Source organism: Simplicispira sp. 125 (assembly GCF_003096555.1).
Classification (GTDB): Bacteria; Pseudomonadota; Gammaproteobacteria; order Burkholderiales; family Burkholderiaceae_C; genus Simplicispira.
The window spans coordinates 1,656,490-2,102,679 of record NZ_QEKM01000001.1 but is presented as its reverse complement, the minus strand read 5'-3'; the positions used below and the strand labels follow the sequence as shown (position 1 = coordinate 2,102,679).

The 446,190-nt window shown below is 63.6% G+C and carries 432 protein-coding genes, 4 tRNA genes and 10 pseudogenes (2 of these 446 cut by a window edge); 228 read left to right on the top strand and 218 right to left on the bottom strand.

What is annotated here, in order from left to right:
* The 3 genes from C8D04_RS09820 to C8D04_RS09810 form a co-directional block, all read left to right on the top strand.
* Positions 1–550 carry the 3' portion of a ParA family protein gene (locus C8D04_RS09820; RefSeq protein WP_116004676.1) on the top strand. The gene continues 68 nt to the left of window position 1, outside the view, so the window shows 550 of its 618 coding nt (coding positions 69–618); its start codon lies off the left edge, out of view; the stop codon is at positions 548–550.
* A gap of 60 nt (positions 551–610) precedes the next feature.
* Entirely contained in the window at positions 611–1,075 is a 465-nt protein-coding gene (locus tag C8D04_RS09815; protein ID WP_116004675.1) for a MaoC family dehydratase, read from the top strand.
* A 227-nt stretch (positions 1,076–1,302) separates the two neighbouring features.
* Positions 1,303–2,232 carry a LysR family transcriptional regulator gene (locus tag C8D04_RS09810; RefSeq protein ID WP_116004674.1) on the top strand — a complete coding sequence of 310 codons (930 nt, stop codon included), beginning with the start codon at positions 1,303–1,305 and terminating at the stop codon, positions 2,230–2,232.
* 3 nt (positions 2,233–2,235) lie between these two features.
* Here C8D04_RS09810 and C8D04_RS09805 read toward each other — a convergent pair whose 3' ends face one another.
* Positions 2,236–2,724: a tRNA (cytidine(34)-2'-O)-methyltransferase gene (locus C8D04_RS09805; RefSeq protein WP_116004673.1), complete on the bottom strand. Its 489-nt coding sequence runs from the start codon at positions 2,722–2,724 to the stop codon at positions 2,236–2,238.
* A gap of 49 nt (positions 2,725–2,773) precedes the next feature.
* Positions 2,774–3,499, bottom strand: a complete 726-nt coding sequence (locus tag C8D04_RS09800; RefSeq protein ID WP_116004672.1) for a phosphoribosyltransferase family protein — start codon at positions 3,497–3,499, stop codon at positions 2,774–2,776.
* Positions 3,500–3,546: 47 nt separating this feature from the next.
* Here C8D04_RS09800 and C8D04_RS09795 point away from each other — a divergent pair, with 47 nt between their 5' ends.
* The 7 genes from C8D04_RS09795 to C8D04_RS09770 all read left to right on the top strand — a co-directional run bounded on the left by C8D04_RS09795 (position 3,547) and on the right by C8D04_RS09770 (position 9,558).
* Positions 3,547–4,437: a biotin synthase gene (locus tag C8D04_RS09795; RefSeq protein WP_116004671.1), complete on the top strand. Its 891-nt coding sequence runs from the start codon at positions 3,547–3,549 to the stop codon at positions 4,435–4,437.
* Between the two features lie 356 nt (positions 4,438–4,793).
* Positions 4,794–5,963 (top strand): cytochrome c oxidase subunit II, encoded by a 1,170-nt coding sequence (coxB, locus tag C8D04_RS09790; protein WP_116004670.1) that lies wholly within the window; start codon positions 4,794–4,796, stop codon positions 5,961–5,963.
* Positions 5,964–5,995: 32 nt separating this feature from the next.
* The gene (gene ctaD / locus C8D04_RS09785) at positions 5,996–7,627 is read left to right on the top strand and encodes a cytochrome c oxidase subunit I (RefSeq protein ID WP_116006126.1); all 1,632 of its coding nucleotides are present in this window, start codon (positions 5,996–5,998) and stop codon (positions 7,625–7,627) included.
* Positions 7,628–7,638: 11 nt separating this feature from the next.
* Positions 7,639–7,752: a cytochrome oxidase small assembly protein gene (locus C8D04_RS18970; RefSeq protein ID WP_233521152.1), complete on the top strand. Its 114-nt coding sequence runs from the start codon at positions 7,639–7,641 to the stop codon at positions 7,750–7,752.
* A 9-nt stretch (positions 7,753–7,761) separates the two neighbouring features.
* On the top strand, positions 7,762–8,391 hold the full coding sequence (locus C8D04_RS09780) for a cytochrome c oxidase assembly protein (RefSeq protein WP_116004669.1): 630 nt from the start codon (positions 7,762–7,764) through the stop codon (positions 8,389–8,391).
* Entirely contained in the window at positions 8,388–8,618 is a 231-nt protein-coding gene (locus tag C8D04_RS09775; protein ID WP_116004668.1) for a DUF2970 domain-containing protein, read from the top strand. The genes C8D04_RS09780 and C8D04_RS09775 overlap by 4 nt, the downstream gene beginning before the upstream one ends.
* A gap of 58 nt (positions 8,619–8,676) precedes the next feature.
* Positions 8,677–9,558, top strand: coding sequence for a cytochrome c oxidase subunit 3 (locus C8D04_RS09770; RefSeq protein ID WP_116004667.1), 882 nt, complete (start codon positions 8,677–8,679; stop codon positions 9,556–9,558).
* Between the two features lie 69 nt (positions 9,559–9,627).
* Here the strand turns inward: C8D04_RS09770 and C8D04_RS09765 are convergent, their stop codons facing one another.
* Positions 9,628–9,849 carry a twin transmembrane helix small protein gene (locus tag C8D04_RS09765; protein ID WP_199562992.1) on the bottom strand — a complete coding sequence of 74 codons (222 nt, stop codon included), beginning with the start codon at positions 9,847–9,849 and terminating at the stop codon, positions 9,628–9,630.
* A gap of 84 nt (positions 9,850–9,933) precedes the next feature.
* Here C8D04_RS09765 and C8D04_RS09760 point away from each other — a divergent pair, with 84 nt between their 5' ends.
* From C8D04_RS09760 to C8D04_RS09740, 5 genes are read left to right on the top strand one after another with little or no spacing between them, the layout of a single operon-like run.
* Positions 9,934–10,629 (top strand): SURF1 family protein, encoded by a 696-nt coding sequence (locus C8D04_RS09760; RefSeq protein WP_116006125.1) that lies wholly within the window; start codon positions 9,934–9,936, stop codon positions 10,627–10,629.
* Positions 10,574–11,281, top strand: coding sequence for a hypothetical protein (locus C8D04_RS09755; RefSeq protein WP_116004665.1), 708 nt, complete (start codon positions 10,574–10,576; stop codon positions 11,279–11,281). The genes C8D04_RS09760 and C8D04_RS09755 overlap by 56 nt, the downstream gene beginning before the upstream one ends.
* On the top strand, positions 11,278–12,495 hold the full coding sequence (locus C8D04_RS09750; RefSeq protein WP_116004664.1) for a COX15/CtaA family protein: 1,218 nt from the start codon (positions 11,278–11,280) through the stop codon (positions 12,493–12,495). The genes C8D04_RS09755 and C8D04_RS09750 overlap by 4 nt, the downstream gene beginning before the upstream one ends.
* Complete coding sequence (gene cyoE / locus C8D04_RS09745; RefSeq protein ID WP_116004663.1) at positions 12,492–13,388, top strand: heme o synthase; 897 nt, start codon at positions 12,492–12,494, stop codon at positions 13,386–13,388. Before C8D04_RS09750 ends, cyoE begins: the two co-directional genes overlap by 4 nt.
* A gap of 6 nt (positions 13,389–13,394) precedes the next feature.
* Positions 13,395–14,006 carry an SCO family protein gene (locus C8D04_RS09740; RefSeq protein ID WP_116004662.1) on the top strand — a complete coding sequence of 204 codons (612 nt, stop codon included), beginning with the start codon at positions 13,395–13,397 and terminating at the stop codon, positions 14,004–14,006.
* Between the two features lies 1 nt (position 14,007).
* Here the strand turns inward: C8D04_RS09740 and C8D04_RS09735 are convergent, their stop codons facing one another.
* The gene (locus tag C8D04_RS09735) at positions 14,008–15,309 is read right to left on the bottom strand and encodes a D-amino acid dehydrogenase (protein WP_116004661.1); all 1,302 of its coding nucleotides are present in this window, start codon (positions 15,307–15,309) and stop codon (positions 14,008–14,010) included.
* Positions 15,310–15,439: 130 nt separating this feature from the next.
* On the opposite strand from C8D04_RS09735, the gene C8D04_RS09730 reads away from it, so the two are divergent.
* Positions 15,440–15,907, top strand: coding sequence for an AsnC family transcriptional regulator (locus C8D04_RS09730; protein WP_116004660.1), 468 nt, complete (start codon positions 15,440–15,442; stop codon positions 15,905–15,907).
* Positions 15,908–16,013: 106 nt separating this feature from the next.
* On the opposite strand, the gene rpoH is transcribed toward C8D04_RS09730, so the two are convergent.
* Complete coding sequence (rpoH, locus tag C8D04_RS09725; RefSeq protein WP_116004659.1) at positions 16,014–16,949, bottom strand: RNA polymerase sigma factor RpoH; 936 nt, start codon at positions 16,947–16,949, stop codon at positions 16,014–16,016.
* Positions 16,950–17,171: 222 nt separating this feature from the next.
* Between rpoH and cutA the strand changes: the two genes are divergently transcribed.
* The gene (gene cutA, locus C8D04_RS09720) at positions 17,172–17,510 is read left to right on the top strand and encodes a divalent-cation tolerance protein CutA (protein ID WP_116004658.1); all 339 of its coding nucleotides are present in this window, start codon (positions 17,172–17,174) and stop codon (positions 17,508–17,510) included.
* 6 nt (positions 17,511–17,516) lie between these two features.
* Here the strand turns inward: cutA and C8D04_RS09715 are convergent, their stop codons facing one another.
* From C8D04_RS09715 to ftsY, 3 genes are all read right to left on the bottom strand, one after another.
* Positions 17,517–18,053, bottom strand: a complete 537-nt coding sequence (locus C8D04_RS09715; protein WP_116004657.1) for a hypothetical protein — start codon at positions 18,051–18,053, stop codon at positions 17,517–17,519.
* 32 nt (positions 18,054–18,085) lie between these two features.
* Entirely contained in the window at positions 18,086–20,770 is a 2,685-nt protein-coding gene (locus C8D04_RS09710; protein WP_116004656.1) for an EAL domain-containing protein, read from the bottom strand.
* An 87-nt stretch (positions 20,771–20,857) separates the two neighbouring features.
* The gene (ftsY, locus tag C8D04_RS09705) at positions 20,858–21,955 is read right to left on the bottom strand and encodes a signal recognition particle-docking protein FtsY (protein WP_347708429.1); all 1,098 of its coding nucleotides are present in this window, start codon (positions 21,953–21,955) and stop codon (positions 20,858–20,860) included.
* A gap of 424 nt (positions 21,956–22,379) precedes the next feature.
* Here ftsY and C8D04_RS09700 point away from each other — a divergent pair, with 424 nt between their 5' ends.
* The 4 genes from C8D04_RS09700 to coaD all read left to right on the top strand — a co-directional run bounded on the left by C8D04_RS09700 (position 22,380) and on the right by coaD (position 26,536).
* Positions 22,380–23,852 (top strand): pitrilysin family protein, encoded by a 1,473-nt coding sequence (locus C8D04_RS09700; protein ID WP_116004655.1) that lies wholly within the window; start codon positions 22,380–22,382, stop codon positions 23,850–23,852.
* Between the two features lie 20 nt (positions 23,853–23,872).
* Positions 23,873–25,225, top strand: coding sequence for a pitrilysin family protein (locus tag C8D04_RS09695; protein ID WP_116004654.1), 1,353 nt, complete (start codon positions 23,873–23,875; stop codon positions 25,223–25,225).
* Between the two features lie 35 nt (positions 25,226–25,260).
* Positions 25,261–25,884 (top strand): 16S rRNA (guanine(966)-N(2))-methyltransferase RsmD, encoded by a 624-nt coding sequence (rsmD, locus tag C8D04_RS09690; protein ID WP_116006123.1) that lies wholly within the window; start codon positions 25,261–25,263, stop codon positions 25,882–25,884.
* Positions 25,885–26,035: 151 nt separating this feature from the next.
* Positions 26,036–26,536 carry a pantetheine-phosphate adenylyltransferase gene (coaD, locus tag C8D04_RS09685; RefSeq protein WP_116004653.1) on the top strand — a complete coding sequence of 167 codons (501 nt, stop codon included), beginning with the start codon at positions 26,036–26,038 and terminating at the stop codon, positions 26,534–26,536.
* A gap of 13 nt (positions 26,537–26,549) precedes the next feature.
* Here the strand turns inward: coaD and C8D04_RS09680 are convergent, their stop codons facing one another.
* The 4 genes from C8D04_RS09680 to C8D04_RS09665 all read right to left on the bottom strand — a co-directional run bounded on the left by C8D04_RS09680 (position 26,550) and on the right by C8D04_RS09665 (position 29,837).
* Positions 26,550–27,644, bottom strand: coding sequence for a putative zinc-binding metallopeptidase (locus C8D04_RS09680; protein WP_116004652.1), 1,095 nt, complete (start codon positions 27,642–27,644; stop codon positions 26,550–26,552).
* Between the two features lie 77 nt (positions 27,645–27,721).
* Positions 27,722–28,036 (bottom strand): BON domain-containing protein, encoded by a 315-nt coding sequence (locus C8D04_RS09675; protein WP_116004651.1) that lies wholly within the window; start codon positions 28,034–28,036, stop codon positions 27,722–27,724.
* Positions 28,037–28,090: 54 nt separating this feature from the next.
* Positions 28,091–28,255: a DUF1328 domain-containing protein gene (locus tag C8D04_RS09670; RefSeq protein WP_116004650.1), complete on the bottom strand. Its 165-nt coding sequence runs from the start codon at positions 28,253–28,255 to the stop codon at positions 28,091–28,093.
* Between the two features lie 220 nt (positions 28,256–28,475).
* On the bottom strand, positions 28,476–29,837 hold the full coding sequence (locus tag C8D04_RS09665) for a CHASE3 domain-containing protein (protein ID WP_116006122.1): 1,362 nt from the start codon (positions 29,835–29,837) through the stop codon (positions 28,476–28,478).
* 138 nt (positions 29,838–29,975) lie between these two features.
* On the opposite strand from C8D04_RS09665, the gene C8D04_RS09660 reads away from it, so the two are divergent.
* On the top strand, positions 29,976–30,608 hold the full coding sequence (locus C8D04_RS09660; protein WP_116004649.1) for a response regulator transcription factor: 633 nt from the start codon (positions 29,976–29,978) through the stop codon (positions 30,606–30,608).
* Between the two features lie 44 nt (positions 30,609–30,652).
* Here C8D04_RS09660 and C8D04_RS09655 read toward each other — a convergent pair whose 3' ends face one another.
* The 4 genes from C8D04_RS09655 to gpmA all read right to left on the bottom strand — a co-directional run bounded on the left by C8D04_RS09655 (position 30,653) and on the right by gpmA (position 34,320).
* Positions 30,653–31,048: a response regulator gene (locus C8D04_RS09655; RefSeq protein ID WP_116006121.1), complete on the bottom strand. Its 396-nt coding sequence runs from the start codon at positions 31,046–31,048 to the stop codon at positions 30,653–30,655.
* A 142-nt stretch (positions 31,049–31,190) separates the two neighbouring features.
* Positions 31,191–31,940 (bottom strand): HesA/MoeB/ThiF family protein, encoded by a 750-nt coding sequence (locus tag C8D04_RS09650; protein ID WP_116004648.1) that lies wholly within the window; start codon positions 31,938–31,940, stop codon positions 31,191–31,193.
* Positions 31,941–32,011: 71 nt separating this feature from the next.
* Positions 32,012–33,448: a S41 family peptidase gene (locus tag C8D04_RS09645; protein ID WP_116004647.1), complete on the bottom strand. Its 1,437-nt coding sequence runs from the start codon at positions 33,446–33,448 to the stop codon at positions 32,012–32,014.
* A gap of 128 nt (positions 33,449–33,576) precedes the next feature.
* Positions 33,577–34,320 (bottom strand): 2,3-diphosphoglycerate-dependent phosphoglycerate mutase, encoded by a 744-nt coding sequence (gene gpmA, locus C8D04_RS09640; protein WP_116004646.1) that lies wholly within the window; start codon positions 34,318–34,320, stop codon positions 33,577–33,579.
* A 70-nt stretch (positions 34,321–34,390) separates the two neighbouring features.
* Here gpmA and C8D04_RS09635 point away from each other — a divergent pair, with 70 nt between their 5' ends.
* The 4 genes from C8D04_RS09635 (at position 34,391) to C8D04_RS09620 (ending at position 36,726) form a co-directional block, all read left to right on the top strand.
* A complete protein-coding gene (locus C8D04_RS09635; RefSeq protein ID WP_116004645.1) occupies positions 34,391–34,795 on the top strand; it encodes a rhodanese-like domain-containing protein in 405 nt (134 codons plus the stop codon).
* Positions 34,796–34,830: 35 nt separating this feature from the next.
* Positions 34,831–35,091, top strand: a complete 261-nt coding sequence (grxC, locus tag C8D04_RS09630; protein WP_116004644.1) for a glutaredoxin 3 — start codon at positions 34,831–34,833, stop codon at positions 35,089–35,091.
* Between the two features lie 102 nt (positions 35,092–35,193).
* Positions 35,194–35,652, top strand: coding sequence for a protein-export chaperone SecB (gene secB / locus C8D04_RS09625; protein WP_116006120.1), 459 nt, complete (start codon positions 35,194–35,196; stop codon positions 35,650–35,652).
* Positions 35,653–35,703: 51 nt separating this feature from the next.
* Complete coding sequence (locus tag C8D04_RS09620; RefSeq protein ID WP_116004643.1) at positions 35,704–36,726, top strand: NAD(P)H-dependent glycerol-3-phosphate dehydrogenase; 1,023 nt, start codon at positions 35,704–35,706, stop codon at positions 36,724–36,726.
* A gap of 101 nt (positions 36,727–36,827) precedes the next feature.
* Here the strand turns inward: C8D04_RS09620 and C8D04_RS09615 are convergent, their stop codons facing one another.
* From C8D04_RS09615 to panB, 4 genes are read right to left on the bottom strand one after another with little or no spacing between them, the layout of a single operon-like run.
* Positions 36,828–37,457: a pseudouridine synthase gene (locus C8D04_RS09615; RefSeq protein ID WP_116004642.1), complete on the bottom strand. Its 630-nt coding sequence runs from the start codon at positions 37,455–37,457 to the stop codon at positions 36,828–36,830.
* Between the two features lie 18 nt (positions 37,458–37,475).
* Positions 37,476–38,081: a hypothetical protein gene (locus C8D04_RS09610; protein ID WP_116004641.1), complete on the bottom strand. Its 606-nt coding sequence runs from the start codon at positions 38,079–38,081 to the stop codon at positions 37,476–37,478.
* Positions 38,082–38,099: 18 nt separating this feature from the next.
* The gene (gene panC / locus C8D04_RS09605; RefSeq protein ID WP_116004640.1) at positions 38,100–38,948 is read right to left on the bottom strand and encodes a pantoate--beta-alanine ligase; all 849 of its coding nucleotides are present in this window, start codon (positions 38,946–38,948) and stop codon (positions 38,100–38,102) included.
* 26 nt (positions 38,949–38,974) lie between these two features.
* Entirely contained in the window at positions 38,975–39,868 is an 894-nt protein-coding gene (gene panB / locus C8D04_RS09600) for a 3-methyl-2-oxobutanoate hydroxymethyltransferase (RefSeq protein WP_116004639.1), read from the bottom strand.
* Positions 39,869–39,932: 64 nt separating this feature from the next.
* Between panB and nadC the strand changes: the two genes are divergently transcribed.
* The 4 genes from nadC to pabB all read left to right on the top strand — a co-directional run bounded on the left by nadC (position 39,933) and on the right by pabB (position 45,591).
* The gene (gene nadC, locus C8D04_RS09595) at positions 39,933–40,799 is read left to right on the top strand and encodes a carboxylating nicotinate-nucleotide diphosphorylase (protein WP_116004638.1); all 867 of its coding nucleotides are present in this window, start codon (positions 39,933–39,935) and stop codon (positions 40,797–40,799) included.
* On the top strand, positions 40,796–41,914 hold the full coding sequence (nadA, locus tag C8D04_RS09590; RefSeq protein WP_116004637.1) for a quinolinate synthase NadA: 1,119 nt from the start codon (positions 40,796–40,798) through the stop codon (positions 41,912–41,914). The genes nadC and nadA overlap by 4 nt, the downstream gene beginning before the upstream one ends.
* Positions 41,915–41,992: 78 nt before the next feature.
* Positions 41,993–43,816, top strand: coding sequence for an SWIM zinc finger family protein (locus C8D04_RS09585; protein WP_116004636.1), 1,824 nt, complete (start codon positions 41,993–41,995; stop codon positions 43,814–43,816).
* The gene (gene pabB, locus C8D04_RS09580; RefSeq protein WP_116004635.1) at positions 43,813–45,591 is read left to right on the top strand and encodes an aminodeoxychorismate synthase component I; all 1,779 of its coding nucleotides are present in this window, start codon (positions 43,813–43,815) and stop codon (positions 45,589–45,591) included. The genes C8D04_RS09585 and pabB overlap by 4 nt, the downstream gene beginning before the upstream one ends.
* Positions 45,592–45,657: 66 nt before the next feature.
* Here pabB and panD read toward each other — a convergent pair whose 3' ends face one another.
* The 4 genes from panD to C8D04_RS09560 form a co-directional block, all read right to left on the bottom strand.
* Complete coding sequence (gene panD / locus C8D04_RS09575) at positions 45,658–46,038, bottom strand: aspartate 1-decarboxylase (RefSeq protein WP_116006119.1); 381 nt, start codon at positions 46,036–46,038, stop codon at positions 45,658–45,660.
* 117 nt (positions 46,039–46,155) lie between these two features.
* The gene (gene nadB, locus C8D04_RS09570; protein ID WP_116004634.1) at positions 46,156–47,736 is read right to left on the bottom strand and encodes an L-aspartate oxidase; all 1,581 of its coding nucleotides are present in this window, start codon (positions 47,734–47,736) and stop codon (positions 46,156–46,158) included.
* Positions 47,737–47,812: 76 nt separating this feature from the next.
* A complete protein-coding gene (locus C8D04_RS09565; protein WP_116004633.1) occupies positions 47,813–48,640 on the bottom strand; it encodes a ScpA family protein in 828 nt (275 codons plus the stop codon).
* A gap of 122 nt (positions 48,641–48,762) precedes the next feature.
* The gene (locus tag C8D04_RS09560) at positions 48,763–48,975 is read right to left on the bottom strand and encodes a DUF3460 family protein (RefSeq protein WP_116004632.1); all 213 of its coding nucleotides are present in this window, start codon (positions 48,973–48,975) and stop codon (positions 48,763–48,765) included.
* A 46-nt stretch (positions 48,976–49,021) separates the two neighbouring features.
* Between C8D04_RS09560 and C8D04_RS09555 the strand changes: the two genes are divergently transcribed.
* Entirely contained in the window at positions 49,022–49,534 is a 513-nt protein-coding gene (locus C8D04_RS09555) for an outer membrane protein assembly factor BamE (RefSeq protein ID WP_116004631.1), read from the top strand.
* A gap of 160 nt (positions 49,535–49,694) precedes the next feature.
* Here the strand turns inward: C8D04_RS09555 and C8D04_RS09550 are convergent, their stop codons facing one another.
* The 6 genes and pseudogenes from C8D04_RS09550 to C8D04_RS09525 all read right to left on the bottom strand — a co-directional run bounded on the left by C8D04_RS09550 (position 49,695) and on the right by C8D04_RS09525 (position 57,998).
* Positions 49,695–51,350, bottom strand: coding sequence for an acetolactate synthase large subunit (locus C8D04_RS09550; RefSeq protein ID WP_116004630.1), 1,656 nt, complete (start codon positions 51,348–51,350; stop codon positions 49,695–49,697).
* Positions 51,351–51,442: 92 nt separating this feature from the next.
* Positions 51,443–52,321: pseudogene (locus tag C8D04_RS09545) on the bottom strand (bile acid:sodium symporter family protein); the annotation flags it as partial.
* Between the two features lie 37 nt (positions 52,322–52,358).
* Positions 52,359–53,846: a coniferyl aldehyde dehydrogenase gene (locus C8D04_RS09540; RefSeq protein ID WP_116004628.1), complete on the bottom strand. Its 1,488-nt coding sequence runs from the start codon at positions 53,844–53,846 to the stop codon at positions 52,359–52,361.
* On the bottom strand, positions 53,843–54,691 hold the full coding sequence (locus C8D04_RS09535; RefSeq protein ID WP_116004627.1) for an SDR family NAD(P)-dependent oxidoreductase: 849 nt from the start codon (positions 54,689–54,691) through the stop codon (positions 53,843–53,845). Before C8D04_RS09535 ends, C8D04_RS09540 begins: the two co-directional genes overlap by 4 nt.
* Positions 54,688–56,322: a GMC family oxidoreductase N-terminal domain-containing protein gene (locus C8D04_RS09530; RefSeq protein ID WP_116004626.1), complete on the bottom strand. Its 1,635-nt coding sequence runs from the start codon at positions 56,320–56,322 to the stop codon at positions 54,688–54,690. The genes C8D04_RS09535 and C8D04_RS09530 overlap by 4 nt, the downstream gene beginning before the upstream one ends.
* Before the next feature lie 59 nt (positions 56,323–56,381).
* Positions 56,382–57,998, bottom strand: coding sequence for an FAD-dependent oxidoreductase (locus C8D04_RS09525; RefSeq protein ID WP_116004625.1), 1,617 nt, complete (start codon positions 57,996–57,998; stop codon positions 56,382–56,384).
* Between the two features lie 72 nt (positions 57,999–58,070).
* Between C8D04_RS09525 and C8D04_RS09520 the strand changes: the two genes are divergently transcribed.
* Entirely contained in the window at positions 58,071–59,111 is a 1,041-nt protein-coding gene (locus C8D04_RS09520; RefSeq protein WP_233521151.1) for an AraC family transcriptional regulator, read from the top strand.
* Here C8D04_RS09520 and C8D04_RS09515 read toward each other — a convergent pair.
* The 4 genes from C8D04_RS09515 to C8D04_RS09500 form a co-directional block, all read right to left on the bottom strand.
* Positions 59,014–60,720 (bottom strand): SulP family inorganic anion transporter, encoded by a 1,707-nt coding sequence (locus tag C8D04_RS09515; RefSeq protein ID WP_116004624.1) that lies wholly within the window; start codon positions 60,718–60,720, stop codon positions 59,014–59,016. The genes C8D04_RS09520 and C8D04_RS09515 overlap by 98 nt on opposite strands.
* Positions 60,721–60,930: 210 nt before the next feature.
* Positions 60,931–63,012: a methionine--tRNA ligase gene (gene metG / locus C8D04_RS09510; protein WP_116004623.1), complete on the bottom strand. Its 2,082-nt coding sequence runs from the start codon at positions 63,010–63,012 to the stop codon at positions 60,931–60,933.
* Positions 63,013–63,043: 31 nt separating this feature from the next.
* On the bottom strand, positions 63,044–64,300 hold the full coding sequence (locus tag C8D04_RS09505; protein WP_116004622.1) for a patatin-like phospholipase family protein: 1,257 nt from the start codon (positions 64,298–64,300) through the stop codon (positions 63,044–63,046).
* Between the two features lie 62 nt (positions 64,301–64,362).
* Entirely contained in the window at positions 64,363–64,923 is a 561-nt protein-coding gene (locus C8D04_RS09500; RefSeq protein WP_116004621.1) for a restriction endonuclease, read from the bottom strand.
* Positions 64,924–65,025: 102 nt separating this feature from the next.
* Between C8D04_RS09500 and apbC the strand changes: the two genes are divergently transcribed.
* Positions 65,026–66,117 carry an iron-sulfur cluster carrier protein ApbC gene (gene apbC, locus C8D04_RS09495; RefSeq protein ID WP_116004620.1) on the top strand — a complete coding sequence of 364 codons (1,092 nt, stop codon included), beginning with the start codon at positions 65,026–65,028 and terminating at the stop codon, positions 66,115–66,117.
* 14 nt (positions 66,118–66,131) lie between these two features.
* On the opposite strand, the gene C8D04_RS09490 is transcribed toward apbC, so the two are convergent.
* Positions 66,132–68,177, bottom strand: a complete 2,046-nt coding sequence (locus tag C8D04_RS09490) for a diguanylate cyclase (protein WP_116004619.1) — start codon at positions 68,175–68,177, stop codon at positions 66,132–66,134.
* A gap of 214 nt (positions 68,178–68,391) precedes the next feature.
* On the opposite strand from C8D04_RS09490, the gene C8D04_RS09485 reads away from it, so the two are divergent.
* From C8D04_RS09485 to C8D04_RS09465, 5 genes are all read left to right on the top strand, one after another.
* Positions 68,392–69,852: an ABC transporter substrate-binding protein gene (locus tag C8D04_RS09485; protein WP_116004618.1), complete on the top strand. Its 1,461-nt coding sequence runs from the start codon at positions 68,392–68,394 to the stop codon at positions 69,850–69,852.
* Between the two features lie 90 nt (positions 69,853–69,942).
* Positions 69,943–72,462, top strand: coding sequence for an FtsX-like permease family protein (locus tag C8D04_RS09480; protein WP_116004617.1), 2,520 nt, complete (start codon positions 69,943–69,945; stop codon positions 72,460–72,462).
* A gap of 59 nt (positions 72,463–72,521) precedes the next feature.
* On the top strand, positions 72,522–72,926 hold the full coding sequence (locus C8D04_RS09475) for a group II truncated hemoglobin (RefSeq protein WP_116004616.1): 405 nt from the start codon (positions 72,522–72,524) through the stop codon (positions 72,924–72,926).
* A 140-nt stretch (positions 72,927–73,066) separates the two neighbouring features.
* Positions 73,067–73,660, top strand: a complete 594-nt coding sequence (locus C8D04_RS09470; protein ID WP_116004615.1) for a LemA family protein — start codon at positions 73,067–73,069, stop codon at positions 73,658–73,660.
* A 133-nt stretch (positions 73,661–73,793) separates the two neighbouring features.
* Positions 73,794–74,912 (top strand): M48 family metalloprotease, encoded by a 1,119-nt coding sequence (locus C8D04_RS09465; protein WP_116004614.1) that lies wholly within the window; start codon positions 73,794–73,796, stop codon positions 74,910–74,912.
* A gap of 189 nt (positions 74,913–75,101) precedes the next feature.
* On the opposite strand, the gene C8D04_RS09460 is transcribed toward C8D04_RS09465, so the two are convergent.
* From C8D04_RS09460 to C8D04_RS09445, 4 genes are read right to left on the bottom strand one after another with little or no spacing between them, the layout of a single operon-like run.
* A complete protein-coding gene (locus C8D04_RS09460; protein ID WP_116004613.1) occupies positions 75,102–75,839 on the bottom strand; it encodes a succinate dehydrogenase iron-sulfur subunit in 738 nt (245 codons plus the stop codon).
* 33 nt (positions 75,840–75,872) lie between these two features.
* Complete coding sequence (sdhD, locus tag C8D04_RS09455) at positions 75,873–76,220, bottom strand: succinate dehydrogenase, hydrophobic membrane anchor protein (RefSeq protein WP_116004612.1); 348 nt, start codon at positions 76,218–76,220, stop codon at positions 75,873–75,875.
* Positions 76,217–76,609, bottom strand: a complete 393-nt coding sequence (gene sdhC, locus C8D04_RS09450) for a succinate dehydrogenase, cytochrome b556 subunit (RefSeq protein ID WP_116006117.1) — start codon at positions 76,607–76,609, stop codon at positions 76,217–76,219. Before sdhC (C8D04_RS09450) ends, sdhD (C8D04_RS09455) begins: the two co-directional genes overlap by 4 nt.
* 39 nt (positions 76,610–76,648) lie before the next feature.
* Positions 76,649–77,101, bottom strand: a complete 453-nt coding sequence (locus tag C8D04_RS09445) for a CBS domain-containing protein (RefSeq protein WP_116004611.1) — start codon at positions 77,099–77,101, stop codon at positions 76,649–76,651.
* 218 nt (positions 77,102–77,319) lie between these two features.
* On the opposite strand from C8D04_RS09445, the gene C8D04_RS09440 reads away from it, so the two are divergent.
* Positions 77,320–77,658 (top strand): hypothetical protein, encoded by a 339-nt coding sequence (locus C8D04_RS09440; RefSeq protein ID WP_116004610.1) that lies wholly within the window; start codon positions 77,320–77,322, stop codon positions 77,656–77,658.
* A 158-nt stretch (positions 77,659–77,816) separates the two neighbouring features.
* Here the strand turns inward: C8D04_RS09440 and C8D04_RS09435 are convergent, their stop codons facing one another.
* Positions 77,817–78,434, bottom strand: a complete 618-nt coding sequence (locus C8D04_RS09435; RefSeq protein ID WP_233521248.1) for a Smr/MutS family protein — start codon at positions 78,432–78,434, stop codon at positions 77,817–77,819.
* Positions 78,435–78,748: 314 nt separating this feature from the next.
* Positions 78,749–79,462, bottom strand: a complete 714-nt coding sequence (gene radC, locus C8D04_RS09430) for a DNA repair protein RadC (protein WP_116004609.1) — start codon at positions 79,460–79,462, stop codon at positions 78,749–78,751.
* A gap of 57 nt (positions 79,463–79,519) precedes the next feature.
* Here radC and C8D04_RS09425 point away from each other — a divergent pair, with 57 nt between their 5' ends.
* Both C8D04_RS09425 and ispH read left to right on the top strand, forming a co-directional pair.
* Positions 79,520–79,972, top strand: a complete 453-nt coding sequence (locus C8D04_RS09425; protein WP_116004608.1) for an FKBP-type peptidyl-prolyl cis-trans isomerase — start codon at positions 79,520–79,522, stop codon at positions 79,970–79,972.
* Between the two features lie 166 nt (positions 79,973–80,138).
* A complete protein-coding gene (gene ispH, locus C8D04_RS09420) occupies positions 80,139–81,110 on the top strand; it encodes a 4-hydroxy-3-methylbut-2-enyl diphosphate reductase (protein WP_116004607.1) in 972 nt (323 codons plus the stop codon).
* 94 nt (positions 81,111–81,204) lie between these two features.
* Here the strand turns inward: ispH and C8D04_RS09415 are convergent, their stop codons facing one another.
* A complete protein-coding gene (locus C8D04_RS09415) occupies positions 81,205–81,882 on the bottom strand; it encodes a CBS domain-containing protein (RefSeq protein ID WP_116004606.1) in 678 nt (225 codons plus the stop codon).
* 170 nt (positions 81,883–82,052) lie between these two features.
* Here C8D04_RS09415 and C8D04_RS09410 point away from each other — a divergent pair, with 170 nt between their 5' ends.
* Positions 82,053–82,994, top strand: coding sequence for a threonine/serine dehydratase (locus C8D04_RS09410; RefSeq protein ID WP_116004605.1), 942 nt, complete (start codon positions 82,053–82,055; stop codon positions 82,992–82,994).
* A gap of 32 nt (positions 82,995–83,026) precedes the next feature.
* Complete coding sequence (gene serS / locus C8D04_RS09405) at positions 83,027–84,346, top strand: serine--tRNA ligase (protein WP_116004604.1); 1,320 nt, start codon at positions 83,027–83,029, stop codon at positions 84,344–84,346.
* A 214-nt stretch (positions 84,347–84,560) separates the two neighbouring features.
* Here the strand turns inward: serS and C8D04_RS09400 are convergent, their stop codons facing one another.
* The 3 genes from C8D04_RS09400 to C8D04_RS09390 all read right to left on the bottom strand — a co-directional run bounded on the left by C8D04_RS09400 (position 84,561) and on the right by C8D04_RS09390 (position 87,863).
* Positions 84,561–86,003, bottom strand: coding sequence for a tetratricopeptide repeat protein (locus C8D04_RS09400; RefSeq protein WP_116004603.1), 1,443 nt, complete (start codon positions 86,001–86,003; stop codon positions 84,561–84,563).
* Positions 86,000–86,428 (bottom strand): tripartite tricarboxylate transporter substrate-binding protein, encoded by a 429-nt coding sequence (locus tag C8D04_RS09395; RefSeq protein WP_116004602.1) that lies wholly within the window; start codon positions 86,426–86,428, stop codon positions 86,000–86,002. The genes C8D04_RS09400 and C8D04_RS09395 overlap by 4 nt, the downstream gene beginning before the upstream one ends.
* A 67-nt stretch (positions 86,429–86,495) precedes the next feature.
* Complete coding sequence (locus C8D04_RS09390; protein ID WP_116004601.1) at positions 86,496–87,863, bottom strand: hypothetical protein; 1,368 nt, start codon at positions 87,861–87,863, stop codon at positions 86,496–86,498.
* A gap of 201 nt (positions 87,864–88,064) precedes the next feature.
* On the opposite strand from C8D04_RS09390, the gene C8D04_RS09385 reads away from it, so the two are divergent.
* Positions 88,065–88,149, top strand: a tRNA-Ser gene (locus C8D04_RS09385).
* Positions 88,150–88,729: 580 nt separating this feature from the next.
* Here C8D04_RS09385 and C8D04_RS09380 read toward each other — a convergent pair.
* The 3 genes from C8D04_RS09380 to C8D04_RS09370 all read right to left on the bottom strand — a co-directional run bounded on the left by C8D04_RS09380 (position 88,730) and on the right by C8D04_RS09370 (position 91,190).
* Positions 88,730–89,026, bottom strand: coding sequence for a hypothetical protein (locus C8D04_RS09380; protein ID WP_116004600.1), 297 nt, complete (start codon positions 89,024–89,026; stop codon positions 88,730–88,732).
* Entirely contained in the window at positions 89,023–90,732 is a 1,710-nt protein-coding gene (locus C8D04_RS09375; protein ID WP_116004599.1) for an AAA family ATPase, read from the bottom strand. Before C8D04_RS09375 ends, C8D04_RS09380 begins: the two co-directional genes overlap by 4 nt.
* 146 nt (positions 90,733–90,878) lie before the next feature.
* The gene (locus tag C8D04_RS09370; RefSeq protein WP_116004598.1) at positions 90,879–91,190 is read right to left on the bottom strand and encodes a hypothetical protein; all 312 of its coding nucleotides are present in this window, start codon (positions 91,188–91,190) and stop codon (positions 90,879–90,881) included.
* Between the two features lie 527 nt (positions 91,191–91,717).
* Here C8D04_RS09370 and C8D04_RS18965 point away from each other — a divergent pair.
* From C8D04_RS18965 to C8D04_RS09355, 3 genes and pseudogenes are all read left to right on the top strand, one after another.
* A complete protein-coding gene (locus tag C8D04_RS18965; protein ID WP_233521150.1) occupies positions 91,718–92,611 on the top strand; it encodes an IPTL-CTERM sorting domain-containing protein in 894 nt (297 codons plus the stop codon).
* 69 nt (positions 92,612–92,680) lie between these two features.
* Positions 92,681–92,839: pseudogene (locus C8D04_RS09360) on the top strand (serine--tRNA ligase); the annotation flags it as partial.
* A gap of 33 nt (positions 92,840–92,872) precedes the next feature.
* A tRNA-Ser gene (locus C8D04_RS09355) sits at positions 92,873–92,962 on the top strand.
* A gap of 418 nt (positions 92,963–93,380) precedes the next feature.
* Here the strand turns inward: C8D04_RS09355 and C8D04_RS18665 are convergent.
* The gene (locus C8D04_RS18665) at positions 93,381–93,527 is read right to left on the bottom strand and encodes a hypothetical protein (RefSeq protein WP_158550297.1); all 147 of its coding nucleotides are present in this window, start codon (positions 93,525–93,527) and stop codon (positions 93,381–93,383) included.
* A gap of 573 nt (positions 93,528–94,100) precedes the next feature.
* Between C8D04_RS18665 and C8D04_RS19195 the strand changes: the two are divergent.
* Positions 94,101–94,226: pseudogene (locus C8D04_RS19195) on the top strand (hypothetical protein); the annotation flags it as partial.
* 152 nt (positions 94,227–94,378) lie between these two features.
* Here the strand turns inward: C8D04_RS19195 and C8D04_RS18795 are convergent.
* A pseudogene (locus C8D04_RS18795) lies at positions 94,379–94,476 on the bottom strand (IS5/IS1182 family transposase); the annotation flags it as partial.
* A gap of 235 nt (positions 94,477–94,711) precedes the next feature.
* On the opposite strand from C8D04_RS18795, the gene C8D04_RS09340 reads away from it, so the two are divergent.
* Both C8D04_RS09340 and fghA read left to right on the top strand, forming a co-directional pair.
* Complete coding sequence (locus C8D04_RS09340; protein ID WP_116004597.1) at positions 94,712–95,818, top strand: S-(hydroxymethyl)glutathione dehydrogenase/class III alcohol dehydrogenase; 1,107 nt, start codon at positions 94,712–94,714, stop codon at positions 95,816–95,818.
* A gap of 65 nt (positions 95,819–95,883) precedes the next feature.
* Positions 95,884–96,747, top strand: coding sequence for an S-formylglutathione hydrolase (fghA, locus tag C8D04_RS09335; protein ID WP_116004596.1), 864 nt, complete (start codon positions 95,884–95,886; stop codon positions 96,745–96,747).
* On the opposite strand, the gene C8D04_RS09330 is transcribed toward fghA, so the two are convergent.
* The 5 genes from C8D04_RS09330 to C8D04_RS09310 all read right to left on the bottom strand — a co-directional run bounded on the left by C8D04_RS09330 (position 96,744) and on the right by C8D04_RS09310 (position 100,818).
* Complete coding sequence (locus C8D04_RS09330; RefSeq protein ID WP_116004595.1) at positions 96,744–97,175, bottom strand: thioesterase family protein; 432 nt, start codon at positions 97,173–97,175, stop codon at positions 96,744–96,746. The two genes, fghA and C8D04_RS09330, sit on opposite strands and share 4 nt — an antisense overlap.
* Positions 97,176–97,253: 78 nt before the next feature.
* On the bottom strand, positions 97,254–98,552 hold the full coding sequence (locus C8D04_RS09325) for a tryptophan--tRNA ligase (RefSeq protein WP_116004594.1): 1,299 nt from the start codon (positions 98,550–98,552) through the stop codon (positions 97,254–97,256).
* Positions 98,553–98,590: 38 nt separating this feature from the next.
* A complete protein-coding gene (locus tag C8D04_RS09320; RefSeq protein ID WP_116004593.1) occupies positions 98,591–99,259 on the bottom strand; it encodes a site-2 protease family protein in 669 nt (222 codons plus the stop codon).
* A gap of 47 nt (positions 99,260–99,306) precedes the next feature.
* Positions 99,307–99,942, bottom strand: a complete 636-nt coding sequence (locus tag C8D04_RS09315) for an L-threonylcarbamoyladenylate synthase (RefSeq protein ID WP_116004592.1) — start codon at positions 99,940–99,942, stop codon at positions 99,307–99,309.
* Positions 99,943–99,954: 12 nt separating this feature from the next.
* A complete protein-coding gene (locus tag C8D04_RS09310) occupies positions 99,955–100,818 on the bottom strand; it encodes a 3',5'-nucleoside bisphosphate phosphatase (protein ID WP_116004591.1) in 864 nt (287 codons plus the stop codon).
* 155 nt (positions 100,819–100,973) lie between these two features.
* Between C8D04_RS09310 and C8D04_RS09305 the strand changes: the two genes are divergently transcribed.
* Entirely contained in the window at positions 100,974–102,749 is a 1,776-nt protein-coding gene (locus C8D04_RS09305; protein WP_116004590.1) for a methyl-accepting chemotaxis protein, read from the top strand.
* A gap of 198 nt (positions 102,750–102,947) precedes the next feature.
* Here the strand turns inward: C8D04_RS09305 and recJ are convergent, their stop codons facing one another.
* Entirely contained in the window at positions 102,948–104,657 is a 1,710-nt protein-coding gene (recJ, locus tag C8D04_RS09300; protein WP_116004589.1) for a single-stranded-DNA-specific exonuclease RecJ, read from the bottom strand.
* Positions 104,654–105,610, bottom strand: a complete 957-nt coding sequence (locus C8D04_RS09295) for a phosphoglycerate mutase (RefSeq protein WP_116004588.1) — start codon at positions 105,608–105,610, stop codon at positions 104,654–104,656. The genes recJ and C8D04_RS09295 overlap by 4 nt, the downstream gene beginning before the upstream one ends.
* Positions 105,611–105,646: 36 nt before the next feature.
* Here C8D04_RS09295 and C8D04_RS09290 point away from each other — a divergent pair, with 36 nt between their 5' ends.
* The 12 genes from C8D04_RS09290 to C8D04_RS09225 all read left to right on the top strand — a co-directional run bounded on the left by C8D04_RS09290 (position 105,647) and on the right by C8D04_RS09225 (position 117,707).
* A complete protein-coding gene (locus C8D04_RS09290; protein ID WP_116004587.1) occupies positions 105,647–106,903 on the top strand; it encodes a lipoprotein-releasing ABC transporter permease subunit in 1,257 nt (418 codons plus the stop codon).
* Complete coding sequence (gene lolD / locus C8D04_RS09285) at positions 106,896–107,645, top strand: lipoprotein-releasing ABC transporter ATP-binding protein LolD (RefSeq protein WP_116004586.1); 750 nt, start codon at positions 106,896–106,898, stop codon at positions 107,643–107,645. The genes C8D04_RS09290 and lolD overlap by 8 nt, the downstream gene beginning before the upstream one ends.
* A 14-nt stretch (positions 107,646–107,659) precedes the next feature.
* The gene (locus C8D04_RS09280) at positions 107,660–107,992 is read left to right on the top strand and encodes a multidrug efflux SMR transporter (RefSeq protein ID WP_116004585.1); all 333 of its coding nucleotides are present in this window, start codon (positions 107,660–107,662) and stop codon (positions 107,990–107,992) included.
* A 26-nt stretch (positions 107,993–108,018) separates the two neighbouring features.
* Positions 108,019–108,351 (top strand): thioredoxin family protein, encoded by a 333-nt coding sequence (locus C8D04_RS09275; protein WP_199562990.1) that lies wholly within the window; start codon positions 108,019–108,021, stop codon positions 108,349–108,351.
* A gap of 693 nt (positions 108,352–109,044) precedes the next feature.
* Positions 109,045–109,872 carry a TatD family hydrolase gene (locus C8D04_RS09265; RefSeq protein ID WP_116004584.1) on the top strand — a complete coding sequence of 276 codons (828 nt, stop codon included), beginning with the start codon at positions 109,045–109,047 and terminating at the stop codon, positions 109,870–109,872.
* A gap of 96 nt (positions 109,873–109,968) precedes the next feature.
* The gene (locus C8D04_RS09260; RefSeq protein WP_116004583.1) at positions 109,969–110,502 is read left to right on the top strand and encodes a DNA-deoxyinosine glycosylase; all 534 of its coding nucleotides are present in this window, start codon (positions 109,969–109,971) and stop codon (positions 110,500–110,502) included.
* Positions 110,503–110,512: 10 nt separating this feature from the next.
* A complete protein-coding gene (locus tag C8D04_RS09255; RefSeq protein ID WP_116004582.1) occupies positions 110,513–111,277 on the top strand; it encodes a spermidine synthase in 765 nt (254 codons plus the stop codon).
* A 35-nt stretch (positions 111,278–111,312) separates the two neighbouring features.
* On the top strand, positions 111,313–113,112 hold the full coding sequence (locus C8D04_RS09250) for a GspE/PulE family protein (RefSeq protein ID WP_116004581.1): 1,800 nt from the start codon (positions 111,313–111,315) through the stop codon (positions 113,110–113,112).
* Positions 113,113–113,202: 90 nt separating this feature from the next.
* Positions 113,203–114,495, top strand: coding sequence for a DUF3422 domain-containing protein (locus tag C8D04_RS09245; RefSeq protein WP_116004580.1), 1,293 nt, complete (start codon positions 113,203–113,205; stop codon positions 114,493–114,495).
* 196 nt (positions 114,496–114,691) lie between these two features.
* A complete protein-coding gene (locus C8D04_RS09235) occupies positions 114,692–115,120 on the top strand; it encodes a thioesterase family protein (protein WP_116004579.1) in 429 nt (142 codons plus the stop codon).
* Positions 115,121–115,132: 12 nt separating this feature from the next.
* Positions 115,133–116,755 carry a gamma-glutamyltransferase family protein gene (locus tag C8D04_RS09230; RefSeq protein ID WP_116004578.1) on the top strand — a complete coding sequence of 541 codons (1,623 nt, stop codon included), beginning with the start codon at positions 115,133–115,135 and terminating at the stop codon, positions 116,753–116,755.
* Positions 116,756–116,783: 28 nt separating this feature from the next.
* Positions 116,784–117,707, top strand: coding sequence for a DMT family transporter (locus tag C8D04_RS09225; protein WP_116004577.1), 924 nt, complete (start codon positions 116,784–116,786; stop codon positions 117,705–117,707).
* A 7-nt stretch (positions 117,708–117,714) separates the two neighbouring features.
* On the opposite strand, the gene C8D04_RS09220 is transcribed toward C8D04_RS09225, so the two are convergent.
* Both C8D04_RS09220 and C8D04_RS09215 read right to left on the bottom strand, forming a co-directional pair.
* Positions 117,715–118,671: a M48 family metalloprotease gene (locus C8D04_RS09220; RefSeq protein ID WP_233521149.1), complete on the bottom strand. Its 957-nt coding sequence runs from the start codon at positions 118,669–118,671 to the stop codon at positions 117,715–117,717.
* 11 nt (positions 118,672–118,682) lie between these two features.
* On the bottom strand, positions 118,683–119,267 hold the full coding sequence (locus C8D04_RS09215) for an SH3 domain-containing protein (protein WP_116004576.1): 585 nt from the start codon (positions 119,265–119,267) through the stop codon (positions 118,683–118,685).
* Positions 119,268–119,339: 72 nt separating this feature from the next.
* Between C8D04_RS09215 and C8D04_RS09210 the strand changes: the two genes are divergently transcribed.
* The 3 genes from C8D04_RS09210 to C8D04_RS09200 all read left to right on the top strand — a co-directional run bounded on the left by C8D04_RS09210 (position 119,340) and on the right by C8D04_RS09200 (position 124,026).
* Complete coding sequence (locus C8D04_RS09210; protein ID WP_116004575.1) at positions 119,340–120,170, top strand: SDR family oxidoreductase; 831 nt, start codon at positions 119,340–119,342, stop codon at positions 120,168–120,170.
* A 182-nt stretch (positions 120,171–120,352) separates the two neighbouring features.
* Positions 120,353–121,381 (top strand): TRAP transporter substrate-binding protein, encoded by a 1,029-nt coding sequence (locus C8D04_RS09205; protein ID WP_233521148.1) that lies wholly within the window; start codon positions 120,353–120,355, stop codon positions 121,379–121,381.
* On the top strand, positions 121,381–124,026 hold the full coding sequence (locus C8D04_RS09200; protein ID WP_116004573.1) for an EAL domain-containing protein: 2,646 nt from the start codon (positions 121,381–121,383) through the stop codon (positions 124,024–124,026). The genes C8D04_RS09205 and C8D04_RS09200 overlap by 1 nt, the downstream gene beginning before the upstream one ends.
* Here C8D04_RS09200 and C8D04_RS09195 read toward each other — a convergent pair.
* On the bottom strand, positions 124,015–124,914 hold the full coding sequence (locus C8D04_RS09195) for a DMT family transporter (protein WP_116006112.1): 900 nt from the start codon (positions 124,912–124,914) through the stop codon (positions 124,015–124,017). The genes C8D04_RS09200 and C8D04_RS09195 overlap by 12 nt on opposite strands.
* Positions 124,915–125,008: 94 nt before the next feature.
* On the opposite strand from C8D04_RS09195, the gene C8D04_RS09190 reads away from it, so the two are divergent.
* Entirely contained in the window at positions 125,009–125,992 is a 984-nt protein-coding gene (locus C8D04_RS09190) for a quinone oxidoreductase (RefSeq protein WP_116004572.1), read from the top strand.
* A gap of 110 nt (positions 125,993–126,102) precedes the next feature.
* Here C8D04_RS09190 and hpnE read toward each other — a convergent pair whose 3' ends face one another.
* Together hpnE and hpnD are read right to left on the bottom strand one after the other, a co-directional pair.
* Positions 126,103–127,422, bottom strand: coding sequence for a hydroxysqualene dehydroxylase HpnE (gene hpnE / locus C8D04_RS09185; protein ID WP_116004571.1), 1,320 nt, complete (start codon positions 127,420–127,422; stop codon positions 126,103–126,105).
* A 17-nt stretch (positions 127,423–127,439) separates the two neighbouring features.
* Positions 127,440–128,279 carry a presqualene diphosphate synthase HpnD gene (gene hpnD, locus C8D04_RS09180; protein WP_116006111.1) on the bottom strand — a complete coding sequence of 280 codons (840 nt, stop codon included), beginning with the start codon at positions 128,277–128,279 and terminating at the stop codon, positions 127,440–127,442.
* Between the two features lie 137 nt (positions 128,280–128,416).
* Here hpnD and C8D04_RS09175 point away from each other — a divergent pair, with 137 nt between their 5' ends.
* Both C8D04_RS09175 and tsaD read left to right on the top strand, forming a co-directional pair.
* The gene (locus C8D04_RS09175) at positions 128,417–129,985 is read left to right on the top strand and encodes a methyl-accepting chemotaxis protein (RefSeq protein WP_116004570.1); all 1,569 of its coding nucleotides are present in this window, start codon (positions 128,417–128,419) and stop codon (positions 129,983–129,985) included.
* 39 nt (positions 129,986–130,024) lie between these two features.
* Positions 130,025–131,077 carry a tRNA (adenosine(37)-N6)-threonylcarbamoyltransferase complex transferase subunit TsaD gene (gene tsaD / locus C8D04_RS09170; RefSeq protein ID WP_116004569.1) on the top strand — a complete coding sequence of 351 codons (1,053 nt, stop codon included), beginning with the start codon at positions 130,025–130,027 and terminating at the stop codon, positions 131,075–131,077.
* A gap of 53 nt (positions 131,078–131,130) precedes the next feature.
* On the opposite strand, the gene lspA is transcribed toward tsaD, so the two are convergent.
* The 3 genes from lspA to C8D04_RS09155 form a co-directional block, all read right to left on the bottom strand.
* Complete coding sequence (gene lspA / locus C8D04_RS09165; protein ID WP_116006110.1) at positions 131,131–131,634, bottom strand: signal peptidase II; 504 nt, start codon at positions 131,632–131,634, stop codon at positions 131,131–131,133.
* Positions 131,634–134,486: an isoleucine--tRNA ligase gene (ileS, locus tag C8D04_RS09160; protein WP_116004568.1), complete on the bottom strand. Its 2,853-nt coding sequence runs from the start codon at positions 134,484–134,486 to the stop codon at positions 131,634–131,636. Before ileS ends, lspA begins: the two co-directional genes overlap by 1 nt.
* A 128-nt stretch (positions 134,487–134,614) precedes the next feature.
* Positions 134,615–135,649, bottom strand: coding sequence for a bifunctional riboflavin kinase/FAD synthetase (locus C8D04_RS09155; protein WP_116004567.1), 1,035 nt, complete (start codon positions 135,647–135,649; stop codon positions 134,615–134,617).
* A 165-nt stretch (positions 135,650–135,814) separates the two neighbouring features.
* On the opposite strand from C8D04_RS09155, the gene C8D04_RS09150 reads away from it, so the two are divergent.
* The 4 genes and pseudogenes from C8D04_RS09150 (at position 135,815) to C8D04_RS09135 (ending at position 141,124) form a co-directional block, all read left to right on the top strand.
* A complete protein-coding gene (locus C8D04_RS09150) occupies positions 135,815–136,372 on the top strand; it encodes an HNH endonuclease (protein ID WP_116004566.1) in 558 nt (185 codons plus the stop codon).
* A 109-nt stretch (positions 136,373–136,481) separates the two neighbouring features.
* Positions 136,482–136,940, top strand: a pseudogene (locus C8D04_RS09145) (transposase).
* A 171-nt stretch (positions 136,941–137,111) separates the two neighbouring features.
* Positions 137,112–140,330 carry an IPTL-CTERM sorting domain-containing protein gene (locus tag C8D04_RS09140; RefSeq protein ID WP_116004565.1) on the top strand — a complete coding sequence of 1,073 codons (3,219 nt, stop codon included), beginning with the start codon at positions 137,112–137,114 and terminating at the stop codon, positions 140,328–140,330.
* 161 nt (positions 140,331–140,491) lie between these two features.
* Entirely contained in the window at positions 140,492–141,124 is a 633-nt protein-coding gene (locus C8D04_RS09135) for a DUF3617 family protein (protein WP_116004564.1), read from the top strand.
* A 180-nt stretch (positions 141,125–141,304) separates the two neighbouring features.
* Here C8D04_RS09135 and C8D04_RS09130 read toward each other — a convergent pair whose 3' ends face one another.
* The 3 genes from C8D04_RS09130 to C8D04_RS09120 all read right to left on the bottom strand — a co-directional run bounded on the left by C8D04_RS09130 (position 141,305) and on the right by C8D04_RS09120 (position 144,493).
* Positions 141,305–142,420 carry an acyl-CoA dehydrogenase family protein gene (locus tag C8D04_RS09130; protein ID WP_116004563.1) on the bottom strand — a complete coding sequence of 372 codons (1,116 nt, stop codon included), beginning with the start codon at positions 142,418–142,420 and terminating at the stop codon, positions 141,305–141,307.
* A gap of 133 nt (positions 142,421–142,553) precedes the next feature.
* Positions 142,554–143,735 (bottom strand): acyl-CoA dehydrogenase family protein, encoded by a 1,182-nt coding sequence (locus tag C8D04_RS09125; protein WP_116004562.1) that lies wholly within the window; start codon positions 143,733–143,735, stop codon positions 142,554–142,556.
* Between the two features lie 86 nt (positions 143,736–143,821).
* Positions 143,822–144,493, bottom strand: a complete 672-nt coding sequence (locus C8D04_RS09120) for a YceH family protein (protein WP_116004561.1) — start codon at positions 144,491–144,493, stop codon at positions 143,822–143,824.
* A gap of 20 nt (positions 144,494–144,513) precedes the next feature.
* Between C8D04_RS09120 and purN the strand changes: the two genes are divergently transcribed.
* Together purN and C8D04_RS09110 are read left to right on the top strand one after the other, a co-directional pair.
* On the top strand, positions 144,514–145,095 hold the full coding sequence (purN, locus tag C8D04_RS09115; protein WP_116004560.1) for a phosphoribosylglycinamide formyltransferase: 582 nt from the start codon (positions 144,514–144,516) through the stop codon (positions 145,093–145,095).
* Positions 145,096–145,278: 183 nt separating this feature from the next.
* Complete coding sequence (locus tag C8D04_RS09110; protein WP_116004559.1) at positions 145,279–147,132, top strand: M48 family metallopeptidase; 1,854 nt, start codon at positions 145,279–145,281, stop codon at positions 147,130–147,132.
* Between the two features lie 118 nt (positions 147,133–147,250).
* Here the strand turns inward: C8D04_RS09110 and rpsT are convergent, their stop codons facing one another.
* On the bottom strand, positions 147,251–147,550 hold the full coding sequence (gene rpsT, locus C8D04_RS09105; RefSeq protein ID WP_116004558.1) for a 30S ribosomal protein S20: 300 nt from the start codon (positions 147,548–147,550) through the stop codon (positions 147,251–147,253).
* Positions 147,551–147,691: 141 nt separating this feature from the next.
* On the opposite strand from rpsT, the gene murJ reads away from it, so the two are divergent.
* Both murJ and C8D04_RS09095 read left to right on the top strand, forming a co-directional pair.
* Positions 147,692–149,257, top strand: coding sequence for a murein biosynthesis integral membrane protein MurJ (gene murJ / locus C8D04_RS09100; protein ID WP_116004557.1), 1,566 nt, complete (start codon positions 147,692–147,694; stop codon positions 149,255–149,257).
* Positions 149,258–149,269: 12 nt separating this feature from the next.
* Complete coding sequence (locus tag C8D04_RS09095) at positions 149,270–150,118, top strand: tetratricopeptide repeat protein (protein WP_116004556.1); 849 nt, start codon at positions 149,270–149,272, stop codon at positions 150,116–150,118.
* A 62-nt stretch (positions 150,119–150,180) separates the two neighbouring features.
* Here the strand turns inward: C8D04_RS09095 and C8D04_RS09090 are convergent, their stop codons facing one another.
* From C8D04_RS09090 to purM, 3 genes are all read right to left on the bottom strand, one after another.
* On the bottom strand, positions 150,181–150,579 hold the full coding sequence (locus tag C8D04_RS09090; protein WP_116004555.1) for a universal stress protein: 399 nt from the start codon (positions 150,577–150,579) through the stop codon (positions 150,181–150,183).
* A gap of 194 nt (positions 150,580–150,773) precedes the next feature.
* Positions 150,774–151,844 (bottom strand): AI-2E family transporter, encoded by a 1,071-nt coding sequence (locus C8D04_RS09085; RefSeq protein ID WP_116004554.1) that lies wholly within the window; start codon positions 151,842–151,844, stop codon positions 150,774–150,776.
* A gap of 14 nt (positions 151,845–151,858) precedes the next feature.
* Positions 151,859–152,905, bottom strand: coding sequence for a phosphoribosylformylglycinamidine cyclo-ligase (purM, locus tag C8D04_RS09080; protein ID WP_116004553.1), 1,047 nt, complete (start codon positions 152,903–152,905; stop codon positions 151,859–151,861).
* Positions 152,906–153,081: 176 nt separating this feature from the next.
* Here purM and hda point away from each other — a divergent pair, with 176 nt between their 5' ends.
* From hda to folK, 4 genes are read left to right on the top strand one after another with little or no spacing between them, the layout of a single operon-like run.
* Positions 153,082–153,780, top strand: a complete 699-nt coding sequence (hda, locus tag C8D04_RS09075; RefSeq protein ID WP_116006109.1) for a DnaA regulatory inactivator Hda — start codon at positions 153,082–153,084, stop codon at positions 153,778–153,780.
* A 50-nt stretch (positions 153,781–153,830) separates the two neighbouring features.
* Positions 153,831–154,541, top strand: a complete 711-nt coding sequence (locus C8D04_RS09070) for an HAD family hydrolase (protein ID WP_116004552.1) — start codon at positions 153,831–153,833, stop codon at positions 154,539–154,541.
* Positions 154,538–156,121, top strand: a complete 1,584-nt coding sequence (gene pcnB / locus C8D04_RS09065; protein ID WP_116004551.1) for a polynucleotide adenylyltransferase PcnB — start codon at positions 154,538–154,540, stop codon at positions 156,119–156,121. The genes C8D04_RS09070 and pcnB overlap by 4 nt, the downstream gene beginning before the upstream one ends.
* A gap of 24 nt (positions 156,122–156,145) precedes the next feature.
* Positions 156,146–156,658, top strand: coding sequence for a 2-amino-4-hydroxy-6-hydroxymethyldihydropteridine diphosphokinase (gene folK / locus C8D04_RS09060; protein ID WP_116004550.1), 513 nt, complete (start codon positions 156,146–156,148; stop codon positions 156,656–156,658).
* A 43-nt stretch (positions 156,659–156,701) separates the two neighbouring features.
* Here the strand turns inward: folK and C8D04_RS09055 are convergent, their stop codons facing one another.
* Positions 156,702–157,286, bottom strand: coding sequence for a TetR/AcrR family transcriptional regulator (locus C8D04_RS09055; protein WP_116004549.1), 585 nt, complete (start codon positions 157,284–157,286; stop codon positions 156,702–156,704).
* A gap of 91 nt (positions 157,287–157,377) precedes the next feature.
* Here C8D04_RS09055 and C8D04_RS09050 point away from each other — a divergent pair, with 91 nt between their 5' ends.
* Both C8D04_RS09050 and C8D04_RS09045 read left to right on the top strand, forming a co-directional pair.
* Positions 157,378–158,124, top strand: coding sequence for an SDR family oxidoreductase (locus tag C8D04_RS09050; protein WP_116004548.1), 747 nt, complete (start codon positions 157,378–157,380; stop codon positions 158,122–158,124).
* A 37-nt stretch (positions 158,125–158,161) separates the two neighbouring features.
* Complete coding sequence (locus C8D04_RS09045; RefSeq protein ID WP_116004547.1) at positions 158,162–158,752, top strand: 2-hydroxychromene-2-carboxylate isomerase; 591 nt, start codon at positions 158,162–158,164, stop codon at positions 158,750–158,752.
* A 1-nt stretch (position 158,753) separates the two neighbouring features.
* On the opposite strand, the gene C8D04_RS09040 is transcribed toward C8D04_RS09045, so the two are convergent.
* Complete coding sequence (locus C8D04_RS09040; protein WP_116004546.1) at positions 158,754–159,815, bottom strand: CDP-6-deoxy-delta-3,4-glucoseen reductase; 1,062 nt, start codon at positions 159,813–159,815, stop codon at positions 158,754–158,756.
* A 137-nt stretch (positions 159,816–159,952) separates the two neighbouring features.
* On the opposite strand from C8D04_RS09040, the gene C8D04_RS09035 reads away from it, so the two are divergent.
* The gene (locus C8D04_RS09035; protein ID WP_116004545.1) at positions 159,953–160,906 is read left to right on the top strand and encodes an SDR family oxidoreductase; all 954 of its coding nucleotides are present in this window, start codon (positions 159,953–159,955) and stop codon (positions 160,904–160,906) included.
* A 186-nt stretch (positions 160,907–161,092) separates the two neighbouring features.
* Here C8D04_RS09035 and C8D04_RS09030 read toward each other — a convergent pair whose 3' ends face one another.
* Positions 161,093–161,776: a DUF4124 domain-containing protein gene (locus C8D04_RS09030; RefSeq protein ID WP_116004544.1), complete on the bottom strand. Its 684-nt coding sequence runs from the start codon at positions 161,774–161,776 to the stop codon at positions 161,093–161,095.
* Positions 161,777–161,780: 4 nt separating this feature from the next.
* Positions 161,781–162,332: a hypothetical protein gene (locus C8D04_RS09025; protein WP_116004543.1), complete on the bottom strand. Its 552-nt coding sequence runs from the start codon at positions 162,330–162,332 to the stop codon at positions 161,781–161,783.
* Between the two features lie 225 nt (positions 162,333–162,557).
* Between C8D04_RS09025 and C8D04_RS09020 the strand changes: the two genes are divergently transcribed.
* The gene (locus C8D04_RS09020) at positions 162,558–164,285 is read left to right on the top strand and encodes an AMP-binding protein (protein ID WP_116004542.1); all 1,728 of its coding nucleotides are present in this window, start codon (positions 162,558–162,560) and stop codon (positions 164,283–164,285) included.
* Positions 164,286–164,371: 86 nt separating this feature from the next.
* Here C8D04_RS09020 and C8D04_RS09015 read toward each other — a convergent pair whose 3' ends face one another.
* Positions 164,372–165,250 (bottom strand): peptidoglycan DD-metalloendopeptidase family protein, encoded by an 879-nt coding sequence (locus tag C8D04_RS09015; RefSeq protein ID WP_199562988.1) that lies wholly within the window; start codon positions 165,248–165,250, stop codon positions 164,372–164,374.
* Between the two features lie 237 nt (positions 165,251–165,487).
* On the opposite strand from C8D04_RS09015, the gene C8D04_RS09010 reads away from it, so the two are divergent.
* Positions 165,488–166,000, top strand: a complete 513-nt coding sequence (locus tag C8D04_RS09010; RefSeq protein ID WP_233521247.1) for a DUF2242 domain-containing protein — start codon at positions 165,488–165,490, stop codon at positions 165,998–166,000.
* A 33-nt stretch (positions 166,001–166,033) separates the two neighbouring features.
* Here the strand turns inward: C8D04_RS09010 and C8D04_RS09005 are convergent, their stop codons facing one another.
* Positions 166,034–166,282 carry a hypothetical protein gene (locus C8D04_RS09005; RefSeq protein ID WP_116004541.1) on the bottom strand — a complete coding sequence of 83 codons (249 nt, stop codon included), beginning with the start codon at positions 166,280–166,282 and terminating at the stop codon, positions 166,034–166,036.
* A 183-nt stretch (positions 166,283–166,465) separates the two neighbouring features.
* Here C8D04_RS09005 and C8D04_RS09000 point away from each other — a divergent pair, with 183 nt between their 5' ends.
* Both C8D04_RS09000 and C8D04_RS08995 read left to right on the top strand, forming a co-directional pair.
* Positions 166,466–166,930: an isoprenylcysteine carboxylmethyltransferase family protein gene (locus C8D04_RS09000; protein WP_116004540.1), complete on the top strand. Its 465-nt coding sequence runs from the start codon at positions 166,466–166,468 to the stop codon at positions 166,928–166,930.
* Positions 166,931–167,137: 207 nt separating this feature from the next.
* A complete protein-coding gene (locus tag C8D04_RS08995) occupies positions 167,138–167,875 on the top strand; it encodes an SOS response-associated peptidase family protein (RefSeq protein WP_116004539.1) in 738 nt (245 codons plus the stop codon).
* A 295-nt stretch (positions 167,876–168,170) separates the two neighbouring features.
* Here the strand turns inward: C8D04_RS08995 and C8D04_RS08990 are convergent, their stop codons facing one another.
* The 4 genes from C8D04_RS08990 to C8D04_RS08975 all read right to left on the bottom strand — a co-directional run bounded on the left by C8D04_RS08990 (position 168,171) and on the right by C8D04_RS08975 (position 171,843).
* On the bottom strand, positions 168,171–168,728 hold the full coding sequence (locus tag C8D04_RS08990) for a DUF924 family protein (RefSeq protein WP_116004538.1): 558 nt from the start codon (positions 168,726–168,728) through the stop codon (positions 168,171–168,173).
* A 239-nt stretch (positions 168,729–168,967) separates the two neighbouring features.
* Complete coding sequence (locus tag C8D04_RS08985) at positions 168,968–169,951, bottom strand: FHA domain-containing protein (protein ID WP_116004537.1); 984 nt, start codon at positions 169,949–169,951, stop codon at positions 168,968–168,970.
* Complete coding sequence (locus C8D04_RS08980) at positions 169,948–171,369, bottom strand: serine protease (RefSeq protein ID WP_116004536.1); 1,422 nt, start codon at positions 171,367–171,369, stop codon at positions 169,948–169,950. Before C8D04_RS08980 ends, C8D04_RS08985 begins: the two co-directional genes overlap by 4 nt.
* A 141-nt stretch (positions 171,370–171,510) precedes the next feature.
* Complete coding sequence (locus C8D04_RS08975; RefSeq protein ID WP_116004535.1) at positions 171,511–171,843, bottom strand: hypothetical protein; 333 nt, start codon at positions 171,841–171,843, stop codon at positions 171,511–171,513.
* A 91-nt stretch (positions 171,844–171,934) separates the two neighbouring features.
* On the opposite strand from C8D04_RS08975, the gene C8D04_RS08970 reads away from it, so the two are divergent.
* Positions 171,935–172,873, top strand: coding sequence for a M14 family metallocarboxypeptidase (locus tag C8D04_RS08970; protein ID WP_116006106.1), 939 nt, complete (start codon positions 171,935–171,937; stop codon positions 172,871–172,873).
* Positions 172,874–173,005: 132 nt separating this feature from the next.
* On the opposite strand, the gene C8D04_RS08965 is transcribed toward C8D04_RS08970, so the two are convergent.
* From C8D04_RS08965 to C8D04_RS08945, 5 genes are all read right to left on the bottom strand, one after another.
* On the bottom strand, positions 173,006–173,323 hold the full coding sequence (locus tag C8D04_RS08965; RefSeq protein WP_116004534.1) for a hypothetical protein: 318 nt from the start codon (positions 173,321–173,323) through the stop codon (positions 173,006–173,008).
* A gap of 328 nt (positions 173,324–173,651) precedes the next feature.
* Positions 173,652–173,882 carry a hypothetical protein gene (locus tag C8D04_RS08960; protein ID WP_116004533.1) on the bottom strand — a complete coding sequence of 77 codons (231 nt, stop codon included), beginning with the start codon at positions 173,880–173,882 and terminating at the stop codon, positions 173,652–173,654.
* Positions 173,879–174,406 carry a zeta toxin family protein gene (locus tag C8D04_RS08955; RefSeq protein WP_116004532.1) on the bottom strand — a complete coding sequence of 176 codons (528 nt, stop codon included), beginning with the start codon at positions 174,404–174,406 and terminating at the stop codon, positions 173,879–173,881. Before C8D04_RS08955 ends, C8D04_RS08960 begins: the two co-directional genes overlap by 4 nt.
* 26 nt (positions 174,407–174,432) lie before the next feature.
* A complete protein-coding gene (locus tag C8D04_RS08950; RefSeq protein ID WP_116004531.1) occupies positions 174,433–175,302 on the bottom strand; it encodes a GIY-YIG nuclease family protein in 870 nt (289 codons plus the stop codon).
* Between the two features lie 11 nt (positions 175,303–175,313).
* The gene (locus tag C8D04_RS08945; protein WP_116004530.1) at positions 175,314–177,143 is read right to left on the bottom strand and encodes a glutamine--tRNA ligase/YqeY domain fusion protein; all 1,830 of its coding nucleotides are present in this window, start codon (positions 177,141–177,143) and stop codon (positions 175,314–175,316) included.
* A 171-nt stretch (positions 177,144–177,314) separates the two neighbouring features.
* Here C8D04_RS08945 and C8D04_RS08940 point away from each other — a divergent pair, with 171 nt between their 5' ends.
* The 5 genes from C8D04_RS08940 (at position 177,315) to C8D04_RS08920 (ending at position 180,388) form a co-directional block, all read left to right on the top strand.
* A complete protein-coding gene (locus tag C8D04_RS08940) occupies positions 177,315–177,668 on the top strand; it encodes a hypothetical protein (protein ID WP_116004529.1) in 354 nt (117 codons plus the stop codon).
* A gap of 145 nt (positions 177,669–177,813) precedes the next feature.
* Complete coding sequence (gene aroQ / locus C8D04_RS08935; protein WP_116004528.1) at positions 177,814–178,281, top strand: type II 3-dehydroquinate dehydratase; 468 nt, start codon at positions 177,814–177,816, stop codon at positions 178,279–178,281.
* A gap of 21 nt (positions 178,282–178,302) precedes the next feature.
* Positions 178,303–178,713 (top strand): alternative ribosome rescue aminoacyl-tRNA hydrolase ArfB, encoded by a 411-nt coding sequence (gene arfB / locus C8D04_RS08930; protein WP_116004527.1) that lies wholly within the window; start codon positions 178,303–178,305, stop codon positions 178,711–178,713.
* Between the two features lie 118 nt (positions 178,714–178,831).
* Complete coding sequence (locus C8D04_RS08925; protein WP_116004526.1) at positions 178,832–179,665, top strand: class III extradiol ring-cleavage dioxygenase; 834 nt, start codon at positions 178,832–178,834, stop codon at positions 179,663–179,665.
* A gap of 51 nt (positions 179,666–179,716) precedes the next feature.
* Complete coding sequence (locus C8D04_RS08920) at positions 179,717–180,388, top strand: phospholipase (RefSeq protein ID WP_116006105.1); 672 nt, start codon at positions 179,717–179,719, stop codon at positions 180,386–180,388.
* On the opposite strand, the gene C8D04_RS08915 is transcribed toward C8D04_RS08920, so the two are convergent.
* Positions 180,385–180,864 (bottom strand): Lrp/AsnC family transcriptional regulator, encoded by a 480-nt coding sequence (locus C8D04_RS08915; protein WP_116004525.1) that lies wholly within the window; start codon positions 180,862–180,864, stop codon positions 180,385–180,387. The two genes, C8D04_RS08920 and C8D04_RS08915, sit on opposite strands and share 4 nt — an antisense overlap.
* A 130-nt stretch (positions 180,865–180,994) precedes the next feature.
* Between C8D04_RS08915 and C8D04_RS08910 the strand changes: the two genes are divergently transcribed.
* A complete protein-coding gene (locus C8D04_RS08910) occupies positions 180,995–182,263 on the top strand; it encodes a methionine gamma-lyase (RefSeq protein ID WP_116004524.1) in 1,269 nt (422 codons plus the stop codon).
* Here the strand turns inward: C8D04_RS08910 and C8D04_RS08905 are convergent.
* Positions 182,205–182,684 carry an Lrp/AsnC family transcriptional regulator gene (locus C8D04_RS08905; protein WP_116004523.1) on the bottom strand — a complete coding sequence of 160 codons (480 nt, stop codon included), beginning with the start codon at positions 182,682–182,684 and terminating at the stop codon, positions 182,205–182,207. The genes C8D04_RS08910 and C8D04_RS08905 overlap by 59 nt on opposite strands.
* Positions 182,685–182,786: 102 nt before the next feature.
* Between C8D04_RS08905 and mdeB the strand changes: the two genes are divergently transcribed.
* From mdeB to C8D04_RS08885, 3 genes are all read left to right on the top strand, one after another.
* A complete protein-coding gene (mdeB, locus tag C8D04_RS08900) occupies positions 182,787–185,444 on the top strand; it encodes an alpha-ketoglutarate dehydrogenase (protein WP_116004522.1) in 2,658 nt (885 codons plus the stop codon).
* Positions 185,445–185,532: 88 nt separating this feature from the next.
* On the top strand, positions 185,533–186,435 hold the full coding sequence (locus C8D04_RS08895; RefSeq protein WP_116004521.1) for a DUF3014 domain-containing protein: 903 nt from the start codon (positions 185,533–185,535) through the stop codon (positions 186,433–186,435).
* Positions 186,436–187,345: 910 nt separating this feature from the next.
* On the top strand, positions 187,346–188,308 hold the full coding sequence (locus C8D04_RS08885) for an IS1595 family transposase (RefSeq protein ID WP_116004519.1): 963 nt from the start codon (positions 187,346–187,348) through the stop codon (positions 188,306–188,308).
* 22 nt (positions 188,309–188,330) lie between these two features.
* Here C8D04_RS08885 and C8D04_RS08880 read toward each other — a convergent pair whose 3' ends face one another.
* The 6 genes from C8D04_RS08880 to C8D04_RS08855 form a co-directional block, all read right to left on the bottom strand.
* On the bottom strand, positions 188,331–189,152 hold the full coding sequence (locus tag C8D04_RS08880) for a M90 family metallopeptidase (RefSeq protein WP_116004518.1): 822 nt from the start codon (positions 189,150–189,152) through the stop codon (positions 188,331–188,333).
* A 5-nt stretch (positions 189,153–189,157) separates the two neighbouring features.
* A complete protein-coding gene (locus tag C8D04_RS08875) occupies positions 189,158–189,937 on the bottom strand; it encodes a UDP-2,3-diacylglucosamine diphosphatase (protein WP_116004517.1) in 780 nt (259 codons plus the stop codon).
* A 15-nt stretch (positions 189,938–189,952) separates the two neighbouring features.
* The gene (locus C8D04_RS08870) at positions 189,953–190,459 is read right to left on the bottom strand and encodes a peptidylprolyl isomerase (RefSeq protein WP_116004516.1); all 507 of its coding nucleotides are present in this window, start codon (positions 190,457–190,459) and stop codon (positions 189,953–189,955) included.
* A gap of 20 nt (positions 190,460–190,479) precedes the next feature.
* On the bottom strand, positions 190,480–191,061 hold the full coding sequence (locus C8D04_RS08865) for a peptidylprolyl isomerase (protein WP_116004515.1): 582 nt from the start codon (positions 191,059–191,061) through the stop codon (positions 190,480–190,482).
* On the bottom strand, positions 191,058–192,344 hold the full coding sequence (locus C8D04_RS08860; protein ID WP_116004514.1) for a L,D-transpeptidase family protein: 1,287 nt from the start codon (positions 192,342–192,344) through the stop codon (positions 191,058–191,060). The genes C8D04_RS08865 and C8D04_RS08860 overlap by 4 nt, the downstream gene beginning before the upstream one ends.
* Positions 192,345–192,420: 76 nt before the next feature.
* Positions 192,421–193,506, bottom strand: a complete 1,086-nt coding sequence (locus C8D04_RS08855; RefSeq protein WP_116004513.1) for a nuclear transport factor 2 family protein — start codon at positions 193,504–193,506, stop codon at positions 192,421–192,423.
* A 220-nt stretch (positions 193,507–193,726) separates the two neighbouring features.
* Between C8D04_RS08855 and cysS the strand changes: the two genes are divergently transcribed.
* The 8 genes from cysS to C8D04_RS08810 all read left to right on the top strand — a co-directional run bounded on the left by cysS (position 193,727) and on the right by C8D04_RS08810 (position 203,320).
* A complete protein-coding gene (cysS, locus tag C8D04_RS08850; RefSeq protein WP_116004512.1) occupies positions 193,727–195,106 on the top strand; it encodes a cysteine--tRNA ligase in 1,380 nt (459 codons plus the stop codon).
* 45 nt (positions 195,107–195,151) lie between these two features.
* Positions 195,152–195,811, top strand: coding sequence for a DNA-3-methyladenine glycosylase (locus tag C8D04_RS08845; protein ID WP_116004511.1), 660 nt, complete (start codon positions 195,152–195,154; stop codon positions 195,809–195,811).
* Positions 195,812–195,986: 175 nt separating this feature from the next.
* The gene (locus tag C8D04_RS08835) at positions 195,987–196,964 is read left to right on the top strand and encodes an acetyl-CoA carboxylase carboxyltransferase subunit alpha (protein ID WP_116004510.1); all 978 of its coding nucleotides are present in this window, start codon (positions 195,987–195,989) and stop codon (positions 196,962–196,964) included.
* 113 nt (positions 196,965–197,077) lie between these two features.
* A complete protein-coding gene (locus C8D04_RS08830) occupies positions 197,078–198,886 on the top strand; it encodes a methyl-accepting chemotaxis protein (RefSeq protein WP_116004509.1) in 1,809 nt (602 codons plus the stop codon).
* A gap of 104 nt (positions 198,887–198,990) precedes the next feature.
* On the top strand, positions 198,991–199,917 hold the full coding sequence (gene tilS, locus C8D04_RS08825) for a tRNA lysidine(34) synthetase TilS (protein ID WP_233521245.1): 927 nt from the start codon (positions 198,991–198,993) through the stop codon (positions 199,915–199,917).
* A gap of 91 nt (positions 199,918–200,008) precedes the next feature.
* Positions 200,009–201,277, top strand: coding sequence for an aspartate kinase (locus tag C8D04_RS08820; RefSeq protein WP_116004507.1), 1,269 nt, complete (start codon positions 200,009–200,011; stop codon positions 201,275–201,277).
* A 34-nt stretch (positions 201,278–201,311) separates the two neighbouring features.
* Positions 201,312–201,404, top strand: a tRNA-Ser gene (locus C8D04_RS08815).
* Between the two features lie 209 nt (positions 201,405–201,613).
* Positions 201,614–203,320 carry an AMP-binding protein gene (locus tag C8D04_RS08810; protein ID WP_116004506.1) on the top strand — a complete coding sequence of 569 codons (1,707 nt, stop codon included), beginning with the start codon at positions 201,614–201,616 and terminating at the stop codon, positions 203,318–203,320.
* Between the two features lie 153 nt (positions 203,321–203,473).
* Here the strand turns inward: C8D04_RS08810 and C8D04_RS08805 are convergent.
* The 4 genes from C8D04_RS08805 to C8D04_RS08790 form a co-directional block, all read right to left on the bottom strand.
* Positions 203,474–203,549: transfer RNA gene (locus C8D04_RS08805), tRNA-Lys, on the bottom strand.
* 99 nt (positions 203,550–203,648) lie between these two features.
* Positions 203,649–204,536, bottom strand: coding sequence for an NAD(P)-dependent oxidoreductase (locus C8D04_RS08800; protein ID WP_116004505.1), 888 nt, complete (start codon positions 204,534–204,536; stop codon positions 203,649–203,651).
* A gap of 117 nt (positions 204,537–204,653) precedes the next feature.
* Entirely contained in the window at positions 204,654–205,631 is a 978-nt protein-coding gene (locus tag C8D04_RS08795; protein WP_116004504.1) for a GMP reductase, read from the bottom strand.
* 200 nt (positions 205,632–205,831) lie between these two features.
* Entirely contained in the window at positions 205,832–206,521 is a 690-nt protein-coding gene (locus C8D04_RS08790) for a hypothetical protein (protein WP_116004503.1), read from the bottom strand.
* Positions 206,522–206,547: 26 nt separating this feature from the next.
* Here C8D04_RS08790 and C8D04_RS08785 point away from each other — a divergent pair, with 26 nt between their 5' ends.
* From C8D04_RS08785 to C8D04_RS08715, 15 genes and pseudogenes are all read left to right on the top strand, one after another.
* Positions 206,548–208,974 (top strand): UvrD-helicase domain-containing protein, encoded by a 2,427-nt coding sequence (locus tag C8D04_RS08785; protein WP_116004502.1) that lies wholly within the window; start codon positions 206,548–206,550, stop codon positions 208,972–208,974.
* Positions 208,975–209,054: 80 nt separating this feature from the next.
* A pseudogene (locus tag C8D04_RS18955) lies at positions 209,055–209,223 on the top strand (IS5/IS1182 family transposase); the annotation flags it as partial.
* Positions 209,207–209,350, top strand: coding sequence for an SDR family oxidoreductase (locus C8D04_RS08780; protein ID WP_199562987.1), 144 nt, complete (start codon positions 209,207–209,209; stop codon positions 209,348–209,350). The pseudogene C8D04_RS18955 and the gene C8D04_RS08780, both read left to right, overlap by 17 nt.
* Positions 209,351–209,374: 24 nt before the next feature.
* Positions 209,375–209,962 carry an SDR family oxidoreductase gene (locus tag C8D04_RS08775; RefSeq protein ID WP_116004501.1) on the top strand — a complete coding sequence of 196 codons (588 nt, stop codon included), beginning with the start codon at positions 209,375–209,377 and terminating at the stop codon, positions 209,960–209,962.
* A 395-nt stretch (positions 209,963–210,357) separates the two neighbouring features.
* Positions 210,358–211,062, top strand: coding sequence for a TetR/AcrR family transcriptional regulator (locus C8D04_RS08765; RefSeq protein WP_116004499.1), 705 nt, complete (start codon positions 210,358–210,360; stop codon positions 211,060–211,062).
* Between the two features lie 106 nt (positions 211,063–211,168).
* Positions 211,169–212,359, top strand: a complete 1,191-nt coding sequence (locus tag C8D04_RS08760) for an ABC transporter substrate-binding protein (RefSeq protein WP_116004498.1) — start codon at positions 211,169–211,171, stop codon at positions 212,357–212,359.
* 16 nt (positions 212,360–212,375) lie between these two features.
* On the top strand, positions 212,376–213,143 hold the full coding sequence (locus tag C8D04_RS08755) for an ABC transporter ATP-binding protein (RefSeq protein WP_116004497.1): 768 nt from the start codon (positions 212,376–212,378) through the stop codon (positions 213,141–213,143).
* Positions 213,140–213,856, top strand: coding sequence for an ABC transporter ATP-binding protein (locus C8D04_RS08750; RefSeq protein ID WP_165829127.1), 717 nt, complete (start codon positions 213,140–213,142; stop codon positions 213,854–213,856). Before C8D04_RS08755 ends, C8D04_RS08750 begins: the two co-directional genes overlap by 4 nt.
* Positions 213,857–213,873: 17 nt before the next feature.
* Positions 213,874–214,746 (top strand): branched-chain amino acid ABC transporter permease, encoded by an 873-nt coding sequence (locus tag C8D04_RS08745; RefSeq protein ID WP_116004496.1) that lies wholly within the window; start codon positions 213,874–213,876, stop codon positions 214,744–214,746.
* Positions 214,747–214,748: 2 nt separating this feature from the next.
* Positions 214,749–215,753 carry a branched-chain amino acid ABC transporter permease gene (locus C8D04_RS08740; RefSeq protein ID WP_199562986.1) on the top strand — a complete coding sequence of 335 codons (1,005 nt, stop codon included), beginning with the start codon at positions 214,749–214,751 and terminating at the stop codon, positions 215,751–215,753.
* Between the two features lie 10 nt (positions 215,754–215,763).
* Positions 215,764–217,005, top strand: a complete 1,242-nt coding sequence (locus C8D04_RS08735; protein ID WP_116004495.1) for a thiolase family protein — start codon at positions 215,764–215,766, stop codon at positions 217,003–217,005.
* Between the two features lie 6 nt (positions 217,006–217,011).
* A complete protein-coding gene (locus tag C8D04_RS08730) occupies positions 217,012–218,652 on the top strand; it encodes an AMP-binding protein (protein WP_116004494.1) in 1,641 nt (546 codons plus the stop codon).
* Positions 218,649–219,431, top strand: coding sequence for an SDR family NAD(P)-dependent oxidoreductase (locus C8D04_RS08725; RefSeq protein ID WP_116004493.1), 783 nt, complete (start codon positions 218,649–218,651; stop codon positions 219,429–219,431). The genes C8D04_RS08730 and C8D04_RS08725 overlap by 4 nt, the downstream gene beginning before the upstream one ends.
* Complete coding sequence (locus C8D04_RS08720; RefSeq protein WP_116004492.1) at positions 219,428–220,243, top strand: SDR family oxidoreductase; 816 nt, start codon at positions 219,428–219,430, stop codon at positions 220,241–220,243. The genes C8D04_RS08725 and C8D04_RS08720 overlap by 4 nt, the downstream gene beginning before the upstream one ends.
* A gap of 154 nt (positions 220,244–220,397) precedes the next feature.
* On the top strand, positions 220,398–221,825 hold the full coding sequence (locus tag C8D04_RS08715; protein WP_116004491.1) for an IS701 family transposase: 1,428 nt from the start codon (positions 220,398–220,400) through the stop codon (positions 221,823–221,825).
* 123 nt (positions 221,826–221,948) lie between these two features.
* On the opposite strand, the gene C8D04_RS18565 is transcribed toward C8D04_RS08715, so the two are convergent.
* Complete coding sequence (locus tag C8D04_RS18565) at positions 221,949–223,301, bottom strand: hypothetical protein (RefSeq protein ID WP_133243617.1); 1,353 nt, start codon at positions 223,299–223,301, stop codon at positions 221,949–221,951.
* Here C8D04_RS18565 and C8D04_RS08705 point away from each other — a divergent pair.
* The 4 genes from C8D04_RS08705 to C8D04_RS08690 all read left to right on the top strand — a co-directional run bounded on the left by C8D04_RS08705 (position 223,294) and on the right by C8D04_RS08690 (position 229,021).
* Positions 223,294–223,653: a GNAT family N-acetyltransferase gene (locus tag C8D04_RS08705; RefSeq protein WP_243405758.1), complete on the top strand. Its 360-nt coding sequence runs from the start codon at positions 223,294–223,296 to the stop codon at positions 223,651–223,653. The two genes, C8D04_RS18565 and C8D04_RS08705, sit on opposite strands and share 8 nt — an antisense overlap.
* A 199-nt stretch (positions 223,654–223,852) precedes the next feature.
* Positions 223,853–224,563, top strand: coding sequence for a hypothetical protein (locus tag C8D04_RS08700; protein WP_116004488.1), 711 nt, complete (start codon positions 223,853–223,855; stop codon positions 224,561–224,563).
* A 51-nt stretch (positions 224,564–224,614) separates the two neighbouring features.
* Positions 224,615–226,435: a DUF262 domain-containing protein gene (locus C8D04_RS08695; protein WP_116004487.1), complete on the top strand. Its 1,821-nt coding sequence runs from the start codon at positions 224,615–224,617 to the stop codon at positions 226,433–226,435.
* Between the two features lie 375 nt (positions 226,436–226,810).
* On the top strand, positions 226,811–229,021 hold the full coding sequence (locus C8D04_RS08690; RefSeq protein ID WP_116006102.1) for a PhoX family phosphatase: 2,211 nt from the start codon (positions 226,811–226,813) through the stop codon (positions 229,019–229,021).
* A 36-nt stretch (positions 229,022–229,057) separates the two neighbouring features.
* Here the strand turns inward: C8D04_RS08690 and C8D04_RS08685 are convergent, their stop codons facing one another.
* From C8D04_RS08685 to C8D04_RS08660, 6 genes are all read right to left on the bottom strand, one after another.
* Positions 229,058–229,828: a FecR family protein gene (locus tag C8D04_RS08685; RefSeq protein ID WP_116004486.1), complete on the bottom strand. Its 771-nt coding sequence runs from the start codon at positions 229,826–229,828 to the stop codon at positions 229,058–229,060.
* Positions 229,791–230,645, bottom strand: a complete 855-nt coding sequence (locus C8D04_RS08680) for a BPSS1780 family membrane protein (RefSeq protein WP_116004485.1) — start codon at positions 230,643–230,645, stop codon at positions 229,791–229,793. The genes C8D04_RS08685 and C8D04_RS08680 overlap by 38 nt, the downstream gene beginning before the upstream one ends.
* Before the next feature lie 8 nt (positions 230,646–230,653).
* A complete protein-coding gene (locus C8D04_RS08675) occupies positions 230,654–231,610 on the bottom strand; it encodes a homoserine kinase (protein WP_116004484.1) in 957 nt (318 codons plus the stop codon).
* 76 nt (positions 231,611–231,686) lie between these two features.
* Positions 231,687–232,046, bottom strand: coding sequence for a hypothetical protein (locus C8D04_RS08670; RefSeq protein WP_116004483.1), 360 nt, complete (start codon positions 232,044–232,046; stop codon positions 231,687–231,689).
* Positions 232,047–232,140: 94 nt separating this feature from the next.
* Positions 232,141–232,560, bottom strand: a complete 420-nt coding sequence (locus C8D04_RS08665; protein WP_116004482.1) for a hypothetical protein — start codon at positions 232,558–232,560, stop codon at positions 232,141–232,143.
* A gap of 129 nt (positions 232,561–232,689) precedes the next feature.
* Positions 232,690–233,901, bottom strand: a complete 1,212-nt coding sequence (locus tag C8D04_RS08660) for a serine hydrolase (RefSeq protein WP_116004481.1) — start codon at positions 233,899–233,901, stop codon at positions 232,690–232,692.
* A 125-nt stretch (positions 233,902–234,026) separates the two neighbouring features.
* Here C8D04_RS08660 and polA point away from each other — a divergent pair, with 125 nt between their 5' ends.
* From polA to C8D04_RS08625, 7 genes are all read left to right on the top strand, one after another.
* Positions 234,027–236,816 (top strand): DNA polymerase I, encoded by a 2,790-nt coding sequence (gene polA / locus C8D04_RS08655; RefSeq protein ID WP_116004480.1) that lies wholly within the window; start codon positions 234,027–234,029, stop codon positions 236,814–236,816.
* A 151-nt stretch (positions 236,817–236,967) separates the two neighbouring features.
* Entirely contained in the window at positions 236,968–237,675 is a 708-nt protein-coding gene (locus C8D04_RS08650) for an AzlC family ABC transporter permease (RefSeq protein WP_233521147.1), read from the top strand.
* On the top strand, positions 237,672–237,977 hold the full coding sequence (locus C8D04_RS08645; RefSeq protein ID WP_116004478.1) for an AzlD domain-containing protein: 306 nt from the start codon (positions 237,672–237,674) through the stop codon (positions 237,975–237,977). The genes C8D04_RS08650 and C8D04_RS08645 overlap by 4 nt, the downstream gene beginning before the upstream one ends.
* 143 nt (positions 237,978–238,120) lie before the next feature.
* Positions 238,121–239,314, top strand: coding sequence for a YbfB/YjiJ family MFS transporter (locus C8D04_RS08640; protein ID WP_116004477.1), 1,194 nt, complete (start codon positions 238,121–238,123; stop codon positions 239,312–239,314).
* A gap of 128 nt (positions 239,315–239,442) precedes the next feature.
* On the top strand, positions 239,443–240,255 hold the full coding sequence (locus tag C8D04_RS08635; RefSeq protein ID WP_116004476.1) for an EAL domain-containing protein: 813 nt from the start codon (positions 239,443–239,445) through the stop codon (positions 240,253–240,255).
* 310 nt (positions 240,256–240,565) lie between these two features.
* A complete protein-coding gene (locus C8D04_RS08630) occupies positions 240,566–241,705 on the top strand; it encodes a zinc-binding dehydrogenase (protein ID WP_116004475.1) in 1,140 nt (379 codons plus the stop codon).
* Between the two features lie 173 nt (positions 241,706–241,878).
* On the top strand, positions 241,879–243,684 hold the full coding sequence (locus C8D04_RS08625; RefSeq protein ID WP_116004474.1) for an ABC transporter ATP-binding protein: 1,806 nt from the start codon (positions 241,879–241,881) through the stop codon (positions 243,682–243,684).
* 371 nt (positions 243,685–244,055) lie between these two features.
* On the opposite strand, the gene C8D04_RS08620 is transcribed toward C8D04_RS08625, so the two are convergent.
* Positions 244,056–245,333 carry a mechanosensitive ion channel family protein gene (locus C8D04_RS08620; protein WP_116004473.1) on the bottom strand — a complete coding sequence of 426 codons (1,278 nt, stop codon included), beginning with the start codon at positions 245,331–245,333 and terminating at the stop codon, positions 244,056–244,058.
* A gap of 275 nt (positions 245,334–245,608) precedes the next feature.
* Here C8D04_RS08620 and yghU point away from each other — a divergent pair, with 275 nt between their 5' ends.
* From yghU to C8D04_RS08605, 3 genes are read left to right on the top strand one after another with little or no spacing between them, the layout of a single operon-like run.
* On the top strand, positions 245,609–246,487 hold the full coding sequence (gene yghU / locus C8D04_RS08615; protein WP_116004472.1) for a glutathione-dependent disulfide-bond oxidoreductase: 879 nt from the start codon (positions 245,609–245,611) through the stop codon (positions 246,485–246,487).
* A 28-nt stretch (positions 246,488–246,515) separates the two neighbouring features.
* Positions 246,516–247,148, top strand: coding sequence for a glutathione S-transferase (locus tag C8D04_RS08610; RefSeq protein ID WP_116004471.1), 633 nt, complete (start codon positions 246,516–246,518; stop codon positions 247,146–247,148).
* A gap of 8 nt (positions 247,149–247,156) precedes the next feature.
* The gene (locus C8D04_RS08605) at positions 247,157–247,657 is read left to right on the top strand and encodes an NAD(P)H-dependent oxidoreductase (protein WP_116004470.1); all 501 of its coding nucleotides are present in this window, start codon (positions 247,157–247,159) and stop codon (positions 247,655–247,657) included.
* Positions 247,658–247,747: 90 nt separating this feature from the next.
* Here the strand turns inward: C8D04_RS08605 and C8D04_RS08600 are convergent, their stop codons facing one another.
* The gene (locus C8D04_RS08600) at positions 247,748–248,638 is read right to left on the bottom strand and encodes an NAD-dependent epimerase/dehydratase family protein (RefSeq protein ID WP_116004469.1); all 891 of its coding nucleotides are present in this window, start codon (positions 248,636–248,638) and stop codon (positions 247,748–247,750) included.
* Between the two features lie 166 nt (positions 248,639–248,804).
* Here C8D04_RS08600 and C8D04_RS08595 point away from each other — a divergent pair, with 166 nt between their 5' ends.
* Positions 248,805–249,701 carry a dienelactone hydrolase family protein gene (locus C8D04_RS08595; RefSeq protein WP_116004468.1) on the top strand — a complete coding sequence of 299 codons (897 nt, stop codon included), beginning with the start codon at positions 248,805–248,807 and terminating at the stop codon, positions 249,699–249,701.
* A 215-nt stretch (positions 249,702–249,916) separates the two neighbouring features.
* Complete coding sequence (locus C8D04_RS08590) at positions 249,917–250,744, top strand: ZIP family metal transporter (protein WP_116004467.1); 828 nt, start codon at positions 249,917–249,919, stop codon at positions 250,742–250,744.
* 39 nt (positions 250,745–250,783) lie between these two features.
* Here C8D04_RS08590 and C8D04_RS08585 read toward each other — a convergent pair whose 3' ends face one another.
* Complete coding sequence (locus C8D04_RS08585) at positions 250,784–251,572, bottom strand: SAM-dependent methyltransferase (protein WP_116004466.1); 789 nt, start codon at positions 251,570–251,572, stop codon at positions 250,784–250,786.
* Positions 251,569–252,168, bottom strand: a complete 600-nt coding sequence (locus C8D04_RS08580) for a Maf family nucleotide pyrophosphatase (RefSeq protein ID WP_116004465.1) — start codon at positions 252,166–252,168, stop codon at positions 251,569–251,571. Before C8D04_RS08580 ends, C8D04_RS08585 begins: the two co-directional genes overlap by 4 nt.
* 25 nt (positions 252,169–252,193) lie before the next feature.
* On the opposite strand from C8D04_RS08580, the gene C8D04_RS08575 reads away from it, so the two are divergent.
* From C8D04_RS08575 to nagZ, 22 genes are all read left to right on the top strand, one after another.
* Positions 252,194–252,748 (top strand): YceD family protein, encoded by a 555-nt coding sequence (locus tag C8D04_RS08575; RefSeq protein ID WP_116004464.1) that lies wholly within the window; start codon positions 252,194–252,196, stop codon positions 252,746–252,748.
* Between the two features lie 93 nt (positions 252,749–252,841).
* Positions 252,842–253,024, top strand: a complete 183-nt coding sequence (gene rpmF, locus C8D04_RS08570; protein ID WP_019575026.1) for a 50S ribosomal protein L32 — start codon at positions 252,842–252,844, stop codon at positions 253,022–253,024.
* 115 nt (positions 253,025–253,139) lie between these two features.
* Complete coding sequence (gene plsX / locus C8D04_RS08565; protein ID WP_116004463.1) at positions 253,140–254,192, top strand: phosphate acyltransferase PlsX; 1,053 nt, start codon at positions 253,140–253,142, stop codon at positions 254,190–254,192.
* Positions 254,192–255,169, top strand: a complete 978-nt coding sequence (locus C8D04_RS08560) for a beta-ketoacyl-ACP synthase III (protein ID WP_116004462.1) — start codon at positions 254,192–254,194, stop codon at positions 255,167–255,169. Before plsX ends, C8D04_RS08560 begins: the two co-directional genes overlap by 1 nt.
* A 59-nt stretch (positions 255,170–255,228) precedes the next feature.
* The gene (gene fabD, locus C8D04_RS08555; protein WP_116004461.1) at positions 255,229–256,179 is read left to right on the top strand and encodes an ACP S-malonyltransferase; all 951 of its coding nucleotides are present in this window, start codon (positions 255,229–255,231) and stop codon (positions 256,177–256,179) included.
* The gene (gene fabG, locus C8D04_RS08550) at positions 256,176–256,922 is read left to right on the top strand and encodes a 3-oxoacyl-ACP reductase FabG (RefSeq protein ID WP_116004460.1); all 747 of its coding nucleotides are present in this window, start codon (positions 256,176–256,178) and stop codon (positions 256,920–256,922) included. The genes fabD and fabG overlap by 4 nt, the downstream gene beginning before the upstream one ends.
* A gap of 104 nt (positions 256,923–257,026) precedes the next feature.
* Positions 257,027–257,266, top strand: coding sequence for an acyl carrier protein (acpP, locus tag C8D04_RS08545; RefSeq protein ID WP_027995239.1), 240 nt, complete (start codon positions 257,027–257,029; stop codon positions 257,264–257,266).
* Positions 257,267–257,312: 46 nt separating this feature from the next.
* Positions 257,313–258,557 carry a beta-ketoacyl-ACP synthase II gene (gene fabF, locus C8D04_RS08540; protein WP_116004459.1) on the top strand — a complete coding sequence of 415 codons (1,245 nt, stop codon included), beginning with the start codon at positions 257,313–257,315 and terminating at the stop codon, positions 258,555–258,557.
* A 63-nt stretch (positions 258,558–258,620) separates the two neighbouring features.
* Positions 258,621–259,118, top strand: coding sequence for a hypothetical protein (locus C8D04_RS18560; RefSeq protein ID WP_133243616.1), 498 nt, complete (start codon positions 258,621–258,623; stop codon positions 259,116–259,118).
* Between the two features lie 12 nt (positions 259,119–259,130).
* The gene (rpoE, locus tag C8D04_RS08535) at positions 259,131–259,775 is read left to right on the top strand and encodes an RNA polymerase sigma factor RpoE (protein WP_116004458.1); all 645 of its coding nucleotides are present in this window, start codon (positions 259,131–259,133) and stop codon (positions 259,773–259,775) included.
* Between the two features lie 60 nt (positions 259,776–259,835).
* Complete coding sequence (locus tag C8D04_RS08530) at positions 259,836–260,426, top strand: sigma-E factor negative regulatory protein (RefSeq protein WP_116006101.1); 591 nt, start codon at positions 259,836–259,838, stop codon at positions 260,424–260,426.
* 12 nt (positions 260,427–260,438) lie between these two features.
* The gene (locus C8D04_RS08525) at positions 260,439–261,512 is read left to right on the top strand and encodes a MucB/RseB C-terminal domain-containing protein (RefSeq protein WP_347708418.1); all 1,074 of its coding nucleotides are present in this window, start codon (positions 260,439–260,441) and stop codon (positions 261,510–261,512) included.
* A gap of 172 nt (positions 261,513–261,684) precedes the next feature.
* Positions 261,685–263,076, top strand: coding sequence for a DegQ family serine endoprotease (locus C8D04_RS08520; RefSeq protein WP_233521244.1), 1,392 nt, complete (start codon positions 261,685–261,687; stop codon positions 263,074–263,076).
* Between the two features lie 420 nt (positions 263,077–263,496).
* Entirely contained in the window at positions 263,497–265,305 is a 1,809-nt protein-coding gene (gene lepA / locus C8D04_RS08515; RefSeq protein ID WP_116004455.1) for a translation elongation factor 4, read from the top strand.
* Positions 265,305–266,279: a signal peptidase I gene (gene lepB / locus C8D04_RS08510; RefSeq protein ID WP_116004454.1), complete on the top strand. Its 975-nt coding sequence runs from the start codon at positions 265,305–265,307 to the stop codon at positions 266,277–266,279. The genes lepA and lepB overlap by 1 nt, the downstream gene beginning before the upstream one ends.
* Before the next feature lie 35 nt (positions 266,280–266,314).
* The gene (locus tag C8D04_RS08505; RefSeq protein WP_116004453.1) at positions 266,315–266,680 is read left to right on the top strand and encodes a DUF4845 domain-containing protein; all 366 of its coding nucleotides are present in this window, start codon (positions 266,315–266,317) and stop codon (positions 266,678–266,680) included.
* Positions 266,681–267,364, top strand: coding sequence for a ribonuclease III (gene rnc / locus C8D04_RS08500; protein ID WP_116004452.1), 684 nt, complete (start codon positions 266,681–266,683; stop codon positions 267,362–267,364).
* A 74-nt stretch (positions 267,365–267,438) separates the two neighbouring features.
* Positions 267,439–268,380 (top strand): GTPase Era, encoded by a 942-nt coding sequence (gene era / locus C8D04_RS08495; RefSeq protein ID WP_233521243.1) that lies wholly within the window; start codon positions 267,439–267,441, stop codon positions 268,378–268,380.
* A 153-nt stretch (positions 268,381–268,533) separates the two neighbouring features.
* The gene (gene recO, locus C8D04_RS08490) at positions 268,534–269,298 is read left to right on the top strand and encodes a DNA repair protein RecO (RefSeq protein ID WP_116004450.1); all 765 of its coding nucleotides are present in this window, start codon (positions 268,534–268,536) and stop codon (positions 269,296–269,298) included.
* A gap of 66 nt (positions 269,299–269,364) precedes the next feature.
* Positions 269,365–270,135 (top strand): pyridoxine 5'-phosphate synthase, encoded by a 771-nt coding sequence (locus C8D04_RS08485; RefSeq protein WP_116004449.1) that lies wholly within the window; start codon positions 269,365–269,367, stop codon positions 270,133–270,135.
* Between the two features lie 57 nt (positions 270,136–270,192).
* Positions 270,193–270,621 (top strand): holo-ACP synthase, encoded by a 429-nt coding sequence (acpS, locus tag C8D04_RS08480; RefSeq protein ID WP_116004448.1) that lies wholly within the window; start codon positions 270,193–270,195, stop codon positions 270,619–270,621.
* Between the two features lie 27 nt (positions 270,622–270,648).
* Positions 270,649–271,731 carry a beta-N-acetylhexosaminidase gene (gene nagZ, locus C8D04_RS08475; RefSeq protein WP_116004447.1) on the top strand — a complete coding sequence of 361 codons (1,083 nt, stop codon included), beginning with the start codon at positions 270,649–270,651 and terminating at the stop codon, positions 271,729–271,731.
* Between the two features lie 31 nt (positions 271,732–271,762).
* Here nagZ and C8D04_RS08470 read toward each other — a convergent pair whose 3' ends face one another.
* The 16 genes from C8D04_RS08470 to C8D04_RS08395 all read right to left on the bottom strand — a co-directional run bounded on the left by C8D04_RS08470 (position 271,763) and on the right by C8D04_RS08395 (position 288,411).
* On the bottom strand, positions 271,763–272,386 hold the full coding sequence (locus C8D04_RS08470) for a mechanosensitive ion channel family protein (protein WP_116004446.1): 624 nt from the start codon (positions 272,384–272,386) through the stop codon (positions 271,763–271,765).
* A 52-nt stretch (positions 272,387–272,438) separates the two neighbouring features.
* Entirely contained in the window at positions 272,439–273,968 is a 1,530-nt protein-coding gene (gene lysS / locus C8D04_RS08465; RefSeq protein WP_116004445.1) for a lysine--tRNA ligase, read from the bottom strand.
* Between the two features lie 64 nt (positions 273,969–274,032).
* Positions 274,033–274,665 carry a sugar transferase gene (locus C8D04_RS08460; protein ID WP_116004444.1) on the bottom strand — a complete coding sequence of 211 codons (633 nt, stop codon included), beginning with the start codon at positions 274,663–274,665 and terminating at the stop codon, positions 274,033–274,035.
* A 51-nt stretch (positions 274,666–274,716) separates the two neighbouring features.
* On the bottom strand, positions 274,717–275,874 hold the full coding sequence (locus C8D04_RS08455) for a DegT/DnrJ/EryC1/StrS family aminotransferase (protein ID WP_116004443.1): 1,158 nt from the start codon (positions 275,872–275,874) through the stop codon (positions 274,717–274,719).
* Positions 275,871–276,566: a class I SAM-dependent methyltransferase gene (locus tag C8D04_RS08450; protein ID WP_116004442.1), complete on the bottom strand. Its 696-nt coding sequence runs from the start codon at positions 276,564–276,566 to the stop codon at positions 275,871–275,873. The genes C8D04_RS08455 and C8D04_RS08450 overlap by 4 nt, the downstream gene beginning before the upstream one ends.
* Complete coding sequence (locus C8D04_RS08445; RefSeq protein WP_116004441.1) at positions 276,563–277,789, bottom strand: glycosyltransferase family 4 protein; 1,227 nt, start codon at positions 277,787–277,789, stop codon at positions 276,563–276,565. The genes C8D04_RS08450 and C8D04_RS08445 overlap by 4 nt, the downstream gene beginning before the upstream one ends.
* A gap of 3 nt (positions 277,790–277,792) precedes the next feature.
* The gene (locus C8D04_RS08440; protein ID WP_116004440.1) at positions 277,793–278,533 is read right to left on the bottom strand and encodes a class I SAM-dependent methyltransferase; all 741 of its coding nucleotides are present in this window, start codon (positions 278,531–278,533) and stop codon (positions 277,793–277,795) included.
* 5 nt (positions 278,534–278,538) lie between these two features.
* A complete protein-coding gene (locus C8D04_RS08435; RefSeq protein WP_116004439.1) occupies positions 278,539–279,243 on the bottom strand; it encodes a methyltransferase domain-containing protein in 705 nt (234 codons plus the stop codon).
* Between the two features lie 6 nt (positions 279,244–279,249).
* The gene (locus C8D04_RS08430) at positions 279,250–280,320 is read right to left on the bottom strand and encodes a glycosyltransferase (protein WP_158550295.1); all 1,071 of its coding nucleotides are present in this window, start codon (positions 280,318–280,320) and stop codon (positions 279,250–279,252) included.
* A gap of 211 nt (positions 280,321–280,531) precedes the next feature.
* A complete protein-coding gene (locus tag C8D04_RS08425; protein WP_133243615.1) occupies positions 280,532–281,806 on the bottom strand; it encodes a hypothetical protein in 1,275 nt (424 codons plus the stop codon).
* A gap of 82 nt (positions 281,807–281,888) precedes the next feature.
* On the bottom strand, positions 281,889–282,989 hold the full coding sequence (locus C8D04_RS08420) for a DegT/DnrJ/EryC1/StrS family aminotransferase (RefSeq protein WP_116004436.1): 1,101 nt from the start codon (positions 282,987–282,989) through the stop codon (positions 281,889–281,891).
* A gap of 4 nt (positions 282,990–282,993) precedes the next feature.
* Positions 282,994–283,575, bottom strand: coding sequence for an acyltransferase (locus tag C8D04_RS08415; RefSeq protein ID WP_116004435.1), 582 nt, complete (start codon positions 283,573–283,575; stop codon positions 282,994–282,996).
* On the bottom strand, positions 283,572–284,537 hold the full coding sequence (locus C8D04_RS08410; protein WP_116004434.1) for a Gfo/Idh/MocA family oxidoreductase: 966 nt from the start codon (positions 284,535–284,537) through the stop codon (positions 283,572–283,574). Before C8D04_RS08410 ends, C8D04_RS08415 begins: the two co-directional genes overlap by 4 nt.
* 4 nt (positions 284,538–284,541) lie before the next feature.
* Positions 284,542–285,846 carry a nucleotide sugar dehydrogenase gene (locus tag C8D04_RS08405; protein ID WP_116004433.1) on the bottom strand — a complete coding sequence of 435 codons (1,305 nt, stop codon included), beginning with the start codon at positions 285,844–285,846 and terminating at the stop codon, positions 284,542–284,544.
* A gap of 8 nt (positions 285,847–285,854) precedes the next feature.
* Positions 285,855–287,765 carry a nucleoside-diphosphate sugar epimerase/dehydratase gene (locus C8D04_RS08400; RefSeq protein ID WP_233521145.1) on the bottom strand — a complete coding sequence of 637 codons (1,911 nt, stop codon included), beginning with the start codon at positions 287,763–287,765 and terminating at the stop codon, positions 285,855–285,857.
* Between the two features lie 7 nt (positions 287,766–287,772).
* Complete coding sequence (locus C8D04_RS08395) at positions 287,773–288,411, bottom strand: LON peptidase substrate-binding domain-containing protein (RefSeq protein WP_116004432.1); 639 nt, start codon at positions 288,409–288,411, stop codon at positions 287,773–287,775.
* Positions 288,412–288,478: 67 nt separating this feature from the next.
* Here C8D04_RS08395 and C8D04_RS08390 point away from each other — a divergent pair, with 67 nt between their 5' ends.
* Positions 288,479–289,027 carry a YggT family protein gene (locus C8D04_RS08390; protein ID WP_116004431.1) on the top strand — a complete coding sequence of 183 codons (549 nt, stop codon included), beginning with the start codon at positions 288,479–288,481 and terminating at the stop codon, positions 289,025–289,027.
* A 76-nt stretch (positions 289,028–289,103) separates the two neighbouring features.
* Here the strand turns inward: C8D04_RS08390 and accD are convergent, their stop codons facing one another.
* From accD to asd, 7 genes are all read right to left on the bottom strand, one after another.
* The gene (accD, locus tag C8D04_RS08385; protein ID WP_116004430.1) at positions 289,104–289,976 is read right to left on the bottom strand and encodes an acetyl-CoA carboxylase, carboxyltransferase subunit beta; all 873 of its coding nucleotides are present in this window, start codon (positions 289,974–289,976) and stop codon (positions 289,104–289,106) included.
* A gap of 170 nt (positions 289,977–290,146) precedes the next feature.
* On the bottom strand, positions 290,147–290,968 hold the full coding sequence (gene trpA, locus C8D04_RS08380) for a tryptophan synthase subunit alpha (protein WP_116004429.1): 822 nt from the start codon (positions 290,966–290,968) through the stop codon (positions 290,147–290,149).
* On the bottom strand, positions 290,965–292,233 hold the full coding sequence (gene trpB, locus C8D04_RS08375; protein ID WP_116004428.1) for a tryptophan synthase subunit beta: 1,269 nt from the start codon (positions 292,231–292,233) through the stop codon (positions 290,965–290,967). Before trpB ends, trpA begins: the two co-directional genes overlap by 4 nt.
* Complete coding sequence (locus C8D04_RS08370) at positions 292,211–292,975, bottom strand: phosphoribosylanthranilate isomerase (RefSeq protein WP_116004427.1); 765 nt, start codon at positions 292,973–292,975, stop codon at positions 292,211–292,213. Before C8D04_RS08370 ends, trpB begins: the two co-directional genes overlap by 23 nt.
* Positions 292,972–293,790 carry a tRNA pseudouridine(38-40) synthase TruA gene (truA, locus tag C8D04_RS08365; protein ID WP_116004426.1) on the bottom strand — a complete coding sequence of 273 codons (819 nt, stop codon included), beginning with the start codon at positions 293,788–293,790 and terminating at the stop codon, positions 292,972–292,974. The genes C8D04_RS08370 and truA overlap by 4 nt, the downstream gene beginning before the upstream one ends.
* A 14-nt stretch (positions 293,791–293,804) precedes the next feature.
* On the bottom strand, positions 293,805–296,336 hold the full coding sequence (locus tag C8D04_RS08360; RefSeq protein WP_116004425.1) for a FimV/HubP family polar landmark protein: 2,532 nt from the start codon (positions 296,334–296,336) through the stop codon (positions 293,805–293,807).
* Between the two features lie 288 nt (positions 296,337–296,624).
* Complete coding sequence (gene asd, locus C8D04_RS08355) at positions 296,625–297,782, bottom strand: aspartate-semialdehyde dehydrogenase (protein ID WP_116004424.1); 1,158 nt, start codon at positions 297,780–297,782, stop codon at positions 296,625–296,627.
* A gap of 359 nt (positions 297,783–298,141) precedes the next feature.
* On the opposite strand from asd, the gene C8D04_RS08350 reads away from it, so the two are divergent.
* Positions 298,142–298,945 (top strand): MBL fold metallo-hydrolase, encoded by an 804-nt coding sequence (locus C8D04_RS08350; RefSeq protein ID WP_116004423.1) that lies wholly within the window; start codon positions 298,142–298,144, stop codon positions 298,943–298,945.
* 112 nt (positions 298,946–299,057) lie between these two features.
* Here the strand turns inward: C8D04_RS08350 and leuB are convergent, their stop codons facing one another.
* The 9 genes from leuB to grpE all read right to left on the bottom strand — a co-directional run bounded on the left by leuB (position 299,058) and on the right by grpE (position 308,938).
* The gene (leuB, locus tag C8D04_RS08345) at positions 299,058–300,128 is read right to left on the bottom strand and encodes a 3-isopropylmalate dehydrogenase (protein WP_116004422.1); all 1,071 of its coding nucleotides are present in this window, start codon (positions 300,126–300,128) and stop codon (positions 299,058–299,060) included.
* Positions 300,129–300,197: 69 nt separating this feature from the next.
* Complete coding sequence (leuD, locus tag C8D04_RS08340; RefSeq protein ID WP_116004421.1) at positions 300,198–300,848, bottom strand: 3-isopropylmalate dehydratase small subunit; 651 nt, start codon at positions 300,846–300,848, stop codon at positions 300,198–300,200.
* Positions 300,849–300,863: 15 nt separating this feature from the next.
* Positions 300,864–300,989: an entericidin A/B family lipoprotein gene (locus tag C8D04_RS08335; protein WP_116004420.1), complete on the bottom strand. Its 126-nt coding sequence runs from the start codon at positions 300,987–300,989 to the stop codon at positions 300,864–300,866.
* 12 nt (positions 300,990–301,001) lie between these two features.
* Positions 301,002–302,423 carry a 3-isopropylmalate dehydratase large subunit gene (gene leuC, locus C8D04_RS08330; protein ID WP_116004419.1) on the bottom strand — a complete coding sequence of 474 codons (1,422 nt, stop codon included), beginning with the start codon at positions 302,421–302,423 and terminating at the stop codon, positions 301,002–301,004.
* A gap of 33 nt (positions 302,424–302,456) precedes the next feature.
* Entirely contained in the window at positions 302,457–303,389 is a 933-nt protein-coding gene (locus C8D04_RS08325) for a LysR family transcriptional regulator (protein WP_116004418.1), read from the bottom strand.
* A gap of 253 nt (positions 303,390–303,642) precedes the next feature.
* A complete protein-coding gene (locus C8D04_RS08320; RefSeq protein ID WP_116004417.1) occupies positions 303,643–305,007 on the bottom strand; it encodes an MBL fold metallo-hydrolase in 1,365 nt (454 codons plus the stop codon).
* Positions 305,008–305,125: 118 nt separating this feature from the next.
* The gene (gene dnaJ, locus C8D04_RS08315; protein WP_116004416.1) at positions 305,126–306,268 is read right to left on the bottom strand and encodes a molecular chaperone DnaJ; all 1,143 of its coding nucleotides are present in this window, start codon (positions 306,266–306,268) and stop codon (positions 305,126–305,128) included.
* Between the two features lie 89 nt (positions 306,269–306,357).
* Positions 306,358–308,301 carry a molecular chaperone DnaK gene (gene dnaK, locus C8D04_RS08310; RefSeq protein ID WP_116004415.1) on the bottom strand — a complete coding sequence of 648 codons (1,944 nt, stop codon included), beginning with the start codon at positions 308,299–308,301 and terminating at the stop codon, positions 306,358–306,360.
* 85 nt (positions 308,302–308,386) lie between these two features.
* Positions 308,387–308,938 (bottom strand): nucleotide exchange factor GrpE, encoded by a 552-nt coding sequence (grpE, locus tag C8D04_RS08305; protein WP_116004414.1) that lies wholly within the window; start codon positions 308,936–308,938, stop codon positions 308,387–308,389.
* Positions 308,939–309,173: 235 nt separating this feature from the next.
* Between grpE and rpsF the strand changes: the two genes are divergently transcribed.
* From rpsF to C8D04_RS08275, 6 genes are all read left to right on the top strand, one after another.
* Positions 309,174–309,551 carry a 30S ribosomal protein S6 gene (gene rpsF / locus C8D04_RS08300; protein ID WP_116004413.1) on the top strand — a complete coding sequence of 126 codons (378 nt, stop codon included), beginning with the start codon at positions 309,174–309,176 and terminating at the stop codon, positions 309,549–309,551.
* A gap of 19 nt (positions 309,552–309,570) precedes the next feature.
* Positions 309,571–309,861 (top strand): primosomal replication protein N, encoded by a 291-nt coding sequence (priB, locus tag C8D04_RS08295; RefSeq protein ID WP_116004412.1) that lies wholly within the window; start codon positions 309,571–309,573, stop codon positions 309,859–309,861.
* Between the two features lie 17 nt (positions 309,862–309,878).
* Positions 309,879–310,160 carry a 30S ribosomal protein S18 gene (gene rpsR / locus C8D04_RS08290; RefSeq protein WP_005795932.1) on the top strand — a complete coding sequence of 94 codons (282 nt, stop codon included), beginning with the start codon at positions 309,879–309,881 and terminating at the stop codon, positions 310,158–310,160.
* A gap of 12 nt (positions 310,161–310,172) precedes the next feature.
* The gene (gene rplI / locus C8D04_RS08285; protein WP_116004411.1) at positions 310,173–310,625 is read left to right on the top strand and encodes a 50S ribosomal protein L9; all 453 of its coding nucleotides are present in this window, start codon (positions 310,173–310,175) and stop codon (positions 310,623–310,625) included.
* Positions 310,626–310,809: 184 nt separating this feature from the next.
* A complete protein-coding gene (gene dnaB / locus C8D04_RS08280; RefSeq protein WP_116004410.1) occupies positions 310,810–312,219 on the top strand; it encodes a replicative DNA helicase in 1,410 nt (469 codons plus the stop codon).
* A gap of 100 nt (positions 312,220–312,319) precedes the next feature.
* Positions 312,320–312,700, top strand: a complete 381-nt coding sequence (locus C8D04_RS08275) for a VOC family protein (RefSeq protein WP_116004409.1) — start codon at positions 312,320–312,322, stop codon at positions 312,698–312,700.
* On the opposite strand, the gene C8D04_RS08270 is transcribed toward C8D04_RS08275, so the two are convergent.
* The 4 genes from C8D04_RS08270 to C8D04_RS08255 form a co-directional block, all read right to left on the bottom strand.
* Positions 312,690–313,322 carry a helix-turn-helix domain-containing protein gene (locus C8D04_RS08270; RefSeq protein WP_116004408.1) on the bottom strand — a complete coding sequence of 211 codons (633 nt, stop codon included), beginning with the start codon at positions 313,320–313,322 and terminating at the stop codon, positions 312,690–312,692. The genes C8D04_RS08275 and C8D04_RS08270 overlap by 11 nt on opposite strands.
* Positions 313,323–313,382: 60 nt before the next feature.
* The gene (locus C8D04_RS08265) at positions 313,383–315,059 is read right to left on the bottom strand and encodes a PhoH family protein (protein ID WP_116004407.1); all 1,677 of its coding nucleotides are present in this window, start codon (positions 315,057–315,059) and stop codon (positions 313,383–313,385) included.
* A 158-nt stretch (positions 315,060–315,217) separates the two neighbouring features.
* Positions 315,218–315,703 carry a peroxiredoxin gene (locus C8D04_RS08260; protein WP_116004406.1) on the bottom strand — a complete coding sequence of 162 codons (486 nt, stop codon included), beginning with the start codon at positions 315,701–315,703 and terminating at the stop codon, positions 315,218–315,220.
* A 91-nt stretch (positions 315,704–315,794) separates the two neighbouring features.
* Complete coding sequence (locus C8D04_RS08255) at positions 315,795–316,199, bottom strand: Mth938-like domain-containing protein (protein ID WP_116004405.1); 405 nt, start codon at positions 316,197–316,199, stop codon at positions 315,795–315,797.
* Between the two features lie 144 nt (positions 316,200–316,343).
* On the opposite strand from C8D04_RS08255, the gene C8D04_RS08250 reads away from it, so the two are divergent.
* The 6 genes from C8D04_RS08250 (at position 316,344) to moaD (ending at position 322,779) form a co-directional block, all read left to right on the top strand.
* Positions 316,344–317,573 (top strand): pyridoxal phosphate-dependent aminotransferase, encoded by a 1,230-nt coding sequence (locus C8D04_RS08250; RefSeq protein ID WP_116004404.1) that lies wholly within the window; start codon positions 316,344–316,346, stop codon positions 317,571–317,573.
* A gap of 71 nt (positions 317,574–317,644) precedes the next feature.
* Positions 317,645–318,979: a homoserine dehydrogenase gene (locus tag C8D04_RS08245; protein WP_116004403.1), complete on the top strand. Its 1,335-nt coding sequence runs from the start codon at positions 317,645–317,647 to the stop codon at positions 318,977–318,979.
* A gap of 22 nt (positions 318,980–319,001) precedes the next feature.
* Complete coding sequence (locus C8D04_RS08240; protein WP_116004402.1) at positions 319,002–320,513, top strand: threonine synthase; 1,512 nt, start codon at positions 319,002–319,004, stop codon at positions 320,511–320,513.
* A 67-nt stretch (positions 320,514–320,580) separates the two neighbouring features.
* A complete protein-coding gene (gene mobB / locus C8D04_RS08235; protein WP_116004401.1) occupies positions 320,581–321,132 on the top strand; it encodes a molybdopterin-guanine dinucleotide biosynthesis protein B in 552 nt (183 codons plus the stop codon).
* Complete coding sequence (gene glp, locus C8D04_RS08230; RefSeq protein ID WP_116004400.1) at positions 321,132–322,361, top strand: gephyrin-like molybdotransferase Glp; 1,230 nt, start codon at positions 321,132–321,134, stop codon at positions 322,359–322,361. Before mobB ends, glp begins: the two co-directional genes overlap by 1 nt.
* A gap of 163 nt (positions 322,362–322,524) precedes the next feature.
* Positions 322,525–322,779, top strand: coding sequence for a molybdopterin converting factor subunit 1 (moaD, locus tag C8D04_RS08225; RefSeq protein ID WP_116004399.1), 255 nt, complete (start codon positions 322,525–322,527; stop codon positions 322,777–322,779).
* Positions 322,780–322,928: 149 nt separating this feature from the next.
* On the opposite strand, the gene C8D04_RS08220 is transcribed toward moaD, so the two are convergent.
* Positions 322,929–323,474: a hypothetical protein gene (locus tag C8D04_RS08220; RefSeq protein WP_116004398.1), complete on the bottom strand. Its 546-nt coding sequence runs from the start codon at positions 323,472–323,474 to the stop codon at positions 322,929–322,931.
* Positions 323,475–323,550: 76 nt separating this feature from the next.
* Entirely contained in the window at positions 323,551–324,465 is a 915-nt protein-coding gene (locus tag C8D04_RS08215) for a hypothetical protein (RefSeq protein ID WP_116004397.1), read from the bottom strand.
* A 130-nt stretch (positions 324,466–324,595) separates the two neighbouring features.
* On the opposite strand from C8D04_RS08215, the gene C8D04_RS08210 reads away from it, so the two are divergent.
* The gene (locus tag C8D04_RS08210) at positions 324,596–325,213 is read left to right on the top strand and encodes a hypothetical protein (protein WP_116004396.1); all 618 of its coding nucleotides are present in this window, start codon (positions 324,596–324,598) and stop codon (positions 325,211–325,213) included.
* 93 nt (positions 325,214–325,306) lie between these two features.
* Here the strand turns inward: C8D04_RS08210 and C8D04_RS08205 are convergent, their stop codons facing one another.
* Together C8D04_RS08205 and C8D04_RS08200 are read right to left on the bottom strand one after the other, a co-directional pair.
* On the bottom strand, positions 325,307–325,639 hold the full coding sequence (locus C8D04_RS08205; protein WP_116004395.1) for a hypothetical protein: 333 nt from the start codon (positions 325,637–325,639) through the stop codon (positions 325,307–325,309).
* A gap of 10 nt (positions 325,640–325,649) precedes the next feature.
* Positions 325,650–325,904 (bottom strand): hypothetical protein, encoded by a 255-nt coding sequence (locus C8D04_RS08200; RefSeq protein WP_116004394.1) that lies wholly within the window; start codon positions 325,902–325,904, stop codon positions 325,650–325,652.
* 64 nt (positions 325,905–325,968) lie between these two features.
* Here C8D04_RS08200 and C8D04_RS08195 point away from each other — a divergent pair, with 64 nt between their 5' ends.
* Entirely contained in the window at positions 325,969–326,199 is a 231-nt protein-coding gene (locus C8D04_RS08195; protein ID WP_116006099.1) for a hypothetical protein, read from the top strand.
* A gap of 19 nt (positions 326,200–326,218) precedes the next feature.
* Positions 326,219–326,701, top strand: a complete 483-nt coding sequence (locus C8D04_RS08190) for a molybdenum cofactor biosynthesis protein MoaE (RefSeq protein ID WP_116004393.1) — start codon at positions 326,219–326,221, stop codon at positions 326,699–326,701.
* 25 nt (positions 326,702–326,726) lie between these two features.
* Here the strand turns inward: C8D04_RS08190 and C8D04_RS08185 are convergent, their stop codons facing one another.
* Positions 326,727–327,707: a biotin--[acetyl-CoA-carboxylase] ligase gene (locus C8D04_RS08185; RefSeq protein WP_116004392.1), complete on the bottom strand. Its 981-nt coding sequence runs from the start codon at positions 327,705–327,707 to the stop codon at positions 326,727–326,729.
* Positions 327,708–327,955: 248 nt separating this feature from the next.
* Between C8D04_RS08185 and C8D04_RS08180 the strand changes: the two genes are divergently transcribed.
* The 8 genes from C8D04_RS08180 (at position 327,956) to C8D04_RS08145 (ending at position 336,800) form a co-directional block, all read left to right on the top strand.
* Complete coding sequence (locus C8D04_RS08180; protein WP_116004391.1) at positions 327,956–328,537, top strand: biotin transporter BioY; 582 nt, start codon at positions 327,956–327,958, stop codon at positions 328,535–328,537.
* Positions 328,501–328,986, top strand: a complete 486-nt coding sequence (locus C8D04_RS08175) for a DUF1284 domain-containing protein (RefSeq protein ID WP_207780324.1) — start codon at positions 328,501–328,503, stop codon at positions 328,984–328,986. The genes C8D04_RS08180 and C8D04_RS08175 overlap by 37 nt, the downstream gene beginning before the upstream one ends.
* Before the next feature lie 192 nt (positions 328,987–329,178).
* Complete coding sequence (gene clpB / locus C8D04_RS08170; protein ID WP_116004389.1) at positions 329,179–331,782, top strand: ATP-dependent chaperone ClpB; 2,604 nt, start codon at positions 329,179–329,181, stop codon at positions 331,780–331,782.
* A gap of 87 nt (positions 331,783–331,869) precedes the next feature.
* A complete protein-coding gene (locus C8D04_RS08165; RefSeq protein WP_116004388.1) occupies positions 331,870–332,217 on the top strand; it encodes a hypothetical protein in 348 nt (115 codons plus the stop codon).
* A gap of 80 nt (positions 332,218–332,297) precedes the next feature.
* Positions 332,298–333,737, top strand: a complete 1,440-nt coding sequence (locus C8D04_RS08160) for a coniferyl aldehyde dehydrogenase (RefSeq protein WP_116004387.1) — start codon at positions 332,298–332,300, stop codon at positions 333,735–333,737.
* Between the two features lie 132 nt (positions 333,738–333,869).
* Positions 333,870–334,388: a GNAT family N-acetyltransferase gene (locus tag C8D04_RS08155; protein ID WP_116004386.1), complete on the top strand. Its 519-nt coding sequence runs from the start codon at positions 333,870–333,872 to the stop codon at positions 334,386–334,388.
* A 176-nt stretch (positions 334,389–334,564) separates the two neighbouring features.
* Positions 334,565–335,716: a class I SAM-dependent methyltransferase gene (locus C8D04_RS08150; protein ID WP_116006098.1), complete on the top strand. Its 1,152-nt coding sequence runs from the start codon at positions 334,565–334,567 to the stop codon at positions 335,714–335,716.
* Positions 335,717–335,825: 109 nt separating this feature from the next.
* Entirely contained in the window at positions 335,826–336,800 is a 975-nt protein-coding gene (locus C8D04_RS08145) for a tRNA-dihydrouridine synthase (protein ID WP_116004385.1), read from the top strand.
* Here C8D04_RS08145 and C8D04_RS08140 read toward each other — a convergent pair.
* The 4 genes from C8D04_RS08140 to proV form a co-directional block, all read right to left on the bottom strand.
* On the bottom strand, positions 336,760–338,469 hold the full coding sequence (locus C8D04_RS08140; RefSeq protein WP_233521242.1) for a phospholipase D family protein: 1,710 nt from the start codon (positions 338,467–338,469) through the stop codon (positions 336,760–336,762). The two genes, C8D04_RS08145 and C8D04_RS08140, sit on opposite strands and share 41 nt — an antisense overlap.
* 360 nt (positions 338,470–338,829) lie before the next feature.
* Positions 338,830–339,846 carry a glycine betaine/L-proline ABC transporter substrate-binding protein ProX gene (gene proX, locus C8D04_RS08135; RefSeq protein ID WP_116004383.1) on the bottom strand — a complete coding sequence of 339 codons (1,017 nt, stop codon included), beginning with the start codon at positions 339,844–339,846 and terminating at the stop codon, positions 338,830–338,832.
* 35 nt (positions 339,847–339,881) lie between these two features.
* Positions 339,882–341,141 (bottom strand): glycine betaine/L-proline ABC transporter permease ProW, encoded by a 1,260-nt coding sequence (proW, locus tag C8D04_RS08130; protein WP_116004382.1) that lies wholly within the window; start codon positions 341,139–341,141, stop codon positions 339,882–339,884.
* A 10-nt stretch (positions 341,142–341,151) separates the two neighbouring features.
* Positions 341,152–342,399, bottom strand: coding sequence for a glycine betaine/L-proline ABC transporter ATP-binding protein ProV (proV, locus tag C8D04_RS08125; RefSeq protein WP_116004381.1), 1,248 nt, complete (start codon positions 342,397–342,399; stop codon positions 341,152–341,154).
* A 549-nt stretch (positions 342,400–342,948) separates the two neighbouring features.
* On the opposite strand from proV, the gene C8D04_RS08120 reads away from it, so the two are divergent.
* Entirely contained in the window at positions 342,949–344,067 is a 1,119-nt protein-coding gene (locus C8D04_RS08120) for an acyltransferase (protein WP_116004380.1), read from the top strand.
* A gap of 49 nt (positions 344,068–344,116) precedes the next feature.
* Here C8D04_RS08120 and C8D04_RS08115 read toward each other — a convergent pair whose 3' ends face one another.
* From C8D04_RS08115 to C8D04_RS08075, 9 genes are all read right to left on the bottom strand, one after another.
* On the bottom strand, positions 344,117–344,539 hold the full coding sequence (locus C8D04_RS08115) for a hypothetical protein (RefSeq protein WP_347708417.1): 423 nt from the start codon (positions 344,537–344,539) through the stop codon (positions 344,117–344,119).
* Positions 344,540–344,567: 28 nt separating this feature from the next.
* Complete coding sequence (rnk, locus tag C8D04_RS08110; protein WP_233521144.1) at positions 344,568–344,978, bottom strand: nucleoside diphosphate kinase regulator; 411 nt, start codon at positions 344,976–344,978, stop codon at positions 344,568–344,570.
* A gap of 179 nt (positions 344,979–345,157) precedes the next feature.
* Positions 345,158–346,450 (bottom strand): citrate synthase, encoded by a 1,293-nt coding sequence (gene gltA, locus C8D04_RS08105; protein WP_116004378.1) that lies wholly within the window; start codon positions 346,448–346,450, stop codon positions 345,158–345,160.
* Positions 346,451–346,506: 56 nt separating this feature from the next.
* The gene (locus C8D04_RS08100) at positions 346,507–346,824 is read right to left on the bottom strand and encodes a succinate dehydrogenase assembly factor 2 (protein WP_116004377.1); all 318 of its coding nucleotides are present in this window, start codon (positions 346,822–346,824) and stop codon (positions 346,507–346,509) included.
* Between the two features lie 18 nt (positions 346,825–346,842).
* The gene (locus C8D04_RS08095; protein WP_116004376.1) at positions 346,843–347,547 is read right to left on the bottom strand and encodes a succinate dehydrogenase iron-sulfur subunit; all 705 of its coding nucleotides are present in this window, start codon (positions 347,545–347,547) and stop codon (positions 346,843–346,845) included.
* 26 nt (positions 347,548–347,573) lie between these two features.
* Positions 347,574–349,379 carry a succinate dehydrogenase flavoprotein subunit gene (sdhA, locus tag C8D04_RS08090; protein ID WP_116004375.1) on the bottom strand — a complete coding sequence of 602 codons (1,806 nt, stop codon included), beginning with the start codon at positions 349,377–349,379 and terminating at the stop codon, positions 347,574–347,576.
* 36 nt (positions 349,380–349,415) lie between these two features.
* A complete protein-coding gene (gene sdhD / locus C8D04_RS08085) occupies positions 349,416–349,778 on the bottom strand; it encodes a succinate dehydrogenase, hydrophobic membrane anchor protein (RefSeq protein ID WP_116004374.1) in 363 nt (120 codons plus the stop codon).
* A gap of 60 nt (positions 349,779–349,838) precedes the next feature.
* Positions 349,839–350,273 carry a succinate dehydrogenase, cytochrome b556 subunit gene (sdhC, locus tag C8D04_RS08080; protein ID WP_116004373.1) on the bottom strand — a complete coding sequence of 145 codons (435 nt, stop codon included), beginning with the start codon at positions 350,271–350,273 and terminating at the stop codon, positions 349,839–349,841.
* A 147-nt stretch (positions 350,274–350,420) separates the two neighbouring features.
* Positions 350,421–351,209, bottom strand: coding sequence for a GntR family transcriptional regulator (locus C8D04_RS08075; RefSeq protein ID WP_116006096.1), 789 nt, complete (start codon positions 351,207–351,209; stop codon positions 350,421–350,423).
* Between the two features lie 215 nt (positions 351,210–351,424).
* Here C8D04_RS08075 and C8D04_RS08070 point away from each other — a divergent pair, with 215 nt between their 5' ends.
* From C8D04_RS08070 to acnB, 4 genes are all read left to right on the top strand, one after another.
* Complete coding sequence (locus C8D04_RS08070) at positions 351,425–352,411, top strand: malate dehydrogenase (RefSeq protein ID WP_116004372.1); 987 nt, start codon at positions 351,425–351,427, stop codon at positions 352,409–352,411.
* A gap of 78 nt (positions 352,412–352,489) precedes the next feature.
* Positions 352,490–353,488 carry an aldolase/citrate lyase family protein gene (locus C8D04_RS08065; RefSeq protein ID WP_116006095.1) on the top strand — a complete coding sequence of 333 codons (999 nt, stop codon included), beginning with the start codon at positions 352,490–352,492 and terminating at the stop codon, positions 353,486–353,488.
* Positions 353,489–353,516: 28 nt separating this feature from the next.
* Positions 353,517–354,146 (top strand): hypothetical protein, encoded by a 630-nt coding sequence (locus C8D04_RS08060; RefSeq protein WP_116004371.1) that lies wholly within the window; start codon positions 353,517–353,519, stop codon positions 354,144–354,146.
* A 70-nt stretch (positions 354,147–354,216) separates the two neighbouring features.
* Complete coding sequence (acnB, locus tag C8D04_RS08055; protein WP_116004370.1) at positions 354,217–356,802, top strand: bifunctional aconitate hydratase 2/2-methylisocitrate dehydratase; 2,586 nt, start codon at positions 354,217–354,219, stop codon at positions 356,800–356,802.
* A gap of 103 nt (positions 356,803–356,905) precedes the next feature.
* Here the strand turns inward: acnB and C8D04_RS08050 are convergent, their stop codons facing one another.
* From C8D04_RS08050 to C8D04_RS07990, 13 genes and pseudogenes are all read right to left on the bottom strand, one after another.
* Complete coding sequence (locus C8D04_RS08050; RefSeq protein WP_116004369.1) at positions 356,906–357,538, bottom strand: DUF5610 domain-containing protein; 633 nt, start codon at positions 357,536–357,538, stop codon at positions 356,906–356,908.
* A gap of 320 nt (positions 357,539–357,858) precedes the next feature.
* On the bottom strand, positions 357,859–359,223 hold the full coding sequence (gene yegQ / locus C8D04_RS08045; protein WP_116004368.1) for a tRNA 5-hydroxyuridine modification protein YegQ: 1,365 nt from the start codon (positions 359,221–359,223) through the stop codon (positions 357,859–357,861).
* A 71-nt stretch (positions 359,224–359,294) separates the two neighbouring features.
* A pseudogene (gene tolA, locus C8D04_RS08040) lies at positions 359,295–360,214 on the bottom strand (cell envelope integrity protein TolA).
* A gap of 28 nt (positions 360,215–360,242) precedes the next feature.
* Positions 360,243–360,665, bottom strand: coding sequence for an ExbD/TolR family protein (locus C8D04_RS08035; protein ID WP_116004366.1), 423 nt, complete (start codon positions 360,663–360,665; stop codon positions 360,243–360,245).
* A 17-nt stretch (positions 360,666–360,682) separates the two neighbouring features.
* On the bottom strand, positions 360,683–361,387 hold the full coding sequence (gene tolQ, locus C8D04_RS08030) for a protein TolQ (RefSeq protein ID WP_116004365.1): 705 nt from the start codon (positions 361,385–361,387) through the stop codon (positions 360,683–360,685).
* The gene (gene ybgC / locus C8D04_RS08025) at positions 361,384–361,800 is read right to left on the bottom strand and encodes a tol-pal system-associated acyl-CoA thioesterase (protein WP_116004364.1); all 417 of its coding nucleotides are present in this window, start codon (positions 361,798–361,800) and stop codon (positions 361,384–361,386) included. Before ybgC ends, tolQ begins: the two co-directional genes overlap by 4 nt.
* A gap of 2 nt (positions 361,801–361,802) precedes the next feature.
* Complete coding sequence (locus tag C8D04_RS08020) at positions 361,803–362,987, bottom strand: pyridoxal phosphate-dependent aminotransferase (RefSeq protein WP_116004363.1); 1,185 nt, start codon at positions 362,985–362,987, stop codon at positions 361,803–361,805.
* A 78-nt stretch (positions 362,988–363,065) separates the two neighbouring features.
* Entirely contained in the window at positions 363,066–363,593 is a 528-nt protein-coding gene (gene nusB, locus C8D04_RS08015; protein ID WP_116004362.1) for a transcription antitermination factor NusB, read from the bottom strand.
* Entirely contained in the window at positions 363,590–364,054 is a 465-nt protein-coding gene (ribH, locus tag C8D04_RS08010; protein WP_116004361.1) for a 6,7-dimethyl-8-ribityllumazine synthase, read from the bottom strand. The genes nusB and ribH overlap by 4 nt, the downstream gene beginning before the upstream one ends.
* A gap of 11 nt (positions 364,055–364,065) precedes the next feature.
* Positions 364,066–365,187 (bottom strand): bifunctional 3,4-dihydroxy-2-butanone-4-phosphate synthase/GTP cyclohydrolase II, encoded by a 1,122-nt coding sequence (gene ribBA / locus C8D04_RS08005; protein WP_116004360.1) that lies wholly within the window; start codon positions 365,185–365,187, stop codon positions 364,066–364,068.
* 227 nt (positions 365,188–365,414) lie between these two features.
* Entirely contained in the window at positions 365,415–365,708 is a 294-nt protein-coding gene (locus tag C8D04_RS08000) for a 2Fe-2S iron-sulfur cluster-binding protein (RefSeq protein WP_116006094.1), read from the bottom strand.
* 5 nt (positions 365,709–365,713) lie between these two features.
* Positions 365,714–366,328 carry a DUF938 domain-containing protein gene (locus tag C8D04_RS07995; RefSeq protein ID WP_233521143.1) on the bottom strand — a complete coding sequence of 205 codons (615 nt, stop codon included), beginning with the start codon at positions 366,326–366,328 and terminating at the stop codon, positions 365,714–365,716.
* A 377-nt stretch (positions 366,329–366,705) separates the two neighbouring features.
* Positions 366,706–366,984, bottom strand: coding sequence for a DUF427 domain-containing protein (locus C8D04_RS07990; RefSeq protein ID WP_116004358.1), 279 nt, complete (start codon positions 366,982–366,984; stop codon positions 366,706–366,708).
* 171 nt (positions 366,985–367,155) lie between these two features.
* Between C8D04_RS07990 and C8D04_RS07985 the strand changes: the two genes are divergently transcribed.
* Positions 367,156–368,067 (top strand): aminotransferase class IV, encoded by a 912-nt coding sequence (locus tag C8D04_RS07985; protein WP_116006093.1) that lies wholly within the window; start codon positions 367,156–367,158, stop codon positions 368,065–368,067.
* 221 nt (positions 368,068–368,288) lie between these two features.
* On the opposite strand, the gene C8D04_RS07980 is transcribed toward C8D04_RS07985, so the two are convergent.
* Positions 368,289–369,173 carry an NUDIX hydrolase gene (locus C8D04_RS07980; protein WP_116004357.1) on the bottom strand — a complete coding sequence of 295 codons (885 nt, stop codon included), beginning with the start codon at positions 369,171–369,173 and terminating at the stop codon, positions 368,289–368,291.
* A gap of 143 nt (positions 369,174–369,316) precedes the next feature.
* On the opposite strand from C8D04_RS07980, the gene C8D04_RS07975 reads away from it, so the two are divergent.
* Together C8D04_RS07975 and gshA are read left to right on the top strand one after the other, a co-directional pair.
* Positions 369,317–370,225, top strand: coding sequence for an SDR family NAD(P)-dependent oxidoreductase (locus C8D04_RS07975; RefSeq protein ID WP_116004356.1), 909 nt, complete (start codon positions 369,317–369,319; stop codon positions 370,223–370,225).
* Between the two features lie 132 nt (positions 370,226–370,357).
* Positions 370,358–371,887, top strand: coding sequence for a glutamate--cysteine ligase (gene gshA, locus C8D04_RS07970; RefSeq protein WP_116004355.1), 1,530 nt, complete (start codon positions 370,358–370,360; stop codon positions 371,885–371,887).
* A gap of 100 nt (positions 371,888–371,987) precedes the next feature.
* Here gshA and ubiM read toward each other — a convergent pair whose 3' ends face one another.
* Positions 371,988–373,199 (bottom strand): 5-demethoxyubiquinol-8 5-hydroxylase UbiM, encoded by a 1,212-nt coding sequence (gene ubiM, locus C8D04_RS07965; RefSeq protein ID WP_116004354.1) that lies wholly within the window; start codon positions 373,197–373,199, stop codon positions 371,988–371,990.
* Positions 373,200–373,456: 257 nt separating this feature from the next.
* Here ubiM and C8D04_RS07960 point away from each other — a divergent pair, with 257 nt between their 5' ends.
* Complete coding sequence (locus C8D04_RS07960; RefSeq protein ID WP_116006092.1) at positions 373,457–374,338, top strand: prenyltransferase; 882 nt, start codon at positions 373,457–373,459, stop codon at positions 374,336–374,338.
* 43 nt (positions 374,339–374,381) lie between these two features.
* Positions 374,382–375,332, top strand: coding sequence for a ribosome biogenesis GTPase YlqF (gene ylqF / locus C8D04_RS07955; RefSeq protein WP_116004353.1), 951 nt, complete (start codon positions 374,382–374,384; stop codon positions 375,330–375,332).
* 21 nt (positions 375,333–375,353) lie between these two features.
* On the opposite strand, the gene C8D04_RS18660 is transcribed toward ylqF, so the two are convergent.
* Positions 375,354–375,497 (bottom strand): hypothetical protein, encoded by a 144-nt coding sequence (locus tag C8D04_RS18660; RefSeq protein ID WP_165829126.1) that lies wholly within the window; start codon positions 375,495–375,497, stop codon positions 375,354–375,356.
* Between the two features lie 284 nt (positions 375,498–375,781).
* Here C8D04_RS18660 and C8D04_RS07950 point away from each other — a divergent pair, with 284 nt between their 5' ends.
* Positions 375,782–376,720 carry a succinylglutamate desuccinylase/aspartoacylase family protein gene (locus tag C8D04_RS07950; RefSeq protein WP_116004352.1) on the top strand — a complete coding sequence of 313 codons (939 nt, stop codon included), beginning with the start codon at positions 375,782–375,784 and terminating at the stop codon, positions 376,718–376,720.
* Here the strand turns inward: C8D04_RS07950 and C8D04_RS07945 are convergent.
* On the bottom strand, positions 376,701–377,456 hold the full coding sequence (locus C8D04_RS07945) for a pseudouridine synthase (RefSeq protein ID WP_116004351.1): 756 nt from the start codon (positions 377,454–377,456) through the stop codon (positions 376,701–376,703). The genes C8D04_RS07950 and C8D04_RS07945 overlap by 20 nt on opposite strands.
* Positions 377,456–377,917 (bottom strand): TerB family tellurite resistance protein, encoded by a 462-nt coding sequence (locus C8D04_RS07940; RefSeq protein ID WP_116004350.1) that lies wholly within the window; start codon positions 377,915–377,917, stop codon positions 377,456–377,458. The genes C8D04_RS07945 and C8D04_RS07940 overlap by 1 nt, the downstream gene beginning before the upstream one ends.
* A gap of 70 nt (positions 377,918–377,987) precedes the next feature.
* On the opposite strand from C8D04_RS07940, the gene C8D04_RS07935 reads away from it, so the two are divergent.
* From C8D04_RS07935 to C8D04_RS07920, 4 genes are all read left to right on the top strand, one after another.
* A complete protein-coding gene (locus tag C8D04_RS07935; protein ID WP_158550294.1) occupies positions 377,988–378,926 on the top strand; it encodes a DHHA1 domain-containing protein in 939 nt (312 codons plus the stop codon).
* A gap of 203 nt (positions 378,927–379,129) precedes the next feature.
* Positions 379,130–380,026: an EamA family transporter RarD gene (gene rarD / locus C8D04_RS07930; RefSeq protein ID WP_116004348.1), complete on the top strand. Its 897-nt coding sequence runs from the start codon at positions 379,130–379,132 to the stop codon at positions 380,024–380,026.
* Between the two features lie 126 nt (positions 380,027–380,152).
* Complete coding sequence (locus C8D04_RS07925; RefSeq protein ID WP_116004347.1) at positions 380,153–380,824, top strand: hypothetical protein; 672 nt, start codon at positions 380,153–380,155, stop codon at positions 380,822–380,824.
* Between the two features lie 231 nt (positions 380,825–381,055).
* Positions 381,056–383,020, top strand: a complete 1,965-nt coding sequence (locus C8D04_RS07920; RefSeq protein WP_116004346.1) for a DUF3857 and transglutaminase domain-containing protein — start codon at positions 381,056–381,058, stop codon at positions 383,018–383,020.
* A 55-nt stretch (positions 383,021–383,075) separates the two neighbouring features.
* Here the strand turns inward: C8D04_RS07920 and C8D04_RS07915 are convergent, their stop codons facing one another.
* Positions 383,076–383,447 carry a VanZ family protein gene (locus C8D04_RS07915; protein WP_165829125.1) on the bottom strand — a complete coding sequence of 124 codons (372 nt, stop codon included), beginning with the start codon at positions 383,445–383,447 and terminating at the stop codon, positions 383,076–383,078.
* Positions 383,447–384,361: a 2-dehydropantoate 2-reductase gene (locus C8D04_RS07910; protein ID WP_116004345.1), complete on the bottom strand. Its 915-nt coding sequence runs from the start codon at positions 384,359–384,361 to the stop codon at positions 383,447–383,449. The genes C8D04_RS07915 and C8D04_RS07910 overlap by 1 nt, the downstream gene beginning before the upstream one ends.
* A 184-nt stretch (positions 384,362–384,545) precedes the next feature.
* Between C8D04_RS07910 and C8D04_RS07905 the strand changes: the two genes are divergently transcribed.
* The 5 genes from C8D04_RS07905 to C8D04_RS07885 all read left to right on the top strand — a co-directional run bounded on the left by C8D04_RS07905 (position 384,546) and on the right by C8D04_RS07885 (position 391,733).
* Positions 384,546–388,460 (top strand): EAL domain-containing protein, encoded by a 3,915-nt coding sequence (locus C8D04_RS07905; RefSeq protein WP_158550293.1) that lies wholly within the window; start codon positions 384,546–384,548, stop codon positions 388,458–388,460.
* A 109-nt stretch (positions 388,461–388,569) separates the two neighbouring features.
* A complete protein-coding gene (locus C8D04_RS07900; protein ID WP_116004343.1) occupies positions 388,570–389,526 on the top strand; it encodes a CBASS cGAMP-activated phospholipase in 957 nt (318 codons plus the stop codon).
* 348 nt (positions 389,527–389,874) lie between these two features.
* The gene (locus tag C8D04_RS07895; RefSeq protein WP_116004342.1) at positions 389,875–390,189 is read left to right on the top strand and encodes a hypothetical protein; all 315 of its coding nucleotides are present in this window, start codon (positions 389,875–389,877) and stop codon (positions 390,187–390,189) included.
* 124 nt (positions 390,190–390,313) lie between these two features.
* Positions 390,314–390,628 carry a hypothetical protein gene (locus C8D04_RS07890; protein ID WP_116004341.1) on the top strand — a complete coding sequence of 105 codons (315 nt, stop codon included), beginning with the start codon at positions 390,314–390,316 and terminating at the stop codon, positions 390,626–390,628.
* Between the two features lie 70 nt (positions 390,629–390,698).
* Positions 390,699–391,733, top strand: a complete 1,035-nt coding sequence (locus C8D04_RS07885; RefSeq protein WP_116004340.1) for an IS630 family transposase — start codon at positions 390,699–390,701, stop codon at positions 391,731–391,733.
* A gap of 21 nt (positions 391,734–391,754) precedes the next feature.
* On the opposite strand, the gene C8D04_RS07880 is transcribed toward C8D04_RS07885, so the two are convergent.
* From C8D04_RS07880 to C8D04_RS07845, 8 genes and pseudogenes are all read right to left on the bottom strand, one after another.
* Positions 391,755–392,180, bottom strand: coding sequence for a DUF6691 family protein (locus C8D04_RS07880; RefSeq protein ID WP_116004339.1), 426 nt, complete (start codon positions 392,178–392,180; stop codon positions 391,755–391,757).
* Positions 392,177–392,647 (bottom strand): annotated as a pseudogene (locus tag C8D04_RS07875) (YeeE/YedE thiosulfate transporter family protein); the annotation flags it as partial. The pseudogene C8D04_RS07875 and the gene C8D04_RS07880, both read right to left, overlap by 4 nt.
* A gap of 73 nt (positions 392,648–392,720) precedes the next feature.
* Positions 392,721–393,680, bottom strand: a complete 960-nt coding sequence (locus tag C8D04_RS07870; RefSeq protein ID WP_116004337.1) for a chemotaxis protein — start codon at positions 393,678–393,680, stop codon at positions 392,721–392,723.
* Between the two features lie 193 nt (positions 393,681–393,873).
* Positions 393,874–394,332: a hypothetical protein gene (locus tag C8D04_RS07865; protein ID WP_116004336.1), complete on the bottom strand. Its 459-nt coding sequence runs from the start codon at positions 394,330–394,332 to the stop codon at positions 393,874–393,876.
* 46 nt (positions 394,333–394,378) lie between these two features.
* The gene (locus C8D04_RS07860; protein ID WP_116004335.1) at positions 394,379–397,495 is read right to left on the bottom strand and encodes an efflux RND transporter permease subunit; all 3,117 of its coding nucleotides are present in this window, start codon (positions 397,493–397,495) and stop codon (positions 394,379–394,381) included.
* Between the two features lie 177 nt (positions 397,496–397,672).
* Complete coding sequence (locus tag C8D04_RS07855) at positions 397,673–398,797, bottom strand: efflux RND transporter periplasmic adaptor subunit (RefSeq protein ID WP_116004334.1); 1,125 nt, start codon at positions 398,795–398,797, stop codon at positions 397,673–397,675.
* Positions 398,794–399,351 carry a hypothetical protein gene (locus tag C8D04_RS07850; RefSeq protein ID WP_116004333.1) on the bottom strand — a complete coding sequence of 186 codons (558 nt, stop codon included), beginning with the start codon at positions 399,349–399,351 and terminating at the stop codon, positions 398,794–398,796. Before C8D04_RS07850 ends, C8D04_RS07855 begins: the two co-directional genes overlap by 4 nt.
* Entirely contained in the window at positions 399,348–400,622 is a 1,275-nt protein-coding gene (locus C8D04_RS07845) for a TolC family protein (RefSeq protein WP_116006090.1), read from the bottom strand. The genes C8D04_RS07850 and C8D04_RS07845 overlap by 4 nt, the downstream gene beginning before the upstream one ends.
* Before the next feature lie 128 nt (positions 400,623–400,750).
* Between C8D04_RS07845 and C8D04_RS07840 the strand changes: the two genes are divergently transcribed.
* From C8D04_RS07840 to C8D04_RS07830, 3 genes are all read left to right on the top strand, one after another.
* Positions 400,751–401,431 (top strand): heavy metal response regulator transcription factor, encoded by a 681-nt coding sequence (locus tag C8D04_RS07840; protein WP_116004332.1) that lies wholly within the window; start codon positions 400,751–400,753, stop codon positions 401,429–401,431.
* Positions 401,431–402,813 (top strand): heavy metal sensor histidine kinase, encoded by a 1,383-nt coding sequence (locus C8D04_RS07835; protein WP_347708416.1) that lies wholly within the window; start codon positions 401,431–401,433, stop codon positions 402,811–402,813. The genes C8D04_RS07840 and C8D04_RS07835 overlap by 1 nt, the downstream gene beginning before the upstream one ends.
* Before the next feature lie 110 nt (positions 402,814–402,923).
* Complete coding sequence (locus C8D04_RS07830; RefSeq protein WP_116004331.1) at positions 402,924–403,409, top strand: hypothetical protein; 486 nt, start codon at positions 402,924–402,926, stop codon at positions 403,407–403,409.
* A 70-nt stretch (positions 403,410–403,479) separates the two neighbouring features.
* Here the strand turns inward: C8D04_RS07830 and C8D04_RS07825 are convergent, their stop codons facing one another.
* A complete protein-coding gene (locus tag C8D04_RS07825; protein ID WP_116004330.1) occupies positions 403,480–403,704 on the bottom strand; it encodes a DUF2945 domain-containing protein in 225 nt (74 codons plus the stop codon).
* 154 nt (positions 403,705–403,858) lie between these two features.
* Between C8D04_RS07825 and C8D04_RS07820 the strand changes: the two are divergent.
* Positions 403,859–404,823, top strand: a pseudogene (locus C8D04_RS07820) (IS1595 family transposase).
* Between the two features lie 131 nt (positions 404,824–404,954).
* Here the strand turns inward: C8D04_RS07820 and C8D04_RS18555 are convergent.
* From C8D04_RS18555 to C8D04_RS18950, 3 genes are all read right to left on the bottom strand, one after another.
* Positions 404,955–405,206 carry a hypothetical protein gene (locus C8D04_RS18555; protein WP_133243613.1) on the bottom strand — a complete coding sequence of 84 codons (252 nt, stop codon included), beginning with the start codon at positions 405,204–405,206 and terminating at the stop codon, positions 404,955–404,957.
* A 751-nt stretch (positions 405,207–405,957) separates the two neighbouring features.
* Positions 405,958–406,203: a hypothetical protein gene (locus C8D04_RS07815; RefSeq protein ID WP_116004329.1), complete on the bottom strand. Its 246-nt coding sequence runs from the start codon at positions 406,201–406,203 to the stop codon at positions 405,958–405,960.
* A gap of 540 nt (positions 406,204–406,743) precedes the next feature.
* Positions 406,744–407,115, bottom strand: coding sequence for a tyrosine-type recombinase/integrase (locus C8D04_RS18950; protein ID WP_279338423.1), 372 nt, complete (start codon positions 407,113–407,115; stop codon positions 406,744–406,746).
* 7 nt (positions 407,116–407,122) lie between these two features.
* Between C8D04_RS18950 and C8D04_RS18945 the strand changes: the two genes are divergently transcribed.
* Together C8D04_RS18945 and C8D04_RS07805 are read left to right on the top strand one after the other, a co-directional pair.
* Entirely contained in the window at positions 407,123–407,323 is a 201-nt protein-coding gene (locus C8D04_RS18945) for a hypothetical protein (protein ID WP_243405757.1), read from the top strand.
* The gene (locus C8D04_RS07805; RefSeq protein WP_116004327.1) at positions 407,320–407,964 is read left to right on the top strand and encodes an ORF6N domain-containing protein; all 645 of its coding nucleotides are present in this window, start codon (positions 407,320–407,322) and stop codon (positions 407,962–407,964) included. Before C8D04_RS18945 ends, C8D04_RS07805 begins: the two co-directional genes overlap by 4 nt.
* Positions 407,965–408,058: 94 nt before the next feature.
* On the opposite strand, the gene C8D04_RS18550 is transcribed toward C8D04_RS07805, so the two are convergent.
* From C8D04_RS18550 to C8D04_RS07795, 3 genes are all read right to left on the bottom strand, one after another.
* Entirely contained in the window at positions 408,059–408,346 is a 288-nt protein-coding gene (locus C8D04_RS18550; RefSeq protein WP_133243612.1) for a hypothetical protein, read from the bottom strand.
* 558 nt (positions 408,347–408,904) lie between these two features.
* Positions 408,905–409,378 (bottom strand): ATP-dependent RecD-like DNA helicase, encoded by a 474-nt coding sequence (locus tag C8D04_RS07800; RefSeq protein ID WP_158550292.1) that lies wholly within the window; start codon positions 409,376–409,378, stop codon positions 408,905–408,907.
* A complete protein-coding gene (locus C8D04_RS07795) occupies positions 409,326–409,586 on the bottom strand; it encodes a CHC2 zinc finger domain-containing protein (protein WP_116004325.1) in 261 nt (86 codons plus the stop codon). The genes C8D04_RS07800 and C8D04_RS07795 overlap by 53 nt, the downstream gene beginning before the upstream one ends.
* Before the next feature lie 136 nt (positions 409,587–409,722).
* Between C8D04_RS07795 and C8D04_RS07790 the strand changes: the two genes are divergently transcribed.
* The gene (locus C8D04_RS07790) at positions 409,723–410,130 is read left to right on the top strand and encodes a helix-turn-helix transcriptional regulator (RefSeq protein WP_233521141.1); all 408 of its coding nucleotides are present in this window, start codon (positions 409,723–409,725) and stop codon (positions 410,128–410,130) included.
* A gap of 170 nt (positions 410,131–410,300) precedes the next feature.
* On the opposite strand, the gene C8D04_RS07785 is transcribed toward C8D04_RS07790, so the two are convergent.
* The 6 genes and pseudogenes from C8D04_RS07785 to C8D04_RS07755 form a co-directional block, all read right to left on the bottom strand.
* On the bottom strand, positions 410,301–410,765 hold the full coding sequence (locus tag C8D04_RS07785; protein ID WP_116004323.1) for a tetratricopeptide repeat protein: 465 nt from the start codon (positions 410,763–410,765) through the stop codon (positions 410,301–410,303).
* 12 nt (positions 410,766–410,777) lie between these two features.
* Positions 410,778–414,089 carry an RHS repeat-associated core domain-containing protein gene (locus tag C8D04_RS07780; RefSeq protein ID WP_158550291.1) on the bottom strand — a complete coding sequence of 1,104 codons (3,312 nt, stop codon included), beginning with the start codon at positions 414,087–414,089 and terminating at the stop codon, positions 410,778–410,780.
* Between the two features lie 1,395 nt (positions 414,090–415,484).
* Positions 415,485–416,039 (bottom strand): annotated as a pseudogene (locus C8D04_RS07775) (integrase core domain-containing protein); the annotation flags it as partial.
* Between the two features lie 40 nt (positions 416,040–416,079).
* Complete coding sequence (locus tag C8D04_RS19115; protein WP_255415508.1) at positions 416,080–416,325, bottom strand: transposase family protein; 246 nt, start codon at positions 416,323–416,325, stop codon at positions 416,080–416,082.
* Positions 416,326–416,369: 44 nt separating this feature from the next.
* On the bottom strand, positions 416,370–417,644 hold the full coding sequence (locus tag C8D04_RS07765) for a CaiB/BaiF CoA-transferase family protein (protein WP_116004321.1): 1,275 nt from the start codon (positions 417,642–417,644) through the stop codon (positions 416,370–416,372).
* Between the two features lie 208 nt (positions 417,645–417,852).
* Positions 417,853–419,046: an acyl-CoA dehydrogenase gene (locus tag C8D04_RS07755; protein WP_116004319.1), complete on the bottom strand. Its 1,194-nt coding sequence runs from the start codon at positions 419,044–419,046 to the stop codon at positions 417,853–417,855.
* Between the two features lie 179 nt (positions 419,047–419,225).
* On the opposite strand from C8D04_RS07755, the gene C8D04_RS07750 reads away from it, so the two are divergent.
* The 3 genes from C8D04_RS07750 to C8D04_RS07740 all read left to right on the top strand — a co-directional run bounded on the left by C8D04_RS07750 (position 419,226) and on the right by C8D04_RS07740 (position 420,809).
* Positions 419,226–420,155 carry a LysR family transcriptional regulator gene (locus tag C8D04_RS07750; RefSeq protein ID WP_116004318.1) on the top strand — a complete coding sequence of 310 codons (930 nt, stop codon included), beginning with the start codon at positions 419,226–419,228 and terminating at the stop codon, positions 420,153–420,155.
* A gap of 79 nt (positions 420,156–420,234) precedes the next feature.
* Positions 420,235–420,549, top strand: a complete 315-nt coding sequence (locus tag C8D04_RS07745) for a hypothetical protein (RefSeq protein WP_116701310.1) — start codon at positions 420,235–420,237, stop codon at positions 420,547–420,549.
* A 44-nt stretch (positions 420,550–420,593) separates the two neighbouring features.
* Positions 420,594–420,809 carry a hypothetical protein gene (locus C8D04_RS07740; protein ID WP_116004316.1) on the top strand — a complete coding sequence of 72 codons (216 nt, stop codon included), beginning with the start codon at positions 420,594–420,596 and terminating at the stop codon, positions 420,807–420,809.
* A gap of 55 nt (positions 420,810–420,864) precedes the next feature.
* Here C8D04_RS07740 and C8D04_RS07735 read toward each other — a convergent pair whose 3' ends face one another.
* The 4 genes from C8D04_RS07735 to C8D04_RS07720 form a co-directional block, all read right to left on the bottom strand.
* Positions 420,865–421,530, bottom strand: coding sequence for a c-type cytochrome (locus C8D04_RS07735; RefSeq protein ID WP_233521140.1), 666 nt, complete (start codon positions 421,528–421,530; stop codon positions 420,865–420,867).
* A gap of 193 nt (positions 421,531–421,723) precedes the next feature.
* On the bottom strand, positions 421,724–422,383 hold the full coding sequence (gene mobA / locus C8D04_RS07730; protein WP_116004315.1) for a molybdenum cofactor guanylyltransferase MobA: 660 nt from the start codon (positions 422,381–422,383) through the stop codon (positions 421,724–421,726).
* A gap of 23 nt (positions 422,384–422,406) precedes the next feature.
* Entirely contained in the window at positions 422,407–423,543 is a 1,137-nt protein-coding gene (moaA, locus tag C8D04_RS07725) for a GTP 3',8-cyclase MoaA (RefSeq protein ID WP_116004314.1), read from the bottom strand.
* Positions 423,544–423,635: 92 nt separating this feature from the next.
* Positions 423,636–424,406 carry an SDR family oxidoreductase gene (locus C8D04_RS07720; RefSeq protein WP_116004313.1) on the bottom strand — a complete coding sequence of 257 codons (771 nt, stop codon included), beginning with the start codon at positions 424,404–424,406 and terminating at the stop codon, positions 423,636–423,638.
* 203 nt (positions 424,407–424,609) lie between these two features.
* Here C8D04_RS07720 and C8D04_RS07715 point away from each other — a divergent pair, with 203 nt between their 5' ends.
* The gene (locus C8D04_RS07715; RefSeq protein ID WP_116006087.1) at positions 424,610–425,431 is read left to right on the top strand and encodes a type IV pili methyl-accepting chemotaxis transducer N-terminal domain-containing protein; all 822 of its coding nucleotides are present in this window, start codon (positions 424,610–424,612) and stop codon (positions 425,429–425,431) included.
* Between the two features lie 88 nt (positions 425,432–425,519).
* On the opposite strand, the gene C8D04_RS07710 is transcribed toward C8D04_RS07715, so the two are convergent.
* Together C8D04_RS07710 and C8D04_RS07705 are read right to left on the bottom strand one after the other, a co-directional pair.
* Entirely contained in the window at positions 425,520–426,083 is a 564-nt protein-coding gene (locus tag C8D04_RS07710; protein ID WP_116004312.1) for a DUF2889 domain-containing protein, read from the bottom strand.
* 112 nt (positions 426,084–426,195) lie between these two features.
* Positions 426,196–427,629 carry an aldehyde dehydrogenase family protein gene (locus C8D04_RS07705; RefSeq protein WP_116004311.1) on the bottom strand — a complete coding sequence of 478 codons (1,434 nt, stop codon included), beginning with the start codon at positions 427,627–427,629 and terminating at the stop codon, positions 426,196–426,198.
* 295 nt (positions 427,630–427,924) lie between these two features.
* On the opposite strand from C8D04_RS07705, the gene C8D04_RS07700 reads away from it, so the two are divergent.
* The 5 genes from C8D04_RS07700 (at position 427,925) to C8D04_RS07680 (ending at position 432,506) form a co-directional block, all read left to right on the top strand.
* A complete protein-coding gene (locus C8D04_RS07700; RefSeq protein ID WP_116006086.1) occupies positions 427,925–429,079 on the top strand; it encodes a branched-chain amino acid ABC transporter substrate-binding protein in 1,155 nt (384 codons plus the stop codon).
* A gap of 105 nt (positions 429,080–429,184) precedes the next feature.
* Positions 429,185–429,814, top strand: a complete 630-nt coding sequence (locus C8D04_RS07695) for an FMN-binding negative transcriptional regulator (protein ID WP_116004310.1) — start codon at positions 429,185–429,187, stop codon at positions 429,812–429,814.
* Position 429,815: 1 nt separating this feature from the next.
* The gene (locus C8D04_RS07690) at positions 429,816–430,049 is read left to right on the top strand and encodes a hypothetical protein (RefSeq protein WP_116004309.1); all 234 of its coding nucleotides are present in this window, start codon (positions 429,816–429,818) and stop codon (positions 430,047–430,049) included.
* Between the two features lie 53 nt (positions 430,050–430,102).
* A complete protein-coding gene (tadA, locus tag C8D04_RS07685; protein WP_116004308.1) occupies positions 430,103–431,497 on the top strand; it encodes a tRNA adenosine(34) deaminase TadA in 1,395 nt (464 codons plus the stop codon).
* A gap of 37 nt (positions 431,498–431,534) precedes the next feature.
* Positions 431,535–432,506, top strand: a complete 972-nt coding sequence (locus C8D04_RS07680) for an LD-carboxypeptidase (RefSeq protein WP_233521139.1) — start codon at positions 431,535–431,537, stop codon at positions 432,504–432,506.
* A 27-nt stretch (positions 432,507–432,533) separates the two neighbouring features.
* Here C8D04_RS07680 and C8D04_RS07675 read toward each other — a convergent pair whose 3' ends face one another.
* Genes C8D04_RS07675 through C8D04_RS07665 form a run of 3 tightly spaced genes read right to left on the bottom strand, consistent with a single transcriptional unit; the run spans position 432,534 to position 434,730 of the window.
* The gene (locus tag C8D04_RS07675; protein ID WP_116004306.1) at positions 432,534–433,559 is read right to left on the bottom strand and encodes a phosphodiesterase; all 1,026 of its coding nucleotides are present in this window, start codon (positions 433,557–433,559) and stop codon (positions 432,534–432,536) included.
* Between the two features lie 5 nt (positions 433,560–433,564).
* Positions 433,565–434,218 carry a TIGR02281 family clan AA aspartic protease gene (locus C8D04_RS07670; RefSeq protein WP_233521138.1) on the bottom strand — a complete coding sequence of 218 codons (654 nt, stop codon included), beginning with the start codon at positions 434,216–434,218 and terminating at the stop codon, positions 433,565–433,567.
* A gap of 26 nt (positions 434,219–434,244) precedes the next feature.
* Positions 434,245–434,730, bottom strand: coding sequence for a YajQ family cyclic di-GMP-binding protein (locus C8D04_RS07665; protein ID WP_116004305.1), 486 nt, complete (start codon positions 434,728–434,730; stop codon positions 434,245–434,247).
* A gap of 61 nt (positions 434,731–434,791) precedes the next feature.
* On the opposite strand from C8D04_RS07665, the gene murB reads away from it, so the two are divergent.
* Both murB and C8D04_RS07655 read left to right on the top strand, forming a co-directional pair.
* Positions 434,792–435,865 carry a UDP-N-acetylmuramate dehydrogenase gene (murB, locus tag C8D04_RS07660; protein ID WP_116004304.1) on the top strand — a complete coding sequence of 358 codons (1,074 nt, stop codon included), beginning with the start codon at positions 434,792–434,794 and terminating at the stop codon, positions 435,863–435,865.
* Positions 435,866–436,023: 158 nt separating this feature from the next.
* On the top strand, positions 436,024–436,689 hold the full coding sequence (locus tag C8D04_RS07655; RefSeq protein ID WP_116004303.1) for a 7-cyano-7-deazaguanine/7-aminomethyl-7-deazaguanine transporter: 666 nt from the start codon (positions 436,024–436,026) through the stop codon (positions 436,687–436,689).
* Between the two features lie 137 nt (positions 436,690–436,826).
* Here the strand turns inward: C8D04_RS07655 and argG are convergent, their stop codons facing one another.
* The 4 genes from argG to C8D04_RS07635 all read right to left on the bottom strand — a co-directional run bounded on the left by argG (position 436,827) and on the right by C8D04_RS07635 (position 439,803).
* Positions 436,827–438,170 carry an argininosuccinate synthase gene (gene argG / locus C8D04_RS07650; RefSeq protein ID WP_116004302.1) on the bottom strand — a complete coding sequence of 448 codons (1,344 nt, stop codon included), beginning with the start codon at positions 438,168–438,170 and terminating at the stop codon, positions 436,827–436,829.
* Between the two features lie 26 nt (positions 438,171–438,196).
* Positions 438,197–438,514 carry a pyrimidine/purine nucleoside phosphorylase gene (locus C8D04_RS07645; RefSeq protein WP_116004301.1) on the bottom strand — a complete coding sequence of 106 codons (318 nt, stop codon included), beginning with the start codon at positions 438,512–438,514 and terminating at the stop codon, positions 438,197–438,199.
* 114 nt (positions 438,515–438,628) lie between these two features.
* Positions 438,629–439,300, bottom strand: coding sequence for a glycine zipper 2TM domain-containing protein (locus C8D04_RS07640; RefSeq protein ID WP_116004300.1), 672 nt, complete (start codon positions 439,298–439,300; stop codon positions 438,629–438,631).
* A gap of 116 nt (positions 439,301–439,416) precedes the next feature.
* Complete coding sequence (locus tag C8D04_RS07635; protein WP_116006084.1) at positions 439,417–439,803, bottom strand: arsenate reductase; 387 nt, start codon at positions 439,801–439,803, stop codon at positions 439,417–439,419.
* A gap of 47 nt (positions 439,804–439,850) precedes the next feature.
* Between C8D04_RS07635 and folC the strand changes: the two genes are divergently transcribed.
* From folC to gltX, 6 genes are all read left to right on the top strand, one after another.
* Complete coding sequence (gene folC, locus C8D04_RS07630) at positions 439,851–441,176, top strand: bifunctional tetrahydrofolate synthase/dihydrofolate synthase (protein ID WP_116004299.1); 1,326 nt, start codon at positions 439,851–439,853, stop codon at positions 441,174–441,176.
* A 24-nt stretch (positions 441,177–441,200) separates the two neighbouring features.
* Positions 441,201–442,022: an SPOR domain-containing protein gene (locus tag C8D04_RS07625; protein ID WP_116004298.1), complete on the top strand. Its 822-nt coding sequence runs from the start codon at positions 441,201–441,203 to the stop codon at positions 442,020–442,022.
* Positions 442,023–442,037: 15 nt separating this feature from the next.
* Positions 442,038–442,526: a CvpA family protein gene (locus C8D04_RS07620; RefSeq protein WP_116004297.1), complete on the top strand. Its 489-nt coding sequence runs from the start codon at positions 442,038–442,040 to the stop codon at positions 442,524–442,526.
* Positions 442,527–442,617: 91 nt separating this feature from the next.
* Complete coding sequence (gene purF, locus C8D04_RS07615) at positions 442,618–444,123, top strand: amidophosphoribosyltransferase (RefSeq protein WP_116004296.1); 1,506 nt, start codon at positions 442,618–442,620, stop codon at positions 444,121–444,123.
* A gap of 38 nt (positions 444,124–444,161) precedes the next feature.
* Positions 444,162–445,376: an O-succinylhomoserine sulfhydrylase gene (locus tag C8D04_RS07610; RefSeq protein WP_116006083.1), complete on the top strand. Its 1,215-nt coding sequence runs from the start codon at positions 444,162–444,164 to the stop codon at positions 445,374–445,376.
* On the top strand, positions 445,373–446,190 hold the 5' portion of the coding sequence (gene gltX / locus C8D04_RS07605) for a glutamate--tRNA ligase (RefSeq protein ID WP_116004295.1). The gene runs 607 nt beyond the window's last position; 818 of the gene's 1,425 nt are visible here — the first part of the coding sequence; the start codon lies at positions 445,373–445,375; the stop codon falls past the right edge of the window. The genes C8D04_RS07610 and gltX overlap by 4 nt, the downstream gene beginning before the upstream one ends.

Below are 446,190 nucleotides of genomic sequence, written 5' to 3'. Positions count from 1 at the left end.
AGGTTACTGGGCCAGCCAGGGCCGCGCGGTAGTGCTGGGCGATGTGGACCGCCAAGAGTCCGCGCGCCTGTGGCTGGGCCTGCGTCCGCCTGCTGCGCCGCCCATTGGCGCCTGGGATGCCAGCGCCGACCGCATCGTGCCCCCGCCCCGAGGCTGCAGCCATGCAGTGCTCGATACACCCGCTGGCCTGCAGGGCTGGCGCCTGAGTGATGTGCTCAAGCGGGCCGACAAGGTCATCGTGCCGCTGCAGCCCAGTGTGTTCGATATTTTTGCCACGCGCGAGTTTCTCGACCAGCTGGCCACGCACCGCCGCGCTGGGGAGGTGCAGGTCGGCATTGTGGGCATGCGGGTGGACGCACGCACCCGTGCGGCCGAGCAGTTGCACCAGTTTGTGGACAGCCTGGACCTGCCGGTGCTGGGCTATTTGCGCAATACGCAAAACTACATCCACCTGGCCGCACACGGGCTGACGCTGTTCGACCTGGCACCAGGCCGCGTGGCGCGGGATCTCGAACAATGGCAAGGCATCTGCACATGGCTGGACGCTTGAGCGCGCGGGGCTGTCGCCCGGCAGACATCGCAGCACCGCAGGCGGGGCTACATTGCGGCCATGAAAACCTTCCATTCCTATTCCGAAGTGAGTGCCTGCGTTGGCCAGGAGGTCGCCGTGACCGACTGGATCACCATCACGCAGGAGCAGGTCAACCTGTTTGCGCAGGCCACGGGCGACCACCAGTGGATCCATGTGGACCCCGAGCGTGCCAAGGCCGGGCCGTTTGGCGCGCCCATCGCGCATGGCTTTCTCACGCTGTCGCTGATCCCGCGTTTTTTCGAAGAAGCGCTCACCATCGAGGGCGCGCGCATGGGGGTCAACTACGGCCTCAATCGGGTGCGCTTTACCTCGCCCGTGCCCGTGGGCAGCCGGGTGCGTGCACGGCTGACCTTGCAGTCCACCGAGGCACTTTCGCCCGATGGCATGCAGATGAACTGGCTGGTGACGGTGGAGCGCGAGGGCGGCGACAAGCCTGCCTGCGTGGCCGAGTCGCTGTCGCGCAGCTACGGTGCAGCGGTATAAGGTGCCATCCCCCTGAGGTGCTTCGCACCTTCCCCCTTCTCTCGCCTCGCTGCGCGATGCGGGAAGGGGGACGCCGCCAGCGCGGCGGGGCGGCCCTTGCGCGGCGGTCGCTGGCCTGGGCCATGCCAGTCTCACGGGCTGCGAGTGCTAAGCATCGCCTTGGAAGGTGGATGCATTGCAGTGCACCATCTTCAGGCCCGGTCTGTGCTGGGCGGGGGGGCTGAACCATGGATCGCCTGCAAGCCATGAAGATCTTTGCCCGCGTGGTGGACGAGGGCGGCTTTGCCGCTGCCGCCCGCGCCATGGACATGTCGCCACCCGTGGTCACGCGGATGGTGGCTGAGTTGGAACAGCACTTGGGCACGCGATTGCTGCAGCGCACCACCCGCAAGCTGGCTTTGACCGATGCCGGCGATGCCTATTTGCAGCGGGTGCGCGCCATCCTGCACGACATCGAGGATGCTGAGGCCGTCACCGCCGCCAGCACCCGCGATCTGCAAGGCACCGTGCATGTGCTGGCGCCGCCTACGCTGGCCACCTACTTTCTGGCGCCGAGCATGGTGCACTGGCGTGCGCGCTATCCGCGTCTGCTGCTCGACATAGAGACGGACAATTTGGTGGCCGCACGGGTCGATGAGTTCGATGTCACCTTCATGGTGGTACCGGAAGGTTTTGACGGCAACGTGGTGGCGCGCACCCTGTTCCAGGGCGAGGCCATTGTGGTGGCCTCGCCCGATTACTTGCAGCGCATGGGCGTCCCGCAGGAGCCCGAGGACCTGGCGCAGCATCACTATCTGCGCGATTCGGGTCAGGCCGTGCGCGCCCATACCGGGCGCCGTTTGCGTCTGCAGCCGCTGGAGGGTGATGGGCCTGCCCGGGAAGTGGATGCGCCCGTGGTGCTCCAGTCGGTCAGTACCGAGCTGCTGCTGCGCGCAGCGCTGGATGGTGTGGGCGTCACCGTGGTCGCGCAACTGCTGGCGGCCCCTTTTCTGGCCAGCGGTGCGCTGATCCATGTGCTGCCCCAGTGGATCTATTCGCGTTACACAGTGTATGCGGCGCTGCCCTCGCGCCGCATGCTGCCTGCGCGCACCAAGGTTTTTCTGGATTTTGTCAGCGAGCAGGTGCCCCAGGCGGTGGTGGCGCAGCAGGGCGGGTAAAGCTCAGGCTTGAGGGGCTGGCACGGGCGCGATTGCAAAGCTGTTTTGTCGCCAGGCCTCGAACACCGTCACGGCCACGGCGTTGGAGAGGTTCAGGCTGCGCTGGTCCGGCACCATGGGCAAACGCAGCCGCTGCGCCGGCGCAAAGGTTTCGCGCAGTTCAGGCGGCAGGCCCCGCGTTTCAGCGCCAAATACCAGCCAGTCACCGGGCAAAAAGCAGGCATCGTGCACGGTTTGCGTGCCGTGGGTGGTGAGGGCGTACATGCGCAGCGGGTCGGGCTGCGCCGTGCGCAAAAAGGCCGTCCAGCCGGGATGGCGCAGCACCTGCGTGTACTCGTGGTAGTCCAGCCCGGCGCGGCGCATGAGACGGTCTTCCATGGAAAACCCCAGCGGCTCAATCAGGTGCAGTGTGCACCCGGTGTTGGCGGCCAGGCGAATCACATTGCCCGTGTTGGGGGGGATTTCGGGCTCGACCAGGACGATGTGGAACATGGCGCGTATTTTCGTTTGGAATATGGAGCCAGTGGAGTAAGCAGTCGTATCAAAGGGGTGCTTCGGTGCGCGCGAGCACCAGGCCCGCCACTGAAGCTGCGCCCGCCTGGAGCAGGGCCTGGGCGGCGGCTTCCAGGGTGGCGCCGGTGGTCATCACATCGTCCACCAGCACGATGCGCTGGCCTTGCACCTGGGTGGTGCGCAGCGGTTCCACAGCAAAAGCGCCACGAAGGTTGTGCAGGCGTTGCGTACGTGGCAGGCCTTTTTGTGCCACCGTGTCGTGCAGGCGCAGTAGCAGCGTGCTGTCGGTCTTGTGGGGAGCCAACTGCCGGGCCAACAAAAGCGACTGGTTGAAACCACGTTCTTGCAGCCGTTGGCGAGACAAGGGCACCGGCAGTACCAACTGCGCGGCGTCCAGGGCGGGCTCTGCCCAGGGAGTGCTGCGCAGCAGTGCGGCCAGGCTGCTAGCCCAGCCGGGATCACCGTGGAACTTGAATTCGGCCACGATGTCGGCCCAGGGGTAGCTGTAATCCACGGCGGCAATACAGGCGTTTAGCGCTGGTGCCTGCCGCAGGCAGGCGCCGCATTGCGGCCCGCCGGATGGCAAAGGAATGGCGCAGGTGGTGCAGCGGCGGCGCGGCTGGGCAAAGCGTGCGGCGCAGGCATCACACACGCGCCGCGTGGGCCAGGAATGGCACACGGCGCATTGGCTGGGCAGGAGTGCTGCCCAGCGCCCCGCTCTGGCGGAAAGCCCTGATGCGATGTGGCTCAGCATGATGCTGTCAATATATGCGGTTTTTCCAGTCTGCAGAGCCCCGTACCATGCCGTCAGAGTGCCCCCCCACCATCGATCCTGTTGCCGCCGCGCGCTGGCATGCGGCAGCCCCCGCGCATTCCCCCTGGCTGCACGAGGAGGTAGCGCGTCGTATGGAAGGACGCCTGCAATGGATCCGTGAAGCCCCTGCGGCGTGGTGCCACTGGGACGCCGTGCGCGGCGGTCTGGAGGCCCATGCGCTGGTGCGCCAGCGCTATCCGCAAGCCCCGTGCCACGTGGTGGAAACATCGCCACCCTTGCAGGCGCAGGCTGCCAAGGCCCTGGCACAGTCCTGGTGGACTGCTGCGCGCTGGAGAGGCGGGCCGGTGCACTTTGGACGCCCTGCGCAGGGGGCGGTGCAGATGCTCTGGGCCAACATGGCGTTGCACATGGCGCCCGATCCCCAAGCCTTGATAGCGCAGTGGCACCATGCCCTGGCCGTCGATGGCTACCTGATGTTCTCGTGCCTGGGGCCCGATTCGCTGCGCGAACTGCGGGCCGTCTACGCCGCTATGGGCTGGCCTGCACCGGGCCATGCGTTTACCGACATGCACGATTGGGGCGACATGCTTATTGAAGCGGGTTTCGCCGAGCCGGTCATGGACATGGAGCGCATCACGCTCACTTTTCCTACAGCGCAGCGTTTGCTGCAGGAATTGCAGGAGCTGGGAGCCAACTTGCACCCGCAGCGCTTTGCTGGACTGCGCGGGCGCCATTGGCATGCACGTCTGCTGGAGGCGCTGGAGGAGCGCCTGCAGCGGCCGGGTGAGGGTTTGGGGCTGACCTTCGAGATCGTCTATGGCCATGCCTTCAAGCCCGCGCCTCGGATACCTGTCGCAGAGCACAGCGCAGTGTCCCTGCAGGATATGCGTGCCATGCTGCGCAAATCAGCACCATAGAACAAGTTGGTTACGGTTTGTCAATGATTTGTCGCAAATCGCCCCGATCGCGGCCGATGATTTGCGCCAAGCTCTGATTTAAAACAAGGCGCGCTACAATCGCCCCGAATGCCAGCAGGGGAACTTGTGGGGAGACTGCGCCAGCCTCTGGGGCTGTGCCGCAATGGTGTGCGCGCCAAGCGTGGGCCGTTGCTGCGCCGCGCCGCTCACGAACTTCTCTGGCCCCATCCATTCCGGTGCAGGCTGCCGGTGTGCTGTCGCACGAAGATCGTGCCGCAGGCAGGGGCGAGCCGGTAGCGCGGTCCCGCACAAGCGGTACTGGAAATCGATTTGAGAGGCTGAAACAAGTGAGAACCATGAAGAGCATTCCCCGCAAGCTGGCCTCTGTGCTGTGGTTGGCTGCCGCCTGGATGGGAGGCGTGGCGCATGCCGTGTCCGATCTGCCGGGTGGCCCTGCCGTTAATCAGCTCAATCTGCATCCTCCGGTCACGCGCATCGCCGAAGAGCAGCATTTTCTGCACTGGATGATGCTCATCATCTGTACGGTGATCTTCATCGGCGTTTTCGCGGTGATGTTTTATTCCATGTGGAAACACCGCAAGTCGCAGGGTGCCAAGGCAGCCAACTTCCATGAGTCTGTGACCGTGGAAGTGGTCTGGACGGTGATTCCGTTCATCATTGTGATCGCCATGGCCTTGCCTGCTACCAAGGTGCTGGTGGCGCAAAAAGACACCACCAATGCAGACCTCACCATCAAGACCACCGGCTACCAGTGGAAATGGGGCTACGACTACCTCAAGGGCGAGGGCGAGGGCTTGTCCTTTATTTCCACGCTCGACAGCAGCCACCGCGCCATGTCCAACAGCGGCGACGTGACCAATGCACCCGTGGACTACCTGCTGAAGGTGGACAACCCGCTGGTGGTGCCCGTGGGGCAGAAGATTCGCATCATCACCACGGCCAACGACGTGATCCATTCCTTCATGGTGCCCGCGTTTGGCATCAAGCAGGACGCTATCCCCGGTTTTGTGCGCGATACCTGGTTCCGTGCGGATCAGGTAGGTGATTACTACGGTCAGTGCGCCGAGTTGTGCGGCAAGGAGCATGCCTACATGCCGATCCATGTGAAGGTGCTGTCCGCGCAGGACTACTCGCAGTGGGTTCAGACCGAAATGAAGAAGGTTGAAGCCAAGCGGGACGATCCCTCGCGCGTCTGGGCGCTGGACGATCTTGTCAAGCGTGGCGAGAAGGTCTATGCATCCAACTGCGCGGCTTGCCACCAGGCTAACGGCAAGGGCGCCGGTTCCATCAAGGCGCTCGATGGCTCTGCCATCGTGAAAGACGCTAACCATGTGCTCCAGATTCAGACCGTGTTGCACGGGGCTGCCAATGGTGCCATGCCGTCATGGAAACAATTGAGCGACACGGATCTGGCCGCAGTGATCAGCTATACCAAAAACGCATGGTCGAACAAGACGGGCCAGCTCGTGCAGCCTGCTGAAGTCGTGGCCCAGCGCGGCAAGTGATCCGCGTTGAAAAGAGCATTGAGGAATCCAATATGAGCGCAGTTCTCGACCACCCCGCACACGCAGGCGGCCACGACCACGATGACCACCACCACGCAGCACCCAGTGGCTGGCGCCGCTGGCTGTTTGCTACCAACCACAAGGACATTGGCACGCTGTATTTGCTGTTCTCGTTCACCATGCTGATGGTGGGCGGCGTGCTTGCGCTGATGATCCGCGCTGAGCTGTTCCAGCCGGGCCTGCAGCTCGTCAATCCGGAGTTGTTCAACCAGCTCACGACCATGCACGGCCTGATCATGGTGTTCGGCGCCATCATGCCGGCCTTTGTGGGTTTTGCGAACTGGATGATTCCGCTGCAAATTGGCGCATCGGACATGGCTTTTGCGCGCATGAACAACTTCAGCTTCTGGCTGATGATTCCCGCCGCGCTGCTGTTGGTGGGCTCGTTCTTCATGCCCGGCGGTGCGCCGGCTGCCGGTTGGACGCTGTATGCACCGCTGACGCTGCAGATGGGCCCGTCGATGGATGCCGGTATTTTTGCCATGCACATTCTGGGTGCGTCGTCCATCATGGGCTCTATCAATATCATCGTCACCGTCCTGAATATGCGCGCTCCCGGCATGACGTTGATGAAGATGCCCATGTTCTGCTGGACCTGGCTGATTACGGCGTACCTGCTGATCGCCGTGATGCCTGTGCTGGCTGGCGCCATCACCATGACCCTGACGGATCGCCACTTTGGCACCAGCTTCTTCAACCCCGCGGGCGGCGGTGACCCGGTGATGTACCAGCACATCTTCTGGTTCTTTGGTCACCCAGAGGTCTACATCATGATCTTGCCGGCCTTCGGCATCATCAGCCAGATCGTTCCCGCGTTTGCACGTAAGAAGCTGTTTGGCTACGCCTCCATGGTGTATGCGACCTCGTCGATCGCCATTCTTTCGTTCATTGTGTGGGCGCACCACATGTTCACCACTGGCATGCCGGTGACCGGACAGTTGTTCTTCATGTACGCCACCATGCTGATTTCGGTGCCCACGGCGGTAAAGATTTTCAACTGGGTGGCCACCATGTGGCGAGGCTCGATGACCTTCGAGACGCCCATGCTGTTTTCGGTGGGTTTCATCTTCGTGTTCACCATCGGGGGTTTCACGGGTCTGATCCTGGCGATGGCCCCGATCGACATCCAACTGCAGGACACCTACTACGTGGTGGCGCATTTCCACTATGTTCTGGTGGCGGGTTCGCTGTTTGCCATGTTTGCAGGCGCCTACTACTGGCTGCCCAAGTGGACCGGCGTGATGTATTCCGAAACGCGCGGCCAGATTCACTTCTGGTGGTCGATGATTTCGTTCAACATCACGTTTTTCCCCATGCACTTCCTGGGCCTGGCGGGCATGCCACGTCGTTATGCCGACTACCCCATGCAGTTTGCTGACTTCAATATGCTCGCCAGCATCGGAGGCTTTGCTTTCGGGTTTGCGCAGGTCTATTTCTTCTTGTTCGTGGTGTTGCCGGCCATGCGTGGCAAGGGCGCCAAAGCCCCCTCGAAGCCCTGGGATGGTGCCGAAGGGCTGGAGTGGGAAGTGCCTTCGCCCGCACCCTTCCACACCTTTGTGAACCCGCCCAAGCTGGACGCCACGGCGACCCGCATCATTGGTTGAGGAGCAAAGCCATGACGACTGTAGAACAGAAAAAATCCAACCTGCGCATGGCGCTGGTGCTGGCCTCGGTAGCCGCCACCTTCTTCGTGGGTTTCATGGCCAAAATGATTGTGCTGAGCCACTGAGCACGGGCCATGAACCGACGCCGCGAAAATGCCAGGATGGTGGGCAAGCTGGCCGTGATAACGGTGGGCATGTTCGCCTTTGGCTATGCGCTGATCCCGATTTATCAGCGCATCTGTGAAGCCACGGGGATCAACATCCTCTCGCTGTCCGAGCGCCAGGTGCCTGGCAATGGCCAAGCAGGGCCGGATGCGCGGCGTGGGCTGAATACGCAGGTCGACAAGAGCCGCACCATTACGGTTGAATTCGACGCCAATGCGCGTGGCCCCTGGGAGTTCAAACCCGCGACGCGCTCGATTCAGGTGCACCCGGGCGAGCTGACCACTGTCATGTATGAATTCCAGAATGTGCAGAACCGGCGCATGGCTGCCCAGGCCATCCCCAGTTACGCGCCGCGCCAGGCTGCAGCGCACTTCACGAAATTGGAGTGCTTCTGCTTCAACCAGTACACGCTGGAACCTGGTGAAAAGCGCGAGTGGCCAGTGGCCTTCGTGATCGATCCGCGGCTGTCCAAGGATGTCACCACGATCACGCTGTCCTACACCTTCTTCGAGGTGGGCGGCAAGACGCCCGCGGCGCCCACCACGGCAGCGGCTGTGCCGCCCGCACCCTTGATGGCGCTGGAGGCCGCAGGTACATGAACCACAGCGATGCGAACAACGATAACCCGCAGGGCGAAGTGCTGCGCAAGGGTTCCCTGTTGCGCACCATGAAAGCGGTCGCCTGGTCCCTGATTGGGCTGCGCAAGGACAGTGAATACCGGAACGATCTGGAACGCATCAATCCACTGCACATCATCGCGGTCGGGCTGATTGCCATCTTCGCGCTGGTGGCTTTTTTGATCGTGGCAGTGAAATTAATAGTCTGAGCCCTTTGGCCCATGCCCATGGAACGAATAACAAAGAAACTGAGAGTCAGGAGCTGAAATGAGTGCAACAACCCACGGCGCAACCCCGTACTACTACGTTCCCGCAGAGTCGCGCCATCCCATCATGGCGGCGATAGGGCTGTTTTTCGTGATCCTGGGCGCCAGCCAATGGATTAATGGACAAGACTGGGGGCAGTATTCGCTGTTCCTGGGACTGGCCTGGTGGCTGTTCGTGCTGTACCAGTGGTTCCGTGATGCAGCGCAAGAAAGCGAAGGCGGTCTGTACAGCCGCAAGATTGACCTCTCGTACCGCTGGAGCATGAGCTGGTTCATCTTTTCGGAGGTGATGTTCTTCGGCGCCTTCTTCACGGCCTTGTGGTGGGCACGTGCCCACTCGGTGCCTGCCCTCGGGAGCTTGGACAATGCCATTCTCTGGCCCGACTTCAAGGCCGTCTGGCCCAGCATGGCCGCTGGTGCCACGGGTTCGCCCGCCGGTATTGTCGAGCCGTTCCAGACCGTCGGCCCATTCTGGTTGCCGACCATCAACACGGCCCTGCTGCTGACCTCGGGGGTGACGCTCACCATCGCCCACCATGCGCTGCGCGAGAACCTGCGCGGCAAGACCATCGCTTTCATGTGGATCACGGTGCTGCTGGGTGTCACGTTCCTGTGCGTTCAAGGCTATGAGTACTATCACCTCTACACCGATCTGAACCTCAAGATGACGTCGGGTGTGTTTGGCTCCACCTTCTTCATGCTGACGGGTTTCCATGGTTTCCACGTGTTTCTGGGCATGCTGATGCTGCTGGTCATCACGCTGCGGCTGCAGAAGGGCCATTTCACTGCTGAGCACCATTTCGGTTTCGAAGGAGCAGCCTGGTATTGGCACTTCGTTGACGTGGTCTGGCTGGGCCTGTATTTGCTGGTCTACTGGATGTAACAGGCCGGTTCGCAGGCAAAAAAGGCGCCGCAAGGCGCCTTTTTTTCTGGCGGATGGTGGGCTTTGGCGTCAGCGGCTTGCGGGCAGCCCCGTGGGCTGGATGTAGCCGAGCTTCCATGCCAACAGAAGACAGACAAACAAGAATATGGAAAGGCCTACCCGCCAAGCCAGCGCCCCGGCCATACGGCGGCCGCTGGCCTGGTTATCCTTGCCAGCGCGCATCATGAAGAACAGCGCGGCACCAAGGCTGGCGAGAATGGCCAAAAATACAAGTATCACCAGAATGATCATGGGGGACATTATCCAGTGACTGCGCCGCGCCGTGTGCGCCTCGATTCCCGCTTCTGGCTGGTCACGGCTGCTGCCGTGGCCACCATGGCCGCCACGGCAGCGTTAGGGCGCTGGCAGCTCGACCGCGCAGCCCAGAAAGAGGCTTTGCAAGCGGTCATCGATGCCCGCATTCACCTGCCGCCCCTGGAGGCCGACGCCTTCGAACAAATGGTGGCATCCGGTACGGCGGAGGCATTGCATCGCCGGGTGGTGTTGCGCGGGCACTGGGTGGCGCGCAACACGGTGTTTCTGGACAATCGGCAAATGCAGGGGCGGCAAGGGTTCATCGTGGTCACGCCGCTGCAGCCTGAGCACAGTCCGGCCGCCATCCTGGTGCAGCGTGGCTGGGTGCCGCGCAATTTTCAAGACCGTACCGCTTTGCCTCCCGTGGCCACGCCTGAAGGCTTGGTGGAGCTGACTGGGCGTATTGCAGCACCTCCGACACGCCTGCTAGAGCTCGAAGGGGGCCACCAGGCGGAGGGGTCTTCCCGTATCCGGCAAAATCTCGACCTGGATGCGTTCAAGTCCGAAACAGGGTTGCCGCTGGCGGATGTCTCCGTTTTGCAAACAGATGCCGAAAATGAGGGCTTGCTGCGCCAATGGCCACAGGCTCGTGCCGGTGTGGAAAAGAACTACGGCTACGCATTCCAATGGTTCGGGCTTTGCAGCCTGATTGCGATTCTTTATGTCTGGTTTCAACTTGTCCGACGCTTCATCCGCCCCCGCAACACAACGCCCTGATGCCGCCACGCCCCCGGCAGGTACCGGCGGGGCTGCGCAGAAAACACGCCGCCGCGCCCGCTGGAAGCTGCTGCTGCTGTTGCTGGTGTGCGTATCGCCCGTGGTGGCGTCGTATTTCACCTACTACGTGGTGCGGCCTGAAGGCCGGCGCAATTTCGGCACGCTGGTACAGCCCCAGCGGCCTATGCCCGACCTGGCCACAACCGCGCTGGATGGCCATGGTGGCAGCCTGCGCGCTTTGCGGGACCAGTGGCTGTTGGTGAGCGTGGCGCCTGCCGGGTGCGACGAGCCCTGCCAGAAGCAACTCTATCTGCAGCGCCAGATGCGCGAGAGCCTGGGCAAGGACAAGGATCGACTGGACTGGGTGTGGCTGGTGACCGATGGGGCGCCGTTGCCCGACACGATCCAGCCGGGGCTGAAGGAGGCCACGGTGCTGCGCGTGGATGCGACGGCACTGGCGCAGTGGCTGGAGCCCGAGGCGGGCCATGCATTGTCTGATCACCTGTATGTGGTGGATCCCATGGGCAACTGGATGATGCGATTCCCCCCAGGCCTGGACACGGCTGCCGCCGCCAAGGCCAAGCGGGATCTGGAGCGCCTGCTGCGGGCTTCGGCCTCCTGGGATACTGCCGGTCGCATGGAATTGAAATGACCGATCTCTACGATCTCTCGCCGCTCCTGCGCTTGATGCTGCTGGGGACCGTGATTGCCCTGGGACCCTTGGCGTGGGTGTGGTGGCGCAGCCGTGGATCTTCCCGGGGGCGGCGTTTGCAGGCCCTGACGGTACTCACGCTGTTTCTGACGTTCGATCTGGTGATGTTTGGCTCCTTCACGCGCCTGACCGACTCTGGTCTGGGGTGCCCCGACTGGCCCGGCTGCTATGGCAACGCCAGCCCGCTGGGGGCACACAGTGAAATTTCGGCGGCGCAGCAGGCCATGCCCACCGGGCCGGTGACACATGGCAAAGCCTGGGTGGAAATGGTGCACCGTTACCTGGCCACCGGTGTGGGTGTGTTGATCATCGTCTTGACCGTGGCCGCCTGGCGCGAGCGCCGCCGGGCCCGTAGCGCTGCCGCCCCAACGGGCGATGAAGCCTTGAGCCCCTGGTGGCCCACGGTGACGCTGGCATGGGTGTGCCTGCAAGGCGCGTTTGGCGCCCTGACCGTGACCATGAAGCTGTTTCCCGCGATCGTTACCTTGCATTTGATAGGAGGGCTGGTGTTGCTGGCGCTGCTGTGCGTGCAGGCCGTGCGTTACACCCGCGCCACTGCGGGTGTAGGGCCTGCACCGGTGGCCCCGGGCCTGCGCTTCTTGCTGTGGCTGGCTTTGCTGCTGGTGTCAGCACAGGTGGTACTGGGCGGTTGGGTGAGCACCAACTATGCGGTGCTGGCGTGTACCACCTTTCCCGCTTGCCAGGGAAGCTGGTGGCCCGAGATGGATTTTTCCCAGGCTTTTGAGGTGTGGCGACCCCTGGGCCTGCTCAAGGATGGCAGCCATATCGGCTTTGCCGCGCTGACAGCCATCCACTACGTGCACCGGCTTTTTGCCTATGCCGTGCTGGCCTTGCTGGTGCTGCTGGCCTGGCGCCTGCGCAGCCCAGGGCCGCAGGCTGACGGCACGCCAGCCCATGGGCGGCAGCGGGTTGTGCAGGCGCGCTGGCTGCTGGGCCTGGCCGCCTTGCAATTGCTGACCGGTTTAAGCAACGTGGTGCTGGACTGGCCGCTGGTGGCTGCCGTGCTGCACACGGGCGGCGCTGCTGCGCTGGTGGTGGTGCTGACCTGGGCGCTGGATTCCAGCACGGTGCTGGCGCGAGGAGTCGACCGTGTACAACGCACCCCGGTGGGTGCCACAGGAGCCAAGGCATGAGCATCGCTGCGTCTCTTCCTACATCGTCGCGTCTGGTGCAGTACTACCAGCTGACCAAGCCGCGCGTGGTGCAGCTGATCGTGTTTTGCGCGCTGATTGGCATGGTGCTGGCCGTGCCGGGCCTGCCGTCGGGCAATGAGCTGCTGCGCATGCTGGCAGCCAGTGCGGGCATCTGGCTGGTCGCGGGTGCTGCAGCTGCGTTTAATTGCCTGGTGGAAAAAACCATTGATGCCAAGATGAAACGCACCGCCTGGCGCCCCACGGCCAAGGGACAGCTGTCGGATATGCAGGCGCTGGTCTTCTCGGCCGTGTTGTGTGTGGCGGGTTCGGCCATCTTGCTGGTCTGGGTCAACCCCATCACGATGTGGCTGACCTTTGCCACCTTCGTGGGCTATGCGGTGATCTACACCCTGCTGCTCAAACCCAACACGCCGCAGAACATCGTGATCGGCGGCGCCTCAGGCGCCATGCCGCCGGTGCTGGGCTGGGCGTCCATGACGGGCAATGTGGGCCCGGAGGCGCTGATCCTGTTCCTGATTATTTTCCTGTGGACGCCGCCTCACTTTTGGGCCTTGGCCCTTTACCGCGTGGAGGAGTACCGCAAGTCGGGCCTGCCGATGCTGCCTGTGACGCATGGCAATGCCTTCACGCGGCTGCAGGTGTTTCTCTACACCCTGGTTCTTTTTGCCGGTTGCCTGATGCCCTTTGTTTACGGCATGAGTTCGTGGATCTATCTGGCAGCGGCAGTGCTGCTCAGCGGCGGTTTTTGCGCCTATGGTTTTGCGCTGTGGCGCAACTACTCGGATGCGCTGGCCCGCAAAACCTTCCGTTTTTCCCTTATTCACCTGAGCCTGCTGTTTGCGGCGCTACTGATCGATCACTATGTTCTGTGAGGTTCCATGCTGAAACGCAATACTCTTAAAACGATAGCTGCTTGCGCTCTACTGGTAAGCGCTGGAGGCATGTTAACCGCTTGCTCTAAAGGCAAACCCGAGTTCCGCGGCGTGGACATCTCCGAGGTGGACTATGCGCGTGACTTCCCGCTCCCCGACCACAACGGGCAGCAGCGCAGCATTAAGGACTTCAGCGGCAAGGTGGTGGTGGTTTTCTTTGGTTACACCCAGTGCCCCGATGTGTGCCCGACCACCATGCAGGAAATGGCCGAGGTCAAGCGCATGCTGGGCAAGGATGGCGATCGTCTGCAGGCGATTTTTGTCACGGTCGACCCCGAGCGCGATACGGCGGACATGCTCAAGGCCTACATGGGCAATTTCGATCCAAGCTTTTTGGCCCTGCGCGGCACGCCCGAGCAGACCGCTGCGGTGGCCAAGGACTTCAAGATTTACTACAAGAAGGTTGATGGCAAAACGCCCACCAGCTACACCATGGACCACTCGGCCGGCAGCTACATCTACGACACACAGGGGCGGCTGCGCGTCTACTACCGCTACGGCAGCGGTGTCGAGGCACTCGCCGCTGACGTGCGCACCTTGCTGGACGAGGCGAAGTAAATCAGGCCGCAGCGCCCGCCGAGTGGGGGGCGGCTGAGCGGGTGCGGGCAGGTGCCAGGTAGCGCGACAAAGCCAGCCCATCGGTGCGGATTTCTGGCGTATGGCCCATAGCCAAGTCAGCTACCAGCTTGCCTGAGCCGCATGCCATGGTCCAGCCCAGGGTGCCGTGGCCGGTGTTGAGCAGCAGGTTGGCGTAGGGCGTGGCGCCGACAATCGGCGTGCTGTCGGGTGTCATGGGGCGCAGGCCCGTCCAGAACTCCGCCTTGGGCAGGTCGCCGCCAGGGAACAGGTCGCTCACCACCATCTCCAGCGTCGCGCGCCGACGCGGATTGAGCGAGAGGTCAAACCCCGCCAGCTCGGCCATGCCACCCACGCGAATACGGTCGTCGAAGCGCGTGACCGCTACTTTGTAGGTCTCGTCGAGTACGGTCGATTGCGGCGCCAGCGCCGGGTTGAGCAGCGGCACCGTCAGTGAATAGCCCTTGACCGGATAGACCGGCAGCTTGAGCCCCAGCGGCTCCAGAAAGCCGCGCGAATAGCTTCCAAACGCCAGCACATAGCGGTCGGCCGTCAACACCTGGCCGCCCACGCGTACACCGGTGATACTGCCGCCTTCGCTGAGCAGGCCGTCGACCGACTGGTCAAAACGGAAATCTACCCCCAGGCCACGCGCCAGCTCGGTCAGCTGCTGTGTGAACATGTGGCAGTCACCGGTTTCGTCGTTGGGCAGGCGCAGGCCGCCGGTGAGGCGGTCGCGCGCCTGCGCCAGTGCAGGCTCCACTGAGGCGAGCTGGTCGCGGTCCAGCAGTTCGTAGGGTACGCCGCATTCCTGCAGCACCGCGACATCGCGCTGTACGGCATCGAGCTGGGCCTGCGTGCGAAACAGCTGCAAGGTGCCCTGGCTGCGGTGCTCGTAGGCGATGCCGGTGTCCGCGCGCAACTGGCGCAGGCAGATGCGGCTGTATTCGGCCACGCGCATCATGCGTTCCTTGTTGACTGCGTAGCGGTCGGCCGAGCAGTTTTTCAGCATGGCGGCCATCCAGCGCAGCTGGAACAGGCTGCCGTCGGGCCGGATCGAGAGCGGGGCGTGCTTCTGGAACATCCACTTCATGGCCTTGAAGGGAATGCCGGGCGCGGCCCAGGGCGTTGAATAGCCGGGAGATACCTGGCCAGCGTTGGCGAAGCTGGTTTCTTGCGCAGGGCCACTCTGGCGGTCGAGCAGCACCACTTCGGCGCCGGCGCGGGCCAGGTAATACGCAGTCGTGGTGCCGATCACGCCGCCACCCAAAACTATGACTTTCATCGCGCACTCCAATGTCAACAAGATTTATGGGGAGTTTATGGATTTGAATGCAGCAAATTTCACTTAATATGAATGGACATACGAGAATTTCAGCTGAAATTGACTGCGTTTTTGCCACCACGCCCTTCAAATGACCGAACTCGATCGCATCGACCGAAAAATCCTCGACATCCTGCAGCGCCAGGGCCGTATTTCCATGACCGAGCTGGCCGAGCAGGTGGGCTTGTCCACCTCGCCGTGTTCCGAGCGGGTGCGGCGCATGGAGCGTGAAAAAGTCATCACCGGGTACCACGCGAAGGTGGACCCGGCGGCGCTCGGCAAGACGCTGCTGGTGTTTGTCGAGATCACGCTCTCATCCAAGTCGGGCGACGTGTTCGACAAGGTGCGCCAGGAGCTGCTGCACCTGCCCGAGGTCATGGAGTGCCACCTGGTGTCGGGGAGCTTCGATTACCTGGTCAAGGCGCGGCTGGGCGGCATGAGCGAGTATCGTCACCTGCTGGGCGATATGCTGAAGAAGCTGCCTGTCACCGCCCAGTCCCACAGCTACGTGGTGATGGAAGAGGTCAAGGAAAGCCAGGTCCTGCCCGTGGACCGTTGAGTGCCGCAGCCCCGTGGGTGGATCGGCATCCAGAACCCCCGATTTTCCAAAAAAGAAGCGCGCAACCTGGGAGGGTGCGCGCCTTTTGAAGGTGATTACAAGGCGGTCAGGCGTATTCAGCCAGGCTTTTCTTCATTTTCTTCATGGCCGCCACCTCGATTTGGCGGATGCGTTCGGCGCTCACGCTGTAAACCGCTGCCAGTTCGTGCAGCGTCATGCCGCCCGAACCATCGTCGTTGACCTTGAGCCAACGCTCTTCCACGATGCGGCGGCTGCGTTCATCCAGGCTGGAGAGGGCTGTGGCAATGCCGTCGGTGGCCAGTTCGTCACGCTGGCGCGACTCGATCATGGACGTGGGCTCGTGCGCGACATCGGCCAGGTAGGCAATGGGGCCAAAGGCCTGCTCACCATCGTCCGAAGGTGCGGGATCCAGCAGCACATCGCCGCCCGACATGCGCGTCTCCATCTCCATGACTTCTTCGCGCTTGACCTTGAGCTGCGCTGCCACCAGGTCGATTTCATGCTCGGACAGCGTATTGCGGTGCGTGTCGTTGGCGTCAACGTCGGCCTTGAAGCCTTGCTTCATTGAGCGCAGGTTGAAAAACAGCTTGCGCTGGGCCTTGGTGGTGGCCACCTTGACCATGCGCCAGTTCTTCAGGATGTATTCGTGGATCTCGGCTTTGATCCAATGCATGGCGTAGCTGACCAGACGCACGCCTTGATCCGGGTCGAAGCGCTTGACCGCCTTCATCAGACCAATGTTGCCTTCCTGGATCAAGTCGCCGTGCGGCAGCCCGTAGCCCAAATACTGGCGCGAGATTGAAACCACCAGGCGCAGGTGTGACATCACCAACTTACCGGCGGCATCCAGATCGTTGTCTTTGCGCAAGGCACGTGCGGCCGACTGCTCTTCTTCAGGGGTCAGCAGTGGCAGGCGGTTGACCGCTGAAATGTAGGCGTCCAGATTGCCCAGCGGCGGCACCAGCGCCCAGGGGTTGGCAGGGGCCAGGGCCGTCGTTGCGGATCCAGATTGAATGGTCATTCTAGAATTCCTTTCCTCAATATCATCATATTAGCACTCTCTTCGAGGGACTGCTAAACCCGAAGTTCCCCTGGGGGCTAGGGTGTAGGTTTTACGAATTTTTGAGTGAAAATGGCTCCTGACGCTTAATGGATAAGCGCTAATAGCTATAAAAATAGTAGCGTAATGCCGTGATTTCTTTGTTCCATGAGGAACCGGGGCAGCCTACCCAAGGAGAACTGTATGAAACTGCTGGAGGCTTGCGCTGAACTGAGCGCCGTCACAACCACGGTGGCCACCGCGCAAGAGGCCCGGCGTCTGGCGCAGGCCGTGCTGCAGCAGCGCCTGGCCGCCTGTGTGCAGATTGAGGTGATCGCCTCGCACTACCACTGGAAGGGCACGCTGCATGAAGAAAGCGAGCACCGTCTGGTGTGCAAGACCCTGCCTGTGGCCGTGCCGGCGCTGCTGGGTTTGTTGCGGGCGCAGCATCCCTACGCATTGCCTGAGCTGGTGGTGCAGCCGCTGCGGGCCACGGCGGAATATGCCGACTGGGTGCGACAGGAGATTCAGACGGTCTCCTGAAGCGCGTCAGACCGCCAGGTCAATCTGTTGCACGGTGCCTGCGCTGCCGTCTTCGCGCAGATAAATGCTGGTCGAGCGCACGGCGCCCAAGGCGCTGCTGTGTTTGCCGCGCAGGGCAAAGGGGCTGTCGGCCGATGCCAGGTGCAGGCTGCTCCAGGTTTCCTCGCGGTGGGTGCGCTGCATATCCAGCAGCAGGGTGAAACGGATTTCCTGCCCGTCGGCGGTACGTACAACGCCTTCGGCAGCGAATGGGGTGTGTTCCGATTCTTCCACCCGTGTGTGCTGCTCGACCACCAGGCCAAAACCGGCACTGCGCGCGGCTTGCGGGGCGGGTGATGGGCTGGCAGGGGCAAACTCCGTGGCAGCGGGCGCCGGTTCGGCCTGCAGGGGGCTGATTTGGGCGAGCACACCGGTCATACGCTCGATCTGGTCGCGCACCATGGCCAGGCGGGGCGTCAGGCTCTCTTGGGAGTCTGCGGGTGTGGTGGCGCGGGTGGCGCCGTGTTGTGCGTGCCGGTGCAGGGCCGAAGAGGTGATTTTCATGGGACACCCTCCATGGCATGGATGGAGGGTTATCAGTCCGGTTGCGGCAGAGCTTGAGCGCTGCGACCGATTGAGCCTGCCAGTACCCTCTGCTCGAAAGCCTCCAGCGGTTCTGGCCGACCAAAGAAGTAGCCCTGGAAGGCCGGGCAGCCGTGCTCCTGCAAAAAGCGGTGGTGTTCTGCGGTTTCCACGCCTTCGGCGATCACGGCCAAGCCCAGTCGACCGGCCAGGGCAATGATGGCGTGGGCGATGGCAGCATCCTTGGGGTCGTGCAGCACGTCGCGCACAAAGCCCTGGTCGATTTTGATCTGGTCCAGCGGCAGGCGTTTGAGGTAGCTCAGCGATGAATAACCCGTTCCAAAGTCGTCCAACGAGAAGCCCAGGCCATGCTGCTTGAGCGCAAGCATGGTGGCGATCACACTGTCCACGTCTTCCAGCAGCAGCGTCTCGGTGAGTTCCAGCTTGATACGTGCCGGGTTGGCGCCCGTTTGCGCCAGCAGTTGCAGCAACTGCGGCACAAAGTCGTCCTGGTGGAACTGGCGCGCGCTCACGTTGATGGCCAGGTTCAGGTGTGCGAACCGTGCGTCTTCGCGCCAGCGTGCCTGCTGGCGCAGGGTGGTTTCCAATACCCAGTGGCCCAAGGGCAGGATGAGGCCTGTTTCTTCTGCCAGGGGGATGAACACGCCTGGCGATACCATGCCCTTGACGGGGTGCACCCAGCGCACGAGTACTTCGGCGCCCGTGACGCGGCTATTGCAGTCCACCTGGGGCTGGTAGAGCAATAGGAACTGCTCAAGGCGCAGACCGGTATGCATTTCAGTCTCTAGCAGGGCACGTTGGTTGACGGCTTCCTGCATATCGGGGTCAAAAAAGCGCAGGGTGTTGCGGCCTGCGTTCTTGGCGCGGTACATGGCCAGGTCGGCCTGCTTAAGCACTTCATCGACCGAGGCATGCGGCTGGCGCAACAAGGTGGCGCCGATGCTCGCAGTCATGTGGTGTTCATGGCCTTGCAGCAGGTAGGACAGCCGCAGCCGCGTCAGCACCTGTTCGCTCACGGTGCGCACCTGGGCGGCGGCTTCGGTGGCTTCGGCGTCCAGGTTTTGCAGCACGAGCACAAACTCGTCCCCACCCAGCCGGGCCACAGTGTCCTGTTCACGTACGGCGCTGCGCAGGCGCCCAGCCACCTCGATCAGCAGCAGGTCGCCGACGTCATGGCCCCGGCTGTCATTCAGGGTTTTGAAGTTGTCCAGGTCCAGAAAAAGTACCGCCGCGTTGAGCCCGGTGCGCGCGCTGCTGGCCATCACCTGCTGCAGCCGGTCGACCAGCAGGCGCCGGTTGGGCAGGCGGGTCAGTGCGTCATAAAAAGCCAGGTAGCGCGCCTCTTCCTCGGCTGCCTTGCGGCCCGAGATGTCGATGTCGATACAGAACAACTCGGGCGCCTGGCCGGGTACGTCGATGCGGGCGTGGCTGGAGAACACTTCCACGGGCGTACCGTCCTTGCGCCGCAGTCGCAGTTCGCCTGGGGGGATGGGGGTTCCGGCGGTGAACATGGCCGCTATGTCTCGGCGTACCGGCTCGTGCATTTCAGCAGGGACGATCAGATCCACCAGGTTCTGGCCCAGCGCCTCCTGTTCGGTGTAGCCATACAGATTTTCGGAGGCCTTGTTCCAGTAGGTGGTGGTGCCATCCGCCAGATAGCCCTGCACGGAAATGGATGGAATATCGCGTAGCAGGGAACGAAAACGCAGTTCGGATTCGCGCAGCGCGTTCTCTGCCGCCAGGCGCTCAGTGATGTCGCGGGCCAAAAAAACCACCGTGGCCTGCCCGTTGACCACCGTACCCAGCGGGCGGGCGCGCCCCTCGAAATGGCGCTGACCCGACAAGGTGTGCATCTGGTATGAGAAGGTTTCCGTCTGGCCGCTGCGCAGTGTTTTGCGGATCAGCGCGAGGAACCGATCGGCCTGCGCTGCAGGCAGCAATTCGTGCACCAGCTTGCCCAACAATTGGGAGGCCGGTATCAGCAGCGGGGCATCGTTGGAAGACAGCACATCGATGTAGCGGCCCTGTGCATCGATCACCAGCAGCACATCAGGCAGGGCCGTGGCAATGGCGCGCAGGCGGGCCGAGCTGTCGATCAGTGCCCGCTCAGTGGCCTGGCGGTTCTCCACATCGCGCAGCAAGATGCCCAGCAAGGCCGTGGCAGGGGTGAACACCAGCAGCAATGGCAGGGCCAGCGTGGCGTTGATGTGCTGCACCATATCCGGCGCAAGCCACTGAAACAGCCCCAGTACCCCCAGGTGCAGCACCAGGCCAAAGGCCATGAGCGTCAGGGGCTGTACATCCAGCCGCCCCCGTGCACGGGCCATGCGGTATCCCAGGCCGAGCAGTGTGGACAACATGATCACCATGACCCCCACAAGCGCCCCGGTGCCTCCGGCCCACAGGCGCCAGGCCATGGCGATCAGTGTCGACAGGGCCGCCACCAAAGGGCCGCCAAACAAACCGGCCATGCTCAAGATCACGGAGCGCGCATCAAAGAAGACTCCTGGCGCCAGTGTCACCGGGTTGAGCATGCCCAACACGCATACGCTGCCAAACAACAACCCTGAAAAGATCTGACCCAGCCAGGGCCAATTTTTCAGCGCACGCATGTTCGCGCCGTGCAAAAAGCACAGTGCCAGCAGCATGGCGACACCTTCGGTCAGTTGCAGAACCATGGCGCATCATCCGCCATCTATTGCTGTGAGTAAACGCAGCCAACCCATTGGTTGACCGCCGCACCCCGGCGCTTGGTCGCTTCTGGATCAGCCCAGCAGGGCCTGGGCGAATTCGCGGGCGTTGAAGGTTTCCAGGTCTTCGAGTTTTTCGCCCACGCCGATGAAATACACCGGAATCGGGCGCTCCTGCGCGATAGCGGCCAGCACGCCGCCCTTGGCGGTACCGTCGAGCTTGGTGACCACCAGGCCGGTGAGTTGCAGCGCGTCGTCGAAGGCGCGCACCTGGGCCAGGGCGTTTTGGCCGGTGTTGCCGTCGATCACCAGCAAGACCTCGTGCGGTGCCGTGGCGTCGGCTTTGGTGACCACGCGGCGGATTTTTTTCAACTCTTCCATCAGGTGTATCTGGGTGGGCAGGCGGCCCGCCGTGTCCACCAGTACCACATCCTTGCCGCGGGCCTTGCCGGCGGTCACGGCATCAAAGCTCACAGCGGCGGGGTCGCCGCCTTCCTGGCTGACGATCTCCACGGTGTTGCGGTCGGCCCAGACACCCAGTTGCTCGCGCGCAGCCGCGCGGAAGGTGTCCGCCGCAGCCAGCAGCACGCTGGCCCCTTCGTTGGCCAGGTGGCGCGTGAGCTTGCCGATGGAGGTGGTCTTGCCTGCACCGTTGACGCCTGCCACCATGATGACAGTGGGGGTGTGCTCACCAATCACCAGGGCCTTTTCCAGGGGGCGCAGCAGGGCGGTCAGCGCGTCGGCCAACAGGCCCTTGACGGCGGCGGGGTCGGTCGTCTTGGATTCCTTGACGCGGCGCTTGAGGTCTTCCAGCAGGTGCTGCGTGGCCTTGACGCCGGTGTCGGCTAGGAGCAGTGCTTCCTCCAGTTCCTCGTACAGCGCATCGTCAATGCGCGTGCCGGTGAAGACCGTGGTGATGCTGGAACCCGTCTTGCGCAGGCCCGATTTAAGGCGGTCAAACCAGCCCTTGCGTTCAGCTGCGGGCGCTTGCGCGGTGGGCGCAGCCGCAGGCAGGGTTGAGGGGGCGGGTGCCACCGCGGTGCTGACCGGAGGCGTTGGCAGGGGATGCTGCGCTGCGAGTGCGGGCGCAGGTGCAGCGACGACAGGTGGCGGCGGCGGCGCCTGAACGGCCGGTGCCGGTGGGGCAGGGGGCTGCGCCTCTGCAGCAGGCATGGCCGGTAAGGGGGCAACGGGCTCTACAACCTGTTCCGGTCGGGGTAGGACGGGTGCGGGCGGAATCTCGGGTGCGGCGATGGGCGCCGTGGAGTCCTTGCTGCCAAACGGCTTGCGCAGCCAGCCAAAGGCGCCGCCTGGGGCGGCGCTGGCCGGGGGCGCGCTCGCTACGGGCTGGGCCGGGGGGGTGGGCGGCAGGTTCGCCGCAGGGAGGGCTGGGGCCGAGGGCTCTGCCGCAGGCACTGACCCGGGTGACGACAAAGGCGCGGGCGTTGTCTCTACCGCGGACGGTGCTGTGACCGCTGGCAGCACCTGCGGCTCGTGCACCTCTGGTGTTGCGGGCGCGGGAGTCTCGGCGGGCGGTGGGGCGGTTTTTTTCTTGAAAAAGCTGAACATTGGCGGGTTCGTAGAATCAGTGCATTCTATGAAACGCGCACTTCCCCTTCTGGGCCTGTTGGCCTGCCTCGCCGCTGGGACTGCCGCTGCGCAGTCTGACCGCCCTTCTCAACCCCCTGCCAAGGGCGCTTCCACGCCCCAGGCTGGAGCCATGCCGTTGCCCGTTTCGCCCTCCGGGGCGCGGCAGTTTCAGCTGTCCAATGGCATGCAGCTCATCGTGCAGCCCGACCGGCGTGCTCCCACGGCGATGCACATGGTGTGGCTGCGGGTGGGCTCGATGGACGAGGTGGACGGCACCTCGGGCGTGGCCCATGTGCTGGAACACATGATGTTCAAGGGCTCCAAGACTGTTCCCCCGGGTGATTTTTCACGCCGTGTGGCTGCGCTGGGGGGTACCGAAAATGCCTTCACCAGCCGCGACTACACGGGCTACTACCAGCAGATTCCCGCGCACCGTCTCGAAGAAGTGATGCGCCTGGAGTCCGACCGCTTCGCCCACAACCAATGGCCCGACGCCGAGTTCCGCAAGGAGATCGAAGTGGTGAAGGAAGAGCGCCGCATGCGCACCGAAGACCAGCCACGCGCCCTGCTGTGGGAGCAATTGGGTGCGGCCGCCCTCGTGGCTTCGCCCTACCGCCGCCCCGTGGTGGGCTGGATGAGCGACCTGGACGCCATGACACCCGACGACGTGCGCCAGTTCCACCGCCAGTGGTACGTGCCTGGCAATGCCACCATCGTGGTGGCGGGCGATGTCGATGTGGCCAAGGTGCGCGCCCTGGCCGAAAAGTATTACGGCAGCATCCCCGCGCGTGCCGTGCCGCAGCGCAAGCCGCGCGCCGAACCCGTCCAGCGTGGCCTGCGTCGCATTGAGGTCAAGGCACCTGCCGAGCAGGCCTATGTGGCGCTGGCGTTTCGTGTGCCGCGCCTGGTCTCGCCCGATGCGCTGACGGCGGACGACCGCGACGCGCTGGCGCTGACGGTGCTTTCGGCCGTGCTCAGCGGCTACGACGGCGCGCGCCTGGAGCGCGCGCTCACCCAGGGGCCGCAGCGCGTGGCCGACAGCGCCGACAGCGGTGCCTCGGTGGTGGGGCGCGGCCCCGCGCAGTTTGTGCTGACCGGGGTGCCTGCACAGGGCAAGACGGCGCAGCAGGTGGAAGACGCCTTGCGCGCCGAAGTGGCGCGCATCGGCCGCGAGGGCGTGGACCCGGCCGAACTCGAGCGTGTGAAGACACAGTGGATGGCCAGCAAGGTGTATAGCCGTGACTCGCTGCAAAGCCAGGCCAGCGAGCTGGGCAGCTACTGGGTCCAGGGTTTTGGGCTGGATGCCGAGGACCGCATGCTGGCGCAATTGCGCACGGTGACAGCCCAACAGGTGCAATCGGTCGCGCAGCGCTATTTTGGTGACGACCAGCTCACCGTGGCCACGCTGCTGCCCCAGCCTCTGGCGGCGGGCGCACAGCGCCCCACCACTGCCCCCGGCAGCGCTGCCCACCGCCATTAAAGGGCTTACGCCCTGCAGGAATGAATATGAATGCTATTAAATACATAGCTACTCGCGCTTTATTTATAAGCGCTGGAGTGGTTTTTTATACCCAATCTGCTTGGGCGCTTCTGCCCATACAGCACTGGCGTGAGCCCAGTGGCGCCCAGGTGTGGCTGGTGGAAAGCCCGGCTATTCCGATGGTCGATGTGCAGATTGACTTTGATGCCGGCAGCCGCCGCGACCCCGCCAACCAGGCCGGTCTGGCCAGCGCCGTGGCCACCATGGCCTCCAAGGGGGTGCGTGCCGGGCGCGGTGCTGCGGCCCTGGACGAGAACGCCCTGGGAGAAGCCTGGGCCGATCTGGGTGCGCAGTTTGAGGTGGGTGCAGGCAAGGATGCGCTGAGCTATTCGCTGCGCTCCCTGACCGAGCCGGACCTGCTCGACAAGGCCGTGCTTCTGGCCGCGCGCCAGATGGCCGAACCCGCCTGGCCGCAAGATGTGTGGGAGCGCGAGCGCGCCCGCTGGACAGCGGCTTTGCGTGAGGCCGATACGCGCCCCGGCACCGTGGCCAGCCAGGCCTTTGCTGCGGCCGTGTACGGCAACCACCCTTACGGCCAGCGCGCCACCGAGGACACTCTGGCGCGCATCCAGCTGGCGGACATGCAGCAGTTCCACACCCGCCATGTGGATGCCTGCCGTGCGCGCGTGCACATCGTGGGGGCTGTCGAGCGCGCCCAGGCGCGGCTGCTGGTGGCAGCCTTGCTGGCGCGCCTGCCGGCCTCCGACCCGTGCCAGGCACTGCCCGCCGTGCCCGAAGTGGCTCCGCTGGTCGCCGCCATGGAAAAAGACATTCCCTTTGCCTCGGCACAAGCCCAGGTGCTCGTTGGCCAGCCTGGCTTCAAGCGCAGCGACCCCGATTTTCTGGCACTGCTCGTGGGCAACCACATCCTGGGCGGTGGCGGATTTGTCTCGCGCCTGACGGAAGAGGTGCGCGAAAAGCGCGGCCTGAGCTACAGCGTGTACAGCGGCTTTGCTCCGGGCCTGCATGCCGGTGCCTTCACCATCGCCCTGCAAACCCGGCCAGATCAGGCAGCGCAGGCCTTGCAGGTGGCGCGTGAGGTGCTGGATCGCTATGTCGCCGAAGGGCCGACCGAAGAGGAGTTGCGTGCCGCCAAGGACAACCTGGTGGGCGGCTTTGCCCTGCGCATCGACAGCAACAGAAAGCTCTTGTCCAACGTGGTGAACATCGCCACCAACGGCCTGCCGCTGGACTACTTGGACGGCTGGACGAAGCGTGTCGAAGCCCTTACCGTGGCCGACATTCGCGCTGCCATGGCGCGCAAGCTCCAGCCAGCACGCATGGTCACCGTGGTGCTGGGAGCGCAGCCATGAGCCGCCGCCTGACCCCCGCGCAGGCCGCTGCCGCCATGCGCCCGAAGCCCCACACTGCCCCTGCAGTGGCCGCCCGGCCCGAGAAAAAACCGGCCACCCCCCAGGGCGTGGGCGAGGTGCGCATCATCGGCGGGCAGTGGAAGCGCACGCGCCTGCCCGTGGCAAACCTGCCCGGCCTGCGGCCCACGCCCGACCGGGTGCGCGAGACACTTTTCAACTGGCTGGGCCAGGACCTGGCGGGCTGGCGCTGCCTGGATGCTTTTGCCGGCACCGGAGCCCTGGGTCTGGAGGCCGCGTCGCGCGGCGCCGCCAGCGTGCAACTGGTGGAGCAGGATGCCGGTTTGGTCGAGCGCCTGCAGCAGCTGTGCCAGCGCCTGAAGGCCAGCACCGTGCAGGTGCGCCGGGGTGATGGCCTGGCCGCTTTGCAGCAAAGCGCACTGGCCAGCCTGGACCTGGTGCTGCTCGATCCCCCCTTTGAAAGCCCGCACTACGAGGCGGCCCTGAAAGCCGCCGCCCGCGCGCTGGCGCCCCAGGGTTTTGTCTACCTGGAGACCGCCACAGCCTGGAGCGACGAGGTACTGGCACCGCTGGGCCTGGCACTGCACCGCCACCTCAAGGCAGGCGCTGTGCACGCGCATTTGCTGCGCGCCCTGGGTTGATGATTTGCTACTTAATTAATAGCTAATAGCGCTTGATGGATAGGCGCTAAAGTCTATTTTTATTAAAACCCTGTTGTGGATGCACACCCTGGCGCAGCGCTGCATAATGCCCACGCCTTGATGGCATTCCCGTCCTTCCGAAAGCCCCGCCATGTCCCTGAACATCCTCGCCGTCTACCCCGGAACCTTTGACCCCATCACCCTGGGCCACGAGGACCTGGTGCGCCGCGCCGCGCAGATGTTTGACCGCGTGATCGTGGCGGTGGCCATGGCCCACCACAAGAAGACGCTGCTCAGCCTGGACGAGCGTATGGAAATGGCGCGCGCCGCGCTGCATGACTGCCCCCAGGTGCAGGTGGTGCCCTTCGAGGGGCTGGTGACCGAATTTGCTGCTGCGCACGGCGCCAAGGCCATGCTGCGGGGGCTGCGCTCGGGCACCGATTTTGACTACGAGTTCCAGCTGGCCGGCATGAACCGTGCGCTGGCGCCGCAGATCGAAACCGTGTTCCTCACCCCTTGCAGCCAGCACCAGTTCATCAGCAGTACGCTGGTGCGCGAGATTGCCACGCTGGGGGGCGATGTGGCGCAGTTTGTCTCGCCCGTGGTGCACGAGGGCCTGCTGCACAAGCTGGGCCGCTCGGCAGCTGCCTGAATCCAACCGGGGTTCAGGTGCGGGCTGCGGGCATGCTGCTGCCTTGCGCGATGGTGTCGTGCACAAAACGCAGTTTGCACAGCGCGCCTGCGGACAGTGCAAACGGGTAGGCGTCCTGCTGGCCCAGGCTGCGGTTCAGGCTGTTGAGCAGCAGAGTGAGCGGCACCCATTGCCGCACCATGGTGTCAAACCCTGGCGCAGGCTGGGTGAAGGGGTTGGCCACATGCTCGCGCGGCCCGGCGTTGGCGCCAGGCACGTTCAGGCCGGTGGCGTAGGCGGCGGCTGTTTCCAGCAAATCCACCATGTGCAGGTAGTGCGCCCAGGTTTCGGCCCAATCTTCCCACGGGTGGGCGGCGGCGTAGGCGCTGACATGGTGGGCGCTCCAGTCGGTGCGGGCGCCTTGGGCGTAATGCGTTGATAACGCCTGCGCGTAATCCTGCCGCTCGTCGCCAAATACGGCGCGGAAGGCGTCCAGCTTGTCCGTGTCGCGCACCAGCCGGTCCCAGTAAAAATGGCCCGATTCGTGGCGCAGGTGGCCTACCAGCGTGCGAAAGGGCTCGTGCAGCGCAATGCGGCGGCGGGCGCGTTCGTCGTTGTCGGCCTCGGCCACGTTCAGCGTGATGGTGCCGCCATGGTGGCCCGTCACGATGGCCGGTTCGCCCGGCAGGTCGGCCAAAAAAGCGTAGGCAGGGCCCGCATTTGGCGGGGTGTTGTCGTCCGTAGACTGCAGACCGAGCCGCGCCAGGGTATAGAAAAGCTGGCGCTTGGCTTCTTCGATGCGAATCCAGTGCCGCAGGTTGGCGGGGTCGGACAGATCGGGCAATTTGTGCGTCTGGCGGCAGGCAAGGCACAGCAAGTGGGGGCTGGCCGCGGGGACGCCAAAGTTGCAGGCGTCCCAGGTGGTGTGGTTGTAGCAAAGACGGTAGAGCGCGCCCGGTTGTATGGTGCCCAGCCGCCGCCACAGGCCCGCACCCGCTTCAGGTGCCGGGGCCAGCGCCGCCAGGGTCACCTGGTCAGGCAAAAAGGCCAGCGTGCTCCCGCAGTGCATGCACTGCACGCTGTCGAAGAACACCACATGACCGCACTGGCCGCAATTGAAAACCTGCATGGTGCAGAGCTTATACCCCGATGGCTACAACGACAGCGGCCCGCACAAGGCGGGCCGCTGTCAGGAGGGTGCACCGTTTACGGGCGAACCACGATGCTGTTGCGCACTTCGCGCACATGCTTGGTGTTGCGTGCAATGTTTTCTGCCTGATTTTTTTCGGCCTGCGACTTGGCAAAACCCGAAAGCTGTACGGTGCCTTTGAGTGTTTCCACGCTGATTGAGGTGGCGGAGACGGTCTTGTCCTCGGCCATCCGGGCCTTCACGGCAGTGGTGATGCCGGCGTCATCCACATAGGAACCTACGGTCTGCTGGTCGCGGGCCACCGAGCAACCGGCGGAAATAATGGTGGCGCCAGCAAGGGCGGCAAAGGCAAGGGCTCGTGCGAATTTCATGGTTTTTCCTATCAGGGTTGGGATGCAATGCGGGGGGGGGGGGTGGACAGGGCTTTAGCCCCGTTTAAGCAGGCTGAGGACAAAGGTGACCACGGCCATGATGACAAAGACGAAAAAGAGTATCTTGGCGATACCGACGGCTCCGGCAGCAATGCCACCAAAACCAAAAACGGCTGCGATGAGCGCGATAACTAAAAAAACGACGGCGTAATGCAACATGTTCAGCTCCTTATCAATACCAACGCTTGGCTGGCGGGAGACTCCAGTTCTGGATCCAATGTGTTCGCCGGGGCGTTTGATCTGGGACTGGAATGCAGAAGGTGTCAGGCAGTAATGTCTGGACACTTGTCGCTACTTTAGGTGGCACAGTGCAGGCCGGATGCCGGTGCGCGCCGACGCGCCGTGTCAGCAAGGTGGCGTCGGGCGCGTAGGCTGGCGCCTACATCACGGGGGCCGCCACGGCTGCCGGGGTGGGCAGCACCGCCGACACCACGGTGCCCCCCCCGGGGCGCGAAGAAACCGTCAGCCGCCCACCAGCTGCCTCGACCCGCTGGCGCATGCCTACCAGGCCGTGTGCGGTGCGGCTGATCCCCGCAGGGTCGAAGCCTGAGCCGTTGTCGCGGATCTGCACCGCCACATGGGTGGGGTGTTTGTGCACGGTGACCAGTACCTGGCTCGCTTGGGCATATTTGCCGATGTTGGTGAGCGATTCCTGCACCATGCGGTACACGGTGAGTTGCGTGGCATCGGGCAGATCCACGGTGTCCAGACTGGACTGCACTTCGATGCCCGCCTGCTGCGAAAATTCGCGCACCAGGATGTCGATGGCCGCGGTCAACCCCAGATGGGACAGCGATGACGGGCGCAGGTCTTCGATGATGCGCCGTTTGAGCGCAATCACGCTATTGAGGGTTTCGCTCAGGTGCTTGAGGCGTTCGGCCACTTCCGGGGCCTCGGATGTGATGCGTGATTTCAGGCGCGCCACGTCCAGCTTGGCCGCCGTCAGTAGGGCGCCCAGTTCATCGTGCAGTTCGCGGGCCAGGTAGCCGCGCTCTTCCTCGCGCACCTGCTGCAAGTGGTTGGCCAGTTCATTCAAGGAGGCCGTGCGTTCGCGCACCAGGCCTTCGAGGCGCGCCCGTTCTTGCTCCAGCAGCACCTGCTCGCGCTCGTTGGCCCTTTGCAGCGCATTGCTTTGGCGCAGGTACATGTAGAAAGCCAGCAGGCCCACGGCGGTCATCAGGGCAATGCCCAGGCGCGAGAGCTGCAGTGACTGGCTGATTTCTGTCTGGCTGCTTCCCACCTTCTGGGTGCTGCGCGCGATCAGGGCGCGCGCATGGGTGCGGATGGCGTCCATGTTCTGCTTGCCCACATCGGTGGACAGGACGAACTTCCATGCATCCTCCTGGCCCTTGCGGCGCAGGCGCAGGCTCAGCTCCATTTCAGAGAGCTTGCGCGAAATCTGGCGGGACAGCTGCGAAAAGTCTTCCAAGTCTTCTGCCGAACCGAGAACCAGTGTGCGCAGCTGGGTCAGGTTTTCATTCACGGTCGATACGGCGGCTTCGTAGGGTTCGAGGTAGCTTTCCTCCCCCGTCAGCAGGTAGCCGCGGTTGCCGGTCTCGGCGTCCAGCATGCTTTGCAGCAGCCGGTTGACCGAGGCATGTGTGGTCTGGCTGTGCGCGAGATGCTCCAGCGCATCGTGCGAACGCTGGAAGCCCGCCTCGTTGATGCCAATCAGGGTGAGCGCGGCCAACATGGCCATGGGAAGACTGATGGCGATCTTTTGCAGTGAGGGCCAGTGCATGAAATTCTCCAAAGGTCAATGCGAAAAATGGAAATCAGCATAATGTGGCCAGCCTGCTGCGCGCTCTGTTGCTGAATGTGCAGCCAATACAAAAACAACCATGCGTGCAGCCGCGTCTGTATGCGGAAAGTCTGTCCAATGATCAATGTCGGTATCGTGGATGACCATGCGATTGTGCGTTCGGGTCTGCGCCAGTTCTTGAGCGAGCATGTGGATTTGCGGGTGGTGGGCGAGGCGTCCAATGGCCGCGAAGCCATCGACCTGATCCGCAACGCCGAGGTGAATGTGCTGCTTATGGATTTGGCCATGCCGGGGCAAAGCGGGCTCGATGCCCTGGCCATGCTGCGCGCCAAGGCGCCCGACATGGGCATCCTGATCTTGAGCGGTTACCCGGAAACGCATTACGCCATCAGCATGATCCGCCAGGGAGCCAGCGGCTACCTCAACAAGGAGTGCGAGCCCAGCGAGATCGTGGAGGCCATCCGCACCATTGCGCTGGGCCGTCGCTACGTGACGCCCGTGGTGGCCGAACTGTTGGCGCAGCAGCTGCATCGCAAAGACGATGCGCCGGTACATGAGCAACTCTCCGAGCGCGAATTCCAGGTTTTTCTGAAGCTGGCGCGTGGAGAAACAGCGGGTGATATTGCCAAGGCGCTGTCGCTGAGCGTGAAGACGGTGAGCACCTACCGCACGCGCCTGATGGAAAAAATGGGGTTGTCGTCCAACAGTGATCTGACGTACTACGCCTTGAAGAACCGATTGATCGATTGAATTGGCACGGCCCTCTGTGCCTGCGGGGCATGGCCGCGGGAGCATCAGTGGGCACGCACGTCGGGCAGTGCCTTGCCTTGGGCGATGCAGTAGTCGATCAGATCGTCGATTTCGTTGGATTTGTCGAACACGGCATCGACGCCCAGCTGGGCGCAGCGCATGCGGATATCCGGGGTGGCATAGTTGCTGAGCACCACCAGGCGCTGGTGGGGCAGGCGGTTACGACAGGCTGCCAACACACCCAGGCCACTGCCCTGGCGCAAAAAAAGATCAATGATGGCCATGTCCCATTGCGCGGGTTTCGAGGTCAGCCACTGCTTGCCTTCCTCCTCCGTGTCGGCCACCCCCACCGACTCAACAGCCGCCAATTCTTCCAGCGTACCAATCAGGTTCTCGCGGATGGTGGCGTTGTCTTCGACGATGTAGGTTTTGAGCTTCACTGGCGTGTCCATTCCATGGCCGAGGCAAATGTCTCGCAACCGTGGAGTTACTGTACAGGGGGAGTGACCCGGATTGTGCCAGTCGTGGTACCGGCTGGGTGTAGGCAAATTCCTACCCGTGGCTTTTCGCTGCCGTCGCGCTCTACAGTGGCCCGCACACCGGACAAGCGGGGTTGCGCGCAGCGTGCAGGGTGCTCCACTCCATGCGGCGCCCGTCCAGCATCAGCAGCCGTCCGGCGAGCGACGGCCCGGCGCCCGATATCAGCTTGAGCGCCTCGGCGGCCTGCATGGCGCCCACCACGCCGACCAGCGGCGCAAACACGCCCATGGTGGAGCAGGCCACTTCTTCAAACTGGGCCTGCGGGTCGAAGATGCAGGCATAACAGGGTGACTGGGCATCACGCGGGTCGAACACGGAGATCTGCGCATCAAAACGGATCACTGCACCCGCTACCAGCGGCTTGCCCTGGCGCACGCATGCTGCGTTGATGGCCTGGCGCGTGGCGTAGTTGTCAGAGCAGTCGAGTACCACGCTGGCATCGCGCACCAGGCGCTCCAGCAAAGCGGCATCGGCCTGCTGCGCGATGGTGGTGATCCGTACCTCGGGATTGATGGCGTGCACTGCCTGCGCGGCCGACGTGACCTTGGTCTGGCCTACGCGCTCCAGCGTGTGGGCAATCTGGCGTTGCAGGTTGGTCAGGTCCACCGTGTCGTGGTCCACCAGTGTAATCCGGCCCACCCCGGCAGACCCCAGATAAAGGGCTGCGGGGGAGCCCAGTCCTCCCGCGCCGATGATGAGCGCATGGGCCGCCAGGATGCGTTCTTGCCCTTCGATGCCTACCTCGTCGAGCAGGATATGGCGGGAATAGCGCAGGAGCTGGTCGTCGGTCATGGTTTCAGGTGCAGTGGGCAGAAAAAAGGGCCGGTTCGTAACCGGCCCTGTGGGGCAGAGCGGGTGGCCGCTTACTGCGTTTCTTTCTTCTCTTCCTTGCGCTCGGTCTGGGTTTTGCTCACCAGCACCGGCTTGCCGCGCAATTGGTTCAGTGCCTGGGCCAACTGGAAGTCCTTGTCGGTTCCAAACTCGGGCAGCTTGCGCTCGGTGACCGGTTTCTTGGCTTCTTCTTCCAGGCGCTTGCGGGCATCCTCGCGGGCTTTTTCCCGGACTTCGTCCTTTTTCTCTTCGGTCTGGCCGTTGTTCAGGTGCTTTTCCAGGTCGGCTTCGCGCATGCGCAGAGCGGCAAAAACGTTGCCTTCGGCCGTTTCATCGAGCATCACGTCGGGCACGATGCCGCGCGCCTGGATCGACTTGCCGCTGGGCGTGTAGTAGCGCGCCGTGGTCAGCTTGATGCCGGTGTCCGGCCCCAGGGGGCGCACGGTTTGCACGGAGCCCTTGCCAAAGGTCTGGCTGCCCATGACGGTGGCGCGCTTGTGGTCCTGCAGTGCACCGGCGACGATCTCGCTGGCCGAGGCTGAACCTTCGTTCACCAGTACCACCAGCGGCACGCTCTTGAGGGCGGCAGGCAGGCGTTTGAGCGGGTCGCCGCCCCGGCGGGCATAGAACTCTGGCGAGGCCTTGAAGGTGGCCTTGCTTTCGGCCAACTGTCCGTTGGTGGTCACCACGGTCACATCGGGTGGCAGAAAGGCTGCGGAGATGGCTACGGCAGCGTCCAGCAGGCCGCCCGGGTCATTGCGCAGATCCAGCACCAGGCCCTTGAGCTTGGGATCTTGCTTGTAGAGTTCCTCGGCCTTGCGCACGAAGTCTTCCACCGTGCGTTCCTGGAACTGCGACAGGCGAATCCAGCCATAGCCGGGTTCGATCATCTTGGCTTTGACCGATTGCGTCTTGATTTCCTCGCGCGTGATGGTCACGGGGAAGGTGCGGCTCTCGTCCTTGCGGAAGATGGTGAGGGTGACCTTGGTGTCGGGCTCGCCACGCATTTTTTTGACTGCGTCGCCCAGCGACAGGCCCTTGACGGCGGTTTCGTCGATCTTGGTGATCAGGTCGTTGGTTTTGAGTCCTGCGCGGAACGCGGGCGAGCCTTCGATGGGTGAGACTACCTTGATGAGCCCGTCTTCCTGGGTGATCTCGATGCCGACACCCACAAACTTGCCCGACGTGCCCTCGCGGAATTCAGCAAAAGACTTTTTGTCGAAATACTGCGAATGCGGATCCAGGCTGGCAACCATGCCAGAGATGGCGTCGGTGATGAGTTTCTTGTCGTCTACCGGCTCAACATAGTCGGTCTTGACCAGGCCAAAAACGGCCGAAAGCTGCTGGATCTCTTCCAGCGGTAGCGGCGTCATGGCGCCGCGCGCCACGGTTTGCAGTGATACCGTGGTCAGTGCCCCGGCCAGCACGCCGACCGACACCCAACCGACAATTTTCATTTTCTGGCCCATACACATCCTTTAGCCAACTCAATATACACCTTGGAAGGGCCTGGCCCGCGCGGGTTCCCGTACCGGCACATTCTTTCGCACTGCTGGGCCGGTGCAGCCGCAGCAGTGCGCCATTTTCAAGCGGGCCTTTATGCCTTGCCTTGTGACGCCACGGCGGCGGCGGCCTTTGCAGCCGCTTCAGCATCACCCAGATAGTAGTGGCGGATGGGCTTGAGGTTTGCATCTAATTCGTAAACCAGTGGAATCCCGTTGGGAATGTTCAACCCGACGATGTCTTCGTCTGCAATGTTGTCCAGGTATTTCACCAGGGCGCGGATCGAATTACCGTGTGCCGACACCAAAAGGCGCTGGCCCGAGCGGATGGCCGGGGCCATGGTGTCGTTCCAGAACGGCAGCACGCGCGCCACCGTATCCTGCAGGCATTCGGTCAGCGGCACCTGGCTGGCATCGAGCCCGGCGTAGCGGCGGTCGCCGCGCTCGCTGCGCGGGTCGGTGGCGTCCAGCGCAGGCGGGGGGGTGTCGTAGCTGCGGCGCCAGACCAGCACTTGCTCGTCGCCGTACTGTTTGGCGGTTTCGGCCTTGTTCAGCCCTTGCAGAGCGCCATAGTGGCGCTCGTTCAGGCGCCAGTGCTTGTGCACGGGCAGCCAGAGGCGGTCCATTTCGTCCAGCGCGTACCACAGGGTGTGGATGGCGCGCTTGAGTACGCTGGTGTAGCACACGTCGAAATCGTAGCCTTCGGCCTTGAGCAGTTTGCCGGCCGACATGGCCTGCGATACACCCGTGGGAGTCAGGTCCACATCGGTCCAGCCTGTGAAGCGGTTTTCCAGGTTCCAGGTGGATTCGCCGTGGCGGATCAGAACAAGTTTATGCATGGTGTCCCTAGAAAAAGCGAGTCGAAACCCATCATTCTAAAATTGCACTGTTTGCAACCCAAGGAATAACGTGAAATTCATCGTCGAAAACTGGTATTTGATCGTTCTGGCCCTTGTTTCGGGGGCCTTGCTGGCAGTGCCGATGCTTAAAGGAGCAGCGGGTGGCTTGACGGTCGCCAACGCGGTGCAGCTGATCAACCGCGAAAAAGCCGTGCTGATCGATGTGTGCGGGGCCGATGAATACGCCGCAGGGCACGCTGGCGGTTCCAAGAGCGTCCCGCTGGGCGAGTTGGAGGCGCGGCTGCCCAGCGTTGTGAAGAACAAGGCCATTCCCGTGGTGATGGTGTGCGCCAGCGGAGGGCGTGCCACGCGCGCTGCCGCCATGGCGCGCAAACTCGGCTACGAAAACGCCCAGGTCCTCGCCGGTGGGCTCAAGGCCTGGAAGGACGCGGGCATGCCGGTCGAAAAATCCTGAAACCCCTGCGTGCCGCACGCCTGAAAGGATAGAACATGCAAGCCGTCAAGATGTACACCACCGCCGTCTGCCCTTACTGCATTCGTGCCAAGCAACTGCTCAAGTCCAAGGGCGTGGAGCAGATCGAGGAAATCCGTATCGATACCGATCCAGTCGCACGCACCCAGATGATGGAAACCACCGGTCGGCGCACCGTGCCGCAGATCTTCATTGGCGAGACCCATGTGGGCGGGTATGACGATATGGCGGCCCTGGATGCGCGCGGCGGGCTGATGCCGCTGCTGGGCGCTGCATAATCCTGCCCCATGTGCCCGCTGCGGGAGCGTTTCCTGCGGCGGTTTTTTTGTGTGGGCTGTGCGCTGTGCGCAGCCCGGTTTGAGCTGAAAGACTTCACCACCATGGCCGATCAAGAAAATCCCGTGTTCCAGATCCAGCGCGTCTATCTCAAGGACCTGTCGCTCGAGCAACCCAATTCCCCCGGTATCCTGCTGGAGCAGGAACAGCCCAACGTGGACATCCAGCTGGGTGTGGAAGCCACGACCGTGGCCGAAGGCATTTACGAAATCTGCGTGACCGCCACCGTGCAGACCAAGATCAAGGACAAGACCGTGTTCCTGATCGAAGCTAAGCAGGCGGGTATTTTTGAGATCCGCAACATTCCTGAAGAGCAGATGAGTGCCGTGGTCGGCGTGGCTTGCCCGCAAATCGTTTACCCCTACCTGCGCGGCAACGTGGCCGATGTGGTCAACCGTGCCGGTTTCCCGCCCGTGCACCTGGCTGAAATCAACTTCCAGGCCATGTTCGAACAACAGCAGGCCCAGGCTGCTGGCGCACCGGCATCGCAACTGCCCCAGTAAAGTTTTGGGTATTTTTGGCCTCTAGCGCTTGTCTGGAAAGCGCAAGTAGCTATGAAAATAATAGTCTTTGGTGCTGGTGCCTGGGGCACTGCCATGGCCATCAGTGCTGCCTCTCACCCGGACGGCCATGCTGTCACGTTGTGGGCGCGTGACGCCGCACAGGTGGCCCAGATGCAGGCCAGCCGCAGCAACGCCCGCTACCTGGAGGGCATCGCGCTGCCGCCTTCCCTGGCCGTGGCCAGCGGTGATGTGGCAGCGTTGGCCGATCGGTCTGACCTTGTCATCGTCGCCACGCCCATGGCGGGCCTGCGCGGCATGCTGGTGCAACTGCGCGCTTGCGCCGCGCCCGTGGCCTGGCTGTGCAAAGGCTTTGAGGCCGACGCCGGGGATGCGGGCTACTCGGGCCTGCTGGCGCACGAAGTGCGCGCACAGGTGGCGCCTGATCTGTTGGCTGGTGTGCTCAGCGGCCCCAGTTTTGCGCAGGAAGTGGCCCGTGGCCAGCCTACCGCCCTGGTGGCCGCCAGCGAGCACGCCACTGTGCGCGATGCCCTGGTGTCGGCCTTTCACAGTCCCAGTCTGCGTGTGTACGCCAATGACGACATCGTAGGGGTGGAAGTGGGGGGCGCCGTGAAGAACGTGCTGGCCATCGCCACCGGCTTGTGCGATGGCCTGCAACTGGGCCTCAATGCCCGCGCCGCCCTCATCACACGCGGCCTGGCCGAAATGACCCGCCTGGGCCTGGCGCTGGGCGCACGCCTGGATACCTTCATGGGCTTGTCAGGCCTGGGTGACCTGGTGCTGACCGCCACCGGCGACCTGTCGCGCAACCGCCGGGTGGGCTTGTTGCTGGCGCAGGGCAACAGCTTGCAACAGGCGGTTGCCTCGCTGGGCCATGTGGCCGAGGGTGTGTACTGTGCCCGCACGGTGGTCCAGCGTGCCCGTGATTTAGGCGTGGAGATGCCGATCAGCGAAGCCGTGGTGGCCCTGCTCGATGGAAAACTGCGCCCTGAGGAGGCTGTGGCAGCCCTGATGGAGCGTGAGCCCAAGGGCGAGGGAGAGATCGAGGCCCGCTGAGCGCTTGGCGGCGGGTGTGTCTGGTGCCAAGTGCCCAAGCGCCGCAACGCCAAGGGCACGGAACATGGTATTAATGGGCGGGTCCTTTCATGCTTTTCCTGTCAGATCCGCAGCGTTGGCGCTACCTCGCGCCATTCTCCTGGCGCCAGGCCGTCCAGACTCCAGGGGCCGATGCGTACGCGCACCAGTCGCAGCGTGGGCAGGCCCACAGCGGCGGTCATGCGGCGCACCTGGCGGTTACGGCCTTCGCGGATGGTGAGCTCCAGCCAGGCCGTGGGGATGCTCTGGCGAAAGCGCACGGGCGGGTGGCGTTCCCATAGCGTGGGCGACTCCAGGGGCCGGGCCTGGGCGGGCAAAGTGGGGCCATCCTTGAGCGTCACGCCTTCGCGCAGGCAGCGCAGTTGCTCTTCGGTAGGGCAGCCCTCCACCTGCACCCAGTAGGTTTTGGCCAGTTTGTGGCGTGGGTCGGCAATGCGGGCCTGCAGGGGGCCGTCATTCGTCAGCAGCAGCAGGCCTTCGCTGTCGCGGTCCAGGCGGCCGGCCGGGTACACGCCGGGTACGTCCACAAAGTCCTTGAGTGTGGCGCGGCCCTCGGCATCGGGGCTGAACTGGGTCAGTACGTCGAAGGGCTTGTTCAGCAGCAGCAGGCGCGGCAAGGGGGGCGGGGTTTTGGCCGCGCGCCGTGTGCTCACAGGGCGCCGGGTGGCGGCAGGCAGTGGGAGGCGCGCCATGGGGCGTCCGGGGCCGGTTCAGCCGCCCAGCAGGGCGAGGTAGGCAGTGCGCGTGGCGGGCGTGACGCTGGCCAGCACCTGCGCATGGGGGGTTTTGTGGCGGGCCATGAGGCGGGCCGAGGCAATGGCCCGGGATTTACAGAACCAGTGGCAGGTGTGCTGCATGAGGAAAAGCTCGGCCGACAGCGTGTAAGCCTTGTCGCGCAGCGAAAGACCGGCTTCGTTGCGCACGGCGCGCTCGATGCCTTGCGCGTGGATGGCCAGCGCCTGGCGCATGTCGATGCTGGCACTGGGCAGCCACCGGTCGGCATAGGGCAACGCCAGGGGCAGGGTGCTGATGCGGGTCTGGAGCGGTTCCACACGGGTGAAATCGGCGGTAAAGCGGGTGAATTGCTCGCTGAGCTGCAGTTCTGTGGTGCGCAGCAGGCTCCATACCTGTTCGCGCCGTTCTGTGTCGCTCTCGCCCAGGGCGCGCAGATAGCCTTCGGTGAGGTTTTCCATGAGCTTCTCGATCTGGTAGTTGCCCAGATAGCTGGCCAGCAGCGCGACGCGCTCGCGCTGCTGTTTTGCATTCAGCACGAAGACGCCAGTGGCGATGAGGGTGGCCAGAAAGAGAACGTCCATGGTGGCGGCGACCAGGGGTCAGATTTCGAAGTTGTCGATCAGCCGGGTGCGCCCCAGGCGGGCGGCGCCCAGCACGACCAGCGCATCACCGGGCCCGGGTGTCTGCAGGTCGGTGCGGCGGCGCACGGTCAGGTAGTCGGGCTGCCAGCCGCGTACGGTCAGGGCCTGCAGGGCGCGCTGCTCCAGCGTGGCGACCTGCGCCGGCAGGGCATGGGCGGCGGCAACGGCTTCGCGGCCCAGGGCGCGCAGGGCCAGTGAAAGCTGCACCGCCTCGGTGCGCTCGGCTTCGCTCAGGTAGCCGTTGCGCGAACTCAGGGCCAGGCCGTCTGCCGCGCGTTGCGTGGGGCTGGTCACGATGTCGACAGGCAGGGCAAACTGCTGCGCCATGCGGCGCAGCACCATGAGCTGTTGGTAGTCTTTTTGGCCAAAAACGGCGCTGCCGCTGGCCTTGCCCGCAAAAACGGCGCAGAGCAGCTTCATCACCACGGTGCACACACCGGTAAAGAAACCGGGACGGAAATGCCCTTCCAGAATGTCGGCCAGCAACGGGTCGGGCTGCACTTTAAAGGTTTGGGGTTCGGGGTACAGGTCGTTCTCGCGCGGGGCAAACAGCACATCACAGCCTGCGGCCTGCAGCTTGGCGCAGTCGGCCTCCCAGGTGCGGGGGTAGCTGTCAAAGTCTTCGTGTGGCAAAAACTGCAGCCGGTTGACGAAGATACTGACCACCGTGGTGTCGCCCAACGGCCGGGCCTGGTGCACCAGGGCCAGGTGCCCGTCGTGCAGGTTGCCCATGGTGGGCACAAAGGCGGGCTTGCTGCAGGCTGCCAGGGCGGCGCGCAGGTCGGGAATGGAGTGGACGATGTGCATGTGAGATGTGCGGAGAAAGCAGGGTTTTACCAAGCGTGCACGGCATTGTCGGGGAAACGCCCCTGTTTGACAGCCTGCACGTAGGCCTCGATGGCGCCACGCACGCTGCCGGTGTCCTGCATGAAGTTATGCACAAAGCGCGCCATCTTGCCCAGGTTCATGCCCAGCATGTCGTGCAGCACCAGCACCTGGCCTGCAGTGCCGCTGCCAGCGCCAATGCCGATGGTGTGGCACTGGGTCAGCTCCTGGGTCACTTCGGCAGAGAGTTGCGCCGGTACCATCTCCAGGACCAGCATGGAGGCACCGGCGTCCTGCAGTTCGCGGGCCTGGCGGCGCATGGCCTGGGCGGCCTGGTCTGTCTTGCCCTGTACGCGGTAGCCACCGAGCGCGTGCACGGTTTGCGGTGTCAGGCCAAGGTGGGCGCACACGGGCACGCCGCGCTCCACCAAAAATTGCACGGTGGGCGCGGTCCAGCCGCCGCCTTCGAGCTTGACCATGTGGGCGCCCGCGCGCATCAGGGCGCAGGCGCTGCGCAGGGCTTGCTCGCGGCTTTCGGCGTAGCTGCCATAGGGCAGGTCGGCAATCAACCAGGCCGTTCCCTGCACGCGGTGCAGGCCGCGCGCCACGCTTTCTGTGTGGTAAACCATGGTCTCCAGCGTCACGCCCACGGTGCTGGGCAGGCCCTGGCAAACCATGCCCAGCGAATCGCCCACCAGCAGGCATTCGACACCGGCAGCATCGGCCACGGCGGCAAAGGTGGCGTCGTATGCGGTGAGCATGGTGATTTTTTCGCCCGCCTCGCGCATTTGCTGCAGGCGCGGCAGGCTGACCGGGCGGCGCTGGGGCAGGGGCGATGCGGGTGGCAAGGTGCCGTAGGGCGTGCCCGCGTTGGCGGAGGAGGGCGTGGTGGTGTCAGTCATGGTGCCGTCTTCTCAAAGTCCATGGGAGCGGGGAGTCTAGTCGAAGCCGCTATGCTTGCACCCCATGACCTTTTTTGCTGACCCCACCGACCCCTCGATGCTCTCCCTGGTGCTGCTGGATGTCGCCCGCGCCCTGCAGGAAGACCTGGGCAGCGGCGACCTGACCGCTGGCCTGATTGACCCCACGCGCCGCGCCCGCGCCCGCGTGCTGGCACGCGAGAGCGCTGTCATCTGCGGCGGCCCCTGGGCCACGGCGGCGGTGCGCGCGCTCGACCCCACTGCACGCATCACATGGCATGTGCAGGAGGGCCAGCGCTGCACGGCGGACCAGGTGGTGCTGGAGGTAGAGGGCAGCGCCCGCGCCCTGCTCAGCGCCGAACGCACCGCGCTCAACTTTTTGCAGATGCTCTCGGCCGTGGCCACCAAGACCCGCACCTATGTGGATGCCGTCGCTGGCACCAAGGCCCATATCGTGGACACGCGCAAAACCCTGCCCGGCCTGCGCATGGCGCAAAAATACGCCGTGCGCATGGGCGGCGGTACCAACCACCGCATTGGCCTGTTTGACGCCGTGCTCATCAAGGAAAACCACATCGCCGCCGCCGGGGGGGTGACGGCTGTGCTGCGCGCCACCGAGAAGGTGGCCGCCCAGGCCCAGTTCATCGAGATCGAGGTGGAAACCCTGGCGCAGCTGGCCGAGGCCCTGGAGGCAGGCGCAAAAATGGTGCTGCTCGACAACATGGATGTGGCCACGCTGCACGAGGCGGTGCGCCTCAATGCGGGCCGCGCCATCCTCGAAATCTCGGGTGGTGTCACGCTCGATGGCCTGCGCGCTCTTGCAGAAACCGGCGTGGACCGCATCTCCATCGGGGCGCTGACCAAGGACGTGACGGCCACGGACTTTTCCATGCGCCTGCAGGAGTTGCCATGAACACCACCATCATCCTCAAGGAAGTCGATTACGAGCAGCCCGAAGGCGGCGGGGTGTGCGCCACCAAGCACGCCTGGGCGCGCGTGCCCGCCGAGCTGACGCAGGACGAGCGCGCGGCCACCAAGGACAAGATCCGCCGCCTGCTCAAGGAAAAGAACGCGGTCATGGTGTCGCACTACTACGTGCACCCCGACCTGCAGGATCTGGCCGAGGAAACCGGCGGCATCGTCAGCGACTCGCTGGAGATGGCCCGCTTTGGCCGCGACCATGCGGCCACGAGCCTGGTGGTCTCGGGCGTGCGTTTCATGGGCGAGACGGCGAAGATCCTCTCGCCCGAAAAAACCATTCTCATGCCCGACCTGGACGCCACCTGCTCGCTCGACCTGGGCTGCCCCATCGAGGAGTTCAGCGCGTTTTGCGATCAGCACCCGGACCGCACCGTGGTGGTGTACGCCAACACCAGCGCGGCGGTGAAGGCGCGGGCCGATTGGCTGGTCACATCCAGCTGTGCGCTCGACATCGTGCGTGCCCTGAAAGACGCCGGGCAAAAAATCCTCTGGGCGCCCGACCGCCACCTGGGCGCCTACATCCAGCGCGAAACCGGCGCCGACATGGTGATGTGGAATGGCGCCTGCATCGTGCACGACGAGTTCAAGGCCTTTGAGCTTGAAGCGCTCAAAAAGGAGCACCCCGGCGCCAAGGTGCTGGTGCACCCCGAATCGCCCGCGGATGTGATTGCCCTGGCCGACGCCGTGGGTTCCACCTCGGCCATTCTCAAGGCCGCGCAGACGATGGACGCCACCGAGTTCATCGTCGCCACCGACGGCGGCATGATGCACAAGCTGCGCACGCTCAACCCCGGCAAGCGGTTCTACGAGGCCCCCACCGCCGGCAACAGCGCCACCTGCAAAAGCTGCGCCCACTGTCCGTGGATGGCGATGAACGGCCTGGCCGGCGTGGCCCAGGTGCTGGAGACGGGCAGCAACGCCATCCACGTAGACCCCGCCATCATCCCGCGCGCGCGCCTGCCCATTGACCGCATGCTGGCCTTTACCGCCGCGCTGAAGAAGGGGCAGCCTGTGGCAGGGCTGGTGCCGAATATGGGTGCGGCGTAGAGATTGCTATCGTATTGGTAGCTGTCAGCGCTTGCTGCATAAGCGTTAGAGGCTATTTTTTATAAAAGGATATCTGCCGTGGCCTCTCCACGCCTTTCGCCGCAGTGGCTCCCCCTGCTGTCTGATGACGCGCTGCTGCGCCTGAGCGGCCCAGCGGTGTTTGCGCGGGGTCAGACCTACGCCAGCAGCGGCGCCATCGAGTCACTACAGACCCCCGCGCTGGAGCCGGGCGAACAGGCGGCCGTGCAGGCCCTGGTGCAAGGCACGCAGGCCTACCAGGTGCGGGTCTGCATTGACGCTGACGACGAACTCGATGGCGAGTGCGACTGCCCGCACGCGCAGGACGGCAACTTTTGCAAGCACCTGGTAGCGGTATGCCAGGCCTGGCGCGGCGAACTGGGCGGCGCAGCTCCCGTGCACGACCCCCAGGCGGTCAAAAAAGTGGCTGCGGCAGCCAAGCGCGCACGCACCCAGGCCAGCAACCTGCAAGCCTTGCGCCAGTTTGTGCAGAGCCAAAGCGCCGACGCCCTGGCCGAGCGGCTGTGGGACTGGGCCGAGAACGACCGCGACCTGATGGCCGAGCTCAAGGCCTGGTCCGCCGAGCACAGCGCCGCAGGCGACCCCAAGGCGCTGCGCAGTGCCATTGCCGCGCTGCTGCGCGATCGCAGCGGTTTCCTTGACTGGCGCGAATCCGGTGCCTACGCGCACCGCGCCGCCAAGGTACTGCCTATGCTGCAGCCCTGGCGGGAGCGCGACCCCGCGCGGCTACGCGAGTTGTGCGAGCACGCGCTGCGCTGTATCTACAAGGTGGCGGAACACGCCGATGACTCGGGCGGCGAAATCGGCGGGCTGGTGCAGGATGTGATGGACCTGCTGACCGAAGCCCTGCGCGCATCCCCGCCACCAGCCTCCTGGGTGGAGCGCTGGTTTGCGCTGATGCAGGCCGACCCCTGGGGCCTGTGGGACGAAAAATCCATCCTTGCTGCCGCGGGTCCGGCCGTATTGGCGCGCTATGCCGCGCAGGCCCGAGCCGATTGGCAAGACTGGCAACGCCTCCATCCTGCGAACGCCACACCGGGCCTGCCAGCGCGCGCCGTTCGGGGATATGACCACCAGCGCAGCCAGTTGCGCCGCCGCTACCTGGACAGCCTGGCTTTGCAGGGCGACCCGCTGGCCCTGCGCGATGCCATGGCCGACAGCGCGCAGGAAGCGTTTGAGTACTGCGCCCTGGTGGCCTTGTGCGAGGAGCAGGGCTGGTTTCGCGAGGCCCTGCAATGGGCGGAGGCCGGGGTCCGGCAGCACCCTGGGGACTGGCGCTGCGAAGACGACCTGCTGCGCTGCTACGAGCGCGACGGCTGGGACGAAGAGGCACTGGCCCTCTGGCGCCGCCGCCTGCAAGCCCGCCCAGATGTCTCCACTTACCGGGCGGTGCTGAAGGCTGCAGAGCGTGCCGGGTATGACCGTGCGCGCTACCGGGCCGAACTGTTCGCCTGGGCCGAGCAGCGCGAACAGGCAGAACTGGACGCTGCACGCAAGCGCACCCGAGTGCATGCAGGTGATCCCGCATTGCGCAGCATCGACGTGCGCGTGTCCTGGCACCTGGCGGACGCCGAGCCGCAGCAGGCCCTGGCGCTGGTGCGTCAACCCGGCAACGGCTGCCGTCTCGACACGCTCGAAGCGCTGGCCCGGCAGTTGCCCGCTGAGAACGGTGCGGATGCCGTGCAACTGCTGCAGCGCGTGTTTGATGCCGCCATGGCCCGTGCGTCGTCGCCCTATGCCACGCCGCTGGCGCTGGTGCGTGACATCCTCGCGCGCATGCCCCTGGCACAGCAGGCGCCGTGGCTGGCCGACCTGCGCGTTCGGTACAAACCCAAACGCAATTTCATTGCCGGCCTGCCGTGACGCGCGTTTCCCCGCCAGAGGCCGAGACGGCCCGCATCGACTTCGCCCAGCCGCTGGATGCCGCCGCCCCGCGCCTGCGCTGCGCCTTTGGCGCGCCGCGCCAGGTGCTGGTGGCGCAGCAGGTGGGTGAGGTGTGCGCCGTGCTCGATGCCGTGCATGCCGCAGCGCAGCGCGGCCACTGGTGCGTGGGCTATGTGCGCTATGAGGCGGCGCCTGCCTTCGATGCCGCGCTGCAAACCCACGCCGCCGACGGCCCGCTGGCCTGGTTTGCCGTGCACGATGCCCCCCAGCCCTGGCCTGCCGAGGCGGCGCAGGAAGCGGCCCGTGTGGAGTGGCATAGCGGCCTGGAGCGCGGCGCTTTCGATACTGCGCTGGGCCGCATCCAGCAGGCCATTGGTGCGGGCGAGCTGTACCAGGTCAACTACACCGCACCCCTCACAGGTGCGCTGCAGGGCAGTGCGGCGGCGCTGTTTGCCGCACTGCAGCGCGCCCAGCCCGGCGGCTATGCGGCGCACATCGATGCGGGGGGCGAGCAGGTGCTCTCCGTTTCGCCCGAACTGTTTTTTGACTGGCAGGACGCGCCTGGCGGCGGCGATATTCTGGCCCGCCCCATGAAGGGCACAGCCGCGCGCGGCGCCACGCCCGAGGAAGATGCCGCCCAGGCCGCCCACCTGCGCACGGCCCCCAAGGAGCGTGCCGAGAACGTGATGATCGTGGATCTGCTGCGCAACGACCTCTCGCGCATTGCCCTGCCGCACAGCGTGCAGGTGCCCGCGCTGTTTGCCACGCAGGCGCTGCCCACGGTGTGGCAAATGACGTCTGACGTGCGGGCACGCACGCGGCCTGGCACCACGCTGACCGATGTGTTTGCGGCGCTGTTCCCCTGCGGCTCCGTCACCGGCGCGCCCAAAGTGCGCGCCATGCAGATGATCCACGCGCTCGAGCCCGCGCCGCGCGGCGTGTACTGCGGGGCGGTAGGGGTGGTGCGTCCAGGGGAGCAGAGCGGTATCCGGGCGACCTTCAATGTCCCCATCCGCACTGTGGTGCTGCAAGGCGACCTGGCGCGCTGCGGCATCGGCAGCGGCATCACGGCGGATGCCGTGGCGGATGCTGAATGGAACGAGTGGCGCCACAAACGCGCCTTTGTGGAGCGGGCCAGCATGCCGTTCGATCTGCTGGAAACCCTGGCGCTGGAAGAGGGCCGGTTGCGCCACGTTGCCGACCACCTGGCCCGCCTGCAGCAGGCCGCCGCGCATTTCAGCATCCCCTGGAACGCTGGTGCCGTGCACCAGTGCCTGCAGGCGCTGGCTGACGGGCATTCGCAAGGCCTGTGGCGCGTGCGCCTGCTGCTGGGTGCTGCAGGGCAGCCCCGTGCCGAGGCGTTTGCACTGCAACCCACACCACAGCCCGTGCGCCTGCAACTGGCCCGCAGTCCTTTGACGGAGGCGCACAGCGAATTTGTCCGGTTCAAGACCACACGCCGCGCGCACTACGCGGCGTTTGCCCCCACCGAGACGGGGGTGTTTGATACCGTTTTGTGGAACGAGGCGGGCGAGATCACCGAGGGCAGCTTCGGCAACATTGCCATGCTGCTGGACGGCCGCTGGGTCACACCACCGCTTTCGTGCGGCCTGCTGCCAGGCGTGGGCCGCGCCGTGGCGCTGCGCGAGGGGCGCGTGCAGGAGGCCGTGGTACGCCTGGAGGATGTACACCGTGTCGAGGCCTGGGCCTTTGTGAACAGTCTGCGTGGCTGGCTGGCGGCTACGGTCGGATAAGTCGCGAAAATAGCCTCAAGCGCTAGATAGGCAAGCGCTCGTAGCTATTGTTTTTGATTTTTCTATTTACAGCGGCTGGGTTGGAACGTGGTCGCGCAGTTCGGTCTGGCGGTTGTTCGCGTCTACGAACACCAGCTGTGGGCGGTGCGTGGCGACCTTGTCTTCGGGAATCTGGGCAAAGGCGGCAATGATGAGCAGGTCGCCCACGCTGGCGCGGCGTGCCGCCGAGCCGTTGACCGAAATCATGCCGCTGCCGCGCTCGCCCTTGATGGCGTAGGTGATGAAGCGTTCGCCGTTGTTGATGTTCCAGATATGCACTTGCTCGTTCTCCACCATGTTGGCGGCTTCGAGCAGGTCTTCGTCGATGGCGCAGGAGCCTTCGTAGTGCAGTTCGCAGTGCGTGGCGGTGGCGCGGTGGATCTTGGATTTGAGCAGGGTGCGGTACATGGCGGTTTCCAGGGGGGTCTTATTCTGTTTCCAAATCATTCGTGTCTAGGCGCGAAACCTACGATCAGTGCTGTGGCAAGGCAAAGCAACAACGACACGGATGGTTGAGAAATGGAATCAATGGGTGACGGGGGGAACGAGGATGGTGGGCGCGGCGGGCGCGGCCAACTGCGGGTAGTCGCGGCTGTAGTGCAGGCCCCGGCTTTCGCGCCGCAGCTGGGCTGATCGTACGATGAGTTCGGCCACCTGCACCAGGTTGCGCAGCTCCAGCAGGTCGCGCGTGATATGGAAGTGGGCGTAAAACTCATCGATCTCGGCCCAGAGCAGCGAGATGCGGTGCGCGGCGCGCTCCAGGCGCTTGTTGGTACGCACGATGCCCACGTAGTCCCACATGAAGCGGCGCAGCTCGTCCCAGTTGTGCGAAATCACCACCGACTCGTCGGCGTCGGTGACGCGGCTGTCGTCCCAGCGGGGCAATGCCGGAATCTGTACACGCGGCGCGGCCGCGATGGTCTGCGCCGCCGCACGGGCGAACACCATGCATTCGAGCAGCGAATTGCTGGCCAGGCGGTTGGCGCCGTGCAGGCCGGTGCAGGCCACCTCGCCCACGGCGTACAGACCGGGCAGGTCGGTGCGGCCCGAAAGATCCGTTAGCACACCGCCGCAGGTGAAGTGGGCCGTGGGCACCACGGGAATCGGTTCTTGGGTGATGTCGATGCCCAGATCGGCGCAGTGCGCCAGGATGTTGGGGAAATGTTCCTTCAGGAACTCCGGGCTCTGGTGCGAGATATCCAGGTGCACGCAATCCAGACCGTGTTTTTTCATCTCGTAGTCGATAGCGCGCGCCACCACGTCGCGCGGGGCCAGTTCGGCGCGGGGGTCATGTTCGGGCATGAAGCGCGTGCCATCGGGCAGCAGCAAGCGCCCGCCTTCACCGCGCACGGCCTCGCTGATGAGGAAGGACTTGGCGTGCGGGTGGTACAGCCCCGTGGGGTGGAACTGGATGAACTCCATGTTGCCCACGCGGCAACCGGCGCGCCAGGCCGCCGCTATGCCGTCGCCGGTGGCGGTGTCGGGGTTGGTGGTGTAGAGGTACACCTTGCCCGCGCCGCCCGTGGCCAGAATGGTTTGTGGTGCGCGGAAGGTCACGACTTCGTCGGTGGCCTTGTCCAGCGCATACAGGCCCAGGCAGCGCTGGCCGGCCAGGCCCAGCTTGCGGCTGGTGATCACGTCGACCAGTGTGTGGTGCTCGAACAGCGTGATGCCAGGCGTGGTGCGCACCACGTCGATCAGCGTTTTTTGCACAGCAGCGCCCGTGGCGTCGGTCACGTGGGCAATGCGGCGTGCACTGTGGCCGCCTTCGCGCGTGAGGTGCAGTTGCTCGCCCTCCTGCGTAAAGGGCACGCCGAGCTGGCGCAGCCAGCCGATGGCCTCGGGGGCGTTCTCCACCACAAAGCGCGTGGTGGCCAGGTCGCACAGCCCGGCGCCTGCGACCAGGGTGTCCTGGATGTGGGCCTCGAAAGTGTCGTCGTTGGCCAGCACGGCGGCAATGCCGCCCTGCGCCCAGCCGCTCGAACCATCCTGCATTTCTCGTTTGGTAATCACCGCGACGCGGTGCGTGGGCGCCAGGTGCAGCGCAGCCGACAGACCGGCCAGGCCGCTGCCCACAATCAGAACGTCAAAATCATGCGATGCCATGGTGTGTGGTGGGTTGGTGCATGGCGCTCGTCACCGGCCTTCGTGGTGGCCTGCTGCCATGCGGGCGTGGATCGGATCAGACGGGGGTATAGGCCAGTCTGACGTAAATGGGGGCAAAGGCCTCGGCCTGGGTGATCTCGATCAGCGTTTCCTTGGCCAGTTCCAGCAGGGCAATGAAGGTGACTACCAGTACGGTACTGCCCTTGGCGGGGTCGAACAGGTGCTCGAACTCGACAAAGCGCCGCCCTTGCAATGCCTTGAGGACCTGGCTCATGTACTCGCGCACGCTCAGTTCCTCGCGGGTGATTTTGTGGTGCTGCACCAGCTTGGCACGTTTGAGAATGTCGCGCCAGGCGTCCTGCAGATCGACCAGGTCCACATCGGGGAAACGCGGCTGCAGGCTTTGCTCAATGTAGACCTGGGCCTTGAGAAAATCGCGTCCGTACTGCGGCAGCTGGCCCAGTTGTTGGGCGGCCATTTTCATTTGCTCGTATTCAAGCAGGCGGCGCACCAGCTCGGCGCGCGGGTCTTCGGCTTCTTCGGCGCCCGCTTGCTTCTTGGGCGGGAGCAGCATGCGCGACTTGATCTCGATGAGCATGGCCGCCATCAGCAGGTACTCGGCCGCCAGTTCCAGATTGCGGTTGCGGATTTCGTCCACATACACCAGGTACTGGCGCGTCAGTCCGGCCATGGGGATGTCGAGAATATTGAAGTTCTGCTTGCGGATCAGGTAGAGCAGCAGGTCCAGCGGCCCTTCGAAGGCTTCGAGAAAAACCTCCAGCGCGTCGGGCGGGATGTACAGGTCGGTGGGCAGGGCGAACAGGGGTTCGCCGTACAGGCGCGCCAGCGCCACCTGGTCCACCACATCGGGCATGGCACTGGAAGGGGCCTCGATGCTATCCATGGATGCTTCTGAAATGATAGCTGTAAGCGCTTGATGGTAAAGCGCTAGGAGTCTTTTTTTCTGGGGCCGATTTGCAGCCGACGATTCCCAAGTCCGACAGGCTCCTAGAGGCCATTTTTGCCTTAAGGGTGTTTGGTTTCTGTCTGGTAGACGTAGGGTTGTTGCTGCACTTGGCCGGCGCGGTAGTCCTGCCACAGGGTGCGGTCGACCTTCTTGTCCCAGAGCAGTGCACGGCCGGCCTGCTGCTGGGCATCGAGCGCAGGCTTTTGCTGCTTGAGCTGCTCGATGAACTGGGTGGCGTCGGAGGTGTAGTGGGGGCGGGCAAAGATGGACATGGTATTGGGCTAAGCTGTATCCATGGATTTTACCGGGACTGTCACGATGCACCTCAAACACCTTGCCGCCACTGCTGCCATGGCACTGGCCTTGCTGGCCACCAGCGGTTGCGACCCGCAGCGCATCAGCGAACTGGAGCCGGGGCGCTCGACCGAGGTGGACGTGCGCGACCGCTTTGGCGTGCCCGACAACATCTGGGACGCAGGCGGTGGCTTGCGCACCTTTGAATACAACCGCCAGCCCGCCGGGCAGCGCAACTACATGATCGATATCGGTGCCGATGGCCGCCTGGTCGCCGTGCGCCAGGTGCTCACGCCCGAGAACTTTGCCCGCATCCAGCCCGGCATGGACATGGCAGAAGTGCGCCGCCTGCTGGGCAAACCGGCCAAGGTGACACCCTTCGAATTGAAGAACGAAACCCACCATGACTGGCGCTACCTCGAAGCCCCGAACACGGCCATGCTGTTCACCGTGGTGACAGACCGCAGCCTGCGCGTGCTGCGCACCCAGTCGGGGCCTGATATGACGGCGCCCGAGAATGCGGGTGGAGGGCGTTGAGTTTTTGACGTTTTCGGGGGAGGGGGCTCTGCGGAGGGCGGAGGCCGGGATTCGCCCCGGCGGGCGACTCCCGGTCTCCGCCCTCAGCCAAGGCACAGCGCAAACTATCAAAACAATAGCTGTCAGCGCATGCTAGATAAGCGCAAAGCCCCAAAAATACTCAAGGCGCAATCTTGCGCTTGAGCGCCCGCGCCACCGCCGGTGGCAAATGCGGTAGCGAGCGCAGCAGCCACGGCAGCACCTTGCGCTTGGCACCGCTAAGCGACTCGGGCACCAGCGCCTCGATCAAATGCGGCCCCGGTGTCGCCAGTGCGTATTCCAGCGCCTTGTTGAACCCCTCGGCCGTATCGGTACGCACCGCATGCACGCCCATGCCTTGGGCCAGCAGGGCGAAGTTGAGTGTGGGCCCGCTCAGGTCGAGCTGCGATTGGGCCTTGGGGCCCACCTCGTCGGCGCCCACGCGTTCCAGCTCCACGTTGAGCACCGAGTACGACGCGTTGTTGAACACGATGGACACCACATGCAGCTTCTCGCGCGCCATGGTCCACAGCGCCTGAAAGGTGTACATGGCGGTGCCGTCGCCAATCAGCGCAATCACAGGGCGGTCCGGGCAGGCAATGGCCGCGCCGACGGCGTTGGGCAGGCCTTGGCCGATGGCGCCGCCGGTGAGGGTGATGAGGTCGTGGCGCGGCGCGCCTGCCGTCATGGCGGAGAGCATCAGTCCCGAGGTGATGGCTTCATCGATCAGGATGGCGTTGTCTGGCAGCAGGTGGCCCACGGCCTTGCACACCTTGGGCGCGGTAAGTTTGCCGCGCGGGCGGCTTGGGCGCTGTGCGGCTTGCAGGGCGGGCGCGGTCTGCGTGGCGCCCAGCGCGGTGGCGAGTTGCTGCAGGCTGGCGGCTGCGTCTTGGGCCGGGGTGGAGAGCGTGTGCACGGTGCAGCTGTCGGGCACCAGCTCACTCTTCTTGCCGGGGTAGGCGAAGAAAGACACCGGCGCCTTGGCGTCGACCAGCACCAGGTGTTCGATCTCGGCCAACTGCACGCCCGCCATTTCGGCCAGGTAGGCAATGCGCTCGACCGCAGGCAGGCCTGCGCCCCGCTCCATGCGGGTGGGGAACACTTCGGCCAGCAGCTGCACGCCGCTATGCGCGGCAATGCGCGCGGCGGCCAGCAGCGCGGGCTCGCGCAGGGCGTGTCCGCCCAGCAGCAAGGCCGTTTTCTTGCCCGAGCGCAGCACCTCGGCAATGGCTTGCACCACCGCTGCGTCTGCAGCTTGGGGCGCGGGTCGCGCGGGCGGCGGGCAGGGCACGGCGCCCTCACCCCACGACACATCGGCTGGCAAGATCAGCGTGGCCACTTGCCCCGGCAGGCCGCGCGCAGCGGTGATGGCATCGGTGGCGTCCTGGCACAACTCGGCGGTGCTGGCCGAGGTGCGCACAAAGCCGGGCGACACATTGCGCGCCACGGTTTCAATGTCGGACTGCAGCTGGGCGTCCAAGCGCGTGTGGTAAGTGGCGTGGTCGCCCACGATGTTGACGACGGGCACCTTGCCCTTGCGCGCGTTGTGCAGGTTGGCCAGGCCATTGCCCAGGCCGCAGCCCAGATGCAAGAGCGTGGCAGCGGGTTTGCCCGCCATGCGGGCATAGCCGTCGGCCGCACCGGTGGCTACGCCTTCAAAGAGCGCCAATACGGCGCGCATGCGCGGTTCGCCGTCCAGCGCCGCGACAAAGTGCATCTCGCTGGTTCCGGGATTGCTGAAGCAGACTTCGACACCGGCGTCGGCCAGGGTTTTGATCAGTGCGTGTGCGCCGTTCATATTCGCTCCTTGATTGATAGCTGGTTGCGCTTGATGGGTAAGCGCTAGAGGTCTATTTGGCCTAAAAAATTGGAAAGGGAAGAGATTCGACTTCAGCCCGCCTGCTCCGGGGGCATGAAGCGGCGCATGGCGAGCGCAAACACCAGCCCTCCGGCGTACATCAACACGCCGTAGAGCGCGCCGGGAATGGCCAGGGCGTCGTCCTTGAGCACGGTGCTGGCAATCACCAGGGCCAGGGCCGCGTTCTGCACGGCGGTTTCAATGCCCAGCGTGACCGACTGACGGCGGGGCAGGCGCGCGGCCCAGGCCACGGCAAAGCCCACGCACAGCATGCTGATGTTGAGCAGCATGGCAAAGGGCGCCAGGCTGGCAAAGTTCTCGCGCAGCAGGGCCCAGTTCTTGGCCACGGCCAGCACCACGATGAGCACGAACAGCACCGTGGCGATGCGTGTGGCGCGCGGCTCGAAGCGCTGCGCCCACTGCGGCCAGCGCGCACGCGCCACCATGCCCAGGCTGACCGGAAGGCCCAGCATCAGCGCCACCTGGCCCATCATCAGCCCCACCGGCACATCGACCGCACGCGCCGCGCCCAGATAGTGGCCCAGCGCCCAGGTGACGATCAGCGGCAGCGTAAAGATGGTCGCCATGCTGGCCACGGCGGTAAAGCTCAGCGCCAGCGCCACGTCGCCCCGCGCAAGGTAGGTAAGCAGGTTGGAGGTGCTGCCCGTGGGGCAGGCCGCCAGGATCATGAAGCCCACGGCAAACACACCGCCCATGCCCCAGGCGCTGAGCAGGAGGTAGCAGGCCAGCGGCAACAGCACGAAGTGGCACACCACCCCCACCAGCAGGGCGCGCGGCTGGGTGAAGATGCGCTTGAAATCCGCCAGCGCCAGCCCCAGGCCGAGCGAGAACATGATGAACGCCAGAATGAGCGGCAGCAGCACGCTCGACGCGATATCCCCTTGCATGTGTGTCTCCTGTGGGTGTTCGGGTCGTGGTTTTTTAGATTCAACGACTGCGCCAGAGCATCGCGTTGAGCACCTTGCTCGCCAGCCCGGCGTAGGGCGGCGTGAGGAAGTTCACCGTGCGCAGCGGCCCCTGCTGAAACACCGGGCGTAGCTTGGAGAAGGTCAGAAAGCCCTCGCGTCCGTGGTAGTGGCCCATGCCGCTGGCGCCGACGCCGCCAAAGGGTAGGTGGTGCTGGCCGGCGTGCAGCAGGGTGTCGTTGAGCGTCACGCCGCCCGAGAGGGTTTGGCTCAGGTAGTGGTCCTGCAGGCTGCGGTCGTGGCTGAACAGGTACAGCGCCAGCGGGTGGGGGCGGTCGTTGATGTACTGCACCACCTCGTCCTTGTGGCGGTAGGGGAGGATGGGCAGCAGCGGGCCGAAGATTTCGCGCTGCATCACCTGCATGCCGGCGTGCACGCCGAGCAGCGCCACCGGCGGCATGATGCGCCGGGCCGCATCCCCCGCCTGGCCAGGGCAGAGCGGCACGGCCTGGGCGCCTTGCGCGATGGCGTCCTGCAGCATGGCTTGCAGGCGGTCGTACTGGCGCTGGTCGATGATGGCGGTGTAGTCGCCGTTGGTCAGGTCGGGGTAGCGCTGCGCCACGATGCGCTGGGCATGGGCGATGAAGGCCTCTTCCTGGCCCTCGGGCAGGAAGAGGTAATCGACGTTGGTGCAGATCTGCCCGGCGTTGAGCATCTTCACCCACAAAATGCGCTCGGCTGCCTTCTCCAGAGAGTAGTCCGGCGCGACGATGGCGGGCGACTTGCCGCCCAGCTCCAGCGTCACCGGCGTGAGGTGGGCGGCGCAGTTGGTCATCACCGCCTTGCCGGTTTGCGGTGAGCCGGTGAAGAACAGGTGGTTGAAGGGCAGTTGGGTGAACAGCGGCCCCAGCGACTGGCCCGGCCCGGCGTGTGCATCGGCAAATACGCTCACCTTATCAAAGGCAAAGTAGCGCGGCAGCAGGCTTTGCAGCAGGTGTGCCAGGTGGGCGGAGTTTTCCGACATCTTCACCATCACCCGGTTGCCGGCGGCCAGCGCACCGATCATGGGCTGCACCACCATGGCGATGGGGAAGTTCCACGGCACGACGATGCCGACCACGCCGAGCGGCTGGGCCTGCACGAAAGCGCTCGCGAGCGGGTACTGGGTAATGTCGAGCGGGCGCTTTTGCCGCTTCATCCAGCGCGGCAACTGCGAAACAGCGTGCAGCGCCGCCTCCTGGCCCTGCAGCAGTTCGGTCATCAGGGTCTCGAAGCGGCTGCGGCAGCCGAAATCCTGGTTGACGGCGTCGACCAGGGCGTCGCGGTTTTCCACGAGCAGGCCGTGCAGGGCGCGCAGGTCGGCGCGGCGCTCAGCGAGGCTGGGGGCGCGGTTCTGTGCAAAGGCGGCGCGTTGCTGTGTGAAGCAGTCGCGCAAATTTGCGGGGAGGTGGGCGGGGATGTCCGCCGGGGTCTGCGCGCTCAGGCTGGTGGTAGGGGGCAGGGTGCTCATGGCTGGGCTTTCTGGATTTTTTGCAAAGTGCGGGCGGTGATGCGGTCGCCCGTCCAGCGCGCCAGGCGCGGTACGTGACGCGAGAGGAAGGCGGTGAGCGCCGGACGCGGGCCATCGACGATCTCGAACTGGCGCCGGGCGATGCCGCGCAGCAGCACGGGCACCGAGGCATCGAGCGTGCGGCTGCCCGCAAAGGCCTTCATGGCGGCAGAGACGGGGTGCATGTGGCGCTTTTCCTGCACCACCATGGGCGTGAGGATCTCGCCCGGGCAGCACAGGCTCACGTCAATGCCCTGCGGTTGGAGTTCAAAGCGCAGCGCCTCGGCCAGGCCCCGCACGCCGTACTTGGATGCGCAGTAAGCGGTGTAGCCAAAGTTGCCGGTCAGCGCCGCCAGCGAGGCGATGAAAACCAAGTGGCTGCCCGCCGCCATGTGCGGCAGCACGGCGGCAGCCAAGTGGCGCGAGCCCTTCAAGTTGGTGTCGATCACGCGCTCGAAATCCTGCGCCGAGGACTCCAGCAGCGGCCCGTTGTGCAGCACACCCGCGCTGTGGATGACCAGTTGCGGCGCGCCCAAGTCCTCTGCTGCCTGTGCCACGGCGGCCTCGATGGCGCGGGCATCGGACACATCGGCGCGATAGCAGGCAAAGCGCTGCGCGGGGCTGCAGGCCTGGCTGCGCAGCGCCTGCAGCACGTCGTCAGCGGCCGAGCGGTTGAAGATCGCAATGCTCATGCCCTCGGCCGCCAGGCGCTGCGCCATGTCGCGGCCAATGCCGCTGCTGGCACCGGTGATGAACACCGTGCGCGGCGCGACGTGCTTCCAGGAATACACCGTGCGTGCCATCATTGCCAGTCCTCGCGCAGCAGGGCCGCGCCTTTCTCGCCCACCATGTAGCTGGGCGCAGTGGTGTTGCCGCCGGGAATCGTGGGGAAGATGGAGCTGTCGATCACGCGCAGCCCTTGCAGGCCATGCACGCGCAAGCGCGCATCGACCACGCTGGTGGCGGCCTCCGGCCCCATGCGGCAACTGCTGGTGGGGTGGTAGTTGGTGCCCGCAACATTGCGGCAGAACTGGGCGTAGTCCTCATCGCTGCGGCAGTGCGCGGTGCGCAGGTCGGCCTTGACGCGGCTGCGCATCGTGGGCGTGTCGTACACCTGCAGCACGCGGCGCACACCTGCCACCATGGTGGCCAGGTCATCGGGGTGCGAAAAATAGCGGTAGTCGATGGCGGGTGCGTCCTCCCAGTGCGGGCTGGCAATCTGCACGCTGCCCCGGCTTTTGGGGTGCAGCAGCAGCACGTGGGTGGACAGGCCGTGCTTGGCGTACACGTCGCGCCCGTGGTCCATGGCCAGCACGACGACAAACTCGTACTGGATTTCGGGCAGGGGTGCGTCGGGGGTCAGGCGCATGAAGCCCGTGACTTCGGCAAAGTTGGTCGTGCACATGCCCCGGCGTTCGCGCCGCCAGCGGCGCATGGCACGCCACAGGTTCAGCGCCCCGGTGGGCGAGATGCCCGCCAGGTGGGGGTCGCCCGGAATGTGATGGCCCAGGATCACGTCCACATGGTCTTGCAGGTGCTGGCCCACGGCCGGCAGGTGCGCCACGACGGGGATGCCCATGCGCTGCAGCAGCGCGCCATCGCCCACGCCCGAGAGCTGTAAAAGTTTGGCCGAGAGCAGGCCGCCGCTGCTGACGATGACCTCTTTGCGCGCACGGATCTGGCGCTTGGTGCCGCCCTGCACCACCTCCACGCCCACGGCGCGCTGGCCCTCGAACAGCACGCGCGTGACCGGGCTGTCGCACTGCAGTTGCAGTTTGGGGCGCGTGCCCAGGTGCGGCAGGATGTAGGCTTGGCCCGCATGGTGGCGCTCACCGCCTTTCATCATTACCTGCGTGGGGCGAAACCCGTCCTGCACCGCGCCGTTCAGGTCGGGGTTGCAGGGCCAGCCCGCTTCCTGGCAGGCTTGGCGCAGCGTGGCGTGCCAGGGGTTGTCGGTGCGCAGTTCCTCCACCCACACCGGGCCGCCCTGGCCGTGGTAGGGGTCGCCGGGGGTGTTGAAGGTCTGGTTGTTCTCACTTTTTTTGAAGTAGGGCAGCACATCGCTCCAGCCCCAGCCGGGGTTGCCCGCCTGGGCCCAGCCGTCGTAATCGAGCGGGTTGCCGCGCATGTACATCAGCATGTTCAGCGCCGTGCCACCGCCCAGGCCGCGCCCCAGCGGGTTGTAAGAGATGCGGCCATTGAGGCCGGGATCTGGCAGGCTGTTAAAGCCCCAGTTGTAGGCGCTGGCTTTGGTGCCATAGGCCAGCGCCCCCAGCGCGGCATTGCTGCCCAGCAGGCCTTGGCGCTGGCCCGGCCCGGCTTCGAGCAGCAGCACCTGCTGGCGCGGGTCTTCCGACAGGCGCGAAGCCACGGCGCAGCCCGCGGGGCCGGAGCCGATGACGATGAAGTCGGGTTCCATGTGGACTATTTTTTTCATAGCTGCTTGCGCTTGCTGTGTCTGCGCTGAACCGGGTTTTTATTCAAAATTGCCATGCATCAACCGGCAGTGATATGCCGCGCCGCAGCCCGCGCCGTGAGGATGCAGCCGGGCAAAAAGGTGCCTTCCAGCGAGCGCTTTCCGCTGGCGCCGCCGCCGCCAAATCCTGCGGCCTCGCCCACGCAGTAAAGGCCGCCGATGGGCTGGCCCGCGCCGTCCAAGACGCGGCTTTGCAAGTCGGTCTGCAGGCCGCCCAGGCTTTTGCGCGTGATGAGCTGCATCTGGATGGCAATGAACGGGCCCGCCCCGGGCTTTTGCAAGGGTGCTGGCGCGCAGGTGCGCAGCTTGTCTGGCCCCCATTGGCGGGCGTGCCGGATGCGGCGAATCTGGTCATCGTTGTTGAGCCTGTCGCCGTTGGCAAAGTTTGCGTCAAAGCGGTCTGCCGTGGCTTGCAGTACCGCAGGGTCTATGTCGTTGGAGCAGGTCAGCGCATTCATTTTTTCCGTCAACCCGGCGAGTGTGTCATCCACTAAAAAGTAGCGGCTCTCACTTTGCATTTGGCGCACCAGGCGGTGGTTGCCCAGCAGGGTTTCTTTCAGGAACGCGGGGAACTGCATGTCGCGGATGCGCTGGTTGTGCTCAGCACCGGAGATGGCAAATTCTTTGGCGGCAATGCGCCAGTTCAACAAGTGCCAGGTCCAGGGCTTCTCTTGTGCGGCGACGCGCTGGCACAGCCAGTGGGTGTCAAAGCCGGTAACCAGCGGCTCGGGGCCGATGCGCTCGCCACGGTGGTTTAGCCACAGCGCCGATTTGCACGGAATGGTGGACAGGCCATGGCCCTTAAAGTGCGGAAACGGGTGAGGAAAGCCCGCTGCGTAGTTCCACATTTCGCCCGCGTGGGTGATTTTCCCGCCCAGCGCATCGGCCACCCAGTGGTGCATCTTGCCGTCGGCAAAGGGGTGCGCGCCATTGAGCATCTGGCTGGGGCAGGGGCGGTCTTGGGGCCAGTTGGCGCGGGCTTGCGCGTGGCTGCCGTTGATGCCGCCCATGGCCAGCACCACTACGGGCGCCGACAGGCGCATCTCTGCGCCGGTGGCGTCGTTCACCGCCACGGCGCCCGAGACCTGGCCTGCGCTGTGTTCCAGCGCGGTGACGCGGTGTTGGTGTAGCAGGGTGAGGCGTCCGGCGCCTCGGCCTGTGGTGGCCGCCGTGCGCAGCGCGGCGATCATGCGGCGCGTGAGTTCGCGCGCCGTGCCCCAGACCACGTGGTAACGCGGCACGCTATTACCGTCGCCGTTCAGGCCGCGTTCGACCCAGTTCACGGCGGGCATGAATTTCACGCCTTCGGCCAGCAACCAGTCGTACACCTGCCTGCTCGAATGCTGCACGTAGTGCTCGGCCCATTCGCGCGGGTGCACATCGTTCTCGCCCAGCTCGGAAAAATTCAGCCAGTCGCGCAGGGCCAACTCGGGGGTGTCGGGGATTTTCATGCGCGCCTGCAGCGCCGTGCCGACCAAGGCCATACCGCCAAAGGCCCACAGGGCCAGGCCGCCAAAACGTTCGGGGGTGTCGCGGTCGACCAGCGCGACGGATTGGCCCGCGCGCAGGCATTCCAGCGCGGTGACGATACCGGCCAGCCCACCTCCAACGATTACCACATCGTGCTGTGACTGCATCGCTTGTCTCCTTTTTTATGGCTGAACCATAGCCCCTTATCATGGAATTTTTCTTGACCTTGGAGTTACTGCATGTTGACTTCAGCGCCCAGCGTTTCCCTGAGCTGGGTCAATACCGTCATTGCTGCCGCCGAGCGCCAGGGCGTGCCCTGCGCCGACCTGCTGGCGCGCGCCGGGGTGGCGCACGAACGTCTGGGCGGGCTGCGCTGGCCGGTGGACGACATCACCCGCCTCTGGCGCGCCGCCGCTGAACTGACGGGTGACGCCGCCTTTGGCCTCAATACCGGGCGCCAGGTGGGGCCGGGCAGCTTCAATGTGGTCAGCTTTATCCTGCTGTCGTCGGCCACGCTGCGCAGTGCCATCGGCCAGTTGCAGGAGTACCAGCGCCTCATCAGCGACGGCGGTCGTTTTCAAATGTTGACCGGGGTGCAGCACAGCTGGCTCATCTACCACCCGCAGCAGGGCAGCCTTGCGTTCAGCCCGCACCAGGTGGAGTCGGTGCTGGCTGCAGCCGTGTGCTTTAGCCGCTGGGTGACCGGCCAGCCGCTAAAACCCGTGCGCGTGCAGTTCAGCCATGGGCAGATCGGGCCTTTGTCGGCCTATATGCAAGCCCTGGCGGCCGAGGTGCAGTTCGAGCAGGCTTTCAACGGCCTGCTGCTGGACAACACCGTGCTGGATGCCCCCTTGCCCCAGGCCGATGCTGAACTGGCGCAACTGCACCGCGCCCATGCGGCGGCGCAGCTGGCTGCGTTGTCGGCGCCCGTGTTGCTGCGCACCCGGGTCGAGCAATGGCTGACCGGCGCGCTCGATGGCAGCGCGCCGGGCCGCGCGCAGGCGGCGCGCCAGTTTGGACTGGGGGAGCGGGCGTTTGCGCGGCGGCTGCAGGACGAAGACGTGCGCTACGCCGACCTGGTCGATGGCGTGCGCCATGCGCTGGCTTGCCAGGCCGTGGCCGGTGGGGCCGAGCCGTTTGTGCATATTGCGCGGCGGCTGGGATTTTCGGAGGCCAGTGCCTTCAACCGGGCGTTTCGCCGCTGGACGGGCTGTGCCCCGGGGGACTGGCAGCAGCAGAGGGCTGCGGCGCCGCAGACTGCGCCGCCAGACGGGCGTTGAAACCCGATCGTTCCAGGAGCGATGCGGGCTGTTCTTGTGCGCCACAAAGCGTCAGCCGTCCGCCGCGTTCCGTCACTGCCTTGAGGATCTGCTCCAGACCTTCAAGGCCCGTGGTGTCCAGGGCGAACAGGTCACTGGCGTCCAGCCGCACCTGCACGCCCAGGGGGGCCGCTTCGATGGCCTCCACCAGCGGGTCCACCTTGCTGGCAGCGCCAAAGAACAGCACGCCGTGCAGGCGCCAGGCCAGGTTCGGTACGCCCGCCTGCACCGGAGTTTCGGGCTCTGCGCGAAAGAGCTCGCTCATGCGCCTGACAAACAATGCGCAGGCCAGCACCAGACCCACCTGCACGGCCACGGTAAGGTCAAACACCACCGTGAGGAAAAACGTCCCCAGCAACAGCAAGCGGTAGTGGTTGGAAAAGTGCTTGAGGCGCGCAAACTCGTGCCATTCGCCCATGTTCCAGGCCACGTGCAGCAGGATGCCCGCCAGCACCGCCAGCGGAATGTGCAGCGCCAGCGGGGCCGCCACCAACACGATGGCGGCCAATGTGGCGGCATGCACGATGCCTGCGACGGGGGACGTTGCCCCGGCGCGCAGATTGGTCACGGTGCGCGCAATGGTGCCGGTGACCGGCATGCCGCCGAAAAACGGAACCACGAAATTGGCGACGCCCTGGGCCATCAGTTCCTGGTTGGGGTCGTGTTTGCGAATGTACGGGCTGTCGGCGAGCTGGTCGGCAACACGAGCGCACAGGAGCGATTCGATAGCGCCCAGCAAGGCAATGGTGATGGTGGGGGCCACCAGCAGGCGCACCGTGTCCCAGGAAAACTCGGGCAGCGCAAACACCGGCAGGCTTTGCGGTATGCCGCCAAAGCGGGTGCCCAGCGTCTCTACCGGGTAGCCCATGCCGTGTGACAGGGCCGTGAGCGTGATGAGCGCGACCACCGGCGCGGGGATGCGCACAAAGGAGCGCACCGTATGGCCACCCGGCATGCGCAGTACCGGTGAATCGTGCATGAAGAGGCGCGGCCACAGAAACAGGCCTGCCAGGCAGGCTGCGCCCAGGCCCAGCGCGTAGGGATTCACGGTGCCCACGTGCAGCGCCATGACGTGCACTTGCGAGAAGAAATTGCCCGGCATCTTGTCGATGGCCAGGCCCAGAAAATCCTTGAGCTGCGAAACGGCAATCAGCACCGCAATGCCGTTGGTGAAACCGATGACGATGCTGACCGGCACAAAGCGCACCAGGCTGCCCAGACGCAGCAGCCCCAAGGCAAACAGCAGCACGCCGGCGCAGGCGGTGGAAATGAGCAGGTTGGCGACGCCGTAGCGCTCGACGATGCCGTAGACGATGACGATGAAGGCGCCCGCTGGCCCGCCAATCTGCACATTCGTGCCGCCCAGCAATGCCACCAGGAAACCACCGATGATGGCCGTCCACAGCCCGGCTTGCGGCGGCAGTCCGCTGGCGATGGCAAATGCCATGGCCAGCGGTAGCGCCACCACGCCGACCGTGGCACCGGCCCCCAGGTCGGCCAATGCGCGGCTGTGGTTGTAGCCGCGCAGGGCGTCAACGATGCGGGGACGAAAGGCGAATGAAAAAGACATGCAGGCAACTCCGGGAAGTGAGTGTCACATCGACGGAGGGCTGCCGCACGGCCGCAGACTGCGCGGAGAGGGCTTGCGGAGGGGCATGCTGCGATTCATGGGGCGTACCAGTGTAAGTGCGCCCCATCGGCGCGCAACTGCCGACAACCCGTAGCAAAAAAACCGCCTGCTGTCAGGCCCGGGAAAGACCCTTGTGCTGAGGTCGCCGTCTCAGCGCACGCGCATGCCCGGCGTGGCACCCGGCCAGGGGCTGAGCACGTGGATGCCGGGGTTCTGCTTCTCGTCGCCATGGCTGGCGGCCAGCACCATGCCTTCGGACACGCCAAACTTCATCTTGCGCGGGGCCAGATTGGCCACCATCACGGTGAGCTTGCCCACCAGCTCCTGGGGCTGGTAGCTGCTGGCGATGCCGCTGAACACGTTGCGCGTGCGGCCTTCGCCCACATCCAGTGTCAGGCGCAGCAGCTTGGTCGAGCCTTCCACAGGCTCGCAGTTCACGATCAGCGCGATGCGCAGGTCAATCTTGGCGAAATCGTCGATGGTGATGGTGGGGGCCAGCTCCTCGCCGCCGGGTACTACTGTATTTGTAGCTGCTTGCGCTTTCTCCGCTTGGGCTGGAGGCTCAAACAATGCTTCAAGTTGCTTCGCGTCCACGCGCTGCATCAGGTGCTTGTAGTCACCAATCACATGGCCCTGGCCCAGCATGGTCTGCGTGCTGGCAAAGTCGAAGGGCGCTACCTTCAGGAAGGCTTCCACCTGCGCAGCCAGGAGCGGTAGCACGGGCTTGAGCAGGATGGTGAGCAGGCGGAACGCTTCGATGCAGGTAGTGCACACGTCCTGCAGGCGCTCTTCCATGCCGTCCTGCTTGGCCAGCTCCCAGGGCTTGTTCTGGTCGACGTAGGCGTTGACCCGGTCGGCCAGCAGCATGGTCTCGCGCAGGGCCTTGCCATATTCGCGCTCGGCCAGCAGTTCGATGATGGAGGGCGCCACCGTGCGCAGGTGCTCCAGCAGCGCGTCGCCATCGGCCGAGACTTCGCCCAGGGCTCCGCCAAAACGTTTGGCGATGAAACCGGCCGCGCGCGATGCGATGTTGATGTACTTGCCGATCAGGTCGCTGTTGACGCGGGCCATGAAGTCGTCGGCGTTGAAGTCGATGTCTTCGTTGCGGCTGCTCAGCTTGGTGGCCAGGTAGTAGCGCAGCCATTCGGCGTTCATGCCCAGGCCCAGGTACTTGAGAGGGTCCAGGCCCGTGCCCCGGCTCTTGCTCATCTTTTCGCCGTTGTTCACGGTGAGAAAGCCGTGTACGAACACCGCATCGGGCACCTTGCGGCCACTGAACTTGAGCGTGGCCGGCCAGAACAGGGTGTGGAAGGTGACGATGTCCTTGCCAATGAAGTGGTACTGCTCCAGGGCCGGATCGGCCATGTAGGCGTCGTAGTCTTCACCACGCTTGTCGAGCAGGTTTTTCAGCGAAGCCAGGTAGCCAATGGGGGCATCGAGCCAGACGTAAAAGTACTTGCCCGGCGCATCGGGGATCTCGATGCCAAAGTAGGGCGCATCGCGCGAGATGTCCCAGTCACCCAGGCCCTCGCTGGTGCTGCCGTCGGGGTTGGTGCGCACGGTGAACCATTCGCGCACCTTGTTGGCCACCTCGGGCTGCAGGCGGCCGTCCTGCGTCCAATCTTCCAGGAAAGCCACGCAGCGCGGGTCGGAGAGCTTGAAGAAAAAATGCTCCGAGCTCTTGAGCACGGGCTTGGCGCCCGACAGTGCGGAATAGGGGTTGATCAGATCGGTGGGCGCATACACCGCGCCGCAGACCTCACAGTTGTCGCCGTATTGGTCCTTGGCGTGGCATTTGGGGCACTCGCCCTTGATGAAGCGGTCGGGCAGAAACATGTTCTTCTCGGGGTCGAAGAACTGCTCGATGGTGCGCGTTTCAATCAGGCCATTGGCCTTGAGGTCGCGGTAAATGTCCTGCGCGAGCTGGTGGTTTTCGGGGGCGTCCGTGCTGTGCCAGTTGTCGAATGCGATGTGAAAGCCATCGAGGTACTGCTGGCGCCCGGCGGCGATGTCGGCCACGAACTGCTGGGGAGTCTTGCCCGCCTTTTCGGCAGCAATCATGATGGGGGCGCCGTGCGTGTCGTCGGCCCCGACAAAATTCACCGCGTTGCCCAGCATGCGCTGGGTGCGTACCCAGATGTCGGCCTGGATGTATTCCATGATGTGGCCGATGTGGAAATGGCCGTTGGCATACGGCAGGGCGGTGGTAACGAAGAGTTTGCGTGCGGGCATCGGTAGCGGCTTTCTGGCGGAACCCGCGATTTTAGGCTTTTGCCTCCCCGACCGGTGTCGGCAGGGGTGCTCCCGTATCGTTCCAGCCAAAGAAGCGGCATACGGCGGCGCGCTGGGCCAGGGTGTCGGCGCGGCCCAGGGCCATCAGGTCGCGTGTGTAGCCTTGCTCAAACAGCAGGTAGCTGGCCAGCGCGGCGCCGCGCACATCCTGCATGTTGGCGGTAACGCCCAGGGCGCCCAGCATGGTGCGCACCGGCGCGGGCAGGTCGGCCACGTGGCGCGCGGCCACGGCATCCAGACGCTGGGACGGTGCGATCACCAGCAGCTCGATGGGCCGCAGCGCGCTGTTGTTGCGTGCCTCGGGCGGGATGAGTGCAATGGTCTGGTTGATGCGCTGCATGCGCTCGACATCGACCGACAGCGCATCCAGAAAGATGTTGGACAGCGCATGCCCCGCGATTTGTGCCAGCGAAGGGTAACCATTGGACAGCAGGGGCGCGCCCTCGGTTTTGGGCTCGTGCATGCGACCCGCGCCCACCACCAGAATGCGCTCGGCGCCCAGGTGGATGGCCGCTGCGATAGGTGCGGACTGGCGCATGGAACCATCGCCAAAATATTCGGTGCGGTCTTCGACGTCGATCGCCGTGGCCGGAAAGACGAACGGAATGGCAGACGAGGCCAGCAGATGCTCGTGCGTAATGCGGTCGCGCACGGCGCGGCGCTGCGAGCGCACCCAGGGGTCCAGCCGCTCGCCCGCTTCAAAAAAAGTCACATGGTCGCCCGTGCTATAGCTCGAGGCCGTGACCGCCAGCGCCTGCAGATGGCCTTGGCGTATCAGGCGCGGCAAACGCACCAGCGGCACCATCTTGATCAGTAGCTTGGCCAGCGGTGCGTTGTCCAGCAGCGAGCGCGGCCGCATGCGGCGCCATTTCGCCAGCACCCAGCCCAGCGACAGCAGTGTGAGCCAGCGCGCACCGCTGCGCGCCACGCTGAGGGAGTCGGCGCGGTACACCTGCTGCGCATGAAAGTTGCTCCACACCCGCACGATGCGCCGCACGACCCGGTCGAACTGGTCGGCACCGCAGGCCAGCGCCGCAGCGTTGATGGCGCCCGCCGAGGTGCCGGTGATGATGGGAAAGGGGTTGGGCTCCTTGCCCGCACCGCAGGCCAGGCGCAGGTCTGCAATGGCTTCGAGCACACCGACCTGGTAGGCCGCTCGTGCGCCGCCGCCGGTCAGCAGCAGGCCGGTGCGGGGTGTGGTGGAAGGCGGTGCTTCAGGCTGGGGCATGCCTGCAAGTGTGCAGCCGCATCAGTGCGCTACAGCCTTGGGAAAACCCGCAAAGGAGCGGGTCAGTGCAACAGCAGTTGCGCCAGCGCATCGCCTTGCACGATGGCCAGGCCATGGTCACGTGCAAACAGGCGTGCGTTCTCGCTCAACTGGCCCTGGCCCAGCAGGTACAGCCCCGTTGTGGAATCACGTTGCTGCAAGGCAGCGTGCAGTTCACGCAGCGGCTCCACGCCATGGTGGGCCGCCTTCCAGCGCCGTGCGCTGGCCAGCTGGGTTTGCCCGTTCCGCGTCAGTGCGAAATCCGCCGCGCCACCGGAGGGCAGGCGCACCACCTGGTAGCCCTGTGCAACCCAGGCGGCCTCCAGTGCCTCGGCCAGCGTGCGCCAGGGCATGGCCTGCAATTGTGCGTGTTGGGCGTTGATGCGTGCGGCGCTGGGAGCATGCCACTGGCGCCACGCGGCGACGCAGCCCACGGCAAAAAAAGGAAACGTGCCCAGCACCCCGGCCAGAGCGTAGTCGCGCGGCAGCAGTGCAACCGCGGCCAGCGAGAACAATCCCATCAGGGCAAAGCTGACCCACCACGGCGAGCGCAGCAGGACAGCAAACAGCGAGTTGGGGGACATTTTGAATTTCACGTGACTCCTTGGTGGCGGGTGGCATTGTCCTGCAGTCAGTGGGGTCTGGGCGCTTCGATAGACTCACCACTCCCCACAGGAGAGATTGGAATGGCTATCACCGAACAAAGCCTCATGGCGGCCCTTAGCACCGTGCTGGATCCGCTTACCGGCCAGGATTTTGTCAGCACCCGGGCACTGCGCAACCTGCAGATCGACAACGCTGCTGTGGTTTTTGACGTGGAGCTGGGGTACCCGGCCAGAAGCCAGGAGCCCGCCTTGCGCGAGCGCCTGGAGGCGGCGGCCCGCAGCGTGCCTGGTGTGCAGAGCGTGCGCGTGAACCTCACCACCAAAGTGGTGGCCCATGCCGTGCAGCGCGGCGTGCAGTTGCTGCCCGGTGTGAAGAACATTGTGGCCGTGGCCTCGGGCAAGGGCGGCGTGGGCAAAAGCACCACGGCAGCCAACCTGGCGCTGGCGCTGGCGGCCGAGGGTGCGCGCGTGGGCCTGCTGGATGCCGACATTTACGGCCCCAGCCAGCCCATGATGATGGGCATTGACCGCAAGCCCGAAAGCCTGGACGGCAAGACCATGGAGCCGCTTGTGAACCACGGCGTGCAGGTCATGTCCATCGGCTTCTTGGTCGACCAGGACCAGGCAATGATCTGGCGCGGCCCCATGGCCACGCAGGCGCTTGAACAATTGCTGCGCCAGACGAACTGGAAAGATCTGGACTATCTCATCGTGGACATGCCGCCCGGCACCGGCGACATCCAGCTCACGCTGAGCCAGCGCGTGCCCATCACCGGCGCCGTTATCGTGACCACGCCGCAGGACATCGCCCTGCTTGATGCGAAGAAAGGCATCAAGATGTTCGAGAAGGTGGGCGTTCCCATCCTGGGCATCGTCGAAAACATGGCGGTGCATGTGTGCTCGAACTGTGGCCACGCTGAACATATTTTTGGTGAAGGCGGCGGGCGCCGGATGGCGCAGGACTACGGCATGGACTACCTGGGCGCGCTGCCGCTGGATATCAAGATCCGTCTGCAGGCAGACAGCGGCCAGCCCACCGTGGTGGCCGATCCTGCAGGCGAGATTGCGCAAATTTACGGCCAGGTGGCGCGCGGCGTAGCGGCAAAAATCGCGCAGCAGTCCAAGGATTTTTCGTCGAAGTTTCCCACCATCTCGGTCAGCAAAAGTACCTGACCCGACCCCGTGCCTCAACCGGGCGCGGGCGCGGGCGCCTGCAGGCCGTTGGGTTCGAACGAGGCGACTTGGTCGCGCCCCGACTGCTTGGCGCGGTAAAGAGCCGCGTCGGCCTGCTCGAACAGGTGCCGCGCAGCATCGCGGGCCGATGCCGGATGGCTGGTGTGCGGCATGCCCGGCACAGCGGTGAAGGCGGGTAGGGCGCTGGCCGAACCGATGCTGACGGTGACCTGCGGCCGCCCCTGCGCGGCAAGGTGCTCGATGTTCATGGCCCGCACGGCATCGCACAGGCGTTGGCCGATAGCGGTGGCCTGGGTGCCATCGGTGTCAGGCAGCAGCACGGCAAACTCCTCACCGCCATAACGTGCCACCAGATCCCCCACGCGGCCGATGGACTGTGACAACGCCTGCGCCACCCGCTGCAGACACAGGTCGCCCGCCACATGGCCGTAATGGTCGTTGTAGGCCTTGAAATGGTCCACGTCGATCATCAACAGGGACAGCGGTGCCCCACTGCGCAAGGCGCGATTCCATTCCATTGCCACGGCTTCGTCCAGCGCCAGCCGGTTGGCGATATGGGTGAGCGGGTCTTGACGTACCTGGGCCTCCAGGGCCGCGCGGTAGGTGGCGAGTTTTTCCTCCCCCTGCCTGCGCTCGGTGACGTCCTGTACGGTACCGGTCATGCGTGCGACAGGCTTCTGGCCAGCATCGCTTTCATATTCAGCCCAGACCTGGACCCATCGGACATGCCGGTCGCTGGCCCGGCGGATGCGGTACTGGGTGCGCAGGCCGGTGCGTTCGGTCATGGCGCGGGCATGCTCTTCCAGCGTCTTTTTGCGATCATCGGGGTGTATCAGGCCGATCCACTGGCGCCGTGACATGGCGCTGCCCAGCGACAGCCCAAAGATGGTGCAGGCCATGCCCGACATGAAAAAGGAGTGTTGGGTTGCATCGTAGGAGAAGTAGCCGACCTCGGCTGCTTTTTGCGCACTTTCCAGCCAGCGCATATTGCGCTGCAGATCCGTCTTGAGAGCGCGCTCGCGTTGCCAGGCGCGCCGTTGCCAGAATACGGCAAACGATCCTGCGATCAGCAGCCCCAGGCTGATGGGGAGGCTCAAAGCCAGCCATTCGCGCACGCGCATGTCCGTAAAGGCTTCGGCGACATCAATCTTTGACACCATGAACCACGGTGAGTCGGGGACAGCGCTCACCATTGCTAGCACCTCCTCGCCCCGGTAGTCACGTCCATAGATGATGCCGCGTACCCCGGTGACCGCTTGTACCGCCGGATCTTCACTGTGCGAGATCGGAAGGCGCAGGGATTGCGGCGCGTTGTTGTAGTGCCGCAGTGGGCTGACAAAACGCACCTCGTTGCCGTCGCGCTGCACGATGGCGGACTCTGCTGACCTGCTTGGCGTGGGCCAGAGTTCCAGCAGTGGGTAGAGCGAGGTGCGGACATCGCTCACCAGCCAGATGGCGCCCAAGGGCTCGATGCCGTCGAAAATGGGGACCATCAAACCGGAAAAAGGGAAAGCAAAAAAATTGCTCTGGCGCGGCTCCAGCATGACTGGTTGGGCCTGTGCCAAGGCGCTGTGCAGCGCCAGCAACTCGGGGTCGGGCAGGCGGCCCTGCACGCTGTCGGCTGGTGTGAGCCGCAGCATGCCTTGCGTGTCCACCAGGTACACGGCGGTATAGCGGGCGCGCTCCTGCAAAATGCGCAGACGGGCCACGATGTCTGCGCTCGGTGCGCTTCCTGGCGATGCCAACCAAGCTGCGACCGCGTGGGCCAACAGGCTGTCATCGCTCAGCGCCATGGCGTCGGACATTCTCCGGTCGCGCCAGTCGGCCACGCTGCGGGCCTGCAACTGGCTGATGGCCTGCAGTTCGCGTTCGATCTGGTGGCGCTGGCGTTGCTCGCGCTCCTGGTAGAGGACGTTCGCGCCCCACAGAATCAAACCCAGTGCCAGAAAGGCCAGCAGGGCCGAGGACACCCCCAGCGGTGCGGCCGTCCACAACCGCCGTCCGGCAGTGCGTGGGGTCTGGGCGTGGGATGAGGGCATGGCTACCGGTGACGCAAGGCAGGATTCAAAAGAGCGAATGGGGTGGCAGGCAAGTCCTGCCGTGGGTGTTTGAATCGCGTCAGGATACTATGTCACACTTTGTTTCTCTCTCGTGGGGCTGCCCTGGCGCCTTTCACGCGGAATTTTATTGCTTGACACGAACGGAGACCCAGTGCAGCTCACACGGCGAACCCTGGCTTGTGCAGGGGCCTCCATGGCCGGATTGGCCCTGGCCGGTGCCAGCGGGCAAGCGCTGGCCCAATCTGCGCCGCGTGCTCTGGTCATCAACATCTCGCTGGAGCCTGACGGCCTGGACCCCACCAGCGCAGCCGCCGCTTCCATTGGCGAGGTGGTGCACTACAACGTGCTCGAAGGTCTGACCCGGATCGAGGAAAGTGGCGCCACATCGCCCCTGCTGGCGCAGGCGTGGGAGATGTCCGCCGACGGTAAAACCTACACTTTCCACTTGCAGCCGGGTGTGCGTTTCCATGACGGTGCTGCCTTTGATGCCGCCGCCGTGCTGTTCACCTTTGAGCGTGCCAAGGCGCCGGATTCTCGCAACAAGGCGCGCAAGGCCCTGTTCGACAATATGGCCAGCGTCACCGCGCCTGATCCGCTCACCGTGGTGCTGCAATTGCACCGCGCCGATGGCAATACGCTGTTCCGCCTGGGCGAGAGCACCGCCGTCATCCTGCACCCGGCCAGTGCCGCGCAGGCGGCGCGCCACCCCGTGGGAACGGGGCCTTACCGGCTGGAACATTGGGACAAGGGCAGCAGCATCACCCTGACCAAACACGAGGCGTACCGCCGTGCAGCGCAGGTGCGGGTCGAAAAAGCGGTGTTCCGTTTCGTCAACGGCCCGGATGACCAAGTGGGCATGGTCCAGTCGGGCGAAGTGGATGTGCTGTTCAACTTTGCCACGCAAAACGTTGGCCGCCTGGAGGTGTACAAGCACTACCAGGTGCTGATCGGGGCATCCAGCGGTAAAGGCATGCTGGCCCTGAACCACCGGCGCAAACCCCTGGGCGATGTGCGCGTGCGCCGCGCCATCAGCCACGCCATCGACCGCGAGTCATTCATCCGTGCGGTGCTCGACGGGCGAGGCAAGGCCATTGGCAGCCATTTTTCGCCGACCGATGCCGGCTATGTGCACTTGGCAGGCATGTACCCCTACGATCCCAGCCGTAGCCGGGCTTTAATGAAAGAAGCGGGTGTCCAGACCCCCTTGAAAATGACGTTGACCCTGCCGCCCACACCCTACGCCCGTGCGGGCGGACCGGTGCTGGCGGCCAGCCTGGCCAAGGTAGGTATCGTGCTCAAGCAAGAGCAGGTGGAGTGGCCGCAGTGGCTGGCAGGCGCCTTCAAGGGCCAGTTCGACATGACGCTCATCAACCATGTCGAGCCGCTGGACTACCAGATCTATACCGACCCGGCGTACTACTTTGGCTACGACAGCCAGCCTTTCCGGGACTTGGTTGAACGCCACGCCGCCAGCGTCAATGCCCGCGAGCGCCAGATCCTCTTTGTGGAAATCCAGCGCTACCTGGCAATGGACGCCGTAAATGCCTGGATCTTTGCGCCCCAGGTCAGCACCGTGGTGCGCAAGGGTCTCAAGGGCGTGTGGATGAACTACCCGATCTTTGCCCACGACATTGCCGCCATGCGCTGGGAGTAAAAGCGGGCTCCAGGCCCGCGCCTGTTGCCTAGGCACGCAAAGCCCCGCGCCGTCACCGTGCGGGGGTATTTGCGCTAAGGTAAGCGCCCTATGAATCTGATGACTGTCCAACTGGGCTGGCGCACGCTGCTGCGCGATCTGCGCGCGGGTGAATTGCGCCTTTTGGCCGTGGCCGTGACGCTGGCCGTGGCTGCGTTGACCTCGGTGGCCTTTTTTGCCGACCGGCTGCAGGGCGGGCTGCAGCGTGATGCCTTGCAGATCCTGGGCGGCGATGCCGTGGTGGCCAGTGACAACCCCACGCCCGAGGCCTTTGTGCAGCGCGCCCGGGCCCTGGGCTTGCAGACGGTAACCACCATGGGTTTCCCCACCATGGGGCGCGCTGGCGACGCCCAGGGTGGCGCCAGCCGCCTGGTGGCTTTCAAGAGCGTGCAGAGCGGTTACCCGCTGCGCGGCAGCCTGACCGTGGCCCTGGCGCCCGGTGGCCCAGAGCAGGTCACGCGCGACATTCCTGCGCCGGGCGAGGTGTGGGTGGATGCGCCGTTGCTCGACGCACTCGGTCTGGCGGTGGGCGATGCCCTGCTGCTGGGCGATGCGCAATTGCGCATTGCGCGCATCATCGTGATCGAGCCCGATCGGGGCGCCGGCTTCATGTCCTTTGCGCCGCGCGTCATGGTGAACGAAGCCGATGTGCCTGCCACCGGCCTGGTGCAGCCCGCAAGCCGCCTCACCTACCGCTTCGCAGTGGCTGGCGAGCCAGGGCCTGTGCGTGCGTTCATGCAGTGGGCGGAAAAAGAAGTCACCCAACCCGGCGTGCACGGCGTACGCCTCGAATCCCTGGAGTCGGGCCGCCCCGAGATGAAACAGACGCTGGACCGCGCCCAGAAATTCCTCAGCCTGGTGGCCCTGCTGGCCGCGCTGCTGTCGGCCGTGGCCGTGGCGCTGGCCGCGCGGGGGTTTGCGGCGGGCCATCTTGACGCCTCGGCCATGCTGCGCGTGCTGGGGCAAAGCCAGCGCATCATCGCCTGGAGCTACGCCATCGAATTCATTCTGGTGGGCCTGGCGGCCAGCGTGCTGGGCGTGCTGCTGGGCTTTGCCGTGCACCATGTGTTTGTGCTGCTGCTGGCGGGGCTGGTCGAATCGGCCCTGCCGTCGGCCAGCGCCTGGCCTGCTGCGCTGGGTTTGGGCGTGGGCCTGACGCTGCTGCTGGCCTTTGGCCTGCCGCCCGTGCTGCAGCTGGCCCAGGTGCCACCGCTGCGCGTGATCCGGCGCGACATGGGCGCGCTGCGCCCCGCATCGCTGGTGGTGCTGGGCCTGGGGGTGGCCGGTTTTGCCGCGCTGTTGCTGGTGGTCAGCAGTGACATCCGGCTGGGTCTGATCGCCGTGGGGGGCTTTGCCGTGGCGGTGGCGGTGTTTGCCCTGCTGAGCTGGCTGGCCGTGCTGCTGCTGCGCCGCAGCGTGAACGAGGCCACGGCGCCGCGCTGGCTGGTTTTGGCCACGCGGCAGATCTCCGCCCGCCCGGCCTATGCGGTGGTGCAGGTCAGCAGCCTGGCTGTGGGCCTGCTGGCGCTGGTGCTGCTGGTGCTGCTGCGCACCGACCTGATCGACAGCTGGCGCCAGGCCACACCGCCCGATGCACCCAATCGCTTCGTCATCAACATCCAGCCCGACCAGGAGCGCGCCTTTCAGCAAACCCTGCAGGAAGCGGGCGTGCGCCGGTACGACTGGTATCCCATGATTCGCGGCCGTCTGGTGGCGGTCAACGGCCAGTCCATCGGGCCCGAAAGCTATACCGAAGACCGTGCCCAGCGCCTGGTCGAGCGGGAATTCAATCTGTCGAACGCCGCCGAGCAGCCCCCGCACAACGAAGTGATCGCCGGCCGCTGGACGCCGGGCGAACAAGGTGCCGCGAGTGTGGAGGAGGGCCTGGCCAAAACCCTGGGCCTCAAGCTGGGCGATACCCTGCGCTTTGACATGGCGGGCGTGCTGCACGAGGTGCGCATCACCTCGCTGCGCAAGGTGGACTGGGGCTCGATGCACGCCAACTTCTTCGTCATGTTCCCGGTGGACCACTTGGAAAACGTGGCAGTGACCTACCTTGCCGCGTATCGCGCTCCGACGACGGCGGGTTTTGACAACGCCCTGGTGCGCCAGTACCCCAACGTCACCAACGTGGACATGGCGGCCACGCTGGCACAGGTGCAGCGCGTGCTGGACCAGGTGGTGCGTGCAGTGGAATTTTTGTTCGGCTTCACCCTGGCTGCTGGTCTGGTGGTGCTGTTTGCTGCGGTGACGGCTACACGCGAAGAGCGGGCGCGCGAGTACGCCATCATGCGGGCCCTGGGCGCGCGCGCCAGCCTGTTGCGCGACGTGCAACGCGCCGAACTGGCGGGCGTGGGCCTGCTGGCCGGTGTGCTGGCCAGTGGCGTGGCGGTGGTCGTCGGCTGGGCGCTGGCGCGCTTCGTGTTCGAATTCACCTGGACCGCTTCGCCGCTGGTGCCTTTGGCCGGTGGCCTGGCCGGTGCCGTGTTGGCCCTGCTCGCGGGCTGGTGGGGGTTGCGCGAAGTGCTGCAGCGCCCCGTGATGGACACCCTGCGCCGCGCGGCCGAGTGATTGGTATTGTTTTTATAGCTTCTGGCGCTTGATGGTATTGGGCTAGAGCCTGTTTTGATATGAATTCTGAAGACGTTGTTTCTGAATCCACACCGTTCGAGCGCATTGGTGGCGAGGCCCCCGTGCGTGCCGTGGTCGATCGCTTCTACGATCTGATGGACCTGGAGCCCGGCTACGCCGAACTGCGCGCCACCCACGGCAGCACGCTCGATGATGCGCGCGACAAGCTGTTCTGGTTTCTGTGCGGCTGGCTGGGCGGGCCCGACCACTACCAGGAGCGCTTTGGCCACCCGCGCCTGCGTGCAAGGCACCTACCGTTTGCCATTGGCGTGAAGGAGCGCGACCAGTGGGTGGCCTGCATGGACCAGGCCATGGGTGAATGCGCCACCCCCGAAGCCCTGCGCCAGCGCCTGCGCGAGAGTTTTTTCAAGACTGCTGACTGGATGCGCAACAAGGGCCTCTGACGCCGAAGCGGTTGATTGCTATTGTTAATGTAGCTATTGGCGCTTGATGGTAGGCCGCCAGAGGCAAAAAACTATCAAATTTTTCTGCCGAAGCGAACAGGTTCTAAGATAGGGCACCAAAAAATTCAAGGAGGTGGAGCATGTCTGTCGCTGCGTGGATCGTGCTGGGTCTGGTGGTCGTTGTGGCGCTGTGGGCTGTCTCGGCCTACAACCGGCTGGTGGAATTGCGCAACCGCATCGCCAACGCCTTTGGCCAGATCGATGTGCAGCTCAAGCGCCGTTACGACCTGATTCCCAACCTGGTGGAAGTGGCGCGCGGTTACCTGCAGCACGAGGCCTCCACGCTCGAAGCCGTCATCCAGGCCCGGGGCCAGGCGCAGGGCGCGGCCGCCGCAGCCCGCGTGGCGCCCACCAACGCCGGTGCGGTGGGCGCGCTGGCCGTGGCCGAAAACGCCTTGGGCGCCAGCCTGGGGCGGCTGATGGTGGTGTCCGAGCGCTACCCGGATCTCAAGGCCGATGCCACCATGCAGTCACTCAGCGAAGAGCTGGCCAGCACCGAAAACCGCGTGGGTTTCGCCCGCCAGGCGTTCAACGACCAGGTGCTGGACTTCAACAACGCCGCCCAGCAGTTCCCCGCGCTCATTGTTGCGCGGCTGGCGGGTTTTGCGCCCGCTTCCATGCTCGAATCCACCCGCAGCGAGGAAGAGCGCAGCGCCCCCCAGGTGAAGTTCTGATTTCATTTCCAAATCACCCGTGTCGTTGTTGCTTGGCCTTGTCGTGCTGCAGCACTGCCTGCGGCTTTGCGCCTAGACACGAATAATTTGGAAGCGAAATGAACGACCTTGCCTCCCAGCATCCATCCCGTCCATGAAGTTCTGGGACCAACAGCACAGCGCCCGCAGCGAAACACGCCGCCTGCTGCTGGCCTTCGCGCTGGCCGTGGCTGTGCTGGTGCTGGCGGTGCATGGCGCGCTGGTGCTGGCCTGGTGGGTCATGTCGGCCCTGCTGCCCGTGCACCTGCCTTTTCCGGCGGGTTTTTTGGCGGCCAATGTGGGCGTGTCTTTCATGCTGGTGCTGGGCGGCTGGTGGGTCGAGACGTCCAACCTGCGCGCCGGTGGCGTGAAACTGGCGCAGCGCGTGGGGGCGCGCGAGCTGCGCCCCTCGGTCACCCATGCCGAGCAGCGTCTGGCCAATGTGGTCGATGAGCTGTGCATTGCCGCCCACATGCCGCGCCCCCAGGTCATGGTGCTGCCCCACACCGACGCCATCAACGCCTTTGCCGCCGGTTGGGATGAAGCCGATGCGGTGGTCGCCGTCACCCAGGGCGCGCTCGACCACCTTACCCGCGAGGAACTGCAGGGCATGGTGGCGCACGAGCTTTCCCACCTGCATGAGGGCGACACGCGCCTGAAGATGCGCTTGGCCGGCATGGTGTTCGGGCTGGAGCTGGTCTACAACTTTGGCGAGGAGATGCGCGAGCGCGGTGGCCTGGCCTGGTGGTTTGGCTCGGCCATCATGCTGGCGGGCCTCGCCGGCTGGCTGACGGGCCAGATCCTCAAGGCGGCGGTGTCGCGTCAGCGCGAATACCTGGCCGACGCCCGCGCCGTGCAGTGGACGCGCAGCAAGGACGGCCTGGGCGGTGTGCTGCGCAAGGTGCTGGGCCAGCGCCAGGCAGTCCAGCGTGCGGGACAGCAAGAGCCGCGCCGCAATGCCCTGGCGCACCCCAGCGTGCAGCACATGCTGCTCGTAGACGTGGAAACCACCGGGCGCTGGAGTGAAGGCATGGCCGCGCGCCTTGCCGGCCGGCTCGATTCCCACCCCAGCCTCGAAGACCGTGTGCAGCGCGTCTATGGTCGGCGCATGGCGCCACTGCCGCTGACCCCGGTGAATGAGCCGCCCGAGCGCGCGCATCCATCGTCTGGCGCTGAGATTCAGGCGGGTCAGCCTTCGCTGGCTTCATTGGTGGATCCTTTTGCGCGTCTGTGACCCAGCCTGCTCCGGTCTCATGAAAGAGACGCTCTGCGCCAGCAGGTCTGTTGTTTGTGACGGGCACCAGAGGGGGGATCGGTATTCGTTTCACCGCAGGCAACTTTCAGCCATGCGCCAGTGCGATGCTTCGGTCGACCTCCGATTGCATGCCCGATGAATCCATCCAGGAACCGCAGACGGAGACCGTCAGGTGGCGGGGCGCACCGGATGCGTAGGCAGCGCGCCGCTGTCTCCGGTGTCTTTGATCATCTTTAACCGGATCATCTCAATGGCGTGCGACGGTTCCAGTCCTTTGGGGCAGACCTCGGAGCAGTTCATGATGGTGCGGCAGCGAAACAGACGGTAGGCATCGTTCAGGTCGTCCAGCCGATCTTTGGTTGTGGTGTCGCGGCTGTCGAAGATGAAGCGGTAGGCCTGTATCAGACCCGCAGGCCCGACGAACTTGTCCGGGTTCCACCAGAACGAAGGGCATTGGCTGCTGCAGCAGGCGCACAAAATGCACTCATACGCGCCGTTGAGTTTTTCCCGATCTGCGGGCGACTGCAGGCGCTCTTTTTCAGGGGGCGGCTGGTCGTTGACGAGGTAAGGCTTGATGGAGTGGTACTGTTTGAAGAAGTGGGTCATGTCCACGATCAGGTCGCGCACGATCGGAAAACTCGGCAAGGGCCGCAGCACCACCGGTTCTTTCAGGTCACGCACCCGGGTGATGCAGGCCAGGCCGTTGCGGCCGTTGATGTTCATGGCGTCCGATCCGCACACGCCTTCGCGGCAGGATTTGCGCATCGACAGGGTGGGGTCTTGCTCTTTGATGCGCAGCAGCACATCGAGCAGCATCCGGTCGCTGGGCAGGATGTCCATTGCATAGTCCTGCAGGTACGGTTTTTCGTCCTTGTCAGGGTTGTAGCGTGAGATGGAAAATTTCATGACAGCCTCCGGCCATGTTGGTGGCCACGTTGCTCAAACATGCTGCAGTGCCAGCAGCCAGGCCATGCTTGCCGCGCCGGCGCACAAGCCCAGCGCCACCAGCACCAACAATGCCCGGCGCAAGCCCGCGGGGCGCGCATAGTCCAGCAGCACGTCGCGCAGCCCTACCCACATGTGCGCCAGCAGCGCGGCAAAAAACAGCGCCAGCGCCAGCGAGATGGCAGGGTGGCCCACCCAGCGCTTCCATTCGGCATAAGAGTGCAGCGGGTGCCACCCGAAGAACGCCAGCAGAGCCACCAAAAACAGCAGCATGTACACCGCACTGGTGCGTTGCACCAGCCAGGCCGGCAGACCGGTGGGGCCCGTGTGGTGGGGCGTCATGGCAAAACCCCCAGCGCCAGCAAAGCCAGCGCTGCGGCGGTCAGGTTCACGGCCCAGGCGCTGCGCCGCGCCTTGTGCAAGGTCGAACCGATGTTGATGTCGGTCAGCATGTGGCGCACCCCGGCCAGCACATGGTGGGCCAAGGCCCACACCAGCACGGCCACCACCGCCTGGAAGGCGCGGTGGTGCAGCAGCCCCATCACCTGCGCAAAGCCCTCTTCACCGCCGAGCGATCGCCACAGCAGAAACATGCCCAGCGGCACCCCCGCTGCCAGCACAACGCCGGACAGGCGGTGCAGGATGGAGGTGATGGCGCCGACCGGCATCTGGATCTGCAGCAGATTCAGAAACAGGGGTCGTGGCAGAGGGCGTGCGTGCGGTTTTTCCATGATCAATCCCATCCTGTCAAAAGGTCAGAAGGGCGTGGGTTAGTGGTAGCCCACGCCCATCACGTAATCGAACAGCAGCGACTGTTCATATTCCCCCTCGGCCACCAGGGCGCGCAGGGCGTCGCGTGCGTTGACAACGCCCAATGGGCGTTTGTGGGGGTCGAGCACCGGCACATGAACCAGGCCGTGCTCCTGCATCATGGTGAGCACGTCCGACAACAATGCGGTGGGCTCGCAGCAAATGACATCCGTCGTCATGAGTGCGCTGGCCAGCGTGTGGCAGGCGCTGCCCATGCAATGGCCGATCTGCCGCACGATGTCGCTTTTGCTGATGACCCCTGCCATCGCACCATCCGGGTGGCACACCACCACCAGGCCGATGTGCGTCTCCGATAGCCGCTGCGCTGCTTGCAGCAGCGGTGTCTGCAGCGTGACCGTGGCAAGCCGTGAATGCATGACGGCATTGAGATGGGTGACCCGCAAGGTGTGCATCGGATGAATCTCCAGTCTGCCCTGCTTTCGGACGGTGCGACCCGCGATTTGGTAGGCCGCCGCTCATTGTTCCGCACGCAAAGGCCCCTCAACGTAGGCATTGGCCGCGTCCTTGTCAAATGCAGCAATGCGGTTGTGGGTATTCAATGGCGCTTGGAAAGTATCTGAAAGAGCGGAACACTGTCCCTGTTTGCCCTGTCATTTTTGAAAGCAAGCCTATGCCACATCCTGCATCGAAAAACCTGGAAAACGCACGGCACCGACCAGAGGCGCCGTCGCCATGGGAGAGCGAGCGCCCGGGTGGGGATGGCGACGCCGGGGGCACAAGCGGCGGCGTGCCTCCACTCAGTAACGCAGAGCTGGTGCAGTTGCAGATTCGGGTGATTGCACTGGAAAACCTGGTGGTCGCCCTGCTGGCCCGTGCACCCGACGAGCAGCTGGAGCTGGTGCGCGACATTGCCGCGTCCATCTTTCCGCGGCCTGGTGTGGAGCACCGTTTGACGATGCATGCCACCGCGCAAATGGAGCATCTGGCGCAGCGCTCTCTGCGTTTATAAGGCCGTTGCCTGCCACGGCTGCACGGTATGGAGAAGTTACCGTTCACCAAAATGAATAGCTGTAAGCGCTTTGCTGGCGGGCGTTGGATGCCTATTTGGCTATAAATCCAGGAGACGCAGATTTCATCGGAGGGATGGGGCGCGGGTGGGGTTGCGCGTCAAGCGCGGTGCGGCCCTGCAGGCACCAGCAGCACCACCAGCGCACCGGCGCCGCCCTCGGCCGGGCGCGCCTGCACAAAGGCCAGCACCTCGCGTTTTTGCACCAGCCAGCGCTGTACCCGGCCTTTGAGCACAGGCGTGCGACCCGGCGAGCCCAATCCCTTGCCATGCACCACGCGCACGCAGCGCAGGCCGCTCTTGTGGGCATAACGGATGAACTGGCCCAGCGCCTCGCGCGCCTCGTCGGTGCGCAGGCCGTGCAGGTCGAGCTGGCGTTGAATGCTCCAGTGCCCGGCGCGCAGGCGCTGCGTGACTTCCACCCCGATGCCGGGGCGGCGAAAACTGAGCTGGTCGTCGGTGTCGAGCAGGGTACTGACATCAAAGTCGTCGCTGATCGACTCTTGCAGCACCTGTTCTTCGTCCAGCCAGTGCTGCACTGGCAGCGGCGGCGTGGGTTCAAGTGCCATGGCGGCGAGGTTGGGGTGGCGCAGCGGCGTGACGGCGCCCACGCTGCGGCTGAACAGTTGGCGCTCGGCCTGCAGCCGGGCTGCAGCTTCGCGCTCTGCCTTGGCCTGTGCGGCAGCACGCTCTTGCTCCCGGCGCAAGTGTTGTGCCACGCTGGCCAGGTCTTGCCAATCGTCCAGGCGCAGGCTGGCGCGCCGTGCAGCGGGTGCGCTGCGCCGGATTTTGGCGGGCGAAGGGGGGCTTGGTGGTGGTGTTGTGCGTGGCCCCAGTGTGCGGCGCGTCTGCTGCGCAGCGTAGCGCGTGGCAGCGGCGGCGCGCCGCAGCGCCCGGGGTGTTTCTGGAGCCACTGGCGGCGGTGGCAGAGGTGTCGCTGGGGTGGTGCCGGCGTACGCCGGTTGTTGGGCGGCCGCGCGCAGCAGCGCGGCGGCCAGTGCCCCCGACGCTGTGTGCGGTGGCTGTGGCGGCGTCACACCAGCCCTTTCTCGGCCATGGAAAGCGCCTGTCCCGGGGCCACGATGACGTGGTCGAGCACGCGCACATCCACCAGCGCCAGTGTGCTTTTCAGGGTTTGCGTCAGTGCCTCGTCGGCGCGGCTGGGCTGCACGCTGCCACTGGGGTGGTTGTGTGCCAGCACCACGGCGGCGGCCTGGTGGTGCAGGGCGCGCAGAACCACCTCGCGCGGGTACACGCTGGTCTGCGTGAGGGTGCCCCGGAACAACTCTTCCAGGGCCAGCAGGCGGTGCTGGCTGTCCAGAAACAGCACGGCGAATACCTCGTGCCCCTTGTGCGCCAGGTGCAGCTGCAGGTAGTGCTTGACGGCGTCGGGCGAGTCAAAGGCTTCGCGCTCGCGCAGCTGCTGGGCCAGGGCGCGGCGCGCCAGTTCCAGTACGGCCACCAGTTCGGCGCGCTTGGCCGGGCCCAGGCCCTTGATGCGGGCGAGGTCGGCCAGGCTGGTATGCAAGAGCCCGGCGATGCCGCCAAACCCGCCGGTGGTGCGCCCGGTGGCGGGGCAGGTGCCGGGTGGGTCCAGCAGTTCCTGCGCCATCTGCAGCACGCCCTTGCCCGCGATGCCGGTGCGCAGCAGCAGGGCCAGCAGCTCGGCGTCCGACAGCGCGGCGGGGCCGCGTGCCAGGAGCTTTTCGCGGGGCTGCGCGTCGAGGGGAAGGTCTTTCAGGGGCATGGCGGAGGGGTCGGTGTGGGGGCAACCGTAAAATGCTGCCAGTTTATCGAGGCACTCATGGCAACAGTTCAACCGGGTTCTTTCCTGACCCTGCATTACCGTCTGGCGGGTCCCGCCGGCGACGTCATCAACACCTTTGCCGACAAGCCGGCCACGCTCACGCTGGGCAACAGCGAGCTCTCGCCCGCCATGGAGCAGCGCCTGATGGGCTTGGCCGAGGGCGCACGCGCCACGTTCGAGCTGGCCCAGGGCGAGGCTTTTGGCGAGCGCAACCCTGACATGCAGCAGTGGGTGGGGCGCAAGCTGCTCGACGAAATGGGCGACCCCGATGAGCAGTACCACGTGGGCGAGGTGGTGGAATTTGCCACGCCCGACGGCATGGGCACCTACGCCGGGGTGGTGGTGCAGGTGGGCAATGCCGACAGTGCGCAGGCCCTGCTGATCGATTTCAACCACCCCCTGGCCGGGCAGCCTGTGACTTTTGAAGTGCACGTGATCGGCGTTTTGTGAAGCATCCCCCCGTGCGGCTGCGCCGCTTCCTCCTTCTCTCGCTGCTTTCGCGCGGGAATGGGGGGTGCCGCCAGCGCGGCGGGGCGGCCCTTGCGCGGCAGTCGCTGGCATGGACCCTGCCGGTTTCACAAGTTTGGGTCGGTGCGAAGTGCAATGGGATACTGAAATGAATACTCCCCAGGAAATTTTGCTGGCCGAACCGCGCGGTTTTTGCGCGGGGGTGGACCGGGCCATTGAAATCGTAGAGCGGGCACTGACCAAGTTTGGCGCGCCCATCTACGTGCGCCACGAGATCGTGCACAACACCTATGTGGTCAACGACCTCAAGGCCAAGGGCGCGATCTTTATCGAGGAGCTGTCGGACGTGCCGCCCGGCGCCACGTTGATCTTCAGCGCCCATGGTGTGAGCAAGGCCGTGCAAGAAGAGGCCAAGGCGCGCGGCTTTCACATCTTTGACGCCACCTGCCCGCTGGTGACCAAGGTGCATGTCGAGGTGGCCAAGCTGGCACAAGAGGGCTACGAATTCATCATGATCGGCCACAAGGGCCACCCCGAGGTCGAGGGCACGCTGGGCCAGCTCGACGGCGGCATCCACCTGGTGGAAGACGTGCAGGACGTGGCGCGTGTGCAGCCCGCACAGACGGAAAAACTTGCCGTGGTCACGCAAACCACGCTGAGCGTGGACGACGCTGCCGAAATCACCGCTGCCGTGCGCGCGCGCTTTCCCACGGTGCGCGAGCCCAAGCAGCAGGACATCTGCTATGCCACGCAGAACCGCCAGGACGCCGTCAAGCTCATGAGTCCGCAGGTCGACCTGGTCATTGTGGTGGGCAGCCCCACCAGCTCCAACAGCAACCGCCTGCGCGAACTGGCGCAGCGCATGGATACCACCAGCTACATGGTCGACAACGCAGACGAACTGCGCCCCGAGTGGTTTGACGGCATCGCCCGCGTGGGCCTGACGGCTGGCGCATCGGCCCCCGAGGTGCTGGTCAAGCAAGTGATCGAGCGCATCAAGGCGCTGGGTGCAGTGTCGGTGCGCAAGCTCAGCGGCATTGAAGAAACCATCAAGTTCCCATTGCCCAAGGGGCTCAAGATCGATGGTGCCGGGCCCGCGGGCGCGGAAGAAGGCGAATGAGTCGCTCTGCAGGTTAGTGGCTATTTTATTGATAGCTGATTGCGCTTATAGAACGGGCCTTTGAGCCCGTTTTCCCTGTATTTTTGCGCTGAACTCAGCTCCACAGGTCCAGGGGCGGGTCGGCCGCCACCGCACGCAGAATGTCGGTGCGCGAGATAAATCCCACCAGGCTGCCGTATTCATCCGTCACGGGCAGACCGGGCAGGCCCGTGTCCAGCAGCACCGAGGCCACACGGCGCAGATCGGTATCGGGTGATACGGTGGGTATCGGGCTCACCATCACCTCTGACACGGTGCGCCGCGCCAGTGCAATCGCCGCCTGGATGTGGCCGGGCTCGGGCAACAATTCAAGCGGTGCCATGTCGGCGCGCAGCAGCAAACCCACTACGCGCCCCTGGGCGCTCACCACCGGGGCTTGTGACACGCCGTGCTCGGCCAGCGTTTGCCAGGCATGGTTGACCACTGCATCGGGCTGCACGGTCAGCGCGCCCTTGGTCATCACATCGCGCACATGCGACAGGGGCTGGCGGGCCAGCGCAGGGCCTTGCTCCGCCTGTGTATAAGCCGTGACCGCATCCTGGGCGCGCAGGCTGGTGCCCACGGCGGGCTGTTCGGGCGGGGGCGGCGGGGTTTGGACCGAGAAGGGAGGCACGTCGGCACCCCGGGTGCGCAAAGCCTGGGGGCGCTGCACGCGCCGCACCGGTGAAATCTGCGACAAATTCTCAGGGCCACCCCGGTACATCTGTCCAGATGGGCCAAAAACGAAGAACATGCTTGCACCTCCAGCTGGCAGGCCTGCAAAGTGTGTTTGCATGGGCGACTGCACTGGCCATGTTATCGGCAGTTGCATCGCACACCTGCAATGCACCGTGTATCCGTGTGTTGCCCGTGCATTGGGCGGCGTGCTTCTACACTGCCCCTTTTGTCTCTCGGAGCACCCGCATGATCGACCGCGCCGCCATTACTGCCGCCCGCCGCCAACTGGCCACCCAGCCCGACTTCTTGCGCACCACACCGTTGATGCGTTTGTCTGGCCAATCGCTGGGCGTGGAGTGCGGTGAGATCTGGCTCAAGCTTGAACACCTGCAGGTGGGCGGCAGCTTCAAGGCGCGCGGCATGCTTTATCGCCTGCTGGCCAACCCCGTGCCCGACAGCGGCGTGATCATTGCCTCGGGCGGCAACGCAGGTATCGCCGTGGCAGTAGCCGCCCGCGCCTTGGGCGTGCGCTGCGAGGTCTTTGTGCCCGAAGTCTCGCCCGAGGCCAAACGTGCACGCCTGCGCGCCCTGGGCGCCGAGGTGGTCGTCATGGGCGCGGCGTATTCCGAAGCCTTGGAGGCCTGTGTGGCGCGCCAGAAGCGCACCGGGGCATTGCAGGCCCACGCCTACGACCAGCCCGAGGTGGTGGCAGGAGCAGGTACGCTGGCGCTGGAGATCGAAGAACAGGGCGCCCGCCCGCCGGACAGCGTGCTGGTCAGCGTGGGCGGTGGCGGCCTTATCGGCGGCGTGGCCGCCTGGTTTGCAAGCCGTGCCCACGTGGTGGCGCTGGAGCCCGAACGCGCGCCCACCCTGCACGCCGCGCGCGCCGCAGGTCACCCGGTAGATGTTGAAGTGGGCGGTGTGGCCGCCGATTCACTGGGCGCGCGCCGCATCGGTGCGCTGTGCTGGGAGATCAGCCAGCGCCATGTGCACGACGCGTTGTTGCTGCCCGACGAAGCCATCCGCGCCGCGCAGTTGTGGCTGTGGAAGGAATTCAAGCTGGCGGTCGAACCCGCTGCCGCCCTGGGCCTGGCCGCGCTGCAAACCGGTGCGTACAAGCCCCAGCCGCAAGAGACGGTGGCCCTGATTCTTTGCGGCGCCAACTTTGATCCGGCAAGCCTCGTCTGAGCCGAGACCGATCACCCCTTTAAAATCCCGCAATGCTTGACATTCTTCTCCTCCGCAAAGACCTCGATACCGCCATCGCGCGGCTGGAAACCCGCAAAAAGCCCCAGGCCTTCCTGGACGTCTTCGCATTCCAGGCCTTGGAGTCCGAGCGCAAGACGCTGCAGACCCGCACCGAAGAGCTGCAGGCCCAGCGCAACCAGCTGTCCAAACAGATTGGCATGCTCATGGGCAAGGGCGACAAGGACGGCGCCGAAGCTGCCAAGGCCCAGGTGGCGGCGTCCAAGGTGGAGCTGGAACAGTCCGCCGCGCGCCTGGAGCAGATCCAGTCCGAGCTGCAAGCCCTGCTTTTGGCCGTGCCCAATCTCCCGCACGAGAGCGTGCCGGTGGGCGCCGACGAGCACGGCAACGTGGAAGTGCGCCGCTGGGGCGCCCCCGCCACCTTTGCCTTCGAGGCCAAAGACCATGTCGATGTCGGTGCCCCGCTGGGCCTGGATTTCGATATGGGCGTCAAGCTCTCGGGCTCGCGTTTCACCGTGATGAAGGGCCCCCTGGCGCGCCTGCACCGCGCCTTGAGCCAGTTCATGCTCGACGTGCAGACCCAGGAGCATGGCTATATCGAGTGTTACGTGCCCTACGCTGTCAATGCCGATTCGCTCAAAGGCACAGGCCAGTTGCCCAAGTTCGAAGGCGACCTGTTTGCCGCCAAGAAGGGTGGCCAGGACGGCGAACCCGTGCCCGATAACGCAGCGCTCTACCTCATCCCCACCAGCGAAGTACCGCTCACCAACTTTGTGCGCGACGTGGTGGTGCCCGAATCCGAGCTGCCCATCAAGCTTACGGCCCACACGCCGTGCTTCCGCTCCGAAGCCGGCAGCTACGGCCGCGACACGCGCGGCATGATCCGCCAGCACCAATTCGACAAGGTCGAAATGGTGCAGATCGTGCACCCCGACCAGAGTTACGAAGCACTGGAAGAAATGACCCGCCACGCCGAAGCCGTGCTGCAAAAGCTGGGCCTGCCCTACCGCGTGATGAGCCTGTGCACCGGCGACATGGGCTTTGGCGCCGCCAAGACCTATGACCTCGAAGTGTGGCTGCCCGGCCAGAACAATTACCGCGAGATCAGCTCCATCAGCAACTGCGAAGCCTTTCAGTCCCGTCGCCTGCAGGCCCGCTTCAAGAATGCCCAGGGCAAAAACGAACTCGTACACACCCTCAATGGCTCGGGCTTGGCGGTGGGCCGCACGCTGGTGGCCGTGCTGGAAAACTATCAGCGTGCGGACGGAAGCGTCGAGGTTCCGGCCGTTCTCCGCCCATACATGGGCGGAGTGTCGGAGCTTGCTCCGACCTGAGCGGATAGTTTCTGTGTAGGCTCACTTTCGCAGCGCGAAAGTTAAGCGAAGCGTGCCGGAACTACAACTACCAGCAGGCCGACGGCAGCGTGGTGGTGCCCGAAGCGCTGCGCCCCTACATGGGCGGGCAGGCGGTGCTGGCGCCTTGATGCGCATGGCGCGGGGTGGAGGCATCACCTCCCCGCGCTCAAGGCTTGCGCCGTGCGCGCGTTGCTCACTGGCGCGCGAGGTGCTCCAGCTGCTTCGTCGCTGCCGCATCGCCCAAAGCCGCCGCCTTGCGGTACCAGTCCAGCGCCAAGGCCGGGTCGCGGGCGGCGCCTGCCAGGCCCGTCTGGTGCAGGTTGCCCAGCATGGTCATGGCCGCAGGCTCACCCAGCTCTGCCGACCGGCGAAAGAAAGCCAGGGACTGGGGCAGGTTCACAGCCGTGCCCTGGCCTTGCTGGTGCATGCTGCCCAGCAGCAGCAGGGCCTGCGGGTTCTGGCTGTCGGCGGCCTGGGTCAATTCGGTCAGGGCCCGCACAGGATCGCGCGGCACGCCCTCGCCTAACAAATAGGCACGACCCAGCAGGAAGCGCGCGGCAGGCCATGCATCGGCCACGCTCGCGAACAGCTGCACCGCGCGGGCCTGGTCCTGCGCCACGCCGTTGCCGTCGCGCAGGCGCTGCCCGCTGTGCACGATGGCGCGGGGCTCGCCCTTGGCAACCGCTTTTCCCAGCCATTGTTCGAACGCTGCTGGATCGGGCGTGAGCCCGGCGCGGCCGGTGCGGTGGAACGTGGCCAGGCCGAACATGCTGCGGCCGTCTTCCCGTTCGGCGCCTTTTTGCAGCCAGCCGAGTGCCACCGCGTCGTCCCGCGGCGTGCCCCAGCCATTGGCATGCATGGCAGCCAGGCCGCCCATGGCGGCGGCATTCCCACCGGCCGCGGCCTTGGCGTACAGCTCAAGGGCGCGGGCGGGGTTGCGCCCACGGTGTGCAGAGCCTTTTTCCAGCGCCTGCGCCACGGCAACCATGGCGGGCAGGTGGCCCTGCGCGGCCGCCTGGTCTTCGAGCGCAATGGCCTGCCGCGCCAGCGACTGGATTTCCGCTGGGTCGCGCCCCTCCATCCGCGCATGCAGCTGGATCAGGCTGCGGCTGCCCTGCGCGGCTTGCAGGGCCGCCGCGCCGTCGCCCGCCTCGGCGCGCTTCTTCAATGTCTGCAAGTCGGCCAGGTGCTGGCGCCAGCGGACATCTTGTGCACGCAGGAAGTCGCGGCTGGTCTGCGGCGCGCCCAATTCCACGTCAAAGCGCCGCGCGGTGTTGGCGGTCATGCGAAATTCCTGCTGGTAGGCGCGTTCGAGCCGCTCGTCCACTCGCTTGACCACGCGCAGCTCGATGGCTCCCGCCGCCACCGACACGTCCAGAGGGCAGTCGCCGCGAAACTCCCCATTGATGTACACCGCCGCGTTGGCTGCCTCACCTTCGCAGCCTACACGCACGGCGGCATTGGCTGGTGCGACCGGCGGCGCTGCAGCAGGGGCCGCCGCCGCAGCGGAAGGCCGGACAGGTTCCAGCCGCCGCGGTCCCGACTGCGCTTCGGCTGGCAGGGTCTGGGCGCCAACACTGGCCACCACCAGCCAGGCAGCCGCCTGGCGCCGTCCCAACCAAAAGCGCGGGGTCATAGCATGTCCTTCGGAATATCCGTCTGTTTTTCCAGCGTCTGCACGGGCAGAACCCGCAATGCGCCTGAGCCCAGTTGCGCCTCGGCTGCGGAAAGGGTGACCATGGCCGCATGCACCTGCCCGGCGCCCAGGTCGGCCAGGGCAAAACCAGAGCTCCGGTACGGCACCAGGATCCATCGCACGCCGGCCCCCACACCCATCTGCTGGACCTTGGCAGAGGCTGCCGGGTTGGCCGACCCCACGACGATGCTGTCGGGCTTTTTGCGCGCCGCCGCAGTAAGGTCGTCCACGGAGCGGTACGGAGACTGCTGCGGCACCACCAGAACCATCGGCAAGGCGTCAAGATGGGGCGGCACCTGGGCGAGAGCGGTGGAAGCCCACGCCAGGGCCGTGAAGGCGGCGGCAAGTGTTTTGCGTCTTTTCATAAGGGGGAGTCAGGTGCTGGGGCGGAGATACAAGAGCATCGCGGCAAAACTGGCGCTGTACCGCGGGTCAGCGCTTGTCCAGGGTTGAGTCGCCCGCACGGAAGCCATTCATGCGCCCACTGCATACCCAGTCCATGGAAGCTTTTGTTGAGCCAACAATGCGCGCGTAGCCCTTGCCAGAACCCGAGGGGGTGGACCAGGTGTGGGTGGCGCCCGCAGCCACCCCCGTGGCACCCGAATCGGCGCTGCCGTCGGCACGGCCATTGATGAAGGTGCCGTACACGCGGAAGGGGCAGGTGTTCTTGAAGCGCAGGAACGTGGTGGTGCCACGCTGCTCCATGGACGGCGCGGAAGAGCACCATCCGATGGCATCGATGCAGCCGTCCTCGTCCGGCTCGCGCGGATCGGCTGGTTTGGGCGCTGTACCGCCCGGCCCGCCGCCGGCCGGTGAAGCAGAGCCTGATTGTGTGGGCTGCGCAGACACCGGTGGCGAGGTGGGGCGCTGCATTTGCGACAAAGTCGGCGCGCGTGCCATGCCAGGCATCGCAATCTGCACCGTCGGCGCCGATGGGGCTGCGCTACCTTTGCCGCCCCTCGAGTCCACATCCGCCAAATTGACATTGGCCGCACGGGCACCGATCTGGGCCAAGGTGGCGTGATCCACGCTTTCCAGTCCCCGCACCGTGCTGGTAGAGGGGGCCGTCACCCCCGCCGCCGCCTGGCCTGTTGAAGGGCGAGGCACCGGCACGGACGGTGGCTGCTGAGGAATGCGCGTGGCTTGCGCTGCGCTGGCGACAGGCGAGCCGGTGGCCGCAGCAGGCGCGCGGCGCAGGGCGGCGCGTTGGGTTTCGATTTGCGCGCGCTCCTGCGCAAACCGCCGCTGCTGCCTGGCCACATCCGCGGCGACCTGGTCGTTCATCGCCTGGAAGTTGCGGGCATTGCGCGCCTCCGCTGCGCGGACGGTGGCCTGGTTCCGCAGAGACTGCGACAAGAGGCTGCCAAACAAAGCCACCGCTTGCCCGGTGCCCATGCTGTCGTCTTCCCGGGCCTCGGCACGGCGCCGGGCCTGCGCTTCCTCTTCCATCAGGCGCTCTTCGGCCAGCCGAAGCTCGCGCTCACGCTCGGCCAATGCGCGCTCCTCTTCTTCCACCCGACGCTTTTCCGCAGCCAGTTGGGCCTGCGCCGCAGCCAGGTCTGCCTTGTCGCGAGCGGAGTGCGCGAGCTTGAGTGCATTGCGCAAAGTAGTCTCTGCGCAGGAGAAGTTGCGTTCGCTGGTGCAGCGCTGGGCCTTGCCCAGGCTGTCTTGCAAATCCAATTGGTCTAGGCGATCGAGCTGGTCCGACATGCGCAGCAGATCGTCGGTATTCGCGTGGGCACTGACCAAAGACATGGCGATCACCAGCGCAAGCGCGCTGCAGGAGTGTGAGATGCGCATGGGCGGGCACGCTCAGCGCGCCTAAGAATGTAAGTGACTGTGCGGATGATATTTCAGCCAGGCAGCTCTGTATAGAGCCGCTGTGCAGGCGGCTCAGGCAGTAGGCGTATGTGTCTGTGTATGACGGATCCGCGCGACGACCACGCTGGGCCCATGGAATCGCCCGAAAAAAGACTGCTAGAATCGCAGGCTTCGAGTCGCGGAGAGGTGGCAGAGTGGTCGAATGTACCTGACTCGAAATCAGGCGTAGTGGCAACACTACCGTGGGTTCGAATCCCACCCTCCACTGCAAGTATTCATATCAGACGGGCCCGAGTGGCCCGTTTTGCATTTCTACCCAGCGACTTACTTATCGTCTGGCTTCCTGCACACAGCCATCTACCTCGTCCACGACCTGGTGCGCTCCGCGTATGCCCTTGTACGTAGGTTCCGTTGGATCTTGTGTACCCGCGCACTGTCACGTCGGTTCCTGCAGAGGAGGAGCGACCTCCATACCCCGCTGAGCCCCTGTACTGATAGCTGCTTCCACCATAGCCCGATGAGAGGGACTCTGCCTGTGTAGGCTTGCAAGGCTCGGACAATTTGTCCGCATACTGGATTTCCTGGTTATCTCCCTGGATGCAGGCCACTTTCTGGTTGGCCGCAACACAGGGCCGATCTTGAAACTCGGTCTTCCCGTTGATTTCGCACTTATAGAGTGGGCCTGCATTCGCACCTGAGCCCATGCAAATAGCGAGGAATACTATGGAACGTAGGGCGTGGCCGAGTGTTGGATGCATGCTTGTCTTTCGCGCCTACCGTCGAGTTTGATGAGCACGACCCCACATCCTGCCCTGGCTCTATTGCAACTACTGCAGGCGGTTCCGTCAACGTGAAATTGCCCGAGCGAGACACGCCTTGCGGCGGTCCTGGTCTTTGATGGCGTAGCAACGATCCCGTGATCCTTTGATTTCCGCGAGACACTGGTTGCGGTTGTCACCATCCTTGATGCGGTAGCAGTACCCGTAGTCCCGCTTGACCTGTGCCAGACAGTACGCCCGCTTGTCCGCGTCCTTGATCGCGTAGCACTCCGAGGTGCCTGCCATGGCATCCCCCATCCACGCCGTGACAACCATGCAGAGCGGCACGAGGAGGCTACCCCTCGCCCTATTGCCGATGGTCATGCTGCCACCTTGGGGATATCCGAGCCGCAATGTTTGCAGCGCGTGGCCTCCCGCTTGATCGTTTCCGCGCAGTATGGGCAGGTCGCCGTGTCGGACTCGTCGATGATCGCCAGTCCGGCATCGATCAGGGACTGGATCGCCTCGCGCACATTCTTGGCGCGATGGTTGCTGCCATAGCCTTCTTCCCCGCTGTCGCACTTGTCCTTGAATGCTTGCGCGACAACCTTGTTGATGGCTTCATAGGTCGCATCCCCCGGAGACTGTTCGCCATCGGGGCCGACGCCTGCGATGCGCAAATGCAAGGTGATTGCCTTTAGCGCCTCATCGGCTCGCTCCTGTGCCTTGGTTTTGGGCGATGGCAGGGCAGCCGGAGCCTCTGCATCCTCGACATGCCGCACCACGATGGATTTCAGGGGCTCCGTTTCATGCTCTTGCTGGAAACTGACCCCTTCGATCTTGAACCATCCGCTTGCCGGTACGCCGTCCCGACCCTTGTCCAGACGCCAGTAGCGATCTTCGCCCGAGCGGCCCACTTCGATGGACACGTCCGGATTCGCGTGCAGCGCATACGCGCCGCGCGCTCCCCGCCGAGGGTCATTGCCGCAATGGTGCACGAGCAGCACCGCCGCCCCGGTCATCTGGGTCAGGCGCTGCACGTTAGCGATTACCCCGGCCATGGCGGTGTTGCTGTTCTCTTCCGCCATCCCGGCGATGGACGCCGACAGCGTATCGATCACGATGAACTTGGCACCGTGCTTTAGCGCCGTTAGCGCCAATTCGTTGACGTCATTCTCGCTGGCGACGTTGCAGGGATTGAAGACATAGTGGATGCCTTCCAGGTGGCTGACGCCCCGGTCGTGCTCCAGTGCTTGCACGCGGGTACGCACCCCGATCTGCCCTTCCAGAGCTACATAGATCACATTCGTGCGGGTCACGGGATGCCCTGCCCAGTCAGATCCACTCGCAATTGCTGCCACCATATCGAGCAGCAGCGCCGTCTTGCCCGCCTGGGACTCGCCCCACAGGATGATGATCTCGCCCCCATGGAACACATCCCGCACCAGCCAGACATGCCGAGGCAGGTGGCGGAAGTCCTGCGAGGTATGGGTGGGCAACCAGCGCGTTACCCCTGGCGGGAGCGGCAGCGTGGGTACGGGCAATTGGAGCGTAGGCGTAGATGCATGGCGCAGAGCCGCTTCCTCCAGTTCGGGCGCCGGTGCCGCCATTGAGGACGTGAGCAGAGGTTCAGCTTCCAGGCTGGGAGCGGTTTCCGTCTGCTCGTCTTCCTTCGTGCTCGGCTCGGGGTGGAGCCCCACAGCTTGGGCGACGACCAGCTTCGCCATGTAGTTGCTATCACTGCCAGCAGGCAGGTGCTCGGTTGCCAGATTGTCGGCCTCCAGCTCCTTGCGCAGATTGCGCTGCCAATCGAGGATGGCAGCCATGAGTTGAGCTTCTCCGGCGTACTGGCGCGGGGGCGATGCTTCTTCGGATTCAGATACGAGTGCAGGAGCTACCGTCGAGGACACGAGCACCGGTTCAGCTTCCTGGCTGGGTGTAGTGCTATCGGCTTCCGTCTGCTCGTTTTCCATAGGGCTCGGCTTGGTATTGAGCCCCAGCGCTTGGGCCACGACCTGTTTCGCCACGTAGTTGTTGAGGTTGCGAGTGACCCCAGAGTTGTCAGAGGGGTTGATTTGATAGATAGACATATACGTTTCTCATTGAATGTTGGGTGAGCATGCGCAGGACGCTGTGAGACGGGCAGGCAGTTGCCTTGCCCGACCGCCGGTGGATTGGCGTGTGAGCGCCCTGCGACATGCGGATAGACAGGGGCTGGAGCCCCCATCGCTCTGGGTCATGCCTTCTTACCTGAGCGCTTGCGAGCGGCAGGCAGCTTGCGGGCCAGACGGCGCTTCTTGCTTGCCCGCTTGCGCGTCCCGGCCTGATCGACCGGCGGGGTGGTGAGACGGCGATCCATGCGCCACAGCCGGTCACCTACTGCGTCCACGTGATCCATGAGATCGCGCAGCATGGCGTTCTGCTGCTTGAGCATCTGGTTTTGCTGGATGAGGCAGGCGGTTTGCAGAGCGAGGCTCAGTTGGTCCGGGTTATTCATGGTTGACTCCTTCGGCGATGCGCAACCGCCGTGCATAAAAATGGCGGTCATGCGCTGTGAGATGGACTGAGAGAGTTAGCGGGCAACGAACGTCATTGCGTTGCGCCCAGGCTGCGAGCCGCGGCCTGAGTAAGGTGCTGATGCCAGGGGACTCGGAGCATCAAATGCGCCTCCGGCACTGTTACAAATCTCCCGATTCAGCCAATGGCGGACTGAATGGGCTGCCTCTCCGTCCCAACCCAGAAGTTGCCCCTTTGGGGGCAAATAGAGCGGAAAATGGGTCAAATTTTTTACCATGTGGAATTTCTCCCGAGTTTTGTGTGCTGGGGCAGGTGTTGCGCAGGCCACATGCATAAACGGGCGAACTGGAGCGCATAACGCTGGGGTTATTTACAGGTGCGTGAAAAATTTTCTGCGGCCTGTTACATATTTGGGCAAAGAACAGCTGCGCCCGCCGCTACGTTTTGACAGGCAGGGTTTGCCTATCGGACGAGCCGGGCCCGTGAGGGGTAGCGTGAGGGGGAGAGGTTCGGCACTGACCGCTAGGCGATGCGGGAGATCAGGCTATGGAGGTGGGGATGACCTACGTTCTCCGGGGCGCTATGGCGACAAGGTCAGTTTTTCTTGCTGACCGGTCGCGGGTATGGTGTAAATTTCTTGCACGCATAGACACAGCTAGTTACGATGAACATCGACATACTGTCAATATTTGGAGCTATAAATTGAATTCAGTTGCGTGCATTACTTCAAAAATACTTGCCAGTTGTGGCTTGATCGTTGCATTTTGGACCTGCGGAAATTCTGCTCAAGCGGCTGAGTTAATTGTGAATGGAGGCTTTGAAACTGGCACGCTATCGGGGTGGACCACGTCAGGCCTGACAGTGGCAGGCGGATGTGGAGCCGGTCTCAACGCTACAGACTGGACGGTCTCCAACACAGGTACCGCAACGAATTGCAGTAACCCCGGTGCTCCCCCTGTTGGCAGCTTCGCCGCATACAACATGTTCGATGCAGGTGCACCGACTACCTATCGCCTCCGTCAAGCCGTTGTTTTGCCCAACGCTATTACGGCAGCGACGCTTGCTTGGCGCGACTCAATTACTGATAGCCATAGTGGTGCACCTCGGGTTTTCAGTATCAACGTATTGAATGCATCTGGAACCGTGGTCTTGGCCACTCTATACACCTTCAACTCTACGAATACCAATACAGGATGGGTTTCCCGATCAGTGAATGCTACGGCTGCATTGGCGCCGCTGTCGGGGCAGAGCGTCATCTTGGAGTTCTCCGCTGCAATTCCTGCAGCATGGACTGGTGGCGCTGGTATGGGGTTGGATGCTGTTTCTTTTGATGTGACAGGGTCTGCTGCTGCTCCTGCGAGCATCCCTACCCTATCTGAGTGGGCGGTGATCGGACTGTCCTCGCTTGTTGCGCTATTCGGCATTGCGAGGATGCGGCGGCGCCAGGTTTGATCAACCAAGTCACACTCGGGAGGCTTTCTCATGTGCGCCCCATATGACGCAGGCCAGCAAGCTTCTACCCATCAGCTTACTCATCGCCTGATTCGTATCGGCTCGGGCCTCGCCGTGGGCCGCACGCTGGTGGCGGTGCTGGAGAACTACCAGAACGAGGACGGCAGCGTGACCATTCCCGAGGTGCTGCGCCCCTACATGGGCGGCCAAGCCACGCTGCCGGTCTGAAATTTCCTGCTAGAATCGCAGGCTTCGAGTCGCGGAGAGGTGGCAGAGTGGTCGAATGTACCTGACTCGAAATCAGGCGTAGTGGCAACACTACCGTGGGTTCGAATCCCACCCTCTCCGCCAATCAAAAGAAGGGTTAGCAGGCACTCGCTTGCTAGCCCTTTCTTCTTGCGGCTCCTCTGAGAACGAGGCCCGCAGCAGAGGTAGCACCCCGGCAAACCGTGTAAGGTTGGCGTGTGAACCAAGCTACCGTGACCCGATTCCCCGGCGTGCATCGTCGAGCCGATTCCGGCATCTACCAATTCGGCCTTCGTGCCCCGCAAGACCTTGTCGCCCACTTCCCCGGCGGGTGGGCTATCCGCGCCTCCCTCAAGACCTCTGACCTCAAGGAGGCCAACGCCAAGGCAAAAGCGCTCCACGCCGAGTGGGATGCCCGTTTTGAGGCCCTGCGCACAGGCAAGCCGCGCCCGATAGACATGCCTGATTTACGGCGTCGTCTGTTTGCGCAATGGGAGCGTGCCATCGCCCGCCTGGATGACACCTACAGCCGAATGCCGCCGCTTGGGCCAATGCGCCCCAGCACCTCTAGGCGGTCACCGTTGAAGTGCATGACGGCGACGGCCCGCTTTTGCCCCTGCCTGCTGGCCTCCAGCTCATCGCGTACCTCGTGTTCCAGATGCTCAATCATCTTCGCTGCCTTTCGATTCACCAAAAGAAAGATCGCACCGCGTACCCAGCCAAAGCCGGGACGGAGGGTGCGATCAACGAGCCTCTAGGTTCGCAAGTTCGCTTTGGCCGGTCAATGGCAAACGTGGATTCAAAACGACAAGGGGATTGCATAGGAAGTCAGAGCCTGCTACCTGTGCGGCGTGCGGTACGTAGTGCCGATCAGGCCATCCCCTGCTAACATCCAGCCATCTCAACTCTGTGAACTTCACCGTGTAACACTGCACTGTAAGTTCGGGGTTTCTCCTCTGGAGATTGGTGGATTCGGGGCTGTCCCACCCTCTCCGCCAGTTTGACGTTCAACGACGTCCAAAGCTGACCAGTAAACCCCGCTTTCCCATAGGTAAGCGGGGTTTTTTTTGGCCAAAGACGCACAAAGGCGGGCAGTTGAAGCCACGCAAACGAGAGGCGCAATTGGGGGCACTTTTCCGGGTTTTCCTGTGCCCCCCAAAAAATGCCCCCAACATGCCTCTGACCGACACCGCTTGCAAGAAGGCCACATGTCCACCGGATCAACCACGACTGTGCCTTGCAGATGAAAAAGGTCTCTACCTGGAGGTCGACCAGGCGGGCAATACTGGCGCTTGAAATACCGCCATGGCGGCAAAGAAAAGCCCTGGCGCTGGGTGTCTATCCCGAGGTGTCGCCGGCGCGGGAGGCACGCGAAGACGCCCGCAAGCTGCTGAAAGCAGGTACCGACCCCGGACCGCTCAGGCGCGAAGCCAAGGCGGTTCCCTTTCGGTCCTTTTGCGGTCTGCGCCCTGTCTCCAGGCGCACTCATCCCTGCGCCCTCAGCAGTGGGTGGCGCACCATTTACAGGTTCGATAGCGCAAACAGCGTCTTGAGCTGCAGCGTGTTCTTTCGAGTCCTCGGTAGCGCACCTTGGTATGGCCAAACTGGCGCTTGATCAGAGGCTATAGAAGCGGGAGAGACCATGAGGGGTATGGGCGCTGAGGCGGGTGAATGCACCTGCAGAATGCTCAGAATTGTTGGCTTCTGAAGGCGCTTGGGGGAGGGTCTGCGGCGTGATAGATCCTGGTTTGTGGGGATACCTGTCCAGTGGTGGGCTGGAAATCCGCAAGGCCTCTACAGTAGGGCCTTCCCCGTGGAGCTTTGGGGACACATTTCTATTTTTTGAGGCGCACCATGAAAACCAAAGCAGCCGTTGCATGGCAAGCAGGTCAGCCCCTGACCATTGAAACCGTCGATCTGGAGGGCCCCCGTTTTGGCGAAGTGCTGGTCGAGATCAAGGCCACGGGTATTTGCCATACCGATTACTACACCCTGAGCGGCGCCGACCCCGAAGGTATTTTTCCGGCCATCCTGGGCCATGAGGGCGCGGGTATTGTGGTCGATGTGGGTCCCGGTGTGACCAGCCTGAAGAAGGGCGATCATGTCATTCCGCTCTACACGCCCGAATGCCGCCAGTGCAAGTTCTGCCTCTCGCGCAAGACCAATCTGTGCCAGCTGATCCGCGGCACCCAGGGCAAGGGCCTGATGCCCGACGCCACCAGCCGGTTCAGCCTGGACGGCAAGCCTATCTTTCATTACATGGGCACCAGCACGTTCAGCAACTACACCGTGGCCCCCGAGATTTCGCTGGCCAAGATCCGCGAAGACGCGCCGTTTGACAAGGTGTGCTACATCGGCTGCGGCGTGACCACCGGGATTGGCGCCGTGATTTTCACGGCCAAGGTCGAGGCCGGTGCCAATGTGGTGGTGTTCGGCCTGGGCGGCATTGGCCTGAACGTGATCCAGGGTGCCAAGATGGTGGGCGCCGACAAGATTATTGGCGTGGACATCAACCCCGCCCGCCAGGCGATGGCGCGCAAGTTCGGCATGACGCACTTCATCAACCCCAAGGAAGTGGACAACGTGGTCGATGCCATCGTGCAGCTGACCGATGGCGGGGCCGATTATTCTTTTGAGTGCATTGGCAATACGCAGGTGATGCGCCAGGCGCTCGAATGCACGCACAAAGGCTGGGGGCGCAGCATCATCATTGGCGTGGCCGAGGCGGGCGCCGAGATCAGCACCCGGCCGTTCCAGCTGGTCACGGGCCGCAAGTGGGAGGGTTCGGCCTTTGGCGGCGCACGGGGCCGCACCGATGTACCCAAAATCGTGGACTGGTACATGGAGGGCAAGATCAATATCGACGACCTGATCACGCACACCATGCCGCTCGAAGACATCAACAAAGGCTTTGACCTGATGAAGAGCGGCGAATCGATCCGGGGTGTCGTGCTTTACTAATTTATATAAAAAATGGCTCTAGCGCTTATTTGGTAAGCGTTAGTAGCTCATTTAAATATAGCAAAATGACCCTCCAAGCCCTTGATCTTTTGAGCGCGCATGCCTGCTTTGGCGGTGCGCAGCGCGTCTATCAGCACGCTTCCCGCGAAATCGGCTTGCCGATGAAGTTCTCGGTCTACCTGCCGCCGCAGGCCTTGCAGGGAGCAAAGCGGCCCGTGCTGGTGTACCTGGCGGGCCTGACCTGCAACGAAGACACCTTCATGACCAAGGCCGGTGCGCAGCGTTTGGCGGCTGACCTGGGCCTGGTGTTGGTGGCGCCCGACACCAGCCCACGCGGTGCCCAGGTGCCCGGCGAGGCCGATGCCTGGGACTTTGGCGTGGGGGCCGGCTTTTACCTCGACGCCACGCAAGCCCCCTGGGCCACGCATTGGCGCATGGAGAGCTACCTCACGCACGAATTGCTGCCCCTGCTGGGCGCGCATTTGCCCGTCGATTTGGAGCGGGCGGGGATTTTTGGCCATTCCATGGGCGGGCACGGTGCGCTCACGCTGGCGTTGCGCCACCCGGGGGTGTTCAAAAGCGTTTCGGCCTTTGCGCCCATTGCCGCACCCAGCCAGTGCCCCTGGGGGAAAAAGGCTTTCAGCGGCTACCTGGGGAAGGACGAGAGCGCATGGCTTGCACACGATGCCAGTGCATTGATGGCCGCGCAAACAACGCCACCGTACCCTGGCGGCATCCTGATCGACCAGGGTCTGGCCGACAAGTTCTTGCTGGAGAACCAACTGCTGCCCGAGGTGTTCGAAGCCGCTTGCGCACAGGTGGGCCAACCCCTCACGCTGCGCCGCCAGCCCGGTTACGACCATGGCTATTACTTCATCCAGACCTTTATGGCAGACCACCTGGCCCACCACGCCCTGGCGCTTTCTTAAGCTACCAGTGCTGGTAGATAGATCTGGCAGAACTCCGGCGGCAAGCGCCGTGGCTTGCCGCTGCCCACCTCGATGCAGACCAGGCCCCAGCGGCCACGCAGGATGGTGGCCCCGTCGCTGTCGCGCAGAATCTGAAAGCGCCGCTCCATGGTCAGCTTGCCGTCGCTGGCGGTGATCCAGGTGCCCAGGGTGAGCGCTTCATCCTGCAATGACGGCAGCACGTAGTCGTATTCGGCCTTGCGGATCGCCATGGCGCGGTCCAGGCGCAGGTAGTCCGCCATGCCCAGGCCCAGGGCTTCGGAGTGGGCCCAGCCCACTTTTTCGCACCACTGCACGTACACCGCATTGTTGGTGTGGTTCAGGCCGTCGATGTCTTGCGCGCACGGCGTGGCGGGCAGCGTAAAGGGGTGCGGGTAGTCCCATTCCATGCGGTGATTGTCGCTGCGGGGCAGGCCCGCAGCGTGTCAAAGGTTTGACAGTGGGCGGCTTTTTAATCGCTGGGGGTTTTAAGCGGCAGCAGCTTCAGCCAGTGTCTGCAGCGCGGCGCTCACATCGGCGGGTGTCACGCCGTCCACCGGGGTCAGTCGGGGCGCCAGGGTCTGCAGGGCGTCGGCGTTTTGCTGTAGTTGTGCAATGGCCTGTCCGGCTTCCTTGGGGGCATCGAAGCCCGTGCTTTGCAACAGCAGGCGCCCGTTGGCATCGACGAACTTGAAGTAGAACTTGCCGTCCTTCTCGCGGTATTGTTTGAAGCTGGGCAGGGCGGCCTTCGTGGCCTTGGCCGCTTTGGCGTTGCTGGCTTGCACCAGGCTGCGCAGGCCTACGGCCGAGCGCAGCTCGCGCAGGAAGGGGGTGGCCGCCTGGCGTGCGCGTTCGGCGCCTGCCAGCAGCGTCTGTTCGATGCGTGCGGGGTCGTTGATGAGCGCCTCGTACTGCTCACGCATCGGGGCAATCACTTGGTCCACCCGCTCGAGCAGCATCTGCTTGGCCTCGCTCCAGGCAATGCCATTGGCGTACTGTTGGCGCAGCGCAGCGGTTTCTTCCGGCGTGGCAAAGGCCTGGTAGATCTGGAACAGGGCCGAGCCTTCGGTGTCCTTGGCCTCACCCGGTGCGCGCGAATCGGTGACGATGCCGCCAATGAGCTTTTGCAACTGCGCCCGCGAGGAGAACAGTGGGATGGTGTTGTCGTAGCTCTTGCTCATCTTGCGGCCGTCCAGGCCGGGCAGGGTGGCCACGTTGTCGTCGATCACCGCTTCGGGCAGCACAAAGTGCTCGCCATACAGGTGATTGAAGCTCGCGCCCATGTCGCGCGCCATCTCGATGTGCTGTACCTGGTCGCGCCCCACGGGTACCTTGTGCGCCTTGAACATCAAGATGTCTGCGGCCATCAGCACCGGGTACATGAACAGGCCTGCGGTCACGCCGTCGTCGCTTTCACGGCCCGCTTCGTGGTTTTTGTCCACGCTGGCCTTGTAGGCATGGGCGCGGTTGAGCAAGCCCTTGCCGGTCACGCAGGTCAGTAGCCAGGTGAGTTCGGGGATTTCGGGGATGTCCGACTGGCGGTAGAAGGTGACTTTTTCCGGGTCCAGGCCAGCGGCGAGCCAGCTCGCCGCAATCTCCAGCGTGGAGCGCTGGATGCGCACCGGGTCTTCGCACTTGATGAGCGCGTGGTAATCGGCCAGGAAGTAGAAGCTCTGCACGCCAGGGCGCAGGCTGGCCGCCACCGAGGGGCGGATGGAGCCGACGAAGTTGCCCAGGTGGGGCGTGCCCGTGGTGGTGATGCCGGTGAGAAAGCGCGTGGTGCTCATGGGAACGAAATCAGCAGACAAAGGAAAAAGTGGGGGGATTAGCGCAGCAGCGCCGTGAGCGGTGTGAGCAGCAGGTTGATGGCGCCATAGCCTAGCGCCATCAGCGGGCGCAGCCACAGGCTGCCGACGATGCCCGCAATCACCAGGCCCATCACGATGAAGAAACCCCAGGGCTCGATGCGCGAGACCATGTGGGCTTGCTTCCAGGGCAGCAGGCCGACCAAGATGCGCCCGCCATCGAGCGGCGGCAGCGGGAACAGGTTGAAGGCCCACATCACCAGGTTGACCAATATCCCGGCACGCGCCATTTCCATGAAGAAGCGTTCATTCAAGCCCATGCCTACCAGCACCACCAGAAACACGGCCCACAGCACGGCCTGCACGAAGTTGGATGCCGGCCCTGCGAGCGCCACCCACACCATGTGCTGCTTGGGGTTGCGCAGGTTGCCAAAATTGACGGGCACGGGCTTGGCATAGCCGAACAGGAAGGCGCCCGAAGTGGCAAAGTACAGCAGCAGCGGCATCAAAATGGTGCCGACCGGGTCGATGTGCTTGAGCGGGTTGAGGGTGATGCGCCCCATCTGGTAGGCGGTGTTGTCGCCAAAATGGCGCGCCGCATAGCCATGGGCCGCCTCGTGCACGGTGATGGCAAACAGCACCGGCAGGGCGTAGATCAGAACGGTTTGGATGAGATTGGAGATGTCCACCCGCTGATTGTCTCAGACACGCAAGCGCTACCGTCCCGGTGGGGCGATCACAGCCCCAGCGCTTGCAGGCTGCCGCGCCCGGTGCGTACCACCTCGGGGTCGCCGCCGGTGCCCATGGGCGTGAGGTCAATCACCGTGGTGGGGGCCGAGGGGCAGGCGCCGGCGTCCACCACAGCAGCCAGAACTTGCTCAAACTTTTCGCGGATCTCTTGCGCATCGTTGAGGGGTTCGGTTTCGCCGGGGGCAATCAATGTGGTCGCCAGCAGCGGCGCGCCATGCAAGGCCAGCAGCTCTTGCAGCGCCTTGTGTTCGGGCACGCGCAGGCCGATGGTCTTGCGCGAAGGGTGGCTCACGCGGCGGGGCACTTCCTTGGTCGCTTCCAGGATGAAGGTGTAGGCGCCCGGCGTGGCCAGCTTGAGCAGGCGGTACTGGCGGTTGTCCACGCGCGCATAGCTCGACAGTTCTGACAGGTCGCGGCACAGCAGGGTGAGGTGGTGTTTATCATCCACCTGGCGGATGCGGCGCAGCAGGTCGGCGGCGTTCTTGTCGTCCAGGTGGCACACCAAGGCATAGCTCGAATCCGTGGGTACGGCCACGATGCCGCCCTTTTGCAGCAACGCAGCCGCCTGCTTGAGCAAGCGCGGTTGGGGGTTTTCAGGATGAACTTCGAAATACTGGGCCATGGTGCAGGGGGGTCAGGTGGCTGGTTGAATCCGCTCTGACAGCAAATCCCAGACGGGCTGGAGGGCGGCGGGCAGCGGGGGCAGCGTACCCAGGTCGGTATGGGATTCGTCGGGGCTGTGGAAATCGCTGCCGCGCGAAGCTGCCAGGCCGAATTCCTTTGCCATGGCGGCGTAGCTCAGGGCCTCGGCGGCTGAATGGCTGCCCGTGACCACCTCCACCGCCTGGCCTCCGTGCTGCTTGAATTCGGAGAACAGCGCGAACTCTTCGTTGGCGCTCAGGCGGTAGCGCGCCGGGTGGGCAATCACGGCCACGCCACCGGCCTCGGTGATCCAGCGCACGGCATCGCCCAGGCTGGCCCAGCGGTGCGGCACAAAGCCGGGCTTGCCTTCGATAAGGTATTTGCGGAACACCTCATTGGTGTCCCGGCACACGCCCGCTTCCACCAGAAAGCGCGCAAAGTGGGTGCGTGAGATGAGTTCCGGGTTGCCCACGAAGTGCAGGGCGCCTTCATAGGCTCCGGCAATGCCTGCCTTCGCCAGTTGCTCCGCCATTTCGCGGGCACGCTCGCCGCGTCCGCCGCGTGTGCGCTCCAGGCCCTGCACCAGAGGGATGTTGCTGGCATCAAAGCCCAGGCCCACGATATGCACCGTGGTGTGGGCAAAAGTGACCGATATTTCTACGCCGGTGAGGTAGGCCATGCCTTGCGCCTGTGCGGCAGCGGCGGCCCGCTGCTGTCCGCCCACTTCGTCGTGGTCGGTCAGGGCCCACAGATCCACCCCGTTGGCCTTCGCCCGGGCCGCCAGCACCTCGGGCGTGAGGGTGCCGTCGGAGACAACGGAGTGGCAGTGCAGGTCGGGGTTGGTGTAGGTGGTCACTTTTTCATTCTACGGGTTTGTCCCGGTGGGAAGGGCGCGGTGGAGGGGAGATCCACGAGCGCCTTGGGGTCATGGCCTGCAATGTAAACGGATGTTTCGGGAGCCTTTTTTTGTGCGATATTCAGCGTGTCAATAGATTTTTCAGGCCCCAAAGCATGCAACTCGACAATATCAGCGTCTCCCGCAAGTTGTGGGGGGCATTTTTGGTACTGATGCTCGCCATGCTGGTGATCTCCGGAATCCAGCAGAACCGTACCAACAGCTCCATGGCCAGCGCCATGGACGAAATCGTCGTGATCGAGGAGCGCATTGTCATGGCCGTGCGCTGGCGTGGAGGCACGGAGACCGCCGTCAACATGGTTCTGGGCGCTGCGGTGACCTCGGACTCCGTGCTGGCAGAGCAGTACAACGCCAAGGTCAAGGCCATCATTGGCGACATCACCAAGATCCAGGAAAAAATCGTGGCCGAGTCCACTGCGCCCGAGGAAAAAGCGGCTGTGGACGCCGTGCTCGCAGCGCGCAAGGCGGTGCTGGCGGCAACCGCTAAGACCTGGGATCTCAAGGGCGCAGGCGACGTAGTGGAAACACAGCGCTTTGCCGATGAGCAGTTTGCCCCGCTGATTACCTCTTACCTCAAGTCGCAGGATGACTTCGTTGCTGTGCTGCAAAAGCGCCGTGATGCGGTGCGTGCCGCAGTCAATGAGCGGCGTGTGTCGTATGCCGTCCAGGGCCTGGCGGCCTCCGCTGTGTTGATGGGCCTCTTTTTGTTGCTGGCCTGGAAGCTGGTGCATTCCATCACCGTGCCGCTGGGCCAGGCCGTGGAATTGGCCGATGCCATTGCCGCCGGAGATCTGACGCGCGACCTGCAGTCCACGCGCAAGGACGAACTGGGCCACATGCTGCGTTCGCTGTCGAGCATGGCAGAGCGGCTGCGCGGTGTGGTGGGCGAGGTGCGCGTCGGGGTCGATGCCGTTTCTTCCGCCTCGGTGGAGATTGCCAATGGCAACCATGACCTTTCGGCCCGCACGGAACAGACGGCTTCGAACCTGGAGCAGACGGCTGCCAGCATGGAGGAACTGACCGCCACCGTGACCCAGTCGGCCGACACGGCCCGCCAGGCCAACCAGCTGGCAGGCACGGCCGCCCAGGCCGCGGCACGCGGCGGCGAGGTGGTGGGCCAGGTGGTGTCCAGCATGCAGCACATCACCCATAGCTCGCGCAAGATTTCCGACATCATCGGCGTGATCGACGGCATCGCCTTCCAGACCAACATCCTGGCGCTGAACGCTGCTGTCGAGGCCGCCCGTGCGGGTGAGCAGGGCCGTGGTTTTGCCGTGGTGGCCAGCGAGGTGCGCAGCCTGGCGGGCCGCAGCGCCGAGGCCGCCAAGGAGATCAAGACGCTGATCAGCGCCTCGGTCGAGAACGTGGAGACGGGTTCCAGGCAAGTCGCCGAAGCCGGGCAGAGCATGGCCGAGATCGTGGCCAGCGTGCAGCGCGTGAGCGACCTGATTGGTGAGATCACAGCCTCTTCGACCGAGCAGCGTGACGGTATCGCGCAGGTCAACCAGGCCGTGACGCACCTCGACCAGATGACGCAGCAAAATGCCGCGTTGGTGGAAGAATCCACGGCTGCCGCCGCGTCCATGCGCGACCAGGCCCAGCACCTGGCGGATGTGATTGCGGTGTTCAACGTGGGCGCCATGCCCACCCGTGCGCCCGCTGCACCACGGCGTGCTGTGCCCCCTGCGCCTGCCGCGCGTGTGGCTGCCTCGCCCGCGCCCCGGCAGGTGGCAGCACCGGCGCGCACGGCCAAACCTGCGGTGGCAGGCCCCGCCAAAAAGGCGGCAGCGCCAGCCCCCCGGATTGCCGCAGCACCGCCGCCCGTGCGCAAGGCGGCGCAGGGTGGGGATGACGACTGGGAAAGCTTCTAAGACCTTGAATACGTTCTAGGACCTGGGCTTTTGCCGATGCCGGTGCGCAATGCATCGGCCTGGCCCCCAAAATACCGGAACCCGTGGGCGCACCGCCTTGTGAGTTCCGGTATTTTTTTGATAGCTGCTAGCGCTTACCCAGTAAGCGTTAGAGCCCAATTTTTCTTGAATTATTCGGTGTGCTGCCGTGGGTGCAGCTCAGAGCTGCGCGCCCTCGACCAGAAACTGCACCTTGCGCTCGCCCTTCCACTCGTTCACGTCGAGGCGGAAGGCCAGCAGCACGCGGCTGGGCAGGGGGTCGGTGTGGCCGAACCAGATGCCGTCCACCGGCGTGCCCTGGTGGCGCAGCTTGAGTGAGAGGTGGCGCTCGCCCACCAGGCGCTGGCTCAGCACCTCGACCTCTTCGCTGAACAGGGGCGGCGCAAAGCCCTGGCCCCAGACTTCGCGGTGCAGCGTGTCCACGAGGTCGGTGCGGCAGTATTCGGGCGCCAGGGGCCCGTCGGTCTCGATGCGGCGCGTGAGGGTGGCGGCGTCCAGCCATTCGCGGGCCACTTGCGCCAGCGCCTGCTCAAAGACGTCGAACTGGTCCTCGGGCACGGTGCAGCCGGCCGCCATGGCATGGCCGCCAAAACGCAGCAGCACACCGGGGTGCCGCTTGGACACCAGGTCGAGCGCGTCGCGCAGGTGAAAACCGGGGATGGAGCGGCCCGATCCCTTGAGTTCGTGCGCCTTACCGGGCGCGCCGCTGGCGGCAAAAACGAAGGTGGGGCGGTGCAGCTTGTCTTTGATGCGGCTGGCCACGATGCCGACCACGCCTTCGTGAAAGTCGGGGTCGAACACGCTGATGGCCGGGGGCGGCTCCGCGCCTTCCTCGAACAGGTTTTCGGCCATCAGTTGGGCCTGGTCGCGCATGCCGGTTTCGATCTCGCGGCGTTCGCGGTTGATCGCGTCCAGCTGCTGCGCCAGTGCATCGGCACGGGCAGCGTCGTCGGTCAGCAGGCATTCGATGCCCAGCGTCATGTCGGCCAGGCGCCCCGCCGCGTTGATGCGGGGCCCCAGCGCAAAGCCAAAGTCGAAGGTGGTGGCCATGGCGGGCTGGCGCCCGGCCACGCGCAGCAGCGCTGCGATGCCGGCGGGCATCTGGCCGGCGCGGATGCGCTTGAGGCCCTGTGCCACCAGGCGGCGGTTGTTGGTGTCCAGGCGCACCACGTCGGCCACGGTGCCCAGGGCGACGAGCGGCAGCAGCGGGTCGAGCTTGGGCTGGTGGGCCGTATCAAAAACACCCCGCGCGCGCAGTTCGGAGCGCAGCGCCAGCAGCACATAAAACACCACGCCCACACCGGCCATGGACTTGCTCTCGAAGGTGCAGCCGGGCTGGTTGGGGTTGACGATGGCGTCGGCCTGCGGCAGTTGTTCGCCCGGCAGGTGGTGGTCGGTCACCAGCACCGTCAGGCCCAGCGCCTTGGCCTCGGCCACGCCTTCACAACTGGCAATGCCGTTGTCCACGGTGATGAGCACGTCGGCGCCTTGTTCTTTGACGCGCCGGGCAATGGGGGGCGTCAGGCCGTAGCCATCGATTACGCGGTCGGGCACCAGGTAGTTCACATGGCGGGCGCCCAGCAGGCGCAGGCCGCGCACGGCCACGGCGCAGGCGGTGGCGCCGTCGCAATCGTAGTCGGCCACGATGCACAGGCGCTGGTCGCTGGCCACGGCATCGGCCAGCAAGCGGGCGGCAGCCTGCACGCCCTGCAGACCGGCCGGGGGCAGCAGGCGGGCCAGGCCATCGTCCAGCTCGTCGCGGTGGATCACGCCGCGTGCGGCGTACAGGCGGGCCAGCAGAGGGTGGATGCCTGCTTGCTCCAGCGCCCAGGCGGCGCGGGGCGGGATTGCTCTAGCTATGATGTTCATAGCTGCTCGCGCACGTCTGCAAAGCGCTGGGGCCTAAAAAAACCTTGAATCCGTTGGCCCAGCGAGCGCGGTGCGGTGTGCCAGGCCAGCGCGCTGCGGTCGCCGCACAGCGTGAGCTGGGCCGCACCGCCGCGGGCGACATGGGCTTCGAGCCGGGCCAGGGCGCCTGTATCCAGCGCCTGCCAGGCGCTGGCCCAGGCGGCCCAGTCCTCGCGCAGGGCCGCGTCTTGCAATCCTGCCTCGACCACGGGAGCGGGGCCGGTGGGGGCCGGGGTGTGGTCCAGCCGCCCGGCGCCATGCAGCCAGAAAGCGTTGACGGGGCGCTGGCGCGCTGCCTCGCGCTCGTCGTTGAAGGCGTGGGTATAGAGCAGCATCTGCATCTCGCTGTGCAAACGGCGCAGCGGGTGGCTTTTGTGCGAGCCCGGCAGCCAGTGCGAGACATCGCGGCGCAGCACGCGCTCGGGCGAGGCCGTGGGCAGGTCGGCCAGCAGTTCGCCCTGCGCCAGCCAGCGGGTGGGTTGGTCATAGTGCAGGGTGATGCCGTCGCCCTCGAACCAGGGTGCCATGATGGCCAGCAGCGCGCGCGATGCTTCTTCGCTCAGCCCCAGCTCGGCCGGGTCGTCCAGCGTGACATGGTCGGTGCGCACCTGCCAGTGGCAGGGCGTGACAAAGGCCCAGGCACTGTCCACGGCTTCTTGCGCGCGGCCTTGCTGGTGCAGGTGCCACGCGGCCCAGGGGATGCGGCCCGCGCCGCCCGGCAGGCCCAGGGCCCGGGCCAGGGCGCGTTCGTGCGGGGCCGAGAGGGTTTCGTCGTCGCCCACATCGCCCTCCAGCGGCACCAGACGGGCGATGAGCCGGTCCAGGTGTGCAAGCTGCAACCCCTGCAGGGCCTGCTGGCTGCCGGGTGACGAGCAGGCGGCGTAGGGAATGAGCAAATGGAGAATGTCTGACATACCGGGTATTTTGCGGGATGCCACAATCGCCCACTCATGCAAATCCCTTACGAACTGGCCCTGGGCTGGCGCTACACGCGCGCCGGGCGCGCCACGCGGCGCAATGGCTTCATCTCCTTCATCTCGGGCGTGTCCATGCTGGGCATTGCGCTCGGTGTGGCGGCGCTGATCATCGTCTTGTCGGTGATGAACGGTTTTCAGAAAGAAGTGCGCGACCGCATGCTCAGCGTCGTCTCGCACATTGAAATTTTTGCGCCCGGTGGTGCGGCCATGGCCGACCCGAATCTCACTATGCAGGAAGCGCGGCGCAACCCGCAGGTGGTGGGCGCGGCACCATTCGTGTCTGCCCAGGCCCTGCTGGCGCGCGGCGAGGATATGAAGGGCGCGCTGGTGCGCGGTATCGATCCGGTGCTGGAACCCGAGGTCACCGACCTGGTGGCGGGCAGCCAGGGTGAAGTACTGCGCCAGTTGGTGCCGGGCGAGTTCCGCGTGGTGCTGGGCGGCGAGCTGGCGCGCATGCTGGGCGTGCGCACGGGCGATGTGGTCACGCTGATCGCCCCGGCGGGCCAGGTCACACCGGCCGGTGTGGTGCCGCGCATCAAGCAGATGGCGGTGGCCGGCACTTTTGATTCGGGCCACTACGAATACGATTCGACCCTGGTGTTGCTGCACCACGAGGATGCGCAGCGCATCTTTCGCCTCGAAGGCCCCACCGGCATCCGCCTGAAACTGCGTGACCTGCACCAGGCGCGCACCGTGGCGCAGGAGCTGGCCTCCAGCCTGAGTGGCGATCTGCTGATCCGCGACTGGACGCAGCAGAACCGCACCTGGTTTGCCGCCGTGCAGCTGGAAAAACGCATGATGTTCATCATCCTCACGCTCATCGTGGCGGTGGCGGCGTTCAACCTGGTCTCGACCCTGGTGATGACGGTGCAGGACAAGCGCGCCGACATCGCCATCCTGCGCACCCTGGGCGCCAGCCCGCGCAGCATCATGGGCATCTTCGTGGTGCAGGGCGCCATGGTCGGTGTCATCGGCACGCTGGCCGGGCTGTTGCTGGGCCTGTCCATCGCGGTCAACATCGACGTGATCGTGCCGGCCATCGAGCGCTTGCTCAGTGCCAGCTTCCTGCCCAAAGACATTTACCTCATCAGCCGCATGCCCAGCGACCCGCAACCCGCCGACATCGTGCCCATCGGCGTGATCTCGCTGGTGCTGTCTTTCGTGGCGACGCTGTACCCCAGCTGGCGCGCCAGCCGCGTCAACCCCGCCGAGGCATTGCGCTATGAATAATATAGCTAATAGCGCTTATACAGTAAGCGCTGAAGACCAAAAATCCTCAAAAAATAAAGTGGTGCTGGCGGTGCGTGGCCTGACCAAACGTTTCACTGAAGGGCGCCTCGACGTGACCGTGCTCCAGGGCGTGGACCTGGACGTGCACGCGGGCGAGACGCTGGCCATTGTGGGCGCCTCGGGCTCGGGCAAGAGCACGCTTTTGCACCTGATGGGCGCGCTCGATGCGCCCACGTCGGGCAGCGTGCACCTGCATGGCCAGGACTTGGCACAGCGATCTGCAGCCGAACAGGGGCGGCTGCGCAACCAGTACCTGGGCTTTGTCTACCAGTTCCACCACCTGCTGCCCGAGTTCAGCGCGCTCGACAACGTCGCCATGCCGCTGCGCATCCGCCGCCTGCCCTACGCCGAATGCACGCGCCAGGCCGAGGCCATGCTGGCCCACGTAGGGCTGGCGGGCCGCGTGCAGCATCGCCCCGCCGAGCTCTCGGGCGGCGAGCGCCAGCGCGTGGCCATTGCGCGCGCCTTGGTGACGCGCCCGGCCTGCGTGCTGGCCGACGAACCCACCGGCAACCTCGACCGAACCACTGCCGAAGGCGTGTTCCAGCACATGCTGCAACTGGCGCGTGAGCAGGGCACGGCGTTTGTGATGGTGACGCACGACGAAACCCTGGCCGTGCGCTGCGACCGGCAATTGCGCCTGGTGGCGGGTCGGCTCGTGGCCGACGCAGCGGGCCAGTAGGCGGGAGGCTGGCGGTGCAAGCCTATTGGGTGCTGGGCATTGCCATCGTGGCCGAGGTGGTGGCCACCACCGCGCTCAAGGCCAGCGCCGGGTTCACGCGGCTGTGGCCGTCGTGCCTGGTCGTGCTCGGTTATGGCGTGGCTTTTTATTGCCTGGCATTCACGCTCAAAACCATTCCCATGGGCGTTGCCTATGCCATCTGGTCGGGCCTGGGTATCGTGCTCATCACCCTGGCGGGATGGGTGCTGTACCACCAGAGCATCGACTGGGCGGGCGCGCTCGGGATGGCGCTCATCGTCGCGGGCGTGGCGGTGATCCAGTTGTTTTCCAAATCTACCGGCCATTGATCGGCGGGCGCGGCAGAGGGACCGACATGGCGATGGAGACGGTTTGTGGAGAAGCGCAACTGCAGGCGCGTATTGCGGGACCCGCGCTGCTGGTGTTGTTTGGCGGCGCCCACTGCGGCGTGTGCCAGGCGATACGGCCGCGCATTGAAAGCATGGTGGCGCAATCGTTTCCACAGGTCGCCATGGCTTATGTCGATTGCGCGCAGGCGCCTGCGGTGTGCGCACAGCAGGGTGTTTTCAGCCTGCCGGTGTTGCGCTTCTATTTGGGCGGGCAGCTGGCGCTGGAGCGTGGGCGCAGCTTCAGCCTGCAGGAGGTGGGGGTGGAGATGGAGCGGTTGTGGGGGTTGTTCTCTTTTTGAGCTTCTGGGGGCTTTTGGGGTTTTTGGGGCTTTGCGGAGGGCGGAGGCCGGGATTCGCCCCGGCGGGCGACCTCCTTTCTTGTGCGCGACAAGAAAGGAGGCAAAGAAACGCGCCCCACAGCCTGCGGCCCCTGCGGGGCACACCTGCGCCGGGGTGCTTGCGGGGTGCGCCGTGGAACTCACTGCGCGCTGCGCGCTTCGTTCGGACAACCACGGCGAGTCAGATCACGAAGCGGGTGTGTCCTGCGGCACACCCGCCACCCCGCAAGCACCCCGCCGCAGGCGCAGCCAGAAGGGGGTTGGAAGCCTGACACGGGCCGTCGCTGCGCTCGGCCTGGCATGCGCAGCGCATAGCGCCTGCGGCCCCTTGGTGCCGAGCGCAGCGATGGCCCGTAGGGATGTTGGACTCCCACCCCTTTTGTATGCGCCTGCGGCGCGCAGGGGATGGCGGATCAGGGCTCGCGATTGTTTGAGCGCCGCAGGCGCGAGTTCGAGCGAGACCCCGCCAGCACCAAGCACCGCAGGTTGCCCGCAGCGCAGCGCAGGGACGCAGACAGCAGGGTCGCCTTTCTTTTGGGTACTTTTCTTTGGCGAAGCAAAGAACAAGTACCTCGCCCGCCGGGGCGAGACCCGGCCTGCGCCCTCAGCAAAGCGCACAGTCACCACAAGGCCCTCTATGGGATCATCCCCCCCATGTCCCTCTGGATCGACACCCATTGCCACCTCGACGCCCCCGAGTTTGCGCATGACGCAGACGCTGTGCGTGCCCAGGCCCGCGCCGCAGGCGTGCAGCATCTCGTCCTCCCAGCCGTGCAGGTCGCACATGCCGAAGCCGTACGCAGGCTGGCCCACCGCCATGGTGACAGCTACGCCCTGGGCATCCACCCGCTCTACACCCCGCAGGCGGCGGATGACGACCTGGCGCGCCTGGCGCAGCGGCTGGATCAGCACCGCGACGACCCGCACCTTGTCGCCGTGGGCGAAATCGGCCTGGACTTCTTTGTGCCGGGGCTGGACGCAGAGCGCCAAGCGTATTTCTACCGCCAGCAACTGCAACTGGCACGCCGTTTTGACCTGCCCGTGATCCTGCATGTACGCCGCTCGGCCGACCAGTTGCTCAAAGGCCTGCGCGAAGTGCCGGTGCAGGGCGGCATTGCGCACGCCTTCAACGGCAGTCTGCAGCAGGCGCGTGCCTTTATTGCGCTGGGCTTCAAACTGGGCTTTGGCGGCGCGTTGACCTACGAGCGTGCGCTGCAATTGCGCCGCCTGGCCACGGAACTGCCGGTCGAGGCGCTGGTGCTGGAGACCGATGCGCCCGACATGCCGCCGCACTGGCTCTACCGCACCGCTGCCGAGCGCGCCGCAGGCGCTGCGCAGGGCCGCAACACCCCCGCTGAGCTGCCGCGCATTGCCCAGGTGCTCGCTGATCTGCGCGGCATGGCACTGCACGACCTGGCGCGCCAGACGCACGCGAATGCGCTGCAGGCATTGCCCCGTCTGCAGAGGCGTACAAAAAAATAAGAGAAAATGCCATCTAACGCTCTACCATCAAGCGCAATTAGCTATTGAATTGATAGTAAATGTAACTTGCGCAAGCCTCCCCGAAAGCCGCACACCATGACCCACCCCGCGACACCCTTGCCAACGCCCCCAGGGCGGCTGGTGGGTTTGCCGCCGGTGGTGGGGTCGGGCACGGTGGTGCTGGTGCTGGGCAGCTTTCCCGGCGTGGCGTCGCTGCGGGCGCAGCAGTATTACGCGCACCCGCACAACCATTTTTGGCGCATTCTGCAGGCGCTGTGGCCACAAAACCTGTTGCCCGGGCCGCAGGACTATGCGGCGCGCTGCGACTGGCTGCTGGCGCGTGGCCTGGGTCTGTGGGATGTGTACGGCGCGTGCGAGCGCGAGGGCAGCCTCGACGCCCGCATCCGCAATGCCGAGGTGAATGACTTTGCCCTCCTGCGCATGCGCTGCCCCCGGCTGGCTGCCATCGCACACAATGGCGGGGAAAGCTTTCGGCATGCACGCGCCACGGCGGCGTTGGGCGTGCCGGTGTGCAAGCTGCCCTCGACCAGCCCGGCCAACGCCTCGTGGAGCTTTGAGCGCAAACGCGCGGCGTGGGGCGAGGCCCTGGCCGCCCATGGAATCCTTTGAAGACAATTGAATGGCCCGCAAGAAAACCACCACCGACGAACTGCCCGAAGTCAGCGTCTCCGACGACGGCGAGGTGCGCCACCTGCACTTGGGAACACCCTGGATCCAGGGCTCCATGCGCATCGATGCACCTTTTGATCTGGAGCTGGAATACATCCAGCGCATGATGGCCTGGCTGCTGTTCATGGAGCCTGCCAGCGTGGGCAAACGCCACGCCATGCAACTGGGCCTGGGGGCGGGGGCCATCACCAAGTTCTGCCACAAGAAGCTGCGCATGTGCGCCACCGCCATCGAACTCAACCCGCAGGTGCTGGCCGTGTGCCGTGCCTGGTTCAAGCTGCCGCCCGACGGCCCCAAGATGCGCGTGGTGCTGGCCGATGCGGCGCAGGAAATCCGCGACCCCATGTGGCTGGGCACGGTCGATGCGCTGGCTGTGGACCTGTACGACGACCAGGCCGCGGCCCCTGTGCTCGATACGCCCGACTTTTATGCCCATTGCCGCGACCTGCTGAGCGAGGATGGCTGCATGACAGTCAACCTGTTCGGCCGGTCGTCCAGCTTTGAGCAGAGCATCGAAAAAATGGCCACCGCCTTTGGCGAAGATGCGCTGTGGGCCTTCAAGCCCACGCGCGAGGGCAATACCGTGGTGCTGGCCCAGCGCACGGCCACGCGCTTCAAGCGCGGTGAACTGGCCGCGCGCTGTGAAGACCTGAACCAGCGCTGGGGCCTGCCCACCGCCAAGTGGGTGCGCGGCTTCAAGCCCCTGGCGGGTTAAGCGGTCGCGGCGATACTGCACCAAAGAGCACAGACATGACACACCATACCTCCCATGCGCCCATCCCACGGGCGTCCGGCCCGGCCCCCGTGGGGCCGCTGGACTGGCGCCGCATTGTCGATTGGCTGAGTACCGACGGCGTGATTGCCACCGAGGAGGCGCAGCGCACCATTGCACGCTGTTCGCAGGCCGAAAGCGCCCAGCACCCGCTGGTGCGCCTGGCCAACGTGGCCATGGTGCGCGAGCGGGACGGCAAGCCGCTGGACATCGAGATGCTGACCGAATTTTTGGCCCAGCGCTGCGATCTGCCCTACCTGCGCATCGACCCCCTCAAGGTGGATGTGGGCAAGGTGGCCGACACCATGAGCGCCACCTATGCCGAGCGCCACAAGGTGCTGCCGGTGCAGGTCACAGCCAAAGAGGTAGTGATCGCCACGGCCGAGCCCTTCATCACCGACTGGGTGGCCGAGGTCGAGCGCCAGGCGCGCCGCCCGGTGCGCCGCGTGGTGGCCAATCCGCTGGACATCCACCGCTTTACCGCCGAATTTTTTGCCTTGGCCAAATCGGTGCGCGTGGCGCAAAAGGCGGGCGGCAACGCGGCCACCAGCAACTTCGAACAGCTGGTCGAACTGGGCAAGACCAACAAGCAGCTCGACGCCAACGACCAGGGCGTGGTCAAGGTGGTGGACTGGCTCTGGCAGTACGCCTTTGACCAGCGCGCCAGCGACATCCACCTCGAACCCCGGCGCGAGCAGGGCGTGATCCGTTTTCGCATCGACGGTGTGCTGCACCCGGTCTACCAGATGCCGCTCTCCGTGATGAGCGCCATGGTGGCGCGCGTCAAGCTCCTGGGCCGCATGGACGTGGTGGAAAAGCGCCGCCCGCAGGACGGCCGTATCAAGACGCGCAACCAGCGTGGCGACGAAGTCGAAATGCGCCTGGCCACACTGCCCACGGCTTTTGGCGAGAAGATGGTGATGCGGATTTTTGACCCCGACACGGCGGTCAAGGACCTCGACGCGCTGGGCTTTGCGCCGCACGACGCACAGCGCTGGGAAGAACTCATCAAGCGCCCCTACGGCATCATCCTGGTGACTGGGCCTACGGGTTCGGGCAAGACCACGACGCTGTATTCCACCCTCAAGCGCGTGGCCACCGAGGAGGTCAACGTCAGCACGGTGGAAGACCCGATCGAAATGATCGAGCCCAGTTTCAACCAGACGCAGGTGCAGCCGCAGCTCGATTTCAGTTTTGCCGAAGGCGTGCGCGCCCTCATGCGCCAGGATCCGGACATCATCATGGTGGGCGAAATCCGCGACCTGGAAACCGCCGAAATGGCCGTGCAGGCCGCACTCACGGGCCACCTGGTGTTCAGCACCCTGCACACCAACGACGCGATCTCGGCCGTCACCCGTCTCATGGAACTGGGTATTCCGTCCTACCTCATCAATGCCACGCTGCTGGGCGTGCTGGCCCAGCGGCTGGTGCGCACGCTGTGCAAGGAGTGCAAGCAGCCCGACGAAGAGGCCTCGCAGGATGCGCTGGCCCAGGCGGTCAAGCCCTGGAAGCTCAGCGGGAGTTTCCATCCCTACAAGCCCGTGGGCTGCGTGGATTGCCGCATGACCGGGTTCCGTGGGCGCATGGGCCTGTATGAATTGCTCACCGTCACCGAGACGCTCAAGGCGGGCATCACCAAGGAGCCCTCGATGGACACCTTGCGCCGTCAGGCGGTCAAGGATGGCATGCGTCCCCTGCGCATGGCGGGCGCCCTGCGCGTGGCGCAGGGCATGACCACGCTGGAAGAAGTGGTCGCAGCCACCCCGCCTCCGCAGTAAAGACGCACACACACACCAAGGCCTTCCCCGGTACCCCACAGCGTTCATCGCTGTGATGGCCCCTCTCTTGCCACCAAAGGTTTTTCTTCGATGCTCTCCGCGCCCCCCCCTGCGCAGCACCCCCAGCGGGCGCAGCTGCACAACGAGGTTCACGCCCGCCCGCCCGAGGCCATCAGCGCCCCCGTAGCCAGCACGCACATCGTGATGCTGGCCGACGCGGCCGGGCGCGAAGCCAGCCGCGCCCATGTGGCCGCGCTGCTGCGCAACCACCACCAGGCCCTGCCCGATGGGCAGACCACGCACCTGCGCGTGGACCTGGGGGCCTACCGCCTGCGCTGGGAGATGCACACCGAGTTTGTCAGCTGGACATTTACCGTGCCGCTGCAGACCGAGGGCTTTGGTGAGCGCGAGCCCGTGGGCGCCTTGAGCGCCGTGCCGCGCGACTGGCTGGCGCAACTGCCGGGCCAGTGCCTGTGCAGCCTGAACCTGTGGGTGCTGCCCACCAAGGAGTTCGGTTCGGGTTCGCTGGTGCGCCATGTGTTGAATGAGGACACCCTGGTGGCCTCCACCGTGGCCGACGGCCATGGTGAGGTGTATACCGACTTCGCCATCCACGCCGATGGCCATTCGCGCATGGTGCTGCTGACCGGCGGCATGACGCCCCGGCGCCTGGGCCGCCTGGTGCAGCGCCTGCAGGAGATCGAAACCTACCGCATGGCCGCGCTGCTGGGCCTGCCTGCCGCACGCGAGGCGACCGCCTTGTTGGCCAGTGCCGAGCGTGAACTGGCCGAACTGGCCGATGCCATCCGCACCGCCAACCGCCATGCCGAGCCCGCATTGCTTGACCGGCTGACCCGCCTGGCCGGGCAGGTGGAAAGCGCCTACGCAGCCACGCATTCGCGGTTTTCGGCCAGCAGTGCGTATTTCGAGTTGGTGGACCGGCGCATCCAGGACATTTACGAATCGCGCCTGGCCGGCATGCAGACCATTGGCGAATTCATGCACCGGCGCCTGACCCCCGCGCGCAGCACCTGCGAATGGGCTGCACGGCGGCAAGAAGCGCTCTCGCGGCGCGTCTCGCGCATCAGCAACCTGCTGCGCACGCGCGTCGAGATCGAGCAGCAGCAAAGCAGCCAGCAGCTCCTGGCCAGCATGAACCAGCGCCAGGACATGCAGCTCAAGCTGCAGTCCACGGTGGAGGGCCTGTCGGTGGCTGCCATCACCTATTACATCGTGGGCCTGGTGAGCTACCTGGCCAAGGGGGCGCAGCCGGTCGGCTGGCCCCTCTCGCCCGAGACCACGGCGGCCATTGCCATTCCTGTGGTGGGGCTGACCGTGTGGTGGTCGCTGCGGCGCCTCCATCACAAAATGTTCAAGCACTGAAATGAAACACCCCCCCTGTGTCGCTGCGCTCCTTCCCCCCACTCTCGCATTGCTGTGCGATGCGGGCAGGGGGATGCCACCGGTGCGGCGGGGCGGCCCTTGCACGGTGGCCCTGGCTTGGGCCGCGCCAGTTTCATCGGTGAGGGGTGGCGTCTAGCGCGACGGATCACTGAGATTTTTTCAACCTTTAATTCCTATGCCCCGCATCCAGTTCCAGCTGCCCGAGCAGTTCACGTTTTCCACCGAAATCCAGATCTACATCAGCCATGTCAACCAGGGCGGGCATCTGGACAATGCGCAGCTGCTCACGCTGGTGTCCGAAGCCCGCGTGCGCTTCTTCCAGGCCCTGGGCTATCGCGAAGCCGGTGTCGAGGGGCTGTCCATCGTGGTTGGAGACATCGTGGCCCAGTACAAGTCCGAGGGTTTCCATGGCGAGACCATGCGCGTGGAAATGCTGCCCACGGATTTCAACCGCTATGGCTTCGATATCGTTTTTCGCATGACCGAAAAGAATGCGGGCCGCGAAGTAGCGCGCGGCAAACTGGGTGTGGTGTTCGTGCACCCGCAAGACAAAAAAGTCGCCCCCGTGCCTGAGCGTTTTATGGAGCGGATTGCCGCCCTCTGAACGGGAGCCGCCATGCACTTCGACTACCAACCGTCCTACCCCAGCGCGCGCCTGCCGCTGTTTGCGCGCAATGTGGTGGCCACCTCGCATCCGCTGGCGGTGCAGGCGGGGCTGCGCATGCTGTGGCAAGGGGGCAATGCGGTAGATGCGGCCGTGGCCGCCGCCGCCGCCATGGCCGTGTGCGAGCCGGTGAGCAATGGCCTGGGGGGCGATGCCTTTTGCATCCTCTGGGACGGCCAGGCCTTGCACGGACTCAACGCCTCGGGCCGTGCACCGCAGGCCTGGACGCCGGACTACTTTCACCGCAAATACGGCACGGCGGCCCGCACGCCGCCCCGCCGGGGGATGGATTCAATCACCGTGCCGGGCGCGGTCAGTGCCTGGGTGGCACTGAGTGAACGCTTTGGCAAGCTGCCGTTTGCCGACCTGATGGCACCCGCGACCGAGATCGCCGAGCGCGGCTACGCTGTGCCCGTGGTGGTGCAGGGCAAATGGGCGGCCGCCGTGCCCGAGCTGCAGGCGCAGCCCGGTTTCGCCCAGCACTTCATGCCCTGGGGGCGGGCGCCGCAGGTGGGCGAGCTGTTCCGCTTCCCGGCGGCAGCGCGGGCCCTGCGCGCCATTGGCGCTACGCGGGGCGAGGCGTTCTACACCGGCGCAATCGCCCAGGCCCTGGCGCGGTTTTCTGCGCAGCATGGCGGCGCTCTCACGCTGGCTGACCTGGCGGCGCACCGGGCGGAGTGGGTTGCGCCCATTGCGCAGGCCTATCGGGGCTACGCCGTGCACGAAATACCGCCCAGCGGGCAGGGCCTGGCCGCGCTGATGGCGCTGGGCATGCTGGAGCATTTCGACCTGGCCCGTCTGCCCGTGGATGGCGCGGCCGCGCAGCACCTGCAGATCGAAGCCATGAAGCTGGCCTTTGCCGATGTCTACCGCTACGTGGCCGATCCATCGTCGATGGAGGTGACGGCCGCGCAAATGCTCGATGGCAGCTACCTGGCCACCCGTGCCAAACTCATCGACATGCAACGCGCACAGGACTTTGGCGCCGGCAAGCCTGCCGGGGGCGGCACCATCTACCTCACCACGGCCGACGAGAATGGCATGATGGTCAGCTTCATCCAGAGCAACTACCAGGGCTTTGGATCGGGCTGCGTGGAGCCTGAGTTCGGCATCAGCCTGCAGAACCGGGGCTTTGGTTTCAGCACCGACCCGCGCGGCGCCAACCCGGCCAACCGGGTGGCGCCGGGCAAGCGGCCGTTCCACACCATCATTCCCGGCTTTGTCACCCAGGGCGGCCAGCCGGTCATGGGCTTTGGTGTGATGGGCGCCAACATGCAGCCCCAGGGCCACGTGCAGACGCTGGTGCGCATGCTCGACCATGGCCAGAACCCGCAGGCCGCATGCGATGCGCCGCGCTGGCGCTACAACCAGGGGCTGTCGGTGCATGCCGAGGCCACTTTGCCTGCAGAGACCCTTCAGGGCCTTGCAGAACGCGGCCACCAGATGACGGTGCTGAATGACCCCTATGGTGAGTTTGGCGCAGGCCAGTTCATCTGGCGGCTGGGCGATCCCCACACCCAGGGCTACGTGGCCGCCAGCGACCCACGGCGCGACGGACAGGCGGCCGGGTTTTAGGTTCGATTTACAGAGATTTGAATAAAAAGTGCCTCTAACGCAATCGCAGCAAGCGCTGGTAGCTAGCAAAAAAAGAGCATCCGGTTTGGTGCTGGCCCTGTTGGGCGCCATTGCCTTCAGCGGCAAAGCCATCATCGTCAAGCTGGCCTACCGCTATGGGGTGGATGCCGTCACGCTACTGATGTACCGCATGCTGTTTGCCTTGCCCATTTTTGCGGCCATGGCCTGGTGGGCGAGCCGGGGCCAGCCGCCGCTGGAACCCCGGGACCGCTGGGGCGTGCTGGGGCTGGGGTTTTCGGGCTACTACCTGGCCAGTTTTCTCGACTTTGCCGGGCTCGCCTACATCAGCGCCAGCCTGGAGCGGCTGATTCTTTACCTCAACCCCACCATCGTCCTGGTACTGGGCTGGGCCGTGTATGGGCGCGGCATCCGCTGGGGGCAGGCGCTGGGCATGCTCATCAGCTATTGCGGCGTGGTGCTGGTGTTTGGCCAGGAGGTGCACCTGCAGGGCACGCACACGGCCTGGGGCACGGCGCTGGTGCTGGGCAGCGCTGTCAGCTATGCCATCTACCTGGTCTACAGCGGCGAGATGGTCAAGCGCCTGGGTTCGCTGCGCCTGGTGGGGCTGGCCACCAGTGTGGCCTGTGTGCTGTGCCTGCTGCAGTTTGCCCTGCTGCGGCCGCTGTCGGCGGCGCTGGTGGCGCCTGAGGTGGTGTGGTTGTCGGTGCTCAACGCCCTGCTGTGTACCGCCGCGCCCGTACTCATGGTGATGATGGCCATCGAGCGCATTGGCGCCAGCGCAGCCTCTCAGGCCGGGATGGTCGGGCCCATGTCCACCATTTTGATGGGGGTGTGGCTGCTGGGCGAGCCCTTTACCCCCTGGGTGGCTGCGGGCACGGTGCTGGTGATCGCCGGGATTTTTGTCTTTACCCGCCCGGCGCGGGTACGGTAGCCACGGCTTACTTTTTGCGTGTACCGCCGCCCAGGCGCTGTGCCACCGTGACCGTCGGGGCGCCCGCAAAGCCATCGAGCCGCTGGCCCATGGCTTGTTCCAGCTGGTCCAGGCGCGTCTGTGCTGGGGGGTGGGTGGACAGGGCCAGGGTGAACATGGGGTTGTCCGGCGTGGCCGTGCGCAACTGCTGCAGCACCGCTACCAGGCCGAAGGGGTCGAACCCGGCACGGGCCGCCAGGGCGACGCCATTGCGGTCCGAGTCGAACTCATCGGTCTGGTCCAGGCCGCGGGAATACAGGTTGCGGCCCAGTGCCAGCAGCTGTGAGGCCACCAGGTTGCCCACGGCGTTGGTCTTGATTTGCGAGGCCACCAGTTGCGTCAGCAGCCCTGACTGGGCCGACTTGCGCATGGCGTGCAGGTGGTGCTTGGCCGTCACGTGGGTGATCTCGTGCGCCAGGATGCCGGCCAGCTCGGCCTCGTCGGCGCAGCGGTCGATCAGCCCCTTGGTCACGAACACATAGCCGCCAGGGGCGGCAAAGGCGTTGTAGCCGTTGTCGTTGAGCACGACGAAGGTCCAGGGCAGATGGGGCCGTTCGGACTGCAGGCTGATCCAGCGGCCGAGCTGGTTCACATAGCGCTGCAGCTGCATGTCGGGGTGCAGGGGCTTGCTGCCCAGCAGGACGGCGGCGAGCTGGCGGCCGATTTCGATTTCGCGGGGTTCGTCGATGTTGTCCACCGAGCCCGAGAGCAGGCTGATGAGGTCGTCGCCCTGGCCGCTGTTGCCCGCCGGGGTGCCGATCACAGCGCCCAGCAGACCCGCAGCACCGGAGCCCGAGCTGCCGGAGCCACCCAGCGAATTGAGCAGGTTCATCATGCCTTGGGCATGGACAGGGGCCGCTGCCAGGGCCAGGCAGGTGGCAGCCGCCGCGAGGCCGGTGCGAGAGAACAGGGTTTTGATACGCATGGTGTCTCTCTTCAATTGGGGCTCATGTTGTCCGGCGTGAACTGGCTGCCGCCCGCAGCAGGGCGGGGCGGCTCTGGCAGGGGTTCGACCCGCTGCGCGCGCAAGGCCGAAGCGCTGGCAAAGCGCTGGGCCTGCTCGGAGCTGACGCGCAATTTCTCGGCGTCCTTCACAGCCGCCGCGTTGGGCTGGGCGTTGGCAATGTCCTCGGCACCCAGACCGCGGATGCCCACGGTGGAGGTGGCCGTCGTGGTGCTGCCGCTGCCGCCAAACAGGCCGCCCAGGCTGCGCAGGCCGCTGGTGGCGCCGCCACTGGCGGGGGCTGCGCCCGCTTGCGCGCCCAGGTCGAACATGTGCACCCACCCGGCTGCGCCCTGTGGGGTGCGCACTTTTACCCATGAACCTTTGCGTTCGCCAGTGCGCGCAACGCTGCTGTCGGCCGCCAAGGCGCCCAGGCTGGCGGAGGTTGGTGCGGGGCCTTCGCGCAGATCCGTGGCGCGTTTGAGGATGGCGGCGTCTTGCTGGGCCAGCGCGGGCGCAGCCAGTAGCGCCAGCGCCAGGGCGGCAGCCAGGCTGCCGTGGTGCAACCAGGAGTTCATGGGCTTCTCCATATATTTATTTATGATGGGATCGCGCTGACGTTGTGCTGCAGCGAGTAGACGGGGATTGTTATGGATTTGGGCTTGGCGGGCAAATGGGCGCTGGTATGCGGCGCGAGCAAGGGTTTGGGGCTGGGCTGTGCCCAGGCGCTGGCCGCGGAAGGGGCGCACGTGGTCATCAATGCACGCCAGCCCGAGGCGCTGCAATCTTCTGCTATTGATTTGAGAGCTATTGGCGCACAGTGGGAAAGCGTTAACGGCCAAAAAGGCATTAAACCCCAGGTGCTGACGGTGGCTGCGGACATCACGACCCCCGAGGGGCGGGCGGCGGTGTTCAGCGTGCCCGGCGGGCCAGGACATGGTTTCGACATCGTGGTCACCAATGCCGGCGGGCCGCCGCCCGGCGATTTTCGCGATTGGGACCGCGAAGCCTGGATCAAGGCCGTGGACGCCAATATGCTGACGCCCATCGAGCTGATCCGTGCCACGGTCGATGGCATGGCCGAGCGCGGTTTTGGCCGCATCGTGAACATCACGTCCAGCGCGGTGAAGGCGCCCATCGACATTCTGGGCCTGTCTAATGGTGCGCGCAGCGGCCTTACGGGTTTTGTGGCCGGGGTGGCTCGCAGCAGCATTGCCGCCCGGGGGGTCACCATCAACAACCTGTTGCCCGGCAAGTTCGATACCGATCGCCTGACCGCCACCCTGGGCGGTGCTGCGGCGCGCAGCGGGCGCACGCTGGAAGAGGTGCGCTCGGCGCACCAGGCCAGCATTCCGGCGGGGCGCTTTGGCTCAGCCCGGGAGTTCGGCGCACTCTGCGCTTTTCTGTGCAGCGTGCATGCCGGGTATGTCACTGGACAAAACCTGCTGGCCGACGGGGGCGCCTACCCTGGAGCGTTCTGAGCATGATTTTCCAAGGGTAAACCCTGGGTTTGGTTTTTGTAGGGAGTGGCGCGACCCGCCAGTCGTCGCACACAATCAGATCAATCTATTGCCGAGGGGGTTTTTGTATCGCCATGCACTGTTCACCGCGTTCTCTCCGAACCAGGTTGCTTGCGCGCGCCTGGGCGGTGGTGTGTGCGTGCATGGCTCTGGCCTTGGGTTGTGCGCCTGCGCAGGCCCAGGAAGGCAATGCCGTGCGCCACCTTCGTGTCGTGGGCGGGTTGGCCAGCATTAACCAGTACACCCATTGGGAGGAGCCTTTTTGGAACCGCGAGCTGGCCAAACTCAGCCGGGGGCGCTTCAGTGCCGAGATCGTGCCGTTTGACCGTGCGGGTGTGCCGGGCGATGAAATGCTGTCGTTTTTGCAGCGCGGCGTAGTGCCGTTTGGCACTGTGCTGCTCAGCGCCCTCACGGCCGTGGCCCCGGAATACACAGCGCCTGATTTGGCGGGGCTGAACCCGGACATGGCCAGCCTCAAGGCCAGCGTCGCGGCTTTTCGCCCCGTGCTGACAAAGAAACTGCGCGAGACGCACGGCGTGGAATTGCTCGCCATGTATGTCTATCCCGCGCAGGTCGTTTTCTGCCGCAAGCCCGTGGCTGCGCTGGTGGATCTGGCGGGTCGGCGGGTGCGCGTGTCGTCGGCCGGGCAGGCTGATTTTGTCGAAGCCCTGGGCGCCGCGCCGGTGCACATGGCGTTTGCGCGCATCGTGCCGGGCGTCGAGTCAGGCAGTGTTGATTGCGCCATTACGGGCACCATGTCGGGCAACACCATGGGCCTGCATGCGGTGACCAGCCATCTCTACGCCATGCCACTGACCTGGGGCTTGGCCCTGTTCGGCGCCAACAAGGCCGCTTGGGATGCCCTGCCTGCAGATTTGCGCGCCTTGCTGCGCCAAGAGCTGCCCCGGCTGGAATCCTCCATCTGGGCGGAGTCCGAACGCGATACCGCCCAGGGTCTGGCCTGCAACAGCGGGGCATCCGGGTGCACTGTGGGCCGCAAGGGGCGCATGCAGGTGGTGGTGCCCTCGGCCCAGGATGAGGCGCGGCGCCAGGAAATTTTCAAGACCACCGTGCTGCCCCGTTGGCTCCAGCGCTGCGGCCCGCAATGCGCCGACCTCTGGAATCAGACCATCGGCGCCGCACGCGGGCTGACCTTGCCGAAAGTGCCCTGATGGCGTGGACTTCCTCGCGGATCAAAATCACGGTTTGGGCGCTGGCTTCGCTTTTTCTGGTGGGATTGCTGTTCACGGCAGGCATGCTGGCCTGGACGACCCGGCAGACGGCATTGGAAAACCGTGTGGAACAGGTCACGCGCTTCGTGTCGGGTGCGGAGGCCGCCCTCAACAACAGCTTTCTCACGATTGATCTTTTGCTGTCGGGTTCGGACGACCTGCTCGGCCTGTCGGCCTCGATGGTGGACTGGGTCGATACCAGCGTATCCGGCAAGCTGCTGGACACGGTGACGCGGGGTAACCTGCTGGTCAGTCATACGGCGCTGCTGGACCGCGAAGGCCGTGTGCTGGCGTCCTCCGACGCCGCAAGTGCACGCAATGCCGTGCAGCTGCCGCCCGATTTTTTGCAGGCGGCACTGTCGCCCTCGGCGCCCAGCCTGCTGGTCAGTGCGCCCACCGTGAGCTTCAACAGCACACAGGTCGTTCTGTACTTTGCCCGGCCCAGTGTCCTGGCCAACGGCCATCGGCTGGTGGTGGTGGCGCAGGTGCCGGTCGCCAAAATGGCACAGGTGCTGATGCAGGGTGCCGACAGTGCCGGGCTGGAGGTGGTGCTTGAGCGCAGCAATGGCAGCGTGCTGTTGTCTATTCCCGACTGGGGTGAGCAAGCGCTGTTGCGGCCGATTCAGCCCTTGAACACACCCGCTGAAAGCGCCACCTGGGGCGCTCCTGCGCGGCTGAGCGGCGTGCCTGCACTGGTGGTTTCGCGCCCGCTGCTCTACCAAAACCTGCGCCTCTCCGCGAGCCTGCCCGAGGAGGTTGCTCTGGAGGACTGGCGCGCAGAGCGCAATGCCATTGCTGTCGTCACGGCGGTGTTCTGCCTGATGGTGTTGCTGGCTGCAGGTGCGGCCGTCGCTTTCTTTCACAGCGTCACCATGGCGCGGCAGGCGATGGCCCATTCCAAGACCATGCTCGATCAGGCGCTGGAGTCGATGGTGAGCGGTTTTGTCCTGCTCGATCAGCGCGGCCGGGTGGTGCACTGGAATCGGCGTTTCGCCGAGATCTATCCTTGGCTGGCGGGTGTGATGGCGCCGCAGTTGCCATTTCGAAAGGTGCTGGAAAAAACCGTCAAATACCATCTGCCGCAGGCCGACGAGGCAAAGCAGCAGCAGTGGGTGGAGCAGCGCCTGGCACGCCAGCGTAGCGCTGCCGGGGGGCATGAGCAGACCACGCCCGATGGCCGCCATATTCAGATATTGGAGCGTTCCACCCCCGAGGGCGGGTTGGTCATCACCTACCACGATGTGACCGATCTGCGCCGTGCCACGGCTGAAATCGAGACCCTGGCCTTCTACGATCCGCTGACCGGCCTGCCCAACCGGCGGTTGTTGCTTGACCGCCTGGGCCAGGCGTCGGTGCTGGCGCAGCGCTCGGGCCAGCTGGGGGCGCTGCTGTTTCTTGATCTGGACCAGTTCAAGGCGCTCAATGACACGATGGGCCATGAAGTGGGTGACGAGCTTCTGATCCAGGTGGCGCAGCGCCTGCGCGCCTGCGTGCGCGTGGCCGACACGGTGGCCCGACTGGGTGGCGATGAGTTTGTGGTGATGCTCAACGACCTTTCCATCCGCACCGAAGAAGCCGCGCAGCTTGCCCAGCGTATCGGCGAGAAAATTCTGGCCAGCCTGTCCGAGCCCTACCAGCTGCAAGGACATGAACACCAGAGCCGTGCCAGCATTGGCGCCACGGTTTTTGGTGGCTCCCTGCAGACGGCGACGGAGCTGCTCAAGCAGGCCGATATCGCGATGTACCAGGTCAAGGCACGGCGCGGCAATGGCCTGTGTTTCTTCGACCCCCGGATGCAGGTGGCCATCAACGACCGTGCGCAACTGGAAGCCGACTTGCACGACGCCCTCGAAAAAAGGCAGTTTGCGGTGCATTACCAACCTCAATTCACGCTGGACGGGCGCATTGTGGGTGCCGAAGTGCTGCTGCGCTGGCACCATCCGCAGCGCGGCATGGTGCCGCCGGGGCAGTTCATCGCCGTGGCCGAGGAAAGCGACCTGATCCTGCACATTGGCCTGTGGGTGTTGCGCACGGCCTGCGCGCAGATGGCGGTGTGGCAGGATGTGCCGCAATGCGCTCACCTGCAGCTGTCTGTGAACGTGAGTGCCCGCCAGTTCAGACACCCTGATTTTGTTCGCCAGGTGGCCGATGCCCTGCAGGAAACAGGGGCCAAGGCGCACTTGCTGACGCTGGAGCTGACCGAATCACTGGTGCTGGACAACGTGGACGACGCCATCGAAAAGATGCACTTGTTGCGTACCAAGGGCGTGCGTTTTTCGGTGGACGATTTTGGTACCGGGTATTCGTCGCTGGCCTACCTGACTCGTTTGCCGCTGCACCAGCTCAAGATCGACCAGTCTTTCGTGCGCAACCTGGGTACGCGGGAAACCGACGACGTCATCGTGCAAACCATCATCGGCATGGGACGCAACCTGGACCTGGAAGTGATCGCCGAAGGGGTGGAAACACAGGAGCAGAAGGACTTCCTGGCCCGGCAGGGCTGCGATCTCTACCAGGGCTATCTGCTGGGCAGGCCTGTGCCTCTGGACGCTTTCAACGCGCTGATACAAGCCTCAGCGGCGTGATGAGACCACGATACCGCCCACGATGAACGCAAAGGCGGCTGCGTGGTACAGGCGCGGTGTCTCGCCCAGAAAGGCCACCGACATCAATGCGGCAAACAGCGGCGTGAGGTTGGAGAAGAAACCGGCCACTGCCGGCCCGGCGCGTTGTACGCCCACGCCCCAGCAGCGGTAGGCCACCACGGCCGGGCCGATGGCAATAAAGGCCAGTGCTGCCGCCAGCGGCCAGCCCCAGGTGATTTGCGTGTGGCCGGTCGCCCACTCGGCGCTGGCAAAAGCGCCCGACCAACCCAGGCCAAAAACCAGCTGTGCCATTAAAAAACCGGCCCAGTCGTTGCGCAGACTGGCGGGCTCGCTGGTGCGCACCAATAGCCAGCTGTAAAACGACCATGAAATGGTGGCCAGCAGCATGAACAGGTCGCCCGGCACCAGGCGCAGTGCCAGCAGCTGGCTCCATTCGCCGCGGCTGAGCACCAGCAGCACGCCGGCCATGGACAGGGCCGCGCCCGCCAGTTGGCGGCGCGTGACGGTAACGCCAAAAAACACCGCGCCGACCGCCAGCATCCACACCGGCATGCTGGAGCCCACCAGGGTGACGTTGATGGGCGTCGAAGTCTGCAAGGCCATGTACTGCAGTGCGTTGTACAGGCCAATACCCAGCAGCCCCAACAGGGCATAGCGCCGCCAGTGCGCCCACACCGGGTGGTCCGGGCGCAGCACGCCATGGGCCAGCGGCAGCAGCAACGCAAAGGCCAGGGCCCAGCGCAAAAAGTTGAGTGTGATCGGCGAAACCAGGTCGTGCACCAGGCGGCCCACCACGGCATTGCCGGCCCACAGCAAAGGCGCAGTCACCAGCAGCGCCGCCGTGCCGGGCGTCAATTTGTGTGTCATACCGGGACTGTAACGGCGCACGCAGGGCAAGGCTTGCAGAAACATGGCACGATGGCGCCCACCTTTGCGTTTGCCTTGCAGGAGCCCCTTTTCTATGAGCCTCGCCGTCCAGATCCGCCAACATGGCGGCCCCGAAGAACTCCAGATCGTTGATGTGACCGTGGGGGAGCCCGGCCCGGGCGAGATCCGCATCCGCCACCACGCCGTGGGGTTGAATTTCATCGACGTGTACCACCGCACGGGCCTGTATCCGCTGTCCATGCCTGCCACGGTGGGCATGGAGGCCGCAGGCGTCGTTGAGGCGGTGGGCGCGGGTGTGACCCACCTGCAGGTGGGTGACCGCGCCGCCTACGCCAGCCAGCCGCCCGGCAGCTATTGCGAGGTGCGCGTGATGCCCGCCCAATGCGTGTGCAGGCTACCGGACGCGATCAGCTTCGAAACCGGCGCTGCCATGATGCTCAAGGGTCTCACGGCGCAGTACCTGCTGAAGAAGACGCTGCCCGTCCAGGGCCTGCAAGCCGGTGACTTTGTGCTGTTCCACGCGGCCGCCGGTGGGGTGGGCCTGATTGCCTGCCAGTGGGCCCGCGCCTTGGGCCTGCAGCTCATCGCCACCGCCGGCACCGATGCCAAGTGCCAGTTGGCGCTGGCCAATGGGGCGGCGCACGCCATCAATTACCACACCGAAGACTTTGCGGCGCGCGTCAAGGACATCACCGCAGGCCAGGGCGTGAAGGTGGTGTACGACTCGGTCGGCAAGGACACCTGGGACAAGTCGCTCGAATGTCTGCGCCCCTTTGGCCTCATGGCCAGCTTTGGTAACGCCTCGGGCCCGGTCGCGCCGTTCGCACCGGGCATGCTGGGCGCCAAGGGCTCGCTGTATGTCACGCGCCAGACCCTGTTCACCCATATCGCCACGCGCGAATCCACCCAGGCCATGGCGGACGAGCTGTTTGCCGTGGTGGCCAGCGGCCAGGTGAAGATCCACATCGACCAGCGCTACCCGCTTGCCCAGGTGCAGCAGGCGCACCGCGACCTGGAGGCACGCAAGACCACGGGCTCGACCATTCTCACTTTGTGAGTGGTGGTCTGGGCGCATGGGCGTCCACTTGTAAATTTTGATGAAATGATGCTCTATCGCTTTCTGGGTAAGCGGTAGCAGCTATCAAAAAAATAGTATGAATCGCCGGGCTACGTGTCTGGCGCCGCCAGTGTTTGGGCGGCCTCCCAGCCGCTGCGCACGGCGCCTTCCAGTGTGGCCGGGTAAGGGCCTGCGATGTAGTCGCCGCAGGCCTGCAGGCCGGGCGCAATGCAGGCGCCCGGGCGCTGCAGGCCGGGGGTGCAGGCAAAGGTGGCGCGTTTTTCCACCACGGTCTGCACCACCTGCAGGCCCGGCAGGCGCAGCTGTGCGTGGGCTTGCTGCAAGACCCGCTGTTCTGTCTGTGCGCGTTCGCCCTGGCTGTCGCTGGCCACAAAAGCCAGCAGACCGGACGGCCCCCCCAGCTGGCCCCGGTCGAAGACGAACTGCGCTGGATGCTCTGCGCTGCTGTGCAAAGCCAGCATGGGCTCGGGCAGCAGGCGGCCGTGGGCGTGCGGTGTGCCCTGGGCATATACGGTGCTGATCGCTCTGAACTGCAATGCCTGAGCGCTGGCGGCCCAGTCGCACAGCGGCACGGTCATGGAATAAGGGGCCGTCTGCGCGCTATGCGAGACCAGGCGTGCCGCTTCGGTGCTGGAGGTGGCGAGTACCACGGCATCGAAAGGGATGCCGTCCACAAGCCAGCCCTGACCGGGAGCCGGGGCCGTGAGGGCCTGCACGCGCTCGCCCGTGCGCACGATGGCACCCTGGCCGGTCAGCCAGGTGGTGGCGGCCCCGGGAAACAGCGTGCCCAGATCCACGCGCGGAAGCAACAGGTGAGAGCCACCGCGCCCGCTGAACAGGCTGTCTTGCAGCACGCGCAAAAACACCTGGCCGCTGGCCCTGGGGGCGGGGGTGTTCAGCGCGGCCACGCACAGCGGGTCGATGAAGCCGTCGAGCAGGCGTTGCGGTAGGTGGGCGCACAGGGAGGCCACCGTATCTTGCGGGCCGCAGACAAAGCCCGCGCGCTGCCAGCCATGGGCCGTGCGCAGCAGGGCGAGCCGGTCGCGCCAGGACCAGCCGCGTGCCCGGGCGATACCCAGCAAGGCGTCCCAGGGCGGGGCCAGGTCGGGCAATTGCAAGCCGCTGCCGTCGGGAAAACGCAGCACCAGGGGCAGGCGCAGCAAGGCAGCATCGATATCTACGCCCACCAGGCGCATCAGGCGCAGCGAGGTGGTGTAGGCGCCGATCAGGATGTGCTGGCCATTGTCCAGCACCAGGGGCGTGCCGTCTGCGCCGGGTGTGGTGAGCGCGCGCGCCCGTCCGCCCACCGTGCGTGCGGCCTCGAATACCGTGGTCTGGTGGCCCGCCTGGACGGTGGCAATGGCCGCCGCCAGGCCGGCCCAGCCGGCGCCAATGATGGCAACGTTCATGCGTGTTGTGGTGCCAATTACATGCGCCCCAGGGCCTGCATCTTCCAGGCCAGCCAGAACTTGCGCAGCGGCGTCAGGCTGATGCGCTGGTGCAGCACCTGGAAGTTGTCGTGCTCGATCTCGCGCAGCAGGGTGCGGTAGATGCTGGCCATCATCAGGCCCGGTTTTTGGGTGCGACGATCGGTGTCGGGCAGCAGCGCCAGGGCTTCTTCGTACAACCCGTGCGCGCGCGCGGCCTGAAAGCGCATCAGCGCTGTAAAGCGTTCGGAATATTCGCGTTGGAGGATTTCGTGCGCCTTCACGCCAAACTGCTGCAGCTCGTTCACCGGCAGGTAGATGCGCCCGCGCATGGCATCTTCGCCCACATCGCGCAGGATGTTGGTCAATTGCAACGCTTGCCCCAGGCGGTGTGCGTACTGCGTGGTGGCGGGGTCGGTCTGGCCAAAAATACGCGCCGCCACCTCGCCCACCACACCGGCGACCAGGTGGCAGTAGCGCTGCAGGCCCGGATAGTCGAGGTAGCGGGTCTGCTCCAGGTCCATCTGGCAGCCTTCGATGATGGCCATCAGGTGGCGCGGCTCGATCTCGTAGTGCGCGGTGTGTGGCATCAGTGCCTGCATCACCGGGTGCGTGGCTTGGCCCTTGAAGGCTTGCGCCACTTCACCTTGCCACCAGGCCAGTTTGTTGCGGGCCACACCGGGGTCGGTCACTTCATCGACCACGTCGTCCACTTCACGGCAGAATGCATAGAACGCTGTGATGGCTGCACGCCGGGGGCGGGGCAGGAACAGGAAGGCGTAATAGAAGCTGCTGCCTGAGGCGGCAGCCTTTTGCTGGACGTACTGTTCCGGATTCATGGGGCGCGATTGTCCCATGGCGGGCGGCTACCGATGTCGGCGCACTGCCGCCAGTGTCCGACTATTGTGCTCAGATGCGCATGAGATGGCTTGTGCGGGCGTTATGATGGTTCGCGCGTAACAAATTGAAAGAAAGCATGCTAAACAACCTTCGTATCACGCTGCGCTATGTCGTTATTCTGAGCGCATTCTGGCTCTCGGGCGCAGTCGTGATTGCGGTGAGTTACTGGGGATTGTCATCTGCGCGCGACAGTCTCAAGACCGTGCATGAGCGCGCCATGATCCCGGCCCTGATGGCATCCGATTTGGTGGACCTGACCGTGCAAAACCGCCTCCAGGTGCTTCTGGCGTTCCAGCATGCTCCCGAGAGCCCGTTGGCATCCATCCACAACCACGAGCTGTCCATGCATCTGAATGCCATCGCGACCAACCGCGATCGCGTCAGCCAGATCATCAAGACCATCGAGTCGAGCATCACCGATCCTGAAGAAAAAACGGTGTTTGATGCCACTCGGGCCAGCCGCATGGCCTGGGTGGCCGAGCTGGACGAGGCCACCAAGGCCATTCAGGCAGGCGATTTCCAGCCGGCAGTGATGGCGCGATTCCTGAAGGCCGGGAGCGAGCACGGCGAGACCGTCATCAAATCCACCAAACAATACCGTGATTTCCAGGTGGCCCGTGCCGATGCTGCCCTCAAGGCTGCACAACACCGCTATGAAATCGGTTTGATGGTGTTCGCCTTCGCCACGTTCGTATTGGGGTTGCCTGCCTCGCTCATGGCATTGCTGCTGCTGGGACGCCTCGTTTCGGGTTTCCGCCAGGTCAATGCCGCAGCCACAGCCATTGCATCCAACAACCTCACGGTCAAGGTCGAGTCTTCGGGCAGTGACGAAATTGGCCTGATGCTCACGCAGATGGAAACCATGCGCAGCAACCTGCACCACATGATTGCCCAGGTGCACAGCGGCGCCGACACGATTGCCGGAGCATCCACCCAGGTCGCCGTGGGCACGCACGACCTGTCCGCGCGCACCGAGCAGCAAGCCAGCGCGCTGGAAGAAACGGCATCCGCTACCGAACAACTGTCGAGCACCGTGCAGCAAAACGCCGACAGTGCGGCCCAGGCGAGCCAGTTGGCGGCGACTGCCACCGGCGTGGCCGAGCGGGGCGGGGTGGTGGTGGCGCAAGTGGTGGACACCATGGAAGCCATCAATGCGTCGTCGCGCAAGATCGTGGACATCATCGCCGTGATTGATGGCATTGCCTTCCAGACCAACATCCTGGCGCTCAATGCCGCCGTTGAGGCCGCCCGCGCGGGTGAGCAGGGCCGCGGCTTTGCCGTGGTGGCCAGCGAGGTGCGCAGCTTGGCCGGGCGCAGCGCCGAAGCGGCCAAGGAGGTCAAAACCCTCATCAGCGATTCGGTGGACAAGGTGGGCGTGGGCAGCGAACAAGTTGCGCTGGCTGGGGCCACCATGCAGGAAATCGTGGCCGGTATCCAGCGCGTCGCCGACATCGTGGGCGAGATCGCCTCGTCCAGCCGCGAGCAGGCGATGGGCTTGGGGCAGATCAACCAGGCCGTGGCGCACCTGGACGGCGTGACGCAACAGAACGCTGCGCTGGTCGAGGAAACTTCGGCGGCATCCAGCGCCCTGCAGGAGCAGGCACGCCATCTGGCTGCGTTGGCAGCCACGTTCAGGCTGCAGTAAACACGATCGGGCCGCTTGCAGGCCCTACACTTGCCGCCCATGGACGTGCAAAACATGCTGGTGCTGGGCATCGAATCATCGTGTGACGAAACCGGCGTGGCGCTGGTGCGCACGCAGGGCAGCGGCGTGCCGGACTTGCTGGCGCACGCGCTGCACAGCCAGATCGAAATGCACCAGGCCTATGGCGGCGTGGTGCCCGAGCTGGCCAGCCGTGACCATATCCGGCGTGTGTTGCCGCTGGCCGAAACGGTATTGGCCGAATCCGGTTGCCGCCTGTCCGAAGTGGATGTGGTGGCCTATACCCGTGGCCCTGGCTTAGCGGGGGCTCTGCTGGTAGGGGCGGGCGTGGCCTGTGCGCTGGGCTGCGCGCTGGACAAGCCCGTGCTGGGCGTGCACCACCTCGAAGGCCACTTGTTGTCACCTTTTCTGAGTGCCGATCCGCCGCAATTTCCCTTTGTGGCGCTGCTGGTCTCGGGTGGGCACACACAGCTCATGCGCGTGGAAGGCGTGGGCCGCTACGAGCTGCTGGGTGAAACCATTGACGATGCGGCGGGCGAGGCGTTCGATAAGTCCGCCAAGCTCATGGGCCTGGGCTATCCCGGCGGTCCGGCGCTGTCGCGCCTGGCGGAGCAGGGCGACCCCACAGCCTTCAAGCTGCCGCGCCCCTTGCTGCACAGTGGCAACCTGGATTTTTCCTTTGCCGGACTGAAGACAGCGGTACTGACCCAGGCGCGCAAACTGGGCGATGAACTGGAATCGCGCAAGGCCGACCTGGCCGCCAGCACGCAGGCCGCCATTGTGGATGTGCTGGTGAAAAAAACGCTGACCGCGCTGCAGGACAGCGGGCTCAAGCGCGTCGTAGTCGCAGGCGGCGTGGGTGCCAACCGCCTGTTGCGTGCGCAACTGGACGCCGCCTGCGCAGCACGGCATGTGCGCGTGCACTACCCTGAACTGCACCTGTGCACCGACAACGGCGCGATGATTGCCATGGCGGCCGCCATGCGCCTGCAGTCAGGCCAGCAGCAGGCCCGGTTCGACTATGCCTTCGACGTCAAGCCGCGCTGGCCCTTGAACGCCATCCAGGGCGCGTAAGCAGGCGCGGCCCAGGCCAGCAGCCACCGCGCCGCAGGCGACGCAGGGGGGTGTTACGTCTTTCTGACGCGCAGCAGCTCGTCCAGGATCAGGCAGGCCGCGCCCACGGTGATACCGGCATCGGCGATGTTGAATGCGGGAAAGTGCGAACCCGCCCAGTGGAAGTCCAAAAAATCCACCACGTAGCCGTGCATCAGCCGATCGACCACGTTGCCAATGGCACCGCCCAGGATGCTGGACAGCGCAAACGAGAACAGCTTTTGCCCCGGATGCTGGCGCAGTTGCCACAGAATGAACAGGGTTGCCGCCACCCCGATGCCGGTGAACAGCCAGCGCTGCCAGCCCCCCGCCGTGGACAGGAAGGAGAACGCTGCCCCGGTGTTGTGCACCCGCACGATGTTGAAGAAGCTGGTGATGAAGGTGGCATCACCGAGCTGGTAGTACCCCAGGATCAGTGTCTTGGTGAACTGGTCTGCGATCAGGATGAGCAGCGCCCAGGCCAGCCAGGGCCAGAGGCGCGCGCTCGGGCGGCCAGCCCACCCCGTGGAGCGGGCCATCAGGCGCACGCCCGGTGTTCACCGGCGCCATAGAGGTTGCTGGTGCAGCGCCCGCACAGGGTGGGGTGGGCGGCATCGTGGCCCACATCGCTGCGGTAGTGCCAGCAGCGCTCGCACTTGGCATCAAAACTGGCTGTAACGCTTATCTGTAAATCGCTACCAGCTATCAATTGAATAGCGGATGTGATGAACACGAACTTCAGGTCATCCCCCAGGCTGGCGAGCAGGGCGTGGTCTTCAGGGCCTGCGGTGAGTTCCACGCAGGCCTGCAGCGACGAGCCCACCTGGCCGGCGGCGCGCAGCTGTTCGATTTCCTTGTTGACCAGGTCGCGGATCGTGCGGATGCGCCCCCATTTGGCAAGCATGCCTTCGTCGCTCGATGCCGAGACGCCGATGGCACCATAGGTTTCCAGGAAGATGGAGTCCGAATTGCCAAACAGCTTCCAGGCTTCTTCGGCGGTGAACGAAAGAAACGGAGCCATCCAGCGCAGCATGGCGTGGGTGATGTGCCACAGTGCAGTTTGGGCACTGCGGCGGGGCAGGCTTTTGGCCCCGGTGGTGTAGAGCCGGTCCTTGAGCACGTCGAGGTAGAAGCCGCCGAGGTCCTCGGAGCAGTACAGCTGTAGCTTGGCCACCACGGGGTGGAATTCATAGTCACGATAGTGCGCCAGTACCTCGGCCTGGAATTCGCCAGCGCGGGTCAGCGCATAGCGGTCAATTTCCAGCATCTGCTCGAAAGGCACGGCGTCCTGGGCGGGGTCGAAATCGCTCACGTTGGCGAGCAAAAAGCGCAGCGTGTTGCGGATGCGGCGGTAGGCATCCACCACCCGCGCCAGAATCTTTTCGTCACCCGCAATGTCGCCCGAATAGTCGCTCGCAGCCACCCACAGGCGAATGATCTCGGCGCCCAGCTTTTTGTTGATCTCCTGCGGGTCGATGCCGTTGCCCAGCGACTTGCTCATCTTGCGGCCCTGGCTGTCGACTGTGAAACCGTGGGTCAGCAGGCCGCGGTAGGGCGCGCGGCCTTCGAGCGCGCTGGCCAGCAGCAGCGAGCTGTGGAACCAGCCGCGGTGCTGGTCGTGGCCTTCCAGATACAGGTCGGCCTCGGGGCCGCTGTCGTGGTGCACCTCGGGGTGCGTGCCGCGCAGCACATGGCTGAAGGTGGAGCCGGAGTCGAACCACACTTCCAGGATGTCGGTGCTCTTGGTGTAGTGCGGTGCGTCTTCGGCGCCCAGGATTTCTTCGGTCGTCACGCGGCTCCAGGCCTCGATGCCGCCCTTTTCGACGATGGCAGCGGCCTGGTCCAGGATTTCCATGGTGCGCGGGTGCAACTCGCCCGAGTCCTTGTGCAGGAAGAACGGGATGGGCACGCCCCAGCTGCGCTGGCGCGAGATGCACCAGTCGGGCCGTCCTGCAATCATGTCGCGCAGGCGGGCCTTGCCGTTCTCAGGGTAAAAGCTGGTGTGCTCGATGGCTTCCAGGGCGGTCTGGCGCAGCGTTTTAGGGGCCTTGTCTTGGGTGAAGACGCCTTCGCCCTCGTCCATGCGCACAAACCACTGGGCTGCGGCGCGGTAGATCACCGGCGTCTTGTGGCGCCAGCAGTGCGGGTAGCTGTGCGTGATGTCCTTGGTGGCCATCAGGCGACCGGCCACGCGCAGCGCATCGAGGATGACCGGCACCGCCTTCCAGATGTGCTGGCCGCCAAACAGCGGGAACTCGGCCGCATACGCGCCATTGCCTTGCACGGGGTTGAGAATGTCATCCAGCGCCAAGCCATGGGCGCGGCAGGAGTTGAAGTCTTCCAGGCCGTAGGCGGGCGAAGAGTGCACGATACCGGTGCCGTCGTCGGCCGTGGCGTAGTCGGCCAGGTAAACGGGCGAGAGGCGGCGGTAGCCCGCGTCCATGTCGTAGAGCGGGTGTTCGAATTCCAGTCCGCCGAGTTTCTCGCCCAGGGCCGTGGCGATCACCTGGCCGGTCAGGCCATAGCGTGCCAGGCAGTCTTCGACCAGCGTGGCAGCCAGCACGAGCAGGCCGCGCTCGGTGTCGACCAGTGCATAGGGCAGGGCCGGGTTGAGGTTGAGCGCCTGGTTGGCCGGAATAGTCCAGGCCGTGGTGGTCCAGATGACGACAAAGGCGTCTTTGGTCAGCTGCGGGATACCAAACGCGGCGGCCAGCCGGGCCGGATCATGGGCTTTGAAGGCCACGTCGAGGGTGGTGCTTTTCTTGTCTGCGTATTCAATCTCGAACTCGGCCAGCGAGCTGCCGCAGTCAAAGCACCAGTACACGGGCTTGAGGCCGCGGTAAACAAAGCCCCGCTCGATCACGCGCTTGAACGCGCGGATCTCACCCGCCTCGTTGGCGAAGTTCATGGTTTTGTACGGGTTGTCCCATTCGCCCAGAACGCCCAGGCGCTGGAAGTCGAGCATCTGCTGCGCAATTTGCTCGGTGGCGTAGGCGCGGCTCTTGGCCTGCATGTCGTCGCGCGAGAGCTTGCGGCCGAATTTCTTCTCGATGGCGTTCTCGATCGGCAGGCCATGGCAGTCCCAGCCCGGCACATACAGCGCGTCGTAACCTTCGAGCTGGCGCGCCTTGACAATCATGTCCTTGAGGATTTTGTTGACCGCATGGCCCATGTGGATCTGGCCATTGGCGTAGGGCGGTCCATCGTGCAGGATGAACTTGGGTTTGCCGTGGCGGGCATCGCGCAGCCTTTTGTACAGGCCCTTCTCGTCCCACTCCTGTACCCAGCCCGGTTCGCGCTTGGGCAGGTCGCCGCGCATGGGGAAGGGCGTGTCGGGCAGGTTCAGGGTGCTGCGGTAATCGGTGGGGCTGGCGTTGTTGGCGTCGGACATGGCGAATGGTTTTCGGGGAAGGCTCGACAAGCTCGGCCCGGGCGCTACAGCGTCCGGAAGGCGGTGGCAGGGGATGTTGGCGGTCTGCCTGCCTGAGCCTGTCGAAGGCGGCGGGCGGTGCCAACGCATCAAATTCGGTCGCGCGTGGTCTGGCGGCAGGTTTCAGCGTGGGCGGCAAACCAGGCGCGCGCATCGGCACAGTCCTTCGCAATGCCCTGGGTCAAGGCATCGAGGCTGTCGTACCTGAGCTCGTCGTGCAGTTTGTGCAGCAGTTCCACACGGATGATTTTACCGTAGGCCCCTTCGGCGCCCAGATGCTGCGGCCATTCAAGGCAATGGGTTTCGAGCAGCACGCGGCCGCCGTTGACGTCCTGCGGGTCCAGCGAGGGGCGAATACCCAGGTTGGCCACGCCGGGCAGGGGGTGCTCGGCCAGGCCGTGCACCGTGACGGCAAAAATGCCGCTGGCGGCGGGCTTCCAGTGCGCAAAGCGCAGATTCAGGGTGCGAAAACCATCGCCCGCATCCAAGGCGCTGGCGCCCAATGCCCGCCCGAGCTTGCGCCCGTGCACCACATGGCCCGAGATGGCATAGGGGCGCCCGAGCAGCTGCGCCGCGTCCTGCATGCGCCCGGCCGCCAGGGCTGCACGCACCTCGGAGCTGGAGACGCGCAGGCCGTGCACTTCATAGCTCATCATGCGCGCCACATCGAAGCCCTGGGCCTGGCCGGCCGTGTCCAGCATGGCGTAGTCGCCGGCACGTTGCCGGCCAAAGCGGAAGTCATCACCCACCAGTACATAGCGCGCGCCCAGGCCGTCCACCAATACTTCGCGGATGAAAGCCTGTGGCGACTGTGATGCCAGCCGGGCGTCAAACGGCAGCACCACCGTCTGCTGCACGCCGTAGCGGGCCAGTTCACTGAGTTTGTCGCGCAGAGTACCGATGCGCGCGGGCGCCAGCGCGGGCTTGTTTTGCACGGCTGCGAAGTAGTCGCGCGGATGGGGCTCGAAGGTGAGGGCGCAGCTGGGAATGCCACGCTGCGCCGCCTCTCCATTGAGCAGCGCCAGCATAGCCTGGTGGCCCCGGTGCACGCCGTCGAAATTGCCGATCGTCAGCGCGCAGGCAGGGGCAATTCCGGGATGGCGGAAGCCGCGAAAGATTTTCATGAAGCGTTATCTTTTTAATAGCACATTGCGCACGGCCATACAGCGCAAGACACTGATTTGACTTGAAAACAGCGTATATTGTGACGCAGCGGCCACGCCCTGCGTGACAGGTGCGTGGCTGCCTCATCCATTCCTTGCATGCAGTGTTGTTCGAGGAGGCGTGTTGTGAAAGTCTTGAAGTTGTCGTCCCAGGGCCTGCCCCAGTCCTGGATCTCGCTGGAACAGGCAGTTATCCATTACGCGGCGGGCGATGTGCGCTGGGAATCGGGCGGGGAAATTGCTGTTTTCCACGGCGGGCACAACGCAGTGACGGGACGGCAGTCGGTGATTGGCGTCAACAGCATCATCGGTACCCGTGGCGTACCGGGCGTCAACCCCTTTGACCTCAAACCCAGCCTCACCAACGGCAAGCTGTTCGCACGCGACCGCAACATTTGCGCCTATTGCGGCAATCGTTTTCACGAAGAAGACCTCACGCGCGAACACATCGTGCCCTTTGCACGGAATGGCCAAAATCATTGGATGAATGTAGTCACCGCGTGCCGCCCCTGCAATCACCGCAAAGGCCCGCGCACGCCGGAGCAGGCACACATGCCCCTGCTCTATACCCCCTACGAGCCCAGCCTGTGGGAAGACTTCATCCTGCGCAACCGGCGCATCCTGAGCGACCAGATGGAGTTTTTGGCCGCCCACTTGCCGCACTCGTCGCGGCTGCTCAACTAGAAAATGCCATCCATCAATACCCTGCAGTTGAAAGCCACAGCCCCGGTGCTGCGTAGAGGCCGTAACTAAAAGATGCAGAGATGCCCTCCTTGATGCCCAATGGGAGCGCATCAAGGATATCTGCTATCTGGTCAGGCAGGACAGCCTGGAGCCACTGCAAAAGACAACCGACTGTTCGTCGATGCAGCGCTCTACCGCTGCCGTGCAGGCATCCCCTGGCGGGATCTGCCTGCCCGCTTTGGCGATTTCCGTGCCGTGCACACCCGCCACAGATGTCTTGCTTAAAGACACACCCGCGCAAACCATCCTTGCTGACAAGGCCTATGACGCCCAGGCCCGGCTGATCGAGCCGTTGTTGGACAAAGGCAAGGCAGAGGTCATTCCTTCGCGTGCGACGAACAAACAGCCGCGCGAATATGACCGTCACCTGTGCAAGGCACGCCATCTGATCGAGAACTTCTTCGCACGCTTGAAGCAGTACCGGGCCATTGCCACACGCTACGACAAGACTGCCCGCAACTTTCTGGGGGCCATCCATCTGGCGGCATCCATGGTGTGGTTGGCATGACCCCTGGCAACCTCGCTACACCCTCGAAACGGATTGATGACACGCCCTAGTGATCTGCCCCCGTGGCAAGCGGTATTTGTGCACGAAATGTCAAAGATTGTTGCAAATCGTGCGCGTGGGGTGATTTCGGCCAGCATGTGATCTACAGGTCTTGTTTAAGAGGAGAGATGGATGCATAACTTAAAGACGGGGCAGCCACGGCTGCTGAATGGCTTGGCGCGCAGATGTGCCAAAGCCTTGCGGGCTGGAGCCCTGGTGGTCGGGGGTGTTTTGCTCGCGGCGCCTATGGCGCATGCGGGTTTTGACAACGGCGGGTTCGAGACCGGCAATTTCAGTAACTGGACGCTTAATAGCTACACGAGAGCAGCGCTCCCCGCCTCTCCTCCTCCGACGGGCTCCGTAGCACCTATTACGCTCAATGCCCTAGGCTTGTCTGCCAAGACAGCAGGCAGCACACGGAGCGCTGTGCTCAGCGGCCCGACCGTGAATGTGCCCTGGACGAATGCGGGCACGCTGACCTATCCCCGGTGGGGCAACCACGCGGCCCGGCTTAACGACCGGGATGCGAATGCGGCCAGCTCCATCGAGCAGACCGCCAAGATGACAGTGGCCGATGTGGATCCCATCGACGGCAAGATCCACGTCCGCTTCGGCATGGCCCCGGTGCTGGCCGATGGCGGGCATTCGGGGGTGCAGCAACCCTACTTCTATGTGGAAGTGCGCAACGATACCAAGGGCACGGTGCTCTTCCAGACCTTCAACTACGCCAACCAGAGTGGCGTGCCGTGGCAAAAATCCGCGCCAGCCGGTGCAGGCTGGGGGGGGGCTGGTGTGGGTGACTACCGTTACACGGACTGGCAAGGTTTTGACATTGCCCCCGGCAATGGCCTGCTGGATGTGGGTGACGATGTCACGCTCATCGTCTATGCCGCCAATTGCTCTCCCGGCGCGGCCTACCACGAGGCCCGGGTCTATCTGGACGCGGTGGGTGCCTTCATGCCAGGCCTGTCGGTGGCGGCCACCGGGCCTTCGACCACCAAGCCCGGTGAGCAGATCACCTACACCTACAACTACACCAACAACAGCGGTGTGATCGCCCTGGGCTCCAAGGTGCGTGTGGCCGCGCCGATCACGGAAGACGGCAAACACACCACGTTCGTGACGGGTTCAATCCCGCCTTCGTGCTCCGGCCCCCATGCCGGAGCCGCACCTCGGGCGGACTACATCGAATGCGATGTCGGCACCCAGCCAGGTAGCATGCTGAACGATGGCCAGAGCGGCAGCTTCGATGTGAAGTTCACCGTGCCGGCGGATGCCGCCACCACGGGCCCCAACAACGTGGTCAACAACGGTGACTACGACATCCGCTCCAACACGACCAGCGCCTTTATCGGCCCGATGGTCAAGACGACCGTCCTGGGCGCAGGTGCGACCGTGGTGGATCTGGGCGTGACGGTCAGCAATGGCGGTGCGATTTCGTACCCGCCCAGTACCGCGCTGGCGATTCCAATCACGGTCACGGTGTCCAACTTCAGTGGAATCGATTCACTCAATTCGAAGGTCATTCAAACGCTGGCGGGTCTCACGGGTGTTACCTGGACTTGTGCTCCGGCGCCCGGTTCCACCACGGCCGCCTGTGGCAATCCGAGCGGCACGGGCCCGATCAATGACAACCCGGATCTGCCTGCGGGTGAGGGGGTGATTTACACCATCACCGGCACGACGGGTGCGGCGGCAACGCCGGTCAGCACTGCAGTCACGGTGACCCCACCTGTGGGCACCAGCGATTCCCAGTTGTCCAACAACACGGCAGGCCTGAACGCCCCCGTGGGCACCCAGCACAACGTGACGGCCAACGCAACCGGTGCGGGCGCGGGCCACATTCTGGCCGTGCCCAGCGGGTTGGTCTGCGGCGACGCCAGCACGGCCTGCTCCACTACGGGCACCACGAAGCCAGTGGCCGAAGGCGATGAAGTGCGCCTGACGCCCGTGGCCCACGCTGGCTCGATCTTCAAGGGCTGGACGGGTTGCACCAGTACCAGCGGCAACGTGTGCGTGATCACTGTGGGCACCACCGACGTGACGGCCACGGCCAATTTCGCCAAGGCCTACATCGTCACGCCTGCGGTTGATCCCGCCGGCGGTGGCTCCATCGGGCCCAATACTCCCCAGCAGGTGGAAGAGGGCGGCTCGAAGGTGTTCACCCTGAATCCCGATCCAGGCAAGTACCCCGTGATCAAGCCCCCGGCTGCGGGCGCGGCATGTACCGGCACTCTGAGCGGTAACACCTACACGGTCAACCCCGTAACGGCGGACTGCGGCTTCACCGTGGAGTTTGTCACTGGCGTGACGCTGACCTCCTCGGTCACGGGCGGCAACGGCACGATTGGCCCCCTGGGAGCCACAGGCCCGCTGCCACCCGGCAATAACAGCACGGTCTACACCCTCACGCCCGTTGCCGGCTACACCCCCGTGGTGGGCGGTACCTGCTCCGGCACGCTCTCGGGCAACACCTACACGGTGACCAACGCCGCCAGCAATTGCACGGTGGTTGCTTCGTTCACCAACGACCCGGTCACGGTGACGTCCTCCGTCAATGGCGGCAACGGCAGCATCGATACTGTAGGAACAGTGAACTTGGCCCGGGGCGGTGCGCGCACCTATTCCTTTACGCCGGCGCCAGGATATTTACCGCTGGTCACCGGCAACTGCCCTGGCACGCTGGTGGGCAACACCTATACGGTGACGCCGGTGAACGCGAACTGTGCCTTCAACGTGACGTTTACCAACCAGACGGTGGACATCACCGGAACGGTGATCGGCGGAGGCGGCTCGATCACACCTTCTGGTACGACCACCGTGGCGCGTGGTGGTGGCTTGACTTATACGGCAACACCTGGTGTGGGCAATGTGGCTGTGTACGACGGTACCTGCCCCGGCATACGCACCGGCAACACCTTCAGCGTGACCAATGCGCAATCTAGTTGCGGCGTAAACGTGAGATTTGTTCCTGCTGCAGGAGCGATCACGGTAACGACGAATGTGCCTGGCGGCAACGGGACAGTGACCACGCCCGGGCAGAACAGCGCAGGAGAAACCGTGCTGGCCATTGGCGACACGCGCGTCTGGACGGTCACGCCCGCTGCGGGTTTTGTGCCGCGTCTCATCGCTGGGTCTACATGCGCGGGTACGCTGAGCCCCACGGCGCCCTACACCTACACAGTGAACGCTGCGGCCGCGAGCTGCGTAGCGAACTTTGCCTTCGTGGCGGCGGGGCCTGGTTCGGGTGGCGCGACCTCCATTCCCACCCTGAGCGAGTGGGGCCTGATCATTCTGTCGGCCCTGATGGCGCTGTTTGCCTTGGGCATGCGCCGCCGCCAGATGCCTTGAGGCGGCACTGAAAACGGCGGGCCGTGGCACACGGCCCGCCCGCTACAACAAAGCCAGCGGCGCCGAGGTGCGCCGCTGGCTTTTTCTCCATAAAATCCGGTTGTAACGCTTATATATAAAGCGCCAACAGCTATCTTTTTTGAAATACTCACGGGGTACAAATGCAATACAGCCACTACGGCCTTGTGCTGTGTGCGGCGCTGATGGCCGCGCACAGCGCCGCGCAGGATGCACCGGTCGCCGCGCCTGCGGCCAGCAAGGCAGCCGCCGGTACGGCCACCCAGCGGGCCGCCCATAAGTCTGCCCTGCCCGCGCGCAAGAGCGGCCTGTGGGAGGTGACACTGCGCAGCGGGGAACTGGCCCTGAAGCGCGCAGGCCAGGGCCCCCAAAGGGCGCAAACGGTGCAGCAATGCACCAGTGCCGAGGCGGAGCCCGTCATGCTGCTGTCCATCGTGCCCGGCCAGGAAAATTGCCGCAAGATTTCGTCCAAACGCCGCAGCAAGGGCGGGGGACACGACATTCGCACCGTGTGCTACGTGCACGACAACCGCGTGGAGATGCAGATGGAACTGACGGGCGACCTGCAGTCCGCCTACCAAGGGGTCTTCTCGGTGCAATACGCCCAGGCGCCCCTGAACAACACCGGCCGCACGGCTTTTGAAGGCCGCTGGCTGGGAGCCTGCAAGCCGGGCCAGCGCCCTGGTGACATGGTGCTGCCCAATGGCGTCACGGTGAATGTGGTGGACGACAAGAAACGCGCCGAAGGGCGTGGGCATGAAGGGCATAGCCACTGAGCCTTTGCCGCATGTGGTGGATTTTTAGAGCCAAACAAGGCGCTAGCGCTTATTCAGTAAGCGCTGGCAGCTCTCTTTTTTGATTTTTTTGCGGTATGGGCAGGCCAACCCGCACAACGGAAAAGCCCCGCAGGCACAACGCCTGCGGGGCTTTTTTAAATCCGGGTGGCGCTGCTCCGTTCAGGCAAACACCCCCGCCGTCTCCTGCATGCGGCTGGACACCTCACCCAGATGGTGCAAGGTGTCGCCAAACGTCATTTCCATCTGCGTGAGCTTTTTGAAGTAGTGGCTGCCGATGTACTCGTCGGTCACGCCAATACCGCCGTGGAGTTGCACCATCTGCTGGCCCACGTGGCGCATGGATTGGCCCAGCTGCACCTTGGCGCGGGCCATGGCGGTGCGGCGTTCGCCTGCGGGGGCGGCGAGCTTGAGGCTGGCGTAGTAGCTCATGGAGCGGGCCAGTTCGAGCTGCATTTTCATGTCAGCCACGCGGTGGCGCAGCGCCTGGAAGCTGGCGATGGTGACGCCGAATTGCTTGCGCTGGTTCATGTAATCCACCGTCAGCGCCACGGCCTTGTCCATCACGCCCACGGCTTCGGCGCACAGCGCGGCGATGCCGGTGTCTACGGCCAGTTCCAGCGCGGCCAGGCCGTCTTTGGTAATGAGCGTGGCAGGGGCGTTCTCGAGCTGCACCTCGGCGGCGCGGCTGCCGTCCTGCGTGACGTAACCCTGGGCGCTGACGCCGCTGGCCGAGCGCTCGACCAGGAAGAGGGCGATGTGGCCGTCCAGTTGCGCAGGCACCAGGAAGGCGTCGGCCTGGTCGCCTGCGGGGACTATGCTTTTCGTAGCTGTCAGCGTATGACCAGATTGCGCTGGAGCCGCTTTTGCTTCACATTTTTCGAGCGTGTAGCGCGCCTTGCGCTCTTGCTGCGCCAAGACGACCAGCGCTTCGCCGCTGGCAATGCGCGGCAGCCAGGCGGCCTGCAGCTCGGCCGGTGCGTACTGCGTGAGTACGCTGCTCGCGATAAAGGCGTGCGCCAGGGGTTCGAGCACCATGCCGCGGCCCAGTTCTTCCATTACCACCATCACGTCGATGGGGCCCTGGCCCATGCCGTCTTGTGCCTCGGGCACGGTCAGCGCGGTCAAGCCCAGTTCAGCCAGTTCGCCATAGGCCGTGCGGTCAAAGCCACCGGCGGCCACGGTGCTGCGGCGGCGCTCGAACGTGTAACCCTTGTCCACCCAGCGGCGCACCGCGTCGCGCAGGGATTGCTGGTCGTCAGAAAAATCAAAATCCATGTGTCTCTCCTTGTGCCGGTTGTGGCGCCGTGGCGCCATCTGTGTGCAACCAGCGAAGCTCTAGCTGGAACCCCCTCCCGGAGGGGGCACGGGGGAGCAGTCCTGTCGCGCAATGCGCGGACTGTTGTCGGCGTCAGCCGAGAACAGTCTGCGCAACGATGTTGCGTTGCACTTCATTGCTGCCGCCGTAAATGGTGGTCTTGCGCAGGTTGAAGTAGGTGGATGCCAGGGGCGCATTGGCCACTTCGCCGCCTGGGAAGTCGCCCTGCCAGCCCGCTTCCATGGCCTCTTCGATGAAGGGCAGGGCAAAGGGCCCGGCGGCCAGCATCATCAGTTCGGCGTAGCGCTGCTGGATTTCACTGCCCTTGATTTTGAGCAGGCCGGCGATGTCGAGCGAGTTCTTGCCGGACTTTTCAGCGGACAACACGCGCAGCACCAGCATCTCCAGCGCCACGATGTCCACTTCCAGCAGTGCGATCTGGTCGCGAAAGCGCTGGTCGTCCCACATGCCTTCGCGCTTGGCGATGCGCTTCAAGCGCTCAAGCTCACGCTTGCTGCGGTTCACGTCGGCGATGTTGGTGCGCTCGTGGCTGAGCAGGTGCTTGGCGTAGGTCCAGCCCTTGTTTTCTTCGCCAATGAGGTTCTCGGCGGGCACTTCGACATTGTCGAAGAACACTTCGTTGACCTCGCATTCGCCGTCGAGCAGCTTGATCGGGCGCACCGTGACGCCGGGCGACTTCATGTCCAGCAGCAAAAAGCTGATGCCGGTCTGCGGCTTGCCTTCCGTGCTGGTGCGCACCAGGTTGAACATCCAGTCGCCGTACTGGCCCAGCGTGGTCCAGGTCTTTTGGCCGTTGACGATGTATTTGTTGCCCACGCGCTCTGCGCGGGTCTTCACGCTGGCCAAGTCAGACCCCGAGCCCGGTTCGCTGTAGCCCTGGCTCCACCACACTTCGCCGCTGGCGATGCCAGGCAGGAAGCGTTTTTGCTGCTCTGCGTTGCCAAAGGCCATGATCACGGGGGCCACCATCACGGGGCCAAACGGGACGATGCGCGGCGCGCCCGCCAGAGCGCACTCTTCTTCAAACAGGTGCTTTTGCACGGCCGTCCAGCCGGGGCCACCGAATTCCTTAGGCCAGCCAAAGGCCAGCCAGCCCTTTTTGCCGAGAATTTTGGCCCAGTTCTGCATGTCGTCCCGCGTCAGGCGCAGGGCGTTGTGCACCTTGTGGGCAATTTCCGGGGGCAGATGGCTGCCAACCCAGGCGCGAACTTCTTCGCGGAAGGCTTGTTCTTCAGGGGTGAATGCGAGATCCATGCGGTGCGTCTCCTAGTGAGGTTGTATTTGTAGCACGGTCGTTCGTTTTTGATCTGTCCAAATGGAGACATCCCTCAGCGAGCGCCTTACTCCGTTGCCGCTTCGGGCGGCAGGCCCAGTTCGATGCACAAGCGCTGCACGGTGGCGCGCAGTGCGGCCACGTCGGCCTCCAGCGTGTCCATGCGCGCCTGCAGGCCGGGGGAGTTGCCTTCGGTGCCGCTGCCAAAGCTGGTGGCGTCCACGGGGCCGCACAGCAGGTGCGCCCAGCGCGGCTCGCGTGTCCCCGGGGCGCGGGGGAGCAGCACGACGAGCGGCCCACCTTTCTCGGCGCTGCGCTCCTGCAGTTCATCGAGGAAAGCCTCGACCGAGGAAATGTCGGCAAAGCGGTACCAGCGTTCGGCATTGATGCGCAACTCACCCGCCGTCTGCGGGCCGCGCAGCATCAACAGGCCCAGCAATACGGCCGATTGCTCGGGCACGCCCACGCCGCGCTGGAAGTTGTGCTCATAGCGCGTGGTGCGGCTGCCACTGGTTTCAAACACCAGCGACAGCAGCTTGAGCGCATCGAGCGCCTCCTGGGCCTGGGCGTCGCTCAGGTTCATCACCGGGTCGCGCGTGGTTTTCTGGTTGCAGCCCGTGACCACCGCGTTCAGCGAGAGCGGGTAGCTGTCGGGCACGGTGCGGGCTTTTTCCATCAGGGTGGCCAGCACGCGGGCTTCGATGGCGGTCAGGGGGCGGGAGGTGGGGTCAAAGGGCATGGTGGGGATAATGACGGCAAATGAAGAACATCGTGATTTTGATCTCCGGCAGCGGCTCCAACATGGCCACCATTGTGAAAACCGCGCAGCAAGAAAATTGGGCGCTGCGCCACGGCGCCCACGTAGCGGCAGTGCTGAGCAACAAGGCCGATGCCCAGGGGCTGGCAGTGGCCCGCGCGCAGGGCATTGCCACCGAGGTGCTGGACCACAAGCTGTTTGAGAGCCGCGAGGCCTTTGATGCCGCCCTGGCCGCGGCGATCGACCGCTACGAGCCCGCATTGGTGGTGTTGGCCGGTTTCATGCGCATTCTCTCGCCCGGCTTTGTGGCGCACTACGCCGGCCGCCTGGTCAACATCCATCCATCGCTCTTGCCGGCCTTCACCGGCCTGCACACCCACCAGCGCGCCATTGACGCGGGCTGCAAGTTTGCCGGTTGTACCGTGCACCAGGTCACGACGGAGCTGGACCTGGGTCCCATCGTGGACCAGGCGGTGGTGCCCGTGTTGCCGGGTGACACTGCAGACCTGCTGGCGGCGCGGGTGTTGACGCAGGAACATGTGATTTATCCGCGTGCGATTGCAAGTTTACTATCAAAAATGTAGCTGTTTACGCTCTTCCATAAAGCGTTACAGCCTATTTTTATACATTTTCAGGGCGATGGAGCCCATGGCACCGTCCGCCCTATCCACGGGGCCTCCTTGCGCACAGCGCGTCACCGTCGGCTGGACGGTGCTTTTTCATGGGTACGATGGCGGGCATTCAAGCGTCGCCAGAAGGGGCTACCAGTGGAACAGGCAGATTTCGTGCACATGGTGCGCATGAGCGAGCACGCCAGTGCCGAGAACAGCCGCGCCTACCGGCTCAGCGTGGGGGCTTTTGCCATGCTTGGATATGCCTGGGTGCTGGGCTGCCTGGTGCTGGGCGCGGGCCTGGTGGGCTGGGCGGGGCTGCAACTGCTGCAGGGGCGCTTGCGGTTCGGGCTGGTGTTGCTGCTAATAGCGGCGGGTGGGTTGTTCTGGATCAGCCTGCGCGCGCTCTGGATTCGGCTGGACGAACCTGACGGGGTGGAGATTACGGCGCTTGAAGCGCCAGCCCTGTTCGAGGCGCTGGAACGTATCCGCCGCAAGATACGTGCGCCGATGATCCACCATGTGCGGCTGAACGATGAGTTCAACGCCAGCATCCAGCAGGTGCCGCGCTATGGCCTTCTCGGCGGGTCGGTCAACCACCTCACGATTGGCCTGCCGCTGCTCATGGCACTGAACCGGCCGCGCTTCCTGGCGATACTGGCGCACGAATATGGCCACCTGCGCGGTGACCACGGCCGGTTTGCAGCGTGGATCTACCGTTCGCGCCTGGCCTGGATGCAGCTGCACCATGGCCTGGAGGACGCCACCAGTCCGGTCACCGCGGCCACACAGGCCTTTTTGCGGTGGTACTTTCCACGCTTTTCAGCCAAGACTTTTGCGCTGGCCCGCCAGGACGAATACGAAGCCGACCGCATTGCCGGGCGCATGATGGGGCGCGACGTGGCTGCCGCCGCATTGATCGAGATGGAAGTGCGTGGCGCGTGGATGCAGTCCGAGTTTTGGGCGCGCCACTGGAGCAAGGCGGCCGACAACCCCTTGCCGGTCGGCCCCTACCGTTCGCTGCGCCGTCGCCTGGCCCGCATGCCGGACCCCGCGTTTGCCAACGACACACTGCGCCAGGCGTTGCAGCGCCTGAGCGGTCTGGAAGATACCCACCCCGTCCTGCGCGACCGCATCGAGGCGCTGGATACGCCGCCCATCCTGCCTGACTGGTCGCACGGCAATGCGATGGAGCTTCTGGGCTCGGAGGCCAAGCGCTGGGTGGCCCAATTCGACAAGCAGTGGTGCCGCGACCACGCCAGCGAATGGAAACTGCACCACGCCTGGCTGGTGCAGGTGCGTGAGCGCGTGCAGGCGCTGGGTGCGGGCATGGCGCAAAACCAGGCCCAGGACCTGGTCGAATTGGCACGGCTCATGCGCCTGCTCGATCCGCGCGCCGTTGTGCGCCCGCTGTACGAGCAGGCTCTGGCACGCGACCCCCAGAACGCCGGTGCACTGCGCGGCCTGTTGCTGAGCCTGCCCGACACGGATCGCCAAGCCAAGCTGCAATGCCTGCAGAGCCTGTGGGACTGCGCGGGCGATGAGCGCTGGTGGACGGCCCGCACCGCACTGGCCGAGCTGGAAACTTCCCGGCCCGGCATGGAGCACGATGCTGCGGCTTACAAACAGTGGCGCAGACGCCTGGACCGTGCCCAGGAGATCGAGGATCGTATCTGGGAAGAATTGAGTAGCGAACCATTCTTCGGCCGTACCAAGCCCCATGATCTCAGCGCTTTTGAGCAGGCGGAACTCAAGGCGGGCTTGATGCAGTGCCTGCCGGTCGCGCAGGCCTGGCTGGTGAGCAAAAACCTGCGCGAGGCGCCTTTGCGCCGCGCTTACCTGCTGTGCGTGGAGTTGCCAGGCCTGGATGAAGAAGGCAGCTTTCACCTGTGCCGCCGCCTGGAGCGCCAGTTGAACCTGCCCGGGCCTGTACTGGTGCTGTGGCCGGGGGAGTCGCCCACGGAGGCAGAAGTCCGGCGTTACGCGGGGACGCCCGTCTTTCAGCGGTAAGAACAGAGCTTCCCGCTGAAACGAAAAAACCGCCCGAAGGCGGTTTGTTCGTTTTGCTGGCAGCGCACCCGTTACAAACGGCGGGCGGCGGGGCCGCCCGGGCTGTTTGCCTGAAAGGTCAGGCGGCCAGTGCCAGGGTTTTCACCTTGGCGGACAGGCGGCTCTTATCGCGAGCGGCCTTGTTCTTGTGGAAGATGCCCTTGTCGGCAACGTTGTCCACCACGGATTGCATCTTGGCGAACAGTTCGACCGCCTTGGTCTTGTCGCCGGCCAAAATGGCCTTTTCGACATTCTTCACGGCGGTACGGTATTTGGAGCGCAGCGAGGTGTTCGCGGCGTTGAGTTTCGTGTCCTGGCGGACGCGCTTGCGGCCCGACGCCAGGCGCGGGTTCTTCTTCTTGGGTTTAGCAGATGCCATGATTGAGGTTCCTTGTGTCTGAGGATGATGCCAGCAAAGCCAAAGATTATAGCCCAGGGCATTTTTATCCTGCTGTGCCGCCCTGGGGAATGGTTACAACGCAGTGACAGCCTTGTGGGCGCAGCGCATACACTTTGCGCCGTGACCTTGCTCAAATCTGCCTCCACCGTCTCCCTGCTCACTCTGGCGTCCCGTGTGACGGGGCTCATACGCGACCTTCTGATGGCCTCGGTGTTCGGGGCCAATGCGCTGACCGATGCATTCAACGTCGCCTTCCGGATTCCCAACCTCTTCCGCCGCCTGTTTGCGGAAGGGGCCTTCAGCCAGGCCTTTGTCCCGGTGCTGGCCACCACCAAGGCGCAGAACGGCGACGAGGTCACGCAGCGCCTGATCGCCAGCGTGGCCACCGTGCTTGCCTGGGTGCTGGTGTTGACCTGTCTGGTCGGTGTGCTGGGTGCGCCCTTGCTGGTGTGGGCCCTGGCCAGCGGCCTGCGGCAAAGCGCAGAAGCTTACGACGCAGCGGTGCTGATGACCCGCTGGATGTTCCCCTACATCGGTTTCATGTCGATGGTGGCCTTGTCGGCGGGCATCCTGAACACCTGGAAGCACTTTGCCGTGCCTGCGGCTTCGCCCGTGCTGCTCAACCTGTGCATGATCGGCGCGGCCTGGCTCCTGGCGCCCCGGTTCGAGGCCTGGGGGATCGAGCCCATTTTTGCCATGGCGGCCGGGGTGATGCTGGGGGGCGTGCTGCAACTGGCCGCGCAGGTGCCTGTGCTGCGCCGCCTGGGGCTGCTGCCGCGCATCGGTCTGACCTGGGCCGCAATTCGCAGCGCCTGGGCCGAACCTGGCGTGCGCCGTGTGCTTCAGCTGATGGCTCCCATTCTGCTGGGTGTAGGGGTGGCGCAGATATCGCTGCTGATCAATACGCAGATTGCCTCGCATCTGGCGCCGGGCAGCGTGACCTGGTTGTTTTACGCTGACCGCCTGATGGAGTTTCCCACCGCGCTGCTGGGCGTGGCGCTGGGCGTGGTGCTCACGCCGCAACTCACGGCAGCCAGGGCGGCGGGCGATGCGCAGCAGTATTCGGCCATGCTCGACTGGGGGCTGCGCATCGTGGTGTTGCTGGCCGTGCCCTGCGCGGTGGCGCTGCTCACGTTCGCTGGCCCGCTCGTGGCCACACTGTTCCACCACGGCAAGCTGACGGACGGCGATGTGGGGCAGATTGCCGTGGCCTTGGCGGGTTACGGCGCAGGCTTGCTGGGGCTCGTCGCCATCAAGGTGCTGGCGCCTGGTTACTACGCCAGCCAGGATGTGCGTACCCCCGTCAAAATTGCCATCGCGGTGCTGGTGATCACGCAGTTGCTCAATCTGGCGTTGGTGCCGTTGATGGCACATGCCGGGCTGGCGCTGTCCATTGGTCTGGGCGCGCTGGTCAATGCCTTGTGGCTGCTGGTGGGTTTACTGCGCCGCGGCAGCTTTCGCCCCAATCCGGGGTGGCGGCTGTATATGCTGCAGGTGTTGGCCGCGAGCGTCTTGATGGCCGTGTTTTTGTTGTGGGCGTCTGACCACTTTGACTGGCTGCAGATGCGTGCCCACAGCTTGCAGCGTGCCGGTTTATTGGCGCTGGTGGTGGTGGGTGCGGCAGGTTTGTATTTCGGCGTGCTGTGGGTGGCAGGCCTGAAGTTTCGGGCGCTGCTGCGGCGTTGAAGGATTTTTGTCATGCAACTCTCGTTCAGCATTCCCACGCCCCTTGAATACTTTGCTGCCCTGGTTCAGGGCGACAAGGGGTTTCCGCTGCTCGAAGCGGCTGCCAGCATTGCGCAGGACGAATACCCCGGCTTCGATGTGCAGCAGGTACTGGGTGAGATGGATGGGCTGCTGGCACGCCTGCAGCGCCGCCTGCCAGCCGATGCCCCGGCCCTCGAGCGCCTGCGGGCGCTGAACCAGTTTTTCTTTGTGGATCTGGACTTTGGCGGCAACGTCAACGACTACTACGCCCCGGGCAACAGCTACCTGCACAAGGTGCTGCACACACGCCGTGGTATCCCCATCAGCCTGGGTGTCTTGTGGCTGGAGCTGGCCCAGGGCATTGGGCTGCATGTGCGGGGTGTGGCGTTTCCGGGGCACTTCATGGTCAAGGCGCTGCTGCCCGGTGGGCAGGTGCTGATCGATCCTTTCACCGGACAATCGCTCTCGCGTGAGGAGCTGTCTGAGCGCCTCTTGCCTTTCCAGTCGGATTCCGGGAGTGCATCAACCGAGAATCCGCCGCTGGGTCTGTACCTGCAGGCGGCCCAGCCGCGGGAGATTGTGGCGCGCATGCTGCGCAACCTCAAAGAGGTGTACCGCGCCCAGCAGGATGCACCACGCCAGATTGCGGTGCTCAACCGCTTGGTCGTGCTGCTGCCCGATGCCTGGGACGAGCGGCGCGACCGGGGCCTGGTCCATGCCGAATGCGACCACACCGCACAGGCGCTGGACGATCTGGAGCATTACCTCGCACATGCCCAAGGACGGCCGGACATCGCCGCCATTGCCGAGCGGGTGAGATCGCTGCGAAAAAATATATAAAAAAAGCATCTAACGCCCGTAAAATGGGCGTTAGATGCTCTATTTTTGATAGCTTGCGGCGATCAGGCGTTCGCGACCTTCACGCACAATACCGGGCAGGGCACGGTCATCAGCAACTCTTGGGCCACGCTGCCCAGAAGCAGCTTGCCCACGGCGGTGCGCTTGCGCAGGCCGATGATGAGAACGGAAATATCGCGTGTCTCGACCAGGTCGTTGATTTCCTCCACAGCATTCTTGCCGCGGACAAATTGCTTGAACTCGCCCTGGATGCCTTGAGCAGCAAGCTGTGCCTCGATCTGTTCGACTTCGAAGCCGGGCGCCAGGGAGGCGTCCTCTTGCTGGCCGCCAGGGCTGGCGTTCACGATCAGCACCGGTTCCTGGCGGCGCTTGGCGATTTCAATGCCCTTGTCCAGTGCGGCCCGGCCTTCGGGGCGGGGCACGTAAGCGACGAGGATGGTCATGTGCGGTGTCTCCTTGATTGGTTTGAATGGCGGACCGGCATGGCTTGTGGCGCATGCCGTGTCCGAAACAGCCCTTGCCGGGCCGTATTCAGAATGGTAGCAGCACGGCACCGTGGTTCACTACAAACCGGGGCGGCATCGTGCGATGAAGTGTCGCCGTAGTTGCTTTGCGTGCACGGTGCAGCGTGCAGCGTTCAGATCAGCCGCGCTGCAATAAGCTCTTTTTTGAGGTAGGCGTAAAACAGCGGCGCCGCCACCAGCCCGGCCGGGCCAAAGACGGCCTCGGCCACGAACATCACGGAAAGCAGTTCCCACACCCCCATCTGCGTGCGGCTGCCCACCACCTTGGCGTTGATGACGTATTCAGCCTTGTGAATCAGGATCAGAAAGCCCAGACAGGCCGCCGCCGCCAGGGGCGACACTGACAACCCCACGATGGTGATGACGGTGTTGCACAGCAGGTTGCCCACGATGGGAACCAGCCCCGCCACAAAGGTCAGGGTGATGAGCGCCGGGGTGTAAGGGAGCTTGAGGCCCCAGTAAGGAAGCACCAGTAGCAGGAACAGCGCCGTCAGGAAGGTGTTGAATGCCGCAATCCAGAACTGGGCTGCCACGATCTGGCGGAACGCCTCGCCGAACAGGCGAACGCGCAGCACCAGTTCCTGTGCCAGCGGGCCGTGCAGGGTGCCCGGGGCGCGCACGGCGGCCAGGGTGCCGATCAGCAGGCCCACGTAGGCGTACAGGATGGCGCCCAGCCAAGCGCGCCCTGCCACGGCCAGCGCGCCGGCCTTGGCACCCAGGTAGTTGGCGATGGTGCGTTGGATGTCGGCCGCGCCCTCGGGCCACTGGATGGGAAAATCCGCGGGTAATTTCAGGCGCAGCTCACGCACGGTGACGGCCATATATTCCAAAAGCTCGCGGTACTGCTGCGGAGCCTCGACGATGTAGCCGCGCGAATGCGTCAGCCCCAGCACCAGCAGCGCCAGCGGTGCCAGCATGACCAGTGCGGCAGCCGCCACCTGCGCCTCGTGCGGCAGGGCGGTGGGTGCGGGCGCGCGCCGCAGGCGGGCCAGCCCGCGGGCGAAGGAGCGCGTCAACAGGAACCCCAGGCAAACGCACAGCAGCCCTGGCAGCAGGCCACGCCACATGACCAGAAGCAGCGCAGCAGCCATCAACAGGTAGCTGGCCACCACCACGCTGCGCGGCGCGCGGCTGGCACCTGGGGCGCCGGTGATGACCAAGGACGAACCAGGGGGCTGCGCCATGGAGCGCCGCCGCGTCAGGCCACCACCACGGCAGCGCCGCCGCCCAGCGGCGCGATGGTGCCAATGGTGTAAACCTGTTCCCCGGCCGCACGCAGCATGGCTGCGGTGGCCTCGGCGTGGGCGGCATCCACCACCACCACCATGCCAATGCCGTTGTTGAAGGTGCGGTTCATCTCGGTGTCGTCAATGCCAGCGGTGTGCTGCAGCCAGGCGAACAACTCGGTCTGCGGCCAGCTGCCTTTTTGCAGGTGGGCGGCGGTGCCTTCGGGCAGCACGCGCGGAATGTTCTCCAGCAGGCCGCCGCCGGTGATGTGGGCCAGGGCCTTGATGGGGTGTGCGGCGAGCGCGGCCAGCACGTTTTTCACGTACAGGCGTGTGGGCTCCATGATCGCTTGTTTGAAGGGCTTGCCGTCCAGTGTGGTGGGCAGCGTGCTGCCGGCGCGTTCGATGCACTTGCGCACGAGCGAGAAACCGTTGGAGTGCACGCCGCTCGATGCCAGGCCCAGCACCACGTCGCCGGGCCGCACGTTCTGGCCATTGAGGATCTTGGACTTTTCGACCGCACCTACGGCAAAACCGGCCAGATCGTATTCGCCTGTTGGGTACATGCCGGGCATTTCGGCGGTTTCGCCGCCGATCAGCGCGCAGCCCGAGAGTTCGCAGCCTTTGGCGATGCCGCCGACCACGGCTGCGGCCGTGTCCACATCGAGTTTGCCGCAGGCAAAGTAGTCGAGGAAGAACAGCGGCTCGGCACCCTGCACCAGCACGTCGTTCACGCTCATGGCCACCAGGTCGATGCCGACGGTGTCGTGCATGTTCCACTCAAACGCCAGCTTGAGCTTGGTGCCCACACCGTCGGTGCCGGAGACGAGCACCGGCTCTTTGTAGCGTTTGGGCACCTCGAACAGGGCGCCAAACCCCCCAATACCGGCCAGCACGCCTTCGCGCATGGTCTTTTTGGCCAGGGGTTTAATGCGTTCGACCAGGGTGTCGCCCGCGACGATGTCAACGCCAGCGTCCTTGTAGGACAGGGGGGAGGAAGAGGGGACAGAAGTGCTCATGGCAAGGAAAGGCACGGGCCAGCGTGCGCGGCAGACTAAAATTTGCGCAGATTTTACGGGCAGCGCACCCTGTGCGGCCCAATCCCTCTTTTGTTGCCACCTGTTTTGCCCCTTTCATCCATGCTTTGCCACGTCTTTTCTTCCCGCACATGCCAACGTGGCTGCGGGCTGCCGCCATGAAGCAGCTGGCGCTGGATATCGGACTGGTGACGGGGCCCACGCTGGCCAATTTTTTCGCCGGCCCCAATGAGGCCGCGTTGCAGCACCTGCGCCTGTGGGCCGGAGCGGGCAGCAGCCAGACCACGCGGTCGCCTGTGCCCACTTATCTGTGGGGTGAGACGGGCAGCGGCAAGTCGCATCTGCTCAAGGCGGTGCGCGCTGCGCTGCGCGAGCAAGGGGCCAGTGTGGGCTGGTTTGAGCCCGCCCTGCATGAGCCGCCCGAATTCGACGAGCGCTGGTCCGCCGTGCTGCTGGACGATGTGCACCTGTATTCCACTGCGCAACAGGCCATGGCCTTCAACTGGTTCGTCAACGCCATCAGCCCGGGTAGCGGCACGCAGCGCTGGGTGCTGGCCGCGGGCAGCCTGCCGCCAGCCGATCTGCCGCTGCGCGACGACTTGCGCAGCCGCCTGGGCTGGGGCCATGTGTTCCAGCTGCATGCGTTGGACGAGGCGGCCCGCCGCGCAGTGCTGCGCCAGGAGGCCGATGCGCGCGGTATCTTCCTTGGCGATGAGATGATGGACTACATGCTCAGCCGCTTCTCGCGTGATCTGGGCAGCCTCATGCAGTTGCTGAACCAGCTTGACGCCTATGCACTGCAAACCCAGCGTGCCATCACCATCCCCTTGCTTAAGGCGATGCTGGAATCCGCATAGCCCGTGCTTATCACGTGTAGCCCCCTCTTTTGCTTTCTTTCGACCCACCCATGACCCTTGATACACCGGCCACCGCGGCGCAGCGTCCCCGGCTGACCCTGTTCGACCTGGACCACACCCTGCTGCCGATCGACTCCGACTACGAGTGGGGCGAGTTCACCATTCGCATCGGCTGGAACGACCCGGTGGAGTTTGCGCGCCGCAACGACGAGTTCTACGCCCACTACCAGGCCGGCACGCTCGACGTGCACGACTATGTGCGTTTTGCCACCGAATCCGTGCGCCAGCGCGGGCCCGAGGCGGCTGCCACCGCCCACGCGCAGTTCATGCGCGAGGTGATTGCGCCAGCCATCCGGCCTGAGGCACTGGCCTTGCTGCGCCAGCACCAGCAGGCGGGCGACAAGGTGCTCATCGTTACCGCCACCAACGAATTCGTCACCCGGCCCATTGCCCAGGCGCTGGGCGTGGAGGAACTGCTGTCCATGCAACTGGCGCGCGACGCCAGCGGCTGGTATACCGGCGAGATCAAGGGCACGCCCACCATGCGCGAAGGCAAGGTGCGGCGCATGGAACAATGGCTGGCTGAGCGGCAGCTCGCCTGGGAGGGCGTGGAGAGCACGTTCTACAGCGACTCCATGAACGATGTGCCGCTGCTCGAAAAAGTCGACCATCCCGTCGCCACCAACCCCGACCCACGCCTGCGCGCCCTGGCGCAAGAGCGCGGCTGGCGCATACTCGACCTGTTCACTCCACACCCATGATCAAGAAGTTCATCGACAAACTGCTGGGCAAATCGACCCCCGGCACCTCGCGCGGCAAGCCGCATTTTGGCAAGCGCGAGGAAGTACCGGCCTCGGTACACGGCATCAACCCCGAGCTGGTGGACCGCCGCGCCGTGGACGTGGTGCGCACCCTCACGCAGGCGGGGTTCGAAGCCTACATCGTCGGTGGCGCCGTGCGCGACCTGCTGCTGGGCCTGCGCCCCAAAGACTTTGACGTGGCCACCAACGCCACGCCTGAGCAGGTCAAGGGCCTGTTCCGGCGCGCCTTCATTATCGGCAAGCGCTTTCGCATCGTGCACGTCGTGCATGGGCGCGGGCGCGAGCATGAGGTGATCGAGGTGTCCACCTTCCGCGCCCACATGGACAATGCGGCGGCCGAGCAGGTCGCCGGCAACGAAAAGACCAGCAAGCAGCAGCTCGCCGGCATGCAGCACGCCGTGGATGCCTCGGGCCGGGTGCTGCGCGACAACGTTTGGGGGCCGCAGGACGAAGACGCCACGCGGCGCGACTTCACCCTGAACGCCATGTACTACGACCCGGAGCGCCAGATCGTGGTGGACTACCACAAGGGCATCCAGGACGCCAAGAAAAAGCTGCTGCGCATGATTGGCGACCCCGCCACGCGCTACCGTGAAGACCCGGTGCGCATCATCCGCGCCGTGCGCTTTGTGGCCAAGCTCAGCAGCCTGGGCTTCACGCTCGAACCCAAGACCGCCGCGCCTCTGGTGCAGTCGCAGCAGCTGCTGCAGGACGTGCCGCAAAGCCGCATGTTCGACGAGATGCTCAAGCTCCTGCAAACGGGCCATGCCATCGCCACCATCGAGCAGCTCAAGAAGCTCGGCATGGCCAGCGGCATCTACCCGCTGCTCGACGTGGTGGTCGAGCGTGCCGACACGGCCTTTGTGCGCGCCGCCCTCACCGATACCGACCGCCGCGTAGGCGAAGGCAAGCCCGTGGCGCCCAGCTTTCTGCTGGCCTGCGTGCTGTGGGAAGACGTACGCAACGGCTGGGCCGAGCGCATGAACCGGCGTGAGCATTCTTTCCCGGCGCTGCAGGACGCCATCGACGATGTGTTCAACCAGCGTATTGGTGATGTGTCGGGCCGCGGCAAGCTGGCTGCCGACATGCGTGAAATATGGGTCATGCAGCCGCGTTTCGAGAAGCGTGCGGGCCGCGTGCCCGAAAGCATGGTGGCGCAGCTGCGTTTTCGTGCGGGGTTTGACTTCATGCGCCTGCGCGCCGATGTGGGCGAAGTGGACGAGGCACTGGCCGACTGGTGGCAAAAGTTCAGCACCGCCGACGAGGCCGAGCGCTACGACCTCATGGAGCAGGTGCGTGAAGAGCAAAAAGCACGCTCGCGCAGTGCCCAGCCCGTGGTGCGCCGCGTCCCGCGTTCCGCGCCCGCAGACCCGCGCGGGCTCACGTCAGAATCAAGGGCTGACGCTCTGCCAGGCCCTGAAGAGTTGCCCGATGGCAGTGCCCCCAAAAAACGCCGTCGCCGCCGCCGCAAGCCCGGTGCGGGTTCCGACGGCGGCAGCGCATCGGCGGCGACTGAATAACCGGTACAGCGGGCCCAGGGCGGCATGAAGACTTCTGCGCCGACCACGGGTGCCACTGCCCGCGCCTGGATCGGCCTGGGCGCCAACCTGGGAGAGCGTGATGCCGCGCTGCGCCAGGCGGTGCGCGCCATCGCTGCGCTGCCGGGCACGCAGGTGCTGCATGTCTCATCGCTGTACCGCAGCGCCCCGGTGGACGCGGGCGGGCCCGACTACCTCAACGCCGTGGCCGAGATCGCCACCCCACTGGACGCACACGCGCTGCTGGCCGCATTGCAGGCCATCGAACAGGGCGCCGGGCGCGAGCGCCCTTACCGCAATGCGCCGCGCACGCTGGACCTCGACATCCTGCTCTACGGCAACCAGTGCATCGCCACCCCGCAGCTCACCGTGCCGCACCCGCGCATGCATGAGCGCGCCTTTGTGCTGCTGCCGCTCGCTGAACTGGCCCCCGAACAGGTATCGCCCGCGGCATTGCAGGCGGTGTCTGGCCAGACTATCGACTTACACCACGGCCCGGCCTGGTTGAATGCTACTTAAATAATAGCTATTGGCGCTTGTTGGGTGGGCTCTGGAGTCGGTTTTATTCTGTATTTTCGGCGCGGCCTGCCTCGTCCGGCGCATCGTCCACAAGCCGCCGTACCTGCTGGAGCACACCATCGAGCAGCGCCTGTTGCGTGGACTCCGACGGTAGTCCCCGCGCCAGCATCACGGCTCCGACCAACTGGGCCATCAGGGACCAGGCCCGGGCGTCGTCGCCCGTCAGTGTGCGCAACTGCTCCTTGAGGGCCAGCACGCCGCGCTCAAAGGCCTGCTGTGTCGCAGCGTCGGCCCGGGCGATTTCGGGCGCCAGGGCGGGCACGGCGCAGCCCGATTCAGGGTGTGCCACATGGGCAGGGCTCAGGTAGCCTTCAATGACTTTCATCGCTTTGGCGGGCGACTGCTGCGCAAACAGCGCCACCGAGCGCTGTAGCTCGTTGTCGACGATGGCTTCGAGCAACTCGTTCTTGGAGCGAAAGTGGGCATAAAACGCACCCGAGGTCAGCCCCGCCGCCGCCATCAGGCCGTCAATGCCGGTGCCTGAAAAGCCTTGGCGCTTGGCTAGCGCCCCCGTGGCTTGGACCAGGCGTGCCCGCGTACCTTCCTTGTGTTCAGGTGCATAGCGCATGGTTTTGTCTGTTGAAGTGGTCTTGAAAGAGCTTGCATTGTTACATAACGATCGTTACGATAACGATCGTTATTTAAAAGCGGAGCATGCAATGACAGTACATTTGGACGCCCGAAAAGACCGCGCAGCACTGATCGTTGGGGCGGGCGATGCTACAGGCGGCGCCATCGCCAAGCGCTTCGCCAAAGAGGGGCTGATCGCCTGCGTCACCCGCCGCACGGCTGACAAACTCACCCCCCTGGTCGAGGAAATCATCCGCGGCGGCGGGCGCGCGCATGGATTTGCCTCGGATGCGCGCAAGGAGGACGAGGTAGTGAAGTTGGTGGATGACATCGAGCGCGACATCGCACCCATCGAAGTGGTGGTGTTCAACATCGGCGCCAATGTGCCCTGCAGCATCCTGGATGAAACGGCGCGCAAGTATTTCAAGATCTGGGAGATGGCCTGCTTCAGCGCCTTTCTGGTCGGGCGCGAGGTGGCGCGGCGCATGGTCCAGCGTGGGCACGGCACGATTCTTTTTACCGGGGCCACAGCCGGGTTGCGGGGCTCATCCCAGTTTGCGGCGTTTGCCGGGGCCAAACACGCGCTGCGTGCGCTGGCACAAAGCATGGCGCGTGAACTGGGGCCGATGAATATTCATGTCGCCCACGTTGTTGTCGATGGTGCCATTGACACCGACTTCATCCGCGAGAACGCGCCAGAGCGCTATGCGCTAAAAGAGAAGGACGGCATCCTCAACCCGGACCATATCGCCGACAACTACTGGCACCTGCACACCCAGCCGCGCGACGCCTGGACACATGAACTGGACCTGCGCCCCTGGATCGAGCGCTGGTAATGCGGCTCCCAGCCCCTTGACATTCCCGGAGAACCCTATGAGCAAGACCGTTGAATTTTTGTTTGATGTCGGTAGCCCCTACACCTATCTGGCCTACCACCACCTGCCCCGTATCGTGCAGGCACATGGCGCGACGATCGTCTGGACACCGGTGCTGCTGGGCGGCATCTTCCAGGCCACGGGCAACAGCAGCCCGGCGGAGGTGCCGGCCAAAGGGCGCTACTCCAATGACGACCTGCAGCGCTGGGCGCAGGCCTATGGTGTGCCATTCCAGTGGAACCCGCACTTTCCCATCAACACCCTGGCGCTGATGCGCGGCGCCGTCGCCATGCAAATGCGCGGTGAGGAAGAGTTTCAGCGCTACCTGCGAGCCATCTTCAGCGCCATGTTCGAACACCCGCGGAACCTGAATCAACCCGCCGAAATCGGTGCGGTGCTGGTGGATGCGGGTTTTGATGCGGCGCAGTTCATGGCGCAGATTGCCGACCAGGCCGTGAAAGACCGTCTCAAGGAAAACACCGCCCAAGCGGTTGCCAGAGGAGTTTTTGGTGCGCCGACCTTTTTCGTGGGCGACGAAATGTTCTGGGGGCAGGACCGGCTGCACTTTGTGGAACAGGCCCTGTCCTGAGTCACTTCGGATGCTTGTCTGCCTCAGAAGTAAACGCATCGGCATAAAACTCTTCGGGCGGCAGCCCGCGTTGTGCGGTGTAGGCCGTGCGCGCTGAATCGACCACGATGGGGGCGCCGCAGGCGTACACCTGGTGGCCCGAGAGGTCGGCAAAATCCTCCAGCACGGCCTGGTGCACAAAGCCGGTGCGACCGCTCCAGCCGTCTGCGGGCAGCGCGTCCGACACCACGGGCACGTACACCAGGTTCGGCATGGCGGCCACTTGTTCGCGCAGCCATGCCTCCATGTACAGATCTCCGGGACGTCGCCCGCCCCAGTACAGGGTGGCCGGGCGGACGCTGCCCTTGTGCCGCAGGTGCTCGATCAACGCCTTGATGGGCGCAAAACCGGTGCCCGAGGCCACCATGACGATGGGCTTGTCCGTGTCTTCACGCAGGAAGAAGCTGCCAAAAGGGCCTTCGATGCGCAGGATTTCTTTCTCTTTCAGGGCGCCAAACACATGGTCGGTAAATCGGCCGCCCGGCATGTGCCGAATGTGCAATTCCACGCCGGGGGCGGTTTCCTGGGTGTGGGGTGCGTTGGCCATCGAATAGGCGCGGCGCACGCCATCTTTCAGGATGAACTCCACATACTGCCCCGCGTGGTAGCGAAAGGTATCGGCCGTCGGCAATTGCAGGCGCATGCGCATCACGTCATTGGACAATTTTTCCAACGCGGCCACACGCACCGGCAATTTCTTGATGGGGTAGGCGCTTTCGTCCGTGACCTGGCGCGATTCGAGCACCACGGGACCTTGTGCCGTGCCGCAGCAGGTGAGTACCCAGCCTGCGGCTTCTTCGGCGGCGCTCAGGGCTTTTTCTTGGTGTTCGCCATGCACCACGCTGCCTTCGAGTTTTTTGCATTTGCATGAGCCACAGGCGCCGTCCTTGCAACCATAGGGCAGACCCACACCGGCACGGATAGCGGCGGCCAGCATGGTTTCGCCGGGCAGTGCCTCAAAACTGCGGCCACTGGGCTGCACGGTGATCTGGGCGGGGGTGGTCGGCGGCGTGGCGGGGCTCATGCTTTGGTTATCCTTGCGTGGTCTTTTATTGCAAACCGGTCGATTTTGCCCGGGGATTCTGAATGCTCCCTGGGCCTTGTCCCTGTTGCCAGCGGGCCTTCGTGCGTCCTGGCGTCTTATTCCTCTACTGCCACGCCATGAGCTCTGTCGCCATTTCTTCTGCCCTGGGCGCACTGCCTGCCCGTTTTCGCCGCCAGCGCGTGTTGATCGTCGGCTGTGGCGATGTGGGCCTGCGCGTGGCGCGTCAGTTGCAAGGGCCCAGCGCGAGCCACCCGCGCGTGCGCGTGCTGGCGCTGACCTCCAGCTCCGAGCGGGTGGGGGCGCTGCGGGCATGGGGCATCCAGCCCTTGCGTGGCAATCTGGACCAGCCTGCCAGCCTGCGGCGCCTGGCCGGGCTGGCCACCCGCGTGGTGCACCTGGCACCACCGCCGAGTCAGGGCGGCGGTACCGACTGGTGGCGCGACCCGCGCACCTTGGCCCTGGTGCGCAGCCTGCGCCAGCGCAGCCTGCCCGATGCGCTGGTGTATGCATCGACCAGCGGCGTGTACGGCGACTGCGCCGGCGCCTGGGTGACCGAGGCGCGCCCCGTGGCGCCAGGCACGCCGCGTGCCCAGCGCCGGGTGGATGCCGAACGTGCGGTGCGCCACCTGGGCCGTGCGGGCGTGCGCGCCAGCATCCTGCGTGTGCCTGGCATCTACGCCCCCGACCGCGAGAACGGCACGCCCGAGGGGCGGCTGCGCAAGGGCACGCCCGTACTGACGGCAGAGGACGACGTGTACACCAACCACATCCATGCCGACGACCTGGCGCGTGCCTGCGTGGCGGCGCTGTGGCGCGGTGCAGCGCAGCGCGTGTACCACGCCAGCGACGACAGCGAGATGAAGATGGGCGACTACTTTGATCTGGCCGCCGACCTGTACGGCCTGCCGCGCCCGCCGCGCCTGCCGCGCAGCACAGCACAGGCGGCTTTGCCGCTGGCGCTGCTGAGCTTTATGGGGGAGTCACGCCGCCTGGACAACACCCGCTTGCGGCGTGAACTGCGCCTGCGCCTGCGCTACCCCACGGTGGCGCAGGGGCTGCGCTCTGTTTGACCCCGTTCGCGCGGTGGGGCTGCGCCTCCTGTGGTCTTTTCGGTGTGGACGGCGAACGGGATTACGTCCTTGCCCTCACCAGCGGATGACCAGGGCACCCGTGGAACGGGCTTCGCCCGGCCACTGGGTGCGTCCCCCCTCCCGCAGGAGAGGGGGTGAAGCCGCGCAGCGGCTCAGGGGGGGTCTCTAGCACGGTGCGCGCCCACCCGCCGAGCGGCAAGTGCCGTCCGGTCCCGGCAGGCGGCCAGGCCCCGCACGCGGGTAGCCTTTGCCTTGGGTGTCGAAACAGGTGAAATCGGTGCAATGGGTGAGTTTGGGACGCTGCGGCGGTGCTGTATGTACCGGGCGGCCCACGGGCACCACCACGACCTGCGGGCGCTGGGCGCGGGCCTTTTCCATTTCGGCATAACCCTCAGGGCCCAGGCAGTCCAGGTCCATCTGGCGCTGGGCCGCCTCCAGGCGCGGGTTGTACACCAGGGGTTCGCGCGCCTGCGCATCGGCCGCCTCCTGCATCAGGCGGCGCGAGCGCACACACTCCTGGGTGTGGGCGTAGTTGGGTGAGGGCGGGGCGGCCCGTGGGCGCAGCGCATCGCGTTCGGCCTGCTGGCGGGCGGCGGTGGCCTCGGCGTCCATGCGCAGTTGTTTTCGCTCCAGCGCCTCGGCCGCCTGGATACGCTCCTGGCGGATTTCCTCATCCGTCTTGCGTGCTTCCACCTCGCGCGCTGCCGTGCCGCTGGCACAGCCGCCGTCGGTGTAGATCACTTTCCCGGTGCGGGCGTCGGTACAGCGCACGACTTGGGCATGCACGGGCAGGCACAAACCTGCCGCAATGCACAGCGCAATAAGGTGCAGACGCTCGCGAAGTGCCATGGCCTTAAGGCAAATCGTCTGCTTTGGGCAGCCACTGGCCGGTTTTGGGGTTGTAGCGGTCGTAGTCGCGGCGTGGGCCGCCGTCGGGCGCGGTACGGTTTTTGCGGTCGCGCTCGGCCTGTTGGCGGCGGGCTTCTTCGCGCTCTCTCATTTCGCGTTCTCGTGCGTCGCGGTCGCGTCGGACGTTCTGCTCGCGTTGTTCGCGATCGCGCATCTCGCGCTCACGTGCATCGCGGTCACGTCGGGCGTTTTGCTCGCGTTGTTCACGCTCGCGGCGGGCGTTCTGATCCCGATCGCGCTCTCTTTCCCAACGGTCGCGGTCGCGTTCGTAAATGCGGTTTTCGCGCTCCCACCTGTCGCGGTCGGTGCGGCGCCATTCCACCGGAGGCGGCGCTACTGGGTACACAGGGTAGGCGCCCGGTGTGTAAATGATGCCGGGCTCTTGCCGAGGGTAAGGCCGGGCCTCGTAGTAGGGGCTGTCAGTGGTGGCGCAGCCGCTGGCCAGCAGGGCGAGAACTCCCAGGGCCAGGATGCGTGTCGTGCGGATGGTTTTCATGGTGTGCGTACCGGTTGGCGTGGAAGAACCCACTGTGCTTGACGCGCCGCCAAACCGTTTGGTTGACCCGGGGGCGGTGCCTTTACAGCAGCTTCACGGATGTTGCTGCCTGCAAGCGCTGGAGCCAAAAGGTCGGTTTTGCAACCATTTTGGCCCGTTTGGTGGGAGGGATGTCTGCACAATAGCCTTTTTTGCGCGCCCGCGCGACCCTTGGAGATTTGCAGCATGCCCGCATCCCTTGCCACGGACTGGAATATTGCCCCCCTGAACGGCCTCGCGCAGGTCAAGGGTCGTACCGACGCTGCGCTGTCCGACGCGCCCATCCACCGCTTCCTGCTCGATACCGTGCAGCGCTTCGCCGACCGGCCTGCCGTGGTCTTCCGCGAGCAGGGCGTGCGCTGGACCTGGGCGCAGTTCCAGGCCGAGGTGGATGCGCTGGCGGCGGGCTTCATTGCGCTGGGCCTGCGCGTGGGTGACCGCGTGGGCATCTGGTCGCCCAACCGTGTCGAATGGCTGGTGACGCAGTTCGCCACGGCACGCGCCGGGCTGGTGCTGGTGAACATCAACCCGGCCTACCGCATTGCCGAGCTGGAATACGCACTCAACCTCTCGGGCTGCCGCGCCCTGGTCACGGCCGAGCAGCTCAAGACCTCGAAGTACCTGGAGATGCTGCAGCGCCTGGCGCCCGAACTGGCCACCTGCGCGCCCGGCGCGCTCAAGGCCGCGCGCATGCCCGCCCTGGAGATGGTGATCCGCCTGGGCGCCGAGCGCACGCCCGGCATGCTCAACTATGACGACGTGCTGGCCAGCGGCCGTACCCGCGTGGACCCTGCTGCGCTCGACGCGCTGGGCGCCGGCCTGTCGTGCCACGACGCCATCAACATCCAGTTCACCAGTGGCACCACGGGCAACCCCAAGGGCGCCACGCTCACGCACCACAACGTGGTGAACAACGCGCGCTTCATTGCGCAGGCCATGGACTTCACCGAGGCCGACAGCCTGTGCATCCCCGTGCCGCTGTACCACTGCTTCGGCATGGTGCTGGCGGTGCTGGCCTGCGTGTCCACGGGCGCGACCATGGTGTTCCCGGGCGAGTCGTTCGACCCCGTGGCCACGCTGCAGGCCGTGAGCAAGGAGCGCTGCACCGCGCTGCACGGCGTGCCCACCATGTTCATCGCCGAGCTGGACCACCCGCGCTTCGCCGAGTTCGACCTCTCGCGCCTGCGCACCGGCATCATGGCCGGCTCGCCGTGCCCCATTGAGACCATGAAGCGCGTGATCGCCGAGATGCACCTCTCCGAGATCACCATCGCCTACGGCATGACGGAGACCTCGCCGGTTTCCTTCCAGAGTTCCACCACCGATCCTTTGGCGCGCCGCGTCTCCACCGTGGGCCGCATCCAGCCGATGCTGGAAGCCAAGGTGGTCGATGCCGAGGGCCAGGTGGTGCCCGTGGGCGAGAAGGGCGAGCTGCTGGTGCGCGGCTACTCCGTGATGCAAGGCTACTGGGGCGACGAGGAACGCACGCGCGAGGCGGTGCGGGACGGCTGGATGCACACCGGCGACCTGGCCACCATCGACGCCGAGGGCTACTGCAACATCGTCGGCCGCGCCAAGGACATGCTGATCCGCGGCGGCGAGAACGTCTACCCGCGCGAGATCGAGGAATTCCTGTTCCGCCACCCCAAGGTGCAGTCGGTGCAGGTGTTCGGCGTGCCCGACGCCAAGTACGGCGAGGAGATCTGCGCCTGGATCGTGCCCAAGCCCGGCCAGACCTGCACCGAGGACGAGGTGCGCGACTTCTGCCGCGACCAGATCGCCCATTACAAGGTGCCGCGCTACATCCGCTTCGTGGACGACATGCCCATGACCATCACCGGCAAGGTGCAGAAATTTGTCATGCGTGACCAGATGATTGCCGAGTTGCAGCTGCAGGTTGCCAAGACCGCCTGAAACCAGGAATTAGTGCAAAAAAAGGCCTGTAGCGCCCGATAGATAAGCGTTATAAGCTATCAATTTGATAATTAAACAGGCTGTTACTACGCTGCCAAAAACAGTGCCGGGTCCACCATGGTGCGGTTGAGCATCACGCCCCAGTGCAGGTGCGGACCCGTTACGCGGCCCGTGGCGCCCACCGCGCCCAGGCGCTGGCCGGTTTGCAGCACATCGCCGGGCTGCACGTCAGTGGCGCTCAGGTGGCAGTACATCGTGAGCAGGCCACCGCCGTGGTCCAGCCACACGGTGTTGCCGTTGAAAAAATAATCACCCACATCCATCACCCGCCCCGGCAGCGGTGCCACCACCGGGGTGCCCGTGGGGGCGGCAATGTCCATGCCGCTGTGCGGATTGCGCGACTGGCCATTGAACACGCGCCGCAGCCCGAACGAGCTGGAACGCCGCCCTGGCACCGGCACCTGCAGTGCCAAGACCTCTGGCAAGGGTGTGCTGAAAGTGGCCATCACCTGCGCCTGGTGCGCGCGCTCGCGCTCAAAGCGCGCCTGGTCTTCGGGCGACAAATCCACTGTGCCGGGCGCTACTTTCAGGCGCTGCTCGCTGTAGCGTTTGGGCGCAATGCGGAAGGCCACGGTGCGCTGGCTGCCATCGGCGGCCTGCACGGTGATCTGCGCCGGACCAGTGGCTGCTGCCAGGGCAATGCCCACCAACGCTGTCCATTCCTGTGCATCGCCCAATACCAGCAAAGGCACATCGACCCCGCCTTGCTGCAGGTGCGCCACGGGGCGTGCTGCGCCCGGCCCGAGCGGCAGCCGCGCCACGCCACCGGGCACCGCCAGGCTGCGCGGCAAAGTTGCTGCCTGCGCCGATGCGGCGGGCAGTATCAGCAGGCCCACAGTGCCCAGCAGGGCCGTGCGGCGGCGCAGGGCAAGGGGGGCAAACGGTGAGGGGTGTAGGGCAGGCATAGGTGGTCTCCGTAGCGCGGGGCTGGGTGTGCATCAAAACACGGCCGGGCACCCATTGTGCGGGCGCCATCAGCTATGCAAATCATAGAATGCCGGGAACTGTGTGGCCCCGTGCGCGTCTACCCTGATTCTTTGAGAAATCTGTCCTTGAACCCAAACCCCGTGATTGTTTTTGGTGGCACCCTCACCGCCCCTCCGCTGGCCCGTATGCACCGCTGCGCCCGGCAGGCCGTGGCCATGGTGGCCCTGCTGCTGGCGGGCTGCAACACCGTGCCTCCGGTGCAGCACTACGGGCCGCAAGAGCGCTTTGGCTCGGTGGCGACCTATTCGCGCCTGTTTGATGCCAGCCCCGCCCACACCTGCGAGGCTGCGCGCCGCGCGTTGCTGAGCCAGGGGTACCTCATCAATTCCGCCTCGGCAGAGCAGGTGGAGGGCAAGAAAAACTTCCAGCCCGACGCCGAATCGCACCTGCAAATTCTGATCCGTGTGGTGTGCGTCCCCGATGCGGCCAACGGGCAGGTCAGCCTGGGCTTTGTCACTGCAGTGCAAGACCGCTACACCCTCAAAAAGGCCAATAACTCGGCCAGTCTGGGTGTGGGCGCGTTGGGTTCGGTGTCGCTGCCCTTTATGGCCGGCAGCGAGGCCATGGTCAGAATCGGCAGCGAGACGATTGCTGCCGATGGTTTTTACGATAATTTTTTCGACCTGGTGCGCCGCTACCTCTCCGCCAGCGATCTTGCGGACGATTGACAGCGGGGAGCGCCGGCGGGCCTGTCTTTGCGCTCAGTGTGTGACAAATTCGTAGGTGACAGCTTCGCTCTCCACCATGTCCAGGATGTCGTTGAGCACATCTTCTTCCTCGGTGCTGCTCCAGACATCTTCCGGGTCGCTGGCAAACAGCGGCTCAATGGCAATATCCATGAACACGCCATTGGGCAGCTTGAGTACCGGCGTACCTTCTGAGGTGCCCACCAGCTCCCAGTCGTCCGGCACGGCCATTTCCAGTTCAATGGTGACTTTGAGTTTCTTCATGCTGTGTTCCTTGGTAAATCGGACGAGGGTAACCCATGTTGTAGAAAAAACGCTTCGCTTGTGGATGCGCCAGCGCTAATTGCTATTGAAAACATAGTGTCCATCCGCCGCCGGGGGAGACTGGCGGCCCCAGTGCGCTCGCCTGTGTGATGATGCAAGCCCACCTCTGCCCGCACCTCTGCCATGCCTTCGCTTGAACTGAAAATTCCGCCGCCCCTGGTTGCCGCCACCGTCGCCGGGGCCATGGTGGCTGCAGCGGCGTGGTTGCCGCCTGTGCTGGATGTGCCCTACGGCGTTCGCCTGGGCGGTGCCCTGGTGCTGGCGGGTGTGGGTGCGTGTTTTGACTTGGCGGGCCTGCGGGCTTTCCTCAAGGCCAAGACCACCATCAGCCCGTTGCGGCCCAACCGGGCTGCCGCGGTGGTGACCACGGGTGTCTACCGCGTGACGCGCAATCCCATGTACCTGGGGATGGTGCTCATCTTGTTGGGTCTGGCGCTGTACCTGGCCTCGCCGTGGGCGGTGCTGGGGCCACTGGTGTTTGTGGCCTATATCACGCGCTACCAGATCAAGCCCGAAGAGCATGTGCTGGCGGCCCGCTTTGGAGCGCCCTACACCGACTACTGTGCACAGGTGCGGCGCTGGCTGTAATTCCATTTCTAAATCAAACGATTACTTTGTCGGCTTCGCTTGCCGTGCTAGAGCACTGTCTGCGCTTCGCCTTCGCGTACTCGATTGATTGAGAAACGGAATAAGCGCCGGGTGACTGAATTATTGGTAAAAGTGCCTCTAGCGCTTGATGGGTAAGCGTTAGCAGCTATCAAGACCATAGTTTTGCGAATCAGATAGCATGGCCGCATGACCACCCATTACGAAAGCGTGCACCCCGTCACGCTGTACCCCGACGCCTTCCACGTGGCGGCGCCCGACACCCCCGTGGCGCATGACCTCTTTCCGCGCAGGCCGGGCGTGTTTATCCGCAAGATGCAAAGCACCGATCCTGCGCCCGTGCTGGAGCCCACGCCAGTGCTCGAATCAGAACCCGCATCAGAGCCTACCGAGCCCCCCGCCCGCGAAAAGCCCGTGCGCGAACTCGTGACCGGGCAATTCGGCCTGGTGCCGCCGTGGGTCAAGTCGGTGTCGGATGCCAAGTTGCGCTCGACTAAACTCGTCAATGCGCGGCAGGAAACGGTCAGCACCTCCAACCACTTCCGCGCCACCTGGCTGAACGCGCAGCGCTGCATCGTGCCCATGATGGCGTTCTTTGTGGACGACCTGCGCAGCGGCAAGCCCGTGCCCACGCGCATTGCCCGGGTTGACGGCAAGCCCATGGGCGTGGCCGGCCTGTGGGAATGCTGGACGGGTGCCGAGGGCGACACCATCACCAGCTTTACGCTGCTCACCGTCAACGCCAACAGCCATGCGCTGATGGGCCGCTACCAGCACGGCGGCACCGAAAAGCGCATGCCCGCTGTGCTGAACGAAGGCTCTTACGACGCCTGGCTCACCGCCCACCCCCAAAAGGCCCGCGAATTTTTGCGCGCCTACCCGGCCAACTGGCTGCTGGCCAACCCGGTGCAAAAGCCGAAGGGTTGAATCGCAGGGCTGCGCGAGGGCGCAGCGCGTGGCTTGGCGCCTGTCAGGCCGCGATGGTTTGTGTGCGGTCGCTTGCGCTGCCCTGCGCCCAGGCCCGCAGGCGGTCGATAGGGGGCGGCGACCATGATGGCTAGGAGCCTGTCGGACTTGGCAATCGTCGGCTGCGAATCGACCGCAGCGGTCCATTTTCTACCGTCTTTTTGCCCCATAGCCGGGCTATGGGGCTGCAAATCCGGCAAAAACTGTTCTCGCTGGGGCCGATTCTCGCTTTCGATGCTCCAAGCCCGACAGACTCCTAGAACGCAGACCCCGGCTCGCGCAGAAACGCCAGCTCTTCATCGCTGGAAGCGCGACCCAGCACGGCGTTGCGGTGCGGGTAGCGGCCAAAGCGGTCGATGATGGCTTTGTGCTGCAGTTCAAAGCGCAGGTTGTCCTCCAGCCCCGGCTGCGAGAAGAGTTGCACTGCCTGCACATGCACCACGCCAGATTCGCTGTGCATGTACGGCAGATAGGCAAAGGCGCGCTGCGCGGGCGGCAGGCTGCGGTCTTGCCCACTGGCCACCAGCTCTTGTGCCAGCACCAGGGCCATGGCGTCGTGCGCAAAGGCACGCGGTGTGTCGCGGTACACATTGCGCGAGAACTGGTCCAGCACCAGTATTTCTGCCAGCCGCCCCGGTGCGGTGGCGCGCCACGCATACAGCTCGCACCGTGTGGCGGCCTCCAGCGTGGCGCCAAAGCGGGTGGCAATGGCGGCGTCCAGCGCGGCGTCTTTGGCAAAGTGCTGTGGGGCAGTCAGTTCTTCAAACCAGAACTGAAGAATGGTTTCGGGGCTGACGGGGCGGTGGTTTTTCATGGTGCCTGGAGAATCGTGTGGTGCGGGCTTGTCGATGGAAAGCAGGGGAGTACCTGTCCAAGATACGCCAAACCGCGCATTCCAGGCCCAGGGCATGTGGCAAAACCTGGCATCCAACAGGGCGGCTTACCGGGCGTTAGCCCATGCACTGCTGCGGCGACGACCTTGGCGCCTGTTCCATTTCTCAATCAAACGATGACTTTGCCGCCTTTGCGTACGCGATTGATTGAAAAAAGGAATTATTCGTCATCGTCCGCTTGGCCGTCATCGCGCAGGCGGCGATCGAGCTTGCCGCGCAGCGACTGGGCTTTCTGCAGAAACTGCGGAACAGGCACGGCCGGGGCCATGCGCAGGCTTGGCGGGAACAGGCTGCTCATGTAAAGCGTGTTCGATAGGCGCATGCGGTCGAGCCACTGCGTACCCAGCCAGGCCGGTATACCCAAGGCCACGACCGCAGCCACCGTCCAGGCCAGACCAGCGCGGCGGCGCGGCAGCACCGCCGCCAGGTGGGCATACAGGCCCCCGGCGAGCACCAGCACCATGAGCAGGTAGGCGAAGTGCGACAAAGCCTCCCAGGAGAAAGCGAATGCAGCCAGGCTGGTGGTCAGCTGCACCGCCTCGGCCACAAGGTATGCAGCGCAGGCAATGCGCACATGGCGCCAGAACTGCAAGTGGCCGTCAAACACCTTGTTGGTGACCGCCCACACGCCCGACCAGATACCCAGCACCAACAGCATGCCCAGCAGCAAGCCGGGCAACGATTTCAGGAATTTGGATGCATCGTTTGCCTCCAGCCACGACGAGCCCAGCACCACAGCCGCCACCAATGCCACCAGTACGGCTGTAATGGCAACCCTGCGCCATGGGAACTGCGGCAGCGCCTGCTCGTCGGCGATGGCCGTGTCGGCCAGGCGCAGCGTGATGCGGGTGCGGCCAATGTCCAGCGGCGTACCGTCGGGCCAGTCGAAGCCTTCGCCTTTGCCGTAGTGTTTGCCTTGCAGGCCTGCGCCGTTGCGGGTTTCCAGCACCTCCACATGCACCGTGCGGGGCGCGTCCACCGGCCGGTCAATGCGCAGGTGTGTGGGTGCGACAAACGGGTCGTCCAGCACCAGATCGCAATCGAGCCCTCGGCCCACAGTCACAGGCCAGCGCGTAATCGGCGTGCGCGCCAGCAAGGCGCTGTGGCGGTCAAAGGCTTCCAGCAGTCCCAGGGTCGGCATCATGGCGCGGCCTCCCAGCGAAAGGCTTGCAGGTAGTGGCTCGCCAGTTTCATGCCGTTGTCGAAAGCGACACCTTGCACGTCCATGCGGCCCAGCACGCCCTGCGTCGGCTGGTTGATGGACAGGGCCAGCACGGTCATGTCGTACAGGCCGGGCAGCTTGCGGTAGGCCGACATGCAGACCACCGCCCGCATGGGCAGGCTGCCTGCGTCCACGTAGCTTTCGGTGCATTCCACGGCCGTCTGGTGGCGGTTGCCGCGCTTCAGAAAGGGCTCGTTGCCAAAACTCTGGGAAAACACCCGGGCAAACCGCGCTGCGCCCAGGGTGGGCGCGTCGTAAGCCTCGTAGCCCATGTGCACTGTGCCGGTGTTGAAGTCACCGGCCACCACATGGCTGTCGGCCTGGCACTTGGTGCGCTGCAGGTTCAGACTGGGAAAGTTGGGGTCGCGCCCCGAGCCCCAGCAACGTGCCAGCGCGTCGTCAGGCACCGGCACGCGGTAGTTGCCGTGGCGCTGCTCCTGAAATGGTGTTTTCAAGAAACGCTCGGTCAGCAACTGCTGGTGCACCAACAATTGCTTGGTCACTTCGCCATAGGCCGGTTGGGTGATGGGCTGGGCGTTGGCTGCGCGCTGTACCAGCGCCTGGGCGAATTCGGCGGGCACCAAAAAGCTCACCTCCTCGCCATCGAGCCGCTTGGCCACATTCACGCCCAGCACCCGCCCGGCATCGTCCACTGCCGGGCCGCCGCTCATGCCGGGGTTGAGTGTGCCGCCAAAAAAGATGCGCGGATAAAAGCTGCGCCGCACCAGACCGTTGTAGGTGCCCTCGGTCACGGCAAAACCAATGTCCAGCGGGTTGCCGAGCGAGTAAATGCGCTCGCCCTGCGCCAAAGCTGCGGCGGCGGGCCGAAAGTGAAGCACTGGCGCGCGGGCCGTGCGGGCTTTGGCGCGCAGCACAGCCAGGTCGCGCTGCACGTCAAACGCCAGCAGTTCGGCTTCGCCCTCCTGCCCCTCCATCGTGACGTACACGGCGCGGTAACGCTCGGGCTCCAGCGCCAGCTGGCTCGCCACATGGAAGTTGGTGACGATCAGGCCGTCGTTTGACACAAAAAAGCCCGAGCCAATCGACGCCTGCGTGTTGGCGTTGCGCAGCAGCGTGCGGATCTGCACCAGCTTGTCGCGCGAGAGTTCGTAAATGCGCCGCGCATCGCGGGACAGCGCCGTGGTGGGCTCTGCGGCGGCGGCCGGTGCAGGCGGTGCAAGCGCCGGGGAGGGTGCCCCTGGGGGCGCCACGACCGGCGTGTGAGCGGCCGGTGTGCCCACGGGCGCCGGGTGGGGGGCCGTTTGGGCGGTGGCCAAACTGCAGGCCAGCACAAGGAGCAAGCTGACAAGCGGGCGCGGCCGCAACGTGGGAAAAGGCATTGCGGCATTGTATGAATGCGATGGCGCAGCAAAATGCGTGGGTGCTGATTTATTGCACGCCTGCTGCCGCGCAATGGCGCCCGCTCAGCAGGCCGTTACCCAGCCTTGTGGCTTGGCCCCCATTCTTCTGCTGCCTTGGGCTCAGGCCTGCCACACCCCAAAACCTGCCGAGCGCAGGTCGATGCCGATCTCGATCTCCCGGTCCACCGCGTCTTCGTAGCGCATGGGGTTAAAGCCCTCGTACAAATCGGGCAGCAGGTGCAGGCCGTATTGCGTCACAAAGCGGTTAGCCTGGATGCCCGCCTTGTGCTTGTCAAACCGAACATCCGGGTCCAGCCCTGTCATGCCCACGTACACGCAGGGCTTGCCTTCTATATAGCCCGGGTTGCACCGGCGAAAGCGCGGCTCCCGCAGTACGTCTTTGGAGAGTTCGACCACGTAGACGTGGTGGTGGGGCTTGCGGCGGTAGGGCATAGGGCACGGACCAATGCCCGGTATTCTATGAATGCGCTGTACCGCGCCAACCCCTACCGACATCAGACGCATCGCCCCGCACTCCCGCACCATGACTGAAACCTTTTTCTACCCCGTCGGCACACCCGGCCAACCCTGGGGCGCCGCAGAACGCGACCAGTGGCGCGCGCGCCAGGTGCGCCAGCGCAGCTACGCCGACGACGTGCTCACGGCCATCGAGGCACTGCGCGGCCGGTTGGATGTGGAACTGTATGGCGATGTGGTCTATGCCGACGCCCAGCACCCAGCAGAGCGCTTTCCCCTGTGGGCCCTGCGCAGCCGCCACTGGCAACCCGGCCTGTCCAGCGTGCTGGTCACCGGTGGGGTGCACGGCTACGAAACCAGCGGCGTGCACGGCGCGCTGCGGTTTGTGGACACGCAGGCCGACCGCTTTGCAGGCCGCGCCAACCTGCTGGTGGTGCCGTGTGTGAGCCCCTGGGCGTACGAGCGTTTTCAGCGCTGGAACTTCGACGCCATCGACCCCAACCGCGCGTTCAAAGAAGGCTCACCCGCGCAGGAATCCCTCGCCCTCATGCGCCTGGTGGCTCCGCTGCATGGTCAGTTCGCCGCCCACATCGACCTGCACGAAACCACCGACACCGACGAATCCGAATACCGCCCCGCCGTGGCCGCGCGCGACGGCAAGGTGTTCGAGCCCGGCAGCATCCCCGACGGCTTCTACCTGGTGGACGACACCGACAACCCGCAGCCCGCATTCCAGCAAGCCATCATCGAGGCCGTGGGCCGTGTGACGCACATCGCGCCTGCGGACGAGAAGAACGAAATCATCGGCTCGCCCGTGGTGGCGCCAGGCGTGATCCGGTACGCCATGAAGCAGCTGGGCCTGTGCGCCAGCATCAGCGGCGCGCGCTACACCACGACGACCGAGATGTACCCCGACAGCCCGCGCGCCACGCCCGAGCAGTGCATCGAGGCGCAGGTGGCGGCGGTGTGTGCGGCGGTGGAGTTTGTGTGTGGGGAAACGAAGTAGCGCTGTTTTCTGACCGTTTCAGTGCCAAATAGGCCTCTAACGCTTGATAGGTAAGCGTTAGTAGCTACTATAAACGGAGCAAATCTGCCGTCGAATATTTGGCGCCCACGGGGGCTTGAGGGTGGCTGCCTCTTACGGCGGGTTCAGTAGAGCCCCAAGCAACCGGGCGCTCACCTCGGCGGCATCCAGCGTGGCGAACTGCATGTTGTGCTGCCCCGTCAGCAGGCCGTGGCCCGGCTCCATGCGGCCTGCAGCGTCGTAGCCCATGGCTTTGAACTTCCAGACCCCGCCCACATGTTTGAGCGAGCCCACATGTGCGCCATCGGCCGTGTGCACTGCCACCACCCCGGCATTGACCGGCAAAAGCTGCAAGGGGCCCGCCAGCGGGCCGAGCGGTACGTGGGAATAGGTGGGGGCGAAACTGGGCGGTAGGGGCTGGGGGTGAGGCATGGCGGTGTTTGTATCTCAAAACGTGCGGCACTCATCACCACTGCACGTGCCGTCGGCCCATGCTGCCGCACGTACCCGTTGGGCTGCATGGGCTTGAGTGTGTCAGGCAGGTCGGCTGAATTTTCGAATGGCCGCACTAAAAATCGCCTATAACGCTTGTGCAGTAAGCGGTAGAAGCTATTGAAAAAATAGCAAATAAGTTTTAGGTGGTAGGCACGATGCGCCGCAAGGCCCGCACTTTTTGATCGCCTGCGCGCAGGAGGCCTCCAAAACTGGAATGAGACCCCGAATGTTTTTTGGAAATATGCCCCGGATACTCCGAGAAATTTCAGTGGCTCGTGGTGCCGTTTTGAGCTTCTGGCAGCGTGGCCTGCTCTTGGCGCATCAGCAAATAGTCGTGCGGGCTGATGTGCTGCACTTCCCCATCTTCGGCCACCACCATGTAGGTGTTGGCACGCCGTGCGTCTTCGGCCGCACGCAGCCCAGCGCGTGCCAAAGCGGCCAATGCAGCCTGCGCTGGGTCAGCGATGGGGGGCGTGGGGGTCAATATTGCACTCATGGGTTGCCTCCTTGTGCCAGCAGTATCGGCTGACGACGCTGGTTGTCATAGAGAAACCAGGCATTGACGATGGGTTTGTAGGTGTTTTCGAACTGGTTCAGCCCTGCCTTAAACCGCCGCCGAACGACATCTTCTGGGATGTTGTGCCCGCCCTGACTCACTCTCAACCGCACCCGGTCAATGGCCATTTCAGCGGTTGGTAGCTTCAAAAAATACAAGCTGACGTGGTAGCCGAGTGAACGCCAATACAGTAATTTTGCTGCATAGGCTCGACCCGACAGGGTGGTTTCCAGTGCAAAACTGCGACCATGGGCGACGTGGTCATCGATTTCCGCCAGCATGATGCGCGCGGCTTTGATGGCAGCCACCTCGGGGGCAAAGGGTGACAAGCCTGCGGCAATCAGATCTGCATTGACGAATATCGGGCACTGGGCTTCAAACGGCAAAAACTCGCGTGCAAATGTCGTCTTACCAGCCCCGTTGGGGCCTGCGATGATGATGGCGCGAGGAGACGTTTGAACCATAGGGTGCTGTTTCTTGTCGCACTGCGTCAGGCTGTGGAGGCAATCGCTTGCCGCTTGACTTCATCCAGCGTTCTGCCTTTGGCGTCTTTCCACTCCACCCAGCCGTTGGCAGAACGCCCCTGTAAAGCGGTGGCGGCCATGCTGGGGCTGGTGAACAGAGTGTCGCGGGTGAACACCACGCCGCCGTTGTCGATGTTCAAGATGCCTTCCTTCAGCAGCTTTTCGCGAAAGCGCTCGCTGGAGGTGCCTTGGATCGATGCCACGTTCTCCAGTCGCCCGCGTGAGCCCTTGAGCACCACAAACCCCTCGGCGGTGTACTCGCCCACGCCATTCGCGCCTGAGCCTTTGCAATAGAACAGCTCTGGCGCACCCTTGGCGGGTGGGGCGTTGACCAAAGGTTCAAAAATCGGTTGGCCCAGCGTGGCCAGCAGGGTGGCTGCGGTTTCGTGAATCTCGTGGCAGTCGGCTTGTAGCGGGGCGGGCGTGTAGGGCTGCGAGCCGGTGTTGCCGTTCTCCAAGCTGTAGCGCCCGGCCTTGGTGGCCTCAGCAATGGCAAACCATTCCAAAAACAGCGCGTGCGTTTGCGTCATGCTGTTGGTCAGCGAGATAACTACCAGCGCACGGTTCCAGAAGTCTTTGTCTTTGTTCTGTTGCACCAGTCGGCTGCCCACGTTGCCAGACTGGCCGATGTATGCGCGCGGTAACCCCGCCTCGGACAATTCGCCCATCAAAAAGTACACGCCCACCTGCTGCGCCTCGGGCATCTTGAGGAAGTCCGCCAACTGGCTGCGCGGCACTTCAATGACCCGAACGATGCGCGTCGTGATCTCGGCCACCCGCATGCCGCGCGGGTCACCGGTGGGGAGGTAGATTTGGATGGTTTGGGGGCGGGACATGGTTTTTGGAACTACTTCCCCCAACTATCCTTCAACCCCACCGCCAAGTTAAACACCGGCTTCGTGCCTTGCACGTGATCCCCCCTATCCGCCACAAAGTACCCGTGCCGCTCAAACTGAAACTTCTGGTCCGGCAACGCATTCGCCAATGAAGGCTCAACAATCGCGGTGACCACCTTCAGGCTTTTCGGGTTCAAACTCTCAATGAAGTCTTTGCCGCCCGCGTCGGGGTGGGCATCCAGAAACAAGCGGTCGTACATGCGCACTTCGGCGGTCACGCCATCCTGCACGCCCACCCAGGTGATGGCGGCTTTGACCTTGACGGTTTCGCTGCCGGGCGTGCCGCTCTTGGTGTCGGGCACCACGGTAGCCAGCACTTCGGTGATGACCCCGTTGGCGTCTTTGTTGGCGCCGGTGCATTCGATGACGTAGCCGCCCTTGAGCCGCACCTTGTTGCCGGGGAACAAGCGCTTGTAGCCCTTGGGCGGCACTTCTTCGTAGTCTTCGCGCTCAATCCACACCTCTTTGCCAATGGTGAATTGGCGCGGGGCGGGTGGCTCGGTGCCTTCGGGCACGTTGGGCAGGGCGGGTAATGTGCAGGGTTCCAGGTGGCCTGCTGCAAAAACTTCGTCCCAGTTGGTCAGCACCAGCTTGACGGGGTTGAGCACGGCCATGCCACGGTGGGCTTTCAATTCAAGGTCTTCGCGCAGGCAGCCTTCGAGCGTGCCGTAGTCGATCCAACTGTCGCTTTTGGTGACGCCAATGCGTTCGGCAAACAGCTGCAGGCTGGCGGGCGTGTAGCCACGGCGGCGCAGGCCCACGATGGTGGGCATGCGCGGGTCGTCCCAGCCGCTCACCTTGTGGTCGTACACCAATTGGGCGAGTTTGCGTTTGCTGGTGATGACGTAGGTGAGGTTCAGGCGCGCAAACTCGTACTGGCGCGGGGGCGGGGCGCTGAGCAGTTTTCCTTCGATGAGGCGCTCCAGTAGCCAGTCGTAAAACGGGCGCTGATCTTCAAATTCCAGCGTGCAAAAGCTGTGGGTGATTTGCTCCAGCGCGTCTTCAATCGGGTGCGCGTAGGTGTACATGGGGTAGATGCACCAGGTGTCGCCCGTGTTGTGGTGCGTGGCGCGGCGGATGCGGTAGATGGCCGGGTCGCGCATGTTGATGTTGGGGCTGGCCATGTCGATCTTGGCGCGTAGCACCATCGATCCGTCTTCATGCTCGCCGCCCTTCATCTCGCGGAAGATGCGCAGGTTCTCGGCCGGGGAGCGGGTGCGGAAAGGGCTGTCTACGCCGGGCTTGCCAAAGTCGCCCCGGTTGGCACGCATTTGCTCGGCGGTTTGTTCGTCCACGTAGGCGTGGCCTGCTTCGATCAAATACTCGGCCGCGCGGTACATGAAGTCGAAGTAGTCGCTGGCCTGGTAGGGTTTGTCGTTGCCGCTCTGGCTCCAGTCAAAGCCGAGCCATTTGACCGCGTCGATGATGCTGTTGACGTATTCGGTGTCTTCTTTTTCGGGGTTGGTGTCGTCAAAGCGCAAGTGGCACACACCTTGGTAGTCGCGCGCCAGGCCAAAGTTGATGCAAATGCTTTTGGCGTGGCCGATGTGCAGGTAGCCGTTGGGCTCGGGCGGGAAGCGGGTGCGAATCTTCGCTGGGTCGGGCTCGCCTGCGGCTTGGTGGGCGGCGTCGCCGGGGCTGCCGGCCCAGCGGCGCTGGGCGTAGGTGCCTTGTGCCAGGTCGCTTTCGATAATCTGGCGCAGGAAGTTGCTGGGGCGGGCGGCTTCCGGGGGGGCAGCAGGGGCTGCGGGGGCAGTGTGGGCGGGGGTGGGGGTGCTCATGCGGCCATTTTAGGCGGCGCACCCGTGATGTTTTGCGCGTTCCAAGATGGGGTGTGTACCTCCAGAAACAATATAAGGTGCTTTTTATGCCATCCTTTCGGCTGTCTGGCGCGTTAAGCACGAACAGGGCCAACGCACGAGGCGGGCCGTTTCACTCAACAGGAGGCTTTTATGACCATCACCCGTTCTTTCCAAGCCATGGCGGCAGCCGCAGGGGTGGCGCTGGCTCTGCTGACTGGTGCGGGCGCTGCCCATGCCCGCAGCGACGTTAATTGGTCGGTGGGCATTGGTGTGCCCGGTGTCGTGGTGGGAGCCAGCAATGGTGGCTATTACGCCCCGGCGCCGGTATACGTGGCTCCGCGCCCGGTGTATTACGCACCCCCGCCCCCGGTGTACTACGCGCCTCCACCACCGGTGTATTACGCACCTCCGCCGCGCCCTTATTACTATGGCGAAGGCTACCGGGGCCACCGGGGCGACCGCCATCGCCACCACCGCCACTACCGTGGCTACGACCGCGACTGAGTGAGGTGCTGGCTGCTGCGGGAGGCTCGTTAGGCACCACCCCGGTGGTCTTTTGATCTGCAAGGCAGCCTTTGGGCTGCCTTGTGCTTTGTGCGCCGCATAATCTTGCGTTTTGGCCTGCTGGCGGTGCTGACCGGCAGGTGCAATGCCTGGAGCGCTCCCCGTGAAAACCGTTTTTGTCCTCAATGGCCCCAATCTGAACCTGCTGGGTACGCGCGAGCCCGCGGTGTATGGCGCCCACACGCTGGCCGATGTAGAGCAGATCTGCGCCGCCGCATGCACTCGCCATGGCTTTGCGCTGCGTTTTCATCAAAGCAACCACGAGGGGGCCCTGCTGGACTGGATTCATGAGGCCGGGCGCCTGCATGCAGCGGGCAATCTGGCGGGCCTGGTACTGAACGCCGGTGCCTACACCCACACCAGCGTGGCGCTGCCCGACGCCGTCAAGGGCACGGGGGTGACGCTGATTGAACTGCACATCAGCAACGTGCATGCGCGCGAGCCGTTTCGCCACCATTCGTACCTGTCGGCCGTGGCCCGCGCTGTGATGTGCGGCTTTGGCGTGCAGGGCTATGGGCTGGCCATCGACGCGCTGGCGCAGATGCAGCCTTGATGCGAGGCGCGGGGCAACGCGGTGGCGGTTGATGCAGTGTTTCTGATCGACGAGTCCGAGGTCGAGTTCACCGCCATGCGCGCGCAAGGGGCGGGCGGGCAGAACGTGAACAAGGTGTCGAGCGCTGTGCACTTGCGCTTTGACATTGGTGCTTCGTCGCTGCCGCTCGACGTCAAGGCGCGGCTGCTGGCGCTGCGCGACAGCCGCATCACGCAAGAGGGCGTGGTCGTCATCAAAGCCCAGCAGTACCGCAGCCAGGATCAAAACCGCGCCGACGCACTGGCCCGGCTTAACGCATTGGTGGCAAGCGTGGCCCGGGCACCCCTGGTGCGCCGGCCCACCAAACCCACCTATGGGTCGAAGCAGCGGCGCCTGGAGTCCAAAAGCCAGCGCGGCCAGACCAAGGCCTTGCGCGGCAAGGTGCACGACTGACAACACCCCGTGCTACGCCGTGGCACGGCGGTCGGGATAGGTACCGATTCTGGAACAAAGCGTCTCACCTCAAGGGGTTGGTGCGCGGCGCGATCGCTTTTACAGTGGCGGGTAAAGGATGGGCACCATGAATACTTTTACCAACGCCTCCCCCGGCGGCGCGATTCCCGCGCTGTTTGTGTCGCACGGCGCACCTTTGTTCGCCCTCGATGTGGGTGAAACCGGCCCGGCCCTGACCCAATGGGGCCGGGGTTTGCGCGCCCAGTTTCCGGCACTGCGTGGCGTGGTCATCCTGTCGCCGCACTGGATGGCACGTGAGGCTTTGGTAACAACCGGCGCACAGCCCGCTACCTTGCACGACTTTGGTGGTTTTCCGCCCGAGCTGTATGCGCTGCAGTACCCCGCACCGGGCGCTCCGGCGCTGGCGCAGGAGGTACTGGCGCTGCTGCAGGCCGCAGGCGTGGCGGCGCGGGGTGATGCCCTGCGCCCGTTTGACCACGGTGCCTGGGTGCCCCTGATGCACCTGTTTCCGACCGCCGACGTGCCCGTGGTGCAGGTGGCCTTGCCCGCGGACGCAGGGCCGGCCGAGGTGTACGCGCTGGGCGCGGCCCTGCGCGGGCTGCGCAGCCAGGGCGTGCTGGTGGTGGGGTCGGGCAGCATGACGCATAACCTGGCCGAGTTTTTTGGCGGCGCGCGTGAGCCCGCGCCCTACGTGCTGGAGTTCAGCCGCTGGATCGAGGCGGCCCTGCAACGCGGTGACCTTCAGGCCCTGCTGGCTTATCGCCGCCTGGCACCCTATGCTGTGCGGGCCCACCCGACCGAAGAGCATTTCTTGCCGCTGTTCTTTGCGCTGGGGGCGGCGGGTGATGATCTGCATGCCCATTACCTGAGCCGTGAGGTGATGTACGGCATGCTTGCCATGGACGCCTTTGCCCTGTTGCCCGCTGCATGAAGTGCTGCTGGGGTGGCAGAATCGACCCCATCACTCCGAATGGGGATTGCCATGCTTGAACTGCCGCTCACCTTTTTGCAGCGCCCTGCTGCCGCCGCTACCCCCCGGCCCTGGTTGCTGGTGCTGATGCATGGGGTGGGCAGCAACGAGCAGGATTTGTTTTCGCTGGCGCCGCAAATTCCCGAGCGGTTCCATGTCATCAGCCTGCGTGCGCCGTACCGCATGGGGCCGGGCTCGCATGCATGGTTTGATTTTTCTATCGAACCGGGGGGTGCGCGCAGCTACAACACCGAGCAGGAAGCCGCCAGCCGTGCGCTGGTGGCCCGGTGCATCGAGGCGGCCTCAACGCAACTGGGCATTCCGCCAGAGCGCATAGTGGTGGGGGGGTTCAGCCAGGGCGGCATCATGGCGCTTTCGCTGCTGCTGACCCGGCCCGAGCTGATGCACGGGGCGGTGGTCTGGCACAGCCGCCTGATGGCAGAGCTGCTGCCGCTGACAGCCCCGCACGATGCGCTGGTGGGTCGCAAGCTGTGGCTCAGCCATGGCACCAACGACAACGTGATTCCGCTGGCCAACGCGCTGGCCGTGCGCCACCACATGGACACGCTGCCCGTTACGGTGACGTACCGCGAGTTTCCGGGCGACCATGAAATCCGCCCATCGGAGCTGGCCGCCACTGTGGCCTGGCTGGAAGGCTTGTCGACCCGACCTGCTGCGTATTAGCGATCGACCGGCAGCGCCACCGTGCGCTTGACCTCCTTGAGCGAAAAACTGGTCGATATCTCGCGCACGCCCGGCAGGCTGCGGATGCGGGTGCGCACATAGTCGGCAAAGGTTTCCAGGTCGGGCGCCACCAGTTCCACCTGGTAGTCGTAGCGGCCCGACAGGTTGTGGCACGACAGCACCTGTGGCAATGCCAGCACTTCGCGCTCAAACGCTGCTGTGACCTCGGCTGTGTGGCTGTGCAGGCCCAGTTGCACAAAACCCAGCACGCCATAGCCCACGCGGTACCGATCGAGGTGGGCGTGGTAGCCACTGATGACACCCGATTCCTCCAGTTGCCGCACCCGTCGCCAGCAAGGCGAGGTGGAGAGTGAAACGCGCTCGGCCAGTTCGCCCACGGTGGCACGCCCGTCTTTTTGCAGAGCGTCGAGCAGTGCGCGGTCTACGGCATCCAGCGCGGCAATGGTCGGTGGCATTATTTCCTTTGTGAGTGGATTTTTGGGGTTGATTATTCTAAAAATATACTGCTTTTTATCCTGAATAGCGATTTTTTACCTGTGGATTTGGCAAAGAATTTTGGTATTCCAATAGCTTCAGGAGACCAGCATGGCCAAGGCACACGACAGCACCGGGGGCTTTAGCACCCGCGCCATCCATTTCGGCTACGAACCGGCCGACCACCAGGGCGCGCTGGTGCCGCCCATCTACACCTCGGCCACGTTTGCCTTCCCCGATGTGGGCTATGGCGCGCGCTGCTTTAGCGGCGAGGAAAACGGCTACTTCTACACCCGCATTGCCAACCCCACGCTGGCGCTGCTGGAAGGGCGGCTGGCCAGCCTGGAGCAGGGTGTGGGCGCGGTGGTGTTTGGCTCGGGCATGGGCGCGATCACGGCCACGCTGTGGTCCATGCTGGAGCCGGGCGACGAGATACTGGCCGACCTCACGCTCTACGGCTGCACCTTTTCGTTCTTGAACCACGGTCTCGCACGTTTTGGCGTCAGCGTGCGCCATGTGGACATGACCGACCCCGCCAATGTGGCCGCCGCGCTGACCGACCAGACGCGCGTGGTCTACCTTGAGTCGCCTGCCAATCCCAACATGCGCCTGGTGGACATTGCGGCGGTGTCCGCCCTGGCCCACGCACGCGGCGCCAAGGTGGTGGTGGACAACACCTACTGCACGCCCTACCTGCAGCAGCCCCTGCTGCTGGGCGCCGATGTGAGCGTGCACTCCATGACCAAATACCTGGGTGGCCACGGTGACCTGACGGCCGGTGCCGCCATCTTTGCCGATGCCGAGCTGGCGCAGCGTGTGCGCCTGTATGGCCTGAAAGACATGACGGGCGCCGTGATGTCGGCGCAGGACGCACACCTGGTGATGCGTGGCCTTAAAACCCTGGCACTGCGCATGGACCGCCACTGCCAGAGTGCACAAATGGTGGCTGAATTCATTGCGGCGCACCCTGCCACGGCCGTGGTGTATTACCCTGGTCTGCCCAGTTTCCCGCAGCACGCCCTGGCCAAGCAGCAGATGCGCCAGATGGGCGGCATGATCGCGTTTGAACTCAAGGGCGGTTTACAGGAGGGGGTGTGCTTTATGGACGCGCTGCAGCTCGTTACCCGTGCCGTGAGCCTGGGCGATGCCGAAACCTTGGCCCAGCACCCGGCCAGCATGACGCATTCGGTCTACACACCCGAGGAGCGCGCCGCGCACGGTATTGCGGAAGGCCTGGTGCGCCTGTCGATTGGCCTGGAGGATGTGCAGGACCTGCTGGCCGACATCGGCCAGGCGCTGGACCTGGCCCATGCAATGGCGCTCAAGAGCGCGCCGTCAGTGCAGGCAGAGGCAGGGCGGTCTTGTAGCGCACCTGCTTGAGGGCAAAGCTGGAGCGGATCTTTTCGATCCCCGGAATCGGCGAGAGCTGTTCCAGGATGAATCGCTCCAACGCCCCCATGTCGGCCACGGCGACGCGGATCAGGTAGTCGCTGTCGCCCGTCATCAGGTAGCACTCCATGATTTCGTCCTGCTCGGCAATGCGGCGTTCAAAATCGGCCAGCGCCTCCTTGTTTTGCGCCTTGAGGCTGATGCTGATGAACACGTTGAGCCCCAGGCCCAGCGCCGCCGCATTGGCCAGCGCCACATAGCGGCTGATGACCCCCGCCGCTTCAAGTGCCTTGACGCGCGCCAGGCACGGAGAAGGCGAGAGGTGCACGCGCCGCGCCAGCTCCACATTGGAGAGCGAGCCATCGGCCTGCAACTCGCCCAGAATGCGTAAATCGACAGCATCCAGCTTCATATGCTTGAAAATTAAATTTTGACAGCGCATTGTGCCGTTCGTGTTCGGCATCACAGCGCAATCAGCACCACATTTTTCCGCCAAACGCCTACAGTCCTCGCCATGAACGCCCTCACGCCCCACGCCATACTGCAAGTGCCGCAATCCCAAGATATCGACCCCGAAGAAACGGCAGAGTGGCGCGATGCCTTTCTGGCCCTGGTCGCCACGCAGGGGCCAGAGCGGGCGCGCCACCTGCTGCAAGAAATTGTGGGTGTGGCGCGGGCACAGCGTGTGGGCTGGCAGCCCGACCTGAATACGCCGTACGTGAACACCGTGGCGGTGCAAGAGCAGGGCGTGTTCCCCGGTGATTTGGCCATTGAGGAGCGGCTCGGTTCCATCATCCGCTGGAACGCGCTGGCCATGGTGGTGCGCGCCAACCAGGCGTATGGCGAACTGGGCGGCCACATCGCCAGCTACGCCAGTGCGGCAGACCTGTTCGAGAGCGGCTTCAACCATTTCTTCCACGCCCGCGAAGGGCTGGGCGAGGGGCAGCACCGGGGCGACCTGGTGTTCTTCCAGCCGCACAGCGCGCCGGGCGTGTATGCGCGGGCGTTTCTCGAAGGGCGCCTCTCCGAGCAGGATTTGATGCACTACCGCCAGGAGCTGACGGCGCCCACAGTCGGTGCGCAAGGCTTGTCGAGTTACCCGCACCCGTGGTTGATGCCCGATTTCTGGCAGTTCCCCACCGGGTCGATGGGCATCGGCCCCATCAGCAGCATCTACCACGCGCGCTTCATGCGCTACCTCACGCACCGCAACCTGCTCGACTGCACGGGCCGCAAGGTCTGGGGCGTGTTCGGCGATGGCGAGATGGACGAGCCCGAAAGCACCAGCGCGCTCACCCTCGCCTCGCGCGAGGGGCTGGACAACCTGGTCTGGGTGGTCAACTGCAACCTACAGCGCCTGGACGGCCCCGTGCGCGGCAACGGCCGCATCATCGACGAGCTCGAGCGCCTGTTCGCTGGCGCGGGCTGGAACGTGGTCAAGCTCGTGTGGGGCAGCGACTGGGACGGCCTGTTCGCGCGTGACCTCACGGGTGCGCTGGTGCGCACCCTGGAGGCTACGGTGGATGGCCAGATGCAGACCTTCGCCGCCAAGGACGGGCGCTTCAACCGCGACAATTTCTTTGGCCAGAGCCCCGAACTGGCGGCGCTGGCCCAGGGCATGACGGACGAGCAGATCGACCGCCTCAAGCGCGGCGGGCATGACCTGGTGAAGATCCACGCGGCCTACGCTGCTGCCGCCGCCCACCGGGGCCAGCCCACCGTCATCCTGGCCCACACCAAGAAGGGTTATGGCATGGGCACGGCGGGCCAGGGCAAGATGACTACGCACAGCCAGAAAAAGCTGGACGGTGCCGACCTCATCGAGTTCCGCAACCGCTTCAACCTGCCGCTCACCGATGAGCAGGCCACCAGCCTGGCCTTCTACAAGCCCTTTGAGGACAGTCCCGAAATGCGCTACCTGCGCAGCCACCGCCAGCAGCTGGGCGGCTACCTGCCGCACCGCGAAGCGATCTGCGAGCCCTTGCCCGTACCGCCCATCGCCAGCTACGCGCAGTTTGCGCTGCAGGCTGCGGGCAAGGAGATGAGCACCACCATGGCCTTTGTGCGCATGCTCGGCACTTTGATGAAAGACCCCGCGCTGGGCCCGCGCATCGTGCCCATCGTCGCGGACGAGGCGCGCACTTTCGGCATGGCCAATTTGTTCAAGCAGGTCGGCATCTACAGCAGCGTGGGCCAGCGCTACGCGCCCGAGGACATTGGCTCGGTGCTTGCCTACCGCGAGGCGCTCGATGGCCAGATCCTGGAAGAAGGCATCAGCGAGGCCGGCGCCATTGCGAGCTGGACGGCGGCGGCGACGAGCTACAGCGTGCACGGCCTGGCCATGCTGCCGTTCTACATCTACTACTCCATGTTCGGCTTCCAGCGCGTGGGCGACGCCATCTGGGCCGCGGCCGACCAGCGTGCGCGGGGCTTCTTGCTGGGCGCCACCTCGGGCCGCACCACGCTGGGCGGCGAGGGCCTGCAGCACCAGGACGGCACCAGCCACCTGGTGGCCGCCACCATCCCCAACTGCAAGGCCTACGACCCGGCCTATGCGGGCGAAATGGCGGTCATTGTGGATGCTGGCATGCGCGAAATGGTGACCGAGCAGCGCGACGTTTTCTACTACGTGACGCTGATGAACGAGAACTACGCCCAGCCCGACCTGCCCGAAGGTGCGGCAGAAGGTGTATTGCGTGGATGCTATGTATTTAATAGCTTCCAGCGCTTACCAGATGGTCGTGAGAGGTCAATTTCATCTAAAAATGTCACGTTGCTGGGCTCCGGAGCCATCCTGACGGAAGTGGTCAAGGCCGCCGAACTGCTAGCGGCCGAGGGCATTGAGGCCACCGTGCTCAGCGTGACCAGTTGGAGCGAACTGGCGCGCGACGGCCAGGCCTGTGAGCAGCGCGCCCTGGCAGGCGAGGCCGCGCCCGGCGAGCCGTGGCTGACGCAGCAACTGGCTGCCACGCACGGCCCCGTCATCGCCGCCACCGACTACGTGCGCGCTGTGCCCGACAGCGTGCGCGCATTGGTGCCTGCCGGGCGGCGTTACCTCACGCTGGGCACCGACGGCTTTGGCCGCAGCGACACGCGCGCGGCATTGCGCGCCTTTTTTGGTGTGGACGCCCTGGCCATCGCGAAGGCGGCAAAGTTTGCGCTGGAGGGCTGACCGGCCCATCGGCACAGGGCGTTACGAACTTCTGCGGCTTTGGGGTTTCCAATAGGCTTTTGGCAAAAGCCAGCACAGGGAGGCGCCCATGTCCGAACGAGAACGATCCACACTGAACCCGCCGCAGGAGCCGTCCCGCTGGGGGCTTGTAGTGGTGGTGCTGGTCTTGCTGGTGGGGGTCGGGGGCGCCTGGTGGTGGCAGCAAGCCCAGGTGCCCGTGGCGACACCCGCACCGCCACCCTCTGCGGCCAGCGCTCTACCGGTCGCAGCAGCGCCTCCTGCGCTACCTGCATCGGAACCGGCTTCAGGCCCGCAGAACCCGGTCGAGGCTTTGGCGCCACCCGATGCGGCCCTGCCCGCCCTGGCAGGATCAGACGATCATGTGGCCCGCGCGCTGGGCGAACTGCTGGGTGCACGCGATATTGCGGTCTTCCTGCAGATGGATGGCCTGGTACGCCGTGTGGTGGCCACGGTGGACAACCTGGGGCGCGAGCATACCCCTGCGCGCCTGTGGCCGGTCCACCCCACGCCCGAACGCTTTGCCGTGGTTGGCAGCGGCCCGGTGCAAACCATTGGCCTTGACAACGCCGCCCGCTACGGCGCGCTGGTGCGCTGGATTGAGTCGGTAGACATGCAGCGGGCCGTGGCGCTGTATGCGCGGCTCTATCCCTTGTTCCAGCAGGCCTACGAAGAACTCGGTTACCCGGGCCGTTATTTCAACGACCGTCTGGTGGCCGTGATTGACCACCTGCTCCAGGCCCCCGAGCCCGCCAGCCCCGTGGCGGTGAAGCTGACCGAGGTGAAAGGCGACGTGCCATCCACCCGCCCCTGGGTGCGCTACGAGTTTGCCGACCCGCAGCTGCAAAGCCTTTCGAGCGGGCAAAAAATTATGGTGCGCGTGGGGTTGGAGAACGAGCGCCGTTTGAAGGTACGGCTGAAGGCGCTGCGTGCGTTGGTGGCGACGGGGGCGGTTGCCAAGGCCAAGCCTTGAGGTCGGCGGGGCTGCTATTGTGAAGATGCGCCGTTTGCTGTCTCTGCGCTTTGGGTGAGGTCGGAGGCCGGGACTCGCCCCGGCGGGCGACCTCCTTTCTTGTGCGCGACAAGAAAGGAGGCAAAGAAACGCGCCCCACAGCCTGCGGCCCCTGCGGGGCAACCTGCGCCGGGGTGCTTGCGGGGTGCGCCGCATAACTCACTACGCTGCTGCGCAGCTGCGTTCAGACAAATGCGGCGAGTCAGATCACGAAGCGGGTGTGTCCTGCGGCACACCCGCCACCCCGCAAGCACCCCGCCACAGGCGCAGCCAGAAGGGGGTTGGAAGCCTGACACGAGCCATTGCTGCGCTCGGCCCCGAGGGGTGCAGGCGCTACGCGCCGCACAAGCCAAGCCAAGCCGAGCTGAGCCGAGCCGAGCCGAGCCGAGCGCAGCAATGGCCCGGGTGGATGCCCGATCCCAGGGTTCCCTTCAGGATGCGCCGAGGAGCGCAGCGCCGCGCAGTTCCTGATCGACGTTGGAAGGTGGAGCGGGAGAAAACTCGCGTGGTCGGTCAACGATCGTTGCCGATGCACCGCAGGGTCCCTCCACCCCGACAACCAGAACATACAAGCACCGCAGGTTGCCCGGAGCGCAGCGCAGGGACGCAGCCTGCAGGGGCGCCCTTTCCCTTTCTTTGGTGACTTTCTTTCGGCGAGGCGACGCGAAAGAAAGTTACTCGCATGCCGGGCGACTCCCGGCCTCCGCCCTCAGCAATAGAAAATTTTCAAAAAAGATAGCTACCACCGCAATACCGGCAAGCGCCATAGCCACATTCGCCTGATTAGCGACATACCTCAGTTCGTCGTGAACGTTCCGCCATTGCCAGCCCTCCAACAACCAGTGCCGAGTCATCGGCCAAGGAGCAGGCAATGTCAATGAATGCCATCCAGTTCCAGCGCGGCCTGTCGCTGCCCCAGTTCCAAGCTCTCTACGGCTGTGAAGAACAGTGCGAGCGCGCCTTGGTGGCCGCCCGCTGGCCCCACGGCTGGCAGTGTGCCCACTGCGGCTGCAAGCGCTTCTTTCTCACCCGCAATGGCATCGGCCGCCAGCTGTGGGAGTGCTTTATCTGCGGCTACCAGAGTTCGAGCATCGTGGGCACCGTGATGGAGCACACCCATCTGCCCCTGCGGCTGTGGTTCCTGGCCATGTATTTGCTCACCCAGCACAAGAACGCCATCAGCGCCCTGGCGCTCAAGCGCCAGTTGGGTGTGTCCTACAAGACAGCGTGGCTGCTCAAACACAAGCTGATGCAGGCCATGGGCCAGCGCGATGCGCGCTATCTGCTGAGCGGGCGTGTGGAGATCGATGATGCCTACCTTGGGGGCGAGCGCGCAGGCAGTATCAACGGTGGACGCAAGGCGGCCAACAAATCCGCCTTTGTAGCTGCCGTACAGACCAGCGAGAACGGCAGGCCGCTGTACCTGCGCTTGGTGCCAGTGGCGGACTTCACGAATCAGGAGATGGCGCAGTGGGCGCAGCGCTATCTGGCGCCCGGCTGTCATGTGGTCAGCGATGGCACACCTGCCTTTGCCCAGGTGCGCCAGGTGGGCGCTATTCATGAGCCCCACGTCACGGGAGGTGGCCGCCAGGGGGCGCAGACGCCCCAGCTGCACTGGGTCAATACCCTGCTGGGCAATCTCAAGACCAGCATGGCAGGAACGTACCACTCGTTTGACCATGCCAGATATGGTGCGCGCTACCTGGCGGAGTTCTGCTATCGCTTCAACCGCCGCTTTGACCTGCCCGCCATGCTGCCAAGGCTGCTGCGGGCGCTGGTAACCACAAGGCCCCTTCCATTGAAGATGTTGCGTGTGTCTGAGGTACGTAGCTAATCAGGCACATTCGACCCAAACATTAGATTGCAGACCGAAAGAAGGCATCGAGCACCGGCACCAGCCCCGGAAACTCCAGCGCAAAGCGCTCGCGGTTCACAAAATACGCCTCGCAAGCCACCGCAAAGAACTCCGCAGGAGCGGTGGCTCCATAGGCATCCAGCCAGGGCCATTCAGCGCCAAAGCGCTCAGCCTTGATCACTGCCTCGCGGAACTGGGCGTAGGCCGGTTCCCAAGCCGCCCACCAGGCCTCGTAGGCTGCGCGGCCACCGCGCGTGCCCATGAAACCCGCAGGCAGCGGGGGGCAGCCGTTGGCGTGGCCGCTGCGCATGTCCAGCTTGTGGACAAATTCATGCACCACCACGTTGCTGCCGTGGTGCGCGGTGTGGGCGGCGTCCTCCACATGTTGCCAGCTCAGCATGATGGGGCCGCGTTCCATGGCCTCGCCCGCCAGCACCTCGGTGTAGTGGTGCACCACGCCGGCCTCGTCGCGGCTTTCGCGCCGGGCCACGGCTTCGCCGGGGTGGACGACGATGGTCACGAAGTCGTCGTACCAGCCCAGGGCCTGTGCAGCGTCGCCCCAGTGCAACAGCGGCAGGCAGGCCTGGGCGGCGATGTCGATGGCCATGGCGTCGGTGACCTCCAGGCCGTGTGCGCCGTGAAACTGCTTGTGGTGCAGGAACAGGGCGCTCAGGGCCCGCAGTTTGGCCTGGTCATGCAGCGGCAATGCCGCCAGAAAAGGGTAACGATGCAGCGTGTGCAGCCACAGCGCGGCTGAAATATCAGGGACTGGGGCCAGGGTGGCGCGCAGGCTGCGGCGCAGGCGGTTCAAGAAGGCGGGCATCCGCACTACATGGGGCCGATGTGAACGCGTTCCAGCCCCTGGTCGGTGGCACGCAGTACCTCGGTGCGTGGTGGATGAGCGGCGGCATCCCAGTCGCTCAGCACTACGCGGTGCAGGTCGAGGGCCAGGGTGTGCTCTGCGGGGCGGTGGGTATGGCCGTGGATCAGCGTGCTGGCCCGTGCGGATTGCAGCCAAGCGATCGCGGCGGGGTCATCCACGTCGGCATAGGAGGCGCCCGACTGCTTGCGCGCTTCGCTTTGCTGGCGTATGCCGCGCGCCAGGGCGCGGCGACGGGCCAGGGGCTGGGATAAGAATTCCTGCTGCCATGCCGCACTGCGTGCCTGCAGGCGAAAACGCTGGTAGTCCACATCGTCCAGGCACAACAGGTCGCCGTGGCTGAGCACGATGCGCTGCCCGCCAAACGCCAGCACGGTGGGATCGGTCAGGCCGGTGATGCCACAGTGCTGCAAAAAGGCCGGGCCAGCGAGGAAATCGCGGTTGCCGTGCATGAAATACACAGGCAGGCGCCGAGTGGCGGCCTGCAGCGCGGCGCAGCATTGCGCTTCGAAGCTGCCAGGCTCAAGGAGGGCATCGTCACCCACCCAGACCTCGAACAGGTCCCCCAGGATGAAAAGAGCGTCTGCGGGGGTGGTCTGCAAGTAGTCCCGCCATGCCACCACGGTGGCAGGCTCGCTGGCCTGCAGGTGCAGGTCCGAAATGAAATCGACCGTACGCCAGTGCGGGGGAGCAGCAAGCTCTTCGAACCGGGGCACGGTCGGGGTCACGGTGATCGTTTCAGATCAGAGTGCCACGGCCTTCTCGATCACCACGTCTTCCTTGGGCACGTCGTCATGGAAACCCGAGCGGCCCGTTTTTACGGCCTTGATCTTGTCCACCACGTCGGTGCCACCGACGACTTTGCCGAACACGGCGTAGCCCCAGCCCTGGGCGTTGGGGGCGGTGTGGTTCAGGAAGCCGTTGTCGGCCACGTTGATGAAGAACTGCGCGGTGGCCGAGTGCGGGTCGCTGGTGCGGGCCATGGCCACGGTGTAGTTGGCGTTTTTCAGACCGTTCTGGGCTTCGTTCGCGATCGGTGCGTCCGAGTCCTTTTGCTTCATGCCGGGCTCAAAGCCGCCGCCCTGCACCATGAAGCCAGGGATCACGCGGTGGAACACGGTGTTGTTGTAGTGGCCCTTGTTCACGTAAGCCAGAAAATTCTCGGTCGACTTGGGGGCCTTGTCGGCGTCGAGTTCGAGGGTGATGACACCGTAACCGGTGATGTGCAGTTCGACTTGGGGGTTGCTCATGGCGGGTTCCTTGGTGGGGTTTACTTCAGCAGCGTGGCGGAGGTGATGGTGACGGGTGTGCTGGGCACGTTCTGGTACGGCCCCTTGTTGGTGGTGGCGACGGCCTTGATCTTGTCGACCACTTCAGTGCCCTGGATGACCTTGCCGAACACGGCGTAGCCATGGCCGTCGGGCTGGGGGGCGTTGAGCATGGCGTTGTCCTTGACGTTGATGAAGAACTGCGCGGTGGCCGAATCGGGGGCGCCGGTGCGTGCCATGGCGATGGTGTAGGTGTCGTTCTTGAGGCCGTTGCTGGCTTCCAGAGGAATAGGCGATTTGGTGGGTTTTTGCACCATGTCGGCGGTAAAGCCGCCGCCCTGGATCATGAAGCCATTGATCACGCGGTGGAAGATGGTGCCGTCGTAGTGCTTGGCGCTCACGTAGGCGAGGAAGTTCTCGACAGACTTGGGGGCCTTGGCGGGGTCGAGTTGCACCACGATGTCGCCCATCGAGGTTGCCAGCTTGACCTTGGGGGCTTCCTGCGCCATTGTGGGTGCTACTGAAAATGTAGCTGCCAGCGCAATACCAGCAAGCGCCAGGGTCGAATTTCTTCTGGAAATCATCCAATTACTCCTTCGAAAAATATTTGCCAACGGTTGCCCCTGCGGGCCCAGAACTGGCGCTTGACGGGGCCGGTGCGTGCACCGGCGGCCACTTCGCCGAACGTTACCACCATGGTGTCTGTGCTGTCGGTCCAGCGCAGGTAAGACTTGTCTTTGAGCTGGAGTTCCCGCCCGCGCAGCGCCTGCGTTTCGGCATGCAGCACGGGGGTCCACTCGCTCAGTGGCTTTCTTTTGTAGGTCTGGAAGTCGGGGGCGTAAAAATCCAGCAGGCGCGGCATGTCGCCTTCGGTCTTGGCGTTGCGCCAGGCGTCCAGCACCGCCTCGAACGACTTGCGCTCGGCCTGGATGCTGTGCGGCTGCACCCACTGAAGCTGGCGCGCAATCACCACCGGGGTTGAACGCGGCTCCACGGTGCGCAGCAAGCGCTCCAGGTCAGGGTTGGCCAGCGCCACGCAGCCATCGGTCGCCTGCGGTGCGCGCGAGAACTGGTCGGGCGGCGTGCCATGCAGCCAGATGCCGCTGCCGGTCTTGCCGCGCAACTGGTCCAGCGGGTTGGGGTAGTTCAGGGGCAGGGCGCCCGCGCCGTAGAAATCGCGCAGGGCTTTGGGGTCCAGGCGGCTGGTAATGAAGTACACGCCCAGCGGCGTGCGCTGGTCGCCTTCGACGGCTTTCTCAATGCCCAGCTTGCCCACCGAGGCGTAGTAGTCGGCCACCAGCCGCAGGCCCTTGGAGGTGTTCTCAAACAGGTAGAGGCGCGAGAGCGCTGCATCGACCGCGATGGCATGCCGGTAACTGGGCGCCAGCTGCAAAAACTGCGAGGGAATGCTGTGCTCGGGCGGCCGTATGCGCTGCGCCACCATGCGCTGGCGCGATTCGGTGCGCAGTTCTTCCAGCGCGGCCGCGCTGCCCGGTGTGCTGGCCACGGCCAGTTCGGTGGAAACATTGCCCAGGCGCTGCAAGGGGCGGCTGCGCGCCAGCAACAGGTCGCCCAGGGCCAGTTGGGCCAACTGGAAGTGGGGGTAATCGCGTACCAGGCGTTCGGCCTGTTTCAGCGCTTCGCGGTGGTGCCCTTCGCTGGTGAGCCGGAAAACCTGCAGTAGCCGCGCCTCGGCCTGCCCGTCGCGCAGGGGGGCGGGGGGCGGTGCCGTGGGTGCTGGCCGGGCAGTCCGTCGGCCTTTTCCCCGGTCGGGGCCCTGGGACAGGGCGGGGGTGGCCAGCAGCAAGGACGCTGCCAGCCAGGCCACTGCAGCCATCCGGCTGCCCGTGGACGAAGCCACAAACATACGCAGTCTCAAGATGGGTGCAGGGCCGTCCGTGTGGCGGGCGCGGCCAGGCGGGTCAAGGCGAGGAAAGGTGTCATCAGCCGCCGGTCGATTCGCGCACGATGACCCAGCGGCCCTGGTGCTGCACCAGGTCCAGCGTTTTACGGCTGGACACGTTCAGGGTATCGGCACTGTAAGCCTGCTGGAAGCGGGCCGTCGCCTTGTTGCCTTGGACGGTGACCTGGATATCCGACAGTTTCACGCTGATGCGGGATTTGCCCACGATGCGCGATTCGCGCTCTTTTTCCCAGGCGGCGCGCGTCTGGCGGCCAGGAGGATTGAACTCCTTGCCGTAGGAGGCAAGATAGGCCTTCATGTCTTTGGCTGCCCAGGCGGCCGCCCAGTTCTGGACTGCAGCGGTGACGTCCTGCACGGTGGTATCCGCAGGGGCGGGCTTGGCGGGCGCGGGTGCGGGTGCCACAGCGGGCGCCGTCGCCTCAGGGACGGGTGTGGCCGCTGGAACGGGCGCCGGGGCAGGTGGCGCGCTGGAGGCGGGTGCCACGGCGGGCGCCGCAGGTTTGGCCGTGGCCACGACGGCTGCAGGCGCTGTTGCTGGCGCTGCTGCAGGGGTGGGTGCGGTGGCCACAGGGCGCGCAGTGCTGCGTGTCTCGGCGGTGAACAGGTTGCGGATCAGGGCCAGCTTGGGGCGCACAGAACTGGCGTTGCTGCCGTCGAGCTGCAGTGCCTTGCTATAAGCCTGGCTGGCCAGCTTGGCATAGATGTCGCCCAGGTTTTCGTGGGCCGTGGCATAGCTCGGGTTGGTGCGGATCGCCATTTCCAGCGCGGCACGGGACTTGTCGAGCTGGTTCTGGTTGGCATAGAGCACGGCCAGATTGTTGTAGGGCTCGGGCAGCTCCGGGTACTCTTCCGTCAGCTTGGTGAAGGTGGCAATGGCGTCATTCTGCTTGCCTGAATCGGCCTGGGCCACGCCGCGCAGAAAGCGCAGCTGCGGGTCGCGGGGAGATTCGGCCAGGCGCTGGTCGGCCTTGGCCAGAGCTTCGGCGGCCTTGCCGGTTTTCAGCAGCTGGGCGATTTCTGCATAGTCGTTGGCATAGGCCTGGCCCACGCCCACGAGTGCCGTCAGGGCCAGCAGACGAAGGAGGCGGGGAAGGGTGCGTGTCATGGGCATGCAGTAGTGTGGGGGTGGGCAATGCCCGAACCCGGGCCGGGCTTATACTGCGGCGGATTGTAGCTGAGGGGGTTGTCATGACGGTACGCTGTTGCCACTGGTGATTTCCCATGGCGTCCCCTCCGGCGGGCGCCCAGCGGGAGGGTCGTTTGCCCTGGCGCCGCCAGATGAACGGGCCCTTCCACCCCCACCACGTTTCCCTGACCAAGATTCCATGAGTTTGCGCATCTACAACACGCTTTCGCGTGCACTGGAGGAGTTTTCCCCGCTCGAGCCCGGCCATGTGCGCATGTACGTCTGCGGCATGACGATCTACGACCTGTGCCACATCGGCCACGCCCGCATGATGATGGCGTTTGACGTGGTGCAGCGCTGGCTGCGCGCCAGCGGCTACCGCGTGACCTACGTGCGCAACATCACCGACATCGACGACAAGATCATCCGGCGCGCACTCGAGCGCGGAATCACCATCCGCCAGCTCACCGACGAGATGATTGCCGCCATGCACGCTGACATTGCCAAGCTGGGCATTGAGCCTCCCAGCGTTGAGCCGCGCGCCACCGAATACGTGCCGCAAATGCTGTCGCTGATCGATACGCTGGAGGGCAGGGGCCTGGCCTACCGCGCCGGTAACGGCGATGTGAACTACGCGGTGCGCAAGTTCCCCGGCTACGGCAAGCTCTCGGGCAAGTCGCTCGATGAGCTGCGTGCGGGCGAGCGTGTGGCGGTCGATGACGGCAAGCATGACCCGCTCGACTTCGTGCTCTGGAAGGCCGCCAAGCAGGACGAGCCGCCCGAGGCGAAATGGGACAGCGCTTTTGGCGCCGGGCGCCCCGGCTGGCACATCGAATGCTCGGCCATGAGCTGTGCCACGCTGGGCGAGACCTTCGATATCCACGGCGGCGGCGCGGACCTGCAGTTTCCGCACCACGAGAATGAAATCGCGCAAAGCGAAGGCGCCCACGGCCGACCGCTGGCGCGCTTCTGGGTACACAACGGTTTTGTGCGCGTCGATAACGAGAAGATGAGCAAGTCGCTGGGTAATTTCTTCACCATCCGTGATGTGCTCAAGGAATACGACGCCGAGACCCTGCGTTTCTTCATGGTGCGTGCGCACTACCGCAGCGCCTTGAACTACAGCGACGCCCACCTGGACGACGCGCGCCAGGCTCTCAAGCGCCTGTACACGGCGCTCAGCCTGGTGACGCCTGCCGATGTCACCGCGATCGACTGGACCGACCCCTGGGCCTCGCGCTTTCGCGCCGCCATGGACGACGACTTCGGCACGCCCGAAGCCGTGGCCGTGCTGTTTGACCTGGCGGGCGAGGTCAACCGCAGCAAATCTGCCGCCGCTGCGGGCCTGCTCAAGGCCCTGGGGCGCTGCCTGGGCTTGTTGCAAGGGGGCCCGCAAGCGTTTTTGCAGGCCGGCGCCGGTTTTGACGAGGCAGCCATTGCTGCACGAATTGCCGAACGCGCAGCCGCTAAAGCGGCCAAGAATTTTGCTGAAGCCGACCGCATCCGCAACGAATTGCTGGCCGCGGGGATCGTCCTTAAGGACGCACCCACGGGCACTACCTGGGAGGTGGCAACGTGATGCCATTTCAATTAAAAATGACCTCCATGGCAGACGGGATAAGCGGTGTCAGCTACTAAAAAGATAGCTATTGAGGCTTCTGGCCTGGCCTCGCCCGGTTACTGGGTGGATGCGCGCAAGCACCTGATGAAGAAAGACCGGGTGATGAAGCGCCTGATCCCGCAGTTGGGCGATGGCACGCTGCAGTCGCGCGGGGATGCCTTCAGCACCCTGGCGCGCTCCATCGTGGGCCAGCAGATTTCGGTCAAGGCGGCACAGACCGTGTGGGACCGCTTTGCGGCGCTGCCCCGGGCCATCACGCCGGGCGATGTGCTCAAGCTCAAGATCGACGACATGCGCGCCGCCGGCCTGTCCGTGCGCAAGGTGGAGTATCTCGTGGACCTGGCCCTGCATTTCGATGCGGGCAAGCTGCATGTGGACGGCTGGCATGGGATGGACGACGAGGCCATCATTGCTGAGCTGGTGGCGATCCGCGGCATTGGCCGCTGGACGGCGGAAATGTTCCTCATCTTCCACCTCATGCGGCCCAACGTACTGCCCCTGGATGACGTGGGGCTCATCAACGGCATCAGCAAAAACTATTTTTCGGGCGACCCGGTCAGCCGCAGCGATGCCCGCGAAGTGGCCGAGGCCTGGAAGCCCTGGTGCACCGTGGCCACTTGGTATATTTGGCGGTCACTGGACCCGCTGCCGGTGACGTATTGAAATGGAACACCCCCCTGAGGCCCTGCGGGCCTTTCCCCCGCTCTCGCATTGCAGTGCAATGCAGGCAGAACGCCGCCGCCAGTGCGGCGGGGCGGCCCTCGCCTGGGGCGCGCCAGCTTCATGGGCTGCGAGTGCCTAGCGCAATGGATATCTGAAAGACAAGAGGAGAACCATCTTGGCGAAAAAAACATTCCTGGATTTCGAAAACCCGATTGCCGAACTCGAAGGCAAAATCGAGGAACTGCGCTATGTGCAGACCGAAAGCGCGGTGGATATCTCTGATGAGATCGACCAGCTCAGCAAGAAAAGCCAGCAGCTCACCAAGGACATCTATTCCGACCTGACGCCCTGGCAGATCACGAAAATTGCGCGCCATCCTGAGCGCCCCTACACACTCGACTACGTGCGTGACCTGTTCACCGATTTTGTCGAGATGCACGGCGATCGGCATTTTTCGGACGACAAATCCATCGTCGGCGGTCTGGCCCGTTTCAACGGCCACGCCTGCATGGTGCTCGGCCACCAAAAAGGGCGCGACACCAAGGAGCGTGCGCTGCGCAACTTTGGCATGACGCGCCCCGAGGGCTACCGCAAGGCGCTGCGCCTGATGAAAACCGCCGAAAAATTCGGTCTGCCCGTGTTCACTTTTGTTGATACGCCGGGCGCGTTCCCCGGTATTGACGCCGAGGAGCGCGGCCAGTCCGAAGCCATCGGCCGCAATATTTACGAGATGGCGCAACTCGAAGTGCCCATCATCACCACCATCATCGGCGAAGGCGGCTCGGGCGGCGCGCTGGCGCTCAGCGTGGGCGACCAGTTGCTGATGCTGCAATACTCCATCTACTCGGTCATCAGTCCCGAGGGCTGCGCGTCCATCCTCTGGAAGACGAGCGACAAGGCGCAGGAGGCCGCCGAGGCCCTGGGCATCACCGCGCACCGGCTCAAGGCCCTCGGTCTGGTCGACAAAATCGTCAGCGAGCCCGTGGGTGGCGCGCACCGTGACCCCAAGCACATGTCCTCGCTGCTCAAGCGCGCCCTGGGCGATGCTTTCCGCCAGGTGTCGGACCTCAAGGTGAAAGACCTGCTCGAGCGCCGGTACGCACGCCTGCAAAGCTACGGCCGCTTTACCGACACCAAGGCCGACAGCCGCTAACCCTCGGCAATCTCGCGGCAATCCTGAGGCGGTAAAACCCTTGGCGCACGAAAGTGCATCAAGATGTACCATCGTCAGCAGGCTGCCGCAGTATGGCGGTACGGGAGGGTGCGATGGCATGGATGAAAACCCTGCGGGGCCAAATTCTTCTGATTTGTGTGGCCTTTCTGGTCGCCGGGCTTGCCGCCCTGGCTGCGGCCAACTACCTGGCGGTACGCAACCAAGCCTATGCCTCGCTGGAAGCGCAGTCCCGCGCATTGGCCCTGAGCCATACCGAAGCCTTGCGTGACTGGGCCCGCAGCAAGGCCCTGATCGTCCAGGCGTCGGCCGCGGCGCTGGATGACCCGGAGGCTGCGCGCGCCTTGAACATGCTGCAAAAGGCTGGCAGCTTTCTCACCACGTACTTTGGCTATGCCGACAAGCGCACCGTGTTCTCCGAGCCGCAGAACCTGCCGCCCGATTACGACCCCACATCCCGCCCCTGGTACAAGCAGGCGACCAGTGCGCAGGCACCCATCCTGACGGCGCCCTACCCGGATGCCGGTGGTGCCGGGCTGGTGGTCACGTTTGCTGCGGCGGCCCGCCAAGGCAGTGATGTCAAGGCGGTGCTGGCGGGCGATGTATCGCTGTCGGCCGTGGTGGCCAATGTGGCTTCGATCAAACCCACGCCGTCCAGCTATGCGTTTTTGGTGGGGAGTGATGGCAACATCATCGCCCACCCGGATGTCAAACTCGCCCTCAAACCAGCGACCGAGCTGTCTGCGCAGCTGTCGGCGTCGGCGCTGGCGCAAATGGCGCGCAGCACCGGGTTGAGTGCCATGGATCTGCAGGGCCGTGCCATGCTGCTGGCCGTGGCCCCGGTGGAGGGTACCCCTTGGATGCTGGCGATCGCGCTCGACAAAGCCGAGGCGTTGGCGGCCATCACCACCATGCTGCAGGTGTCCATCGCCACGGGCATGGTGGTGGTGTTGGCGGCGGGATTGGCGCTGGCGGCCATTTTGGCGCGCCGCCTGCGCCGCCTGACGCAGGTGCGCGATGCCATGCACGACATTGGCTCAGGTGAGGGTGACCTCGCGCGCCGGATTGATGCGCAAGGCGAGGACGAACTGGCGCAAATTGCCACCGACTTCAACAGCTTTGCCTCCAAGCTCTCGGGCGTGCTGCTGCAAATCCGCGATGCCAGCGGATCGGTGCGCGTCGCCGCCGAGGAAATCGCCTCGGGCAACCAGGACCTGAGCAGCCGCACCGAACTGACTGCGTCCAACCTGCAGCAGACCACCGCCTCCATGGAGCAGTTGACCGAAACCGTGCGCCAGAACGCCGATGCCGCGCGTCAGGCCAATCAACTCGTGGCCCAGGCGTCCAGCGTGGCGCAGCATGGTGGCAAGGTGGTGGGCGATGTGGTGAGCACCATGGAGCAGATCAATTCCGCCTCGCGCAAAATCTCCGACATCATTGGTGTCATTGACGGCATTGCGTTCCAGACCAACATCCTGGCGCTCAATGCCGCCGTCGAGGCGGCGCGGGCGGGTGAGCAGGGCCGGGGTTTTGCCGTGGTGGCCAGCGAGGTGCGCAGCCTGGCCAGCCGCAGTGCAGAAGCCGCCAAAGAGATCAAGGGCCTGATCAGCGCTTCGGTGCAAGAGGTGGCCAACGGCTCGCGGCTCGTGAACGACGCCGGCACCACCATGACCGATATCGTCACCTCGGTGCAGCGGGTGACCGACATCATGGCCGAGATCAGCGCATCCACCAGCGAGCAAAGCACCAGCATTGCCGAGGTGGGCCAGGCCGTGAACCAGCTCGACCAGATGACCCAGCAGAACGCGGCCCTGGTCGAAGAAAGCGCCGCTGCGGCCCAAAGCCTCAAGGACCAGTCCGTGCGACTGACCGAGGTGGTGGGGAGCTTTCGCCTCGCCTCCTAGCGCAACTGGGATGGGTCTGGCGCACAATGCGCCCCCATGTCTGTACTGCACGAGATTTTGCCCACCCCGGGAGTGGCCCCGTGACCCTGCGGTTCACCGAGGCCATGGCCCGCTTTACCCCGGCGCTGCCATTGGCCGTGGGGTTGAGCGGGGGAGCCGACTCGACCGCCTTGCTGTGGGCCTGCGCCGAGCGCTGGCCGGGGCAGGTGCGCGCCATCCATGTGCACCATGGGCTGCAAAGCGCCGCCGATGATTTTGAACGCCATTGCGAAACCCTGTGCGCGCGCCTGCAGGTGCCGCTGGTGGTGCAGCGTGTGGACGCTCGTCCCGTGCCAGGCCAAAGCCCTGAAGACGCAGCACGTGCAGCACGTTACAAGGCTTTTTGGGCTGCAACGCACGCCAGTCAAGCGCAACCAGCTATTCAATCAATAGCGCTGGCGCAGCATGCAGACGACCAGGTGGAAACGCTGCTACTGGCGCTCTCCCGTGGCGCAGGGGTGGCTGGGTTGGCCGCCATGCCCGACCACTGGCAGCGCCATGGCCTGGATTGGCACCGCCCCCTGCTGCGCGTGGCCGGGGCCGAACTGCGGGCCTGGCTGCAGGCACGCGGCGAGCGTTGGGTGGAAGACCCCAGCAACCAGGACGAGCGCTACACCCGCAACCGCATCCGTGCGCGCCTGCTGCCGGTGCTGGAAGCTGCTTTTCCGGCGTTCCGCGACACTTTTCCCCGCAGTGCAGGGCATGCCGCGCAGGCGAGCGAACTGTTGCTGGAAGTCGCGCAGCAAGACCTGGAAACGGTGGGCCTGCCGCCGCGCCTTTCCGCGTTGCAGGCACTGAGCCGCGTGCGCCAGGCCAACGTGTTGCGCCACTGGTTGCGCCAGGCACACCAGACCACTCCGACTGCGGCGCAACTCGGCGAGTTGCTGTCACAGATTGCTGCCTGCACCACACGCGGGCACCGTATCCACATCAAGGTGGGCCGGGGATTGGTGGTGCGTGAAGGAGTGTTGCTCCGTTGGTACAATCCCTAGGTTTTGGCCCACATCAGCACGATAACCGGCGGCGCCCCAAAACACTGTCCACCCCGCGCCGCGAGATCCGGTTTCGTCACCAAGCTATTCCATGCCATTGATCGTTCAGAAATACGGCGGCACCTCGATGGGCTCGCCCGAGCGCATCCGCAATGTTGCCAAGCGTGTGGCCAAGTGGGCACGTGCTGGCCACCAGGTCGTTGTGGTGCCCAGCGCCATGAGCGGCGAAACCAATCGCCTGCTGGCCCTGGCCAAAGAACTTGCGCCCGAGCGTGCCATGCAGGCTTACCACCGCGAACTCGACATGCTGGCCGCCACGGGTGAGCAGGCCTCGTCGGCCCTGCTGGCCATTGCCTTGCAGGCAGAGGGCATGGAGGCCGTCAGCTACGCCGGCTGGCAAGTGCCTATTCGCACCGACAGCAGCCATACCAAAGCCCGCATTGAATCCATTGACGACAAGCGCGTGCGTGCCGACCTGGACGCTGGCCGGGTGGTTATCGTCACAGGCTTTCAGGGGATTGACGACCTGGGCAACATCACCACCCTGGGCCGCGGCGGCTCAGACACGTCGGCCGTTGCCGTGGCAGCGGCCATGAAGGCGGCCGAGTGCCTGATCTTCACGGATGTTGATGGTGTGTACACGACCGACCCGCGCGTGGTTCCGGCGGCGCGCCGCCTGCACACCGTGAGTTTCGAGGAAATGCTCGAAATGGCCAGCCTGGGCAGCAAGGTGCTGCAGATCCGCTCGGTCGAATTCGCAGGCAAGTACAAGGTGCCCATGCGCGTGCTGTCGAGCTTTACGCCCTGGGATATTGACATCAACGAAGAAGCCAAATCCGGCACGCTGATCACTTTTGAGGAAGACGAAAAAATGGAACAAGCCGTCGTATCCGGCATCGCATTCAACCGCGGTGAAGCCAAAGTCTCGGTGCTCGGCGTGCCCGACACCCCCGGTATCGCCCACCGCATCCTGGGCCCCGTCGCTGATGCCAACATCGAGGTTGATGTGATCATCCAGAACATCAGCAAAGACGGCAAGGCGGACTTCAGCTTCACCATCAGCCAGGCGGACTACGCCCGCACGATGGACTTGCTGCGCGAATCCGTAGCCCCCGCAATGGGCGCACAAGAGGTGGTAGGTGACCCCAATATCTGCAAGGTCAGCATCGTCGGCATCGGCATGCGCAGCCACGTCGGCGTGGCCAGCAAGATGTTCCGCGTGTTGAGTGAAGAGGGCATCAACATCCAGATGATCTCCACATCCGAGATCAAGACCTCGGTGGTCATCGACGAAAAATACCTTGAATTGGCAGTGCGTGCACTGCACACCGCCTTCGATCTGGACAAGCCCGCAGAGTAAAAGCGCCTCTAAACTGAGGCATAATAGAAGGATTGGAAACGTGACCGAGTGGCCGAAGGTGCTCCCCTGCTAAGGGAGTATGGGGTGTAGAGCCTCATCGAGGGTTCGAATCCCTCCGTTTCCGCCAAGATAAAGCCCAAGTGATTGATTCACTTGGGCTTTTTTCTTTGGCGCTTGTCTTTTCGTTCAAACACCCGCCCCAAGTCAACCCGGTGGGATTGCCTTGATTGCAGGATGTGGGGACGCTTGGAGCATGCGACCGGGCGGAATAAGATGCCATGTCAGAAACTGGTTCGCTATTCGCCGGAAAACGATGGCTCGATGGGAGAAAGTTCGATGAACAGGCCCTGGCTCACGCAGTACCCGACGGGTGTGCCCGCCGAAATCGACATGCAGCGATTCGCGTCGCTTGTCGATATGCTTGCCGACAGCTGCAAGCGCTTTGCCCCTTTGCCTGCGTACCGGTCAATGGGCGTGACGATGAGTTTTCGTGAGCTGGACGAGGCCAGCAGTGCGTTTGCCGCCTGGCTGCAAAAATCGGCCGGGCTGCAGCGTGGTGACCGCGTTGCGCTGATGATGCCCAACCTGCTGCAGTATCCGGTGGCGCTGTTTGGCGTGTTGCGCGCCGGCATGGTGGTGGTGAACGTGAATCCGCTCTACACACCGCGCGAGCTCAAGCATCAACTGAACGATGCCGATGTGCGCGCCATCGTGGTGCTGGAGAACTTCGCGCATACGCTGCAGGAAGTGATTGGCGAAACCTCGGTGCGCACGGTGGTAACAACCGAGGTGGGCGACCTGTTGCCCACGCTGAAGCGGCTGGTGACGAACGCTGTGGTCAAGCATGTGAAGAAGATGGTGCCGACATGGCGGCTGCCCGGTTCGGTGTGCTGGCGCGACGCGCTCGCAGCCGGGCGCGCTCAGCAACTGGACGCGGTGTCCCTCGGTCACGACGATCACGCCTTCTTGCAGTACACCGGCGGAACTACGGGCGTGGCAAAGGGTGCACAGCTCAGCCACGGCAACATGGTGGCCAACGTGTTGCAGGTGAGCGCATGGATGTCGCCCAACCTACACGAGGGCCAGGAGACCCTGATCCTGCCGCTGCCCATGTACCACGTGTTTGCACTCACCGGCGCGCTTTCCTTCTTCAGCCAGGGTGCGCAGGCGGTGCTGGTCGCCAATCCGCGCGACATGCCCGATTTTCTCAAGGTGCTGGCCAGTACGCCGTTCACCGCCATCATCGGTGTCAACACCCTGTTTCGGGCCATGCTGGATGCGCCCGGTTTTGCAGCCATTGACCTGAGCCGGCTCAAGCTGGCGGTGGCTGGCGGCATGGCGGTGCAGCAGGTGGTGGCACACCGGTGGAAGGAGCGCGCTGGCGTACCGCTGGTCGAGGGCTATGGCCTGACCGAAACCTCGCCGGTGGCGATCGCCAATCCGGTCACGATCCAGGAGTGGAGTGGACAGATCGGTGTGCCCTTGCCCAGCACCGAAGCGGCCATTCTGGACGACGACGGCGGCCCGATTCCTCTGGGCGAAGTGGGTGAGATTTGCCTGCGCGGCCCGCAGGTGATGAAGGGTTACTGGAACCAGCCGCAGGAGAGCGCCAAGGTGTTCACCCCCAACGGCTGGCTGCGCACCGGTGACATGGGCATGATGGATGAACACGGCAGCATTCGCATTACCGATCGCAAGAAGGACATGATTGTGGTCTCCGGCTTCAAGGTTTTCCCCAACGAGATCGAGGACGTGCTGACGCTGCATCCTGACGTACTGGAAGCGGCGGCGATCGGGGTGAAAGATGAGCGCTCGGGGGAGGTGGTCAAGGTGGTGATCGTGCCCAGCAATCCGTCGCTGACAGAAGCCGATGTGCTGGCGCACTGCAGGCGCCATCTGACGGCTTACAAGATCCCGCGCATCGTGGAATTTCGCACCGACCCCTTGCCCAAGAGCAACATCGGCAAGATCCTGCGCCGTCAATTGCGCGATGAGGTCGCGGCGAGCCCTACAACCTCGACAGCGTCATCGTTGGGAATTTAAGTGTTTCGGCAACATCCGCTATGGGGCAAGCCGACCTCGGTACGGAGCTAACTCCTGTGCAGGGTATCGAACGCCACGATCATCAACGCCAAATATAAAAAAGCCCGCTAACCATTGTGTAGCGGGCTTTTTTGTGCCTATGAGGCTTGTAAGTGGTGGGTCCTGAGTGACTCGAACACTCGACCTACGGATTAAGAGTCCGCTGCTCTACCAACTGAGCTAAGAACCCACTTTTGAAACCGTTTCTGCGTCGCAGCAGAGAGATGAATTATGCCTTATTTTTTTAGGGCTCTGCAAGCATTGCAGCCATTTTTTGTCTGTGGGCCGCTCATTGCATGGCATTGCGGCTGGCCAGTTCTACGAACAGGCCACTGTGGTCGAGTTCGCCCAGGCCGTGTTGCACGCCGTCGGCGTAGAGGGTTTCGAACAGGGTGGTGATGGGGGCGTCGAAGCCGATTTCCTGGGCTGTGGCCAACGCATTGCGCATGTCTTTGAGCTGCACGCCCATGCGTCCGCGCGGGGCAAAGTCGCGCTCGACCATGCGCTGGCCGTGCAGTTGCAGGATGCGGCTGTCGGCGAAACCGCCGCTGATGGCCTCGCGCACTTTGGCCATGTCGGCGCCGCCCTTGGCTGCCAGCAGAAGGGCTTCGGCCACAGCGCCAATGGTGATGCCGACAATCATCTGGTTGGCCAGCTTGGCCAGTTGGCCCGCGCCGTGGGGGCCGACGTGCGTTGCGCGCCCCAGCACCGAGAAAACGCCTTGTGCACGCTGAAAGTCTGCGGCCTTGCCGCCCACCATGATGGCCAGGGTGCCGGCCTGCGCGCCCACGGTGCCGCCCGAGACAGGAGCGTCCAGGTGCGCGACGCCCATTTCGCCCAGGCGCGCGGCATGGTCGCGGGCCTCGCGCGGCTGGATGGAGGCCATATCGATGAACAGGCTGCCCTTGCGCAGAGCGGTGGCGGTACCCTGCTGGAACAGTACATCGCCCACCACAGTGCCGTTTTCCAGCAGGCTGATGGTGATGTCGGCTTGGCGAACGGCGCTGGCAGGCTGGTCGTGCACCGTGGCGCCGTGCGCGGCCAGCGGTTCTGCCTTGGCGCGCGTGCGGTTCCATACGTGAACCTCGTGACCGGCCTCGCACAGGCGCTGGGCCACGGGCAGGCCCATCATGCCAATGCCCAGGAGGGCGATGCGTGTTTGCGACGGTGGGTGCATGGCGTGTTCCGAAAACGGTGTGAAGTCCCCATCATCAGGCCCCAGGCGGGCTGCTGGCTGTCAACTGGCTTGCAGCAGTCGCACCTAAAAGTTCAAGGTGTTTTGTGCCGCAGCGTGCTACATCAGCAGATGCTCGCCTGCGTTGTCGCCGCCGAGGATCACGTAGTTGACCTTTCGGATGTCCATCAGCTTTTTGCCGCCTGAATAGCTGATGGAGCTTTGCACGTCCTGTTCCATCTCGATCAGCGTATCCGCCAGCGGCCCCTTGATGGGTTCGAGGATGCGCTTGCCTTCCACGTGCCTGTATTCGCCCTTGTTGAAGTCGCTGGCCGAGCCGTAATACTCTTTGTAGAGCGCACCATCGACTTCCACGGTCTTGCCGGGCGATTCCTCGTGGCCCGCGAAGAGCGAACCGATCATCACCATGCTGGCACCAAAACGGATGCTTTTGGCAATGTCGCCGTGACTGCGGATGCCGCCGTCGGCAATGATGGGCTTGGTGGCCACGCGCGCGCACCATTTGAGCGCACTCAGTTGCCAACCGCCCGTGCCAAAACCTGTTTTGAGCTTGGTGATGCAGACCTTGCCCGGCCCCACGCCCACCTTGGTCGCGTCGGCGCCCCAGTTTTCCAGGTCGATGATGGCCTCGGGCGTGGCCACATTGCCGGCAATCACGAAGCTGGCGGGCAGGTGCTGCTTCAGGTAGGCAATCATGTTCTTCACCCCGTCGGCATGGCCGTGGGCGATGTCGATGGTGATGTATTCGGGCGACAGGCCTGCCGCCACCAGTTGGTCCACCGTGTCGTAGTCGGGTTTTTTCACGCCCAGCGAAATGGAGGCATAGCAGCCGCGGGCGTGCATATCCTTGACGAACTGGAGGTTGTCCAGGTCAAAGCGGTGCATGACGTAAAAATAGCCGTTCTGCGCCATCCAGATGCAGATTTTTTCGTCTACCACGGTTTTCATGTTGGCGGGCACCACCGGCAGGCGAAAACGGCGCGCTCCTAGCTCCACGCTGGCGTCGCACTCCGAGCGGCTTTCGACGCGGCACTTGCGCGGCAGCAGCAGGATGTTGTCGTAGTCGAAGATTTCCATGAGATTCCAAGCTCCATCAAAGGACGCCGCAAAACAATTTTTGCGTCGGTGGGCGCTTGGCCTGGAGACCGGTTGTGTGGGCAAGACCGTCTGAGGTCATGCCGAACCCTGGTAGGGGGCACAAAAAAACCGGGCTGCAAGAAACTTGGGCCCGGTGATTGATTCTACCCGTCTGCTTGGAGGGCGGCATAACGCCGACGCTATTCCCCGCATACAGACTGGGCTGCTGCTGCCATGCGGCCCTGGGCATCCTGCACCCAGCCGACGGTGCGCAGGCGCTCGGGCTGTGCGCCCTCGGGGAAAGACATAGGGCGCAGCTCAGTCCATCGGTTTAACTTTGATTTTGATAGCTTGCTGCGCTTACCCCACGTGCCCTGGAGCATGTTTCGAACGATATTTCTAGCAACGGGAGAGCCTTCCGTGCCTGCGGGCAGGCTTTCGACCAGCAGCAGGTGAAAGCGCCATGCGGCGCCGGGCGGGCGCGCGCTGAACACCGCCGTGGCACCCAGGTAGTCGTTCACGGCAGGGCCTTGCCCCACGCGCAGGTGCAGGCCGCGCACCGGCTCAACGGGCGCCGTGTGCACGTCGGTAGCGGTGGGAACGGCTCGGCCCAGCGCCTGCAGGCGCTGCAGGGCGTCGCGCGTTGCGGCGGGCGCCAGCGGGGCATCGTCTCCCTGCGCGCTGGGAACAATCCAGTCGAGTACCAGGGCGTCGGAGCCGGGGGCGGGCGTGGCGCTGTCTTGCCAGCAGCTGGCGCAGTCGGCGCTGGTAAAGCGCTCGAACAGCGCCACAGGCTGGGCTGGGCCTGCGTTGGCGCAGAGGGGCTGCGCGGCCAGAGGCAGGCTGTGCAGTGCCAACAGGGCAGTCAGGGTGAGGGCTGTATGTTTCATGGCCTGGCGCTTTCTACAATCAAGCCATGTTCCCACAAGACCCGATTTCTGGTGCGCCTTCGGCCGCATCTCCCCTTTTGGCCCACCTGAATCCCGAGCAGTTGGCTGCGGTGACGCTGCCAGCGGGCCATGCGCTCATTCTGGCGGGCGCGGGTTCGGGCAAAACCCGCGTGCTCACCACCCGCATTGCCTGGCTGCTGAACAACGGCTATGCCACGCCGGGCGGCATCCTGGCCGTGACCTTTACCAACAAGGCTGCCAAGGAAATGGTGGCACGCCTGTCGGCCATGCTGCCGATCAACGTGCGCGGCATGTGGATAGGCACCTTCCACGGCCTGTGCAACCGCCTGCTGCGCGCACACCACCAGGCAGCCGGTTTGCCGCAGTCGTTCCAGATTCTGGACACGCAAGACCAGCTCTCGGCCGTCAAGCGCCTGTGCAAGCAGTTCAACATGGACGATGAGTGCTTTCCGCCCAAGCAGTTGCAGTACTTCATTGCGGGCTGCAAGGAAGAGGGCATGCGCCCCGGCGACGTGCCGGTGGCTGCGCACGACGTGGACGGACGCAAGAAGGTCGAGTTCTATCAGCTCTACGAAGAGCAATGCCAGCGTGAAGGTGTGGTTGATTTTGGCGAGCTGATGCTGCGCAGTTACGAGCTGCTGCGTGACAACGACCCCATCCGCGTGCACTACCAGAGGCGCTTTGCGCACATCCTGGTGGACGAATTCCAGGACACCAACAAACTGCAATACGCCTGGCTCAAGCAGTTGGCGGGCGACGAGGTCAATGGCCGCTTTGAGGCGCGCGGCAGCGTGATTGCCGTGGGCGACGATGACCAGAGCATCTATGCCTTTCGCGGCGCGCGCGTGGGCAACATGGCCGACTTTGTCCGCGAATTTGACGTGCAGCGGCAAATCAAGCTCGAACAAAACTACCGCAGCTACAGCAACATTCTGGATGCTGCCAACCAGCTCATCAGCCACAACACCGGGCGGCTGGGCAAGAACCTGCGCACCGAACAAGGCCCGGGCGAGCCGGTGCGCGTGTATGAGGCGCCCAGCGACCTGATGGAAGCGCGCTGGATGGTGGAAGAGATCCGTAACCTGGTCAAAAGCGACGGCTTTAGCCGCCAGGAAATTGCCGTGCTGTACCGCAGCAACGCGCAAAGCCGCATCATCGAATCGACCCTGTTCAACGCCGCCGTGCCGTACCGTGTGTATGGCGGTCTGCGCTTTTTCGAGCGCGCCGAAGTCAAGAGCGCACTGGCCTACCTGCGCTTGCTGGAGAACCCGCAGGACGACACCAGTTTTATGCGGGTGGTCAACTTTCCGCCGCGCGGCATCGGTGCGCGCAGCGTTGAGATATTGCAGGATGCGGCGCGCAGCGCCGGTTGCTCGCTGCACGACGCCGTGAGCGCCGTGCCCGGCAAGGCGGGGGCCAACCTGGGTGCGTTTGTCGCCATGGTCGATGTGCTGCGTGAGCAGACCCAGGGGTTGAACCTGCGCAGCATCCTCGAGCAAATGCTCAAATCCACCGGGTTGGTAGAGCACTACCGCGCCGAGAAGGAAGGTGCGGACCGCGTCGAAAACCTGGAAGAACTGGTCAACGCAGCCGAGAGCTTTGTCACCCAGGAAGGCTTTGGCCGCGACGCCGTGGCGCTGCCGCTGGACGAACACGGACTGCCACTCACCCAAAGCCCCGCCAGCCAGGGCCTGGACCCCGATGCGCCTTTGCTGGATGTGCCTTTGCCAGGCGCGGTGCCGGACATGGTCGACATCGACACGGGTGAAACCCTCTCGCCGCTCGCCGCCTTCCTGACCCACGCTGCGCTGGAGGCGGGCGACAACCAGGCCCAGGCTGGGCAGGAAGCCGTGCAACTGATGACCGTGCATGCCAGCAAGGGGCTGGAGTTTGACGCCGTGTTCATTGGCGGCATGGAAGAGGGCTTGTTCCCCCACGAAAACGCTATCAGCGACAAGGGCGGCCTGGAGGAAGAGCGTCGCCTGATGTACGTGGCCATCACCCGTGCCCGCAAGCGCCTGTACCTGAGCCACTCGCAAACGCGCATGCTGCACGGCCAGACGCGCTACAACCCGCGAAGCCGCTTTTTTGAAGAACTGCCCGAGTCCGCCCTCAAGTGGATCACGCCCAAGCAACAGGGGTTTGGCTCTTTTGCTCCTCATTCGGGAGCTGGTAGCGCTTATCCATCAAGCGCCAGAGGCTCATTTGGCTTTAAATCTGAAACCTTTGCCAGCCCACCCGTTCCAGTGCAGAAGGCAGCGCCTGCGCACGGCCTGCGCGCTGGCATGGCCGTGTTTCACAACAAATTTGGCGAAGGCAAAGTGCTGGCCATCGAGGGCACGGGCGACGACGCGCGCGCGCAGGTCAGCTTCCCGCGCCACGGCACCAAGTGGCTGGCGCTGTCGGTGGCCAAGCTGACGGTGGTGGAGTGAAGGGCCTTGGCCTGCGTCACTGCCCCTAAGGCAATGCTGATTAAGATCCACCACAGAGGGGTTTCAAACGTTATCCGCAGATGAAGCAACAGACCCTGGCAGTGGCCGCAGATCAAGACAACGGATTCGAGCAAACCCACCCGACGCGAAGAGTTCCTGCGGACCATGGATGCAATAGTGCCGTGGGCCGCCCTTTGCCAGGTGATAGAGCCGCACTACCCCAAGGCAGGCAATGGCCATCGTCAACCTCATACCGCTTGGTCGCCTCGCATTGGCTGAAGAGATCGCTCCGGCGCTGGTGTTCATGGCGTCGGATGAGTCTTGCTACATGACTGGCTCTGAACTGGTCATTGACGGCGGTTACACGGCGCGCTGAAGCCATGCCCACATCGGGACCGCTATGACGCGAAGAAAATCCATCTTCATCACCGGTGCCGCATCCGGCATTGGTCGCCACACGGCGCTGCTGTTCGCCTCGCGCGGCTGGTTTGTGGGATTGGCCGATATTGATACCGAGGGGCTGGACCGGCTGGAACGAGAGATCGGCGCGGACAACTGTCGCACGCTGTGGCTGGACGTGACTGATGCCAAGCGATACCGCGCCGTCATCGAGATGTTCACCTCAAGCACTGGAGGACGGCTTGATGTGCTTTTCAATAACGCAGGCATCTTGCGGATGGGGCGCAACGAGGATATTCCTCTGATGCAGCAGTACCTGACGCTGGACATCAACGTCAAGGGCGTGCTCAATGGCATCCACTGTGCTTTGCCTGCGCTACGCACCACGCCCGACGCGCACATCTTGACCATGTGCTCAACCTCGGCGATCTATGGCATGCCCGAATTGGCGGTTTATTCGGCAAGCAAGCATGCTGTGCATGCGCTGACAGAGGCGCTTGACCTTGAACTGGAGCGCGATGGCATCATCGTGAGCGACATCATGGCGCCCTATGTCAATACACCCATGGTCACGGCGGCACGGACATAGGCGAGTAGTGTGCGCTCGACGGGCGTCAACGTGCAGCCGGAGCAGGTGGCCGAGGTGGTATGGAAGGCGGCGCATGGCAGGAAGCGCCATTGGAAGATCCATTACCTCACTCACGTGCTGGTGGCTGTCTTCGCGTTGCTGCCGTCGCTGCGTAGGCCGATCATCAAGGCCCTTTGCGTGGAACGATAAGCGAGGGCGTCGGTGTGGCGGCGCATATGGAGCTGGTACTGAAAATGCGATGTCCATCGGCGCAGTGTCTGAAGTTTCCTGGCCGCTTGAATCCGCAATAAGCCAAGCTGTCACTACTCCCACTCGTGTAATTAGGGTAAACCCTTTTAACGAATTGGGGTAACAATGTTATCTTTCAAGGTAACGATGTTATCCGAAGGATCCGTATGACGAGATACCCGACTCAAGGCAACAGCGAGACGCAGCCATTGGAGCAGACTGCGCCAAGCGTTCCTGCGACTGTGCGAGAGCGCCTCTCGCCCGTCGTTATGGAGATATACGCCGCAGGCGACTTTCACCGTGTAGACATGAGAACGATTGCTCGCGAGGCCGGCATGAGCTTTCGAACGATCTACCGCTACTTTGGCGACAAGGAATCGCTGCTGTTCTATTTCATCCAGTATTGGCTGGGCGGGCTATACCCTGCCGCATTGAAGCCGCTCGACGGTGATGGAGACTTGCGCTCGAAGCTACTGGGGGTGCTGAAGCTGCATTTCGAGTTCTATGAAAAGAATCCGAACGTGGGCCGCATCATCTTCATGACGGTTCCGCTGGAGCGATGGATGCGTGACCCGAGCTATGCCCAGCGCGAACTGATGCTGCGAATGCTCAAGGCCATCAGTGATGCGCAGCAGCAGGGAGAGTTGCGGTACGACCTGGACAGCCGCTTGATCCTTGACATGTTCAACGCGATCTTTAATCGCGCCTTCCTCATGTGGGAATACCGCCGCCGCAGCTATTCGCTGACGGCACAAGCGGAGCTGCTGCTATCGGTGCTATGGAACGGCGTGATTGCCAACAAACCTCCCGCGAAATCCACCGTAGAGGCTGCTGTGAAAAAGGCCTCAGCGCGCAAGACCGCCGCGAAGTAAGGCCGCCTCGAATCAAGACCGATCTGACACGAATTTGGGCCCGCCCGAGCCCTAAGGATCACCTGCGCCTGACGGCGCAGCTATTTCAACCACCACAGGAGACAACATGCAGAAAAGACAATTCATTACCATACTTTCCGGCGCCATGCTGGCGGGTATCTCCGGCCTGGCCCGCGCGCAGCGCTCGGGCACCCCGGGCGTGACGGACAGCGAAATCAAGATTGGTCAGACGCTGCCGCTCAGCGGCCCGGCCGCGAGCTATGCCACCAACGGCAAGGCTATGGCTGCGTGGTTTGATTTGATCAACGCCGAGGGCGGCATAAATGGGCGCAAGCTCAAGCTGGTGCAGCTCGACGATGGTTACAGTCCACCGAAAACCGTGGAGCAATCGCGCCGCCTGGTGGAGCGCGAACAGGTGGCTTTTGTCGCGTTGCCTGTGGGTACGCCCACCGGGATTGCGGCGCGTGGCTACTTCAACAGCGTCAAAGTACCGCAGATCTTCGTCGGCTCCGGTGCCGCGACTTGGGCGGATGATGTGGCCAAGTTCCCCTGGAGCCTGGGCTGGCAGCCCCTGTTCACCGACGAGGGGCGCACCTTGGCCAAGCACATCCTGCAGACGCGGCCGAACGCCAAGATCGCCGTGCTCTACCAGAATGACGACGCCGGCAAGGATTTGCTGCGCGGCCTGAAGGACGGCCTGGGCGCCGCTGTGAAGCAGATCGTGCGTGAAGAGTCGCACGAGGTGACGGACCCGACGGTGGACTCGCAGGTGGTCTCCATGCAGGCCTCGGGCGCGGACGTGCTGGTGATGTGGGGTTCCCCGAAGGCCACCATCCAGTCGCTGCGCAAGACCCATGACATCGGCTGGCGACCGGCGATCTACATCAACCAGAACTCGTCCTCGGTGCCCACGGTGCTGACCCCGGTGGGGCTGGACAAGGCCAAGGGCGTCATCAGCGCCGCTTTCCTCAAGGACCCGGCCGACCCTACCTGGAAGAACGACCCCGGGCTTCAGGCCTGGAGCGCCTTCATGGACAAGTACAACAGCGGCGCCGCCAAGGACTACAACGCCGCGTATGGCACTTGCATTGCGCAAACGGTGGTGCAGGTGCTTAAGCAGTGCGGCGACGACCTCTCGCGCGAGAACATCGTGCGCCAGACGCGTCGCTTGGACCTGGAACTGCCCATGATGCTGCCGGGCCTGCGCATCAAGACCAGTGACGCCCATCCGCATCCGGTAACGGGCCTGCGCCTGCAGCAGTTCGACGGCACGAGCTGGAAGCTGATGTCGGCCTGATGGGGCGAGCGCAGAGATGGAACCCATTCTTTCCGTACGCGATCTGACGATCCGCTTTGGCGGCGTCGTCGCGCTGGACGCCTTCTCGATGGACGTGCCAGAGGGCAGCATCTTCGGCCTGATCGGGCCGAACGGGGCCGGCAAGACGACCTGCTTCAACTGTATCAGCGGTTTGTACCGGCCCACGCGCGGCAGCGTGCGCTTTGGCCGCACAGAGCTGACGCGTCTGCCGCGCCACGGCGTGGCCCGGCTGGGCCTTAGCCGCACCTTCCAGAACGTGGCGCTCTATCCGTCGCTTACGGTGCGCGAAAACGTGATGGTGGGTGCGCACGCGCGGCTGCCCATGTCCATGCTCGGCGCCGCGCTGCGCTCGCGTGCCGTCCGTGCGGTCGAGGAGGAGATCTCGCACTCGGCCGACGTGGCGCTGGCCACGCTGCGGCTGTCCGCGTATGCGGACCGCGGCGTAGCGGAACTGCCGGTGGGCATCCAGCACCGCGTGGAAATCGCGCGGGCGCTGGTGACCCGGCCCAGGCTGCTGCTGCTCGATGAGCCTGCCGCCGGCCTCACTGCTGGCGAGGTCGACGAGCTGCGCGAAGTGCTGCTGCGCCTGCACGAGGAACTGAAGCTGACCATGGTGATTGTGGAGCACAACATGCGCTTCGTGATGAAGACCTGCTCCGACCTCGCGGTGCTGAGCTTCGGCCGCAAGCTTGCGCAAGGCGCGCCCGAGGCGGTGGCGAACGACGCGGCGGTGATCGATGCCTATCTCGGAGGTGTGCTGTGACCCAACGGCTTGAAATCCAAGGCCTTGCGGTGGCCTATGGCCGAACCGCAGTGGTGCATGGCATCGATCTGCATGTGCAGGCGGGCGAGATGGTGGCGCTGCTTGGCGCCAACGGCGCGGGCAAGACCTCCATCCTGCGCGCGATCAGTCACCAGCAGGTGACGGCCACGGGCACGCTGCGCTTCGAGGGCCAGGACATCATCGGCATGCCCGCGCCCGCGATCGCCGGACTGGGCATCGCGCATGTGCCGGAGGGCCGCGGCACCTTTGCGGACCTGACGGTGCTGGAGAACCTGCGCGTGGGCGCGATCCGCCGCCGCGACAAGGACGGCATCGAGCAGGACATCGCCCGGATGCAGACGCTGTTTCCCAAGCTGGCCAGCCGCGCGAAGCAGACGGCGGGCACCCTCAGCGGAGGCGAGCAGCAGATGCTGGCTATCGCCCGCGCGCTGATGATGCGCCCCAGGATGCTGCTGCTGGACGAGCCTTCGTTCGGCATCGCCCCGCGCGTGACGCAGGAGATCTACGAGCTTCTGCGCGAGCTGCGGGCAAGCGAGCATCTCACGGCGCTTATCGTGGAGCAGAACGCCAACATCGCGCTCGATCTGGTCGACAGAGCCTATGTACTCGAAAGCGGGCGCATTGCCGCACAAGGCACCGCTGCCGCGCTGCGCGAAGACGACACCGTGCGCCGCAGCTACCTCGGCCACTAATCCATCAGAGATAAACCATGCAAGCATTCCTCCACCAGATAGCTTCGGGCCTGGCTGCAGGCGGCATTTATGCCAGCCTCGCCATCGCGCTCGTGCTCATCTACCGCTGCACTTCATCCGTCAATTTCGCGCAGGGCGAATTGGCGATGTTCTCCACCTACATGAGCTGGGCGCTGGTTCAGGCCGGCGCGTCGTGGTGGGTGGCCTTCGTCATCGTTGTCGTGGGTTCTTTCATGCTAGGGGTCGCTTTGGATCGGGCGATATTTCAGCCCTTGCGGCACAAGCCGGTGCTATCGGTCGTTGCGGCCAGCATCGCGCTGCTTATCATCCTCAATAGCCTGGTCGGCTGGCTTTTCGGACATGAACTGAAAGAGTTTGCTACGCCGTTTGGAGGTGTCCTCAGCCGCGCCGAGCCCTTTCTCTCGGCCCACGAGGCGGGCGTTCTGCTGGTCACCCTTGCCGAACTAGTGGCTGTGTTTGTGTTCTTCCGCTTCACGCGCTTCGGTTTGGCGATGCGCGCGGTGGCGGTGAACCCGTCGTCGGCGGAGCTGGCGGGCATCAACACCAACAAGGTGCTCGCCGTTGGCTGGGGCCTTGCGGCGGTGGCCGGCGCCGTGGCAGGGCTGATGGCTGCACCCATCGTGTTCCTGGAGCCGTCGATGATGATGAGCCCGCTGATCTACGCGCTGGCAGGTGCGCTGCTAGGCGGCATCGCCAGCCCAGTGGGGGCCGTGGTCGGGGGCTTCACCATAGGGGTGCTGGAGAACCTGCTGGGCGCCTATGTGGTCGGCAACGACCTGAAGTTGACCTGCATCATGCTGCTGATCATCGTGACGCTGGTCCTACGGCCCGCCGGCATCTTCGGCAAGACAGCCCAGGTGAGGGTTTGAGCATGAATACTCTGAACACCCAATTCATCGTGCGCCCGGCGGCATCGCCAGCCTGGCTGCGCTGGGCGGCCCCGGCGGCCGGACTCGCGCTGATGGTCTGGTCCTTCGGCTGGCAAAGCTACCCGCTGTATGTGATGACGCAGGTGCTGATCTACGGCATCGCCATCATGGGCCTGAACCTGCTCACCGGCTACACGGGCCAGATTTCGCTGGGCCACAGCGCTTTCTTCGCCATCGGCGCGTATGCCACGGCGGTGCTCTCGCACCACCTGGGCTGGCCGTTCTACGTGGGCGTGCCGGCGGCGGCCGTGCTGTGCTTCGCGGCCGGTTTTCTCTTTGGATTCCCGGCGCTGCGGCTGCCGATGCTCTACCTGGCACTGTCCACCTTTGCGGTAGCGGTGGTGACGCCGCAGGCGCTCAAGTGGAAGCAGATCGAGTGGCTGACCGGAGGTGTGCAGGGGATCATCCTGGAGAAGCCTATGTTTCCAGGGGCACTGGCTGACCGGGCGGACTGGGTCATCATGGCCAGTGTCGCTGCCTGCGCGCTGTGCGCCTTTCTGTTGGCGCGGCGGATCCTCGGCTCGCAGTTCGGCCGTCTGGTGGACGCCTCGCGCGACCAGCCGCTCGCGGCGGCAGCGGGCGGGCTCAACATCACCGCCATCCGCACGCAGATGTTCGGCCTGAGTGCGGCGTTCACCGGCCTGGCCGGTGCCTTGAGCGTTGTGGTGGGCCAGTTCGTCTCGCCCGAGAGCTTTCCCTTCCTGCTCTCGGTGTCCCTGCTGGTGGGCAGCTTCGTGGGCGGCGTGCGCAGCCTGTGGGGCGCTTTCCTGGGCGCCGCCTTCATCGTGCTCACGCCGAATCTGGCCGAGAGCCTGTCGAAATCCGCTCCGTGGATGATCTTCGGGTTCGCACTGCTTGCGGTGGTCTTCCTTGCGCCCAATGGTTTGAGCGGCTGGATCACCGGCCTCTGGCGCAACCGCGCAAATTCCTCCCCAACCCAACCTTAAGAATCTTTCCATGCAACCAGTATTCATCGCTGGCACGGGGATGACCCGTTTCGGCAAGCATATCGACCGCGGCCTCAAATCGCTCGCCGCCGAGGCGATTGGCGCGGCCATCGCCGACGCGGGCATTGCCGCGTCCCAGTTACAGGCTGCCTATATGGGCAATGCCGCTGCCGGCGTCATGACCGGCCAGGTGCTGATTCCCGGGCAGGTGGTGCTGCGCGGCTTGGGCATCGGACGCATTCCGGTCGTCAACATCGAGAACGCTTGCGCCACCTCGGCCACGGCCTTTCAGCAAGCGGTGCAGATGATCGCGCTGGGCGCATACGACATCGTGCTCGTCGCGGGCTTTGAAAAGCTCTACAGCGAGGACAAGGCGCGCACCTTCTCAGTGTTCCACGGCGCGGTGGACCTGGAGGCCATCGATGACGTGATGGCCATGCTGCAGGCCAACTTGTCGCGCAACGGCTCGGTCGCCGACTTGGCAGGTGCGGGCCGTTCGCGCTCGCTGTTCATGGACGTGTACGCCGCGATGGCACGCGACTTCATGGCGGAGAGCGGCGCGACACAGCGTGATTTCGCGGCGGTGGCGGCGAAGAACTCCTTCCACGGCAGCCTGAACCCGAAGGCACAGTTCCAGGACGTACTGACGGTGGAGCAGGTGCTGGCGGCGCCCATGATCGTGGACCCGATGACGCGTCCTATGTGCGCTCCCATCGGCGACGGCGCGGCGGCGCTAGTGCTGGTATCGGGCAAGGCCGCGCAGCAACTTGGCTTGCGTGACAAGGTGCGCGTGCTGTCGTCCGTTCTGGCTTCGGGCTGGGACTACGCTGAGGGAACCGACAAAAAGGAGCGGCTGGTGCCGGTGGTGGCCGCGCAAGCTTATGAGACGGCAGGTGTGGGACCCGAGGCGCTGGACGTGGTTGAGCTCCACGACGCGGGTGCGCCGGCCGAGCTGATGTACTACGAGCACCTGGGCCTAGCCGCCGAGGGTGAGGCCGTGGCGCTGCTCCAGAGCGGGGCCACGCGGCTTGGCGGGCGCGTTCCGGTCAACCCTTCGGGCGGCCTGTTGCGCAAGGGCCATCCCATCGGCGCCTCGGGCTGCGCCCAACTGGTGGAACTGACTGATCAACTGCGCGGGCGTTGCGGCCAGCGCCAGATCGAGGGCGCGCGCACTGCGCTCGCAGAGAACGGCGGCGGCTGGATCGGCGAGGACGCCGCGGCTATCGTCATCAGCATTCTTCAAAAGGAGTGAGGCGCGATGACCGTGATTTCGCACCCCAACATTGCATCGATCGTCGCGTCTTTTGTCCAGGCCGATCCCCAGCGCGAGGCGCTACTGTTCGAAGGTGGCCCCGCGCTGGCGGACGTGCGCCGCAGCTATGGTGATCTGTGGAAGAACGCACAGCGCCTTGCCCGTGGCCTTGCCGCGCGCGGCGTGGGCTCTGGCAGCGTGATTGCGTTGCTGATGGCAAACCACGCCGAATTCGTCGAGGTCATGATCGCCACCGCATTGCTGCGCGCAGCGCTCGTGCCGATCGACCCCCGTACACGCGGCGAGAAGCTGGCGTTCATGATCCGCAACTCAAAGGCCACCGGCGTCATTGCCGCCGACTATGCGCTGCACAACGTGAACGAAGTGGTAGACGCGGGCGTCCAGGTCGACTGGATCGTTGCACTCACCACCGATGAAGGGCCAACCCCGGAAAAGTGGAGCCCGTGCGTGGAAAACTACGCCCGCCTGAGCGCTGAGGGCGAGGACCTGCCGGTACCGCAAGACAATGGCGACGAGGTGATGCAGATCATCCACACCTCGGGGACCACGGGCGACCCCAAGGGTATTGTGCTGACACACCGCCGTTTCTGTGAGACAGGTGCGGCGGCCATGCAGGGCTTTGGCTACCGGCCAGATGACCGGCTGTACTCCGGCCTCTCGCTGACGCATGCGAATGCGCTGCTGGTGACGCTGGCGCCCGCGTTACTGGGCGGCCTGCATGTAGTGTTCTCGCGGCGTTTCACACGTTCGCGGCTGTGGGACATCACCCGCAAATACCGATGCACCACGTTTACGTTGCTGGGCGGTATGACAACCACGCTATACGCCGAGCCGCCACGCCCGGACGACTTTGACAACCCGGTGCGCTTCGTCGTTTCGGCGGGCATGCCGGCGGCGATCTGGGAGAAGTTCGAGCAGCGTTTCGGCGTGAGGGTGATTGAGTTCTATGGCTCGGCCGAAGGCGGGCTTGCGGTCAATCCGATCGGGGTCGGCCCGGTAGGCAGTATCGGCCGCGTCGCGCCTTACCTCGCCCATCGCATCGTGGATGAAGCGGGAGAAGATGTGCCGCGCGGCACGCCGGGCGAACTACTGCTGCGCCCGGCCGATGGATCACCGTACCAAGTGGAATACGTTGGTAATCCAGATGCGTCCGCCAAGAAGGGTGCTGGCGGCTGGCTGCACATGGGCGATGTAGTGCGGGAGGACGCTAACGGGTGGTTGTTCTTCGAGTACCGCAAGGGCGGCGGCATCCGCCGCAATGGTGACTTCATCACCCCAGCTTACGTGGAAAAAGCCATTGCCGAGTCAGGCTTGGTGTGCGATGTCTATGTGTACGGCGTGCCGGCATCGTCGGGTGCTCCTGGCGAAAAAGACGTGGTGGCTGCGGTCGTTCCGGGCGAAGGGAAGGTGGTTGACGTGCAAGCGCTGTTCCGCCGCTGCCGCGAGGTGCTGGAACCCAATTTCGTTCCGAGCTTCATTCAGTTGGTGGCGGAAATCCCGAAAACCGCGTCAGAAAAGCCACAGGAGCGCTTTCTGGTCGAGGCCTTGGTTGCCCAGCCACAGAGCGTGCACACCGAAGACAAGACGGCTAGCACGCACCCTGGTGCCAGGAAGGCCGTGGCATGAAACTCGATCACAACGTGGCCGCTGTGGTGACGGGCGGCAGCAAGGGCCTGGGTGCGGCGACCGCGGTGCGGCTGGCAGCGCATGGCGTCAAGGTGGCGCTGTTCGATCTCGACGCTGAGGCGGGCGAGGCGCTGGCACGGCAAATCAACGGTATCTTCTGCCAGGCCGATGTAGGGTCCGACCAGAGTGTCGAAGCGGCTTTTGCGCGCGCCCGGCAAGCCCACGGTCAGGAGCGCGTACTGGTGAACTGCGCCGGCATCGTGAGCGCCCACAAGACCGCTGCGCGCGATAAGCACACGGGCGCGATTCGGCTCCACCCGATGATGGACTATGAGCGGATCATCCGCATCAATCTGCTCGGCACCTTCCGCTGCATCGCTCAATCCACCGCAGGCATGATGACGCTCGACCCGCTGTCGGACGGCGAGCGCGGCGGGGTGGTGAACACTGCGTCGATCGCGGCCGACGAGGGACAAATGGGGCAGGCGGCTTATTCTGCGTCAAAGGCGGGTGTGGCGGGTATGACGCTGCCCATCGCGCGCGATCTGGCGAACGAGGGTATCCGTGTCAACACCATCAAGCCCGGCTTCTTCGACACGCCGATGCTGCGCAGCGGCCCCGAACACGTGCGGCGGGCCTTGGAGGCTTCGGTGCCCTTTCCGAGCCGTGTAGGCGACCCGGATGAATATGCGCGGCTGGTAGAGTTTCTGTTGACCAACGGCTACATGAACGGCGAATGCGTGCGCATAGATGGCGCGGTGAGGATGAGTCCCCGATGAATCATCGATCTCTTGATAGCAGAACCGCCCTGGTGTTCGGCGCGGGCGCGGCCGAGGTGGGGCCTGGCAACGGCGCCGCGATCGCGATCCGCATGGCCGCGCAGGGCGCATTGGTGTTCGCTGCCGACAAGGACATCGAGGCCGCGCGGCGCACGCAGCGCCTGGCGCAGGAGGCCGGCGGCCACTGCGAAGCGATCGAGGCGGACGTGTGCAAGGAGGCTTCGATCCAGCACGCGGTGCAGGTCGCGCAGGCGGCCAGCGACACCATCGATATCCTCGTCAACAACGTGGGCGTGGTGATGCTCGGCGGACCGGAGGAAGTGTCCGTCGAGGATTGGGACCGCTCCTTTGAGCTGAACACGCGCTCGGCATTTCTTGCACTCAAGCATGTGCTGCCGCTGATGGGTAAGGCGGGCCGGGGCGCCATCGTGCAGGTGTCGTCCGTTGCGGGAGTGCGCGCGGGTAGCCCGGCCTATTGTGCGTACACCGCGAGCAAGGCCGCATTGAACGCGCTCGGCATGAGCGTAGCCATGCAGTACGCGGCGCGCGGCATCCGCTGCAACAACATCCTGCTGGGCATGATGGACACGGCCCTGGTGCGCCAGCAACTGGTGGCTGCGCATCCACAAGGGCTGGAGCACCTGCTTGCGACGCGTAATGCTGTCTGCCCGACAGGTGCCATGGGATCACCCTGGGATGCCGCCGAAGTCGCAGTCTTCCTCGCTAGCGATGCTGCACGTTATATCAACGGAGCGGATATCTTCGTGGATGGTGGGCTGCACAACCAGGTGAGCGCGCCGGTCCCGGCCTGACAGCGAGCCTGCGACTGCGATGGTTGGCAGGGTGCGCTGCGGAGTTCGCAGCGCACCCTGCCCACGAGCCGAACAGTTCTTTGTCGCCTCCATAATCTTACTGTGTCATAAATATGGCATCATGGCCTCCTCCAGATTTTTCTCGTGAGGGACGATGAGTGCGAGTGAGCGGTTTGACCAGTACATGGAGTATTTGTCGCAGGCGCTGGGACACGCAGATCGCCACGCAGGTCTCAAGGGTTACTGCACAGGTTTGATGCTGCCGCTATCGCGTAAGAGTGTGGAGCCCATGGCCGCGCGGGTGGATCCGCTTCATGCCAGTGCAAGACACCAAGCACTGCATCACTTTGTGGCCAAGGCCCAATGGTCCGATGTCGAAGTTCTGCGCCGGGTCTGCCAGTGGGTTGTGCCACACATGGATTTCAGCCGAGGAGGCTGGTGGATCATCGACGACACGGGCTTTCCCAAGAAGGGCGTGCACTCGGTGGGCGTAGCCCGTCAATACTGCAGCATGCTTGGTAAGCAGGACAACTGCCAGGTGGCGGTGAGCGTCTCGCTGGCTTGCGATCAAGGCAGCATTCCTGTGGCATGGCAGCTCTATTTACCCCAGGACTGGGCGCAAGACGCTGAGCGACGCAAGCGCACAGGCGTACCAGAGTCGGTTCGCTTTGCTACCAAGACACAGATTGCCTTGCATCAGTTGCGCACCCTGCTGAGCGAAGGTGCACCCCGACACTGCGTGTTGGCTGATGCAGGCTATGGCGTGGACACCGCGTTCCGACAGGCGCTCAGCGACATGGGGTTGCACTATGCAGTGGGGGTCACCTCAGCGGTCGTAGTCTGGCCCCCTGGCGTCGAGCCACTGCCACCTGAGACCTACAGCGGCAAAGGCAGGCCCCCCGTGATGCCGCGGCGCACCGCTCAGTTGCAACCGATGAGCGTCAAGGCCCTGGCTTTGTCGTTACCGGCGCAGGCGTTCCAGACGATCAGTTGGCGCGAGGGCACCAACGCGCCACTCACGGGACGGTTCGCAGCGGTGCGGGTGCGTCATGCTGGTGGCAATGCTGGCAATGCTGGCAATGCTGGCAATGCTGGCAATGCTGGCAAGGCGCGTCTGCGCCCGCAAGAGTGGTTGCTCATCGAGTGGCCAGTGGAGCAGGCCGAGCCAGTCAAATACATCCTGTCAACGCTACCCGAGAGCACCCCCTTGAACGATTTGGTCGACTCCGCTTACCAGCGTTGGCGTATCGAGCGCGACTACCAAGACCTCAAGCAGGACTTCGGTTTGGGGCACTATGAGGGGCGCGGCTGGCGAGGGTTCCACCACCATGCGAGCTTGAGTATCGCAGCCTACGCCTTCTTGATGAGTGAGCGGCTCATCGCCGACAAGCCTGTCGGGGGTAAAAAAAACTTCATCGAATGCCAAGTGCCTGCCGTTCCCCAAGATTACATCCCCAGAGGCAGGCCTGCGCGCACAGCGGCACGTGGACAACTCGATCACAAGCTTTCGCCATCTGCTGAGTTATGCACTCATAGCCCGTCTGGGACTGTGCCCTTGCTGCGACGGCATCAGTGTGAGTGAAAAGCTACTTTTATGACACAGTAAGACTAACGAACCAACCAAAGCCTTCACAAAGTGGGCACGTGGTGGTTTCAGGGCGGGGCGACCTGTGAGGTCATCTCGGAGGCGTTTGAGTGACGGGGGCTATGCCGGGGACTCGGCCGGAGCTTCGTCGGTAGCCACGGCTTCTGCCGCTGTCCCTGCAAAGTAATCTTCAAGTGAGACAAATTCCTGCCGCTCGCACAGCAAATGACCCAGATAAGCGGCTGCTCCTACGCCGGCGGCCATCGCCACGGCTGTTTGAGCCGAGGAGCGGCGCTCGTAGGATGCATGCCGCTCGTATTTTTTGCGGCCGCCCGGCGCCAACAGCACGTAGACCACGATTGCAATGAGACCACCTATGGCCAGCAACGTGCACTTGGCGGCAAAGGAGCTTGCGGTCATCCAAAACGAATGGTTCGTCCGGGCGGTATGCAGCAGAACAATGCCGGCAGCGCCCGCGACAAGAAGCCCTCCGACGACCTTGGCAGCGGTGTCCGGCAATCCAAATACCGCCAGAAAAATCGAAATAACGAAAGCGACAATGGGTGAGCCCATCCACAGGGCAATGTCTGTGTAGCTCGAAAAAAGCACCAGGCGATTCTGCTTTCGCGCCATGTAGGCATACGCCAGGTTGATCGCCAACAGGGCCAGGGCGATGCGGGACACCCACGTGGTGATGAAGGCGCTTCGCTTTTGCGCCTCTTCCTTCTCGATTCGCTGCGCCTCCTTGCGCGCTTGTTCTTCTGCCGCGCGCTTGTCGGCTTTCGCTTTGTTTTCACGGGCTTGACGTTCGCGCTCTTCATTGGCAATCCGAAGGACTTCTTGCTCTCTTGCGTATTCCTGAGCGGCTCGCTCCTGCGCTTCACGCAGGGCCGCAGCTTCAGCATCTCGTTGAGCGTAGGCTTGCGCCACGCGTTCTTCCATGCTCAGATGTTGCTCGGCAGCCGAAATGGCCTTCCCCGGCGCTCCACTTGCCAAGCGGGCCGGGGAAACATTTGTAGAGTCCACCTGCTGCGGTATTCCGTGGCGAGGGTTGCTCCGGCCGTACCGCGCCGAACGGTCATCTTCTGTTCGCGTTTCAGTCGCTTGTCTGCTCGCAGGTGCAGCAGCAGCGGTGCTTTCGGCATACAACTTGTCCAGTGCGTCTTTGCGTTCCTTCATCTTGCCGTGAAGACAAAATTCACTGGCACAGGAGTCGAGCAAGAGTCTTTCCCACTGGGCTTGGTTGTCTGTGAGGGCCGCTGTTTGGGCAGGAAGCGCATTCTTCACGCGGTTGAGCGCAACTTCCATGGACTGGTATACGCCCCGCAGCTGTGCGCTTCGGCAGAACGATTGCTCCATCACGGGGCGTTGCCTGCCGTTGCTGCAATCGATCTGGTCTATCACGCCTGCATATGCCGCAGAGCCACCTATCAGAATCGCAAGCAACAACGTCAGATTTCGTACTTTGACCATCCCTCCCTCCATTGTTACGAGTTGTATGCGCATTATCGGGGCGAGTGAAGGCGTGCCGTTACTGGGATTTCGTCATGTTGGGGGCATCAATGGCCGCTATCCGAGTTTTTCATCGGTGGCGATGGCTCGCATCTTCGTACTCAACGATCTCTTTGTGGATGCGCTCGCACGCCGCAAAGGTAGGGCTTTGAAGCTCCTGTCTGCGGCTGTTGCATTTGCCATCGCCGAGGGCGCCGTCCGCGTTTCGTTATCAACGGCAGTGACCAACACAACAGCACAAGCGCTCTATCAATCCGCCGGTTGGAAGCGGAATGACGCATTCTTTGTTTACGACTTCGTTGCCCCGGCATAGGCTTGGCACGGCTGTGCAATGGAACGGAGCTGACCTGCAGTCTTCACAGTCGGCAGGGTGCGTGAGGGGGTGAATGCGGATTGGACGGCGCCTGATGTGGTTTTCGACGGTGTTCGAATGCAGAAATGGACGAACCCTGGGTGCAGGTGGAGACGGAACGGGTTTCACTTCTCTTCTTGCGGCTGTATTCTGGAAATGAATGTTTTTACTCCCGTTCAAACGCCATGACAATTCCATCCGCACCGCCCCCCTCCAAAACAAGGTAGACCCCAGGGGCGACCTGCACGCTGTGCGTGCGCGCGGCACACTCATGGGCAATCGCGGCATCTTGCATAACGAGCACGACCAGATCGTGCGCCGCTGGACGACCAAAAGCTGGGTGTCCTGCTGCCTGGACGCCAGTTTTCAAAAGCGTTCTCCGTTCACTCAGGGCACGTATTCCGAGCTGTTTTTTCTGGACGAAGCCACGGCCTATGCGGCGGGGCACCGCCCCTGCCGCGTGTGCCAACGCCACAAACACGACGATTTCAACCGCATCTGGACAGCCGCGAACCGTGCCGACCATGTCGTTGCGAACGGCCAGGCGTGCCTGCCCATCGCCCAGATTGATGCCGTGCTGCATGCCGAGCGGGTAGGCCCAGACAAAGCAAAGCGCACCCACGCGGCCCGCTTGAGCGACTTGCCCGTGGGTGCCATGGCGGTGGAAGATGGTCGCGTGCTGCTCATTGGCCCCAAGGGGCTGCGTGCTTGGTCATTCCACGGCTACAGTGCGGTGTCCGCGTTGCCGGTTGACACCTGGGTGCAGGTGCTGACGCCGCCTTCCATCGTGGCGGCCATCCGGCAGGGCATGAAGGTGGCTGTCCATCCCTCCGCCACCCACCCTGAACCCGGTGCACCTGCATCCCTTTGATTGTTGCAGCATCGTTTTTGTATTGTTTTTAACCCACCCAAGTTCTCCCCCATGGAAGTCAAAGCCCAGGTCCACACCATCGAAAAGCTCAAGGATTACCACTTTCTCGTTCCCGATTACCAGCGGGAATACGTGTGGGAAGTGGACGACCAGGTGGAGCAGTTCCTTGCCGATATCGCCAATGAGTTTGACCCCGGTGCCAAAGATCCCAGCAGCTACTTCATTGGCTCCATCATCATTGTGAAAAATGGCAGCAAGTACGACGTGATTGACGGACAGCAACGGCTGACCACCACCGTCATCACCATGTGCGCCTTGCGAGACTTGTTGAAGGATCAAGTACTGGATCAGGTGCAAGAGCACTATCTCAAGACCATTCAGTCCTGGCTTTCCAGTTTTGATATGCAATCCAAACAGGTCCAGGTTCGGCTGGAGCTGCAATACGAAGAAAGCAAAGACTTCCTGTTGCAGCTGATTCTGGGCAAGGCGCTGCCGCCAAGCAGCACGCTATCGATCGAGCGCATGCGGGCTGCCTATGACCGCATCAGGCAGCATTTGCAGAACTACCTTGATGCTGGCTTGGGCGTATTGGCGGAGTATGCGTATTACTTTCTCACCAAAATCGACCTCGTCGTCATTGAGTCGGAAAACCTCAGCAGCGCCCTGAAGATTTTTGAAACCATCAACCAGCGCGGAGCCGGGCTCAACGCGATGGACCTCGTCAAGAACCTGCTGTTCAGCAAAGCCAAAGGCAACGATTTTGCGCGTATCAAGGACAAGTGGAAAGACCTCACGGGGCATCTGCAACGGGCGCGGGAGGGTGACAGCCCCCTGCGTTTTTTGCGGTATTTCCTCATGGCGCGCCACTTCGACGGCATTTTGCGTGAGGACGAGCTTTACAAATGGATCATCTCGGTCGAAGGCAAAAAGCGTCTGAGGTACGAGGAAGCCCCTTACGAGCTGGCTGTGGAGCTGGAAAGAGGCGCGCGCCGCTACGCCGACTTGGTGTGTGCCACCGAACTGCAAAACGACGGGGGCGATTATCCGGCCGTGACCCGCATCGGCTTCATGAACAAGATCAAGTCGCGCCAACATCTCATCTTGCTGCTGGCGCTGGATCACACCAGTACGGCCGACGCGATCAACTACCTTGCCCAGCAAATCGAGAGTTTCTTCTTTTACAGCAACACCCTGGGCATACAGGCCAAGAACAACGAGCGGTTGTTTGTGCAGTGGGCGGTCCAACTGCGGGGCCTGAAAAGCGAAGCCGAGATTGCCTCGGTCGTGGATGCCACCCTGCGTCCCTACCTGCAAGACAAGCTGGGTGAATTCCGCCAGCGCTTTTTGACCCTGCGCGACAACGACTACCACCCCCTGTACCGCCTGCGCTATGTGCTGGGCCGCATGGAAAACAAGCTGCTGGTCCTGTGCAATACCCCACAGAAAGGGTTGCGCTACATCGATGGCCTGCAGATCGAACACATCCTGCCCCAGACCCCCCGCGATGGCGCCATTCCTCCTGCCCTGGCGGCCAACCGGGCCGAGTACGAAGGCCACGTGTACCGCCTGGGAAACGTTACTTTGCTGGAGAGTGTTATCAACCAGGCAGTGAACAAGCACAACGACCTGCACGGCAGCTGGTTCACTGACAAGCAGGAGGAGTACGCTAAATCCGGCCTGCTCAGCACCCAGCTCCTCGACCACACCTTCGCCATTGGTGTGAACACCAAAGTCAATCAGCTAGCGGCCCTGCCTGGCGCCAACTTCCGCACCGCCCGGTGGGATGGGCAAGCTATCCAGCAACGTCAGACTGCATTGCTGGAGTTGGCGTTGGACACCTGGATGCTCAATAGCCGCCGTCTGGACGCATGACCAACCATTGCTCACACGACACTACTGAAAAACGAGGCGACCCCCCTCCTGGGTAATCGGATGTATTGCACGACGCGCACGATCAGATCGTGCTCCGCTCGGTCCCCAAAGGTCTGTACCACACGGCAATCGCTCAACTTGATTTCCCCATGACGGAGGAACGGCTGAGAGGGGGCGGATCGGGTTGAGCTGCCCCTTCTATTCGTGCCGACGCAATGGCATCCAGCGGCATGCGCTATTCACAAAGAAGCAACGGGGCGCCGTGCCTCGAGCATGGGCCGCGCCAGAGTCACGGCGCCGTCATGCAGTCTTCATGCCATTGTCATGGCGGGTTTCTACGCTGCAGGGGTTTGCAACGACCTTCAGAAAGAACCCATGAACCAGCGTTTGGATGTGCCCGCAGCGGCCATTGATTTCAACGACGAAGACTCCAACACTTCTGCCAATCCGACGTTTGGCGCTGTCCTCACCGCCCGGTTGTCGCGCCGGGGCTTGCTGCGCGGCGGTGTGGGCACCGTGGGCACGGCCATGCTGGCCGGTTTTGGCGTGAGCGCCTGCGGCGGCAGCGACGACCCGGTGGCGCCCGCCGAGAAGCTGCTGGGCTTTGCCGCCGTGCCCAAGAGCCTGGCCGACGTGGTCAGCGTGCCCGTGGGCTACACCGCCAGCGTGCTGTACGCGCTGGGCGACCCGATCATCGCGGGTACGGCCGCCTACAAGAACGATGGCACCGACACCGACTACGACCAGCGTGGTGGTGACCACCACGACGGCATGGAGTGGTTCGGCCTGGGCGCCGACGGCAAGCGCAGCGACAGCGCCACCGAGCGCGGCCTGCTGGCCATCAACCATGAGGCCACCACCGACGAAAAGCTTTCGTCCTTCTTCATCCACGCCAACGGCGGCACCTCCACGCTGCCGCGCCCGGCCTCGGAGGTGGACAAGGAAGTGGCCCTGCACGGCATTGCCGTGATCGAGGTGACCAAGACGGTCGGCAAGTGGGGCTACACACCCAACTCGGCGCTGAATTTCCGCCTCACGCCGCTCAGCCCCATCGAGATCGCCGGCCCGGCGCGCGGCCATGCGCAAATGGCCACCAAGTACTCGCCCACCGGCACCATGACGCGCGGCACGCTGAACAACTGCGGCACCGGCAAGACACCCTGGGGCAGCTTCCTGACGGGTGAGGAGAACTGGTTCGGCTACTTCACACGCGGCGCCGCCGACGATGCCGCGCGCGGCAACGACAAGAGCGTGACCGCGCTCAAGCGCTACGGCCGCAACCAGGGTGCCGCCTCGCGCCACGGCTGGGAGAGCGGCGGTGCGGCCGACCAGTACCAGCGCTGGAACAACAGCAAGACCGGCGCCTCGCAGGATGGCAGCGACGACTACCGCAACGAGATGAACGGCATGGGCTACATCGTCGAGATCGACGCCTATGACAAGACCCGCACGGCTAAAAAGCGCACCGCGCTGGGCCGCTTCGCGCACGAGAGCGCGGCGTTTGGCAAGGTGGTGGCGGGCCAGCCGCTCACCGTGTACATGGGCGACGATTCGCGCGGCGAATACATCTACAAGTTCGTCTCCACCGCGCTGTGGGATGCGGCGGATGCCAACGCGGCCGACCGCTTGGCGGTGGGCGATAAGTACCTCGACAGCGGCAAGCTCTACGTCGCCAAGTTCAATGCCGACGGCACGGGCGCCTGGGTGGAATTGTCCATGGCCCACGCCGCCATCGCCGGCTATGCGGCCTACAAATTCGCCGACGCGGGCGACATCGCCATCAACACCCGCCTGGCCGCCGACGCCGTGGGTGCCACCAAGATGGACCGCCCCGAGTGGAACGCCGTGAACCCCGCCAACGGCGAGATCTATTTCACGCTGACCAACAACAGCAACCGCAGCATCGACCCCGCCAGCGGCCAGTACCTGCCCGACGGCCCGAACCCGCGCGCCTACACCGACATGAAGGGCGCCAGCAAGCAAAACGGCAACCCCAACGGCCACCTCGTGCGCATGAAGGAAGGCGCAGGCCAGGCCTTCACCTGGGACGTGTACCTGTTCGGCGCCGAGGCGGGGGCGGACAAGGGCATGGTGAACATCTCTGCACTGACGGCCGAGCAGGACTTCTCCAGCCCCGACGGCCTGGTGTTCAGCAAGGCCACCGGCATCTGCTGGATCCAGACCGACGATGGCGCGTTCACCGATGTGTCCAACTGCATGATGCTGGCCGCCCTGCCCGGCAGCGTGGGCGACGGCGGCAAGAAGACCCTGGGCTACACCCAGGCCGACGGCAGCAAGCTCGACGTGACCACCTATGTGGGCAAGCAGGCCACGCCCGACACGCTCAAGCGCTTTCTGGTCGGGCCCAAGGGCTGCGAGATCACAGGCCTGGCCGAGACACCCGATGGCAAAGCCATCTTCGTCAACATCCAGCACCCGGGCGAGAGCACCAAGATGTCCGACATCGGTGATCCCGCCAAATACCAGAGCCAGTGGCCCGCCAATGCGGGCTACGGTGCAGGCAAGCGCCCCCGCTCGGCCACCATTGTCATCACCAAGAACGACGGCGGCCGCATCGGCAGCTAATGGAGGAGGTTACCAGCGTGCAATGCGCTGGAGCGTCTATTCATATCCGGGGAAGGCCGTCACCCCCGGGCGTTTTTTGTATTGGTAGCCACGCCCGTCCTTGGGGCCTTTCATGCCGCTGATCTGCCAGGCCGTGCGCTGGCGCACCAGGGCGGCCAGCATTTCCATCTCTTCGTCGGTGTGGTTGATGGCCGGAGCCGGGAACAGGCTTTGCCCCTTGCGTGGGCTGGCCTCGGCCCAGAAGGACTGGTGGTAAGTTGATTCGCTCACGGTGCGGTCGCCGCCTGCGGCGATGTCCACGGTGCCGTAGCAGTTGCAGAAATAACTGCGGAAGTCCTGCTCGGGCAGTACCTCGGCGTACACGCCCGTGCCCCGGATACCCGCGGTCATGGTGGGCGTGATGATCTGGCGGTCTGCCCCCCGGCTCCACACGCTGGCCACGGCACCTGAGAGCAGGCGCAGCAGCCGCACGGTGACGGGGTTGTCACCTTCGATTGCCAGGCGGGTGTTTTCGCGTACCAGGAAGGCGCTGTCGCCCACGGTCAGCACCACGCGGGAACCCGGGCCTGTTTCCAGCTGGTCGCCTGCGGCGATGCGGTCCTGGGCGTCGAGCGGTGTGCCATTGCGCAGCACGTCGCCGCGCAGTTCCACCACGCGGCTGTGCAAGGTCTCTGGAGCCTGTGCCTGCGCAGCCTGCCAGCCTGCGGTGGCTGCCCATGCGCCAGCGGCCTGCACCAGGCTGCGCCGCCCGAGCAGGGGGTGCTGACTGTCAGTCGGCGCCAGGGGCTGTGGGGGGCGCAAGGGCATTGTCGGCCTCGGGTGTGCCCGGCTTCTCAGGGGGATCGAAGCAGTCGCGGAAGGTAAAAACGATGGAGCTGAAGAACATGGTGGCCATCACCATCGCCAAGCCCACCATGATGCCGCCCATGGTGCCCGGTACATTGCCTGGCGGCAATATCCCCACCACGGCCAGCAGGCCCGACAGCAGGCTGACCAGCACCCCGCCAATGGCAAAAACCGCCATCCAGCCCAGCCCGTAAACGGTGAAGGCGCCGATATTGCGCACGCAGGCCACGATGCTGAAGAACAGGCTTTTGACCGGCGGCACGCCATGCCAGTGCACGAGGCCCGGCGCGTGCCAGAACAGCAGCGAAAGCGGCAGGTACAGCGCCATGCACACCCACATCGCGGCCTGGAAGTCAGGGTTCTCTGCAGTCTCTTGCGTGAGTGGCGCGCCACCCAGGTAAACCTGCGCAAACAGGCCGCCGTCGAGCAGTGAAGACAAGGCGATGATGCCCAGAAAACCGGCGGCGTACAGTGCGCCCAATTGCAGCATGTGGTGCAGGCGCTGGCGCCCCGTGCGAAAAGCCACCAGCAGCACCGTGGGCATGGGGAAGCGCCCCTGCATGGCCTCTGCCGAGGCGACCATCATGGCCAGCGTGGCCGAGGGCAGCAGCGTGAGCGCCAGCGCCGGGCCGACCAGCGGCACCATCGAGGCCAGCGACATGGCGGCCATGGTCATAAAAAACAGGGCCGCCATGGCCATGGGCTGGCGGCGGAAGACGAAGATGCCGCTTTTGACCCAGGCCAGGCCCGTGCGTGCGGGAACGATGTGTAGTTTCATGCGGGTGCCTATTCTTGCAGCATGACGGGATGCAGTACCCGCTGGCGCAGTACCCGTTCGAAGTGCGAGGGATCGTGCGGTGTGAGCATGGAGGCTTCGCGCGGCAGGTAGTAGTCCCACAGCCGCGAGACCCAGAAGCGCAGTGCGCCCGCGCGCAGCAGGGCAGGCAGCAGGCTGCGCTCGGCCGCAGTGAGCGGGCGCACGGCCTGGTAGGCGGCCAGCATGGCGTTGGCGCGGGGTGCATCGTGCGCGCCGCTGGGCAGGTCGATGCACCAGTCGTTCATGCACACGGCCAGGTCGAACAGAAAGCTGTCCACCCCGGCAAAGTAGAAGTCAAAGAAACCGGTGAGCTGCTCGCCCTCGAACATCACATTGTCGCGGAACAGGTCGGCGTGCACCGGGCCACGCGGCAGGGCGGCATAGGCGGAACTGGCTGCAATGTGGTTCTGGTAGGCCAGCTCGGCACGCAGCAGCGCGGCCTGTTCGGGGTCGATGTGCGGCAGTACCACGGGCACCGTTTCGTTCCACCAGGGCAGGCCGCGCAGGTTGGGTTGCTGGCGCTCGTAGTCGCGCCCGGCCAGGTGCATGCGCGCCAGCATCTCGCCCACGGCAGCGCAGTGCACGGCCTCGGGTGCCAGCTGGCTGCGGCCGACCAGGCGGTTCACCACGGCGGCAGGCTTGCCGCACACGGTGTGCAGGATGTCGCCGGCCTTGTTGGCGCGCGGGTCGGGAACGGGAATGCCTGCGTGCGCCAGGTGTTTCATCAGGTACAGATAAAACGGCAGTTGCTCTGCGGTCAGGCGCTCGAACAGCGTGAGCACGAACTCTCCCTGGTCGCAGGTGACGAAGTAGTTGGTGTTCTCGATGCCGCCCTCGATGCCGCGCAGCGCATGCAGTTCGCCCAGTTGCAGTTGGCGCAGCAGGTCGCGCGCCTCGTTGTCAGAGACTTGTGTAAATACGGCCATCGGTCAGAGCACAGCGGGAAAGGGGTCGATCGTCAGGGGCGGTGTGGGGCGTTGCCGCGCGGTATGGCAGGGCTTGTCAGAACTTGATCACGTTCCAGACACGGGGACCGGTGGTGGACTCGGAGCCATTGCGGCTGCCGGGCAGGTTGCGCACGCCGTCAGACGGCAGCACTTCGTAGGCAGGCATGTCGCCGGTCTTGGGCTGCACCGTAATGGTCTGGGTTTGCCCGCCCACGCGCAACTCGTCTACGCGGCTGCCGCCGTCTTCCACGCGGATGCGCTCGGTGCGCTGGTCCTGGCGGGTGGTTTTTTGCTCTGTTTTTGGTAGCTGGCTGCGCTCTACAGCTGTGCCCTGTGCGGCATTTTGACTGGTATTTTGGGCGAAGGAGGGGGCTGTGGTCAAAGCCAGCAGCAAAAGGAGGTAAAGAGCGCGCATAGCGCGATTGTAGGCGGGGAGGGGTGCTGCAAACGGTGCGTCCTGGCCAGCCAGAACCCGCCAGGCCCGCAGCAGCGGCCTGCACCGTGCGGATTCAGGGGTGCTGCGGACAGATCCCTGCGTCACATTTGACGGTGTGCTGGGCAATGAAGGTGCGGAAGTTCTTGCCCAGTTGTCCCATCTGTACGCAGACATCACCGCGGGTATCAAACGCATACCCTTGCGCACCGGCGGCGTCGAGCAGCTCGACCCGTTTCAAGGCGAACTGGGCGAACTGTTCAGGGTAGTGCCACTGCACGCCGCAGATGTTGTGGAAAACCAGGGTGGAATACACCAGCTCGGAGACCACGGGCTTGTCCATTTGCAGGCGCAGCACGCCTTGGTCGAGTTGTGCCGTCTTGAGGCTGTTGCCTTGCAATGATTTTTGCAAGGTTTCTGGCACGTTTTTGAATTCGGTCCCCGCAAAAGCCAGCGTGGACGCTGCGCCGATCAACAACGCGAGCCATTTTTTCATGGTGTGGTTTCCCAAGGTGGAGGGTCTGAAGGCATGCGCCCGAGGGGGCGAGATTACCGCATCCCACAGAGGCGGGCTCTGCTGCAGGGCCGCCCTCCCTCAACCGGCGGCGCTGGTGGGCAATGCGCTTCAGCGCGCTGGCGATGCTGCGGCCTCGTCGTCTACCGCTTTTTGCACCGCATGGTAGAAGGCTTCGCGCGCTTCGCTGGTCTCGCGGTCGCTGGCGCCCGCGGCCCAGTTGGCGTTCGACGCAATCACGAGTTTGCGCTTGGCGTCCAGGAAGATGCCCTGGCCGAAGATGCCGCGCGCAGCGAAGGTGCCGTCGTCATAGGTCCACCACTGGTAGCCATAACCCCGACCGGGCTGGCCAATGGGGGTTTGGCGGGATGTGGCATCGGTCAGCCAGCCATCGGGCACGATGCTCTGGCCGTTGACGACGGCGCCATCAAGAATGAACTGGCCGAAGCGCGCAAAGTCCCGGGTGGCGGCCTGGATGCAGCAGCCGCTGATCTCTTTACCCGTTTTGCTCAGCAGCCAGGTGGCCTGCTGCTCCATGCCCACGGGGTTCCACACCTTTTCGTACAGGTAGTCGGCCAGCGGCTTCTTCGTCGCTTGGTTCAGCAAGATGCCTACGAGATTGGTCTCGCCGGTGCTGTAGTGCCAGCGCGTGCCCGCCGGTGCTTCGCGCGGGAGCCTGCGCATGTAGCTCACCAGTGCGTCCACGCCTTCCTCGGGCTTGTGGTTGTTGAACTGGGCGACATCGGAATGGGGGTCCGAGTAGGTCTCGTTCCAGCGCACGCCCGATGTCATGGTGAGCAGCTGGCGCACGCTCACGTCGTCATAGGCCGAACCTTTCATGTCCGGGATGTAGTCGCTCACCTTGTCATCCATGCTTTTGATGAACCCATCGCGCAGCGCGGCGCCCACCAGCGTGGAGGTGAATGACTTGGCGACCGAGAAGCTTGTCCAGCGGCCGTCCTTGTCAAAGCCCAGGCCGTAGCGTTCCACACGGATTTTTCCGTCGTGCAGGATCACGATGGCGGCGCTGCGCTGGCTGGCCATATAGGCATCGAGGTCGATGGAGAGCTTGAGCGGCTCGCCCTGCGGCAAGGGTTTGGGCGTGCTGCTGGCTGGAATGGCGTGGGATTTGGCCAGGATGGGCAGCCGGTCGAGCGCGCGAAACGCGGCGTCACGCTGTGGCTGGGTCCAGAACAGCAGGTCGCGGTTGGTGGGCGCTGTCTTGAGCAGGGCCCGCGTCTCCTTGTCCAGGCTGAACCACCCGGCGGTTCCTGCAACGGCCAGGGCCAATACGGTTCCCACGGCGAACTTCTTGAATTTCAACGCGCTTCTCCTCTCGTTTGTCTTGTGGGGCGATTGGACCGCAACCGGCCCTGCTGCGCCACAGGGTATTCGCTGGGGCAGAGCAGGCTGGGTAGGGTAGAGGTCTTCCTGTGCACAATCGCTGCATGAGCAATAAAAAAACCCTGGTGTTGGTGGATGGCTCCAGCTACCTGTACCGTGCGTTCCATGCCATGCCCGACCTGCGCGCCGTGCCTGGCGACCCGGCCAGCGCGGCCACGGGTGCCATTCGCGGCATGATCAACATGATGCAGGCGCTGCGCAAAGAAGTGCGCGCTGACTACGCGGCCTGCATCTTCGATGCTTCTGGCCCCACCTTTCGTGACGCGATTTATCCCGAATACAAGGCGCAACGGGCGCCGATGCCCGACGATTTGCGTGCGCAAATTGAACCGATCCACGAAGTGGTACGCATGATGGGCTGGCCTGTTTTGGCTATCAAAGGCATAGAAGCCGACGACGTGATTGGCACCTTGGCTGTCACAGCCGCCGCCCAAGGTGTGGAGGTGGTGGTGAGCAGCGGTGACAAAGACCTGAGCCAGCTGGTCAACGAACACATCACCATCATCGACACCATGAACGGCAAGCGCCGCGATGTGGCCGGTGTGACTGCAGAGTTTGGGGTGCCCCCGCACCTGATGGTGGACTACCAAACTCTGGTGGGTGACACGGTGGACAACGTGCCCGGCGTACCCAAGGTGGGCCCCAAGACTGCTGCCAAGTGGCTCATGGAATACGGCTCACTCGATGCATTGCTCGAACGCGCTGCAGACATCAAGGGCGTGGTGGGTGAGAACCTGCGCGGCAGCCTTGGCTGGCTGCCCACGGGCCGCCAGCTCGTCACCATCAAGACCGACTGTGACCTGGCTGCCGAGTTGCCAGGCCTGCCCGCACTGGACGCTTTGGCCATGGGCGAGCCCCAGACAGAACCCTTGCGCACGTTCTACGAGAAATATGGCTTCAAGGGCCTGGCCAATGCGCTCAAAGCGGCGGCCCCTGCCACCACAGCCCCCACCGTCGCCATGCCCGGCCAAAGCGGCGACCTGTTTGCCGACCACTCTGCCAGCCCCGTGGCCGAGGCTGCCCAGCACCGCACCGTGGTGTACGACACCATCCTGAACTGGACCGACTTTGACCAGTGGATGCAGCGCCTGCACCAGGCCGAGCTGGTCGCCATCGATACCGAAACCACCTCACTCGACGAGATGCGTGCCGAAATCGTCGGCATCTCTTTCAGCGTGCAGGCGGGCGAGGCGGCCTACATCCCGCTGGCCCACACCGGGCCTGATGCGCCGGTGCAATTGCCCCTGGATGAAGTGCTGGCGCGCATGAAACCCTGGCTGCAAGACCCCAAGCGCCACAAGCTGGGCCAGCACATCAAATACGACCGCCACGTGTTTGCCAACCACGGCATCGAGGTGCAAGGCTACGCCCACGACACCATGCTGCAAAGTTACGTGCTGGAAGTGCACAAGCCGCACAGCCTCACCAGTCTGGCCCTGCGCCACACAGGGCGCACTGGCCTCAGCTACGAAGACCTGTGTGGCAAGGGCGCGCACCAAATCCCGTTTGCGCAGGTGCCGGTCGACAAAGCCGCCGCCTATTCGTGCGAAGACTCCGACCAGACGCTGGACGTGCACAACGCCCTGTGGCCGCTGTTGCAGGCAGATGACAAGCTGCGTTTTATCTACGAACTGGAGATGGCGAGCAGCGAGACGCTGTACCGTATCGAACGCAACGGTGTGCTGATCGACGCACCCACGCTGGCCGCGCAAAGCCACGCGCTGGGCCAGCGCATCGTGCAGCTGGAGACCGAGGCGTATGAGATCGCTGGCCAGCCCTTCAATCTGGCATCACCGAAGCAACTGGGCGAAATTTTCTTCGACAAGCTTGGGATGCCGGTCGTCAAAAAGACCGCGACCGGCGCGCGCAGCACCGACGAAGAAGTGCTTGAAAAGCTGGCCGAGGATTACCCCCTGCCCGCCAAGCTGCTGGAGCACCGGTCCTTGAGCAAGCTCAAGGGTACCTACACCGACAAGCTCGCCCAGCTCGCCAACCCGCGCACCGGCCGCGTGCACACGCACTACGCGCAGGCCGTGGCCGTCACCGGCCGCCTGTCGAGCAACGACCCCAACCTGCAGAACATCCCCATCCGCACGCCCGAAGGCCGCCGCGTGCGCGAGGCGTTTGTGGCGCCGCCCGGCAGCGTGATCGCCAGCGCCGACTACAGCCAGATCGAGCTGCGCATCATGGCCCACATCAGCGGCGACCACGCCTTGCTGCACGCCTTTCACGCCGGGCTCGACGTGCACCGCGCCACCGCCGCCGAAGTGTTTGGCGTGGCGCTGGAGCAGGTGAGCAGCGAGCAGCGCCGCTACGCCAAGGTCATCAACTTTGGACTGATCTACGGCATGAGCAGCTTTGGTTTGGCGAAGAATTTGGGGATCGAGACCAAGGCAGCTGCCGCCTACATTGACAAATACTTTCAGCGCTACCCCGGCGTCAAGCAGTACATGGACGAAACCAAGGCCCAGGCCAAGGCGCGCGGCTATGTGGAAACCGTTTTTGGCCGCCGCCTGTACCTGCCCGAAATCAACAGCCCCAACGGCCCACGCCGCGCCGGTGCCGAGCGCGCCGCCATCAACGCGCCCATGCAGGGCACGGCGGCCGACCTGATCAAGCTGGCGATGGTGGCGGTGCAAAAGGAACTCGATGCGCACAAACCGGCCATCAAAATGATCATGCAGGTGCACGACGAACTGGTGTTTGAGTTGCCCGAGACCGAGGTGGACTGGGTCAAGGTCGAAATCCCGAAACTCATGGCCGACATCGCAGCGCTGAAAGTGCCGCTGCTTGCCGAGGTGGGCGTGGGGCCGAATTGGGACAAAGCGCATTGACGGCACGGCTGCATTGTCATAACCACTATCGAATCAGGAGCTGCTAACGCTTGTTTTTCAACAGTTTGATATAGTTTTGTATGTCAAACCATTGTCAATAAAGCGCAACTAGCTATCAAAATTGATTTCTGTAAATTCTTCCCCATCCACCTTGCGACCTGCTTCCTGGACCCCCGCCATCCGCATGGGCCTGTCCATTGCCACCGCCACAGGGCTTTACGGCGTCTCCTTCGGCGCCCTGGCCGTGGCGGCGGGCCTGACCGTCGGCCAGGCCATGGCGCTCAGCCTGCTCATGTTCACGGGCGGCTCGCAGTTCGCCTTTATCGGCGTCATCGCGGGCGGCGGCGTGCCGTCTGCCGCGCTGGGCGCTGCGGCCTTGCTCGGCGTGCGCAACGCCGTCTACGGGATGCAGATGAACCACATGCTGCAACCCCAGGGCTGGCGCAAATGGCTGGCCGCCCAGGTCACCATCGACGAATCCACCGCCACCGCCGCAGGCCAGACCACGCCGGATGAGCAGCGCCGCGGTTTCTGGGTCGCGGGCCTGGGCATCTTCGTGCTGTGGAACCTGTTCACCTTCGTCGGCGCCTGGCTGGGCGACGCCCTGGGCGACCCGCGCCGCTGGGGGCTGGATGGCGCGGCCGTCGCCGCCTTCCTCGGCCTGCTCTGGCCGCGCCTGCGCCAGCGCGAGCCCGTGGCGCTGGCGGTGTTGAGTGGCGTGGTTACGGCGCTCGCTCTGCCCTTGCTGCCGCCTGGCTTGCCCATCCTTGTCGCTGCTGCGGTCGGCGCGGCCTGGGGCTGGTGGGTACCCGAGGCTGCGCCGGTGGTCTCTGGCGCGGCAGAGGGGACCGCACCATGACCCTCTGGTTCGCCATCCTGGTCGGTGCTGCCGTTACCTACCTCACCAAACTCTCGGGCTACGCCGTGCCGGCCCGCTGGCTGGGCAACCCCCGGATGACGCGCGTGGCCGGGGCCATCACGGTGGCGCTGCTGTCGGCACTGACGGTGATGAACACCTTTGCTGCGGGCACCGCGCTGGTGCTGGATGCGCGGCTAGCGGCACTCGCGGCTGCGGCGCTTGCGTTGTGGTTGCGTTGGCCGTTTTTGCTGGTGGTGGTGCTGGGGGCGGGTGCCGCCGCAGTGGTGCGGCTGTGGGGGTGATACCCAGGCGCGTGGCGGGTGCTGGCGCATCGATGGCGTAATGGCCGCTGCTGCTGCAAGAAAATTTCTGGATGACCCCTGGGCCATGCCCCTTCTCCGGTGAAACCCAGGGTGCTGCACTTTGCTTTTGACCCCATTTTTTGATGCCCACGCGCCCCTCCCATCAACCCTCACCGTGGACGATTGTCATCACCGGTCTTGTCTCTCTTGCCATCGCGATGGGGATTGGACGGTTTGCTTTCACGCCGCTCATGCCGCTGATGCTGCGCGATGCAAGCCTGGACGCAGTCACCGGAACCGAATGGGCGGCCGCCAACTATTTCGGCTATCTGGCGGGGGCGTTGACGGCGCCGTGGTTTGCGCGGGCGCCGCAAAGCGGTATCCGGGTCGGGCTGATCGGTGTGGCACTGACGACGGCGTGCATGGCCTGGGCGCATGCCTCTGTCCCTTGGCTGGGCGTGGTTTTGCGCGGCAGTGCCGGCGTCTTCAGTGCCTGGGTGCTGGTGTGCGCAAGCAGTTGGTGCCTGCTCGAACTGGCCCGCAGAGAGACCACCTCTTTGGGTGGCTGGATGTACACCGGTGTGGGCGTGGGGATTGCGCTGACCGGTGCCATGGCCTGGCTCGGCGGACATCAGCCTGCCCGGTGGCTGTGGATCGAGCTGGCAGCCATGGCGGCTGCGGGGGCTGTTTATGTGCTGCGCAGTCTTGCCGTGCAAGCGGCCGCTTTTGCGCCGCAGCGCGCCCACACCAGTGTCCATCGGGGGCCTGGGCCGCCATCGGGTGCGGGCAATTGGGGGCTGGTTGTTTGCTACGCTGTGTTTGGGTTTGGCTACATCATCCCCGCCACGTACTTGCCAACCATGGCAAGGCAACTTGTTTCTGACCCCTTGGTCTTTGGTCTGACCTGGCCCCTTTTTGGTGTGGCGGCGGCCCTGTCGGTGGCTTTGGCGTCTCGCTGGCTGTCCGCCTGGCCCCGCAGAAAAGTCTGGGCTGCGGCCCAGGCTGTCATGGCGGTGGGTACTTTGCTTCCACTGTGCCAAAACGCCTTGTGGACGTTGACGGCTTCGGCTGTGTTGGTCGGCGGCACTTTCATGGTCGCCACCATGGCGGGTCTCCAGTGGGCGCGGCAGCGGATGCCATCGAACCCGACGCCCCTGTTGGCACGCATGACCGCAGGTTTTGCCGTTGGTCAGATCGCTGGCCCGCTCCTGGTGCGATTTTTTGGGAACGCACCCGTTGCCGGGTGGGATGCGTTGACTTGGGCCAGCGCCATCGCGACGGTGCTCTTGGCCGCCAGTGCCTTGTGGCTGTGGCGCGGTGGTCTTTCTTCGCGTTGATCAGCCGGTCTTCAGGGGCTGCTGTGGCGGCTGCGACCGCAGAGGTCGCTGACAGCGTTAAAGTGCCCCATAACATCCTGGGGCGTTGCGTGCTTCAGGCATGAATTCACCAAAGGTAACCAGCCGCCATGACCATCCATACATCTGTTCGCACCAACGCATCCTTTCCTATCGGTTTCGCGCCCCTTGAAGGAACGCCGCGAGACTGCGAAGACTGCGGCAAAGGTGCGCGGCTGGACTTTGGCTTTGAATATGCCTACCAGCCCATTGTGGATCTTGAGCGCCGCACGATCTACGCGCACGAGGCCTTGGTGCGCGGACCGCAGGGGGAGGGGGCCGCCTCCGTGCTGGCACAGGTCAACGACGACAACCGCTACCGGTTTGACCAGGCTTGCCGGGTCAAGGCGATCAAGGGCGCCAGTGCGCTGGGCATGACCGAACGCTTGTCGATCAATTTCCTGCCCAATGCCATTTACAAGCCCGAGCTGTGCATCCGCACGACGCTGGAAGCCGCCCGCACGCACCATTTCCCGCTGGAACACATCATCTTCGAGGTGACGGAGGGCGAGAGGGTCGAAGACGGCCCCTGGTTTGCCGAGATCCTGCGCGAGTACAAGCGCTGCGGTTTCAAGACCGCCATCGATGATTTTGGCGCCGGTTACGCAGGCCTGTCCCTGCTGGCCGACTTTCAGCCCGACCTCATCAAGTTGGATATGGGCCTGGTGCGCAATGTGGATGCCGACCGATCCCGCCGCACCATCGTGCGCAGCCTGGTGCGGATGTGCGAAGAAATGAACATACAGGTGATTGCCGAGGGCGTTGAAACGTTCGCCGAGCGTGATGCCCTGCGCGACGCCGGAATCCACCTGATGCAGGGTTACTTCTTTGCCCGGCCTGCTTTTCAAGCCGTGGCGTCTGTGGAGTCGGTGGTGTTTGCGTAGATTGAAGGCTGCAGGCAAGCCCTGCGCGCAGGGTGTGAGTAAGTCGGAACGCTGGTTGTTGCTGCCCAGGGTGCGCATTCCCAAAAAATCACCGCAGTACCACTCTCGCAAAGGGGCGCGCGAATCCGGGGGGCGCGGTCACTGCCGGACTCGTTGGGGGTTTTTCGGAAACGCCGGGCAGACGATAGCCGCCTGATCGACAATGAAAGTTGCCGCGTGGCGGCGAGCCGCATCCCCGTGGTGAGATGCCTCCCACGATACCGGCCGCCAGACCGCCAAGACAGCGGCGTAACCCCACCGAGAGTCCTCCATGCACCCATCCATCCCCTCTACCGTCCTGCAATTGCGCTCGCTCGTGCAGGCCGACGGCCGCTTGCAGATCAGCCTCGAGCCAACGCCCGTTCCCGTTCCGGGGCCTGACGAGGTGTTGATCCAGATGCAGGCGACACCGATCAACCCGTCAGACATTGGCCTGCTTTTCGGGCCCGCCGATCTCTCCACCGTGCAGGTTGCCGGTAGTGCCCAGCGGCCGGTGGTCACCGCCCGTATCCCCGAACGCGCCATGCCTGGCCTGGCCGCGCGCCTGGGCCACAGCATGCCGGTAGGCAATGAGGGCGCTGGCCTGGTGGTGGCTGCCGGTGCCTCTGCGGCCGCCCAGGCGCTTCTTGGCCGCACGGTGGCCGTCATTGGCGGCGCCATGTATGCGCAGTACCGGGCCATGCCTGCCGCACAGTGCCTGCCGTTGCCGGCGGGCACCACGGCAGCGCAAGGGGCATCGTGCTTTGTCAACCCGCTGACCGCCCTGGGCATGGTCGAGACGATGAAGCGAGAAGGTCATACGGCGCTGGTGCACACCGCTGCGGCCAGCAACCTCGGCCAAATGCTCAACAAAGTCTGCCAGAAAGATGGGATTGGTCTGGTCAACATCGTTCGCAAGCCCGAGCAGGCGGCGGTGCTGCGCGAGATCGGCGCCCCATATGTGTGCGACAGCAGTGCGCCGGGGTTCATGGCCGATCTGACCGACGCGCTGGCGGCCACCGGCGCCACGATGGCGTTCGACGCCACAGGCGGCGGTACGCTGGCCGGGCAGATCCTGCAATGCATGGAAAGCGCCATCAATCGCACCGCCAAGGAATACAGCCGTTATGGCTCGGCAGTGCACAAGCAGGTCTATCTGTATGGCCACCTGGACACCCGCCCCACAGAAATCCAGCGCACCTTCGGCATGGCCTGGGGTGTGGGTGGCTGGTTGCTGTTTCCTTTCCTGGAAAAAATCGGGGGCGCAGCGTCACAGGCGCTGCGCGACCGTGTGGTCGCCGAACTGAAGACCACGTTTGCCAGCCACTACGCACGCACCGTATCGCTGGCCGGCGCATTGAGCGCTGACGCCATCGCCTTCTATGGCCCGCGCAACACGGGCGCCAAGGTGCTGATTGATCCGTCGATGTGAGGGGGGGGGGCGGCCAGCCGGGCGCGTTGGATACAGGCGGCCCCCGGCCGTTACCTTTTATCTATTTCTCTCGCCTGCACCGCGTGGACTTCGCCACAATGCACAGGGCATTGCCCCAGGCGAACGGCGCGCGCCGCCTTGCACGGCCATCCACCCCGCAGGAGACGACCCACATGCACATCCTCTGGACCTACCTGCGCCCCCACGGCAAGCTGGCGTTGCTGGCGCTGCTGCTGGCGGCCGTCAGCCAGGTGCTGGCGCTGGTGGACCCGATCATTTTTGGCAAGATCATTGACGGCTATGCCGTGCACCCGGCAGGCAAAAGCGACGACGAACTGATCTCGGGCGTGCTGCGCCTGCTGGGTCTGGCGGTGGGGGTGGCGGTGCTCTCGCGACTGGCCAAGACGCTGCAGGAATACGTCACGCGCCTGGTGGTGCAAAAGCTGGGCACGCAGATCTTCAACGACGGGCTGCGCCAGGTGCTGCGCCTGAAGTTCCAGGAATTTGCCGAAATGCGCAGCGGTGAAACGCTTTCGCTGCTGCAAAAGGTGCGGCAAGACAGCGAGCGTTTCATCAACGCCTTCATCAACACCGTGTTCGCCGCTTTCGTGGGCGTGAGCTTTCTGATCTGGTATGCGGTGACGCGGCACTGGGCGCTGGTGCCGGTGTTTTTGATCGGCGTGCTGGTGCTGGGCGGGCTCACGGGCTTGCTCAGCCGCGAAATCAAGAGTCAGCAGCGCTCCATCGTGCGTGAGACCAACCGCAGCTCGGGCTTCATCACCGAGTCGCTGCGCAACATCGAGCTGATCAAAAGCCTGGGGCTGACGTTTCCGGAGATTCGGCGGCTGCAGGCGCAAACGCAGAAGATTTTTGCGCTGGAGATGCAGAAGGTCAAACGCATCCGCCTGCTGTCCTTTTTGCAAGGCACTACGCTGAGCCTGCTCAAGCTCGCCATCCTGTTCGCACTGCTGTGGCTGATTTTCAAGGACGTGCTGAGCACCGGCGAGCTGATCGCCATGCAGTTCATCTCGGTCGCCATCTTTGCGCCGCTGCAAGAGCTGGGCAACATCATTTTGGCCTGGCGCGAGGCCGAGGCGTCGCTGCTCAACTTTGAAGCGCTGATGAAAAAACCGGTGGAGCGCCGCCCCAAGGACTCGGTGCACATTGGGCCGGTGCGCCAGGTGCGTTTCAGCAACGTGGTCTTCAAGCACCAGGGCGCTCCGGACAATGCGCTCGATGGGGTGAGTTTTAGCGCAGAGCTGGGTGATACGGTGGCCTTTGTCGGGCCGTCGGGCTCGGGCAAATCCACGCTGGTCAAACTGCTGGTGGGGTTGTATACGCCGGGCAGTGGCGCCATTTTCTACAACGGCACTTCCACCGCCCAACTGCGCTACAACGAGGTGCGCCGCCAGATCGGTTTTGTGACGCAGGAGACGCACCTTTTTGCCGGCACCCTGCGCGAGAACATGCAGGTGGTGAAAGCCGACGCCAGCGACGCTGAAATCGTCGCCGCCATGCAGCAGGCGGCTTGCGCCCACCTGCTGGCCAAAGCGCCCGAGGGACTGGACACGCCGATTGGCGAGATGGGCGTGCGCCTGTCGGGCGGCGAAAAGCAGCGGCTGTCGATTGCCCGCGCGCTGTTGCGCCAACCGCCGTTGCTGATCTTTGACGAGGCCACGTCGGCGCTGGATTCGTTGACGGAGGAGCAGATCACCGACACCGTGCGGCGCCTGTCCACCGAGAGCACGCGCATCACCATTCTCATTGCGCACCGGCTCTCGACCATCCTGCATGCGCAGACCATTTTTGTGCTGGAAAAAGGCCGCATCGTGGAGTCGGGCAGCCACACCGCACTGCTGGAGCAGCGTGGCCTGTACTACGCCATGTGGCGCCAGCAGATTGGCGAGCGCCCGGCGCCGTGGGCTCCTGAGCCGCCAGCGCCGGAAGGGCCCAATGACGACCCAATCCTGCTGCTGTAGTCGGCGGCAGCGCCGTTGCAGTGGCGCTGTCGTGGACGGTGAAAAAAAGAACAGAATCTGATCGTTCGTGCCGACGCGACCCACCCAGACAGCGCAGGGCGCAGTTTTTTTCCAACCACGCGGGCTCTGTAAGACAGTGAATCCGGATACCGTCCTCTTCCATGAATCTGTTCTCACCGATTGGGGCCGCGCTGGGCATGGGGTGTTGGAGCCGCATCGGGCTTCGTGGCGGCGATCGTCGCGTTCGCTTACCACCATTTTTCGGTCCGCGCTGCAGGGCTGTTGCGACAGCGGTTTGCGCAGAAATACCAGGTAAAATCGGGCTCTTGCGCTTACTGCATAAGCGTTAGCAGCTATTTATTTTGAGTATTTTATCGATTCCCTTGCGGTAGGCTGGCACGGAAGTCGTGGCCGCTGGGGTGCTGGTACAGGCGCAGGCCAAACTCCGGCAGCACCGCCAGCAGGTGGTCAAAGATGTCGCCCTGGATACCTTCGTACACCGCCCACTTGGTGGTGGCGGTGAAGCAGTACACCTCCAGTGGCACGCCCTCGGCGGTGGGCTCCAGGGTGCGCACCATCAGCGTCATGTCCTGGTGGATGTCGGGATGGGCCTGCAGGTAGGCGAGTACGTAAGCGCGAAAGGTGCCGATGTTGGTCAGATGGCGTTGGTTGGCCGTTAGCTCGACGCGCTCGCCCAGCGCTGCACGCGCGGCAGCGTTGGTTTGCTCGACAGCAGTGCGCTTGGCCTGCATGTAGTCCTGCAGCAGCGCAAAGTTGGAGAAGTAGGCCATCTGCTCGGCATCGAGAAAGCGCACCGAGTTCACGTCGATCCGCAGGGTGCGCTTGATGCGCCGCCCCCCCGATTCGCTCATGCCGCGCCAGTTGCGGTAGCTCTCGCTCATCAGCCGCCAGGTGGGGATGGTGGTGATGGTTTTGTCCCAGTTCTGCACCTTCACGGTGTGCAGCGCAATGTCGATCACGTCGCCGTCGGCGCCCACCTGCGGCATCTCGATCCAGTCGCCGATGCGCAGCATGTCGTTGGACGACAGTTGCACGCCCGCAGTGAACGAGAGGATGGTGTCCTTGAACACCAGCATCAGCACGGCAGACATGGCGCCCAGGCCCGAGAGCACGATCAGGGGAGAGCGGTCCAGCAGCAGGGCCACAGAAACAATGGCGCCGGCCAGAATCAGCATGAGTTTGCCCAACTGCACATAGCTCTTGATCGAGCGCACCTTGTGCGCTGAAGCCTGGTCGCCTTTTTCGCGGCTGTATTTCTCTTGTAGCGACAGCAGGGCATCGAGCATGGCCATCAGCGCGGCCACGATCTGGATGGCGATGAACGCCAGCGCGATGTTGCTCAGTACGGTCGCAAATCTGGCGTTCAGGTGCGGCACATACACCACTCCAGCGCTCACCACGAGCCAGGGCAGCAGCCGTGCCAGGCGATGGAGGACGCCTTCGTGCAGCAATATTTCCATCGGCCATGCCCCCGCGTGCAAGCGCAGGCGCTGCAGGCTGGGCGCAATGATCCAGAGCGCCAGCAACCGCGCCGCGACAGCCGCCAACAGCAACAGGGCAAGGCCCAGGGCGGCCTGCATCTGGGGTTCAAGGCTGGCGAAAAAAGTGAAGGGAGCGAGGCTGATCATTGGTATGTGGCTGCAATTGCAATGCGTTGGTGCCCAGAACGTGGTGGTTGCAGCTTACTGTGTCTGCCATTGGGAGCGGCGCACGCGCGCACGGGTGGCAACTGCAGGTACCGAAGCCAACACCGCGCCGCACGGCGGTGTGCCCCGCATTCCCCAAGTCGCCAGAGGTGCTTCCGAAGGGGCGGCAAGGTATTTACGGCAGGGCACCGTACACTTTTCGATTCGTTGGCGGCACTGCACCAGCCACCCCTGATTTGCCCACGGAGTCCTCGCACATGACCAATCCATCCCCCTACACACCGCCCGCTGTCTGGCAATGGAACAAGGAGAACGGCGGAAAGTTCGCCAGCATCAACCGGCCCATCTCGGGCGCCACGCATGACAAGGAACTGCCGGTGGGCAAGCACCCGCTGCAGCTGTACTCGCTGGCCACGCCCAACGGCGTCAAAGTCACGGTGATGCTTGAAGAGCTGCTGGCGCTGGGCCACAGCGGGGCCGAGTACGACGCCTGGCTGATTCGCATCCATGAAGGTGCGCAGTTTGGCAGCGGTTTTGTGGCGGTGAACCCCAACTCCAAGATTCCGGCGCTGCTGGACCGCAGTGATGCCGCTCATCCCATCCGTGTTTTCGAGTCTGGCGCCATATTGATGCACCTGGCCGAGAAGTTCGGCGTTTTTTTGCCCCAGGAGCCTGCCCAGCGGGCCGAGTGCCTGTCGTGGCTGTTCTGGCAGATGGGCAGCGGGCCCTTTCTGGGCGGTGGATTTGGGCACTTTTATGCCTATGCGCCGGAGAAGTTCGAATACCCCATCGACCGTTTCGCCATGGAAGTGAAGCGCCAAATGGATGTGCTGGACAAGCGCCTCGCGCAGCACGAATACATCGCAGGCAGCGACTACACCGTGGCCGATATGGCCATCTGGCCCTGGTACGGCGCGCTGGCCAAGGGGCAGCTGTACGAGGCGGGCGAGTTCTTGCAGGTGCACGAATACACCCATGTGCTGCGCTGGGCCAACCAGATCGCCAAGCGCCCCGCGGTGCAGCGTGGCCGCAAGGTGAACCGTGTGTTTGGCGACCCCGCCAGCCAGTTGCACGAGCGGCACGACGCCAGCGACTTTGACACCCAAACCCAAGACAAGCTGGCCCCAGCGGCTTGAGCCCTGCCTTGCAGAAGGAGACCTTGCCATGATCACCCTGTACGACTGCGCCACGGCGCCCAGCCCGCGCCGGGCGCGCATTTTTCTCGCTGAAAAAGGTGTGCCGCACGACACCATTGCCATCGACCTGCGCACCGGCGAGCAGTTGGGCGATGCCTACCGCCAGATCAACCCGCAGTGCACCGTACCCGCGCTGCGTACCGACGAAGGCCTGCTGCTGGCCGACAACGCGGGCATTGCCGCCTACCTGGAGGCGCGCTATCCCGAGCCGCCCTTGCTGGGCACCACGCCCGAGGAAAAAGCCGAGGTCGCCAGCTGGAACTGGCGCATGGAGTTCGAAGGCCTGCTGGCGATTGCCGAGGCGCTGCGCAACAGCGCACCCGCCATGGCCAACCGCGCGCTGCCCGGCGCGGTGAACTATCCGCAGATCCCCGCGCTGGCAGAGCGTGGGTTGGCGCGGGTCGATCAGTTTTTTGACCTGCTGAACGTGCGCCTGGCGGGCCGCGAGTTTGTGGCGACGGATCGGTTCAGTGTGGCCGACATTACCGCCGTGGTGGCCGTGGACTTCGCCCGCATCGTCAAGCGCAAGCCGGGCGATCAGCACCCTGAGTTGCTGCGCTGGCGCGCAGCGATGGCCCTGCGTCCGTCGATGGCGCTGTAGCGGTTGCCATGGCCGCGCTGAAAACCCTGCTGATCGTTTACCACTCGTTGACCGGGGGCACGTGGCAGATGGCAGAGGCCGCACGCGATGGTGCCGCAGCCGAGGGCGGCGTGCGGGTGCGTCTGCTGCCTGCCACCGATGCGGGTCCCGCCGATGTGCTGGCGGCAGATGGGTATCTGTTTGCCACCCCTGAAAACCTGGCTGCCATCAGCGGGCTGATGAAGGATTTTTTTGACCGCAGCTACTACCCGGTGCAGGGCCGCGTGAATGGCCGCCCTTACGCCAGCATGGTGTGCGCAGGCAGCGATGGCAGCAATGCGGCGCGGCAGATGGCGCGTATTGCCACGGGTTGGCGGCTCAAGGCGGTGGCCGAGCCGCTCATCATTTGCACCCACGCCCAGACACCCGAGGCGATTTTGGCGCCCAAACAAATCAGCAGCGAAGATCGGGAGCACTGCCGGGCACTGGGTGAGGCCTTGGCCGCAGGGCTGGCGCTGGGGGTGTTTTAGTTGCTATTTGTTTTCTAGCTGCTAGCGCTTTGTCAGTAACCGCTAGAGGCCGATTTGACTTGAATTTTGTAGCAGTGTGCACGCCTGCCATCAGCACCAGGCGGTAGCCACCAGTTGGCTGTAATGCACGCCGGGCCGCCCCAGCAACTGCTCAAACACGGCCGGGTTGCCCACGTTGTCGCTGCCCAGCATGGCCAGGGTTTCGCTGCACCAGGGCGAGGCGGGCACGGCGTCGCCCAGGCGGGCGCTGATGTTTGTCAGCAGTTGGGGCAGGCGCAGCACCATGGCGGGGCTGTGACCGAGCTGCTGGCGCAGGCTGGCGATGAAGGCGCCCATGGTGAGCGCCTCAGGTCCGGTGCATTCGATGACGCCTGTCTGCTCCAGGGCCGGACCGAGCAGGGCGACCACGCCTGCGGCAAGGTCGTGCACGGAGACGGGTTGCACCCGCGCATCGAGCACCGGGCCGGGGAACAGTGCCACGGGCAGGCGTGCCAAGTTCATGAACAGCGCGCTGCTGTCGCCGCCTTTGCCATACACCACGCTGGGCCGCAGGATGGCGGGGCGCAGCGCGCCCTGTGCGGCCAACGCCTGCAAGTGTGTCTCGGCGGCCCGTTTGGTCTTCGCGTAGCGGGTGTCGCTGCCGTCAATGCCCAGTGCTGAAATCTGCACCACGCGCTGCACCCCGGCCTGGGCGCAGGCGCCAAACAGGGCGATGGGCGTGTCGCGGTGCACGGCGTCGATGGGTCTTGCGCGGGTGTCGCGCAGTACGCCCACGGCGTTGACCACGGCGTCGATGCCCTGTAACCGTGGCAACCAGGGGGCGGCCGTGGTGTCGCGCGCAAAATCCATGGGCACCAGGCCGTGCTGGGCGCCAGCGCTGCGTGGCGAGGCGCCGCCGTGCACGGTGTGGCCTGCCGCCTCCAGGGCGGCTTGCAGTGTGTGGCCAATGAAGCCGGTGGAGCCCGTGAGCAAAATGCGCATGGTGGGGTCTGACAAAGACAGCGTTGGTGCCAACGATACGACGGTTTGCGCTGCAGCGCCAGGCAGGGCTCTCCGCTACCCGTGGCAAAGCGCGGTCTTGCCGTGCACGCCAGCGCAAAGGTCTTGTAGGGCCTAGACTTGAACGCCCCCTTTTCAGGAGAACCCCATGCCGCTTGAAGAAATTTGCTCTGAGGTCCATGCGCTGCTGCCCGGACGCAGCACCGAGGCCGGTGCCAGCCGCCGCACGGTGCTGCAATCTGCGGCGGGCCTGGGTTATGCCGCTGCCGCAGCACCGCTGATGGCGCAGACCGCCATTTCCACCCCAGCCGACGGGCTCGATACCGGGCGCATCCACTACACGGTGGACGGGTTCCAGGTGCCCGCCTACCGTGCGGCGCCTGCAGGCAAAACCGGGTTGCCCGTGGTGCTGGTGGTGCACGAGATTTTTGGCGTGCACGAATACATTGCCGACGTGTGCCGTCGCCTGGCCCGGGCGGGCTACATGGCCATTGCCCCCGAACTCTATGCCCGCCAGGGCGATGCCACCCAGTACGGCGAAATCACCAAGCTCATGTCTGAATTGGTCGCCAAGGTGCCCGATGCCCAGGTCATGGCCGACCTGGACGGTGCGCTGGCCTGGGCCGGACAGCATGGCGGCGACACCGCGCGCGCTGCCGTCACCGGGTTTTGCTGGGGCGGACGCATCACTTGGCTGTATGCCGCACACGGCCCGGTGAAGGCCGGCGTCGCCTGGTATGGCCGCCTGGTGGGCAGTGCCAGCGCACTGACACCCCAGCAGCCCATCGACATCACACCCATCCTCAAGGCCCCGGTGCTGGGGTTGTATGGCGGGCAAGATGGCGGTATCCCTCTTGACACGGTTGATAAGATGAAAGCTGCCTTGGCGCAGGGTTCTGCCCCAGCCAAGGCGTCCGAGTTTGTGGTCTACCCTGATGCGCCCCATGCCTTCCAAGCCGACTACCGCCCCAGCTACCGCCAGGGGCCGGCCGAGGATGGCTGGAAGCGGGCGCTGGCCTGGTTCAAGGCGAACGGCGTTGGTTAATGGAGGCCGTGACTGGTCCTTGGGCGTGAGGTAATGCCTGCGCAGTGACAGATGCTACGCCAGCGCAGCCCTGGCCCAGGCTGCAATGACACAGCCGCCCCGCCACGGCAGGGCGGCTTTTTTGGTGTTGAGGGGAGCGCAGTGGCGGGTTGCGTCAGGGTATTGAGTTTTAATGAAAAAGGCCAATAGGCCATACAGGGTAAGCGCATATAGCTATGACATTAATAGCAATCATTTTGGCCACTTTGGCGTCGGGCATTGGCAGCGTGTGGCTGGCCGCGTGGCTCTTGCGCGCTGGCCTGGGGGGGGTCTCGGGGGGTGTCGGGCCGCAGCATCTTTTGAGCCTGGCCGCGGGCGCCTTGTTGGCTACGGCCTTCATGCACTTGTTGCCGGAGGCGTTTGAAAGCCAGGCCGGCGCACAAGACCTGTTTGCCACCTTGCTGGTCGGCGTGGTGTTCTTTTTCATGCTGGAAAAGGCCGAGCTCTGGCACCACGGCCATGAGCATGGCGAGGCGCAGTCTGCCCATGACCACGGGCACGCCCATGGACACAGCCATGCGCACCATCACCACCCTGCGGGCGGTCCGCGTGTGGGCGGCTGGACAGTGCTGACCGGCGACAGCGTGCACTGCTTTGGCGACGGCGTGCTGATTGCCTCGGCCTTTGTTGCCGACATGCGCCTGGGGCTGATCGCTGCCGTGTCGGTGCTCGCGCACGAGGTGCCGCACCACATGGGCGACCTGGTGGTGCTGTTGCAAAGCAGCGCCAACCGCCGCGTGGCGCTGCTCAAGGTGTCGCTGGCCGGCGCGGTGACGGCGCTGGGCGGTCTGGCCGGCTATTTTTTGCTGGAGCGGCTGCACGACTGGCTGCCGTACTTTCTGGTGGTGGCATCCAGCAGTTTTGTCTATGTGGCTTTGGCCGACCTGATTCCGCAACTGCAAAAGCGCTTGTCAGCGCGGGAAACTGCCCTGCAAATTGCCATGCTGCTGATTGGCATGGGCGTTGTGACCCTGGTCAGCAGCCTGGTGCACGGTGGCCACTGACGGACCCCATCGGCACCCCTGTCTGCCCCTGCACTGAGATCAGCGCCCGATGGCAAACACCGCCGGTGTGTGTTTGTCAGGCCCGCCAGGTTTGTAGCGCCATTGCTGCACGCTTTGGCTGCGCGTAGCGCTTTCCGCCAGCGTCAGGCCGCTGCTGACCGACAGGCGTGTGCCTGGCTGCAGGGTGTGTAGCAGGGCTTGCAGCAGGGCGGCATTGCGGTAGGGCGTTTCGATGAACAATTGCGTTTGCCCGGTTTTGAGGGCCAGCGTTTCCAGGGCCCGTATGCGCTGGGCGCGTTCGTCAGCGTCTTGCGGCAGATAGCCCACAAATGCAAAGTTCTGCCCGCTCAGGCCGCTTGCGGCCAATGCCAGCAGCAGCGATACCGGTCCCACCAAGGGCGCCACGGTGATGCCCAGCTCGTGCGCGGCGCGCACTACGGAGCTGCCGGGGTCGGCCACAGCGGGCATGCCCGCTTCGCTCACCAGGCCCATGTTGTGCCCGTCCAGCGCGGCGGCCAGCAGCGGGCGTGCGTCGAAAACGGCCGAGCCTTTGCCGCCATGGTCGCCTTTTTTGTGCACTTCGCGTGGCAATTCGGTGATGGTCTGCTCTTGCAGCGGCAGGACCAGCGGGTACAGGGCATCCACACGCTTCAAATAGGCGCGTGCGCTTTTGGCGTTTTCGCAAATCCAGTGCGTCAGCCGTGCGGCGGTGGCCAGCGTAGCGTTGGGCAGGCTGTCCTGCAGCGGCGTTTGGGTGTCGCAGCCAAAGTCGAGCGGTGCAGGCACCAAGTACAGGGTGCCGAACTTGTTGTCTGTGGGTGCGGTCATGGCAACACCAGTCCAGCGGCGCGCAGCATGCGGCAGGTGCGGATCAGCGGCAGGCCCACCAAGGCGGTGGGGTCATCGCTGGCAATGGCGTCGAGCAGGCTGATGCCCAGGCCCTCGCTCTTGGCGCTGCCAGCGCAATCGTAGGGCTGCTCGGCGTGCAGGTAGCGTTCGATTTCGCCATCGTTCAGCAGACGAAAGCGCACTTCGACAGCCGCCAGTTCGACCTGTTCGAAGCCTGCGGCCTGGCACACCACCGCTACAGCGGTCTGGAAAATGACGGTCTGTGCGCTCATCTGGCGCAGTTGCTGCGTGGCCCGTTCGTGCGTGCCGGGCTTGCCCAGCGCGTGCCCGGCCAGGTCTGCCACCTGGTCGGAGCCAATCACCACGGCCTCGGGGTGCTGCGCGGCCACAGCACGGGCCTTGGCCAAGGCCAGGCGCAAGGCCAGCGCCTGCGGGGCCTCGCCCGGTTGAGGGGTTTCGTCGACGTCGGGAGCGGCCACGGTGAAAGGCAGGCGCAGGCGTTGCAGTAATTCGCGCCGGTAGGGAGAAGTTGAGCCCAAAACCAGGGCTCTGGGGGCAGGGGGGGATTGATGCATGGGCCGATTCTCTTACACTGCACCCATGACCAAGGAACATTCCCCCGACCGGCTGGACGTCAAGGCATTCGTGCAGGCGGGCGCCCGCTTGTCAGGGCACGATTCCTTGTTGAAATATGAGCGCCTGGCCCAGGAGGCCAAAGGCCTGCACCCTGACCTGCGCGTGGACTGGGAAGCGGTGGGCGAGTTGCGCCCTGAGCTCGGCACGGAGAGTGGACAGATGTGGATGCACCTGCAGGTGCAGGCCACGTTTCCCATGCAGTGCCAACGCTGCATGGGGCCGGTGGATGTGCCGCTGCAGGTGGACCAGTGGTTCCGTTTCGTGGCCGACGAGGCCACCGCCGAAGCGCTGGATGATGAGGTTGAGGAAGATTTGCTGGCGATCAGCCGTGAATTCGACTTGCACGAGTTGATCGAAGACGAACTGCTCATGACGCTGCCCGTGGTGCCGCGCCACGAAGAATGCCCTACCGACGTGCCCATGCAGTCGAGTGACGATGATTTTGAGGCCGCCGAAGCCGAGCGCCCCAATCCCTTTGCAGCGCTGGCAAGCATGCGCGTTGGAAAGTCAGATAAATAAGACTATAATTGAAGGCTTCGCGCGAATCCCCTCGTGTCTTTTAATGGGCTGATCGCGTTTTTACCAACCCTTATTCAAGACCAGGAGCCGACCATGGCCGTTCAGCAAAACAAGAAATCTCCTTCCAAGCGCGGCATGCACCGCTCGCACAACGCCCTGAATGTGCCCGGCATCGCTGTTGAGCCCACCACTGGCGAAATCCATCTGCGCCACCACATCAGTCCTAACGGTTTCTACCGTGGCCGTCAGGTGCTGAAGAACAAATCCGAAGCCTGATTCGCCCCAGCGGCGCATCCCTAAGGGCCCGTAGCTACCGTCTCGTAGCACGGGCCTTTGTTTTGGGTGCTCACTTTGTATCCACAGGCCGCGCAGTCGGCCAGAATTCCATTCCATGATCACATTGGCTGTTGACTGCATGGGCGGCGACCATGGCCCCCATGTCACTCTGGCGGCATGCCGTCATTTTCTGGAGAGCCACCCCGACGCGCGTCTGCTGATGGTGGGCCTGCCCGAAGCCTTGCAAGGCTTCTCTCATGAGCGCGCGACCTTGGTTCCAGCCAGCGAGGTGGTGGCCATGGACGACCCCCTCGAAGTGGCCTTGCGGCGCAAAAAGGATTCTTCCATGCGCGTGGCCATCCAGCAGGTCAAGGACGGCGCTGCTGCGGCTGCCGTGTCGGCGGGCAATACCGGTGCCTTGATGGCCATAGCCCGCTACGTGCTCAAGACGCTCGACGGCATCGACCGTCCGGCCATCGCCTACCCGCTGCCCAACATGCTTGGCGGTGCGACCACGGTGCTGGACCTGGGTGCCAATGTGGATTGCAACGAACGCCACCTGCTGGAGTTCGCTGTGATGGGCTCTGCGCTGGACTCGGTGCTCAAGGGCAAGGAGCAGCCGACGGTTGGTTTGCTCAACATCGGTGCAGAGGCCATTAAAGGCAGCGAAGTCATTAAAAAAGCAGGGGAACTGCTGCGTTCTGCTGCTAATTCCGGTAATTTAAACTTTGTGGGCAATGTCGAGGGCAATGACATCTACAAGGGAACGACCGACATCGTTGTGTGCGATGGCTTTGTAGGTAACGTTGCGCTCAAGACCAGCGAAGGCTTGGCCACTATGGTGGGTGCTTTCCTCAAGCAAGAGTTTTCACGCAACGTTTTTACAAAAATGGCGGCGATCGTCGCGTATCCAGTGTTATCTGCGTTCAAAAAGCGCGTAGATTACCGCCGGTACAATGGTGCGGCGTTGCTGGGCCTGCGCGGCCTGGTGTTCAAGAGCCACGGCTCGGCCGACGAGATGGCTTTTGAGCAGGCTTTGATCCGGGCGTATGATGCAGCCCGCAACAACCTTCTGGACCGCGTGCGCCTTCGCATTGCCAGTGCAGCCCCGTTTCTGCTGCCTGCTGATGCTCTTGTGGGAGGCGCCACGCCGCCAGCACCACATTAATGAAACGCTACTCCCGTATTACCGGTACTGGCAGTCATCTGCCACCACGCCGGGTGACCAATGCCGATTTAGTGACCGATCTCGCTGCACGGGGTATTGAGACCTCGGATGAATGGATTGTGTCGCGCACGGGAATCCGGGCACGCCACTTCGCCGCGCCCGATGTAGCCTGCAGCGACATGGCCCTGGACGCGGCCCGCCATGCCTTGGAGGCGGCAGGGCTGGAGGCTAGCGACATTGACCTGATCATCGTCGCCACCTCCACGCCGGACATGGTGTTCCCGTCCACCGCCTGCATCCTGCAGAACAAGCTGGGCGCCGCAGGTTGCCCCGCTTTTGACGTGCAGGCTGTGTGCAGCGGCTTTGTTTATGCATTGACGGTGGCTGACGCCATGATCCGCGCGGGCACAGCGCAGCGAGCCCTGGTCGTGGGCTCCGAGATTTTCAGTCGTTTGCTGGACTTCAATGACCGCACCACCTGCGTGCTGTTTGGCGATGGTGCAGGCGCCGTGGTGCTGGAGGCGTCTGACACCCCGGGCATTCTTTCGTCTGACCTGCACGCCGATGGCCGCCATGTCGGCATCCTGTGCGTGCCTGGCCATGTCTCGGGCGGTCAGGTGAGTGGCCTGCCGCTGCTCACCATGGATGGCCCGGCGGTCTTCAAGCTGGCTGTAGGGGTGCTGGAAAGCGCCGCCCGCGCCGCGCTCGACAAGGCGGGGCTGACCGAGGCCGATATCGACTGGCTGGTGCCCCACCAGGCCAACATCCGCATCATGCAGGGCACGGCGCGCAAGCTCAAGTTGCCCATGGACAAGATGGTGGTCACAGTGGACCAGCATGGAAATACCTCGGCGGCATCGATCCCGCTGGCGCTGGACCATGCGGTGCGCTCGGGCCAGATAAAGCAGGGCGAGACCGTGCTGCTCGAAGGCGTGGGCGGCGGGTTCACCTGGGGTGCAGTGCTCCTGAAAATGTAGCTGTTAGCGCTTTACTGGTAAGCGCTACAGCCATATTTTTTCACTAATACTGAATACGCATGAAAACCTTTGCATTTGTTTTTCCGGGCCAGGGCTCGCAGGCTGTGGGCATGCTCGATGGGTGGGCAGACCACCCGGCCGTCGTGCAAACGCTGCAGGAGGCGTCTGACGCCCTGGGCGAGGATGTGGGTCGCCTGATCCACGAGGGCCCCAAGGAGCAGCTAGCGCTCACCACCAACACCCAGCCCGTGATGCTGGTGGCCGGTGTGGCCGCCTGGCGCGTGTGGCGTGCCGAAGGCGGTGCCCTGCCGACGGCTGTGGCGGGGCATTCGTTGGGTGAATACTCGGCGCTGGTGGCGTCGGGCGTGCTGACGCTGGCCCAGGCGGCGCCGCTGGTGCGCCTGCGCGCCGCCGCCATGCAGGAAGCCGTGCCCGTGGGCACGGGGGCCATGGCCGCGATTCTGGGCCTAGATGCTGCAAAAGTAATAGCTGGTTGCGCAGAAGTGACAAGCGCTATGGGCCAAAACGGCACTGAAGTGGTCGAGGCGGTCAATTTCAACGATCCGGCACAGACTGTGATTGCGGGCAGCAAGGCCGCCGTCGAGAAGGCCTGTGAAGTTCTCAAGGCTGCGGGTGCCAAGCGCGCGTTGCCGTTGCCGGTGTCGGCGCCTTTCCATTCCAGCCTGATGAAGCCCGCCGCTGAGAAGCTGCGCGCCGCCCTGGCCATCACACCCCTCGCGGCGCCGCAGATTCCGGTACTCAATAATATTGATGTGGCGGTGCAGCAGGATGCAGACGCCATCCGCGACGCGCTCTATCGCCAGGCCTTTGGCCCCGTGCGCTGGGTGGAATGCGTACAGGCTCTCAAGGCGCGTGGCATGACCCACATTGTCGAATGCGGCCCTGGCAAAGTGCTTGCGGGCCTCACAAGGCGCATTGACGCTGAACTCACGGGTGCTGCGCTGTACGACGCCGCGACCCTCACCGAAATCAAGGAGCTGCTGGCATGAGCGAAAGCACTGCAAAACCCCTCGTGGCGCTGGTCACCGGTGCCTCACGCGGCATTGGCGCCGCCATCGCGCTGGAACTGGCCGTGCGCGGCTTCCAGGTGGTTGGTACAGCCACCACCACTGAAGGCGCCGAGCGTATCAGCCAGGCGCTGGCCGCGCACCCGGGCTGCCGAGGGGCCCATCTGAACGTGAACGATGGTGCGGCGGTCGATGCCCTGATTGACGGCATCGTCAAGGGCCAGGGCGGCCTGCATGTGCTGGTGAACAATGCCGGCATTACCCGCGATCAGCTGGCCATGCGCATGAAAGACGACGACTGGGATGCCGTGCTGGACACCAATCTCAAGGCGGTGTTCCGCGTCAGCCGTGCGGCCATCAAGCCGATGATGAAGCAGCGCTACGGGCGCATCATCAGCATCACCAGTGTGGTAGGCGCCTCGGGTAACCCCGGCCAAGCCAACTACGCTGCCGCCAAGGCGGGTGTGGCCGGCATGACCCGTGCGCTGGCGCGTGAGTTGGGCAGCCGCAGCGTGACTGTGAACTGCGTGGCCCCCGGGTTTATTGACACCGACATGACCTCTGGCCTGCCCGAAGCACAGCAAAAAGCACTGCTCGATCAGATCCCTTTGGGTCACTTGGGCAAGCCCGCAGACATCGCACATGCCGTGGCTTACCTCGCTTCCAACGAGGCTGGTTACATCACTGGGCAGGAATTGCATGTCAATGGCGGCATGTACATGTAATTGACGAAAAATCACGCCGGTTCATCCGTACGGCGGGCCTTTGGGGAAACCTCTCTTAAACGGCTAGAATCGCGGATTCCATTCACAACCCCCAGAGGGAAACCATGAGCGATATCGAAGCACGTGTCAAAAAAATCATCGCCGAACAACTCGGCGTGGAAGAGTCACAAGTCACCAATGAAAAAGCTTTCGTGGCCGATCTGGGTGCAGACTCCCTCGACACCGTGGAGCTGGTGATGGCGCTGGAAGACGAATTCGGCATCGAGATTCCGGACGAAGACGCCGAGAAGATCACGACGGTGCAGAACGCCATCGACTACGCCACCACCCACCCGAAGGCTTGAACGGCGCGCTTGGCGCCCCTTCAGCGATCAGCACAAGGTTTTACGCATGAGCCGTCGTCGCGTTGTCGTGACCGGCCTGGGTTGCATCAGTCCCGTGGGAAACACGGTGCAGGACGCCTGGGCCAATATCCTGGCCGGGCAGTCCGGCATTGGCCTCATTACCAGGTTCGATGCATCGACCTTCGCCTGCAAAATTGCAGGCGAGGTCAAAGGACTGGACCTGGAGTCCTACATCAGCGCCAAGGATGCGCGTGCGATGGACTCGTTTATCCATTACGGCATTGCTGCAGCGGTGCAGGCCGTAGAGGATGCTGGTTTGCCCACCGGCGATGCCCTGAGCGAAGACCTGGCGACCCGCATTGGCTGCGTGATCGGCTCGGGGATCGGTGGTCTTCCGCTGATCGAAAACACCCATACCGAATTCATCAACCGGGGCGCACGGCGCATCACACCTTTTTTTGTTCCCGCCTCCATCATCAACATGGTGGCAGGGCATGTGTCCATGCGTTTCGGTTTCAAGGGGCCGAATCTGGCCGTTGTCACGGCCTGTACCACGGGCTTGCACTGCATTGGCGAAGCCGGTCGCATGATTGAGTACGGTGATGCCGATGTGGTCATCGCTGGGGGGACTGAGGCCACCGTCTCGCCCCTGGGTATTGGCGGTTTTGCCGCGATGCGCGCACTCTCCACCCGTAACGACGATCCCAAGGCGGCATCACGCCCATGGGACAGGGACCGCGACGGCTTCGTGCTGGGCGAAGGCGCCGGCGTGGTGGTGGTCGAGGAATACGAACACGCCAAGGCCCGTGGCGCCAAAATTTATGCCGAACTGAGCGGTTTTGGCATGAGCGCCGATGCCGGCCATATGACGGCGCCTAGCATGGATGGCCCACGCCGTGCCATGCAAGCCGCCCTGCGTAATGCCGGGGTCAATACCGATGAGGTGGCTTATCTCAATGCGCATGGCACGTCCACGCCGCTGGGTGACCTCAATGAAACCAATGCCATCAAAGCCGCTTTTGGCGATCATGCCCATAAGATGGTCGTGAGTTCCACCAAGTCCATGACTGGCCATCTGCTGGGCGGGGCGGGGGGCATCGAGAGCATCTTCACGATCCTCGCACTGCACCACCAGAAGGTTCCGCCCACGATCAATCTGGACAATCAGGATCCCGAGTGCGACCTTGATTACTGCGCCAACACAGCGCGGGACATGAGGATCGATGTTGCCGTCAAAAATAATTTTGGATTTGGCGGTACCAACGGCACGCTGGTTTTTCGGCGCGTCTGACGTCCGTAGCCCGCTGCGTTGCGTGCACCACCCCGCACGACATCTTGCAGCGACGGACCGTTTGTGAATCAGCGTTCCGCCCGCCACCATGCCCCGGCAGTGCGTTTTCCGGTGCGCCGCAGTGCGTGGCTCGCTGGAGCACTGGCGTGCGGATCGGCCGCTGGTGGACTGGCTTGGGTTGCCTGGATGCTATGGGGTGCCGCACCATGGCCACTCTGGATACCGATGGGTACAGGGCTCGCTTGGTTGCTGATCACGGGCGCTGCATGGCGCTTCTGGGTCCGAATGCCGATAGGCACTCTGTCCTGGGACGGTGGTGCATGGGAGCTGCTTGAGCCCCTGGGCGGTAGTGTGCGTGGTACGCTGACCACTCACCTCGATTTGCAGCGCCGCATGGCCGTCTGTCTGGTGCCTCTCACCGGGCGTACGCAATGGCTCTGGCTGGAGCGGGGACATGCGCCCGCTCACTGGCTGGATCTGCGCCGTGCGGTATATTCGCGCGCCGTAACGGGCGTTCCCGATGCCGCCGAACATGCTTCTGGGCGCGCTGGCCCGGTGTGAACTTTCTTCTCCATGACTGCGACTCCGCCCGAACCCCCATCTCTTGATCCTCCTGCCACGGATAGCGATCTTCTCCTTGTGGAGCGCACCGTGGCCGGCGATCTGCGGGCCTATGATCTGCTCGTCATCAAATACCAGCGCCGTATCGAGCGGCTGATCGGACGCATGGTGCGCGATACCGATTTGGTGCCTGACATTGCCCAGGAGACCTTTCTCCGAGCCTACCGGGCCTTGCACCAGTTTCGGGGGGATGCGCAGTTCTACACCTGGCTGTACCGCATTGCAGTCAACACGGCCAAAAAGGCCTTGATGGACCTCAAGCGTAATCCTTTGGTGTATGAGGGCACTCTGCGTTCTGCTGATGACGAGAATGAAACTTATCGTATCGGCCATGAACTAATCACAGAAGAAACACCAGAAACAGTGCTGGCCGCCCGGGAAATTGCGGCCCAGGTCAACGCCGCAATGGATGCATTGCCCGAGGACTTGCGCCAGGCGGTGACTTTGCGTGAGATTGAAGGTCTGAGCTATGAGGAAATTGCCACCGTAATGGGATGCCCGATCGGAACTGTGCGGTCGCGTATTTTTCGCGCCCGAGAGGCCATTTCCACACGGGTGCGACCATTGCTCGAAAACCGCACGGGCAAACGCTGGTAGGTGCGCGGCACAGGTGAAGAGTTTCCATGACGTATAGGTATGGGTTTGGCAGGTGACACCATGAATGATGATCTGAAGATGCACGAACAGTTATCGGCTTTGGCAGACGGTCAATTGCACGGGGATGAACTGGCGCAGGCTTTGCGTTTTGCTGCGCAGGACGAAGGCCGTGACACTTGGCAGGTCTATCACTTGGTGGGGGATGTGTTGCGTTCCCCCGAACTGGCGCACGCTTCTGATGGCGGGGCTTTCCTGGCGCAGTTGCACCAGAAGTTGGCCCAGGAGCCTGCGCCACCGCATGCATTGCCCCATACCGAGCCATTACAGGTCGAGTTGGCACAGGCGGCCAATGCATCGGCCTTTCGCTGGAAGATGGTGGCGGGGTTGGCGTCCTTGGCGGCGGTGTCTGCCATCGGATGGAATTCGCTGAGCCATGTCCGCGAAGCGGATTCAGGGGCTCGCCTGGCTGCTGCACCACCCGCGGCCACACAGCAGATGGTTGTTACGAGCAGTCCCGATGCACAAGTGATGCTGCGTGACCCTCGTCTGGACGAATTGCTCGCCGCGCACAAGCAATACGGTGGCGCTGCGGCTCTGCAGATGCCTGCAGGGTTCCTGCGCAACGCCACGTTCGAGTCGCCCTCACGTTGATTGCTTGGGCGCATGCGGCAAATGACTGCAGGCATGGTGTTTCGGGCGAGATGGCGGCGCGGTTGTTGTTCCGCAAAATTAGTGTTCTCACGTGCTGCCCGGTATCTCGGTGGGATGGCTTTGTGCGCCCTTGCCTTGGGTGTACAGGGCGGGCCGGTCAATAGACCGCAGGACGACGCCAATCCGCGGACTGCCCAACAATGGATGGAGCGCATGCAGGGGGCATCCCGCAGCCGCAGTTACGTGGGCACGGTGGTGGTGCTCCATGCATCAGGTGCCATGGCGACTTCCAAAATCTGGCATGCGGTACGCGATGGCCAGCAGTTCGAGCGCGTCGATGCACTCGATGGTGCAGCAAGTACCGTCTATCGGCAGGATGGGCTCGTGCGTACCTTCCTGCACCAGTCGCGTACGGTCCGCACCGAGCGCCGCGATTTGCTTCATGCGCTACCCGGAAGTGCCGATGCGACCTTTGTCCCGCCCTATACCGCGCACCTCCTTGGACAGGAGCGCGTCGCCGGGATGGAGGCTGATGTCGTGTCGTTCGCGCCACACGATGCACTGCGCTTTGGTTACCGCTTCTGGAGTGAGCGCACATCGGGTCTGGTGCTGCGGGTACAGATGCTGGAGCCAAGTGGGCGGGTGCTGGAGCAGACGGCGTTTTCCGCTCTGCAACTGGACGCCGACAAGGAGGCGCAGCAGTGGGCTCGCATGCCACAGGATACCGCTGGCTACCAGGATCTGAGTGTGCAAATGCGGATGACCACAGCCACCGAACAGGGCTGGGGGCTGCGTGAGCCCGTGGATGGTTTCGTGCCTGTCGGTTGTTATCTCCATGCAGTTTCCTCAGCAGGCCATGAGCCCGGACTGCTGCAGTGCTTTTACTCCGATGGGCTGGTGACGGTATCGTTGTTCATCGAACGGCACCATGCCCGTCGCAGCGCATCAACGGTGGTTCAGGGCGCACGGGGGGCTACCCATGTTCTGGCCAAGCCACTGAGTGACGGTGTCTGGCTGACGGCAGTGGGAGAGGTACCTGCAGCCACGCTGGTGTTGTTTGCGGACCGCCTGGCACGGCTGAAATGAAATGGCTGTTTGCTGGATGGAACCAAATTCACTGAAGGATTTCTCACAGTATCTGCGCGCAAAGCAGAACGTGACTTGAATTCTCGAAAGGCCATCAATGAAAATAATCGATTGGACAAAAAACCATGGCGCCGGGCTGGCTGCGGCTTGTGTTCTGGCGTGCAGCGCCGCGATGGCGCCCCTGGCCATTGCGCAGGTGGCGACGCCTCCGGCTTCCGTGCGCGGGTTGCCTGACTTCACAGATCTTGTCGAACAAGCAGGGCCTTCGGTAGTGAACATCCGCACGACGGAAAAGGCTTCCAGGCGGAGTGGCGTTAATGGCATGGACGAAGACATGCTTGAGTTTTTCAAGCGGTTTGGCGTGCCCATCCCGAACATGCCGCGCCAACAACGACCAAATCGTCCGCAGCAGGAAGAAGAACAGCCGCGCGGCGTGGGCTCTGGCTTCATTCTCAGTGCCGATGGCTATGTCATGACCAATGCCCATGTGGTGGACGGTGCCGACGAAGTGATCGTCACATTGACGGACAAGCGCGAATACAAGGCAAAAATTATCGGAGCGGACAAGCGCACCGATGTGGCCGTTGTGAAGATCGAAGCATCGGGCTTGCCTGCCGTGCGGATTGGCGATGTCAACCGCCTGAAGGTGGGTGAATGGGTCATGGCTATCGGCTCGCCCTTTGGCTTGGAAAACACTGTCACTGCGGGCATCGTCAGTGCCAAGCAGCGCGATACCGGGGATTACTTGCCTTTCATTCAGACCGATGTGGCGATCAATCCGGGAAATTCAGGCGGACCCTTGATCAATATGCGGGGCGAGGTCGTGGGTATCAACAGCCAGATCTATTCACGTTCAGGCGGGTTCATGGGCATTTCGTTTGCCATTCCGATCGATGAAGCCATGCGCGTCAGCGAGCAGCTGCGCTCCAGCGGGCGTGTGACACGGGGGCGTATTGGTGTGCAAATTGGGCAGGTGACGCGCGATGTGGCGGAATCGCTGGGGCTGGGCAAGCAGCAGGGGGCCTTGGTAACCGGGGTGGAGAGTGGCTCGCCCGCGGAGAAGGCCGGGGTAGAGGCTGGCGACATCATCGTTCGTTTCGAAGGCAAGCCCATTGAGCGGATCGCAGACCTACCACGCCTGGTCGGTAATACCAAGCCGGGCACCAAGAGCACCGTGACGGTGTTTCGCCGGGGGAATATGCGCGATTTGTCGGTCGTGATTGCGGAGATTGATGGTGACACGCCAGCCATCAAGGCCAGTGACCGCGACGTCAAACCCAAGTCTTCGAATGCTGCCCAGCAGTTCGGGCTCACGGTTTCGGATTTGACGGGAGCACAGAAGAAGGAGCTCAAGCTCAAAGGGGGTGTGCGCATCGATGCTGCTTCGGATGCTGCTGCCCGTGCAGGATTGCGCGAAGGCGATGTGATCCGGGCCATTGCCAACACTGAAGTGAGTACGGTGAAAGACTTTGAATCGGTCTTGTCCAAGGTGGACAAAACCAAACCGGTCAACGTGCTTTACCAGCGCGGGGAGTGGGCTCAGTACGCTTTGATCCGTCCATAAGAGCCTTGGGTTGGATTGCTGTCCTCTGTGGCAGAACCCCTGCATCAGAAGCCGAGGCTGTGGCGGACGGGGCGTTATCGACCGATTAGGTAGAATGCGCCCTGTTTTTGCACAACTATGGATATATCGAATTGTCTCGAATTCATGGCGCAAAAAATCCTCCTGAATTGCACGGGTTCCCCACGGCGTATTCCTTGACTTGTGGAATGCACCAAGTGTCGGCAGCGTAGTTCAGGCAGTGGCCCACGGCATCGCCCGCGTGAGGCCATGGCGCCCCTCTTTTTTTGGGTGATTTTTTGCCTACAATGAGGCTCCAACCATCGCAGTTGCCCAAGATTGTTGGTTCAGGGCGCGTCACCAGCCGACGCGCCCTTTTTTGTTGCGGTGGTCTAGCACCTTCCTTATTTGACGTTTTCGTTGATGAAGCACATTCGTAATTTTTCCATCATTGCGCACATTGACCATGGCAAGTCCACCCTCGCCGATCGCCTGATCCAGCGCTGCGGGGGCTTGGCTGATCGCCAGATGGAAGCCCAGGTGCTCGATTCCATGGACATCGAAAAAGAGCGCGGCATCACCATCAAGGCGCAAACTGCCGCGCTGCAGTACAAGGCCCAAGATGGTCAGGTCTACAACCTGAACCTGATCGATACGCCTGGCCACGTTGACTTTTCCTACGAAGTGAGTCGTTCGCTCTCGGCCTGCGAGGGCGCCTTGCTGGTGGTCGATGCCTCGCAAGGTGTGGAAGCACAAACAGTGGCCAATTGCTACACCGCGCTGGATCTGGGCGTGGAAGTGCTGCCGGTGCTCAACAAGATGGACTTGCCGCAGTCTGACCCCGAAAACGCCAAGGCGGAAATCGAGGATGTGATAGGCATCGATGCCGAGGACGCCATCCCGTGTTCAGCCAAGACGGGCATGGGTATCGACGAGATCCTGGAAGCTATTGTCGCGAAGGTTCCGGCGCCGCGTGGCAACCCCGATGGGCCGCTGCGCGCCATGATCATCGACAGTTGGTATGACGCTTACGTTGGTGTCGTGATGCTGGTGCGCGTGGTCGATGGGCGCCTTCTCAAGGGTGAGCGCTTCAAGATGATGGCAAGCGGGACTGTATACAACGCTGATAACCTGGGTGTGTTTACTCCCGCCAACGAGTCGCGGGACCGCTTGGAGGCGGGCCAGGTAGGCTACATCATCGCCGGGATCAAGGAATTGCAGGCGGCCAAGGTGGGCGACACCATCACGCTGGAAAAGAAGCTGCCGAACAACGCAGGACCTGCCGCCGAGGCGCTGCCGGGCTTCAAGGAAATCCAGCCCCAGGTGTTTGCCGGCCTGTACCCCACCGAGGCGAGCGAATACGATCAACTGCGCGACGCGCTGGAAAAACTCAAGCTCAATGATGCGTCACTGCACTACGAGCCCGAAGTGTCGCAGGCGCTCGGGTTTGGTTTTCGCTGCGGTTTTCTGGGCCTGCTGCACATGGAGATTGTGCAGGAGCGGCTGGAGCGCGAGTTCGATCAGGATCTGATTACAACGGCACCCAGCGTGGTCTACGAGGTGGTGATGCCGGGCGGTGAAGTCATCATGGTGGAGAACCCTGCCAAGATGCCCGACCAGGGCAAGCTGCAGGAAATCCGTGAACCCATTGTGACCGTGCATCTGTATATGCCTCAAGAGTATGTGGGGCCTGTGATGACGCTGGCCAACCTGAAGCGTGGCGTGCAGATGAACATGGCGTACCACGGTCGCCAGGTCATGCTGACCTATGAAATGCCGCTGGGTGAGATCGTGCTGGACTTCTTCGACAAGCTCAAATCGGTGAGCCGGGGCTATGCCTCCATGGACTACGAGTTCAAGGAGTACCGTGCGTCCGATGTGGTGAAGGTGGATATCCTGCTCAACGGCGAGAAGGTCGATGCGCTGTCCATCATCGTGCACCGTAGCCAGAGCCAGTACCGCGGCCGCGCCGTGGTGTCCAAGATGCGCGAAATCATCAGCCGCCAGATGTTCGATGTGGCGATCCAGGCCGCGATCGGAGGCAACATCATTGCGCGCGAGTCCATCAAGGCGTTGCGCAAGAACGTGCTGGCAAAGTGCTATGGCGGCGACATTTCGCGCAAACGCAAGCTTCTTGAGAAGCAGAAGGCAGGCAAAAAACGCATGAAACAGATTGGATCGGTCGAGGTGCCCCAGGAGGCCTTCCTGGCCATTTTGCAGGTGGAAGATTGATGCAGGCCATGCAAATTCTCACGTCGCTGGTGCTGGCGGCCTTTGCGGGCTATATGGGGGCCTGGTATTTTGGGGCCATCGAAGGCAACTTTGCCTTGCTGTTGTTTTTGACGACCGTCGTCACGGGCTGCTACTGGTTTGCCGAGCGGCTTTATTTTCTGCCGCGCCGCCGCCGTGCGGCCCAAGCCATCGAGGACGCTGCCGTGCAACGCCGTGCCGAGTTGGACCGCATGGGCATTGCCCAGGTGGACATCAATGTGCAGGACGAAAAAGCCCGTTTGCTCATGCAGCCCTGGTGGCTGGATTGGACAGCCGGGCTTTTTCCGGTGATTGCGGCGGTTTTCCTGCTGCGCTCGTTCCTGTTCGAGCCTTTCAAGATTCCATCGGGCTCGATGATTCCCACCTTGCTGGTGGGCGACTTGATTCTGGTGAACAAATTCACGTACGGTGTGCGTCTACCTGTCATCCACACCAAGGTGACTGATGGAACGCCACCGCAGCGCGGCGACGTGATGGTCTTTCGCTACCCGCCCCAGCCGAACCTGGACTACATCAAGCGTGTGGTGGGCGTGCCGGGCGATGAGGTGGCGTATATCAACAAGCGATTGACCATCAATGGACAGGTGATCGCAACTTCACCGCAGCCGGACTTCTTTGATGAAAGCGCCATGCGCTATTTCAAACAGTTCGAGGAACAGTTGGGAACACACCCCCACCGTTTGCTCAATAACCCCGATGCGCCTGCCTTTGTGCAGGGCGCCAGCAATTTTGCTTCTCGTGACAACTGCCGCTACAGTGTCGAAGGTGTGGTGTGCAAGGTGCCCGAAGGGCATTACTTCATGATGGGCGATAACCGCGATAATTCGCTCGATTCGCGTTACTGGGGGTTTGTGCCAGAGGCCAACATTGTGGGCAAAGCCTTCTTTGTCTGGATGAATTTCGGTAACCTCAAGCGTATCGGTTCCTTTAACTAAGCAGCCACGGCAAACAATCAAGAGGGGAAAAACATATGCATGCGCACCATTCAGCCAGCCGTTCGAGCCAGCGCGGCCTGTCTTTCATTGGGGTGATTTTTGTCGGCCTGCTGGCCGTCGCAGCATTTGCCATTGGCGGCCAGTCGGTACCGATTTTTCTGGAATACCACGCGATTGGCAAGGCTGCGGCCAAGGCGGCCAAGGAGGGTAACACTGTGCCAGAGATTCGCGCCAGTTTTGATCGAGCTGCTGCCATCGATGATATTTCGTCAATTTCGGGCAAGGATCTGGAAGTGACCAAACGGGGCGACAAGATCGTGGTGTCCTTCAAATACTCGCGTGAAATTGCATTGGCGGGGCCGGCCTATCTGGTCTACCGCTTTGAAGATTCGACCAAATAGGTGCAGCCTTCTCTTCTTGCGCTGCAGGAGCGCCTGCAGCACCGGTTTTCGAACCCCGCCTTGCTGCAGCGTGCCATCACACACCGCAGTTTCAGCGCCGACCACAATGAGCGGCTGGAATTCCTAGGCGATTCGGTGCTCAACTTGGCTGTGGCCAGTCTGTTGTACGCCCGGCTGGCGTCTCAGCCCGAGGGCGATCTTTCGCGCGTGCGTGCCAACCTGGTCAAGCAGGAGACGCTGCACCAGCTGGCGCTGGAGTTGCGTGTGTCCGAGGTGCTGCGCCTGGGCGAAGGCGAGGCACGCTCCGGCGGCCAGAAGCGCCCGTCCATCCTCGCTGATGCTCTGGAGGCCCTGATCGGAGCCGTGTATCTCGATGCAGGTTATGCACCGGCTGAGGCATTGGTGCTGCGACTGCTCAATGCCGTAGAGATCAATCCCCAGATGCAGGCGGCTGCCAAGGATGCCAAGACGGCATTGCAGGAGTGGCTGCAGGGCCGCAAAATGCAATTGCCGCAGTACCGCGTGGTGACGACGGAAGGGGCGGCGCACCGCCAGACCTTTGATGTGGAATGCGCTATTGCGGAACTCTCCCTGGCCGAGCGAGGCCTCGGTGGTTCGCGCCGGGCGGCCGAACAATCTGCCGCACAGGCCATGCTGGCCACACTGAAAGCAAAACAGCCATGAATGAAGATGCTACTAAAAATGTAGCTGACAGCGCAGGTGAATCAAGCGCTGAAGGCCAAAATGACCTTGACTCCATGTTGGCGGCTGCCCGGCCTGCCGGTGCTGCCGGGGTGGATGTGAAGGGACAGCGCTGCGGCGTCATCGCCATTGTCGGCAAGCCCAACGTGGGCAAGTCCACGCTGCTCAATGCTCTAGTGGGTCAGAAGATCAGTATTACGTCCCGCAAGGCGCAAACTACGCGCCACCGCATCACCGGCATCCGTACGCAAGGACAGACGCAGTTCGTCTTTGTCGATACACCTGGCTTCCAGACGCGCCACGCTACTGCGCTCAACAAGTCGCTCAACAAGACAGTCATGGGCGCTATTGGCGATGTGGACCTGATCCTCTTCGTGGTGGAGGCGGGCAGCTTTACCCTGGCCGATGCCAAGGTGCTCTCGCTGTTCAAGCCGGGTATCCCCACGCTGCTCATCGCCAACAAGCTCGACAACATCCACCGCCGCGCCGAGATCGCGCCTTGGCTCAAGAGCATGCAAGAGCGTCACCCGTTCGCCGAATTCGTGCCCATGTCGGCCAAGAACAAAGGCGACGTGGAGCGGCTTTACGGTATTTGCGAGAAGTATTTGCCCGAGGCCCCCTGGTGGTACGCCGAAGACGAATTGACGGACCGCAGCGAAAAGTTCCTCGCCAGCGAGACCGTGCGCGAAAAGCTGTTCCGCTTCACCGGTGACGAGTTGCCTTACACCTCGACCGTCATCATCGACCAGTTCAGCGAAGAAAAAAGCAAGCAGCACAAACGCCTGGTGCGCATTGCAGCCACCATCGTGGTCGAGCGCGACAGCCACAAGGCCATGGTGATCGGCGACAAGGGGGAGCGGCTCAAGCGCATCGGCACCGAGACCCGACAAGAGCTGGAAAAACTCATGGATGCCAAGGTGTTCATCGAGATATGGGTCAAGGTGCGCAGCGGCTGGGCGGACGATGAAGCACGGGTGCGCTCCTTTGGTTATGAATAGCGATCACCCTCCTGCAGCGCTTGCGCCTTCCCCCCTCTCCTTCGGGAGGGGGGCGCCACCAGTGGCCTGGCAAAGCCAGCTCCACGGTGGCCGCTGGTGGGCCAAATGCGGTGGCCGTTGAAATGACCAAGCCTGTCATCTAGAGGATAGCGATTGGCTATTGCGCGCCGCTTTTCCAACGAACCCGCCTTTGTCCTGCACCGCTACGACTGGAGCGAGTCCAGCCTGATTCTGGAGGTGTTCACGCGCCACCATGGGCGCACTGCACTGGTGGCCAAGGGGGCCAAAAAGCCGAGTTCCAATTTCCGTCCGGTGCTGTTGCCGCTGCAGCCGCTGCACCTGACCTGGACCCAGAGCGATACGGGTGCCGGAGATATTCACACCCTTAAAGGCGCGGAGTGGGTGGGCGGCCACATCATGCCCACAGGCGACGCGCTGCTGTCGGGCACCTACCTGAACGAGCTGCTGCTGCGCCTGCTGGCACGCGATGACCCGCACGCCCACCTGTTCGACACCTATGGTGCTGTGGTGCGCGTACTGGCCAGTGAGCATGGTGACGCCCTGGAGCCGGTATTGCGCAGTTTTGAAATGCTGCTGCTGCGTGAAATCGGCCTGCTGCCTGCGTTGGATGCCCAGACCCTCACCGGTGGTGCCCTGGCGCCGGATGCCCGTTACGCTTTAGTCGCCGAGGGCGGCCTGCGCAGCGCCGCCGCAGGCGAGCGGGCCAGCCTCTCTGGAGCGCGGTGGCTGCAGTTGAGCGATGCGCTGCAGGGCGAAGTGCCCTTTACCGACCTGCTACGGGCCTGTGCCCCCGTGACTGGAGAGCTCAAGCCCCAATTGCGTACCCTGTTGCAATACCATTGCGGAAACCCGTTGCTGCGCACACGCCAGTTCATGATGGATATGCAATCGCTATGAGCGATGCTGATGCACCATCTCGGCAACGGCAGGGCTGTTTTTCTTCGCACTTTTGCGTAAGTTCCTATGAATCCACTTTCCCACGGACACCGTACCGCACTGTCGGTCAACGTCAACAAGGTCGCGCTGGTACGCAACACGCGCCATCTGGGCATCCCCAGCGTCATGCGCGCGGCCTTGCTGTGCCTGCAGGCCGGTGCCAATGGCATCACCGTGCACCCCCGACCGGACGAGCGGCATATCCGTGCCAGCGATGTGCATGAACTGGCCAGTCTCATGAAAAATTGGCCCGACCGTGAGTACAACATTGAGGGCAATCCGTCGCAGAACCTGATGGACTTCATTCGCCAGGTACGCCCCCACCAGGCCACTTTTGTGCCCGACAGCGAAGACCAGTTCACCAGCGACCATGGTTGGAGCTTTCCGCAGGATGCCGTCCGCCTTGCTCCGCTGATTGCCGAATGCCGGGCGCTGGGCGTGCGCGTGAGCCTGTTCATGGACCCTGTGCCCGAACAAATGGCGCAGGCCCGGGCCGTGGGCGCGGACCGGGTCGAGCTGTACACCGAGCCCTATGCCGCGGCCTGGGGCACCGACCGGCAGGCCCAGGAGCTTGAGCGCTACCGCGCCGCAGCCCGGGCGGCCATGGATGCAGGCCTGGGCGTGAATGCGGGCCATGACCTCAACCGCGACAACCTTGCCGCCTTTGTACGCGGCGTACCAGGCGTGCTGGAGGTGTCCATCGGCCATGCACTGATTGCCGATGCGCTGGAACTGGGCTACGCCGCCACGGTACGGGCCTACCAGGCCTGCATTGACCAGGGATTCGTTGACTCCTGAATTGATAGCTGCTAGCGCTTTTTAGATAAGCTCTGAAGGCCTATTTCATCTAAAATTATGATCTATGGTATCGGCACCGACATTTGCGATGTGCGCCGCATCCGTGCCAGCCTGGAGCGCCATGGAGACCGTTTTGCCGAGAAGGTGCTGGGACCGGCCGAGCTGGCCACCTGGCGCGGGCGCAGCACTCGCTGGCCCGAGCGTGGCGTGCGCTATTTGGCCACGCGCTTTTCCGCCAAGGAATCCTTCAGCAAGGCCATTGGCCTGGGAATGCGCATGCCCATGACTTGGCGCTTGTGTGAGGTGGGTACATTGGCCAGCGGTCAGCCCACCATCGTGCTGCACGGTGAACTGAAGGACTGGTTCGACGCGCGTGGCCTCAGCGCGCACCTGAGCGTGACCGATGAGTCTGACTACGCTGCAAGTTTTTGTGTTGTAGAAAAATTGGCCTCTAACGCTTATCCATCAAGCGCTGATAGCTATTAAATGTAGAGCGCTTCAATCCCTCGTACCATGACTGAACATTCCCCCCTCATCCTTGACGTTGCCGGTACCATCCTGTCCGCTGTGGACCGGCGCCGCCTGGCCCATCCCCTGACCGGCGGTGTCATTCTGTTTGCCCGCAACTGGGAGAATCGCGCCCAGTTGCTGGCCCTGACCAGCGCTATCAAGGCCGTGCGCGACGATCTGCTGATCTGCGTGGACCACGAAGGTGGCCGTGTGCAGCGCTTTCGCAGCGACGGTTTCACCCACCTGCCGCCCATGCGTGCCCTGGGCTCCCTGTGGATGCGTGACGGCAAGGGTGGCCCTGGCAGCGGAGCCCTGGCTGCCACTAATGCGGCCACGGCTGCGGGCTATGTGCTGGGCAGCGAGTTGCGTTCCTGTGGCGTGGATTTCAGCTTCACACCCATCCTGGACCTCGATTGGGGCGGTAGCGCCGTGATTGGCGACCGCGCCTTTCACCGCGATCCGCGTGTCGTCACCTTGTTGGCCAAAAGCCTGGCGCATGGTTTGCTGCAGGCGGGCATGGCCCACTGCGGCAAGCATTTTCCCGGCCACGGCTTCGTCCAGGCCGATTCGCATACGGAAATTCCTGTGGACAGGCGCAGCCTCAAGGCCATCCTGCAGGACGATGCAGCGCCCTATGGCTGGCTGCGCAGCACGCTGACCAGCGTGATGCCGGCGCATGTGATCTATCCCAAGGTGGATAGTCGACCGGCCTGTTTTTCACGCAAGTGGCTGCAGGACATTCTGCGCGGCCAGCTGGGTTTTGATGGCGCCATCTTTAGCGACGACCTGAGCATGGAAGGCGCACGCCGTATCGATGGGCAGCTGGTTAGCTATACCGACGCGGCCGTGGCGGCGCTGCAGGCCGGGTGTGACCTGGTGCTGCTGTGCAACCAGAGTGTGGGAGATGGGCACGCCGTCGACGAGTTGCTCGACGGGTTGGCGCAACGCTTGGAGGAGGGGCAGTGGCAACCCAGCGCCGACAGCGAGGCCCGCCGCCTGGCGCAGTTGCCGCAAACCCTGCCGCAGGCCTGGGATGATCTGATGTTCCAGCCCGCCTACCAGCAAGCGCTGGAAATGCTGCCCTGATTCTTCGGGTGTCTGGCGGTCGTGTGCGCCGTCAGGCGGGTGGGGTGTTGTCCGCGTCCGGGGCCGTCGAGGCCGGGACGGTAGGCTTGACCTCTTGCCCCGGTTTCCAGCGCCGCACCATGCGCTGAAAAATCAAGGTGTTCGGAATCTGCAGCAAGGTGCCTGCCGTGTGGGGGGCGATGTCTTCGAGCGTGGTGTAAAGCATGTTGATGTCGGTGACACGGCCGCGCGCGCCTTCCTTTTCGGCGGTGTCGAGCACCTCGATCACATCGCCCACGCGGAACGGCCCCACTGCAAAGATCAACAGCGCACAAAACAGGTTGGACAGTACGCTCCAGGCGGCAAAAAACGCCACGGCGCCCACGGTGGCAAAGCCGGTAAAGGCTGTCCACAGCACCATGGCGGAAACCCCCATGCGCTCGAGGATCAGCAAGGCGGTGCCCAGCACAATAGCCCAGCGCAGGATGCCGTTGAACAGCAACTGCATGTCGTGGGGGAGTTGGTAGTGCGCCCCGATACGGCGCAGCACGCGGTGCAGCAAGCGCAGCAACAGCCACGCGACCAGCACGATCATCACAATTTGCAGTCCTGGGACGATGATTTCGAACCAGTCCTGCGCCCACTCGGGCAGGTAGAACTTCAGCGAGCGCCGCATGCCATGCCCGTGTGCTGAAGGTGCTTGAAAGGAAAAATGCCGCGCCCTTCCATCAGCTTTCGCGCCGCAGGGCCGGGAACAGGATCACATCGCGGATGCTGGGGCTGTCGGTCAGCAGCATCATCAATCGGTCAATGCCGATGCCGCAGCCACCCGCGGGTGGCATGCCGTACTCGAGCGCGCGCACAAAGTCGTGGTCGTAATACATGGCCTCGTCGTCGCCGCTGTCCTTGGCCGTCACCTGGGCGTGAAAGCGGGCGGCCTGGTCCTCGGCGTCGTTCAGTTCGGAGAAACCGTTGCCAAATTCGCGGCCCGTGATATAGAGCTCAAAGCGCTCGGTCACCTCGGGGCGGGCGTCGTTGGCGCGGGCCAGGGGCGAGATTTCGGTAGGGTGCTCCATGATGAAGGTGGGCTGCCACAGTTTGTCTTCCACCGTTTCCTCAAAGTACAGCACCTGCAGGCTGGCCAGGCTGCGGACGGAGAGCTTGTTCTTTTCCTCGGTCATGCCCAGTTTTTTCAGTGCGCTGATGAGCCAGGCTGCATCGTCCACATGGGCGCCGGCCTCGGTGTGCTGGAAGATGGCCTCGCGGATCGTGAGGCGTGCAAACGGCTGGCCCAGGTCCACGGCACGGCCCTGGTAGCTCAGATCGAGCGTGCCCACGGCCTTGAGGGCGGCATCACGCACCAACTGCTCGGTAAAGCCCATGAGGTCCTGGTAGTTCCAGTAGGCTGCATAGAACTCCATCATGGTGAACTCGGGGTTGTGGCGCACCGAGATGCCTTCATTGCGGAAATTGCGGTTGATCTCGAACACCCGCTCGAAGCCGCCCACCAGCAGGCGCTTGAGGTACAGCTCTGGTGCGATGCGCAGGTACATCTCCTGCTCCAGCGCGTTGTGGTGCGTGACAAAGGGCTTGGCGTTGGCGCCGCCCGGAATGGGGTGGAGCATGGGCGTCTCGACCTCCAGGAAGCCGTGCTGCACCATGAAGTCGCGGATGCCGCTGACGGCCTTGCTGCGCGCCACGAAACGCTTGCGGGCCTGCTCGTCGGTCATCAGGTCGATGTAGCGCTGGCGGTACTTGACCTCCTGGTCAGCAATGCCATGGAACTTGTCCGGCATGGGGCGCAGGCTCTTGGTGAGCAGGCGCAAGGCGGTGACCTTGATCGATAGTTCACCCGTCTTGGTCTTCATGAGCGTGCCTTCGGCCCCGACGATGTCGCCCAAGTCCCAGTGCTTGAAGGCCGCATAGAGTTCTTCGCCCAGGGCATCGCGCGTGATGTAGAGCTGCATGCGTCCAGTGGCATCCTGCACGGTGGCGAAGCTGGCCTTGCCCATCACGCGCTTGAGCATCATGCGGCCGGCCACGCTGGCGGTGACGGGCGCTGCCTCCAGGGATTCACCGGAGGCTTCGCCGTGGGCTTCCTGCAAAGTGGCGGCGTGGTGGGCTGGTTTGAAGTTGTTGGGGAAAGCAACGCCCTTGCCCTGTGCCTGTGCATCACGCAGGGCGCGCAATTTGTCGCGGCGCTCGGCGATGAGCTGGTTTTCGTCTTGGGGGGCGGGGGCGTGGTTCTGTTCAGACATAGGGGCCGTGGGTGCGGGGGCGTAAAAGAGGGGCTGCTCGCAGCCGAACCGCTGATTTTATGGGTTATGGCGCAGGGGGTGGCTGCGGGGCTGCAGAGTTTGCCCATCCCAGCAAGGTCAAAGCCGTCCGCACGATGATTTTCAGATCCAGCCACAGAGTATGTGTTTGCACATACTGGCAGGCAAAGGCCAGTTTGGTGGGCAAAATCTGTTCCACATAAGTGCGCTCCGGGTCTGGGCTGTGCGCCAGCAATGCGCTTTCGTTGCGAAACGCGAGCGAGGCCAGGTCGGTGATGCCTGGACGCACGCTGAGCACGGTGGCGCGCAGGTCGGCAGGGTAGTGCGCAACGTAGCGCGGCACTTCGGGGCGGGGGCCCACCATGCTCATGTCGCCCCAGAGCACATTGAGGAGCTGCGGTAATTCGTCTACCTTCGTGCGGCGCAGCCAGGCACCTGCGCTTGTGATGCGGGTGTCTGCACCTACCGTCAGGGGCAGACCTTCAGCTTCGGCACCGGTGTACATGCTGCGGAACTTGTAAATACCAAACAGCTGACCACCACGCCCCACGCGCTGCTGCCGAAAGAGCGCGGGCCCGGGTGAATCGAGCCGCACCCACAGTGCCACGGCCAGTAGCACCGGGCACAGCAGCAGCAGGGCCAGCGTGGCGAAGGCTGTGTCGAACAGGCGTTTGGTCATGGCCAACAGATCAGAAGGGATGCGCTGTGCGTGAGAGGCTCAGGCACTGTTTTAGCCGAGCACCTCATGCAGCGCCGCAATGACGCGATCCTGGTCGGCGTCTTGCATGGCAGTGAACAGGGGCAGGCTGATCATGGACTGGTAAGCCGCATCGGCCTGGGGGAACATATCGGGGGTGAGCTGGTAGCGGTCGCGCCAGTAGGGCTGGCGGTGCAGCGGCACATAGTGCACGCTGGTGCCAATGCCCCGGTCTGACAGCGCCTGGATGGTCTCGTCGCGTCCGACACGCGCCCCGGGAGCCAGCCGCACGACGTACAGGTGCCAGGCATGCGCGTCCCCCGCCGGAGCATCTGCGGGCAGCACCAGGGGCAGGTCTGCCAGTTGCGCCTGGTAGCGTGCCGCCAGGTGCTGGCGGCGCCGCACGAACTGCGGCAGCCGTGCCAGTTGCTCCACGCCCATCGCCGCAGCGATGTCGGTCATGTTGTATTTGAAGCCGGGGGCCACGATTTCGTAGTACCACGCCGGGGTTTTGGAGCTGAAGCGGTCGAAGGCGTCCCGGCTCATGCCGTGCAGGCGCATCACGCGCATGCGCTCGGCCAGTTGGGTGTCGCGCGTCACGGCCATGCCGCCTTCGCCAGTGGTGATGGTCTTGTTGGCGTAGAAGCTGAACACCGTCACGTCGGACTGCAACTGCCCCACCAGCGTGCCCTGCCAGGTGGTGGGCAGGGCGTGGGCGGCGTCTTCCACCACCTTCAGATTGTGCTCACGTGCGATAGCCAAAATTTCATCCATGCGGCAGGCCAGGCCCGCGTAGTGCACCGGCATGATGGCCTTCGTCCGCGGGGTGATGGCGGCGCGGATGGCATCGGGGTCAATGTTCAACGTTACCGGGTCTACGTCCACCAGCACCGGATCGGCGCCCAGGTAGCGCACTACTTCCACGGTGGCGGTGAAGGTCAGTGTGGGGGCAATCACCTCGTCGCCCGGGCCGATGCCCAGGGCCTCCAGCGCAAGGTGCAAGCCCGCAGTGGCCGAATTGACGGCAATCGACTGCAGGCCGCTGCCGCCCAGGTAGTCGGTGAAGGCTTGCTCAAATTTGTGCGTTGTGGGGCCGGTGGTCACCCAGCCCGAACACAGGGCTTGGGTGACAGCGGCGATTTCTGCATCGCCAATGTCTGGGCGGGCGAAGGGGAGAAATGTGAAGCTCATGTTTTTTCGATCCAGCAGAGGATATGGGTGCGCAGCCACGGCATGCTATTGAACAGTCCGTAGAGCGCAGGGTGCACGCGAACCACGGCACGAGCCAGGGGCGGCGCCAGCGTAACCCGCCACGACGTAATGCGCCCTTGCGGGAACAGGGCCTGCACCCGGCGCAAGGGCACGCCGCGCACATCCGGGTTGCTCGGGTTGTTGTAGGTGAAGTCGTACCAGAGCACGGCGCCGCCGGGGCGCAGCCATTGCCACAGGGTCGCTGCCAGCCGCTGCTGAAAACCTTGGTCGAGCACCGACGAGAACACCGTAGAAAGTAGCACCACCTCTTGCGATGCGTGCGGCACGTCAGCCAGCAAGGCGTCTCCTTGCTGCAAGCGCACGGCTGCGGGCAGCATATGGCGTGCTTGGGCATAACGGTCTGGCAGCAGCTCGATGCCCGCCAGGTGCTGGGGCGCGCAGCCCATACGCAAAAACTCCAGCAGGTTGGCGCCCGTGCCGCAGCCCAATTCTAGTAAACGCAGTTGGGCCAAGTCTGTGATGCCCTTTTGGCGCAGCAACTGCAATATCACGCGCTGGCGCTCTTGCACACCCAGGCAAACCTCGGGGCGCAAAAAGCTGTAGCGGTCATCATGGGCCGTGCGGCGGGTGTAGCGCTCGGCAATGGCCTGGGGTTCGTCCAGAGGGTTCATGCCACGGCCTCGATGAAGCGCCGGGCCAGCACTGGGTACGTGTGGTGCGCTAGCACGTAGGCTTTGCCGCGCTCGCCCATCTGTTGGCGCTGCTCTGGTGTGGCGCTGGCTAGGCGCTGCAGCCCTTGCGCTACCACTGCCGCAGATTCCGGCGCAACAGTCAGGCCGCAGTCCGCATCGATCACCGGGTCGTTTCCCGCTTCGACTGAGTGCAAAATTGCGCAGCTTGCCATCATGTAATCCATCAGCTTGTTGGGGGCGATGCCAAAGCGGTACAGCGCAACGCGCTTCCAGCCAATATAGGCAATGTCCAGTTGTTGCAGCAGAGAAGGTATCTGACCCTTGGAAACCGGGGCAAAAAGCTGCACGTTGTGCAGACCCTCGGCCTGCACACGTTGCGCCAGCCGCGCTTTTTCATGCCCGTCGCCCACTAGCACGAACGCCATGTTTTCATGTTGCAGCAAGGCCGCTGCATCCAGCAAAACATCTAGCGCATTGGGCACGCCATGCGAGCCCGCGTAGCCCACCACTATGCGGTGAGCGGCCCGCAGTGATTGCAGGTGCGCCGCCAGCGCGTCTGGCAGCGCTTCGGCAGGGCCGCCCCATTCTTCCGGCGATATGCCGTTGGGCACGATGTGTAGTTTGTGCAAATCCAGCCCATGCGCCGCCATGTGGCTGGCCACGTTGGGCAGCATGGAGACCACCCGGTCTGCGTCGCGATAGGCATCGTTTTCTGCTTTCTGGCACAGCAAGATGAAGGGGTGCCACCAAGGCATGCCTGAAAGCTCCATGGGCGAGGCAGGCCATAGGTCATGCACCTCATACACCAGCCGTGCCCCCGCTAGCCGGGCCAAGCGGCTCGCCACCCAAATGTCCATGGGGTAGGTGCTGGATGCAATAACTACATCGGGCTGGCAAGCCGCCACCAGCGCGGGCGCCAGTTGCCACACCTGGCGCAGAAAGCTCCAGATGTTCTTGACGCGACCCAGGCCGTTGCCTTGGTAGCCGGGTGTAGGTAGCCAGTGGTAGGTGACGCCGTCCACTTTTTCCTGCCCGGCCTGCGGCTGGCGCGCGCGCACATGCGAAAAATTGGCTGCGACCACCGTTACCGAGTGCCCGGCGCGCACCCATTCGCGGGCCAGGTAATAGGGGCGGTATTCCATGCCCAGCGACGGGGTGCCGGCGTAGTGGTTAAGGTAGAGGATGTTTAGTTGACGGGTCATGGGTCAATTGGCACTTGCAGGCTTTTGGGCAATGACAAAGTAACCGAGTGGGAAATGGCGTGCAGACACTTTGGCAATGTGTTCGCCCCAGCGATAGTGTCCCCAGAGTCCAATCGCTATCTGTAGCACGGTTGCAAGTAGGGTGCCTACGATCGGTATGTGTGCTAGCAGCTTCGCATGAAGATCGGCCCATACCTCCACAACCCCACCAAGTGGATCCAGGCGTAGCAGATTCAGTCCATTAACGGCAGAGAATCTGGCGAGTGCGAACTCGGTAAAGCGGTAAAAATCGTGAGGATGAGCGTGCAGCCAATAAAAGAATGGCACGTTCATCACGATGTGCCCACCGGGCGAGAGCACCCGGGACATTTCTCGCCAGACAAGTGCTGGATCAGGCGCATGCTCCAGCACATCGGACAAGATGATGGTGTCAAACGCGCCATCGGCAAAGGGCAGCGGTTGTGCCAAATCACTCACCACGTCAACGTGAGCATCTTCTGTCCAGTCGCAGCATGTGACGTTCGTCACCAAGCTTCGGTAGATGCCGTACAGCGGTGCCTTACCGCAACCCAGGTCGAGCAGGCGTCCATGAGCGCAGCTGGCGAGATGCTCGTCATATCGCTTTGCTACAGCGTCTGAAATCAAGCGTGAGCCCACTCCTACCTCTTTTGGGTTGAGGCTGGTACGCCAGCGGCCACTACGCTGCACGTATTTGGTGGGGCGCCAAATTGTTTCGTTTCGCATGAATCTCAGTCTGTCTGATTTATTGCTTCAATGAGCAGCGTGTCGCGCCACCGTGGAATTCGCCCCAGCAACTTGGCTGCCGCTGCACCGCGCCAACTGGCGTAGTCGCCGTGGCACAACTCGACGCGCTGCGGCTCGTAGCCGGCGTCCACGAGCACTTTGCATAGTGTGTACGGCGTGAACCAGAAGCGATGATCGGTGTTGATGGCCTCTCCACCGGGAAAACTGTTGCGCCAGCGAAAGGCGTTGGGGGTGACGACAATGAGGCGCTTAAATTGGTAGCGCCTCATACCAGAGAGGAATTCGACTGGATTGCCTACATGCTCGATCACGTCGGCAAGCAAGCAGAGGTCGTAGGCTTGTGGCTGGCCATCCACAACGCTGCATAGCGGAGCATCGTCGGGGGTATAGGTTTCTGGGAATCCAGTGCTGCGCAGCAGCGCGACACCTTCTGTATTCGTGTCAATGCCCACACATTGCGTAGCAACGCGGCAGAGATTTTCATGCAGGTACAGACCGCGCGCGCGCTTGCCTTGGATGAGCTGCAGGTGATCGCAGCAGCCCACATGCAATAAGCGCTGGCCTTGGGCCAGTTGCAGCAAACGATCGCTGCGGCGCAGGGCAGGCCCTTTGTTGCCGAGGTCAAAGACATGTCCGTTTGAGAACTGCCGACCGTGAAGGTAGTCCAATGTTTCCGCATCAAGGTTCATGCGTTCCTAGTCCAGTTCGTTATGAAGGGCTTGCGCCAGAGCGCGGTGATTTTTCATTGCATTGAAGCGTTCGGCCCAGCAGTTCCAGGCTGCTTCGCGTCGCTGGATCTGCCGTTCTGCAGGGGTGTCCACCAGCAAAGTACGCAAATGCCGTGCTGCAATATCAATGCCGTTTTCCAGCGCAAGCAGGCCAACATTTTCGCCGTTTACGTCCAAGGCTTCCGATACGCCCCCCACGTCAGTGGCAAGCACGGGAATGCCCATGGACAATGCTTCCTGAATAGAAACGGGCAGGCCTTCGCTGCGACTAAGAAGGATAAAAAGATCTACAGGTTGGGTTGCGTAGTGGTGTATCACTTGCGCGTTGTCCACCTGCCCACGCAGATCGACCTGTAGGTTCGCTGGCGCCGTGCGCAGGGCAGCCTCCAGTTGGGGGCGCTCCGGGCCATCGCCAAAGTGGGTCCAGCGGATGCGTAGGTCTGGGCAGTCAAACGCAAACGCTTGGATGGTCTGGGCAGTGAAAGTCAGACGCTTGACATGCGAAATGGAACTGCATGAGACCAGCCTTACCACGCCGTCCGAGGAGGCGGCTGCGCGCACCGGTTGCGCCGACACGCCTAGCCGAGACAGCAGCAGGTGCGTCACGGGTACACCTTGCTGTCGCAAGTAGTCTAGGCCGTGCTGTGCGATGGGTATCACCCGCCGAAGCTGTTGATACACCGAGGTCCAGGGCTGGAAGGGGCGCGTGAACGCATCGTCGTAGAGTTCATAACGGTGCACGCGGCTCACGACGGCGTGGCTGACATGCTTTGCGGCATAGCGCGCAGCGGCCACGGTTTGCCCGCCGCGCCAGTAGGTGTAGAGTAGCAGCGGCTGCCCATTCGCTGGTGCAAAAGTGCGCAGCCAAAGCCATGTGCACCGTGCGACAGCGGTCCAGCGCCAGACCCTGGCAGCACCGACCCAGCCGCCTTGTTGCCAGCCGAGCCACAACTCGGGAACGAAGCCTGGCCACGATGCCGCACGTAGGTAGTGCCAAAGCTTTTGGCGTTTCCAGCTTGTTGCCAGGCCTTGGTCCACGCGCACGCCAGGTGGCAATGGCAGTTGCGAGCCTGTGTTGTGCAGTGGTACCACTGTCACTCCTTCCCGTGCGAACTCCGATGCCAAGTGAGGCATTTCAGGGTGCACAAACATGGTTTCCCCGCCGGTGTAGGTGAACGGGTAGTTGGTGGTGAAAAATACCAGGTGGCGAGCGATGCTCATTGGATGTGCGTATGTTGTAAGTGGACTGTTATGTCAGCGTTGTCGCTTGAATGCGTCCCGCCTGGCGGGCAGAGCGCCACCAGGTGAGCCCTTCGGTCAGTAACAAGGCGACACTGACGGCAACCAACGCGGGCACGAACCTGAGGGCCAACACCGTCGCCAGCAATGCCAGCAGCAATCGCGAAGTCGCCTGCAGACTTAATTCGAAATATTCGCTGCGTGCAAGCAGCACGGTACTGTGCAGACGGGCCGCCACCGCGGCGGCGCCTGCCAGGCTCATCAACCCGATGGCGGGCCACAGCGCATTGGGTTGCAGTGCCACTCCGACAAGCATTGACAGTACAAGGATGGTGCTGAGGGACCACAGTGCCTGGCAGCTGCGCGTGGATAACGCCGTTGCATCCAGCCCAGTCGAGGCCCTATGGCCGGCAATCCTATGGAACAAGAGGGGGGCAACGTAGCCAGCGAGTACAGTGAACACTTGGTAAATTTGCAGTCCCAAGGAGGTTTCTCCGAGTGCGCGCTGTGTTTGGCCGAACTGCGCCACAATGCTGAGCAGTCCTGCGGGCAATGCTCCACCGAGTGCAGCCTGCATCCATATTTGCAGGCTTGAGAACCACAATTCGCGACGAAGCATCGGAGTTGAGGCGGCCGGCAAATTTTTACCTGTTGCTGTGCGTGGGGATATGGTTTCCAGGGCGTTACCTGTATGGATACCTGCCGTTGCCCGAGCTCTGCGTACCGTTTGCGCAACCAGTAAGAGACTTGTCGTACCGGCGATGCATGCCGTGCCGAGCAGTAGCCATGCGTAGTGTGGGCCGCCGAGCAAAACGGCGGCAAGCAGCACGAGCGCCGGCATTGCGGTAATGACCCCGAATACTTCCTCGCCTCGCTCGCGCAATAACCAGGAGCGTGCGAGGAGGTGCGCAATCGCGAAAGGCAGGGATGCCAAAACCAAGGCCGACGTCTGTTGACCAAGCGCAGCTGCAACCGCGGCCGTGGGCAGACACAGGATTGCAGCCACCGTGAGAATGCGGTGTATCCATGGCAGCACTTGGTGGGCGCTGATGCCGCACCGGTACATCAAGTGCAGCAGGCCATGCGGCAAGCCCAATGCAGCTATCGCTGCTGCGGCGTCGAACCAGCTTTTGGCTAAGCCGAATTCACCCTGCGCTTCAAGACCCTGGTTCCAGGAAATCCACAAGGCAGTACCCAGCGTAGCTGCCGAGCCTAGCATTTGCCAGCCTACCGAGCGCAGTACCGCAGAGATGCGTAGGCGCCGGAGAAAGTGAACCAAGCTCATAGGATTTTTTGTCGGTGCTCGTACTCCACACCACGGGTCCTCTTTGCGAAGGGAATGCTGTGGAGAGCGGGGTTCTCCGTCTTCATAGCCTTATGCCTGCGATTCCTCTTAGATTCTGCACAATGTTGGCGACCTGCCCATCGCTCAGATAGGAATGCATTGGTAGGCTCAGTACACGCTGTGCCACTGTATTTCCAACCGGAAGCAGGGCTGCGGCGTCGGCCACCGCAGGCTGCTTGTTAAGTGGAATAGGGTAGTGCACGGCGGTGGGTATGCCGGCGGCCTTGAGGCGTTCTTGCACTTGTTCGCGCGCTGGAACCTGAATGGTGTATTGCGCCCACGCACTCTGGTTGTACGGCGCGATGTCAGGCGTGGTGCTGATACCCGCTTCGTTGAGCAGGTGGGTGTAGCGCGCGGCCACTTGCTGGCGCAATGCCATCTCTTCATCAAATATCCGCAGCTTGACCAGCAAGATAGCCGCCTGCAAGGTGTCCAGGCGGCTGTTCACACCCACACGAACATGGTGGTAGCGGCGGTCCTGACCGTGGCGGGCAATCTGGCGCAGCACCTTGGCCAGTGCATCGTCGTTGGTGAAGAGGGCGCCGCCATCCCCATAGCAGCCCAGCGGCTTGCTCGGAAAAAAACTGGTGCATGCAATGCCTGTGAGATTGCAGCTTTTTCGCCCCTTGTAGATGGCGCCAAAGCTTTGTGCTGCATCTTCAATTACCGGGATGCCGTGCCGCGCTGCAATGGCATTGATGGCATCAAAGTCGGCGCACTGACCATACAGGCTCACGGGGATGATGGCACGGGTTGCCGGTGTGATGGCGGCTTCGAGTAACTCAGGATCTAGGTTATAGGTGCGTGGATCGATATCCACATACACCGGCCTGGCCCCCAGCAGGGCAGCGGTTTCCGCAGTGGCAATGTAGTTGAAACCGGGGGTAATGACTTCATCGCCAGGACCTATGCCCAGCGCCATCTGGGCAATTTGCAGGGCGTCTGTGCCGTTGGCCACGGTGATGCAGTAGCGGGCGCCGGTGTAAGTGGCCAGTTTTTCTTCCAGCTCGTACACCTCGGGGCCAAGAATGTATTGGCCATGCTGCAGCACGCCAGCAATGGCGGCATCGATTTGGTTCTTGATGCGGGCTTGCTGGGCTTTGAGGTCAATGAATTCGATCATGGCTTTATGCAGGCAGCCTGGCGACGGATGTTCCGCTTAGGATGTAGCGGGCACCAGTGTGTGGACAGGTGGTTTCGGCTCGACCTTGCAGCGGCAGGGCAAGCTGTTCGCCGTATGCACTCATCCAGCCGATTTGCCGGGCGGGTACTCCCACGACAAGTGCGAAGTCTGGCACGGCTTTGTTGACCACGGCTCCAGCGCCGACAAAGGCGTACGCGCCAATGGTTGTGCCGCAGACGATGGTGCAGTTGGCACCCAGAGTGGCACCTTTTTGAACCAAGGTGTTTCGGTATTCGTCCTTGCGATCGATGAGTGCGCGCGGGTTGTTGACATTGGTGAACACCATGCTGGGCCCGCAAAAAACGCCTTCTTCGAGCGTGACGTTGTCGTAGATGCTGACGTTATTCTGGATTTTGCAGTGATCACCAATCACCACCTTGTTGCCCACAAAGACGTTTTGCCCGAGCGAGACGCCTTGGCCGATGCGCGCGCCCCCACAAACATGGACCCAGTGCCAGATGCGCGAACCCTCGCCGATGTGCGCGCCGTCATCGATGATGGCACTAGGGTGGATGGTGATGCTCATGGTTGCGGGCCACGCCGGGTGAGTTGGTCCACAAAAGGATGTACCTCGCCCAGCGAGCCCGTTTGCGGCGTGGCGCTGCGAATAGCGTGGACGGTTTCGATGCAGTGGCGCGCATCGTCCAGGCCATAGCCGTGGCCTGCCAGGATTTTCTGGTAGCTGGCGGTGTGCAGGTCAGTGAAGCCATCAGAAAACTCCAACGGATCGCCACTGACATCGATACTGCGGTAGGTGGTTTTTTGGCCCTGCACGGGGGCTGGCAGGTCATGGGCGTCGATGGATAGAAACCAGCGCACGCGGGCACGTTCGTATTCCAAGTAACCGCCCGCTTTGTCTGCCTGGCTGTAGTGCAGCACATTGCGCTGGAGGGCGCCAAAAATGAAGTGCAGCATGTCAAAAAAGTGCACGCCAATGTTGGTGGACACACCGAATGATTTGCGTGGGTCACCCTTCCAGCTGGCGGCATACCATTTGCCGCGCGAGGTGATGTAGGTAAGTTCTACGTCGAACTTGGTGTCTTGCGGCGCGTTGGCGACCTTGTTACGCAACTGCACGATGGCATCGTGGTGGCGCAGTTGCAGGATGTTGTAAACGCGCTGGCCCGTTTCTTTTTCTACTCTGGCCAGTTCGTCGATGAGGTCGGGTGTGGGTACCAGGGGTTTTTCACAAATCACGTCACAGCCCAGGCGAAGACCGGCGGCAATGTGCGCGTGGTGCAGATGATTGGGCGAGCACACCGCCACGTAGTCCAATGCATGGGCCGGAATGCGTTTGAGTGTCTGCGCAAACTCATAAAAACACTCAAAGTTGGTGAAAAAGTCTGCTTCAGGTGCAAGGCTGTCAATGATGCCCACGGAGTCATTGATGTCGTAGGCTGCGGCCAAACGGTTGCCGGTGTCTTTTATGGCGCGCATATGGCGAGGGGCGATGTAGCCAGCGGCGCCAATCAGTGCAAAATTTTTCATGGACTCAGAGTCTGTAAACGGTGAAGCCTGCTTTGGTCAGTTCGTCGCGGTCATACAGTGACTTGATGTCTGTTAACACAGGGCTGGCATGGCGACAGTAAGAGCGCAGTTGCGTGGCGCTCAAGGCCCGATAGCTATAGTGTCCGACCGCTACTACCAGGGCGTCCACGAGATGGAATTCATCCACTGTGCCAAGCGTCAGGCCATATTCGTGCTCCACCTCTTCTGCATTGGCAATGGGGTCGGTAACAACCACATCCATGCCCCACGCCTGTAGTTCGCGCACCAGATCGACCACTTTACTGTTTCGGATATCGGGGCAGTTTTCTTTGAATGTGATGCCCAAAACGCCAACTTTACAGCGCGGCGCATCCATGCCTGTGCGTAACATCATTTTGACTGTGTTGCGTGCTGCGTAGCCAGCCATGTTGTCATTGATACGACGACCTGCCAAAATGATTTGAGGGTGGTACCCAACTTGCTCGGCCTTGTAGGTTAGGTAGTAAGGGTCCACGCCGATGCAGTGTCCACCGACCAAACCGGGACGGAAGGGGACGAAGTTCCATTTGCTGCCAGCAGCTTCCAGTACATCCAGCGTGTCGATGTTCAGGCGATCGAACAATACTGAAAGCTCATTCATTAGCGCGATATTCAGGTCGCGCTGTGTGTTCTCAATAACTTTTGCGGCCTCTGCCACCTTGATGCTGGGTGCCTTGTAAGTGCCTGCTGTGATGATGCGGCTGTAAAGCTTGTCAACTGCTTCAGCGGCTTCCGGTGTGCTGCCGCTGGTGATTTTTCGAATACGCGTGAGTGTGTTGACCTTGTCGCCAGGGTTGACGCGTTCCGGGCTGTAACCACAAAAGAAGTCATGGTTGAAATGCAGCCCTGAAGATTTTTCCAACACTGGAACGCAGATTTCTTCGGTTACGCCTGGGTAGACGGTAGATTCATAAATTACCAAGGCTTTTTTACTCATGGCGTGTCCAACTGTCTGGCTGGCCAAGATGAGCAGTGACAAGTCCGGGCGGTTGGCTGAATCCACGGGAGTAGGTACCGTGATGATGAATACGGTGCAATCCTGCAAATCCGTTGGATTGCTGCTGTATCGTAAAAACGTAGCTGATCGCAACTGCTCTGCAGATGTTTCATGCGTGCGATCGTGCCCTGACTGAAGTTCGTCAATGCGTTGCGGCAGGATGTCATAACCAATGACAGGGAGTTGTTTTCCAAACTCCACAGCCAACGGAAGGCCTACGTAACCAAGACCGATAATGCCAATTTTTAGAGGTGTAGTGGGCTGGAACAGCATGGACTGGTCTAGGTTTTTGGTTGATAGCCGGGCACAAGTTGAGTGAGCAAATGCTTCATGGCTATGTCATCGCCGCTGCGCGCGGCATCGTGCAAGGATTGCAGCAGCACGTGTAAATCGGGCCACGAACGGTATTCCTCACGCGCCCGCAGAATGCGCGGGTGCGCCGTGGGTATGGGGTGGTCGCTGATCAGCAATTCTTCATACAGTTTTTCACCGGGGCGCAGGCCGGTGAATTCGATGGCGATGTCGCCGCCGGGGTGTTGCGCGTCGCGCACCGTCAGACCCGACAGCGCCACCATGCGCCGGGCCAGATCGACGATGCGGATGGGCTCGCCCATGTCGAGCAGGAACAGATCACCACCCTCGGCCATGGTGCCGGCCTGCAGTACCAATTGTGCGGCTTCGGGGATTGTCATGAAGTAGCGTGTGACGTCGGGGTGCGTGACCGTGACCGGGCCGCCTGCGGCGATCTGGCGGCGGAACAGGGGGATTACGCTACCGCTCGATCCCAGCACGTTGCCGAAACGCACCATGGAAAAACGGGTCGTGCAGTGCCATGGCGCCGCGGCGGTGGCGTCAAAGGGGGCGTGGCTGGATGCCGCGATGGCCTGCAGGATCATTTCGGCCACACGCTTGCTGGCACCCATGATGTTGGTGGGCCTTACCGCCTTGTCTGTGGATACCAGAACAAAATGCTGCGCTCCATGTTCCAGGGCCATGTGCACCATGTTCAGCGTGCCGAACACGTTGTTCAAAATGCCCTCGCCCGCGTTGGCCTCGACCATGGGGACATGCTTGTAGGCGGCCGCATGGTAGATCGAGCCCGGGCGGTAGGCCCGGCAGATGTCGGCCATGCGGTGCGCGTCGCCCACGCTGGCCAGCAGGGGGAACAGTGTGCAGCTGTGGGCACCTTGTTCGCACAGCGCTTGCAGCTCGTGGTGGATGCGATAGAGCGCAAATTCACTGTGATCGACCAGCAGCAGCCGGGCAGGCCCTTCTTGCACGATCTGGCGGCACAGCTCGCTGCCAATGCTCCCGCCTGCGCCGGTCACCATGACAACCTGTCCCGCAAGGTTGCGACCGAGCAAGCCCGGCATTGGAGCCACGGGCTCCCGGCCCACCAGGTCCTCGATGTCCAGGTCCTGGAAGTCAGCCACCGTGACACGCCCGCTGGCCAGATCGGACAGGCCAGGCAGGGTGCGGATGCGCACGGGCAGGTCATGCAGATTTTCGATGATCTCGCGCCTGCGCTGGCGGCTTGAACTAGGAATGGCCAACAGCACATCCGTCACCCCCAATTGCTGTACGACTTCAGGCAAGGACTGCGGGGCGTAGACGCGTACACCGTTGATGCTGCTGCCTATTTTGGTAGTGTCGTCATCCACAAATCCTTGCAGCAGATACTGGTGCATGCCGCCCAGGCCCGCCGCCGTTTGTGCGCCTGCACTGCCCGCACCGTAGATCAGCAACCGCTGCGAAGCTGTGCCAGGGCGCCCGGCCAGCCACAGCCAGCCCAGTGCACGGCTGGCGCCCACCAGTAGCAGGAACATCAGCGGCTGAAGGGCTCCCACGCTGCGGGGAACCCCCTCCCACTGGGCGATCAAAAGGATGCTCATCAGCAGCACGCCATACAGCGCCACGGCCCTTCCGGTGGTGATGAGGGCGTGGATGCCGGTATAGCGAAAAATGGCGCGGTACAGCCCCAGGTTGACGAAGATCGGAAAAGCCAACATCGGGCCCAGGGCGTACACCAGCCACTGCATTCCTTCGGGCTGGTGCAGGGTTTCGAGGCGCAGGGAGAAGGCCAGCCACATGGCCAGCAGGCCCATGACGGCGTCCATCGCCACGACGAACAGACGTTTGGCGGCGCGCGGCCATTCCAGAATGTGGTTCAGCAGGGTACGTTGCAGCGGCATCGGTGTGTCACAGCGGGGCAATGCCGGTACGTTCCAGCACGTCGCCCACCAGTTCAAGCCGTACGAACGGGTTGTCGAGTTGCATCAACTGCTGTTTTAGTTCCAGCGGAACGGGCAGCAATTCACACCAGCGGTTGGCGACCCATCCGCAGTCGTTTAACTGCGCTGGCGTCGGCATGATGGCGGCCGGGCTCGCCGGGTCACGTTCGCGCAGCGAGGCCAGCACCTGTTCCAGCGCGCGCGCGGTTGCGGCAAGGTGTTCGGGCACGGAGATTGGCCGGTCTGCAGGCAGCATTTCCACATCGGCCACCCAAAGACCATGGGGTAGCAGATGGCTGTGGATGATGCGAAAACGCTGGCCGCCCCGGCATTGCAGCTGGATCAGCCCGGGTTGCGGGCTGTGCAATTGGTCGATGGTGGCCAGGGTGCCCACATCGTGCAGTTGCTCTACTGGGGCCCCCGCGCGGCGCACTTCCTGCCCACTGCGCAGGCTGACAACGCCAAAGGGTGCGCCAGCGTGGTGGCATTTGCGCACCATGTCGAGGTAACGCACTTCAAAAACGCGCAAGGCCAGCACGCCCCCCGGGAACAGCAGGGAGGCAAGCGGAAACAGTGGCAGGCTGGTCAGAGTGAGGGGCTGCGACATGGAAGAGTGCGGGAGTCGGTAAGGCTATCATCCCATGCCACAGTGCGACCAAGGATGTATCCGTTCAATGCTCTACCAGATTGTTTCTTTTTTGCTGGATGTCGTGGCTGGGCTGCTGTGTGGAGCCTGTCTGCTGCGCATTTACATGCAGTGGCAGCGCGTGCCTTTTGGCAACCCCGTCGGGCGGCTGGTTTTTGCTTTCAGCGACTGGATGGTGTTGCCGCTGCGCCGCGTGCTGCCTCCGGCCGGGCGCTGGGACTGGGCCAGCCTGCTGGCCGCGCTGCTGGTGGAACTGGCGCAGTACGGCGTGCTGTGGGTGTTGCTGGGCGCAGGAGCCGGGTTGCAGTGGCTGCCCTGGCTGGCGTTGTTTGGCGTGGTGCGGGTGGCCATCACGGGGCTGATCGGTCTGATGATTGTTTATGCCGTGTTGTCCTGGGTGCAAACGCGGTCGCCTGCTTCAGAGGTGATTGCCCGTTTGTGCGAGCCGCTTCTGCGGCCCCTGCGGCGCATCATTCCGCTGGTCGGCGGGATCGACCTGTCGCCCCTGGTGTTGCTGGTGTTGCTGCAGGTGGCAATGATGGTGCTCGGAAACCTGCAGGCCAGCGTGCTGCGCTGAAAATAGCATAAAAATAGCTGCTAACGCTCATGGATAAAGCGCAAGCAGCTATTCATAAGATAGCGCATCCTTGTGCTTATGCCACGGCATCGGCCGGCAGGCGCTGCAGCATGGCCAGGCTGTTGGCCACCGTGGTGCGCAGTTCTCGGCGATCGCAGATCAGGTCCACGGCACCTTTTTGCATCAGGAACTCGGCGCGCTGGAAGCCCTCGGGCAGGGTCACGCGCACGGTCGATTCGATCACGCGCGGGCCGGCAAAGCCAATCAGCGCCTTGGGCTCGGCGATCACGATGTCGCCCAGAAAGGCAAAGCCAGCGCTCACGCCGCCCATGGTGGGGTCTGTCAGCACGCTGATGTAGGGCAGGCCCTTCTTGGCCAGGCGCGTGAGGGCCGCATTGGTTTTGGCCATCTGCATCAGTGAGAGCAGGCCTTCCTGCATGCGCGCGCCGCCCGTGGCGGTGAAGCAGATGAAGGGCACCTTCTGCTCGATGGCGGTCTCGACGCCGCGCACAAAGCGCTCGCCAACCACACTGCCCATGGAGCCGCCCATGAAGTCGAACTCGAAGCAGGCGGCCACCACGTTGATGCTCTTGACGGCGCCGCCCATGACGATGAGCGCGTCCGTCTCGCCGGTGTTTTCCAGGGCCTCTTTCAGGCGCTCGGGGTACTTGCGGCTGTCCTTGAACTTGAGGGCGTCGACAGGGATGACTTCCTGGCCGATCTCGTAGCGACCTTCCGGGTCGAGGAAGGTGTCGAGCCGGGCGCGTGCGCCAATGCGGTGGTGGTGGCTGCAATTGGGGCAGACGCACTGGTTTTGCTCCAGGTCGGCCTTGTAGAGCACGGTTTCGCAGCTGGGGCATTTGACCCACAGGCCCTCGGGCATCTGGCGGCGCACCGTGGGGTCGGTTTGCTGGATCTTGGAGGGCAGGAGTTTTTCAAGCCAGGACATCTGTATTCCTCTGTATGAGTGGGCCAGTTACGGTGCGGCCTTGATAATGGCGCGGCCCAGATCAGGGCTCCCGCGCAAGGGCCGCCCCGCAGCGCTGGGAGCGTCCCCCTTCCCGCGCGAAGCGCGAGAGAAGGGGGAAGCGGCGAAGCCGCTCAGGGGGTTGCCCTCCATTATGCGTCGAGCGCCTTGCGCACTCCGCGCAAAAAGTCCATTGCCAGCGGTACAACTCGCTCATGGGGCTGGTCGTCCAGCAGCTGGATGATCCGGCTGCCAATGACGACGGCATCGGCCACCTTGCCGATGGCCTGGGCCGTGGCGGCATCGCGGATACCAAAACCCACGCCCACGGGGATGTGCACATGCTGGCGGATGAGTGGCAGCATGGCTTCGACGGCAGCGGTGTCGAGCGCACCCGAACCTGTCACGCCCTTGAGCGAGACGTAGTACACATAGCCGCTGGCGACGCGGGCCACTTCCTGCATGCGCTGCGCAGTCGAAGTTGGGGCAAGCAGGAAGATCAGGTCCATGCCGTGCGCGCGCAGTTTGGCGGCAAAGTCTGCGCATTCCTCGGGGGGGTAATCGACGATGAGCAGGCCATCCACGCCAGCGGCCGCCGCATCGCGCACAAAGGCGTCCGCGCCATGGATCTGGTCATAGCGCTCGACGGGGTTCGCGTAGCCCATCAGCACCACCGGGGTGCTCTTGTTGCGGTTGCGGAACTCTCGCACATGGCCCAGCACCTGGCGCAGGCCTACGCCCAGAGCCAAAGCCTTTTCGCCCGCCTTCTGAATCACTGGGCCATCGGCCATGGGGTCGGAGAAGGGGACGCCGAGTTCAATGATGTCGGCACCGGCCTCGACCATGCCGTGCATCAGCGCAGGTGTGATGTCGGCAAACGGAAAGCCTGCCGTGACGTAGGGAATCAACGCCTTGCGGCCCTTGGCTTGCAGGGCGGCGAAGGTGGTGGCGATGCGGTGGGGGGTGTCGCTCATGCTGCGGGCCCTCCCTTTACGGCATGACCGCGCATCGAGGGGCGGTCGTAGAAATCTTCGCCCGACAGGTCGGCCACGGTGCCAATGTCCTTGTCGCCCCGGCCCGAGAGGTTGACCAGGATGGACTGGTCGGGACGCATTTCCTTGGCCAGTTTCATGGCGTAGGCGACGGCGTGGCTGGATTCGAGGGCGGGAATGATGCCCTCGGTGCGGCACAGGTAGTGGAAGGCGTCGAGCGCCTCCTTGTCGGTGATACCCACATACTGTGCGCGGCCAATTTCCTGCAACCAAGCGTGTTCGGGTCCAACGCCGGGGTAGTCCAGGCCTGCGCTGATACTGTGCGTTTCGGTGATTTGGCCGTTTTCGTCCTGCAGGATGAAGGTGCGGTTACCGTGTAGCACGCCGCTGGAGCCGCGCTGCAGGCTGGCCGAATGTTTGCCGCTGTCCAGGCCTTCGCCTGCGGCTTCGACGCCAATCAGGCGCGTCTTCTCGAACGGAATGTAGGGGTGGAAGATGCCCATGGCATTGCTGCCACCGCCTACGCAGGCCACCACGGCGTCGGGTTGCGCTGAGGCGATTTTCTGGTCTGCGAGCATGGGGGGCATTTGTGTCAGGCACTCCTCGCCGATGACGCTCTGGAAGTCGCGCACCATCATCGGGTAGGGGTGGGGTCCTGCTACAGTGCCGATGATGTAGAAAGTGTCGTCCACGTTGGCCACCCAGTCGCGCATGGCTTCGTTGAGAGCGTCTTTCAGGGTCTTGCTGCCTGAGTCGACCGGCACCACGGTGGCGCCCAGCAGTTTCATGCGGAACACGTTGGGGCTTTGGCGCTTGACGTCCTCGCTGCCCATGTACACCACGCATTCCAGGCCGTAGCGCGCGCAGATGGTGGCCGTGGCCACGCCGTGCTGGCCCGCGCCAGTCTCGGCGATGATGCGCTTCTTGCCCATGCGGCGCGCCAGCATGGCCTGGCCGATCACGTTGTTGATCTTGTGCGCGCCGGTGTGGTTGAGGTCTTCGCGTTTGAGGTAGATCTGAGCACCGCCCATCTCGCGGCTGGTACGTGCGGCGTGGTACACGGGCGAAGGACGGCCGACGAAGTGCGCCAGTTCGTAGTTGAACTCGGCGATGAATTCCGGGTCGCCTTGGTAGCGGGCGTAAGCGCTTTGCAGTTCGCGCAGCGCGAAGGTCAGCGTCTCGCTGGCGAAGCTGCCGCCATAGGGGCCGAAATGGCCCGAGGAATCAGGTTGGTCGTACTGGTACATGGACATTCTTTGCAAATTGCTCGTCGGCCGTACGCACGGCGGCCACGAAGCGCTGGATCTTGCCGGCGTCCTTGATGCCTTTCACGGGGTTGCCGTCAGGGCCCTCAAGCTCCACGCCGGAGCTGACATCAACCGCCAGCGAAAAGCCTCGCGGGCGCACCTGCAAGATGCCATCGGTCACGTTTGCAGGCGTGAGTCCACCACTTAAAACGAGGTGAGAGGCGACGCTTGGAGGAAGAAGTGACCAATGGAATGCCTTGCCGCCACCGCCATAGCCTTCGACGTGGGCGTCGAGCAGGATGGCCTGGGCGCGGGAGTGAATATGGGCATATTCTACGAGGTCGAAGTCCAGAGCATTGTTCCCCAGGGGAATACGCGCAGCCCGCAGATAAGGGCGGGTGCCTTGGCCGCTGGCTTCCCAGCAGTCCTGGGCTGATTCATCACCATGAAATTGCAGTACAGCGCCCGTAACGCAAGCGCTTGCAGCTATGACATTAATAGTTGTTTCGTTGACGAACAAAAGCACGGGTGTCACAAAGGGCGGCAACCGCGATGCCAGTTGTGCCGCACGCTGGGGTGTCACCGCACGCGGACTGGGGGGGTAGAGGACAAAACCCACCGCATCGACCCCTGCGGCCACGGCGGCGTCCACATCCTGCTCGCGCGTCAGGCCGCACACCTTGATGCGGGTGCGGTGCTGGGAAAGGGGTGATGGCGTGGTGGTGGGCTGCGGACTGCTCATGGGAGCGCATCATACGCAGCCGTGCGTGTGGGCAGTCCCCAGTGCTCGTCGTAAACCGGTCCCAGAAAATACAGACCGTCCGGAGAGAACGTGGGTGCTGCCACCTTGCGTGAACGCGCAGCCAGCACTTGTGCAACCCATTGCGGAGGTTGCGCACCCTGACCCACGGCGACCAAGCAACCCATGATGTTGCGGATCATGTGGTGCAGGAAGGCATTGGCTTCGAATTCAAAGCGCCAGTAGCAGGGGCTCCAGTCCTCTCCCGGCTCCGGGTGGGCGGGGCCCGTGCGGGTAATGTCGATGCGCCGCAGCGTTTTGATGGGTGACAGTGCTTGGCAGGCCGAGGCGCGGAACGAGGTGAAGTCATGCTCACCCAGCAGGTACGCGGCCGCGGCACGCATGGCCTCGCCATCGAGCGGGCGGAACACCCAGCCCACACGCCCGGTTTCGACGCTGGGGCGCACCGGGGACTGGAGCAGTACATAGGCATAGCGCCGCGCTGTGGCGCTGGCACGGGCGTGGAAGGCGTCGGGCACGCACCGCGCCCATTGCACGGCGATGTCGGAGGGGAGAAAAGCGTTGGTACCGCGCACCCAGGACGCGGGCGTGCGATCTACTGGGGCATTGAAGTGCACTACCTGCATGAGGCCATGAACGCCCGAGTCGGTGCGGCCCGCGCACAAGGTGCTGACAGGTACCGTAGCAAAACGGCCCAGGGCGGCTTCAAGCCGGTCCTGGACCGTGTTTCCCGAGAGCTGGCTTTGCCAGCCGAAATAGCCGTGGCCGTTGTAGCTGACGCCCAGCGCGATTCTCATGCGCAGGGCGTGGCTCAGCTCAGTTCAGAGAGCATCTTCTGCGCACGGGCTTTGAGGGTGCCGGTCGATTCGGCAATGACTTCCTCAATCAGCGTGCGGGCACCATCGCTGTCGCCAATGGTGTTGAACTCTTGCGCCAGTGCCAGCTTGGTAGCCAGAGGGTCATCGTTCAGGCCTGCAGCGGCGGTTGCCTCTTCATCGCGCTGGGTTGAACCGGCTACCGAGGCGGTGGCCGCAGGAGTGTTCAGATCCAGCGAGATGCTGCCGAGGTCAAACTCCATCAGGCCCGACTCGGATGGCGTGTAAGGCAGCTCGCCGGGTTTGCTTTCCAGTGAGTCAGGCCGGGTGTCCAGTGTAGGCATGTCCACCATGGGCATGTCCAGCACAGAAGGCGGGGCGACCGCAGGTGCTGCCGATGGTGCGGTAGGTGGGGTCCAGGCGGGTTGCGTGGACAGCAGGCTGTCCATGGGATCTGGCTCCATTGCTGCCATGGCAGCGGGAACTGCTGCTGCCTGGGCGCTGGCAGCAGCGGCTGCAAAGCTGCCTGCAGATGCTGCCGGTGCGTCGGTCAGTGCATCGTCGGGCAGATCGAGGTCCAGATCGAGATCCAAGTCCATATCGGGCGGCAGCATACTGTCCGGGGCGCTCAGCGACACGGCTGGCGCACTGGTGGGGCGGCCACCTGGCTGGTACAGGGTGTTGTCGGGATCGAGGTTGCGGCCCAGTTCAGCAATGCGGTTCCAATCCGGGCCTTCGCCCTGGGTCAGGCTGTGGATTTCTGTGGCGACGGCTTCTAGCGCCTTGCGGTCTTGGCGCTTGGCATAGATTTCGCCCAGCTTGGCATGTACCGATACGCGGGCCGGGTTGTGGCGCACAGCCTCTTTGAGAATTTCTTCGGCCTGCAGGTCACGGCCATAGGCGAGGTACACGTCGGCTTCAGCGACCGGGTCCACATCGCCACCCGCATCGAGCTGGCTGGGCGAGTAAGCCATGGAAGAGCCGCCGGTGGTCGAGTCGTTACCGGCAGTGTCCACGCGCTGGCCGCCGCTGGCGCCGAAGAAGGAATCAGGCTGCAGGCGGCTTTCCAGGAAAGAGCTGTCCATGCCCGCGCCATTGCGGCGGCGCTGCACCACACGCCAGGCACCGTAGCCCAGCAGCAGGGCGAGCAGGCCGCCACCGGCCAGCGGAATCATGGGGTCATCCATCAGGCCGGAGATGAAGCCAGGTTCTTCTGCAGGCGCAGGCTGCGGCATGGGTGCAGGCACCACCACGGGCGTCGCTGGGGCCGACGCAGCCTCGGCGGCTTCGCTGGCCGCCGAGGCTGCGGGTTCTGCGGTGGCTGGAGTGGCTTCAGGGGCCGAAGCCTCGGGCAATGCGACTTCGGCGGCAGATGCGGGTGCTTCCGGTGCTGCCACGCCAGGGACGGCAATGCCGGGAGTCGCTGGCTCGCTGGCGGCCACTGCGGCAGGGCTGGCGGCGGCGCCTGGAGCGGCCGATGCAGCGCTGAGCTTGTTCAGTTCGCTGATGTTTTTGGACAACTCTTCTGCGCGGGCAGAGGCCTCGTTGGCCTGCTTGCGCTGGGCGAGCTGTTCCTCAGTGGATTTCTTGCCTTGTACGGCGCCCTTGGACAGCGTGAGCTTGTCGGGAGCTGTGCTGCTGGCACGCTGGTCGTCCACCTGGGTTTGCACCTTGCCGGTGGCGGCGCGGCTGGATGCGGCTACCTCGGCCGTCGGTGCGGCACCTGCCAGCTTGCGGCGGAACTCATTGAAGTCGCGGCTTTGCGCCGCCAAGATTTTGCGCGCTTCGCCGTTAGGCGTGGCGCTGGCCTCGGCGGTGCCGGGTAATTGCAGCACGGCACCGGCCTTGAGGCGGTTCACGTTGCCCTGGATAAAGGCGTCGGGATTGGCGCGCACGAGTGCGACGAGCATCTGATCCAGCGAGACATCCGCCGGGCGATGGGCACTGGCAATGCGTCCCGCCGTATCGCCGGCCTTGACGGTAACGCTGTCGCCTGACGCGGGTGCTGCGGCTGCAGGAGCAGGGCGTGCAATTGCAGGGGTGCGGGTTGCGGCGGCAGGGCTGGGTTTTTCGGGTGCAGACACCTGGGCCTGCGCTGTGGGTGCTGCAGGCGCACGGCGCAAGGCAGGCGGATCAAACAGCATGGTGTAGCTGCGCGTAATGCGGCCGGTGCTCCAGTTGGCCTCGACCACCAGATCCACGAAGGGGTCGGTGATGGCACGGTCGCTGGTGACGTGCAGCACTGCGCGACCATCAGGGCGACGCAGGAACTTGATCTGCACCTTGGGAATGGCCGGAGAATATTCCATGCCCTGGGCGCGGAAGACTTCCGGGCTGGCGGGGGCTACCCGCAGCGAGTCGGCCTCGGCGGCGGTGACTTGCGGCAGATTGATCTCGGCGCGCAGGGGCTCGCCCAATGCGGATTGCACCGTGATGGGGCCCAGGGACAAGGCCCAAGCGTCTGGCGTGTGCAAGCCAACGGTTGCCACGGCCGCAGCCGCCAGTGCAGAAAATTTCCAACGATGCATGGTTGCAATCAACTGTTTTGGTTTTGAGGCTCGGTGGAGCGGATTGCTGTTTTTCATGGTCGGATGCCCGCTGCGCTCCAGCGTTAAAGAATGTGTAAAAGCACCATAGCAGCAATGTTTTGCACTGACAAGCTAACGTAGTGGCGAAGCTCTGGCCTGGCCCCGGAACGGCCTTTCCCGGGGGGATGGGTGTTGCCCGATGACAACGAGCGTAACAAGTTGTTTTTGCGTGAATTTGCGCGCACGACGAGGGGCGCAGCACTGGTGGGGTGCTGCGGCCGGTGGCGATCAGGCGCCCAGCAAGATACGCAGCATGCGGCGCAGCGGCTCGGCGGCGCCCCAGAGCAACTGGTCGCCCACAGTGAAGGCGCCCACATATTCAGGCCCCATGGCCAGCTTGCGGATGCGGCCCACGGGAATCTGCATGGTGCCCGTCACGGCCACGGGCGTGAGGTCGCGAATCGTCGCTTCGCGGGTGTTGGGCACCACTTTCACCCATTCATTGTCGGCCGCAATCATGGCCTCGATGTCAGCCGACGGCACGTTCTTCTTGAGTTTGAAGGTCAACGCCTGGCTGTGGCAGCGCATGGCCCCCACGCGTACGCAGAAACCATCGACCGGAATGGCGGCCGAGTCAAACCCCTCACCCATGCCCAGAATCTTGTTGGTTTCGGCCATGCCTTTCCATTCTTCCTTGGACATGCCCCAGCCCGGCTCGTCTTGTGCGTGGCCGAGGCCCAGGTCCTTGTCGATCCAAGGAATCAGGCTGCCGCCCAGGGGCACGCCAAAGTTGGCGGTCTCAAGCCCAGTCAGGGCACGTTGCTTGGCGATGACCTTGCGGTCGATCTCCAGGATGGCGCTCTTGGGGTCGTCCAGCAGTGCCTTTACCTCGGCGTTCAGCGTGCCGTATTGCGTGAGCAACTCGCGCATGTGCTGCGCGCCGCCGCCGCTGGCGGCCTGGTAGGTTTGCGTGCTCATCCACTCCACCAGGCCTGCCTTGTACAGTGCGCCCACGCCCATCAGCATGCAGCTCACGGTGCAGTTGCCGCCCACCCAGTTCTTGCCACCCTTGGCCAGCGCGTCCTTGATGACGGGCATGTTGACCGGGTCGAGCACGATGACGGCGTCGCCGTTCATGCGCAAGGTCGAGGCGGCGTCGATCCAGTGCCCGTTCCAGCCCGCAGCGCGCAGCTTGGGGAACACTTCGGTGGTGTAGTCGCCGCCCTGTGCGGTGATGATGATGTCGCAGCGCTTCAATGCGTCGATGTTGAACGCATCCTGCAGCGTGGTTTCGTTCTTTGCCTGGGCGGGCGCCTTGCCGCCGGCGTTTGAGGTGGAGAAGAACAAAGGTTCGATCAGATCGAAGTCCTTCTCTTGCGCCATGCGGTCCATCAAGACCGAGCCAACCATGCCGCGCCAGCCAACCAACCCTACCAACTTACTCATTTCAACGCCCTTTCAAAGTAAAAACAGTGCCAGACCAGACTGTTTACCCCCGGCTCGTCTGGCCAGGGAGGGCGCACGACGAACCGGAGCTGGATCAGCCCTTAATGGTCGTGGTTTTGGTGGTGCTTGCGCGCGCAGCCGCACCGGCCAAGGCGGAGGGTGCGAGGTTCGGGGCGAACGGGTGGGCGGCGAGCATGGGTTGCGATTGTACTGGAAGGAATCTTCCGTCTTCCAGGGCCAGCGTTCGCAAAACGCGGCGACGGGCAACGCGAAGACGGGCCAATCCAATGAATCTTGACTGGAATCAAGAAAGACCCTACTAGAAACATTACATTATTGTTTTCAGTGCGAATCCCCAAATGGCTCTTGGACCTCTAGAACTCTACCGTGATAAAGACCACGCTTGCTTGATGTTTTCCGACCTTGTCGAAGAAGACGGCCAAGCAGTACAAGCGAACCAATTTTTGATTGTGGATGGCGATACCGGCGCCATCATCGACCCGGGCGGCAACCTGGCTTACAACGAGTTGTTCATCGGCATGTCAAAGCATTTCCCGCCGCAAAAGCTCTCGTACCTGCTCGCTTCGCATGCCGATCCGGACATCATCGCGTCGCTCGACCGTTGGTTGACCAGCACCAGGGCCACGCTGGTCATCTCGCGCGTGTGGGAGCGCTTCGTGCCCCATTTCACCAAGGTTGGCAAAACCGAGGGCCGGGTGATTGGCGTGCCCGATGGCGGCGGTCACCTTCCTTTGGGCCGACATAGCCTCGTGTTGCTGCCGGCGCACTTCATGCACTCTGAAGGCAATTTCCATTTCTACGATCCGGTCAGCCGTATCTTGTTCACGGGCGACCTGGGTGTTTCGATGACCTCGGGCGCAGAGGCGCGGGTTCCGGTGACGGATTTGACGCCGCACATTCCGCGCATGGAGGGTTTCCATCGCCGTTACATGGTGTCCAACAAAATCCTGCGTCTCTGGGTGCGCATGGTGCGCCAGCTCGATATTTCCATGCTGGTGCCGCAGCATGGGGCGCCCATCCAGGGCCCGAAGGCTATCAGCCAGTTTTTCGACTGGATCGAAAACCTGATGTGTGGCGTCGATCTGTTTGATGACCGGGCGTACCAGTTGCCCACGGCAAAAATCGATCCCATCGTGCGTTAGTTAGCAGGCGCGCCTCGGGCCGCAGTGTGTCGTGCGCTACCGATGCTTTGGGCAATGAAAAAGGGCAACCCGAGGTTGCCCTTTTGAGCGTTGTGGCCCTGCTGCTTTTCTTTTAAGCGAGCGCTCGCACCACGGCATCGCCCATCTCCGCAGTCCCCACCTTGGTGGTGCCCGCGCTGTAAATATCCGGCGTGCGCAGCCCCTGTGCCAGTACCTTTTGCACGGCCGCCTCGATGCGCTGGGCGGCTTCTTCCTGGTTCAGGCTGAAGCGCAGCATCATGGCGGCGCTCAAGATGGTGGCCAGCGGGTTGGCCACGCCTTTGCCCGCGATGTCGGGGGCGCTGCCGTGGCTGGGTTCGTACAGGCCCTGGTTTTTGCTGTTCAGGCTGGCCGAAGGCAGCATGCCGATGGAGCCGGTGAGCATCGAGGCTTCGTCGCTGAGGATGTCGCCGAACATGTTGCCGGTCACCACCACGTCAAACGCCTTGGGGGCCTTGACCAGCTGCATGGCGGCGTTGTCCACGTACATGTGCTGCAGCTCGACGTCGGGGTATTCCTTGTGCACGTCGGTGACAACATCTTTCCAGAACTGGAAGGTTTCCAGCACGTTGGCCTTGTCGACGCTGGTGACCTTTTTGCTCCGCTTGCGGGCGGCCTGGAAGGCGACGTGGGCGATGCGCTCGATCTCGGGGCGGCTGTAACGCATGGTGTCAAACGCTTCTTCGGCACCGGGGAAGTGGCCATCGGTGGCCACGCGGCGACCACGCGGCTGGCCAAAGTAGATGTCACCCGTCAGCTCGCGGATGATGAGGATGTCCAGGCCGGAGATCAGCTCGGGCTTGAGGCTGGAGGCGTTGACCAGCTGCTCATAACAAATGGCGGGGCGGAAGTTGGCGAACAGGCCCAGGTGTTTGCGCAGGCCCAGAATGGCTTGCTCGGGGCGCAGGGGGCGGTCAAGCTTGTCGTATTTCCAGTCGCCCACGGCGCCAAACAGGATCGCGTCGGCATCCTTGGCGAGCTGGAGCGTCGATTCGGGCAGGGGGTGGCCGTGGGCGTCATAGGCGGCGCCGCCGACCAGGGCGGATTCCATCTCGAACGGGAGGCCCAACACGTCGAGGACCTTGACGGCTTCGGCCACAATTTCGGTGCCAATGCCGTCACCGGGCAAAACTGCGATTTTCATGGGTTGCTTTGATTTTGATAGCTGCTAGCGCTTATCCCATAAGCGCTAGAGGCCGATTTTGTTTAAATATCAGGACACCATCGAATGCGCCAGCCAGGGCTTGGTGGCCAGGCGCTGGGCTTCAAAGGCTTTGATCTTGTCGGACTGGCGCAGGGTCAGGCCGATGTCGTCAAAGCCATTGAGCAGGCAGTACTTGCGGAAAGCCTGCACCTCGAACGGGATCTCTTCGCCCTGGGGGCGCACGATGACCTGGCGCTCCAGGTCGACCGTGAGCTGGTAGCCGGGGAAGGCCAGCACTTCGTCAAACAATTGCGCCACGGTGGCCTCGGGCAACTGAATGGGCAACAGGCCGTTTTTGAAGCAGTTGTTGAAGAAGATGTCGGCAAAACTGGGCGCGATGACGCAGCGAAAGCCGTATTGGTCCAGCGCCCAGGGCGCGTGCTCGCGGCTGGAGCCGCAGCCAAAGTTCTTGCGCGCCAGCAGGATGGAGGCACCCGCATAGCGCGGCTGGTTCAGCACGAAGTCGGGGTTGGGTTTGCGGCTGGCCGGGTCTTGCCCCGGCTCGCCGTGGTCCAGGTAACGCCATTCGTCAAACAGGTTCACGCCAAAGCCGGTCTTCTTGATCGACTTCAAAAACTGCTTGGGGATGATGGCGTCGGTGTCGACGTTCTCGCGGTCCATGGGGGCGACGAGCCCCTTGTGCACGTTGAATTTCTGCATGTTGTGGTCTTCGTTTTACTTGGCAGCGCGTTCGATGGCGTGCCCGGCTTTGCCGATGTCCTGGCCCATGCCCTGGACGGTGTTGCAGCCGGCCAGCACGAAGGCGATCGACAGGACGATGAGGGTGGCGGTCTTTTTCATGGCGAAGTCCTTTCAGGCGAATTGGCGAATGTCAACGAAGTGGCCGTGCACGGCGGCGGCGGCGGCCATGGCGGGGCTGACCAGATGGGTGCGGCCGCCCGCGCCCTGGCGACCTTCGAAGTTGCGGTTGGAGGTAGAGGCGCAGCGCTCGCCGGGTTCGAGCCGGTCGGCGTTCATGGCCAGGCACATGCTGCAGCCGGGTTCGCGCCACTCAAAGCCAGCGGCGATAAAAATCTTGTCGAGGCCTTCGCGCTCAGCCTGCTCTTTCACCAGGCCCGAGCCGGGCACGACCATGGCCAGCTTGACGTTGCTGGCGACTTTGCGGCCGATTTTCTTGACCACGGCAGCAGCTTCGCGCATGTCTTCGATGCGGCTGTTGGTGCACGAGCCGATGAACACCTTGTCGATGGTGATGTCGTTGATCGGCTTGCCGGGCTGCAGGCCCATGTAGGTCAGGGCGCGTTCGATGGCGCCACGCTTGTTGGCGTCCTTTTCCTTGTCGGGGTCGGGCACACGGGCGTCGATGCCCAGCACCATCTCGGGCGAAGTGCCCCAGGTCACTTGCGGCTGGATGTCGGCGGCGTCGAGCTTGACCACGGTGTCGAACACGGCGTCGGCGTCGGAGTGCAGCGTCTTCCAGTAATCAACAGCCTGCTCCCATTCCACGCCTGTGGGTGACAGGGGGCGGCCTTTGACATATTCAATCGTCTTGTCGTCCACGGCCACCAGGCCAGCGCGTGCGCCGGCTTCAATCGCCATGTTGCACACGGTCATGCGGCCTTCCATGCTCAAGGACCGGATGGCGCTGCCCGCAAACTCAATGGTGTAGCCCGTGCCGCCGGCGGTGCCAATCTTGCCGATGATGGCCAGCACCACATCCTTGGCCGTGATGCCGGGGGCCAGCTTGCCATCGACCTGCACCAGCATGTTCTTGGCCTTCTTGGCCAGCAGGGTTTGCGTGGCCATCACGTGCTCGACTTCGCTCGTGCCAATGCCGTGGGCCAGTGCGCCAAATGCGCCATGGGTGCTGGTGTGGCTGTCGCCGCAAACCACGGTCATGCCCGGCAGGGTGGCGCCGTTTTCAGGGCCAATGACGTGCACGATACCCTGGCGCTGGTGCATGAAGGGGAAAAATGCCGCAGGATGGATCTGCGCCATGTTGTCGTTCAGCGTGGTGATCTGCTCTTTGCTGATCGGGTCGGTGATGCCGTCATAGCCGTTTTCCCAGCCCGTGGTGGGTGTGTTGTGGTCGGCTGTGGCAACGATGGAGCTGGCGCGCCAGACCTTGCGACCGGCCTGGCGCAGGCCCTCAAAGGCCTGTGGGCTGGTCACTTCGTGCACCAAGTGGCGGTCGATATAAAGGATGGACGTGCCGTCTTCTTCGGTGTGGACGACGTGCTCGTCCCAGATCTTGTCGTACAGGGTGCGTCCCATGGTGCTTCTCTTTCAGGTGGGGTGGTACAGATTTTAATGAGGCGCCGCTGGCGTTGGCGTTGCAAGGTGTTCGGCCAGCAGGCGGGCGGTGACGGGCAGGGCGTCGAAGTCGCGGGCCACCAGGCGCAGCTCGCGCTGGGCCCAGGCGTCGCGCAAAGGCACGGCCTGCAAGCGGCCCACGCCGTGCATCAGCGCAAAGGCGCGGTCGGGCAGCAGGCCCACGCCCAGGCCGTTGTCGATCATGCGGCACATGGCATCCAGGCCCGTGACCTGGATGCGCTGGCGCAACGGCCGGCCGGCCGTGGCAGCGGCGGCGCGCATGGCCAGGCTGATGCTGCTGCCCGCATGCAGGCCAATGATGTCCCAGTCCAGTACTTCTTCAAAAAAGAGAGCGTCTTGCGCCGACAGAGCGTGCCCTTGCGGCACAACAAGCACAAGGTTGTCGGTGCGGTAGGGGCGGCTTTGCAGGGCGCTGGCGCCATGGCTGCCGGTATTGCACAGGCCCAAGTCGGCGGCCCCCTCCTGTACGGCGTGCAGCACATCGGGGCTCAGGTGTTCCTGCAGGTCGATCTTGATCTGGCTGTGCGTGCGTGCAAAGGAGCCCAGGTCTTCGGGCAGAAACTGGAAGATGGCCGAAATGTTGGCATGCACGCGCACATGGCCGCGCACGCCTTCGGCGTATTCGCTCAGCTCACCCTGCATGCGTTCCAGCCCAAAAAGCACAGTACGGGCGTGGTGCAACAGGCTCTCGCCGGCCGGGGTCAGGGTGACGCCCCGGCTGTGGCGGTAGAGCAGGGCGGTGTCTAAAGCGGCTTCCAGGTCGGACAGGCGCTTGCTGATGGCCGAGGCGGCCAGAAACTCGCGCTCGGCCGCCCGGCCAATGCTGCCCAGCTCGCACACCGCCACAAACAATTGCAGCGATGTCAGATCGATACGGCGCGCAAAACTGCGCTCGGAGCTTTTCATGGGGGTGTATTTGGCTTCTCATTTCGAGAAGTTTCGGCTATTTTCCCCTATGTTTATGTATCTAGTCATCGTCAAACGCGATGTCCATCATCTTGCGGAGTGGGGTGTCGTGGCAAAGCGATGGCTGCTGCACTATCAAAAATAGAGCTGCTTGCGCTCATGTCTAGGCTTGTTGAAGGACATTTATAGCCAAGACATCCGTAAATTAAGCGCAAGAAGCTCACTTATTGATAGCTGCTCCGCTTGCCTCACCTTATACGTTGAGTGTGCTGCCGTGTTCCGGCACGGTGGCGTGCCAGCGCAGTTCGTGTGCAATGCGCTGGCGCAGCATGTCGGCGGCCTGCATTTCGCCGTGCACCACAAAGACCTGCTGGGGCGCTTGTTCCATGCTGCGCAGCCAGGCCAGGGTCTGGTTGGCGTCGGCATGGGCGGATGCGCTGGTCAGTTGCACCACCTCGGCGTGTATCTCCACTTCCTGGCCGTAGATGCGGATGCTCTTTTCACCGCTGGCAATGCGGGCGCCGCGTGTGCCGGGTGCTTGGTGGCCGGTGATGATGACCATGTTACGGCGGTCGCCAGCGTGCCGCGCCAGGTGGTGCAGCACGCGGCCGCCCGTGGCCATGCCGCTGGCCGACAAAATCACCATGGGCCCATGGTGGTGCGCCAGGGCCTTGGATTCGTCGGTGGTCTGCACCATGGTGGCGCTGTGCGAGAGGGCGTGCACTTCTTTATCGGTCAGCCGGTGCTCGACCGGAAAGCGCTCGAACAGCCCGGTGGTGCTGACGGCCATGGGGCTGTCCAGAAACACCGGCAGCGATTTGGGGAGGGCGCCTTCCACCTTGAGCCGATGGATGGCGTGCAGCACCGACTGCGCGCGGCCCACGGCAAACACGGGCACCACGGCGACGCCGCTGCGCGCGACCAGGCGCTGCAGGGCGGGGCGCAGCTCTTGCAGCATGTCTTCGTGCGGGTGCTGGCGGTCGCCGTAGGTGGATTCGACCAGTACGGTATCGGCCTGGGGCGGCGCCTCGGGTGGGTTCATCAGCAGGTCGTCGGGGCGCCCGATGTCGCCCGAGAACAGGATGCGGCGCCCGCCCACTTCCAGCAGCACGCTGGCTGCGCCCAGGATGTGCCCGGCGTGGCTGAAGGTGACGCGCCAGCCCGGAATCGGCTCGAAACTTTTATGAAAGGCGTGCGTGCGCAACTGCTTCAGGCAGTGCAGCGCGTCCTGGCGGGTGTAGAGCGGCAGCGCCGGGGTATGTTTGGACAGCTGGTGGCGGTTGAGGTAGGCGGCGTCTTCTTCCTGCAAATGGCCGCTGTCGGGCAGCAGGATGGCGCACAGGTCGCGCGTGCCGGGCGTGCAATGGATGGGCTTGGTGTAGCCGTCCTTGGCCAACAGGGGCAGGTAGCCGCTGTGGTCCAGGTGCGCGTGTGTCAGCACCACAGCATCGATCTGGTGGGGCGTGACCGGCAGGGGCTGCCAGTTGCGCAGGCGCAGCAGCTTGTAGCCCTGGAACAGGCCGCAGTCGAGCAACATGCAGTGCCCTTTGTGCCGCACAAGGTATTTGGAGCCGGTAACGGTGCCTGTGCCCCCGAGGAAGGTGATGCTGACGGTCATGGTGATGGATCTCCTGAGGCCATGGTAACCTTGGGAGAGGTACTTCAACGCCTCGTTTTGGACATGAAAAAACCGCCTGGGCGCGGCGGCCGCAGGCGGTCTTTTGCAGAAACAGCGGTCAACTGAAGAAGCTCTTGAGTTTGTCCGTCCAGCTCTCGCCGCTGGGCGAGTGGCGTCCGCCGCCTTTTTTCAGCGAATCTTCCAGCTCGCGCAGCAGCTTGCGCTGGTGCTCGGTGAGCTTGACCGGGGTTTCTACGGCGATATGGCAGTACAGGTCGCCGGGATAGCTGGAGCGCACGCCCTTGATGCCCTTGCCGCGCAGGCGGAACTGCTTGCCGGCCTGGGTGCCTTCGGGGATGTCGATGGCGGCCTTGCCCGCGAGCGTGGGTACCTCGATCTCACCGCCCAATGCCGCCGTGATGAAGCTCACGGGCACCTGGCAGTGCAGGTCGTCGCCGTCGCGCTCGAAGATGTCGTGCTTCTTGATGCGGATCTCGATGTACAGGTCGCCGGGCGGCCCGCCATTGGTGCCAGGCTCGCCATTGCCGGTGCTGCGGATGCGCATGCCGTCGTCGATGCCGCCGGGAATCTTCACCTCCAGCGTCTTCTGCTTTTTCAGCTTGCCCTGGCCCTGGCAGGTGGTGCAGGGTTCGGGAATGATCTTGCCTGTCCCGCGGCAGTGCGGGCAGGTTTGTTGTACGCTGAAAAAGCCCTGGCGCATTTGCACCGTGCCTGCCCCTTGGCAGGTGCCGCAGGTCTTGGCGCTGGTGCCGGGTTTGGCGCCGCTGCCATGGCAGGTTTCACAGGCGTCCCATGAGGGGATGCGGATTTGCGCGTCCTTGCCACGGGCGGCTTCTTCGAGCGTGACTTCCATGGCGTAGCTCAGGTCGCTGCCGCGGTAGACCCGGCCAGCGCCGCCGCGGCCGCGGCCGCCGCTCTGGCCGAACATGTCGCCAAAAATGTCGCCAAAGGCTTCGGCAAAACCGCCAAAACCCTCGGCTCCCGGCCCGCCCGGGCCGCGCATGTTGGGGTCGACCCCGGCATGGCCGTACTGGTCGTAGGCGGCGCGCTTTTGCGCATCAGACAGCATCTCGTAGGCTTCTTTGGCCTCTTTGAACTTGTCTTCCGCAGCCTTGCCCGCATCACCCTGGTTGCGGTCGGGGTGGTGCTTCATCGCCAGCTTGCGATAGGCCTTCTTGATCTCGTCCTCGGAAGCGTTCTTGGGAACGCCGAGGACTTCGTAAAAGTCTCTTTTAGACATGAGTAGATGTGCCCGGTTGGAACAGGAACGCCGCGCAGGCACCCTGGGCGGGGCCTGGCGCGGCGGCTTGGGTCAGCAACCGCTGCTCTTTAGCCCTTCTTGACTTCCTTGACCTCTGCGTCCACGACGTTGTCGTCGTCGGCGGCGGCTGGGCCGGCCGAGGCGGTGCTGCCTGCGTCGGACGCACCGCCAGTGGCGGCCTGGGCAGCTTGCGCGTCAGCGTACATCTTCTCGCCCAGCTTCTGGCTGGCGGCCATCAGGGCCGTGGTCTTCTCGTCGATCGCAGCCTTGTCTTCGCCCTTGAGGGCCTCTTCCAGGGCCTTCACGGCGGCTTCAATGCTTTCTTTCTCGCCAGCATCAAGCTTGTCGCCATGCTCGGTCAGGCTCTTGGTCACGCTGTGAACGGCGGCCTCGCCCTGGTTGCGCGATTGCACCAGTTCGAGTTTCTTCTTGTCGTCGGCGGCGTTCAGCTCAGCATCCTTCACCATCTGCTGGATCTCCTCTTCCGAGATGCCCGAGTTGGCCTTGATGGTGATCTTGTTTTCCTTGCCGGTAGCCTTGTCCTTGGCGCCGACGTGCAGGATGCCGTTGGCGTCGATGTCGAACGACACTTCGATCTGCGGCGTGCCACGCGATGCGGGTGGAATGCCTTCGAGGTTGAACTCGCCCAGCAGCTTGTTGCCCGAGGCAATCTCGCGCTCGCCCTGGAACACCTTGATGGTCACGGCCGGCTGGTTGTCGTCGGCGGTCGAGAAGGTCTGTGCGAACTTCGTCGGGATGGTCGTGTTCTTGGTGATCATCTTGGTCATGACACCACCCAGGGTTTCAATGCCCAGGGAGAGTGGCGTTACGTCCAGCAGCAGCACGTCCTTGCGGTCGCCCGACAACACCTGGCCCTGGATGGCCGCGCCCACGGCCACGGCTTCGTCGGGGTTCACGTCCTTGCGGGGTTCCTTGCCGAAGAATTCCTTGACCTTCTCCTGCACCTTGGGCATGCGGGTCATGCCGCCGACCAGGATGACGTCGTTGATGTCGGAGACGCTGATGCCTGCATCCTTGATGGCGGTGCGGCAAGGGGCGATGGTGCGTTCAATCAGCTCGTCCACCAGGCTCTCCAACTTGGCGCGAGTGAGCTTGATGTTCAGGTGCTTGGGACCCGAGGCATCGGCCGTCACATAGGGCAGATTGATGTCGGTCGAGGCCGAGTTCGACAGCTCGATCTTGGCCTTTTCAGCGGCTTCCTTCAGGCGCTGCAGGGCCAGCACGTCCTTGGACAGGTCTACGCCCTGGTCTTTCTTGAACTCGCCGATGATGTAGTCGATGATGCGCTGGTCGAAGTCTTCGCCGCCCAGGAAGGTGTCGCCGTTGGTGGACAGCACCTCAAACTGTTTCTCGCCATCGACGTCAGCAATTTCGATGATGGACACATCGAACGTGCCGCCGCCCAGGTCATAGACAGCAATCTTGCGGTCGCCCTTTTCTTGCTTGTCCAAGCCAAAGGCCAGTGCGGCAGCGGTCGGCTCGTTGATGATGCGCTTGACATCCAGGCCGGCAATGCGGCCCGCGTCCTTGGTGGCCTGGCGCTGGGCGTCGTTGAAGTAGGCCGGCACGGTGATGACGGCTTCGGTGATGGGTTCGCCCAGGTAGTCCTCGGCGGTCTTTTTCATCTTGCGCAGCACTTCGGCGCTGATCTGTGGCGGTGCGAGTTTTTGGCCGCGCACTTCGATCCAGGCGTCGCCGTTGTCTGCCTTGACGATGGTGTAAGGCATCAGGTCGATGTCCTTTTGCACTTCCTTTTCGTCAAACTTGCGGCCAATCAGGCGCTTGGAAGCGTAGATGGTGTTGCGCGGGTTGGTCACGGCCTGGCGCTTGGCCGAGGCACCGACCAGGATTTCGCCGTCTTCCTGGTAGGCAATGATGGACGGCGTGGTGCGCGCACCCTCGCTGTTTTCGATCACGCGCGTGGTGTTGCCTTCCATGATGGAAACGCAGCTGTTGGTCGTGCCCAGGTCGATACCGATGATTTTTCCCATGTTCTTCTCCGCGATGTCTTAAAGGTTTGGATAACTCGTAACTTGTGGATAACTTCCCCGGCTTCAAGCCGGGCAGGTGCATTTTTTATTGGGGCCCGGCGACCGTGACCAATGCCGGGCGCAGAATACGTTCGGCAATGGCATAGCCTTTTTGCAGCACGCTCACCACGGTGTTGGCCTCTTGGGCCGCAGGCACCACGCTGATCGCCTGGTGAAAGTGGGGGTCGAATTTTTCGCCTGTTGCAGGGCTGATCGGCAGGACCTTGTTGCGCTCCAGTGCCGCCAGCAACTGGCGCAGCGTGGCGCCCGAGCCTTCGAGCAGTTGTTCGGCCGTGGCGTTCTGGATGGCCAGTGCGGCTTCCAGGCTGTCGCAGACGGGCAGCAGGCCCTCTGCAAAACTCTCGACGCCGAATTTGCGCGCCTTGGAAACCTCGTCTTCGGCACGGCGGCGGGCGTTCTCCGCCTCGGCCTTGGCGCGCAGGAACTGGTCGGCCAGATCGGCACTTTTGGCTTTGAGATCGGCCAGTTCATTCTGCAGGCGGCTCATCTCGTCGGAGGCGTGGGCTGCCATTGCGGCTTCCATTTCTTCGGGGGCCAGGGTGCCGTTATCGGGAGCAGAAGGATTGTTTTCGGACATGTCGATGGTTCTGAAGCTGTGAAGGGTCAGTGATTGCCTGCCACATTTAGGGGCAGGGCCCTGTATTTCAAGGCGCAGGGCAGAAAAAGGCGCCGCATGCACCTTTTTCCATCCGCAGAAGGCTCTGCAGGAGGCCGCCAGTGTACCGAAGCGGCACATCGGGCTATAATGCCTGGCTTTGCCTTACCACACTGCTACAGACGCAGCGGGTGGTTCTAATCCAGAAGGAGTATGCATGCGTCATTACGAAATCATTCTGTTGATCCACCCGGATCAAAGCGAGCAGGTTCCTGCCATGCTCGAGCGCTACAAGGGCATGATCACCGCTGGCGGTGGCAAGGTGCACCGCGTGGAAGACTGGGGCCGCCGTCAACTGGCGTACCTGATCAACAAGTTGGCCAAGGCCCACTACCTGTGCGTGAACATCGAAGCCGACCAGGCCGTGATGGCTGAACTGGAGCATGCCTTCAAGTTCAACGACGCCGTGCTGCGCCACCTGACGGTTCAGAAGAAGAAGGCCGATACGGGTCCTTCCTCGATGATGAAGACCGTTGAGCGCGAAGAAGCCCGCAAGGTCAGCCAGGCCGAATACGCCGCTGCCAACGAGCGCTGAGCCCACGCTTTCAAGGGGAGTGGAGAACCACGTAGCGATCAAGGCATGCATCGCCGAGGCCCAGGCCCTGCGATTCACGCCTGCCGGTGTGCCCGCCATCGAACTGCGCCTTGAGCACAGCTCAAAGCAGCAAGAAGCCGGTCAGATGCGCGAGGTGAATGCGGTCATGAAAGCGGTGGCTTTTGGCGCCATGGCAGAGCGGTTAGCCCGCCAGCCTATCGGCAGCCTCTGGCGCTTTACCGGTTTTCTGGCCACGCCGCGTAACGGCAAGCATCCAGTGCTCCACGTCCAGGATATTCAACAAGATTAATTTTCGAGAGGTCCGCAATGGCCACGTTCAAGAAATTCAACAAAGACAAGCGCCCCAAGCGCAACACCCAATCGCTGCTGTTCAAGCGCAAGCGCTTTTGCCGCTTCACCGTCACGGGCGTCGAAGAAATCGACTACAAGGACGTTGATACCCTGCGCGATTTCATCGCCGAAAACGGCAAGATCATCCCCGCGCGCCTGACCGGCACGCGCGCCATCTTCCAGCGCCAGCTCAACACCGCCATCAAGCGTGCCCGCTTCCTGGCCCTGGTGCCGTACAGCGACCAGCACAAGATCTAAGGAGCACAACCCATGCAAATCATTCTGCTCGACAAGGTTGTGAACCTCGGTAACCTCGGCGATCTCGTCAAGGTCAAAGACGGTTACGCCCGCAACTTCCTGATCCCTTCGGGCCGTGCGCGCCGCGCCACCATCGCCGCCAAGGCCGAGTTCGAAGCCAAGCGCGCCGAACTGGAAAAAGCCGCTGCTGAAAAGCTGGCCGCTTCGCAGGCTGACGGTGAAAAGCTCGTCGGCAAGGTCTTCAAGCTGACGCAAAAAGCCGGTGTGGACGGTCGCCTGTTCGGTTCGGTCACCAACGGCGACATCGCCGAAGAGCTGAACAAGCAAGGCCACAAGGTGCTGAAGTCGCAGATTCGTCTGCCCAACGGCCCCATCAAGACCATTGGCGACAACACCGTGAGCGTGTCTCTGCACACCGATGTGGTGGTGGACGTGACCGTTTCGGTCTACGGCGAAACTGCCTGATCGCGCACTGCGCCTCTGCAAAAACCGCCTCCGGGCGGTTTTTGTTTTTCTGGTGCTGCACGCCGCTGGTCATGCACCCGCTGTGCACGCTTTGTCCAGTGCTTTTCCACAGGCTGCGCACAGGCTTGTGCAATGACGCCAGCGACCGCCATTGATACGATCAAAGGCTTGCCCAAGGAACCCCATGTTTGATGTACCCCAGCCCGTGGACGACGGGTTCGTCCCCTATGACCGGCAGATCGCGCAACTGCGCGTGCCGCCGCACTCTATCGAGGCCGAATCGAGCGTGCTGGGTGGCCTGCTGCTCGACAACCATGCCTGGGACCGGGTGGGGGACTTGCTGGTCGAGAGCGACTTTTACCGGCACGAACACCAGATGATCTACACGGCCATTGCGGGACTGGTCAATGCCAGCAAGCCGGCCGATGTGATTACTGTTTACGAGAAGCTGCAAGGCCTGGGAAAATCCGAGGAAATTGGCGGACTGGTCTATCTGAATTCTCTGGCGCAGTATGTTCCCAGTGCCAGCAACATCCGGCGCTACGCCGAGATCGTGCGCGAGCGCGCCATCCTGAGGAAGCTCGTCACTGCCAGCGATGAAATTGCCACCAACGCTTTCAACACCCAAGGTCGGCCTGTAGACAAAATCCTGGACGAGGCCGAGCAAAAAATCTTCAACATCGGTGAAGAAGGCTCGCGCATGAAGCAGGGCTTTCAGGGCATGGATACCCTGGTGGTCAACCTGCTCGACCGCGTGCAGGAGATGGCGGACAACCCCAACGACATCACCGGCGTACCCACCGGGTTTATTGACCTGGACCGCATGACCTCGGGCCTGCAGGCGGGCGATATGGTGGTGCTGGCAGCGCGTCCGTCCATGGGCAAGACGGCGTTTGCCGTGAACATTGCCGAGCATGTGGCGCTGAACGAGGGTCTTCCGGTCGCCATCTTCTCGATGGAAATGGGCGCCGCCCAACTGGCGGTGCGTATCGTGGGTTCCATCGGCCGTATCGAACAAGGCCATTTGCGCACCGGCAAGCTCACCGACGATGAATGGCCGCGACTTACCGAGGCCATCGAGCGTTTGCGCAATGTTTCGCTGCACATCGACGAAACCCCGGGCCTGACCCCCAGCGAATTGCGCGCCAACGCCCGGCGCCTGGCGCGCCAGTGCGGCAAGCTGGGCCTGATCGTGGTGGACTATTTGCAGCTGATGAGCGGCTCGGCGGGTTCACAGGGCGAGAACCGCGCGACCGAGCTGGGCGAAATCTCGCGTGGCCTCAAGATGCTGGCCAAAGAGTTGCAGTGCCCGGTGATTGCGCTTTCTCAGCTCAACCGCAGTGTCGAGACCCGCACCGACAAGCGCCCCATGATGAGCGACTTGCGTGAGTCGGGCGCCATCGAGCAGGATGCGGACATCATCATGTTCATCTATCGCGATGACTACTACAACAAGGACAGCAAAGAGCCCAATGTCGCCGAGATCATCATCGGTAAGCAGCGCAACGGCCCCACCGGGACGGTCAAGCTGTTTTTCCAGAAATCGCAGACGCGCTTCGAAAGCCTGGCGCTGGGGTCTGGCGACGACTTCTGACCTTGCCTGTTCGATGGGTATGGCGGCGGTGTCGGGTTTTTCCAAGACGGGGCCTGCCCCAGCGTCCACACTGGCGGCTTTGCTTGAAAGGAGTTGAACCATGCGCTTGGGATACACGATTCTTTATGTGCCGGATGTGCGCGCTGCCCTGGCCTTTTATGGCAAGGCCTTTGGCCTGGCCACGCGCTTTGTGCACGAAAGCGGCGATTGGGGCGAGCTGGAGACCGGCAGCACCTCGCTCGCGTTCTGTTCGCACGGCCTGCTGGCGCAAATGGGCAAGACGGTGGCGCTGCCCGATGCCCGCAAGCCCTGCTTTGAAGTGGCGCTGGTCACCCCTGACGTGGCCGCTGCCTATGCGCAGGCGCTGGAACATGGCGCACAGTCCTTGCAGGCCCCGCAGGACATGCCCTGGGGCCAGACCGTGGCCTATGTGCAGGACCTCAACGGCTTCTGGGTGGAGCTGTGCACCCCTATGGGGTGAACGGCCCCAGATCGCCGTAACCTGATTGCAGCAGCAGCCCCAGGCGCTGCGGGTCGTGCTGCAACTGCCGGGGTGTGCAGCCCAGCCAGTGCCTGAACGCCAGGTTCATGTGGGGCTGGTCGGCCCAGTGGTGCAGGGCGGCCACTTCGGCCAGCGGCCAGTGGAGCTGCGCAGCCAGGCAGTGGGCCGTCTGGCGCACCCGTGCCAGGCTGCGCCAGAATGCAGGCGGGTGGGCGGTATGCCGGTGCAGCAGGCGTTCCAGCGTGCGCGGGCTCACGCCCAGGCTGCGGGCCGCCTGGGTGACGGAGGGTGCGTGCGCCAGTGCCTGCAGCGATTCTTCAACCCTGGCATCCAGCGTGCAGGTGTCGGCCAGCAGGGCCATGGCCTGCTGGCCATCGTCCAGTTCCAGGTCCAGCGCGTGCGTGCGCTGCAGCAGTGCTTCGGTGTCCACCTGGGTGCCGGGGGCCAGCCTGAAGCCGCACAGACGCGCCCCGGCAGGCAGGGCGATGGTTTCGGCCTGTGGCGACAGGGCATATACATGCCATTGCACCGGGCCGCCGGGCAAGGCAATGCCCACCAGGTCCTGGCAGCCGTCGGGCGGGATCCAGGCCTGTTCTTGCACCTGTGCAGCACAGGTATGCTGCCAGGTGCCAAGCAGGGGTGGGATGATCGGTCTCAGGGTTTACAGCACTTCGCTTGCAAAGTCCGCCAGGCGTGAGCGTTCGCCGCGTGCCAGGGTGATGTGGCCGCTGTGCGGCCAGCCCTTGAAGCGGTCCACCGCAAAGGTCAGGCCGGACGATCCTTCGGTGAGGTAGGGCGTGTCGATCTGTGCCAGGTTGCCCATGCAGATGATCTTGGTGCCCGGGCCGGCGCGCGTGATCAGCGTTTTCATCTGCTTGGGTGTGAGGTTTTGCGCCTCATCGATGATCACGTACTTGTTCATGAACGTGCGCCCGCGCATGAAGTTCATGCTCTTGATCTTGATGCGGCTGCGGATCAGCTCGTTGGTGGCAGCGCGCCCCCATTCACCGGCGTTGCCGCCATCGCCCTTGGCGAGAAATTCGAGGTTGTCGTCGAGCGCACCCATCCAGGGGCCCATCTTCTCCTCCTCGGTGCCGGGCAGGAAGCCGATGTCCTCGCCCACGCTGACAGTGGCGCGGGTCATGATGATCTCTGTGTAGCGGCGGTCGTCCAGCACCTGCGTGAGGCCTGCGGCCAGCGCCATCAGCGTCTTGCCGGTACCGGCCGTGCCGGCCAGGGTGACCAAATCGACCTCGGGGTCCATCAGCAGGTTGATGGCAAAGTTTTGCTCACGGTTGCGCGTGGTCACGCCCCAGACAGCGTTCTTGGCGTGTCCGTAGTCCTTGAGGGTCTTGAGTACCGCAGTCTTGTCGCGGATTTCGCTCACCCGGGCGTACAGGCTGGGCTCGCCCGGGGCTTCAAAGTAAACGAACTGGTTGATCATCAGGTGCGGCACGATCGGACCGCTGATGCGGTAGTAGGTGTGCGCGCCACTCTGCCAGCTCTCCACCGACTTGCCATTGCGGCTCCAGAAGTCGGGTGGCAGCGGCAGCGAGCCGGAATACAGCAGATCACCGTCTTCCAGCACCTTATCGTTCTGGTAGTCCTCGGCCGGCAGGCCCAGGGCGCGTGCCTTGACGCGCATGTTGATGTCCTTGGACACCAACACCACTTCGCGCGGAGCGTGCAGTTTGCGCAGGGCCTCGACGACGCCCAGGATCTGGTTGTCGGCCTTGCCCTGGGGCAGGCTGGCAGGGAGTTGGTAGTCCAGCGTGGAGGTCTGGAAGAACAGGCTGCCACCGGCCGCGCGCTGGCCCGTGGAGTCGAGCTTGAGGCCCTTGCCCATGTCGGCGCCCTGCGCACCGGCCAGGGCGTCGAGGGAGCGGCTGACCTGGCGGCCGTTGCGCGCAACCTCGGTCATGCCTTTCTTGTGGGCATCCAACTCTTCGAGAACGATCATCGGCAGATAGATGTCGTGTTCCTCAAAGCGGAATAGGCTGGTCGGGTCGTGCAGCAGCACGTTGGTGTCCAGCACAAACAGCTTGGCCGGCCCTGTGCCGCGCGCCTTGCGGCTGCGTGCAGGAGGTGTGGCGGGGGCTTGCACCGGTGATGCGCTGGCAGCTGCGACCCGCGGTGCAGGTGCTGCTGGGGCCGGAGCGGTACGCCGTCCCCGGGTGGGGTGTGCCTCGGGCGCTGTCGAGGGTGGCGGTGCGGCGTCGGCCTTGCGCTGGGTGCTTTTGCGCTCGACGGGAGGCGTTGCAGCCGCTCTGCCGGGGGCGAGATAGGCTTCGGGGGCGAGAAGGGCGGCGCGCCTGGTGGGGGCGGGGGGCAGGGGCATGGTGCGGAAGGCCTCGGATCAGGTCGGTCTAGAAAGCAAAAAGCCGCCTGGATGCCAAGGCGGCTTGCGGGGAGTGGAGGGGCGTTGCGATGGGCAGCGGCATTGGGCCATTATGCATGGCACTGATGACACGACCGTGGCGCCCCGGCGGCACCCGTTCAGGCGGCCTTTTTCAGCGCATTGATGGACTTGACGGCCTTGAGGACTTCTTCGACATGGCCGGGCACCTTGAGGCCGCGCCACTCGAAAGCGACCAAACCATCAGGGCCGATGAGGAAGGTGCTACGCTCAATACCCTTGACCTTCTTGCCGTACATGATCTTGTTCTTGACCACGCCGAACATGTGGCACATCTTTTCTTCGGTGTCAGCGATGAGTTCAAAGGGCAGTTCCAGCTTTTCCTTGAATTCGTCGTGCGACTTCATGTTGTCGCGCGAAACGCCGAACAACGCCGCGCCAGCCTTGACGAAATCCTTGTACTTGTCGCGAAACTGCATGGCCTCGGTGGTACAACCGGGCGTGTTGTCCTTGGGGTAGAAGTACAGGATCAGGACCTGACCGTTGTGGGAGGTGTTGGAAACCTTGACACCGCTGGTCGCGTTGGCTTCGAATTCCGGGAGGGGTTTGTTGACAACGATCGCCATATGTCTTCTATCTCTCTGGGTGAGGTCGTTGAAAAACCGGTAGTGCGCGCATGTTCTTCTTATTGGGCTCTACCGGCTGCAACCTCGCATTTTAACCTGAAACAGGTGTTGTGGACTGGTAAGCAGGGGTATCAAGAATCAGTGCCGCCAGTACATGGCGTCCTTCGCCCGCAAGAATGTTGTAGGTGCGGCAGGCGGCGGCAGTGTCCATGGTCTCTACACCAATGCGCCGGGCCATCAGGGGCTGCAGCCAGGCAGGAGGCGCAAAGCGCAGCCGGCTGCCGCTGCCCAGCAACAGTACTTCGGCGTCGTGCAGGGCCAGTTCTGCAAAGTGTTCTGCGGCCAGGTCTTCAAAGCGCGCACAGGGCCAGGGCAGGCGCAGGCCGCGGGAGCTGATGAGGATGCTGGACTGGATTTTCTCCGGCCCCACGCTGATCCAGCCGGGGCCGTATCCAGTGATGCTTTGGGAGTCGAATCGGTCAGGCTGGAATTTCATGGCGGCGTTGGGCGGGCGGTAGGGCGCGCATGGTGCGCAAAGGGGCCGGGTGCCCTGAAGCGGGGCGTGGAACTGTGGTCAAATTATAGGTTTCGCCGCAGGGTGTGCCTGTGGCAGGCCTTTGCCACTGTTCCACGACCGCGCATGAAAACCGTACTCAAGTCCACCAAACTCAACAACGTTCTCTACGATGTGCGCGGCCCCATCGTGGACGCGGCCCGGCAGATGGAGGACGAGGGCCAGAAGATCATCAAGCTCAACATCGGCAACATGGCGCCGTTCGGCTTCGATCCACCCGAGGAGGTGGTGCAGGACATGGCGCGCAACCTGCCCGAGTCCGCCGGCTACTCCGACAGCAAGGGCATCTTCGCGGCGCGCAAGGCCGTCATGCACTACACGCAGCAGCAGGGCATTGCGGGCGTGACGCTGGACGACATCTACCTGGGCAATGGCGCGAGCGAGCTCATCGTCATGGCGACGAATGCGCTGCTCAACGACGGCGACGAGCTGCTGCTGCCCGCGCCCGACTACCCGCTGTGGACGGCCGCCACCAGCCTCTCGGGCGGCGTGCCGGTGCACTACGTGTGCGACGAATCCAACGGCTGGATGCCCAGCCTGGAGGACATGCGCGCCAAGATCACGCCGCGCACGCGCGGCATCGTGGTCATCAACCCCAACAACCCCACGGGCGCGCTCTACAGCGACGCGCTGCTGCGCGGCATCGTGCAGCTGGCGCGCGAGCACGACCTGGTGCTGCTGGTGGACGAGGTGTATGACAAGGTGCTGTACGACGGCGTGCGCCACACGGCCATGGCCAGCCTGTCCACCGACGTGCTCACGCTCACCTTCAACTCGCTCTCCAAGGCCTACCGCTCCTGCGGCTACCGCGCGGGCTGGATGGTGGTCTCGGGCGACAAGCGGGCCGCGCGTGATTACATCGAGGGGCTGAACATGCTGGCCAACCTCAAGCTCGGCTCCAACGTGCCCGGGCAGTGGGCCATCCAGACGGCGCTGGGCGGCTACCAGAGCATCAACGACCTCGTCAAGGAAGGCGGACGCCTGCGCCGCCAGCGCGATCTGGCTTACGAGCTGATCTCCAAGATTCCGGGCGTTACCTGCGTCAAGCCCCAGGCGGCGCTGTACATGTTCCCGCGCCTCGATCCCGAGATGTACCCCATCGAGGACGACCGCCAGTTCTTCATGGAGGTGCTGCGCGCCACGCGCGTGATGCTGGTGCAGGGCACGGGCTTCAACTACCCCGATAACCAGCATTTCCGCATCGTCTTCCTGCCGCACGAGGATGACCTGCGCGAGGCCATCGGCCGGCTGGCGGGCTTCCTGGCCCAGTACCGGCAGCGCCACGCAAAGGCTTGAGACTATTGTTTTTGTAGCAGCTAGCGCTTGATACATGGGCGCTTGAGGCATTTTTTACTGAGAGTTTTCTGATGAAACCCATCCAAGTAGGCCTTCTGGGCATCGGCACCGTCGGCAGCGGCGTGTTCAACGTGCTGCAGCGCAACCAGGAAGAAATCCGTCGCCGCGCCGGCCGTGGCATCGAGATCGCCATGGTGGCCGATCTGGACGTGGAGCGTGCCCGCAGCGTGGTGGGCGCGGGCGTGCAGGTGGTGAACGACGCGCGCGCTGTCATCGCCAACCCCGAGATCGACATCGTCATCGAGCTGATTGGTGGCTACGGTGTGGCCAAGGCGCTGGTGCTCGAAGCCATTGCGGCGGGCAAGCATGTGGTGACGGCCAACAAGGCCTTGCTGGCCGTGCACGGCAGCGAAATCTTTGCCGCAGCGTCGGCTAAGGGCGTGATGGTGGCGTTCGAGGCCGCCGTGGCGGGGGGCATCCCCATCATCAAGGCGCTGCGCGAAGGCCTCACCGCCAACCGCATCCAGTGGATCGCCGGCATCATCAACGGCACCACCAACTTCATCCTGAGCGAGATGCGCGACAAGGGCCTGGACTTTGACGCTGCCCTGCAAGACGCGCAGCGCCTGGGCTACGCCGAGGCCGATCCGACCTTCGACATCGAAGGCGTGGACGCCGCGCACAAGGTCACCATCATGAGCGCCATCGCGTTCGGCATTCCGGTGCAGTTCGACAAGGCCTACGTGGAAGGCATCACGAAGCTGGCCGCGGCCGACATCAAATACGCCGAGCAACTGGGCTACCGCATCAAACTGCTCGGCATCACCAAGCGCGTCGCCAGCGGCATCGAGCTGCGCGTGCACCCCAGCCTGGTGCCGTCCAAGCGCCTGATCGCCAACGTCGAAGGCGCCATGAACGCCGTCGTGGTGCACGGCGACGCCGTGGGCACCACGCTGTACTACGGCAAGGGCGCGGGCTCCGAGCCCACGGCCAGCGCCGTGATCGCCGACCTGGTCGACATCGCCCGCCTGCACACGGCCGATCCCGAGCACCGCGTGCCGCACCTGGCGTTCCAGCCGCACACGCTGGAGGGCGCCATGGGCGCGCTGCCCGTGCTGCCGATGAGCGAGGTGGTGACGAGCTACTACCTGCGCCTGCGCGTGGCCGACCAGGCCGGTGTGCTCGCCAAGGTCACCGGCATCCTGGCCGACGCTGGTATCAGCATCGACGCCATGCTGCAGCGCGAGGCGGACGAAGTGGGCGGCGAAGGCTCCACGCAAACCGACCTCATCATCCTCACGCACGACACACGCGAAGGCACCATGAACGAAGCCATCGCACAGATGCAGCAGCTCCCCACGGTGCTGGCCCCCATCACGCGCATCCGCAAGGAAGAGCTGAACTAACCCCTAGCGAGACGAGACCGCCATGCTGTACCTCTCCACGCGCGGACACGCCGAACGCAAACATTTCTGCGACATCCTGCTCGAAGGCCTGGCGCCCGACGGCGGCCTGTACCTGCCCGAGCACTACCCGCAGGTGGACGATGCCATGCTCACCCGCCTGCGCACCGCCTACCACGAGCAGGGCTACGCCGAGCTGGCGTTCCAGATCTTGCAGCTCTACATCGACGACATTCCCGCCGCCGACCTGCGCGCACTGTGCGAGAAGACGTACACCGCCGAGGTGTTCGGCACCGGCGAAATCGTGCCGCTGCGCCACCTCGAAGACGGCCTGTGGCTCGAAGCCCTGTCCAACGGCCCCACGCTGGCCTTCAAGGACATGGCCATGCAGCTGCTGGGCAACCTGTTCGAGTACGAACTGGCACGCCGGGGCGAAACACTCAACATCCTGGGCGCCACCAGCGGCGACACCGGCAGCGCGGCCGAGTACGCCATGCGCGGCAAGCAGGGCGTGCGCGTCTTCATGACCAGCCCGCATGGCCGCATGAGCGCGTTCCAGCAGGCGCAGATGTTCAGCCTGCAGGACGAAAACATCCATAACATCGCCATCGAAGGCGTGTTCGACGACTGCCAGGACATCGTCAAGGCGGTCAGCAACGACCACGCTTTTAAGGCGAAATACAAGATAGGCACCGTCAACTCGATCAATTGGGCGCGCCTGCTGGCGCAGGTGGTGTACTACTTCGCGGGCTACATCCAGGCCACTGAAAACCCGGCCCCCACGCTCGGCCCTGACGTGTCCTCGCTGCCCCCCGAGGGGGTTGATTCGCCTCGGGGCGGCCCGTCGGCGAATCCCAACGACCAGAAGGTCAGCTTCACCGTGCCCAGCGGCAACTTCGGCAACGTCTGCGCCGGCCATGTGGCGCGCATGATGGGCCTGCCGATCGACAAGCTGGTGGTGGCGACGAACGAGAACGACGTGCTCGACGAGTTCTTTCGCACCGGCGTCTACCGCGTGCGCAGCAGCGCCGACACGCATGAGACATCGAGCCCCTCCATGGACATCAGCAAAGCCAGCAATTTCGAGCGCTTTGTGTTCGACCTGCTCGGGCGCGACGGCGCACGCACCAAAGCCCTGTTTGGCGATGCGTTGGCGAAAGACGGCCGGTTCGATCTGAGTGGAGACCCAGCCTTTGCCGATGCCGCCCAAAAATACGGTTTCGTCAGCGGCAAAAGCACACACGCCGACCGCCTGGCGACCATCCGCGATACGCATGCACGCTTTGGTGTCACCATCGACACCCACACCGCCGACGGCGTGAAAGTGGCGCGCGAGCACACCGTGGCCGGTCAGCCCATGCTGGTGCTGGAAACTGCCCTGCCCATCAAATTTGCCGAAACCATTGTCGAAGCCCTGGGCCAGGCGCCCGAGCGACCAGCCAAGTTTGCAGGCATCGAAAGTTTGCCCAAGCGGGTGCGGGTCATGCCCTCTGATGTGGCGCAGGTCAAGGCCTACATCGAGCAGCATTGCAAGTAAAAATACCATGTAAGGCTTGCTGGTCAAGCGCTGATAGCTATTTATTCAATAGCAAAAGGACGTGCGGATGAAAGTGGCAGGTTTTGCCGGTTTTTCTGGCTGTGGCAAGACAACCCTGATCGAGCAGCTCATCCCCCTGCTGCGCCAGCAAGGGCAGCGGGTTTCGGTGGTCAAGCATGCCCACCACCGCTTCGACATGGACCACCCAGGCAAGGATTCCTACCGCCATCGCGAGGCCGGGGCCTTTGAGGTAGTGATTGCCTCGGACCGCCGCCTGGCCTTGGTGCGCGAGTTCGAACAGCCCACGCAGCTCAGCGTGCACCACCTGCTGGCCGAGTTGTACGAGGGTGTGGACTGGGTGCTGGTGGAAGGCTTCAAGGAAAGCGACATCCTCAAGCTCGAAGTCTGGCGGGCACCGACCGCAGACCAGCAAGCCCGGCCCGTGCGCTACCCCGAGGACGACTTTGTCGTCGCCATCGCCACCGACACCCCGGACCAGCTGCCCGCCCCCACGCAGTTGCCTGTGCTCGACCTGAACCACCCAGAGCAGGTCGCCCAGTGGCTGCTGGCGCAGGCTGATCGATTTGAATACGACTGGAACCTGCACGGAGACCTGTGATGACATCCCCACGCTCCCCCTTGATGCCGCTGGACGATGCCCTGGCCCGCCTGCTCGCGCAGGCTGGGCTTCTGCAGGGCTTCGAGACGCTCAGCACCTTTGAGGCCGATGGCCGGGTGCTGGCGCACGACCTGGTGTCGGCCGTGCAGGTACCGCCGCTCGATAACAGCGCCATGGATGGCTACGCCCTGCGCTGCGCCGACGTGCCCCAGCCCGGTGTTTTGCTGCCCGTATCACAGCGCATTCCTGCAGGCCATGTGGGCACGCCGCTGCAACCGGGCACGGCGGCGCGCATTTTCACCGGCGCCCCGGTGCCCGAGGGCGCCGACGCCGTGGTCATGCAGGAAGAGTGCGCCGCCGAAGGCGAGGGCCATGTGCGCGTGCAGGCTACGCCCCGGCGGGGCCAGAACATCCGCCTTGCGGGGGAAAACATCACCCGCGGCTCCGTGGTGCTGGAGGGGGGTATGCGCCTGAACCCCGCCGCGCTGGGCATGGCCGCCAGCATTGGCGCAGCGCAGTTGGCAGTGGTGCGCCGCCCGCGTGTGGCCTTGTTCTCTACCGGCGACGAATTGGTCATGCCCGGCGACGTGGCGCCGCAAGACATGCCGCCCGGCGCCATCTACAACAGCAACCGCTTCTTCCTGCGTGCCCTGCTGCAGCGCATGGGCTGCGAGGTTACTGACATGGGTATCGTGCCCGACCGTCTCGAAGCCACCCAGGACGCGCTGCGCACCGCCAGCCAGGTCCACGATGTGATTTTGACCAGCGGTGGCGTTTCGGTGGGCGAGGAAGACCACCTCAAACCCGCCGTGCAGGCCCTGGGGCAACTCGACCTGTGGCAGATCGCCATCAAACCCGGCAAGCCCTTCGCTTATGGCCGGGTGGGGCCGGCGCATTTCCTGGGCCTGCCCGGTAACCCGGTGGCCAGTTTCGTGACCTTCGCCATCCTGGTGCGGCCTTTTCTGCTGCGCTTGCAAGGGGTGCGCGATGTGGCTCCCCGGTTCATCATGGCCCGCGCGGATTTTGATTGGCCCAAGGGTGACAAGCGCCGCGAATTCCTGCGCGTGCGCTACAACGCTGCGGGCGCGCTGGACCTGTTCTCCAACCAAAGCTCGGGTGTGCTGACCTCGACCGTCTGGGGCGACGGCGTGGTCGACAACCCGCCCGGCCAGACCATTGCGCGCGGCGACACGGTGCGCTTCCATTCGTTTGCGGAGATGCTGTCATGAAAAATGCCCCCCACGCTCGCCACTTCGTGTGGTCGCTGGCCTTGCAGGCCGCGGCGGTGCCAGAGTCAACGCCTCTTCGGGCTGTCCAGTCCTGCGCAGGCAGGACCGGAGCCGCAACCCTCAGCCCCAAGGGGGCCGTTTTTCATCTTGGGGCGGCCCGGCGATGAAAAGGATTACCGTACGCTACTTCGCCTCCATTCGCGAAGCCGTGGGCCAGGGCAGCGAGCAGGTGCAAACATCGGCGGCCACGCTGGGCGCACTGCGCGACGAGCTGATTGCGCGCGGCGGCGCGCACGCCAGCAGCCTGGCCCGCGGCAAGGCCGTGCGCATGGCGCTCAACCAGGTGCTGAGCGACGACGCCGCCGCGCTGGCCGACGGCGCTGAAGTGGCTTTCTTCCCGCCCGTCACCGGTGGGTGACATGAAAAAGCATAGCTGCTAACGCTTTCATCCATTGGTTTTCGACTATAAAAATAGCGAAAAATCAATGGATTCGTGCGCAGGCAGCTCTTGTTTTTGATGTTCTCTGGCGACGCACGAATGCCGTTCCCGCCCGTGCCGGTGTTTGGCTAGCGCTGCGTGCAATCGATACGAACGGGCCCTTGGGCGGTCAGGCGGTCACTGCCGCTGCGCGTGAAGACAACCCGCTGCACCTCCAGCGTAGCGCCCTGCACCGTGGTTTTCGCTGCGGGTACGCGCAGGCTGTCTGCGCTCCCGTCGTTGGCAATCCAGACCACCTCGGGGGTTTTGCGCGGCTGATCGGTGCCCACATTGATGCGCAGCTCGGGGCCTTGTGCCGGGTTGTTGTCTTCGTCTTGGACGGTGACATAGATCGGTTGTCCGTCGGGTGACTGGCCCGCGCCTTCGATGCTGTACGAAACCTCGCTATTGCCGGGCTCCTGCGCTATCGAGCAGCGCCGGGGCTCGAACCAGAACAGGCCTGCGTCGGTGTCGATCGCTACCCTGGGGTAGGTGGGGGCGCTGGCCTTTTGCGCGGCAGTTTTTTGTGCCGCGGCCGGTGCGCCGGGCGCCATCGGCGCGGCATCGGGTTCGCTCTTCGAGCATGCGCTCACCAGTACGGCGCACGCGGTCGCGGCCATCCACAAGGGTTTCATTCCTGCTCCTTTATTGAGTTCCATGGGCCAGAGCGCATGGCGGTGCCGACGTTGTGGCCGGCGGGGGGGTGAACAACTAGTGACGTCGCTGGTTCAGCGTGTGTGCTTCGGGGGGCATGCCTGCAACCTGCTGAAAGCGCAGCCATTGCATGCCGACGGCGTCGTCAAACACCAGGGCGTTACGTGCCAGGCCGGTCGTCTGGCGCTCCTGGCCACTGGCGTTGGCGGCAATCACAAAAACCAGACGTTGGGCGTCCGGTGCGAAAGGCATGGTGCGCTGCGCGTCTTCACCCATCCAGGCCAGCAGTTGTTCGACGATGCTGGCCGGCACCGGGCCTTCCGGGGTCGTGCGTTTGAACGAGCGCGGCAGTGGGGTGATTTGCTGCGGCTTCCAGCGGCCCTGCGGGCCTTCGTTTGATGCAAGCTGGGTGCAGGGCTGGCCCAGGCAATCCATGGCTGCGGCTTCCTTGGCGGAGATTTGTTTGCGGCTGACCGCGTCCAGCCCGGCCGCCATGCCGCGCTGCGGCGACATGGCAAAGCGCCAGCGCACATGCGGCCCCTCGCCAAACGTTTTGATGCTGGCCAGGTGCTTTGCAGGTACCGAACCGACCAGGTCGGCGTGCACTGCCGGACCCAGGTTGAAGCGTGTGATCTCGACAAAGTAGCGTGTGCTGTCTGGTGCAGAGGCCTCGCTGGTCGGCTGGTAGTTGACCAGGTAGCGTACATGCGGCAATACGCCTTCGTGGCTGTCGAGTATCAGCATCGCGCGCACCGGAGCGGGCAGATCGGCGTCGGGGAGGAAAGCAGAGGCGCCCATGGCCGGGAACCGCGTGGCCGCGTAATAGCGCTTGCCCTCCAGTTGCTCGATGGGCATCGTACGAAAACCCTGGGCGCCCACAAATTGCTCAGAAGCTTGGGCCAGTGTGCCGCTGCTCGTGGCAATCAAGGCCAGGGCGAGCAGCCATGCCTGTTTTGTTGTGTTCTTGTGCATATGCCTCCTTCTCGACGACGGCCCGACACCATAGCGGTTAACGGCATCATTGCAAAACGGATAAAAAATACCCGCTAAATACAATAAAAATACGATAAAAAACAGCAAATCTGTATATGGTGCGCTCTTCATGGCTGTGCAAAAGTGCGGCGATCTGAGCGAGAAGGGGGCAGGGATGGGATATTTTTGGAGTGCCGGCACCGCCCGGCGCACGCTGTGGCCGTTGCTGCTTGTGGCGGTGCTGGCCAGTACCGTCGTCGGAGCACGGGCGGAGGCACCCGTGCAGGGCCAGGGCCTGGAGCTCACCATCAGCGGTCCGGCGTTCTCTGCGCCCGCACGTTTTGTGGTGCCGGCAGACAACGCCAAACTGATACTGCAGCTTGCTTCAGGCAGCTTCAAGATGATGGCGTTGCTGGACTCGCCCGTGGCCTCGCACGATGGCAAGCACCGCCTGAAAAGCTTTACCCTGGGGACTGAACCGGCGGGCGTGGGAACCTATACCGAAAGCAGCGGCCTGACTGCGATGGGTTTTGCACTCACAACCGATGCAGGCACGCCAGCGCAGCAAAACTTCAGCGTGAGCTTCAAGTACCAACGCGGCACCACGCTGCCTGCGCGAATCGTCATCGAGCGCTACGAGCCCGAGCGCCAAGCGTCTGGCACGCTGTTGGGCAAGGCGCAGCGCACCAATCCCCAGCGCAAAGACCAGATCTATGAAATTTCAGGCCGTTTCGATGTGCGCAGATGACACTTATCGCCCCCCATGGGTCGTGGACAGGGCGCTGAGGTCGGCACAAAGAGAAGACAACGCCGCCATGGGCATGGTGCGGCGGTCGGTTTCTTATTGATTTTCGGTGTCTGCTGCGGGCAGTTCCGGGCACGGCCACTGCAATAATTCTGCCAAACGGCTGACGATCCATGTTGCCTCGCCTGGTTCCATGGCCGACTCGGGCGTGCACAACCCGGCGTGGATGCGCTGTAGGATTTCTTTCTCGGACGGCGCCTGCACGTGGTACAGAATTTGTGCCTGTTCCACCAGGTGGCCCGCCAGGTCTTCGCACAGTTCGTAGCGGGCGCGCACCACATCGGCGCTTGCGCGCAGGCGGTTGCGGGCGTCGGTGTATACGGCCATGAAGCTTGGCGGCACCAGGATCTGGTTGTCGTGTTCCTGCATGGGGCTGCGCTTAGTCGGGCGTGAACAGGCGTTCAAAGCGCGCCTGGTCGGCGGGCAGTTCGAACGTCACCATTTGGCCCATCTTCATGTCGGAGAGCCTGCACGCAGCAAACAGGCTGGCTTTGCCGGTCAGGTCGAAGCCGGGCAGGTCAATCAATGCATAGGGGTAGGGCAGGAACAGCTGGTGCTCGAAAACCGAGCGGTGCACGTTGCGGGGGGACGGAAATAGTTTGTATCCGTCGATGGTGATTGTCTGGGTGGCCATCGCAGGGAGCGTTAAAGTGTGGGCACATCCTACCGACATTCCGGGTGGGGTCAAAAAGGGTTTCATGGCACGCAACAAGAATGAATGGGCCGCCAAGGTGTTTGCTCTGGTCAAGGGCGGCAATGTGGCCGCCGCCACGGCACAGATCAAGGTGGCGCCTACGGTGGGCGACATCACGCGGCTGCAAGCCCTGCTCGCCGGGTTGCCGCCATCACCGGCGCTGCGGCAACTGGCCGATTTTGTGGAAGAAGAACGCGCCTTGCTGGCTGCGCCGCGCCTGCACCGCTCGCCTTGACGTTGTGAGAGCCGCTGCCATGACCGCACCCCGCGTTTCCATCCAGACCCATGATTTCGATGTGTCCGCCGAACTGGCTGTGCTGCGCAGCACCCACCGGGGCGTGGGTGCCGTGTGCTGTTTCGTGGGTACGGTGCGCGACCGCAATGAGGGCGACGATGTGGCCTCCATGGAGCTGGAACATTACCCCGGCATGACCGAAACCTCTATCGAGTCCATGATCGACGCGGCGCACCAGCGGTTCGACCTCTTCGGCGCCCGCGTCATCCACCGCGTGGGCCTGCTGCAGCCGCTCGACCAGATCGTGTTGGTGGCGGTGACCTCGGCGCACCGGGGCGAGAGCTTCCAGGCCTGCGAGTTTCTGATGGACTACCTCAAGACCCAGGCGCCGTTCTGGAAGAAAGAAACCACGCCGCAAGGCGCGCGCTGGGTGGATGCCCGGGTGAGCGACGACGCTGCGCTGGCCCGCTGGGGCATTGAAGCCGGCAACGCAGGGCGTTAGGGCGCCGCAGCAGCAGCGCCAGGTGTCACCCTGACCGGCTGCGTACCGACACTTTGTCGCTGTAGGCGGATGTGATGTGGCCGTCGATTTCCACGCGCAACGCACCGTGTGCGTCTATGCCACGTCCTATCCCCGAGTGCATCGCGTGTGCGCTGTGCACGTTGAGTGGCTTGCCGGCCAGCCAGTCCATGTGTGCAAAATCCTGCGCAAAGGGTGCCAGGCCTTCGTGCTCGAAGCGCAGCAGGCCGGTGCGCAGATGCTTGATGATGTGCGCCGCAAGCTCGTTGCGCTCGGGCGGCGTGCCGCCGCACAGTGTGGCCAGGTCGGTCACGGGCTGATCGAGCGTGCCGTGCACGGCGGGCGACAGGCGCACGTTCAACCCCACCCCCACGCGCACCACGCTGGGGCCATCGTATTCGCCGCTGACTTCGATCAGGATGCCGGCCAGCTTGCCGTGGTCGGTCACCACGTCGTTGGGCCATTTAAGCTGCAGCCCCGGCACCCCGGCGCTGGCCAGGGCCTGTACCACGCACACGCCCATGGCAATCGACAGCCCCGACAGCCCCGCCGGGCCGCCAGCAAAGCGCTTCAGGCACGACAGGGTGATGCCCAGCCCCGGCGGCGAGAGCCAGCCGTGGCTGCGCCGCCCGCGCCCCAAGGTTTGGTACTCCGCCAGGACCACCGTCAAGTCCGGTGCATCGGGCAGAAGGCGTGCCAATTCGTCCTGGGTCGAATCCAGCTCCCAGTGCAGGTGGATGGGTGTACCCAATGCCGTCTCCAACTTGGAAACGATCGATGGGGGGTGCAGCAACTGCGTGGGCCAGGGCATCCGGTAACCGGCGCGGCTGCGTGCCTCGATGGGTACGCCCAGGGCCCGCAAAGCAGCGATCTGTTTCCAGACGGCGGCCCGTGTCACGCCCAGCTGGGTGGCGAGCACTTCGCCAGAAACAGCGTTGCCGGTAGCCAGTTGGCGCAGCAGTTCTCTGGCGGGCGGTTCGGGTTGCATGGGCAGAGTGTGCCTTAGGTCCGGTGGGAGCGGCCTGGCATGCGGAGTGGCAGCACTTGAGCACTGCGTGAAGGCGGCAAGGATACGTACAGGGCAATTTCAGCCCGGTCAGAATAAATAATTACGTAAACAAAAAAACATACATAAAGTTGACAATTCAAGTGGCGATGCCGATACTTGCACCGGTCTTCGCGGGTTGGGGTGTGTTGCACCCTGCCTGAGTCTCCATTACCACTTCAGAGGAATCCATGTCCCAAGATATTTCCAGTGCCGTCGCCGTTCCAGTCTCCCGTCTTCCCCATGCGGCGCGCCAGCTGGCCCTGGTCCTGGGCGGCACGGCAGTGTTGACTGCTTCGTCCTACGTCAGCATCCCGATGCAGCCCGTACCGGTGTCGCTGCAAACCTTTGCGGTGCTGATGGTGGGCGCGCTGTACGGCTGGCGCCTGGGCGGTCTGACCGTGCTGGCCTGGCTGCTGGAGGCGGCGCTCGGCATGCCCGTGCTGGCAGGTGGCAAAGGTGGGCTGGCGCCTTTCTTTGGCCCGACGGCAGGCTATTTGCTTGCGTTCCCGCTGGGGGCCGTGCTGATGGGCTGGCTGGCTGCGCGCGGCTGGGATGGTGCACACCCGCTGCGCGCCTTTGGGGCCATGCTGCTGTGCACCACCTTGATTTTGCTCTTGGGTGGCGCGTGGCTGGGCGCAATGGTCGGTGCGGCCAAGGGTTGGCAGTTGGGCGTGCTGCCCTTCCTCGTGGGGGATGTCGTGAAGTCGGCCCTGGGCGCCGCCACGCTGGCACTGTGGCACTCAGCACGCACCCGGCTGCTGGGCACGTGACGGTTGCGCTGCGCGCCCACCACTTGCTGTGCATGCTGACCTACGTCGGCAAAGGCTACAGCCCCGAGTTTGCGCACAACTTTGATGGCATCGTCCGCCGCCTGGCTGCTGGTGAGGCGATGGATCTGGTGGATGGGCCCGATGCCATTTGTGCCCCGCTGTGCGAGAGCGAGGGGGCCTGCGCACATTGCCATGGCGAGGGTGTGCGCGTGCGTGACCAGCGGGCGGTGCAAGAACTGGCACCGCTGCTGGGCGGCCTACTGGGCGCCGACAGCCGCCTGCTGTTGGATGCTGCCTTGCTCGCGCGCTTGCGCACGGCGTTCACCTGCGGCCATATACGTGGCGCGTGTGCGGGCTGCGAATGGGCCGATCTGTGCACGGGCATTGCATCAACGGGGTACGAAGGCGTGCGCCTGCGCCTGCAGGTTGCGGCGGCTGCGCCGCTGTGATGCGCCCCGGCCCTGCGTGCCGCCCAGCAGTCCACCATGGCAGACTGAACACTGCCGCGGGTGTGGCGGAGCTGGCCAATGGTGATTCACGGGGGGCGAAATCGCATGGCACGGTGTGCTGCAGCGCTTGAATTGTTTGCAGTGGTCCTCATCTGAGAGCCATACCAAATCCAAGGGATTGAGGACACCGCCATGCGCATAGATAAATTCACCACCAAGTTCCAGGAAGCCCTGAGCGATGCACAGTCGCTCGCGTTGGGCAACGACAACGCCTATATCGAGCCCGTGCACCTGCTCGCCGCCATGCTGCGCCAGGACGACGGGCCGCGTGCCTTGCTCGAGCGCGCTGGTGCCAACGTGCCCGGCTTGCTGGCGGCGGCGGATGCTGCTGTCAAGCGTCTGCCCCAAGTGACCGGGCAGGACCAGGTGCAGGGCGGGCCCGAATTAGGCCGCGTGCTGCAGGCCACCGAGAAGGAAGCGATCAAGCGAGGCGACCAATTCATCGCCAGCGAGCTGTTTTTGCTGGCGCTGATCGACAGCAAGGGCGATGCAGCGCGCATCGCCAAGGAAAATGGATTGAGCCGCAAAAGCCTGGAGACCGCGATTGAGGCGGTGCGGGGCGGTCAAAAAATGGACAGTGCCGAAGGCGAAGGCCAGCGCGAGGCGCTGAAAAAATACACCATCGACCTGACCGAGCGCGCCCGCCTGGGCAAGCTCGACCCGGTGATTGGCCGTGACGATGAAATCCGCCGCGCTATCCAGGTGCTGCAACGCCGCACCAAAAACAACCCGGTGCTGATTGGTGAGCCGGGCGTGGGAAAGACCGCCATTGTCGAAGGCCTGGCGCAGCGCATCATTGCGGGCGAGGTGCCCGATTCGCTCAAGGGCAAGCGCGTACTCTCGCTCGACATGGCCGCACTGCTGGCGGGTGCCAAGTTTCGCGGCGAGTTTGAAGAGCGCCTGAAAACCGTGCTCAAAGAGTTGGCGCAGGACGAAGGCCAGACCATCGTCTTCATCGACGAGTTGCACACCATGGTGGGTGCCGGCAAGGCCGACGGGGCGATGGACGCGGGCAATATGCTCAAACCCGCCTTGGCGCGTGGCGAGCTGCACTGCGTGGGCGCGACGACGCTCGACGAATACCGCAAGTACATTGAGAAAGACGCTGCGCTGGAGCGGCGCTTTCAGAAAATCATCGTGGGCGAGCCCACGGTGGAGGCGACGATTGCCATCCTGCGCGGGTTGCAGGAGCGCTACGAACTGCACCACGGCGTGGAGATCACCGACCCGGCCATCGTTGCCGCAGCCGAGCTTTCGCACCGTTACATCACCGACCGCTTTCTGCCCGACAAGGCGATTGACCTGATTGACGAGGCGGCGGCCAAAATCAAGATTGAAATCGACTCCAAGCCGGAGGTGATGGATCGGCTCGACCGGCGCCTGATCCAACTGCAAATCGAGCGCGAGGCGGTGCGCAAAGAAAAGGACGAGGCTTCGCTCAAGCGTTTTGATTTGATCGAAGAAGAAATCACTGCGCTGCAAAAAGAGATCGCCGACCTCGACGAAATCTGGCAATCCGAAAAGGCCCAGGCCCAGGGCAGTCAGCATGTGCGCGAGGAGCTGGAGCATGTCAAGCTGCAGATTGAAGAACTCAAGCGCAAAGGCGATTTCAACAAGGTGGCCGAGCTGCAGTACGGCAAGCTGCCAGAGCTGGAGAAGCAGCTCAAGGAAGCGCAAGCCAAAGAGGCTGGTGACGGCACACACGCGCCCAACCGCCTGCTGCGCACCCAGGTGGGTGCTGAAGAAATCGCCGAAGTGGTGAGCCGCGCCACGGGCATCCCCGTGGCCAAGATGATGCAAGGCGAGCGCGACAAGCTGCTGCAAATGGAGACCAAGCTGCATGAGCGTGTGGTCGGCCAGGAAGAAGCGATTGCTGCCGTGGCCAACGCGATTCGCCGCTCACGCTCGGGGCTCTCCGACCCGAACCGCCCGACGGGCAGCTTCCTGTTCCTTGGCCCCACCGGTGTGGGCAAGACAGAGTTGTGCAAGGCGCTGGCGGGCTTTTTGTTCGACAGCGAAGACCACCTGATCCGCATCGACATGAGTGAATTCATGGAGAAGCATTCGGTCGCCCGCCTGATCGGCGCGCCGCCCGGCTATGTGGGTTATGAAGAGGGCGGTTACCTGACCGAAGCCGTACGCCGCAAGCCCTACAGCGTGCTGCTGCTCGACGAGGTCGAAAAAGCCCATCCCGATGTGTTCAACGTGCTCTTGCAGGTGCTCGACGATGGCCGCCTGACGGACGGCCAGGGCCGCACTGTGGACTTCAAGAACACGGTGATCGTGATGACCAGCAACATTGGCTCGCACCTGATCCAGGCCATGGTGGGGCAGGACTCGGAGGACATCAAGGAAGCGGTCTGGGGGGAACTCAAGAACCATTTTCGACCCGAATTCTTGAACCGCATCGACGAGACGGTGGTGTTCCACGCGCTCGATGCCGGGCACATTGAATCCATTGCGCGTATCCAACTGCAGATCCTGCTGGCGCGTCTGGCGAAGATGGAGCTGGAGCTGCAAGTGTCCGAGACGGCGGTGGCCGAGCTGGCCAAGGTCGGGTTTGACCCGGTGTTTGGCGCACGGCCGCTCAAGCGTGCCATTCAGCAGCGCATCGAGAACCCGCTCTCCAAGCTGCTGCTGGAAGGCAAGTTTTTGCCCAAGAGCGTGATTGCAGTCGATGTGGACCCTGTGCTGGAGCCAGGGGTGTTCCGCTTCAGCGCAACGCAGAAGAGTTGATTTTGCTACTATAAAGATAGCTTCTGGCGCTCTATGGACGGGCGTTGGAGGCTTTTTTCTATTATTTAAGGTCGGTCAGGAGATGGTTTGAGCGATTTTTTTACCGATGTACTGCGCCTGCTGCTGCGGCTGGTACTGGTGGCCGTGGGTGTCGTTTTCTTTTTAAGCCTGCTGGCCGCCGCCTTGGTGCTGGCCTTGGTGTGGGGGTTGCGCGCCCTGTGGGCGCGGCTGACGGGGCGCCCCGTGACGCCCTGGGCTACGCGCATCGACCCGCGTGCAGGCTGGAGTTCGGTGTACCGCTCCAGCACACGCTGGCGTGCCGCAGCGGGTACGGCACCCGAGGCTCCACAGGAGCCGTTGCCTGTGCATCTGCGGCCCTTGCCTGGGGCCGACGAAGTGACCGATGTGCAGCCGCGCGAACCCGGCGTAAAGTGATGCGGTGGTCGGCGCTTTGTCCGATGGGATAGACCCGTTCCTCTAAACACGGATTCCCTCCGTAACCCTATGATGCGTCCATGAACTCTGCCGATCTACAAGCCCTCTTCGACGCCCAGTACCAGGCCAGCCGTGCCCAGGTGAATGTGCCCCTGCTGGTGCGCCGTGAACGCCTGTTGCGCATGCGCAAACTCATCGACGAGCACAGTGGCACGCTGGCGGCAGCGGTCGAGGCTGATTTTGGCGTGCGTTCGCAACGGCTGACCGAGGTGGCCGACATGTTCGTGCTGCGCACCCTTATTTCGCACACGCTCAAGCACCTCAACCGCTGGAGTCGGCCGCAAAAGGTGCGCACCCCCATCTACCTGCAGCCTGCCAGCGCCATGATCCAGCGCCAGCCACTCGGCGTAGTGGGCGTGGTCTCCCCCTGGAACTACCCCGTGCAGCTCGCCCTGGCACCGGCCATTACTGCGCTGGCGGCAGGCAACCGGGTGATGATCAAGCCCAGCGAACTCACGCCGCACACCTCGGCGCAGCTGGGTTTGCTGATCGCCCAGTTTTTTGCCCCCGACGAAGTGTGTGTCGTGCAGGGCGATGCGGCGGTGGCGCAGGCGTTCAGCGCACTGCCGTTTGACCACCTGGTGTTCACCGGCTCCACTGCCGTAGGCCGCAAAGTGGCGCAGGTGGCTGCAGCCAACCTCACACCCACCACGCTGGAGCTGGGCGGCAAGTCGCCTTGCATCATCGATACCAGTTGCGACCTGCAGGACGCTGCCCTGAAGATTGCGCACGGCAAGTTGCTCAATGCCGGCCAGACCTGCATTGCTCCCGACTACGTGCTGCTGCCCCGGGGCAGCGAGAGCGCATTTGCCGACGCTTACCGCGCTGCCGTGGCGCGGCTGTTCCCGCGCATCGCGGGCAACAAGGACTACGCCTCCATCATCAGCCCCCGCCACTTGGCGCGCCTGCGCACCATGCTGCAGCAGGCCCAGACGCAGGGCGCCGACGTGCAGAACATGGACCCCGCACCGGGCGCCGCGCCCGACCCGGCTGCAGCCGTGCAAGACGGCGGCACCAGCCGCCAGATGGCACCGGTACTGGTGTTCGGCGCCACCTCGGGCATGCAGCTCATGCAGGAGGAAATCTTTGGCCCCATCCTGCCGGTGGTGTCGTACGAGCGGCTCGACGACGCCATTGCCCACATCAACGCCGGGCCACGCCCGCTGGCGCTGTACTGGTTTGGTGCCGACGACCGCGTGCGCGATGACGTACTCGCACGCACCGTGAGCGGTGGCGTGACGGTGAACGACACCCTCATGCACATTGCGCACGACAACCTGCCCTTTGGCGGCGTGGGCGACAGCGGCTGGGGCGCCTACCACGGCGAGTCAGGCTACCTGCGCTTTTGCCACCAGAAGTCGGTGCTGGTGCAGTCGCGCTGGGCCATGGGATCGCTGTTTTACCCGCCCTACGGCAAGCGTTTCGACCAGGTCATGGGTTTGCTGCGCCGCTGGCTTTAAAGGCCCTTGGCACCCTGTGCACAGGGGTGCCGATGGGCGGTGCGCAAGGCCTCTGAAAAGGCGGCAAATGCGTTTGCGGCGACAATGCGCCTCCGTTTTCTTTTTCGTTGTCCGATTCCGGTCGGTTTTCTCATGTCCAGTATCCAGGTTCGTCCCGCCACGCTTCGCGATGCCAAAGCCATTGCCCAGATCCATACCCTTGCCGCACAAGCCGCCTACCAAGGCCTGGTGCCCGAGGAACAGTTGAAATCCCTCTCCATCGAAAAACGCCAGACCTACTGGCGTGAAGCCATCGAGTTCTGTGAGCCCCAGGTCCAGGTGGCCGTCGAGGATGAAAAAATTGTCGGTTTCGTCGGTTTCGATCGGTCGCGCGACGAAAAATCCCGCCCCACCACCGGTGAAATCTGGGCCATCTACGCGGCTCCCACGCACTGGGACAAAGGCGTGGGCCTGGCCCTGTGGGATGCCGCCCGTGACGGTCTCCAGGAAGAAGGCTGTACGAATGTCACCGCCTGGGTGCCGCTGCGCAACGAGCGCGCGATCCGGTTCCACGAACTTGCCGGCTTCAAGCGCGAAATGACCACGGCCAAGACGGCGGTGGTCGGCGGCGTGAAGATCGAGGAAGTGCGCCTCAAGCGCCCCTTGAATTAGGAAAAACCCCCTGTGTCGCTGCGCTCCTTCCCCCTTCTCTGGCACCGCTGCGCGATGCGGAAGGGGGACGCCCCCAGCGCGTCGGGACGGCCCTTGCGCGGGGCCGTTGGCCTGGGCCGCGCCAGTTTCACACGGCGCGGGTGGCGCGCAGCGGCATGACAACAAAGGATGATCCCATGATCGAATGGAACGAACAGGGCGAGGTACGCAAGGCGCACTGGCGTTCCGAAAGCGGTGCCCCGGCGCCGCGCCGCGTGGAACTGGCCATGGACACCTTGTCCGCCGACTCCGCCTATCGCCTGGCCTGCGCCGGCACAGCCATGCTGTGGCGCAGCGATTTTCAGAACGCCCGGCTGATGCTGCAGGCCTTGCAGCGCCGTATCGAGGACAAGCCGCCCAAGGCGGCTGCCCGTGCTGCCGCCAAAATTGCGGCATCCACACCCGAAGAGGTGTTTCACTTGCACCGCCAGGCGCAGTCGCAGCGGGCGCGCACGCTCTCCACCCTGGTGATCCGGGTCGAAGGTGACTACAGCATCCAGCTGCGCCGCGCCCCCGACTGGAAAGAAGCGCTGACCGAAGCCTGGGGCCCCGCCACGGGCGAGGCGCAGGTGGTGTCGCTGCGCGAGCTGCTGGGCGTGGTGGGCGCGCATGAATGGCGCAAAAAAGGCGTGGAAATTGCCGCGCTGGGCGATGCGCCCAACAACCGCATCCATCCGCACTACGGCGTTTTCTCCCCGGTGCGCGGTGAGTACATTGACCTGGTGGCGCACACACCGCTGCCGTCCAAGGCGCTGGCGTTTGACATTGGCACGGGCACGGGCGTGCTCGCCGCTGTGCTGGCCCGCCGAGGCGTGCGCCGCGTGGTGGCCACCGAAAACGCGCCACGCGCCCTGGCTTGCGCCCGGGACAACCTGCAGCGCCTGGGGCTCACCGCGCAGGTCGAGCTGCAGGACATGGACCTGTTTCCCGAAGGGCAGGCGCCGCTCGTTGTCTGCAACCCGCCCTGGATGCCGGCACGGCCGAGCTCGCCCATCGAGCATGCGGTATACGACGAAGGCAGCCGCATGCTGCGCGCTTTTCTGGCCGGGCTGGCGGCGCACCTCACGCCGGATGGCGAAGGCTGGCTGGTGCTGTCCGACCTGGCTGAGCACCTGGGCCTGCGCCCGCGTGCACAGCTGCTGGAGTGGATGGCCGCGGGTGGCCTGCGTGTGCTGGAGCGCCACGATGTGCGCCCCGTGCACGCCAAGGCCACCGCATCGGGCGACGCGCTGCAAGCAGCGCGCGCGGCGGAGGTCACCTCGCTGTGGCGGCTGGCCGCCATCGCTTGATGGACTCTTGATTTTGTAGCTGTTAACGCTTTCTGGATAAGCGTTAGAGGCCAATTTACCTCTGATATTCGTGCCTGCTGCACCTGCACCTTTGTTGCTGCTTGCCCCGATGGAGGGCTTGCTCGATTTTGTGCTGCGCGATGTGCTGACCCGCGTGGGCGGTGTGGACCGCTGTGTCTCCGAGTTCATTCGCATTACCGGTACCTTGCTGCCTGACAAGGTGTTCCTGCGCTATGTGCCGGAACTGCTCCACGGTGGGCGCACCCTGGCCGGTGTGCCCGTGCGGGCGCAGCTGCTGGGCTCTGACCCGGTGTGCATGGCCGAGAACGCTGCCAGCCTGGCCGCGCTGGGGCCCGAAGGCATCGACCTGAATTTCGGCTGCCCGGCCAAGGTGGTGAATCGCCATGGCGGGGGCGCCGCCTTGCTGCAGGAGCCCGAACGCATTGCCACCGTAGTCGCCGCCGTGCGCCGTGCGGTGCCTGCGCACATGCCGGTCTCCGCCAAAATGCGCCTGGGCTTTAACGATGCCAGCCTGGCGCGCGAATGTGCCCAGGCCATGGAGGACGGCGGCGCCTGCGAGATCGTGGTGCACGCACGCACCAAGCAGGACGGCTACCGGCCGCCCGCTTATTGGGAGCATATTCCGGCCCTGCGCGCGGCAGTATCGGTACCGGTGGTGGCCAATGGCGAGATCTGGACCGTGGACGATGCGCAGCGCTGCCGTGCGGTGTCGGGCTGCGACGCTCTCATGCTGGGCCGGGGCATCGTGGCCGACCCGGGCCTGGCCCGCGCCTTGCGCGCCTTTGATGCCGGGCGCCCGGGGAGCGATACCGTGGTGTGGGCCGACCTGGTGCCGCATCTCATGGATTTCTGGCGGCTGGTGTGCGCCGACCTGGAGCCGCGCCAGCGCGCCGGGCGGCTCAAGCAGTGGCTCAACCTGCTGCGCAGGCGCTTTCCCGAGGCTGAGCAGGCCTACCAGCAGGTGCGCACCATGACGGACCAGAAGGCCATCACCCTGTGGTTGAGCGCCTTGCAGACGGGTGCTACAGCAGGCTATCGGGCGCCAGCGGCCCCAGCAGCCTGAGCATCAGCCGCAGGGGCAGGCTGGTGTCGGGCTCGGTGTGGCTGTCGGGCAGGTCGCTGCCCTGCGGGGCGTGCCAGCGCAGTTGCCGGTCTTCGGTGAGCGTCACCTCCCAGGCCACTGCGCCCAGGGCCTGTTTGATGCGCTCGGTGACCTGGCCCGATAGCTCCTTGCTGCGGATCAGCAGGGCAATTTCAGTGTTTTGCCGCTGCGAACGCTGGTCCAGGTTCATGGAGCCCACTGCCAGTAACCGTTCATCCATCACCAGCAATTTGGAATGCAGCATGGCCCGCGAGCCGCCCGTGCTCCCCGAGGAACTGAAGGCACCGCGCAGGCCCGCAAGTTCGCTGCGCATTTCGAACAGCTCGACCCCCATGGCCAGCAGTTCGGGCCGGTGGCGTGCATAGCCCACATGTGCGATGGGGGCGTCGTTGGACGCCAGGGAGTTGGTCAGCACCCGCACCCGCACGCCCCGGGCACGTGCGGCGGCAAAGGCCTGGAGCATGTCGGGGCCTGGCACGAAGTAGGGCGAAATGATGAGCAGCTCTTTGCGCGCATAGCCCATCAACTGCAGCAGGCCATCGACCACCGTGTCTGTGGCGGCATCGCCCGCTACCGGAGCCGCCGCAGGGGTGCCTGGCGTTTTGCGCGCCGTGATCGACAACGGCGATGCCCCGGAGGGGGCCCGTTCGGGCAGCGGTACCGCACCGTTTGGCTCGTCGGAGGGTATCTTGGCCGGTTGGTCTACCAGGACTGCAGCGGGGGCCCAGACCAGGCCCGCCTGGGCCAGGTCCATGGGTTCCTGGTTCCAGATGTAGGCACGCTGGGCATCGCTGCCCTGGGGTTGGCCTTGGGGCTCTGTGGTGGGGTTGGGCGTCGCGGGCGTAGCCGCATCTGACGCATCGAAGCTGCTGCGCAGGGCATCGAGCTCTTTGCGTGTGATGAGGGATTGCACCGGGTAGGCGCGCTGGTTGTTCCAATAGCTGTCGAAGCTGCGCGAAAGCTCTTGCACCACAGGGCCGGCCGCCAGCACGTCCATGTCCACAAAATTGCCACTTTCCGCATTCCCAAAATAGGCATCGCCCAGGTTGCGTCCGCCGGACACGCCCATGGCATTGTCGGCAATGAACAGTTTGTTGTGCATGCGCTGCTGCATGCGCTTGAAGTCCGCCAGCATGCTGAGCATGCGGCCCAAGCCCGAGCCGCGTGCACCGGGCACGGGGTTGAACATGCGCATTTCGATGTTGGGCTCGAAGGCCAGGCGCATCACCTGTGCGTCGCGCCCGGTACTGTGGAAATCGTCCAGCAGCACGCGCACCCGCACGCCCCGCCGAGCAGCGGCCACGACGCCGGTCAACAGGCGCTCGGTGCTGGCGTCGGCGTGGATGGCGTAGTACTGCAGGTCGAGTGTTTTTTCGGCTGCCTCGACCAAGGCCAGGCGGCTGCTGTAGGCCGCCTGCGGGCCGCTGAGAAGTTGGAACCCGGAGGGGAAGCGCGCACCCGCACTCTTGTGGCGTTCCTGCACCAGCCGGCCCAGTGTGGTGCCGGAGGGCGCTGTCAGGGCGTGGCTGACGGGCCGATCCACTTCCTGCGGCAATCCCGAGCAGCCTGTCGCCAACAAGGCCGCGATGCCTGCCAGCCAGGCCCGCCAGCCTTTGTGTGTCGGGGGCATCGCTGGGGTGGTTTGGGCAGAGGTGGGCGGCATGGTGTGGTGTCCTTCGGGGCAGCTTATGCCCTTTTGGGGTGCGCCGTGCAAAGCATGCGCTGGATCCGGTCGGGGCTCGCCCCAAGGTATAACCCGGCCGTATACGCGGATCTGTCGGACAAGGCGCTGCCAGCCTGTGTATTGCGTCCTTACATTTGCCGTGTTGGTATTGGGCCGCTCGAAATGCATTCGCAGGATGATGGGCTTGCTTGCTGCGCAGTGCGCACAAAAAAGCCCCTATCGGTTCGCGCGAAGGGGGTTCTGTATAGCTATGTTTTTGATAGCTTCTGACGCTTTTCGGATAAGCGCCAGGTGCCAAAAAACACTTTATTTTGCAGCAGCACGTGCCTGTGCGATCCATTGGTCAAAGGTTTTTTGGTGCGCCTTGATCCAGCCTTCGGTGTGGCGCGTGATGTCAGCTGCGGTGTTCTCGCCCTGGGCCATGCGGTTGTTCTGTGCGTTGATGTCGTTGATCGACAGCTGCATCACTTCAAACAGCTTGCCTGCGGCGGGGTTCTTCTCCACAAAGGCCTTGTTGGCCACGATCTGCTGCTTGTTCACCACGAAGCCGTAGTTCTTGCCATTGGGCAGCTGGGTGTCGAGCTTGCCCTGCTCGCCGGGCAGCGAAGAAAACGGCACTTCCAGCCAGACCACGTCCTTGCCAGGCTTGAGCTGTGCGCTCACCCAGTAGGGCGTCCAGGTGTAATAAAACACGGGCTTGCCGGCTTTGTAGCGGGTGATGGTGTCGGCAATCAATGCCGAGTAGCTGCCCTGCTGGTGCGTGATGGCATCGCGCAGCTTGAAGGCGGTGAGCTGGTGCTCAATGACGGCCTCGCAGCCCCAGCCCGGGTTGCAGCCCGTCAGGTCGGCCTTGCCGTCGCCATCGGCGTCAAAGAGCTTGGCGATCTTCGGGTCGGTGAACTGGGCGATGCTGGTGATCCTGTATTGGTCGGCGGTCTTCTTGTCGATCAGGTAACCCTGCGCGGCATGGTCCGAGTACACGCCTTTGCGCGAGAGCTTGTCGTCGCCACCGGCGTTCTTGTAGAAGTCGGCGTGCATGGGGTTCCAGTGGTCGGCCATGAAGGTGGCGTCGCCATTGGCAATGGCGATGTGGGCCGTGGGGTATTCCACTTCCTTGATGGGTTGGACGTCGTAGCCGAGTGTCTCCAAGGCCTTCATGACCAGCTGGGTCTGGAATGTTTCTTCGGCGATTGAGCTTTTGAGCGGCTGTACCTGAATGCCCTTGCCGGGCAAGGATTCGGCGTTGGCGGCTCCGGCCAGACCCAAGGTGAGAGCGGCAGCGGCCAGTAGGCGGTGGATAGTGACGGGGGTTGTTGCATGCATGAAGGACTCCTGGCGGTAAAAAATGGGTGAAGGCCTCATCCGTGTGCGGATGAAGGGGCAGGGTGGCTGGCGCCCTGCGCGGTGGCGGCGGCTTGCGCGGGCCGGGCACGCAGCAGGCGCAGCACCAACCCGGTCGGGCCGGTCTGCCACCAGTGGCGCACACCGCGGCGCGGCTGGCCCATGGCCTGGGTGATGCGGTCCAGCGTGATGGCCAGCAGCACAATGCCCAGGCCCCCGACGGTGGCCAGGCCCATGTCGAGCCGGCCAATGCCGCGCAGCACCATCTGGCCCAGGCCCCCGACGGCAATCATGGAAGCGATGACGACCATGGACAGCGAGAGCATGAGCGACTGGTTGATCCCAGCCATCACCGAGGGCATGGCCAGTGGCAGTTGCACCTTGAGCAGCATCTGCAGGGGCGAGGCGCCGTAGGCACGCCCGGCTTCGATCAGGTCGGGCCGCACCTGGCGGATGCCCAGGTTGGTCAGGCGAACCAGCGGCGGCAGCGCAAACACGATGGTGACGATGACGCCCGGCACATTGCCAATGCCAAACAGCATCACCACCGGTACCAGGTACACGAAGGCTGGCGTGGTCTGCATGGCGTCCAGGAAGGGACGCATGGTGTTTTGTGCCCGGTCGCTGGATGCGAGAAAAATACCCAGCGGCAAACCGATGACCACGCAGAACACCAGCGAAGTGAGCACCAACGACAGCGTCACCATGGCCTCGGGCCAGATGCCCAGCATGGCCACCACCAGCAGCGACACTACAGCGCCCACGGCAATCAGGCGCCCGGCAAATTGCCAGGCCAGCAGGCCCAGCAAGGCGATCATGGCCAGTGCTGGAGCACTGGTGAGCAGTCCTTCCACCCAGGAAAGCGTGCCATCAATCGGTACGCGCACCGTCTGGAAGAAGGGGCGGAAGTTCTGCACCACCCAGGCCAGGCCTTGGTTGATCCAGGCCTCTATGGGAAGTGAGCCATCCCATAACTGGTGCAGTGCAAAGCCGGTGTGTTGGCCCGCAGCATCGGCTTGCGCGGTCAGGGCGTCGTGGGCATTGGCCGGTGCATCGAGCCAGCTGCTGGCGGCTGACGGGTCGGCGGGGGCGGTTGTCGTGCCCCAGGCGTCGGTATCGGGGGGCGCCGTTGCTGCCGCCGAAGGGGCTGCCGTGCTGTCCCAGGGCGATGGTGCCAAAGACGCGGCGTCGCCGCCCGTCGCCCAGGGGTTGGTGTCTGCGGGAGGCGCCAGCGGCATATCGGGCGCGGCCTGTTGCATCGCAGTGGATTCGTTCATGGTGCGTCTTTCAGTGGGCGAAGGCCATGGCGGCTTGCGGGGCAGCACTGGCTTCGATAGGTGGGGTGTCTCGGTCGAGGAACTTGAGCAGCGTGGTCTTGCTGATGACACCGGCCAGACGTCCATCGCCCTTGACCACAGGGACCGCGCAAGGTGCATGCGCCACCTGGCCAAACAGGTCGGCCACAGGGGCGTCGGCAGCAATAGGCTCCAGGCCGTTCAAAAAAGCATGCTGCAGACCGAGCGGGCCCTGGTGACCGTCGAGCGCGCTGCGCAGCGAATCGGCAGACACGGTTCCCAGGTAGCGGCCCTGGGTGTTGACGATGTAAGCGAAGTCGCGGTCGTCGTTTTCGATCAGCTTGAGTGCGGCGCGCGAGCCCCGGTCGTTCTGTTCCGAAACGATGGTCAGCGGCCGACGCGCGATGTCACCCGCCTTGAATACGGCTGCTGCATCGACACCGCGCACAAAGTTGCGCACGTAATCGTCGGCGGGGTGGCGCAGGATTTCATCCGGTGTGCCCACTTGCACGACCTGACCGTCTTTCATGATGGCGATGCGGTCACCGATGCGCATGGCTTCGTCCAGGTCGTGTGAAATAAAGACAACGGTGCGGCGCTTGATCTGCTGCAGGCGCAGCAGTTCGGTCTGCATCTCTGTACGGATGATGGGGTCCAGGGCGGAGAAGGCCTCGTCCATGAGCAGGATGGAGGGGTCGGATGCGAGGGCGCGCGCCAGTCCCACGCGCTGTTGCATGCCGCCCGACAACTCGTCGGGGTAACTGGCGCCCCAACCGGCCAGACCGACCTGTTCCAGTGCCTGGGCTGCCTGGGCCTGGCGCTCAACCCGGTCCACGCCCGCCAGCTCCAGGCCGAAGGCGGTGTTGTCCAGCACGGTCATGTGCGGCATGAGCGCGAACGACTGGAACACCATGCTGATGTCCTTGCGCCGCAGGGCGCGTAACTGGGCGTCGGGCAGTGAGGCCAGATCGACACCATCGACCAGCACGCGGCCGGCGGTGGGATCGATCAAGCGGTTGAGCATGCGCACCAGCGTGGATTTACCGGAACCCGACAAACCCATGACCACAAAGATCTCGCCCGCGCCGATGGTGAAGTGGGCATCGAACACGCCAATCGACTGGCCTGTGCGCGCCAGAATGTCCTGCTTGCTGCAGCCTTGCCGCACCAGTTCAAGTGCAGTGTTCGGCGCGTCGCCGAACACCTTGAATACATGCTCAATGGTAATTTTTTTGGCCATGGATGATTTCCTTGGTAGATGGCAATCGGCCAGAGCGAATCGCTCCAATGCTGTTGCCACGCCCGGTGGTGCGAGTGCACGCGGGACGATGAAAATGTGGGGGCGAGGGTTGTGGCCCTCTGCTTCGTATGGCGGCGGGCCATAAGAAACGGTCGCACGCTTCAAAAGAGGTCGGGCTGAGGACTTTTGAAAGGCACGGGCAGCGTGCACGGGGTGCACTCTGCAGGGGTATCAGGCGCGCAGGGTCCGCCTTGATGAACGGGGCGCAGAGCCCGCGTAGCAGCCTGCAAGGGGCTGCAGTGGAAGCGCATTACCTGCGTTGCAGGTGTTAAAGAAGGCTAAATTATATGGATTTGAAACATTTAGTCAAAACACAGGGTTTTGAAAATGTGATAGGCGTAAAATACTTCTAGAAATTTACGTCTTTTAGGCACCCTTTTGTCAACCCCGTTGCGCCTTGGGTGATTAACAAAGGGTTGTCGGCAATGCTGCTGACGGACGCACAGCCTGGCATTCGGGCCGGGGTGCCGCCCCACTGAACCCCTCTTCATGTCTTCCCCCCTCTCCCGCGACCCCCTGATAGACATCTTCAAGGCGCTGGCCTGCGCCTTGATCATCTGGCATCACCTGGCCTTTTACGGCCCTATGTCCGATGCCGTGCTGCCTTTGTTTCCCAGGCTGCTTTCTTGGCTGTACGACTATGGTCGCATGGCGGTGCAGGTGTTTCTGGTGCTGGGCGGTTATCTGTCGGTAGCGCATCTGGCCCCGCAGGGCCGGGCGCGATTTGGCAGTGCGCGCCAGCAGATCGTGCGGCGTTTTACGCGCCTGGTGGTGCCGTACGCGGTAGCCCTGGTCGTAGCGGTACTGGCGGCCGCCCTGGTGCGACCCTGGTTGGACCACCCCAGCGTGCCGGCAGAACCACGGCTGCCCCAGTTGCTCGCCCATGCCTTGCTTTTGCAGAACATCGTGGATGAAGAGTCTCTGTCGGCCGGAGTCTGGTACGTGGCCATTGATTTCCAGTTGTTCGTGCTGGCGACGCTGCTGTTTGCCGGCGTCAGATCCGTAGGCTGCTTTGGCGACAAGTGGGAAGCCCTGATGGGCAAGGCCATGGTGGTGGCGGGAATCGCGGCGTCCTTGCTGGTGTTCAACCGCCAGTCGGAGCTGGATATGTGGGGGATCTACTTTTTTGGTGCCTATGGCATGGGCATGGTGGTGTATTGGGCCGTTCGCTCACCCCGACCGGGGTGGTGGCTGACAGGGCTGGTCGCTCTGGTCGGGTTGGCTCTGGCCCTGGATTTTCGGGAGCGAATTGCCGTGGCCTTGGTGACGGCGTTGGTGCTGGCATGGGCACTGCTGCGTCCCATCGTCTGGCCTCGCCATGTGCTGGTCACCTGGATGCAGCAATGGGGGCAGATGTCCTATTCGGTGTTTCTGGTCCATTTCCCCGTTTGTTTGCTAGTGAACGCGTTGGTGCATGGGCTGTGGCCGAACACCGTGTTGCCCAATGCACTGGGAATGCTGACTGCATTCATGCTGTCACTGGCTGCGGGGCGGCTACTGTACCGCTGGGTAGAGCAACCGGCGCCCACATGGCACCAGGGTCTGCGCTGGCAAGCTGGTCTGGTGGGTGCGGGTCTGCTGGTCGTGCGGGCAAATGCCTGGATGTGATCGCCCAGCCATTGCGTGCCAGGTGGTTGTGACCGGCGTTCCGACCAGATCAGCGTTCTTCTGCTGCGCGCCGACCCTTGCGTTTGTGGTCAATGAACCACGCCAGAAAAGGCAGGAGCAACATGGAGCCAGGAATGACCCAGATGATCAGATAAGGGCTGACCGAGGACGCTGAACGCATGACCTGGCGCAGGTGCGTGCGTTCTTGTGCGCTCCAGTGCCCGAGGCGTCGTTGGCGCACCAACCACACTACGGATCCTTTCATCACCGTGAGTTCGCTGCGCAAGCGGGTTTTTTCGCGGGAGTTTCCCGCGAGAAAGGAACAGAACCAATCGGGTGCACGTTCCATGCGCCGTTGGAAGGCGGTGGTGGATTGCGGATCGAAGACGACTGCGTCCACCGGAGGCTCGTGGATGTTCGAGTCCGTCGTGGCGGATGGTGCGGTCAACGGGTGGGAGGGAGGGCGGTTCACTGGACCATTTTAGGATGGTCGTACAAGGTCAACGATGAAGTTCGCCAGAACGCTCGGGTTGATAGATGATTTCTGTCACATGAACGGTCATGCTTTTGCCGCCGGGACCAGGCCAGGCCAGTGCGTCGCCTACCGATAGGCCGAGCAAAGCACTGCCCACTGGAGCAAAGATGGAGATACGGTCTGCGCTACCGTCCATGTCGCGCGGATAGACCAGCGTCAGACAGAACTCCTTGCCCGTCTCGGCAATAGAAAACTTGACGGTGGAATTCATGGTCACGACCGTGGCCGGCATCTGCTCGGGGGCGAGCACTTCGGCGCGGTCAAGCTCTGACTGCAGTTGTGCCTTGTTTGGAAAAACGCTGGAAGGAATGGCTGCGAGCAGGGTTTCAATGCGGTCAAGGTCCAGCGAGGACAGGGTGATCGGTGGTTTGGACACGGTGGACTTCCTTGGCAATGCACAAAGTGCGGGACTGTAACGGATCGGGAGTGCGGCATCACCATTCATGGTTAATGCGCTGGCACTGGTTGCCCTGGATTTTCCAAGAAAAAACCCGCCCAGGGGGCGGGTGTGATAGCTCTCACCTCGTGGTGGGAGCCAAAGATGGTGCCGGTTGATCAGATGTCGCGGCGGGGTGAACCGGTGAACAACTGGCGTGGACGGCCAATTTTGTATTCCGGATCGCTGATCATTTCGTTCAGCTGGGCAATCCAGCCCACTGTGCGGGCCAGTGCAAAGATGCCGGTGAACAGATTGACAGGAATGCCGATGGCACGCTGCACGATACCAGAGTAGAAGTCCACGTTCGGGTAGAGCTTGCGCTGCACGAAGTAGTCGTCTTCCAGAGCAATCTTTTCCAGCTCTTTGGCCAGCTTGAACAGCGGGTCGTTTTGCAGACCCAGTTCGGCCAGCACTTCGTCGCAGGTTTCCTGCATGAGCTTGGCGCGTGGGTCGTAGTTCTTGTAGACGCGGTGGCCAAAACCCATCAGCTTGACGCCGGAGTTCTTGTCCTTGACCTTCTCCATGAACTCTCCCACCTTGGAGACGCCACCCATGGCCTGGATTTCTTCCAGCATGTTGAGGCAGGCCTCGTTGGCGCCGCCGTGGGCGGGGCCCCACAGGCAGGCCACACCGGCAGCAATGGCAGCAAAGGGGTTGGTGCCCGAGGAGCCACACAGGCGCACCGTGGAGGTCGATGCGTTTTGCTCGTGGTCAGCGTGCAGGATGAAGATGCGGTCCATTGCGCGCTCGATCACCGGATTGACCTTGTAGTCCTCGCAAGGGGTGCCGAACATCATGCGCAGGAAGTTGCCTGCGTACGAGAGGTCGTTGCGCGGGTACATGTAAGGCTCACCCTTGCCGTACTTGTAGGCCATGGCCACCAGCGTGGGCATTTTGGAGATCAGGCGGATCGCGGCGATGTCGCGGTGCTGCGGGTTGTTGATGTCGGTGCTGTCGTGATAGAAGGCCGACAGGGCGCCCACCAGACCGGTCAATACGGCCATGGGGTGCGCGTCGCGGCGAAAGCCCCGCAGGAAGAACTGCATTTGCTCGTTCACCATGGTGTGGTTGAGCACACGCTGGTGGAAGTCGCTGCGCTGGTCATCGTTGGGCAGTTCGCCTTTGAGCAGCAGGTAGCAGGTGTCCAAGTAATCGCACTTGGTGGCCAGTTGCTCGATAGGGTAGCCGCGGTACAGCAACTCACCCTTGTCACCGTCGATGTAGGTAATGGCCGACTGGCACGACGCGGTGGAAAGAAAGCCCGGGTCGTAGGTGAACATGCCCGTTTGCGCGTACAGCTTGCGGATGTCGATGACGTCGGGGCCAATGCTGCCCTGGTAGACAGGCAGATCCACGCTGGGGCTGCCGTTACTGAACGACAGGGTGGCTTTGTTGTCTGCTAGCTTCATTGTTTCGTCCTTCTAGAGTTTGCCGATGATCTGGTCTGGTGGGTCTGCAGCCACGGTCAGGTCTTCGCCAACCGGGCTCCGCTCTGTCTGAGCATGCCAAGTACTTCACATACCGGCGGAGTGTTCAATTCGCCTTCGGGTTCTTTCCGACACAGCAGGAGATCCAGCAGGTCGTTGTCCGCAAGATCCATCAACGCTGTCAGCCCCTGGGCATGCCACTGGGTCAGCGTGGACTCGAAACGGGAGAAGAACTGTTCGATGAACAGGTCGTTTTCCAGCAGGCCACGCCGACAGCGCCAGTGCAGCTTGCTGAGTTCGCGTGTGTCCAGCAGCGGTGATGGCGCTGACAGGTCTATGGTTGAGGTTTCACCCATGGCTTCGAGGCGTGCAGGTCAGATGGCGCGGCGCACCATCAATTCCTTGATCTTGCCGATGGCCCGTGTGGGGTTCAGTCCCTTGGGACAGACGTCCACGCAATTCATGATCGAGTGGCAGCGGAACAGGCGGTAGGGGTCTTCCAGGTTGTCCAGGCGCTCGCCCGTGGCTTCGTCACGGCTGTCGGCCAGGAAGCGGTAGGCCTGCAGAAGACCGGCAGGGCCCACAAACTTATCGGGGTTCCACCAGAAACTGGGGCAGGCGGTGGAGCAGCTAGCGCACAGAATGCACTCGTACAGACCGTCGAGTTCCTCACGCTGCTCTGGTGACTGCAGGCGCTCCTTTTCGGGCGGAATGCTGTCGTTGATCAGGTAAGGCTTGATCGAGTTGTACTGCTTGAAGAACAGTGTCATGTCCACGATCAGATCGCGAATCACGGGCAGGCCCGGCAGGGGCTTGAGCACGATGGTGCCGGGCAGCGTGTTCATGTTGGTCAGGCAGGCCAGGCCATTCTTGCCGTTGATGTTCATGGCGTCCGAGCCACAAACACCCTCGCGGCAGGAGCGGCGGAACGACAGTGCAGGATCCTGCTCCTTGAGTTTGATCAGCGCGTCGAGCAGCATGCGTTCATGGCCATCGAGTTCAACCTCAATGGTCTGCATGTAAGGCTTGGTGTCCTTGTCCGGGTCGTAGCGATAGATTTGAAATGTGCGTTTTTGCATGATTCTTCTCTCGTGGGGCTGCCGATTTAGAACGTCCGAACCTTGGGTGGAATGCTTTCCACGGTCAGTGGCTTCATGTTCACTGGCTTGTAGGTCAGGCTATTCGTGGCGCTGTGCCACAGGGTGTGCTTGAGCCAGTTCACGTCGTCACGGCCCAGCGGTGCGGTGGGGTGGTCGGCAGGATGTTCGTAGTCGTACACCATGTGTGCGCCGCGGCATTCTGTGCGTGCTGCGGCCGACACCATGGTGGCTTGTGCCACCTCGATCAGGTTGTCCACTTCCAGTGCCTCGATGCGTGCGGTATTGAAGACCTTGGATTTGTCCTTCAGCTCGATGCTGGCGACACGCTCACGCAGCGCAGCGACTTTGACTACGCCTTCGTTCATGCTGGCCTGCGTACGGAACACACCAGCGTGTTGTTGCATGGTGGCGCGAATGTCGCCTGCCAGTGCTTGCGAGTAGGTGCCACCGGTGGAATTTTCGAGCTGATTGAGGCGCTCGAGTGTCCGGTCGGCTGCATCCTTGGGCAGTGGCTTGTGCTCGGCGTTGCGTGCATTGAATTCGACGATGTGGCGGCCTGCGGCCTTGCCGAACACCAGTAGGTCGAGCAGCGAGTTGGTGCCCAGGCGGTTGGCGCCGTGCACGCTGACGGCCGAGCATTCGCCCACCGCGTAGAGTCCGTTGACGATCACATTGCCTGTGCCGTCATGTGTCACCACCTGACCATGGATGTTGGTCGGCACGCCGCCCATCTGGTAGTGGATGGTGGGCACCACTGGGATTGGCTCTTTGGTGATGTCCACGTTGGCAAAATTGACGCCGATCTCATAGACAGACGGCAACCGCTTGTGGATGGTCTCGGAGCCCAGGTGGTCAAGCTTGAGCAGGACGTAATCCTTGTTCGGGCCGCAGCCACGGCCTTCCTTGATTTCCTGGTCCATGGAACGGGAAACGAAGTCGCGTGGTGCCAAGTCTTTCAGGGTGGGCGCGTAGCGCTCCATGAAACGCTCGCCATTGCTGTTGAGCAAGATGGCGCCTTCGCCGCGGCAGCCTTCGGTGAGCAGAACACCTGCGCCAGCAACGCCGGTGGGGTGGAACTGCCAGAACTCCATGTCTTCCAGCGGGATGCCGGCGCGTGCCGCCATGCCCAGGCCATCGCCGGTGTTGATGAACGCATTGGTGGAGGCAGCGAAGATGCGACCGGCGCCGCCGGTAGCCAGCAGCACGGTCTTGGCTTCCAGGATGTACAGGTCGCCCGTTTCCATTTCCAGAGCCGTCACGCCGACCACGTCGCCATCCTGATCGCGGATCAGGTCGAGGGCCATCCATTCGACGAAGAAATTCGTTTTGGCCTTGACGTTCTGCTGGTACAGCGTGTGCAGCATGGCGTGGCCGGTTCGGTCAGCGGCCGCGCAAGCGCGTTGCACAGGTTTTTCGCCATAGTTGGCAGTGTGGCCACCAAACGGCCGCTGGTAAATGGTGCCGTCGGCATTGCGGTCAAACGGCATGCCAAAGTGTTCCAGCTCATACACGACGTTGGGCGCTTCACGGCACATGAATTCGACCGCGTCCTGGTCGCTCAGCCAGTCGCCGCCCTTGATGGTGTCGTAGAAGTGGTAGTGCCAGTTGTCCTCGCTCATGTTGCCCAGGGATGCGCTCACGCCACCTTGTGCAGCCACGGTGTGCGAGCGGGTAGGAAACACTTTGGACAGCGAGGCCACGTTCAGGCCTGCGCGCGAGAGTTCGAGGGCGGCGCGCATGCCGGAGCCGCCGGCGCCGATGATGACGACGTCGAACTTGCGTTTGGTGATGTTGGCGTTGGTGTAGCTCATGGATTTAGCCTTTGTTCGCGGTATTGGGCGTGGGCATCACAGACGCCACAGAACCTGGAAACCCCAGCCCGCGCAGCCGACGAGCCAGACGATGGTGAAGACTTGCAGCACCAAGCGCAGTCCTACGGGCTTGATGTAGTCCATCCAGATGTTGCGCATGCCGACCCAGGCGTGCAGGGCAAGCGCGATGATGACGGAGAAGGTCAGGAACTTCATCCATTGGGCAGCAAAGATGCCGGCCCACAGGTCGTAACCCACGGGGCCCTTGCTGAACACGACCTGCAGCAGCAATGCCAGCGTGAACAAGATCATGAGCGCTGCAGTAACGCGCTGGCTGAGCCAATCACGCAAACCGTAGTGGGCACCCACGACGGTGCGTTTGTATCCGTAGTTGGACATGGTATTTTCCTCTTTATCGTCAGGCCACCCCGCCGCTGGCGTCAGGGGCGCGGGGTTGAATCAGTACAGACCGAAGAGTTTTGCGCCCAAGACCAGCGTCAGGAAGATGCTGACCACCAGGGTGAAAATGGCGGAGGACTTGCCGAATTGTTTGTTCACGGCTTCGTGGCTGACGTCCATCCACAGGTGGCGCATGCCCGCAATCATGTGGTGCAGGTAGCCCCACATGATGCCCAGCACCACCAGCTTGAGAAACCACCCGGGTACAAAACCCACGCCAGTGCCGAAGGCGGACTTGAAGCGCGCAAATGAATACTCGGAAGATACGGAGGTGTCAAACAGCCAGATCACCAGCGGCAGCAGCAAGAACAGGATGGCTCCGCTCGCTCGGTGCAGGATGGAGACCCAGGCGGCAGCCGTCATGCGGTAGGTCGTCAGGTCCTTGAAGGCGTTGATGTTGCGGAATTCAGGCCGCTTTTTGGCTAGCTCGGTCATGGCAAGTGCTTTCGTGGAGGTAACTGCTTTGTAATTTTGAGCGCAAGGAGAACCCAAAATTCTATTGCAATGCAGCAAGGCATCATTTGATGCAGGTGGTATTTTCTGTTTTTTTCGGCATTGCGTGCCAATGTGGGGCTGTTATCTTCAGTTCAGTTCGTTGTGGTAGTGGTGGGTGTCTGTGCGGTAAAGACCGCGCCGTAACTCCATGGGAACATCGTTGTAAGTGTAAGCAATGCGCTCGACGCTTAGCAGGGGCGTTGCCGGGGTGACTTGCAGTCGTTTGGCTTGTTCGTCGTCCGGTAGCACGGCGCGAATTTTTTCTTCGGCACGCACCATGCGAACGCCAAAATCCAACTCCAGCATGGCGTAGGTGGGGCCGGGGTAGTTGGCCATCTGCGTTGCCGTTAGACCTTTGAAAGCCTGGCCTGGGAGCCATATCTCTTCAAGAATGGTGGGGACCCCGCTGAACGACAGGATACGGCGTGCCTGCACCATGGGGTCGCCCGTGCGCAGGCCCAGCGCACGGGCGACCTCGGCGCTGGCGCGTACCCGCTTGCAGTCAATGATGAGGCGCTCTGCAGGGCCCTCCACGCTGGCGTCTCCGCTGTCGGGCATCAGCTTGAGAAACCGGTACTGCACATGTTGCTCGGCATGGGTGGACACGAAGGTGCCCTTGCCCTGGCGGCGCGTGACCAGGTTCTCGGCAGCCAGCTCGTCGATGGCCTTGCGAACCGTGCCCTGACTGACTTTGAAGCGGGCTGCCAATTCCATTTCGCTGGGAATGGCTTCGCCGGGCTTCCACTCGCCTGCCTGCAGGCTTTGCAGGATCAGGCCCTTGATTTGCTGGTAGAGCGGGCTGAACGCTGGCGCCGGCAAGCCGACCGGCTGCAGCGGATCCGGGAAGTCAGTGGCGGAAAGCGGTAGTGAAGACATGGTGCATGGAGGTGCGCGAACGGGTGGTGCAAAGCAAAAGCCGGGCGCCGCATGGTGCTCAATCATATCTTATATAAGACATAAGACAAATTGACGCAGTGCGGAAAACGGCAGTAAAATCCCGCCCTGTTCGCGGAGCACGTGTTGCTGATAACAGGCGCAGGTGGCAACCGCTGCACTCTCCCCTGTTTCCTTCACTTCCTGGAGTTCTCACCATGAGCAAAAAGCCCGTTCGCGTAGCCGTTACCGGCGCCGCAGGCCAAATCGGCTACGCCCTTCTGTTTCGCATCGCTTCGGGCGAAATGCTGGGCAAGGATCAGCCTGTCATCCTGCAGTTGCTCGAAGTACCCGTGGACGGACCGCAGAAGGCACTCAAGGGCGTAATGATGGAGCTCGACGACTGCGCCTTCCCGCTGCTCGTCGAGATGACTGCCCATAGCGACCCCATGACCGCCTTCAAGGACGCCGACTACGCACTGCTGGTCGGTTCGCGTCCCCGCGGTCCCGGCATGGAGCGTGCCGAGCTGCTGGCCGTCAACGGCGCCATTTTTACGGCACAGGGCAAGGCCCTCAACGCCGTTGCCAGCCGCAACGTCAAGGTGCTGGTGGTGGGCAACCCCGCCAATACCAACGCCTACATCGCCATGAAGTCGGCCCCTGATCTGCCGCGCAAGAACTTCACCGCCATGCTGCGCCTGGACCACAACCGCGCTGCCAGCCAGATTGCCGCCAAGACCGGCAAGCCCGTGGCCGACATCGAAAAGCTGACTGTCTGGGGCAACCACTCGCCCACGATGTACGCCGACTACCGCTTTGCCACCATCAATGGTGAGAGCGTTGCCCAGATGATCAACGACCAGGAATGGAACGCCAACGTGTTCCTGCCCACGGTCGGCAAGCGTGGCGCCGCCATCATTGAAGCGCGCGGCCTGTCGTCGGCTGCCTCGGCTGCCAACGCCGCCATCGACCACATGCGCGACTGGGCCCTGGGCACCAACGGCAAGTGGGTCACCATGGGCATCCCATCGGACGGCCAGTACGGCATCCCGAAGGACACCATGTTCGGCTTCCCCGTGACCTGCGAAAACGGCGAATACAAGATCGTCGAAGGCCTGGAAATCGATGCCTTCTCGCAAGAGCGCATCAACAAGACGCTGGAAGAACTGCAAGGCGAGCAGGACGGCGTGAAGCACCTGCTTTAAGCGCCCATGAGCGATGCTGGGTCTCCCCAAGCCGTGATCGCCCCTCTCGGGGGCGGCGCAGCGCACGCAGTGAAACGCATGGGGGGTGCCTCGCATCCGCGCGACATCCTGTTGGGTGCCCAGGCCGCAGCAGGTTTGCTGCCGGTCTGTGACCATTACAGCGGTGCCCCAGCGCGGATGCGCAAAAGCCTGCAACTGCAGGCTGAAATGACACAAGAGTTTGGCGCCTGCGTCTTTGATGTGACGCTGGATTGCGAAGATGGCGCCCCCGTGGGCGCCGAGGTCGAACATGCCACTCTCGTCGTGGCGCTGGCCTGTGAAGCGGCGCCCGGCGCCCGGGTTGCGGCGCGTGTGCATGCGGTGGATCATCCGGCTTTTGCCAGCGACATGGCTACCATCGCCGGTCAGGCGGGCCACCGTTTGTGCCACATCATGCTACCCAAGGTCGAGTCGATCGACGATGTGCTGCAGGCCGAGCGCGCACTTGAGCGTGCAGGGGCTGCGCATCTGCCGCTCCACGCCCTCATCGAATCCCCTGGCGCGGTTCACCGCGCCTTTGACATTGCTGCCCACCCGCGTGTGCAGAGCCTGAGCTTTGGCTTGATGGACTTCGTGTCGGCCCATGGAGGCGCCATTCCGGCATCGGCGATGACGTCGGCAGGGCAGTTTGATCACCCGCTGGTGGTGCGGGCCAAGCTGGAAATCGCCTCCGCCTGCCATGCCCATGGCAAGGTGCCTTCACATTGCGTGGTGACGGAATTCACGGACATGTCCGCCATGCAGTCCGCAGCCCGCCGCGCTGCGCGCGAGCTGGGCTACACCCGCATGTGGAGCATCCATCCGGCGCAGATCAGGCCTATCCTTGAAGCGCTGTCGCCTGCCCAGGACGAGGTGCAGGAGGCTTCCCGCATCATTGCTGCCGCCGCTGAGGCAGACTGGGCGCCCATCAGTGCGGATGGCGTTCTGCACGACCGCGCGAGCTACCGGTATTTCTGGCAGGTGCTGGAACGTGCACACCAGACTGGGCGAAGTCTGCCGCATGCGGTACAACACTGGTTTGCATCGTCGCATTGCTGAACCTTTTTCCTCACGCTGGAGCCACATCATGAAAACACTGCTCGCCTCTGCACTCATCGCCTTGGTACCTTCTCTGGTTCTGGCCCAGGCAGCCCCGGCTGCCAAATCAGCGCCCAAGTCATCAATCAAGTCATCGACCAAGGCTGCAACAGAGACCAAGACCAAGTCCGTCGCCAAAAAGGCATCCGCCAAAGGCAGCACCAAAACCACGGTGGCCAAGGTCGAGCCGCCCAGCAGCCGCGTGCAGCTGCGCAGCGCGACGAGTCAAGTCGCCAGTGGTCTGATCGCTGCGCGCACGGCAATGTCTCCTGAAGAGCTGGCTATTGCACAGCGCGTTTATGTTGGCCAGATCGCCTGTGAGCTGGGGGCTACGGTCAGTGTTACGGCAGACACCGAAGCGCCGGGCCACTTCCACGTGGGCGGCAAAGGCTTCAAGTACCACATGGTTCCGGTGGTTACGTCGACCGGCACGGTGCGCCTGGAAGACCAGGCTGGCGGCGCAGTGTGGCTGCAGATCGCCAACAAATCCATGCTGATGGACCAGAAGCGTGGTCAGCGCCTGGCCGACGAATGCATGAGCCCGGAACAGACCGTGGTGGCCGAAGCCATCAAGAAAACCCCCCCGCCCAGCTTGTTCGAAGCAAAAACTACCAAGTAATTGCCCGCAGCGGGCTGTGAAAGCCTTGCCCCTCGTTTGAAAAGATAGAAGTAACCGGAGAAAGAAGTAAATGTTGCAAGCCTACCGTGACCATGTGGCCGAGCGCGCAGCGCTGGGTATTCCGCCGCTGCCCCTGACCGCCAAGCAAACCGGCGAACTGGTCGAGTTGCTCAAGAACCCGCCGGCAGGCGAAGAAACCACGCTGGTCGAGCTGATCACCCACCGCGTGCCTGCAGGCGTGGATGATGCCGCCAAGGTCAAGGCCAGCTACCTGGCCGCCGTGGCCCACGGTACCGAGAAATGCTCGCTCATCAGCCGTGCGCAAGCCACCGAGTTGCTGGGCACCATGCTGGGTGGATACAACCTCACGCCGCTGATCGACCTGCTGGACGATGCTGCCGTGGCAGGTGTTGCCGCTGAGGCGCTGAAAAAGACGCTGCTGATGTTCGACCAGTTCCACGACGTCAAGGAAAAGGCCGATAAGGGCAATGCCTTTGCCAAGGCTGTGGTGCAAAGCTGGGCGGATGCCGAATGGTTCACCAGCCGCCCTGAAGTGCCCAAGAGCATTACGCTCACCGTGCTCAAGGTCACGGGCGAGACCAACACCGACGACCTCTCCCCCGCACCCGACGCCTGGAGCCGCCCTGACATCCCGCTGCATGCGCTGGCCATGCTCAAGAACAAGCGCGACGGCATCACGCCCGAGGAAGACGGCAAACGCGGCCCGGTGAAGTTCATCGAAGACCTGCGCGCCAAGGGCCATCTCGTGGCCTATGTCGGCGACGTGGTCGGCACGGGTTCGAGCCGCAAGTCGGCCACCAACAGCGTGCTGTGGTTTACCGGCGAAGACATCCCCTTTGTGCCCAACAAGCGCTTTGGCGGCGTCTGCCTTGGGTCAAAGATTGCCCCCATCTTCTACAACACCATGGAAGACGCGGGCGCGCTGCCCATCGAGCTCGACGTGAGCCAGATGAACATGGGCGACACCATCGAACTGCGTCCCTACGAAGGCAAGGCCTTAAAGGACGGCAAAGTGATTGCCGAGTTCGAGGTCAAGAGCGACGTGCTGTTCGACGAAGTGCGCGCCGGTGGCCGTATCCCGCTGATCATCGGTCGTGGCCTGACCGCCAAGGCACGCGAGGCGCTGGGGCTGGCTGCTTCCACTTTGTTCCGCCTACCACAAGTGCCCAAGAGCCATGGCAAGGGCTTTACCCTGGCGCAGAAGATGGTGGGCCGCGCCTGCGGCCTGCCTGAAGGCCAGGGCGTGCTGCCCGGCACCTACTGCGAACCCAAGATGACCTCGGTCGGCTCGCAGGACACCACCGGCCCGATGACGCGCGACGAGCTCAAAGACCTCGCCTGCCTGGGTTTCAGCGCCGACCTGGTGATGCAGTCGTTCTGCCACACGGCCGCTTATCCCAAGCCCGTGGACGTGAAGATGCACCATGAGTTGCCCGAGTTCATCAGCAACCGTGGCGGCATCTCGCTCAAGCCCGGCGACGGCATCATCCACAGCTGGCTCAACCGCATGCTGCTGCCCGACACCGTCGGCACGGGTGGTGACAGCCACACGCGCTTCCCCGTGGGCATCAGCTTCCCCGCAGGCTCTGGCCTGGTGGCCTTTGCCGCCGCTACCGGCGTCATGCCGCTCGACATGCCCGAATCGGTGCTGGTGCGCTTCAAGGGCCAGATGCAGCCCGGCGTGACGCTGCGCGACCTGGTGCATGCGATTCCGCTCTATGCCATCAAGGCGGGTTTGCTCACCGTAGCCAAGCAAGGCAAGAAGAACATCTTCTCGGGCCGTATCGTTGAAATCGAAGGTCTGCCCGATCTGAAGGTGGAGCAGGCTTTTGAGTTGTCGGATGCCTCGGCCGAGCGCTCGGCTGCCGGTTGCACGGTGCGCCTGAACAAGGCCCCCGTGATCGAGTACCTGAACTCGAACATCGTGCTGCTCAAGAACATGATCGCCCAAGGCTACGAAGATGCGCGCACCATCCGTCGGCGCATCCAGGGCATGGAAGCCTGGCTGGCCAACCCACAGCTGCTGGCACCCGATGCCGACGCTGAATACGCTGCCGTGATCGAGATCGACCTGGCCGAAATCACCGAGCCTATCGTTTGCTGCCCGAACGACCCGGACGACGCCAAGACCCTGTCCGACGTGGCGGGGGCCAAGATCGACGAAGTGTTCATCGGCTCGTGCATGACCAACATCGGTCACTTCCGCGCAGCCTCCAAGCTGCTCGAAGGCAAGAAGGACATGCCGGTCAAGCTCTGGATGGCACCGCCCACCAAGATGGATGCGCAGCAGCTCACCGAAGAAGGCCACTACGGCGTCTTCGGCGCCGCTGGTGCCCGCATGGAGATGCCCGGCTGCTCGCTGTGCATGGGCAACCAGGCGCAGGTGAAAGAGGGCGCCACGGTCATGTCCACCAGCACCCGTAACTTCCCCAACCGCCTGGGCAAGAACACCAATGTGTACCTGGGCTCGGCCGAACTGTCGGCGATTGCTTCCAAGCTGGGCCGCATCCCGACCAAGGCCGAATACCTGGCCGACATGGGGGTGATCAAGCAAAGCAGCGATCAGATTTACCAGTACCTGAACTTTGACCAGATCGAGGAATACTCTGACGTGGCCAAGGGTGTCGACGCTTGAAGCGTTCAGTCTTGACATGAAAAAACCCGCTTTGAGCGGGTTTTTTTTGGCGGATGCTGGCGCCGCTGGACGGCATTGCCGCTCGATGGGCGGCCTGCAGCGCTCAGGCTGCTGCGCTGGAACCATCGGGGGCAGAGGGTTCTGTGGCCGGACGGGGGCCGAGTTTGGAAGCCAGAAAATCGTCATACCCCTGCATGACCAGTGCGTACGTTTTGTTGATGCCTTGCTCAACCGGGCTGTCCTCCCCGAGCACGCCCAGGCCGCCGAGGATGTCCCGTGCTTCGCCAAAGCCACGCTCAAAACCGCCCCGGATCAGGTCGACAAAATCGCGTGCCATGGTTTCCGCATCTTTGTCCTTGTTTTTGGGCTGTGCGGCATAAGCATCGTAGAAAGCCGTAGACAGAGAAAGAATGCGCCCGGCAGTGGCCTCGGGCGAGCCGTCCGGCGCATCCTTGCCGCCGATGGCGTTCGGCCCCAGCTCAGGTTCCAGGTATTCGTTAATGCGATCAATGGCCGTGCGGTAAAGCAGTGCCAGTGAAGAGTCGCCCGACTGGATCGATACGTCCATCGATGCCTGCAGAATCTGCACGTTCTGCTGCTGGCGCAGGTTGGGTTTGCCATCGGGCGCCTTGGTGCCCCGGGCTTCCTCGGTGGGCGTGGTACGGTGGGTGCGCGCGGCCTCCTGGGCGGGCAGGGCCGATGTGGAGGGCATATTTCCGACGGAAGAAGTGGCCATGGCAGTCTCCTGGGCAGATTCAAGGGCGCGGCATATCTCCCTAAGTTATCGGCAGCCACCGGTAAAAGTTGAATCTGGGCGGAAAAGCAGGGTCTGTTCGGGCTTTAGAAATCCGCTGGTTGGTCGAACGGGCTGGCGGAGTTGGGGCGCATGCCATTTTGTTGGATTGATCACCGCACCCCGCTAAAAGAGTCGAGCGGGCTGAAAAAACAGGAGCTGCTTGCGCTTTACCAATAAGGGTTTCAGGTAATTTTCATATTGAAATCCAATGGATCCAAGCGCTGCAAGCTATATTTTCAATAGCTTGTAAAAAACATCTTTCACACCAACCGCGCAATCAGCGCCCCCTCGGCGGGCCCTTCGATTGGGATGCGCACGCGCAGCGGGCTGCCCGAGGCGACCTGCAGTGCTTCGCCGTCCAGGCTGCGCATCTGCGTGAGTTGCACGGTGCGGTTGCCGCTGGGGTGGACGATTTCCAGCCTGTCGCCTACGCCAAAGCGGTTCTTGGTTTCCACTTCGGCCCAGCCATCCTGCACGCTTTTCACTTCACCCACGAACTGGCTGCGCTGCGACTCGGAGCTGCCGGTTTCGTAGTTCTGGTAGTCGTTGGCCGGACGGCGCTCCAGGAATCCGGGGGTATAGCCCCGGTTGGACAGGCCTTCAAGCTCGGTGATGAGTTCGGGGTTGAAGGGGCGGCCCGCCACCGCGTCGTCGATGGCGCGGCGGTAGACCTGGGCGGCGCGTGAGACGTAGTACTGGCTCTTGGTGCGGCCTTCGATTTTGAGCGAATCGACGCCGATCTCGACCAGGCGCTGCACATGCTCGACGGCGCGCAGGTCCTTGCTGTTCATGATGTAGGTGCCGTGCTCATCTTCCATGATGGGCATGAGCTGGCCTGGGCGTTCTTTTTCTTCCAGCAGGTACACCTTGTCGGCCAGCGGGTGCCGCTCGCCACCGCCGCACGAGGCAAAGGCGGAGTTGTCGTCCTCCTGGGCCTTGTTGAAATTGAAGTCGCCCTCGATGCGCTGGGCCATGGCTTCGCCGGTGTTGGGGTCCACGGCGGCCTCTTGCGTGGCGTAGTTCCAGCGGCAGGCGTTGGTGCAGGTGCCCTGGTTGGGGTCGCGTCGGTTGAAGTAGCCCGACAGCAGGCAGCGGCCCGAATAGGCGATGCACAGGGCGCCGTGCACAAACACTTCCAGCTCCATGTCGGGGCATTCCTGGCGGATTTTCTCGATCTCGTCCAGGCTCAGTTCCCGCGAGAGGATGATGCGCGTCACGCCCACCTTCTGCCAGAACTTGACCGACATGAAGTTGGTCGTGTTGGCCTGTACCGAGAGGTGAATGGCCACTTCGGGCCATTTCTCGCGCACCATCATGATGAGGCCGGGGTCGGCCATGATGATGGCGTCCGGGCGCATGGCGATGATGGGCTCGATGTCACGCAGGTAGGTGCGTACCTTGTCGTTGTGCGGCAGCAGGTTGCTCGTCAAAAAGAATTTTTTGCCGCGTGCATGCGCTTCTTCGATGCCCGTCTGTATCTGTTCAATACGGAATTCGTTGTTGCGTGCGCGCAGGCTGTAGCGCGGCTGGCCGGCGTATACCGCGTCGGCACCGTAATCGTAGGCGGCGCGCATGCGGTCAAGCGTGCCGGCAGGCAGCAGGAGTTCGGGGCTTTTCAGGGTCATGGTGCGTGATTGTCGGGCAGTTGCCCCAGTGCGTGTGTGCGCACCGGCATTTGCACCCGGTGCGCACAGGGTCAGTCGCGCGGGCGGAATCCGATTTCCAGGGTGGCGGGCACTCTGCCGTCCACATCGCGGGGCAGGGTCTCGGTTTTTTGCAGGGCGCGCAGCACGGCGTCGTCCCAGCTCTTGTTGCCGCTCGATTCCTTCAGCCGGGTGCGGGTGATGGTGCCGTCGGGGGCGGCCTGTACCTCGACCACCGCGCGGGGGTTGCCGTCCAGGGCATCGGGATAGACGATGTTGGGTTTGACCTTGGCCGCTACCTTGCCGCCGTAACTGCCGGAGGGGCCGGAGTCGCGCAGGGCCGTGCCGCTGGCGTTGGCGCCGCCCGTGGCATTGGCCAGGCCCTGCATGCGGCGCAGGGTTTCCTGGCGGCGTTCTTCCGCAGCTTTTGCGCTGGCCTTTTCCAGGGCTTCTTTCTTGCGCTTGTCTTCGGCAAGGCGCTTTTGTTCCTTGTCGTGCTCAACTTTTTCCCGCTCGGCCGCCTTTTCCCGCTCGGCCTTTTCTTTGGCGAGCCGGTCTTTCTTGTCCTGCTCCTTGCGGGCCTGTTCCTTTTCGCGTTCTTCGTGTCTTTTCTTTTCGAGGGCCAGGCGTTTTTTCTCACGCTCCACCGCAATGTCGGCTTCCCGTGGATCGGGCTGCGGTTTGGGCGGCGGCTCCACCGCCTTGGGTGGTGGCGCGGGAGGCGGCTGCGGTGTGGGTGGCGTGGGGGGGGCGGTGGTGTGGGTGGTTCCTCGGCGCGTGGCGCAGCCTGCTGCGGCACGGCGGACCATAACTCGGCCACCACGGCAGGCTGGTCGCTGTCGCGCTTCCAGGCTACGCCCCAGGTGAGCGCGCCCACCAGCACCAGGTGCGCCAGCACGGCCAGCGCAATGGCGCGCCCACGGCCCGGGGGGCGGGGCGGGATGAATTGGTCGCGGTCGTCGTGGGCGTGCATGCAGTGGCTTGAATTCGGTGGCAGGCTCTCAGCCGCCTTGTTTGACGGACAGGCCCACGCGCTGCACTCCGGCCTTTTGCAGAGCGTCCATGGCTTTGACCACCGCTTCGTAGGGCACGCCCTTGTCCGCACTGATGACCACAGGCGTGTTGTCCGGCTGGTCTTTTTGCCATGCCTTGGCCAGCGTGCCCAGCGTCTGGGCCGTTACCGGGCGCTCGTTACCGCCGGTTTTGAGTTGAAAGCTGCCATCCTTCTGGACGATCACCTGCCCGAATGTTTTGGGCGCCTTGGCGCTCTTGCCCACGCTGGGCACGTCGATCATGCCCGGCGTCAGCATGGGCGCCGTCACCATGAAGATGATGAGCAGCACCAGCATCACGTCGATAAAGGGCACCATGTTGATCTCGTTGATGGTGCGGCGGCCGCGGCCGCGCGAGGCTGAAGCGGGCATGGTGGTCTTTGCCTCGGTCAGTGGCCCGTGCCTACAGGCGCCGGGTGTGCGCCCAGGTTGCGCTGCAGGATGTTGGAGAACTCTTCAATGAAGGTCTCCTGGTGGATGGCCACGCGGTCGATGTCGCGGGCAAAGCGGTTGTAAGCGATCACTGCGGGAATGGCCGCAAACAGGCCGATGGCCGTGGCCACCAGGGCCTCGGCAATGCCGGGCGCCACGGTGGACAGGGTGACCTGCTCCATGCCGGCAAAACCGGTGAAAGCGTGCATGATGCCCCACACCGTGCCAAACAGCCCCACATAGGGCGAGACGGAACCGACCGATGCAAGGAAGGACAGGCTGGACTCGACCACATCCATCTCGCGTTGAAAACTCGCCCGCATGGCGCGGCGTGCGCCGTCCAGCAGCGTGCCTGGGTCCTGGATGCGGCGTTCGCGCAGTTTTTGGTATTCGCGCATGCCGCTGGCAAAAATACGCTCCATGGGGCCGGTGTTTTTGGCGTTTTGCACGGCGCTGGCGTACAGGTCGTTCAGGCTGGTGCCGGACCAGAACTCGCGCTCGAAATCGTCGTTGAGCGCCTTCACCCGGTTGAGGCCAAACAGTTTGCGGAAGATGGCAGCCCAGCTGGCCACCGAAACGGCCAGCAGCAGCACCATGACGAGTTGCACCACCCAGCTGGCGTGCAGCACCAGGCTGATGATGGACATGTCTTGGGAGTTCATGAAAGTTGTTCCAGGAGGGAGCCGGGGATTCGGGCAGGGCGCATGGTGGCCGCGTCGACCCAGCCGATGCGGATGGTGGCTTCGCTCAAAAGAGTGGGCGGTTTGCCGTTCATGTGCTCTTGATTTAATAGCGCTTGCTGCGCCATTGTCAACGAGGCGCGGCCTTTGTCTTGCAAAACAGCAGTAACAATGAGTTCGTCGTCCAGGCGTGCCGGGCTGAAGTAGCGCAAGCGGGCATCGGTTACGACAAACATGCCGCCGGTTTGTTCCCGCAGGCGGTGCTGCGACAGCCCCAACGAGCGCAGCCATTCGGTGCGGGCGCGCTCAAAGAACTTGAGGTAGTTGGCATAGAACACGATGCCCCCGGCATCGGTGTCCTCCCAGTAGATGCGGACAGGGAAGATGAACGCCATGCTCAGCCTAACAGTGCGCGCATGCGCGCTACTGATTCTTGCAACTGCGCCATCGAATTGGCGGTGGAAAAGCGCACAAAACGCTGCGGGTCAAAGTTGCCGAAATCGCGTCCCGGCGTCACGGCCAGGTGGGCGCGGCGCATCAGTTCAAAGGCAAAGTCCCAGCTCCCCTCTACCCCCAGCTTGGCGCAGGCGCTGCTGCAGTCGGCCCAGGCGTAGAAGGCGCCATCGGGCAGCACGGGCACGCTCAATCCCAGGCGCTGCAGTTCGGGGATGAAGTAGTCGCGCCGGGCCTTGAACTCGGCGCGGCGGCGTTCGTATTCGGCAATGCTCTCGTCTTCGAAGCAGGCCAGCGCGGCGTGCTGCGAGATGGTCGAGGCGCAGATGAACAAGTTTTGCGCCAGACGCTCGACCACCGGCACCAAGGCCTCGGGCACCACCATCCAGCCCAGGCGCCAGCCGGTCATGTTGAAGTATTTGCTGAAGCTGTTGATACTGATGATGTTGTCGTCGATGGCCAGCGCCGTGTGGCTGAACTGCTCTTCGTAAGACAGGCCCAGATAGATCTCATCAATCAGCGTAATGCCGCCGCGCTCCTGCACCACGTTGTGGATACGGCGCAGCTCATCGGGTGCAATGGAGGTGCCTGTGGGGTTGGAGGGCGAGGCCAGCAGCACGCCCCGTGTTTTGTCGGTCCAGGCCGCGCGCACCTTGTCGGCAGTCAGCTGGAAGCGCTCCTCGGCCGTGGTGGGCACCAGCACCGCGGTGCCCTCGGCGGCGCTGACGAAGTGCCGGTTGCAGGGGTAGCTGGGGTCGGGCATGAGGATTTCGTCGCCCGCGTCCACCAGCGCCAGGCAGGCCAGCTGCAGCGCGGCCGAAGCCCCAGCAGTCACCACGATGCGCCGCGCCGGCACATTCACGCCAAAGCGTTGCTGGTACCAGCCGCTGATGCGCTCACGCAAGGCGTCGAGCCCCAGTGACTGCGTGTACTGCGTGGCACCGGCGGCAATGGCGCGCGCAGCGGCTTCTGCTACCTGCGGCGGCGCCGTGAAATCGGGCTCGCCAATGTTCAGAAAGATCATCGGCTCGCGCGTACCCGCCACCTCGCGTGCCATGGCCTGTGCGGCCTTGGCCACTTCCATTACGTAAAAGGGTTCGATGCGGCTGGCGCGGGTGGAGATTTTCATGGGGGAGTGTTCTGGCCCGTGGGTTGCGGGCTGCGGAGAAAAGACAGGGCGGGCGGGGGGCCCGCTGCGATCGTGCACTCAGCCGCGGGGTGTTGCGGCCTTGTCGGCGGCCACTTCGTCGGCACGCAGCTTCGGGGCCAGGCCGCCGAGCACGCCGTTGACGTACTTGTGACCGTCGGTGCCGCCAAATTCCTTGGCCAGTTCGATGCATTCATTGAGCACCACGCGCCAGGGTACGTCCAGGCAGTGCTGGAATTCGTACACACCCATCCACATCACGGCGTGCTCGATGGGCGAGATTTCGGTCATCTTGCGGTCGAGCAGCGGAGTGATGAGGGCGTCGAGTGCGACCGAGGTTTCGATGCAGCCGTGCAGGAGCGCGTCGTAATGCGCTGCATCGGCCTTGTGAAAGCCGGTCAGGTCGCGTGTGAAGGCGTCAATGGCGGCGGCCTCGTTGCGGCCCACCAGGTGCTGGTAGAGCGCTTGCAGCGCGAATTCGCGTGCGCGGCTGCGGTTGGATTTGGCCGAGGCCTTGCGCGCGCCGGTGCTGGTCACGCCGGGGCGCTTGGTGCGGGGGGCGGGCGCGTCGGGGGTGTGCTCGCTCATGACAGTTGGTCCAGCAGGTTGGCCATTTCTACCGCCACGTAGGCGGCGTCGCGGCCTTTTTCGGTCTGGCGGGCGATGGCTTGCTCCAGGTTCTCGGTGGTGAGAATGGCGTTGGCCACGGGCACCTGGTAATCCAGTGCGACGCGCGAAACACCCGCACCGGACTCGTTGGCCACCAGCTCGAAGTGGTAGGTCTCGCCGCGAATGATGCAGCCCAGGGCAATCAGGGCATCAAATTCGTCCTGCTCGGCCAGGGCTTGCAGCGCCATGGGCACTTCCAGCGCGCCGGGCACGAGCACATGGGTGATGTGCTTTTCCTGCACGCCCAGGTCGATCAGCGCCTTGCGGCAGGCCGTGGCCAGGGCGTTGGTGATGCCTTCGTTGAAGCGGGCCTGGACCATGCCGATGTGCAGTTTCTTGCCATCGAGCTTGTCCGCTGTTCCTTTGTCTGCGCCAAACATGGGTGTGGTTCCTATTCTTTCGGGATGTAACCGGTGATTTCGAGTCCGTAGCCCGCCATGCTGGGCATGCGGCGGGGCTGGCCCATGAGTTGCATCTTCTGCACACCGCATTCGCGCAGGATTTGCGCGCCCACGCCGTAGGTGCGCAGGTCCATGCGGCCGCGCTCGGGCGCCTGGGCAGCGCGGGCCGTACCTTCAAACTGTGCCAGCAACTGTGCAGCGCTTTCGCCGCAATTGAGCAGCACGGCAACGCCCTTGCCTTGCTGGTCGATGTACTGCAGGCTGGTGCCCAGGCCCCAGGAGTGCATGGAGCGGTTGACTTCCAGCGTGTCGAGTACCGACAGCGGCTCGTGCACGCGCACGGGGACGACGTCGTCGGCAGCCCATTGGCCTTTGACCAGCGCCAGGTGAACAGCCCCGCTGGGCTTGTCGCGGAAGGCGTGCGCGGTGAATGCACCGTAGGGGGTTTGCAGCGGGCGCTCGCCCACTTTTTCGACCAGCGACTCGGTGCGGCTGCGGTGTTCGATCAGGTCGGCAATGGTGCCGATCTTGATGCCGTGCTCGGCCGCGAACACCTGCAGGTCGGGCAGGCGCGCCATGGTGCCGTCGTCTTTCATGATCTCGCAGATCACGGCGGCGGGGCTGCAACCGGCCATGGCGGCCAGGTCGCAGCCGGCCTCGGTGTGGCCTGCGCGCATCAGCACGCCGCCGTCCACCGCCTGCAGCGGAAAGATATGGCCCGGCTGTACCAGGTCGTCGGCTTTGGTATTGCCCGCGACGGCCACCTGCACGGTGCGCGCGCGGTCGGCCGCCGAGATGCCGGTGGTTACGCCCTCGGCCGCCTCGATGGAGACCGTGAACGCGGTGCTGTACACCGTGCCGTTGCGCGTGGCCATGGGCGGGAGCTTGAGGAACTCGCAGCGCTCGCGGGTGAGCGTCAGGCAGATCAGGCCGCGGCCAAAGCGCGCCATGAAGTTGATGGCTTCGGGGGTGACATGGTCGGCGGCCAATACCAGGTCGCCTTCATTCTCGCGGTCTTCCTCGTCCACGAGGATGACCATGCGCCCGGCGCGCATCTCGGCAACGATGTCCTGTACCGGTGAGATGGAGGCGGGGGGGAGGGGGGTCTTCATGGGGGCTTTCTTCGATGGGCCGCAGGGGGGAGGGGTCAGCCTGCAACGCAGGTTCTCCGGTGCTGGCGCCCGGCGGGGGCAGAGCCCGCCGAGCGTCCCAAAGAACATGCGATGCGGCGCTGCCGCATGGTGGGCTGGTGTGCGCCGTTGCTGCACGCCAGTCCAAAGCGCTGATTTTAGTGCAGTGCGCCCTGGCCGTGCGCGGCAAACCCGGCGCGGTGGCGGGGTCAGATGGACGAACCCTCCAGCACCACGTCCGATGCGGGATAGGCCACGCAAGGCAAGACGCAACCTTCGGCGATCTCCTCAGGTGTCAGGCCGGGCCAGTCGATGGCATAGCGCACCTGGCCCTGGGCCAGATGACCGATGCAGGTGCGGCAGGTGCCATTGCGACAGGAACTGGGCCAGTCAATGCCGCCTTGCTCCAGTGAGAGCAACAGGGGTTGCTCGGGCCAAGCGTCGCATTGCTGGCCACTGGGTTCGACCGTGGCAATGAAGAAGGGGGTGGTTGCGGTGTTCATGGTGATCAAGGCTGGGGGGTATGCACCCACACCAGCAGCAGGTTGTTGGCAGGCAGGGCGTGGCGTGCGGCCAGGCGCAGGCCGGCCTGGGCGGCGACCTGCGCCACATCGTGCAGGCGGCGAATGCCCCAGTCCGGGTTGCGCTCACGCAGGCTGGCATCAAAAGCCAGGTTGCCGGGCGCGGTGGGCACGTCGTCTTCCAGATAGGGCCCGTAGGTGACGAGATGGCCGCCCGGCGCCAAGTGCCGCGCTGCGCCCTGCATCAGCCCGGCGCAGCAGGCCCAGGGCGCGATGTGCAGCATGTTGGCGCAGTACACCAGGTCGAACGGCGTGGCAAAGGCCGCCCCGCTGCTGGGCCATTGCGGCGCCAGTACATCCAGCAACACAGGCGTGCGCACGTTGTGCACCCCGGCATCGGCGCACCAGGCGGTGATCGAGTCCAAGTGCCCGGCTTGGGCGTCGCTGGGCTGCCAGGTCCAGCCCGGCAGGGCGGCGGCGAACCAGGCCGCATGCTGGCCGGTGCCGCTGGCCACCTCCAGCGCGCTGCCGGTGGCGGGCAGCAAGGCCTGCAGCACCTGCAGGATGGGCTGGCGGTTGCGTTCAGCGGCAGGGCTGTGCATCGGTATTTGCATGAAAAATGGCTATAACGCTTAAAGAATAAGCGCTGAAAGCTATCAATTTAATAGTTTGCAGGACGAACTGCAACGGAGGAAAAAACCATGTTGCAATTGCCTAAAAAAGAGGCGATGCAGGGATGTCCCTGAAAAATCAAGCACTTGGCGCGGCCATACAGCGCTTATCCGGATTTATCCACAGCATTGTCCAGCGGGTGCCGGGATAAGTGTGGGGCGTGTGGCAATGGCGTGCGTAAAAAAAGGGCAATCTACCGCAGTTCTTTGTAAATCAAGCACTTGCAAGCCCCATACAAGGCTTGCCAAAACTTATCCACATGATTGTCCAGTGCGGACAGGGATAACCCCCGCCACGCTCCATCGGCTCAGGCGACGGTCACGCCCTTCCAGAAGGCCACGCGACCGCGCACCATCTCGGCTTCGGGCTTGGGGTCTGCATAGGTCCAGGCGGCTTCGGGATTCATCTCACCATCCACGAGCAGCGAGAAATAGGTCGCCTGCCCTTTCCAGGGACACATGGTCTTGTGGTTGCTGAAGGTGAAGAAGTCGCGCCGGAGCGCGCTCTCGGGAAAGTAGTGGTTACCTTCGACCACGACGGTGTCATCGCTCTCGGCGACGACCACGCCGTTCCAAATAGCTTTCATGGCAGGGACTCCTGTGTGTTTCTGGGTAAAAATGGCTTCTATCGCTTATCAATTATGCGCTAATAGCTATAAAAATGATAGTAATTTGGGCCTGTGCTTGGGGCCTGCGCAGCCGCCATTGTCGGTGGTGTGGTTCTTTGCAGGGGGTTGTACCTGTCGGAGAATGGCCGCATGACTACCGTAACCCCCGATTATTCCCAAGGCGCTGCCTTTGTGCGCGGCCAGTACGTACCCATTGGCGAAGCTGCCATTCCCATCACCGACTGGGGTTTTCTGCGCTCCGATGCCGCGTATGACGTGGTGACGGTGTGGGATGGCGCCTTCTTTCGGCTCGACGCGCACCTGGAGCGGTTTCAGGCCAGTTGCGCGCGCTTTCGCCTGGATCCGGGCCTCTCGCCCGCGCAGATCACCGCCGTGCTGGAGCAGTGCGTGCGTCTCTCAGGCCTGCGCAGCAGTTATGTGGAGATGATCGTTACGCGCGGCCAGCCGCCGTGGGGCTCACGCGATCCGCGCCAGGCGATCAACCAGTTCTATGCCTTTGCCGTTCCCTATGTGTGGATCGCCAACGCCGAACAGCGCGAGAAGGGGTTGAACCTGGTGGTCAGCAATGTGCAACGCATTCCGGCCGCCAGTGTGGACCCGCGCGCCAAGAATTACCACTGGAACGACCTCACCATGGGGCTGCTGGGCGCGCTCGATGCCGGTGGCGACACGGTGGTGCTGACCGATGGCGCGGGCCATGTGGTCGAAGGGCCGGGCTTCAACCTGTTTTGCCTGAATGCGCAGGGCATGCTGGTGACCCCGGCCGAGGGAGTGCTCGAAGGCGTCACGCGCCGCACCGTGATCGAGATGGCGCAGGCGCTGCAACTCCCGCTGGAAGTGCGGGCGCTGCCCGTGGCCGAACTGCGCGCGGCGCGCGAGGTGTTTGCGACGTCGTCGGGCGGCGGACTGTTGCCCATCACGCAGGTGGATGGCCGGCCCGTGGGCAGTGGAACGGTGGGGCCTGTGACGCGGCAGCTGGTGCAGACGTATTGGGACTGGCACCGCGACCCGCGTTACAGCCGTCCCGTGCACTACTCGTAAACACCCTCATGATTCCATTTCTAAATCACCCGTGTCGTTGTTGCTTCGCCTTGTCGTGCTACAGCACTGCCCGCGGCTTTGCGCCTAGACACGAATGATTTGGAAACGGAATGAGCGGCTCTGTCGCTGCCCCCGGTACTGGCTGCGCTACGCAGGGGGAGCGATGCCCGCGCGGCGGGGCCCTGGACGCTGGTGGCGGGCGTCGTGGGGGTGTTTGGTGTTCAGTCGAACAGCGACTCAAATCCGCCTTCTGGCGCAAAACGCCGCGCCTGGTAGCGCAGCCGCGTGGGGCCGGGCAGGGCGCGTTCGGGTACCGAGTGGAGTGGGTCGCCGGGGTAGCAAATGGTGCGCAGGCCGTCTTGCTCAAACGCCTCGGGCAGGATGGTGGGCGGACGCTGGCCTTGTGCGGCCTGCAGCACGCTGTTTGCGCTGGCGTGGCGCGCCAGGTGGGCCAGGCTCATGATTTGGGGCGGCGCCAGGTCGATGCGGCCGTCGCGGTACTGCTCCAGCGCCGTGCGGGGTGCCACCCATACGCTCTCGGTGGTTTCCTCGTTGTCATGCAGGGCCGTCTGGCCTGCGGGCGCGAGGGCCACGAAGAACCGCGTGTCAAATCGCCGTGAGCTCACCGTGGGCGACAGGGGGGTGATCCAGCGCGACCACGGCGCCAGCTGGCGGGTCTGCAGGCGCAGTTGCAGGGCGGTCAGCATGTCGGCAAAGGGCATGCCGTCCCGCAGCATGGCGCGGGCGCGCAGGGCATCGAGGGCGCGGCCGGGGGCCGTGGGTTCGGCCAGCAGCAGGCCGCATTCCTCCAGGGCCTCGCGCAGTGCGGCCACGTGCAGGCCCGAGGCCGTGGCGGCGTCGGTGCCGGGCTCGGCCAGGCGGGTGTGCAGTGTGGCCGTGGGCTGGTCGAGCAAGCCGCCGCTGCCCAGGGTGCGGTCGGCCTCGTCGAGCTTGCCGCCCGGAAACACGTAAACACCGGCCATGTTGCTGGCCTGCGCATGGCGGCGCAGCAACAGCACTTCCATGCCCGCCGGGGCATCGCGCAGCAGCACCACGGTGGCGGAATCACGGGGCGTTTCAGGGGCGGTGGGGGTGGCGGGCTGCATGGCGGCTTTCAGGGCGGAAGGGGCGTGGGTCAGTCACGAAAGATACTCGTACGTATCATTCTGTCGCTTAAAGTGTGGCGTGTGGTGGCTGGCCCTGTCGGGTCGGCGACTGGATTTTCAAGACAACAAAGTGGGTGCATTCCATGGAAATTGATTTCAAAGGCCGCGTGGCCATTGTGACGGGCGCTGGTGGCGGACTGGGCCGTCAGCATGCATTGGCGTTGGCCAAGCGGGGCGCCAAGGTGCTGGTGAACGATCTGGGTGGTGCAGTGGATGGCAGTGGCGGATCGGTTTCGGCGGCGCAGGCGGTGGTGGACGAGATCCGCGCAGCGGGCGGCGAGGCGCTGGCCAACGGTGCGTCGGTCACCGACTTCGAGGCCGTGCAGGCCATGGTGCAGCAGGCCATCGACGCTTGGGGCCGGGTGGATGTGCTGGTGAACAACGCAGGCATCCTGCGCGACAAGTCCTTTTCGAAGATGGACATGGCAGATTTCCGCCTGGTGGTGGACGTGCACCTCATGGGCGCGGCCCACTGCTGCAAGGCCGTGTGGGCGCACATGGTGGCGCAGAACTATGGCCGCATTGTGATGACCACCTCGTCCACGGGCCTGTATGGTAACTTTGGCCAGAGCAACTACGGCGCGGCCAAGCTGGCCCAGGTGGGCCTGATGCAGACGCTGGCCATCGAGGGCGCCAAGTACAACATCCGTGTGAACGCGCTGGCGCCCACGGCGGCCACGCGCATGACGGAGGCCTTGTTTCCACCGCAAATCCTGGACGCGCTCAAACCCGAAGCCGTGGTGCCCGCCATGCTGGTGCTGGCGCACGAAAGCGCGCCGACACGCACGATTCTCTGCGCGGGCGGTGGCTCTTTCGAGGCGGCGCACATCACCCTCACGCAAGGCGTGCACATCGGCCTGGGGGCGGATACCCCCGAGCAACTGGCCGCACGCCTGGCTGGCGTCACGGACCGCACCGACGAACAGGTGCCGCAAAGCGGTGCCGCCCAGGGGACGATTGAGGTGCAAAAGGCCATGGCGGCCGGGGGCTGACACCGCCCCCGCAGGCAGCAGGCGCAACCGATACCTTGGTTTTTGTGGATGTGCCCGCACTTGTCCCGCACCGGGCGCGGCTGTGCAGGGCATGCTAAGTTCCGGGCCGACGCAAAGAAACGGTACCGATCCATGAGCACATTGCAGGAAAAAATCAGCGCCCACCCACCCGAGCGCCTGGCGGGTATCCGCCGCGGCATCGAGAAGGAGGGCCTGCGCGTGCTGCCCACGTGCGGCCTGGCCCTGACGCCGCATCCGCTGGCGCTGGGCTCGGCCCTCACGCACCCGCACATCACCACCGACTACAGCGAGTCGCAGATCGAGCTGATCACCGCCGCCCACCCGGGGGTGCAGGATTGCCTGAACGAACTGACAGAAATCCACCAGTTCGTGTACCGCGTGCTGCAGGCGCAGAGTGGGGAAATGCTCTGGGTTTCCAGCATGCCTTGCAACCTGCCGACGGACGAGACCATTCCGTTGGCGCGCTACGGCAGCTCCAACATCGGGCGCGCCAAAAGCATCTACCGCATGGGCCTGGGCCACCGCTATGGGCGGCGCATGCAGACCATCTCGGGTATCCACTACAACTGGTCGATGCCCGGCCTGGGCAGCGACGAGTATTTCGCCCTGATCCGCAACTTTCGTCGCCATGCCTTTGTGCTGCTGTATCTGTTCGGGGCTTCACCTGCGCTGTGTTCCTGCTTTGTGCAAGGACGAGAGCACAGTTTGCAGCCCCTGGGCGACGACGGGCATTCGCTTTACCTGCCGCATGCCACCTCGCTGCGCATGGGGCGCCTGGGATACCAGAGCGATGCGCAGGCCACCCTGGCGGTGAGCTACAACAGCTTAAAGGGCTACGCTGATTCACTGCATGCCGCGCTTACGCAACCCTATCCGGCCTACGAGACCGTGGGTGTGCGCAACCCCGGCGGCGACTACAACCAGTTGGGCACCAGTCTGCTGCAGATCGAGAACGAGTTCTACGGCACCATCCGCGCCAAACGCACCGTGCGCTCGGGTGAGCGCCCGCTCCATGCGTTGCGCGAACGCGGGGTGGAATATGTCGAGGTGCGGCTGATGGACCTGGACCCGTTCGTGCCCGTGGGTATCGCCGCTTCCACCATGCGGCTGTTGGATGTGTTTTTGCTGCACTGCCTGCTGCAGGACAGTCCACCCGACACTCCGGCCGAAATTGCGGAACTCAAACACAACCAGCACCTGACCGCAGAGCGCGGGCGCGAGCCAGGCCTGTGCCTGCAGCGCAATGGTCGCAGTGTGCCGCTGGTCGAATGGGGCAGCGAGATCCTGGTGCAGTGCGCTCCGCTGGCGGCGGCCCTGGATGCCACGCATGGCGTCAGCGACTATGGCGACGCCTTGCGGGGTGCCCAGGCGCTGATGGCGTCCCCCCAGAACACCCCCTCGGCCCGTGTGCTGGACCGCATGGCCCGGGAGCACGGCCATGGCTTCTCGGCGTTTGCCTGCCAGCAGGCGCGCATGGCACGCGATGTGCTGTTGCAAGAGCCTTGGTCTGCGGAGCAGCAGGCCCGCTACGTGGCCATGGCCAACCATTCGCTGGCCGCGCAGAAAGACATTGAAGCGGCGGACAGCCTGCCGTTTGAGGCCTGGCGCGAGCAGTACATGGCTGTGGAGGAGTTGGGTTAAGGCGCTACTGCGCAAGTCCCTCAGGCGCGCAATGCGCCCCCCTGGGGGATTTGTTCAGTATTGCCGTTGTGCTGAAGGCCCGCCGGGCTTGCGCATGCCGTCAGTGCCGCCCTGACAGCGTGGCTGCCACCATCCGTTTGAAGGGCGGAAAGTTCTGCGCCAGGCGCAGGGCGGCATCGCGCAGCAGGCGGGCGGGCGGGTGGTCCGTGGTGTACAGGCGGGCAATCAAAGTCGTTGCCAGGTACAGCGGCAGCGTGGCGCGGCGGTGTGCGCGCTCGTAGCGCGCCAGCAGTTCGGGCGCGGCAATGTCGTGGCCCGCAGCATGCGCGGCGCGCAACTCGCCAGCCAGTGTGGCGATGCCCCGCAGACCAAAGTTAAAGCCGTGCGCCGTCACCGGGTGCATGCCTACAGCCGCATCGCCCACGCAGGCAAAGCGCGGCGCCACCAGGCGGTGCGGGCGCACGCCGACCAGTGGATACAGGTGGCGTGTGCTGGCCAGCTGCATGGCGCCCAGGCGGTTGTCAAAGCGGCGTGTCAACTCTGCGCCGAATGCCGTTTCATCCATCTCCTGCAGGGCTTCCAGTGTGTGGTGCGCCAGCGTGAGCACCACGCAGGAGCGGTGGGCGCCCGTGACAGGGTCATCGTTCATGGGCAGCAGTGCCAGCGTCTGGCCATAGCCGAACCACTCCCAAGCCACATGCTGGTGCGGCAGCGCGTGCGCCATGGTGCACAGCAACATCGAGCGGCCAAGGTCGTGCATGTCGGCGCCAATACCCAGGGCGCGGCGCGTGGCCGAGAAGCGGCTGTCAGCCGCCACCAGCAGGCGTGCGCGAAGCTGCTTGCCACTGGCCAGGGTGACATGCGCCGCGCTGGCGTCGGTATGGGCGCGGGCTACTTGCTCACCTGCCAGCAGGGTGATGTCGTGGTGCTTTTGCTGTGCGGCGTGCAGTTCCTGGAAGGCTGCGCGCCGGATCAGGTGGTTGGACACCAACCAGCCCAGTTCGCTGTGTTGTGAGAGCTGGTGGTCGATCACCATGGCAAAAGGCGAGGGGCCGTTGAGGACCTGTGCATCGCGCAGGGGTGAAAAGGCGCTGGGCTCGTCCGCCACGATGCGGTCCCACAGCCCCAGGTCGCGCAGCATTTGCGCTGACTGCTGCGTCAGTGCGATCTCGCGCCCGTCGTAGGCGGGGTTTTCAATGGCGGCCAGGGGCTGCTGCTCCACCACGCCCACGCGCAGGCCGTGGCCCGAAAGAGAGCGTGCCAGGCACAGGCCCGCAGGGCCGGCGCCGCTGATCAAGATGTCGTAGTCCATGGCGGGTGACACTAACCTGGGGCCCAAAGCCATGCATTGATGGGGGTCAAGACCTGGGTGGCCGGTGGGTGACAATGCAGGCGGACCATGCTGCGGCTGTGGTTTTAGATGAAAAATGCTGTTTTCGCCCGTGAATAAAGCGCAAGCAGCTATCAAATATGTAGTTACTTTCTTTGTGCAAATGAATATTCTGGAATGGCATGTGGTTCTCTAATTTTTTGCGTTTGCACCCCCATCCATTTGTATTGGCGCTGCGCATGTCGCGCCCCGGCTTTCTCGTCATTACGGCCGTGGGCTGCCTGATTGGCGTGGCCTCGGCGGCGTCTGCGGGGGGCGGCGTGTCCGGTCCGCGGGCATGGGTCACACTGGTACTGGCGCTGCTGGCACATGCGGCGGCGAATATGCTGAACGACCATGCCGACGCCCTGAACGGTGCCGATGCAGCCAACACGCAAGGCCTTTTCCCGTTCACCGGTGGCTCGCGCCTGGTGCAAAGTGGCGCGGTGCAAGCGAGCGCCATGCGTACCTTGGCGCAGGTGCTGCTGGCTTTGGTGGCAGCAGGTGGCTTGTGGCTGGCGCTGTACAGCGGCCCCGCGCTGGTGCTGGTCGGTCTGGCGGGTGTGTTGCTGGGCTGGACGTATTCGATGCCGCCGCTGGCGCTGATGTCGCGCGGCCTGGGCGAGCTGGCTGTGGGTTTGGCCTGGGGGCTGGTGGTGGTGGGGGCTGACTATGTGCAGCGCGGCCATTTCGCTCCGGCGCCCCTGGCGGCGGCGGCCAGCTATGCGCTGTTGATTGCCAACATCCTGGTGGCCAATGGTTTTCCGGATGCAGTGCCCGATGCGCAGGTGGGCAAACGTACACTCATGGTGCGCCTGGGCCCCACGCGCGCAGCCTGGCTGTATCTTGCGCTGGCTGTAGGGGCGCACGCCCTGCTGGCGGCAGCGGTGCTGGTGCGCGTGCTGCCGCAGTCTGCGCTGTGGGCGCTGGCGGCTCTGCCGCTGTCCATCGCGGCGGCCGTTCTGCTGTTGCGCTGGTCGGGCAACCCCGAGCGGCTGCGCCCGGCCCTGGTGCTGGGTATTGCAGCCGCCGTGGTGCATGGGCTGGCGTTGGCAGTCGGGCTCTGGTGGGCCGGGCGCTGAAATGGCCTGCATGCGGTACAACCGATTTTGAAAGAATAAGAAAATGTCCATCCAGTGGTTCCCCGGTCACATGCACTTGACCAAGAAAGCGATCACCGAGCGCATCAAGGACATTGATGTCGTGATCGAGGTGCTGGATGCCCGTCTGCCCGGCTCCAGCGCCAATCCGCTGCTGGCCGAGCTGACGGGGCACAAGCCCACGCTCAAGGTGTTGAACAAACAGGATGTGGCCGACCCCGCGCGTACCGAAGCCTGGCTGGCCTGGTACAACGCCCGAAGCGGTACGCATGCGCTGGCGCTGGATGCCTCCGAGCCCGCGCCGGCGCGCAAGCTCATCGACGGGTGCCACTTGCTGGCCCCCAACCGCGGCGGCATGGCCAAGCCTATGCGTGTGCTGATCTGTGGGGTGCCCAATGTGGGCAAATCCACCCTGATCAACACGCTCTCCAACAAGCGCCAGGCCAAAACGGGTGACGAGGCCGGCATTACGAAGCTGGAGCAGCGCATCACGCTGGCTGACGACTTCTATCTGTGGGATACACCCGGCATGCTCTGGCCGCGTATCAGCGTGATCGAGAGCGGTTACAACCTGGCGGCCAGTGGTGCGGTGGGGCGCAATGCCTATGACGAAGAACTGGTGGCGCTGGAGCTGTTGCGCCGCCTGCAGACACGCTATGCCGCGCAGCTTGAGGCACGGTACAAGTTGGGCCTGGCGCCCGCTGCTTTGGCCGCCATGCCCGATGACGCCTTGCTCGAAGCCATTGGCCGCAAGCGCGGCGCGGTGATGACCGGCGGGCGGGTGAATGTGCAAAAGTCCGCCGAGATCGTGATGACCGATTTCCGCACGGCCACCTTGGGCCGCATCACGCTGGAGACGCCGGAAGAATTCGAGGCCTGGCAGGCCGCCGGGGTGCTGCGCGATGCTGAGCGCGATGCGAAAAAGCAGGCCCGCGAAGACCGGAAGAAAAAAGGCAGCGGCATTCGGGAGTCCTGAGCCGCGCCGCCTTCGTGCCTTTTAGGCCGCTTTGGTCTTGCCCTTTGGGATCACGGCCGTAACGGGCGGCGTGGGGCGGTCGGAGCCGGACGACTCCTTGGGCAGCGAAGTATCCTTTTTGGGCTTCTTCGCCATCTTGTTGTTGTGCATCTGACCTTTGGCCATGGGTTCTCCTTGTGGGTCTCGGGATGGGACCGCTGGGCCGATGGTAAGCCACAAATGATCGCCCACGCACTAGCCTGGTGACCTTGCTCGCCCAGTGCTCAGGGTTTGCGTCAGAATGACTTTGGATGCCGCCTCCGCGGGTTCACGGTGCAGCCATGCTCTGCCATGGAGCGGCCCAGCCCAAAATGGACCGCAGCGGCCGGTGGGCAGCCGACGATCTCCAAATCCGCCAGCCTTCTGGTTCTGCGCAATAGGCTGCGGCCCCCTCATAAGGAATTCCCTGCATGACACACCACCCTCCGATTTTTGAAGTTCTGCCACGCGACCTGTCGGCCTATCGCCAGGGCAACATCGGCATTGACTATGTGCACCGGTTTGCGTCTGGAAAGCCAGGCCCCCATGTGCTGGTCAATGCGCTGACGCATGGCAATGAGATTTGTGGGATGGTGGCTGCAACGCACCTGCTCGACACGGGCATACGCCCCCTGGTGGGCACGTTGACCATCAGCTTTGCCAATGTGGCGGCCTATGAATCGTTCGACCCGGCCCGTCCGTTCGAGAGCCGCCAGCTGGAGCACAACCTCAACCGCGTCTGGTCCGCCCTGGAGCTCGATGGTCCGCTGGACAGCCCGGAAATGCGCCGCGCGCGTGAACTGCGGCCCGTGGTGTCGGCGGCCGACCATATTCTGGATATTCATTCCACCAGCCAGGACGTGGAGCCCTTCTGGGTCTACCCCGGCTATGCGCGCAACGCTGCTGCCGCCATGGCGTTGGGGCGCCCGCCGGTGCACCTGGTGATGCCCAGCGGGCTGGGTTCGGGCACGCCGCTGATCCAGCACGGGCGCCACGGCCAGGACGATGGGCATGGGGTCGCCCTGGTGGTGGAGTGCGGCCAGCATTTTCGCCAGAGTGCGGCCGATGTGGCCACGGTGGCGGCGCTGGATTTTCTGGCGCATTTCGGTCTGATCGAGCGCACGGGGCAACAAGCCGAACCTTTGGTGCAACGGCGGTTCGAGCTGCTGGAGACTTGCATGGTGCGCACGGCGAACTTCCGTTTTGTGCGGCCCCTGGTGGGCTTTGAGGTGTTTGCCCAAGGTGACCTCATTGCCACCGACGGCCCGCATGACGTCCGCGCGCCCTGCGATGGCTGCACCATCTTCATGCCGACCCGGGAGCCTATCGTGGGGCGTGAGGCGGTGTACCTTACGCGGCCGTTGGTCTGAGCAGGGGCAGAGCCCAGGGCTGCTGCTCCAGCAGCCGATGCCAGTCGCCGATGTCGGCGGTGGCAGTGCCGGGCTGCAGGAGCCCGCTGTCCAGTTCCAGCCATTCGCCGGTAACGGGGTGGGGCAGCGCCAGTTGCCAGGCGTGCAGCCACAGGCGCTGCTGGCCCAGACGGGTGGCCCACCAGCGGTTCAGCGGGCCTTTGCCGTGCGTGGCGTCGCCGATGATGGGGTGGGCCAGGTGCTTGAGGTGGCGGCGAATCTGGTGGCGCCGCCCAGTCAGTGGCACCGCTTGCACCAGTGAGGCGCGTGTGTGTGCAAAGCGCGGGTCGCTGGACTCGGGCAGCTCCAGGTGCGCTAGGCTGCGCAAGTGCGTCTGGGCAGGCTGGGCGGGAGCATCTGGGGGGGCATCGTCGGGTCGCAGGGCATGGTCTACCTCGGCGCTCCCTGGGAACCAGCCGCGCACCATGGCCAGGTAGCGCTTGCGCACGGCATGGTGTTCAAAGGCCTGCGACAGCGCGCGCGCAGCAGCAGGGTGCAGGCCCATCACCAGCACGCCGCAGGTGCCCTTGTCGAGCCGGTGCACGGGGTAGACATGCTGGCCCAACTGGTCGCGCAGCGCCTGCATAACAAAACGGGTCTCCCCGGCATCCAGCCCGGTGCGGTGCACCAGCCAGCCGGCAGGCTTGTACACGGCCACCATGGCGTCATCGCGCCAAAGAATGTGGAGCGGGGGCATCAATGCGCCTGCGCAGCCTCTTTGGCGCGCATCTTGGCCGCGATGTATTCACCATGGGTGACATGCAATAGCCCGGCCACCTTGCTGATGGTGTGCTGTTCGTGCGCGTCCAGGTGGTCGTCGGCATAGGCTACCTGCCACAGGGCCTCGACCAGGTCGATTTTCTGTGCTTGCGTGCAGTGGTCGTTGAGCATGCTGGTAAAGCGCTGGTAGTCATAGGCTGTCTCGGCCGTGGTGGTGGCCTGCTCCACCAGCCGGGCCAGCGTGTCTGGTGCCAGGGCAAAGGTGCGCTGCAGCGCGCGCAGCAGGGCTTGCTGCTCCACGGCGCTGGTCGTGGCGTCGGCGCGGGCCACTTCCACCAGCAGCACCGCGGCCGCCAGTTGCACGGCCTGTGCAGGGTCGGCATGGTCGGGAGCGGGCAATGCGAAGTGGTCGAAAAGGTCTTTCAGGGCTTGGATCATGGTGGTGTGTGGTTCATGGGGGAAGGCGTGCCCGTGTGCAATGGGTCCCGGCGCGCGACAATCCTGCACCATGAAGACCATTCTCCCCCTGCAATTGCTGGTCAAGCCCAGCAAGATAGACCCCCAGCCCCTGGTTTTGTTCCACGGGCGCAGTTGCCCCGACGGCTTTGCGGCCGCTCTGGCCGCCTGGCGCTACTACGGCGGCCAAGTTGAGCTGGTGGGCCTGGACCACGGCGATACGAAGTCGGTGGACGACTTGCCGCCGCTGGCGGGCCGGGCTGTTTACATCCTGGACTTTTCTTTTTCGGAAAACATTTTGCGCGCCATTGAGGAGCGCGCAGAGCGTTTGGTTCTGCTGGACCACCACAAGAGCGCCGCAGAAAAACTCACAGGCTTTGCCTGCCGCTGCGGTGTGGTGCATTTCGATATGGACAAATCGGGCGCTCGCCTGGCATGGGAGTTCTTCCATCCCGAGGAATCTTTACCGGATCTCGTGCGCTACGTCGAGGACCGCGACCTGTGGAACTGGCAGTACCCGGAGAGCGCAGCCTTTCTTGCCGCGCTGGACATGGAACCGTTCGATTTTGTGCGTTGGCAGGAGATCGCCTTCTTCGATTCGGTACAGACGGCCGCATTCATGGCACGTGGCCAGGCCATGGACGAGAAATTCCACAAGCTTGCCGCCGACATGGCCGAGGGCGCCTTGCCCGTCACCTTTAATGGACAGCAAGGTTTGATGCTCAACGCCCCTGGTGTGTTCCACAGCCTGCTGGGTGAAATGCTCTCCAAGCGCAGCGGTACCTTTGCGCTGCTGTGGTCGGCGGGCAAGGGGGGCGTGGTCAAGGTGGGGCTGCGCTCGCAGCGCGGTTTCGATTGCATTCCCTTGGCCGAAAGCATGGGCGGTGGCGGCCATGCGCAGGCCTGTGGTTTTCGCATGGGAATCGAGCGTCTGCCTGCTCTGCTCAGTGGATCGCTGGATGCCACGGCCCCTGCGGTTGGATGTTTTTAAAATATATTAGGTTAAAATGCTTCGAAACGCTTATCAATAAAGCGCAAGCAGCTATCGTTAATATAGCTTTTCCGCAAAAATATCGCCATGTACCAACGCCCAGCGGAGGGTAGTGCAGGCACATCCCCGCCATGGAGCCAGCCCTCCTGGCAGATTCTGCGGCCTGGGGCTTACGGGCCCCTTTTTTTGAAAGCCTCTCTGCTGTGTTCAAGGGCATTGTTGCGTCCGTTCTCGCCTCCTTTCTGTTTGGCGGCATTTACTACCTGTCTCCGTTTCTCGCACCGCTCGATGGCGAGGCCATTTTTGGCTGGCGCGTGCTGTGTACGCTGCCCTTTACCACCGCGCTGCTGTTCTGGCGTGGCGAGGCTGCGCAGGTGCGGGAGCTGTGGCAGCGCGTGCGTGCCAAGCCGACGTTGGCGCTGGCCTTGCTGACCAGCAGTGCCCTGGTGGGTGTGCAGTTGTGGCTGTTCATGTGGGCGCCGCTGCATGGGCGCGCGCTGCCTGTGTCGCTGGGCTATTTTTTGCTGCCACTGGTGATGGTGCTGGTGGGCCGTGTGATCTACCGCGAGCAACTTTCGTCTGCGCACCGCTGGGCGACCGGGCTGGCGGCGGTGGGGGTGGGGTTTGAGCTGCTGCGCGCCGGGGGCGTGTCGTGGGAGACCTGGCTGGTGGCCCTGGGCTACCCCGTGTACTTTGCTCTGCGCCGCCGTTTGCGCACCGAACAACTGGCAGGCCACTGGCTTGATCTGGCGGTGATGCTGCCCGTGGCCGCCTGGTTTGTGATGCGTGAACCGTCCACTCTGCCGGTCGTGGCGGCACACGCCAAGTTGTGGATCCTGGTGCCCTTGCTGGGCGTGGTCAGTGCGGTGGCGCTGGCGCTGTACATGGCCGCCAGCCGCCTTCTGCCCATGGGGTTGTTTGGTTTGCTCACCTATGTCGAGCCGGTGCTGCTGGTGCTGGTGGCCCTGCTACTGGGCGAGACCGTGGCCGAAGGGCAGTGGCCCGTGTACGGCCTGGTATTTGCCGCCGTGGCTGTGCTGGTGGCCGACGGCGCCGCGCAGGTGCTGCGCGAGAGGCGCTCGCTGCCACCGGGCGCATGAGGCATGCGCTTTTCGGCCCGGCCTTGACTGCCCTCAATAAAGCGGCGCAAACGCGAAGGCTCTAGCCCGGTGTCTGGGTACACTCGCGCCGCACCGCACCCCATCTGCGGCGCAGAAGGTTGAACAATGCACACACTGACCGAGATACGCGGCGCCCGCCGAACAGGGTATTGGTTATGGGCCCTGGCCGCCCTGCTGGCGCTGCTACTCGGCACAGGAGGGGCGCAGGCGGAAGAGGCGGCGGGCCAGTGGGGTCTGCGTTTGCTCAAGACCTACGATCTGCCCCCTGAGGCCGTGGCCCGGTTTCTGCAGTACCAGGAGAAAAATGCCCAAGCCGGGCCCGCTGCTGCGCAACCGGGCGAACCACTGGCAGGTGCTCAAGCCTGGCAGGGCCCGGATATCGACCTGACCACGGATGGCAGCCCCTACACCTTGGTCATCAAAGCCACCGGCGTGGCGCTGGCCGATGGAGACGCAGGCACCCGTCTGCAATTGGGCTGGGTTCTCGACGGTAGCTTGCACAAGGTGTTGTTGCCTGAAATGGCACAGAAAAATGCACGCGGGGGCCAAACGGTTGAACTGGTCGGTGCGTCGCTGCCCGTGACCCTGAAAGCCGACCGCAAGGCCGCCCCGGTGATCGAGTTCAATACGGCCCACAACCTGCGCCTGCAGGACATGCGGATCGAGGTGTGGTCGGGTATGCGCCCCTCCTCGCCGATCGAGCTGCTGATGGGCTGGGTGCCCATCTTGCTCGGGGTGGCGGCACTGGCCTTTGTGTGGTGGGCACGGCGTAATTAGAGCGGCAGACAACCTTTTTTGTTGTCGTTGTTCCGCCTTGTTGCGCTGTCTGTGCTGCCTGCGACGGAGCGCTTGGCCAGGGCCGCTTCGTTGCGGTTTTGTGAGCCGTTCTTGGTGCGTTTTTCGGACCGTGTAACTTATTGCTTCGACCCGCAATCGTCTCGCTGCGTCTTTTAAGATGCCCCGCCCACCGCTGTAGTCGCGTGGCAGTCAACGTCAGGAGAAGCAGCCATGTCCCAACCTTTGCAAAGTGCCCGTGCCCGTGCCAGGGCCTGGGCCGCAGGCGTGCTGTGCACCCTGGCACTGTGGGCAGGGGGCGTGGCCGCGCAAACCGATGCCAGCCCGCAGAGACCCGCGGTGCTCAAGCAATGGCACGTGGCCTATGACGTGGCAAAGGATGGTCGTGCGTCGTACGCCAATACCTTGCTGAACCAGGTCACGCGGCCCAGCGCCTTGGAAGAGTTGAAATCCTTTTCTTTCTCCTTCAGCAATGGGGTCCAGAAGGGCCAGATGCTGGAGGCCTATACCCTCAAGGCGGATGGGCGGCGCATTGAGGTGCTTCCTGGCGACTACCAGACGCACGTGCAGTCGGACCAAACGCGCATCTCGGTTGTATTCCCGGATTTGGCCGTGGGCGATTTCGCAGGCGTCAGCTACCGCATCGACGACAAGGAGGCCATGTTCCCCGGGCAGTTTTCGGTGGTGCAAGAGTTTTCTCCCGATACCGTGCACGAGGACAGCCAGATCACGCTCCGGGTTGCCAAGGGCCTGAAGCTGCGCTTCGAGGCGCATGGTTTGCAGGAGCAGCCCGAAGCGACTGAAGGCGATACCACGGTGCGCCAATGGCGCTACCGCAACCCCCAGCCGCATCCTTCGGAAGAAGGCGATGCGGGTATCTGGCGCATGGACGAAATGCCGGTGCTGCTGGTCAGCAGCTTTGCCGACTATGCTGCGATCGCCCGCGCCTATGGCGAGCGCGCCCTGCCCAAGGCCGAGCCCACGGCCCGTATCCGTGAACTGGCGCGCTCCATCGTGGGCGCGCAAACCGATCCGCGCGAACGTGCGCGCCTGCTCTATGAATGGGTGTCCACGCAGATCACCTATGACGGCAATTGCCTGGGTGTGGGCACCGTGGTGCCGCGCGATACCAACCAGGTGCTGGACAGCAAGATGGGCGATTGCAAAGACCATGCCACGCTGCTGCAGGCTTTGCTGACGGCGGCCGGGGTGCGCGCTGAGCAGGCGCTCATCAACGCGGGCGAAGAGTATGACCTGCCCGCTACGCCGGTGGTCGCCAGCGTGAACCATGTCATCAACTACCTGCCCGACCTTCGCCTTTACCTGGACGCCACGGCCAAGCAGGTGCCTTTTGGCTACCTGCCCGCCAATGCCTATGCCAAGCCGGTGGTCCATGTGGGCGCAGACCAGGCGGTGGCCATCCTGCCTGCCGCCAATGCCGACCAAACGCAGCAGCGTGTGCACACCGCGATCAAGCTGGCCGTCAACGGCAGCGCGAGTGGACGCCTGCGGGTCGATTTTTTGGGCACCCAGGCCGCCCGCATGCGTGAATACATGCGTGACCTGCACGGTGATGCGCAGCACGATTTTGTGCGCAAGGTGCTCGCCAGCGCAGGCTACAAGGGCACGGGCGTTCTGGACAAGGGCGATTTGTCTGCCGACAAGGCGCTCTCGGAAAAATACAGCTTTGGCTTCAGTTTCGACATCGACAACTACCTGCAAGGCGGCCCCGAAGGCGCTTTTGTGCTGGCGCCGGTGGTGGGGTTGCCCTTGTCGGTGGTGCGTTTTGCCACGCTGGAGGATCCACCCAAGCCCCGGCGCAGGGTGCGTTGCTATGGCTACCACAGCCAGGAAACCTACGACATCACCCTCGAGCCAGGAGTAGTGTTCACGCGCCTGCCGGAGAACCTGCAGACCAACAACCCGTTGATCAACTACAGCGGCAGCTACCGGCGCACCAGCAATGGGGTGCGGGTGGAACGCGAAATCCGTGACACCACGCCTGAGGGCATTTGTACCCCTGAATACATGGTGCAGTGGAACGCCCAGGCCCAGCCCATCGCGCAAAGTTTGCGCGCGCAAATTTTCTATCAGCGGGGCATGGCACAGAGCCGGGCAAAGCCTGCACGCAGCCACAGTGCCAAGGCCAAAGCGCGCGGAACAAAGAAAAAGAAGTGAAAAACGCCTCTGGCGCTTGCTGTGAAAGCGCTAGTAGCTATAAAAAATAGAGCATTCAGGTTGGATTGACAGGGCGCTGTAGCGACCCCGCCAGCGCCAGGCCCAGGGCAAGGCCCGCGGCATCCGCCAGCCAGTCGGCCCACTCGCCCTGGCGCCAGCCGGTGGCGGCTTGTGCCAGTTCGATGAGTCCACCAAACACCAGCAAACCCGCCAGCACCCGCCAGCGGCGGTGCGGGTAGGCCAGCAGGCCCAGGGCGGCGAGGGTCGCAAAGGCAAGCGCGTGCTGTGCCTTGTCCCACAGGCTGAACACCTTTTGCGGAAGGTAGGCGGTGGGCAGCAGGCAGAGCACGGTCACGCCTAGCAGCAGGGCCCAGAAGACGGGAATGGTCACGCCGGGTTGAACCCGGTCAAAGGTAGGCAGGGGCATCAAGCGCTCGGTGGGGCAGGCAGGCGCTTTTCCAGCAGGCGCACCAGGATGTGCAACAGGCGGTTGGCGGGGGTGGCAATCCCCAGCGCCTCGCCCCGGCGCACGATGAAGCCGTTGAGGTGGTCAATCTCGCTGTGCTTTGCGCGCGCCAGATCTTGCGCGGTGGAGGATATCTGGCCCGGCATGGAGGCTGCGAGCGGCAGCACCGCCTCGGCCGTGCCTTCTGGCACATGGATGCCGCTGGCCCGTGCCACGGCCAGGCATTCCTGCACGATGTCGTCCATCATTCGGGGGATGTTCAGGCCCGGGCTGTTAACGATTTCGCCGTAGGGCAGCCCGGTAATGGCCGAGAGCGGGTTGTACACGCAGTTGAGCACCAGTTTGGCCCACAGCGCTCCCGCCACGTTGTCCGATACCTGCACCGGAATGCCTGCGGCGGCAAAGGTTTGTGCAAGGGGCTCGCTGGCGGGTGACGGCGCAACCACCAGTTCGCCCCGGCCAAAGTGGCGCACATGGCCGGGCCCGGCCATGGCGGTGGCCACGTACACCACGGCAGGCAGCACTGGACGCTGCAGTACGGCCGCGAGGCGCTCGGCGTTGTCCACGCCGTTCTGCAGGCTCAGCACAGTGGCGCCTTCAGCCAGATGCGGCGCCATGGCCAGGCCTGCGCTCTCGGTGTCGGTGGACTTGACGCAAAACAGCACGCACTGCGCGCCCTGCACGGCCTCGGGCTGCGTGCTGGCCTGCACGCGCACCTGTTCCTGAAAGGTCTGGGTGTCCAGCCGCAATCCCTGGCGTTGCATGGCCTCGACGTGTGCAGGTCGGGCCACCAGCACCACATCGTGCCCGGCGCGGGCCAGCATTCCTCCGTAGTAGCAGCCCACGGCGCCCGCGCCCATCACGGCGATCTTCATGGCAAGGGCCTTGGCGCAGTGTGGCGCAGTGATGGGGCGGAAGGTGGATGGGTAGGGATGTGTGCAGGCATGGGCGCAGTGTAAAGGCGCGGGCCTTGCTGCACGTATCGCAAATGGGGAGCCACTCGTAAACCCTTGCCTTGTCAGGGTTGGCATCCTGGACGGTGCCGCGATAATGGGCCGCATGGATCCCTCCGTTCACGTGCCGGAAGATGTCAGCCAGTGGAATGAAGGGGCTGTCGAACCACTGGCTGAGTTGCCCGCTATCGTCGACTTGCTGCGACGGCGTTGCGCGATCGATTTTTCAGGGTACAAAACCTCCACCGTCACGCGCCGCATCCACCATCGGATCGCCCAGTGTGAACTCGATGGTGCACAGGCCTATGTGCAGCGCCTGGATGCCGACGAGGCCGAGCGCCAGGCCTTGTGCCGCGATCTGATGATCAACGTGACCGAGTTCTTCCGTGACCCGGAGGTGTTCGCTCAATTGTTCGACGAAGTGCTGCCCGACCTGCTGCGTGGGCGCGATGCCAGCGATGAGTTGCGTATCTGGTCCGCGGGTTGCGCGAGCGGCGAGGAGGCGTACTCGCTGGCCATGCTGGCGCTCGATGCCGCAGGTCGCATGGGCTTCCACGGAAACGTCAAGGTGTTTGCCACCGACCTGGCTGGAGACGTGCTGGCCGAAGCGTCGCGCGGCAGCTATGGCGATGCGGCAGTGGCTGCCGTGCCCGAGGGGCTATTGAGACGGTATTTTTTGCGCGAATCCGAGGAGCGTGTGCGGGTCGACGCCACTTTGCGCCGCCATGTCGTGTTTGCGCGGCACAACCTGCTGAGCGATCCGCCGTTCACCCGCATCGATCTGGCCGTCTGCCGCAACTTGCTGATCTACCTCAAGCCAGTGGCGCAAATCAAGGCACTGTCGCAACTGCACTTTGCCCTCAAGCCGCATGGTGTGTTGTTGTTGGGAGCCAGCGAAACGGTAGGTGCTTTCGAGTCACAGGCGTTTTCGGCCATGCACCGTTCGCACAAGCTTTTTCGCAAGCAACCGGTGGTGCTGGCGCGGTCGATCGATGCGCCGACCCTGGGAGCCAAGGCCATCCCCGTGCAGCCCGAAATGGATTTGCCCGACGTGACGGGTCAGCCGCCGGAAGTGCTTGAAGCAGAGCTGCTGGCCACGCGCGAACGCCTGCAGGAGATGGTGCTTGAGCTGCAGGCCAGCCACGAGCGGCTCGACCTGGGCAACGAGGAACTGACGGCCTCCAACGAGGAGCTGCAGAGCACCAACGAAGAACTCAAGTCGGTGAATGAAGACCTGTATGTCCTCAACCGCGAACTCGAAGGCAAGAACGAAGAACTGGGCACGCTGAACCGCGATTACGACCACTTGCTCGACAGCACCGAGATCGGCATTGTGTTTCTGGATGCGCAGTTGCACTTGCGCCGCTTTAGCCCGGCGGTGGGCGAATTTCTGGCGCTGCGGGCCAGTGATCTGGGTCGCCCGGTGCGCGATATCCATTACCGCATCGGATCGCAGCAGGACTTTTTGGCGGAGTTGCAGCGCTGCGCACGCACGGGTGATCGCATCGAACACGAAATTGCGCTGGGGGGTGGGCGCTGGGTGTACCAGCGCATGCTGCCTTTCAAGGAAGACGGCGCGCGGGGTGATGGCGTGGTGCTGACGTGGACCGACATCAGCGAAATCAAGCGCATGCAGACGCTGACCGAGCAATTGGCTGCCGACCGCACGCGCCTGATGGGCATTCTGGACTTGCTGCCCGATGGGGTGTACATCACCAGCGCGAATTTTGATATTGAATATCTCAATCCGGCGCTGGAACGGGAGTTCGGACCGGTGCAAGGCCGCAAGTGCTACGAGTATTTCCATGGCCGGAATTCACAGTGTGACTGGTGCAACCATGACAAGGTATTGGCCGGAAAGACGGTGCAATGGGAATGGACGTCGCCCAAGGGGCGCACCTTTGACCTGTTTGACCTGCCTTTCCATAATCCCGACGGCACGGTGAGCAAGTTTGAGCTTTTCCATGACATTACCGATGCCAAGGACAGTCGCCGTCGCATGCAAGAGGCCGCCAAGCTCGCGCGGGTGGGTCATTGGGAATGGTCGATAGCGACGGGTGAACTGCACTGGGGCGATGAAACCCTGAAGTGCTTTGGTTATGCGCCGGGCAGTCAATCGCCGACCATTGAGGCCTTTTTGCAGCACATCATTCCCCAGGATCGGAGGCGGATAGAGGCTTCTCTGCAAAGCGCACTGGAGCAGCGCACCGATTACCAGGAAGAGTTTCAGTTCGTGCGCATGGATGGCAGCGTGCGCATTGGTCTGGCCACCGGCCACGTGGAATGCAATGTTCAGGGCCATCCCATCACCCTGTCGGGGGCCATGCAGGACATTACCCTGCTGCGCCAGACCGAGCAGCGGTTCCAGGTGGCGTTTCGGGCCAGCCCGCTGGCGGCGTCGATCGCGCAGATATCGGACGGTCGGTTCATTGAAGTCAATGACAAGTATGAAAAATACTTTGGCTGGACACGGGCAGACCTGATCGGGAAGTCCACACTGGATATTGGTTTATGGGTCGATCTGGCGTCCCGCCAGGCCTGGCTGGATGAACTCAGGCGCGTTGGCACGGCGCTCGATTTCGAGTCGCAATGGCGTTGCAAGTCGGGTGAGATACGGCTGGTGAGCCTGTCGGCCGAGCTGATCGACATCAACAACGAGCCGCTGGTGCTGGCCTTTATCCAGGACATCACCGAGCGCAAGGAGAACGAGGCGCGCATTGATTTTCTCGCGCACCACGATCCCCTCACCGGTTTGCCCAACCGCGTGCTGTTCCGCGACCGGTTTGCCTTGGCCATGGCCTGGTCTGAACGCAGCGGGTGCAAGGTGGCGCTGCTGTATGTGGATCTGGACCACTTCAAAACCATTAACGACACGCTGGGCCATCCGGTGGGTGACCACCTGCTGCAGCAGGTGGCGCAGCGCCTGCGTGAGTGTGTGCGCGAAACTGACACGATCAGCCGCCAGGGCGGCGACGAGTTCCTCATAGCCCTCACTGACATCCACGACCAGGAGGCTGTCAGCCGGGTGACCACCAAGGTCATCGATGCCTTGAGCAAACCCTTCAGCATCGACAACCACGAGCTGGCCGCTACCGTTTCCATGGGCGTGGCGGTATGGCCCGACGATGGCCAGGATTTTGACGCACTGCTGCAACGCGCCGATACCGCCATGTACCAGGCCAAGGCGGCCGGGCGCAATACCTACCGTTTTTATACCGCCCAGATGAATGCCCAGGCGCTGGAGCAGTTTCAGCTGCGCACTGCGCTGCACTGGGCGCTGGACCAGCACCAGTTCGTGCTGCACTACCAGCCGCAGATCGAGCTGGCCAGCGGGCGCGTGGTGGGCGTGGAAGCCCTGCTGCGCTGGCAGCGTGACCCGCAGGAGTTGTTGCTGCCGGGGCGCTTCATTGCCGCCGCCGAGGAGAGCGGGCTGATTGTGCCGATTGGTGAGTGGGTGTTGCGCGAAGCCTGTGCCCAGGCCGTGCGCTGGCAGCAGGCGGGTTTGCCCGAGATGACCATGGCGGTCAACCTTTCGGCGGTGCAGTTTCGCCGCAGCGACCTGTTGTGCACCGTGACGCAGGCGCTGGTCGATTCCGGGCTCGACCCAGCCTGGCTGGAGCTGGAGCTGACAGAATCCCTGCTGATCGACGATGCTGAGCAGGTGCTCGAAACCTTGCGCCGCCTCAAAGCGCTGGGCGTGTGCCTGTCTATCGATGACTTCGGCACCGGCTATTCCAGCCTGGCTTACCTCAAGCGTTTTGCCGTGGACAAGCTCAAGATCGACCAGTCCTTCGTGCGCGACATCGTCAGTGACCCGGACGACGCGGCCATCGTGCGCGCCATCATCAGCATGGCGCGCAGCCTCAAACTCAAGGTCATTGCCGAAGGGGTGGAAACCGGCGAGCTGGCCAGCATCCTCCACCTGTACCAGTGCCATGAAGCGCAGGGTTATCACTACGCACGCCCCATGCCTGCCGATGCCCTGGTCGACTGGCTTCAGTCCTATCCCGTGCGCACCTGAAAGTGCGGAAAAATAGAGTGGAATCCCCACCCTGCAATAAGCTGCGGTCCGCATTGCGAATGCGCGTAAACCTGCAGATACTGGGCGCTCTTCCAACCTCTGCTTCGAAATGCCTGCAAAGAACCCTTCTTCCGAATTTCGCATCCTCGCCCTCAGCGGCGGTGGTTATCTGGGTTTGTATGCAGCGGTGGTGCTTGCCGAACTGGAAGAACGTGTAGGCGAGCCGCTGGGGCGGCGGTTTGACCTGATCGCCGGCACGTCGGTCGGTGGGCTGCTGGCCATGGCACTGGCGTTCGAGGTGCCCATGGCGCAAATCGTCAAGCTGTTTGTCGAGCGCGGAGAGGACGTGTTCTCATCGCGCCGCCTGCCCGGCGGTGCCGTCACGCGCCTGATTGACCTTACGCGGTCCGTGCTGGGCCCCAAATACACCGGGGAAGCCCTGCGCCGGGAACTGACCCGCCATTTCGGCAAGAAGACACTGGGCGATGCGCTGCACGCCGTGGTGGTGCCTGCGGTCGACGTTTCGCGCAGCGTGACCAAGGTGTTCAAAACGCCCCATGCCCAAGGATCGCTGGGCGACGAATCGCTGAGCGTGGTGGATGTGACGCTGGCCACCTGCGCTGCGCCAGCCTTCTTCCCTTGTGTGAAGGTGGGCACCAAGCTATATGCTGACGGGGGCCTGTTTGCCGTGGCGCCCGACCAGGTGGCCCTGCACGAAGCCGAGCACTTCATGGGCGCCAAGCCGTCCAAGGTGCGCATGTTGTCGGTGGGTACTGCCACCATGGGCTACCAACCCGCCGACAGCGTCGAGGCCGACGCCGGCGCTGTGGGCTGGCTGACCGATGGGCGCCTGATTCTGACCATGATCTCGGTACAACAGCAGCATGTGCAGGCCGTCATGGAAGACCGGCTCGACGACCGCTACCTGCGCCTTGATGCGCCCTGGCCCGCCCAGGCAGGCCTGGGCATCGACATTGCAACCAAGGCTGCGACCAGGACCCTCACGGGGCTGGGACGTGCGACGCTGGCGCAGACCGATCCGGCGCGTGTGGCTGCCTTTCTGTGAGTTGTTTAAAAAAATTCACTGTCAAAATAGGCTCTATCGTTTGACTGTAAAGCGCAATTAGCTATCAAAATAAGAGCGTTTGTCGGTATTGCGCTATCGCTGCCTTCTGCGGTCTTGGCTTTACTTTTGGCTGCAGTTGCACGACGATGGGCGCTTAGGGCAATGCTGAACAAGTCCCTCACGCGCTGCGCATCCGTACCTCGGGCGGTCTGCGGCGTTGCAAATCCTCGCCATAGCTGCGGCTATGGCTGCGGTTTGCGCCTTGCATCCCATCCCGATGCACGGCGCGCATCATCGCGGTGACTTGTTCAGCATCGCCTTAGACCCTTGATCACAGGAGACCAGTCCATGGAAGCTGTTCAACGCAACCAGGATGCTGCCAGCCGCTATGCGGGTGCTGCGACCCCCGGTGTAGGCCAGGCAGATAATGCCGCAGCCTATCGGCGCAATGCCAGTCTGCAGGCCGAAACCCCCGAGCCTGTCGGCAATGAAACCACCGTTACCCTGAGCGCACGGGCTCAGCAGTTGGCCGCTCAGGCCAAGGAAGATCGGGCCGCAGGTGCATCTGAGGCGTCGGATAACGGGCGGGTGGCCAGCGAACAGATGTCGCTGCTCAACGCCCAGTTGCGACGAACCTACGCAGAGGCAGGTGGCCCCGGTTGAAGGCCGAAATATTTCTTTTTCTCAATCATTCGTCTCTAGGCGCGAAGCCTACGATCAGTGCTGTAGCACGGCAAGGAGAAGCAACAACGGCACGGATGGTTTAGAAATGGAATAAGGAGGGAGCATGCTATCGATAGCCAGCAGCAATCTGGGGTTCGCAGCGCCGGGTGGGCAGTTTCAACTGCAGGCGGCGCGGCGCGCTGCCAGCCAGTCAGAGCAAACCGCACGTGCCCTGGAAGCCCAGGCACAGGCAGCGCAGCGCAGTGCTGACCAGGAGCAGGCGCGTGCCGACGGGTTGACGAACCAGGCCTCCCAGGCGGGTCAGCGCTCCGATCTGGCGCGCCGCAATGTGTCATCGATCGAAATGGGTGTGCAGCGCGACGGTACCGCGTTCGCCACAGGCCGCACCAAAGGGGTTTTGCTGGACACCTTTGCGTGAGCAAAGCAGGGCATTATTGATCCGGCCCTTGTAGACTTGAATTATTCGATTATGTCCCCAGCTTGATCCCATGCAAGCAACCGACATGAGATCACTGGCCCCCGAGGCCAGGCACGAGCGGCGAGTGCAGGTCGTGCGCCTGCGCAAAGCCGGCCGCACCTATGACGAGATTGCCGAGATCACCGGTTTGAGCAAAACCGGCGTCTTCAACATCTGCAAACGCCACGGCGAGCATGGGGCCAAGGCCCTGCACGACACCCCTGGTGGTCGCAAGTTCGGCGAGGATCGTCTGCTCCGTCCCGAACAGGAGAAGCTGGCCCAAAAGCTCATTGCCGACAAGACCCCCGACCAGCTCAAGATGCCTTACGCGCTGTGGACACGCGCTGCGGTGGCCGAACTCATCGAGCAGCGCTTCGGTCTGAAGCTGTCCGTGCGCACCATGGGCAAGTACCTGGCGCGCTGGGGCTTCACACCGCAAAAGCCGATGAAGAAGGCCTACGAGCAGTCGCCCGCTGCGGTGAGCCAATGGCTGCAGCAGGACTACCCTGCCATAGCCGCGCGCGCCAAGCACGAAGGGGCCGAGATTCACTGGGGCGACGAGAGTGGGCTGCGCAGCGATGACGTGCGCGGTCGTGGCTTCGCGCCCAAGGGCCAGACGCCCGTCGTGCGCGTCAACAACAAGCGCCATGGTCTGTCGATCATCTCCACGGTGACCAACAAGGGACAGATGCGCTGGCGCATCTTTGACGGGGCATTGAACACCGCGATCCTTATCGATTTTCTGCGCCGACTCATCAAAGGGCAGCGCAGCAAGGTGTTCCTGATACTGGACAACCTCAGAGTGCACCACGCCAAGGCGGTGAAGGCCTGGCTGGCCGAGCACAAAGACGAGATTGAGGTCTTCTACCTGCCGAGCTACAGCCCGGAGTTGAACCCCGACGAGATGGCCAATGCGGACATCAAGCAGGCGGTGACGAAGCTGGCGCCGGCACGAACCAAGAAGCAGCTCGTGGATGCTGCCGCCAGGCATCTGCGCAGCGTGCAGCGCCGACCCGAGCGCATCCGCAAATACTTCGAGCACCAACCGGTTCGCTATGCAGCTTGATGCAAGTTCACAGGGGCCGGATCAATAACGCGCACGCAGGCCCTGTACCAGCGCCCCCAGGGCAATGCCGCCCAGCGCCCACAACAAGGTCCAGTTGCCCGTGCCCAATCCTGCAATGGCCGGGCCAGGGCACACGCCGCACAATCCCCAGCCCACACCAAACAGCGCAGCGCCCAGGGCTGTGTCGCGGTTCCAGGCGCTGGGGTGGGTGCCAAACTGCCCGCCCAGCAGCGGGCGCGACAGCAGGCGTGGTGCCAGTTTGTAGGCCAGCAGCGTCACCACCACGGCGCCGCCCATCACCAGCACCAGGCCAAAGTCTTCAAGGCGCAGAAAACCCAGTACCACCTCTGGCCGCACCATGGTGGAGAGCGCCAGGCCAAAGCCAAACAGTGCACCGGCCAGCAGAACGGCCAGAAAGCGGGACAAGGACATGCGTTCGCCGTTCATGGCAACCACCGTGCCACAAGGTTCGCCGTGAGAAAGGCAGTGCCCATAAAGGTCAGCACCGCCAGCAGCGAAGGCCACTGCATCGACCCCAGCCCGCAGATGCCATGGCCTGAGGTGCAGCCATTGCCCAACCGGGCACCATAGCCCACCAGAAACCCGCCCACCACCAACTGCCAGATTGGCACGCTGGTCGATTGTGCTGCCCCGTGGGCCACCAACAGCCACCACAGCAGCGCACCAAGGACGAGACCCAGGGCATACACCAGGCGCCACCCCCGCGAGCCGGTCAACCGCGCTTGCTGGAAAAACGGGCGCTGCACCACAAACGACCAGGTGGAGGAAAACACCGTGCTCATGCCGCCCACCAAGCCGACCAGCACAAACAGCAGTGCGACACCCGCACCGATGAGCAGGCCGCCCAGCAGGTAATGCTGCCATCCAAAGGGAAAGAGCGAGGAAATCATGGCAAAAGAAGATAGGTCGCGTGATGGCGGGGGCTGCCCAGGCCCTCACTGCTCCACACGCGCACGGGGCCGCAGGTCAGCGGGGCAGCACGGACCGGATCGTGTCAGCCAGGTCTTCTGCGACAAATTTGGCCACGTAGGCGTCGGCCCCCACGCTGCGGACGTGGTCTTCGTTGGCCGAACCGGAAAGGGATGAATGGATCACCACGGGCAGGCCGCTAAAGCGCGCATCCTGCTTGATGTTGCGGGTCAGGGTGAAACCGTCCATCTCGGGCATTTCCAGATCGGTCAACACCAGGCTGACCTTGTCGAGAATGGTTTTCCCTTCCGCTTCGGCGCTCTTGGCCAAGGCGTTCAGGCGGTCCCAGGCCTCTTTGCCCGATTTGGTCATTTCGTAGGGCGCTTGCAGTGCCCGCAATTCCTGCTCGATCATCGAGCGGGCTACGAAAGAATCGTCCGCTGCCAGGATGATGGTTCCGGCTTTGAGCTTGAGCCGTGGCCCCACCTTTTGGGGGTCCACCTGCTGGTTTTCCGAAGGCGACACCATTTGCAGGATGGCCTCGACATCGAGCACCTGGGCCAGGCGGGTGCCATCGGTATTGCCATCGAGCCGGGCGATGCTGGTGACCAGGTTGTGTGCCGCTCCGCTGGTTTCAGCCGACAGCACCTGCTTCCAGTCCAGGCGCACGATGTCTTCGACGGATTCGACTGCAAAGGCTTGCGTGGTGCGCGCGTACTCGGTCACCAGCATGATGTTCAGCCCGGTCTTGGGCGTGCAGCCCACGATGGAGGGCAGATCCAGCACCGGAATGACCTGGCCTCGCAGGTTGACCACTCCCAGCGAATGGGGCGTGGCACCCACGATGGGCGTGATGCTGGGCATGGCCACGATCTCGCGGATCTTGAACACATTGATGCCAAAAAGCTCGGACTGGCCCAGCGCACTGTCAGCGCCCAGACGAAACAACAGGAGCTCGAATTTGTTGGAGCTGGTGAGGTTGGTGCGTTCGTCAACTTCGTTCTGGACGGTTTTCATGGTGGCTCACTTATGCGCAGGTACTTGCGTACCAAATTTTAGAAGCAGAACGCCTGCAACACGAGGGCAATTATTCAGGCAATACCCGTAGAAATGGACTGTGCTCCATGGAACACAGCCCGCCTGTCAACGATTTCATCATTGAAAGCCCATTTGCTGATCAAAAGCCCTGCTTCACCGGCGCGTCACCTCGTCAGTGTTTGCTGTGATCCATGTGCTCATCCTGCATGGTGGCCAGCGGGGTAAAGCGTGCTGTTTCAGGGGGCTGGCCTTTGGCGGTGAGTGTGATGACCACCTTCATGTCCGGGGTTGAGGCAAAACGCCCCACGCCTTTGAGGCGGTTGTCACCATCGGGCACCAGCGCCACCGTCGCTTTTGCCTTGGCGGCCAGAATGGTCGCGCTGCCTGTGGCGTTTGCGGTGGAGATTTTTTGCCCCGCATGGTCCGTGACGTAAACCAGCACGGACTTGTCGGCGATCACCGGGCTGGATTTGTCGAGCACCAGTTCCAGGTGATAGAGGCCCGCCATGCGCAGTTGACCGCCATGGGGGGCCTTCTGGGTGTCCAGATAGGCGTCGTCATGTGCATGGACGGTGCTTGCACTTGCTGCAAGTGCCAGGGCGATAGCGGTCAGAAAATGGTTTTTCTTCATGGTGAGTCCTGTGATGCAAACCCGGTTTGCGCCGGGATCGCGGTGGTTAAAAACTGTCTTGTGATTTTTCGTCGCTGCGCAGCGCCAACAGGCGTTCGAGCGGTTTTTCGCCCCAGCGCCAGAACATCAGTGGGGTCAGCAGCGTGTCGAGCAGCGTGGAACTGACCAGGCCGCCAAAGATCACCACGGCCACCGGATGGAGGATTTCCTTCCCCGGTGCGTCGGCGGAAACCAGCAGCGGAACCAGTGCAAACGCAGCGACCAGTGCGGTCATGAGCACGGGTGTGAGGCGTTCCAGCGAGCCGCGCACAATGAGCTGCTTGCCGAAGCTCTCACGCTCGAAGGCACACAGGTTGATGTAGTGGCTGATCTTGAGGATGCCGTTGCGCGTGGAGATGCCGGTCAGCGTGATGAAGCCCACCAGCGCAGCCACCGACAAGGGCTGGCCGGAGATCCAAAGTGCCACCACGCTGCCGACCAGGGCCAGGGGGATATTGCCCATGATGATGAGCGTGAGCACGGTAGAGCGGTAGCGGCTGTAGAGCACGAAAAAAATCATCGCCAGCGACGCCAGGGCGAGCAGCGCAATCAGCCGCGCCGCCTGTTCCTGGGCCTGAAATTGGCCCTCCAGCGCAGTGAAATAGCCTTCTGGCAAATGCGTGGAGGCCAATTCTGCACGGATGTCACTGACGATGCGCGCCATGTTGCTGCCATCCGTGTTGGCAGAGACCACGATGCGTCGGCGTGCGTTCTCGCGGCTGACCTGGTTGGGGCCTTCGCTGTCTTCGATGGTTGCCAGCAGCGACAGCGGAACCGCGCCGGTGGGTGTTTCGATCAGCAACCCCTTCAGGGCCTCCAGTCCCCGGCTGTCTTCGGGCAGACGCACCACCAGGTCGAAGCGGCGGTTGCCTTCGATGATCTGCGTAATGCGCTCGCCTTCGATCATCTGCTGCAAAGAGCGCAACAGCACGCCGGGTGCGACGCCATAGCGAGCCACCAGCGCATAGTCCACATGGATCTTGATCTGCGGAATCAGCACCTGCTTTTCGACCTGCAGGTCGGTGATGCCGGGAATCCGGGAAAGACGGTCACGCAAATCACCCGCGAGGCCGCGCAGGGTGTCCAGGTCATCGCCATACACCTTCAGTGCAATCTGGGCTCGGACACCCGAGAGCAGGTGGTCGAGCCGGTGCGAAATGGGTTGCCCCACGCTGGTGGCTGCGGGCAGGGTGGCCAGCCGGGTACGGATGTCCTGGACCACGGCACCGCGGCTGCGTTCCGATACCCTGAGATCAATGTCCATCTCCGAGGAGTGCACCCCTTCGGCATGCTCGTCCAGATCAGCGCGACCGGTTCTGCGGCCCACCTGGATAACCTCGGGAACCTGCAATACCAGTTGTTCGGCCAGCGTTCCGATGCGGTTGGATTCGGCGAGCGACGTCCCCGGGTTGAGCAGCACGCTCACGGTCAACGTCCCTTCGTTGAAGGGCGGCAAGAACGAGCGGGGAAAGAGAGGCACGCTGGCAGCAACGGCCAGAACCACGATCAAGGCGCCCACCAGCAGGCCCCGTGCGTGGTGGAACGACCAGTTCAGCAAGCGGGCATCCCAGCGTTTGAGCCAGGCTGCCAAGGGGCTGTCGCCGGCATGCAATTGCTTCATGCGGGGCAGCAGGTAGTAGCAAAGCACGGGCGTGATCGTGACGGCGACCAGCATGCTCGCCAGGATGGACACCACGTAGGCAATGCCCAGGGGCGTGAACAACCGGCCTTCGATGCCGGGCAGGGCGAACAGCGGCACAAACACCAGCACCACCACCAGAGTGGCGTAGACGACGCCTGTGCGCACCTCGCGGGACGCAGCGGCTACCACGGTCAGTGCGGGCAGTGGTAGCGATTTCTGGCTGTTTTCTTTCAGGCGGCGCAGCACGTTTTCGACATCGACCACCGCGTCGTCCACCAGTTCGCCGATGGCAATGGCCAGCCCGCCGAGGGTCATGGTGTTGATCGACAGACCGAAATAGCGAAACACCAGGGCCGTCACCATCAGCGACAGGGGAATGGCCACCAGCGAGATCACCGTGGTGCGCACGTTGAGCAAGAACAGGAACAGCACCACCGCCACCAGCATGGCGCCGTCGCGCAGTGCCTCCTGCACGTTGCCCACCGACCGTTCGATGAAATCAGCTTGCTTGAACAGGAACTGCGGGGGATCGATGCCCTGGGGCCGACCTTTGTCCAGCTCGGCTATGGCATTTTCGACCGCTTGTGTCAGCGCCACACTGTCGGCGCTGGGCTGCTTTTGTACCGACAGGATCACTGCCGGCTGGCCCTTGTAACTGCCATCGCCCCGCTTGACGGCCGGGGCCCACCGAACGTCGGCCACTTGGTGGAGCAGGATGGGCTGGGTGTTTTTCACGCCGACCACCACGTTGCGCAAATCCTCGATGCGGCTGGTGCGGCCGATGTGCCGGATCAGGTATTCACGGCCGGGCGCCTGCAAGAAGCCGCCGCTGGTGTTGGCGCCAAAATCGCGCAGCGCAGCATCCACCTTTTCGCGTTCGATGCCCAGCGCCTGCAGCTTCTCCGGGTGAATTTCGACCCGGTATTGCCGCACCTCACCGCCGATGGGGGTCACCTGGGCGATGCCCGGGATAGTGAGCAACCGCGGGCGAACCACCCAGTCGGCATATTCGCGCACCTGCATCGGGCTGGCCTTTGCGGGGTCGGCGGGAAGGGCGATCAGCAGAATCTCACCCATGATGGAGGAGATGGGGCCCATTTGGGGCACGATGCCCTCGGGCAGCTGCTCTCGGACCCTACTGAGCCGTTCGGCAATCTGCTGGCGGTTGCGGTAGATGTCCGAACCCCATTCAAACTCTACGGACACGATCGACAGGCCCACTCCCGAGACGGAACGCACGCGCGTCACGCCGGGCATGCCGTTCATGCCCGATTCGAGAGGAAAGCTCACCAACTGTTCGACTTCTTCAGGCGCCATGCCACCGGCCTCGGTCATCAGTGTGACGGTGGGCTTGTTCAGGTCGGGAAACACATCGACGGGCATCTCGCGGATGGTCAGGGCGCCGTAGACCACCAGAAGCAGGGACAGGCCCAGCACCATCAGGCGCTGCCGCAGGCTGGTTTGGATGATGAAATCAAACATGTCAGTTATCCATTCTGCGAACGCGGCACCCGCGACGCCTGAAACTGGCGCGCCCCAGGCCAGGGCCGCCGCGCAAGGGCCGCCCCGCCGCGCTGGCGGCGTTCCCCTGCCCGCAGCGCGCAGCGCAGCGAGAGCGGGGGGAAGGTGCGCAGCACTTCAGGGGGGTGTTGTTTCACTTCAGCGCACCTGTGCCAGCAGGCTGGCACCCTGGGTGACCACGCGCTCCCCTGCGGCAATGCCGGAGATGAGTGCAACGCGGTCGGCACTGAGCGCCTGGGCGCGCACGGTGCGCCGCTCAAAACGCTCCGCACGGGTGTGCACCCATACGGTCTGCTCGCCACCACTGCCGCGCACCACCGCCGTTGGCGGTACGGCGGCACCCTTGTGGGTCTGTCCCGTGGTGGCCACCACGGTGACTGATTGGCCAACGGCCAGCGCATGCTGGTCTGATGGCACGCGGAACTGCAGCACCCAGGCCTGCTCGCGCAACTGCCTCCCACTGCCTACAAACTGCAACTCCGTACTGCGGCCAGCCACGTGGGTGCTGGCGGCGGTGACCCCTTGGGTCAAAGCAGGGTCGTAGGCCAGTGCTTCCACGGTGAGCCGGGCGGGGTTCACCACTTCGAAAAGGGTTTCGCGGGCATCAACGACCTGGCCCGCCATGACATGCACCGCACTGACCACACCGGAGACCGGGGCGCGCAGCAGTTCGGGCGTGTGGAGGCTGGCCTGAAGTGCCTGCCTGCGCTGGCGCAACGCCACCCATTCAAGTTGCGCGGCATCGATGGCGGACTGTGGCACGGCGCCCTGGAGCTGGTCGTAGCGTTCCGCCTTGCGCTTTGCAATGGTCTGCTGGGCATCAAGATCGGCCAATTGCGCCTGCAGCCCCCCGCGTTCGGTGCCGGACACCGTGGGCTGCACATGGGCCAGCACCTGCCCTTTGCGCACCTGCTGGCCCAAGGTGGGCAGGCCCTGGGCCGGTGCCACGATGCGGCCAGGCTGGGTGGATTGCACACGGCCTCCGGCCGTCGCATCGGCAACCACCTTGCCAGAGAGCTCTACTGACAGGGGCAGGTCGCGGATGTCGGTTTTCACGGTACGTAGGCCCCATTGCCGCTGGATCGCCTTGGGGATGAACAGGCTTCCATCGGCCTGGCGCTGTGGGATGGCCAGGGGCGCTGCGGTGACTGTGGGCGCGGGAGTGGGCGCTGCGCCATGGTCTTCATCGCCATGGGCGAGTGCGGCGCCATGCATCACCAACAACAAGGCAGCAGCCAGAGGGGGGAGGTATCCGGATTTCATTCGATGTCTCTTGGGGAATGCGTACGACTCGGTGTGCGGCGGCGCCGGGCCATCAGGCCTACACCTGCGAGCAGCGCGATACCGCCCAGGCCCCAGGCCATCGAGCGCGCAGGCTCAACCGTTGCAGCGGCGATTGCCACCGGCGGTGGGACTTCCAGCGTGGCGGTCAGCAGGTCTGCGCTGTCGTCGGTTTCGATGGTGAACGTCAGGGGGTGCCTGCCGGGTTGGCCGATGCCCCCCTGGGGAATCCAGTACACCCCAGGGGACGATGGGTGGGCGCTGACCTGCTCGGTGCCGGTGTCCACTTCCACCTGGGCGCCTACGACGGGTTCGTTCGTGTCAAACCGGTCGATGGTCAGTACAAGCCGGTCTTGTTCCAGCGTAGCCACCAGTTCAAAGGCATCGGTTTGTGCTTCGGCGCGCGGTGCCTGTGCCAAGGCCTGGGACGTTTTTGCTGTGCGCGGTTCGCTGTGGTCTTCGTCGCCGTGGGCCAGGGCGGACCACGCCAGACAGGCGAGGGCTGCACCAGCCAGAAGAGAACGCAGGTTTTTCATTGGGGAAGGGCTCCGAGGGCTTGGTTCAATCGGGACTGGGCGGCTGCCACGGACCACTGTTGTTGGCTGACCAGGGCCTGGGCTTGCAGCGCATCGGAGCGTGCCCGCAGCAAGGCAGGCAAGCCGCTCTCTCCCAGGGCAAATGCCTTGTCTGCCAGGTGGAGCGTGTCCGTGTCGAGGGCCAGGCGCTCTTGTGCCTGGCGTAATTGGCGCGTGCTGGACTCCAGGCTGCGCTGCGCCTGCTCGGCGTCGAGTGCCAGCTTGCGCTGCAATTGGTCGTATTCGGCTTGCGCCTGCTCCAGTGCCGCCAGGGCTGCCGATTGCGCCTGGTGTACCAAGGGAGCAGAAGACAAGGGAATCGTCAGTTTGATGCCCAGGGCGCTGGAATATGGCTGCCCGGCCGCGCTGCGGTCACGGACCATGCGCAAGGCCAGCTCCGGGGCTGTGCGGCGGGTGGCGTCCACCGACCGAACCCGCGCCTGCGCCCGCTCCAGGGCCGCGGAGGCTACGGCCAGAAGGGGGTGGTCTGGCGCAAGGACTTTTCGACCGTAAGGGGACTCCGGGGCCAGTTGGGCAGGTGCGGCGCTGCCGGTGAGCGCGCGAAAGGCTTGCTCGGCTTGCACCAGCGCCGTGGCGCTATCGGCCAAAGCCCCTTGGGCGACAAGCACTTCGCGTTGGGCCAGGTTGGCGTCGATGCGTGCCAGTTCTCCCGCACGGTAGCGGCGCTGGACCTCCGCTTGGAGAGCCTGGGCCGTGTCCACGCGCTGCTGGGCCAGGGCCTGTGTCTGGCGTGCAGCGGCCACGGCCCACCACGCTGTGCGCAGGTCGCCGGCCAACCGAAGGCGCAGCGCATGGGGCTCTGCCATGGCTTCCTTCTGGCTGCTGAGGGCCTCGGCCGTTTGAGCTGCCTTTTGACCGGGCAGCCACAGCGGGACGGACATTTCCACTTCCCATTCGCGCTGGCCCAGGTTGGCATGGAAGCGGTCGCTCACTGTGCCCAGCGACAGCGCGGCCGGGCCGGGTGTCAGGCCGGTAGCTGCTTCGACACCTGCGGCGGCCTGGGCGGTGCGCGTGCTGCTGGCCCTGGCCTGGGGGTGCAGCGACCAGGCCTGCTCCAGCACCTGTGCCAGTGTTTGCGCAGTGGCCGGTGCTGCGGCCAGAGACAAGGCCAGCAGTATTCCGGCGAACCGGGCCCAGTGGAGTTTTTGCGCTGGGTTTTGCAGGGTTGGTCTGATCGGATGGCGCCGGTGTCTGGAGCGGTGGGAGTGCATGGCGTGCATGGTGCAGCGCCACCCCCCACAGGCAGCTTTCCGGCAGATTACAAATCTGTCATCTACGCTCCAGTGCGGGATGCGGCGGGCACAATCGGGTGGTGTGCCCCACAGCAGCTCTGCGCCGCATGAAAATCCTGATCGTTGAAGATGAGCCCAAGACGGGGGACTACCTGCAGCAAGGGCTGACCGAGTCGGGGTTTGTGGCCGATTTGGTGCGCAGCGGTGTTGATGGCCTGCATCTGGCCATGACGGGCGACTACGACCTGCTGGTGCTCGATGTCATGTTGCCGGGGATGAGCGGCTGGCAATTGCTGGACATCTTGCGCCAGGGGGGCAAGCACATGCCGGTGATGTTTCTGACAGCGCGGGACCAGGTGGAGGACAGGGTCAAGGGCCTGGAATTGGGGGCCGACGACTACCTCGTCAAGCCCTTTGCTTTTTCGGAGTTTCTGGCGCGGGTGCGCACTCTGCTGCGCCGGGGCAAGAGCGGAATGGAGAGCACGCTGCTGCGGGTGGCTGATCTGGAGCTGGATCTTGTGCGCCGCCGCGTCGTGCGCGGCGGTCATCGCATCGACCTCACGGCCAAGGAGTTTGCGCTGCTCGAATTGCTGCTGCGCCGGCAGGGCGAAGTGCTGCCGCGCACCCTGATTGCTTCCCAGGTCTGGGACATGAACTTCGACAGCGACACCAATGTGATCGAAGTGGCTGTGCGCCGTTTGCGCGCCAAAGTGGATGATGCCTTCGAGCGCAAGTTGATCCGCACCGTGCGCGGCATGGGCTACGTGCTGGAGGATTCCGGGTGTTGATGCCACGCCTGTCCCTGACCGCTCGGTTGACGCTGCTTTTCACCACGGCCTCGGGGGCTGTCCTGCTGCTCCTGGGCTGGGTGGTGCTGGGCGCCATCGAACGCCATTTCGATGACCTTGACCGCTCTGAATTGACGGGCAAGTTGCAGCATGCCGAGCACATCATTGGTGCTGCGCGTACACCGCAAGATCTGGCGGGGATGGTCGGGCAACTGCGTGAAGCCTTCTCCGGACACCATGATCTGGTAATGGCGGTGCGCGGGCCTGACCGGGCGTTGTTGTTTGCCACACCGGGGGTCGTTTTTCCGGATTCGGTGGCTACCAGGGGGCCGGATCGTGCAGCAGCGCCCTTGCAGAAATGGACCACTCAAGGGCGGCGGTTCCATGGGCTGGAATGGGGCATGCCCATGGCCCCTGCTGCGCATGGGGGCGTGCGTGTCTTTCTCGCCATCGATAGCGCGCACCACGATGATTTCATGTACGACTTTCGCCGCACCCTGTGGCTGTTTGTGGCCTGTGCGGCGCTGATGGTGGGCCTGCTGGGCTGGTTTGCTGCACGCCGGGGCTTGGCGCCACTGCGGGCCATGCGCGAACAGGCCGCCGCCGTCACGGCGCAAAGCCTGGACCGTCGCGTGCCGACCCAGGCCGTACCGGCCGAGCTGGCCGACCTGGCCACCACCCTGAACGAAATGCTCGAACGTCTGGAGGATGCCTTTCGACGGCTGTCCGATTTTTCTTCGGATCTGGCACACGAGTTGCGCACACCCATCAGCAACTTGATGATGCAGACCCAGGTGGCACTGAGCCGACCGCGTGAAGCAGACATCTACCGCGACATCCTGGAGTCCAATGTGGAGGAATATGAGCGCCTGGCGCGGATGATCTCCGACATGCTGTTTCTGGCCAAGGCCGAGAACGGCTTGGCCATCGTGCATGGTGAGCCGGTGGACTTGGCACGCGAGGTGCATGACCTGTTTGACTTCTACGAGGCACTGGCCGATGAGCAAGCGATTCGGCTGGAAATGCAAGGCGCGGGCGTGGTGCTGGGCGACCGGCTCATGCTGCGCCGGGCGCTGAACAACCTGTTGTCCAACGCACTGCGCCATACCCCCGCCGGGGGGCAGGTTGCCGTGACCATTGTTCGGCAGCAAGGCCAGATCGTGCTCACGGTGGAAAACACCGGCGAGATGATTCCCGCGCAACACCTGGCCCGGTTGTTCGAGCGCTTTTACAGGGCTGATCCGTCGCGCCAGCACGCATCAGGCGAGGGCACGGGCCTGGGCCTGGCCATCACGCAGGCGATTTTGCGTGCGCACAAAGGCGATGTAGGGGTTGCCTCGCACCCGGGCCGCACGGCTTTTACCCTGCGCTTTCCATTCTGAATGCGGGTTGACGGGGCTGCATACGATGGCCGTAAGGGGAGCAGTGGCTGCTGGGCCGATGCTGTCGATGCGCGTATGCTCTGCGCCTTTTCCTTGCATAGCCCGCCGCCATGATCGATCACACCGATGACACACCTTCCACCATCCAGGAACCCCGCCTGTGGAGCGACGGGCACTGGACGGCGCGGGTCATCAAAAACGAGGATGACGATGGTTGGGCCGTTTCCATGACACTGCGGGGCGAGGATGAGCCCGCGTTGGTGGGCCCGTGGACCATGGGACGCGACAAAAAGAACCCCAAGCCGCTGGATGTGAATGCCTTCAACACGCTGGTTAAAACAGCCAGCGAAGTGCTGCGCCGCCATGAGCAGCAGCTTTATGCACAACTGAACAAAAACGTCACCATCACCTGGCGGGGCGAGCGCGTGCGCGTGTTGCTGGCCATCGTGCCCGACGATGAAGGCGCAACCGCCACGCTGAGCGCTCGGGGCCCATTGGGCGAGGTGCTGGCCACGGTGCCCGTGTTGCCCACGTACCGGCTGACGGTGGACAGCGCCATGCGCTGGGCTGAAGCGGGTTTCGAGCGCCCGCGTTGAACATGGGCGCAACTGCTGCGCTGCGCTGGGCGTACTCAAAAAAACGCCAGACAAAGTTGCGCCGCCCCGACTAACGGTGCATTTTTTTCAGCGCCGACCCCTTGTGCGCCGCGATGTGGTTGGTTTTGTCACTCTTGATTTCGTATTGCGGGTCGTCCTGTGTGGCGTGGTGCGTGTAGCCCTTGTAGTCAAAGTTGCGGTGATGCACCTTGATGATGTGGCCGCTGACGTGTCCCGCCTCTGAGTTCCAGGTGACGTGATCACCAACCTTGAAGGTGGTCGTGGTGGTGGATATGGGGTGCTCCTGAATGTATAGGCGCCCATCCTAGGCCGGTAACCCTGCGTGTGCAAATCCGCCTGATTAGCGACATACCTCAGTTCGTCGTGAACGTTCCGCCATTGCCAGCCCTCCAACAACCAGTGCCGAGTCATCGGCCAAGGAGCAGGCAATGTCAATGAATGCCATCCAGTTCCAGCGCGGCCTGTCGCTGCCCCAGTTCCAGGCTCTCTACGGCCGTGAAGAACAGTGCGAACGCGCCTTGGTGGCCGCCCGCTGGCCCCACGGCTGGCAGTGTGCCCACTGCGGCTGCAAGCGCTTCTTTCTCACCCGCAATGGCATCGGCCGCCAGCTGTGGGAGTGCTTTATCTGCGGCTACCAGAGTTCGAGCATCGTGGGCACCGTGATGGAGCACACCCATCTGCCCCTGCGGCTGTGGTTCCTGGCCATGTATTTGCTCACCCAGCACAAGAACGCCATTCAAGCGCCCTGGCGCTCAAGCGCCAGTTGGGTGTGTCCTACAAGACAGCGTGGCTGCTCAAACACAAGCTGATGCAGGCCATGGGCCAGCGCGATGCGCGCTATCTGCTGAGCGGGCGTGTGGAGATCGATGATGCCTACCTTGGGGGCGAGCGCGCAGGCAGTATCAACGGTGGACGCAAGGCGGCCAACAAATCCGCCTTTGTAGCTGCCGTACAGACCAGCGAGAACGGCAGGCCGCTGTACCTGCGCTTGGTGCCAGTGGCGGACTTCACGAATCAGGAGATGGCGCAGTGGGCGCAGCGCTATCTGGCGCCCGGCTGTCATGTGGTCAGCGATGGCACACCTGCCTTTGCCCAGGTGCGCCAGGTGGGCGCTATTCATGAGCCCCACGTCACGGGAGGTGGCCGCCAGGGGGCGCAGACGCCCCAGCTGCACTGGGTCAACACCCTGCTGGGCAATCTCAAGACCAGTGTGGCGGGAACGTACCACTCGTTTGATCATGCCAAATATGCTGCACGCTACCTGGCGGAGTTCTGCTACCGCTTCAACCGCCGCTTTGACCTGCCCGCCATGCTGCCAAGGCTGCTGCGGGCGCTAGTAACCACAAGGCCTCTTCCATTGAAAATGTTGCGGGTGTCTGAGGTACGTAGCTAATCAGGTGAAATTTGGCTCTGGCCCTTGCTGGGCAACTCCTGGTAGCTATCAACTTAGAAGCGGTAGTCAACGGCACCCCTCATGAGTCTGGTGAGTGTTGCACTTTGGATTTTAGGGCGCCGAGGCCTCCCTCATCCTTTTTTCGGCGAGTCACCATCCTCGCTCCATAAATAATCCTCATATATTTTTCGTAGCGCAGGCATCAAAAGAATCAAGCGTTCACCTATAAATTCAGATGCTTGCTTCAAATTCATTTCCTTCAAATCTTCAGTTTTAATAACCACCAATGGCATACAATCGTCGATTTTTTTAACAAAATCAATGGTGAATTCACCATGATTCTCATTGAATTCTACGATATATTTATTTGAGAATGAATTCATAGCGGCGTATCTACTCCATGTAAGGGTGGCCTTGGTTTATCAGCCAAGCATTGTGCATACCGTTCCATGGCGGAGCTTAAACAAACAGCTTTACCTCTTGCACCATATCTCGCTCCAGCAATTGCAATGCACAGCGCTTCATCCTGTCGTCGCTGTTTTTCACACCGATCATCGCGTTCGCATTGCATAGGAGGTGTTATAGGAATCGGGACAGGCCGTGCACCACTCATACCACTTGCACCCGATCCACTAGTCGCCCCACCGCCACCACTACGACCACCACCAAACGGCGACGGACCACCAACGGTGCCGCCCCCGCCGCCCGGACCTCCTTCAAGCGGGATTAAATCCAAGGGATTTCTAGGCAATCCCATCAAGCCCTCGGGATCGATCGCCCCCAGCGGATTCCCCTCCACATAGGCAAAGATTGTTGCCCTCGACACGCGCACACCGTAAACACAGGCTTTTTTCCTAGACCTGGTGCGGGTTTGGCAGCGTCTGCGCTGGAGGGTTTGCATCGGTGGAGAAGAATTTTTCCCAGAGGCGCATTCTGCCCCACGCATCCGCAGGCCCACGCACGGGCGCGCACGCGGTCATGGGCGCTTTGCTTCTTCTTTAGCCGCTGGAATTCACTGCGCTTTTGATAGCTGCTAGCGCTTATAGATCAAGCGCCAGGGCCACTTTTTACTTAAAACTCTTCGCCGAATGGATGCACGGGCGCAGCCCGTGTATCTGCTTGGCGCAGCCGGGCTCAGCCCTTGTTCCACCACGGATAGCCCACCCGCCGGTAATACTCCATCGCCATGCGCCGCTCGTCGCTGCCGTTGCTGCAATAACCATCGGTGCGCGGGTCGCTGACCCAATCCATGATTTCGCTCAGGTCCGCAATGAAGCCGCGCAATACCAGCTCGGGCGCCACGCCGTCGCTGGCGCACAGCGCGATGAACTCTTCGGGCAGGGCCAGCGTGACGGATTTGGATTTGGTTTTGCGGGACATAAGAAGCTCCTTCAATGGTGGATGAACAGCGGGGCCGGTAGTGGCATCCGGCACGCCGCGCGTGCAGGGGTACCCCACCCCTCATGAGCGACACGGGCGTCAGCGGGGCCAGGCTGTCAAGGCTGCGCAGCACCCGAAGGGCTTGGCCTTTACTGCCTGGCACCGCTGGCGCACCCTCGTCAACAAAGAGGGATGGGGTTCGGATCGGGTGGCCTGCAGGAGTCGGGGCACGGCGCGCAGCGCCGTGCAGGCTGTTGGGTTGCTTGCCCGGCGATGCGCCAGCGAGCCGTGACCTACGCCCGGCACAGGCACCGCGCTTGCCAACGCCACCGCACCCCAGCGCCGGGGGTGGAGGGAGCCCCCTTGGGGGGCGGACGGGCCACCTCCCGGCGCGGGCCAAAGGCGCGCAAGCGCCTGGCCCCACAGGGTGGGCGGGGGCCAACTCCACGGACGGCGCGCAGCGCCTGGCTTGAACTCCCTGTGCCGGTGCCGCAGGCACGGGCACGCTGGCTTTGACTTCCTCCAGCGCTGGCCTTGCCCTCAAGCGTCCGCGCCTTCGCTCTCGCCCTCATCCCCGTCTTCCTCATCCGCCAACGCCTGCAGCAGCGCGGTGGTCGCGTCCTCGCTGGCTGCCTGGCTGGCCTCGTCATCCTGCCGCTTGGCCCGCTCCAACCGGCTCGGGTGCGTGGCCCGGTGCACTTCGATCAGCTTGTCAATGGAGACGTGGGTGTAGATCTCGGTGGTCTCCAGGCTGGTGTGGCCCAGCAGGGCCTGAATGAAGCGGATGTCGGCGCCGCCTTCGAGCATGTGCGTGGCGCAGGCGTGGCGCAGCAGGTGGGTGCTGCCGCCCTTGGGGATGCCCGCAAAGTCCATGTAGCGCCTCACTTTGTCGGCAATCTTGTCGGCGCGCATGCCCGCCGTGGCCCAGCATCTGGAGGTTTCTCTGGATGTGCTTTTTGATGCGCAGCCCAAGGCGGCGGCCAAGAACGCTCCGGCCAAGCGCGGGCCCACGCCGAAGTGGCAGCAGCAGATGGAGTTGATCGCCACGCTGCCGCGTGCCAAGCAGCAGGTGGTCATGCAGATGCTTGACGGCCTGCTGGCCGGGAGTGCTGCAGCATGAGTGGCAAACCTTCTGCCACGCCTACCACAACCACCGCCCCCGCTCTGCAACCCCACATTGCCCGCCACATCCTGTCGCTGCGCGATCAGCGCGTGATGCTGGACGCCGATCTGGCTGCGCTTTACGGGGTGGAGACCAAGGTACTGGTGCAGGCCATCAAGCGCAATAGCGAGCGGTTTCCGGGGGATTTCATGTTCCAGCTGGATGCCCAGGAGTGGGCTTCTTTGAGGTCACAGTTTGTGACCTCAAACACCGGCCGGGGTGGCCGCCGCTATGCGCCTTATGCGTTCACCGAGCAGGGCGTGGCGATGTTGTCTTCGGTGCTCAACAGCCCGCGTGCCATCGCCATCAATATCGAGATCATGCGGGCTTTTGTGCAGGTGCGCTCCATGGCGGCTACGCACCAGGACCTGGCCCGGCAGCTTTCGGAGCTGCAGGACAAGACCGAGGCGCTGGCGATGCAGCATGACACTTTTAGCCGCAATACCCGCGCCCAGCTCAAGCAGGTGTTTGATGCGCTGCGCGAGCTGATGACGCCGCCTGAGCCGCCCAAGCGGCCTATTGGGTTCATCACGCCTGAGGACAAGAAGGACATGCCCAAGGGCAGTGCCAAGGCGAAGACGACGGGTAAGAAGGCGTAGAGCCCAAACACCCAGCGGCTAAAAGAAGAAGCCACCTGCAACCCCACAGCTTTAGCGGCTGATTGGGGGCGCGGGTGGCTTTTTCTTGCTGCAACTATTCGTCAAAGTACGGATCGCCCGATTCCCAGAAGAATCGGTATTTGTGACCAAGACGCCGAAGCATGTCATCAATATCTGCGGCTTGCTGCAATGCCTGAAGCGTGTCAACGCCTTTGGCATCAGCAAATTCATCAAACAGACCCAAGAATTCCACTGGACATGAAGCAAATGGATCTCCTGGGGGCCAATACGGTACACCGATTCGAATCGTCACATGCTTTCGGATTCCTGTTGATATCTCTTCGCAAATCACCTTGCGTTCAGCAATGAACCTTTGTGCCATACGCGTCCCTTTATCTTTCGCTCATGCATTGGCGATAGCTTTCGTTGGCGGCAGCAACGCAACGCGCCTTCTTCGCCCCAGACAAGCTCGCACATGTGTTCAAAATGCTCTGGCGAAGCGCTTCGCAGTTCTTTTCTGCTGAGGGCATGCACCAGTTGATGATGTCAAGTATTGGTTTAAGTGGAAGAGGAAATCCGACAGGGGGAACCGGTGGAACGTAGGGGCCGACCGGAGGAGGCAGCGGAAAATCCGGATCAATCGGCCGCGAAGGAGGTGTGCCAGTGGGAGGCGCAGGAACCGGTATTGGCAAACCACCTGGACCGGGCAGCGTTGCCTGGAGTCCATTGGGATCAGCGAACTTCAGCGGATTGCCATCCACATAGGCAAAGATTGTTGGCCCTGACGCAGTTCACCGTAGCTATAGCCCGTTTTCCCAGACACCATGCGGCTTTCGCAGCGTTTTCCTCCCGGCCCTTCGTACCTCCTGCAATTTTTTTCTTGAGACGCATTTTGCCCCTTACCTGCGCGCGTGCAAGGGGCCTGTTTTCAGGCTTCCATTCAGGCCATGCAGGAGCGCCGCAGGCGCTTCGCTTGGCTCGCGAAGCGTGGTTTTCTGCGGCTTCCGTCGTTCTGGCGCTCGGGTTGCAGGTCAGCAACCATCTCTAGCGCGGCCTGCCGCTCATGCTCTCTGCTCATCGCTGCGGGCAGCATTTCCCGGTCATCGGTGTAGATGTGGGCGCTGTCCCGCGCACGGCTGATGGCCACATAGAAGCTGTTGCGGCTGGCCGTGAGGCTGTGCGCATCCGCATCAATGAGCACGCGGCTGCAGGTCTGGCCCTGCGCAGCATGGACGGTGGAGCAATAGCCATAGTCCAGCAACAAGGGCCGCGTGCCATCGAGCCAGACTTCGCGCCCATCGGGCAATTGCAAGCCCACGTCGTGGGTGTTGTCCAGTGCCATGACCCGGCCCAGATCGCCATTAACCAGACCCCGCGACGGATCGTTGGCCGTGATGCGTACCAGATCGCCCACGGCCAAGCTCTCCTGCTCTGGCAAAGCAGTGCCACAGGTTCTTGGCGGGTGTGACGATGAGGCTCGCGGTTTCATCCGCATGGAAGGGGCAGTGCCCTGCCAGGTCCTTGCCCGTCTTCTTGAGCTCGATGCCTGAGCTCTCGACCAGGCGTTGCACTGCAATTTCTTCTTTTAGCCGCTGGATGTCAGTGTTTGGGATGCGGGGCATGGCAACGAGTCCTGTGCGATGGATTCCTGAGAGCAGCCTGGGGTCTTGCCTTGCAGGCGATCCAGATTTTTTTAACTCGACAGAAGTGTACTACTCAAAGTAGTATTCAACACCACTCATCGCAAATGCTGACCCTATGCTCGCTACTGTCTCCACTTTCCCGCAGGCACACGCAGTCATGGCCATCAGCAGCGAAGAGCGCGATTTCTTTGTGACGTTGGGCGAGCGCATCGCCGCGCAGCGCAAAGCATGCGGCATCACGCAGGTGCAGCTGGCTGAGGTGTTGGGGGTGTCGCAGCAGACCGTGCAGGCCTATGAGGTAGGCCGCAGGCGCATTCAAGTAGCTGCACTGCCAACCGTAGCCAGAACCCTGTCCATGTCGCTGGAAGAGTTATTTGGAGAAGACACACAGGCCCGGCGCTCCAAGCGCGGCCCACCGTCTAAATTGGAGAATCAACTGGAGCGCATCAGCACGCTTTCCAAGCCTCGCCAGCGCATGGTGATTGACGTGATCGAGGCCATGCTGGCTCAACACAGCTCGTAGCACGCGCAACGCTGGCACCATAAAAGAAGCCACCCGGAACCCCACAGCTTTAGCGGCTGGCAGGGGTTGCAGGTGGCTTTTTGTGTGAGTAATAGACCTCAGTGCGTGTACTCACGCAAGAGGTGGGCTTGGCGCGCGCGACCGTAACCAAAATCCACCCGGATTACATGTTAGCGAATATTGACACCCATCATTCTTGCTCGCCGAAGCCAAATTTTCGCGGCCTTTCGATCGCGATCAATACCAATTCCATAGTAGAGACAACGCCCCACCTCTCCATAAGCATCATTATCTCCATAAAGGGAAGCTGCCAAAAAATGACGATACGCTAATTTATTATTTCTTCTAACGCCACTGCCTTTCTCATAGCAGACGGCCAAGTCGAAATGGGCTGATGGAATATCGGCTTTGGAGGCCTCTTTTAGCAAAGCAACGGCTCTTTTCAAGTCCAATTCAAAGCCGCCATGGCCGAACAAGCACCAAGTCGCCAAGGCATATGTGGCACGTGGGTCTCCATTTTGGTGAGCCTCTTCGAGCAGCGATCTTGCTGCTTCTAATTTGGGTTGGCTGCTTGAGGCCGCTGCCAGAGCAAGTTCGTAGGGGCCATCAGATTGGCCATCATTAATTTTTTTCATGGCAGACTTCTATTAACAAAGCTCAGGCCCGGGTATAGGAGGTGGCTCCATTACTTCGCATAGCGGGCAAACTAACGGCAATATTCCAAGTATAACAGGCCAAGGTCCCTTGTGGTTCGGGGGTTTCTGACTAGGGGGTCTTCTGCTTTTATCTCCCTTTTCTCCGCCTGCATCCTTGCCTTTTCGTGCCTGACCTTTCTCATGCTTTCCTTTAGTACTCGGTCTTGCTCCACTTGTATGTTCAGCAGCCAAACCCTCAGGATCGACATAGCTCAGTGGATTCCCCTCCACATAGGCAAACCGATTCCACCCCCCATCCAGCCCAATCGGATCCGCCTGCGTATACCGCCCCGTCCTGCTGTCATAACTCCTGAAGTAGTTGTAGTGCAGTCCAGTCTCCTGGTCAAAGTATTGCCCCGGGTACCGCAGGTTGAATTGGACATCCGGGATAGAGGTCGTGCCCGTGGTTGGGGTGGTCGTCTCGCTCGTGAACCGCTTGGCTGCCGTGGTCGGCTGCTCATCTCCAAGCGCGCTGTACGCCCACTGCCATGCCACGTGCCCGTCGGCCTGGGTGAGCTTTCTCGGGGTGTTCAGGTGGTCGCTGTGGATGGCGTAGGCCGTTCCCTTGATCATTGCCGCAATGGGCATCGGACCATTGGCGGTGGGCAGGTAGAGGTATTGGCTAATCCCTCCACTCAAGGCCCCGCCCGTGCCGTACTCGCCCAGCAGGCTGCCGTCTTCCCCATACACGTAGCTCCAGCCCAGGAGTTCGGCTTCGCTGGTGCCAGGGCTCCAGAGTTTGCTGAAGAAGTTCACCAGTTGCTGGATGAGGCCGGGCTGCTTTGCCTGCGGGTCTTCTTCATCGTCATCGGCCAGCAGGTTGTTCAGGTTCTTGCCGGTGCTTTGGGTGCTGGCGGTGTACAGGGGTTCGGTCTTGAAGACGCGCTGGCCCAGGGCGTTGTGGGCGTATTTAGTCTTGGGGGCGTCTTCCCCTGCTCCGGTGGTGGCGCTTTCCAGGCGGCCCTGGCTGTCGTAGCCGTAGCTGCGCAGTCCGTCGTGGGTGAGGTCGCCTGCTGCGTTGTACTGGTAGGCAACGCTGCTGGTGGCGGTGTTGCCTGCTCCACTGGCGGTTTGCTCAAAGCCCAGCAAGCGGTTGTGGCCTGCTGCTGTGCCGTAGCTGCGGCTCACGGTACTGATGCTGGCTGGATTGCCTGTAGTGGTGGTCTGCACGCTGGACGTGCGGTTGCCGTTGGCGTCGTACTGGTAGCTGGTACTGCGCACGCTGTCACCCAGTTGGGTGATGCGGCCCAGGTTGTCGTACTGCACGCTCCAGGTGGTGTCGGCCTGGCTGAGGGTGCTCTCCAGCGGGTTGGTGCTGCCAGGCTTGACCAGGTTCTGGGTCAGGCTGGTGATGCGGCCTGCGTTGTTGTACAGGTAGCTGCTGAACTCGGTGGCAGTGAGCTGGCCCGCGGTGTTGTAGCTGCGGCTGGCGTTGATGGGCGTGTTGCCGGTACTCCCTGTGGGCAGGTTCCAGGTCCAGCCGGTGGGCTGGCCCAGAGGGCTCCAGGTGATGCCGCTCACGATGGACTGGCCTGCCCAGGTCAGGCCCGTGGTCTGGCCGGTGGTGTCATAGACATACTGCAGCACCTGTCCACCGGGGTAGGTGGTGGTGGCTAGCAGACCGGAGGCGGTGTAGCTGTAGCTCACACTGCGCACGTTCCCGCTGATCAGGGTCTGGGTTTTGTGGATCACGCGGCCGAAGGCATCGCGCTGGTAGACCGTGGTGCCGCTGGGGTCCACGATTTCGCTCAAGGCGCCTTTGCTGGCGTTGGGCTGGTTGGCCGCGTTGTAGAGATTGCCCGTCAGGTCGTAGCGCAGGAGGGTGGTCTGTCCACCGGCCTGGGTCATCTGGATGGGGCGGCCCAGCAAGTCGCGTTCGATGCTGGTGGCCTGACCCAGGGCATCGACGATGCTGGTGGGCAGGCCCAGTGCGTCGTACTGCGCGGCCTCTCCTCCGCTGTCCGGGCTGGATTCAACGGCAGCGTTGCCCAGGGCATCCCGGGTGTAGGTGGTGGTCACCCCCTTGAAGTCCGTGGCCTGTGTAACGCTGTCCAGTGCGTTGTAGCTCAGTTGGGCTGTGGCATTGGCAGCGTTGGTGATGGTCTTGACGCGGCGCAGCGCGTCCAGACCGAGTTGGGTGGTTTCGTTGGCGGCGTTGGTGGTGCTCACGGCTTCGCCGTTGGCATCAAAGCCCTGCATGGTGGTCAGCTGGCCCCCTACGGTGGTGCTTTCCACGCGGTTCAGGCTATTGATACTGCGCGCCAGCAGCCAGGCCAGTTGGCCCTGGACATTGCGCACCTCTTCACGGGTGCGGTTGCCCATGGCGTCCAGGGTGTAGACGCCGGAGTGGCCTCGGTTGTCGCTCCAGCCCGTCAGGCGCTGGGCAGCGTCGTAGGTGTAGGTGGTGACATGACCGTGCGGCATGGTGGCTGTGGCCACCTGACCCGAGGGGCGGTAGGTCAATGTGGTGAGCTGCCCGCCCCGGTTGGTGGTGAGCATGCGCCCGCGGGGATCGTAGGTATAGGTGGTGACCAGGCCCGTGGGGGCCGTGTGGGTGAGCACACGCCCGGCAGCGTCATGGGTGTAAGTGTCTACATGGCCCAGGGCGTTGGTGACCGTGGTGAGGTTGCCTGCGATGTCGTAGGCGTAGCTGGTCACTGCACCGTTGGGGGCGGTCTCCGTCGCGACAAGGCCGGAGGGGTGGTAGGTCCAGGTGGTGGTTCTAGCGACGTTGCCTCCCGTCACCCCCGTGGTGTCGGTGACCGTCTGGGTGAGGCGGTTGCCCTGGGTGTCGTAGGTGTAGGTGGTGGTGCGGCCGGGTTCGGTCACAGACACTGGCAGACGCCACTGGGGGTGCCATTCGGTGGACGTGGTCCGCTGTTCGGGTTTGCCGGAGGCTTGAGTAATGGCCGTGGGCAGGCGCCGGAAGCTGTCCCACTGAGTGGTGGTGCTAGTACCCAAGAAGTCGGTTTCTGCGGTGACTAGGCCCAGGGGGTTTTGCACGCGGCTGGCGGCGTCGGGGCGGCCGAGGCCGTCGGGTTTGTCAGCGCCTGTGACGGCGAGTTTGCCCAGGTTCAGGCTGTAATTGAAACTCCGCTTGGTGCCAAGCGGGTCTGTGATGGCCGTCGCTTCACCAATGTTGGTCGGGTAACTTACTGTATAGCCATCGACACCGCCGCTCTTGATAGTTTGCGTTGCTCGACGTCCACTATCGTAGTAGTACGTCGAAACACGTTGCCCGTTTAATGCCCAACCCGTTAACAAGGATGGGCCGGTAGAGACTTCGTAAAAGTAGTTTGCGACGTCGCCGCCATCATAGGTTACCTGAACCAGCCTTTGATTATTATCGTAGGCATAGGTTATATTTTCTCCCGCATCGGTCACCAGCTCCGAAAGAAGTCCTTTTGAATTGTATAAAAAATCAAAGGAACGACCAAAATTATTGACAACACGCTCAAGCTTAGCGTCAGTGTTGTAATAAAAATTGACTGCCCAGCCATTCCGGAAAGTTTGCAGGAGCACTTTTCCTGCGGAGTCGAAATGAAGTTCGTACTCTTTTGGCGCCGATCTATACAACCATCCTTCGCTCGTTTGTTGCAGCGAATCATTGTGTCCATTAGGTTGCCAAATGGCATTGATTTTGGTAAATATTCTTACCTCACCCCCGCCATCTGTAATCCTTACACTTTCTTGCCCACCTGCGGGGCTGCCTATCTTGTCTAACGAAATTGCAAAATTATGGCGCCATGCCATACCCATGGATCCGGCCCCAGCCTCGAAGCTTTGATAAATTCTGCTGAAACTTAAAGGGAAGGCTCCTAGCCCATTAATATCAGAACGAGATTGATACTTCTCCCCTGTGACCGCCAAAATAGGATTCGGTGTACTCCCACCCGCGGGACACATCATGTCTTTGGGGTCAATAGGCTGCCCCGGACATGCTTCTGCCTCAATATTGCCTTGAGGAGGGGGACGTTGACGCCCATCAATAGAGGGGCAAACTGGGTGTACATGCCCCATTACAGAGTCAGCCACCTTCCAAGGCGGATTCATCCAATACGCGGGCCTAGAATAAAGTACTTGATCAGGACGGAATGGCCCAATGACCAGATTTCCATCCCAAAACCGCGGATAGTGAGGGTGCTGCGAATTGAGCTGCACGAGCTTTTCTTCTGATATTTTTTGAGCCGCCTCCTCCTTGCTCGAAAAATATCGGTCACAACCCCAAGAGTATGTATTACCAGGCTTGCTTTCGCACCACTTAGGTGGCTGGGCAGATTGGGATTGACTCGATATAAGAAGAAAAATAGGTGTTACAAAAAATCGACAAAACCAGCGCAACATCAAGCCACTGGTCGCGCTGACTTGCACGCCTTCCAGATAGGCTAAATCAATCGAGTACTGCATCCCTCTCCCCTTATTTTTTATACCTAATTATTTTCCTGATCGCGTGGCGGTTACCAGCGCTGCGGGCTTTACCTCTTGCGCGTGGACTCTACACAGCAAGCGTCAGATTGGTCAATGCAACGGCATGCATTTCGGCGTAACAGGGCGTATCCGATGCTTCTTTGCCTTCTGACAGCAGGGGAGCCATAACATTGCATATATGGACGCCCCCACAACAACAAGTGATCTTGCCCCCGTATTTCAGGACACGGACTATTCGCAATGTAGCGTCTGCTCGATCTGAGCAATCCGCTGTTGGGCAGCGCGATGCTGCCTGAACTCTCTGGGTGATTTCATCTTCAACGCCGAGTGCGGGTGCACTTTATTGAAGTGTTCGAAGGCTGCGGCCATCTGCTCCATCACCGTTCTCGCATCGGCAAGGTCCATGCGGCTGACGTAGTCGCGCTTGAACGTGTTCACGAAGCTCTCGGCCACGCCGTTGCTCTGCGGGCTGCACACCGGCGTGTTGACCGGCTTCAAACCCAACTGCCTGGCGATCTGCTGGGTCTCGGCTGCGATGTAGGCGCCGCCATTGTCAGAGAGAAACTCCAAGGCGTGAGCCTCGGGAATGCCATCGACATGACCGAAGCGCTTCTCCACGGCCTCAATGAGCATTTCACGCACCGGCTCGCCCGGCAGCCCTTTGCCCTCCCATGCCCGGTAGGCCAGGATCTCGCGATCACAACAATCTTTCGTGAATGTCGCGGTCACGGTTTGTCCTGAGTCACACTTGATCTCGAAGCCGTCCGAGCACCAACGCATGTCGCTGTGGCCTCGTCTCGGCGCACGGTATTGACAGCCCGGTTGGTCAACTGCACCCCGTAAAAGCCGTGAAAACCGTCAGAGGCGATAGTTGCCTCCGGCAGATTGCCCTTTGGCTCTCGCAATGAAGGCTTTGAACATCGATCTGGCGCCACAACGCGTTGTCCGCGCAGTGCAAGATGCGCGCACGGGCTGCCACTGACATCTCGCGCGCAAGCGCAAGAGCCAGCGCCTCGAACATGAGGGTGCAGTGACTGAACAGGCGCCACGCCGCGTTTAAACAGTCCCTCAAATGCCTATCAAAGGCCTCCCATCAGAAGCCATAAGCCCGTTCCGTCACACCACCCCGTCAGCACGCAAGCGCGCAATGTGGTCGGCATCCAGCCCCAACGACTGCAATACCTCATCAGTGTGTTGGCCCAGCGCAGGTGGCGCATTGCGCAGCACGGGCGGCGTGGCCGACAAACGCAGCGGGCTGGCCACGCCGGTGATCTGCTGCACGTTGTCGGTGGCGGCCTCGCCGTCCTTCCAGCGCGGCAGCGTCACGGCCAGGCCACGGGCCTGCACCTGCGCGTCGTCAAACGCCTGTGCAATGGTGTTGATGGGGCCGCAGGGCACGGCCTTGTCTTCCAGCAGCGTGATCCAGTCGGCCGTGGTGCGCGTGCGCGTCACGGCCTCCATGGCGGGGATCAGCGCAGCACGGTTTTGCACGCGCAGTGTGTTGGTGGCATAGCACGGGTCGCTGGCCCACTGGGGCTGCTCGGCGGCGGCGCAAAAGCGCTGGAACTGGCCGTCGTTGCCAATGGCCAACAGCATGTTGCCGTCGGCGGTGGGGAAGTCTTGGTAGGGCGCGAGGCTGGGGTGGCTGTTGCCCATGCGGCCGGGCGCCTTGCCGGTGGCGAGGAAGCCCGAGGCCTGGTTGGCCAGCACGGCCATGCCCACGTCCAGCAGCGCCATGTCGATGTGCTGGCCCTGGCCGGTGCCATGGGTGGCGTTGTCGCGCACATGCAGCGCGGCCAGGATGGCGTTGCTGGCATACAGGCCCGTGAACAGGTCAATGACGGCCACGCCCACGCGCATCGGGCCGCCGCCGGGTTCGGTGTCAGCCTGGCCCGTGATGCTCATCAGGCCTGTCATGGCCTGCACCATCAGGTCGTAGCCCGCGCGTTCGGCATAAGGCCCGTCCTGCCCGAAACCGGTGACGGAGCAGTAGATGAGGCGCGGGTTGAGCGCGCGCAGGCTCTCATGGTCCAGCCCATATTGCTTAAGCCCGCCCACCTTGAAGTTCTCCACCACGATGTCCGCCTCTTGCGTCATCTGCCGGATCAGCGCCTGGCCCTCTGGCGAGGCCATGTCGATGGTGACCGAGCGCTTGTTGCGGTTGCAGGCGGTGTAGTAGCTGGCCTGGTCGGTGTCGTTGCCGTCGGCATCTTTCAAAAAAGGCGGGCCCCACTGGCGCGTGTCGTCGCCCACGCCGGGGCGTTCCACTTTGACCACGTCCGCGCCCAGGTCGGCCAGGATCTGCGTGCACCACGGCCCGGCCAGCACACGGGAGAGGTCGAGCACCTTGATGCCTGCGAGGGCGCCAGCGTTCTTGGGTGATGTGGTCATGGGGTTGGTGAACTATTAAATTGATAGCTGCTAGCGCTTATCTATAAAGCGCTAGAGGCCAAAAACGTGTGAAATTGGCATGAGGGGTGAGGTGGGCGTGTCTCCAAGCCAGGGACGCCGAGCAAGGGCCGCCCCGCAGCGAGGGCGTCGTCCCCCTTCCCGGCGAAGCCGAGAGAAGGGGGAAGGCGCGCAGCGCCTCAGGGGGAAGTCACGAAAACGCCGCAATCCCCGTCTGGGCGCGGCCCAGGATCAGCGCATGCACATCGTGCGTGCCTTCGTAGGTGTTCACCACTTCCAGGTTCACCAGGTGGCGGGCCACGCCAAACTCGTCGCTGATGCCGTTGCCGCCCATCATGTCGCGCGCCAGGCGGGCGATGTCCAGCGCCTTGCCGCAGCTGTTGCGCTTGATGAGGGAGGTGCCTTCCACGCTGGCCGTGCCCGCGTCCTTCATGCGGCCAAACTGCAGGCAGGCTTGCAGGCCGATGGCGATCTCGGTCTGCATGTCGGCCAGCTTCTTCTGGATGAGCTGGTTGGCAGCCAGGGGGCGGCCAAACTGCTTGCGGTCCAGCGTGTACTGGCGGGCGGTGTGCCAGCAGAACTCGGCCGCACCCAGGGCGCCCCAGGCGATGCCGTAACGGGCGCTGTTCAGGCAGGTGAAGGGGCCCTTCAAACCTTGCACTTCAGGGAAGGCGTTTTCTTCGGGCACGAACACGTCGTCCATCACGATCTCGCCGGTAATCGATGCACGCAGGCCCACCTTGCCGTGGATGGCGGGGGCCGTCAGGCCCTTCATGCCCTTTTCCAGCACAAAGCCGCGGATGGGGCCCACGGCGCCGCCTTCGGACACTTCCTTGGCCCAGACCACGAACACGTCGGCCACGGGGCTGTTGGTGATCCACATCTTGCTGCCCTTGAGCTTGTAGCCGCCATCGACCTTGTAGGCGCGCGTGGCCATGCTGCCGGGGTCGGAGCCGTGGTCGGGCTCGGTCAGGCCGAAGCAGCCGATCCACTCGCCGCTGGCGAGCTTGGGCAGGTATTTCTGCTTCTGCGCTTCGGTGCCGAATTCATGGATGGGCACCATTACCAACGACGACTGCACGCTGGCCATCGAGCGGTAGCCCGAATCCACGCGCTCCACTTCGCGGGCGATCAGGCCGTAGGCCACGTAGGAGAGACCAGGGCCGCCGTACTGCTCGGGGATGGTGGGGCCCAAGAGACCCACTTCGCCCATCTCGCGGAAGATGCTCACGTCCATCTTTTCGTGGCGGAAGGCGTCCAGCACGCGGGGTGCCAGCTTGTCCTGGCAATACGCTGCGGCGGCGCCCTGGATGGCGCGCTCGTCGTCGGTCAGTTGCTGGCTCAGGAGGAAAGGGTCATCCCATTGAAAAGCGGCGTGGGCCATGTGTGTCTCCAGGTCGGAAAAGGGGGAAGAAAAAAACGAATCTGGAACGCATCGTAGGCTTTGGGATGCTGGCCCGCAAGCGAGTTCTTTTCATCCAGACATGCGTTTATGGAATGTATGGAATACTGGCGGCCAGCTAAGTCAAGGTGTGGCTGGTCACTTAAAAATTCCTCTTCATCATGCGCCGCAACATTCCATCGACCCAGGCCCTGGCCTGTTTTGAAGTGGCCGCCCGCCACGAGAGCTACACCCGCGCCGCGCAGGAGCTGTCGCTCACGCAGAGCGCCGTGTCGCGCCAGATCCAGGCGCTGGAAGAGTTTTTGGGCGTGCAGCTGTTTCGTCGCACGCGCCACGGCGTGGTGCTGACGCCTGCGGGCGCGCACTATGGCCGCCAAGTGGCGCGCTGGCTGCAGGGGCTGGAGCGCGACACGCTGGACGTGATGGCGCACCAGGGCGAGGGTGGCACCATCTCGCTGGCCGCAGTGCCCACCTTTGCCACGCGCTGGCTCATCCCGCGCCTGCCGCAGCTGGCGCAGGCGCACCCCGACATCGTGGTGCACATCGATACGCAAACGCGGCCTTTTTTGTTTGCCGACACGACCTTTGACGCCGCGCTGTACGCGGGCACGCCCGAGCAGGTCGCCAACTGGCCCGGCGTGCAGGCGCAGTTGCTGATGCACGAAGACGTGGTGCCCGTGTGCAGCCCGCGCCTGCTTGAATCCGCTGCGCCCCGGGGCCGGGGCCGCGCGCACCAGCCTGTGGCGGCCGAGGCGCTGGCCGATCTGCCCCTGCTGCAGCAAAGCACACGCCCCTATGGCTGGCGCCAGTGGTTCGAGGCGATGGGGGTCGATGCGCCGTACGCCCTCGATGGCCCGCGCTACGAGCTGTTCTCCATGCTGGCCGTGGCCGCCACCCATGGCATGGGCGTGGCGCTGATGCCGCCGCTGCTCATCGAGGCCGAGCTGGCCAGCGGCGAGCTGGTGGTGGCTTGCGCCCGGCCGTTGCGCGGGGAGCGCGCTTATTACCTCGTCAGCCCGGCGCATGCCTTGTCGCCCGTGCTGGCCGCCTTCAGTGCCTGGCTGGCGACGATGGCGGGCCCTGACGCATAAAAGGTCTCTTCCTACAAGCCGCGCTTTGGCTCTAAAGTAAGCTCATTGCAATCCCCTCCACAGAAAAAGGATTGATCGCATGTACGGAATATCGGCGGTGCGCTATGACAGTCGGCAAGGGCCATGTATCAGCGAGGTGCTGATGGGATTGCTGGCTGCCGATGGCCGTTGCTGGGAATCTGCACCCGTGCCTGTGCCGCTGGTCGAAGTGGTCGACCGGCTGCTGGAGGGTGACCCCATTGTGGCGGTGCGCCCCGGCCCGCGCGGCACGCTGGTACACGGCGCTCCGGCCTGCCTGCAGGTACAAGACAGCCAGCATGGCGGCTGGGACGAGTGCATCAGCTTTCCGGAAGACGGCAACGCTCCCGCGCTGCACGACCTTCCCCTGTTTTGACGCATGGAGCGCCACAACCGCTTTGTTTTTACGGGAGACCTGCTATGAGCACCTACCACGCGCCCCAGTTTGATCCCACTGTGGACGAACTCGAAACCCTCAAGCAATTGGAGATGGGTGAGCTGGTCACCACGCCCCAGGCGCTCAAGGAGCATCTGTCCAGCCGCCTTTATGAGCGCGGCTACCTTGGTAAAAACAGCGCTGACGAGCTGACCATTACCGACGCAGGCCGCGCACTGATCCGCCGCCAGGACAATTGAGCGTCACAGCGCCAGAGTACTTGCGACACGTAGTGAGCGCTCCGGTACTGAATGCTTACGGCATGGAGGAAACGTAGGCGACCACCGCTTCGATATCCGCGTCCGTCATCAGCCGGGTATTGGGCGTCATGATCGAATCAGAGCGGACATCGCTACCGCTGCGGTAACGATGCAGTGTGGTGCGCAAGTATTCGGTTTGCTGCCCGGCAATGCGGGCAATCTGGTCGTTGCCGCGGCCTGTCTGCCCGTGGCAGCGAAAGCAGGTCTTGTTGAAATACGACTTGCCTTTGTCTGCCAGTGCAGCATCGGTGGCGGGTTTGTGTGCTACTTCCTGGGCGGAATAGAACAACACCATGCCGATTTTTTCATCGCTGTTCATGGCGCGGATCATGCCCTCCATGAACTCGTTGCGGCGTCGCCCATCGGCAAACTGGCGCAATTGTTCCAGCAGGTAGGCAGGGTTCTGGCCGGCCAGATTGGGGATGGATGGCTTGGTGCTGTTACCCCCCTCGCCATGGCAGTTGGCGCATACCGCAGCCACCTTGCGACCGATCTTGAACAGGTTCTCTGCCAGTTGCGTGTCCGTTTGCACTTCGCGGAACCGCACGTCCAAGTCAACCTTTGCGCTGGACCGTGCGGACTGGGCTGCCGCGGGCATGAAAAAAGACGCCGCCATCATTGCCGCCGCCAGAAACATGGGAATGCGCTTTATCATTTTCATAACCACAAAATAAAGATGGTTATTTTAGGATGCCGCTGTCCGCGCAAAACATGGCCTATGTCAAGCCGACGACAAAAATCTGGAGGTGTGCAGCGGGTATCAAGCGCACGTCGGCCTCTTGCACTGCCGTTTTATATTACATAATAGCTATAAATTTAATAGCTATTGGCGATTTGTGGGTAAGCGATAGAGGCTATTTTTCGCCAAAATTCCCATGCCTTGCCGTGATTTCCAGCTGGCGTAATTCTTCGAGTGTGTTGGCATTGAAGAAGGCCTCACTCGCATCAGACGGCAGGTCAAATGGAACCCGCACACAAGTGTGCTGCGCAGTCCAGGCGCCGACCTTGCGTCCGCCAGTGGCAATGAAATGGGCCAGGCTGTCCTTCAAACGGACATTGAGCAGGCAAAACACCGGCTGAGGGCGCAGGGTGGTGTGCTGCGGATCGCTGTAGTCGCGCGCTGCGGCCATGGCGATGTCGGCGCCCTCGCGGCAGGCGGCATGTGCCAGTCGTTGGGCCAGGTCGACGGGGAACAGCGGCGTATCGCAGGGCACGGTCAGCAGCCAGGCGGTGCGGCAGTGCTCCATTCCGGCCAAAAAACCTGCGAGGGGGCCGGCAAAGTCGGCCTGCGCATCGGGGCATACGGGGGCGCCAAAGGTTTGGTAGGTGTCCAGATGGCGGTTCGCGTTGACCAGCGTGCGGCCCACCTGGGGCTGGAGCCGGCGCAGTGCGTGCAAGGCCAGCGGGGTGCCCTGGAACAGCTCAAGCCCTTTGTCGATGCCGCCCATGCGGGTGCCCTGGCCGCCGGCCAGTACCAGGCCTGTCATGTCCCGTGGGTCAATCGAGGGGCGCATGCTGCAGCCGGTAGCCCGCCGGGCTATCCACCGATGTAGCTCATTTCCACACGTTGTGCGCTGTGGCCTGCATCGGCAGGCAGGCTCGATCGCAGCTCAGAGTAGCGGTCGGTGCGCTGCTGCCAGATGGGCGCGATGGCCGCAGCGATGGCTTCGTCGCTGGCACCGGCACGCAGCAGGCTGCGCAGGTCGTGGCCCTGGGATGCAAAAAGGCAGAGGTAGAGTTTGCCTTCGGTGGACAGGCGGGCGCGGTTGCAGTCGCCGCAGAATGCCTTGGTGACGCTGCTGATCACGCCGACTTCGCCCTGCAAAGGGTCGTGCTGACCGTGCGCATCGGCGTAGCCCCAGCGTTCGGCCGTTTCGCCAAGTGAACTGGGGGCCAACGGCACCAGCAGCAGTGCGGTCTGCAGCCGCGCAATGACTTCGGCGGAGGGCAGCACTTCATCCATGCGCCAGCCATTGGTGGCGCCCACATCCATGTATTCAATGAAACGCAGTGTGGCGCCGCTGCCGCGAAAATGCTGCGCCATGGGCAGAATTTCGTGGTCGTTGGTGCCGCGCTTGACCACCATGTTGACCTTGATGTGCGCGAGGCCGACGGCTTGTGCGGCCTCGATGCCCGCCAACACCTCGGCCACTGGAAAGTTCACATCGTTCATGCGTCTGAACACCGCATCGTCCAGGCTGTCCAGGCTGACGGTGACCCGCTGCAGCCCGGCATCCTTGAGCGCACGCGCCTTGCGTGCCAGCAGCGAGCCATTGGTGGTCAGCGTCAGGTCGGGGGCTTGGCCGTCCACAGTGCGCAGCTCGGCCAGTTGTGCCACCAGCGCCTCCACGTTGCGCCGCAGCAGGGGTTCGCCGCCGGTGAGCCGGATCTTGCGCACGCCATGTGCCAGAAAAAGCCGTGCAAGGCGGGTGATTTCCTCAAAGCTCAGGAGCGCGCTGTGGGGCAGAAAGGCATGCTCCTTGTTGAACACATCCTTGGGCATGCAGTAGCTGCAGCGGAAGTTGCAACGGTCCGTGATACTGATGCGCAGATCGCGCAGTGGGCGGCCCAATGTGTCCGTCAGCAGGCCCGCAGGGGCGGTGGGCTGCTCGGGCACGACGGGCACCAGCCCTGCAATGCGGTAATCGACCAGCGGAATGACACGTTCAGACATGGGGCAATTCTGCCCCACTTGCGCACCAGGGGTCTGTTGGGCAGTGGCCACCCTTGCGCCATGTCAAGCCTTACAGGGGCAGGCTCATGTTGTCAGACGCAACGGGCTCCGTCCACCTCGATGCAGATGCCGCTGATGAAAGCGGCTTCGTCGCTGGCCAGGTAGAGCGCGGCATTGGCCACGTCCAGTGCCGTGGAAAACCGCCCCAGCGGAATGCTGGCAAGAAATTGGGCCCGCCGTACATCGTTCACCGGGCCTCCGGCAAACTCGGCAGACAGGCCCGTATCGGGGTTGAACACCGGGTTGATGCAGTTGACGCGGATGTTGTCAGGCCCGAGTTCGGCCGCCATCGACTTGCTGGTGGTAATGACGGCGCCCTTGGAGCCGTTGTACCAGGTCAGCCCCGGCCGGGGGCGCAACCCAGCGGTGGAGGCAATGTTGATGAAGCTGCCGGTGCTGCCGCCCGGGTTGGCGCGCATGGCGGGCACGGCGTGGATAGCCGTGAGGTAGATGCTTTTGACGTTGATGGCATAGACCTTGTCGAATTCTTCCTCGCTCACCTCCAGAAGGGAGCGATTGCGGTGTGTCCAGCCCGCGTTGTTGACCACCACATCGAGGCGCCCATAGTGGCTCAGAGCTGTTTGCACCATGGTTTGGACCTGGTTTGACTGCGTCACATCCGCCTGGAAGAACGTGGCGATGCCACCTGCCGCCACGATGCTGTCTGCCACGCGCTGGCCGTTGGCTGCATGGATGTCGTTGATGACTACCTTTGCGCCCTCGGCCGCCAGCCGCCGGGCAATGCCTTCACCGATGCCATTGCCGGCGCCGGTGACGATGATGGATTGACCTTGGAGGCGCATCACGGGTATCTCCTGAAACGGGGGAGACGCCATTGTGCTGCCTTCGCACGCCTTGGTGGGCCTGGATTGCGGTCGGCAGTGGCTGTGCATTGCTGGATTTTCCGTGGCAAGGCTGTTTGCGATCGTGCTCCTTGATTTGAATCATGGTGCTCACACCTGGTTGCAATCAGAATGCGATCCAAAATTACCGGCACTGCCAATCCATGAAAACCCTTGTTTTTCGACCGGACTCCCTGAACAACCGCCGCGCTACGCTTCAGTCCCTCGCGGCGGTGTTGCTGATGCCTGTGCTGTCTACGGCCCATGCGCAGCTGGCGGTGTCCACGGCCATTAACCGCACAGCCCGTTTTCGTGCGTTGTCGCAGCGCATTGCCAAGACTTATTGCCAGATACACCTCCATACCCTGCCAGACCAAGCGCGCCTTGCCCTGACGGCGACACGGCAGCTGGTGCGCTCGGGTTTTGAGGACCTGGCCAAGGTGCAGTGGCCCGCAGAATTGGCGCGGCATGTGACTGAAATCCAGAAGCAGTCCGATGTGCTGGACACCTTGCTGGTGATGCCGCCCACGCGCGAATCCGTTGCAGCGGTGGCGGTGCAGTCTGATCGGATGATGGCGGCATCGCAGGCAGCGACCGAGGCGTTTGAGAAGTTTGCCAAGGCCAGCACAGCGCGGCTGGTGAACACCGCAGGCCGCCAGCGTGCGCTGTCCCAGCGCCTGGCCAAAAACTATTTTTTGCTGGCCGCCAAGCTCGAAGGCAAGGGTACCTTGGATGAAATGAAGGCCGATGCCGCCGAGTTCCGGCTGGCCATGGCCAATTTGGCTGCCGCACCGATCTCCACCCCTGCCATTCGCAACGAACTGGCCCTGGGTGATTCGCAGTGGCTGTTTTTCGATGCAGCCCTGCAGCGCAAACCCGACGAGCGTGCGCTGGAGACGGTGGGCACCACCAGCGAGCGCCTGCTGGAAGTAACCGACCGCCTGACCGGCCTGTACGACGCGGCACTCAAAGAAGTGCTGGGCTGATTTTCCCGGCCCCGTCTGCCGGGCCCTGCCTGCGCAACGCAGGCCCTTTGGGGTCACACGGCACACTTACCGCCATTCCACCGCGCGTTCAGTCGTCGTGTGCGCCAGCGCCCGGCTGGCCGCGGTAGAACTTCGGGTAATAGAGTCGCACCCCGTTCCCCTCCAAATCCCAGCCCGTGCACTGGCCCAGGTGGCGTGGCGGCTCGTCCGCGTCGGCCGGCGTGAAGGCGGCGGGCAACGTCTGGAAGGCGGCGGTGGCCAGGTTGAACAGCAGTTCGCGCAGATGGGTGCAGCTGACCACGCCACCCAGGTGGTGCTGGATGGCATGGCGCCAACCACGTGCCATGCTGTGGCCCACCATGGCCTGCAGTGCGGGCTCGGCCTGGGGGCAGTCTCTCAAAGGGTAGGTGTCCATGGCCACCTCGATGGCTTGCACGACCAGTTCACGGTTCACGGTCACGCGCAGCCACATGTGGTGGATGGGCTCGCCAGCGAGGTGTATGCCCTGATTGCGAAAAGAGGGCGTGTCCTGCATCTTGCTGTCATGCAGCTCGCCTTCGATGTCCCACAGACCGTCGTCGCGTTCGTAGCCGTAATAGTGGACGCGGCGGTGGTGCCGTGGCACGCGAAGGGCGGGGGGGCTCAGGGGCATGGATTCTTGTTCCAGGTTTGTCGATTGATCTGGTGCCGCCGCGCGGGGGCGGCCGCGCCATGGAGAGCGTGGGGCGGATGGGTCTGCGGCGGCCAAGCCGCGCTGCCCTTGGTCAGCCGTGGTGGAATGCCACGGTTTTGAGCGTGGTGAAACCGTACAGTGCCTCGAAGCCTTTTTCGCGGCCGTAGCCGGACGACTTCACGCCGCCAAACGGCAGCTCGACGCCGCCGCCCGCACCGTAGTTGTTGATGAACACCTGACCGCTGCGGATGCGCCGCGCCATGCGGAACTGGCGTGCGCCGTCGCGCGTCCACACGCCGGCCACCAGGCCAAAGCGCGTGGCGTTGGCCAGTTCTACTGCGTGGTCCTCGTCTTCGAACGGCATGGCACACAGTACCGGGCCAAAAATTTCTTCCTGGGCCAGGCGGTGGTCGATGGGCACGTCGCGCAGCAAGGTAGGGGCCTGGTAGAAGCCGCTCTCGGGAGCCTCGTCCACGATCTGACCTTGGGCCACCATCGGGATGCCGGCCACCTGAGCGTCTGAGAGAAAGTCCCACACGCGCTGCTGCTGGCTGGCGCGTATCAAGGGCCCCACATCCAGATCCATGGCGGCGGGCCCCACACGCAACTGCGCAAAAGCCTGGCCCAGCCGTTCGAGCAGGGGTTCGTAGAGCGGTGCGTGGATGAGCACGCGCGAACCCGCGCTGCAGGTCTGGCCTGCGTTTTGCACGATGGCGTTGACCAGCACGGGCAGGGCGGCATCCAGGTCGGCATCGGCAAACAGGATTTGCGGGCTTTTACCGCCCAGCTCCAGCGTGACGGGGCAGTGCCGTTCGGCGGCGGCCTGCTGGATCAGCGTGCCTACGCCGGGGCTGCCCGTAAAACTGATGTGGTCTATGCCCGGGTGGCGTGCCAGTGCGTCGCCCACCTCGTGCCCGTAGCCTGTGACGATGTTGATGGCGCCCGCCGGAAAGCCTGCCTCGGCCGCCAGCTGGGCCACGCGTAGCAGGCTCAGGCAAGCGTCCTCGGAAGGTTTGACCACACACACGTTGCCTGCCGCCAGTGCGCCGCCCACGCTGCGGCCAAAAATCTGCATCGGGTAGTTCCAGGGAATGATATGGCCCGTCACGCCGTGCGGCTCGCGCCAGGTCAGCACGCTGTAGCCCGGCTGGCCGGGAATGGTCTCGCCGTGCAGTTTGTCGCAAGCCCCGGCATAGAACTCGAAGTAGCGTGCCAACGCCTGCACGTCGGCGCGGGCTTGGTGCGTAGGCTTGCCGCAGTCGCACTGCTCCAGCGCCGCCAGTTCGTCGGCATGCTCCTGCACCGTGGCGGACAGGCGCATCAACAGCCGCCCGCGCTCGGCGGCGGCCAACTTGTGCCACACGGCATCCAGGCACTGGCGTGCTGCGTGGACGGCATGGTCGATGTCCTGCGCATTGCTGCGCTGCAAGGCGTCGAAAGGCTGACCATCGGAAGGGTCGATCACCGCCAGCGTGCGGCCACTGGTGGACACGAGGGCGGTGTTGGCAATGAAATTGAACTGCATGGGCGCATTGTGCGGCAAATGGTTTGGCTTGGGAATCCAGAGCTAAATCAGCTTTTGGCGCTTTATGGGTAAGCGCTAGTAGCTATTAAAAATGCAGCAACATGGCTTTGTGTGTGAACAGGTTTCGCGGGCTGTATTAGCGGTGTTAATGCATGGCCTGCGCTGTTGGCACAAAACCCTGCGCCCGAGTTTGGTAGGTGTTGTTCGTTACGATCCAAGGGTTTTTACCCATGCGCGCTGTGGTGCCCGGTTGCGGTTTCCACAGCATGGTTTTCCCCCCACTGGAGTGATGTTGATGTCCCTGCGTTCCACCCGTATTCGCTTTTCTCTGCAACTGACGGCCGCTGCCGCTCTGGCTGCTGCTTGTGGCCTGGCGGCTGCGCAGGATGTCAAGGTGGTCAAGCTGGGCCATGCCGGTCCCGTATCGGGTGGTATTGCCCACATTGGCAAGGACACCGAAAACGGCGTGCGCCTGGCCGTGGATGACCTCAATGCCCAGGGCCTGGTGATTGGCGGCAAGAAGATCAAGTTCGAGCTGGTGGCCGAAGACGACGCGGGCGATCCGCGCCAGGCCACCGCCGTGGCGCAGAAGCTGTGCGACCAGAAGATCGCAGGCCTGGTGGGGCACCTGCAGTCGGGAACCTCGATTCCGGCCGCCTCGGTCTATTCGCGCTGCGGCCTGCCCAACATCACGGCGTCGGCCTCCAACCCCGATCTGACCAAGCCTGGCTACAAGACCACCTTTCGCCTGATTGCCAACGACAACGCACTGGGCGCGGATCTGGCCGTGTTTGCCTCCGACACCCTCAAGCTCAAGAAAGTGGCCGTCATTGACGACCGCACGGCCTACGGGCAGGGCGTGGCATCGGTGTTCAAGGCCACTGCGCTGCAAAAGGGCATGGCGGTCGTGGCCGAGGAGTTCACCAACGATAAGGCCACGGATTTCATGGCCATCCTCACCAAGATCAAGAGCACCAAGCCCGATGCCGTCTTCTACGGTGGCCTGGACGCGCAGGCCGGCCCCATGCTGCGCCAGATGGTGCAGCTGGGTCTGGGTGACGTGAAGTTTTTTGGAGGCGACGCGCTGTGCACCGAAAAACTGCCGGAACTGGCGGGCAAGTCCCCCATCCTCCAGAACGTGACCTGCGCCACGGGCGGTGCCTCGGTCGCCAAAATGCAGGGCGGCGCCGAATGGAAGAAGCGTTACGACGCCAAGTTCCCGGGCCAGTTCCAGATCTACAGCCCCTACGCTTACGACGCCGCCATGGTGCTGGCGGACGCCATGAAGCGCGCCGACTCGGTGGACCCCCAGGTGTATGGGCCGTTCATCAGCAAGACGCAGTACAAGGGCGTGACCGCCAACATCGCCTTTACTGCCAAGGGTGAGCTGACCACGCCCGCCGTCACGCTCTACACCTACAAGGACAACGCCCGCGTGACGCGGAACTGACCCTGGGGCGCTCTGCCAACGGCCGCACCGCACCGCAGCGTGACTGCGTGCGGCCGTTTTGCCGATACAGTGGCGGGCTACGAAGCTGTTTGCGAGCCACGCGCCATGTACCTTCCCGCACATTTCGAGAGCCACGACCCCGCGCATGCCCACGCCCTCATGCGCGCGCATCCGCTGGCCAGCCTGGTGTCCACCGACGAAGAAGGCTTCCCGTTTGTCAGCCATCTGCCGCTGCACCTGCAAGAGCGCAGCGATGGTCTGGTCCTGCTGGGCCATTGCGCGCGTGGCAACCCGCATTGGCGCTACCTGCAGTTGCGCCCGCAGGCCTTGGTCACTTTTCTGGGCCCGCAGGCTTATTTGTCGCCGTCCGTCTACCCCGACCTTGCGCGTGTGCCATCCTGGAACTACCTGGCCGTGCACTGCCGCGTGCAGGCCACATTGGTCGAGGAGCCCGACGCCAAGGATGCGCTGCTCAAGGCGCTGATCGGTGACCATGAACCCGCCTATGCCGCACAGTGGCGTGCCCTGGGCGAGGACTTTGCCCGCAAGATGCTGGCCGGTATCGTGGCGTTCGAGCTGCGCGTGACCGACCTGCAGTGCAAACTCAAGCTCAACCAGCACCGCAAGGAATCCCATGCTGCCCTGCACGCCGCGTATCGCAGTGGCGGGCCGGACGCGCAGGCCCTGGCGCGGTGGATGGAAGCCCTGGGCATGGTGCCCGCACAGGAGGTGTGACATGCGCATGGCTTTTGGAATCGTATCTTTGTTGGTGGCACTGGCGGTTGTCGGTATGGTGATCAAGAAGCAGCTGGCCGCCACGCGCACCGCCATCCCCGTGCTGCAGCCCGCCACCGCAGCGTCGGAGCCTGCGAACGTGCGCCAGCAAAGCCAGCAGGTGCAAGACCAATACCGCAAGGCGCTCGAAGGCGCCCTGCAGCAGGCACGGCCCATGCCTGAAGATGGTGAATAAAAAGTGCCTCTAACGATTTATAGGTAAGCGCTATTAGCTATCTAATTAATAGCATGAAAAACAGTGAAACCGATGCATACTGGATGCGCCAGGCCCTGGCGCAGGCCCAGGCCGCCGGGCAGGCGGGCGAGGTGCCTGTGGGAGCTGTGGTGGTGCGCGGTGGCGAAGTCATCGCCACCGGCCGCAATGCCCCGGTGCAAGGGCATGACCCCACGGCGCACGCCGAAATCGTGGCCCTGCGCGCCGCAGCGCAGCGCCTGGGCAACTACCGGCTTGAGGGCTGCACGCTTTACGTCACCCTGGAGCCTTGCGCCATGTGCAGTGGCGCCATGCTGCATGCGCGTGTGCCGCGCGTGGTCTTTGGCGCGCAGGATCCCAAAACGGGTGCCGCAGGCTCGGTGGTGGACCTGTTCGCCTCCCCGCAGCTCAACCACCAAACGCAGGTGCAGGGCGGGGTGCTGGCCGATGAATGCGCAGCGCTGCTGGCGGCGTTCTTTCGGGAACGGCGCAGCCAGCAGCGCGCTGCAGCACAGGCCGCTCACCCGCTGCGCGACGATGCGCTGCGCACGCCCGATGCGTGCTTTGCCCATCTGCCGGGCTACCCCTGGCCCCCGCACTATGTGAGCGACCTGCCCGCGCTGGCAGGCCTGCGGCTGCACTACCTGGACGAAGGCCCGCAGGACGCGCCCATCACTTGGTTGTGCCTGCACGGCAACCCGGCCTGGAGCTACCTGTACCGGCGCATGCTGCCCGTGTTTACGGCGGCGGGCCACCGCGTGGTGGCGCCCGACCTGATGGGCTTTGGCCGCAGCGACAAACCCAAGAAGACCTCGTTCCACACCTTCGACGGGCACCGCCAGGTGCTGCTGGAACTGGTGGAGCGGCTTGACCTGCAACGGGTGGTGCTGGTGGTGCAGGACTGGGGCGGCATTCTGGGCCTGACGCTGCCCATGGCCATGCCCGAGCGCTTTGCTGGGCTGCTGGCCATGAACACCCTGCTGGCCACGGGCGACGCACCGCTGTCGCAGGGGTTTCTGGACTGGCGCCAGATGTGCGCCGACAAGCCGCTGTTTGGCGTGGGGCGCTTGCTGGGGCGGGGCAATCCGCACCTGGGGGCCGATGAATGCGCCGCCTACGATGCGCCGTTTCCCGATGCAGGCCACCGCGCCGCGTTGCGCGCCTTTCCGGCCATGGTGCCCGACCAACCCCAGGCGCCGGGCGCGGCGCTGTCGCGGGCCGCGCGTGATTTTTGGCGCACGGACTGGGCGGGGCGCAGCCTGCTGTTTGTGGGTGCACAAGACCCGGTGCTGGGCCCGCCTGTGATGGCGCAGTTGCAGCAAACGGTGCGTGGCTGCCCGCCGCCGGTGGTGCTGCCGCAGGCGGGCCACTTCGTGCAGGAGCATGGTGAGGCGATTGCGCGGCAGGCTGTGGAATACTTCCGGTTTTGAGCTTTCACGGAGCGGGTCGCCTGGCGGCCCGGGCGCCTTGCCTTCTGACCACGACACCTGCCACTGCGGCCACGACCATGGCCCCCGGCACATCTATATTTATTCGCCGTCGAGCGCGGTGCGCGACAAGGCGGCTTTTCGCCGGGGCGTCAAGCGCCTGCAGGCCCTGGGTCATGAGGTCGAGATAGACCCCGACGCCTTGGCCACGCACACCCGTTTTGCTGGCGACGACGCAACCCGCCTGGCGGCCATCCACCGCGCGGCAGCGAGCGGCGCTGATGTGGCGTTGATCTCGCGTGGCGGCTACGGCCTGACCCGCATCCTGCCCGGTATCGACTACGCCGCTGTGGCCCGCGCCATCGACAGTGGCATGCACTTTGTGGGCATCAGCGACTTCACGGCCTTCCAGTGCGCTGTGATGGCGCAGACCGGGGCCATCACCTGGGCCGGGCCTTCGCTGGGCGCTGATTTTGGCGTGCAGGGCACCCCGGACGACATCATGGAGGCCTGCTTTGACGACCTGCTCATGGGCCATGGTGAAGGTGCGGGCTGGCGCATGCCCAAAGACCGGCGTGCGGCCATGGCCGGTGCTGCGGAATTAGAGCTGGACATCACCGAGGCGCGCCTGTGGGGCGGCAACCTGGCGGTGTTGACCTCGCTGGTGGGCACACCCTATCTGCCGCAGGTGCCGGGCGGCATTCTGTTTGTCGAGGATGTGAACGAGCATCCCTACCGCATCGAGCGCATGCTGACGCAGTTGCTGCACGCTGGCGTGCTGGCCCAGCAGAAGGCGGTGCTCCTCGGGCAGTTCACCAACTACAAGCTGGCGCCGCACGACAAGGGCTACAAGCTGCAGACCGTGGTGGACTGGCTGCGCAGCCAGATCAGCATTCCGGTACTCACCCATCTGCCCTATGGCCATGTGGACACCAAGGTGCTGCTGCCCGTCGGCGCGCAGGTCGATCTGTCGGTGAGCGGGCGTGACGCCTTGATTTACTGGGGGCATTGACCCCCTGCACCACAGCCCGTTGTCGGGCTACAAAGGCATGGGCTGCGTGGGCTGGTTGGCCGAGCCTGTCCAGGGCGTGATGTACTGGGCCGTGTACTGGCCCAAGCGCATCATGGTGCGGTGGTTGAGCTCTACCGTGACGGCAGTGCGGGCCAGGGCCGACTGGATGCGCGGCTTGCCATGGGCCGTCTGGTGCAGTCGTGCTTCACTCAGGGGGTGGTTCTGGCCGTCGATCAGGCTGGCCACCAGTGGCAGGTTGGGCTTGTCGCTGCGGCGCAGAACGACGGCAATGTCGTTGTTGTCCAGCCGCACAAAAGTGCCTGGTGGGCACAAGCCCACGGTGCGTACCAGCATCAGGCCGACTTCATCGCGCTCCTCAATTTCTTGGCCCACCAGTGCGCGCACCGAGTCCGTGGCGCTGCGTCCCGGGCGGGATTTGCGCGGGCTGATCATGGCTGCATAGCGGTCAATGGTGCCCAGAATGCGTGTGAGCCTGTCCACCGCGTCCAGTTGGAACAAGGGCGTTGTCTCGGATACGCGGGTATGGTGCTGGCCGACCAGGTCCAGCCACAGATCGTTGGTGATGTGCAGCTGCGCCAGCATGTCCTGGCCCTTGAGGGGGTGGATATGGATGGCGTCTTTTTGCGTTGCGCTCGGCAGTTCGCGCTGGCCTGCCAGTTCGTCCTGCAGCGCTGTCATGCCGATGTTCATGGTGAGCGCGGCGCGCACCAGGGCATTGCGCTCGTTTCCAGGCAGACAGAATTCGCGCGCCATGATGTGGCACAGCGTGCCGCACACCAATGCATGCGAGGTGCTGTAACCCACCGTGGAGGTTGCTGCCAACTGGAACATCAGGTACAGCGATGCGTCGATGTCGTGCGCAACCAGGTCCTGCAGCCACTGGTCGAACTGGCGGATCTTGCCCGCGAAATCCTGCGCATGGAGGGGGCGCGACAGCAACACGGACAACCCGGACTCCAGGTCGCCCCAGAGGCCCAGCAGGTCCTCGTATTCTTCGTCGTTCCCGGTACGGGCCAATGGCGCAGCGAGCATGGCGTTCAGCGACGCTTTTCCAGAACCATCTGGTCGTTGGTGCGGGTCATCTGGAATTCACCCAGAAAGCTGTTGCCCAACAACACATAAGGCATGGCCTGGGGTGTGACGATGGCATCCACGCTTTGCACCTCCACCTCGCCAATGCGCACCGAGTCCAGCCGCATGCGCCAGCCTTGTGCCACGCCGTTGGCAGTGCTCATTTGCACGGCCTGGCCCTTCTTGTAGTCCAGGCCCATGCGGTCGGCGTCGGGGCGGCCAATGGCGACCGTGGTGGCACCGGTGTCCACCATGAACTGCATGACTTTGCCGTTGATGAGCCCCTGGTTGACAAAATGTCCCCGGCTGTCGCTCATCAGCACCACCTTGCGCCCTGTGCCGGTGCGGGCACCGATGCTGACCGGGGCTTCTCCCAGGCGCACGGTGCTGCGCGCGCCCTTGATTTCAATCATGGCTTCATCGCGGCCCACGGAAACCACCTTGACGCCCTGGTGGGTTTCTCCGGCGGCCACGCCCCGGGGCGGCGAGCCATCGACCACCAACAGCGCCTTGCTTCCCAGAATGCCGGCCAGCGACACGGCCTGCGCCCAGGCTGCACCAGGCGCCAGCAAGGCCATTGCCAGCACACTGGCCACGAGGGGGGGGCAGTGGGGCCGCATAGAGGACTCCGGGCAGCGACGGGCGGTCAGTCGCGGAAATTGTTGAACGACAGCGGCATGTCGGTGATGTCCTTGCGGATCAGCGCCATCGCGGCCTGCAGGTCGTCGCGCTTGGCGCCGGTGATGCGCACCTTCTCGTCCTGAATGGCGGCCTGCACCTTGAGCTTGCTGTCCTTGATGAGGCGCTGCAGCTTCTTGGCCAACTCGCTGTCGATGCCATTGCGTACCTTGATCACCTGCTTGACCTTGTCGCCACCGATTTTTTGCGGCTTGCCGATGTCGAGAAAGCGCACGTCCACGTTGCGCTTGGTCAGTTTGTTGCGCAGCAGATCTTCCACTTGGGTGAGCTGGAACTCGGCGTCGCCGAAGAGGGTGATTTCCTTGTCCTTGAGTTCCACGGCGGCAGATGTGCCTTTGAAGTCAAAGCGCGTGCCAATTTCCTTGGCCGCGTTCTCCACGGCATTTTTCACCTCGACAAAGTCGGCTTCACAAACGGTATCAAAAGTAGGCATGGCAGGTCTTTCTCCAATCAGCGCGTCGCGTGGCAAAGGGCCCGGTGCGACAATCCTGGCAATGTTAGTCGAGAAAAACGTGTCCCTGCAGCCCTACAACACCTTTGGCATCGTCGCGCGTGCCGAAACCCTGGTGCGGGTGCGCTCTGTCGAAGATATTGCCGCCCTGCGGGCCGACCCGGTCCTGGGCCAGGCGCCGGTATTCGTGCTGGGCGGCGGAAGCAATATTGTGCTCACCGGGGACGTCAAGCCCGTGGTGCTGAAGATCGAGATCATGGGCCGCAGGCTGGTGCGCGAGACCCCTGGTGCCTGGATCGTCGAAGTGGGTGCAGGCGAACCTTGGCACGACACGGTGGCCTGGACCGTGGCGCAGGGTTGGCCCGGCCTGGAAAACCTGGCGTTGATCCCCGGCACGGTGGGCGCGGCGCCGGTGCAGAACATAGGCGCCTACGGCATTGAGCTGCAGGACCGGTTTGATGCGCTGGATGCCATCGACCTGGCCACGGGCGAAGCCTTCACGCTCGACGCGGCGCAATGCGGCTTTGGTTACCGTGATTCCGTCTTCAAGCATGCACCCTCTGCCGTTGACGGTGCGGGCAGCCTGCCGCGTGGCATGGGCTTGGCAGGGCGCGCGGTTATCACCCAGGTGCGCTTTCGCCTGCCCAAGGTGTGGCGCCCCGAGCTGGGCTACCTGGAGCTGGAACGCCGTGCGCAGGAGGCCGGCGCGGCCCAGCCCACAGCGCAGCAAATTTTTGACTGGGTGTGCGACATCCGCCGCGCCAAGCTGCCCGACCCGGCCGTCATCGGCAATGCCGGCAGCTTCTTCAAGAACCCCACTGTCACGCCCGAGCAGTGCCAGGACATCATCGCCCGTGACCCCAAAATCGTGCACTACGCGCTACCCGACGGCCGCATCAAGCTGGCGGCCGGCTGGCTCATCGACGCCTGCGGCTGGAAGGGCAAGACCGTGGGCAAAGCGGCCGTCTACGAAAAGCAGGCGCTGGTGCTGGTCAACCGCGGCCACGGTGCCGACAGCGTGACCGGCGGAGAGGTTATGACGCTGGCCAAGGCCATACAAACCAGTGTGTACGAACGGTTTGGCATCCGGCTGGAGCCCGAGCCCGTCGTGGTGTAGCTTCAAAATTAATAGCTGTTTGCGCTTTGTGCATAAGCGCTGGAGTCTGAAAATACCTGAATTCTTGCCGTAGGACCATTGCGGTGGCCTGCTTATAATCGCTCCTGCCATTTCATTCCAATGGGTTCCCTCGCCCCCATTCACAAAAAAGGACTTTCATGACCCTCGTTCAGGCGCGGCCATCCCGCGTGCCGCTCTATCTTTCCCTCCTGGTGGCGCTGCATATCGCCATCGTCATTGCCAGCAATTACCTGGTGCAGTTGCCCATCACGTTGCTGGGCTTTCACAGCACCTGGGGGGCGTTCAGTTTTCCGTTCATTTTTCTGGCAACCGACCTCACGGTTCGGCTGATTGGCAAGGCGCCGGCGCGGCGCGTGGTCGCGCGTGCCATGGTGCCCGCGCTGGTGGCCTCGTACATCGTGGGCGTGCTGTTCCGCGACGGGCATTTCAATGGCTTTGATGCCCTGGGGGGCTTCAATACCTTTGTGTTCCGCATTGCCCTGGCCAGCTTTGCGGCCTATGTGCTGGGGCAGTTGCTTGACATCCAGGTGTTCGATCGCATCCGACAGAAAAACCGCGCCTGGTGGCTGGCGCCAGCGGCCGCCTCCGTCTTTGGCCAGGCGCTGGATACGGCCGCCTTTTTCGCGATTGCTTTCTGGCGCAGCCAGGATGCGTTCATGGCCGCGCATTGGGTTGAAATCGCCTGGGTGGACTACGCCATTAAGCTCGGTGTGAGCCTGCTGCTGTTTGTGCCCGCCTACGGCGCGTTGCTTGCGGCCATCGTGCGTGCCGTGGGGCGCCCCCCGCAGCCTACGGTGGCCTGATGCGCTTGTCGTTGTCCCTTGGGCCTGCAGATCTCTGGCCCATAAAAAATCCGCCCGACTTTGCAGTGCGGGCGGATTGATCCTGATTTGATAGCTGCCAGCGCTTGATGGTAAAGCGCTGGAGGCTCATTTGATACTTATTTTTTCGCGGTGTCGTCGCCCAGCTGCGCCAGCGCCGCATTGCCGCCCAGCGACAGCAGGCCGCTCTTGGCGTAGATGCCGAGCTTGGCGCGCGTGTCCACGATGTCGAGGTTGCGCATGGTCAGCTGACCAATGCGGTCCAGGGGCGAGAACGGCGCGTCTTCCACTTTTTCCATGCTCAGGCGCTCGGGTGCGTAGGTGAGGTTGGGGCTCTCGGTGTTGAGCAGCGAGTAGTCGTTCCCCCGGCGCAGCTCCAGCGTGACCGTACCGGTCACTGCGCGCGCGATCCAGCGCTGGGCACTCTCGCGCAGCATGATGGCCTGGGGATCGAACCAGCGGCCCTGGTAGAGCAGACGCCCGAGCTTGAGGCCGTTCATGCGGTACTGCTCGATGGTGTCCTCGTTGTGGATGCCGGTCACCAGGCGCTCGTAGGCGATGTGCAGCAGCGCCAGGCCGGGGGCTTCGTAGATACCGCGGCTCTTGGCCTCGATGATGCGGTTCTCGATCTGGTCGCTCATGCCCAGGCCATGGCGGCCGCCGATGCGGTTGGCTTCCAGAATCAGCTCGACGGGGTCGCTGAACTCGACGCCGTTGAGCGCCACGGGCTGGCCTTCTTCAAAGCGCACCGAAACTTCTTCGGCCTTAACGGCCACGTCTTCCTTCCAGAAAGCCACGCCCATGATCGGGTTGACGATGCGGATGCCGCTGCTCAGAAACTCCAGGTCTTTGGCCTCGTGCGTGGCGCCGAGCATGTTGCTGTCGGTGCTGTAGGCTTTCTCGGCGCTCATCTTGTAGCCAAAGCCGTGCTCGGTCATAAAGGCCGACATTTCGGCGCGGCCGCCCAACTCGTCGATGAACAGCTGGTCGAGCCAGGGCTTATAAATTTTGAGCGCGGGGTTGGTGAGCAGGCCGTAGCGGTAGAAGCGCTCGATGTCGTTGCCCTTGTAGGTGCTGCCGTCGCCCCAGATGTGGACGTCGTCTTCCTTCATCGCAGCCACCAGCATGGTGCCGGTAACGGCGCGGCCCAGTGGCGTGGTGTTGAAGTAGGTCAGGCCGCCGGTGCTGATGTGGAACGCGCCGCATTGCAGTGCAGCAATGCCTTCGTGGGCCAGTTGGGTGCGGCAGTCGATGAGGCGGGCTTTTTCGGCGCCATATTCCATGGCCTTGCGCGGAATGGCGTCGTAATCGGGCTCGTCGGGCTGGCCGAGGTTGGCGGTGTAGGCATAGGGCAGAGCGCCCTTTTGCTTCATCCAGAGCAGGGCTGCGCTGGTGTCCAGGCCGCCGGAGAAGGCGATGCCGACCTTCTGGCCGCGGGGGAGATTTTGAAGAATGGTGGCCATTTGCAGGTGTCCGTTGCGGTGTGGATTTAGCCGAAGTGGCAGATGTAGTGATAGGCCTCGGTCACGCGAATGTCGAACTTCGAGTTGCCGGGCACGTTGAATTGGTCACCGGGCGAAGATTTCACCCAGGTTTCGCTGCCCGCCAGCTTGTATTCGCAGGAGCCCGCCACGCATTCCATGATTTCGGGCGCTCCGGTATTGAAGGTCAAGGTCGCCGGCAGCACCACGCCCACCGATTTCTTCGTGCCGTCAGGGAAAGTGATGCCATGGCTGACGCACTTGCCATCAAAGTACACATTCGCTTGGGTGGTGACGGACACGCCGTCGATTTTTTCGGTGGTCATGGAGGATATGGGGAGGCTACTGGGACAAACCGTCGATTTTAGGCCACTGTCATCCCCTGCGCCTGGCGGGCCGGAGAGGGCAAAAAAAGAGCCCCGGGCGGGGCTCTTGGTGGGTCAGCGCGCGTAAGGGTTGTAGCGCGGTGGCGGATAAGGGCGATGGTGGCGGTAACCATCGTTTTCGTAGCCGTATTCAATGATCGTGACGCCCGAATTGCCTTGGGGGGCCGCGTAGGGCGACGTCACCACGCCAGGCTGGGCATAGCCACTCTGGTCGTAATAGTCGGGTTGCTGGCTGGAGTAGCCTGGGTTGTACGGCGCTGCGTTGCCCACAGGTTGCACCTGCACGGCGATGTAGCGCCCCGGGTCGGTGGCGGTCTGCGTGCTGTACTGGCGCCCTGCGTATTCGTACACCACGTTGTAGCCTACGGTGCGGTTCTCGTAGGTGGTTTCAGTGCCGCAGCGCTGCACGGTTTCGTATTCTGGACGGCCCTGGCCTTCGATCTGGTTGCCCAGCACCGCGCCACCAATCAGGCCAATGGCCGTAGCTGCGGCGCGGCCATTGCCCTTGCCAATGGCATTGCCGGCTGCGCCGCCTGCAATGGCGCCCAATACTGCGCCGCCGCCCGTGGTGCGCTGGCCGCTGTAAACGGTCTCGTTGCTGCACACTTGGCGGGGGTAGGCCACCTGCTGCACGATGGGCGTGACCGACAGCACGCGCCCTTGCTCTTGCGCAGCGGCCAGACCTGCTGTGCCGAGGACGATGGAAAACAAAACCAGTTTTTTCATGGAGAAGCCCCTTTCAGCTTATCTGCCTATAACGCGCCAGACTGGTTAAAAGTTTATCGGTGCAGCGCAAAGACAGCCCTCCCGCTTGGTAAATCGACGTAAAGAAATGTGCACTTTCAGACAGAAGGACTGTTTTTCAGGCATTCCAGCCAGGAGGGTTCGTCGAAACCGACGGTGACCCGTACCTCGCTGCCGCTGCGCCACTCGACCACGGGGCGCTTGATCACGCTGGCGTGGGCTTGCATGAGCGCGCTGGCGCTGGCGGCATCATTGACGGCAGCTTGGGTCACGGGGTCCAGCTTGCGCCAGGTCGTTCCTTTGCGGTTCAGTAATTTTTCCCAACCCGCGTGAGCAATCCAAAGAGCCAGCGCGTCGGTGGGCACGCCTTGTTTCTTGAAATCATGAAAGTGGTGTTCGCAGCCCTGCGCTGTCAGCCAGGCGCGGGATTTCTTCACGGTGTCGCAGTTGGGAATGCCGTAGAGGGTGATATCCAGGTTTTTCATGGTGCCATCATGCGCCAGGCGCACGGTCGGCGACAATCCCACGCAGCATGCAAAAGAAGATTCACACCCTGGAAGGCTGGCTTGCCCATTGCGAGCGCCTGCATCCCCACAATATCGACATGGGCCTGGACCGGGTGAGCGAAGTGGCTCGCCGCATGGGTCTGCGTTTTGACTGTCCCGTCATCACGGTGGCGGGTACCAATGGCAAGGGTTCTACCTGCGCCATGATTGAAGCCGTTGCCCAGGAGGCGGGTTATCGCACGGGTGTTTACGCTTCGCCCCATTTGGTGCATTTTGAGGAGCGCTGCCGCATCGCGGGTGATGTGGTGGCCGCTGCCGATTTGCTGCCGCATTTCGAGGCGGTGGAGGGTGCGCGCACGCTCAACGGCAACGATGTCTCTCTGACTTATTTCGAGTTCACCACCCTGGTCATCCTGCGCCTGATGAGCCATGCGCTGCTGGATGTGGCCATTCTGGAGGTAGGGCTGGGGGGGCGATTGGATGCGACCAATGTCATTGACGCCGATTGCGCCGTGATTACCAGCATCGACATCGACCATGTCGAGTATCTGGGGCCCGACCGCGAAAGCATTGGGCGCGAGAAGGCGGGCATCATGCGCACGGGCCGGCCCGTGATAGTGAGCGACCCCATGCCGCCGCAAAGCGTGATCGACCATGCGCGCGAAATAGGCGCCGATCTCTGGCGGTTTGGACAGGACTTCAATTTTGCAGGCGACAAGCTGCAATGGAGCTGGGCGGGCCGGGGCCGCCGCTACGCCGGCATGGCCTATCCGGCGCTGCGCGGGGCCAATCAGCTGGTCAATGCTTCGGGGGCGCTGGCGGCTCTGGAGGCGCTGCGGGGGCGTATCCCCGTGACGGCACAGGCGGTGCGCAATGGCCTGTCCTTGGTGGAGTTGCCAGGGCGGTTTCAGATTGTTCCAGGTCAGCCGGCTCTGGTGCTGGATGTGGCCCATAACCCGCATTCGGTGGCGGCGCTGACGGCCAACTTGGATGCGATGGGGTACTTTCCGGTCACCCATGCGGTGTTCGGAGCGATGGCTGACAAGGATCTGGCCCCCATGCTCGCCAAAATCGGGCCGCTGGTGGATTGCTGGTATTTCACGGACCTGCCTACGCCGAGGGCCGAAACAGCGGCGGGTTTGCAGCAGAAATGGAATGCACTGCAAATGGTGGCTGGGGGGCGGCGGCCGGTGGTCTGCAGCCAGTATGCAAACCCTGCCGATGCGCTACAGGCAGCCATGCTGGCGGCAGACCCCGCTGATAGAATCGTGGTCTTTGGCTCCTTCCATACGGTGGGCGGTGTGCTGCTGAATGGTGTGCCACGCCTGCAGGCCAAGCATCTGGGCACTTAAGTCCGTCACGGTATTTGCAACTCCATGGCATTTTTCAAGTTTCGGTGGCCCGGCCAGAAGGGGCAGGGCGACAAGGCCACAAAGCCCGCCCGTCCGGCAAAGGCCGAGAGCATCGAAGTGATGCGCAGGCGGGCACGCCACAGGCTCATTGGCGCAGCCGTGCTGGTGTTGCTGGGGGTGGTGGGGTTTCCCATTCTGTTCGACACGCAGCCACGCCCGATCCAAGTCGATATCCCGATCGAAATTCCTGATCGCAACAAGGCGGTTCCCCTGGTCGTGCCCGGGGTGGAGTCGTCTGCCACTGCGGTCGGCGCAGCACCTGCCTCTAATACAACACGCCCCGCAGAGCGACCCGCCCATGTCGCGGTCGAGGCGGCCAGCGATGCCCCCGTGGCGCGCGAGGTGCGCCCTGCTGCGACAGCGGCGGTTACGCCTGCCCCTGCGCCCACACCCTTACCCAAGCACGTCGAGCCCAAACCTGAGCCCAAACCCGAGAGCAAAGTGCCTGTTGCGCCGCCTGTACGCGCCACCCCACCATCGGATGATGCCGAACGCGCACGTGCGCTGCTGGAAGGGCGCTCCGTCAAGACGCCCGTGGCGCCTGCCGCGGCCGACGGAGAGCGGTTTATTGTGCAGATTGGTGCTTTTGCCGAAGCCGACAAGGTGCGGGAAGTGCGCCAAAAGCTTGAGAGAGCAGGCATCAAGACTTACACGCAGGTCGTGGATACCAAGGATGGCAAACGCACGCGGGTGCGTGTGGGGCCGTTTGAAGGCCGGGCTGAGGCTGAGAAGGCTGCAGCACGCATCAAGGGGCTGGGCTTGCCTGTGTCCCTTTTGTTGCTCTGATTTCGGGGCTTGCACATGGCGGCGCTGGATTGGGTGTTCGTGGCGCTGCTGCTGGCTTCCATGTTGATGGGGGCTTGGCGTGGACTGGTCTACGAGGTGCTATCCCTGGCGGGGTGGGTGGTGGCCTTTTTGGTGGCGCAGTGGTTTGCGGCGGACGCGGCTGCACTGCTTCCCTGGGAAGGCGCCCAGGATACGGTGCGCTATGCCGCGGGTTTCATACTGGTGTTTATCGTGACCATCTTTGCCTGTGGTTTTCTGGCATGGCTGGGCAAGAAACTGGTGGATGCTGTGGGTCTGCGTCCGGTGGATCGCACGCTGGGCGCCGCGTTTGGTGTGTTGCGCGGGCTGGTGATTCTGCTGGTGCTGGTGGTTATCGCCGGCCTGATGCAACTGCACCAGGCCGACTGGTGGCAGGCATCGCGTGGTGCGGTCTGGCTGTCGGAGATGGTTCAGACCTTGAAGCCGGTGTTGCCGCAGGAGCTGAGTAATCGCCTTCCCGTGTGAGGGCAGTCTGATGAAGCATGGATGACCGAAGGCGGTCATCTGGTGTGTGGTGGCAAGCGGGGCGGTTCCCGCCAATGGATGGAAACCTTATATGTGTGGAATTGTTGGCGTCATCAGTACGTCTCCTGTCAACCAGTTGATCTATGACGCGCTGCTTTTGCTGCAGCACCGTGGTCAGGATGCCGCGGGTATCGTCACGCAGCAAGGGCGTAAATTTTTCATGCATAAGGCCAAGGGCATGGTGCGTGACGTGTTCCGCACCCGCAACATGCGGGCACTGCCAGGCAATGCAGGTTTGGGTCAGGTGCGTTATCCCACGGCCGGCAATGCGTTCAGCGAAGAAGAGGCGCAGCCCTTCTATGTGAATGCGCCGTTTGGCATCGTCCTGGTGCACAACGGAAATCTCACCAATGCGCAGGCCTTGCGGGCAGAGCTGTTTTCCACTGATCACAGGCATACCAATACCGACAGTGATTCGGAGGTGCTGCTCAACGTGTTTGCGCACGAGTTGGAACGCGCCACGCGGGGCATGCCGCTGCAGCCGGACGATATTTTTACGGCGGTGCGCGCCGTGCACCAGCGCATCCGTGGCTCCTACGCTGTGGTGGCGCTGATCGCAGGCCATGGGTTGGTGGCGTTTCGTGACCCGCATGGCATTCGTCCGCTGGCCCTGGGGCGCGGCAAGGATGGCACTGTGATGGTGGGAAGCGAGTCGGTCGCGCTGGAGGGGACCGGCCTTGTGTTGGAGCGTAATGTAGAGCCTGGGGAGGCGCTTTTCGTCACCTTGGACGGTCAGGTGCACGCGCGCCAGTGTGCGCAGTCGTCCCAGCTCAACCCTTGTATTTTCGAGTTCGTTTATCTTGCCCGCCCGGATTCGGTGCTTGATGGCATCTCGGTCTACCAGGCACGGTTGAATCTGGGAGAGTCGCTGGCCAAGCGGGTGATCTCTACGGTGCCGCCGAGCGACATCGATGTGGTCATCCCGATTCCTGAGTCCAGCCGCCCCAGTGCCATGCAACTTGCCCATCTGTTGGGGCTCCCGTACCGCGAAGGTTTTGTCAAGAACCGTTATGTGGGCCGCACTTTCATCATGCCGGGGCAGGGTGTGCGCAAGAAGTCGGTACGCCAGAAGCTCAATGTGATTGCCAGCGAATTCAAGGGTCGCAATGTGCTGCTGGTGGATGACTCCATCGTGCGCGGCACCACCAGCCGTGAGATCGTTCAAATGGCCCGCGACGCTGGTGCCCGCAAGGTTTACCTTGCCAGCGCAGCGCCGCCCGTGCGCTATCCCAACGTCTATGGCATCGACATGCCCACCAGCAGTGAATTGGTAGCGCATGACCGGACGGTGGAAGAGATTCGCCAGCTGATTGGCTGCGACGCCCTGATTTACCAGGATGTCGAAGGCATGAAAAAGGCCATTGGCTCGCTCAATACCCAGATCAGCGGTTTTGATGCTTCGTGTTTCGATGGCGTGTACGTGACGGGTGACATCACTGCGAAAGACATTGAGCGGCTCAATGAGGGGCGCAGCGGCGCGGAAGAGGGCGAGGAAGACCATTCGCGCCTTGCGCTGCCGAATGCCCAGGACAACTGAGGCGCGGCCCGGACCGACAGATGGAAAAAATGCCTTCCTTGACATCCCCCGCATTGCCTTCGGGCCTGCATCCTGACACCCTGGCCGTACGCCAGGCCCTGCCCCGCAGTGCTTACGGCGAGCACTCTGAGGCGCTCTACCTGACGAGCAGCTTTATCCAGCCCGACGCTGAAACGGCAGCGCGTCGCTTTGCCGGCGATGAAGAGGGTTACACCTATACACGCACGTCCAATCCCACGGTGACCAGTTTCGAGCAGCGCCTGGCCGCGCTGGAGGGCACCGAAACGGCCATCGGAACGTCCAGCGGTATGTCCGCGATTCTGTTGATGTGCCTGGGCTTGCTCAAGGCGGGCGACCATGTGGTGTGTTCGCAATCGATGTTCGGCTCCACCATGAAGCTGATCGGGGGCGAGTTGGCCCGGTTTGGCGTGCAGTCGAGTTTTGTGTCGCAAACCGATGTGGCTGCATGGCAGGCTGCCGTGCGACCTGAAACGCGGCTTCTCTTTGCAGAAACGCCCACCAATCCGCTGACTGATCTGTGCGACATCCAGGCGCTGGCGCACATTGCGCATGGTGCGGGTGTTTTGCTGGCCGTGGATAACTGCTTCGCATCGCCTGCGTTGCAGCGTCCGGCCAGCCTGGGGGCGGATCTGATCATCCATTCGGGGACCAAGTTTTTGGACGGGCAAGGTCGTGTGATGGCCGGGGCCGTGTGTGGCCCGCGCGCTCTCATCGACGACAAGCTGGCACCCCTGATTCGCAGTGCGGGCATGAACCTTTCGCCGTTCAATGCCTGGGTGGTTCTCAAGGGCATGGAAACACTGTCGATCCGCATGCAGGCGCAAAGCGCCGCGGCGTTGCAGCTGGCCTCGTGGCTGGAGGCGCATCCCGCTGTGGCCCGGGTGTATTACCCGGGACTGGCGTCGCACCCCCAGCATGCGCTGGCCATGCGCCAGCAGTCGGGTCTGGGGGGCGCTGTGCTGTCGTTTGATGTGCGCGCGAGCGATGCTGCTTCAGGGCGGTCACGCGCCTTCCATGTCATCGACAGCACGCAGGTGTGTAGCATCACCGCCAATCTGGGCGATACCAAGACCACAATCACCCATCCGGCCAGTACTTCACATGGCCGGTTGACGCAAGAACAGCGCCAGGCCGCCGGCATCGGACAAGGCCTGATCCGCGTGGCCGTGGGCCTGGAACATATTGAAGATCTGAAAAACGACCTCGCACGGGGTCTGGATTCCCTGACATGACAGCGCAAGCAAACCCATCCTCCGGGCGTATTCGCACCCGTTTCGCCCCTTCGCCCACGGGATTCATCCATTTGGGCAACATCCGTTCGGCACTCTATCCGTGGGCATTTGCGCGCGCGACGGGCGGCGACTTCATTCTGCGCATCGAGGACACCGACGTGGAGCGCTCGACCCAGGCGGCCGTGGATGTCATTCTGGAAGGAATGCACTGGCTGGGCATGGACCCCGATGAAGGCCCGTTCTACCAGATGCAGCGCATGGACCGGTACAAGGAGGTGCTGGCCCAGATGGTTGCTGCAGGGCACGTCTACCCTTGCTACATGAGCGTTGCCGAGCTTGATGCACTGCGCGAGGCGCAGATGGCCGCCAAGGAAAAACCCCGGTATGACGGCACCTGGCGGCCCGAGCCTGGCAAGCAATTAGCCCCCGTGCCCGAGGGTGTGCAACCTGTGCTGCGTTTCAAAAATCCACAGGGCGGGGTGGTGGCCTGGGAAGACAAGGTCAAAGGCCGTATCGAGATTCGCAACGACGAACTCGATGATCTCGTGATTGCGCGGCCCGATGGCACGCCCACCTATAACTTCTGCGTGGTGGTGGACGATATCGACATGGCCATTACCCATGTGATCCGCGGTGACGACCATGTCAACAATACCCCGCGCCAGATCAACATCTTCAAGGCGCTGGGCAAGGAGCCGCCAGTGTACGCACACCTGCCCACCGTGCTCAATGAGCAAGGTGAAAAAATGAGCAAGCGCAACGGTGCCAAGCCGGTGACGCAATACCGCGACGAAGGCTACCTGCCCGACGCCAT

Excerpts from the sequence above, each read along its gene's own strand:
- C8D04_RS08610 (WP_116004471.1), top strand. The coding sequence starts at position 246,516 with ATGATCACCCTGTACGACTGCGCCACGGCGCCCAGCCCGCGCCGGGCG.
- C8D04_RS08455 (WP_116004443.1), bottom strand. The coding sequence starts at position 275,874 with ATGAGCTTCACATTTCTCCCCTTCGCCCGCCCAGACATTGGCGATGCA.
- C8D04_RS07950 (WP_116004352.1), top strand. The coding sequence starts at position 375,782 with ATGACACACCACCCTCCGATTTTTGAAGTTCTGCCACGCGACCTGTCG.
- C8D04_RS07625 (WP_116004298.1), top strand. The coding sequence starts at position 441,201 with ATGGCATTTTTCAAGTTTCGGTGGCCCGGCCAGAAGGGGCAGGGCGAC.
- rpoH (WP_116004659.1), bottom strand. The coding sequence starts at position 16,949 with ATGACCATTCAATCTGGATCCGCAACGACGGCCCTGGCCCCTGCCAAC.
- C8D04_RS09370 (WP_116004598.1), bottom strand. The coding sequence starts at position 91,190 with ATGACCGCCATTTTTATGCACGGCGGTTGCGCATCGCCGAAGGAGTCA.
- C8D04_RS09660 (WP_116004649.1), top strand. The coding sequence starts at position 29,976 with ATGATCAATGTCGGTATCGTGGATGACCATGCGATTGTGCGTTCGGGT.
- nusB (WP_116004362.1), bottom strand. The coding sequence starts at position 363,593 with ATGAGCGAGCACACCCCCGACGCGCCCGCCCCCCGCACCAAGCGCCCC.
- C8D04_RS08395 (WP_116004432.1), bottom strand. The coding sequence starts at position 288,411 with ATGTCGCAGCCCCTCACTCTGACCAGCCTGCCACTGTTTCCGCTTGCC.
- yegQ (WP_116004368.1), bottom strand. The coding sequence starts at position 359,223 with ATGACCCTGAAAAGCCCCGAACTCCTGCTGCCTGCCGGCACGCTTGAC.
- moaD (WP_116004399.1), top strand. The coding sequence starts at position 322,525 with ATGAAAAGGATTACCGTACGCTACTTCGCCTCCATTCGCGAAGCCGTG.
- nadB (WP_116004634.1), bottom strand. The coding sequence starts at position 47,736 with ATGGCATCGCATGATTTTGACGTTCTGATTGTGGGCAGCGGCCTGGCC.
- grxC (WP_116004644.1), top strand. The coding sequence starts at position 34,831 with ATGCAAGCCGTCAAGATGTACACCACCGCCGTCTGCCCTTACTGCATT.
- fghA (WP_116004596.1), top strand. The coding sequence starts at position 95,884 with ATGACCCTCCAAGCCCTTGATCTTTTGAGCGCGCATGCCTGCTTTGGC.
- C8D04_RS08590 (WP_116004467.1), top strand. The coding sequence starts at position 249,917 with ATGACATTAATAGCAATCATTTTGGCCACTTTGGCGTCGGGCATTGGC.
- purN (WP_116004560.1), top strand. The coding sequence starts at position 144,514 with ATGAAGAACATCGTGATTTTGATCTCCGGCAGCGGCTCCAACATGGCC.
- C8D04_RS07865 (WP_116004336.1), bottom strand. The coding sequence starts at position 394,332 with ATGAAGAAAAACCATTTTCTGACCGCTATCGCCCTGGCACTTGCAGCA.
- C8D04_RS09800 (WP_116004672.1), bottom strand. The coding sequence starts at position 3,499 with ATGCTGAGCCACATCGCATCAGGGCTTTCCGCCAGAGCGGGGCGCTGG.
- aroQ (WP_116004528.1), top strand. The coding sequence starts at position 177,814 with ATGCCTGGAGCGCTCCCCGTGAAAACCGTTTTTGTCCTCAATGGCCCC.
- C8D04_RS08925 (WP_116004526.1), top strand. The coding sequence starts at position 178,832 with ATGGGCACCATGAATACTTTTACCAACGCCTCCCCCGGCGGCGCGATT.
- lepA (WP_116004455.1), top strand. The coding sequence starts at position 263,497 with ATGAAGCACATTCGTAATTTTTCCATCATTGCGCACATTGACCATGGC.
- C8D04_RS07975 (WP_116004356.1), top strand. The coding sequence starts at position 369,317 with ATGGAAATTGATTTCAAAGGCCGCGTGGCCATTGTGACGGGCGCTGGT.
- C8D04_RS07705 (WP_116004311.1), bottom strand. The coding sequence starts at position 427,629 with ATGCAGTTCAATTTCATTGCCAACACCGCCCTCGTGTCCACCAGTGGC.
- C8D04_RS08950 (WP_116004531.1), bottom strand. The coding sequence starts at position 175,302 with ATGTCCCGCCCCCAAACCATCCAAATCTACCTCCCCACCGGTGACCCG.
- C8D04_RS08965 (WP_116004534.1), bottom strand. The coding sequence starts at position 173,323 with ATGCCTCACCCCCAGCCCCTACCGCCCAGTTTCGCCCCCACCTATTCC.
- C8D04_RS07890 (WP_116004341.1), top strand. The coding sequence starts at position 390,314 with ATGCTATCGATAGCCAGCAGCAATCTGGGGTTCGCAGCGCCGGGTGGG.
- C8D04_RS18565 (WP_133243617.1), bottom strand. The coding sequence starts at position 223,301 with ATGGTCAAAGTACGAAATCTGACGTTGTTGCTTGCGATTCTGATAGGT.
- C8D04_RS07880 (WP_116004339.1), bottom strand. The coding sequence starts at position 392,180 with ATGAACGGCGAACGCATGTCCTTGTCCCGCTTTCTGGCCGTTCTGCTG.
- C8D04_RS09235 (WP_116004579.1), top strand. The coding sequence starts at position 114,692 with ATGCCCCGCATCCAGTTCCAGCTGCCCGAGCAGTTCACGTTTTCCACC.
- C8D04_RS08050 (WP_116004369.1), bottom strand. The coding sequence starts at position 357,538 with ATGGCCACTTCTTCCGTCGGAAATATGCCCTCCACATCGGCCCTGCCC.
- era (WP_233521243.1), top strand. The coding sequence starts at position 267,439 with ATGTTGGCGGCTGCCCGGCCTGCCGGTGCTGCCGGGGTGGATGTGAAG.
- ispH (WP_116004607.1), top strand. The coding sequence starts at position 80,139 with ATGAATACTCCCCAGGAAATTTTGCTGGCCGAACCGCGCGGTTTTTGC.
- C8D04_RS18970 (WP_233521152.1), top strand. The coding sequence starts at position 7,639 with ATGACGACTGTAGAACAGAAAAAATCCAACCTGCGCATGGCGCTGGTG.
- C8D04_RS08905 (WP_116004523.1), bottom strand. The coding sequence starts at position 182,684 with ATGAAGCTGGATGCTGTCGATTTACGCATTCTGGGCGAGTTGCAGGCC.
- nadA (WP_116004637.1), top strand. The coding sequence starts at position 40,796 with ATGAACACCACCATCATCCTCAAGGAAGTCGATTACGAGCAGCCCGAA.
- C8D04_RS07860 (WP_116004335.1), bottom strand. The coding sequence starts at position 397,495 with ATGTTTGATTTCATCATCCAAACCAGCCTGCGGCAGCGCCTGATGGTG.
- C8D04_RS09275 (WP_199562990.1), top strand. The coding sequence starts at position 108,019 with ATGGCGATGGAGACGGTTTGTGGAGAAGCGCAACTGCAGGCGCGTATT.
- yghU (WP_116004472.1), top strand. The coding sequence starts at position 245,609 with ATGACCAATCCATCCCCCTACACACCGCCCGCTGTCTGGCAATGGAAC.
- tadA (WP_116004308.1), top strand. The coding sequence starts at position 430,103 with ATGAAAAACAGTGAAACCGATGCATACTGGATGCGCCAGGCCCTGGCG.
- leuC (WP_116004419.1), bottom strand. The coding sequence starts at position 302,423 with ATGGGACGCACCCTGTACGACAAGATCTGGGACGAGCACGTCGTCCAC.
- C8D04_RS09525 (WP_116004625.1), bottom strand. The coding sequence starts at position 57,998 with ATGCAGTCACAGCACGATGTGGTAATCGTTGGAGGTGGGCTGGCCGGT.
- C8D04_RS09175 (WP_116004570.1), top strand. The coding sequence starts at position 128,417 with ATGCTAAACAACCTTCGTATCACGCTGCGCTATGTCGTTATTCTGAGC.
- C8D04_RS09620 (WP_116004643.1), top strand. The coding sequence starts at position 35,704 with ATGAAAATAATAGTCTTTGGTGCTGGTGCCTGGGGCACTGCCATGGCC.
- C8D04_RS09030 (WP_116004544.1), bottom strand. The coding sequence starts at position 161,776 with ATGGCACTTCGCGAGCGTCTGCACCTTATTGCGCTGTGCATTGCGGCA.
- C8D04_RS08350 (WP_116004423.1), top strand. The coding sequence starts at position 298,142 with ATGGCTCTTGGACCTCTAGAACTCTACCGTGATAAAGACCACGCTTGC.
- C8D04_RS09135 (WP_116004564.1), top strand. The coding sequence starts at position 140,492 with ATGCAATACAGCCACTACGGCCTTGTGCTGTGTGCGGCGCTGATGGCC.
- C8D04_RS08795 (WP_116004504.1), bottom strand. The coding sequence starts at position 205,631 with ATGGAAATCTTCGACTACGACAACATCCTGCTGCTGCCGCGCAAGTGC.
- C8D04_RS08560 (WP_116004462.1), top strand. The coding sequence starts at position 254,192 with ATGAAACGCTACTCCCGTATTACCGGTACTGGCAGTCATCTGCCACCA.
- C8D04_RS07635 (WP_116006084.1), bottom strand. The coding sequence starts at position 439,803 with ATGAAAAACCTGGATATCACCCTCTACGGCATTCCCAACTGCGACACC.
- folC (WP_116004299.1), top strand. The coding sequence starts at position 439,851 with ATGCAAAAGAAGATTCACACCCTGGAAGGCTGGCTTGCCCATTGCGAG.
- C8D04_RS07765 (WP_116004321.1), bottom strand. The coding sequence starts at position 417,644 with ATGACCACATCACCCAAGAACGCTGGCGCCCTCGCAGGCATCAAGGTG.
- C8D04_RS08885 (WP_116004519.1), top strand. The coding sequence starts at position 187,346 with ATGTCAATGAATGCCATCCAGTTCCAGCGCGGCCTGTCGCTGCCCCAG.
- C8D04_RS08855 (WP_116004513.1), bottom strand. The coding sequence starts at position 193,506 with ATGACACGCACCCTTCCCCGCCTCCTTCGTCTGCTGGCCCTGACGGCA.
- C8D04_RS08060 (WP_116004371.1), top strand. The coding sequence starts at position 353,517 with ATGAAAACACTGCTCGCCTCTGCACTCATCGCCTTGGTACCTTCTCTG.
- C8D04_RS09375 (WP_116004599.1), bottom strand. The coding sequence starts at position 90,732 with ATGTCTATCTATCAAATCAACCCCTCTGACAACTCTGGGGTCACTCGC.
- recJ (WP_116004589.1), bottom strand. The coding sequence starts at position 104,657 with ATGAACATCATAGCTAGAGCAATCCCGCCCCGCGCCGCCTGGGCGCTG.
- panD (WP_116006119.1), bottom strand. The coding sequence starts at position 46,038 with ATGTACCGCACCCTGCTCAAATCCAAGATCCACCGCGCCACCGCCACG.
- folK (WP_116004550.1), top strand. The coding sequence starts at position 156,146 with ATGAAGACTTCTGCGCCGACCACGGGTGCCACTGCCCGCGCCTGGATC.
- C8D04_RS08640 (WP_116004477.1), top strand. The coding sequence starts at position 238,121 with ATGCCCACGCGCCCCTCCCATCAACCCTCACCGTGGACGATTGTCATC.
- C8D04_RS07985 (WP_116006093.1), top strand. The coding sequence starts at position 367,156 with ATGACTACCGTAACCCCCGATTATTCCCAAGGCGCTGCCTTTGTGCGC.
- C8D04_RS08870 (WP_116004516.1), bottom strand. The coding sequence starts at position 190,459 with ATGAGCAACCCCCAAGTCGAACTGCACATCACCGGTTACGGTGTCATC.
- C8D04_RS09500 (WP_116004621.1), bottom strand. The coding sequence starts at position 64,923 with ATGTCCCCCAACTCGCTGTTTGCTGTCCTGCTGCGCTCGCCGTGGTGG.
- C8D04_RS08830 (WP_116004509.1), top strand. The coding sequence starts at position 197,078 with ATGGCATGGATGAAAACCCTGCGGGGCCAAATTCTTCTGATTTGTGTG.
- C8D04_RS08210 (WP_116004396.1), top strand. The coding sequence starts at position 324,596 with ATGGCTGTGCAAAAGTGCGGCGATCTGAGCGAGAAGGGGGCAGGGATG.
- C8D04_RS09040 (WP_116004546.1), bottom strand. The coding sequence starts at position 159,815 with ATGAGCCCCGCCACGCCGCCGACCACCCCCGCCCAGATCACCGTGCAG.
- C8D04_RS08945 (WP_116004530.1), bottom strand. The coding sequence starts at position 177,143 with ATGAGCACCCCCACCCCCGCCCACACTGCCCCCGCAGCCCCTGCTGCC.
- lspA (WP_116006110.1), bottom strand. The coding sequence starts at position 131,634 with ATGGCCCGCTCCACGGGGTGGGCTGGCCGCCCGAGCGCGCGCCTCTGG.
- proW (WP_116004382.1), bottom strand. The coding sequence starts at position 341,141 with ATGAACGAATCCACTGCGATGCAACAGGCCGCGCCCGATATGCCGCTG.
- C8D04_RS09190 (WP_116004572.1), top strand. The coding sequence starts at position 125,009 with ATGAGCCTCGCCGTCCAGATCCGCCAACATGGCGGCCCCGAAGAACTC.
- C8D04_RS08715 (WP_116004491.1), top strand. The coding sequence starts at position 220,398 with ATGAGTGCGAGTGAGCGGTTTGACCAGTACATGGAGTATTTGTCGCAG.
- C8D04_RS09795 (WP_116004671.1), top strand. The coding sequence starts at position 3,547 with ATGCCGTCAGAGTGCCCCCCCACCATCGATCCTGTTGCCGCCGCGCGC.
- pcnB (WP_116004551.1), top strand. The coding sequence starts at position 154,538 with ATGATCAAGAAGTTCATCGACAAACTGCTGGGCAAATCGACCCCCGGC.
- ubiM (WP_116004354.1), bottom strand. The coding sequence starts at position 373,199 with ATGGACTACGACATCTTGATCAGCGGCGCCGGCCCTGCGGGCCTGTGC.
- C8D04_RS07885 (WP_116004340.1), top strand. The coding sequence starts at position 390,699 with ATGCAAGCAACCGACATGAGATCACTGGCCCCCGAGGCCAGGCACGAG.
- ribBA (WP_116004360.1), bottom strand. The coding sequence starts at position 365,187 with ATGAAGACCCCCCTCCCCCCCGCCTCCATCTCACCGGTACAGGACATC.
- C8D04_RS09445 (WP_116004611.1), bottom strand. The coding sequence starts at position 77,101 with ATGCACACCTTGCGGGTCACCCATCTCAATGCCGTCATGCATTCACGG.
- C8D04_RS07960 (WP_116006092.1), top strand. The coding sequence starts at position 373,457 with ATGTCGCGCCCCGGCTTTCTCGTCATTACGGCCGTGGGCTGCCTGATT.
- rpoE (WP_116004458.1), top strand. The coding sequence starts at position 259,131 with ATGACTGCGACTCCGCCCGAACCCCCATCTCTTGATCCTCCTGCCACG.
- C8D04_RS09740 (WP_116004662.1), top strand. The coding sequence starts at position 13,395 with ATGCTGAAACGCAATACTCTTAAAACGATAGCTGCTTGCGCTCTACTG.
- C8D04_RS08720 (WP_116004492.1), top strand. The coding sequence starts at position 219,428 with ATGAATCATCGATCTCTTGATAGCAGAACCGCCCTGGTGTTCGGCGCG.
- C8D04_RS09195 (WP_116006112.1), bottom strand. The coding sequence starts at position 124,914 with ATGACACACAAATTGACGCCCGGCACGGCGGCGCTGCTGGTGACTGCG.
- C8D04_RS09025 (WP_116004543.1), bottom strand. The coding sequence starts at position 162,332 with ATGAAAACCATCCGCACGACACGCATCCTGGCCCTGGGAGTTCTCGCC.
- C8D04_RS09380 (WP_116004600.1), bottom strand. The coding sequence starts at position 89,026 with ATGACCATCGGCAATAGGGCGAGGGGTAGCCTCCTCGTGCCGCTCTGC.
- sdhD (WP_116004374.1), bottom strand. The coding sequence starts at position 349,778 with ATGTCCAACTACGGATACAAACGCACCGTCGTGGGTGCCCACTACGGT.
- C8D04_RS08240 (WP_116004402.1), top strand. The coding sequence starts at position 319,002 with ATGCTGTACCTCTCCACGCGCGGACACGCCGAACGCAAACATTTCTGC.
- C8D04_RS08665 (WP_116004482.1), bottom strand. The coding sequence starts at position 232,560 with ATGAAAAAATGGCTCGCGTTGTTGATCGGCGCAGCGTCCACGCTGGCT.
- C8D04_RS08735 (WP_116004495.1), top strand. The coding sequence starts at position 215,764 with ATGCAACCAGTATTCATCGCTGGCACGGGGATGACCCGTTTCGGCAAG.
- purM (WP_116004553.1), bottom strand. The coding sequence starts at position 152,905 with ATGAGCACTTCTGTCCCCTCTTCCTCCCCCCTGTCCTACAAGGACGCT.
- C8D04_RS08780 (WP_199562987.1), top strand. The coding sequence starts at position 209,207 with ATGGCCATCGTCAACCTCATACCGCTTGGTCGCCTCGCATTGGCTGAA.
- C8D04_RS08960 (WP_116004533.1), bottom strand. The coding sequence starts at position 173,882 with ATGAGTGCAATATTGACCCCCACGCCCCCCATCGCTGACCCAGCGCAG.
- C8D04_RS08185 (WP_116004392.1), bottom strand. The coding sequence starts at position 327,707 with ATGCAACCCGAACCGCCCGCCAGAGAACTGCTGCGCCAACTGGCTACC.
- C8D04_RS09645 (WP_116004647.1), bottom strand. The coding sequence starts at position 33,448 with ATGGGCCAGAAAATGAAAATTGTCGGTTGGGTGTCGGTCGGCGTGCTG.
- C8D04_RS07745 (WP_116701310.1), top strand. The coding sequence starts at position 420,235 with ATGTACGGAATATCGGCGGTGCGCTATGACAGTCGGCAAGGGCCATGT.
- C8D04_RS08765 (WP_116004499.1), top strand. The coding sequence starts at position 210,358 with ATGACGAGATACCCGACTCAAGGCAACAGCGAGACGCAGCCATTGGAG.
- C8D04_RS07655 (WP_116004303.1), top strand. The coding sequence starts at position 436,024 with ATGACCCTCGTTCAGGCGCGGCCATCCCGCGTGCCGCTCTATCTTTCC.
- C8D04_RS09035 (WP_116004545.1), top strand. The coding sequence starts at position 159,953 with ATGAGCTCTGTCGCCATTTCTTCTGCCCTGGGCGCACTGCCTGCCCGT.
- C8D04_RS09220 (WP_233521149.1), bottom strand. The coding sequence starts at position 118,671 with ATGCGTATCAAAACCCTGTTCTCTCGCACCGGCCTCGCGGCGGCTGCC.
- C8D04_RS09805 (WP_116004673.1), bottom strand. The coding sequence starts at position 2,724 with ATGTTCCACATCGTCCTGGTCGAGCCCGAAATCCCCCCCAACACGGGC.
- C8D04_RS08255 (WP_116004405.1), bottom strand. The coding sequence starts at position 316,199 with ATGAAATTCCAGCCTGACCGATTCGACTCCCAAAGCATCACTGGATAC.
- C8D04_RS18660 (WP_165829126.1), bottom strand. The coding sequence starts at position 375,497 with ATGGCCAAAGGTCAGATGCACAACAACAAGATGGCGAAGAAGCCCAAA.
- C8D04_RS08485 (WP_116004449.1), top strand. The coding sequence starts at position 269,365 with ATGAATCCACTTTCCCACGGACACCGTACCGCACTGTCGGTCAACGTC.
- C8D04_RS08460 (WP_116004444.1), bottom strand. The coding sequence starts at position 274,665 with ATGACCAAACGCCTGTTCGACACAGCCTTCGCCACGCTGGCCCTGCTG.
- C8D04_RS09750 (WP_116004664.1), top strand. The coding sequence starts at position 11,278 with ATGACCGATCTCTACGATCTCTCGCCGCTCCTGCGCTTGATGCTGCTG.
- purF (WP_116004296.1), top strand. The coding sequence starts at position 442,618 with ATGTGTGGAATTGTTGGCGTCATCAGTACGTCTCCTGTCAACCAGTTG.
- hpnE (WP_116004571.1), bottom strand. The coding sequence starts at position 127,422 with ATGAACGTTGCCATCATTGGCGCCGGCTGGGCCGGCCTGGCGGCGGCC.
- C8D04_RS08435 (WP_116004439.1), bottom strand. The coding sequence starts at position 279,243 with ATGAACCTTGATGCGGAAACATTGGACTACCTTCACGGTCGGCAGTTC.
- C8D04_RS09325 (WP_116004594.1), bottom strand. The coding sequence starts at position 98,552 with ATGAGCACCACGCGCTTTCTCACCGGCATCACCACCACGGGCACGCCC.
- C8D04_RS07715 (WP_116006087.1), top strand. The coding sequence starts at position 424,610 with ATGAAAACCCTTGTTTTTCGACCGGACTCCCTGAACAACCGCCGCGCT.
- C8D04_RS09425 (WP_116004608.1), top strand. The coding sequence starts at position 79,520 with ATGGCAACAGTTCAACCGGGTTCTTTCCTGACCCTGCATTACCGTCTG.
- C8D04_RS07940 (WP_116004350.1), bottom strand. The coding sequence starts at position 377,917 with ATGATCCAAGCCCTGAAAGACCTTTTCGACCACTTCGCATTGCCCGCT.
- C8D04_RS09070 (WP_116004552.1), top strand. The coding sequence starts at position 153,831 with ATGACCCTTGATACACCGGCCACCGCGGCGCAGCGTCCCCGGCTGACC.
- mdeB (WP_116004522.1), top strand. The coding sequence starts at position 182,787 with ATGAACGCCCTCACGCCCCACGCCATACTGCAAGTGCCGCAATCCCAA.
- C8D04_RS08275 (WP_116004409.1), top strand. The coding sequence starts at position 312,320 with ATGCGCTTGGGATACACGATTCTTTATGTGCCGGATGTGCGCGCTGCC.
- C8D04_RS07735 (WP_233521140.1), bottom strand. The coding sequence starts at position 421,530 with ATGAAAATGATAAAGCGCATTCCCATGTTTCTGGCGGCGGCAATGATG.
- C8D04_RS07645 (WP_116004301.1), bottom strand. The coding sequence starts at position 438,514 with ATGACCACCGAAAAAATCGACGGCGTGTCCGTCACCACCCAAGCGAAT.
- C8D04_RS09410 (WP_116004605.1), top strand. The coding sequence starts at position 82,053 with ATGATCGACCGCGCCGCCATTACTGCCGCCCGCCGCCAACTGGCCACC.
- C8D04_RS09265 (WP_116004584.1), top strand. The coding sequence starts at position 109,045 with ATGTCCCTCTGGATCGACACCCATTGCCACCTCGACGCCCCCGAGTTT.
- rpmF (WP_019575026.1), top strand. The coding sequence starts at position 252,842 with ATGGCCGTTCAGCAAAACAAGAAATCTCCTTCCAAGCGCGGCATGCAC.
- C8D04_RS07690 (WP_116004309.1), top strand. The coding sequence starts at position 429,816 with ATGCGCATGGCTTTTGGAATCGTATCTTTGTTGGTGGCACTGGCGGTT.
- C8D04_RS08630 (WP_116004475.1), top strand. The coding sequence starts at position 240,566 with ATGCACCCATCCATCCCCTCTACCGTCCTGCAATTGCGCTCGCTCGTG.
- C8D04_RS09535 (WP_116004627.1), bottom strand. The coding sequence starts at position 54,691 with ATGATGGCACGCACGGTGTATTCCTGGAAGCACGTCGCGCCGCGCACG.
- C8D04_RS18555 (WP_133243613.1), bottom strand. The coding sequence starts at position 405,206 with ATGAATTCATTCTCAAATAAATATATCGTAGAATTCAATGAGAATCAT.
- ctaD (WP_116006126.1), top strand. The coding sequence starts at position 5,996 with ATGAGCGCAGTTCTCGACCACCCCGCACACGCAGGCGGCCACGACCAC.
- cyoE (WP_116004663.1), top strand. The coding sequence starts at position 12,492 with ATGAGCATCGCTGCGTCTCTTCCTACATCGTCGCGTCTGGTGCAGTAC.
- C8D04_RS09340 (WP_116004597.1), top strand. The coding sequence starts at position 94,712 with ATGAAAACCAAAGCAGCCGTTGCATGGCAAGCAGGTCAGCCCCTGACC.
- C8D04_RS09205 (WP_233521148.1), top strand. The coding sequence starts at position 120,353 with ATGGCTCTGGCCTTGGGTTGTGCGCCTGCGCAGGCCCAGGAAGGCAAT.
- C8D04_RS07945 (WP_116004351.1), bottom strand. The coding sequence starts at position 377,456 with ATGCCCCCGCTCCACATTCTTTGGCGCGATGACGCCATGGTGGCCGTG.
- C8D04_RS08390 (WP_116004431.1), top strand. The coding sequence starts at position 288,479 with ATGCTCTACCAGATTGTTTCTTTTTTGCTGGATGTCGTGGCTGGGCTG.
- C8D04_RS08020 (WP_116004363.1), bottom strand. The coding sequence starts at position 362,987 with ATGAAAATCTCCACCCGCGCCAGCCGCATCGAACCCTTTTACGTAATG.
- C8D04_RS09010 (WP_233521247.1), top strand. The coding sequence starts at position 165,488 with ATGGTGGCCCTGCTGCTGGCGGGCTGCAACACCGTGCCTCCGGTGCAG.
- C8D04_RS08140 (WP_233521242.1), bottom strand. The coding sequence starts at position 338,469 with ATGCCCCCGACACACAAAGGCTGGCGGGCCTGGCTGGCAGGCATCGCG.
- C8D04_RS08505 (WP_116004453.1), top strand. The coding sequence starts at position 266,315 with ATGCATGCGCACCATTCAGCCAGCCGTTCGAGCCAGCGCGGCCTGTCT.
- hda (WP_116006109.1), top strand. The coding sequence starts at position 153,082 with ATGAAGCAGCTGGCGCTGGATATCGGACTGGTGACGGGGCCCACGCTG.
- C8D04_RS08575 (WP_116004464.1), top strand. The coding sequence starts at position 252,194 with ATGACCAAGGAACATTCCCCCGACCGGCTGGACGTCAAGGCATTCGTG.
- C8D04_RS09520 (WP_233521151.1), top strand. The coding sequence starts at position 58,071 with ATGTTGACTTCAGCGCCCAGCGTTTCCCTGAGCTGGGTCAATACCGTC.
- C8D04_RS09415 (WP_116004606.1), bottom strand. The coding sequence starts at position 81,882 with ATGTTCTTCGTTTTTGGCCCATCTGGACAGATGTACCGGGGTGGCCCT.
- trpB (WP_116004428.1), bottom strand. The coding sequence starts at position 292,233 with ATGTACCAGTACGACCAACCTGATTCCTCGGGCCATTTCGGCCCCTAT.
- C8D04_RS07710 (WP_116004312.1), bottom strand. The coding sequence starts at position 426,083 with ATGCCCCTGAGCCCCCCCGCCCTTCGCGTGCCACGGCACCACCGCCGC.
- C8D04_RS09400 (WP_116004603.1), bottom strand. The coding sequence starts at position 86,003 with ATGACCCCGCGCTTTTGGTTGGGACGGCGCCAGGCGGCTGCCTGGCTG.
- hpnD (WP_116006111.1), bottom strand. The coding sequence starts at position 128,279 with ATGAATCCGGAACAGTACGTCCAGCAAAAGGCTGCCGCCTCAGGCAGC.
- nadC (WP_116004638.1), top strand. The coding sequence starts at position 39,933 with ATGACCTTTTTTGCTGACCCCACCGACCCCTCGATGCTCTCCCTGGTG.
- C8D04_RS08100 (WP_116004377.1), bottom strand. The coding sequence starts at position 346,824 with ATGGGTGAAACCTCAACCATAGACCTGTCAGCGCCATCACCGCTGCTG.
- C8D04_RS09290 (WP_116004587.1), top strand. The coding sequence starts at position 105,647 with ATGCAAATCCCTTACGAACTGGCCCTGGGCTGGCGCTACACGCGCGCC.
- C8D04_RS09810 (WP_116004674.1), top strand. The coding sequence starts at position 1,303 with ATGGATCGCCTGCAAGCCATGAAGATCTTTGCCCGCGTGGTGGACGAG.
- C8D04_RS09780 (WP_116004669.1), top strand. The coding sequence starts at position 7,762 with ATGAACCGACGCCGCGAAAATGCCAGGATGGTGGGCAAGCTGGCCGTG.
- C8D04_RS09665 (WP_116006122.1), bottom strand. The coding sequence starts at position 29,837 with ATGCACTGGCCCTCACTGCAAAAGATCGCCATCAGTCTTCCCATGGCC.
- leuB (WP_116004422.1), bottom strand. The coding sequence starts at position 300,128 with ATGAAAATCGCAGTTTTGCCCGGTGACGGCATTGGCACCGAAATTGTG.
- lolD (WP_116004586.1), top strand. The coding sequence starts at position 106,896 with ATGAATAATATAGCTAATAGCGCTTATACAGTAAGCGCTGAAGACCAA.
- C8D04_RS08685 (WP_116004486.1), bottom strand. The coding sequence starts at position 229,828 with ATGCCCTTGCGCCCCCCACAGCCCCTGGCGCCGACTGACAGTCAGCAC.
- C8D04_RS08980 (WP_116004536.1), bottom strand. The coding sequence starts at position 171,369 with ATGCCTTTTCCCACGTTGCGGCCGCGCCCGCTTGTCAGCTTGCTCCTT.
- C8D04_RS07925 (WP_116004347.1), top strand. The coding sequence starts at position 380,153 with ATGCACACACTGACCGAGATACGCGGCGCCCGCCGAACAGGGTATTGG.
- C8D04_RS08000 (WP_116006094.1), bottom strand. The coding sequence starts at position 365,708 with ATGAACACCGCAACCACCCCCTTCTTCATTGCCACGGTCGAACCCAGT.
- cutA (WP_116004658.1), top strand. The coding sequence starts at position 17,172 with ATGAAACTGCTGGAGGCTTGCGCTGAACTGAGCGCCGTCACAACCACG.
- coaD (WP_116004653.1), top strand. The coding sequence starts at position 26,036 with ATGTCCCTGAACATCCTCGCCGTCTACCCCGGAACCTTTGACCCCATC.
- C8D04_RS09610 (WP_116004641.1), bottom strand. The coding sequence starts at position 38,081 with ATGGACGTTCTCTTTCTGGCCACCCTCATCGCCACTGGCGTCTTCGTG.
- C8D04_RS08810 (WP_116004506.1), top strand. The coding sequence starts at position 201,614 with ATGAACAGGCCCTGGCTCACGCAGTACCCGACGGGTGTGCCCGCCGAA.
- C8D04_RS08180 (WP_116004391.1), top strand. The coding sequence starts at position 327,956 with ATGTCCCAAGATATTTCCAGTGCCGTCGCCGTTCCAGTCTCCCGTCTT.
- metG (WP_116004623.1), bottom strand. The coding sequence starts at position 63,012 with ATGCCCGCACGCAAACTCTTCGTTACCACCGCCCTGCCGTATGCCAAC.
- C8D04_RS08410 (WP_116004434.1), bottom strand. The coding sequence starts at position 284,537 with ATGAAAAATTTTGCACTGATTGGCGCCGCTGGCTACATCGCCCCTCGC.
- C8D04_RS07895 (WP_116004342.1), top strand. The coding sequence starts at position 389,875 with ATGGAAGCTGTTCAACGCAACCAGGATGCTGCCAGCCGCTATGCGGGT.
- tsaD (WP_116004569.1), top strand. The coding sequence starts at position 130,025 with ATGGACGTGCAAAACATGCTGGTGCTGGGCATCGAATCATCGTGTGAC.
- C8D04_RS09735 (WP_116004661.1), bottom strand. The coding sequence starts at position 15,309 with ATGAAAGTCATAGTTTTGGGTGGCGGCGTGATCGGCACCACGACTGCG.
- C8D04_RS09460 (WP_116004613.1), bottom strand. The coding sequence starts at position 75,839 with ATGAAATTTTCCATCTCACGCTACAACCCTGACAAGGACGAAAAACCG.
- C8D04_RS08370 (WP_116004427.1), bottom strand. The coding sequence starts at position 292,975 with ATGAGCAGTCCGCAGCCCACCACCACGCCATCACCCCTTTCCCAGCAC.
- trpA (WP_116004429.1), bottom strand. The coding sequence starts at position 290,968 with ATGAGCGACACCCCCCACCGCATCGCCACCACCTTCGCCGCCCTGCAA.
- truA (WP_116004426.1), bottom strand. The coding sequence starts at position 293,790 with ATGAGAATCGCGCTGGGCGTCAGCTACAACGGCCACGGCTATTTCGGC.
- C8D04_RS09055 (WP_116004549.1), bottom strand. The coding sequence starts at position 157,286 with ATGCGCTATGCACCTGAACACAAGGAAGGTACGCGGGCACGCCTGGTC.
- C8D04_RS08645 (WP_116004478.1), top strand. The coding sequence starts at position 237,672 with ATGACCCTCTGGTTCGCCATCCTGGTCGGTGCTGCCGTTACCTACCTC.
- C8D04_RS08525 (WP_347708418.1), top strand. The coding sequence starts at position 260,439 with ATGCGGCAAATGACTGCAGGCATGGTGTTTCGGGCGAGATGGCGGCGC.
- C8D04_RS08725 (WP_116004493.1), top strand. The coding sequence starts at position 218,649 with ATGAAACTCGATCACAACGTGGCCGCTGTGGTGACGGGCGGCAGCAAG.
- C8D04_RS08580 (WP_116004465.1), bottom strand. The coding sequence starts at position 252,168 with ATGCATCAATCCCCCCCTGCCCCCAGAGCCCTGGTTTTGGGCTCAACT.
- grpE (WP_116004414.1), bottom strand. The coding sequence starts at position 308,938 with ATGTCCGAAAACAATCCTTCTGCTCCCGATAACGGCACCCTGGCCCCC.
- ileS (WP_116004568.1), bottom strand. The coding sequence starts at position 134,486 with ATGTCCGACGCCAACAACGCCAGCCCCACCGATTACCGCAGCACCCTG.
- C8D04_RS08075 (WP_116006096.1), bottom strand. The coding sequence starts at position 351,209 with ATGTCTTCACTACCGCTTTCCGCCACTGACTTCCCGGATCCGCTGCAG.
- C8D04_RS09095 (WP_116004556.1), top strand. The coding sequence starts at position 149,270 with ATGCAACTCTCGTTCAGCATTCCCACGCCCCTTGAATACTTTGCTGCC.
- C8D04_RS08955 (WP_116004532.1), bottom strand. The coding sequence starts at position 174,406 with ATGGTTCAAACGTCTCCTCGCGCCATCATCATCGCAGGCCCCAACGGG.
- C8D04_RS08895 (WP_116004521.1), top strand. The coding sequence starts at position 185,533 with ATGTCCGAACGAGAACGATCCACACTGAACCCGCCGCAGGAGCCGTCC.
- C8D04_RS07980 (WP_116004357.1), bottom strand. The coding sequence starts at position 369,173 with ATGCAGCCCGCCACCCCCACCGCCCCTGAAACGCCCCGTGATTCCGCC.
- secB (WP_116006120.1), top strand. The coding sequence starts at position 35,194 with ATGGCCGATCAAGAAAATCCCGTGTTCCAGATCCAGCGCGTCTATCTC.
- sdhD (WP_116004612.1), bottom strand. The coding sequence starts at position 76,220 with ATGACGCCCCACCACACGGGCCCCACCGGTCTGCCGGCCTGGCTGGTG.
- leuD (WP_116004421.1), bottom strand. The coding sequence starts at position 300,848 with ATGCAGAAATTCAACGTGCACAAGGGGCTCGTCGCCCCCATGGACCGC.
- polA (WP_116004480.1), top strand. The coding sequence starts at position 234,027 with ATGAGCAATAAAAAAACCCTGGTGTTGGTGGATGGCTCCAGCTACCTG.
- C8D04_RS08920 (WP_116006105.1), top strand. The coding sequence starts at position 179,717 with ATGCTTGAACTGCCGCTCACCTTTTTGCAGCGCCCTGCTGCCGCCGCT.
- C8D04_RS07620 (WP_116004297.1), top strand. The coding sequence starts at position 442,038 with ATGGCGGCGCTGGATTGGGTGTTCGTGGCGCTGCTGCTGGCTTCCATG.
- C8D04_RS08620 (WP_116004473.1), bottom strand. The coding sequence starts at position 245,333 with ATGATCAGCCTCGCTCCCTTCACTTTTTTCGCCAGCCTTGAACCCCAG.
- C8D04_RS08470 (WP_116004446.1), bottom strand. The coding sequence starts at position 272,386 with ATGCGGCGCTCGCTGAAGTTCTACCTGCCCGAGTGGGCGCAGGACTGG.
- C8D04_RS09765 (WP_199562992.1), bottom strand. The coding sequence starts at position 9,849 with ATGATCATTCTGGTGATACTTGTATTTTTGGCCATTCTCGCCAGCCTT.
- C8D04_RS08985 (WP_116004537.1), bottom strand. The coding sequence starts at position 169,951 with ATGATGCCGACCCTGGGACTGCTGGAAGCCTTTGACCGCCACAGCGCC.
- C8D04_RS07905 (WP_158550293.1), top strand. The coding sequence starts at position 384,546 with ATGGATCCCTCCGTTCACGTGCCGGAAGATGTCAGCCAGTGGAATGAA.
- ribH (WP_116004361.1), bottom strand. The coding sequence starts at position 364,054 with ATGTTTGGCGCAGACAAAGGAACAGCGGACAAGCTCGATGGCAAGAAA.
- C8D04_RS07640 (WP_116004300.1), bottom strand. The coding sequence starts at position 439,300 with ATGAAAAAACTGGTTTTGTTTTCCATCGTCCTCGGCACAGCAGGTCTG.
- tilS (WP_233521245.1), top strand. The coding sequence starts at position 198,991 with ATGGCCCGCTTTACCCCGGCGCTGCCATTGGCCGTGGGGTTGAGCGGG.
- C8D04_RS07670 (WP_233521138.1), bottom strand. The coding sequence starts at position 434,218 with ATGCGGCCCCACTGCCCCCCCCTCGTGGCCAGTGTGCTGGCAATGGCC.
- C8D04_RS18665 (WP_158550297.1), bottom strand. The coding sequence starts at position 93,527 with ATGATTGAGCATCTGGAACACGAGGTACGCGATGAGCTGGAGGCCAGC.
- C8D04_RS09670 (WP_116004650.1), bottom strand. The coding sequence starts at position 28,255 with ATGTTGCATTACGCCGTCGTTTTTTTAGTTATCGCGCTCATCGCAGCC.
- C8D04_RS08585 (WP_116004466.1), bottom strand. The coding sequence starts at position 251,572 with ATGACCGCACCCACAGACAACAAGTTCGGCACCCTGTACTTGGTGCCT.
- plsX (WP_116004463.1), top strand. The coding sequence starts at position 253,140 with ATGATCACATTGGCTGTTGACTGCATGGGCGGCGACCATGGCCCCCAT.
- coxB (WP_116004670.1), top strand. The coding sequence starts at position 4,794 with ATGAAGAGCATTCCCCGCAAGCTGGCCTCTGTGCTGTGGTTGGCTGCC.
- C8D04_RS08035 (WP_116004366.1), bottom strand. The coding sequence starts at position 360,665 with ATGCCCGCTTCAGCCTCGCGCGGCCGCGGCCGCCGCACCATCAACGAG.
- C8D04_RS09540 (WP_116004628.1), bottom strand. The coding sequence starts at position 53,846 with ATGAGCACCCTGCCCCCTACCACCAGCCTGAGCGCGCAGACCCCGGCG.
- asd (WP_116004424.1), bottom strand. The coding sequence starts at position 297,782 with ATGAGTAAGTTGGTAGGGTTGGTTGGCTGGCGCGGCATGGTTGGCTCG.
- C8D04_RS09215 (WP_116004576.1), bottom strand. The coding sequence starts at position 119,267 with ATGAACTCCTGGTTGCACCACGGCAGCCTGGCTGCCGCCCTGGCGCTG.
- C8D04_RS09700 (WP_116004655.1), top strand. The coding sequence starts at position 22,380 with ATGAAACGCGCACTTCCCCTTCTGGGCCTGTTGGCCTGCCTCGCCGCT.
- C8D04_RS09470 (WP_116004615.1), top strand. The coding sequence starts at position 73,067 with ATGTCTGTCGCTGCGTGGATCGTGCTGGGTCTGGTGGTCGTTGTGGCG.
- murB (WP_116004304.1), top strand. The coding sequence starts at position 434,792 with ATGTTAGTCGAGAAAAACGTGTCCCTGCAGCCCTACAACACCTTTGGC.
- C8D04_RS08320 (WP_116004417.1), bottom strand. The coding sequence starts at position 305,007 with ATGACCGTCAGCATCACCTTCCTCGGGGGCACAGGCACCGTTACCGGC.
- C8D04_RS07850 (WP_116004333.1), bottom strand. The coding sequence starts at position 399,351 with ATGAAAAACCTGCGTTCTCTTCTGGCTGGTGCAGCCCTCGCCTGTCTG.
- C8D04_RS09465 (WP_116004614.1), top strand. The coding sequence starts at position 73,794 with ATGAAGTTCTGGGACCAACAGCACAGCGCCCGCAGCGAAACACGCCGC.
- C8D04_RS07750 (WP_116004318.1), top strand. The coding sequence starts at position 419,226 with ATGCGCCGCAACATTCCATCGACCCAGGCCCTGGCCTGTTTTGAAGTG.
- C8D04_RS09680 (WP_116004652.1), bottom strand. The coding sequence starts at position 27,644 with ATGCAGGTTTTCAATTGCGGCCAGTGCGGTCATGTGGTGTTCTTCGAC.
- C8D04_RS08970 (WP_116006106.1), top strand. The coding sequence starts at position 171,935 with ATGACTGAAACCTTTTTCTACCCCGTCGGCACACCCGGCCAACCCTGG.
- C8D04_RS09550 (WP_116004630.1), bottom strand. The coding sequence starts at position 51,350 with ATGAACGGCGCACACGCACTGATCAAAACCCTGGCCGACGCCGGTGTC.
- C8D04_RS09755 (WP_116004665.1), top strand. The coding sequence starts at position 10,574 with ATGTCTGGTTTCAACTTGTCCGACGCTTCATCCGCCCCCGCAACACAA.
- argG (WP_116004302.1), bottom strand. The coding sequence starts at position 438,170 with ATGGCCACCATTCTTCAAAATCTCCCCCGCGGCCAGAAGGTCGGCATC.
- rpsT (WP_116004558.1), bottom strand. The coding sequence starts at position 147,550 with ATGGCATCTGCTAAACCCAAGAAGAAGAACCCGCGCCTGGCGTCGGGC.
- gshA (WP_116004355.1), top strand. The coding sequence starts at position 370,358 with ATGAGCACATTGCAGGAAAAAATCAGCGCCCACCCACCCGAGCGCCTG.
- C8D04_RS07935 (WP_158550294.1), top strand. The coding sequence starts at position 377,988 with ATGAAGACCATTCTCCCCCTGCAATTGCTGGTCAAGCCCAGCAAGATA.
- C8D04_RS09140 (WP_116004565.1), top strand. The coding sequence starts at position 137,112 with ATGCATAACTTAAAGACGGGGCAGCCACGGCTGCTGAATGGCTTGGCG.
- C8D04_RS08190 (WP_116004393.1), top strand. The coding sequence starts at position 326,219 with ATGACCGCACCCCGCGTTTCCATCCAGACCCATGATTTCGATGTGTCC.
- C8D04_RS08745 (WP_116004496.1), top strand. The coding sequence starts at position 213,874 with ATGCAAGCATTCCTCCACCAGATAGCTTCGGGCCTGGCTGCAGGCGGC.
- C8D04_RS09120 (WP_116004561.1), bottom strand. The coding sequence starts at position 144,493 with ATGCCCTTTGACCCCACCTCCCGCCCCCTGACCGCCATCGAAGCCCGC.
- C8D04_RS08700 (WP_116004488.1), top strand. The coding sequence starts at position 223,853 with ATGTTTTTACTCCCGTTCAAACGCCATGACAATTCCATCCGCACCGCC.
- rpsF (WP_116004413.1), top strand. The coding sequence starts at position 309,174 with ATGCGTCATTACGAAATCATTCTGTTGATCCACCCGGATCAAAGCGAG.
- tolQ (WP_116004365.1), bottom strand. The coding sequence starts at position 361,387 with ATGAACTCCCAAGACATGTCCATCATCAGCCTGGTGCTGCACGCCAGC.
- C8D04_RS08940 (WP_116004529.1), top strand. The coding sequence starts at position 177,315 with ATGACCATCACCCGTTCTTTCCAAGCCATGGCGGCAGCCGCAGGGGTG.
- C8D04_RS09710 (WP_116004656.1), bottom strand. The coding sequence starts at position 20,770 with ATGGTTCTGCAACTGACCGAAGGTGTCGCCATGCTGCTGGCACTGTGC.
- apbC (WP_116004620.1), top strand. The coding sequence starts at position 65,026 with ATGGCTATCACCGAACAAAGCCTCATGGCGGCCCTTAGCACCGTGCTG.
- C8D04_RS09260 (WP_116004583.1), top strand. The coding sequence starts at position 109,969 with ATGACCCACCCCGCGACACCCTTGCCAACGCCCCCAGGGCGGCTGGTG.
- lepB (WP_116004454.1), top strand. The coding sequence starts at position 265,305 with ATGCAGGCCATGCAAATTCTCACGTCGCTGGTGCTGGCGGCCTTTGCG.
- C8D04_RS08405 (WP_116004433.1), bottom strand. The coding sequence starts at position 285,846 with ATGCTGTTCCAGCCCACTACACCTCTAAAAATTGGCATTATCGGTCTT.
- C8D04_RS08155 (WP_116004386.1), top strand. The coding sequence starts at position 333,870 with ATGTCCAGTATCCAGGTTCGTCCCGCCACGCTTCGCGATGCCAAAGCC.
- C8D04_RS08250 (WP_116004404.1), top strand. The coding sequence starts at position 316,344 with ATGAAAACCGTACTCAAGTCCACCAAACTCAACAACGTTCTCTACGAT.
- C8D04_RS09015 (WP_199562988.1), bottom strand. The coding sequence starts at position 165,250 with ATGCCTGCCCTACACCCCTCACCGTTTGCCCCCCTTGCCCTGCGCCGC.
- gpmA (WP_116004646.1), bottom strand. The coding sequence starts at position 34,320 with ATGCATAAACTTGTTCTGATCCGCCACGGCGAATCCACCTGGAACCTG.
- C8D04_RS07920 (WP_116004346.1), top strand. The coding sequence starts at position 381,056 with ATGTCCCAACCTTTGCAAAGTGCCCGTGCCCGTGCCAGGGCCTGGGCC.
- C8D04_RS07835 (WP_347708416.1), top strand. The coding sequence starts at position 401,431 with ATGCCACGCCTGTCCCTGACCGCTCGGTTGACGCTGCTTTTCACCACG.
- C8D04_RS09125 (WP_116004562.1), bottom strand. The coding sequence starts at position 143,735 with ATGGATCTCGCATTCACCCCTGAAGAACAAGCCTTCCGCGAAGAAGTT.
- ybgC (WP_116004364.1), bottom strand. The coding sequence starts at position 361,800 with ATGGCGTTCATCTTCCCTGTCCGCATCTACTGGGAGGACACCGATGCC.
- mobB (WP_116004401.1), top strand. The coding sequence starts at position 320,581 with ATGAAAGTGGCAGGTTTTGCCGGTTTTTCTGGCTGTGGCAAGACAACC.
- proX (WP_116004383.1), bottom strand. The coding sequence starts at position 339,846 with ATGCATGCAACAACCCCCGTCACTATCCACCGCCTACTGGCCGCTGCC.
- C8D04_RS07830 (WP_116004331.1), top strand. The coding sequence starts at position 402,924 with ATGATCGATCACACCGATGACACACCTTCCACCATCCAGGAACCCCGC.
- C8D04_RS08245 (WP_116004403.1), top strand. The coding sequence starts at position 317,645 with ATGAAACCCATCCAAGTAGGCCTTCTGGGCATCGGCACCGTCGGCAGC.
- moaA (WP_116004314.1), bottom strand. The coding sequence starts at position 423,543 with ATGTCTGAACGTGTCATTCCGCTGGTCGATTACCGCATTGCAGGGCTG.
- C8D04_RS09480 (WP_116004617.1), top strand. The coding sequence starts at position 69,943 with ATGAATCTGATGACTGTCCAACTGGGCTGGCGCACGCTGCTGCGCGAT.
- C8D04_RS09395 (WP_116004602.1), bottom strand. The coding sequence starts at position 86,428 with ATGAAAAGACGCAAAACACTTGCCGCCGCCTTCACGGCCCTGGCGTGG.
- C8D04_RS08790 (WP_116004503.1), bottom strand. The coding sequence starts at position 206,521 with ATGAAACATACAGCCCTCACCCTGACTGCCCTGTTGGCACTGCACAGC.
- C8D04_RS07720 (WP_116004313.1), bottom strand. The coding sequence starts at position 424,406 with ATGCGCCTCCAAGGTCAATCCATCATCGTCACCGGCGCCGGCAATGGC.
- C8D04_RS07695 (WP_116004310.1), top strand. The coding sequence starts at position 429,185 with ATGTACCTTCCCGCACATTTCGAGAGCCACGACCCCGCGCATGCCCAC.
- C8D04_RS08260 (WP_116004406.1), bottom strand. The coding sequence starts at position 315,703 with ATGGCGATCGTTGTCAACAAACCCCTCCCGGAATTCGAAGCCAACGCG.
- proV (WP_116004381.1), bottom strand. The coding sequence starts at position 342,399 with ATGGCCAAAAAAATTACCATTGAGCATGTATTCAAGGTGTTCGGCGAC.
- dnaJ (WP_116004416.1), bottom strand. The coding sequence starts at position 306,268 with ATGTCTAAAAGAGACTTTTACGAAGTCCTCGGCGTTCCCAAGAACGCT.
- C8D04_RS09130 (WP_116004563.1), bottom strand. The coding sequence starts at position 142,420 with ATGGATTTTGATTTTTCTGACGACCAGCAATCCCTGCGCGACGCGGTG.
- C8D04_RS08120 (WP_116004380.1), top strand. The coding sequence starts at position 342,949 with ATGTCTTCCCCCCTCTCCCGCGACCCCCTGATAGACATCTTCAAGGCG.
- C8D04_RS08335 (WP_116004420.1), bottom strand. The coding sequence starts at position 300,989 with ATGAAAAAGACCGCCACCCTCATCGTCCTGTCGATCGCCTTCGTGCTG.
- C8D04_RS09815 (WP_116004675.1), top strand. The coding sequence starts at position 611 with ATGAAAACCTTCCATTCCTATTCCGAAGTGAGTGCCTGCGTTGGCCAG.
- C8D04_RS08635 (WP_116004476.1), top strand. The coding sequence starts at position 239,443 with ATGACCATCCATACATCTGTTCGCACCAACGCATCCTTTCCTATCGGT.
- C8D04_RS09615 (WP_116004642.1), bottom strand. The coding sequence starts at position 37,457 with ATGGCGCGCCTCCCACTGCCTGCCGCCACCCGGCGCCCTGTGAGCACA.
- C8D04_RS09775 (WP_116004668.1), top strand. The coding sequence starts at position 8,388 with ATGAACCACAGCGATGCGAACAACGATAACCCGCAGGGCGAAGTGCTG.
- C8D04_RS07790 (WP_233521141.1), top strand. The coding sequence starts at position 409,723 with ATGCTCGCTACTGTCTCCACTTTCCCGCAGGCACACGCAGTCATGGCC.
- C8D04_RS08755 (WP_116004497.1), top strand. The coding sequence starts at position 212,376 with ATGGAACCCATTCTTTCCGTACGCGATCTGACGATCCGCTTTGGCGGC.
- C8D04_RS08990 (WP_116004538.1), bottom strand. The coding sequence starts at position 168,728 with ATGAAAAACCACCGCCCCGTCAGCCCCGAAACCATTCTTCAGTTCTGG.
- dnaK (WP_116004415.1), bottom strand. The coding sequence starts at position 308,301 with ATGGGAAAAATCATCGGTATCGACCTGGGCACGACCAACAGCTGCGTT.
- C8D04_RS08865 (WP_116004515.1), bottom strand. The coding sequence starts at position 191,061 with ATGATTTCCAGAAGAAATTCGACCCTGGCGCTTGCTGGTATTGCGCTG.
- C8D04_RS08800 (WP_116004505.1), bottom strand. The coding sequence starts at position 204,536 with ATGCACCCACCGTCGCAAACACGCATCGCCCTCCTGGGCATTGGCATG.
- C8D04_RS09005 (WP_116004541.1), bottom strand. The coding sequence starts at position 166,282 with ATGAAGAAACTCAAAGTCACCATTGAACTGGAAATGGCCGTGCCGGAC.
- C8D04_RS08095 (WP_116004376.1), bottom strand. The coding sequence starts at position 347,547 with ATGCAAAAACGCACATTTCAAATCTATCGCTACGACCCGGACAAGGAC.
- C8D04_RS08200 (WP_116004394.1), bottom strand. The coding sequence starts at position 325,904 with ATGGCCACCCAGACAATCACCATCGACGGATACAAACTATTTCCGTCC.
- C8D04_RS08145 (WP_116004385.1), top strand. The coding sequence starts at position 335,826 with ATGGAGGGCTTGCTCGATTTTGTGCTGCGCGATGTGCTGACCCGCGTG.
- C8D04_RS09255 (WP_116004582.1), top strand. The coding sequence starts at position 110,513 with ATGGCCCGCAAGAAAACCACCACCGACGAACTGCCCGAAGTCAGCGTC.
- C8D04_RS08860 (WP_116004514.1), bottom strand. The coding sequence starts at position 192,344 with ATGTTTGTGGCTTCGTCCACGGGCAGCCGGATGGCTGCAGTGGCCTGG.
- C8D04_RS08400 (WP_233521145.1), bottom strand. The coding sequence starts at position 287,765 with ATGCCGCTGCAACGTACCCTGCTGAACCACATTCTGGAATGGCCGCGC.
- C8D04_RS08265 (WP_116004407.1), bottom strand. The coding sequence starts at position 315,059 with ATGCCCCTGCCCCCCGCCCCCACCAGGCGCGCCGCCCTTCTCGCCCCC.
- gltA (WP_116004378.1), bottom strand. The coding sequence starts at position 346,450 with ATGAAGCTAGCAGACAACAAAGCCACCCTGTCGTTCAGTAACGGCAGC.
- radC (WP_116004609.1), bottom strand. The coding sequence starts at position 79,462 with ATGCCCCTGAAAGACCTTCCCCTCGACGCGCAGCCCCGCGAAAAGCTC.
- C8D04_RS08065 (WP_116006095.1), top strand. The coding sequence starts at position 352,490 with ATGGGGGGTGCCTCGCATCCGCGCGACATCCTGTTGGGTGCCCAGGCC.
- C8D04_RS08530 (WP_116006101.1), top strand. The coding sequence starts at position 259,836 with ATGAATGATGATCTGAAGATGCACGAACAGTTATCGGCTTTGGCAGAC.
- C8D04_RS08420 (WP_116004436.1), bottom strand. The coding sequence starts at position 282,989 with ATGATCGAATTCATTGACCTCAAAGCCCAGCAAGCCCGCATCAAGAAC.
- mobA (WP_116004315.1), bottom strand. The coding sequence starts at position 422,383 with ATGCGCCCCTCGATTGACCCACGGGACATGACAGGCCTGGTACTGGCC.
- C8D04_RS09155 (WP_116004567.1), bottom strand. The coding sequence starts at position 135,649 with ATGAAAATCTTTCGCGGCTTCCGCCATCCCGGAATTGCCCCTGCCTGC.
- C8D04_RS09210 (WP_116004575.1), top strand. The coding sequence starts at position 119,340 with ATGGATTTGGGCTTGGCGGGCAAATGGGCGCTGGTATGCGGCGCGAGC.
- C8D04_RS08150 (WP_116006098.1), top strand. The coding sequence starts at position 334,565 with ATGATCGAATGGAACGAACAGGGCGAGGTACGCAAGGCGCACTGGCGT.
- C8D04_RS18950 (WP_279338423.1), bottom strand. The coding sequence starts at position 407,115 with ATGCGCGCCGACAAGATTGCCGACAAAGTGAGGCGCTACATGGACTTT.
- C8D04_RS09250 (WP_116004581.1), top strand. The coding sequence starts at position 111,313 with ATGACACACCATACCTCCCATGCGCCCATCCCACGGGCGTCCGGCCCG.
- C8D04_RS08070 (WP_116004372.1), top strand. The coding sequence starts at position 351,425 with ATGAGCAAAAAGCCCGTTCGCGTAGCCGTTACCGGCGCCGCAGGCCAA.
- rplI (WP_116004411.1), top strand. The coding sequence starts at position 310,173 with ATGCAAATCATTCTGCTCGACAAGGTTGTGAACCTCGGTAACCTCGGC.
- C8D04_RS09650 (WP_116004648.1), bottom strand. The coding sequence starts at position 31,940 with ATGACCGACGACCAGCTCCTGCGCTATTCCCGCCATATCCTGCTCGAC.
- C8D04_RS09245 (WP_116004580.1), top strand. The coding sequence starts at position 113,203 with ATGCTCTCCGCGCCCCCCCCTGCGCAGCACCCCCAGCGGGCGCAGCTG.
- fabG (WP_116004460.1), top strand. The coding sequence starts at position 256,176 with ATGAGCGAAAGCACTGCAAAACCCCTCGTGGCGCTGGTCACCGGTGCC.
- C8D04_RS09515 (WP_116004624.1), bottom strand. The coding sequence starts at position 60,720 with ATGTCTTTTTCATTCGCCTTTCGTCCCCGCATCGTTGACGCCCTGCGC.
- C8D04_RS07870 (WP_116004337.1), bottom strand. The coding sequence starts at position 393,680 with ATGAAAACCGTCCAGAACGAAGTTGACGAACGCACCAACCTCACCAGC.
- C8D04_RS09315 (WP_116004592.1), bottom strand. The coding sequence starts at position 99,942 with ATGGCCCAGTATTTCGAAGTTCATCCTGAAAACCCCCAACCGCGCTTG.
- C8D04_RS09715 (WP_116004657.1), bottom strand. The coding sequence starts at position 18,053 with ATGAAAATCACCTCTTCGGCCCTGCACCGGCACGCACAACACGGCGCC.
- C8D04_RS07900 (WP_116004343.1), top strand. The coding sequence starts at position 388,570 with ATGCCTGCAAAGAACCCTTCTTCCGAATTTCGCATCCTCGCCCTCAGC.
- clpB (WP_116004389.1), top strand. The coding sequence starts at position 329,179 with ATGCGCATAGATAAATTCACCACCAAGTTCCAGGAAGCCCTGAGCGAT.
- ylqF (WP_116004353.1), top strand. The coding sequence starts at position 374,382 with ATGTCCATCCAGTGGTTCCCCGGTCACATGCACTTGACCAAGAAAGCG.
- C8D04_RS09390 (WP_116004601.1), bottom strand. The coding sequence starts at position 87,863 with ATGCGCATCTCACACTCCTGCAGCGCGCTTGCGCTGGTGATCGCCATG.
- C8D04_RS07840 (WP_116004332.1), top strand. The coding sequence starts at position 400,751 with ATGAAAATCCTGATCGTTGAAGATGAGCCCAAGACGGGGGACTACCTG.
- C8D04_RS09695 (WP_116004654.1), top strand. The coding sequence starts at position 23,873 with ATGAATATGAATGCTATTAAATACATAGCTACTCGCGCTTTATTTATA.
- C8D04_RS08595 (WP_116004468.1), top strand. The coding sequence starts at position 248,805 with ATGCCGCTTGAAGAAATTTGCTCTGAGGTCCATGCGCTGCTGCCCGGA.
- C8D04_RS09565 (WP_116004633.1), bottom strand. The coding sequence starts at position 48,640 with ATGGATAGCATCGAGGCCCCTTCCAGTGCCATGCCCGATGTGGTGGAC.
- panB (WP_116004639.1), bottom strand. The coding sequence starts at position 39,868 with ATGACTGACACCACCACGCCCTCCTCCGCCAACGCGGGCACGCCCTAC.
- C8D04_RS18965 (WP_233521150.1), top strand. The coding sequence starts at position 91,718 with ATGACCTACGTTCTCCGGGGCGCTATGGCGACAAGGTCAGTTTTTCTT.
- C8D04_RS09505 (WP_116004622.1), bottom strand. The coding sequence starts at position 64,300 with ATGCCCCAGCCTGAAGCACCGCCTTCCACCACACCCCGCACCGGCCTG.
- C8D04_RS07845 (WP_116006090.1), bottom strand. The coding sequence starts at position 400,622 with ATGCACTCCCACCGCTCCAGACACCGGCGCCATCCGATCAGACCAACC.
- C8D04_RS09760 (WP_116006125.1), top strand. The coding sequence starts at position 9,934 with ATGGCCGCCACGGCAGCGTTAGGGCGCTGGCAGCTCGACCGCGCAGCC.
- C8D04_RS07805 (WP_116004327.1), top strand. The coding sequence starts at position 407,320 with ATGAGTGGCAAACCTTCTGCCACGCCTACCACAACCACCGCCCCCGCT.
- acnB (WP_116004370.1), top strand. The coding sequence starts at position 354,217 with ATGTTGCAAGCCTACCGTGACCATGTGGCCGAGCGCGCAGCGCTGGGT.
- C8D04_RS09475 (WP_116004616.1), top strand. The coding sequence starts at position 72,522 with ATGAATTCTGAAGACGTTGTTTCTGAATCCACACCGTTCGAGCGCATT.
- C8D04_RS09020 (WP_116004542.1), top strand. The coding sequence starts at position 162,558 with ATGCCCGCATCCCTTGCCACGGACTGGAATATTGCCCCCCTGAACGGC.
- rsmD (WP_116006123.1), top strand. The coding sequence starts at position 25,261 with ATGCGCCCGAAGCCCCACACTGCCCCTGCAGTGGCCGCCCGGCCCGAG.
- C8D04_RS08680 (WP_116004485.1), bottom strand. The coding sequence starts at position 230,645 with ATGAAACTACACATCGTTCCCGCACGCACGGGCCTGGCCTGGGTCAAA.
- C8D04_RS09530 (WP_116004626.1), bottom strand. The coding sequence starts at position 56,322 with ATGAAAAAAATAGTCCACATGGAACCCGACTTCATCGTCATCGGCTCC.
- C8D04_RS18550 (WP_133243612.1), bottom strand. The coding sequence starts at position 408,346 with ATGGCACAAAGGTTCATTGCTGAACGCAAGGTGATTTGCGAAGAGATA.
- C8D04_RS09200 (WP_116004573.1), top strand. The coding sequence starts at position 121,381 with ATGGCGTGGACTTCCTCGCGGATCAAAATCACGGTTTGGGCGCTGGCT.
- C8D04_RS08775 (WP_116004501.1), top strand. The coding sequence starts at position 209,375 with ATGACGCGAAGAAAATCCATCTTCATCACCGGTGCCGCATCCGGCATT.
- C8D04_RS08670 (WP_116004483.1), bottom strand. The coding sequence starts at position 232,046 with ATGCGCGCTCTTTACCTCCTTTTGCTGCTGGCTTTGACCACAGCCCCC.
- fabF (WP_116004459.1), top strand. The coding sequence starts at position 257,313 with ATGAGCCGTCGTCGCGTTGTCGTGACCGGCCTGGGTTGCATCAGTCCC.
- C8D04_RS07675 (WP_116004306.1), bottom strand. The coding sequence starts at position 433,559 with ATGCTCGCTGCGCCATTGGCCCGTACCGGGAACGACGAAGAATACGAG.
- sdhC (WP_116006117.1), bottom strand. The coding sequence starts at position 76,609 with ATGGAAAAACCGCACGCACGCCCTCTGCCACGACCCCTGTTTCTGAAT.
- C8D04_RS07700 (WP_116006086.1), top strand. The coding sequence starts at position 427,925 with ATGTCCCTGCGTTCCACCCGTATTCGCTTTTCTCTGCAACTGACGGCC.
- C8D04_RS08605 (WP_116004470.1), top strand. The coding sequence starts at position 247,157 with ATGGCCGCGCTGAAAACCCTGCTGATCGTTTACCACTCGTTGACCGGG.
- acpP (WP_027995239.1), top strand. The coding sequence starts at position 257,027 with ATGAGCGATATCGAAGCACGTGTCAAAAAAATCATCGCCGAACAACTC.
- C8D04_RS09555 (WP_116004631.1), top strand. The coding sequence starts at position 49,022 with ATGCACCTCAAACACCTTGCCGCCACTGCTGCCATGGCACTGGCCTTG.
- nagZ (WP_116004447.1), top strand. The coding sequence starts at position 270,649 with ATGACTGAACATTCCCCCCTCATCCTTGACGTTGCCGGTACCATCCTG.
- C8D04_RS09675 (WP_116004651.1), bottom strand. The coding sequence starts at position 28,036 with ATGAAATTCGCACGAGCCCTTGCCTTTGCCGCCCTTGCTGGCGCCACC.
- C8D04_RS07995 (WP_233521143.1), bottom strand. The coding sequence starts at position 366,328 with ATGCACAGCCCTGCCGCTGAACGCAACCGCCAGCCCATCCTGCAGGTG.
- C8D04_RS08760 (WP_116004498.1), top strand. The coding sequence starts at position 211,169 with ATGCAGAAAAGACAATTCATTACCATACTTTCCGGCGCCATGCTGGCG.
- sdhC (WP_116004373.1), bottom strand. The coding sequence starts at position 350,273 with ATGACCGAGCTAGCCAAAAAGCGGCCTGAATTCCGCAACATCAACGCC.
- C8D04_RS08440 (WP_116004440.1), bottom strand. The coding sequence starts at position 278,533 with ATGCGAAACGAAACAATTTGGCGCCCCACCAAATACGTGCAGCGTAGT.
- serS (WP_116004604.1), top strand. The coding sequence starts at position 83,027 with ATGCTTGACATTCTTCTCCTCCGCAAAGACCTCGATACCGCCATCGCG.
- C8D04_RS09295 (WP_116004588.1), bottom strand. The coding sequence starts at position 105,610 with ATGTCAGACATTCTCCATTTGCTCATTCCCTACGCCGCCTGCTCGTCA.
- C8D04_RS08325 (WP_116004418.1), bottom strand. The coding sequence starts at position 303,389 with ATGAAAAGCTCCGAGCGCAGTTTTGCGCGCCGTATCGATCTGACATCG.
- C8D04_RS08445 (WP_116004441.1), bottom strand. The coding sequence starts at position 277,789 with ATGACCCGTCAACTAAACATCCTCTACCTTAACCACTACGCCGGCACC.
- C8D04_RS09045 (WP_116004547.1), top strand. The coding sequence starts at position 158,162 with ATGAGCAAGACCGTTGAATTTTTGTTTGATGTCGGTAGCCCCTACACC.
- C8D04_RS07755 (WP_116004319.1), bottom strand. The coding sequence starts at position 419,046 with ATGGCCCACGCCGCTTTTCAATGGGATGACCCTTTCCTCCTGAGCCAG.
- C8D04_RS09305 (WP_116004590.1), top strand. The coding sequence starts at position 100,974 with ATGCAACTCGACAATATCAGCGTCTCCCGCAAGTTGTGGGGGGCATTT.
- C8D04_RS08675 (WP_116004484.1), bottom strand. The coding sequence starts at position 231,610 with ATGGCCGTATTTACACAAGTCTCTGACAACGAGGCGCGCGACCTGCTG.
- C8D04_RS09050 (WP_116004548.1), top strand. The coding sequence starts at position 157,378 with ATGACAGTACATTTGGACGCCCGAAAAGACCGCGCAGCACTGATCGTT.
- sdhA (WP_116004375.1), bottom strand. The coding sequence starts at position 349,379 with ATGAGCTACACCAACGCCAACATCACCAAACGCAAGTTCGACGTCGTC.
- C8D04_RS08730 (WP_116004494.1), top strand. The coding sequence starts at position 217,012 with ATGACCGTGATTTCGCACCCCAACATTGCATCGATCGTCGCGTCTTTT.
- ftsY (WP_347708429.1), bottom strand. The coding sequence starts at position 21,955 with ATGCCTGCTGCAGAGGCGCAGCCCCCTGCCCCACCGGCACCGGCCGTT.
- C8D04_RS09000 (WP_116004540.1), top strand. The coding sequence starts at position 166,466 with ATGCCTTCGCTTGAACTGAAAATTCCGCCGCCCCTGGTTGCCGCCACC.
- C8D04_RS08450 (WP_116004442.1), bottom strand. The coding sequence starts at position 276,566 with ATGAACCCTCTGGACGAACCCCAGGCCATTGCCGAGCGCTACACCCGC.
- C8D04_RS08425 (WP_133243615.1), bottom strand. The coding sequence starts at position 281,806 with ATGAGCTTGGTTCACTTTCTCCGGCGCCTACGCATCTCTGCGGTACTG.
- C8D04_RS08205 (WP_116004395.1), bottom strand. The coding sequence starts at position 325,639 with ATGCAGGAACACGACAACCAGATCCTGGTGCCGCCAAGCTTCATGGCC.
- fabD (WP_116004461.1), top strand. The coding sequence starts at position 255,229 with ATGAAAACCTTTGCATTTGTTTTTCCGGGCCAGGGCTCGCAGGCTGTG.
- C8D04_RS09485 (WP_116004618.1), top strand. The coding sequence starts at position 68,392 with ATGGCCGGATTGGCCCTGGCCGGTGCCAGCGGGCAAGCGCTGGCCCAA.
- C8D04_RS08360 (WP_116004425.1), bottom strand. The coding sequence starts at position 296,336 with ATGCATCGTTGGAAATTTTCTGCACTGGCGGCTGCGGCCGTGGCAACC.
- C8D04_RS07740 (WP_116004316.1), top strand. The coding sequence starts at position 420,594 with ATGAGCACCTACCACGCGCCCCAGTTTGATCCCACTGTGGACGAACTC.
- C8D04_RS08520 (WP_233521244.1), top strand. The coding sequence starts at position 261,685 with ATGGCGCCCCTGGCCATTGCGCAGGTGGCGACGCCTCCGGCTTCCGTG.
- C8D04_RS08880 (WP_116004518.1), bottom strand. The coding sequence starts at position 189,152 with ATGCCCGCCTTCTTGAACCGCCTGCGCCGCAGCCTGCGCGCCACCCTG.
- C8D04_RS09090 (WP_116004555.1), bottom strand. The coding sequence starts at position 150,579 with ATGACCATCCTCGTCGCTTACGTGCCCCGCCCCGAAGGCCGGGCCGCA.
- C8D04_RS09730 (WP_116004660.1), top strand. The coding sequence starts at position 15,440 with ATGACCGAACTCGATCGCATCGACCGAAAAATCCTCGACATCCTGCAG.
- C8D04_RS08785 (WP_116004502.1), top strand. The coding sequence starts at position 206,548 with ATGTTCCCACAAGACCCGATTTCTGGTGCGCCTTCGGCCGCATCTCCC.
- C8D04_RS07785 (WP_116004323.1), bottom strand. The coding sequence starts at position 410,765 with ATGAAAAAAATTAATGATGGCCAATCTGATGGCCCCTACGAACTTGCT.
- C8D04_RS08910 (WP_116004524.1), top strand. The coding sequence starts at position 180,995 with ATGGCCAAGGCACACGACAGCACCGGGGGCTTTAGCACCCGCGCCATC.
- cysS (WP_116004512.1), top strand. The coding sequence starts at position 193,727 with ATGAGTTTGCGCATCTACAACACGCTTTCGCGTGCACTGGAGGAGTTT.
- C8D04_RS08600 (WP_116004469.1), bottom strand. The coding sequence starts at position 248,638 with ATGCGCATTTTGCTCACGGGCTCCACCGGCTTCATTGGCCACACACTG.
- C8D04_RS07855 (WP_116004334.1), bottom strand. The coding sequence starts at position 398,797 with ATGAAATCCGGATACCTCCCCCCTCTGGCTGCTGCCTTGTTGTTGGTG.
- C8D04_RS07915 (WP_165829125.1), bottom strand. The coding sequence starts at position 383,447 with ATGCCCCTGCCTACCTTTGACCGGGTTCAACCCGGCGTGACCATTCCC.
- C8D04_RS08820 (WP_116004507.1), top strand. The coding sequence starts at position 200,009 with ATGCCATTGATCGTTCAGAAATACGGCGGCACCTCGATGGGCTCGCCC.
- C8D04_RS09560 (WP_116004632.1), bottom strand. The coding sequence starts at position 48,975 with ATGTCCATCTTTGCCCGCCCCCACTACACCTCCGACGCCACCCAGTTC.
- C8D04_RS09085 (WP_116004554.1), bottom strand. The coding sequence starts at position 151,844 with ATGGCGCAGCCCCCTGGTTCGTCCTTGGTCATCACCGGCGCCCCAGGT.
- lysS (WP_116004445.1), bottom strand. The coding sequence starts at position 273,968 with ATGTCTGAACAGAACCACGCCCCCGCCCCCCAAGACGAAAACCAGCTC.
- C8D04_RS08975 (WP_116004535.1), bottom strand. The coding sequence starts at position 171,843 with ATGCCCTACCGCCGCAAGCCCCACCACCACGTCTACGTGGTCGAACTC.
- C8D04_RS08695 (WP_116004487.1), top strand. The coding sequence starts at position 224,615 with ATGGAAGTCAAAGCCCAGGTCCACACCATCGAAAAGCTCAAGGATTAC.
- C8D04_RS08215 (WP_116004397.1), bottom strand. The coding sequence starts at position 324,465 with ATGCACAAGAACACAACAAAACAGGCATGGCTGCTCGCCCTGGCCTTG.
- C8D04_RS07815 (WP_116004329.1), bottom strand. The coding sequence starts at position 406,203 with ATGTCCCGCAAAACCAAATCCAAATCCGTCACGCTGGCCCTGCCCGAA.
- accD (WP_116004430.1), bottom strand. The coding sequence starts at position 289,976 with ATGTCCTGGCTTGAAAAACTCCTGCCCTCCAAGATCCAGCAAACCGAC.
- glp (WP_116004400.1), top strand. The coding sequence starts at position 321,132 with ATGACATCCCCACGCTCCCCCTTGATGCCGCTGGACGATGCCCTGGCC.
- C8D04_RS09230 (WP_116004578.1), top strand. The coding sequence starts at position 115,133 with ATGCACTTCGACTACCAACCGTCCTACCCCAGCGCGCGCCTGCCGCTG.
- rpsR (WP_005795932.1), top strand. The coding sequence starts at position 309,879 with ATGGCCACGTTCAAGAAATTCAACAAAGACAAGCGCCCCAAGCGCAAC.
- C8D04_RS07665 (WP_116004305.1), bottom strand. The coding sequence starts at position 434,730 with ATGCCTACTTTTGATACCGTTTGTGAAGCCGACTTTGTCGAGGTGAAA.
- C8D04_RS07910 (WP_116004345.1), bottom strand. The coding sequence starts at position 384,361 with ATGAAGATCGCCGTGATGGGCGCGGGCGCCGTGGGCTGCTACTACGGA.
- C8D04_RS08220 (WP_116004398.1), bottom strand. The coding sequence starts at position 323,474 with ATGAAACCCTTGTGGATGGCCGCGACCGCGTGCGCCGTACTGGTGAGC.
- C8D04_RS08160 (WP_116004387.1), top strand. The coding sequence starts at position 332,298 with ATGAACTCTGCCGATCTACAAGCCCTCTTCGACGCCCAGTACCAGGCC.
- C8D04_RS09770 (WP_116004667.1), top strand. The coding sequence starts at position 8,677 with ATGAGTGCAACAACCCACGGCGCAACCCCGTACTACTACGTTCCCGCA.
- C8D04_RS09490 (WP_116004619.1), bottom strand. The coding sequence starts at position 68,177 with ATGCCCTCATCCCACGCCCAGACCCCACGCACTGCCGGACGGCGGTTG.
- C8D04_RS07990 (WP_116004358.1), bottom strand. The coding sequence starts at position 366,984 with ATGAAAGCTATTTGGAACGGCGTGGTCGTCGCCGAGAGCGATGACACC.
- C8D04_RS08690 (WP_116006102.1), top strand. The coding sequence starts at position 226,811 with ATGAACCAGCGTTTGGATGTGCCCGCAGCGGCCATTGATTTCAACGAC.
- dnaB (WP_116004410.1), top strand. The coding sequence starts at position 310,810 with ATGTTTGATGTACCCCAGCCCGTGGACGACGGGTTCGTCCCCTATGAC.
- C8D04_RS08415 (WP_116004435.1), bottom strand. The coding sequence starts at position 283,575 with ATGAGCATCACCATCCACCCTAGTGCCATCATCGATGACGGCGCGCAC.
- C8D04_RS08915 (WP_116004525.1), bottom strand. The coding sequence starts at position 180,864 with ATGCCACCGACCATTGCCGCGCTGGATGCCGTAGACCGCGCACTGCTC.
- C8D04_RS09330 (WP_116004595.1), bottom strand. The coding sequence starts at position 97,175 with ATGGAATGGGACTACCCGCACCCCTTTACGCTGCCCGCCACGCCGTGC.
- panC (WP_116004640.1), bottom strand. The coding sequence starts at position 38,948 with ATGCACATCGTCCACTCCATTCCCGACCTGCGCGCCGCCCTGGCAGCC.
- C8D04_RS08625 (WP_116004474.1), top strand. The coding sequence starts at position 241,879 with ATGCACATCCTCTGGACCTACCTGCGCCCCCACGGCAAGCTGGCGTTG.
- C8D04_RS08195 (WP_116006099.1), top strand. The coding sequence starts at position 325,969 with ATGGCACGCAACAAGAATGAATGGGCCGCCAAGGTGTTTGCTCTGGTC.
- C8D04_RS08740 (WP_199562986.1), top strand. The coding sequence starts at position 214,749 with ATGAATACTCTGAACACCCAATTCATCGTGCGCCCGGCGGCATCGCCA.
- C8D04_RS09440 (WP_116004610.1), top strand. The coding sequence starts at position 77,320 with ATGCCACATCCTGCATCGAAAAACCTGGAAAACGCACGGCACCGACCA.
- C8D04_RS07795 (WP_116004325.1), bottom strand. The coding sequence starts at position 409,586 with ATGCCCCGCATCCCAAACACTGACATCCAGCGGCTAAAAGAAGAAATT.
- acpS (WP_116004448.1), top strand. The coding sequence starts at position 270,193 with ATGATCTATGGTATCGGCACCGACATTTGCGATGTGCGCCGCATCCGT.
- C8D04_RS08995 (WP_116004539.1), top strand. The coding sequence starts at position 167,138 with ATGACCACCCATTACGAAAGCGTGCACCCCGTCACGCTGTACCCCGAC.